Origin of the sequence: Massilia timonae (assembly GCF_001866515.1) — a bacterium.
Lineage (GTDB): Bacteria > Pseudomonadota > Gammaproteobacteria > Burkholderiales > Burkholderiaceae_D > Telluria > Telluria timonae.
The window spans coordinates 2,765,566-3,223,259 of record NZ_JRYB01000001.1; the positions used below are offsets into that span (position 1 = coordinate 2,765,566).

Sequence of the window (457,694 nt, forward strand, 5' to 3'; positions counted from 1 at the left end):
AGCCCACCGCCGGCACATACAATGGCAGTGTAGGGTCCATGGCCAGGTGCTTCCGCAGCAGCGGGCCGTTGATGGGTTTGCGGTGAGTCAGCCGGTGGACGATGTCCTTGACCATGGTGTGGCGCAGGAAGCGCAGCTTGGCGCGGTTGCGTCCCTGTTGTTCGGCGTTGAGCTTGAACAGGCGCGGCAGTGCGAGTTCCAGCTTGGTTTCGTAGTGCAGGCGGTCCATCGATTTCTCAGTGCCCCAGCCCGAGCCGGCATAGATGTTCACGCCGCGACCATAGGTCACTTCCGGCGTGGTGCCGAAAACATACGCCTTCGTCAGTGTGCTCAGTGTCAGCCAGAACAGGAAGTCCTCGCCGGCATAGACGAATTCTTCGCGAAAACGCAGGTTGGCGAACTTGCGGAAGCGGTACACGACGGTCGACGTGCCGATGACGTTGGCGCCGAGGATCTGTTCCGTCATGTCGCCCTGGTACTGCGCGACCGGGTAGCCACCCGGCAGCACCGGGTGCGTGTCCTTCTTGAACACTGCGCTCTGTTCGAACACGGTTGTCGAATGGCCAAGGCGGAAAAAATCCGAAAAATAAAAGTCGTTGCCCTGCGCCAGGGCGGCGCTCGCGTGCAGCAGGTGCGTATCGTGCCACTCGTCATCGGAATCCAGGAAAGCCACGTAGTCGCATTGCGGCGACACGCTGTCGAGTCCCTTGTTGCGCGCCCCGGCGGGTCCGCCGTTCGGCTGTTCGATCACGCGTACGTTCAGGTTCGGCCAGCGCGCCCTCACTGCCTGCACCTCGCCCCGTGCCGGCACCGGCGAGCTGTCGTCGACCACGATGACTTCGGCGGGGTACAGCTGCTGGCCGGCAATCGATGCCAGCGCCTTCTGCAGGACGCCTTCCTGGCGCTGGAAATAAGGAATCACGACGGCGATCGGCGCACTCGCCGGCGTCGCTGCAGCATGGTCCGCGCTGCTGGAAGTAGTGAAAATCGGGGTACTCATGTTGCTGAATATATCACACGCTCGTGGTGTAACGCCCCTTGTCTTTCCAATTGAAAACAGTGCACGGCTTCGCCGTCTGCTATTCGGCGAGACTGGCCCACAGGTAGGCGGCCGCCATAGTGCGGTGCGGCGCATAGCGCGCCAGCAGGCGCTGGGCTTCGGCCAGGGTCGGCCGCTGGGCGCTGCCGGTCAGATGGTGCAGGGCGGTGCGCACGGCGACGTCGCCTTCGAGCGAGCAATCCGTGTAGCCATAGCCGCGCAGCAACACATAATTGACGGTCCAGGGGCCGATGCCCTTGATCGCCAGCAGTTCCTGGCTCACCTGGGCGGCGTCGCGCCGGCGCTCGAGCGCCAGGCTGCCGTCGACCGCCATGCGCGCCACGCGCAGCACGGTCTCGGCCTTGGCGGTCGAGAACTTGCGGCTGGTCAGATCTTCCAGCGCCAGGCGGGCGACGTCGGTCGCTTCCGGATAGCACCACAAGCCACGCGAATGCGGACGACCGGCCAGCCTGATCAATGTGCGGCGCAGGGCGATCGCGAAGGTCAGGTTGATCTGCTGGCCGATGATGGCCCAGGTCAGGGCCTCGAACACGGTGGCCGATTGCACGATGCGCAGGCCCGGCTGGCGCGCGAGCACGGGGCCGAGCACGGCATCGTCGTGCGCGAAGGCGGCGAAGGCGGCCGGGTCGATGCGCAGGCCCAGCACGTTCAGCAGCGCGTCCTCGGCCAGCGCTGCGAGCGCGGGCGTGACGGGCGCGTCGAAGGCGAGGCGGCAGCGGGCCGCATTGCCGTCGAAGCGGATGTCGAGCAGGGTCGGCACGCCGTCCAGCAGCACGCCCTTGCGCAAGCCGTCCGGGCCGACCTGCTCGGCCAGGCCTTCGGCGTCGCGGCCATGAAAGGCGATGACGTCGGCCACGCGGTAGCCTGGCGGCAGGACAATCTCCTGCGTCGTCTCCATCACTTGCCGCCCGCCGGCGCGGCTGCGCGTCCAAAGCGCGGCCGGAAGCCCGTCACCAGCGCGGTCCCGAGCAGCACGATGGCCGAGCCGGCGATCGTGTGCCAGCCGATGGCTTCGTGCAGGAACAGCGCGCCCCACAGGATGCCGAACAGGGGATTGAGGAAGGTGACGGTGAGCGCCGAGGTGGTGCCGACTTCCTCGATCAGCTTGAAGTAGAGGATGTAGGCGATGCCGCTGCAGACCACGCCGAGCGCCAGCACCGCGGCCATGACGCCCGGCGTCGGCTCGCCCGGCGCCGGGAAGAAGGCGACCAGCGGCAGCACCAGGATGGCGGCCGCCCACATCGAGCCGTGGGCGTTGGCGAATGGCGCCACCGCCGGAGCTGATTTGGCGTACTGGCTGGCGATGCTGTAGCTGAACGCCGCGACCAGGGCCGCGCCGACGGCGATGCCGGCGCCGGGCCGTTCGGCCACGTGGTCGAAGCCGACCAGCAGGGCCACGCCGCAGGTGCCGAGCAGCAGGCCGAGCGCGCTGTTCCTGGACACCTTCTGGCGCGCCCACACGGCGCCGACCAGCGCGCCCCACATCGGCGCGGTGGCGTTCAGCACCGACAGCACCGAGGCCGACAGGGTGCGCGCGGCGAAGGCGAACAGCAGGAAGGGCAGGGCCGAATTGAACAGGCCGAGGATCAGGTAGTGCTTCCAGTGGCGGCGCACGCCGAGCGGGGAGCCCTTGCCGCGCAGGTGGAACACCCAGGCCACCAGCGCCAGGAACAGGGCGGCGAAGCCGACCCGGTATTCGATCAGCACCGCCGGGCCGAGCACGGGCGCGGCGATGCGCATGAAGAGGAAGGAGCCGCCCCAGATGGCGGCCAGCGCCACCAGGCGCAGCATGTTCGCGGTGTTCATTGATAAAAAAGATGGCCCGTCTGATAACGGGCCATTGTGGCAGGACCGGCGTTTTCGTGCCAGCCGATCCTTGCTTTTGAATTGACGCTACCGATTCAGGCCGCGCTGGCCAGCGTCAGCGCCGCGGCGTGCGGCACCAGCATCTGCTGCGGCACCGCGTTCTTCACGGCCGTCATCTCGGCCATGATCGAGATCGCGATCTCGGCCGGCGTCTTGCTGCCGATGTAGATGCCGATCGGGCCATGCAGGCGCGCCAGTTCGGGCTCGGTGAGGTCGAACAGCTTGAGGCGCTCGCGCCGCTTGGCGTTGTTGGCGCGCGAGCCGATGGCGCCGACATAGAAAGCGTCGGACTTGAGCGCTTCCATCAGCGCCAGGTCGTCCAGCTTGGGATCGTGGGTCAGCGCCACCACCGCGCTGCGCGCATCGAGCCTGGCCTCGATCACGAGGTCGTCGGGCATGGCGTGCACCAGGCTCACGCCGGGGATGGAAAAGCCGCTGCGGTATTCCTCGCGCGGATCGCACACGGTGACGCGGTAATCCATGCCGGCCGCGATCGTGGCCAGGAAGCGCGACAGCGGGCCGGCGCCGATGATGTACAGGCGCCAGCGCGGGCCGTGCAGGGTGTGCAGCACGCCATCCTCGATGCGCTGGATGGCGCTGGCCTGGGCCTGCTCGAGGCTGACCGCGCCGCTGGCCAGGTGCACGCGGCGCTCGACCAGCTCGCCGCCATCCAGGCGCGCCAGCAGTTCGGGAATGCGGCTCTCGATCGACAGCGGCTCGATGGCCAGCTCGATGGTGCCGCCGCAGGGCAGGCCGAAGCGATGCGCCTCGTCGGCGCTGATGCCGTAGCTGATGATTTCGGGGAGGGTGATCTCGATGCCGTTGTCGCGCACGCGGGCGATGAGGTCGTCCTCGATGCAGCCCCCGGAGACCGAGCCGACCACCTGGCCGTCCTCGCAGATGGCGAGCATGGCGCCGACCGGGCGCGGGCTCGAGCCCCAGGTCTTGATCACCGTGACCAGCTGGCAGCGCTGGCCGCCGGCAAGCCAGGCGGCGCAGGTTTTCAGTACGTCGAGGTCGATGCTGTCCATGGTGTGGTCGCCGCCGTATGCGGGATAGATACAAGATGGACAATCATACAAAAAAAGCGCGGAGGGCGCTGGCGCCGGCGTGCGCGGCACGGGAGCGCCGCGCACGCCGGCATGGCCTGGCTTTCAGGGCACCAGCGGTTTCTTGCCGCTCTGCTTGGCCTTCACCTCGGCCACCGTCTTGTCGATCGCCGCGATCCGCTGCGTGGTCGACGGGTGGTTGGCCGTGTAGCCGTTGAGGATGCGGGCCGGGTAGGTGGCCGCCAGGCGCTTCCAGAAGGCGGACGCGCCGTCGATGCGGTAGCCGGCGCGCGCCACCAGGTAGATGGCCAGGCGGTCGGCCGCCACGTCGTCGGCCACCGGCATGGCCTTGATGCCGCCACTGCCGATCAGCATCGAGGTGTCGGGCGTGATCGCGGTGAGGTTGTCGATGATGCTGCCGATGGTGGCGGCGTTGCGCTGCGTGGCCGCGTGGCCCAGCATATTGTGCGCCATCGTGCGCGCCACGACGTAGGCCAGCTCGTCGTCGTTCTGGGCGAAGCCCAGCATGCCGCGGGTGACCATCACGCGCGAGCCGTCGGCGTAGGCATTGATGTTGTCGGCGTTGCCCAGTTCGATCGCGAAGGCGCAGGCGCGGGTGACCGGGATGGTCAGGTCGCGCTGGTTGCCGTTGCGCTCGATCGACAGCGGCAGGCTGGCCTGCTTCGACATGATCGGACCGAACACGGCGCCGGCCTGGGACAGGGCGTTCGGGCCTTCGGGCAGAGGCGTGCCGCCGGCCGCCACCAGGCGGTCGCCCTGGCGCAGGCCGGCGCGCGCCGCGCCGCTGCCGGCGAGGACGTTGGTGACCTGCAGGCGCTCGCCCATGCCCAGCACCACCCAGGCCGCCTCGTTGTACTGGCCAGGATAGGTGTAGCGGTTCTTGGCGGTGAAGCCGAGCAGGTTGCGCGCGTGCTTGGTGCACAGCTGGGCGTTGTCGATCAGGAGGGGGGCCGCGATCCGGTACAGGCGGTCGTGCTGGGTCGCCATGCGGGTGAGCGTGTCGGCTGCCGCCGCCATCTGCGGCGTCACTTCGGGCTTGCCCGGCGCCTGGCTCGGGATCATGCCCGGCGTGCTCGACGATTGCATCTGGCCTGGCGTGCTGCAGGCGGCCAGCAAGGCCGCCGTGCCCGCGATCAGGGCCGCGGACTTGAAGCGTTGAAGACGGTGCATTGGGATCATGGTCCTCCTCACGTGTTGTTATTGTTTGCCGGTGCTGCCGAAGCCTCCGGCGCCACGGTCGCTCGATGCGAACTCCTCCACCACGTTGAAGCCGACCTGCAGCACCGGCACCACGATCAGCTGCGCCAACCGGTCCATCGGCTGCAGCACGAAGGTGGCGGCGCTGCGGTTCCAGGTGGAGACCATCAGCTGGCCCTGGTAATCGGAGTCGATCAAGCCTACCAGATTGCCCAGAACGATGCCGCTCTTATGGCCGAGCCCACTGCGCGGCAGGATCATGGCGGCGTAGCCCGGATCGCCGATGTGGATGGCCAGGCCCGTCGGCACCAGCACCGTCTGGCCAGGCTCGATGGTGAGCGGCGCATCGAGGCAGGCGCGCAGGTCGAGGCCCGCGCTGCCAGGGGTGCCGTAGGCCGGCAGCAGTTCTTTCATGCGCGGGTCGAGGATCTTGAGGTCGATATTCTTCATGTGATGCTTGTCGTGTGTGTTAGGTGAGCAGGGAGCGCTGTTCGATGCGCTTGGCGATTTCGGACACCAGCTGGCGCGCCAGGGTGAGCTTGTCGGCCCGCTCGAGCACCGTGTGGCCGCTCTCGTCGAACAGGATCACGGTATTGTCATCCTGCCCGAAAGTCTGGTGGCCGATATTGCCCACCAACAGAGGGATGCCTTTCTTTTCGCGCTTGGCGGCGCCGTACTGTTCCAGCTGCTCGGATTCGGCCGCGAAGCCCACGCAGTAGGGCCAGCCCGACAACGACACCGTGCCCGCCACCGCGGCCAGGATGTCGGCGTTCTGTGCGAATTCCAGTTGCGGCGGCGCGCCGTCCGCCGTCTTCTTGATCTTCTGGTCGCTGGCATTGGCGACGCGCCAGTCGGCCACCGCCGCCACGCCGATGAACACGTGCTGGCCTTCCACGCCCGCCATCACGGCGTCGTGCATCTGCTGCGCGGTCAGCACGTCGATGCGGCGCACGCCATGCGGCGTGGGTAGCGACACCGGGCCCGAGACCAGGGTCACCTCGGCGCCCGCTTCGCGCGCCGCGCGCGCCAGCGCATAGCCCATCTTGCCCGAGGACAGATTGGTGATGCCGCGCACCGGATCGATCGGCTCGAAAGTCGGGCCGGCCGTGATCAGGACGCGCCGCCCGGTCAGCACCTTGTGCTGGAACGAGGCGATCAGCTCTTCGACCAGTTCCTCGGCTTCGAGCATGCGGCCCAGGCCCGTCTCGCCGCAGGCCTGCGAGCCGCAGCCGGGGCCGAACAGCTTGACGCCGTCTTCAAGCAGCTGGGCGACGTTGCGCTGGGTGGCCGGGTTTTCCCACATCTCGACGTTCATCGCCGGCGCCACGTGCAGCGGCACGTGACGCGGCCGCGCCACGCACAGCAGCGACAGCAGGTCGTCGGCCGCGCCGTGCGCGAGCTTGCGCATGAAGTCGGCCGAGCAGGGCGCGATCAGGATGGCGTCGGCGTTGCGGGTCAGGTCGATGTGGGCCATATTGTTGGCCATGCGCGCATCCCACTGGTCCAGGTAGACCGGCTGGCCCGACAGAGCCTGCATGGTGACCGCGCCGATGAAATGGGTCGCCGCTTCGGTCATGACCACCTGCACGCTGGCGCCCTGCTTGCCCAGGGCGCGACACAGCTCGGCCGCCTTGTAGCAGGCCACGCCGCCGGTCAGGCCGAGGACGATGCGCTTGCCTTTCAGCTCCATGTTGAATCTCCTTGCGACTAGGACTTGTTCACCCGGCGCAGCTCGTCGAGGACGAACAGGACCGCGCCCACCGAGATGCCGATGTCGGCGATGTTAAAGGCCGGGAAGTGGCCGATGCCGGTCCAGTAGAAATCGAGGAAGTCGATCACGTGGCCATGCACCACGCGGTCGATGCCGTTGCCGATCGCGCCGGCCATGATCAGCGCCAGGGCAAAGCAGAACAGGCGCTGGCTCGCGTTCTTCGACATCATGTAGATGCAGAACACCACGGCGGCGATCGCGATCCCGAGGAACAGCCAGCGCTGCCAGCCGCTGGCGTCGCCCAGGAAGCTGAACGCCGCGCCCGGGTTGTACACCTTGATCAGGTTGAAGAAGCCCGTGATCGGCAGCGTCTCGGCATAGGCGAAGGTGCGTTCGACGGTGATCTTGGTGACCTGGTCGAGCAGGACGATGATCAGGGACAGGCCGATCCAGGGGAACAGGCTGGCGCTGGTGCTGCGGGTGACAAGTTTGGGACCGGATGCGGATGCGGCTGGTTTCTTTTTGGTTGCCATGGTGTGTGGTGTCGGTGCGCGCCATGCCGCGCGGGACGGCGGCATGGCGGAAAACCCGCGGGTCGATCGACCCGCAGGAGCTTAGGCGTAGCGGCGCTTCTCGCCGGCGCCGAACAGGTTGCTGGTGCAGCGGCCGCACAGCGTCGGATGCGCGTGGTCGTGGCCGACGTCGCGGCGGTAGTGCCAGCAGCGCTCGCACTTCTCGGCTGTCGACGGTTCCACGGTCACGCTTTCGTCGGCTTCCGCAGTCACTTCGCTGACGCTCGCCTGCGAGGTGATGAAGACGAACTTCAGGTCGTCATCCAGGCTGGCCAGCGCGCGGTACTTCTCGCCCGCGGCCTTGATCGCCAGCTCGGCCTGCAGCGAGGAACCGATGGCGCCCGAGGCGCGCACTTCTTCGAGCTGCTTGGTGACGTCGGTGCGGACCTGGCGCAGCAGCGCATATTTCGCCAGCAGCGCCTCGGCATCCGGCAGTTCCGGGAAGGTCCACAGCGTCTGGGTGAAGATGGTCTCGTCGCTGGCGGCGAACGCCTCGGCGCCTGCGAACTTTTCCCACGCTTCTTCGGCGGTGAACGACAGGATCGGCGCCATCACGCGCAGCAGCGAGTGGGCGATGTGCCACAGCGCGGTCTGGGCCGAACGACGCGCCTGCGACGCCACCCCCGTGGTGTACAGGCGGTCCTTCAGGATGTCGAGGTAGAAGCCGCCCAGGTCTTCCGAGCAGTAGTTCTGCAGGCGCGACACGACCGGGTGGAACTCGTAGCGCTCGAAGTGGGCGGCAACGTCGTTCTGCAGCTGCGCCATCGAGGCGATCGCATAGCGGTCGATCTCGAGCAATTCAGGCATCGGCACCGCGTGCTGCGCAGGATCGAAGTCCGAGGTGTTCGCCAGCAGGAAGCGCAGCGTGTTGCGGATGCGGCGGTACGACTCGGTCACGCGCTTGAGGATCTCTTCGCCGATCGACAATTCGCCCGTGTAGTCGGTCGAGGCCACCCACAGGCGCAGGATGTCGGCGCCGAGGGTGTCCGAGATCTTTTGCGGCGCCATCGTGTTGCCGAGCGACTTGGACATCTTCTTGCCGTTCTCGTCGACGGTGAAGCCGTGGGTCAGCAGCGCTTTGTAAGGCGGGGTCCCGTTGAGCATCGACGAGGTCAGCAGCGACGAGTGGAACCAGCCGCGGTGCTGGTCCGAACCTTCCAGGTACAGGTCGGCCGGGAAGCTCGACTGCGCCTTGTGCGAGCCGCGCAGCACGGTCTGGTGGGTGCTGCCCGAGTCGAACCAGACGTCCAGCGTGTCCTTGTTCTTTTCATAGGTCGCGGCGTCCTCGCCCAGCAGGGTGGCCGGGTCGAGATTGTGCCAGGCGTCGATGCCGCCGGCTTCGATCAGCCTGGCCACCTGCTCCAGCAGTTCCGGGGTGCGCGGGTGCAGCGCGCCGGTTTCCTTGTGCACGAAGAAGGCCATCGGCACGCCCCACTGGCGCTGGCGCGACAGGGTCCAGTCCGGACGGTTCTCGATCATGCCGTGCAGGCGCGCCTGGCCCCAGTCCGGGAAGAATTGCGTCTTCTCGATGCCGGCCAGCGCGGTCTGGCGCAGGGTCGGGCCGCCGTCCTTCGGCGTGATGTCCATGCCGGCGAACCACTGGTTGGTGGCGCGATAGACGATCGGGGTTTTATGGCGCCAGCAGTGCATGTAGCTGTGGTCGAACATCTTCAGTTCGAACAGGGCGCCGGCTTCGGTCAGCGCGCCGCAGATCGGCTTGCTGGCTTCCCAGATCGTCATGCCGCCGAACAGCGGCAGGCTCGAGGCGAAGCGGCCATCGCCCATCACGGGCTTGAGCATCTCGTCGTCCTTCATGCCGTGCGCCTTGCACGACTGGAAGTCTTCCAGGCCGTAGGACGGGGCCGAGTGGACCACGCCGGTGCCGCTGTCGACGGTCACGTAGTCGGCCAGGTAGACCGGCGACAGGCGGTCGTAGAACGGATCCTGGGCGTGCAGCGGGTGCTTGAAGCGGATGCCTTCGAGCTTGGCGCCGACGGTGGTGGCGATGACCGTGCCTTCCAGCTTGTAGCGGGCCAGCACCGACTCCACCAGTTCCGAACCCAGGATCAGCAATTGCGGTTGGCCGTCACGCTTGACCTGCACCAGCGAATAGCCGACTTCCGGACCCACGTTCAGGGCCTGGTTCGACGGGATGGTCCACGGGGTGGTGGTCCAGATCACGATGAAACCCTTGTCGACCGGGAGTTTGTCCAGGCCGAAGGCGGCGGCGATCTTGTCGTGTTCGTGGAAGGGGAAGCCGACGTCGATCGCCGGGTCGCGCTTGTCCTGGTATTCGACTTCGGCCTCGGCCAGCGCCGAACCGCAGTCGAAGCACCAGTTCACCGGCTTGAGGCCGCGGTACACATAACCTTTTTCCAGCAGGGTGCCGAGCGCGCGCAGCTCGTCGGCCTCGTTGCTGTAGGCCATGGTCATGTACGGGTTGTCCCACTCGCCCAGCACGCCCAGGCGGATGAAGCCGGCGCGCTGGCGGTCGATCTGCTCGAGCGCGTAGGCGCGCGCCTTTTGCAGCACCTCGGCGGTTGGCAGGTTTTTGCCGTACAGTTTTTCGATCTGGATCTCGATCGGCATGCCGTGGCAATCCCAGCCCGGCACGTAGGGCGCGTCGAAGCCGGCGATGGTGCGCGACTTGATCACCATGTCCTTGAGGATCTTGTTGACGGCGTGGCCCAGGTGGATGTCGCCGTTGGCGTACGGCGGACCGTCGTGCAGGATGAACTTCGGACGGCCGGCGGCGGCCTTGCGCACGCGCTCGTAGATTTTTTTATCCTGCCATTGCTTGACCCAGCCCGGCTCGCGCTTGGCGAGGTCGCCGCGCATCGGGAATGGGGTGTCGGTCATATTGACCGGGTATTTGCTTTCAGGCTTTTTCGCGCCTTTGGGCGTGTTGTTCTGTTTGGTATCGGACATAAGCTTCTTCTGGTAAGTGTTCGGTGTGCACAGCGCATGGCGCTGCGGCAGAGTCTGGTGAGGCGCTGCCGACCATCGCCAGGATGGCCGGAGCGCGCTCAAATTCGGTCGGTCGCCGTCAGCGCGCTGTTGCGGTGGGCGAAGAAGGCGCGCGCCTGGGCCGCGTCGTTGTCGATCGCGGCGGTGAGCGTGGCCAGGTCGTCGTATTTCTCTTCGTCGCGCAGCTTGGCCAGGAATTCCACGCGCACCAGCTTGCCGTAGCATTGTTGGGCGTAGTCGAACACATGGACTTCAAGCAGCATACGGCCGGCATCCTCGACCGTCGGACGCACGCCCAGGCTGGCCACGGCCGGCAGCGGCGCGTCCGCCAGGCCGTGCACCTGCACGACGAAGATGCCCGAGAGAGCAGGGCGGTGCGCCACCCGCAGGTTCATGGTCGGAAAGCCCAGCGTGCGGCCCAGCTTCTGGCCATGGATCACGTGGCCCGACATCGCATACGGATGGCCGAGCAATTCCTTGGTACGGACGAAATCGCCTTCCAGCAGGGCGGCGCGCACGGCCGAGGACGAGATGCGCTGGTCGCCGTGCATGACGGCGCTGAGGGTGTGGACGTCGAAGCCGAATTCGCGGCCGGCCTCGACCAGCATCGCGATATCGCCCTGGCGCCTGGCGCCGAAGCGGAAATCGTCGCCGACCATCAGCCATTTGACGTGCAGGCCGTCGACCAGCACGCGCTCGATGAAGTCGCGCGGCGACATGGCGGCGAACTGTTCGTTGAAATGCTCGACGATGACGCGGTCGATCCCGGCCTGGTCGAGATCCTCGAGCTTGTCGCGCAGGTTGGCGATGCGGGCCGGGGCGCGCGACAGGTCGCCGGATTTGCGGGCGAAGTATTCGCGCGGATGGGGTTCGAACGTCATCACGGCCGCTTCCAGGCCGAGGCCCGCGGCGGCGCTGCGCACATGGGCCAGCAGGGCCTGGTGGCCGCGATGGACGCCGTCGAAATTGCCGATCGTGAGCGCGCAGGGCGCGCGCGCCCTGTCGTTGGGAAGTCCGCGAAATACCTTCATCAAATCTGGGTCCGGTTGCAAGCCGCGCGACAATGGAGCGGCGCCAAAACCCTGATTATACGGTAAAGCGATTGTTGCACCGAGGCGATGGCCATGGATCTGCCCATTCATGTCATCGAATGGCGCAATAAAAAACGCCGCCCCGAAAGGCGGCGTTCCTTGCATCCCCGCCTGCGCGGGAACGGGTCGATCAGGACAGCGGATTGTTGATCGCCAGGATCCAGTAGCGGGCCAGTTCGGCGGTGCCGTCCTTGCCGCCCACGGTCTTGAGCGTGGCGATGGCTTGCTGCTTCTTGCCGGCAGCGGCGTAGGCTTCGCCCAGGCGCAGCTTGGCGTCCTCGGGGTTCTTCAGGCCGCCGGCCTTGATGGCCGCTTCCATCATCTTGAGGCCCTTGTCGGCCTGGCCAGCCTGCACCAGTGCGTAACCGAGGCCCACCAGCGAGTCCTGGTCCTTGACCGCGGTGTGCTCGGCTTCCAGCGCAGCGAAGTTCTTGTTCTGCTCTGCCAGGTTCTTCTCGGCCAGGTCCTTCAGACGCTGGTGACGCGCGGCGTCGGTGCCGGTGCCCAGGGCGCCGGCCTTGTAGCCCTTGTCGATGATCTTGATCGCTTCGGCCGGGGCTTTCGCCTGCAGCACCAGCTGGGCCATTTCCATGTACTCGCTCGGCTTCTTGAGCAGGTTGTTGGCCAGCTTCAGGCGATAGACGTCGACGTTCAGGCGCTGCGAGTAGCCCGGCTGGCGCTGCACGCGGTTCAGCAGGTCGGTCCAGTACTGCGCCTTCGGATAGCTGGCGGCCAGCTTCTCGATGGTGCGCACGTAGCCGGCGGTATCGTTCTTCTTGAGCTGGATATTGGCCAGCATGCCGAGCTGGTCTTCGCTCAGGCGGCCGCTCTTCTCGATGGTGCGCAGTTCTTGCTCGAGGGCGGCGGTATTGCCTTGCTTGTAATAGTTCTGCAGCAGGTAAGCGCGCAGCTTCGGATCATCCTTCTGCTTGAGCAAGTTCTGGATGGTGGCGTTGGCCTTGTTCAGGTCGCCTGCACGCATATAGATGCCCACCAGGCCTTCGGCGAATTGCGAACGCTCGTTGGCGCTCAGCTTGCCCGACGCGAGCAGGGCTTCGAAGGATTTGGCGGCGGTATCGTAATCGCCGGCCGACGACGCTGCCCCGGCGCGCACGCGCTCGATCAGGTAGCTTTCATTGGCGGTCTTGTTGCCCACCTTGTCCAGTCCGCGCAGGGTAGCCAGTGCCTCCTTGTGCTTGCCCTGTTTCATCTGGGCCTGGGCTTGCTGCAGCGGTTTGCCAATCTCCGGGCGCATTGCTTCCTGCGCGACGGCGGAAGACAGGCCGATTACCGGGGTGAGCGCGGTAAAGCCCAGAGCGGCCATTGCAAGGCTGAGGTGAGCGAGACGGAACTTGATCATCTGAAAAATCCTTATTTCAAAATGGACACGGCAGGGATAGCCCTGCCGTGTTGGTTCAAACATGGAACGATTACTGGAACTGCTCGTTACCGACCATGCCGATTTTGGTGACGCCGATACGCTGGGCGGATGCCATGACACCGGCAACTACCTTGTACTCTACCAGCTTATTCGGACGCAGGTGCACTTCAGGCTGGTCGGCCATGGCTGCAACTGCATTCATCTTGGCTTCGAGCGTCGCGCGATCCGGGATCACTTCGCCATCCCAGAGGATGGTACCGTCGAAGTCGACGTCGATCGTGATCACCACCGGTTTGATATCGCTTTGCGGCGGGTTACCAACTGGCATGTTCAGATTGACCGAGTGGTTTTGCTTCGGAATCGTGATAATCAGCATGATGATCAGAACGAGCAGGACGTCGATCAACGGCGTCATGTTCATTTCCATCATCGGTTCCGGATCGGCTGCTGCTGCGGAGCCGCCTCCACCTACGTTCATACTCATGGGTGTGTCCTTATCTAATGTTGGGGAGAAGGTTACGGCGCCCGGCTCGAAAGCCAGGCGCCGCATGCTGGGCTATCAGCCCGGTGGCTCGATAACGAAGCCAACCTTCTGCACACCAGCACGTTGTGCCGTGTAGATCACGCGGCCGATCGCTTCGTAGCGGGTTTCCTGGTCGCCACGAACTTTCACCGCCGGTTGCGGCACTTTCACCGACTGCTCCGCGAGGAACTTGAACAGCTCGTCCGTGTTCGCGAGGTGAGTCTGGTTGTAGTACATCTCGCCGTCTTTATTGACGGTGATATTCACATCTTCCGGCTTGGTCAGGGTGACCTGGTTCTCTTCTGAAGGAAGGGTCACTTTCTGCAGATTCAGCACCACCGGGCTCGTGATCAGGAAGATGATCAGAAGAACCAACATGATGTCAACGAGTGGCGTCGTGTTGATCTCTGAATTCAGTGCATCTTCGCCGGAATCGGAACCGACACTCATCGACATAGTTTATCCAATCTTTTTAGCTGCGGCAGCTGCGTTCGAGGTCGACATTGCGCCCGAGATCAGGACCGAGTGAACGTCAGCCGAGAACGAACGGATGTCTTCCAGGACGGTCTTGTTACGACGCACCAGCCAGTTGTAACCCAGAACGGCAGGAACTGCAACGAACAGACCGAAGGCGGTCATGATCAGTGCTTCACCGACTGGACCTGCGACCTTGTCGATCGATGCGTTACCCGACATGCCGATGGCGGTCAGTGCGTTGTAGATGCCCCAGACGGTACCGAACAGACCGATGAACGGCGAGGTCGAACCGACGGTTGCCAGGAACGACAGGCCGTCTTGCAGACGCGACTGGACGCGGTCCACTGCGCGCTGGATCTGCATGGTGACCCAGGTCGACAGGTCGATCTGCTCGAGCAGGGCGCCGTCGTGGTGCTGGGTTGCCTTGGTGCCGGTTTCAGCGATGAAGCGGAATGGCGAACCTTCTTTCAGCTGAGCCGAACCAGCAGCGATCGACGGTGCTTTCCAGAACTTGGCTTGCATGTCTTTCGACTGCTTCATGATCTTCTGCTGATCGATCAGCTTGGTGATGATGATGTACCACGAACCGATCGACATCAGCGACAGGATGATCAGGGTGCCCTTGTTGACGAAGTCGCCGTGTTCCCACATCGCTTGCAGGCCGTACGGGTTGTAGACTTCTTCGGTTTGCTCGCCACCTGGAGCAGCGGCTGGCGCGCCAGCGTCTGCAGGAGCGGCGGCAGCGTCTGCAGGAGCAGCAGCTGGGTCAGCAGCTGGTGCAGCTGCGTCGGTCGCCGCTGGCGCAGCTGCGTCGGTTGCCGGGGTTTCTTGAGCGAAGGCCGGAGCGGACACCAGAGCCGATGCTGCGGTTACCGACAACAGGACAGCCGCCAGGAAAGCGGACAAACGGGTATTCTTAAACATGCTTCCTCCAAAGATATTAAATAGACAGTTCGCTGAACTTAACGACAACGACAATCAAAGTTTGAGACGGTGACCTGTCTCGGTTTATTCCAGCGTCCAGACGTACTGCACCGCTGTCCACGCCTGTTCCGGCTTGCCATCGATCATGGCGGGCTTGAATCGGCATTTGCTCAGAGCCGATTGCGCGGCTCGGTCCAAGTCACGGAAGCCACTCGACTTCGCCAGCTTGGCTTCCATCACCCGACCATCGACACCGATCAGGAACTGCAGGGTCGTGGTACCGGTTTCTTCATTGCGCTGCGACGAACGTGGATATTCCGGACGTGCGCAAGTATTAAAGTCAGCCACTGCCTCGGTACGGCTAGGACCACGTGCCGGCGGCGCCGGCGGAGCCGGAGGAGCTGGCGGCGCCGGCGGAGCCAGCTGGGTGGTTGGCGGCGGCGTGTTGGTCGCGGTAGCGATCGTGTTTTGCGGTGGTGGCGGTTGCTGCACCTGCACTTCGACCGGCGGGATGAACGGCGGCGGCGGCGCTTTCATTTCTGGCGGCGGCGGCGGCGGCGGAGTTTCCGGCGGCGGCGGCGGCGCGGTCTCTTCAATCAGCTTGGTTTCCACAGCTTCGGTCACCGTGCTGACGATCCGGGTACCCAGGCCAGCGACGAGCGCCCATCCCACGATGATGTGAAGGATGACGACTACGATGAAGCCTGTGAAATTTTTCCCGGGTTGCTTCTCATTCGAAAAATTCATGCCATATTTCTCCAATACCAACTCTTTTTTGTTGCTACCAAACCCACTAAACACGACAAAAGCCTAGAGCCGCATCCGGGACATCGAAGAATTATACCTACGAATTCTTTTTTGCACATACATTTTTACAGCAGCGAAAGGTGCGCTAACTACCTGTAAATGCAGGCAAACAAGCTCATCTATACAAGCCTGGCGAGGTCGGTTTCAGGGGTCCGGAAGGCCGGAAAATGTGTAGTTTTATGTATCGATTCTCCTCATCGCGTGGAAGATCAGTGTAGATGTCAAGTTTGCCAAATTTCTGATGCTAAATCAGTCGCTTGGCAAATTTAATATGACTCCACAATGGTCTTTCTGCAAACAATAGCCAATTCTTATTACCCTCCGGCCTCCTCGGATTTCCCTGGAAGCCGTCCCGAGCGTACTTAGGTATAGATAAAAGTGATACGCCTTAGACTGCTTGCGATGGCTCAACCGTGCGCCATTTGATGCTTCGTCTCGACAGGAATGAAAGCTGCGCGCTCCCACACCTTCTGCGACAAACTATATTACTTAGTTAGTGCTAGGGCCTTCACCGTCAAATTACCATGACTTGGTTGTGACAGCGCTAACATGTGATGTCGGGAACATACCATGAAATCTGTATGTTGGCGATAGCAGAAGAGCCTAATTGAACATGCATAGGCAAGGCAAGGTGCTGGTGCCGCGCAGTAGGGTGTCAATGCGGAATAAAAGGTAGGGCAAAACCGCCGGCAGGAACGGTTAGCCGCGAATTCATGGGGGGACGGCTCTGCCGCCCGCGTAGTCAAGCAAGGCGTGAATCGCCATGCGAGCGTGGATTGGACGCGTGGACGGCGTAGCCGTCCACCCCACGGTCGCGGTGGTCAACAATGAGCCAGGCCGCGCGCGCCGCTCAGCGCCCGCGCTTCTCGCGCCGGCACTCGAGGAAGCTGACCACGTGCCCGGCCGGATCGGCCGTTTCGAGCCGCACGTCGAAGCCCCATAGCCGGGCCACGTGCTTGAGCACCTCTTGCGCCTGTCCGTTGAGCGGGCGGCGGTTGTATTGCGTGTGGCGCAGGGTCAGGGCGCGGTCGTCGCGCGTATTGACTTGCCAGACCTGGATGTTCGGCTCGCGGCTGCCCAGGTTGTACTGCTCGGCCAGCTTGTGGCGCACGTAGCGGTAGCCGGCCTCGTCATGGATGGCCGAGATGGTCAGCTTGTCGCTGCGGTCGTCGTCCAGCACGGCGAAGAAATGGAAGTCGCGAATCAGCTTGGGCGACAGGTATTGGGCGATGAAGCTCTCGTCCTTGAAGTTGCGCATCGCGAAGTCGAGCGTCTTGAGCCAGTCGCTGCCGGCGATGTCGGGGAACCAGGTTTTGTCTTCATCGGTCGGGTTTTCGCAGATGCGCCGGATATCGGTCATCATCGCGAAACCGAGGGCATAGGGATTGATCCCGCTGTAATACGGGCTGTTGGCCGGCGGCTGGTAGACCACGTTGGTATGGCTTTGCAGGAACTCGAGCATGAAGCCGTCGCCGACGATCCCCTCTTTATACAGGTCTTGCAGGATCGTGTAATGCCAGAAAGTGGCCCAGCCCTCGTTCATTACCTGGGTCTGGCGCTGCGGATAGAAGTATTGCGAAATCTTGCGCGTGATCCGCACCAGCTCACGCTGCCAGGGTTCGAGTAGCGGCGCGTATTTCTCGATGAAATACAGCAGGTTTTCCTCGGGCTCGGGGGGGAAGCGGTGGGTCGGCGCATCCGCCGCCACCTGTTCTTCGCGCTGGGGCAGGGTGCGCCAGATCGAATTGACCTGGGATTGGGCGTATTCCTCGCGCTCCTTGGTGCGCGCCGCCTCTTGCGCGACCGACAGCTTGGCCGGCCGCTTGTAGCGGTCGACGCCATAGTTTTGCAGCGCATGGCAGGAATCGAGCAACTCCTCGACCGCATCGATCCCATAGCGCTGCTCGCATTCGGCGATATAGTTCTTGGCAAACACCATATAGTCGACAATGGCGTCGGCATCGGTCCAGCTGCGGAAGAGGTAATTTCCTTTGAAGAAAGAATTGTGGCCGTAGGCGGCATGGGCGATCACCAGCGCCTGCATCGTCAGGCTGTTTTCTTCCATCAGGTAGGCGATGCAGGGATTCGAGTTGATGACGATCTCGTAGGCCAAGCCCATCTGGCCACGGCGGTAGCTTTTCTCGGTGCTCAAGAAATGCTTGCCGAAAGACCAGTGGTTATAGGAGACCGGCATGCCTACCGAGGTGTAGGCATCCATCATCTGCTCGGCGGTAATGATCTCGAGCTGGTTCGGATAGGTGTCCAGGCCATAACGCTTGGCCACCCGCTTGATTTCTTCGTGCGCCTGCTCGATCAGGTCGAAGGTCCACTCCGACTGTTCGGGCAGGGCGCGCGGATTGCTTGGATCTCTTGGCATGGGGCGCCTCGCTGTTGACTGCAGTATGTCTTGTGACCCGTCCAGGCTATTTGGCCTGCTTCTTGAACAGTTCGCGGAATACCGGATAGATGTCGGCCGGGGTCACGATCTTTTGCATCGCGAAATTGCGGTGCTGGGCGGCGACGTCGCAATACTGCTCCCACAGGTTCTGCGGCGGGCCATCGGTGATCTCGACATAGGTGTAATACTGCACGCGCGGCATGATCGCGCTGGTGAGAATCTGTTTGCACAGCACCGAATCGTTGTCCCAGTTGTCGCCGTCCGACGCTTGCGCCACGTAGGCGTTCCAGTCGGCGCTGCCATAGCGCTCGGTGATCACCTTCTGCAGCAGATGCAGCGCCGAGGAGACGACGGTGCCGCCCGACTCGCGCGAATGGAAGAACTCGTTCTCGTCGACCTCGGCCGCCGCCGTGTGGTGGCGGATGAAGACGACGTCGATCTTTTCGTAGACCCGCTTGAGGAAGAGATACAGCAGGATGAAGAAGCGCTTGGCCGTATCCTTGCGCGTCTCGTCCATGGAGCCCGACACGTCCATGATGCAGAACATCACGGCCTGGGTGCTGGGCTTGGGGACCTTGATCCGGTTCGAGTAACGCAGGTCGAACGGATCGATGAATGGAATGGCGTTCAGACGGATGTGCAGGTGGTGGATGCGGTCCTTCAGCGCGACCACCTGTTCATCGTCGGACGGTGCGCCTTCGTCGAGCAAGGCTTGCAATGCTTCTTCGGCTTCGGCCAGCTGGCGCCGGGCAGGGCCGCCGACGGCGATGCGGCGGCCCAGGGCGCCGCGCAGCGAGCGCAGCACATGGATGTTCGAGGGCGTGCCGGACACGTTGTAGCCGGCGCGCTGGTTCTTGTATTCGATGGTCTGGGTCAGCTGCGTCTTGACCATGTTCGGCAGCTCGAGATCCTCGAAGAAGTAATTCATGAATTCTTCGCGCGACAGCTCGAAGATGAAATCGTCTTCGACGGTCTGTTCGCTGTTGCCGGCGCGGCCGCGCCCGGCGCCGCCACCGCCGCCGCGGGGCCGGTTGAACTGGTCGCCCTTTTGATACTCGGTATTGCCGGGGTTGACGGTTTCATACACGCCGCCATGGGCGTGGCCGAAATGCGGTTCGTTCACGTCCTTGACGGGAATGGTGACTTTTTCACCGTTCTCGATGTCGGTGATCGAGCGGCCCTTGATGGCGCGGCCGACAGCATCCTTGATCTGCGCCTTGTAGCGGCGCAGGAAACGTTCGCGGTTGACCGCAGACTTGTTCTTGCCCTGCAAGCGACGGTCGATGAGGTAAGTCAAAACAGGCCTCCTGCTTTTAATAAGCGCGGAACTGGCGACATATGGCGCTTGTCGCTGGCGCTTTGGCGCCGTCGCGAACGACGGCACCCCTATCTTAATACGCTGCGCGAACGAGCGTGCGGCGCACGCGCAGCGTCGCGTCTTGCCGGTGGCGGCCTGCAGCCATTCGGCAACACGCAAGACGCACCGTTACGACGACTTGCGCACACGCAGATACCATTCGCACAACAGACGCACCTGCTTCGGTGTATAGCCTTTCTCTACCATGCGGGCGACGAAGTCGGCATGCTTATTCGCATCCTCGGCGCTCGCTTTTGCATTGAAGGAAATCACCGGCAAAAGTTCCTCGGTATTCGAGAACATCTTCTTCTCGATCACGCTGCGGAACTTTTCATAGCTGGTCCAGGCCGGATTCTTGCCGGCATTGGTGGCGCGCGCCCTGAGGCTGAAGTTGACGATCTCGTTGCGGAAATCCTTCGGATTCGAAATCCCGGCCGGCTTTTCGATCTTTTCCAGCTCGGCGTTCAGCGATTCGCGGTCGAAGCTTTCGCCGGTATCCGGGTCGCGGAATTCCTGGTCCTGGATCCAGAAGTCGGCAAAGGTCACGTAGCGGTCGAAGATGTTCTGGCCATACTCGGAATAGCTTTCCAGGTAGGCGGTTTGAATTTCCTTGCCGATGAAATCGACGTAGCGCTGCGCCAGGTGTTCCTTGATATAGGAGAGATAGCGCTGCTCGGTCTCGGGCGGGAATTGCTCGCGCTCGATCTGCTGTTCGAGCACGTACAGCAGGTGCACCGGATTGGCCGCCACCTCGGTATTGTCGAAGTTGAAGACCTTGGACAGGATCTTGAAGGCGAAGCGGGTCGACAGGCCGTTCATGCCTTCGTCCACGCCGGCATAGTCGACGTACTCGTGCAGCGACTTGGCCTTGGGGTCGGTGTCCTTCAGGTTTTCGCCGTCGTAGACCAGCATCTTGGAGAAGATGCTCGAGTTCTCGGGATCCTTCAGGCGCGACAGCACGGCGAACTGCGACATCATGCGCAGGGTGCCGGGCGCGCACGGCGCCTTGTCGAGCGAGGAGTTGCGCAGCAGCTTGTCGTAGATCTGGATTTCATCGGACACGCGCAGGCAATACGGCACCTTCACGATATAGATACGGTCGAGGAACGCCTCGTTGTTGCGGTTGTTGCGGAAGGTCTTCCATTCGGATTCGTTCGAGTGCGCCAGCACGATGCCGTCGAAGGGAATCGCGCCGAAGCCTTCGGTGCCCTTGTAATTGCCTTCCTGCGTGGCGGTCAGGAGCGGGTGCAGCACCTTGATCGGCGCCTTGAACATCTCGACGAATTCCATCAGGCCCTGGTTCGCCAGGCACAAGCCGCCGGAATAGCTGTAGGCGTCCGGATCGTCCTGCGGGAAATCCTCGAGCTTGCGGATATCGACCTTGCCGACCAGCGAAGAGATATCCTGGTTGTTTTCGTCGCCCGGTTCGGTCTTGGAAATCGCGATCTGTTTCAGGATCGACGGATAGCGCTTCACCACGCGGAATTTGTTGATGTCGCCGCCGTATTCGTGCAGGCGCTTGACCGCCCACGGGCTCGGAATGGCGCGCAGGTAGCGGCGCGGAATGCCGTAGTCTTCTTCGAGGATGGTGCCGTCTTCTTCTTCGCTGAACAGGCCCAGCGGCGATTCATTCACCGGCGAGCCCTTGATCGCATAAAAGGGCACGAGTTCCATCAGGCTTTTGAGTTTTTCGGCGATCGACGATTTGCCGCCGCCGACCGGGCCGAGCAAATACAGGATCTGCTTGCGCTCTTCGAGTCCCTGCGCCGCATGGCGGAAATAAGACACCACCTGCTCGATCACTTCTTCCATGCCGTAGAACTCGCGGAAGGCCGGATAGATCTTGATCACCTTGTTGGCAAAGATGCGCGACAGGCGCGGATCGAGGCGGGTATCGACCAGGGTGGGCTCGCCGATCGCGGCCAGCATGCGTTCCGGCGCGCTGGCATAGGTCAGCGGGTCTTTCTTGCACAGTTGGAGATATTCCGCCAGGGAGTATTCCTCTTCCCGGGTACGCTCATAGCGGGCCGCGTAGTTTTCAAAGATGCTCATTGAAGTTCCTTTAATGTGCCAACAACGAATCACTGTCACAGCAGCCACTGTCGAAGCTGCCCGGGGCCCCGGTATCTTTGTCGCGGTCTCCCTGTTCGGTCGTCACGTGCCGCGCCGGGATGGCCGGCGCCGTTAAAGGAATTCACGTGCGATTGCGTCTTGTCGATTCGGCGGATAGCCAAATCCTTGCGTGGTGGAGAACGCCTTTTTTGCGTTTATGAAATTTATTATGTGCCTATTAGTTTCCGAAGTCAAAGCAGTGTCGTGCGAGCTGTTGAAGCGGTACCAAGTGCTTGATTTAACTATAGAAAGCCGGTTTTTGCAGGCGTCGCGGCGGCCCTGGGAAGGTGGGGGCCGGAACACGGCGTCGAGGCCGGTTTGAACGAAAGATCGGCATGCCGGCGGCATCTCCATTTTCTTCCGTTGTGCGCCGATAGTGCACGAACTGCTCAACACGCGGCGCACGCGAATCGTGCATGTCATAAAGCCGAACGCAGCCATTTTCGCCTTGGCGCAGGCGGAAAGCCGGCATGCGTTACACTTGTCGGTCGGGTCAACCTGACCCGCACCATTGAATATTTACTGATGTACCTGTTGGAGAAAACCATGCTCGACGAACGCCTGCGCAACCTGCTGCAGAACATGCCCAAGGCAGAACTGCACATCCACATCGAGGGCTCGCTCGAACCGGAACTGATTTTTGAGCTTGCGCAAAGAAACGGCGTCGACCTCGCTTATAGCTCGGTCGAAGCGTTGCGTGAGGCCTACGCTTTCACCGATCTCCAGTCTTTCCTCGACATTTATTATGCCGGCGCCAGCGTGCTGCTGAAGGAACAAGACTTCTACGACATGACTGCGGCTTATCTGGCGCGCGCCCATGCCGACAATGTCCGCCACGCCGAGATCTTCTTCGATCCGCAAACCCATACCGCGCGCGGCGTGCCGTTCGAGACCGTCATCAACGGCATCTGGCGCGCCTGCCAGGATGCGCCGCTCAGCGCCAGCCTGATCATGTGCTTCCTGCGCCACCTGTCCGAAGACGAGGCCATCGCCACGCTCGAGCAGTCGCTCCCTTACCGCGACAAGTTCATCGGCGTCGGCCTCGATTCGTCCGAGGTCGGCCATCCGCCCGAGAAATTCGCGCGCGTGTTCGAGCGCGCCCGCTCGCTCGGCCTGCGCCTGGTCGCGCATGCGGGCGAGGAGGGCCCGCCGGCCTATATCGAAAGCGCGCTCGACGTGCTCAAGGTCGAGCGCATCGACCACGGCGTGCGCAGCCTGGAAAGCCCGGCCCTGGTCGAGCGCCTGGCGCGCGAGCAGATGGCGCTGACCGTGTGCCCGCTGTCGAACATCAAGCTGCGCGTGTTCGACGTGATGGGTTCGCACAATCTGCGCACCCTGCTCGACGCCAATCTCGCGGTGACCGTCAACTCGGACGATCCGGCCTATTTCGGCGGCTACGTCAACGAGAACTACTTCGCCGCCTTCGAGGCGCTGCCGCTGGACGAAAGTCATGCGCGCCAGCTGGCGCGCAACAGCTTCCAGGCCGCCTTCGTCGACCCGGAGCGCAAGCGCGCCTTCCTGGCCGAAGTCGACGGCTTCTTCGCCAACGCCTGACCTTCAAGAACGGAGCGGATCCATGTTCGTCCAGGCTCTTCGCATGACGGCGCGCGACTGGCGCGCCGGTGAGCTGCGCTTCCTGCTGGTGGCGCTGATCGTCGCGGTCGCGGCATTGAGTTCGGTCGGCTTCTTCATCGACCGCATGCGCTCCGGCATGGACCGCGACGCCCACCAGCTGCTCGGCGCCGACCTGCTGGTCAATACCGACGACCCGGTGCGCCAGGAGTGGCGCGACGAGGCCCTGAAACGGGGCCTGCTGCTGGCCGACACCGTCACCTTCCCGAGCATGGCGCAAGCCGGCGAGGGCGACGACTCGCTGGCCCAGCTGTCGTCGATCAAGGCGGTATCAAAAGGCTATCCGCTGCGCGGCCAGATGAGCATCACGACCGACCCTGTCGCCGCCGGCGGCGCGCAGGGCACGCCGACGCGCGAGGTGCCGGCGCGCGGCACGGTCTGGGTCGATCCCGGCCTGCTGCCGCAGCTGCGCACCGAGGTCGGCGCCATGCTCACCCTGGGCAACAGCCAGTTCCGCATCGCCCAGCTGATCGCCACCGAACCGGACAAGGGCGCTTCGTTCGCCAACTTCGCGCCGCGCGTGATGCTGGCGCTGGAAGACCTGCAGGCCACCGGCCTGGTCGACGACTTCGCGCGCGTGAGCTTCCGCCTGATGGTCGCTTCAAAAGACGTGAACGACATGGCCGCGGTGCGCGACTACGAACAGTGGATACGCGCCCAGATCCGCGACAACAATATCAAGGGCGTGCGCATCGAGACGCTGGAAAACGGCCGCCCCGAGATGCGCGCGACGCTCGATCGCGCGGGGTTGTTCCTGTCGCTGGTGGGCCTGCTGTCGGCGATGCTGGCGGCGGTCGCGGTGGCGATGGCGGCGCGCCGCTTCATGGGCCGCCACCTGGACGCCTGCGCCATGCTGCGCTGCCTGGGCCTGACCCAGAACCAGGTCACGGTGCTGTACCTGCTCGAATTCGGATTCATCGGCCTCCTGGGCAGCGTGATCGGGGTGCTGGTCGGTTTCGGCGCCCACTTCGTGCTGCTCGAGATGATCGCCTCGCTGATCAAGACCGAGCTGCCGCCGGTGTCGATGCTGCCCGCGCTGCAGGGCGTGGCGACCGGCTTGATGCTGCTGGTGGGCTTCGCGCTGCCGCCGATTCTCCAGTTGCGCAACGTGCCGCACAACCGCGTGATCCGGCGCGAGCAGGGCGCGCCGCAGCCGGCCGCGCTGGCGACCTATGGACTGGGCGTCGGCGTGTTCTTCCTGCTGCTGCTGTGGCAGGCGGGCGACCCGACCCTGGCCCTGATCACGGCCGGCGGCTTCCTGGGCGGCTTCGCCTTCTTCGCCCTGGTGGCCTGGCTCGGCCTGCAGGGGCTGCGCCGGATGCGCGGCGCGTTCAAGAGCCAGGGCTGGCGCTTCGCCGTCACCTCGCTGCAGCGCCGGCCCGGCGCCACCGTGGTGCAGGTGGTGTCGCTCGCGCTGGGACTGATGGCGCTGCTCCTGCTGACCGTGGTGCGCGGCGACCTGATGGCGGCATGGCAGCTGGCCACGCCCGCCGACGCGCCGAACCGCTTCGTGATCAACATCCTGCCCGAGCAGAAGCAGGCGGTCGAAGGCCAGCTGCTGGCGGCCGGCGTCAAGGAACCCGTGCTGTACCCGATGATCCGTGGCCGCCTGACGGCCATCAATGGCAACGCGATCACGCGCGACACCTTCCAGGACGGCGAGGCGCGACGCCTGGCCAACCGCGAATTCAACCTGTCGACGACCAATGTGCTGCCGCAGGCGAACGAGGTGGTGCAGGGCGAATGGTTCAGGGATGCGCCGGGCGTGGCCGAGGCCTCGGTCGAGCAGAGCATCATGGAGCGCCTGGGGCTGAAGCTGGGCGACACCATGCGCTTCGACATGGCGGGCTTGCTCGTCGACGCGAAGATCACCAGCGTGCGCAAGCTCGAATGGGGCTCGATGCGCGCCAACTTCTTCGTCATCATCAATCCGGCGGCGATGGCCGATGCGCCGACCACCTACATGACGGCCTTCCATGTGCCGCCCGAGGGGGCGAACCTGGGCAATGCGCTGACCCGCAACCATCCGAACCTGACGGTGATCGACGTCTCGGGCATCATCCGCCAGCTGCAGGACGTGCTGGACCAGGTGGTGACGGCGGTCGAATTCCTGTTCCTGTTCACGCTCGCTTCCGGCGTGCTGGTGCTGTATGCGGCGCTGATGGGATCGCAATCCGAGCGCACGCGCGAAGCGGGCCTGCTGCGCGCGCTGGGCGCCACGCGCCAGCAGCTGGCGCAGGCGCAGCGCATCGAGTTCGTGCTGGTGGGCGGCCTGGCGGGCCTCCTGGCGGCGAGCGGCGCGGCGGCGCTGGGTTGGGCGCTGGCCACCTACCAGTTCAAGTTCCCATGGGTGTTCGAGCCGGGCGTGTGGATCGCGGGCCTGTTCGTCGGCGCGCTGTGCGCGATCGTCGGCGGCTGGCTGGGCCTGCGCGGGGTGCTGCGGCAGCCGCCGTTGCAAACGCTGCGCGAAGCCTGAGCGCAATGATCGACCGGCTGCGGACAAGGTCCGCGGCCGTGCGCTATCATGGCGGGATGTCCGAACATCACACCGAAACCCCCGCCGAATCCCAGACCTTGTACGAGATGATGGGCGGCGGCGAGCGCCTGCGGGCGCTGGTCGACCGCTTCTATGACCTGATGCAGCTGGAGCCCGATTTCGCCGGCATCCACGCCATGCACCCGGTGCCCAACGACAGCTCGCGCGAAAAGACTTTCATGTTCCTGTCCGGCTGGATGGGCGGTCCCGACCTGTACATCGAGCGCTACGGCCACCCGCGCCTGCGCGCGCGCCACCTGCCGTTCGCGATCGGCAGCGCGGAACGCGACCAGTGGCTGCGCTGCATGGCCTGGGCCATGGAAGACCTCGGCTACGACGACACGCTGCGTGTGCGCATGATGAATTCCTTCTTCCAGACCGCGGACTGGATGCGCAACAAGCCCGATTGAGCGCCACCATGACCGTCGCCGAAATCCTCATCCTGGTCGGCCTGGTCGTCGTGGCCGGCCTGCTGGTTGTCGTCCTGCTGCGCATGCGCGGCAATGGCGACGGCAATCACGTCGAACGCCTGGAACGCGAGCTGCGCCAGGAGCTGCAATCGAGCGCCCAGGCAACGCGCCAGGAACTGGCCGCTCACCTCGCTCAATATCACAATGCCACCGTCCAGCAACTGGACAGCATGCGCCAGCAGATGCAGCTGCACTCCAGCACCGGGCGTGAGGAACAGGCGCGCGCGCTGAAGCGCTTCGCCGACACCCTGCAGCAGACGCTGGGCAATCTGACCGAATCGAACGCCCAGCGCATGCTCGAGGTGCGCAACACGCTGGAAACCAAGATCCGCGATCTTCAGACCGATAACGCCAGGCGCCTCGAAGAGATGCGCCAGACGGTCGACGAAAAACTGCATGCGACGCTGGAGACGCGCCTGTCCGAATCGTTCCGCCAGGTGTCGGAGCGGCTGGAAAAAGTGCACCAGGGCCTGGGCGAGATGCAGCAGCTGGCGATCGGCGTGGGCGACCTGAAGCGGGTGCTCACCAACGTCAAGACCCGCGGCACGTGGGGCGAGGTGCAACTGGAGATGCTGCTGGAGCAGGTGCTCACCGTCGACCAGTACGCCAAGAACGTCGAGACGGTGGCCGGTTCGAATGCGCGGGTCGAGTTCGCGATCAAGCTGCCCGGCGTGGTCGACGGCGGCGCGCCGCTGTGGTTGCCCATCGACGCCAAGTTCCCCAAGGAGCAGTACGAACGCCTGCTGCTGGCCAGCGACGAGGCCGATGCCGAGGGCGTGGCGCGCGCCGGCGCCGAGCTGGAACGGGCGGTGCGGGGCGAAGCGCGCACCATCTGCGACAAATACGTGTCGCCGCCGCAGACGACCGACTTCGCCATCCTGTTCCTGCCGACCGAGGGCCTGTACGCCGAGGTGATGCGCCGTCCCGGCCTGGCCGACGAGCTGCAGCGCACCCTGCGGGTGACGATCGCGGGGCCGTCGACGCTGGCGGCGCTGCTCAACAGCCTGCAGATGGGTTTCCGCACCCTGGCGCTGGAAAAACGTTCGTCCGAGGTGTGGCAGGTACTGGGGGCGGTCAAGACCGAGTTCACCAAGTTCGGCGACGTGCTGGCCACCACCAAGCTGACGCTGGAAAAGGCGGCCAAGAACATCGAAAGCGCCGAGGTGCGCAGCCGTCAGATGGCGCGTAAATTGAAATCGGTGGAGGCGTTGCCGAGCGAGGCGGCGCAGCTGATGCTGGGGCCGGACGGCATGGAGCGCGACGACTGATTGTTGAACCATGTGAACCATGTGAACCATGTGAACCATGTGGGGTGGGCGGCTCCGCCGCCCACGCGTCCAACCATCTCCCGATTATTCGAGTTCAGTTCCCCAAGCTGTATCGATCTCGCCCCAAGCCAGCGGGTACATCCCATTTCTGACATACCGCCGGAACGATGAATAAGGCCACCCAGCCGCGCTGGCGGCATGGCCATGCTTGACCGGGTTGTAATGGATGTAATCGGTATAGCGTTCCAGCTCCGCGTCATTCCTGATCATGCGCTCGTAGAAGCGCCGTTGCCAGATCGCCGCTTCGCCGCGGCTGCGGCGAGATGCGGTGCAAATGAAATCATCGTACAAGCCACGGCAGGACCATGAGACGTGGTGCTTGATCTGGGACCAGCGCGTCGAAATGTCGAGGTCTCCATCCGGCAGGGTCCAGATACAGTGCAGGTGGTCGGGCATCAGGACGATGGCATCGACAGTGAATGGACGGCGGTCACGTGTTTGCGTGAATGCATCGTGCAAGGCGGACCGGATTGCGTCGTCGCACAGGATCGGGCGGCGATGATACGCAACCACAGTGAAGAAATAGGTGGGGCCGGAGCGGATGCGGCGGAAGCGGGACATGCCGCGATCGTAGACGCGACGGGAAAAGGCGCGGTGCGGCGGATCAAAGGTGGGTTGGACGCGTGGACGGCGGAGCCGTCCACCCCACGAGTTCAGTGCCTATCGAGCTGTCAGAACAACCCCTCGAACGGCAAGATATCCACCATCTCCCCCGCCGCGACACTGCCTTGTCCATCATGCAGCACGACCATGCAATTCGCCTCCGACATCGAACGCAGGATGCCCGAGCCCTGCGACCCGGTGATGCGCACCTCCGGCTCGCCATCGGCCCCGCGCGCGACGATGCCGCGCTGGTATTCGGTGCGCCCCGGCTTCTTGCGGATCGCCTCGATCGAGCGCGCACGCAGCAGCGGCAGTGGCGCCTCGGCGCCCATCATGCGCAGCAGCGCCTCGCGCGCGAAGAAGTAGAACGACACCATCACCGCCACCGGATTGCCCGGCAGGCCGAATAAAAATGCGCTGCGGCCGTTGGACGACACCCGGCCGAAGGCCAGCGGCCGGCCCGGACGCATGCCGATCTTCCAGAACGTCACGTCGCCCAGCTCGGCCATCACCTGTTTGGTGTAGTCGGCCGCGCCGACCGAGACGCCGCCCGAAGTGATGATGGCGTCGGCGTTCTCGCAGGCGGTGCGCAGCGCTTCTTCCAGTGCCTCGGGGCTGTCGCGCACCACGCCCATGTCGATGATCTCGCAGCCCAGGCGCTGCAGCATGCCGTAGATCGTGTAGCGGTTGCTGTCATACACGCAGCCCTCGTCGAGCTGTTCGCCGATCGAGCGCAGCTCGTCGCCGGTCGAGAAGAAGGCCACCCGCAGGCGGCGCTGCACGGGAATCTCGGCGAAGCCAAGCGAGGCGCACAGCCCCAGGTCGGCCGGGCGGATGACGCGGCCGGCCTTCAGGGCGGCGCCGCCGGCCTTCAGGTCTTCGCCGGCCAGGCGGCGGTTGTCCCCTGGACGGATCGCGCCGGCGCGCAGGGTGACGGTATCAATGGTCGTGCTCTCGGCGAATTCCTGCGGCAGCACGCTGTCGCAGCCGGCCGGCATCACGCCGCCGGTCATGATGCGCACGCATTCGCCAGGTCCCGGCGTGATGTCGAGCGGCTTGCCGGCGTAGGCGACGCCGACCACCTTCAGCGTGACCGTGCCCTCTAGCGGCAGGTCGCCGCCGCGCAGCGCATAGCCGTCCATGGCCGAATTATCGTGCGCCGGCACGTTGATCGGCGAGACCAGGTCGCGCGCCAGCACGCGGCCGAGGGATGAACGCAAAGCCACCATTTCCACCGCGCGCACGGGTTGCACGAAGTCGCGGATGATGCGCTGGGCGTCCTGCACGCGCAGGGCGTCCGGATCGTAGCCGTTGATGCAGCTCGCCACCTGGGCCAGGCTGGCAGGGAAGGGCGGAGAAGGGTCGTCCAGTCCGCGCAGCTCGTCCAGGGTATTGATGTTGCGGAAGGCGTCGGCGTCGTCGAAGACCACCTCGACCGCCTTCAGGTCGCGGTGCCAGCCGTCGACGCGGCGCCCGCCCTCGAGCAGGTAGGCCGACAGCTGCGGCAGCCGCTCGGCGCGCACCAGGCAGAACACGGGATGCGGCTGCGCGCGCTTGCCGGGCTCTTGCGTCGCGGCGTAGGCGACGTCGGCATCGGCTTCCTGCAGCGCGGCGAACAGGCGAGATGCCAGGTCGGTCGGCAGGAAGGGCGAGTCGCAGGGGACGGCCAGCAGGTAGGGCGTGGCGCAATGGCGCAGGCCGGCTTCGAGGCCGGCGAGCGGCCCGGGATAGGGTTCCACCCCGTCCGCGACTTCGTCGGGCAGCACCATCGCGTCGAAAGCGCGGTAGGCATCCAGGTTGCGGTTGGCGCTGATCGCCACCGGCCCGACCTGCGGCCGCAGGCGCGCCAGCACGTGCTCGACCATGGTGCTCGAGCGGAAGGGCTGCAAGCCCTTGTCGACATTGCCCATGCGCGAGCCGCGACCGCCCGCCAATACCAGTCCGCTGATCATCCCTTGTTCCATTATCCGCCTATATAGGACATTTCAACCTTGCGCGCGCCGTCGCGCTGCCCGATGCCGGTCTCCGCCGTGCGTGTCTCGGAATAACGGTCGGCCCGTCCGCGCCACAGCTGGGCGATGGCGCTAGACAGCTCGAGGTCACTGCGATCCGCGCGCAGCAGCGCGCGCAGGTCGTGGCCGCGCGTGGCGAACAGGCAGGTGTACAGCTTGCCCTCGGTCGACAGGCGCAGGCGCGAACAGTCGCCGCAGAAGGCCTGGGTGACGCTCGAGATGACGCCGATCTCGCCACTGCCATCCACGTAGCGCCAGCGCGAGGCGGTCTCGCCGCTGTAGTTGGCCGCGACGGGTTCGAGCGGCAGCTCGGCCGAGATGCGCCGCACGACCTCTTGCGACGGCACCACCTCGCGCATATTCCAGCCGTTCGAGGCGCCGACGTCCATGAATTCGATGAAGCGCAGGATGGTCGGCGAGCCCTTGAAGTGGCGCGCCATGGGCAGGATCTGGTCGTCGTTGGTGCCGCCCTTGACCACCATATTGACCTTGACCGGCCCCAGGCCGGCCGCGTGGGCGGCGTCGATGCCGTGCAGCACGTCGGCGACGGCGAAGTCGACGTCGTTCATGCTGCGAAACACCTGGTCGTCCATCGCGTCGAGCGAGACCGTGACGCGGTCCAGGCCCGCATCCTTCAAGGCCTGGGCCTTGCGCGCCAGGATCGAGCCATTGGTGGTGAGGGTGAGGTCGAGCGGACGGCCGCTCGGCGTCGGCAGCGCGCGCAGCATCGCGACCAGGCGCTCGAGGTTCTTGCGCAGCAGCGGCTCGCCGCCGGTCAGGCGCAGCTTTTCGACGCCGTGCGCGATGAACAGCCGTGCCACGCGCGTGATTTCCTCGAACGACAGCAGGTCGCCGTGCGGCAGGTACTGGTAATCCTTGTCGAAGACTTCCTTCGGCATGCAGTACACGCAACGGAAGTTGCAGCGGTCGGTGACCGAGATGCGCAGGTCGTGCAGGGGCCGGCCCAGCGCGTCGCTGAGCAGGCCGGTCGGTGCTTCGGGCACAGCCGGGACCTGCAGCGCGGAAGAGCGCAGGTCATTGATCAGAATGATTTTTTCAGCCATTTCAGTACGATAGCACGGGGCTGATGAAGCTGCCCGTACCAGATCCAGATGGAAATGCTACTGCTTGCTGCTCCAATAAAAAACGTCGTTCCTGCAAGCGCAGGAACGACGTGATGGCGCAGCCGATGATTGCTTACTGGCGCGTATCGACCTGCACCAGCGGCTCGTCTACCGGCGCGACCACTGGCTTGCGGGCGCGGCCCAGGCGGACCGGCGGCGCCACGGCCGCTTCCTGGGCGGCGCGCAGTTTTTCAGGGTCGGTCGATGCCAGTTGCAGGCCGGCCTGGGCCAGCACTTCGTCCAGCTTGGCCGGGGCTTCGACCGGCGCAGCCGCCAGGGCGGCGCCCGGCGCAGGTGCGCTGGCCACAGGCGCGGCGGCTGGCGTCGGGGCGACGCTGACCGCCGGTGCGGCTGCAGGCGCCGGCTCGACCGCCGACGCGGCGACCGGTTCGGCTGCCGGCGCGGTGTCGACGACGGGCGCCGGCGCCGGAGCAGCCGCAGGTGCGGCAGCCTGAGCGGCCTCGGCGCGTGCTTCGGCAACCGACGCCGCGGTCGGGAACATGTTCTGCTGAGCGGCAACCGAGGCTGCGGTCGGGAACGGGTTCTGTTGAGCGGCAACCGAAGCTGCGGTCGGGAACGGGATCTGCTCGGCAGCAACCGGCGCCGGTGCGACAGGCGCAGGAGCAGGCGCAGGCGCAGGAGCGGCAGCCTGCTCGGCCTCAGCCTTCGCAGCCGCCACCGACGCCGCGGTCGGGAACGGCCATGCATCGTGCGTGGCGGCGCGTGCCGGCTTGGCCTTCGCGGCCTTGGCGGCGGCGGCGACCTTGGCCGCTTCTTCATCGGCTACCGGGGCGAAAGCCGGCGCGTCGTCCGCACCTTCCAGCGCTTCTCCCTCGACCTGGTCACGGTCGCGACGATTGCGGTTACGGCCGCCACGGCGACGACGGCGGCGCGGCTCGTCGCCTTCGCCTTCGATTTCCTCGCCATCCGGGCCGATCGTCGTCACCGACTTCACGACCTGCTGCACGATTTCCTGGGTGCCTTCCGGACCGCTGGTGCTGACTGCAACAGTGGCGCTCGACACGACCTGGCTCACGCTGACTTCGTCGAGCTTGGCTTCGATGGCCTGGGTGGTGCGCTCGACACGTTCGGTGCGCTCGCGCGGCTGGCGTGGCTGGCGCTCCTTGCGCTCGCCGCCGCGTTCTGCACGCTCGGGACGCTCGGCGCCCTCGACGCGCGCCGCGCCTTCGACCTGTTCGCGCGGTTCACGCGGCTCGCGTGGCTCGCGTGGCTTGCGCTCGCGCGGCTGGCGCGGCTGGCGGCCTTCGCGGGCCTCTTCGCCTGGTGCGCCCTTGGCGATTTCCTCGCCCGGCGCGCCCTTGGCGACGGTGGTGGCGACCGCGTCGCGCTCTTCGCGCTCACGGCCCGGCTTGGCGCCGCGTTCGCCGCGCTCGCCATTGCGGCCACCGTTGCGGCCATTCTTGTTGCGGTTGTTGCGCTCGCCACGCTCGGCCGGCGCAGGCGCGGCCGGCTTCTCGGCCACCACTGGCGCCGGGGCCGGTTCTTCCGGCTTGCCGAAGAAGAAGTCGCGCAGGCGGGCGAAGAAACCTTTCTCGGCCGGGGCCGGGGCAGGGGCAGGGGCAGGGGCCGGCGCGGCGGCGGCTTTCGCCGGCTTGGCCGCTTCGCTGCGGTCGACCACCGGGGCCGGCTGGGCCGGGGTGATGGTCTTGACGACGGCTTCCTGGCGCGGCTTCGCTTCTTCCTTCTGACGCTTGGCGTAAGCCATGTCGGTGTCGGCGGTCTCGGCCATCGCATAGCTGGCGTGCGCGTCTTCCAGGCGCGGATCGTCGTGCTTGATGCGCTCGAGCTTGTAGTGCGGGGTGTCCAGATGCTTGTTCGGGATCAGGATCACGGTGATGCGGTGGCGGTTCTCGATCTTGAGCACTTCGCCGCGCTTTTCGTTCAGCAGGAAGGCGGCGACGTCGACCGGCACCTGCACGTGGATCGCGGCCGAATTCTCTTTCATGGCCTCTTCCTGGATGATACGCAGGACTTGCAGGGCCGACGATTCGGTATCACGGATGTGGCCGGTGCCCGAGCAGCGCGGGCAGGTCACGTGCGAGCCTTCCGACAGCGAAGGACGCAGGCGCTGGCGCGACAGTTCCATCAGGCCGAAGCGCGAGATCTTGCCCATCTGGACGCGGGCGCGGTCGTGGTGCAGGGCGTCCTTGAGGCGCTGCTCGACTTCGCGCTGGTTCTTGGCCACTTCCATGTCGATGAAGTCGATCACGATCAGGCCGCCCAGGTCGCGCAGGCGCAGCTGGCGGGCGACTTCGTCGGCCGCTTCGCAGTTCGTGTTGAAGGCGGTGGTTTCGATGTCCGAGCCGCGGGTGGCGCGCGCCGAGTTGACGTCGATGGAAACCAGGGCTTCGGTGTGGTCGATCACGATCGCGCCGCCCGACGGCAGCGGCACGGTGCGCGCGTAGGCGGTCTCGATCTGGTGTTCGATCTGGAAACGCGAGAACAGCGGCACGTCGTCGCTGTAGCGCTTCACGCGGTGCGCCATGTCGGGCATCACGTGGCTCATGAACTGCTGCGCCTGTTCGTAGATCTCGTCGGTGTCGATCAGGACTTCGCCGATGTCGGGCTGGAAGTAATCGCGGATGGCGCGGATGACCAGCGACGACTCCTGATAGATCAGGAAGGCGCCCGGGGCCGACTTGCCGGCGCCTTCGATCGCGCGCCACAGCTGCATCAGGTAGTTCAAGTCCCACTGCAGCTCTTCGACGGTGCGGCCGATGCCGGCGGTGCGGGCGATCACCGACATGCCTTGCGGCAGGTCGAGCTTGTCCATGGTTTCGCGCAGTTCCTGGCGCTCTTCGCCTTCGACGCGGCGCGACACGCCGCCGCCGCGCGGGTTGTTCGGCATCAGGACCAGGTAGCGGCCGGCCAGCGAGATGAACGAGGTCAGGGCGGCGCCCTTGTTACCGCGTTCTTCCTTCTCGACCTGGACCATGATTTCCTGGCCTTCCTTCAGCGCTTCCTTGATGGTGCAGTTGCGCACGTCGACGCCCTCGCGGAAATACGAGCGGGCGACTTCTTTGAAGGGGAGGAATCCGTGGCGGTCTTCGCCGTAGGAGACGAAGCAGGCTTCGAGGGAGGGTTCGATGCGGGTGATGACACCCTTGTAGATGTTGGACTTGCGTTGCTCGCGACCGGCGGTCTCGATATCGATGTCGATCAGTTTTTGACCGTCGACAATCGCTACGCGCAGCTCCTCTTGCTGCGTAGCGTTAAACAACATACGTTTCATTTTTATAAACTCCGCGACCCGGGGGCCGTGTGATGGCCGCCCTCGCGGGCGGCGCAGCTACAGGGATGTATGCGGGGATGGGAGTCCAGGAGGGGAAATGCCCGTGGCGTGCGATACAGCGGGAAACAGTGACCACCGCGAAAAACTGCGAGTGAACACCGCGTCGCTGCCGCAACAGGGCGCTGTGGGGCCGAACGTCATTGTCCACGCACGCCGCGACCTGCGCTGGCCGCCTGCCACCACGTTGGGGTGGCACAGCGGAGCGAGGGGGTGTGCTAAAACCAGCCCGGCTCGAAGCCGACGACCGTCCAGGACCTGGAGGCGAAAAGACAGCCTAACTCACAAGTCTCGAGGACGGCCTTGCATCGGGCCCGGCGAAAACGACAAGCGTTATCGACACCATCACCCGACAAGCAAGATTTGCTTGCCGGTACTTATCCTTAAGAATCCTGACAATCCAATCCTGCATCTTTGCGCGCAACCCGATTACAACTGCAGGTGCAACCCTGATCGGCGCAAGGATGTGCGTACACGTTACTTTCCATCGAATTTGCAATGAGCGGGGCCGATGGAGCGCGCCCCTGTGTAAAATATCGTTTTAATTCTTACACCAGCAGAGGTTTGACCGCCGCCTGTCGATTATATATTCAAAATGAAGGACTTAGAGAGAATTTCTGGGAAGACAGAGCGAATGGCGACCCAAAACGATGTTGTTCCCCCTTCATCACAACAGGCTCTGCAGGCGCAATTTGTCACGATCGGCGAAGAAGACGCCGGACAGCGTATCGATAACTACCTGTTGCGTGTCTGCAAAGGTGTACCGAAGAGTCATATCTACCGCATCCTCCGTTCGGGTGAAGTGCGTGTCAACAAGGGCAGGATCGACCAGTTGTACCGCCTGGTCGAGGGCGATATGGTGCGCATCCCGCCGATCCGCATCGCCGAAAAAGCCAGCAACGACACCGTGCCGGGGACCGAATTCCCGGTGGTGTTTGAAGACGCGCACTTGCTCGTCATTAACAAGCCTGCCGGCGTGGCCGTGCATGGCGGTTCCGGCGTGTCCTACGGCGTGATCGAGCAATTGCGCGCGGCGCGGCCACAAGCCAAGTTCCTGGAACTGGTGCACCGGCTCGACCGCGAAACCTCGGGCCTGCTCCTGATCGGCAAGAAGCGCAGCGCACTGACCCACCTGCACGACCAGATGCGCGACGGGACCACCGACAAGCGTTATTTTGCGGCGGTGAAGGGCAACTGGCAGAACAAGCGCCAGCACGTCAAATTGCCGCTGCATAAATACACGACGGCGGATGGCGAGAAGCGGGTCGTGGTCCAGGCCGGCGGCCAGGAAGCGCACACCATTTTCAATCTCTTGAAAAAATGGCATGATTTCGCCCTGCTCGAAGCCGAACTCAAGACGGGCCGCACGCACCAGATCCGGGTGCATCTCGCCTCGAGCGGGTTCCCGATCCTGGGTGACGAAAAGTATGGCGACTTTGCTTTCAACAAACAGTTGCACAAGGCGGGCGGGGGACGCGGGGCGCTCAAGCGCATGTTCCTGCACGCGCACCAGATCACGTTCACCCACCCGGACAGCGGCGAACGGATGACCTTGCGCGCGCCGATGCCCGAAGAGTGCGAACGGTTCCTGGTAAGCCTGGGAGAGCCCAGTGCGTGATATAACACCTGCGCACGATCGAACAACTAAGGAGACAGGCGCCCTGGGTCGCCGCTAAATAATGGCAAGAAAACAATTTGACCTGATCGTGTTCGACTGGGACGGCACGCTGATGGACAGCACGGCGGCCATCGTCAAGTGCATCCAGGCGGCGGCGCGCGACCTCGGCCTGCCGGTCCCGAGCGACGCCTCGGCCGCCCACGTCATCGGTCTCGGCCTGGCCGAGGCGATGCAGGCGGTGATGCCCGACATCCAGCCGGCCATGTATCCGCGCATGGTCGAGCGCTACCGCTATCACTTCCTCACCAAGGACCACGAACTGGTGCTGTTCAAGGGCGTTCGCGAGATGTTGGCCGATCTTAACAACGAGGGTTATTTTTTGGCGGTGGCTACCGGCAAGAGCCGGGTAGGCCTCAACCGGGCCCTGAACGCCACCGGCCTGTTGTCGATCTTCGACGCGACCCGTTGTGCGGATGAGACATTCTCGAAGCCCCATCCGGCCATGCTGCAAGAACTGACCCGCGAACTGGGCCAGGACCTGCGCCGCACCGTGATGATCGGCGACACCACCCACGATCTCTTGATGGCGAACAATGCCGGCGCGTCCGGCATCGCTGTCGAGTTCGGCGCACACCCGGTGGCCCAGCTGCAAGCCTGCCACCCGCTGTTCTCGGCGCGCTCGATTCCCGAGCTGCATGCCTGGCTGCTCGAGCATGCCTGAATCCGCGGGCGCGCAGATGGCGGACGATGAACGCCTGTTCGTGTGCGATGCCGAGGGTTTATTGGACGGCGGCCGTGGCGTCCGCTTCGCGCTGCTGGCCTGGGGGCAGCCGGCCACCGGTTTCGTGATCCGCCACCGCGGCCAGGTGCATGGCTACCTGAACCGCTGCGCCCATGTGCCGATCGAGCTCGATTGGCGGGAAGGGGAGTTCTTCGAGTCCGGCGGCCAGTACCTGATGTGCGCCACCCACGGCGCGGTCTACGAGCCCGACAGCGGCAAATGCGCCGGCGGTCCGTGCCGCGGCGGGCGCCTGCATCCGATCGCCGTACACGAAGGCGCGGGCAAGATATACTGGCTGCCCGACGAGCGGTTCCGCGCGCCTGCGCAGGGATAGCGCTCGCCTTCGACCCCATCCGACTTTATGAGTGACCAAACGAACCACCCCGGCGACAGCCGGCTCGCATCGAATCCGACGATCGGCAACTGGGAGCGCGAAACGCTCGAGAAACTGGTGTTCGCCACCGTCCAGGAGCGGCGCCGCGCCCGGCGCTGGAGCATTTTCTTCAAACTGAGCTTCCTTACTGTCGCCCTGCTGGCGCTGTGGGCGTATTACGACTTCAATTTCGGCAGCGGCGACGTCGAAAACCTGGGCCGCCACACGGCCCTGATCGAAATCAACGGCGAGATCGAAGCCGAGGGCAGCGGCGCGGCCGATACCGTGATCCCCTCGCTGAACAAGGCGTTTTCCGACCCCGGGTCGGCGGCGGTGGTGCTGCGCATCGACAGCCCCGGCGGCAGTCCGGTCCAGGCCGGCATCATCGTGGACGAGATCCAGCGCCTCAAGCGCGGCTACCCCGACAAGCCCCTGTACGTGGTGGTGGACGAGATCTGCGCCTCGGGCGGCTACTACATTGCCTCGGCGGCCGACCGCATCTACGTCAACAAGGCCTCGATCGTCGGCTCGGTCGGCGTGCTGATGGACAGCTTCGGCTTCACCGGCACCATGGACAAGCTCGGCATCGAGCGGCGCCTGCTGACGGCCGGCGAGAACAAGGGTTTCCTCGACCCGTTCAGTCCGCAATCCGAAAAACACCGCGAACACGCCCAGGAGATGCTCAACGAGATCCACCAGCAATTCATCGCGGTGGTGCGGGCAGGCCGCGGCAAGCGCCTGAAGGAAACCCCGGAAACCTTCTCCGGCCTGTACTGGACCGGCGCCAAGGCGGTGGACATGGGCCTGGCCGACGCCTTCGGCACCGTCGACACGGTGGCGCGCGACATCGTCAAGGCCGAGGACATCGTCGACTACACGGCGCACGAAGGCTTGCCAGAAAGAGTGCTCAAGAAATTTGGCGCCGCGGTCGGCGAAAGCGCGGTCAAGGCGGCCTACCACGGAGCCGTGCCGAAATTGCGCTGAACATTTTGTCCTTGAATACCGACGGCTAGCGGCTATAGTGGAACGGTAGCGCGAGCAGCAAGGGTCGGCGAGGCAGATGCGTCGATCGGCCCGGACGGCGACACGCTATCCACCGCACGCGGTGCGGTTTTCGAGAGAATTCAATTCCTCACGGTAGTACGTCCCTGGGAGGCTTGCCGCATGGCCTGCCTGCCGCAGGAACGGAAACGACGGCCTTGGCCGTCGTTTCCATTTATACCTCATCGGTTTGTACTTCATCGGTACGGCTACCGCGCTCCTCCAGTTTTTCCGTCGCCCTGTTTTCCGGTCTCATCGAGGTGCCTCCGGCGTCCTGCCGGGAGGCGTGCCGGTTCAGGTACAAGTGCCGCACTGACGGGCATCGCCATCGCGATCCGAACGGCAGGTGGGCTGTGAATTCTGCTGCGTAGGGTATTGGCTGTGTTGTTGGGAGACCTGCAATCCACCTTGTGGCAAGCTGACCTTTGGTGGATGCCACATCGACGGCTTTCGGAAAGGTATCTGCTCTTCATGCTGGGCAAAGCCGCCACGGTCGAGCCAAGCCTGGTGGTCGCGCACGGTGCGGGCATACCAGGCGGCGCGCAGCGGTGGGTGGCCGCCGTGCAGGTGGGGAATTCCGCCGCCGCGCCAGCGCGCCATGGCGAGTCGGGTCGGGAAAAGCGCCGCATGGTCCTTGGCGAGCCGTTGGCGCGCACAATGGGCCTCATGAGCGGAAAGCTTTCCATTTGCTGTGTCGAGATCGTCGTTCACGTTCATTCCTATCCTTTGGCTATGGCCGCCCCCTTTCAAGGACGTCGTAGGTGCCGTTAGGCGGATTCCTAACGTGTTGAAGTCTATCAATGCGAATTTCGAAAGGCTTGACGCTGCTCAAATGAACGGGTGCATGCAAAATGGGTCGGAGGTAACGGTAACAGATTGACCCGATAACGCTAACAGTCTTGCCTGGCAATGCTTTCCCAAGGGGCGTGCGCATCTGGTAAAGTCTCGGCCCATGAGTAAATTGTCCTTAGACCGCATCTTGCAATCGCAGGGATTCGGCACCCGCAAATATTGCCGCGCGCTGATCGAGGACGGCGACGTCGCCGTCAACGGCGCGACCGTCGACAGCTATAAAGCCACCTTCGACACCGATGGCCTGGTCCTGACCGTGTTCGACGAAGAATGGCCGTATCGCGAGCACGTCTATATCGCGCTGTACAAGCCGGCCAACTTCGAATGCTCGCGTAAACCAAGCCACCATCCGGGCGTGCTGACCCTGCTGCCGGAACAGTTTACCTGGCGCGAGGTGCAGCCGGTCGGCCGTCTCGACCACGACACCACGGGCATGCTCCTGATGTCGGACGACGGTCCGTTCATCCACGCCCAGTCCTCGCCCAAGCGCCACGTGCCCAAGGTTTACCAGGCCACGACCGCCGAGCCGGTCACCGCCGAACTGGTCGCCCACATGCTGGCCGGCGTGCAGCTGAACGACGAGCCGGCGCCCCTGAAGGCGGTGTCCTGTGTCCAGCGCGGCGAGCACACCCTCGAGATCGTCCTGGAGCAGGGCAAATACCACCAGGTCAAGCGGATGCTGGCCGCCGCCGGCAACCATTGCAGCGCGCTGCACCGCTCGCAGATCGGCGGCCTGACGCTGGAATCGCTCGGCCTCGAAGAGGGCGAATGGTGCTTCCTCGACCAGGCCCAGCTCGACTTGCTGGTGCCTGCCTGATCGATCCCGCAAACAGGCAGGCTTAACTGCATGCCTGGATGCAATACGTGCGACACCCACAAGAAATATCCGCGACACTTACGCGCGATGGCAACTGAATACCAGTTGCTGCGCGAACGTTTTGATATAAAACAATAAATATGCACGCCTATCGCCCGAGAATTTCTCATACCATCGCCCTGGTTCCTCTCTTGCTGGCACTGCCGGCATTGGCCCAGACCGCACCGCAAACCCTGGCCGAATGCGCCGCCATCGCCGACGGCAGCCAGCGCCTGGCCTGCTTCGACGGCGTTGCCGCCAGCCAGGCGGCCGCAGCTGCCGGCGCCGGTCCGGCCACCGCCGCCGTCGCCACGCCTGCCACCCCGGCCGCCGTGCCGCCGGTGCCGACCACGGCGCCAGTGGCCGAGGGCGCTTTCGATGCGCCGCGCACCAGCGCGGTGGACCGCACCGCCTCGGTCGATCCGGTGGTGCAGGCCGCGTCCCAGTACACGTTGAGCAGCCACTGGGAACTCGACCCGCGCGACAAGCGTGGCGTGTTCAAGTTCCGTCCGCATCGCCCGAGCTACCTGATGGCGACCCGCACCCACCGGCCGAACGAAGAGCCGTACCGCGACTTCCTGGCCGCCGATCCGGATGCCGAAGGCCTGTCGAAGGCCGAGCTGGAGTTCCAGCTCAGCTTCAAGATGAAGATGGCCGAGACGCTGTTCGAGCTGCCGGTCGACGTCTGGTTCGGCTATACCCAGAACAGCTTCTGGCAGGCGGCCAACCATGAGGCGTCCAGCCCGTTCCGCGAGACCAATTACCAGCCCGAGGTCATGGTCGTCACGCCGCTCGACTACGCGCTGGCGGGCGTCAACGTGCGCTTCCTGAACCTGGGCTTCGTGCACCAGTCGAATGGCCAGTCGTCGACGCTGTCGCGCAGCTGGAACCGGTTCTATGCCCAGGTCGGCCTGGAGCGCGGCCCGCTGACCATGACGGCCAAGGTCTGGAAGCGCGTCAACGAATCGTTCGACGACGACAACAACCCGGACATCATCGACTACATGGGCCGCTTCGAACTCGAAGGCAATTACCGCTTGAACGGTGGCCACGAGCTGTCGGCCATGGTGCGCCGTAACTTCAGCACTGACAAGGGTGCGGTCCAGGTCGGATGGGCCTTCCCGCTGGCGGGCCCGGTCAAGGGCTATGTCAATGCCTTCGCCGGCTATGGCCAGAGCATGATCGACTATAACTACTTCCAGCGCGCGCTCGGCGCCGGCATCATCGTCAAGTACTGAGGCCGGGGTACTGAGCCGTATCGTAGAATGGCGGCCTCGCACCAGGAGGCTTCCATGAAACTCGCCACGCTCGACGACGGCACCCGCGACGGCCAGCTGGCCGTGGTGTCGCGTGACCTGAAAACCGCCCACGTCGCCGACGGCATCGCGCCCAGCCTGCGCGCCGCCCTCGACGACTGGGCCTTCATCGCGCCCCAGCTCGACGTTCTTTATCGTCAACTGAACGAGGGCAAGGCGCGCCGTCCCTTCGACTTCGACCCGGCCCGCTGCATGGCCCCGCTGCCGCGCGCGAGCGGGCGCGTGTGCAGCGCCGCCTACCTGCATCACCACGAACTGGAACGCCGCGCCGCTGGCGCCGAATTGCCGGCGGCCTGGCGCGACGAGCCGCAACTGGCGCGCGCGGCCGGCGACGCCTTCCTGGGGCCGCGGCAAGACCTGGTGCTGGCGCGCGAGGAGTGGGGCATCGACTTCGGCGCCGAACTGGCGGTCGTGAGCGGCGACCTGGCGCAGGGCGCGACGCTGGACGCGGCGCATGGACAGATCCGCCTGCTGTTGCTGGCCAATGACGTCACCTTGCAGAACCTGGCGGCCAATGAGCGCGCCACTGGCCTGGGCCTGCTGCATGCCAAGCCGGCGACCGCTTTCGCGCCGGTGGCGGTGACGCCGGACGAGCTGGGCGAGGCCTGGCGCGGCGGCAAGGCCGCGCTGCCGTTGCGGGTGGTGTGGAACGGCAATCCGGTCGGGACCCTGGAGGCGGGGGAGGACATGGCCTTCAGCTTCCCGCAACTGCTGGCGGCGCTGGCCGCCGGCCGCAAGGTCACGGCGGGCACCATTCTCGGCGCGGGCGTGGTCGCGAACCGCGCGACGCGCCGCCACACGCCGGGTTACGCCAGCATCGCCACGCAGCGCTGGCAGGAAACGATCGATGGCGGCGAAGCCGTCACCCAGTACCTGCGGTTCGGCGACACGGTGCGCATCGAGATGCTCGATGAGAACGGCAAATCGTTGTTCGGGGCGATCGAGCAGACGGTACGGCCGGCGGTGTAGCCGGCTGCGGGCGCCGGCCGACCCTACCGCCAAAATCCACTATCGTCGCGCTCGCCCCGCATGTCCACTTCGACCGGCCGGCTGACCCGGCGCAGCGCATCGGCGCGCAGCAGCCGGCCGTCCGGCTCGTGCAGCCGGTACCAGAGAAAGGCGACGCCGGACAGGGACAGGCGTTCGCCGCCGAACAGGTTGCCGCGCACCTGGGTCAAGCCTTCCAGCCGCAGGTCGACGTCCAGCACCAGGGCGCCGGCGCTGCGTTCGGCCTGGCCAAGGTAGCGCGCCGCGGTAAACAAGGGGCTTTTGTCACTGGCTTCGCCTGCCCGTAAGCCCTCGGTGAAGGCGTCGACCGCCTTCAGCTGCGCCCTGGCGGCGGCCTCGACGGCCTGCAGTTCTTTCTTGAGTTCGCCTTTGGCGGCGTCGGCCAGCATTTCCAGCCGCGCCGCGTGCTGGGCCAGCACCGACCGTTCCCCCGCCACCAGCCTGACCTGGTCGAGCAGGCGCGCATGCCGCGCAATGTCGAGTTCGCCCATATAGCCGCCGCTCAGTCCCGCCAGGCGGGCGGGGCAGGAACGCGCCAGCGCGCTGGCGAACAGGGCGCGCGCGCCGTCGCCATAGGCGCTGCCGGCCAGCGTCGCGTCGCTCTTGAACAGGCTGGCGAGGTCGGCCCCGGCGCGGAGTAATACCGTGGGCGCGGTGAGCCAGATCAACGGTATCGCCGTGCGGCGGTCAGCCGATTCCGGGGTGTGCGCGTTAATGTAGCGTTGCAGCTCGAGATTGCGCGCGGCCAATTCCTGCGCGGTGCGCGCGAGGGCGCCGTCGACGGTGCGCGCCGCCACCACGCCCTGGCTGACGATCGGGTCGTACAGGGTGACCTGGCGGTCCTGGGGCAGGCCGGCGCAGACTTCAGTGGCGAGTTCCAGCGCCAGGTCGAAGGCACGCGCCAGCCCGGCGGCGCCGAGTTTGGCGGCGTCGACGTTGCCGCTCAATGCCTTGGCCTGGGCCGGCGGCAGGCGCGCCAGCAGTTCCGCGCGCTCGGCTTCGGCCAGCGCCTGCCGGGTTTCTGCTTCCAGCAGGCGGGCCTGGGCTTCCAGCAATTCGGGGGAAGGGGCGGCCTGCGACCGGGCCAGGCCCGGGTGCAGCGCGCTCAGGCATAACACAATATAAAAAATGAAACTAAATGGCTTGCGATTATGTTTTGCCATGGTTCACCTTGTTTGTGAACGAGAAATAAATCTATCTAAATATCACTGAAGAAAAGTGTAACAATTTGTCGAGAAATATTAGGAGAAGTTTCAGGGCGATTGATTGGCAGATCGCAACGTCCCTAGAATCGTCGAATTGTTCTTGCACAATCAATAGCTTGCATGACGTAACAGTGCGTTTGTGACATTGGGATAGAATCCGTGGCCGAGCACGTTTGCCGGAAGATCAACAAGAAATGCGCTAGAATTGACGAGTTAACAAAGTGGTTCTATGAGTATTAATAACCTGCCCATGGCTGGCCTCGAAATCGGCTTTGCCACATCGCTGATCTGCTCCCTCCTGCTCGTGTTCACCACACGCTGGCACGGGCGCTATTCGCTCGACGCGACGCGCGGTGTACAGAAATTCCACATCACCCCGACCCCGCGCATCGGCGGCGCCGCCATCATGATCGGCCTGTGGATGGCGCTGGGCGTGCTGCCGCAGGCGCAGCAGGAATTGTTGCTGCCGGTGCTGATCGCCTCGCTGCCGGCCTTCGTGTTCGGCCTGGCCGAAGACCTGACCCGCACCGTGTCCGTGCGCGCGCGCCTGCTGGCGACCATGGCCAGCGGCGCGGTCTGCTGGTTCCTGACCGGCGTCACCCTCCAATACACCGGCCTGGCGCCGCTCGACGGCTTGCTGGGCTGGCTGCCGTTCTCGGTGCTGTTCACCGCCTTCGCGGTGGGCGGCGTGGCCAATGCGGTCAACATCATCGACGGTTTCAACGGCCTGGCCAGCGGCACGGTCGTGATCGGCCTGGCCACCCTGGGCCTGATCGCCCTGGGCGCCGGCGACGTCCACCTGGCCCAGCTGTGCTTCGTGATCTGCGCCGTGACGGCCGGCTTCTTCGTCGTCAATTTCCCGTTTGGCAAATTGTTCCTCGGCGACGGCGGCGCCTACCTGCTGGGCTTCCTGCTGGCCTGGCTGTCGGTGATGCTGGTCTACCGCAATCCCTCGGTCTCGGCCTGGGCCCCGCTGCTGGCCTGCGCCTATCCGGTCTTCGAAACCCTGTTCACCATCTGCCGCCGCCTGTGGTGCCGCCGCCATCCGGGCCATCCGGACAGCTGGCACCTGCACAGCCTGGTCAAGACGGCGATCACCGCGCGCTATCTGCGCATGCTGCCGGCGCCGCTGCGCAATGCCTGCGTGTCGCCGGTGTCGTGGAGCATCGCCCTGGTGCCGGCCACGCTGGCCGTCAACCATGCGAACACCCCCGCCGTGCTGATGCAGGGCGTGGTTGCCAGTTTCGCGCTGTACCTGGTCGTGTACGGCCTGGTGGTCGCCGCCTGGCGCGCCCGCCGCCGCCTGCCGGCGCACGTGGCCGCCGCCCCACTGGCGCCGGCCACCACGTCCACCGTCAAGGTGGTCAAGCCCGTGGTCGCCCCGATCGCCCCAGTGATCGCGCCGGTGATCGTGTCCGCCCGCATCGCCAAGCCGACCGCGGCCAACCAGCCGGCCCCGCTGTCCGACCTCGGCCGCGAGCAGCCGGCCCCGGCCTTCGTCCGTCGCCGCATGTAATGCCAGGCATCCGGCCGCGAACAGCGGCCGCTTTCCCATCCTGTTTTATATCTAGCCGCACGGCAATTCCGGCGATAATTTCATTTGCGCGGTACAAAGGCGCATGTGACATAGTTTGGCGGAGTAGGCATGTCGGAAGATAGCGACGCAGAAAAGACAGAAGACGCATCGCCCCGGAAGATCGAGAAGGCGCGCGAGGAAGGCGACGTTCCCAGATCGCGGGAGCTGGCCACCTTTACCGTCCTGATGACTGCCGGGGCTTGCCTGTGGGCCTTTGGCGGCATGCTCGTCGGCAAATTGAGCCTGGCGCTCAAGTCCGGCCTGTCGCTCGACCGCGAACAGGTCTTCAATCCCGCCATCCTGATCGAGCGCATCCTCAATGACCTGGTCGCCGTGCTGCTGGCGTGCCTGCCGATCGCCGGCGCCATCATGGTCATCGCCCTGGTCTCGCCGCTCCTGATCGGCGGCTGGCTGTTCTCGTCCAAGGCTTTCATGCCCAATTTCATGAAGCTGAACCCGATCAAGGGTATTGGCAATATGTTCTCGAAAAACGCCCTGGTCGAGCTGCTCAAGGCGGTCGCCAAGACCATCGTCGTGGGCGTGGTGGCGTATATCGTGGTCAGCGGCCAGAAGGAGGCGATGCTGGGCCTGGCGGTCGAGCCCCTCAATGAAAGCAGCGCCCACGTGGGCGCCATGATCGGCAAATCCTTCCTGTTCATCGTCGGCGCGCTCGGCTTCATCGCCCTGATCGACGGTCCTTACCAGTTATGGCACTGGAAAGACAAACTGAAAATGACGCGCCAGGAAATGATCCAGGAATCCAAGGAGTCGGACGGCAATCCTCAGATTAAGGGGAAGATTCGCCAGTTGCAGCGCGAAATGGCCCGGGGACGGATGATGCAAAATGTACCTACTGCAGATGTGATCGTCACTAACCCGACCCACTATGCGGTGGCGCTGAAGTATACGGACGGCAAGGGTGCGCCGCGGGTCGTGGCCAAGGGCATCGACGACGTGGCCGCCAAGATCCGCGAGCTGGGCCAGGAACACAAGGTCACGCTGATGGAAGCCCCGGCCCTGGCCCGCGCCCTGTACAAGCATACCGATATCGACGAAGAGATCCCGGAAAAGCTGTACTCGGCGGTGGCGGAAGTGCTGGCCTATGTCTACCAGCTGCGCGCCTACAAGAAGGGCGAAGGGGATTACCCGGATCGCCCGACGAAGTTGAAAGTGCCCGACGAGATGGACCCGCTGAACCCGGCGTCGCAACAGCCAGCGCCGCCTAAGCCAGGGGGGGCCGAATTGAACTGAACACGGAGTGAACTGAATGACCAACAGCATGAAACTGCCAGCCTGGATGAGCGGCCTCGGTGCACGAGGCGGCAAGGCGGCAGCCGCGCCCGTACTGATCATCATGCTGCTGGCAATGATGATCCTGCCGTTGCCGGCCTTCGTGCTCGACGTGTTCTTCAGCTTCAATATCGCGCTGTCGATCATCGTGCTCCTGACCGCACTGTATACAGTCAAGCCGCTCGACTTCCTGGCCTTCCCGGCCATCCTGCTGGTCTCGACCATGCTGCGCCTGGCGCTGAACGTCGCTTCCACCCGTATCGTTTTGACCGAAGGCCACACCGGCGGCGCCGCGGCCGGCAAGGTCATCGAGGCTTTCGGCCACTTCCTGATCGGCGGTAACTACACCGTCGGTATCGTCGTCTTCATCATTCTCACCATCATCAACTTCTCGGTCGTGACCAAGGGCGCGGGCCGTATCGCCGAAGTCGGCGCACGCTTCGCCCTGGATGCGATGCCTGGCAAGCAGATGGCGATCGACGCCGACCTGAACGCCGGCCTGATCGGCGAAGCCGAAGCCCGCAAGCGCCGCCAGGAAGTGGCGCAGGAAGCCGAATTCTACGGCGCCATGGACGGCGCCTCGAAGTACGTGAAGGGCGACGCCGTCGCCGGCATCATGATTACCGTGATCAACGTCGTGGCGGGCCTGATCGTCGGCGTGGTGATGCACGATCTTGCTTTCGGCGAAGCGACCAAGGTCTACACCCTGCTGGCCATCGGTGACGGCCTGGTGGCCCAGATTCCATCGCTGATCATCTCGATCGCGGCCGGTATGGTCGTGTCGCGCGTCGCCAACGACGAAGACGTGAGCTCGCAGCTGACCAACCAGCTGATGGCCAAGCCCGAGACGATGTACATCACCGCCGCCATCATCGGCGGCCTGGGGATGATCCCGGGCATGCCGAACCTGGTGTTCCTGCTGCTGGGCGGCTCGCTGGCCGGCGCCGGTTACCTGATCTCCAAGCGTCGCAAGGAAGCGCCGGCCAAGGAAGAAGCGGCCGCCGCGGCCGCCGCCGAGGCGACCGCCGCCAAACAGGCCCCTAGCGAGAGCGAAGAAGCGACCTGGCAGGACGTCATGCCGGTCGACACGCTGGGCCTGGAAGTCGGTTACCGCCTGATCCCGCTGGTCGACAAGAACCAGGGCGGCGAGCTGCTCAAGCGTATCAAGGGCATCCGCAAGAAGTTCGCGCAAGAAGTGGGCTTCCTGGCGCCGCCGGTGCACATCCGCGACAACCTGGAACTCAAGCCATCGGCCTACCGCATCACCCTGAAGGGCGTGGAAGTGGGCAGCGGCGAAGCGCTGAACGGCCAGTTCCTGGCAATCAACCCGGGCATGGCCAGCGGCACCTTGCCTGGCCTGGTGACCACCGATCCGGCCTTCGGCCTGCCGGCCACCTGGATCGAAGCCGGCCTGCGCGACGAAGCGCAGAGCATGGGCTACACCGTGGTCGACGCCGGCACCGTGGTGGCGACCCACCTGAACCACCTGATCACGATGCACGCCTCGGAACTGCTGGGCCGTATGGAAGTGCAGGCGCTGCTGGACCACCTGGGCAAGGAAACGCCGAAGCTGGTCGAAGACCTGGTGCCGAAGGTCGTGTCGCTGTCGACCCTGCAGAAAGTGCTGCAGAATCTGCTGGTCGAAGGCGTGCACATCCGCGACATGCGCTCGATCATCGAGGCGCTGTCGGAGCACGCGAACATGACGCAAGACCCGTCGGAACTGACCGCCGTGGTGCGTGTGGCCCTGGGCCGCGCCATCGTCCAGCAGCTGTTCCCGGGCGAGAACGAGTTGTCGGTGATGACCCTGGACAACCGCCTCGAGCGTCTGCTGATGCAGGCGATGGGCGCCGGCGGCGACGGCACCGGCATCGAGCCGGGCCTGGCCGACACCATCGCCCAGCAGGCGGCCCATTCGGCCAACCAGCAGGAACAGATGGGCCACACCCCGGTGCTGCTGGTGCCGGCCCCGCTGCGCGTGCTGCTGTCGCGCTTCCTGCGCCGCGCCGTGCCGCAGCTGAAAGTGCTGTCGCATGCAGAAGTGCCGGAAACCAAGACGATTCGGGTGACCAGCCTGGTGGGTGTGCCGATGTAATGGGGGAGGGCGGTGTTCGTATGCCGCCCGGTCAGTCGGTGATCGCCGTGAAGCGGCCGGCTCTGCGCCAGATGAATCGGCAGAGCGCCGTGACGAGCAGCACGACGATGAATGAGAAGCCGAGTGCGAGAAGCGTTTCGAGATCTGCCAGTTCCTCGCCATTTGTCGAGCCATATACATCGATTGCCCAGAGTGCGAATGACTCGGGCACGCGAGGGAAAAGATCAGGGCGAACGAGGATCAGTCGGGTGAGCGCGACAGTGGCGACGAGGATCCAGATGGCGACAAGGACACGCGTGACGGTTTTGTTCACCTGACGATGACCCTTCCATAGGCCTGCAGCGGGCTTCCCGGAACGTCGACCTGGTTGCTTGCTTTGAGATGGGCGCGCAATATGTTGAAGTCAGCCAGACTCTCCAAAGTGATGCAACCCTGGCTCACGCCGCCGACTCGGTTCGGATGAAGTCTGAAGTTTCCTCGCTTTACATCGTCGCAAAATACTTCGTCATCAATCTTGCCGTCCGCTGCATAGAGGGCAAACCACTCCGATCGGTCTCGCAACAGATCCCGTAGAGCGCCTAATCTGCCACCTGACTGACGATCCACAATATAGTAGGTGCCGGGAGGAATGGGACCGAGGTTTGGGGTGCAAATAAACTCCCGTTGGTTCACATGCCTGCCAAGGCCTGAGAACGCCGGAAAGTGAGTTGCGCCCATCTTGAACAGGCTCATCGGTTTGCCGTTGAGTTCGAACGTGCACTCGACCATTCGCTATCTCCTAAATTTAGCCAACAAGCTTTTGATCATAGGGAGATGGCGTATGCAGTCAGTGAGTCTTCGCAATAAGTTGGCAGGTACCCACCCGTAAGCTGTCATGGAATTTCCTGCTATATTTATTGGCCGACTGGCTTTCAGGTGCGAGCGAATGATGCACGCTCATGATGATAGATCGCGTTCGCTCGCTGAGCCGCAACAACAGGCTCGTCATTTGACGTTGATCGTGCGCTCGACCAGGCCCAGGTCGGTAATGGTCACCAGTACATCCAGCGGCGTGTCGGAGTCGGCGTGCAAATAGAACTCGACGCCGCCTGGCCCGCCCTCGGAATCGTGCGGCCCGATATTGGTCACATATACATTGGCCTGGCCCAGGTGGGGGTGGCCGGGAGAGGAATCGTGGGTAAAGGTCACGGCACCCGTCCCGCCCCCGCAGCTCCACTCGACAGCGGTGACCATGACGGCGGAGCGCTCGCACATCTTTTGCCAGTCCCAGTTGTAATTGCATCGCACGCGGCCCTGGACGTTGCGATACAGCAATCGAATCGATTTGACCATGGTGTCCTCCCGGCGCCATCGACAGATGGCCTGCCTTCCTGTTTAGACCTCCACGCGCGAGCAAAGATCGTCCAAGCATAGACGCCTTTTGACGACAATCCCGGCTTGTCACTTCGTCAAAAAGTATCGATTTTACTGATTCCGTCGAAATAGACCATTTTCCCCATCCTTTTCCCCTGATGGTTTCCTGAGGGCATCGTTAATAATGCTTCCTATCGATGGGCATCGTGCCCGTCATGCAGAATCAGATTGAAGCGCGGAGAACCAGATGAAGGTGAAGAAATTTACGGCAGCAACGTCCCGAGATGCATTGCGCAAGGTGCGCGAAGCCCTTGGTCCGGATGCCGTCATCCTCTCCAACCGTCCAGTCGACGGCCAGGTCGAGATCCTGGCGCTGGACAACGATGACGTGGCCTCGCTGGCCGCGCCGGCCGCCGATTCGGAAATGGCCCAGCCAGCGCCGCAGCTGCAGCACTTCGACGACCTGGCCCCAATGCCGGCTGCGGCCCCCGCCGCCGCCCCGGCCTTCCTGTCGCGCCGCCTGCAGGACGCCGCCCCGGCCGCGCCAGCGGCGCCGATCGCGCCAGCCTACGCGGAAGTGCCCCCGGCCCCGACCTACGCCGAGCGCCGCGCGCCGGCCCCGGAGCCGACCATCGACATGAGCGCCATGACCTCGATGATGAGCGCCGCCATCGCCCAGGCCAAGGAATCGGCCGCCGCCGAGATGAACGGCATGATGAGCGAGATCCGCGCCATGCGCGGCCTGATGGAAACCCAGCTGGCCGAACTGTCGTGGAACGCCACCGCCCAGCGCGAGCCGCACAAGGCGACCGTGCTGCGCGAGATGCTGGCCGCCGGTTTCTCGGCCACCCTGGCGCGCTTCCTGATTGAAAAAATGCCGGCGACCAAGGATGCCGCGGAAGCCATGCGCTGGGTGAAGACCGTGCTGGCGCGTAACCTGACCACCATCGGCAACGAAGACGCGCTGCTGGAGCAGGGCGGCGTGTACGCCCTGGTCGGCCCGACCGGCGTCGGCAAGACCACCACCACCGCCAAGCTGGCCGCGCGCTGCGTGATGCGCCACGGCCCGGACAAGCTGGCCCTGATCACCACCGACGCCTACCGTATCGGCGGCCACGAGCAGCTGCGCATCTACGGCAAGATCCTGGGCGTGATGGTGCACTCGGTGAAGGACGAAGCCGACCTGCGCATCGCCCTGAAGGAATTGCGCAACAAGCACACCGTGCTGATCGACACCATCGGCATGTCGCAGCGCGACCACATGGTGGCCGAGCAGGTCGCCATGCTGTCCGGCTCGGGCGCCGACGTGAAGCGCCTGCTGTGCCTGAACTCGACCTCGACCAACGAAACGCTGAACGAAGTGGTGCGCGCCTACCAGGGCAGCGGCCTGCACGGCGCCATCATGACCAAGATGGACGAAGCCGCATCGATCGGCGGCGTGCTCGACGTCGTGATCCGCCAGAAGCTGAACCTGCACTACATCTCGAACGGCCAGCGCGTGCCGGAAGACCTGCACGTGGCCGACCGCAACCTGCTGGTGGACCGCGCTTTCCGCAACCGCGGCAACGGCGCAAATGAAGCCGACATGCCGCTGATGATGGCTGCGGCACAAGCCGCGCGCGAGGTGAACCGTGGCTAGTTTCGATTTCGACCAGGCCGAAGGCCTGCGCCGCATGCTGCAGGGCCCGCGTCCGCGCGTGGTCACCTTCCTGTCGGCCACGCCTGAAGACGACAAGGGCGCCATGCTGGTCAACCTGGGCGCCTCGCTGGCCCAGACCGGCAACGACGTGCTGATCGTCGACGCCTGCGAAGTGGAATACGGCGTCGCGCGCCGGCTCGGCATGAACCGGCGCGCCTCGCTGCTGCAGGTGGCGCGCCAGGAAAGCGCGTTGAACCAGGTGATCCGCCCGGCGCCGCAAGGCTTTTCGGTGGTGCCGATGGGCGCGCCCGAAACCGCAGCCGAGGCGCGCCGCCTGGGCAATACCTTCGACGTGCTGGCGCTGCAAACCGGCATCGTCATCGTCGACGCCGAGCTCGGCCCGGACGGCGATTTCCCGGTGGCCTCGATGCTCGATTCCGAGATCGTGGTGCAGGTGTCCACCAGCGCGGCGTCTATCACGAACGCCTATGCGCTGATCAAGCGGCTGTCGCAGCAACTGGGCCGGCGCCCATTCGGTATCCTTGTTACCGGTGCGACAGAGGCAGAGGCCAAGGTGGTATACGATAATATGTCAGCAGCAGCAACACGTTACCTTGCCGTCAAGCTCAGTTTCATGGGCTCGGTGCCGGCCGACGAGTATCTGCACCGGGCCGCGCGCCTGGGCCGGGCCGTGGTCGACGCCTTCCCGCTGGCCGGCGCGTCGGTGGCGTTTCGCCAGCTGGCAGGCAAGTTCGCGCTGCACGCCATGCCGCAGTTCGGCAAGCAGGGGAGCGCGGCCCACTTTGGTTCGTAATCGACATCGGCAATAGAAGACACGTAGAGAGAAGACTGACACCAGCATGTACACGGTCAAAGGGAAAGCGGACAAGAATTCTTTGCTGACGGAGCATATGCCGTTGGTAAAGCGTCTTGCTCACCACATGAAGGCCAAGCTGCCGCCTTCGGTGGAGGTGGATGACCTGGTGCAAGCTGGCATGATCGGCCTGCTGGACGCCATCAACCGCTACGAGGACAACCACGGCGCGCAGTTCGAGACCTATGCGGTGCTGCGCATCCGCGGCGCCATGCTCGACGAATTGCGCAGCAGCGACTGGATGCCGCGCAGCACGCGCCAGAACATGCGCAAGGTCGAGACCGCGATGCACGAGCTGCAGCAGCGCCTGGGCCGGCCGCCGAGCGAATCCGAAGTGGCCAAGTCGCTCAAGCTCTCGCTCGAGGATTACCAGGAGATGCTGGCCGACTCGGGCGGCCACCAGCTGGTCTATTACGAAGATTTCCACGACGACGACGGCGACGGCAACTTCCTCGACCGCTACGCGGTGGACGACAGCGACCCCTTGCGCGGCCTGATGGAGACCGACTTCCGCCACGCGGTGATCGAGGCCATCGACAACCTGCCGCCGCGCGAGAAACTGTTGATGGGCTTGTACTACGAAGAGGAATTGAACCTGAAGGAAATCGGCGCCGTCATGGGTGTGAGTGAATCGCGGGTGTCGCAGCTGCACACCCAGGCCGTCGCGCGCCTGCGCACCACTTTGCGAGAGCATATATGGACTGGGCCAGCGTAGGCGGCCTGGTGCTGGCGATCGCCGGCATTTTCCTCGGCTACACGCTCGACGGCGGCAAGTTTGCATCGCTGATGCAGCCGGCCGCCTTCGCCATTGTCGTGGTCGGCACCTTCGGCGCCGTGCTGCTGCAGAGCGAAACCCGCACCTTCCTGCGCGGCCTCGGCATGCTGCGCTGGGTGTTCGTGCCGCCGAAGAACGGGCGCCAGAAACTGTCGCGCGACATCACGCTGTGGAGCCAGTCGGCGCGCCGCGACGGCCTGCTGTCGCTGGAGCAGTACATGAACAAGGCCGACCCGTTCGTGGCCAAGGGCCTGCGCCTGGTGGTGGACGGCATCGCGCCGGACAAGCTGCGCAGCTTGCTGGAACACGAGATCAACGGCTATGAATTCGCCCAGCGCCAAGCGGCGCGCATCTGGGAATCGGCGGCCGGCTATGCGCCGACGATCGGCATCCTGGGCGCCGTGCTGGGCCTGATCCACGTGATGGAAAACCTGTCCGACCCGGCGCGCCTGGGTTCCGGCATCGCGGTCGCCTTCGTGTCGACCGTGTACGGCGTGGGCCTGGCCAACCTGTTCTTCTACCCGGTCGGCAACAAGCTCAAGGCGATCGTCAACGACCGGGTCTCGCAGTACGAGATCCTGGCCGAGGTGTTCGCCGATCTCGCCAGCGGCGACCACGGCCGCGTGGTCGACGAGCGCGTCGCCAGCCTGCTGGCGCGCCACTGACGGCAGGCGACATCATGGCCCGCAAGCGCTACGACGACGACGTCCCGCAAGAGCACCACGAGCGCTGGCTGATCTCGTACGCCGACCTGATCACCTTGCTGTTCGCCTTTTTCGTGGTGATGTACGCGATCTCCATCGTCAACGAAGGCAAGTACCAGGTGCTGTCCGACGCCCTGGGCGACGCCTTCGGCGGACGCGGCGCGGCCACGCAGGTCAATACCAACGTCGAGCCGGTGCTGCCGCTGTCGCACATCATCAACCGCAAGCGCAACGAGGCCGCGCGCCGCGAGCAGGAGCGCATGGGCGTGATGGCGCGCGAGCTGTCGGCGACCCTGCTGCCGCTGGTGAAGTCGGGCCAGGTGCGGGTGACCCAGAACGCGCGCGGCGTCAGCGTCGAGATCAATGCCAGCGTGCTGTTCGAGCAGGGCGAAGCGGCGCTCGACCCGGAGGCGCGCGAAGTGCTGGGCGCCGTGGCCGGCCTGCTCAGGGACGATACCCACCGCATCGAGGTCGAGGGCCATACCGACGACGTGCCGATCGCCAGCCCCGTGTATCCGTCGAACTGGGAACTGTCGACCGCGCGCGCATCGAGCGTGGTGCGCCTGTTCATCGACAACGGCCTGCCGCCGGCGCGCCTGTCGGCGATCGGCTTTGCCGACACGCGGCCGGTGGCGCCGAACACGGACGTGGCCGGGCAGACCCGCAACCGGCGGGTGGCGGTGACCATCCTGGCGGCCTTGCCTGAAACAGGCGGTAACATTCTTCCCTGAACTGCAGCGATAACTCATGTCATAATCGAAAGGCGGTTGCCGTATCAGCGGCAGCCTTTTTTGAACACCATGGTGGCCCCGTGTCGTAAGGAGACGAGATGCATGTCAAACGAAGCATGCCGGCAGCTGTGCTGGCGACGTTGCTGGCGCTGGGCGGCCTGGTCGGCGCGGTCAAGGCCGTGGAGGCCAAGGTGAACGTGCATCACCGGCTCGAGGTCGAGACCGGCGCCAAGTCGGTCAAGGTGCGGGTGCTGATCGAGAACCGCGGCGACCAGTCGGTGTGGATCCCGCGCGAGATCGCCCTGGGCGACGACCTGACCGCCCCGCGCTTCAACCTGCGCACGCCCGAGGAAGAAGTGGCCTATACCGGCCGCATGGTCAAGCGCGCCGCGCCGGGCCCGGCCGACTACCTCGAGGTCAAGCCGCAGACCACGCACCTGAACACGATCGACATCACCCAGGCCTATGCCTTCAAGCCGGGGCAGCACAGCTACGAGATCCGCTATGCCGGGCCGTGGCTGAGTAGCCTGGGCAAGCTCGATGCGGCCAGCATCAAGAGCAGTCCGGCGATTCCGGTGAAGTTTTCGTTTACGCAGCGGTAGAGCCTACTACCTGACCGGTTGGGTGGATGGCTCGGCCGTCCACCCAACCGGTCCGGCCATCATTGCTGCGCAGGCGTATTCTCCCCAAAATACTCATGTGAGTCGGCGTTGTTGATCGCCCGCTCCGGCGCCGTGCGCGCCAGTTCGGCCGCGCCGGCCTGGCCGTACACATGGTCGTCGGTCGCCGCCACCACGTCGAAATGGCTGAGTTCGTGCAGCAGGGTGCCGCCGCGCGAATCGGTGCCGGTCACGGCCGCGGCCCAGAACGCCCTGCACACCCACACGGTGTAGGGCCGCGCCGGGTACACATAGGCGAAATACGGCTCGTCGCAATCGCAGTCGAACTTGACCGGCTTGTTCTCGAACGCGTCCTTGATGGCCGTGAAATTGCTGGTGACCTTGGCGCCGCGCGCGGCGTCGAGGGCGCCGAACCAGGTCGTGTAGCGCTCGCCATATTGCTTGCCGGACGTCAGATAAGCGTGGCTGTCGGCCGTCATCGCGCGGCCCGCGTCCATCGCCGTCACCAGTTGCTCCTGCTGGGCGTTCGAGCAATTGGCGTAGCTCAGGCCGGCCCCGCCCGGTTCCGGCGCCATGGCGGCCGGCTTGGCGCCGCGCGGCAGGCGGCCGTCGACCCAGATGCTGACCGGCTTCGAGACCAGTTCACCGACCACCGCCTGGACGCCGGCGCCCGGCGCCGGCATGGCCGCGCTGTGGTAGCGGATCGTGTAGCTGCCGGTCACGCTCATTTCGTACAGCCGCGACAGCTCGACCGTCTTGCTGAGCGAAGCGCCGGGATCCAGGCGCACGTAGTCCGCCGGACCGGGCGCGGCGCGCTTGATGCGCCGGCCGAGATAGCGCACCGGCTGGCCGTCGCGCCGTACCTCGAACAAGGGCGCCTCCACCCCATCCAGCGGCGTGCGCCAGCGCAGCAGGTGCTGGGCGGCGCCCGACGAATTGGTGAGCGTGACGCGCACCATCACGTCGTCGCCGCGCTCGACGGTGGGCTTCACCGGCGTGACGGTGACGTCGACGGCGGCCGCGGGGCTGCTGGACAACGCCAGCACCAGGGCCGCGGCGGCGGCCGAAGGCAAGAGAGGGTGGGGGGACATGGCGGGCTCCTGAAATGATGACGATTCCCCACTGTCACCCCATCCCTGCGCTGCATCTTGTGCTGGTGCAACGTCCAGCGCTTCTCGACTTAAACCAAGTTAATAGGCCGGCAAACACTAAGACAAATAAACAACAGATCGCCAGTAAGTGACAGACCGCCATGAAGCTATTTGCTATCATGCAACTAAGATATCCAGCAGGTTATTAATTCTTGGTCAAGACGATTGACCAGAGGCGTTTCCCATGATTACCCAGATGAGAAGTGGTACGGCCAGGTCGGTGCGGTTCTTGCAGGCGCGGAGGATTGCATGAGGGAAACCCGGGAAATGATCGACGCCCTCGCACGAGAGATCGGCCTGGACGACGAAGAAATCGCGGCGCGCCGCAGTTTTCTGCAGTTCGACGAGCGCGACGCCGCCGTCCTGCGCGAGGTGCACGCCTTGCTGGACCAGGAGCGCGACACCTTCTCGGACAGTTTTTATGCACACCTGTTGGCCTTCCCGCGCCTGCGCGAGCTGCTGGCCGACAGCGAAACCACCTCACGCCTGCGGCGCGCACAGGCCGGCTACTTCAGCAGCCTGACGGCCGGCGACTACGGCCCGGCCTACATCCACGAGCGCCTGCGCGTGGGCGCCACCCACCAGCGCATCGGGCTCGACCCGAAATGGTATATCGGCGCCTACCGCAAATACCTCTCTGAACTGTCCAGCCTGCTGTGGCAAAAGCTGGACCACGATCCGGCGCGCTTCATCGAGGCCTGGGATGCGGTGCTGAAGGTGGTCTGCTTCGACATGGGGCTGGCGCTGGACACCTATGCCCACGCCGACCAGCGCAATGTGCGCCAGAACCGCGACTACCTGGAACAGGTGATCGACGGCATGCCCGCCGGCCTTGTGGTGGTGGATGCCGACCGCAAGGTGCGCTCGATGAACCGCACGATGGCCGACCTGGTCGGCGCGCCGGAAGAAGCCGCCGCAGCCGGGCACCCGCTCGAGCAATGGCTGCCCGCCCCCGAGCTGGCGGCGCGCGTCGACGAGGCGCTGCGCACCGGCGCGCCGCAGGACAACGTGCTGGTGACGCTGGACGGCCGCGCCGACGGCGTGCGCTACGTCGAGTTCAACATCCGCCGCACCCAGCAGGCGGGCGGCCACATGCTGCTCCTGATCGGCCAGGACGTCACGTTCCGGCGCAAGGCGCGCCTGCGCCTGCAGGAGAGCGAGGAGTTCTTCCGGCTCACCTTCAGCCAGGCCGCGGTGGGCATCGTGCTGCTGGGCCCGGACGGCCGCCTGCTGCGCGTGAACCGCAAGATGGCGCAGATCCTGGGCTACAGCGAAGTGGAGCTGCTGCAGCGCTTTTTCCAGCAACTGACCCATGAAGCCGACCTGCCCGACGAGCTGGCGCTGGTAAAACGCCTGCGCGCCGGAGAAATCGGCGACTACCAGCGCGAGCGGCGCCTGCTGCGGCGCGACGGCACGCCGATCTGGGTGAACATCAGCGTCTCGATGATGCGCGACGCCAACGGCAACCAGCGCTTCATCTCGGTGGTCGAGGACATCTCGCGCCGCAAGAGCGCCGAAGAAGCGCTGCTGCGCATGGCCAACCACGACGCCCTGACCGGCCTGCCGAACCGGGTGCTGCTGCAGGACCGCCTGGCGCAAGCCATCGTGCACGCGCACCGCGCCGGCACGCAGGTGGCGGTGATGTTCATCGACCTGGACCGCTTCAAGCACGTCAACGACAGCCTGGGCCACGACGCCGGCGACAAGATGATCGTCGAGATTGCGCGCCGCCTGGCGAGCAGCCTGCGCGAGAGCGACACGGTGGCGCGCCAGGGCGGCGACGAATTCGTGGTGGTGCTGCCCGAGCTGGGCGGCGAAAACGATGCGGGCAAGGTAGCGCAAAAGCTGCTGGATAACCTGTTCCAGCCGCTGATGCTGTGCGGGCAGGAGGTCTTCCCGACCGGTTCGATCGGCATCGCGATGTATCCGCGCGACGGCCTGGACGCCGCGACCCTGCTCAAGTGCGCCGACAGCGCCATGTACCAGTCAAAAGGCACGGGCGGCAACCACTACAGTTTCTACATGGCCGACATGGGCGCCCAGTCGGTGGAGCACCTGCGCATGGAAGGCGCGCTGCAACGCGCGCTGCAGCGCCAGGAATTCCTGCTGCACTATCAGCCGGTGGTGGACATCGCGAGCGGCAACGTGAGCGGCGTGGAAGCGCTGCTGCGCTGGAAGCCGCACGGCCGGCCGATGGTGGCGCCATCGGACTTCATCCCGCTGGCCGAGGAAACCGGCCTGATCGTGCCGATCGGCGAATGGGTGCTGGAAACCGCGATGGCGCAGCAGGTGGCCTGGCTGCGCCGCGGCCTGCCGCCGGTGCGCGTGAGCGTGAACCTGTCGGCGCGCCAGTTCCTGGGCCAGGACGTGGCCCAGCGCGTGGCCGAGTTGCTGAACAAGACCGGCTGCGATCCGCGCTGGCTGACGCTGGAGATCACCGAGAGCGTGCTGATGCAGAACCCGGCCGCCGCCACCGAAACCATGGCCAGGCTGGCGAACATGGGCGTGCAGCTGGCGATCGACGATTTCGGGACCGGGTATTCGAGCCTGGCGAGCCTGAAGCGCTTCCCGATCCACAGCCTGAAGATCGACCGCTCTTTCGTGAGCGACCTGACCCAGGACGCGGACGACGCCGCGATCGTCAACGCGGTGATCGCGCTGGCGCATTCGATGAAGCTGAACGTGATCGCGGAAGGGGTGGAGACGTCGGAGCAGCTGGCCTTTTTGCACGAGCATGGGTGCGACCAGATGCAGGGGTATTGTTTCAGCAGGCCGGTGGAGCCGCAGGGGATCGAGGTGTTGTTGAAGGCGGCGGAGGCGGCGTGAAAGCGGGGTGGGAATCCGCGTATTTTCATGCACCCGGCATTTGTTATGCTTATGGTCTGTAGCGGCACGGCGGACTGATCCATCGTCCATGCGGTAAGATCCGGCAGCCGGAGCTCCGCACCAGCACGGTTTCCACGCCGCCGTCACATTGACAATCCGGCCAGATCGCGCCGAAAATGTTACGGTAATCCTCGGGCTCGGGTATGCGCCCTGGCGCTGCCGATCTCTACACATCTACCAGGAAACGCAGGAATGACCATCCTTGTGACGGGCGGAGCGGGCTTCATCGGCTCGAACTTCGTCATCGACTGGCTGGCCCAACACGATGAGCCAGTCGTCAATCTCGACAAACTGACCTACGCCGGCAATCTCCAGAACCTCGCCAGCCTCGACGACAACCGGCGCCACCACTTCGTGCGTGGCGACATCGGCGACGGCGCCCTGGTGGCGCGTCTGCTGGCCGAACATCAGGTGCGGGCGGTGCTCAACTTCGCCGCCGAAAGCCATGTCGACCGTTCGATCGAAGGCCCGGGAGCCTTTATCCAGACCAATATCGTGGGCACGTTCAACCTGCTCGAAGCGGTGCGGGCCTACTGGAACGGGTTGGACGACAAGGCGCGCGGCGCATTCCGCTTCCTGCACGTGTCGACCGACGAAGTTTACGGTTCGCTCTCGGGCGACGCGCCGGCCTTCAACGAGCAGCACCGCTATGAGCCGAACAGCCCGTACTCGGCCAGCAAGGCGGCGTCGGATCACCTGGTGCGCGCCTACCACCACACGTATGGCCTGCCGGTCCTGACGACCAACTGCTCCAATAACTACGGCCCGTTCCACTTCCCGGAAAAGCTGATCCCGCTGGTGATCCATAATGCGCTGGCGGGCAAGCCGCTGCCGATCTATGGCGATGGCCAGCAGATCCGCGATTGGCTGTACGTCACGGATCACTGCAGCGCCATCCGCCGCGTGCTGGCCGAAGGCCGGTTGGGCGAGACCTATAACGTCGGCGGCTGCAACGAGAAGGCGAATATCGACGTGGTGCGCACCTTGTGCGCGATCCTCGACGAGCTGCGTCCGCGCGCCGACGGCGCATCGTATGCGGCGCAGATGACGTTCGTGAAGGACCGCCCGGGCCACGACCGCCGCTACGCGATCGATGCGGGCAAGCTGGAACGCGAGCTGGGCTGGCGTCCGGCGGAGACCTTCGACACCGGCATCCGCAAGACGGTCGAGTGGTATCTGGCCAATGAGGAGTGGGTGCGCAACGTCACCAGCGGCGCCTACCTCGAGTGGGTCGAACGGCAATATGCGGACGGACGGCCGGCCGCATGAAGATCCTGTTGCTCGGCAAGGATGGCCAGGTTGGCTGGGAGCTGCAGCGTGCGCTGGCGCCGCTGGGCGAGCTGCGTGCGTGTGGCCGTGGCGAAGCCGATTTCACCGCCCCCGAGTCGCTGCGTGCGCTGGTGCGCGATGTCGCGCCCGACGTGATCGTCAACGCCGCGGCCTACACGGCGGTGGACCGGGCCGAAAGCGACCGGGACGCCGCGCACGATTGCAATGCGGTCGCGCCCGGCGTCCTGGCAGAAGAAGCCGCTGCCCTTGGCGCCTGGCTGGTGCATTATTCGACCGACTATGTGTTCGACGGATCGAAAGAGGGCGCGTGGGCCGAGACCGACGCCGTCAATCCGCTGTCGGTGTATGGCCAGACCAAGGTCGACGGCGAGGAACGGATCCGCGCGAGCGGCGCCATGCACCTGATCTTGCGCACGAGCTGGGTATTCGCTCCGCGCGGCGGCAATTTTGCCAAGACCATGCTGCGCCTGGCAAAGGAGCGCGAGTCCCTGAGCGTGGTCGCCGACCAGCATGGCGCGCCGACCGGCGCCGAACTGCTGGCCGACGCCACGGCGCTGGCGCTGCATCGCATCGCGGCCCTGGGGGCTTACGCGCGCCGCCTGTCCGGCACCTATCACGTCGCCGCAAGCGGCAGCACCACCTGGCATGCGTATGCCACACATGTGCTGGCGCAGGCGCAGGCGCATGGCGCGGTGTTGAAAGTGGCGCCGGATGCCGTGCAGCCGATCGCTGCCAGCGCATTTCCGACGCCGGCCATGCGACCGGCGAACTCGCGCCTTGATTGCAGCAAATTTTGCGCGAGTTTCGGATTGGTGCTGCCCGACTGGCGCCACCACGTGAACCGCATGATCGCCGAGCTGTCGGCGCAAGGAAACCTATGAGCGAACCCGTGAAACGCAAGGGCATCATCCTGGCCGGCGGCAGCGGCACCCGGCTGCATCCGGCGACGCTCGCGATCTCGAAGCAGCTCTTGCCGGTCTTCGACAAGCCGATGATCTACTATCCGCTGAGCACGCTGATGTTGGGCGGGATCCGCGACATCCTGATCATCTCGACGCCGCAGGACACGCCGCGCTTCCAGCAACTGCTGGGCGACGGCGCGCGCTGGGGCCTGAACCTGTCGTATGCCGAGCAGGCATCGCCGGACGGCCTGGCGCAGGCTTTCCTGATCGGCGAACGCTTTCTCGGCGGTGCGCCGTCGGCCCTGGTCCTGGGCGATAACCTGTTTTATGGGCATAACCTCCATACCTTGCTCGACCGCGCGAACGCCCGTACCGATTGCGCCAGCGTCTTCGCCTATCATGTGCAGGATCCCGAACGGTATGGCGTGATCGAATTCGATCGCGAAGGAAAGGCCGTGAGCCTGGAAGAGAAGCCAGCCGTGCCGCGCTCGAACTACGCGGTCACGGGGCTGTACTTCTACGACGAGAACGTGGCGCGGCTGGCGCGCACGCTCAAGCCGTCCGCGCGCGGCGAGCTCGAGATCACGGACCTGAACCGCCTGTACATGGAAATGGGCAAGCTGCACGTCGAGATCATGGGCCGCGGCTATGCCTGGCTCGATACGGGCACCCACGAGTCGCTGCTCGATGCGAGCCAGTTCATCGCGACGATCGAGCATCGGCAAGGCCTGAAAGTGGCATGTCCGGAAGAGATCGCCTACCGCAAGGGCTGGATCGACGCCGCCCAGCTCGAGACGCTGGCGGACCCCATGAAGAAAAACGGCTACGGCCAATACCTGTTGCGTGTTTTGAAAGAAACGGTGTTTTGATGCAGATTACCCGCTTGGCCATTCCCGACGTCCTGCGTATCGAACCTAGCGTGTTCGGTGACGAACGCGGATTCTTCTACGAGAGCTTCCACCAGGCCCGGTTCGAGGAAGCGATCGGCCGGCAAGTCACCTTCGTGCAGGACAACCATTCGAAATCGGCGCACAACGTGCTGCGCGGCCTGCATTACCAGATCCGGCAGCCGCAGGGCAAGCTGGTGCGCGTCGTCGCCGGCAGCGTGTTCGACGTGGCGGTGGATTTGCGCCGTTCGTCGCCGACGTTCGGGCAGTGGGTTGGAGAAGTGCTGAGCGCCGAGAACAAGGCGCAGATGTGGGTGCCGGAAGGGTTTGCGCACGGCTTCGTGGTGCTGTCGGAGTCGGCTGAGTTCGTGTACAAGACGACCGATTATTATGCGCCGGAGTACGAGCGGTGCATTGCATGGAACGACCCAGCCGTTGGCGTCGAGTGGCCGATCGGCCATCCGCCAATCGTGTCGGCCAAGGATGGTTGCGGCTTGCTGCTCAAGACGGCAGAAACTTTCGATTGAAATCGGGCCGGCATGCCTGCCCGACTTCTATCCATCGACATGCCAGGATGCTGCTCAGGGACGGAGTCGGCGCTTCTCGCGAACGCCGTGCTGCAGGTAGTGCTGGGCTGGATCGACACCGGCCGCCGCCACATCCGGATTGGCAAGCAGATACAGCTGCGGATCGAATGCGTCTTCTTCCCGCCACTTCGTCTGGCCCGGCGTCGTCGCTTCGATGAAGCGCGAAGGCACCTCGTGTCCAGCGACACGGCCGGGGACTGGTTCCCCGGTCACGATGTTGGTGAGCGTGCGAAACGCGATGCTGCCATAGAAGGGATCGGACATCATTGGCGTGTAGTAGGCACAGTTGTCGAAGAAGTAGTGGGTGACCTGCGACCAGCGGGTGCGGCTGGGGTCAAGTTGTTTAGTCCCACCGTGCATTAGATTGGCGGCCCAGATCAGGACTTGACCCTTCTTTGCGTGAAAGTATTCGGGCTGCATACCTTGCGCTTCGACCAAATCGCGCCACATCGCTTCGTAGATGGCCTGGGTCGGCGTACCGTCCAGCTCGGCGATGCATTTGCCGATATGCTCGTTGGTATAGATTGGCCAGCGGTGGCTACCGGGGAAATACATCAGCGGACCATTGGTCTCGTCGATGTCTTCCATTGCCACCCAGACCCCGCACATAAAGCGTTCGGGACTCGAGCTGAAGTGGATCGAGTCGGTATGGTAGTGCTGCTGTGTGCCGACCGGGAAGTTCAGCGTCTGAAAGGGCCAGGCTTGGCGCCCATAGAGACGCGACAGCAGGGCGACGATGTGCTCGTTGCAGGCGATGCGTTTGACGTTCTCGTCGAAAGTCCAGGCATCCTGCACGCGCAGGCTGATGCCGGCTGCGTGGCCGTGGGTGCGCCACCCATCGAAGTCGTAGTGGGCATGGAGGTTTGCCTTGATGCTATCGGCCATTCCGGCGAATCCGGCATCCGGGAAATCGAGCACGGCGTAGCCTTTGACGGCTAGTTCGAAGGCGATACGGCGAGTTTCCTCGTCCATGTCGGGAGCATCGAAGATGCGCGAGAAGAAGGGCGACTCGACATGTGGAACGCCGGAAAGGGAAGTAGTAGTCATATGCGCTGGCATAGAATTCGATCGTTCCTAGCAGGCCGAAGCCTGCGCAGCTCGATTGAGCCACGCCATGTATTTTGTAACTCCTTCTTCGATCGTGTGAAAAGGTTTGTCGTAACCAGCTGCGCGGAGATTGCGAATGTCGGCCTGGGTAAAGCTTTGGTAGACACCTTTCAGATGCTCGGGGAACGGAATATATTCGATATGGCCGCGACCGTGCCATGCAATGACCGCGTTGGCGACGTCATTAAAAGTGCGCGCCACACCGGTGCCGAGATTGAATATCCCGCTGCGCTGTGGGTTATCTAAGAACCAGAGGTTCACCGAGACGCAGTCTTCGACATAAACGAAGTCGCGCTGTTGTAAGCCATCACCAATCCCGTCGATGCCACTGAAGAGACGCGCAACGCCGTTCGCGACGATCTGATTGTTGAAATGGAAGGGCGTGCTGGACATCGATCCCTTGTGCGACTCGCGCGGACCATACACGTTGAAATAGCGCAGGCCGACGACCTGTTGTTTCAGCTCATTTTTCAGCGACCGGACGTACTGGTCGAACTGGAATTTCGAGAAAGCGTACATATTGATCGGCATCTCGCATTCCCGATTTTCGCTGAACCCGCGTTCGGCCAACCCATAGACTGAGGCCGATGAAGCGTAGAGAAACTGTGCGTTTTCTCGCTGACACCAATGCAGCAATTCTTTTGAATATTCAAAATTGTTGCGCATGATGAACTGTCCGTCCCATTCAGTAGTGGCTGAGCACGCGCCTTCGTGAAAAACAGCCTCCACCTTGCCGAACGAATGGCCCGACCGCAGGCGCGCGATGAAGTCCTCCCTGTCCATATAGTCGACAAAGTTGAGGTCGGCAAGATTGACCATCTTGCGGCCATTTTTCAGGTGGTCGACCACGAGGATATTGCTTATCCCACGTGCGTTGAGCGCAGCGATAATGTTGCTGCCGACAAGGCCGGCACCGCCAGTGACAATGATCATTTTTCTGCCCTCCGGATGCGCTCGATGAGCGCACTCGTCGAATGCCCCTCAGTCAAACCAAGAATCTGCACGCATCCACCCGATGCGCGCACGACTTCTGCCCCTGCTACCTGATCCACGGTGTAGTCGCCACCCTTTACCAGAATATCCGGAAGAACGGCGGCAACCAGCCGCGCAGGGGTATCTTCGGCAAATGGAACCACCCAGTCGACGGATGCCAGGCCAGCCAGCATCCGCGCCCTGGTATCGATGCTGTTTACCGGACGCTCATGCCCCTTGAGCCGGGTAATCGATGCATCGTCGTTGATCGCAACGATCAACCGGTCGCCCAGCATGCGCGCTTCTTCCAAATAGTCGAGATGACCAGGATGCAGCATATCGAAACATCCGTTCGTCATAACGATGCGCTCTCCTCGTGCACGGGCTGCACGGACTGCGCGAATGAGGCGCTCTTCAGATAGAAGGCCTTTCTCGCTGTATTCCGGCGCCCCGGAATGAAGTGCATTCTGCAGCTCTTCGACCGAGACCGTTGCCGTACCCAGTTTGGCCACCACTATGCCTGCTGCCATATTCGACAGTATGACGGCTTCATGCAAGGATAAGCCCGCGCCCAAGGCGGCGCCCAGAGTCGCAACGACCGTATCGCCTGCGCCGGTTACATCGAATACCTCCTGCGCGCGCGTCGGCAGGTGGAATGGTTCGTGCCCGCGGGCCAGCAAGGTCATGCCTTTCTCGCTTCGCGTGATCAGGACCGCATCGAGTTCGAGCCGGTCGCGTAGCGCGGTGCCACGTTCGACGATCTCCTCATCACTGTGGCATGGCCCGACGATGGCTTCGAACTCGGACATATTGGGCGTGATGACGGTGGCGCCGCGATACTGGCTGAAGTCGGATCCTTTTGGATCCACGACCACCGCCTTACCGAGACTCCTTGCCGCACGAATAAGCTCCGGGCATTGGCGTAATGCGCCCTTCTTATAGTCGGAAAGAAGGACTACGTCGACATCTGCTAGTCGGTCGCGGTATTCCGCAAGCATGCCGCCCATGTCCCATTGCGGGAAATTGTCTTCGAAGTCGGCACGGATCAACTGCTGGTGTTTCGAGACGATGCGAAGCTTGGTAATCGTTCTGGACCCAGGGACCTCTTGTAGCAACGGCTCGACGTTCGCGGCCGACAGCAGCGCGCGCAACTGGCCTGCTGCAGCATCTCCACCGACCAGTCCGATCAGGGACGACGAAGCGCCAAGGGACGCCACGTTGAGCGCTACGTTGCCTGCACCGCCGACCCGGACTTCTTCCTGGTCGATTTTCACCACGGGGACAGGCGCCTCCGGCGAAATTCGGTTAGTCATCCCATGCCAGTAGCTGTCGAGCATGACGTCACCGACGACCAACAGCCTTGCTGCCGAAAAATCGGGAATCCGTGTAAGGAAACGTTGTCCGTTACCTGAGTCCATTACAATCCAATCCTCTATCGATACTTAAAAATGGTTAGTAGCCAAGCTTTTGCTCGAGCTCCGAGCAGAAATGATGACCAATGAAGATGTGCGCTTCCTGAATATGCGCTGTCACGTTTGAGGGCACAACGATGGCTACATCCACCATGCCCTTGAGCGCGCCGCCGTCACGGCCGAGCAGCGCGACCGTATGTATCCCCTTCTGTTTTGCTGCTTCTACGGCACGTATAACGTTGGCCGAATTGCCCGAGGTGGAGATGCCGATGAGCGTGTCACCTGCGCGGCCGAGCGAACTCACTTGGCGGGAAAACACGTGCTCATATCCATAGTCATTACTTATGCAGGTTAGTGCCGAAGTATCTGTAGATAGAGCGATTGCAGCGATTGGAGGTCGATCATTGATGTATCTCCCGACAAACTCTGCTGCAAGGTGTTGGCTGTCGGCAGCAGAGCCACCGTTTCCGCAAAACATCAGTTTGGCGTCGTTCTTCAACGACTTGTACATGATTTCAATCGCACGCTCCAGTTCAGGCTCAATCGAGAGGAGACGGCTGAAAACTTCTAAGTGATTCTTCAGAGATTCTTTAAACATGATCCACGTTATTGTTTGATGATATTGTTGATTGCTGAGAGTATGGTTGGGTCGTTCGGGCTAAGCCTGTCGGCTTCCCTGTAGTGACCAACTGCGGCTTGTATCATTCCTATGTCCTTGTAAGTATTCGCGAGACAGAACTGCACTTCACTAACGTTGTGGCCACCTTTTTCCATGGCCGCGATGAAGTTGTGTATGCTTTCCCAGAGCTTCTGCATTTTTGCTAAGTTGCGGGCTTTCCAGTAAAAATACCGCCAGTTCGCTGTCCTTTCAGTAGGATAATGCTCGAACTCGACATCCACCGCAATGCCATACTCCCGGCAATAAAGCGCATACGTCGAGGCCGCAATACGGGCATCATATAAGGAGGCACGCAAGGGAGCAATTTTATCTTCTGGAATTCGCGATGTCCGAAGATACGAGTTCACCAACTCAGGCAGTGGAAGGTGGGTATTGATATCGTGCGTACAGTTAAGGTAGTGGATCGCCAGATTTGGATAATCCCCTTCCAGTGCCAATGCATCAGCGATGTTGGCCCCGTCTTGATGGTCGAAGCATGGCAAGAACAGATGTATATCTGCCGAGGTGCTCGTTAAACCCTCAGTCACGCTTCCCGCTCCTCCTTTGTGCTGTATTTCCATCTGCAATGCTGAGCGGGAATAAGGGTGATCTAGCCTGAAGGCCGGAGCATAAGAGAACAGTGCAACTGTTTCCTCGAACTGGGGGCCGAACAGTAAGGCACCGTAACCCCCCATAGAACTGCCACAAATGATCAATCTTTTCGCCTGCGTCACAACCAGTGAGCTGGAAATAAGCTCTTTAACCTCTGCTTCGCAGTCTAGGTAGAAATTCGAATTTGCCGGATTGATCAGGAGTTTGCTGGCATTGATGACCTCCGAGTTCCTGTAGTGCGGCAGTTGCGATGCTGGCAAGTTCATCGGCGCTAGGATTACAACCAGCGTGTCTGACTCACAGGGCCGAAGCAGGGAGTGGATTTTGGTTTTCATATGATCTCTGTAGCGCTTGTGAACGGTCGTTGCGGTTGCTCTGTGGGCGTCCGTCAAGTTAATGCGATTGTGACCCACGCGCGTGTTGCTCAGATGGTCGCCGTTCGCGCTAAGCGGTCAATAAGTCGCTGATAATGAGTGCAATGTCATTATTGTTCGGAGCGCGTTTGAATGCCTCTTGATAATAACCGAGCGCTGCATGTTTCAGGCCGAGATTCTTTAGTGTGTTAGCAACGCAAAAGTGTGTTTCTACTACCTTGTCTCCACCATTCGCCATTGATGCCATGTAATTGCATAAGCTTTCCCAATGCAGCCCCTGCTTTGCTTGATAACGGGCTTTCCAGTAAAAATACAACCAGTTTGTGGTGTTTTCCAATGGCATGCTTGTGATCTCGAATGTTGGTTTCGAGTTTTCCAATTCCGCAAGGTAGAGTTGATAGGTATTTTGCGAGAGTTTCTTATCCTCTTCAGTGGCGGCCAGCCGCTCGATCGCTTCTGCTGAAACATCGCCCGAGTGTATGAGGCGGGCTACCAGAGCTGGCAAGCTTACATGCTGATGAATATTGTGTTCGCACATCAGATAATATCTGGTGATATGTGTGCACTCGTTAAACGCTTCCGACTCGGTAATTTTTATCCCATCTTGTCCATCAATGCAGGGATAGAAGAGGAATAGTTGGGCTTTCGTATTCTTTAATCGTTCTAGCAATTCTCTAGAGTTTCGGTCTTCATCCACGAGGAATTCAGGAGCGATGGACGATTTCGATAATGTGCCAGGATGGTCAAGCCGGATGAACGGTGCGTAAGCCACAATGTATTTGGTTTCGGAGAATAACGAACCCATATAAACCGCCCCGAATGCTCCCATCGACGATCCGCAGAAAACCAAGTATTTGGCACCAGTCTCCTTTAAGGCGGTTGATATGGCGTCTCGTACTTCTGCAACGCAGTCTTTGTAATAATTTCGAGTGCCAGGATTGATCAGTATCCGACTGAAATTCTCGAAATTTTCGTCTTTGTAATGGGGAAGTTTTTCAATCGAAAGTTTCATTGGCGACATCACGACAATGAGGTGCTCAGTCGATTTGTTAAAAACTTCAAAGTTTATTCGGGTGCAGCTATTCATTATTTTGTTCCATGGTGCGGATTTAGGATGTGGCGAGAATGATTGGTCAAGGCGTGACTCATTCGTTCAACGGGAGCCGCGCACACGATTGTCAAAGATCACGTCAAACGTTTCTTAAGTCGTCCCTAAATCGGCAACATAATTTCCGCTGGATTCAATGGTGATGCGTACTGTATCTACCCATTTTTGGATACGGAATTCGCATAATAATGCCGAGACATTGTCAAAATTTATTATCCGTTGTTGGTCATCCGTTGCGCTATGAACCGTCACCTTGAAATTTCCTGTGCCGCCGAGAGCAGCTAGGGAAAGCGAAACGCGTCCTTCGTTCCCCAGATAAACGCTACGCAGTGCTAGCGTCGTACTCTGATTTAACCAGCGCAGGTCATGAATGCGACTTTCAAACGGCTTTTTCTTATACATAAGCATTGCGCCGCGTATGCATATCCATCGTTTGAAACTCAGGTCGTGGTGGAAAAGGTCATGGTCTTTCGGTGGCGTCGAGGACGAAATTTGCTGAAATGCATAGCCGATATCGCCGCTTTGGAGTTGGAAGTTTTTGTATCCGACCGCTTCCGCAAAGTAGTGGCGCAGTCGAGATCGATAGAGTGGCAGCTCCTGAAAGCCATGTCTGATCAGCCAAACGTTGCGATCCTGTTGACTATGCAGTTGCGATCTGGTATCCGGACGAATATATGCGAGCAGTTTCCGGGCAGTTGTATGCCGTGGTTGGCCGTCCTCGACGAGCACGTCGTCCCATTCGCCCAAGGGCAAGGCCGCCCTGTAAAAGTCTAGCAGGCAAGCATTGATGACGTCACCGTGAAGCTGGGATGAGTTCTTGGCGCGCAGGTAATGTAAGCCTTGCAGAAGCAATGGGATATCGTGCCCCAATGGACTGATGCCGAAGCGCCGTCCGAGAAGCAGTTTCAGGAAATCCTGGTCCAGGTAGGCTATGAGGTTAGCGTCGGAGAGGTCGCCGGAATTCGTGTTCGTAATCAGATTGCAGGCCAGAGTAAGACTTGCATCGAAATAATTCGGACGGACTTTGTCCGGCTGGGCTTGTAGCGAAGATACTAGGTCTTCCATCAATCGTGCGACGTTCATTCTGCCGCCCACCTAATCGTGACGTAGTAGTTGGCATCAGACGACAGCTTTTTCGGTTTGAGCGCTTTGAAGGGACGGCCTTTCGCAGTGAATGCGCAAATGATTTCCTGGAATGCGGTCTCGATGTCGCCGGACGACAAGGCATTCAACTTCTGCGCATCAAGCTTACCCACGACAATCGTGCCTGCCCCTTCCGCGTCGAGGATGTTCGGCAGGTTTGTCACCTGCAGAGCCAGTTTATGGAGGTCGGACCCATCGATGAAGGTATGTCTCTTGATAGACAAGGCATGGGGAACATTGTTCCTTTTCAGAACAAGGGTGCCGGAATCGCCCCTGTAATCGACATAGGATGACACTAGCGTATGTGGCACTGAACTTCCAGGGATGTCCGGATAGATGGTGCCCATATCTGGAAGGCCATCGCTTGGCGCCGCATCAGGGCTGAGCTGGTTTATCGCAACGATTGCGAGTTCTAGCTTGCGGGTCTGCCTGCTGTGCAAGATCCTTACGCCTGCGACCAAATCGGCAGGGCTCACCTGTTTCATACAACCGTGCTGCTCGGTCTGCGAAATGCAGCGCGTCATCCATTCACGCGTAGTCCACCAGCAAGGCGTACATGTATTAGTGCTGATGTTCACGTTTTCGTCGTAGCCGAAAAACGCTGCGGGCGTGGGACCGAAGGAGACCACGGATGGAGTGCCCACCGCTTTTGCCATGTGGACCAAACCGCCCTCCACACCGACGAAGCAGACAGCCAGTTTCAGGATCGCGGCGGATTCGCGAATGGCAAGGCGACCACGCAAGTCGACCGCAACGCTCCCGATCATGGGCTCATGAGACATTCCGAGTTGAACGGTCAGATATCCCAGTTTGTTGAGTTCCTCAACCGTCGCATTGACGGTTTCCAATGGAATGGTCTTCGTCGACAAGCCCTTGTCGCTAGCCATCTTGGCGTCACTACCGATACCCAAGCATACGATGGGCTTCTTAAACGCTAGGAGTTCATTGATCGCGATAGAGTAGCTTGGCTCGATGTCCATCACCGGGCTCATACGGACGTTACCGAGCGCCAGCGAGTGCGGGAACAGCGAATATGCGGTGAGCTTGGCTTCCATCGCCGCATTCGCGAAATGGTGGTTCAGGTGCGGCCAATCGAAGAGGTTGTATTTGAACCAGGGCTCGCTAAAACTACGTACCGTAAGTTGATACTCGAGCGGGACCCTGGATTGCGGCGGAAAGAATGCGACTGCCGCATATCGGACGTCGATCACGATGTCAAAGATATCGATTGCAGTCGCTACCGAGAAAAGCGCATCCCGGGTGTCATGGTTGAGGGAGATCACTGCGTCCGCCAGTGCAGTGTCGGCAAAGATATCCTTGACCTGTTTCGATTCAAAACCGACCGCCAAGTAATCGACCGGGAGGTAAGCGCGGACCAGTGCTGCCAGGTAGGTGAGGATCAGGCAGTCGCCCATGCCGCCCGCGCTCAACAGCAGGACGCGGTAATGGCAGCCCATTCCGTTGTGGGGATGTAGCGCCAGCAGGCTCTCGCAGCCAGGAATATCCGAGACGAGCCGCAAGAATGCTTCTCGTCGAGTCAGGATGTCCCCCATATTACCGGCAGCAGGCTCTCCCGCGATCCCGTACAGGGCGGTCCGGTGCCGGCGGTATAGATCGCGGCGGTGCTCGCTGAAGTAACGTTCGAAGCCGGCATGCTGGATACGAAGGGAGCTGTTTTCGGATTCAAGCTGGCTGACGCGGCCAGACAGCGTGGCATTTTGCGCGATCAGCGTATCAATCAGCGATTTGTGATGCATTTCCGTAGTCATTGGAATCTGTTTCATTGTGTTTGTAGTCATGTCGCGGCGCTGGTGCGGTGCCGAACAGCAACGCTTCGGCAGCCGCCGGTGTCGGTACTATCGCTCGGCCGGAAATGCGGACCCTCTTGGAACTGGTTCCCGCGGCGGCAGTGCCATTCCCCCAAATGCATGGCTATTCGGGTCCAGGTTAAGTGCCGGGTGATATGCTGGATCCCGCATCAGTACATGCCGCCACTTCAGCCGAAGTTGATCGACTTCGCGCTGCGCGCGCGCCTTCTTCTGGGGTGTGTCCTCATGCCCTCGGCTGGCAGATTCGGCGTGCAGCAATTTGGCATGCGGAGTCCAGATGATCGCCTTGCCTGATGCGCGCACTTTGAGGCACAGGTCGACGTCGTTGAAGGCGACCGGGAACGCATGTGCGTCCATGCCGCCAAGCTGGAAGTAATCCTCCTTGCGCAGGAACAGGCAAGCGGCCGTGCAACCGCTGACCTGCTGCACCAGCTGGTTGCGCCCATGATCGCCCCAATCTGCGTCCGCCAACCGGTTGCCGAAGTGGCCGGCAACGTCGCCAACGCCTAGCAGAACGCCGCCATGCTGCACCATACCATTCGGCCAGAGCAGCTTGGCGCCGACCGCGCCGACTTCCGGCCGCAACAGTTGGGCCACGATCTCGTCCAGCCAACCCGCGTGCAGCGCTTCGATGTCGTTATTGACCAAGCCGATGATGTCGCCGCTGGCCTGGGCGATCGCGCGGTTGTTCAGGTCCGCGTAGTTGAAGGGACCGGGCATCGGCAGTACCCGCACGCCTTGACCGGCGATCTCTGCAAAATAGGCATGCGTCGCTTCTTCGGTCGAACCGTTGTCGATGACGATGATCTCGAGCTTCGGCCAGTCGGTGAAAAGCTGAATGGTATCGATGCAGCGCTTCAGCAGGTCGGCGCGGTCGCGCGTTGGGATGACGAGGCTGACGGTCAGTTCGCGTGCGCCGGATGGCAGCGGATGGCGGACCCGACGCGCGGCATGCGCGCTGCCAGGCGGGACACCATCCAGCTCTTCCAACACGGAATCCGGCCAGATAGCACTTGAGGCGCGCGTGGCGGCCGTCAGGCGCGCGGCGTGCTCGGCGGCATCTGGCAGTAAGGCTTTCCGCAGCAGCACGCGGGGCACATGGATGATGCTGTCTGAGCCTTGCGACCAAGCCGCGGTCAACGCTGACCAAGCGAAATCGGCGGCGTCATGCGCATCAAGCAGGCCTCGGGCCACTGTCGAGCGTACCAACAGCAAATCGAGCGGATAATCGCTAGCCAGCGCATAGTCAGGATTCCACGCCGGCTTGAACCACGGCGTGCCATTGGTTTCGCTATCGGTATAAACCACCTGCGCCTCCGGCAGCGCGAATCCTTCCAACGCCCAAGCCAACGCATGCGGCGCCAGGGTGTCCCCGGCGCGCACGCAGCAGATAACGTCGCAGTTCGATTCCAGTGCCTGCGCCAGCAGGGCCGCGAATGGCTGGCCGGAGAAAGCTTGCACGGGCATCCCGTGTTGCGATTGCAGACTCGCCAGCGTGCGCTCCAGCGCCGCCGCATCCGTATCGCCCGTCACGATCACGGCGGTCGTCAGTGTCGGCAGGATGGCCGGGCCTTCGCGATCGAAGCGCGCCGACCATTCCGGCCAGGCCGACATCGGCAGACTGCGCGGCAGGTGACGTTGATAGATATCGGCCACCTTCAGCAGCAGTTCGTCGGCATCGTCCGGCAGCAAGCCGACGAGGCCATCCATCGAGCAGCAGATCGTCAACGGGCTGCCATTTAACGGCCGTCCCTCGTCATCCACCACGCGCACACTGTGCACGGCGCCGTCCGCCAGCGACGCAGGCAGGGCGAGGTCAAAGCCGTGCGCGCCGTCGACATAGCCGCGCATCGACGGATGAATGATGTTGGCAACGGCTTGCGCCACCATCTCTTGGCCGACGAACGCGCGCACCGTCACGGTTCGTTTCTGGTCTGCCGGGTCGAGCGCCCACCCATGCAGGCGCAGGCCGCCGTCGCCGACGACGGTATTGATGGCGGCCGCTGGCGGCGCCTTCGGTTCTTCGAGTCGGAAACTACCTGTCAGCGTGACCTCGGTGTTGGCCACGCGTGCCGAGATCACGCCGCCTGCCGATGCCGGGAGCGCGCCGAGATCGGCCACGAAGCCATGGCACAGGTCCGGTGCACCGAGTGCTTTTAGCTCCGCCTGAAGGTCGGTGCGCGCCACGTCGGCCAGGATGCAGGCGAAAGGCACATCGTCGCGGCAGATTTCAACGATCACGCGCGCGTCGGGACGAGTGCGATCAAAGACCCAGCCATATACCAGTTGCTTATAGATGCCATCGACGGCGCCATGCCAACGCGCGGCGCCGACAGTCGCCTCATCAAGAATTTCGGTTTCGTTTTTCATTCAGGGAAAGCAGGTATCAGGCGGCCTTGGCGCCTGCGTTGCGGGTAAGCCAATCGTTCAGCCAGGCGGCGGCATCGAAGCCGTCGTCGAGGAGCACGGGACGCAGCTTGGGAGGCAGGCCCGCAGGGTCGTCGGTCAGCACGGCGCGGCAGCCGGCAACCTGGAGCAGGCGTACGTCGTCCAGCAGCGGCAGGGCATCGCCCTGCAATTGCGGCACGTGGTCGACTACGCCGGTGTGAAGGAGCGCATCGCTCGCGCCGCCGATCACCAGCAGCCGCATACGCAGCTGCGGCCGGCTGGCAATCATGCGCGCCAGTGCCAGCACTTGTCGCGCCGCCGGCGCCAGCGGGTCGTGTCGCCAGACCGCGATGCGCTGCATGGAGGAAGGCAGCGCCGGCAGCATCGCCGGCAAAGGCTTCTTCGCCACGGTCTGCGGCAAGGCGGCGGTGTGCTGCGCCGCATCGGCCTTGCGCAGCCAGCCGGATGCGCGCGACTGTGCGAGCGCATCGCGCAATTGAAGGCGTGCAGCGGCCAGTGGATCGCCGTGCTGGAAGGCGGTAAATTCGGAGTAATAGTCGGGATAGCGCGCCACCACCACGCCCCGGTTCTGCGCCACGCGCAGCGTCTTCTCGGCACGGAACGACACCGTGCCTTCGTGCGCGACGAACACGCCGGTGGCCTGCAGGTGGCGCCAGCCGGCGGCGCGGGCGCGCATGCACCAGTCGACTTCTTCGCCGTAGCCGCGGATCAGCGCGGTGCCGTCGAGCATGCCGATGGCGTCGAGCACCGTGCGCCGGATCAGCATCGTGAAACCGCAGCAGGACGGCAGTTCGATGTCGGCGCCGCCCGGGGCGGCGCGCACGTCGGCCGCCACCTGGTCGAGCAGCGCGAGTTCGCGCGTGTCCGGGGCGGGCGCGGCCTGGCTCATCACCGGGAAGCTGCTGATCTCGCCGTTATTGGTCCAGGGCGTGACCGAGGCGACGTCCGGCGTCGCGTACAGGGCGCGCGCCAGGCGGTCGATCCAGTCGCCGTGCACCTGGGTGTCGGCATTGAGCAGCAGCACGTCGTGGTTCGGATGGGCGCGCATGCCGCGGTTGACCGTCTCGATGAAACCAAGGTTGCAGGCATTGCGCAGCAGCGTGATGGCGCCGGCCGCCGCCTGCTTGTCGAGCCAGGCGGAAAGGGCGGGCTCGGGACTGCAGTCGTCCACCACCACGATCTTGGCCGGCGTGCCGTTGAGCGGCAGGCTGGTCTTCACACTCTCGATGCAGGCGCGCACCAGCGCCAGCTCGCGGTAGACGGGGATCACGACCGATACCGGCCGCACGGCGGTATCGGCAGGGTTCGTCGGGGCCGGCTCCGAGCCGGCGCGAACGGTCGGCGTCTCGTAGAACGCCAGCGGCGAGCCGGGCAGCAGTTGCCGGCGGCCGTCGGGTTGCAGCAGGGTGATCGACCACACGGCGCCGGGGCGCGGCGGCGTCAAGCGCACGCGGGCGCCGTCGCCAGGCACCTCGAACTGGTACTGGGTGGTCTCGTCGGACAGCAGCAGGGTCGCGCGTGGCGCGCCATTGCCGAGGAAAACCATCGCTTCGATCGCGTCGCCGTTCTTCCAGCAAGCGCCGGTATGGGTGACGCCGGCCGCGCGCAGGATGGGCATCAGGCTGTCATGGCGCCCCGCGCGGCAACGCGCGGGCAGGAAGGCCGGGCCCAGGCTGGCGACGTCGGCGCGGCCGCCGTCCTTCAGCCAGGCCTGCAGCATGACGTCCTGCAGCAGGGGATTCTCCGCTTCGCTCAGCCATGCGGCGTGCCAGGCGCGGGAGGCCATGAACGGATAGGCCGTTTGCAGGATCTTGGCGCGCAGGATGGCGGGAATGCGGTTCATAGGCAAGCGGCGGCATACGTATTCGGCGGCCAACAGCGCATCGGCGTGCTGGCCAGCCGTGAACAATTCCACAGCTCGCGTCAGAAGTGCATCGTCCCGCAGGCGGGACGTGCACGTAGAGAGGAAAAAGGGGGCAGGGCCCCCTTTTGGGTGTTGCATCGTGCTACTTAATTACACGGTTGGGTCGATGATGGTGACCGTACCGACGATCTCCACTTCGGCGCCGTCGACCGACGCTTCCGCGAACGCGGTTGCCACGTCAGCGCGCGAAGCACCGTCTTCCAGGCGATCCAGCCAGTAATCGGCGCCGGCTGCATCGGCTGGACGGCCGAACAGACCTGCGTACAGGGCGTCGACGAACTCGGCGTTGTCCTGGTCCTTGGCGGTGTACTCGGCCGACTCCAGGAAGCCCGAAGCGATCGTGTGCAGGGTGGTGGTGCCATCGGCGTGGTCGTACCAGAACTCCAGACCGCCGGCGTCCGCGTTACGGCCCAGCAGTGCGTGGTACAGGTTGGCCACGGCTGCCTGCTTCTCGTTGGCAGCGAAGATCAGCACGTCGTCGCCATCCAGCTGGACGAAGTCGACGTCGCTCATGGTCACCGACACGCCGGTCGCGGCGTTGACGATGGTGGCTTTGCCGCCTTCGGTGGTGATGACGAAGTCTTCTTCGGCGCCCACTGCCTGGACGACGGTCTTGTCGTTGCCCACGACGGTGCTGCTGCCTTCGGCGGCGACCACCAGGGTGCGGCCCGAACCTGCGACGACGGTGTCTTCGTCACCGGCGACCACTTGGGTGTTCACGCCATCGGCGATGGTGATGGTGTCGGCGCCTGCGGTGCCCACCACGACGCGCGCGATTTCTTCGCCGGCCACGGTCGCTGCCGACGAGTTGCCGGTTGCAGCTGGTGCTGGTGCGGTGCCGATGGTTGCGTCAACGCCGCCATTGCCCTGGAAGAAGATTGCAGGGACGTCACCGGTCACGGTGAGGGTGGTCTGCTGGGTAGGCGAGGTCTCGATGAACACGACATCGACGCCTGCTGCCGCGGTGATCGTGGCATTGTTGGCGGCGGTGACATTGTCAGCAACGACGGTGCCGCTTGCTGGCAGCAGGTCCAGAATGCTTGCAATGGTTTCATCGCTGAAGAATTGCGCCGAGGTAGCTTTCAGCTGGTTGCTGATCGCGGTGGCGTTGGTATCGTACATGTACTACTCCTAAGTAGGATCAAAATTCCCGGTAAGACCGGACGCTCCAGGTGCACAAGCACTGCCTGTGGACCTTGCTTGCGCACCCTAGATATCGTGGGCCCGTCGTGACAGGGGCGGCTCCCGATGCAATGCTGCAAACGGGAAATCGATACAAATCGAAGAGTTCGGCACGAGCTTCGCCGGCATTGCCATGGGCTAAGTTGAGAGCGTTATCAATACAGGCCAACAACCTTGGCCCCACCGATTCACGGAGTTTCCATGATGCAGTGCGCAATCGTCGGGGATTCTACATGGATCGTTCTTCAACAAAACTCTCCGATTGTTTCATGGTCATAAAATGTATTCAATTGTGCATGGTGTATTTACGCAAAAATGAAACAGGATTATGAACAGATACATGTACTATACCAACTGTATTCCTTTTATGAAACATTTCCGGCCAGAATTGGTGCCATGCCGCATCGGCATTTTTTAGATCACTATCGATCATGCCGGCCGGCATCGCTGGCGTCAGCCGCGTTGTGCGTATCACGCTGCGGCCGCGGCGGCAACTGGATTGCCGCCAGTGCCCCATACAGCGGCGGGCCGAGCACGCGCGACACCGTGCTCGCCACGACCGCGCAAGCCATCAGGCTCAGCACCATGCCATGCCCGTCGACCATCTCCATGACGATGATGAAGGCCGTCAGCGGCGCCTGGGTCGCCGCAGCGAGGAAGCCCACCATTCCCAGCGCGATCAGCGCCGGCGCATGCGGATAGCCGGTCAGCACGGCGATGTCATGGCCCAGGGCGGCGCCGATCGACAGCGATGGCGCGAAAATCCCGGCCGGCACGCCCGACCAGGCGGTCAGCCAGGTGGCCACGAACTTGAACAGGGCGAATGCGACCGGCACGCTGGCTTCGTTCTCGAGCAAGCCGCGGGTCGCCTCGTTGCCGCTGCCATAGGTGGCGCCCCCGCTGACGATGCCGATGACGGCGACCACGAGGCCGCAGCCGAGGGCGAAACGCACCGGGTAGCGGGCGCGCCAGCGGCTGGGCAGGTCGGGCGACGTTCCGCGCAGGCTGGCCAGCAGCAGCCGCGCGAACAGGCCGCCGGCGAAGCCGCACACCACGGCCGCCAGCAATCCCGGCCACAGCAGGGCCAGGCCGATCGGTCCGGGGTGGATCACGCCGAAGTGGGGGCCGTTGCCGTGAACGGAAACGGCGATCAGGCCGGCCAGCACGATGCCGGCGACGATCAGGCCGCTGTTGCGCTGCTCGGGCGTGCGCGACAGCTCTTCGATCGCGAACATGATGCCCGCCAGCGGGGTGTTGAAGGCGGCGGCGATGCCGGCCGCGCCGCCCGCCACTAATAAAGAGTGCGCGCTGATGCCGCTGCGCCGCGGCAGCCAGCGCCGGGCCGACAACATCACGCCGGCCGCGATCTGCACCGACGGGCCTTCGCGCCCCAGCGACAAGCCGCCCAGCAGGCCGGCCGAGGTCAGGCCGATCTTGGCCAGGCTCAGCTTGAGCGACACGAGGAGGGGACGGCGTCCGCCCGACAGCGCGGGATCGAGCGCCGCCATCACTTGCGGGATGCCGGAGCCGCCGGCGCCGCGCACATAACGGCGCGTCACCCAGACGATGGCGGCGCAGCACAACGGCGTCCAGAGCAGCGGCGCCCACCATGCCATGTCATTGAGTTGCTGGAATCGTCCGAAGGCGGATTCGGCGAGCCAGGTGAAGGCCACCACGACCAGTCCGGCGATGGCGGCCATGCTGACCACGACGATCCGGGTGCGCCAGAGGTGGGGAGAAACGAATTCACGCCGGAAGGCGGAGCGCACATCGTGCGGAGAGGGGTCGGGCGCCATGATGGCCGGGAATTTATCGGAGCCATCATTATAAACATTTGGACGAATGTATTGCTGTTCGGCGTGCAATCAGGACGCCGAAACATGCCGTGGTATCCGCCCCGCCACATCGTTGGCGGGGCGCCACGCTGCTGGAACTGAGCTTTGTAAACTACCGCGGGCCATCCCCCGGCGTCCCCGAACTCTCGGCGCCCTCGGCCAGCCGCTCGCTGATCTTGTCATCGCTGGCACGCCCCACATAATCCTGCGTCGCCCGGTCGTAGTGGGTGCCGGGCGAGCCGCCGGTGGCCGCGCCGCCGATCGCCGACTGGCCGTTCTGCCTGTCTTCGGACTTGCCCAGCACGCCGCCGGGAATCGGCCCGGATGCATTGCCATGGCTGCTCTGCGCCGCGCCGGCCGGGCCGACGTTGCTTTCGGGCGAAGCCTTGGCGAAGTTGCTCTGGATGCCGGACTGCTGGTTGCCCGAGCCGATGCTCGAGATGCCGTTCGTATCGTCGGTCACGAAGCCCGCATAGGAATCGGCGCGGCCCTGGCGCAGGTCCTGGTCCGGATTGTCCTGCCGGGTGTCTTTCGGTTTTTTATCTTCCATGATGCTCTCCTTGGCACAGCTGACAAAATGACCAGGTGGGACCGCGGGTCATCGTTCCCAATAGGAGGGGAGAGCGCCGCCACGTAGGACTTTCCGTGCAAGCTGGTCGGTCGTGCGGGGCGGGTCCTAGCCGGCCTGGCGCGGGCGCATCGGCTGCAATTGCGGCGCCAGCGCGATCACCTTGTCGCGGCCGGCCGACTTGGCTGCGTACAGCGCGGCGTCGGCGCGCGCCAGGGTCGCCTTGAATGCCTCGTCGGCCTGGGTCGCGGTCACGCCGATGCTCAGGGTCAGCGGGGCTTGTCCGGCATGGCGCTCCAGGGTGGCGGCCAGCTGGCGCAGCTCGGCCTGCAGCTTTTCGCCCACCGTGCAGGCCTGGGCCAGGGTGGTGTCGGGCAACAGCACCGCGAACTCGTCGCCGCCCAGGCGCGCCATGCAGTCGGCCGCGCGCAGCGAGGCGCGGGCGCGTTCGGCCACCAGCTGCAGGGCGACGTCGCCGGCCTCGTGGCCGCCGCCGTCGTTGATTTCCTTGAAATGGTCGAGGTCGATCAGCATCAGGGCCAGCGGCTGGCCGTTGCGCCGGCTGCGCCCCAGCTCGCGCTCGGCGATGTCGAAGAAGGCCTTGCGCGACCAGGCGCCGGTCAGGTGGTCGTGGTTGGCGACGTACTCGGCCTGCTGCAGGATGTAGCGGTGCATGGTCAACAGGCCGCCCAGCGTCAGCGCCGGCAGCGCCAGCGCGGCGGCGGTCAGGATCGCCAGGCTGGCGCTGCTCGGCTGCAGCAGCGAATCTGGCGGTTCGGCCGCCAGCAGCAGCCAGGCCATGCGCACGGCGTGGCCGGCCACGACCAGGCCGCACATGAGCAGTACGAAGCGTTGCACCTTGTTCAGGGCAGCGGGCGCCAGCACGCTGCGCGCGATGTCCACGCAGACGGCGGCCTGGAACAGCGAGGCGACGGCGCTGCGCGCGGCGAAGGAATCGAAGCGGTAGTGAAATAGCGCGATCAAGAGGCCGACCGCGCCCACCAGCAGCGCCAGCGGCCCGAGGCGCGCCGGCAGGCCGGCCAGCTGGCGGTAGCCGGCCGCCAGCGCGGCGCCGGCGCCGGCATAGGCCATGTTCGCCACTTCATAGGCCAGCAGCGGCGGCAGTTCGCGCCCGAAGGCGTACAGCAGATTGCCCACCAGGCCCAGCACGGCCGAGGCCAGCATGGCGCGCATGCCCCGCACGTTCTCCGATCCGGCGGCCAGCAGGGCCAGGAAGACGAGAAAGCAGAGCAGCGAAGCGATCAGGAAAATCTGCTGGGTGGCGAGCATGTGACAGGCCTGTGCGCGGTGACGCAATAGAAGGAGCAACGGGATGGACCGGTATTATGCCCCCTTAATTGCCAGGCGGAATTCTTATTGCGCTCGGTTAGCGCCACCAACTGCGGGATTACCCGACAACGTACCGCTTCGATGCCCCCAGCCCCACGGTCTGGCCGCTGGCGCCGTAGATCGCGCCGGTCGGCGCATTGGTGGGGGTGCGCAGGGCGTTGAGCACGCCCTGGTTGTGCGCCAGTTGCTTGCTGATCAGCATGCCATTGACGCGGTTGAGTTCTTTTGCTTCGCGGGCCACGTCCAGCATGCGTTCCCATTGTTCCCGCGCGCCGCCATCGTCGCTGGCGGCCAGCCATGGACCCATGCCCGCTTCCGATCCCTCGCATCCGGCTGCCCGCAGCGCTGCGTGGCGCTGTTGCGACAGGCTCGACAGGCTGGCCAGCAGGGCGTTCTTCTGCGTGGTCAGGCTGGACAGTTCGTCGGCGTCGAGCGCGACCAGGGATTGCTGTTCCTGTTTCATCAATGCCACGAGGGCGTCGAGGTGCTGGTGTTCGGCTGCAATGGTCTGGGTCGGGCTCGGAGTCATGGTTTAGCGTTGTCTTGAATGGAGCAAGTCGCGTACGGTTTCTAGCAAGCCGTCCGCCACTTTCTCGGAGTTGACTTGGAACTGGCCATCGGCGATGGCCATCTTGATGCGTTCGACCTTCTTCGCGTCGAACACCTGCGCGCCGCCGCCCACCGCATTGGCCATCGCCTGGCCCTGCGAGGACAGCCGCACGCTGTCGGTCTGCGCCTGGGTCGTCGGCGCCGTCGTTGCGGCCTTGTCGGCGCCACGCGCGGTATTCGTCTGCGCGGTCGCCGGTTGGAGGCCGGGGTTGCCCTTGAGCGTATCGTTGATTTTCACAGCATCATCCTTCTCGGTTCGAAGCTACAAGCTCCGGGATCTGCTTGATGTAACGGCTGCGCCTTTACAAACTTTAGCGATCAATCACGATTTCGATGCCGCGAAAATCACATTTCTTTATAGAACTATTTCCACCATGCCGCCGTTGCGCGCCAGGCCGCTGACGACGGTGCCGGACTGGGTGCGCACCTGCACCACCTGGCCGTCGCTGGCGTTGTTGATCGCCTTCGCCTCGCTCGTCACGGAGAAGTTCGAACCGCGCGACACCAGTCGTACCGCCTGGCCCTGCTTGATCACCTGCTGCGCGCGCAAGGTGTCCGTGCGCAGCGCGGTGCCGGCCGGCAGCGAGATGGTCGGGGTGCGGCCGATCGCCTGCGCGATGTCGGTGATGATGCCGTTCGGCATGGCGGCGATATCGGCCTTCACCAGCACCAGCTGGCTTGCGTCCAGCGGCTGGCCCTGGGCCAGCGGCACGGCGGCGGCGACGTAGTCGGCCACCACGCTCACCTGCGCCTGCAGGTACAGCGACCAGGACGGGGCGGCGCAGCGCACGCCCACCGTGGTCTTGCCCCAGGGGCGGGCGCCGGGTTGCAGGAAGGCTTCCGGCGCCGGGCAGGCCGGCAGGCTCAGACGTGGGTCGACGCCGCCCACCTTCACCGTCACCTGGCCCGGCAGGCCGGCGCTCTGGGTCTTCAGGAACTGTTCGGCGACCGCGCGCACGCTTTCCGCCTTCTGGCGCCCGGCGCCGGATGTCTGTTGCGCCTGCGCGCCGCCGAACACGAGGGCGAGCAGCGAAAAGGCGACAAGTTGCTGTTTCATGGAGATTCCAGTTGATGGGAGATCGGAATGCTGCCATCTTAGGTCGAATGATTCCGTAGCGAAACATTGAATAACGGGGGATTTTTACCTCCTACTCCGTCGATTGGCCGGCAAGCCGGGTCCGTATCATCGCTTCTGTCCCAACAAGCCACCCTCGGAGGCAGCATGATCGGCAATCTCGACAACTACCTGCGTTTCAATGAAACCGCACTGTCCCTGCGCTCGCAGCGCCAGGAACTGCTGGCGTCGAACATCGCCAACGCCGACACGCCCAACTACAAGGCGCGCGACATCGACTTCGCCAGCGCCCTGCAGAATGCGATGGCAGGCGGCAAGAACGCCGGCGCGATGAACACCACCAATAACGGCCACATCCCGCGCGGCGCCGCTACCGGCGACACCCTGGCGAATGGCACCCCGGTGCTGTACCGCGGCGTGGTGCAGGGCAGCGTCGACGGCAATACCGTCGACATGGACGTCGAGCGCAACCAGTTCGCCGACAACGCGCTGCGCTACGAGGCCGGGATCATGATGATCAACAGCCAGCTGAAGGGCCTGATGACGGCGCTGCAGAGCCAATAAGGACTGACCATGTCGCTATTTAATATCTTCAATGTGTCGGGCTCGGCGATGAGCGCCCAGGCCCAGCGCCTGAACACCACCGCCAGCAACCTGGCCAATGCCGACAGCGCCACCTCGCCCACCGGCGAAGCCTACCGCGCCAAGGCGGTCGTGTTCGAGTCGGTGCCGACCGCCTCGGGCGCCACCGGCGTGCGCGTGCGCGAAGTGGTCGAAGACCCGTCGCCGCTCAAGCAGGTCTACGATCCCAAGCATCCGATGGCCGACGACAAGGGCTATGTATCGATGCCCAACGTGAATGTGGTCGACGAGATGGTGAACATGCTGTCCGCCTCGCGCTCCTACCAGACCAACGTCGAAACCATGAACGCAGCCAAGACCATGCTGCTCAAGACCCTGACCATCGGCCAATAACCTTCTTATCTACCATGACCAGCCCGATCAGCACCCAGAGCGCCACCTCGAATATTTCCGACCTGCAGACGGCAATGAACGCCAAGGCCAAGACCGAGACCGACAGCGTCCAGGCCGACACCGACAAGTTCATGACCCTGCTCGTCACCCAGCTGCAGAACCAGGATCCGTTGAACCCGATGGACAATGCGCAGATGACCAGCCAGCTGGCCCAGCTGCAGACGGTGACCGGCGTGAACAAGCTGAACACGACCCTGGAATCGCTCAAGTCGAGCTACCAGTCGACCGAGTCGCTGCAGGCGACCCAGCTGATCGGCTCCGGCGTGCTGGTCGAAGGCGACGGCATCCTGCTGCAAAAGAGCCAGGCGATCCTGGGCGTGGAGCTGGAAACCCCGGCCGACAAGGTGCAGATCGTCATCAGCGACGCCAGCGGCAAGGACGTCGCTTCGCTGGAAATGGGCGCGCAGGAAGCGGGCATCATCCCGATCGCCTGGGACGGCGTGCCCGACCCGAACAATCTCGATGCCGACGGCAAGCCGGTCGTGCTGGCGGACGGTTCGTATTCCTTCCGCGTGGTGGCCACCCGCGGCGGCGAGACGCTCACGGATGCCAAGGCGCTGGCCTTCGACAGCGTCGCCAGCGTCACCACTGGCGGCAAGGATGGCGTCAAGCTCAACCTGCCGGGCAAGGGCGCCGTGACCCTGGCCGACATCAAACAAGTCATGTAAGCAAGCCGCTTACCTTTACCTCATTCAGGAGTATTACCATGTCTTTCCAACAAGGCTTGAGCGGCTTGAACGGCGCCGCCAAATCGCTTGACGTCATCGGCAACAATATCGCCAACGCCAGCACGGTCGGCTTCAAGGGGTCGACCACCCAGTTCGCCGACGTCTACGCCAATGCGCTCAACGGCGCCGGCGGCACCCAGGCCGGCATCGGCGTGAAGGTCGCGGCCATCGCCCAGCAATTCAACCAGGGCAATATCGAAACCTCGGGCAACCCGCTCGACATCGCCATCAACGGCGCCGGCTTCTTCCGCATCGAGCAGGCCGGCGTGGTCCAGTATTCGCGCAATGGCCAGTTCTCGCTCGACAAGAACGGCTATGTCGTCAACGCCCAGGGCGCCAAGCTGACCGGCTACGGCCTGGGAACGAACGGCCAGCTGGCCGCCGGCGCCCCGGTGCCGATCCAGATCGACACCTCGGACCAGCCGCCGAAGGTCACTTCGAACATCTTCGCCGAGATCCAGCTCGATTCGCGCTCGCAGCCGCCGGCCAACAAGCCGTTCAATCCGGACGATCCGACCACGTATAACAAGCAGAGCCCGCTGAGCACGTACGACACGCTGGGCAATCCGCATACCCTGTCGCTGTATTACGTGAAGACCGAGGCGGGCACCTGGGACGTGTACACCAGCATGGACGGCAGCGAAACCAACGCCCTGAACGTGGCCGGCGTCACCCTGACCGACGCCGAGACGGTCGCGGCGCGCGCGGCCTGGGACAATGCCGCCACGGCGGACAAGGCCGGCGCGATCGGCGACTATGCCGAAACGGCGGCCCAGACCGTGCTGGACAAGGCGCTCGAAGCCTACCAGGCAGCCGGCCTCGAGATGAGCCAGGACGACCGCGACGCCATCGCGGCCGCCGCCAACACCGCCGCCGCCGTGCCGGGCTCGACGCCGGAGCAGGTCGACGCCGCCATCCTGAAGGCGCTGAAAGTGCCGAGCGCGAAGCTGGGCACCCTGAACTTCGACACCAACGGCGCGCTGAACATGGCGACCAGCGGCACCGGCCCCGGCTTCAACGGCAAGTTCTCGGCTTCGCTGCCGGTCGTGCCGTCCACCGGCGCCGAGCTGCAGATCCCGGTGACCTTCGACTTCGCCAAGAGCACCCAGTACGGCAACGCCACCAGCGAGAAGCGCCTGGACCAGGACGGCTACAAGCCGGGCGCCCTGCAGCGCTTCACCACCGGCGCCGACGGCGTGATCCTGGGCCAGTACAGCAATGGCCAGACCAAGGCGCTGGGCCAGGTGATCCTGGCCAACTTCACCAATCCGAACGGGCTGGAGCCGCTGGGTAACAACGCCTGGGCCGAATCGGCCCAGTCGGGCACTCCGCTGATCGGCACCGCCGGCACCGGCGGCATGGGCGTGCTGCAGTCGGGTTCGGTCGAAGCCTCGAGCGTCGACCTGACCGCCGAGCTGGTCAACATGATCACCGCGCAGCGCGTGTACCAGGCGAATGCGCAGACCATCAAGACCCAGGACTCGGTGCTGCAGACGCTGGTGAACCTGCGCTAACGATCATGCCGGCGGTGCTTGAACGCACCGTCGCATTTCCGCACTACTTAAGGACCACGACATGGACCGCCTGATCTACACCGCCGCCTCCGGCGCCAAGCACATCCTCGAACAGCAGGCCACGACCTCGAACAACCTGGCCAACGTCAGCACCACGGGCTTCCGGGCCCAGCTCGACGTGTTCCGTTCGGCGCCGGTGCAGGGCCCGGGCCTGCCGACGCGCGCCTTCGTGGTCGACTCGACCGCCGGCAACGACTTCTCGTCGGGCGCGCTGCAGGTCACGGGCCGCGACCTGGACGTGGCGGTGAAGGGGCAGGGCTGGCTGGCGGTGCAGATGCCGGACGGCACCGAGGCGTATACCCGCAACGGTTCGCTGCAGATGAGCCCGAACGGCGTGCTGACCACGGCGTCCGGCCAGACCATCGCCGGCGAGGGCGGCCCGATCACGATCCCGCCCGACGCCACCGTGACGATCGGCGGCGACGGCACCATCTCGACCATTTCCAACGTCGACTCGCCGGCCGCGCCGGCCGTGCTGGGCCGCCTGAAGCTGGTCAATCCGCCCGAGGGCGACCTGGTGCGCGGCGACGACGGCCTGTTCCGCCTGAAGGATGGCGGCAACGCCCAGCTCGACCCCACGGTGCAGGTGGCCGGCGGCGCGCTCGAGGGCAGCAACGTCAATCCGGTCGATTGCATGGTCGATATGATCTCCCTGGCAAGGTCGTTCGACACGCAAATGAGCCTGTTGAAGAACGCCGAGAATAACGCCGCAAAAGCGACCCAGATCCTCGCTTTGAATTGATAGTTGCCCCGGCATAATTCTATTGTGCGTGGCGGTGTTCGCCTGCCACCAATAGGAGAATGCCATGATTCGTTCGCTGTACATCGCCAAGACCGGTCTGGAAGCCCAGCAGACCAACCTGGACGTCATTTCGAACAACCTCGCCAACGTCAGCACCAACGGCTTCAAGAAGTCGCGCGCCGTGTTCGAGGACCTGCTGTACCAGAACGTGCGCCAGCCCGGCGCCCAGTCGTCGCAGCAGACCAACCTGCCATCGGGCCTGCAGATCGGCACCGGTGTGCGCACCGTCGCCACCGAGCGCATCCACACCCAGGGTAACCCCCAGCTGACCGGCAACGACAAGGACGTCATGGTCAACGGTCCCGGCTACTTCCCGGTCCTGATGCCGGACGGCACCCAGGCGTATACCCGCGACGGCTCCTTCCAGAAAGACCAGAACGGCCAGCTCGTCACCTCGAGCGGCTTCGTGGTCCAGCCGGCGATCACCGTGCCGGTGAACGCCGAATCGATCAGCGTCGGCCGCGACGGCACCGTGTCGGTCAAGATCGCCGGCGAAGCCGCGATGACCCAGATTGGCGCCCTGCAACTGGCCACCTTCATCAACCCCGCCGGCCTCGAGTCGCGCGGCGAGAACCTGTACGTCGAAACCACCGCTTCCGGTGCGCCGAACCTCAACGTGCCGGGCACCAATGGCGCAGGCAACCTGATGCAAGGGTATGTCGAAGCGTCGAACGTCAACGTGGTCGAAGAAATGGTCGCCATGATCCAGACCCAGCGCGCCTACGAGATCAACAGCAAGGCGATCACGACTTCCGACCAGATGCTCCAGAAACTGTCGCAGCTCTAATCCAGTCATCATGAAAACCCTGTCTTTGTCCTTCCTCGCCGCGGTGGCGCTGCTTGCCGGTTGCAACACCGCGCCGACCACCATCGTGCAAGGCCCGACCAGCGCCCGTCCGATGCTGGTCGACACTGCCCCAGCCACCGACGGCGCCATCTTCAACGTCAACAGCTACCGCCCGATGTTCGAAGACCGCCGCGCGCGCCACATCGGCGACCTCTTGACCGTGAACATCAGCGAGCGCACCAGCGCCACCAAGACCGGCGCCAGCTCGGGCAACAAGACCGGCAGCGCCAGCTTCACGGCGCCTGGCGTGATCGCTGGCGTCATCGGCGCCGGCGTCGACCTCGAGTCGGGCACCAAGTATGCCGACGGCGACAACCAGAGCGCCTCGAACAACTTCAGCGGCACCATCGGCGTGACCGTCACCGAAGTGCTGCCCAACGGTAACCTGATCGTGGCCGGCGAAAAGCAGGTCGCGATGAACAAGGGCACCGAGTTCATTCGTTTCTCGGGCATGGTCAGCCCGGACACGATCCAGGCCGGCAATACGGTCTCGTCGGCGGTGATCGCCGATGCGCGGGTCGAGTACCGCACCAACAGCCGTCTCGACCGCGCCGAGGTGACCTCGATGCTGTCGCGCTTCTTCCTGTCGATGCTGCCGTTCTAATTTAAAGAGTCATTCATGCGTAAGATCACCGTCTTCATGCTGCTCGCCGCCGCGCTTGCGGGGACTGCTCCAGTGGCCCAGGCCGAGCGCCTGAAGGACCTGGCGACCATCGCCGGCGTGCGCCAGAACCAGTTGTCCGGCTACGGCATCGTCGTGGGCCTGGACGGCACCGGCGACCAGACCACGCAAACCCCGTTCACCGTGCAGTCGATCAAGGCGATGCTGCAGCAGAAGGGCATCAACCTGCCGGCCGGCGTCCAGCTGCAACTGAAGAACGTGGCGGCCGTGATGGTCACCACCTCGCTGCCGGCCTTCGCCCAGCCGGGCCAGACGCTGGACATCACCGTGTCGTCGATCGGCAACGCGAAAAGCCTGCGCGGCGGCACCTTGCTGATGGCGCCGCTGCACGGCGCCGACGGCCAGGTGTACGCGATGGCCCAGGGCAGCCTGGTGGTCGGCGGCGTCGGCGCGCAAGCCCCGGGCGGCGGCGCCCAGGTGCAGGTCAACCACCTGTCGGTGGGCCGCATCTCGGGCGGCGCGACCGTCGAGCGCGCGGTGGCCTCGAACCTCGGCGCGGACAACCAGATCCGCCTGGAACTGAAAGAAACCGACTTCGCCACCGCGGCGCGCGTGGTCGAAGCCGTCAACGACCAGTTCGGTCCCGGCGTCGCGACGGCGCTGGACGGCCGCGTGGTGCGCGTGCGCACCCCGTCGTCGAGCGACCAGCGCGTGGCCTTCCTGGGCCAGCTGGAGCAGATCGACGTCAAGCAGCCGCTGGCCTCGGCCAAGGTGATCATGAACGCGCGCACCGGTTCGGTGGTGATGAACCAGGCCGTGATGCTGGAAAACTGCGCGATCTCGCACGGCAACCTGTCGGTGACGATCGGCGCCGACACGCAGGTGAGCCAGCCGAATCCGGGCACCCTGGGCGCCACCGTCGTGACCCAGAATCCGACCGTCGAGATCAAGAAGGAACCGGGCCAGGTGCTCAACGTCAAGGGCGGCGCTTCGCTGGCCGAAGTGGTGAAGGCGATGAATTCGATCGGCGCCACCCCGCAAGACCTGCTGGCCATCCTGCAGGCGTTGAAGGCGTCCGGTTCGCTGCGCGCCGAACTTGAAATCATCTAATTCATTGAGCCACGCATGATCGCCTCGCGCCTCTCCAACGACCAGACCGCCAAGCTCGCGCTCGACACCAACAGCCTCAACGGCTTGCGGCAGAGCGCGAAGGATGGCTCGCCGGCCGCCCTCAAGGAAGCGGCGACCCAGTTCGAGGCGATGTTCATCAATATGATGATGAAGAGCATGCGCGACGCCACGCCGCAGGAAGGTCTGATGGACAACCAGCAGACCAAGACCTTCACCACCATGCTCGACCAGCAGATGAGCCAGAACCTGGCCAAGCGCGGCGTCGGCCTGGCCGACGTGCTGGTGCGCCAGCTGAGCTCGCAGCAGATGGGCCAGCAGGCGCTGGCGATCGGCGCCGACGGCGTGAGCGCGGGCGCAAGCACCGGCATGGGCACGCGCGGCCTGCCGGGCGCGATGAATGGCGCCGCCATGTACCAGAACAGCGCCGGCACGGAAGGCGCCGGCAAGGCGCCGGCGCTGCCGGCCACGCTCGAGAATGGCCGCACCCAGGCGCCGCACGTGCGCGCCTTCCAGGAAAAGCTGCACGAGCACGCCCACGCGGCCGAGCAGAGCACCGGCATCCCGGCCAAGTTCATGCTGGGCCAGGCCGCGCTCGAGACCGGCTGGGGCAAGCGCATGATCAAGAATGCCGACGGCACCAGCAGCAACAACCTGTTCGGCATCAAGGCCGGTCCGAGCTGGAAGGGCAAGGTCGCCACCGCCGTGACGACCGAGTACGTGAACGGCAAGCCGCAGACGAAAGTGGAGAAATTCCGCGCCTACGATTCGCCCGCCGATTCGTTCCGCGACTACGCCAGGCTGATCGCCAACAACCCGCGTTACGAAAAAGTCATCGCCAGCGGCGGCGACGCCGAAGCCTTCGCCAAGGGCCTGCAGCGCGCCGGCTATGCGACCGACCCGAATTACGCGGCCAAGCTGACCCGATTGATCAAGAACTCGCTGGCCTGAAGCGCCGGCCCAGAAAAATGTCGTTACAAATGACCGTCAAGTTTTTCCAAAAGCTGCCGTAGACGGACTTGTTAAAGAGAGAAAAAAGTCATGAGTAGCCTTCTCGCCATCGGTAAGACCGGCCTGTACGCAGCCCAGGCGGCCCTGTCCACCACCGGCCACAACATCACCAACGCCAACGTGGCCGGCTACAGCCGCCAGGTGGTGGTGCAGGCCACCGCGGCCGCCCTGAACACCGGCGTCGGCTTCATGGGCACCGGCACCCAGATCGCGCAGATCAAGCGCTACAGCGACGACTTTTTGAACACGCAAGTGCGCAACGCCCAGGCCGGCAGCAGCGGCCTGGAATCGTATTATTCGCAGATCAAGCAGATCGACAACCTGCTGGCCGACACCACGTCGGGCCTGACCCCGGCGACGCAGAGTTTCTTCAAGGGCGTGCAGGACATGGCCGCCAACCGCGCCTCGGTGCCGTCGCGCCAGGCCATGCTGTCGAACGCCGAATCGCTGGCCACGCGCCTGAACGGCCTGGATGCGCGCCTGGGCGAGATCCGCGAGGGCGTCAATTCCGAGATCGAATCGAGCGTCACCGCGATCAACACCTATGCCCAGCAGATCGCCAAGCTCAACGAGCAGATCGGCAACTATGCCTCGTCGCCCCAGCGTCCGCCGAACGACTTGCTGGACCAGCGCGACCAGCTGGTGCTCGAACTGAACAAATATGTCAAAGCCACCGTGCTGCCGGGCGATAACAACAGCCTGACGGTTTCGATCGGCAATGGCCAGCCGCTGGTCGTGGGCCAGGATTCCTTCCAGCTGGCGACGATGCAGTCGCCGACCGACCTGACGCGCCTGGAAGTGGGCTACCAGGTCGGCAACAAGGTGTCGGTGCTGCCCGACGGCGCGCTGCCGGGCGGTAAGCTGGGCGGCGTGCTCGATTTCCGCAGCAACACGCTGGACAAGGCCCAGAGCCAGCTCGGCAAGATCGCGATCGGCCTGGCCTTCGAGTTCAACCGCCAGCACGAGCTGGGCCTGGACCAGAACGGCGAGCCGGGCAAGGCCTTCTTCAACGAAGCGCCGGCCTACGTCGGCAAGAGCGTCAACAGCTCGCCGCTGAGCACGTCGGAACTGACGGCCAAGGTCGTCGATCCGTCCAAGCTGACCGACAACGACTACGAGGTCAAGTTCTCCGAGGGCCGCTACCACGTGCTCAGCCTGCCGGACCGCACCTCGGTCGGGTCGGTCGAGCCCGATGCCGACGGCAACGCCACCTTCGAGGTCGGCGGCGTGGAGATGACCTTCTCGAAGAGCGCGCGCGAGGGCGACACCTTCCTGGTGCGCCCGACCATCAACGGCGCGGCCGACTTCAAGGTGCTGGCCACCGACGTGTCGCAGATCGCGGCCGCGGCCCCGGTCCTGAGCAATGAACCGTCGACCAATACCGGCAGCGGCAAGATCAGCGAGATCAAGGTCGACAGCGAGTTCCTGGACACGCCGCCGGCGCTGCCGATCACGCTCACCTTCAACAAAGGCGCCGATGGCGCGGCCGACACGCTGACCGGTTTCCCGGCCGGCGAGACCGTCTACAAGGTCGACGACAAGGGCAACAAGACGCCGATCACCGGCGACGTCGTGTTCGAGAACGGCGCCACTTACAGCTTCGGCGGCATCAGCGTGACCATGACCGGCGCCCCGGGCGGCGGCGACAAGTTCGAGATCGCCGACAACAGCAGCGGCGTGGGCGACACCCGCAACATCGCGGCGCTGGGCGAGCTGCAGACCAAGAACATCTTCAACGGCGGCACCGCGACCATCCAGTCGTCGTACGCCCAGATGGTGAGCGAAGTCGGCAACAAGACGCGCGAAGTCCAGATCAATGCCTCGGCCAACAATGCCCTGCTGGCGCAGGCGCAGGGCGCCCAGGCCGACGTCGCCGGCGTCAACCTGGACGAGGAAGCCACCAACCTGATCAAGTACCAGCAGGCCTACCAGGCGGCCAGCAAGGTGATGCAGATCGCCGGCACGATCTTCGATTCGCTGCTGTCGATCGGCCGCTAACGCCTGACCCGAGCAAGGACCACCATGCGCATCAGTACCCTGAACCTCTACAACACTTCGACCAACCAGCTCAACAACCTGCAGTCGGCGCTGGCGCGCACGCAGATGCAGCTGTCGACCGACCGCCGCCTGTTGACCCCGGCCGACGATCCGGTGGCGTCGGCGCGCGCGCTCGAGGTGACCCAGTCGCAAAACATCAACGCCCAGTTCGCGACCAATCGCAGCAGCGCCAAGTCGGCGATGGGCTTCACCGAATCGGCGCTGCAGAACGCCGGCGACCTGCTGCAGGAAATCCAGGAACTGGCGGTGGAGGGCGGCAATGGCATCATGCTGCAGAGCGACCGCGAAAAGCTGGCCACCGAGCTCGAAGGCCGCCTGGCCGACCTGCTGGGCGTGGCCAATACCGCCGACGGCGCGGGCGGCTACCTGTTCTCGGGTTTCAAGACCACCACCCAGCCGTTCACGGCGACGCCGACCGGCGCCGCCTACCAGGGCGACTCGGGCGTGCGCCAGCTGCAGGTGAGCGAATCGCGCAAGGTGCCGCTGTCGGCGTCGGGCAGCGCCGTGTTCGAAGCGATCCCGACCGGCAATGGCACGTTCCAGACCCAGGCCGCCAGCGGCAACACCGGTTCCGCCATCATCTCGTCCGGCTCGGTGGTCAACCGTCCGGCGCTCGACAGCAGCAAATATGAGATCGAGTTCGGCATGAGCGCGGACGAGCCGCCGGCGCCGACCTATACCGTGTACAACACCAGCACCGATCCGCGCACCGCCTTGCCGGACCAGCAAGACCTGCCGTACAAGGAAGGCCAGCAGATCGCCTTCGGCGGCATGGCGATGGACATCAAGGGCGTGCCGGCGGCCGGCGACAAGTTCACCGTCGAGCCGAGCCAGAAGCAGTCGGTGTTCACCACCGTGACCGACCTGATCAAGACGCTGCGCATGCCGGGCGACGGCGCGACCGGCAAGGCGGCCCTGACCAACCAGCTGAACACGGCGATCGACAACCTCAAGAACGCCCACGACAACGTGCTGACCGTGCAGGCGTCGGTCGGCGCCCACATGAACGAGCTGGACTACCTGGACAGCGCCGGTTCCGACCTCGATATCCAGTACGCGACCACGCTGGACGACCTGCAGGGCCTGGACACGGTCAAGGCGATCTCGGACTTCTCCCAGCAACAGCTGACGCTGCAGGCGGCGCAGATGTCGTTCAAGACGATGTCGGGGCTGTCGCTGTTCAACGTCCTTTGATTAACGCCTGGTGATCAGCGCGCCGCTACCGGCTTCGGCGGCGTCTTCGCATTCACTTTCGGCGGCTTGGTCGCCTCCCTGATCTCGGCGCCGCAGTTGGTGTCCGGCGCCTTGTCGACGTTAATCAGCGGCAGCAGGGCGGCCAGCGGATTCACGGTGGCCAGCGCCACGGCGGCGCCGGCCTTCAGCGCCAGCGGACCCGCCTGCGGTCCGACCTTCGGCTCGGTGAAGGTGCCGCGCGCATACAGCGGCGTGCGCAGCGACAGCACGCGCGCGCCCTTGGTTTTCGGCCGCACGTCCAGGTCCAGGCGTTCGCTGGCCAGGTCGACGTAACCCGACATGTTCACCACCGCATCCTCGCTGTCGAGCACGAAGCGGTCGATGTTGGCGCGGCCATTGCGCACCGTGGTCTGGGCCGCCACGCAATTGAGCATCATCTGCTTGTCGCCGAAGATCTTGACGAAGATGGCGTTAGCCACGTTCAGGCCGGCCAGTTCGAGCATGAACTGGCTGACCGTGCCCTCGGTGACGACGGCATTGATTTCGCCGTGCGAGGTGCCCAGCATGGCCGCCACCGTATTGCCCTTGCCGGCCAGCACACCGTCGCCATTGACCTCACCGAAGCTGGCCTGCATCGACTGCAGCTTGGGGAACAGTTCGCGGATCTTGAGGCCGCGCGCCGCCAGGCGGGCCCCGGCGTCCAGCGTCTTGCCGCTGCCGTCGAGGCGGATGTTGGAGGTGATGCGTCCGCCCGCCATGCCGAAGCTGAGCGGGGTGAGGGTGAGCACCTTGTTCTTCATGCGGATGGTGGTCTCGAGGTCTTCCAGCGGAATGTCATGGGTGCGCACGATGCGCTTGCCGGAGAATTTGACGTCGGCATCCAGCGCTCCCCACTTCTCGGTATTGAACCCTTCCACCGGCAAGGCCTTGCCGGGCGGCGGCGCCTTGATGCGGCCCGCTTCCTTGGTGCCGGCGCCGGTGTCGGCGCCGACGGTCGGCCCCAGGTCGGCCAGGCGCAGTTGCTTGGAGGTCAGGGCGCCGCTCAGGAACGGGCGCGGCTTGCGCTGGGCATAGGTCAGGGTGCCGGCGAGGTCGCTGGCGCCGACCTTGCCGGTGAAGTCTTTATACGTGAAGCTCCAGAAGTCGCCGTCCTTCTTGCCCAGCAGTTCGCCGCGGGTCGAGTAGGGCGGGGTTTCCGGCAGCAGCACGCCGGTCAGGCCGTACAGGTCGGCCATGCTGGCGCCGGCCAGCTCCATCTTGAGGGCGAAGCCGGACGGCGAGCGCGGATCGCGCACCACGCCGCGCAGGCCGAGCTTGTTCTGGCCGGCGCTGGCCTCGGCCTCGATCGGGAAGGTGATGTCTTCGCCGGTCAGCGACAGCACCGCGCCGGCCTTGCCGCCGCCCGTGATCTTCGCCTTGTTGTAGGTGCCCGACAGGGTGAAGGCCAGGCCGTACGGCGGCACGCCCGCGGCCGGCGCAGGCTGCTGGCCGTCGATCGTGCGCGCGTCCGCGCGCAGGTCGATGCCGAGCGGCTCGTCCGCATAGCGCAGCTTGCCGCTGTTGAAGGACAGGCGCTGGATGTCGACATTCCACTGTGACGGGCCGTTGTCCTTGAAGGTCCAGGAGTTGCGGCCATCCTCGAGCCGCTGCACGGCGATGTCGGGGGCCGCCAGACGCAGGTCGGTGATGACGACGTCCTTGCGCAGCAGCGGCAGCACGTGCAGGCCCACCTCGACGCGCTGCGCCCCGGCCATTTGCGGGCCGACCGTGCTCCAGGTCGGGTTGCTCATGGTGACGTCGTTGGCGCTGATGTACGGGCGCGGCACGTAGCGTCGCCAGCCGCGTTCGCTGTCCAGTCCGCGCTGGAACTTGACGTCCAGGTCGCCTCGGATCGCGAATTCACGGCCCGTGGTTTCCGATATCTTGCGGTTGATATACGGCCGCAGCATATTCCAGTCGAACAGCAGGAAGAAGAGGATCACGATGACCGTGATTCCAAGCAGGATCCAACCGACGATCTTGAGAGGTCTAGATGTTTTCATGTCGATAGCGGCCACATGCATGGCTTGGTGGAGGCGCTACGCCCTGGGATGTTCAGGCTACCCCTGCCGTGCGCTTTTGTTTGTTGGCTAAGTAGCATTACGGGCCAAAAGGTGGCGTTTCAGGCATGCGGCATCGAAGGGTGAGAAGCGTTGACGATCCGGTCGGCACGAATATACACTGTTATATATCGCGTTATGGAGATTGCCGATGTCGGATTTATTGAAAGAGCTGGGCCCGACCTTCCTGGGCAGCCGCCTGAAGCGCCTGGGCGAACGGATGCAGGCGGGCGCCGCCAGGGTCGCGTCGGATGCGGGCTTGCCGGTGCAGCCGGCCCACATGCCGCTGCTGGCCGCGCTCGACGGCCAGGCGCTGACCATCGGGCAACTGGTCCAGGTGGTCGGCGTCAGCCAGCCCGGCATCACGCGCGGCATCGGCCAGTTGGCCGACCTGGGCCTGGTCGAGTCGCAACAGGACAGGGACGGCGATGGGCGCCAGCGCACCATTTCGCTGACCTCCGAGGGCAATGCGGTGCTGGCGCGCGCCAAGCTGTATGTGTGGCCGCAGATCGGCGAGGCGGTCAAGACCTTGTTCGGCGGCCGGCCTGAAGAGTTCATGGAGCAGATCGCCGCCATCGAGGCGGCGCTGGCGGAGCATTCCATTGATGCGCTGGCCGCGCGCTCGGCGCCGCAGCTTCTCACGATCCACGAGTTCAGCGACGAGCTGGCAAGTCACTTCCACGACATCAACGCCGAATGGATCAACGCCATGTTCAAGCTCGAGGCGACCGACCGCGAGGTGCTGGAAAATCCGCGCGCGAAGATCGTCGATCCGGGCGGCGCGATCCTGTTCGTGGAAGCGCGCGGATTGGGCATCGTCGGCACCTGCGCGCTGCAAAAGACCGGCGCGCGCAGTTTCGAGCTGACCAAGATGGGCGTGCGCGAAAGCGCGCGCGGCCTGAAGGCCGGCGAATTCCTGCTCGAGGCGATGATCGCCCGCGCCATAGGGCTCGGGGCCGAGCCGCTCTACCTGCTCAGCAACGCCAGGTGCGCCGCCGCCATCCACCTGTACGAGAAGCTGGGTTTCGAACACGACGCCGGCATCATGGCGGACTACGGCGCGCGCTATGCGCGCTGCGACGTGGCGATGCGCTACCGCGCGCCGGCGCGCTAAGCGAGGAAAAACTCCAGCCCGCGCGCCATGGCCGGGAACATCGCCGAGCCATGGTTCTCATGCGCCAGCAGGTGGAACCGGACCCGTGCCAGCGTCTGGTCCGCCTGCAGCCGGTCGGCGAGTTCGCGCGCCTCGTCGACCATGCGCCGCCTGGCCGCGACCGCCTGGCGGCCTTCCAGCGCGGCGCCGTTCGCCGCCGGCTGTTCCAGCTCGCCCACGGCCAGCATCAGGGAGGGTTTCGACGGCAGGGAAGCAAGGCGTTTGGCGAATCCCTCCATGCCCGTCAGCACCCTGCGTTCGCCATACCAGATCGACGGGCTGGCCGCGAGATAGGTCTGGAACATGGCGGGGCGGCTGAACAGCGCGTGCAGCGTGCACAGGCCGCCGTACGAATGCCCGTACAGCGCCTGGCGCGCCGGGTCGAGCGGCGCCAGCGTCGCCACCAGCGGTTTCAGTTCTTTTTCGATGAAGTCGAGGAACAGGTCGGCGCCGCCTTCGGCCGCCGGTCCCGCCTTGCCGGTCGGCGGCGTGTAATCGCGGCCGCGCGCGCTGCTGTAGGGCTGGTCGCCGGCATAGCCGATGCCGACAATTACCGGTGGCGTCTGGCCGGTGACGCGGCTGCGCACGCCGGCGCTGCGCGCCATGAGCGCCAGGGTCGGGAAGGTGGCGTTGCCGTCCAGCGCATACAGCACCGGATGCCCCGCGGCGGGCGCCGCGCCGGGCGGCACGGCGACGAAGATGCGGTAGTGCTGGCCGGTGATGGCGGATGTCAGGTCATGTTGCCGGGCCAGCGGCAGGGTGGCGGTCTGCCACCCTTCGGCGGCGCGCGCCAGCGGCGCGGCGAGGCCGGCCAGGGTGGTGACGGCGGCGGCGCCGAGCAGGCGGCGGCGAAGCAGGGAATCGGGCATATGCAACAAGATGAATGAGAATTATTCTCATTCTAACCTTGTTTCCTCTGATCAGCCAGGCGCAGGCACCACCGGCGCCGGTTGCGCCGGCGCCGCTCCCGCCGTTCCCGGCTGTGGATTGCCGGCGCGCGGCAGCGACCGGGTGGTTTCGATGCCCTGGTTGAACAGGTTGACGATCGGCGCGCTGAGGTAGGGCAGGGCCAGGCTCAGGGTCAGGAAGCCCACGCCCAGCGTGATCGGGAAACCGATGCCGAAGATGTTCAGCTGTGGCGCGGCGCGCGTCAGGATGCCGAGGGCGACTTGCGTGATCAGCAGGGCGGCGATGATCGGCATCGCGATCTGCAGGCCGGCCGAGAAGATGCGTCCGCCCCAGCGCGCCAGTTCCAGCGCCGCGTTGGACGAAAACGGCGTCTCGGTGATCGGCATGGTGACGAAGCTTTCGGCCAGCGCCTCGAGCAGCACCAGGTGCCCGTTCACGGCCAGGAAAGCCATGGTCGCGACCAGGGCCATGAACTGGCTGATGGCCGACGAACGTCCGCGCGTGCTGGGATCGAAGAACATGGCGAAGCCCAGGCCCATGGTCTGGCTGGCCACCTCGCCCGCGTACTCGACGGCGGCGAACACGAGGCGCATGGCGAAGCCCATCGCCAGCCCGATGATCATTTCCTTGACCAGGATGAGCAGGCCTGCCCACGAGGTTGGATCGGCTGCCGGCACCGCCGGCACCAGCGGCGCGATCACCAGCGCCAGGAACACGCCGAGCAAGACCTTGACGCGCAGCGGCACGCCGGCGTTGCCGAACAGCGGCGCGGCGGCGATCAGCCCCAGGATGCGCGACAGCGGCCACAGCAGGCCGGCGATCCAGGCGTTGATCTCGACCGAGGTCAGCGTCAGCACGCGGGCCTTACCCGATCAAGCCCGGAATCCCGGTGAACACCTGGCGCATGTAGTCGAGCATCACCGACAGCATCCACGGCCCGGCCACCACCAAGGCGACGAACACGCCGACCAGCTTCGGGATGAAGGACAGGGTCGCTTCGTTGATCTGGGTCGCGGCCTGGAAGATGCTGATGATCAGGCCGATGATCAGCGCCACCAGCAGCAGCGGGGCCGAGATCATCAGCGTCACTTCCATGGCCGTGCGGCCCATCGTCATCACGCTTTCGGGTGTCATGGCCGCCTCCTCAGTAGAAACTCTGGGACAGCGAGCCCAGCAGTAACTGCCAGCCGTCGACCAGCACGAACAGCATCAGCTTGAACGGCAGGGCGATGACGGCGGGCGACATCATCATCATGCCCATCGCCATCAGCACCGACGCCACTACCATGTCGATGATCAGGAAGGGGATGAAGATCGCGAAGCCGATCTGGAACGCCGTCTTCAGTTCGCTGGTAACGAAGGCCGGAATCAGGACCCGCAGCGGAATGTCTTCGGGCCCCTGCAGCGCTTCGGAACGCGAGATCTTGACGAACAGCGCCAGGTCGGACTGGCGCGTCTGCTTGACCATGAATTCCTTGAGCGGCACCGCGCCGCGGTTCATGGCCTCGGTCATCTGGATCTCGTTGCGCTGCAGCGGCAGGTAGGCCTCGCTGTAGATGCGGTCGAACGTCGGTCCCATCACGAAGAAGGTCAGGAACAGCGCCAGCCCCACCATCACCTGGTTCGGCGGCGCGGTCTGGGTGCCCAGCGCCTGGCGCAGCAGCGACAGCACGATGATGATGCGGGTGAACGCCGTCATCATCAGCAGCGCGGCCGGCAGGAAGGTGAGTGAGGTCAGCAGCAGCAGGGTCTGGACCGGCAGCGAGTACGACGTGCCGCCGCCCGGCGCCGGGCTGCTCTGGAATGCCGGGATGCCGGGCTGGGCCGCCGCGATCAGCGGCAGGGCCAGTGCGCCGGCCAACAAAAGGTGTTTAGCTCGCATTGCGTTTGTCGATCGTCTTCTTGAGCCAGTCCGCGAAGTGATTGGCCGGGAGTGCGCCGTGGGCGGCGGTCGGGGCCAGTTCGCCTTCCTGGCGCGGCATGGTGTGCAGGGCGTTGACGCGGCCCGGCGCGGCGCCGACCACGATCCACTGGTCGCCGACTTCGACCACCATGATGCGTTCGCGACCGCCCAGGTTCAGGGCGCCGACCACGCGCAGGTTGGCGCTGCCGCCGCTCATCTTGGGACCGAAGCGTTTCATCATCCAGGCCAGGCCGGCCAGCAGGCCGAGCACCAGCGTCAAGGCCATGATGGTCTTGAGCAGGCCGCCCGCGCCGGGGCTGGCGGTGGACGAGGTGGGCATCGACGATGGCGTCGAGGCCGGCATCGATACGCGCGGGGCTTCGCTCAGCGGCGCGGTGGACGCCGGCGACACGGGCGCGGTGGAAACCGGCGGGGTGGTGTCAGTGCTTGCGGCGGCATCGCCGGGCAGCGGGGCGGTCGGCGGGGCTTTCGCGGTGGGTGTGGTCGCCGGGGCCGGCACGGCCGGCGCCGGCGGGCGGCCGGTGGTGGTTTCGCCGGGGCGGCGTGGCGTTTCGGAGTCCGCGTGGGCGGCCGGGGCCGGCGCGGTCGACGTGTCGGTCGCCGCGCTCTGCTGGGCGAAGGCGACGACGGGAGCGAACAGCAATGCCGCCAACCCTACGCCTGCGTATCCGGTGACAGGAGTGCGATCGAAAAACAGGGCAGGGGCGCGGCGCGGGGTCATTTATTCAGTTTGCGAATCCGTTCAGATGGCGTGATGATATCAGTGAGTCGGATCCCGAACTTGTCATTCACGACCACCACCTCGCCCTGGGCGATCAGGCAGCCGTTGACCAGCACGTCCATCGGCTCGCCGGCCAGGCCGTCCAGCTCGACCACCGAGCCCTGCGCCAGTTGCAGCAGGTTCTTGATGGCGATCTTGGTGCGGCCCAGTTCCACCGTCAATTGCACCGGGATGTCGAGAATGAAGTCGATGTCGTTCGGCGTCTCGTTGCGCGCGCCCTTGTTCGAGAAATCCTTGAACACGGCGGCAGCCGCGGCCGGGGCGGTCGCCTGCTGCTGTTGCTGGCGCTCGAGCGCCGCGGCTTCGGCCGCGGCCTGCTCGGCGATCGCCGCGCCCCAATCGTCGTCGATGTGGTCCTGGTCTTCCTGGTTGTCCGACATGGTGTTCTCCTGTATTGCTTCTTGCTTCGGCCGGCGCCCTGCGCCTGGCCAATCATATCGATTACTTGCTGAAGGTGTCGCTATTGGCGAGCAGCTTCTCGACCTTCAGCGCATATTGCCCGTTGTGCACGCCGTAACTGCAATCCATCACCGGCACGCCGTCGACCGTGGCCTGCAGCATGTCGGGCACCACGATCGGGATCACGTCGCCGATCTTCATGTTCAGGATCTCGTCGAAGTTCGCCTTGCCGTTGCCCAGCACCGCGACCAGCTCGACCTCGGCGACCTGGATCTGTTGCGTCAGCAGGCGCACCCAGCGCTTGTCGACTTCCAGCGCCTCGCCCTGGATGCTCGAGGTCAGCGCGTCGCGGATCGGCTCGATCATCGAGTAGGGCATGCAGAAGTGGATCTGGCCCGACACCGAGCCCAGCTCGACCGTGAAGGTGCAGGACACCACGACTTCGTTCGGGGTCGCGATGTTGGCGAACTGCGTGTTCATCTCGGAACGGATGTACTCGAACTCGATCGGATAGACCGGCTCCCACGACTTGCCGTAGGCCTCGAACACGATGTCGAGGATGCGCATGATGATGCGCTGCTCGGTCTGGGTAAAGTCGCGGCCCTCGACGCGGGTGTGGAAGCGCCCGTCGCCGCCGAACAGGTTGTCCACCAGCAGGAACACCAGGCCCGGATCGAACACCATCAGGGCGGTGCCGCGCAGCGGCTTCATGTGGATCAGGTTCAGGTTGGTCGGGACCACCAGGTTGCGGATGAACTCGCTGTACTTGGAGACCCGCACCGAGCCGACCGAGACCTCGGCGCTGCGGCGCAGGAAGTTGAACAGGCCGACCCGCAGATACCTGGCGAAACGCTCGTTGATGATCTCGAGCGTCGGCATGCGGCCGCGCACGATGCGCTCCTGCGTTGCCAGGTTATAGGTGCGTACCCCCGAGGTGTCTTCAGGCGTCGCAATGTCGTCCTGATCGCCGTTGACCCCTTTTAAGAGGGCATCGACTTCTTCCTGTGAGAGGAAATTATCGGCCATGTTTCTTCGTGTTTACTGAATGCTTACTGGATGATAAACGAAGTGAATAATACGTCGGACACTTCCTGTTCGTCGCCATGTTTCTCGAACGGCTCGGTGATCGCCGCCTGGATTTCGGACGCCAGTTGCTGCTTGCCCTCTACCGTATTGATTTCGGACGCTTTTTTGCTCGACAACAGGAGCAGCACGCGGTTGCGCACGATCGCCATATTGTCTTTTACCATGGTCGCCTGTTCGGCGCCGTCGACCTGCAGGGTGAACTGTACCTGCAAATACTGCTCGCCGTTCTCGGGCTGCAGATTGACGGTGAAGGCCTCGATCGGCACGTATTCCGGCTTGGATTCCGGATCTTTCTTTTTCTTCTTCTTGGTTTCCTTGGCCGGGGCTTCTTCTTCGCCATGGGCGGCCGAGGACTGGCTGAAATACCAGCCGCCGCCGGCGCCCGCGCCAAGCACGAGGATCGCGGCGAGGATCATGATGATGAGCTTTTTCTTCGAGCCGGCCGGTGCCGCTGCTGCAGCCGGGTCCGCTTTCGGATCAGCTTTCATTTTCGGATTCGCTTTCAAAATAGGTCTTCAGTGCTGGTTAATGGGTACAACATTATGGCATTGTCGCGGAAAGATGCACCCGGGCAAGCCTAGAAAAGAGGGAGGAAGAGGCAGTAAATCCGGAATTGTTGCAGGCGCGCGATGACGGAATGGAAAAGGGCGGCCGTCGGGCCGCCCCTTGCGCGCCGTCCCGGCCGGGATTACGCGAACAGGTCGACCATTCCGCGCTCGCCCAGGCCCACGGTGCGGGTGCGCGGCGCGACTTCGTTCACCGCGGCCTCGCCCTCGTTGCCGGCGCCAGCGCCGGCCAGGTTGCCATTGGCGCCCGTGCCGCCGGACGCACGGCGTTGGTCATCCTGCTGCTGCTGGCGTGCGCCGGCGTCGACCGTCGCGTTATTCAGGGCGATGCCGCTTTCACTCATCATCTCGCGCAGGCGCGGGAGGGCGTTTTCCAGCGCCTGGCGCACTTCCAGCTGCTCGGCCGAGAAGGCCACGCTGGCCTGGTCGTTGCTCACGTTGAGCACGATCTGGACCGGGCCCAGGTCGGGCGGGTTCAGGGTCAGGGTGGCGGCCTGCTCCTTGCCGACCATGTAGACGATGCGCTGGCTGACCTGGTTGTCCCAGGCCTGGCTGCCGACACGGGCCGGGATGCGGTCGCCCGGCACGGCGGCCGGGTTGCCGACCGCGTCCGCCATCTTGGCGGCCTGGGCCTGCAGCTGGGCCAGCGGGGCCGGGGCTTCCTCGACGGCCGTTGCCAGTTGCTGCTGGCTTTCGCGCAGCTGGGTCTGGAACTGGGCGGCATCCTGCTGGCCTTCCGGCAGCGCGCCGGTCTGGACCTGGGGCGCGTTCGGGTCGACCGGGGCACGCTGCACGCCGGCGGCCAGCGAGACGCCTTTGCCGAGCTCGTCGGTGACGGCGGCGCCGGCCGCGGCGTCACCGGCCGCGCTGCCGGCCGCGCCGGTCATGTGCTCCAGCGCGCTTTCCAGCGCCTTCGATTGCAGGTCGCCGGCAGCGGCGGCGTCAAGCGGCACGGCAGCGGCGTCGGCGCTTGCGGGCCTGGTCAGGCTGGCCATGAAGGCCAGCATGTCGGTGACCGGCGTCGTGGCCGCGGCGGCGGCTTCGGCCGCGCCTTCGGCCGCGCCGGATTCTTCCGCGCCCTCGGCGGACGCGGTCTTCGCTTCGCCTTCGTGGCTGGCCGGCTTGACGCCGGCCTTGGCCTGTTCGCGCACCGGCTCGCGGTTGGCGGGCTTGTCGGCGGCATTCGGTTTCGATTGCTGCTGCTGCGCGGCCGGCTTCGGCTGCTGGGCAGCCGGGGTCGGCGCCTGCGGCTGCGGCGCCTGCTGGCGCGCCGCCAGTTCGCGCGCCAGGGTGGCGCCGAAGGCGCCATTGTTGCGTGCGCTGTCGGCCAGCCGGTCCTGACTCGCACTGCGTGGCGCGCTGGCATTGGCGCCCGTGGTCTGGAACAGGAGATTCGTGGTCTGCGTCGTCATGATTCGCTCAGCGTTGTTTGTAGCGGGCGCCACGCGCCGCGTGGTCGTCCATCAGTTTCTGGTCGCGCTTGTTCTGCACCTTGAGCGCTTCGCTCGCGGCGCGTTCGTTCAGCGTGCGATACGACAAGCGCTTGCGTTCGCTTTCCTGCAAAGTCTTGCGCTCGGATTCCGCCTTGAACTGGGCATGCTTCAATACGTCGCGCTGGCCATTCAAGGCATGGTCCAACTTGCCAATAAAGGCAACGAAGTTGTGGTACGCGAAAGGCGTGATGCCGGCCACCTGGGCGGCATCGAGCTTGCGCGCGTATTCGTCGCGGTAGCCGACCAGCATTTCCAGCTTCTGTTCGGCTTCCTCGACCAGTTTGTTGGCCGCGCCCAGGCGCTTGGCGGCAGCATCGGAATCCTTCTGCGCCAGGTCGATCAGTGTTTCAAGTGCGGATAATTGGGCCATGGTGCAGCGATTTTAACGCTGAGCAATTCTCGCCGATCAGTTGAATAGCGAGGAAAGTTGCCCCAAGCTCTGGGGAAGCGTGGCGTTGTCGTGAATTTCCTGGCACAGGAATTCTTCGATGGCCCCATGCTTCGCGATGGCCTGGTCGAGCACCGGATCGCTGCCGGCGGCATAGGCGCCGACATTGATCAGGTCGCGCGAGCGTTGATAGCGCGAATACAATTGTTTGAGCTTGCGCGCCGCCAGCTGGTGTTCGTGGGTCGTGATCGAGTGCATCGCCCGCGAAATCGACTGCTCGATATCGATCGCCGGATAATGCCCGGCCTCGGCCAGGTGGCGGTTGAGCACGATGTGGCCGTCGAGAATACCGCGCGCCGCATCGGCGATCGGATCCTGCTGGTCATCGCCCTCGGACAGCACGGTATAGAAGGCCGTGATCGAGCCGCCGCCCTCCAGGCCGTTGCCGGCCCGTTCCACCAGCACCGGCAGTTTTGCAAACACCGATGGGGGATAACCCTTGGTGGCCGGCGGCTCGCCGATCGCCAGCGCGATCTCGCGCTGCGCCATCGCATAGCGGGTCAGCGAATCCATGATCAGCATCACGTTCTTGCCCTGGTCGCGGAAATGCTCGGCGATCGCCGTGGCGTAGGCCGCCCCCTGCAGGCGCAGCAGCGGCGGCGAGTCGGCCGGGGCCGCCACGACGGCCGAGCGGGCGCGGCCTTCAGGGCCCAGGATCTGGTCGATGAATTCCTTGACCTCGCGGCCGCGTTCGCCGATGAGTCCGACCACGATGACGTCGGCTTCGGTATACCGGGCGATCATCCCAAGCAGCACCGATTTGCCGACGCCGGTGCCCGCGAACAGGCCCAGGCGCTGGCCGCGGCCCACGGTCAGCATCGCATTGATGGCGCGCACGCCGACGTCGAGCGTGTCCTTGATCGGCGCGCGGTCGAGGGGATTGACCGGCCGCGCATTGAGCGGCCCCACCTCGCTCGTGCCGAGCGGGCCGAGGCCGTCGAGCGGGCGGCCGGCGCCATCGACCACGCGGCCCAGCAGCTGCATGCCGACCGGCAGGTGGCGCGCGCGGTCTTGCGGACGCCGGCGCCCGTGCGGCACGGTGCCCGGCGGCGGCAGCACGCTCTCGACCGGGAAGACGCGCGAACCGGGCACCACGCCTTCGGTATCGCTTTGCGGCATCAGGAACAGGCGTTCGCCCTCGAAGCCGACCACTTCGGCCTCGATGAAGCCGCTGGCGGTGGGGATCGTGGCGGCGGCGCCGACCGCGAGGCGCAGGCCGACGCATTCCATCACCAGCCCGGCCACGCGCGTGACGCGGCCCGACACTTGCAGCGGATCGGCGAAGCTGACCAGGGTGTCGCAGTCGCGCAGATAGGATTTCCAGCGCCCGGTGTGCGGGTCGCCGCTGCCCGTGCCTTCCTGGTGGTGCTGGTGGTCGTCCATCAGTCGCCCAGCCATTCGACGTTGGCGCCCAGCGCGTGGGTCAGGCGGTTCCAGCGGGCCGCGGCTTGGGCGTCGATCTGGTTAGTGGCGGTCTCGACCTTGCAGCCGCCGCGCGCGATTGAACCGTTCTCGACGATGCGCCAGCCGCCCTTGCTCAATTCTTCGGCCATGCCATGGCGCACCAGTTCGGCATCCAGCGGGTTCAGGGTGAGCACGGCCGGCTGTTGCAGCACGGGCAGCTGGTCGATGGCGTCGCGCACCACCGACAGGATCAGTTCGGGACGCACGTCGAAACCGGTGCGCACCATGCCGCGCGCCAGGCGCAGGGCCAGTTCCAATACGTCGCGGGAGATGGTCTCGTTGGCCTGGGCGATGGCGTCGCCGAAGCTGGCGGCCACCTGGCGCAGCTGCTCCAGCTCGGCCGCGGCTTCGCGCTGGCCAGCCTCGGCGCCTTCGGCGTAACCTTGTGCGCGGCCCTCGTGATGGCCCTGGGCGCGGCCTTCTTCCAGCCCTTGCGCGAAGCCTTCCTGGCGCGCCGCTTCGCGCATCGCTTCCAGTTCTTCGACGCTCGGCAGATTGAATCCCGGCGGCAGGGCGGACGTGGCGTCAGCAGAAGGGGAGGCGCTCGACGCCGCCGCGGCCTCGGCCGCGCGGCGTGCGAGCGTGCTGGGACGGTCGTCGCCGAACGACGCCATTTCCCAGCGCTGGTAGGCGCTCTGCTGTTCTTTCGGTATTGCCATCAGACGAACGAATCCTCACCTTTTCCGCCCAGCACGATCTGACCTTCGTCCGCCAGGCGGCGCACGATCTGCAGGATCTGCTTCTGCTGCGATTCTACTTCGGACAGGCGCACCGGACCCTTCGATTCCAGGTCTTCGCGCATCATCTCGCTGGCACGCTGCGACATATTCTTGAAGATCTTCTCGCGCAGGTCCTGCGAGGCGCCCTTGAGCGCGATGATCAGCATCTCGGACTGCACTTCACGCAACAGCAACTGGATGCCGCGGTCGTCGATGTCGATGATGTTGTCGAACACGAACATCTCGTCCATGATCTTCTGCGCCATGTCGTTGTCGTAGTTCTTGATATTGTCCATCACGGCTTGCTCTTGCTCGCCGCTCATGAAGTTCAGGATCTCGGCCGCGGTGCGCACGCCGCCCAGCGAGGACTTCTTGATGTGTTCATTACCCGACAACAGCTTGGTCAGCACGTCGTTCAGCTCGCGCAGGGCGGCCGGCTGCACGCCGTCCAGCGTGGCGATGCGCAGCACGACGTCGTTGCGCAGTCGTTCGGTAAAGTTTGCCAGAATTTCGCAGGCCTGGTCGCGCTCGAGGTGGACCAGGATGGTGGCGATGATCTGCGGGTGCTCGTTACGGATCAGCTCGGCCACCGAGACCGAGTCCATCCACTTCAGGCTTTCGATGCCGGATGCGTCCTTGCCGCCGAGAATGCGGTTCAGCAAGACTGCGGCCTTGTCGTCGCCCAGCGCCTTGGTCAGCACCTGGCGGATGTACTCGTCCGAATCGAGGCCGACGGTCGAGTGCAGATTGGTCTCTTCGACGAACTCTTCGAGCACCGTGACCACCTGGCCGTGCTGCACCGCCTTCATCTGCGCCATCGCCGCGCCCAGCTTGAGCACTTCGCGCGGGCCGAGGAACTTCATCACCTCGGCCGCTTCGGCTTCACCCAGGGCCAGCATCAGGATTGCCGCCTTGTTCGTGCCGTCCTTGTCTTTATCACTCATTTGAACCCAACCATGCCTTGATGACGTTTGCGACGATGCGCGGATCTTCGTTTGCCAGGTCTTTCGCCAATTTCAGGTTGGCGCGGTAACCCATGTCCCGGCGAATCTTCTCTTCTTCCTCGAGGTCTTCCTCGTCTTCCTCGGCCTCCTCTTCGCCTTCCTCGCCTTCGGCCTTCTCGTCTTCCTTCGGCTCTTCCGGGATGGCGGTGGCTTCGTCGAACTTCTTGATCGCCGGACGCAGCAGCGGTCGCAGGAAGCGGTAGTACAGGAAGGCGATCACGGCGAACACGAAAGCGTAGCGGGCCAGGTCCTTGAACAGCGGCATATTCGCCGGGTCACGCCACCAGTCCGGTTCTACCACCGGATCGGCCGGCTTGTCCACACCGTCGAACGGTGCGTTGGTCACGTTCAGGGTGTCGCCGCGGGCCTGGCTGTACCCCATCGCCTGCTTGACCAGCTCATTGATCTGGGCCACTTCGTTGGCCGCGAGCGGACGCACGGTGACCTTGCCGGTGGCCGGGTCGACGATGCGGCGGTAGTTCACCACCACGCCGACCGTCAGGCGCTTGATGCCGCCCATCGGACGCTGTTCGTAGCGGATGGTCTTGTCGACTTCGAAATTGGTGGTTGAATTCTTGGTGCTCGGGCCCGTCGCGGCAGGCGCTTCGGCCGGCGGCTCGCCGTCGATCGGCGCGGTGTTCACGCCCGGCGGCTGGTTCGACAGCGCGCCCGGGATGCCCGACGGGCCGGCGCCGGCGCCTTGCGTTTCCGAGGTCTGCTGGCTGCGGATGGCCTGCGGCTCGGGCGGCGAGTTCGGCTTGTACATCTCGGCCGCGGTATCGACCTGGGCGAAGTCCACCTCGGCGGTCGCTTCGGCGCGCACATTGCCCTCGCCGACCAGCGGCTTGATGATCGATTCGACCTGCTTGATGATGTTCTGCTGGACCTGGTCGACGTATTTCAGCTGGGTCGGGTCCAGGGTCTTGCCGCCCGCGCCCTTGTTGGCCTGCTCGGACAGCAGGGTGCCGTTCTGGTCGACCACGGTCACGTTGCCGATGGTCAGTTCAGGCACGCTGGACGCGACCAGGTGCGAGATGGCGCTGACCTGGCCCTGGTCCAGGGCGCGGCCCGGCTGCAGGTTGAGCAGCACCGAGGCGGTCGGCTTTTGCTGGTCGCGCACGAACACGGACGGCTTCGGCAGCGCCAGGTGGACGCGCGCGGCGCTCACCGAGCCCAGCGACTGGATCGAACGCGCCAGCTCGCCTTCGAGCGAGCGCTGGTAATTGACCTGTTCCAGGAACTGGGACACGCCCAGCTTCTGGTTTTCCATCAGCTCGAAGCCGACATTGCCGCCCTTCGGCAGGCCTTGCGCGGCCAGCTTCAGGCGCAGGTCGTGGATCTGCTCGGCCGGCACCAGGATCGCGCTGCCGCCTTCGGAAAACTTGTACTGCACCCCCATCTGGTCGAGCGAGGCGGTGATGGCGCCACCGTCGCGGTCGCTGTAATTGGAGAACAGCACGCGATACTCGGGCGCCTGGCTCCACATCCAGACAGCGATCATCAGCGCCAGGATCAGCGCGATGCCGCCGCCGATGGCGACGCGCTTGCCCATGGTCGTCTGGAAAAACGACGGGGGCGCAGCCGGGGGCTGGCCCTGGGTGGTGTCGAGAAGGTCTTCCGCAGTTGCTGCCATGTTCGATGGATTCAGGTGAATGGGTGGGGACAGGCAGCATTATGGAGCCCTGGGGCAACATTCAAACCCCGAAATAGGGGGCGTTTACCGCTTTAACTCGTACGTGAAATGGGCGCCCGCGCTGCTATTCTGCTTTCCTGAGTGCATTTGTAGGTGATTCTACAAGGCAATAACATGCAGGAGGGTAACATGAGTATTGGCGGTATCGGCGGCATCGACAGCAGCCGCATCCAGGCCATGATGGAGCAGTTGAAGGCGGCGGCCACCAAGCCGGAGTCGGCGGGCCCGGTCGCCCCTGGTGGGCTCGGCAATGCCAGCGCGGTGGGCGGCAAGTCCGCGGTCAAGCTCGACTTCGCGGAAGCCTTGCACAATTCCTTGCAGGGCGTGAGCAACCGCTCGGCCGAGGCGCAGGCGCTGAGCCGGCGCTTCACCATGGGCGACGACACGGTCAGCCTGTCGGACACCATGGTCGCGATGCAGAAATCGAGCATCGCCTTCCAGGCGACGGTGCAGGTGCGTAATAAACTGGTGTCGGCCTATCACGACATCATGAACATGCAGGTGTGATGCCGGCGGCGGGACGTCGAGCCAGGCCAGTCATGGCCGACCGTCCCGTGGTGCCGGAGGCGCCGGGAGACTTCTGCGAGCAGAAATCCCCGGGCGTCCTCCGGCAGCGCTGCTTCCTAGATCTGCTCGACGTTCCCGCCGGTGGGAACGCCCTGGCCGGACTTGTAGGCCCCCAGTTCCACGTCCCCGACGGGCACCCGGTTGGTGGTCGCATAAGCCACCTGGGCCGCCTGGGTGAAGGCGCCGCTCTCGACGTGCGACACGTGCGGCTGGGTCTGGCGCCGGTAGTAGGTGATTGCCGGCAGCCTGCCGGAACTGGTTTTCTGGGTCATGTAAAGAGGCATGTTATCTCCATAATGCCTGAAGAGCGAAGGGGTTGAAGGAAGCGCCGTGGCCGATGGCGTGCTCAGGCGCTTTTACCCATGGTGATCGGCACCACGGCGATGACCTTGGGCGAGTTGGTGTTGTCGGTGATGGTGATCGAGGTCTTGTCGGAGGACATCGTCACATCCTGGCTGAAGCTGCTGGCGCCTTGCGACATATTGGCCTGGGCGCTCCAGCAGAAGCCGCCGATGGAAATGCTGCTCGCGCTGTTCTGCGACATCTTCGAGAACAGCGCCTGGATGCTCTGGGTGTCCGACGTCAGGGTCACCGAGGGCTTGAGCACCACCAGCAGCTTGCCGGCGCGCAGGTTCAGGATGCCATCGGGGCCGAACAGCTGCTTGTTGGCCAGGGCCGAGGTCGGCGAAACCTGGTCGTAGAAGTCGGCCACGATGCTCGAATCGAACCAGGCCCCGGGGACGATCGAAAACAGCTGGGCAGCCTGCGCGGTATAGGTCATGGTCATGCCCTGGACCAGGCTCGTGTAATCCTGGGCGTCGCTCGATTGCGAATACGAGGTCGAGGCCGAACCGCCCCAGAAGAATGCGTCGTAGGTGCCGGACGCCGAGACGTCCAGGAAGCTGCTGACCACCAGGTTGCTGCTGTTGGAATCGTCGAGCTTGATGGTCATCGAGATCTGCGGCGGCGCGCTGCTGGCCAGCGTCTGGAGTGCGCTCACGTACCAGTCGTTGAGGCCGGGCGTGATGACGTACGCCGGCTGCAGGTTGCCGGATGGATCGGCGATGCCGTTGCCCGCCGCGGGGCTCAGCACCACCTTGGCCTGGGCGCCGGAAATGGTCTGGTAGTCCGGGCCGCCGACCTGCTCCAGGGCCTGGTTGTACAGGGTAACCTGGGCGGAGACCGCGTTCTGGGCACTGGTGATCACCTGGTTCCAGCCGTTCTGCTGATACCACTGGGTATAGGTGGACTGGGCCGACGGCGGCAGGCTGGACTGGGCCGTGTTGAAGGCGACCCAGGCGGTCATGCAATTGGTGGTCGTCGTCGACAGCGCCTTCTGGGCAGCGATGACCTTGGCCCCATAGCCGTCGGCGATCTGCTGCAGGGCCGGATTCCCGCCCTTGAGGGCGATGGCGAACAGGAAGGCCTTGTACTGGTCGTAGAAATTCATCGACGACGGCGCGTACGACGGCGACCATGCCGGCATGACGTTGGCCCAGTTCTCCAGCCCGCTTACCACGGTGCTGCCCGGCACCGGCGGGGTGCCGGCGGCAGCCGGCAGGCCGGTCACGTCCATGTACTGCCAGTCGGCGTTGGTGAGCCCGCCGGTGGGCATCAAGGTTTTCGGGTCGAGGCCGGCCCCGGCGCTAGACGAGTTCAGTCCCTGGACGAATTTTTGCCACATGATGCTTGCTTGATTGACAGCCATGATCGTTCTCCAGAAAGTTGCGAGGACTTCGTATGTTCCCCAGTGGTTGGAATGGACCGGCGTCAAGCTGCCGGCCGGTGCGGCCGCCAGCGCGGTCCGCAGGCCATCTATCGCAAGGGGTGTGCCAGCGCCGCACGCAAGGCTGTCGCGCGCATGAAGAGGCGATTTCATGCGCGGCGCATGCGAACAGGGCGTTATGTGGCTGGTTTACCGCTTTCGGGATTGTCAAGGGAGTGTAAAATTGACTTCCTGTTTCCACGACATATACATTGCCAGGGACCCGGACATGGCCGCTGTGAGGATCGCGCATGCATGACCTCAATGACGCCCGTACGCTGACCGCGCCGTTGATGCACGCGGACGGCGCCGCCAGCCGTTTACTGACCCTGACCATCCTCTGGCATCCGGACGCCGCCCGCATCGGCGAGCAGTGCATCGCCAGCGCGCCCGGCGGCGTGCTGGAACTGAGCCGCTACGCGCCGCTGTTCAGCCGTCCCGGCGCCGCAGGCCTGCCGCTCGGGCATGGCGCCATCTCGCGCGAGCCGCTGCGCATCGTGCGCGTCGGCGACGGCGTCTCGCTGCAGGCGCCGCTGAGCCGCATGACCACCGAATTGAATGGCCGCGAGATCGGCGCCGGCGTGGCGCTGGACCACGCCGACCTCGAACGCGGCCAGGTGATCGCGCTGGGGCGGACCGTGCTGCTGTGCCTGCACTGGAGTACGGTGCTGCCGAAAGCGAACGAGGTGCGCGGCCTGCACGGCGTCGGCAGCGCCGCCGTCATGCTGCGCGACCAGATCCGCATGGTGGCCCGCAGCGATCTGCCGGTGCTGTTGCTGGGGGAAACCGGGACCGGCAAGGAAGTGGTGGCGCGCGCCATTCATGCGCTCGGCGCACGCGCCGACGCCAGGCTGGTGACGGTCAATATGGCGGCCCTGAACGAGTCGCTGGCCGCGGCTGAACTGTTCGGCGCGGTCAAGGGCGCCTACACCGGCGCCCAGGGCGAGCGCAAGGGGCTGTTCGGCGAAGCCAACGGGGCGACCCTGTTCCTCGATGAAATCGGCAACGCCCCCGCCTGTGTCCAGCCGATGCTGCTGCGGGTGCTGGAGGGCGGCGACTATCGGCCGCTGGGATCGGCGCAAGAGCTGCGCTCGACCGCGCGCATCCTGGCGGCGACCGACCAGCGCCTGGACGGCTCGCACTTCAACCAGGCCTTGCTGCGCCGTCTGGAAGGCGTGGTCATCCAGTTGGCGCCGCTGCGCAGCCGGCGCGAGGACATCGGCGTGCTGATCCGGCAGCTGTATCCGGCCGACGATGGGCGCGTGGACCTGCCGTGTTCACTGGTGGCCGAACTGGCGTGCTACGACTGGCCGGGCAATGTGCGCCAGCTGGCGCGCGTCCTGCAGCGCGCCGCGCTGATGGTCAGGAGCGGCGTCACGCCGCGCTTCGACCAGCTGGTGCAAGAGCCGCCCGCGGCCGATGCCGGCAAGCTCGCGGGGGCGCGCGCGGCGCGCCGCAAGCCCTCCGCGCTGAGCGACGATGAACTGGTCGCGGCGCTGTCGCGCCACGGCTGGATCCTGCGCAGCACCGCCGAATCGCTCGGCATCTCCCGTCCCAGCCTGTACAAGCTGCTCGACCGGCACCCGTTGATCCGGCGCGCCGAGGGCATCGAGGCCGGGGAGATCGGCCGTGCCTGGGCGGGGGCGCAGGGCGACGTCGAGCGCTGCGCCGCGGCCCTCAAGACACTGGCCGCGCCGCTGCGCCGCCAGCTCAACAAACTGGGGCTGCTGGAGCGTTCAGGCGCGAATCGAACCGACCTGTAGCTCCGGATCGGGCACGAAATAGAACGAGGTGGTGCTGTCCGCGTGGGCCACGGTAAACGCGATGCTGAATCCCCACAGCCCGGTCGACGTGCCGACCTTGAGCTTCATTGTCTGGCTCAGGTCGATCAACGCGCCTTCCTCGAACGGCGCGCCCTTGGTCTGGTCGGACTGGGAGCCGGACAGCAACACCGATTGCACCACGGCGCCGCCGCTGTCGTCGGCCTCGGGCTGGATGGAGAAGGCGATGCTGTCGCTGGTGTACACCTTGCAGGTGTCGATGTCATCGGCGCCATCGAATTTCCAGCGGATCTGGCGGTCCGCCTTGCTGTAGTAAACCTGGAAGGTGTGGTCGGTGGTCGGAACTGGCTGACTGATTTCGCTCATGGTATCGCCTTTCTGGTGGAAGAAACGGACAGGATTGGGGCAAGGAGAGTTCAGGGATGGCGGTAGCGCAGGTCGCGCCGCAGTGCCAGCAGGTCGGGTTCGGCGTCGATGAAGGCGGCGGGATATCCCAGCCGCCGGGCGCTGGCGATCGATTCCAGCGCCAGCTCGCGCTCGCCCAGCAATTCACGCACCAGGCCGGCGCGGAACTGCACGTCGGCGCTGCGGGGCGCGAGCTTTGTAGCGCGCGCCGCCAGCTGCATGCCCGCGTCCCGGTCGCCGCTGCGGGCGGCGTACAACCCCATGCGCGAGACCAGGGTCGCATCGTGCGGCGCGCGCTGCAGGATGGGCGCGAGCAGGCGGCGCGCTTCGCCGTAGGCCTGGCGGGCCTCGGCCTCGCGTCCCGGAATCCAGAGCAGGGTATCGGCCAGGTTGGCCCAGTTGAGGTATTCGCCCGGCGCCCCGCGCACCGGCGACACCGCATGCTCGAAGGCGGCGGCGGCGCCGACGTAGTCGCCGCGCAGGAACAGCGCGTTGCCGAGGTTGGCGTACAGGGTGGCGCTCGGGCGCACCTGCAATCCCTGCTGCAGCACGCGCAGGGCCTCGTCGGCGCGGCCCTGGCGCAGGAGGGCGGCATTCAGGTTGGCATAGCCGGCGACCGCGTCGGGCTGCAGGGCGATGCTGCGGCGGAAGGCCCGCTCGGCGCCGGCATGATCGCCGCGCTCGTAGAGCAGGCTGCCCAATTCGTCGAAGAACACGCGCTCGCGCGGAAAGCGGGCCTGGGCCAGCCGCAGCGTCTCGAACGCCTGCGCGTCGCGCCCGGCGTGGCGCAGCAGTTGGGCCTTGCCGTACCAGGCGAAGAAATCGGCCGGGTCGAGCTGCAGCGCGCGCTCGAAGGCCTGTCCGGCGCGCTCGTGCTGTCGCTGGCTGGCGAGCACCCAGCCGCGGGCGATGTGCGCCAGCGCCAGCTGATCGTTCAGCTTCATGGCTTGCTGGGCGCTGGCGTCGGCCTTGCGCAACCACACCTCGTCCTGGGTGTCGCCGCGGTAGCGCAGCGTCTGCACCAGCGCCATGCCGGCCGCCGCCGCCGCATGGCCGCCGTCGCCTGCCAGCAGCGCGCTGAAGTGACGCTCGGCCGCGTCCAGGCTGCCGGGACGGTCGAAATGCTTCAGGGCCGCCAGCCCCCGCTGCATCGCGAGCGCGGGCGAATCGACCGGCGCGGGCGCCGCCGAACGGACCGGCGCGCGCGCCGCGGATTCGGTCCCGAGCCACCCAATGCCGCCCGCCAGCACGAGCGCCAACAGCATCGCCACCGGGCCCTGCCAGCGGCGGCGCGGCGACGGCGGCGGATGCGGCGCGTCCAGGGGCGCGATCCCGGCCAGCCGCTGCGCCACCTGCGCCATGCCGGGCAGCCGCTGCGCCGGCTGTTGCGCCGTCATGTCCCGGATCAGGGCCACCAGCGGCGCATCGATGGTCTCGGGATAGTGCCAGCTGGCCGAGCTCGACTGCATATGCGCGGCCGCCAGCGCCAGGCCGCTGAGGTGGCTGTGCGGGCGCGTTCTGGCCAGCAGTTCGTACAGCAGCACGCCGACGGCGTAGATATCGCACAGGGCATCTGCGCGGTGTCCGAGCAGGCGTTCCGGCGCCATGTAGGCGATGGTCCCGACCGGCCCGGTCGATTCGACCGCGCCGGTGGCCAACTGGTCGCAGCGCGAGGCCAGGCCGAAGTCGAGGATCCGCACCTTCCCGGATGGCTCGATCATCAGGTTGGAAGGCTTCAGGTCGCCGTGCACCAGGCCTGCCGCGTGGGCATCCTGCATGGCGGCGGCGATCTGGCCGATCCAGTCGAGCGCCGTGGCGCGGGCGATGCGAATTTTCTGGGCCAGTTGCCCGATGGTGCGGCCCTGCACCAGTTCCATCACGATCGACGCGCCGGACGCATCCTCTTCGATGGCATACACGGTGACGAAAGACGGGTGGTGCAGCGACGCCGCCATGCGCGCTTCATGCAGCGGGTCGGCGTGGGCGGCGGCATGGGCGGCGCGTTCGATGCGCTTGATCGCCACGCTGCGCTGCAGCTTGTTGTCCCAGGCCTCGTACACCTCGCCATAGCCCCCGGCGCCGAGGCGCGCGCCCAATTCGTAATGGCTGGGAAGCGCCGTGCTTGCCGGTAGCGCCTCCGCTGGCATTTCGCTGAGAGAGCAGAGCTTTGCGATCATGGAAAGTCGCGCATGGTTATCGAGTGGGGCGCCGGCGCACCTTATGCCAGGCGCCTGTCATGGCCGTTACAGCGATCTCGCGCGGTCAGCGGCAGGATGTTTTCCGCTACATGAGCACCCGAAATTTCGGAACATCAAGATCAAGGTGCATAGTACGTAAAACCGGCTCCAGGGAAAATTTTGTCGGATTGACCGTTGATTTTTATCAAAAGCTGGCGATCCCAGCGCTCCCACAGCGTGCCGCCAGCGCCGGTTCCTGTGCTGGCGTAATACCGCCGGGTTGCCATTGTGGTCCGGGATCGCCGGGCGTTTTTCAGGCCGGCGTCGCCAGCTTCAGTCCGATGATGCCGGCCGCGATCAGGCCGATGCAGGCGATGCGCGCCGGGTTGGCCGACTCGCCGAACAGGACGATGCCCACCAGGGCGGTGCCGACCGCGCCGATGCCGGTCCAGATCGCATAGGCCGTTCCCAGCGGCAGCGTCTTCATCGCCTGCGACAGCAGGCCGAAACTGATCGCCATCGCCGCCACGGTGCCGACCGTGGGCCACAGGCGGGTGAATCCTTCCGTGTACTTCAGGCCGACCGCCCAGCACACCTCGAACAACCCTGCAAGAAACAATACCAACCACACCATGATGCTCTCCTCGACTGGATGCGGCAGACGTTGCCGCTGATAAGGAGCGCATCTTATGTGAATCAGGATGATGGAAAAAGTCAGCAGCTGTCAGTATGATTGATAGATGGCTTTCGATCTCGACCATTTGCGCATCCTGCTCGCCGCCGTCGATGGCGGCTCGTTCTCGGCCGCCGCGCGCGCGCTCGGGCGCGTCCCCTCGGCCATCAGCATGTCCATCGCCAACCTGGAAGCCGAACTCGGCCTGGAACTGTTCGACCGCAGCGGCCGCGAACCGCGTCCCACCGACCACGCGCTGGCCTTGCTGCCGCAGGCGCGGCTGCTGGTCGAGCAGTTGCGGCTGCTGAACCAGCACGCGCTGTCGCTGAGCCAGGACCTCGAGCCTTCGTTGACCCTGGTGCTGGTGCCCGAGTTGATGGCCGCCGCGCCCTGGCACGCTGCGCTGCGGGCCCTGTCCGACGAGTTTCCCTTGCTGGAAGTGAATGTGCTGAGCGCCGCGCAAGCCGATGCCCTGGCGATGTTGCAGGATGGCCGCGCCGACCTGGCGCTGGTGTTCGAGCGCTACGGCATGGATCCGCGCGAAGGTTTCCAGGAAGTGGCCCAGGAAACCCTGGTGGCGGTGCTGGCGCCTGACCACCCCTTGCTGGCGCGCGTGCCGGCCGGCGCGATCCGCGACCAGCACCTGCTGGGCGAGCGCCAGATCGTGATGGCCGGCCGCCACGCCGACCAGGTCGACAAGCGCATCGCCATGTCGCGCCTGCAGTGGAAGACCGACAATCCGGTCGCCGCGCTGAGCCTGGTAACCGCGGGGCTGGGCTGGGCCTGGTTGCCCGCCGGCTTCGTGCGTGCGCCGCTGGCGGATGGTCAGCTGGTGCAAATCCCTTCCGCCAATTTCACCAACATCATGAAGTTGTTCGTCGACGTGGTGTGGGCGAACAGCCGTCCCATGGGCCTGGCGGCGCGCCGCTTCGTGACCCTGCTGAACGAGCGCCGCACGCATTCGTCCTGAGGCGGTAGATGAAGGAAGCGCGGTCGACGCTGAAGGTTCAGGCGGCCTTGCGCCGGTGCACGGTGACCGGCATGTCGCGCGGACGCGGCTCGGGCAGCAGGGAAGCCAGGGTGTGACGGTCGAGTTCGGCCAGATAGGCGGCGGTGGCATTGCCCAGCACGCTCTTCAGGCCGCAAGCCTTGACCAGGCCGCATGGCGTGCCGTTGGGGTCGAAGCACTCGGCCATGTAGAAGTCGCTCTCGCTCATGCGCACGATGGCGCCGATATTGATGTCCTTCGGTTCGTGCGCCAGGCGAAAACCGCCGTTGCGGCCACGAATGGTTTCGATCGTGCCGTTGCGTGCGAGCTCGTTCACCACCTTCATCAGGTGGTTTTTAGAGATGCTGTGCAGGTCTGCGATCTCCTGGATCGTCACCAGGCGGCCGGGATTGCTGCCCAGGTGCAGCAGCGTGCGCAACGTGTAATCGGTGAAGGAGGTCAGACGCATGATCGCCCAAGTATAACGCATTCGCATGCCAGCCTATCGAAGCGCCGCCCGGCGCCTGCCGGCGCATTTTTTACATGGTTTAACTTGCCGGACTTAACTTGTCGTTCCAATATGAACGAACGGGTAGCGTGCCCGACGCAGCCACATCAGGAGTACACCATGCCGACCATCCCATCCGCCGTTCATATCATCCACACCGATCCGGTGATGACCGCCGGCCTGCACGCCATCCTGGCCGGCCGCCAGGAATGGCGCGTCAGCACCCACCTCAGCACCCACCTGAGCCAGCCGGAGGCGCGGCAGGTGGCGCGGGTGCTGGTCGCCGACTACGACACCGGCCTCGCGCTGGCGCGCCGGCCCGAGCACGCTGGCCTGGGCCGGCCCAGTATCCTGATCGTCACCCAGCTCGACAAGGAATGGGAAGTGCGCCTCGCGATGGACGCGGGCGTGCAGGGCTACGTGCTGCAGTCGTGCAGCCAGGGCGAGCTGCTCGAGGCGGTCGCGTCGCTGGTCCAGGGCCAGCGCTACCTGAGCGAATCGGTGACGCGCAGCGTGGCCGCTAGCCTCAGCCGCGAAACCCTGACCGGCCGCGAGACCGACGTGCTGCAATTGCTGGCCGAGGGCTGCTGCAACAAGTCGATTGCGCGCAGGCTGGGCATCGGCGTCGGCACCGTCAAGACCCATGTGAAGGGCGTGATGAGCAAGCTCGACGCCACCGCGCGCACCCATGCGGTGGTGGTGGCCACGCAGCGCGGCCTGATCCGTCCGGGCAGCGGCATCCGCAGCGCCTATAACTGATCGATCGGGATGCGGCCCCCGATGGTCCTGGGGCGAGCAAAGGAACACGCCAGGCTCTCAGATGAGTCCGAGAGTCAGGGCCTTGAGGGTGGCGGCGGCGCGGGTCGAGCAATCGAGCTTGCGGAAGATGCTCTCGACGTGGGTGCGCACGGTGCTGGGGCTGATGCGCATGGCGCGCGCGGCCTCCTTGTTGCTCTCCCCGAGGCTGATGCGCTGCAAGACCTCGGCTTCGCGCGCCGACAGCGTGGCGCGCACCGGCGCGCCACCTGCGGCCCCCGCGCCCGCAGTGCCCGTTCCATGTGCCGGCGTGGTGCGAACGCCCGCCGCCGCGGCCAGCACGGCGTCGACCGTGGCGCGGTCGAAGCGGCCGCCCGTCACCTGGGCCTCGAGCAGGGCGATCGCCGCCGCCGGCTCGTGGGCTGCGCGCCATGGCCGCGGCGAGCGCAGCGCCGCCCAGGCGGCGGCCACGCCCAGCAGGCGCTGCGGCGCGCCGAGGGCGCTCGCGTCCAGGCTGCGAAAGTAGCCGCTGCCGTCCAGCCGCTCGTAGACGTGCGAGGCCAGTTGCGCGTCCGGCCCCAGGCCGTCGATGCGGCTGCCGGCGCGCGCGGTCCAGTAGGGCACCAGGCGCACCGCTTCCCAGTCGGCGGCGCTCAACCTGCCGCTGCGTTCCCACACCGTGTTGGTCACCGCCGCGCGCCCGATCCCGTGCAGCAGGGCGGCGCGCGCAAGGAGGCGCTGCTGCGCCTCGGGCAGGCCCGCCAGCTGCGCCGCCTCCTGCGCCAGCAGCGCGACGCGGCGTGAATAGCCAGCCAGCCAGGGCAGCTTCAGTTCGATCATGTCGGCCACCAGGGTGAGCGGCACCGACACCGGAAGAAAATCCGGCTGCGACGATGGCGCTTCGGCGGCCTCGAGCTCGTCGAGCCAGGCGCGCGCGTGCGGCGCCACGAGCGCCACCAGGCGCGCCGGGTACTTGACGTCGCCCAGCTGCGCGATCATGTCCAGCGCGCGCTCGACGCCATGCACGCGCGCCAGGATCTCGAGGTCGCCGCCCAGCACCGCGTGGTACACCACGTTCGGCACTTCGTCGCCGCGCAGGCGGAGCGGAATGCCGCTGCCGTCATGGTGCTCCCACACGTGGCGCAAGCCGCTTTCGACCGCGGCGGGCAAGCCCATCATGGCCGCGATGTCGCCCGCGACTTCGCAGTGGACTTCGGCCAGTTCGGTGGTGTCGGAGAGGCGCGCCGCCTGCCGGGCATCGAGGGTGCGGCTCACCAGCGCATGGCGCACGCCGACGTCGTCGCCCAGCATCGCGGCGAAGCCGGCCGCGTTGGCGGTGCAGCCCGACCAGCGCAGCAGCGCCACCATGCGCGCATGCCCGCAGGCGGCGGCGTTGGCGCCGGCCGCCGCCGCCACGCGCGCGGCCAGGCGCGCGGCGCGCTCCGACCCGTCGATCGGCTGGCCCATGCTCAGGTCGCCGACGATGGCGAGCAGTCCCATGGCCTGGGACAGGGTTGCGGTGTCGTGGCCGTGCAGGGCAGCCGCGGGAAGCGACAGGGAGGGGGTAGATGCGCGCGCGGCCGGGTCCATCGATCGTTGGTTGCATGCCCGGGGCGGGGTGCCCCGGGATCTGGTTGCGCAGACCGGGTTGATGACGTTCCAACCACGAATCGCCGCGCTAGTATAGCCAAGTTCGGCGAGCTCGTTCCCGCTCCGTCACACGGCGCCGGCGCCGCGGGCCGCCTGAAGGTTCAGGCCAGGCCGGCGAGCTTCGCGTTGCGTTCGCGTTCGAGCTTGGTGATGTAGCGCTGCACCGCGGCCAGGCCGCCGCGCGAGATGTCGACGAACTGGCAGCCCAGGCGGCGGCTGGTCTTGTGGTTCAGCAGGGTGAGGTCGAGCGAGTTGCGGATCTCGAGCGAGGTCGCGATCGGCCCGATCTCGGGCAGCTCGATGCGGCAGCCCTCGATCACGCGGCCGACGCTGGCGCCCAGCTGGAGCTTGTTGTCGAGCAGGGCGACGCCGCCGACGCTGATGTCGTGCAGCGGGAACACGCCCATGCCGCCGCCGGCGTCCATCGGCACCGGCACCAGCGCGCGCACCGGATTGCTGACCGGGGTCGGCATGCGGTAGTACTCGCGCCGCTGCAGGCGGATCAGGGTGGGCGGGATGTCGGCGCGCAGCGCGGGCTCGCCGCGCCAGGTGGTGGGGCCCAGGCCGTCGGCGCCGAACAGGATGCGGATCTTGTCGAGCGTGGTTTCGCATTTCACGCGGCTGGCGGCCACGATGCGCTCGTTCTGGGCGCGGTCCACCGAGCGGTCCAGCACCACGGTGCCGCTGTCCTCGTCGACCGCCAGGATCGAGGTGACGCAGACGTCGGCCTCGCCCTTGATCAGCATGCGAATCAGCTGGTTCTTTTCTCCGATCTGGCGCAGCAGCGCCACGATCTCGCGGCGCGAGCCTACTTCGTAGTCGTGCCAGTCTTCCAGTTCTGCTTCAATCATCGCTTGCATCTGTCCTTGCCGCTAATTCCGTTGGGAGGTGGGGCGTCGGATCGGGCGCGGGAGGCAACAGCCCACCATGTTGTCGAGCCGACTCGATATGATATAGCCATGCCAACAGTTCCGCAATTGCCCGGTACAGGGCGGGAGGAATCTCGCGGTCGAGATCCACCTGCATCAGCAGCGACACCAGCTCCTTCGATTCGTGCACGAACACCCCGGCGTCCTGGGCGCGCCGGATGATCTGCTCGGCGACGAGGCCCGAGCCCTTGGCCACCACGGTCGGCGCGCGCTCTCCGGCGCCGTAGGCCAGCGCCACGGCGTTCTGGCGCCGCTTGTCGGCCTGCTCACCCATGCTCGCCATCCGTGTCGTCGGCCGCGCCGGCGCGCGCACGGGCGTCGAAGCCGGCCAGCGGCGTGCCCACCGCATCGAGCGCCCCGGCCAACTGCGGCATGTGCTCGCGCAGCAGGCCGGCGGTGGCCTCGTCGGCCGCGGCGAACCGCACCTGCAGGCTTCCGTTCACCATGCGCAGCTGCGCCTCGAGTTCGCCCAGCTGCGGAAAGCGCAGGCGCAGGCGCGAATGCCAGATCGCCTGCTCGCCGTCGCCATCACGATGGGCCTCGCGCTGCACGTCCCACTCCATCGGCTGGCCCGGCCACAGCTGGCCCTTCCAGGCCAGGTGCGATTGCTCCTGGGCCGCCAGCTGCATGCTGATGAATTGCGCAGTCGCGGGATCCTGCGCATTTGGGCGTGCGCCGCCCTGCGCAGCCTGCTGCTGCGGCTCGTTCGCCAGTTCGGACAGGGGCAGGGCGCCGCGCGCCCATTCGGCCACGTGCGATTCGTAGAACAGGCCGCTCTTGCCGAACGCCTGCTGCAGGCCGGCGGCAAGCAGGGCCGGATCGGTGCCGGGGCCGGGCGCCAGCGGCGCGCGGCCGATGATGCTCGAGAGCTGGCTGTCGGCCTTCTGGGCTGCGGCCAGCACGCCGGCCAGGGCCTGGGCGGTGGGACTCAAGGTGGTGTTCTTCGCTTCGGTGCCGCCGGCGAACGCTTGCGCGCCGAGCGCGGCGCCGGACGCCAGCAGGGCGCCGGCGCGGCCGACGGCGGCGCCTTCGCGGTACGACAGCGGCGCATGCGCGCCGTCGGCGTCTTCTTGCGGCGCGGGACCGGCTTCGGCAAAGGCGGTCGTGGCGCTGTTGGCCTGGGATCCGACCTGGAAGGTGGGGCGCGGATGCAGGCCGACCAGGGTCATCGGCACGTCGGCGCCGACCTGGGCGCCGGGAGGCAGCTGCATGCGGGCCTGGGTGTCGGCGAACTTGACGACGAAGGTGCCATCCAGCAACCGGGCCTGGACCGTGCCGTGGATGGCCTTGCCCAGCAGCGGCGCGATCTCGCGCGCGAACGCCTGCTGGCGCGGATCGGCGGCCTGCTCGGCCGGCCGGGCCGCAGTGACAGGCGTGACGCTGCCGACGAGTTCACGCGGCAGCATCCCGCCCTCCCATCATCAGACGCCGTAGGCGCGCACGACGCGGCGTTCGGTCGAGGTGCTCTTCATCAGCGACGACAGGTGCGCCATCCATGGCGTGGTGAGGTCGCGGATCTGGCGGTCGGTGTCGAGCATGCGGCGGATCGCGTTGACCTTGCGCAGGCGCTCCTGTCCGCCCAGCGGCGCGCCGCCTTCATTCGCTTTCAAGCGATTCGCATGGCGCGCGCATTCCTGCTCCAGTTCGGCCAGGCGGTCCCACTCGTTGGCGCTGGCCGCATCGAGCATGCGCTCGGTGATGCCGACCATGGTTTCATAGGTGGTCACGACTTCCTGTCCGCTCATCGTCATCGTCGTCATCTCTCTCAGGCGCTCATCAGGGTAGGGGCTTTCTGGATCGCGGGCGGCATCGGCTCGGCCGCGGCCTGCTGCTCGCCGATCTGGACCCAGGCTTCGCGCAGGTTCGCCATCAGGCCGTGAATCTCTTCGACGATGGTGGCGTCGTTCTTGATGTTCGCTTCCAGCAGGCGGCGGCTCATGTAGTCGTACAGGGCGTCGAGATTGGCGGCGATTTCGCCGCCGGCCTTCTTGTCGAGCGAGGCGCGCAGGCCGTTGTCGATGATCGTGATGGCCTTCGAGATCGAGGCGCCCTTGGTGGCGATGTTCGACGACTTGATGCCGTTGATCGCGCTGAGCAGGGCGACGATCACGCCGTCGTACAGCATGACCACCAGCTTGTGCGGCGAGGCCGAAGCGACGCCGGTTTCCAGGCCGACCGTGGCATAAGCGCCGACGCCGCGTTTAGGGGTTCCAAACATGTGATTCTCCAGTGATGCTCAATTAACCCCAGTTGGCCGACAGGGTCGCCAGCTGCTGGGTAAGATAGTTAGAGGTCGACTGCATCGAGGCCAGCATGGCGTCGAGCGCGACGAACTGTGCGCGGTAGCGCTTTTCCATGCTTTCCAGGCGCGTCTCGAAGCGCGAACGCTGTTCGGCAACCGACTTGATCGAGGCGTTCAGGCCGTCGGTCTTGCTCTTGAGCAGACTGTCCTTGCCGACGAAGCCGGTCGCCAGGTTGTTGAGCTGGTAGGCGAAGCCCTGCGAAAAGGTGACCGAGCCGCGGTCGCCCACCAGGCCGCCGGTGATCGACACCTGGATGCCTTCGGCAGGCGAGCCGGCCGCTGCGGTCAGCGATTGACCATTGCCGGTGGCGGCGACGCCACCGATGGTGCCTTCGACGTCCTTGCCCTTGGTCGGCGTGGCGCCGCCGAAGATGCTGTTGACCGCGCTGCCGCTGACGCCGGCGATCGAGATATTCGACACATCGCCGTACTTGCTCGACGACAGCGTCAGGCGGCCATCGTCGCCGACCGAGGCCTCGACCGTGTCGCCGGCGCCGGCGAAGGTGGAGTTGCCGTTGATCGCGGAGCGGATCAGCGCGGCCAGGTCGTCGTTGCTGTAGGTGCCGGCCTGGAGCTTGATTTCCTGCGTCTTGCTTTCGGTGACCGGGTCGGTCTGGTTCAGCGTGACGCGCCAGACGGTGTTCGGGGCGATCGTGGTCGAGCCGGTGAGGGCGGCGCTGCTGACCAGGTTGCCCTGGGTCGCCAGGCTGGTGATGTTGATCGCATACGTGCCCGGCTTGGTGGCTGCGCTCGACTTGTCGAACTTGATCATGTTGTCGGTGGTCGAGCCCATTGCCGCGAACAGGCCGCCGAAGTCGGCCGCGTTCTCGGTGATCGCTTTGTTGAGCTTGGTCGAATCCACCTTCAGGCTGCCGTCCTGCTGGAAACCGATGCCAATCTGCGTCAGCGAGTTCAGCTTGCCGCCGGTGCCTTCCATCACGGCGCTGATCTGGCGCCGCAACTGGCTCTGGATCGAGCGCACGCTGGCGTCGCCCTGCAGGATTGCGCCCGTGCCGGTTTCGGCGTTGTAGCTGGTAAGGCCGGTAATCGTCTTGTTCAGGTCGTTGTATGCCTTGACGAAGTCGTTCACCGCAGTGGTGATCGCCGCCGTGTCCTTGGACACGGTGAGCGTCGTGCTTCCGAGCGAGGTGACGTCCAGCGTCACGCCCTGGATCGCATCCGTGACCGTGGTGCTGTCGCTCTTGATCTCGATGCCGTTCATGTTCAGCTTCGTGCTCTGGGCGCCGGCCGTCTGCGTCAGGTTCTGCACGCCCGCCGGGTCGTAGCCGAGCATGGCGGCAATGGCTGGATCGCCCGCATCGCCATCCTCGCCGGCGACGCTGATCTTCATCGTCGTTGCCTCGCCGGTCTTGTTCGAGGTCAGCACAAGGTGGTAGGGCTTGGCGCTGCCATCCGACACGATGGTCGCGGTGACGCCCATGTCGGCCTTGTTGATGGCGTCGCGGATGCCCTGCAGCGACTGGTCGCCCGCTTCCAGGGTGATGGTCTTGCTGTTGATGGCGCCGTTGAGCGAGAAACCGGAGTCCATATGGGAGCCGACGCTACCCGCGGCAAAGCCGGCGGCAGCCGGGTTGGTGCCGCCGACCACGATCTGGTTGCCGTCGTTCGAGCGCAGGGTGACGCCGGCCGTCGCACTGAAAGTCGAGCCCGCGTTGGCATCGGCAGGGTCCTTGCCGATGCCGCCGCGCACGGCGCCGGTCACGGTCTCGGTGATGTCGATGGTCGAGCCATCGGACGCGGTGAACTGCAGCGTGCCGTCTTCGGCGCTGCCGCTGACGGTGATGTTGGCGGCCGCCAGCGCATTGCGGGTGCCGGCGCTGGCCAGGGCGGTATCGAGGTCGGCCGCGGTCAGTGGCGCACTGCTGCTGTTCAGGCTGGCCAGCTGCACACCGCCGACCGACAGCGCATAGCTGGCGCCGTTGTCCATGCTGACCTGGCCGAAGTTGTCGAACAGGCCGCTCTGGGTGGTGGTGGTGCCGGCGGTGGCGACGACGCCGGTCTTGTCGCTCTGTGCATTGATGGCCTCGGCCAGCGCGCGCGCGCTGCGCGTGGTCGGGCCGGTGCTGATCGCGATCCCGTTCAGGCTCAGGGAGCCGTTGCCGATGCCGCCGCCCGCGGCGCCTGCGCCCAGCGCAGCGCCGGTGGCGCCGAAAGTGCCGCCGGTGACGGTGCCGAACTGGAAGGTCAGGGTGGTCGGGGTGCCGGAACCGATGGTGGCGGTGGTGCTGGAAAAGCCGCTGGTCTTCAGGCTCTGGGCCTGGGCCATCTGGGTCACGTTGACCTTGTAGCGGCCCGGCACGGCGCCATTGCCGGCGGTGCCGGAAAGGATGTCCTTGTTGGCGGAGGAAGCGCTCAGTCCCTGGAAGGTGGCCGGCTGGTTCAGCGACGTCAGCGCACCCTGGAACGCGCCGACGGCAGCGCTGACCTGATTGAGGGCCGCCGCGCGCGCCTGGAATGCCGCCGTCTTCTTGTCATAGTTGGCAAGAGGCGCGGACTCGGCCTGCATCAGCTGGCTGACGATGGTATTGATGTCTAGCGAGGTTGAACTGACGGCCACTTGTTTCTCCCGTGAAAGCGATATCGTATGTGATTATCGACAGAAACAAAGCGGACTTAAGAGCGGTAAATGCGGCTTTATTTTGATTTTGCTGAACAGCATCCGGTAACCGGTGCGGTACGCCGATGAAAAAGGCGCTGTACCCGCTAGATATGGATGAGCATTGAACTGCTGAGCTGACCTGGGGTCCAATCGCTGTCCTAGTAGATCGGGAGCGCACATGAAAGCGCCGAATTTTGCGAAGCTGTTCGCCCAGCTGATGCTGCTGAATCAGCATCAGCGCCAGCAGGTGCTCGCGGCACTGCATCCTGCAGCCGGGCTCGACCGGGTGGTCGCCCTCATCGGCGATAGTCGGTCAAAGGGGCGGCGTTGCCCCGATTGCGCCTGCGAGCGGTGTCACCGGCATGGGCAGGCCAACGATTTGCAACGCTATCGCTGCTGCGCCTGCGGCCGCACCTTCAACGACCTGACCGGCACGCCGCTGGCGCGGCTCAGGCACAAGGGCAAGTGGCTCGATTATCTGGACACGGTGCTCGATTCGCGCACGGTCCGCGCCGCGGCCAAGCGTGTCGGCGTGCATCCCAACACGGCGTTTCGCTGGCGCCACCGCTTCCTCGACCGGGTCAAGGACGACCGGCCTGAGCGCCTTTTGGGTATCGTCGAGGCTGATGAAATGTTCCTGCTTGAATCGCAAAAGGGTGCGCGCAAGCTGGATCGCCAGCCGCGCAAGCGTGGCGGCAGGGCCGCCCTGCGCGGCATCTCGCATCACCTCGACTGCATCCTGGCGGCGCGCGACCGCAGCGGCCAGACCATCGACGCCGTGATCGGACGCGGCGCCTTGAAGGTGGCCCAGCTGGTGAAACACCTGCTGCCGAAACTCGACAGGCAAGCGCTGCTGGTCACCGACGCCAACGCCGTCTACTCCGCCTTCGCCCGTGCCCATGGCATCGCACACCAGGCTGTCAATCTCAGCGCCGGCGAACGGGTCCGCAACGGCGCCGAGGGCGCCATCCACGTTCAAAACGTCAACGCCTATCACCGACGGTTCAAGGAATGGCTGGCGCGCTTTCATGGCGTGGCCTCGCGCTGGCTGCCCAACTACCTGGGCTGGCAGTGGGCGCTCGATGGCGGGCGAGTCACTTCTGTCGGGCAATTGCTACGTATTGCATTCGGAGTCATCAACAGATAACGATGACAGCGCCATGAAGAAAGCGCCACATCCTTGCGGATGTGGCGCTTCATGGCGGCGCTGGCGGTCAGGCGGTTTGCCGGATCAGCAATCCCTGCATCTTGTCGATCGACTTGGCCATTTCCAGGGCTTCCTCGGTGGGGATCTGGCGAACCACCTCCTTGGTGCTCTGATCGATGAGCTTGACGACGACTTGCTTGCTATCCTCGTCGATCTCGAATTCCAGGCTTTGGGCCGAAGGCGGCATTGCCTCGTTGAGCTTCTTGACGGCGGCCGACACTTCTTCCTTGCCCGGTGCGGAGGCTGGCGCGTCGGGGGCCTGCTGGCGCCCCACGACCGCAGCTTGCCCGGCCACCGCGGCTGGACGTTCATCCAGTTTCGGTGCGGGCGACGAACCCATTGATTGGATCTGCATGTCGATTTCCCTAGTAAAAATTCCCCGGCTGAATTTCTTCAGCCGAGGAACCGCTTACTTCGCGTTGTTGTTACTGCCTGGGCGATTAGCCACGCAGCAGCGACAGGACGCCGTTCGGCAGCGAGTTGGCCTGGGCCAGCATCGAGGTGCCAGCCTGCTGCAGAATCTGACCACGGGTCATGTTCGCGGTTTCGGCAGCGAAGTCGGTGTCGACGATGCGGCTGCGCGATGCCGACAGGTTTTCAGTCGACGAACCCAGGTTCGAGATCGCCGATTCGAAGCGCGACTGCAGTGCGCCGTATTCCGCGCGCTTGCTGTTCACCGAAGCCAGGGCCGCGTCAGCGGTCTTGATGGCAGCCTGGGCGCCTGCGAAGGTGCTGATGTCCAGGTCGGCGACCGACTTCAGTTCCGACGCGCCGCCGCTACCGGCCAGGGCGAAATCGCTGTCCTCATCGACGACCGAGAAGCTGTTTTCCGAGTCCAGCGTCAGGCTGCCCTTGACGGTGCCGACGCTGTCGTCGGCGTCCGACGCACCGGCCAGGGTTTGCGGGGTGGCGCCAGCGGTGCCGTCGGTCTTGACCGAAGCGAGGGTCGCGGTCGTCGTGGCATCGGTCGAGGTGTTGGTCAGCTTGATGTCGTTGCCATCGGCGTGCGTCAGCTTGAGGCCGCCGGCGGTCGCGTCGTAGGAAGCGGTCACGCCGGTCTTGGCCGACTGCGCATTGAAGGCGCTGATCGCTGCGGCATAGCCGTTGGCGTCCGCTGCGGAGCCCATCGAGAACGAGATGGTGACAGCTTCGTCGTTGTCCGACTCCAGCGAGAAGGTGTACGACGAATTGGCGGTCGCACCCAGCACGGCTTCGGTCTTGGCGGTGGCGGTCACGCCGGTGTCGCCGCTGAGCTTGTTGATCTGGGCAGCGGTGGTCTTGGCCGAATCGCCGTCGGCGATGGTGATCTTCTCCGAGCCGCCCGAACCGTTGATGGTGACGTCGCCACCGGTGAATGCGCCCGTGCCCTTGATGGCTTCCGGTGCGTTTTCCGCCAGGCGGTTGTTGCCGTAGGTGGTGGTCGTGAAGTTCGAGCCGTTCATCGAGATCAGCTGGCCTGCATTGGCGCCGACCTGGAAGTTCGCGGTGCCCATCGAACCGTCCATCAGCTTCTGACCGTTGAATTCGGTGGTGTTGGCGATACGGTTCAGTTCCGAGGTCAGCTGGGTGACTTCGGTTTGCAGCGCTTTGCGGTCGCTGGCCGAGTTCGACGAGTTCGACGACTGCACTGCCAGTTCGCGGATACGCTGCAGGATGTCGCCCGAGCTCGACAGCGCGCCTTCGGCGGTTTGCGCCATCGACACGCCATCGTTGGCGTTACGGGTAGCCTGGGTCATGCCCTTGATCTGCGACTGCATGCGGTCGGAAATCGCGAGGCCAGCGGCGTCGTCCTTGGCGCTGTTGATACGCAGACCCGACGACAGGCGCTGGATGGAGGTGTTCAGCGATGCTTGCGAGGTCGACAGGTTGCGCTGCGAATTGAGGGATGCGACGTTGGTATTGATTACGGATGCCATGGTGTCTACTCCAGAGACTTGGTCTTTCAGGGTGCAGCGACTGTGCTGCTGTGTACTTTGGTCCGTCGCGCTGTTCCGTGACGTTCAAACCGCTGTTGTTGCTGGTAACGGTGCCCCATGGAAAAAGTTTAGGGCCCCATTGTGGAAAAAGTGAGGATTTTCAAGCACCTCGGCCAAACATGGTCTCTCTTGGCGGCAGGCAAAGAGAGAACTTGAGGGCAAAAAAATCTTTTTTTGCAGAGCTAAAGAGGGGCCTGGGGCTGATCGGTGCAGGCCGTTCTTTATTGAAGTTGCAATGCAACGCAGCCTGGATCAGGTCCGGAGCAGCCTGTACAACCTGGCCAACTCGGCCCAGCCGCTCTGATACAGGGCTTCCTTGACGCGTTTGGCGTGCGACGGGTCGTGCTGGAAGCGGCGGCATTGCAGTTGCACGGTCGAGGCCAGCGTCGCGCTCGAGGGCAGCGCGCCGTCGGTATTGCATTGCACGGCCAGGAGCAGGCGCAACAGGCCGAATCGGGAGATCAATTGCACGTAGCTGTCATAAGGAGAACTCCCCTTGAACGGAACGAACTGGGAGAACATCTCATTCACCAGATAGTTCTCGAGTAACCACGGCGTGTGCGCCAACGCCTCGTCCATGCGCGCCAGGCCGCGCCGGTAGGCGCCGACCAGCGCCTCGGGACTCACCTGGCCGTTGAAATCGGCGCCAAAGCGCGAGGCGATCTGCTGCATCATGTCGCGCTGGAACGCCGAGGCCGTGTCAAAACCTTTTTCCGCCCACAAGGTGGCGAATACCATGGCCTGGGCGGCATGATCGGGCTGGATCTGCTCCAATGCCGTCGTCAGTTCGCCGTTCTCGATCACGCGAATGAAGTTCTCGATCATGTCCGGGATGCGCGCTTGCTCGTTCCCGGAACACAGTGCATCGAGTGATTCGCAGAATGTGCCCAGCATGGCTAATCGTTGCCACAATGCCAGTTCACGCGTGCGCATCAAGTTGATGCAGAACATACGGATGTCCGCCATGCGTTCCGGCACGATCCCGAAGTGTGCATCGACCTGGGGCAGGAGCGACCCCCGCAGCTGGACCGGGGCCTCGACGAAATCCATGGCGTCCTCGGCCAGCAGCGCCAGGCGCGCTGCCTCCGGGCATGACAGGCTGATCGACTGCTCGACCTGGCCCAGCATGCGGCGGTTGGCGCGCGGGTAGAGATGGCAGGTATTCGACAGATACGATTCGCCGAGATGGGACTGTACGGCGCACATGCCATCTTGCAGCGCCGAGCATCGTTGTTGCTCACCGATCGTCTTGATCATGGCGTAGGAACCCGTGGTCTCCGGGTGGTCCAGGCGCTCCATATTGGCCATCAGCTGGTCCAGCGCCGGCACGGCCTCGTTGCGATAAGCCTTGTAGGTCTTCTTGTCGATATAGATTGTCCAGCCGGAGCAGCAGGTGTCTTCGCAATTCGATCCAATGCAGCGAAAGCGCTCCACGAAGCGCGGCATGAGAGCCGGGAATGTCTGGGTGCGATGCAGGATGGGCATGGACTGTCTGTCAAGTTGAGCGTAACACAGGGCAGTGTAAGCCAAGCAAGTCGACGCTCAATCCGCGATCACCACCCGATTCTTCCCGCTATTCTTGGCTTGGTACATCGCTTTGTCGGCCCGCGCCATGAGCGACGCCTGCTCTTCGTTGGGCACCCGGAGCGCCACCCCGCACGAGAACGTGATGAGCATCTTCTCGTTATCGTGCAAGAAAAAGTGCTTGGTAAGCTCGCGCTGCACCCGCACCATCGCCGCCGCCGCCGCCTCGACCGTGGTCTCCGGCAGCAGGATCAGGAATTCCTCGCCGCCGAAGCGGGCGATCACGTCCATCGAGCGCAGGGTCTCGCGCACCACCTTCACCAGGTGCTTGAGCGCGGCGTCGCCCGCCATATGGCCATAGGTGTCGTTCAGGCGCTTGAAATTGTCGAGGTCGAGCAGGGCCACGCACAGCGGCGTCTTTCTGCGGTCGGCGCGCGCGCTCTCGCGTTCGAACACGTCGTCCAGTCCGCGGCGGTTGAGGCTGCCGGTGAGCTGGTCTTCGCGCACCAGTTCGCTCATATGCTGGAGCTCGGCTTCCAGCTCGCGAATGCGCTGCTCGGCCTCCTGCACCTCTTTGTGCGCGCTGACCATGCGGTCGCGCGAGGCCAGCGCCTCGTCCTGGGCGTTGCGCATCTCGCGCAGCACTTCGTCGAGCACGCCGTTGATCTCGTTCACGTCGGTGGCCTTGCCGATGCGTTCCGAGAAGCCGCCCAGCCTGGCGTGGTAGTCGCTGGTGGCGGCGGCGGCCGAGCCGAGGCGGTCGATGAAGGTCATCATCATGTTCTTCATCGCCCCGCGCACGTCGTCGATGCCGTGCTTGAGGTGGCCCTGCTTGATGATCACGTCCTTCAGGCCGCGGGTGGCGTCTTCCAGCGCGCGCGTGTCGAGCGGGCCCTTGATCAGTTCCTGCACCACCAGCACCTGGCCGCGCATGTAGTTGTCGTCGTCGAGCAGGCCCTCGATATTGTCGAGCAGCAGGCGGAACAGGCGCAGCAGCAGTTCCTGCTGTTCGGCGCCGTCGTCCTTGCGCAATTCGATCTGGAAGCACAGTTGCTTCAGGCGCGCCGCGATGTCCTGCAGTTCGGACTCGCCGACGGCGGTCTTGACCGCCGCGCCGAGCGCTTCGGCCTCGGCCGACAGTTCGGCGTCGCCGCTCAGCAGCGAGGCGCAGGCGAAGGACAGGGTGCGCGCCAGCATCTCGCGCAGCAGGACGGTGTCCGGTTCCTCGTCGCCCAGGGCCATCACCGGGGTGTTGCGGCGCAAATGACGCTCAGACATTTGTCCCAGCGCCTGGGTATAGCCGGTCCAGTCTTCCAGCTTGACCGCGCGCGTCATCCGGCGGCCGTACTCCGCCAGCTCGCCCGGCGTCTCGGCCATGCGGCGCGCGAAGCCGGCCAGCACCTCGATCGCGCCCGAGTCCGGCGCCGGCGCGGGAGCTACCGCCGGCGGCGCTGGCGGAATGCCGGCGATCTCGTCATAAATGGCGCGGTAATTGTCCGGCGTCGGCGCGATGCGGCGCGTGGCGAGGCGGCGGAACGCCTCGCGTGCGATTTCAGCGGGATTCGCAGCAGGATTGGCTGGTTGGTTCACGGCGGGCGCGGCGGGAGTGGACGAGATGGACATGGATGACTGCGCAGTGACGAATTCGCGGGATTGGCGACATGATAATCAGCTTTTTTGCCGTGCATCAATTAAAAAACAGTAACACTGTCCTTGAGCGCACTGGTTGCCGCCGCAGCGCAACGGAATGTCACATTCAGTCCACCAAACCGTTACGGATGGCGTAGGTCGTCAGCTCGGCGCTGGTCTTGAGTTTCATTTTGACCAACAAACGGGCGCGGTATTCGCTGATGGTCTTGACCGACAGCGACAGCTCGCGCGCGATCTCGCTGACCGTCATGCCGGAGGCGATCATGGTCAGGGTCTGGTACTCGCGGTCGGACAGGCCTTCGTGCACCGCCGCCTCGTGGTCGGCGCCGATCGAGCTGGCCAGGGTCTGGGCCAGCGCCGCGCTCACGTATTTCTGGCCGCCCGCCACCTGGCGGATCGCCGTCACCAGCTCGCGCGGCGCGCTCTGCTTGGTGAGATAACCGGACGCGCCGGCCTTCAGCGCGCGGATCGCGTACTGGTCTTCGCGGTGCATCGACAGCATCAGCACCGCCAGTTCGGGTCGGTCTTTCTTTATCTGTTTCAATACGTCGATGCCGTTGCGGTCGGGCAGCGAGATATCGAGCAGCATCACATTGGCCTTGGACTTGCCCACCAGCCGGGCGGCGTCGACGCCGTTCTCGGCCTCGCCGGCGACGTTGATGTCGCGCTGCTCGGCCAGGATCTGCTTCAGGCCCTCGCGCACGATGGCATGGTCGTCGGCGATGAAAACGCGGATGTTTACTTTGTCGGTCATTCTTCTTCTTGCGCTGCCTTGTGGGCCGCCGCCTGCTGGGCGGAAGCCTTCGATGCCAGCCTGGTCTTGATGGTCACCATCGTGCCACCTCCGGGCGCGGACGACAAGGCCAGCGTGCCGCCCAGCGCGCTGGCGCGCTCGCTCATGCCGCGCAGGCCGAACGATTGCGGCTTGAGGCGGTCGGCGGGCTGGATGCCGCGGCCGTTGTCGCAGATCGCCAGGGTGAGCAGGTTGCGCTGGCGCCGCAGCGACACCGTGACCCGGGTCGCATTGGCATGCTTGGCGATGTTCGTGAGCGCTTCCTGGAAGATGCGAAACAGCGCGCTCGCATGGTCGGGCTCGAGCTCCAGGTCCCCATCGTCGTCTCGATGCGGACAGCGCATGATGACGGCGATCCCCATCTGCTTCTCGAACTCGCGCGCCTGCCACTCCAGTGCGGCGACGATGCCGAGGTCGAGCGTGCTCGGGCGCAGGTCGAGCGAGATGCGGTGCACCGCCTCGATGGTGCGGTCGACCAGGCCGTCGACGTAGTTCGCCTTGTCGTGCAGGTCCGGCTGGTCTGGCGGCAGGCGCGCCGACAGCATGGCCAGCGCCATCTTGATCGCCGTGAGGTTGCCGCCCAGGTCGTCGTGGATCTCGCGCGCGATGCGGGTGCGCTCGTCTTCCTTGGCCTGCTCGATATGCGCGGTCAGCTCGGCCAGGCGCTCGCGCGAACGGTGCGATTCTTCCTGCTCCTGCTTGCTTGCCGTGATATTGGTCATGATGCCATCCCACTGTACCGCGCCGTCCTCGCGGGTATGCGGGGTGGCGCGCAGGTTGATCCACTTGACGTCGTTCCAGGCCGGGATGCGGATCCGTCCTTCCCAGTTCCAGGCCGCCAGGGCGGCGGCCGACTGCCGCATCGCCTCGTGGTAGGCGCGCCGGTCTTCCGGCAGGATCAGGCTTTCGAACAGCGCGGGTTCGTCCTGCAGCTCGCCGGGCGCCAGGCCGAGCAGCGCGCTGCAGCCGTCGTTCAGGCAGGGGAAGCTGGTGCTGCCGTCGGGGTGCAGGACGAACTGGTAGACCAGGCCGGAGGTGGGAGGATGTTCGGTATGGAAAGGAGAGGGCAGGCTCATTGTTTTGTCTCGTCGTTTCTTTTGCGTGCACTGCTTTGGCTTGTCTGCATCATACGATAAAAGCGCGCGAATCCTGGCGCAGGCGACGCCAAGTCTCGTTACAATAAGGTCATGAATAAGGCATTTGTAAAAGAGTCCGATAACGACGACGACGAAGAATCTTTGGCCCTGGCGCAGGCGATTCCCGCCGGCGCCAAGAATTACATCACCCCGGCCGGCTACCAGCGCATCAAGGACGAGTTGCTGCAGCTGATCGACGTCGACCGGCCCGAGGTGGTGCGCATCGTGCACTGGGCCGCCTCGAACGGTGACCGTTCCGAAAATGGCGACTACATCTACGGCAAGCGCCGCCTGCGCGAGATCGACCGCCGCATCCGCTTTCTCACCAAGCGCATGGATTCGGCCTTCGTGGTCGATCCGACTGTTCACTACGGCAACGACCAGGTCTTTTTCGGGGCCACGGTGAGCTATATCAACAAGGCCGGCGAAGAGCACACCGTCACCATCGTCGGCGTGGACGAGCTCGATCCTTTGAAGGGCAAGATCAGCTGGGTGTCGCCGGTGGCGCGCGCACTGACCAAGTGCCGCGAGGGCGACGTGGTGCCGCTGCAGACCCCGCTCGGCATGGACGAACTGGAGATTATCTCGGTCGATTATCCCGAACCCGTGGCCGACTGAGTTCCGGGTTGGCTGCTAAGATGAGGTCATGAACCGACCTCACGACCCGGCGTCCGACCTGGACGCCCTGGCCGCGCTGCGCGCCGCCACTTCCGCACGCCACGAACGGCTCGACAGCGGCTTGCCGTTGTCCAGTCCTGCCCCCGATGTGCACGACTATGCCACGCACCTGACGATGGTGCGCGACTGGCTGGCGCCGCTGCAGGGCTGGCTGGACGGCTTCGCCGACGGTCCGCAGACGGTGTTGCCGACGCTCGGGCGGCTGGCGCTGATCGATGCCGATCTGAATGAGCCGGGCATGCCGCCGCTGCGCGCGCCGTCCAACCCGCATGCCTGGCCGCAGGATGCCAGCGCCGCCTACCGCTGGGGCGTGGCCTACGTGATCGAAGGATCCCAGCTGGGCGGGAAGGTATTGTACGGAAAGCTCTCGGAACGGCTGGCGCCGCATCCATTGCGCTACCTGCGCGGGGCCGACGAAGGCCCGGGGCCGCGCTGGCGCGCGTTCATGCTGGCGCTGAAAGAACACGTGAAGTCGCCGGACGAGATTGCCGACGCGTGCGCGGGGGCGTGTGCGGCGTTTGACAGCATCCTGGCGCTGGCGCCATTGCGATAACTGGAAACATGACGTGGGGTCGGCGGCGTAGCCGCCAACCCCACGGGCGGCAAGACGTTTTACGACCGCTCCCGCTCCACGCGATTGACTCCCGCCACCCGGCGCAGATTGCGAATCAGCTGCGCCAGATGCACCCGATCCTTGATCTGGATCGTGAAGCGCAGCTGCGTCATGCTGTGCTCGTCATCCTCGTCCATGCCGACATAGGTGATGTTGGCGTCCGACTCGCCGATCTCGGCGGCCACGCGGGCGAGAATGCCTTTTTCGTTGTTGATCAACAGGCGGATGCGGCAGTCGAAGCGGCGGTTGAGCTCGTCACCCCACTGCACCGCGATCCAGCGGTCCGGTTCCTTGGCGCGGATGCGCTTGGCCGGCAGGCAGTCGCAGGTGTGGACCACCAGCGCCTGGTCGCGCCGCAGCTGGCCGGTGATCTGGTCGCCCGGGATCGGCAGGCAGCAGGGCGCCAGTTGCACCGCCACGCCTTCGCTGCCATAGATCGTGACCGGCGCGATCTCGCTGGCGGGCAGGGGTTTACTCGACGGCAGCAGTTCGGGGTCGCCCTCCATCAGGCCGAAGATATGGCGCGCCACCAGGGCCGGCATGCGCTTGCCGATGCCGATGTCGGCATACATTTCTTCCATCGACTTGGCCGAGGTTTCGGCCAGCAGGCGCTCGATGACGGCGTCCGACAGGTCTGGCTTGATATTGCGTACGGCCAGCGCCTGGGCCAGCAATTCCTGCCCCAGGTCGACCGATTCGTTGACGTCGATCGCGCGCAGGTGGTGACGGATCGCCGAGCGCGCCTTGCCGGTGCGCACAAAAGTGAGCCAGGTCGGGCTCGGACGCGATTCCGGATCGGTGATGATCTCGACGATGTCGCCGTTGTGCAGCTCGGTGCGCAGCGGCTGGTCTTCGTTGTTGATCTTGACGCCCACCGTGTGGTCGCCGATGCCGGTGTGGATCGAGTAGGCGAAATCCAGCGCCGTGGCGCCGCGCGGCAGGGCGATGATCTTCGACTTGGGCGTAAACACATACACCGAATCCGGGAACAGGTCGACTTTCACGTGTTCGAGGAACTCGGCCGAGTCGCCGGTCTGCTGCTGGATGTCGAGCAGCGACTGCAGCCAGGCATGGGTGCGCTGTTGCAGGTCAGACATGTTCGAGTCGCCCGTCTTGTACAGCCAGTGCGCCGCCACGCCGCTCTCGGCGGTGCGGTGCATCTCTTGCGTGCGGATCTGGAATTCGACCGGGGTGCCGTAGGGGCCGATCAGCGTGGTGTGCAGCGACTGGTAGCCGTTGATCTTGCCGATCGCGATATAGTCCTTGAACTTGCCGGGCATCGGCTTGTACAGGGCGTGCAGGGTGCCGAGCGCCACGTAACAGTTGGGCACGCTGTCGACGACGACGCGGAAGCCATACACGTCGAGCACCTGCGAGAACGACAGGTGCTTGTTGCGCATCTTTTTATAGATGCCGTACAGCGTCTTTTCGCGGCCATAGACTTCGAACTGCAGGCCGCTGGTCGCGAGCTGGTTCTTGACCGCCTCGAGGATCTTCTTGACCACTTCGCGGCGGTTGCCGCGCGCGGCCTTGATCGCCTTCGACAGCGTCTGGTAGCGCAGCGGATACAGGTGCGAGAACGAGAGGTCTTGCAGCTCGCGGTAGATATTGTTCAGGCCGAGGCGGTGGGCGATGGGGACGTACACTTCCATCGTCTCGCCGGCGATGCGGCGCTTCTTGGCCGGCACCATGACGCCCAGGGTGCGCATATTGTGCAGGCGGTCGGCCAGCTTGATCAGGATCACGCGCACGTCGGACGCCATCGCCAGCAGCATCTTGCGGAAATTTTCCGCCTGCGCTTCGAGCTGGCTCTGGAATTCGATCTTTTCGAGCTTGGACAGGCCGTCGACGAGGTTGGCGACCTGGGCGCCGAAACGCTCGATCAGTTCGTCTTTCTTGACGTCCTGGTCTTCGATCACGTCGTGCAGCAGGGCGGCCATGATGGCTTGCGCATCGAGCTTCCACTCGGCGCAGATCTCGGCGACGGCGATCGGATGGGAGATATAGGGCTCGCCCGACTTGCGGACCTGGCCCAGGTGCATCTCGTCGGAGAAGCGGTAGGCTTCCTTGACCTTCTTGAGTTCGGCGGGCGTGAGGTATTCGGACAGCATCGTGATCAGCTGCGTGACCGATGCGACGCCGGGAGCGACGGGCTCGAGGTAATCGGGAGGACGATTGTCGGCGCGCCGCTCGCGTGGAGCAGCAGGGTTGCGTGTATTGGTCGAATCTGGGGACAGGTTCATTACGTTAAATCGTCAAGCCGTAGTGATCACAGAATAACAGAAGACGGGATAACGCTAATCCAGGCAACCCCGAAGGGAATTACATCGGCACTTTTTTCAGCATTTCCAGGCCAACCTTGCCGGCGGCGATTTCGCGCAGGGCGACGACGGTCGGCTTGTCTTTCGCTTCGACCTTCGGGGTGTGGCCTTGCAGCAACTGACGAGCACGGTAGGTAGCGGCCAGGGTCAGCTGGAAGCGGTTCGGGACGTTCTTGAGGCAGTCTTCGATGGTAATGCGGGCCATGTGTGTGCTCCTGATATGCGAAAAAATTCAGTTCAAAACGGGTAACGACAACGGTGAAAAGCGCGCCTGAATGGCGCGCTGATCACGATTGAGGTTGATGCGCGTGGATTCCCAGCTGGGCAAACAGCGTAGCGTTGCGGGCGGCCTGTTGGGCGAACCGGCAACGTGTCGCTTTGACAATCGCCTGCAGTTCGGCCAGGGCGACGTTAAACTCTTCGTTGATGATAGCATATTCGAACTCCGGAGCGTGAGCCATCTCGCCGCCGGCCGCCAGCAGGCGGCGCGTGATGATGTGCGGCTCGTCCGTGCCACGCTTGTGCAGGCGCTCTTCCAGCGCCTCGATCGACGGCGGCAAGATGAAGATGCCGGCCGCGTCCGGGAACAGTTTCTTCACCTGGCGCGCGCCCTGCCAGTCGATCTCGAGCAGGATGTCGGTGCCGTTCTTCATCTCTTGTTCGACGGTCAGGCGGCTCGTGCCGTAGTAATTGCCGTGCACCTCGGCCCATTCCAGGAATTCGCCGCGTTCGGCGCGGGTGACGAAATCCTCGGCGGTGGTGAAGTGGTAATGCTCGCCATCCAGCTCGCCCGGACGCGGCTTGCGGGTCGTGGTCGAGATCGACAGCTTGATGCCGGGTTCCTGCGCCAGCAGGGCGTTGACCAGGCTCGATTTGCCGGCGCCGGACGGGGCGGCGACGATGAACAGGCTGCCGGAGAAGGCGTGTGGGAGCATGGTGGTTCCTTTGTTAATACGTTTTTGACGCGAGTGCGTGCCGCGATAATAATGACAATCACGCTAGCATAAATACGTCGTTCCCGCGAAGGCGGGAACCCAAGTTTTTGGCGTTTCGATAACGCTTGCAAACTTAGGTTCCCGCCTGCGCGGGAACGACGTTTTGGGGCTAACAAAAAAAATAAATCTACGGGCTGAACAACGTCAGCCGGATCACTCCAGATTCTGCACCTGCTCCCGCATCTGCTCGATGAGGAGCTTGAGTTCCATCGACGCATCCGCCAGCTCCTTGACCGAGGCCTTGGCGCCCAGCGTGTTCGCTTCGCGGTTCAGTTCCTGCATCATGAAGTCGAGGCGCTTGCCGACCTGGCCGCCTTTTTTCAGGATGTGACGGGTTTCGTTCAGGTGGGCCGACAGGCGCGACAGCTCTTCGGAGACGTCGATGCGGATGCCGTACAGCGTCACTTCTTGCCGGATCCGCTCCAGCACTTCCTGGCGCGTGAGCGTCGACGGATTGCCGTGGCCGGCCAGGCCCAGGGCGTCCTGCATGCGCTCGACCGCCTTGTGCTGGAATTGCGAAATGACTTGCGGGATCAGCGGCGTAATGCGCTTGACGATCGCTTCCATCGATTCGATGCGCGATTGCAGCATCGATTCGAGCGCCGCGCCTTCGCGCTTGCGGCTGTCGACGAAAGCGGCGATGGTGGTGGCGGTGAGGGCGGCGACGTCGGCCTGGAGCGACTCCTGGCCGATCGTCGATTCTTCGATGACGCCCGGCCAGCGCAGCAGCTCGGCCACCGTCATCGGGGAGGCCTGGGCAAAGTGACGCGTGACTTCGCCCTGCAGGCGGGCGAGGTCGGCCAGCAGTTCCTGGTTCAGCGCCGAGGAGCCGCCGCTGACCTTGCGGCCGAACGACAGGCGCACCTCGACCTTGCCGCGCGTGATCGCGGCCATGATCGCCGAACGCAGGTCGGGCTCCAGCGCGCGCAATTCGTCATTGATGCGGAACTGGAGATCGAGGAAGCGCGAATTGACGCTCTTGATTTCGATCGTGAGGGTTCCTGCAGCGCCTTCGCTGGTGGCGACCGCGTAACCTGTCATGCTTGAAATGCTCAATGGGATCCCCGGTTTTTATTCTTTACAAAGCCGACATTTATCCACACAATCGCCCTGTTTAGCAAGGAAACCCACTTGGATGGCTGCACAGAATAACGCTCCCCTGCCCGATGGGCTGGACATTGCCGGATACCGCATTGTAAAGAAAATTGCGTCCGGTGGGTTCAGTATTGTTTACCTTGCCTATGACGGCGAAGGGAACGCGGTCGCCATCAAGGAGTATTTGCCGAGCGCGCTGGCGCTGCGCCAGCCGGGCGAATTGGTGCCCGTCGTCGCCAAGCCGCACCTGGCCGTGTTCCGTATCGGCCTCAAGTGCTTTTTCGAAGAGGGTAGGGCGCTCGCGCGCATCGTGCACCCGAATGTGGTGCGCGTGCTGAACTTCTTCCGCGCCCACGACACCGTCTACATGGTGATGGCTTACGAATCCGGGCACTCGCTGCAGGAACACATCGCGCGCGCCGCCGCCAAGGGCAGCCGCCTGGGCGAGGGGTTCGTGCGCCAGGTGTTTGCAGGCGTGTGCGCCGGCCTGCGCGAAGTGCACGCCAACAAGCTGCTGCACCTCGACCTCAAGCCCGCCAATATTTATTTGCGCCTTGATGGTTCGCCGCTGCTGCTCGATTTCGGCGCCGCGCGCCAGACCCTGCACAGCGATGCGCCGATGCTGGCGCCGATGTACACGCCGGGCTTCGCCGCGCCCGAGCTGTCCGCGCGCGGCGCCAGCCTCGGACCGTGGACCGATATCTACAGCCTGGGCGCCGCCATGCTGGCCTGCATGAGCGCCACGACGCCGCAGTCGGTCGAGGCCCGGCGCGCCGGCGACCGGCTGCTCGAGCAGCTGGATACATTGGTGGGACGTTATTCGCCCGAGCTGATCGACCTCGTGCAATCCTGCCTGGCGCTCGATCCGCTCGCGCGTCCGCAGAGCGTGTTCGCGATCCAGAAAGCGCTGCAGGCCGCACCGGCGGCGCCGCGCGCGGCGGCGTCCGTATCGGTGTCCCCATCGGCGCCGGCACAGGCGCGCGGCGGCTGGCGCGGACTCGTCGACCGTCTCGGCGCCTTCGGGCGCGGCCAGGGGTAATCATGCAATTCTCCGTCTACCAGCAAAGCCATATCGGCGGCCGCAAGGTCAACCAGGACCGCATGGGCTACTGCTTTACGCGCGACGCGCTGCTGCTCCTGCTGGCCGACGGCATGGGCGGGCACATGAACGGCGAGATCGCCGCGACCATCGCGCTGCAGACGGTGTCGATGATGTTCCGCATGCAGGCGCGTCCCTACGTCAAACGCCCCGAGCGCTTCCTGGAAGAAGCGCTGCTGCAGGCCCACCACGACATCCAGGCCTATGCCGCCACCCACGGCCTGCCCGAGATGCCGCGCACGACCGTCGTCGCCTGCCTGGTGCAGCACAACTGCGCGGTATGGGCCCATGCCGGCGACTCGCGCCTGTACTGGGTGCGGCGCAACCAGGTGCTGGCGCGCACGCGCGACCATTCGCATTTCGAATACCTGGTCGACCGCGGGCGCGCCGATCCGAGCGAGCGCGCGACCCACCCCGACCGCAACAAGCTGTACAACTGCCTGGGCGCCTCGAGCGCGCCGAAGATCGAGCTGTCGCACCAGGTCAGCCTGCAGCCGGGCGACGTGCTGCTACTGTGCTCCGACGGCCTGTGGTCGATGCTGCCCGAGGCCGAGATCGTGCACCGCCTGGCGACCGGCAGCGTGGTGCAGGCCGTGCCCGCGATGGTGCAGACCGCGGCCGCCGTCGGCGGCGCCCAGGCCGACAACACGACCGCGCTGGCCATCGCCTGGCAGGGCGCCGACACCGCACAGGCCGGCCTGCCCAATGTGATCTCGACCCAGCTGCTGGGCGAGGACATGGTCAGGTCGACCATCGTCGGGGCCGATGCCGCCCCGGGTGGCGCGGACGCCTTCGGCGACGACGACATCGAAAAAGCGATCGCCGAGATCCGTGCGGCGATCGAGAAGTCATCCCAGGTCATCAAGTAAATAAGCAAACAAGAAAGCAACCATCATGACATTTGAACAGCGCCCCAGCGGCCGCGCGGTCGACCAGCTGCGTCCCGTCTCCATTACCCGCAACTACACGCGCCACGCCGAAGGCTCGGTGCTGATCGAGTTCGGCGACACCAAGGTGATCTGCACCGCCAGCATCGAAGAGAAGGTGCCGGGCTTTTTGAAGGGGAAGGGCCAGGGCTGGCTGACCGCCGAATACGGCATGCTGCCGCGCTCGACCCACAGCCGCATGGACCGCGAAGCCGCGCGCGGCAAGCAGAGCGGCCGCACCCAGGAAATCCAGCGCCTGATCGGCCGCTCGCTGCGCGCCGCCTTCGACCTGGAAGCCTTCGGCGAGCGCACGCTGCACCTCGATTGCGACGTGATCCAGGCCGACGGCGGTACCCGCACGGCAAGCATCACCGGCGCCATGGTGGCGGCCCATGACGCCTTCGGCAAGCTGGTGGCGGCCGGCCTGATTCCGGCGATCCCCGTGCGCCATTTCGTGGCGGCGGTATCGGTGGGCGTGTATCGCGGCGAGCCGGTGCTCGACCTCGACTATCCGGAAGATTCGGATTGCGATACCGACATGAACGTGGTGATGACCGAGGCCGGCCACTTCATCGAAGTGCAGGGCACGGCCGAAGGCGCGGCCTTCGACCGCGCCGGCATGAACCGCCTGCTGGACCTGGCGCAGCAGGGCATCGCCGACCTGATCCACCTGCAGAAGCAGGCCTTGCGGCTCCTGTGACCTGCATGGGGGGGGGAAGCCGGTAAAATAGCCGGCTTATCCAATCCAATCCGCATAACCATGACCCAACGCCTGATCCTCGCCTCCAATAACGCCGGCAAGCTGAAGGAGTTCGCCCAGCTGCTCGGCCCCATCGGTTTCGAACTGCACCCGCAGGGCGAATTCGACGTGCCGGAGGCGGAAGAGCCGTTCGGCACCTTCGTCGAGAACGCGCTGGCCAAGGCGCGCCACGCGTCGCGCCTGACCGGCCTGCCGGCGCTGGCCGACGACTCGGGCGTGTGCGTGAATGCGCTCGGCGGCGCGCCGGGCGTGTACTCCGCACGGTTCGCGGGGGAGCCGAAATCGGACGCCCGCAACAACCAGAAGCTCGTCGCCGACCTGGCAGGGCTTGCCGACAAATCGGCCTATTACTATTGCGTGCTGGTCTACGTGCGCCATCCGGACGATCCGCAGCCGGTGATCGCCGACGGCCGTTGGAATGGCGAGATCATCGCCAATCCGCGCGGCGAGAACGGCTTCGGCTACGATCCGCATTTCCTGATCCCGTCGCTCGGCAAGACCACCGCCGAGCTGGCGCCGGAACAAAAGAACGCACTGTCCCACCGCGGCCAGGCGCTGCGCGCGCTGGTCGAGAAACTGAAGTCCGCCTGACATGATCCCGATTAAAGTCGCCGCCCCCGGGCCGGGCGAGCCGCGTTCGCCGGCCAGCGCCGCGCTGCAATACCTGCAGCCGGGCGCGCTCAACCTCTCCGCCTTGCCGCCGCTGTCGCTGTACGTGCACTGGCCCTGGTGCGTGCGCAAATGCCCGTACTGCGACTTCAATTCGCACGAGGCGAAGGGAGAGTTGCCCGAGCAGGCCTACCTGGACGCGCTGCGCCTCGACCTGGAGCAATCGCTGCCGCTGATCTGGGGCCGCAAGATCCACACCGTCTTCATCGGCGGCGGCACGCCGAGCCTGATGTCGGCCGCCGGCCTGGACCGCCTGATGTCCGACCTGCGCACCCTGCTGCCGCTGGAGCTGGACGCCGAGATCACGATGGAAGCCAATCCCGGCACCTTCGAGGCCGAGCGCTTCAAGAGCTACCGCGCGAGCGGCATCAACCGGCTGTCGATCGGCATCCAGAGCTTCAATCCGGCGCACCTGAAGGCGCTGGGCCGTATCCATGACGGTGACGAAGCGCTGCGCGCGGTCGAGATCGCGAAGAACACCTTCGAGAACTTCAACCTCGACCTGATGTACGCGCTGCCGTCGCAGACCCTGGAAGAGGCACGGCGCGACCTGGAAACGGCGCTGTCGTTCGCGCCGCCGCACCTGTCGCTGTACCACCTGACGATGGAACCGAACACGGTGTTCGCCAAGTATCCGCCGGCGCTGCCGGACGACGACCTGAGCGCCGACATGCAGGACATGATCGCCGCGGTGACGGGCGCCGCGGGCTACGAACACTACGAAGTCTCGGCCTATGCCCAGCCGGGCCGGCGCGCGCGCCACAACCTGAACTACTGGAAGTTCGGCGACTACCTCGGCATCGGCGCCGGCGCCCACTCGAAGCTCTCGTTCCCGCACCGCGTGCTGCGCCAGGCGCGCTTCAAGCAGCCGGCGTCGTTCATCGAGGCCGCCAGGCGCGGCAATCCGGTGCAGGAAGAACACGAGATCGGCCGCGCCGACATGGGTTTCGAATTCATGCTCAACGCGCTGCGCCTGACCGGCGGCTTCGATCCGAACCTGTTCGGCGAACGCACCGGCATGAACATCGGCGCCATCACGAAGGCGCTGAACGAGGCCGAGGCGAAAGGGCTGATCTACCGCGACCACAAGCTGATCAAGCCGACCGAGCTGGGGCAGCGCTTCCTGAACGACCTGCAAGAGATGTTCCTGGCCGAGTAAGGCCTAGATTTCCACCGCGCCGGCCAGCGCCTCCAGGGTGCGGGAGAGGCCGCCGACGATGCGCGCCATGCCGTCGTAGTCGTTGCCATCCTGCGTCCGGTTTTGCTCCTGGTCGGGCTCAGCGCCGGCGTGGAAATAAGGAAAGCGCAGGAAGCCGGCATCGGTGATCACCAGCGCAGGCCCGTCTTCCGGCCCGCTGCCATGCCCCGACAGGGTGAGCCCCATCACGTGGGCCGGCGCCGCCAGTCCTTGCCGGGCTTGCATCGGATCGTTGCGCAAGGCGGCCAGCGCCTGGCGCACCTGGGTCGACGATTCGCGCGTTCCAATGAAGGCCATGAAGTTGCCGCCATCGCGGCGCGCGGCGATGGCGCGCCGGTCCGCTCCTGCGGCAGGTTCATCATTCACGAAAAAGACGAAGCGGACTTCGGTGCCGTAGGCGGGATGCAGCGTCGTGGCCGCGCGCGCCAGTTCGAGCACGGCGGCGGCGCCGGCGATCCCCGCAGGGGAGTCCTGGTCGAGGTGGGCGCCGACGATGAAGGTGCGGGCGGGGCGCTCGCCGGGCGCCAGCCTGGACACCGCCACCTCGATGCTGCGGCCCGGATGCGCCGCGTCGCCGCCTTGCCGCACGCGAGGAGCGTAACCGTAGCGCCGCAGCGAGGTTTCGACATGGCGCAGCGCGCTGTATGGCGTGGCCGACGCGGCGGACGCCAGCGCCTGGGTGTGCATCTGCAGGCGCATCGCCAGAGGCGGCACGCTCGACCTGGTGTCGAGGGTCACCAGGGCCAGCACGATCGCCAGCAGGATCGCGAGGATGACTTTCCAGTGTGAGTTGAAAAAATTGCGCATGGCGTCACACTGCGCCGCGGGGCGCATCGTCGACAGTCGATGGGGCCAGTGTATCCAAATCGCTGGCCGCGCGCCCCGCCGCGCTGGCAATTCCGCGTTACAACTTGGACAAGACGCGCCTTGCCGGTCCAGACGACGCCCCGGACGGGAGGGCGCGCAATAAAAAACCGGGCCACGCGGGCCCGGTTCCGTGATCACGACAGGTGTCGCGCAGTGCTTAGCGCGCCGCCACCGGCGTGGCGCCGTCGGCCGGCGCCGCCGGCTCCGTCCATCCGCCACCCAGCACGCGATACAAGGTCACCTGATTCTGCAAGCGCAGCAGATTCGCCTGCACCGACAACTGCTGCGACTGGAACAGCGAACGCTGCGCATCGAGCAGGTCGAGGTAGCTGGCCGCGCCGCTGCGGTAACGCAGGTCGGACAGGTTGAAGCGGTCGGCTTCGGCCTCGGTCACCGCGGCTTGCGCGCGCAGCTGTTCGCTGAAGGTCGCCTGGCCGGCCAGCGCGTCCGCCACTTCGCGGAACGCGGTCTGGATCGATTGCTCGTACTGCGCCACCGCGATGTCGCGCTGGGCCCTGGCGCTGCCCAGCGTGGCGCTGTTGCGGCCATAGTCGAAGATCGGCAGGATCGCCTGCGGCGCGAAGGTCCAGCCCCAGGTGCCGCTGTCGAACAGGCCCGACAGCTCGTTGCTGGCGCTGCCGGCGGTGCCGGTCAGCGTGATGCGCGGGAAGAAGTTCGCGCGCGCCGCCCCGATGTTGGCGTTGGCCGCGATCAGCTGCTGCTCGGCCGAACGGATGTCGGGACGGTTGGTCAGCAGGTCGGACGGCAGGCCGGCCGGGATGTCGGGCAGCTCGGTCTTGGCCAGCGTGGCGCCGGCGCTCACGTCGGCCGGCAGCGGGCCGCCGACCAGCAGCGTCAGCAGGTTGATGTCCTGGGCCCGCAGGCGCTGCTGCTGGGCCAGGGTGGCGCGGGCCGTCTCGACCAGCGAACGCGATTGCTGCAGTTCCAGGCGCGAGGCCACGCCGTTCTCGAAGCGCAACTGGGTCAGCTTGTCCGATTCCAGGCGCGTGTTCAGCGTGTCTTGCGTGATGCGCAGCAGCTCTTCGTCGGCCAGCAGTTGCAGCCAGGCGCTGGCCACCGACGAGATCAGGCTGATCTGGGTGGCCTTGCGCGCCTCCTCGGTCGCCAGGTATTGCGCCAGCGCCGCTTCGGACAGGTTGCGCACCCGGCCGAACAGGTCGAGCTCGAAGGCCGAGACCGACAGGCCCGACTGGTACACGCTTTCGATCGGCTGGTCTTCGCCGGTGGTCTGGCGGTTGCCGCTGATGCCCAGGCCCACGCTCGGCAGGCGGTCGGCGCGGGTGATGCGGTATTGCGCACGCGCCTGTTCGATATTGGCGATCGCCACGCGCAGGTCACGGTTGTTCACCAGGGCCGCATCGATCAGCGAACGCAGGCGGGCGTCGGTGAAGAACGACTGCCAGGCCACCGTGGCCGGGGCGGCGTTCAGCACCGGGCTGGTCGACTCGGTCGCCGCCTTCGGGGTTTCCGGGAAGGCCGCAGCCACCGGGGCCGCCGGACGTTCATAGTCCGGCGCCAGCGAGATGCAGCCTGCCAGCGTCATCGCCAGTGCCAGCGGCGTCGCCAGTTTGATGTGCTTGATCATGGTTTGCTTCCTTCTTCTACATGCTTCTGATGTTGAGTCGCGTACATCTTCTGCTGGCGGTCGCTGCCCTTGAAGAGCGTGCGGACCACCACGAAGAAGACCGGCACGAAGATCACGCCCAGCACGGTCGCGGTGATCATGCCGCCCATCACGCCGGTGCCGATGGCGCGCTGCGATGCCGAACCGGCGCCGCCTGCGATGACCAGCGGCAGCACGCCGAGGATGAAGGCCAGCGAGGTCATGATGATCGGGCGGAAGCGCAGGTGCGCCGCTTCCAGCGCCGCCTCGTACGGCGTCTTGCCCTCGGCCTGCAGGTCCTTGGCGAATTCAACGATCAGAATCGCATTCTTCGCCGCCAGGCCGATGATGGTGATCAGGCCGACCTTGAAGTAGACGTCGTTCGGCAAGCCGCGCATATTGGCCGCGATCAGCGAGCCGAGCACGCCCAGCGGCACCACCAGCATCACCGAGACCGGGATCGTCCAGCTTTCATACAGCGCGGCCAGGGCCAGGAACACCGCCAGCAGCGAGAAGGCGATCAGGATGCCCGCGGTCGAGCCGGACAGGATTTCCTCACGCGACTGGCCGGTCCATTCGAAGGCGAAGCCGGCCGGCAGCTGGGCTGCCAGGCGCTGCATCTCTTCCAGCGCATCGCCGCTCGAATAACCCGGAGCCGGCTCGCCGGTGAGCTTCATCGCCGGATAGCCGTTGTAGCGGTTGGTCTGCATCGGGCCGGTGGTCCATTCGGTGGTCGCGAACGACGACAGCGGCACCGGCTGGCCCTGGGTATTCAGGGCGTTGATGCGCAGCAGGTCGTCCGGCTGCATGCGCTGCGGCGCATCGGCCTGCACGATCACGCGCTGCAGGCGGCCGGCGTTCGGGAAGTCGTTCACATACGACGAACCCAGCGAGGTCGACAGTGCGGTATTGATCGCGCCGAAGGTCACGCCCAGGGCTTGCGCCTTGTCGCGGTCGATGTTCAGCTTGAGCTGCGGCGCGTCTTCCAGGCCTTCCGGACGCATGCCGGTCAGGACCTTGCTCTGCATGGCCATGCCCAGCATCTGGTTACGCGCGGCCAGCAGTGCCGCGTGGCCGTTGCCGCCACGATCCTGCAGGCGGAACGAGAAGCCGGTGCCGGTGCCCAGTTCCGGGATCGGCGGCGGGCTCACCACGAAGATGAACGAGTCGCGCACCGCGCCCATGTGGCCGGTGATGCGGCCGGCGAACGATTGCGCGTCCTGGCCTTGCTCCTTGCGATCGTCCCATGGCTTCATTGGAATGAACGCGAGACCCATGTTCTGGCCCTGGCCCGAGAACGAGAAGCCGGTCACGGCCACGATGTTGGCGGTCTCGGGCTGCTTCATCACGAACTCTTCCAGCGAACGCAGCACGGTGCCGGTACGCTCGGCGGTGGCGCCTGGCGGCAGCTGGATGTTGGCGATCACATAGCCCTGGTCTTCGTTCGGCAGGAAGGCGTTCGGCATGCGGGTGAACATCAGGGCGACGATGGCGACCAGCAGCGCGAACACGACCATCCAGCGGCCGGCGCGCTTGAGGATGGCGCCGACGAAGCCTTCATATTTCTTGGCGCCGGCCGTGAAATTGCGGTTGAACCAGCCGAAGAAACCCTTCTTGTCCATGTGATGGCCGGCTTCGACGGGTTTCAGCAGGTGCGCGCACAACGCCGGGGTCAGGGTCAGCGCCAGGAAGGCCGAGAAGCCGATCGAGGTCACCATCACGACCGAGAACTGGCGGTAGATGTTGCCGACCGCGCCGGCGAAGAAGGCCAGCGGCACGAACACGGCGATCAGCACCACGGTCACGCCGATGATGGCGCCCGAGATCTGGCCCATCGCCTTGCGCGTCGCTTCCAGTGGGGGAAGACCTTCCTCGCTCATGATGCGCTCGACGTTCTCGACCACCACGATCGCATCGTCGACCACGATACCGATCACCAGCACCATGCCGAACATGGTCAGCACGTTGATCGAGAAGCCCAGCGCCAGCAGGCAGGCGAACGAGCCCAGCAGTGCGATCGGCACCACGATGGTCGGGATCAGCGTGTAGCGGATGTTCTGCAGGAACAGGTACATCACCAGGAACACCAGCACGATCGCTTCGAACAGGGTGTGCACCACTTGCTCGATCGAGATGTCGATGAAGGTGGTCGAGTCGTAAGGAATCGAGTACTTCATGCCTTTCGGGAAGTACTTCTGCAGTTCCGCCATGCGCGCCTTGATCAGCTCCGCCGTCTCGAGGGCGTTGCCCGACGGCGCCAGCTGCACGCCGATACCGGCCGACGGCTTGCCGTTCAGGCGCGCGGTGGTGGCATAGGCCTGGCCGCCGATCTCGATGCGCGCCACGTCCTTCAGGCGCACGGTCGAGCCGTCCGGATTCGCGCGCAGCACGATGTTGCCGAACTGTTCGACGTTCGACAGCTGGCCGGTGACGATCACGGTGGCGCTGATCTGCTGGCCCTTGGCGACCGGCAGGTCGCCGATGGTGCCGGAAGCGACCTGGGCATTCTGCTGCGAGATCGCGGCGGTGACGTCGGCCGGCGACAGGTTCAGGCCGACCAGCTTGGTCGGGTCGATCCAGACGCGCATCGCCTTCTCGGTGCCGAACAGCTGGGCCTGGCCAACGCCGGTGATGCGCTGGATTTCAGGCAGCACGTTGCGCGAGGCATAGTCGCCCAACTCGATGTTGCCGATGTTCGGGTCATCCGACGACAGGATCGTAAACAGCAGGAAGTTCGAGCGCGCCTGGTCGACGCGCACACCCTGCTGGGTCACCGCCGGCGGCAGGCGCGGGGTGGCGCGCGACAGGCGGTTCTGGACGTCGACCTGGGCCAGGTTCGGGTCGGTGCCGGTCTCGAACGAGACGGTGATCGAACCGGTGCCGTTGGCCTGGCTGGTCGATTCCATGTAAATCATGCCTTGGGCGCCGTTCATCTCGCGTTCGATGATCGAGATGACGGAGTCTTCGAGCGTCTGCGCCGATGCGCCCGGATAAGCGACGTTGATGACGATCGAGGGTGGCGCCACGGTCGGGTATTGCGCGATCGGCAGCTGCTTGATGGCGACGCCACCGAGCACCATGATGAATAGCGCGATCACCCAGGCAAAAATCGGGCGGTCAATAAAAAAACGTGCCATTGGAAAGTCCTATTCCTGTGTTCTTAGCGGCTGCTGTCGGCCGGCGTGGTCGCGCCCGCGACCGGCGAACCGGCATCCGGGGTGCGGGTATCGCCGGCGCCGGCGGTGGCAGCCGCCTTGGCGCCGGCCGCGTTCGGCTGGGCCGCCGTCGCGCCTGCCTGGGCCGGCGCCTGCTGGGCGCCTGCCGGCGTCCACTGCACCGGCTTGACCGGGGTGCCCGGCGGCAGCATCTGCAGCTTCTGGAAGCCGTCGACCATCACTTTTTCGCCTTCCTTCAGGCCGCCGGTGACGACCCAGTTCTCATCCTGCTGCGAAGCGATCTGGATCTGGCGCGGGACCGGCTTGTTGTCGGCGCCGATGACGGTCACGGTGTCGCCGTTCTGGCCGCCGCGGGTGACCGCCTGCTGGGGAATCAGGATGCCGTTCGGCAGCGAAGCCTGGGCAATGCGCACGCGCACGTACTGGCCCGGGAGCAGGGCGTTGTTCGGGTTCGCCACGGTGGCGCGCAGCGTGACCTGGCCGGTGCCCTGGTCGACGGTCACGTCCGAGAACAGCAGCTTGCCGCGCTGCGGCAGGGCGGAGCCGTCTTCCAGCAGCACGGTGACCGGCACGTCGTTGGCGCCGCCGCCTTGCTTCCTCAGGCGCTGCAGCTCGGTGGCCGACTGGGTGATGTTGAGGTACATGGTGTCGGTCTGCTGGATCAGGGCCAGCTCGGTCGACTGGGTCGCCGACACCAGCGCGCCTTCGGTCACCAGCGCGCGGCCGATGCGGCCCGTGATGGGAGCGTTCACATTGGTGTAACCAACATTGATCTGGGCAACGCGCAACTGGGCCTTGGCTGCGGCGACTTCGGCCTCACCTTGCTTCTGGGCGGCGACGGCGTTGTCGAATTCCTGTTTGCTGACGGCATTGGCTTCGACCAGCGGCTTGTAGCGCTCGGCGATGGCGCGCGAGGCTACCAGGTTGGCTTCGGCGCGCGCGACATCGGCGCGCGCTGCGGCGAGCTGGGCCTGGTAAGGCGCCGGGTCGATGGTGAACAGCGACTGGCCCTGCTTGACGATGCTGCCCTCGGTGAAGGAACGCTTGAGCACCACGCCGTCGACACGGGCGCGAACCTGGGCGGTGCGGATCGGTTCCACGCGCGCCGGCAGTTCGTTCTGCAGCGCGACGGTCTGGAAGGCGGCGGTGACGACGCCGACTTCGGGCGCCGGCATCTGCTGGCCGGCGGGGGCGCCGGCCTTGGCCGGATCGTCTTTCTTGCCGCAGGCAGACAGCAGGACCACCGCAGCCATGGTGGCCGCCGCGACCCGGGTGAGGGACATGGATGAGGAGTTGGCAGAGCGCATTACGTGTGCATCCTTCTAGTTAGAAATACTTGCCGATGTCACATCCCAGTCACTAACATATGCACGGGATGCGAGATCAACGCTGGCTTTTGCAAATAGTTTTATATACTATCACGACTGTATGTAAAATGTTTAAGCACCTTTAATTCGAGGGTTACTCAAAAGAAATGGTTCGCAGGACGAAGGAAGAAGCAGCGGCGACCCGCGACAGCATTCTTGATGCAGCAGAGATCTTGTTCGCAAAACAGGGCGTTTCGCGAACGACATTACAGCACATCGCGACTGCGGCGGGTGTAACGCGCGGGGCGATTTATTGGCATTTTGTCGACAAGGGCGCGCTGTTCAGCGCGATGATGGATCGCGCCACGATGCCGATGGACACCGCCATCCAGCAGCTGGGCGAGCGCGAGGTCGCCGACCCGTTGCAGCGCTTGCGCGACGAGCTGATGGCGGTGCTGCACATCGTCGTCAGCGACGAGAAGGCGCGCCGGGTGTTCGAGATCGCCACCCTCAAGACCGAGTTCACCGACGAGGTCGACTCGGCCCGCGTGCGCAAGCGCGAAGCGGTGGCCGAGTGGCGCACGCGCATGGAAGCGCAGCTGACCGAGGCGCGCGCGAACGGCCAGTTGCCGGCCAGCGTCGACCCGCACAATGCGGCGACCTGCATGTGGATCATGCTCGACGGCCTGCTGCGCAACTGGCTGTTCGACCTGGAATCGTTCGACCTGATGGCGCTGGGCGGGGAGGTGATCGATACCTTCCTGGCGGGGTTGAAGGCGCGCTGAAGGCGTAACCCCCCAATAAAAAACCCGGCCGCGGCCGGGTTCGTCGTTAACGCGGTGGCGTTTAACGCATGCCTTCGATCATCTGCTTGAGCTTGAGCGAATCGGCGACGAAGGCGCGGATGCCTTCGGCCAGCTTCTCGGTGCCCATCGCGTCTTCGTTCAGCATGAAGCGGAAGGTTTTTTCGTCCATCGCGATCTTCTCGATACTGATGCTCTCGTCTTTGCTCAGCTTGCGCTCGACCGGCGCGTCGCTGTCGGCCAGCTTTTGCAGCAGGTCGGGCGAGATCGTCAGCAGGTCGCAACCGGCCAGCTCCAGGATCTGCGAGGTATTGCGGAAGCTCGCGCCCATCACTTCGGTGTCGTAGCCGAACTTGCGGTAGTACTGGTAGATGCGCTTGACCGACTGCACGCCCGGATCGTCGGCGCCTTGATAGTCGGTGCCGGTCGATTTCTTGTACCAGTCATAGATGCGGCCGACGAACGGCGAGATCAGCTTGACGCCGGCTTCGGCGCAGGCCACCGCCTGGCACAGCGAGAACAGCAGGGTCAGGTTGCAGTGGATGCCGTCTTTCTCCAGAATCTCGGCGGCGCGGATGCCTTCCCAGGTCGACGCGATCTTGATCAGGACGCGTTCGCGCGACACGCCGTTCTTTTCATACAGGGCGATCAGCTCGCGGCCCTTGGCGACGGTCGCTTCGGTATCGAACGACAGCGCGGCATCGATCTCGGTCGAGACGCGGCCCGGCACGTACTTCAGGATCTCGACGCCGAAAGCGATCAGGAGGCTGTCGACGATCGCTTCGGTCGACGCGCCCGGCGCATCGGCGATCGCCTTTTCCAGCAGCGGACGGTATTCCGGCTTTTGCACGGCCTTCAGGATCAGCGACGGGTTGGTGGTCGCGTCCTGTGGGGCATAGGCCTTGATCGACTGGAAGTCGCCGGTGTCGGCGACCACGGTGGTGTACTGCTTGAGCTGTTCGAGTTGGTTCATGTGGGTCTCTGGATGGTGTGGCGCAATTAGAAATCGGTGGCGGCAATGAATGCCGCGAGCATGGCTTCGAGGCCGGCGCGATCTTCTTCCGAGAAACGGTCCGGCTTCGGGCTGTCGATATCGAACACGCCAATGAGCTTGTCATCCTTGATCACCGGAATGACGATTTCCGAGGCGGACGCCGAATCGCAGGCGATGTGGCCTGGGAAGGCATGCACGTCCGGCACCACGATGGTCTCGCGCTTGACGGCGGTCGTGCCGCAGACGCCGCGGCCGAACGGGATGCGGGCGCAGGCGGGTTTGCCCTGGAACGGGCCGACCAGCAGGTCCTGGCCTTCGCCTTTTTTCGAGGGAACCGTGAAGTAGAAGCCGGCCCAGTTCAGGCTTGATAACGTGTCGTAGACCAGGGCCGAGAACTGGGAAGCATTGGCGGTCAGGTCGCGCTCGCCCTCGAGGACGCTGGTGACCTGGCGCACCAGCAGGTCATAGTCGGGACGGTCGCTGCGTTCGGGATTGATATGCATGTCAGGCGAAAATGCTGGTCGAAAACCGCTATTTTACAGCCACCGCTGCCGCAGGCGCTCCGGGCTCCGGCGGTGTCATCGAAATAACCATCCTGAACCGCTGGCGCAGCCTCGGCTTGCCGTCGGGGAGCTTGCCAGGACGATAATGCACGTCGACCTGCAGGCGCTCGCCGTTCACCCGCAGGCGTTGCAAGGTCGCTTCGGCGCGCGCGTCGAGCGGCATCGCGACCTCGGTCTGGAACAGGTGCTTGCCGGTCGGGTCCAGCAGGTCGAGCAGCAGGTGCGCGCCGTCGCCCGACGCCACCAGGATGAAGTTGCCGGTGCAGGCAAAGCTGTCGACGTCGGACCAGGGCCGGAACGACCACGCGCCGGCATCGAACTGCCGGGGCGACGCCGCCGTCTCGATCCGGTAGGAAGGCGGACAGCCATCGCCTCCATGGATGGGAGGGTCGATGCGGCCGGCCCGGAGCGCCGTGTGCGTGACGGGCGCTGCGCCGTACGATGGCTGGTCGAGCCGGCCGCCGGCCGGGGCCGCCGTGCCCAGCACCCTGCGCACGAACGCCATGGCCTCTTCGCCGACCGGGACGCGTCCGGCCTCGATCTGCCGGGCGCGCAGGTATTTCCGGCCGAGCAGTTCTTGACTGTCGCGGTCGTGGATGGACAGGCTGGTGATGCGGTCAAGTCTTTCTTCGGACCGGTCCGCGTGTTCCTCGACCACGTAGCGCGCGCGGACGTCGCCGCGGGGATGCACGACGAAGCTGCCCGGACCGGCACGGCGATAGACCTTGTCGAGATATAGCACGGACGGATAGTTGGCCCACAACGCGTCGTCAAGGCCGAACAGGGGCTGGAATGGACCCGCGCCGGGCTGGTCGAAGCCGATGTGGCGCAATTCGACGTTCTCGACGCCGCTCACGGCGCGCATCACGATCGGCGCGGGCAACTGCAGCTCGGACTTGGCCATGCACATCGTCAGGGCGCCGGCCGCAACGAGGGTCGACAGGAGTAGCTTGTAGAACGTCGGCATTTAACTAGTCAGGACCGATCGGCCATTGAAAGATCGAGATCCATGGGTTGATCGGCAAGGGTCAGGAACCGCCCATTCTAGACCAAATGCGTTTCTTGCCGTCAGCGCAGGCCCCTGAGATGGGCCAGTGCCCGCTCCAGCACCGGGTCCACGCCCTTGCGGATCGACTGCACGGTCGGCCCGGCTTCGATGTCCGGCTTCAGGCCGCGGCCGACGAACGTTCCGCCGTCGGGCAGCAGGTCGCGTTTGATGCAGATGCGTCCCCAGCCGCCGCCCGGCAAGCGGATGCTCATCGGCTGGCCGGTGCTGCCGCTGGTCGTGGCGCCGATCGTGGCGCCCCGCCCCAGAGCATTGAAGGCAAGGACGAAATCTTCGGCGGCCGAGAAGGTGGCGGCGCTGGTCAGCACCGCCACCGGTCCTTCGTAGACATCGCCGTCGCGGCTGTGCGCAGGCGCGGAGCGCGCCACCGGTTCCCATGTCACCAGGCGCGATTGCGCGCCCGCCACGATGCTGGTGCCGCGCATGAAGCTCATGGCGCGCGGGATTGCCTGCCGGGTCAGGTGTTCGAGTATGCGCTCGCCATGGACACCCGAGCCGCCGCCGTTCCTGCGCACGTCGATGATCAGGCCCTTGGCGTGCATGATCTGCGGCAGGGCTTTCGTGAATGCATTGACGCCCTCGTCGCTCTCGAAATGGTCGAGCGAAATATAGGCGACGTCGCCCGCAAGCATGCGGAATCCGAATTTTTCATGGCTGTTCAGGTCTTGCTCGCCGCGCGCAACGCTTTCTTCACGCTGGCGTCCGGCACTGTCGCGCAGGGTCAGGCGCACCGGCCGGGCCGCGTCGCCCGCCAGCAGCTGGTAGGAATAAGTGCGCAGCGCGTGATCCTGCGGCGTCGAGCTGCTCACGAACGGCGCCACCTTCTCTTCGGCATGACGCTTGACCGGCACGCCGTCGACGGCGACCAGCTCGTCGCCGATCTTCAGCCGTCCCGCCAGCGCGGTGCTGTTCACGGCGACCACCAGCACGGTGTCGCCTACCAGGTCCGTCACGATCGGCGGGCGCGCGTAAAAGCGTTCTTCCAGTTCTTGCGGGGCAAAGATATTGGTGTGGCCGTCGCGCAAAAGCGGCGCCAGCTGCATCAGCACCTGGTAATAGTCGGCGGTGGTTTCCGCCGCCATCACCCTGGGCAGGAATTCGAGATAGGTCTTGTTCCAGTCCAGTTCCGGCGCATTGTCGAAGTGGACGAAGTACTGCCTGGCATCGGACCAGAATTGCGTCAGGCCGGCGATGCGTTCCTCCACCGGAAGTCGTTCGCGATAAGGGGAGTCGGCGCCAAGATCCTTCAGCATGCGCTGCGGGGTGGTGGAAGTGCGCAGGATGGCCTGGAAACGAGGCTCGCCGCGGATCGCCGCGAACGCTTCGTCGCCCAGCACGGCCACCATCGCGTCGCCCAGCCAGCCGTAATCGAGCATGCTCTCCAGCGCATCGAGCGCCTTGCCGGTATTGCCCAGCCGGAGATGGATGATGGCCAGCTCACGTTGCACGTCCAGGCCGCGGAAGTACAGGGCGCGGGAACCGGTGCCAAGGTCGCGGGTCAGGGGCGTGTCCAGCCAGGCGAGCAGTTGCTCGAGGCGCGACGCCGCCTGTTCGAGGCTGGCCCGGTCCGGGTGGTCCTTGAGCGCGGCACTTACCTCGTTGCGCACCGTTTGCGCGTAGTCGTAACTGGCCTGGGCCGGAGAATAGCCGAGCTGCTCGCCGGCCCCGGCGGGCAGGGACAGGATGGCGCAAAGGAGAAATGCAAGGGGATGACGGGGCATCGAGGTACTCGGCAGTTGGTATGCCGAAAAGTGTACAAGGATGCAAGGGTGAAAAATTCACCCTTTTCCACGGCAGTGGATCAGCCGATGAACGAATCGAACTGCATGTCGAACTCCTGCAGCGCCTTCTGCGCGTTCTGCATCTTCTTGCGGAACTCCGGCCCGCGGCGCAGCGCCAGGCCCACCGCCAGCACGTCGATCACCACCAGGTAGGCCAGGCGCGCCGAGATCGGCGTGTAGGGGTCGGTGGCGAACACCAGGTCGATCGGGATGAGCAGGGTGGCCATCTCGGCCAGCGGCGTGCCGGACGGCGCCAGCACGATCACGTCGGCGCCGCCGGCCTTGGCCAGCTTGGCGGAACGGGTCAGCGCCGGGTTGTTGCCGCGCTGCGAGATCGCCACCAGCGCATCGCCTTCGCGCAGCAGGGCCGCCGCGATCGAATGGATCGACGGGTCGGTGTAGGCCACCGTCGGCACGCCCGAGCGGAAGAACTTGTGCTGGGCGTCGGCGGCCACGAAGCCGGACGTGCCCTGGCCGTAGAACTCGATCTTGTTGGCGCGCGCCAGGATCTCGAGCGCCTGCTGGACGAGTTCCGGCTTGAGATTGTTGCGCAGGTCGAGCAGGGTGTTGATCGAGCGGCTGCAGATCTTGTTGATCAGGTCCGACGCCAGGTCGTCCTGGTGCGGCGCCTCGCTGGCGCCGGGCAGCGCCAGCGCCAGGCCTTGCGCCAGCTTGAGCTTGAACTCGTGCCAGCCGTCGTAGCCGAGCGTGCGGCAAAAGCGCACCACGGTCGGTTCCGACACCTGGGCATTGCGCGCCAGGGCGGTGATGTTCTGGCTCACGGTCGCGGAAGGGGCGGCCAGCACCGCGAGCGCGACCTTGCGCTCCGATTTGGAGAGCGTGTCGAGCTGGGTGCGGATCGAGTCGAGCAGCATGGTGGATACCGCGTCAGTCTTCGGGCAGCGCTTCTTCGCGCCACTGCAGGCCGTCGCGGCCGATCAGGGCGCTGGCCGCCGCCGGGCCCCAGGTGCCCGAGGTGTACGGCGCCGGCGCGCTGTCGTCCTGCTCCCAGTGCTCGAGGATCGGCTCGACCCATTCCCAGGCCGCTTCCAGCTCGTCGCCGCGCATGAACAGGGTCAGCTGGCCGCGCAGCACGTCGAGCAGCAGGCGTTCGTACGCCTCCATGCGGGGCGCCTTGAACTGTTCGCGGAAATCGAGTTCGAGTTCGGCCTGCTTCAGGCGCATCGAATCGCCCGGGGTCTTGGCCATCAGGTTCATCGACAGGCCTTCGTCCGGCTGCAGGCGGATCACCAGGCTGTTGGGCTGGAAGCTCGACGTCGGCTGGTTGAAGATCGAGTGCGGGATCGGCTTGAAGCGCACCACGATCTCGGCCAGGCGGTCGGCCATGCGCTTGCCGGTGCGCAGGTAGAACGGCACGCCGGCCCAGCGCCAGGTGTCGATCTCGGCCTTCATCGCCACGAAGGTCTCGGTGCGCGAACTCTTGGGCGCATCGGGTTCCTCGCGGTAGCCCGGCACCTGCTGGCCGTCGATGTAGCCGGCGCGGTACTGGCCGCGGATGATGTTCTGCGACAGCGTGGTCGGGGTAAAACGCTTCAAGGACCGCAATACCTGCAGCTTGGCGTCGCGCACGGCGTCCGGCGCGATCGAGGTCGGCGGTTCCATCGCCACGATGCACAGCAGCTGCAGCAGGTGGTTCTGCAGCATGTCGCGCAGCGCGCCGGAATTGTCGTAGTAGCCCAGGCGGTTGCCGACGCCGATCTTTTCGGCGATCGTGATCTGCACGTCCGAGATCCATTCGCGCCGCCACAGCGGCTCGAACAGGATGTTCCCGAAGCGCAGCGCCAGCAGGTTCTGCACGGTCTCCTTGCCCAGGTAGTGGTCGATGCGGTAGATCTGTGATTCGGCGAATACCTTGCCGACGTCCAGGTTGATCTGCTTGGCCGAGGCCAGGTCGCGGCCCAGCGGTTTCTCCAGCACCACGCGCGAGTTCGGCGTCGCCAGGCCGGTGGCGGCCAGGTTGTCGCAGATCTTGGCGAACAGCTGCGGCGGCGTGGCCAGGTAATACACGCGGGTGAGCGATTCGTCATGGCGCAGGGCCTCGACCAGCGCCTGGTAGGTCGAGACGTCGGTCGCGTTCAGCGCCACGTAGGTGATGCGCTTCAGGAAGCGCGCCCAGCTGGCTTCATCCGGGCCGTCCTTGATATGCGGTTTCGAATTCGTTTCGACCATGCGCAGGAACTCTTCCTGCGTCGCGTCGTCGCGGCCGACGCAGATGATGCGGCTGGCGTCGGGCAGGTCGTTGCAGACATCGCGCGAGTACATCGCGGGCAGAAGCTTGCGCATCGCAAGGTCGCCGCTGCCGCCAAAGAAAACGAGATCGAAATCGGAAAGGGCCATGGTCGGTCGGTGCAGAAAGGGGTTGGAACCGGAAAGCGTATTGATGTAAATTTACTACACAAATACCCTGTTAGCAAGTAAATTTACTACGTGGCGTCAGGTGTCGCACCATGGTGCCATATCCGATTCATGCCGGTCGCATCCGAGGTGGCATGGATGCGACGTGGGTAGTGGATGTGCATGACAGTTGCAGGAAATGCGACTATAGTTTCCTTACGAAAACATCTCTGCCAATCGAGCAGCGAACGGAGGGGACATGGTGTGGTTGCATAAAATCGGTCGTGCGCTGCGGCAGGTCGCTGCGCCATTCAATGGACGCTCCTTGTCCGGCAACGTACGCACGCTGGTGGTCAAGGCGCGCGACGGCAGCATCCGCACGGCGATCAACGCCGCGCGCCTGCACAAGGAAGTCGACCAGGCCCAGGCCCAGGCGGCGCGCCAGCACGCGGCGGCCGATGCGCTGGCGGCCAGCGCGCGCGAAGTGGCCGCGCTGTCGGCCGACGTCAATGCCGGCACGGTGCGCATCGCCGACACCGCCCAGCGCAACCTGGCGCAAGCGCGCGAATCGATGGAAGAACTGGCCAGCCTCGAGCGGCGCATGAAGCTGATCGAGGAACAGGTGCAGGGCTTTTCCGGCACCGTGACCCAGCTGGTCGGCCACCTGCGCGAGATCGGCGAGTTCGGCACCGTGATCGAGAACGTGGCCAACCAGACCAATCTGCTGGCCATCAATGCCGCGATCGAGGCCGCGCGCGCCGGCCCGGCCGGGCGCGGCTTCGCGGTGGTCGCCTCCGAAGTGCGGCGCCTGTCGCAGGTGGTCAATACCGAAGCGGTCAAGATCGCGACCGCCAGCGGCGCGATGCGCGAGCTGGTGACATCAACCTCCGGCGCCACCGCCGGCATCCTCGACGGCGTAAACGTGTCGGCCCGCGAAGCCGGCAGCGCGGCCAGCCACCTCACCGCTTTCGTCGCCGATTTCGAGCGCATGACCGCCACCGTCGACCAGATGGCGGCGGCGATGCAGTCGCTCGACGGCGTCAACCAGCAGATCAATGCGAAGGTGGAGGAGGTGGCGCACAACGCGTCCAGCGCCAAGGCCACGATGCAGGACGCCTCGCGCCGCGTGGACGAGGTGCGGGTGGCAACCGAAGAGCTGCAGGGCGTGCTGGCGGGTTTCCGCACCGGCGGCACCGCCTTCGATGCGCTGGTGGACACGACCACCGCGCTGCGCGACGAGGTGCTGGCCTGCCTGAGCGGGCACGCGGCCGGCGGCGCCAACATCTTCGACCAGCAGTACCGGCCGATCCCGCAATCCGACCCGCCGCGTTTCACGACCTCGTACGACCGCGCGGTGGAGCGCGACCTGCAGCAGCTGTTCGATCGCGTGCTGGCCGACCTGCCAGGCGCCGCCTATGCGCTGGCGGTCGACAACCGGGGCTATGCGCCGACCCACAACACCAAGTTCTCGCGGCCGTCGACCGGGCAGCGCGAGCATGATCTCGTGTACTGCCGCAACAAGCGGATCTTCGACGATCCGGTGGGGATCCGGCTGGCCAAGAACCGCGAACCGTTTCTGCTGCAGACCTATCTGCGCGATACGGGAGAGGTGATCAATGACTTGTCGATGCCGATCGTGTTCCAGGGGAAGCACTGGGGTGCGGTGCGGATCGGGTATGACTCCGCACGGATGATGGGCCGTCCCAGCTGAGGGATGCGGCCTCTCGGCCGCGCATCCCCGTTTGCCCATCCGTGGCGAACCGTTCCCGATGTTCATGCGACAATTCGCCGGATTGTACTGACACCATCAGCCGAAGAAAGCCGTCCGCCATGATTAGCCCCACGCCGCGCCGCGGTTCCTTTATCCTGTTGCTGTCGATCTTCCTGATCGTCGCGGTCATAGCGCTGTTGTTTGCCTGGGTCGGCGGCTGGTTCGGGGGCAAAGGCGTCACGCCGCAGGCCATGGCCGATACGGCAGAAGCATCGGGTTCGCCCCAGCCGGGTTTCCGCCGCGCCCACAGCAAGGGCATCTGCATCGTCGGAACCTTCGCGCCGACGTCGGAAGCGGCGCAACTGTCGACGGCGCGCGTATTCTCGCAAGCGTCGACGCCGGTGCTGGGCCGGTTTTCCAATCCCGGCAATGATCCGCATGCGCCGGACAACAAGGCAGCCGTGCGCGGCATGGCGCTGCAGCTCAAGACGGACGACGGGCAGGAGTGGCGCATGGCGATGAACAGCTTCCCGTTCTTCGCGTCGTCCACGCCGGAAGGGTTCCAGGCGATGAACGTCGCGCGCCTGCCGGTTCCCGCAACCGGCAAGCCCGACCCGGAAAAAATGAAGGCAGTCCTGGCAAAATATCCCGAGATCGCCAATTTCATGGCTTGGTCGAAGGATGCACGGACGCCCGACAGCCTGGCCAACACGCGTTTCAACGGCGTCAACGCATTCCGCCTGATCGACGCCCAGGGCAGGGAGCGCGCGGTGCGCTGGTCGATGCGGCCGCATGCGCCTTTCGTGGCCGCCGACCCTGAACGGCTCGCGAGCGCGAGCCGCGATTTCCTGGGCGAGGATCTCGACCGGCGCCTGGCCGCCGGGCCGCTGCAGTGGGATATGGTGATGCAGTTTGCCGCGCCCGGCGATCCGATCGAAGATCCTTCGAAAGCCTGGCCCGATACCCGGCCCGAGACCAAGGTCGGTACCTTGAGCCTGACGCGCGCCCAGGCGCAGGCCGGCGGACCCTGCTTCGACCTGAACTTCGATCCGCTGATCCTGCCGCAGGGGATCGCGGCGACCGACGATCCGGTGCTGCATGCACGCTCGGCGGTCTATTCGGTCTCGTTCAACCGTCGGGAACGTGAAATCAGCCGGGGCCAGGCCCATGCCGACAGCGGGAGCGTGCAATGAACCGTCAACCCCACTTCAACCTGCTGGCCCGCGTGCTGCACTGGTCGATGGCTCTCGCCATCCTTGCCATGCTGTTCGTCGGCGCTGCCATGGTGGTGTCGCTGCGCTATCGCGAGCCGCTTCTCGACCTGCATCGCCCGCTCGGGCTGGCAATCCTGTTGCTGGCGATCGTGCGCCTGGTCAACCGGCTGCGGCATCCACCGCCACCGCTGCCGGCGGACCTGCCGCGCATCCAGGCATGGGCTGCCAAGGCATCGCACTGGCTGCTGTATGCCCTGATGTTCGCGATGCCAATCATCGGCTGGGCCATGCTGTCGGCCGGCGCCTATCCGGTCGAGTTGTTCGGGGGCGTGAATCTGCCGCCGATCCTGCCGCATAGTCCGGCCATGTACGGCTTCCTGCGCCCGCTTCATGGCGTGCTGGCCTATGTTTTGTTCTTCACTATCCTGGCCCATCTTGGCGCAGCGCTATTCCATGCATGGGTGAGGCGCGACGGCGTGTTCGGGCAGATGGCGCGGCGGGGGTAAACCCGGGTTCAACGCCGGTGCCTGCCGAAGAACTCGAGCGCCAGGCGGCTGGCGTTCGGCGTCGCTTTCGCATTGAACCTGAGCGTCGGGTCGCCGCCGCTCCATTCGTGGCGCAGGCCCGCGATGCGCACCACGCGCAGGACGAGCTTGCGGCGCGCCGTGAAGTCCTGGATTTCATGCGCGTTGCGGCTGCCGCCGCGTCCCGCCGGCATCGCTACGACGCGGTTGGCCGGCCCCGGCGGCAGGCCGTTCAACTGCAGCCATTGGCGCGTCAGGTGTTGCTGGTTGACCTGGCTGACCACCGGATCGTCTTCGCCATGGATCAGCAGCGCCGGCATCAGGGGCATCGCCTGGGCGGTCAGATGCGTGGCGCGGCGTTGCAGCACGCCGTGGATCGCCGCATCGGCCTGCGCCGCCGCGCCATGGCGCATCACGTGCAGGGCGCCCAGCGATGTATGACCGACGCCGAACACCGGGCCGGAATGCAGGGCAATCGCGGCGATCAGCTCGGGATGGTTCAGGGCCAGCATGGCGGCCATGCCGGCGCCGGCCGACAGGCCGCAGGCATAGATGCGGCGGCGGTCGATGCGGTGCTCCGCGCACACATGATCGATGAGCGCCGCCAGCACGCCGGTCTCGCCGCGGCCTTCCTGGGCGGCGCGATCGAACCAGCGCCAGCAGCGTTGGGCATGTGCGCTCGCCGGTTGTTGTGGGTACAGCACCGCATAGCCCTTCGCCTGCGCCAGCCGGTTCATGCGCGTGCCTTGCGCGAATTCGGGCGCCGTTTGATGGCAGCCATGCAGCATGACGACCAGCGGCCAGCCGGCTTGTGCCGCGTGCTCGGGTGTGCGTCGCGGAAGATACAGCCAGTAGGGAAGTAGGTGATGCCCCTCGAGCCATCGGCCCGAGGCGGCCGGCAGGCGCGCTTGCGCTGGAGGCGCTGTTTTCGCCCGCGCCGGCTTGGGAGGCCTGGCATTGGCCCGCGCGCCCGGCTTCGCGCTATAGATATCGAATAGCTTGGCGACCAGCTTGCGTTGCGATCTGGCGGCGCGCGTCAGGTCGCGCAGCAAGCGGGTGCTCGAGGTAGTTTTTGCCACAGCCGCCTCCGCAGTTATGTTGCAGTGCAATATAACTGCGAAGGCGGACTTCTTCGGTGCGCTGGCTCACGCCATCCGCGCCCGCGTCGGCGTCAGGCGCGGTATTCCGGCTCTTCGCGCCCCGCCACGTCCATTTTGAGGCACAGCACCTTGCCGCTGAGCGGATACTGTTCCAGTTCTTCCTTCGACCTGCCATGGCTGGCGCTGGTGATGTACAGGGTGCGCAGGTCCGGCCCGCCAAAGGCGACCGAGGTCGGGCACTTCACCGGCAGCTTGATCTCGCGCAGGATCTCGCCGCTTGGCGCGATGCGCAGGATGCGCGCGCCTTCGAACATCGCCACCCAGTACATGCCCTCGGAATCGATCGTGGCGCCGTCCGGGCGGCCGCCGTAGTCCGGCGCCGACTTGTCGCTCGGGAAGGTCACGATGGTGCGGCGGTTGCTCTGCTCACCAAGGGCCGGATCGAAGTCGTAGCAGTCGATGCGGTGCGTGGTGGTGTCGGCGTGGTACATCGTGCGGCCGTCCAGGCTCCAGGCCAGGCCGTTCGAGTTGGTCATGCCGCCGCTCCAGGCGCGGCGCAGCTGGTCCTTGTCCAGCACGTACATCTCGGCGGCCGGCTGGTCGCGCGGTTCGTACATGGTGCCTATCCAGAACCGGCCCACTGGATCGACCCGGCCGTCGTTGAAGCGCACCTTCGACGGATCGTAGGGCGCGTCCGTGATCGGCGACTCCGACCCGTCGGTGGTGTTCAGGCGCAGCAGGCCGTGGCGGGTGGCCACGACCAGGAAGTTGTTGTCGTCGATCGCCAGCGCCGACGGGTTCGACCCCATCTTCCACGAGGTGAACTTGCCGCTTGCCGCGTGCAGGCGGTTGACGGTGTAGCCCTCGATGTCGACCCAGTACAGCGCCGATTCGACTTCGTGCCAGATCGCGGATTCGCCGACCAGCATCGGCGCATCGTGTACTACCTCAAATTTTTCCGTTGCCATAATGTGATGGTGAAGGTTTCAGAAAGCCGCCTTGGCGCGGGCGATCAGGCCGTTGGTGGAACTGTCGTGCTGGCCGGGCGCGGGTTCTCCGGCCAGCTCGGCTTCGATCTTCTTCGCCAGCACTTTACCTAACTCAACGCCCCACTGGTCGAAACTGTTGACATCCCAGATCACGCCCTGCACGAAGGTCTTGTGTTCGTACAGCGCGATCAGGGCGCCCAGGGTCGATGGCGTCAGGCGTTCCATCAGGATGGTGTTGCTCGGACGGTTGCCCGGGAAGGTCTTGTGCGGCGTGAGGCGCTCGATCTCTTCCGCCGCCAGGCCCTGGGCCTGCAGGTCGGCGCGCACTTCAATCGCCGTCTTGCCCTTCATGAACGCTTCGGATTGGGCGAAGCAGTTGGCCAGCAGGGCGGTGTGGTGGTTGTCCATCTCGTGGGCCGGGCGCAGGGCGGCGATGAAGTCCATCGGCGTCACGTCGGTGCCCTGGTGCAGCAGCTGGAAATAGGCGTGCTGGCCATTGGTGCCGCACTCGCCCCAGATCGCCGGGCAGGTCGGCGTGTCGACCGGCTGGCCGTCGCGGGTCACGCGCTTGCCGTTGCTTTCCATGTCGAGCTGTTGCAGGTAGGCCGGGAAGCGGTTCAGGTCTTGATGATAGGGCGCGATCGACACCGAGGCGCAATCCAGGAACTGGCGGTTCCAGAAGCCGATCAGGGCCAGCAGCGTCGGCAGGTTCTGCTCGAGCGGGGCAGTGCGGAAGTGTTCATCCAGCTCGTGCGCGCCCGCCAGGAAGTCCTTGAAGTAGCCGAAGCCCACGGCCAGCGCGACCGGCAGGCCGATTGCCGACCACACCGAATAACGGCCGCCGACCCAGTCCCAGAACGGGAACATGTTCGCCGGGTCGATGCCGAAGGTCTTGATTGCCTCGGTATTCGTCGACACGGCGACGAAGTGCCTGGCCAGCGCATCTTCAGGCGCATGCTGCAGGAACCAGGCGCGCGCGGTCTGCGCGTTCATCATGGTCTCGGCCGTGGTGAAGGTCTTGGAGGCCACGATGAACAGCGTGGTCTCGGGATCGACTTGCGACAGCGCCGCGTCCATGTCGTGGCCGTCGACGTTCGACACGAAGTGCATGCGAAGGCGCGGGTGGGCGTAGTGGCGCAGGGCCAGCACCACCATCTTGGGGCCGAGGTCCGAGCCGCCGATGCCGATGTTCACGATATCCGTGATCGGCTTGCCGGTATGGCCCAGCCACTCGCCGCTGCGTACGGCGTCGGTGAAGGTTTTCACGCGGTCGAGCACGGCGTGGATGTCGGCATTGACCTCCTGGCCGTCGACCACCAGCGTGGCGCCGCGCGGGGCGCGCAGGGCGGTGTGCAGCACCGCGCGGTTCTCGGTATTGTTGATCTTTTCGCCGGCGAACATCGCGTCGCGGCGCGCCTCGAGGCCGCGCTCGCGCGCCAGCTGGACCAGTAGTTCAAGCGTGCGCCCGTCGAGGCGATTTTTTGAATAGTCTAGGAACAGGCCTGCGGCCTCGTCCGAGTAGCGCTCGAAGCGGTCGGGATCGGCGGCAAACAGGTCGCGCATCTGCCACGTCTTGGCGACGTCGGCGTGTTGGGCGAGGGCTTGGAAGCTGGCGGTGCTGGTCAAAGGAGGCTGGCGCATGGGGTCGGGGTGCGTGGCACAATGTTGGCAATAATAGATTATCGAATAATACAAGCATCTGCGCGTAAATTCACTACAAAAAACAGCGCGAATCCAATTTGCCGGATGCTTTTCCCCTCTGTAGAGCGCCGCGCGACCGTTCCGCCGTCATAGAGAAACGGGCTGGAGATGAGCGCAGCGTACTAATCTGTAGTAAAATTTCAGATACTAAATTCAGGAAGGAACGAACATGGCGCTCCACCCCGTAGTAGAACAGGTCACCAATCGCATCATCCAGCGCAGCAAGCGCTCGCGCGCAGCCTATCTCGAACATCTCGAAGCGGCCCGCATCAAGGGCGTCCAGCGCGGCGCCCTGTCGTGCACCAACCTGGCCCACGGCTTCGCCGCCTTCCCGGCCAACGACAAGCTGAAGCTGCGCGAATACAAGGAACCGTCGGTCGCCATCGTTTCTTCCTATAACGATATGCTGTCGGCGCACCAGCCGTTCGAGTATTTCCCGAAAGTGATCAAACAAGCCGTGCGCGAAGTCGGCGCCGTGGCCCAGTTCGCCAGCGGCGTGCCGGCCATGTGCGATGGCGTGACGCAAGGCCAGCCAGGCATGGAGCTGTCGCTGTTCTCGCGCGACACCATCGCCATGGCGACCGCGGTCGGCCTGTCGCACAATATGTTCGACGCCGCCCTGTACCTGGGCATCTGCGACAAGATCGTGCCGGGCCTGCTCATCGGCGCGCTGCACTTCGGCCACATCCCGGGCATCTTCGTGCCGGGCGGCCCGATGACCACCGGCATCTCGAACAAAGAGAAGGCCGCGATCCGCCAGCGCTACGCCAAGGGCGAGGCCACCCGCGAAGAACTGCTCGAAGGCGAGTCGGCCTCGTACCACGGCGCCGGCACCTGTACCTTCTACGGCACCGCCAACAGCAACCAGATGCTGATGGAAGTCATGGGCCTGCACCTGCCGGGTTCGGCCTTCATCACGCCGGGCACGCCGCTGCGCGACGCGCTCACCGCCGCCGCGGCCCAGCGCGCGGTCGCGATCTCGCAGCAGGGCGGCGACTACATGCCGATCGGCCACATCGTGGACGAGAAAAGCATCGTCAACGCCATCGCCGCGCTGCACGCCACCGGCGGCTCGACCAACCACACGCTGCACCTGGTGGCGATCGCGCGCGCGGCCGGCATCGTGATCGACTGGAACGATTTCGACGAGATGTCGAAAGTGGTGCCGCTGCTGACCCGCATCTATCCGAACGGCGACGCCGACGTGAACCACTTCCAGGCCGCCGGCGGCCCGGGCTTCGTGATCCGCGAACTGCTCGACGCCGGCCTGGCGCACGAGGACGTCAACACCATCCTCGGCCGCGGCTTGCGCAACCACTGCAAGGAACCTTTCCTGGGCGAAGACGGCAAGGTCGTGTTCCGCGACGCCGCGCCAGTGAGCGGCGACGAGAACGTGCTGCGTCCGGCCACCAACCCGTTCAACAACAACGGCGGCATGGTGCTGGTGAAGGGCAACCTGGGCCGCGCGGTGATGAAAGTCTCGGCGGTCAAGAAAGAACACTACGCGGTCGAAGCGCCGGCGTTGACCTTCGACTCGCAGGAAGACTTCATGCACGCCTATAAAGACGGCAAGCTGAACCGCGACTTCGTGGCCGTGGTCCGCTTCCAGGGTCCGCGCGCCAACGGCATGCCGGAACTGCACGCGCTGACCCCGGCGCTGGCCAATCTGCAGGATGCCGGCTACAAGGTCGCGATGGTCACCGACGGCCGCATGTCGGGCGCGTCCGGCAAGGTGCCGGCGGCGATCCACGTGTCGCCCGAGATCCTGGCCGGCGGCCCGCTGGGCCTGGTGCGCGACGGCGACATGATCCGTGTCGACGCCAACACCGGCACCATGGAAGCGCTGGTGCCGGCGGACGTCTGGGCGCAGCGCAAGCAGGCCACGGCAGACCTGACCTCGAGCCACATCGGCATGGGCCGCGAACTGTTTTCCATGTTCCGCAACTCGATCAGCGCGGCGGAGGAGGGTGCCGCCACCTTCCCGCTGCCGTCGCCGAAACAGACCGTCGTGCCGCTGCACGATGGCATTGACGCCGGCGAGATCATCCCCGGCTCCGACGAAGACCATCTTTTCAGGACTAACAAGTGAGCCAACCAATGACCCTACTTGAAATCATGCGCTCGGCGAGCGTCATCCCCGTCATCGCCATCGACGACCCCGACCACGCCGTGCCGTTGGCCAAGGCCCTGGTGGCGGGCGGCATCCGCGTGCTGGAAGTGACCCTGCGCACCGAACACGGCCTGGGCGCGATCCGCGCCATGAGCCAGGTCGAAGGCGCCATCGTCGGCGTCGGCACGCTGACCCAGCCGGAAGAATTCGCCGCCGCGCGCGACGCCGGCGCCGTGTTCGGCGTCTCGCCGGGCCTGACCCAGTCGCTGATCGACGCGGCCAAGTCGAGCGGCCTGCCGCTGCTGCCGGGCGTGATGACCCCGTCCGAAGTGATGGCGGCGCGCGAGGCAGGATTCAGGCAACTGAAGCTGTTCCCGGCGGTGCCGGCGGGCGGTGTGGGCATGCTCAACGCGATCGGCGGCCCGCTGCCTGACGTGACCTTCTGCCCGACCGGCGGCATCTCGATCGAGAGCGCGCCGAAATTCCTGGCCTGCAAGAACGTGGCCTGCGTGGGCGGATCGTGGCTGACCCCGAAGGACGCGATCGCGGCCGGCGACTGGGCGCACATCACCGAGCTGGCCAAGGCCGCGGCGGCGCTGCGCGCGGCTTGATGGCAGAAGGATCGCATGCTGCGATCGCGCTATCCGTTCCTTCAAACTTACGCAAAGCTATCCATAGTTAGCTTTGCTGTTGAATTCCTGCTTCACAGGGGCCGGTTTCACCTCGCACTTGACGCGCGAGGCCAGCGCCTGCCCCTCCACAGGCCGATGCGGTGAAACTCACCGCCATGTTTCTCAGGTTGATTGCCGCGTTGACGTCCCGGTCGTGCAGTGCGCCACAGCCGGGACAACGCCAATGGCGCACCGTGAGTGGAAGCACACCCATCCGGTAGCCACAGCACGAGCATGTCTTGCTGCTCGGGTACCAGCGATCCACCACGACCACCTGACCGCCGCGCCGCGCCGCCTTGTATTCCAGCTGGCGACGCAATTCACCAAATCCCATGTCGGCGATCGCTCGGGCCAGACAACGATTTCCAAGCATGCCCTTCACGTTCAGGTCTTCGATACCGATGGTGTGGAAACGGCGGGTGATATACGTGCTCAACTGATGCAGGCCGTTGCGCCTCAGATCTGCGATCCGGGCGTATAGCCGGGCAAGCCTGGCTTTTGCCTTGGCACGATTGCGCGATCCTTTGACTTTGCGTGAGACCTCGCGCGACAGGCATTGTAGACGGGCAAGCAGTGTGCCCAACGCTTTCGGGCCGATAAACACGTCACCGGTCGACAGCGTGGCCAGCGCCGAGACACCGAGGTCGACTCCCACCGCGCCTTGGGTTTCGGCTGGCGGTTGAGGTCGATCCTTGATGTCAACAGTGATGCTCGCGTACCAGTGGCCCGCAATGCGGCTTATCGAGGCAGAGACGATCCGCCCGGAGAAGCGCAGGAATTCGTGCATACGGACCCATCCCAGTATTGGAATGTGGATGCGCTTTTCCTCGATACGGAACTGCTCATTGCTTAGTGTAAATCGATCGTCACGGCCCTTGCGGCGAAAGGCAGGATAGCGGGCACGACCTTTGAAGAAATTCGCGAAGGCTCGCCCCAACTGAATGATCGCCATCTGCGGTGCGTTCTTGGTTACCTCGAGCATCCAGGGGAATTGCTCGCGCTTGATCGCGTTGAGCTGGCGCCGCAATGCCGCCTCATGTGGCTTGTCCACCTCCGGGTCGACCTTACTTGCCTCGTACTGTCGCTTCCATTCGACCAAAGCCCAGTTGTAGGCGAAACGTGCAGTGCCGGCGGCACGCGCCAGGTACGTCGCCTGGACATTGTTCGGATCGAGTCGGATGCGATGGGCTAGGTACATTGCGACTCCTTGACTGCTGCACGCACGCCATCGATCAACTTCTGGTTGCGGTGACTGCGGCTTCCATAGAGACGGGCCGAGAAGACAGTGACGATCTCGAGCACATCGCTGGCCAGCTCTTCTTCGAAATTGGTGTCTTCGCCCTGGTTGATGATGACCACTTCGACCTGCCTTGCCTGGCACAGGGACAAAATCAGCTCCGCGCCGAAACGCAGCAGCCGGTCCTTGTGCGTCAAGACCAGGCGTCCAACCTCATCTTCGACAATCCCGTCGAGCAAACGTTTCAAGCCCTTTTTGCGATGGTTCATGCCCGACCCAAGGTCGGCAATCAAATCGAACGCCCATCCATGACTCGCGCAGTACAATTCGAGTACCCGCTTTTGCCGCTCCAGGTCAGCCTTTTGATCATGACTGGACACCCGTGCATAGGCGACAGTCTTGCGCACCGCCTGGGAACCGCCCTGCGTTCAGGTCGCAAGGCAGCCAAGTCATACCTGCCCTGACCTCCATTTGTTGGCTCTGGAGTGAGCCGACCGCTGGCCTCCCAGCGACGCAAGGTACTGGTCGAGACGCCCAGGGCTTGCGCGGCCAAGCTGATGGAAACGAACTTTTTCATAGTGCATAAGACTGCATAATCAAACAAGTTCTCATCTAACTGTTAATAACCCTTAATCAAATTTTAATTTTTCAAAAATTCAAGATTCCGAAATTTGACTTGCCATTACGTCAGCGCCTTATTGATCGCGGTCGGCTGAACTGCTGACAAACGACAACTCTTTCCGATCAGGTTCGGTCAAGAATCGTCGTCACTTCCCGAGCAAAGAACGGAGACGACTATGACAGGCCGCAAGCACTCCAAGATCGTAGGAAGGGTGTCGTGATGGACAGGGCTACGAACAGCGCGATTCAAGCAAAAGCGAACAAGCCCTCGGCCTACATTGGCGAAGTGATGCACAACTGCTTCGTCCAGCCGTCAAACTTCAATCACGCCTGTGTTGTCGTCGTATCCGGCGATAGCATCAACTTCTGCGGGCATGCCCTGCTGCACATCGGCGGGACAGGCTGATACTTCCACGTGGCAGGATTCAATGAAGTACCGCGATACATGGCCGAGGCCGGATACAAGCGCTACCTGAAGGAAGGGGGCAAGGTAGAAATCCGTCGCTGGACAGTACCCATCCGTAACCCACTCGGAGCGCATCGAAAGCTCGAAGAACTGCTGTCCAAGCGATGGCAATGGCTTCTCTTACCCAACAACTGCGTGTCGTTCGTGGAGAGATTGTGTTTGCTGGTGGCTCCAATGCTCACTTGCATTACAACTGCCCAACGTTGGAAGCCTTCAAATGAAAACCACCCTCATCTCCCTTGCCGCCGCGTTTCTGACGGCTGTGCTTGTGTACATCGCCATGCTTATGTTCGCAACGGGCGTATACGTCGAGACTGTCGGGAACATCATCGTACTTTCATCCATCGGTGCGGGGGCCGCTACGGCATTAGTCCTGCGACTTCGGAACCGTCGCCAGTAAGCAGCGCCCCCAATCACGAGGCAGATTCGCCACGCTGCTGGGATCGGCTAGAAAGCCCGCAAGCACCTCTTCATACAGCACTAGACTGCCTGCGTAACGCCGCTGGCGCATCGCTGCCGAAGAGCGTAAGTGCTTGAGGGAAAAGTAATCTGCCAACAAGTCGCCTTGAGCCTCCATGTTGTAGTCTGCAAGCGTTTTACCCGGTGCCAGTTCGTAGTGGTATGGCAGTCCAACACGCACCGCACCGCGTAGACGCACCGCGTATCCAAGCTGATGCTGCCAAACATGCACCATCTCATGGAGATACCAGTGCACCGCTGGCGGGTCGCCCCGGGTGTAATCGGGCAGGAAACAGGAACGGTGAAAGTACAAGCTGCCGTTGGGCGTCATGCAGCAGTTCTTCGGCTGGAAAGGCATGTAGCGGCGAGCATGGACGCGCACCCGCCGATAGTCGACGGAGTCCTTGAACAGCAGTCGAGCCATCGCTGTCTCCCCGGCGGTCAAGCTCCGGGAACGCTGTTCGCTGTGAAGGCCGCGATGGGTTTTTCGCAAGCGGCCATTGATTTCGTAGTCCATGGACGAATCGTACAACAACGGCGATGGCACGACTCGTGACGCTCGAAACGAGCGCGTGCTGGCGCCGTTCCTGCGTGACTTCGGCGACTGCACCAACCTGCACCGTGAGGCCGGCGCGCTGGCTGGCGCTGCGTTTCAGGCCGGCCTAGCTCAGAAGCTGTGCCGCAAGCCGATATTGAAAGCCCGGTCGCCTGAACCCGCCTCGGCGTTGTTGCCCACCGTGTAGCCGGCGCCATTCTTGTTGTCGATCATCCCGTACGAGGTATAGGCGCTGGTGCGCCTGGACAGGGCGTGGAGGTAACCCACCGCGTACTGGACGGCGTCCTGGTTCAGCGCCGTCTTGTCGTTCTTGCGGATGACCGAGGTCACGAAGGTGCCGGCGGCGCCCACCGGGATGGTGGCGCCGACCAGCGTGTCGTCGCCCTCGAGCGTGGGATTGAACTCCCGGCCATAGGGCAGCGGCGTGGCATTGTTCAGCGGCGCGCTGTTCGGTCCTTCGTCGCGGCTGTAGGCGAAGAACACCTTGATCGCCTTGAAGTCGACGTTGGCCACGAACAGCGTGTTGCTTCCGCTGGCCGTGCCGGTGAGCGTGGCGTTGTCGTTGTTGCGGTGGTTGTGCGCCAGCCGGGCGTTGATCGCTCCTTTCGAATAATTGAGGCCGACGTTGTACTGGCGTCCGGCCCCGCTGCTCGCGCCGCCGACTTCGCCCAGCGAATACAGGACTTCCGCGCTGAAGCCGTTCTTCACCGGCGTCGCGTAGATGATCGAATTGTTCGCGCGCAGGTTGGCGCCCGCGACCGGGAACAGGTTCTTGGCGCTGCCCGACATGCCGCTGCCGAAAGGGTCGCCCACCTGGCCCAGGGCGTTGTAGGTCAGCGTGTACTGGCGGCCGATGGTGAGGCTGCCGGCCTCGCGGCTTTTGAGGCCGACGAAGGACTGGCGGTTGAAGGCCTGGCTCGATGAGGCCAGGGCGCCGGTGTCGATCGAGATGCCAGCCTCGAGCACGAACAGCGCCGAGACGCCGCCGCCCAGGTCTTCCGAGCCCCGAAAGCCCAGGCGCGAGGCGGACGCCACCCCGCTGCTGACCTTCGTGATATTGCCGGCCGCGCCGCCGCGTTCGGACACGATGCCGGCGTCGGCGACGCCATAGATCGTGAGGTTCGATTGCGCCGTCGCCGCATTGCTGGCGGCGCCATAGGCGAGTGCGAGCATGGCGATGCGAATCGCCGCCGATATGTTCATGCTTGTCTCCTTGGATTTTTTTGTGGGTGAAGCGTGCTGCTGGACTACGGCGCCTGGATCTCCATGTCGAGCAGCACCGAGCTGAGCGACTTGCCATGGGCGTCCAGGGCCAGCGAACGGGTTACGCCGCCGCCGAGGGCGCGCTGCATGACGAAGTTCATCGCGCCCAGTTGCGGCAGCAGGTAGCGCGTGACCTCGCCGTGCACGATGCCGGCGAAATGCCGGCGTACCCGCTCCGCCGTCACGGCGTGTTCGAGCAGGGCGTAGTCTTCCTGGCGGTAGGCGATCAGGGACAGGTTCGAGATGTCTCCCTTGTCGCCGGCGCGCGAATGCGCGATATCGCGTAGTTTCATGTCAGGTCTCCTCGAAGTGGATGGCCGGGGCGACCTGCGCGGCAGGCAGCAGGGTGGAGCGGATGGCGACCACTTCGCGCGCCGACCTGGTGGCCCCGCCGCCGCCGGCCGGTCCGCAGGTGTACAGGGTCTCGACCTCGTTGCCGACGCGGACCGCCTCACGCATGCTGTCGGCGCGGCCCACCACGCGCAGGCGCACCTCGAGCGGCTCGGCGCCCGGCGCCAGGCTGTCGCCCTGCAGCGGGTTGACGCTGTTCACGCCGATCAGGTCGTAGCGCACCTCGGTCAGCGCGACCCCGGTCAGCGCGAGCCGGCTGGCGACGATCTCCTGCGCCAGGCGCGCGCGCGCCAGGGCGCCCGGCCCGGCGTAGGAGATCTGGCCCTCGCCGACATAGCTGTCGACATAGCCGATCGACACCTTCAGCATGCCGCTCTTCGGATGGCCGCCGGCGCCGTCGATCGCCACGCGATCCGGCCCGGCCTGGTTCATCGTCACGGCGGAAAAATCGGCCACGACGTCGGGCGTCAGGTAGGCGGCCGGGTCGTGGATTTCATACAGCAGCTGCTCGGTGCAGGTGGCGGTGGTCACGCTGCCGCCGGAACCGGCCACCTTGGTGATCTCGACGCTGCCGTCGGCGCCGATGACGGCGATCGGGAAGCCCAGCCGCGCCAGGTCGGGCACGTCCTTGCGGCCCGGATCGGCGAAGTAGCCGCCGCAGACCTGGCCGGCGCATTCGAGCAGGTGGCCGGCGAGCGTGCCCTGTCCCAGCCGTTTCCAGTCGTCCATCGCCCATCCGAAGGCGTGGATCGCCGGCGCCAGCACCAGGGCGGGGTCGGCCACGCGGCCGGTGACGACGACGTCGGCCCCTTGCGCCAGCGCTTCGACCAGCGGCGCCGCGCCGAGATAGGCATTGGCCGACAGCAGACGCTCGCCCAGGGCCTTGACCGGTGCGCCGGTATCGTCCAGGTAGTCGCCCTGGCGCAGCTGGTCGAGGACGTCGTCGCCCGTGACGGCGGCGATCTTCAGGCCCTCGATGCCCAGCGCGAGGGCGATTTCCTTGATCCTGGCGGCGGCCGCGAGCGGGTTGGCGGCGCCCATATTGGTGATGATCCTGATGCCCTTGGCGGCGCAGGTCTCGAGCACCGCCAGCATGCGCGCCTCGAGCAGCGGATCGTAACCGAGCGCCGGATCCTTCATCCTGGCCTGCTGGGCCAGGGCGATGGTGCGCTCGGCCAGGCACTCGAAGATGAGGACATCGAGCTCGCCGCGTTCGGCCAGTTCGAGCGCGGGCTCGATGCGGTCGCCCGAATAGCCGGCGCCGCCACCGATGCGTAGGGTTTTCATCATGGTTTCCTGGATGTGGTCAATGGGATCTTCAGAAGGGGAACAGGCCGACGAGCACCGCGACGCAGGTCATGAAGACCGTGGTGGCGAACAGGTACGGGATCGTGAAGCGCTGGTGCTCCCCGAGGTCGATGCCGACCAGTCCGACCAGCAGGAAGGTGGCCGGGGTCAGGGGGCTGACCGGGAAACCGGTGGTCATCTGGCCCATCAGCGAGGCCTGGGCCAGCTGCACCGGAGGCACGCCGAGGGCCGCACCGGCTTCGGCCAGCACCGGCAGCACGCCGAAGTAGAAAGAGTCGGGATCGAAAATCAGGCTCAGCGGCATGGACGCAAGGCCGGTGACGAAGGGCAGGTGGCTGGCCAGGCTGGCCGGGATGCTGGCCGCGAGCAGCTGGGCCATCGCGGTCAGCATTCCGGTGCCTTTCATGATGCCAGTGAAGACGCCGGCCGCGAACAGCAGGCTCGCCATCATCAGGGCGGCCTTGGCGTGTGCATCGACGCGCTTGCGCTGTTCGGCGACGTCCGGATAGTTGATCAACAGGGCCAGCACGGTGCCGAGCATGAAGCAGGCGACCGGATCGAGCGTGTTGGTGATCATCGTCGCCAGCACCACGATCACGAGCAGCACGTTGACGATGAAGCGCCGCGGCCGGCGCAGCTTCAGCTGTTCTTCGTCGATCTCGTGCACATGATGGCTTGCCGCGCCGGCGCTGGCGCCGGCCAGCATGGCGCCGGCCAGGCCGAGGCGGCGCTGTTCGCGCATGCCCATCAGCCAGGCGCAGGCGAAGACGAACAGCATGCCGGCGATCTGCACCGGCACCATGGGCAGGTAGAGCTCGGACATCGGGATGTGCAGCGCCGCCGAGGCGCGCAGCGTCGGTCCGCCCCAGGGCAGGGCGTTGGCGACGCCGGCGGCCATGGCGACGATGCAGGCCAGGATGCGCTTGTCCATCTGCAGCTTGATATACAAGGGCAGCATCGCCGGCACCACCACCAGGAAGGTGACCGCGCCGGAGCCGTCGAGGTGGACGATCGCCGCCAGCACGGCCGTGCCGAGCGTGATGCGGGCGGGATGGGTGCCGACGATTTTCAGGACCCCGTTGACGATCGGGTCGAGCATGCCGGCATCGGTCAGCACCCCGAAGAACAGGATGGCGAACACCAGCATGCCGGCGATGGGCGCGATCGCGCGGATGCCGTCGGTGATGAAGGTGCCGACCTGGGGGCCGAAGCCGCCTGCCAGCGCGGTGAGCACGGGGATCGCGATTAATGCTACCAGTGCGGACATCTTCCTGCCGAGGATGACGAACAGCAAGGCGAAAATAGTGACGAAGCCGAGGAAGGCCAGCATGGGAAGTCTCCAATCTTTTTTGATGTGCTTGTCGATGCAGCACTTGAGTCCATTCTGGGGTCGCTTGGTTTTTCTTGTAAAATGGATTTTTCCGATTGATTATGCGGTTTTTTCGATAAGTGGCCGGGACGATGCTTCCGAATATCTCCACCAAACAGCTGCAGGCTTTTCTCGCGCTGGACCAGCACCGTCATTTCACGCAGGCGGCCGAACGCTGCCACCTGTCGCAATCGGCCTTCAGCGCCGTGATCCAGAAGCTGGAAGCGACCGTCGGCGCCAGGCTGGTCCAGCGCGACACGCGCAACGTCACGCTGACCACCGAAGGCGAACTGTTCGTGGAAGTGGCGCGCACGCTGCTGTCCGACCTGGACGCCGCCTTCACCGACATGAGCGATTTCATCGCCCGGCGCAAGGGCAGGGTGGCGCTGGCCGTCCTGCCTTCACTGGCGGCGAACGGCCTGCCGGAGGTGATCGCGCAATACAAGGCGCGCTATCCGGGCATCACGGTGCAGCTGTTCGACGCGCTGTCGGACCAGTGCCTGCACCTGCTGCGGCAGGGGAAGGTCGATCTGGCGCTCACCGCCCCGGGAGCCAACCTGTCGGAATTCGATACCCGGACCTTGTGCAGCGATCCGTTCTTCTTCGTGTGCCGGCGCGACCATCGGCTGGCGCGCAAGCGCAAGATCAGGGTGGCCGACCTGGCGGGCTGCGAACTGATCCACCTGGCGCCGTCGACCAGCGTGCGCCAGCACGTCGACCAGCTCACGCGAGGGCTGGCGGTGCGCCATTCCGGGCTCGAGGTCGAGCACCTGGCCACCGTGGCCGGCCTGATCGGCCACGGCCTGGGCGTCAGCCTGGTGCCCGAGCTGACGCTGTTCCAGTTCCGCAGCCTGGACCTGGTCGCCATTCCGCTCGAAACGGCCGCCGTGGTGCGGCCGATCCTGATCGTGCAGCGCAAGGACCGGGCCTTGTCGAGCGCCGCCCAGGGGATGCTCGAACTGATCGAGGCACGGCTTTCCACGCACGGCCGGCAACGCGTGGCCACGCCGGTGGACGTCTAGTCGTTCACCGGCGCGGCGTGAGGTCGACCGTCCGTGGGCACGGCCTACTTGTTCGCCGCCGGCGCGGAGCCGTATTCGTCGGCGCCGAGGTCGATCGTGCCTTCGATGCGGGCCTGGCCGTTGATGTCGGTGACGCCGTTGACGGGAATGGCGCCGCCGGCAAAGTAGCGGCTCCACAGCGGCGAGGTCCAGGTGGTCAATGCGGCGCCCGTCGCGCCGACGCCGATGGCGGGCGAGGTCGCCTGCAGGTTCAGGTTGCCGCTCTCGGGCGCGATGAAGCGCGGATCGGCAAGCACGCGCACGCCGGGCAGGCTGCCGCCGCTGGCGTTCGTGCCCCACCACAGGTTGGTGCCCCACACATTGCCGCTGTGGCCGCTGCCTTCGTTCAGATAATTGTCGGCTGCGGGACCCGTGCCGAAGAAGATGTTGTTGGAAAAGCGCGAGTCGATGACCTTGTGCTGGAACACGATCTCGGTGCCCCAGCCCTGGTTCTTGTAGAACGAGTTGTTGTGCACATGGATGCGGCGCGCCGCGCCGAGGCCAGCATCGTAGCCGCCGACCGTCAGTCCCACTTCGCGGTTCTTGTAGACGACGTTGTTCGACATCACGATATCCTCGGTCGCCTTGCCGGCGTGTTCGCTGGCGAACTCGAAACCGAGATCGTTGCCGGTCGACGTGTTACCGTCGAAGACGATGTAGCGGCCGCCATCGACATAGAAGCCGGCAGCCGAGCCTTCGCCGCCGTACCACGGATTCGTCGAACTGGAATTGTTCACCGCGCGATTGTTCCTGACGATGCCGTTGCGCGCCCGGTCCTTGTCGCCGCAGCCCGAGCACTCGCCTTCGAAACCGATGAAGTCGAAGCCGATATTGTTGTTGTCGTGGACGTGGTTGTTCAGGACTTCGAAGCGGTCCACGTTGCCGTTGATGACCAGCGCTTCGCTGGCCTGCAGCACGTTCTGGTAGACCTCGTTGCCCTGCACCAGCAGGTCGGTGATGCCGGCGCTGGTCGTCCCGAATACCGCGAGACCGTGGGCGCCCACCGCGCACGGGTCCCTGCAGGTGCTCGTGTGCTTGATGCCGTGGATCTTGTTGTCGACGATCTGCAGGCCGGCGCCGCTCCCTTCGATGAGGATGCCGACCGGCGTGGCGCTGCTGCTGCCGGAAGTAAAGCCGGTCACCTCGAAGCCTTCTACCCGGACATGGTTCGCATTCCTGATGGTGATCAGGCCCTGGCGGCCTGAAGGCGTCACGCCGCTGCCGCCTTTCAGTACCACGCCGGGATCGGCCTTGATCGTGATGGGCGCGCTGGCGGTGCCGGATTTGTTCGCCACCAGCACCTTCTGCGTATAGGTGCCGGCAAGAACGCGGACGGTGTCGCCGGCGACGGCGCCATTGACCGCTGTCTGGATCGATTGGCCGGGACTCACCGTGATGGTGGCCGCGTGCGCGGTACCCAACTGTGCGGCCAGCAGCAGGCAAGCGGCGGCGCCGGTCGACGCGGTCGACTTCATGAAGGCTTCGAGATAGTTCAACGGTCTCTCCAAATAGTCAGTGGAGTGTAAATACTAAGCGTCGCCGTTGGTGAAATCAACATATTTCGTCATTTAAAATTAGTTTTCGAAAGCTGATATGAAATATTTCGATATTTTCGATATCTTTCGAATTGATGGTCGTTTCAGCCTGCGGGTACCTCGTCTTCCATCGCCGCTGCCGCGCTGCGGCGGGCTTTCGGACCTGCCACGAATCCGTGGCCGGCAGCCGGCGCGCGCAGGCTGGAGACGGCATGCCGCTCGTCGTCGCCGATCTTGAACACGCTGACCAAGCGCGCCAGCGTGGCCGCCTGATCCTCGAGCGAGGCGGCGGCGGCCGCCGCTTCTTCCACCAGCGCCGCATTCTGCTGGGTCACGCCGTCCATCTGGGTGATGGCTTCGTTGACCTGCTCGATGCCGACGGTCTGCTCGGCGCTGGCCGAGGCGATCTCGGACATGATGTCGGTCACGCGCGTGATGCCCTCCACGATCTCCTGCATGGTCGTACCGGCTTCGTCGACCAGGCGCCCGCCGGCGTCGACCTTGGCCACCGAGTCGGTGATCAGGCCGCGGATTTCCTTGGCCGCGCCGGCCGAGCGCTGCGCCAGGTTGCGTACTTCGCTGGCCACCACCGCGAAGCCGCGGCCCTGTTCGCCGGCGCGCGCAGCTTCCACGGCCGCGTTGAGCGCCAGGATATTGGTCTGGAAGGCGATGCCGTCGATGACGGCGATGATGTCGCCGATCTTCTTCGACGACGCGTTGATCGAGGCCATGGTGGCGACCACCTGCGACACCACGTCGCCGCCGTGCGCGGCGATCCGGGAAGCGTTCCTGGCCAGGACGTTGGCCTGGCGCGCGTTGTCGGCGTTCTGGCGCACGGTGCCGGTCAGCTCTTCCATCGAGGACGCCGTTTCTTCCAGCGAACTGGCTTGCTCCTCGGTGCGCGATGACAGGTCCAGGTTGCCGGTGGCGATCTGCTGCGAGGCCGTGACGATGGTCTCGGTGCCGGCGCGCACCGCGCTGACGGTCTCGAGCAGGCTGGCGTTCATGGTCTTGAGGGCGGCGAGGAGCTGGCCGACTTCATCGCGCGAAGCCACGTCGATGCGGGCGGTCAGGTCGCCCGCGGCGACTTGCCGGGCCAGTCCCACTGCATGGCCCAGCGGCACCGTGATGCTGCGGGTGAGCAACCAGCCGAACACGGCGCCGATCGCGAGCGCGCCCACGCCGAGCGCCGTCAGCACCTGCCTGGCCGAGGCATTGAGTGCGTCGATATTGGCCTGCGCCTCGGCCGACAGCGACTCCTCAAAGGCGACGACCGCCTGCACCGCCGCGACGTATTTGTCGACCTCGGGCATCACCTTGTCGCGAAAGAAGGCCTGGACCTCGGGATGCCCGGCGCCCAGCGCCGCCTTCCGCTTGAAGCCCTCGTCGCGCAGCCCCGTGTAGCGGCTGCGCTGGCTGGCGACGGCGTCCATCAGCGCCTTGCCCTGGCCGGTGTCCACCATGGCCTCGAGCCGCTTCTGCGTGACGCTCACGCCGGCGCTGGTCTTCTTCATCTCGGCATCGTAGTGCGCGTCCTCGGCCGGATCGGCGCTGGCGGCCTTGGCGCGGGTGCGCACCGCATTGCCTTCGATGCCGCGCAGCCACTGCTGGGCAAGGTTGACGCTGAGCGCAGCGTCCGCCATCACGGTCTTGGCTTCGGCGATGCGGCTGAGTTGCCACAGCGCGCTGACGAGCATGACGGCCACGAGGGCGAGGACGGCGGCGAATGCGCCGCCGAGACGGATTCCAATCTTGAGATCGCTGATTTTCATTGGTGTCTCCTGTGCGAATGACGAGGTGGCCTTCATCGCACGCAAGGGCACAGGTGTGACATTGCGTGAGATTTATTGCTCTACATCAAGGATAAGCGTGGATCGGGGAAGGCGGACTACCGGAAGTCCGTAAATCTCCACGCTTGTTGCTGACAGGGAACAGAAAAGTAGCGGAACGATATGAAGCGGTGAGTGATTGATATCGTTTGTGGTCGCGGCGACCACGGCAGGTCGCCGCGACCGGGCGGATCAGGCGATCGCGTCTTCTTCCACTTCCGCCTGCAGGCTGCGCTCGACACGGCCTGGGGCCGGCTTGCTGCGCACGACCAGCGCCCGGCCGCTCTGTGCCCGATGGACGCTGCGGACGGCGTTCTCGTCGCCGACCTTGAACACGCTCACGATCTGCGCCAGTGCGCTTGCCTGTTCCTGCAGCGAGCCGGCCGCGGCGGCGGCTTCCTCGACCAGCGCGGCATTCTGCTGGGTCACGCTGTCCATCTGGGTGATGGCTTCGTTGACCTGCTCGATGCCCATGGTCTGCTCGGCGCTGGCCGAGGCGATCTCGGACATGATGTCGGTCACGCGCGTGATGCCCTCCACGATCTCCTGCATGGTCGTACCGGCTTCGTCGACCAGGCGCCCGCCGGCGTCGACCTTGGCCACCGAGTCGGTGATCAGGCCGCGGATTTCCTTGGCCGCGCCGGCCGAGCGCTGCGCCAGGTTGCGCACTTCGCTGGCCACCACCGCGAAGCCGCGGCCCTGTTCGCCGGCGCGCGCAGCTTCCACCGCGGCGTTGAGCGCCAGGATGTTGGTCTGGAAGGCAATGCCGTCGATGACGGCGATGATGTCGCCGATCTTCTTCGACGACTCATTGATCGACGCCATGGTCGCCACCACCTGCGACACCACTTCGCCGCCGTGCGAGGCGATCTGGGACGCGTTCTTGGCCAGGACGTTGGCCTGGCGCGCGTTGTCGGCGTTCTGGCGCACGGTGCCGGTCAGCTCTTCCATCGACGAGGCGGTTTCTTCCAGCGAGCTGGCTTGCTGCTCGGTGCGCGACGACAGGTCGAGGTTGCCCGAGGCGATTTCCTGCGATGCGGTGACGATGGTCTCGGTGCCGGCGCGCACTGCGGTGACGGTCTTGAGCAGGCTTTCGTTCATGGTCTTGAGCGCCCCCGTCAGGGCGCCGAGTTCGTCGCGCGAATCGACGTGGATGTCGGCGGTCAGGTCGCCCGACGCCACTTGCTGGGCCAGGCCGACGGCGCGCGCCAGCGGGTGGGTGATGCTGCGGGTGAGCAGCCAGCCGAACACGGCGCCAATGGCGACCGCGGCGACGCCGATCAGGATCAAGGTGCGCCGCACCGAAGCGCTGATGGCGTCGATGCTGGCATTGGCATTGGCGGCCATCTTTTCCTGGAAGTCGGCCAGCTTGCCGGCGGCCTCGGTATAGGCGCGCATCTCGGGCATGACCTTGGTGTCGAGGAAGGCCAGCAGTTCCGGATTGCCGGCCCCGAGTTCGGTCTTCATCTTGTAGGCCTGGTTGCGCGCCGCGCTGTACTTGGCGCGCTGTTCGATCAGCGCCGTCAGCAGCACCTTGCCGCCGGGGGCGACGATCACTTGTTCGAAGATTTTTTGCAGCTCGCCGGCGCGCTTGCTGATCGCCTTCATGCCCTCTTCGTAGGACTGCTCGTCGGCCGGGTCGATGGCCCGGATCTTCGCCACCGTGCTGACGGCGTTGGTGATGATGCCGGCGCGCATTTCCTGGGCCAGCTTGGCTTTCTCGGTGGCCGCCGCCATCTCTTCCTTGGCGTCGGTGATATGTTTCAGCTGCCAGAGCGCGGTGCCCAGCATGATGACCATCATGGCGAGGATGACGGCAAAGGCGGCGCCGAGGCGAACGCCGATGTTGAGATCTTTGATTTTCATGGTTTCCAGTTCCGAGAACAAAAGGCCGGCTTGTGACTTGTTAAATCCAGGCATGTGGCGTTAGAGCAACATCGCTGAGTCCGGTCAAAAGTACACGTTGTAGGTGGCCCTGGGAAACCCAAAAGTGTGCTTTTTGCCTCCGATGTTGCGAACGGGAAACGAAATAATGTATGGATGTTACGGGCCCATAACACTTACATACTAGAGTTATCTAGTAATCAATATAATTTGGGTGGTGATTTATAGCGCCATCATATATATGGTAAGGACCCATTTTTAACAAATCTTCGACAATCGCTTACAAAGGCGCGTGTTTTTCCGCCGCCTCCAGCACGCGCAGCAGGTTGCCGCTCCAGAGCTTTTGCAGGTCGGCGTCCGACATGCCGTTCGCCTTCAGGCGCTGGGTGATGCGCGGCAGGTGCGCCACGTTGTCCAGTCCCGCAAGGCCGCCGCCGCCATCGAAATCGGCGCCCATGCACACGTGATCGATGCCGGCCACCGCGATCAGGTGCTTGAGCGAGGCGATGTACTGTTCGAAGCTGGTCTGCCACAACGGTTCGACCGCATCGAGCGCCAGCCACTCCTTGCCCAGCGCGGCTTGCTCGGGCGGCGCCAGGGCGCCGATGTGTTCGAGCCGGTCGAACAGCGCCGCGCGTTGCGGCCCCATCCTCAGTTCGCTCAGGTAGATGGTGGAGGCGCAGATCGCGCCGCCGCCGGCCGCGATCTTGCGGATGCGGGCGTCGTCGATATTGCGCGGGTGGTCGTAGCTGGTGCGCGAGTTCGAGTGCGACAGCAGCAGCGGGGTGGCGGACAATGCCAGCAGCTGGTCGACCGTCGCATCCGACGCGTGGCTGGCGTCGATCACCATGCCCAGCCGGTTCATCTCGCGCACCCAGTCGCGCCCGAGCGGCGACAGGCCGTTCCACGTCGGCTTGTCGGTCGACGAATCGGCGAACTGGTTGTTCTTGCCATGGACGATGCCGACCAGGCGCACGCCCTGGCGCTGGAACTGGGCCAGCGCCGTCATCGCCGCGGCGCCGTCGCCGAGCGGATAGCTGTTCTCGATGCTCTTGAACGCCACCAGCTTGCCAGCGGCGTCGAGACGGCGCGCTTCGGCGGCCGTGGTGGCGACGCCGATGCGGTCGGCATGGGGCGCCAGCGTCGTGTCGATCAGTTGCGAACGCGCCAGCGCATGGGCGCGCGCCGCCGCATAGCCCTCGGGCGTCAATGGCCCCTGGTCGGTGAAGATGGCGAAGAAGCCGCCATCGAGGCTGCCCTCGCGCATGCGCCCCAGGTCCACCTGGGCGACTTCGACGGCGGGATCGTGGCGCGCGCCGAAGTCCCAGCCTGCGCGGCCGAAGTGCACCGGCGTGTCGAGGTGGGCGTCGAGCGTGAGCAGGCGACGGTGCGTGTCATCCACCGGCGCACCGGCGGGAGCGGCGCAGCCGGCGAGCGCGAACAGGAGGGCGAGACAGGAAGGCGTGGTCGTTTTCATTCAGGCGCTTTGACAGGGGTGAAGTTCAGGTCCGCGTAATCCCAGCTGAAATCGGCGATCGGCGACACCGGCGCCAGCTTGATGCCCTGCACCTTGCCGTCCTGGTCGAAGGCGAAGCTGAGGTAGGCCGGCTCCAGCGCATGATCGTCGAAGCGGGTGATCCAGGTGTCGTATTGCCAGTGATCGAGGCGGCCCGCCATGCGCTGGGTCGAGGTGAAGTCGACCCGCAACCCATTCTTGTCCCGGGTGATGGCGAGCTTGCCGTACCAGGGATCGGCATACTCGCCCACCAGGGCCGCCGGCGGCAGCGACGGCGTCGATTTCACCGGCGTGGCCTGCTTGGCTTTCAGGAGCTCCAGCCCTTCCTTGACCTTCTTCGCCTTGTAGGCCTGGAAGGTCGCCGGCCAGTCGGCCCGTGGTTTACCCAGGTAGTGGTCGGCCAGTTCGTACATCAGGCCGCGCACCAGCTCTCCATCCTCGCTGTTGATGGCGATGGCGAAGCCCACCTTCTGCTCGGGCAGCAGCACCACGGCGGTGCCGAAGCCGAACACCGCGCCGCCGTGCCAGATCATGCGCGCGCCCCGGTAATCCATCAGGTCCCAGCCCAGGCCATAGCTCGACAGCTTCGACTCGAGCAGCTTCAGCTCGGGCGGCATGGGTCCGGTGGGCATCGGCATCGATGGCGTCCACATCTGCTCGTGGGTCGCGGCGCTGAACACACGCTTGCCCTCCGGCGTCGCGCCGGCGCCGAGCAGCGTCTGCAGCCAGCGCGCCAGGTCGTTGGCGCTGCTGGCGACGCCGCCGGCCGGGGCCGCGTTGCGTCCCAGGTCGTCGCGCTCGTCGAGCCGCACCTGGTCGCCGGCGCCGCGCAGGCCGCCGCTTTTCATCCCACCTATCCGCGCATGGGGATAGGCGCGGTTCTCAGTGGCGAAGTTATCGAGGTTATGGGTGGTCGACACCGTCATCCCGGCCGGGCGCAGCACGTGCTCGCGGGTGTACTCTTCCCAGGTCTTGCCGCTGACCTGCTCGATCAGCTGGCCGGCCACCACGTACATCAGGTTCGAATAGGCATAGGTGCTGCGAAAGCTGGTCGCCGGCTTCAGGTAGCGCACGCGGCGCACGGTTTCGGCGCGCGAGAGCTTGCTGCGCGGGACGAACAGCAGGTCGCCGGCGCCGTAGCCAAGGCCGCTGCGGTGGGTCAGCAAATCGCGGATCGTGATCTCGCGCGTCACCCACGGGTCGTACATCTGAAAGCCCGGCAGGTGCTCGATCACCTTGTCGTCCCACTTGATTTTTCCATCATCGACCAGCGTGGCCAGCGCCGCCACCGTGATCGCCTTGCCGGTGGAGCCGGTCGGGAACAGGGTGTCGCCATCGACCGCCGCCGGCGCGCCCAGCTGGCGCACGCCGAAGCCGCGCGCCAGCGTGGTCTTGCCGTCTTCGACAATGGCGATCGCCATGCCCGGCACGCCGATGCGCTGGCGCAGCAGCTCGGCGCGGGTTTCGAAACCGCCTGGGGGCGCCGCCAGCGCGGGAGCGCAGGCGAGGACCAGCAACAAGGAAAGAGCGTATTTCATGGAGTCTCCTGGCAGGCGTCGAGCAGGCGTTCGAAGGCGGGGCCGCCGCGCATCGGATCGGCAACAGGATACGGCAAGCGCGCCGCATACGCAGCAATTTCGGCCTCGGCCGCCTGCGCATCCATGCCGCCGGTGTTCAGGGCCACGCCCACGCAGCGAATCGCGGTATTGGTCACCCGGCCCAGCGCGATGGTCTGCCCGATCACGGTCTCGATCGACGGCAGCGGCGAGGACGGATAGCCGAGCAGGTGCTCGCGCCGCGGATCGTGGCACACCACGAACATATCGGGCTGGCTGCCGTGCAGCAGTCCCAGCGAGACGCCGGCGAAGGCCGGGTGGAACAGCGAGCCCTGGCCCTCGATCACGTCGATGTGGCCGGGCGCCGCTGCGGGGCTGAGGATCTCGGCGGCGCCGGCCACGAAGTCCGAGACCACGGCGTCGATCGGCATGCCGCCGCCGGCGATCATGATGCCGGTCTGTCCGGTGGCGCGGAAGCTCACGTCGGCGCCGCGCGCCGCCAGGCCGCGGCTGAGCGCCAGCGCCGTGTACTTCTTGCCCAGCGCGCAGTCGGTGCCGACCGTCAGGATGCGGCGTCCGCTGCGCGGCAGGCCGGTGGCGATCGGGATGCCGGCCGGCGGCGTGCGCACGTCGACCAGGCGCCGGCCGCTGCGCGCGGCGGCCTCACGCAGGGCGGGCAGGGCGTCGAGGCGCACGTGCATGCCCGAGACGACGTCCAGGCCGGCGTCCAGCGCGGCGGCCAGCGCCGGCACCCAGGCGTCGGGGATGCCGCCGCCGGGCGCCGCCACGCCGATCACCAGCGCGCTCGCGCCCTGCGCCGCCGCCTCCTCGCAGCTCAGGTGCGGCAGGCCGGCCGAGACGGTGGCTTGCGGCAGGCGCAGCTCGCCGACGCAGCGCTCGCGCGCCCAGTCGCGCAGTCCGAAGGCGGTCTTGGCGAAGCCCGGTTCGGTGACGTCGCCGAGGAACAGCAGGCAGCGGCCGACGGCGCGGTTGTCCAGTGCTGAAGCCATCAATACTCCCGGGTCAGGGTGAAGCCGACGGTGCGCGGCGCGATCACGCCGGTGCCGAGCGCGCCGTTCGGATAGGCGAACATCCCGTTCGGCATCAGCTCGGCCGTCGACAGCTTGCCGTCGCTATTGCCCAGGTTCTTGCCGAACACTTCGACGGTCCAGTTGCCGAGTTCGAGGCCGGCATAGGCGTCGACCACGTTATAGGACGGGATTTCGCGCTGGCGGCCGTTGGCCGTGCGGTAGTCGAGATCGAAGCTGGCATGTTGTCCGGCCATGCGCCGCACCGAGGCGCCGGCGAAGGCCGGCGTGGTGTCGCCGATGGTCCAGCGGTAGTCGGCCAGCAGCGAAGCGCTGTACCGCGGCGAGAATGGCAGGCGGTCGCCCTTGAAGCCGCCCACCAGCGCATCGGTGTCGTCGTCCAGACGCGCCTTGTTCCAGGCGCCGTTGGCCGACAGGCGCAGCCCCCGCAACGGACGCCAGCCGGCGCTGATCTCGACCCCGTCGGCGGTCGCGCCGGCGCCATTGGCGTTGATGCCGAAGCCGTTCACGTTCGCCAGCAGCTGGATGTCCTTCCACTTGATCTGGAAGGCCGACAGGTCGAGCGACCAGCGGCCATCGTCGCTCTGGGTCTTGAGGCCGGCCTCGTAGCTCATCACGCTGTCCGAGTCGTAGGTGGCCGGCGTGTCGGGCGGGGCGGCCGGGGGAAGCACGTTCGGCCCGCCGGGACGGAAGCCCTTGGCCGCGCGCGCGTACACGGCGGTGCGTTCGCTGAACTTGCGCTTGAGCGAGACGGCATAGGTGAACACGTCCTCCGACGATTCCGCACGGTTGTCGGCCGGTGTCGTCAGCACCCCATCGCCGAGCTGGTGCGCGTCCTGCTTGTTGTGGCTGTAGCGGCCGCCGATGTCGAGGTCGTACACCGGGTTCAGGTGGATGGTGGTGTTGGCGAAGGCGGCGACCTCGCGGTAGTTCGAGCCCAGTTTGACGTCGGCCAGCGTCGGCAGGCCGGAGGCCGGTGTCATCGTGCCCGGCACCAGGGCGTGGTAGCGCTGGGCCAGGTCGCCTTCCTCGTCGGTGTAGTAGAGACCCGCCAGCCAGTCGACCCGACCGCCGCCGTTGGAACTCAGGCGCAGCTCTTGCGTGAACTTCTTGACCTCCAGTTCCATGCCCATGTACAGCTCGTTGGGCACGCCCAGGTTGTCTTCGACGAACTGGCTCAGATTGAACGTGACGTCCTCGCGCGCGTACTGCTTCTGGGTGCTGTAGCTGGTCGACGAGGTCAGGCTGGCGCTGCCCAGGTTCCAGTTGGCGGTGCCGTTGAAGACGCGGTAGTGGATGTCGCGCATCTGCGGCACGAACTGCGACTGGGTCGGACGGCCATACAGGGTCTCGAGCGAGTCCGGATCGCTCTCCACGATGCTGGGGGCGTCGGTGGCGATGTTCTGCGCCACCGCCGTCAGGCGCAGGTCGAAGTCCTTGTGCGGCTTGTACAGCAGCGAAGCACGGCCGCCATAGTTCTCGGCCTTGTTGATGTCCCTGGCCACGTCCGAGCCGGCGGTGCCGATCGAATCGATGAAGCCGGGCTCCTTCTGGTACGAGACCGAGGCGCGCGCGGCCAGCGTTTCGCTGATCGGGGTGTTCACCACCAGGTTGGTCCGGTACGAGACGCCGCCGCCGTCGACCGATGCCGCCCCGATGCGGGCGCGCATGGCGAAGCCGTCAAAGTCCGGCGCATTGGTCACGAACTTCACCAGGCCGCCGAGCGAGCTGGCGCCGTACAGCGCGCCCTGCGGGCCGCGCAGCACCTCGACCCGCGCCAGGTCGAAGGTGTCGAAGTCGCCGGCCAGGATCGCGCCGTTGGCCAGGCCGCTGCTGGAGCCGAACGGCGTCTCGTCCAGGTAGACGGCGACGGTGGACGCCACCCCGCCGGTGTCGAGGCCGCGCAGCACCAGGCGGCCTTCGCCCGGGGTGCTCTGCACCAGCTGCAGGCTGGGCACCAGCTTGAGGTAGTCGGCAAAGCCGGTGGCCTGGTGTTTTTCCAGCGCGTCGCCGCCGACCACCGACATCGACTGCGGCACGTCGACCATGGTTTGCGCGCGCTTCTGGGCGGTCACGACCACCTGCTGGACGTCGTCGCGCGCTTGCTGTTGCTCCTGTCCGCCAGCCCAGACACTGGATACCGCGAGCGCCATGGATGTCAGGACGATGCTGCCTGCTGCTGTTCTTGGCGTGGGAAGTGCCATGTGGTTCTCTCCTGTTTCTCGTTATCGTTTATCAAGCGTTGGCGCCGGCGACGCCGCCGGCATGCAGCCGGTCCGCGTGCTGCATCGGACCGTTGAGATGCCACAGCAGGCCGGCGGCGACCGTGGCCAATGCCGCCAGCAGGGCGAAGAAGGCGCCGGGTTCGAAGCGGCTCCACAGCCCGCCCACCAGGCCGGCCGACAGGCTGCCGGCGAAGGTGACCAGGAACCAGGCGGCGACCGTGGTGCTGCCCAGGTCGCGCGGCGCCAGCCGGGCAAACAGCCCCAGGCCGGTGGGCAGGATGAACAGCTCGCCGATCGTCAGCACCAGGAAGAACAGCACCAGCCAGATCCAGCCTGTAGCCGCACCTTCCGCGCCGTTCGCGCTCCAGCCGGCCATCGCCAGCAGCAGGTAGGCGCCGGCCACGATCAGCGCGCCGCAGGCCATGCGCCGCAGCGGCGCCTGGTCGACGCCGGCCGCCGCACGGCGGTGCCAGTACGCCAGCAGCGGCGGCGTGAGCAGCATCACGAACAGCGGATTGAGCGACTGGAACCAGGTCATCGGGATGGTCCAGTCGCCCAGGGTGCGGTCGACGCCGCCGTCGGCCCACAGGGCCACCGTGTTGCCGACCTGCTCGTAGGCGGCGCGGAACACCGTGACGGCCAGGCCGATGCCGACCAGGACCAGCACCGTCTCGCGACCCAGCCCGCGCGGGGCGCCGTCGTGCAAGGGTTCCGGCGTGCGCATGGTTTCGGGCGGCAGGTAGCGCTGTCCGGCGACGTAGATCACGAGGCCGAGCAGCATGCCGATGCCGGCCAGGCCGAAGCCGTAGTGCCAGCCATACAGCTCGCCGACCGTGCCGCAGATCAGCGGCGCCAGGAAGCCGCCGATATTGATGCCGACGTAATACACATTGAAAGCCCAGCCGCGCCGGGCGTCGGTGCGCGCGTACAGGTCGCCGACCTGGCTCGGCAGCGACGGCAGGAACAGGCCGTTGCCGAGGGCGATGGTGGCCAGCGCGACGTAGAACAGGGCGTCGAAGGTCATCATGAAGTGCCCGGCCGCCATGATCGAAGCGCCGATGATGATGGCGCGCCGCTTGCCGAGCCAGCGGTCGGCCAGCACCCCGCCCAGGATCGGGGTGAAGTAGGCGGCGGCCGTATAGGCGCCGTAGATGAACGAGGCCTGGGCCTGCGCCAGCAGCAGTTCCTTGGTCATGAAGTAGACCAGCAGCGCGCGCATGCCGTAGTACGAGAACTGTTCCCACATATTGGTCAGGAACAGGATCGTCAGCCCGCGCGGATGGCCGAACCAGGTGGCGTCGGTGCTCATGCTTGCGCTCATCGCGATGTGAAGGCAGCCAGGGTGGCGCGCCCGCCCCAGACTTCGGGACCCGACCAGACATTGCCGTCGACGTACTCGACGCCGGGACGGCGGTCATTCGCCAGGAAGATCGGACCGTCGAGGTCGACGATGTCGCATTCCTGGCCGAGCACGAAGCTCGGACCCATGGACAGGCTCGAGCCGCCCATATTGCCGACCATGACGCCAAGGCCCAGACGCCGCGCCTCCTGCGCCATCAGCAGGCCCTCGGTCAGTCCGCCGCACTTGTCGAGCTTGATGTTGACCACGTCATAGCGGCCGACGCTTGATGCGACGTCGCCGAGGGACAGGATGCTCTCGTCGCCCGCCAGCGGGATCGGCGAGCGCAATCCCTCGAGCTCGGCCTCATGCCCGCGCGCCAGCGGCTGTTCGAGCAGGCGCACGTCCTGGGCCAGCAGGCCGGCGATCAGGGCGTCGAGCTGGCCGGCCACGAAGCCCTGGTTGCCATCGACCCCGAGCCAGGCGTCGGGCCGCGCGGCGCGCACCGCGGCCACGCGCGCCAGGTCCAGATCGAGTTCGCCGGTCAGCTTGATCTTGATGGCGTGGGCCTGGGCGTAATCGAGGGCCGTCGTCGCCATCGCTTTCGGCGCGTCGGCGCCGAGCGTGAAGGTGGTGCGCAGCGGCCTGGGCGCCGCCTTGCCGGCCAGCTGCCAGACCGACACGCCGGCGCGCGCCGCTTCGAGTTCCCACAGCGCGCAATCGACCGCATTGCGCGCCCCGCCGGGAGGCAGAATCGTGCGCAGTTCGTCGCGCGTGGGGCCGGCGGCGATGTCGCCGCTGGCGCGGTCCAGCAGCGACAGCATGTGGGCCGCATTGTCGCCCAGGTAGTAGACGCCGCAGGCTTCGCCGCGCCCCTGGTGGCGGCCGTCGCCCAGGGTGACGACCACCACCTCGAAAGCTTCGAACACATGGCCCGAGATGCGGAAGGGTTTGAGGAGCCGCAGCTTTTCGGTCGCGACCGAGATCGTCAGGCGGGCCATCAGTAGTTCACCGTCATGGAAAGCAGGCCGCCGCGCAGGGCCACGTAGGCCAGCAGCAGCGCCGACAGGAGGTACAGCACGCTCCAGAACTTGCGCAGCCGGCCCGTCTCCTTGAAAGCCAGTTGCAGGTTGCGCGCGCCGGAGACCAGCGCCGCCGCGAAGGCGAACAGGCCGCCGATCTGCAGGAGCCACAGCCATGGGTCGAGCGGGGAGGTCGCGTTTTCCAGCGTCGACTCGAAGGCCGCCACCACGCCGCCCCAGCCGGCCAGCACCGCCAGGATGGCCAGCGCGGAAAGACGCGTGGCCAGCGCCGCCTGGCGCGCCGGCTTGTCCAGCGTGTGCTGCAGCTTGTAGCGGCGGCGCACGATCCAGCCTCCCGGCATGGCCAGCACGGCGAACAGCAACACCGCGGCGGCGACGCAGGCGGCCGGGATCAGCCAGGCGCCGTCCTTGCCGGCCGGGACGCGGTCGAACACCATGAAGGGAGACATGAAGTCCATGCTCCAGCGCACCACCTGACCGTTTTCGAGCTGGGCCGCGAGGCGGTCTTCGCCGTTCTTGTCGCGCCACACGAAGGGCGCGATCTCGACCCATTCGCGCGGACGGCCGTTGGGGCCGAGCAGGGCCGGCACCACCAGGTTCCCCTTGTCGTCGAGCGTGACCTTCACCTGGCCCAGCAGGCTGAACAGGGCGAAGAAGTTCGATTCGGAGCGGCGCGTGCTTTCCCAGGAACCGGTCATCATCTCGGCATGGCGCTTGGCCTCGGCCTCGGCCACGCGGCCATCGGGCGGGAGGGTGGTGGGGAAGTAGCGATCCGAGAAGTCCTGGAACACGGCGCTGCGCAGCGTATTGGAGGCGCCGGCGCGGCCGCCGCTGTTGACCGACAGGTACAGGCCCACGCCGTCGTCCATGTACAGGTGCAGCGAGCTGTGGAAGCCCTCGGTGTCGCCCAGGTGGGCGATCACGTCGCGGCCGTTGACGTTGGTCTCGAAAAAGCCCAGCTCCATGCGATTGAGCGGCGGCAGCAGCGAGGACTTGCCGATCTTGTCGAGCGGGCTGTCGTGCATGGTCTTGGCAGTGGCGGCGGACAGGATGCGCTGGCCGTTGAATTCGCCGCCGGCCAGGTGGGCGATCATGAAGTTGGCCATGTCCAGGCCACTGGCCGAGAGCGATCCGGCCGGCGCCGAATTGACGATCTCGAAACCGAGCGACGGCTGGCCCGGCTTGCTGTAGCCCTTGGCCATCAGTGGTTCCAATGCGGCCGGCAACGGCTGGCGGAAGGTGACGCTGCGCATGTTCAGCGGCGCGAAGATCTGCTTCTCGACGTAGTCGTTGAACGGCATGCCGGACACGCGCTCGACCACGTAGCCGGCCAGCGAGGTGGCGTAGTTCGAGTAGGCGGGCGTGGCGCCGGCGTCGAAAATGCGCTCGGGAACCCATGCCTTGAGCAGTTCGCCCAGCGGCCTCGCATTGCCCTTGTCATAGACGATCAGGTACTTCACCGACTCTTCGAAGCCGGCGGTGTGGGTCATGATCTCGCGCATCGTCACCGGCTTGCCGGCGCGCTGCGGGATCTTGAAATCGAGGTAGGTGTTGACGTCGGCGTCGAGGTCGATCTTGCCCTGCTCGACCATCTGCATGACGGCGGTCCAGGTCACCAGCTTCGACACCGAACCGGGACGGAACAGCGTGCGTTTGCCATCGACCGGCGTGCGCTTGTCGACGTCGGCATAGCCGAAGCCGCGCGCGCTCAGCACCTGGCCATCCTTGACGACAACGACCACCGCGCCCGGGATGTCGCTGGTGTTGAGGGCGAACGGCATGTAGCCGTCGAGCCAGGTGTCGAGATCGGCCTTGTCGAGGGTGTGGCCGGCGGCGGCGGGGGACTGGACGGCCGTCTGCGCCGTAGCGGAAGGGGGCTTGGCGACCGGGCCGGGGGAGATCGGCGTCGGCGGCAAGGTGGGCGTTTGCGTGGCCTGCTGGGCAAGCGCGCCGGCATTCCAGCACAGCATGCCCAGCAGCAGAATCTTCAGAAATCTCATCGAGTCTCCCTTTTCCCTGTTCGTTCGGTTGATTGCGGTCCACCGGCCCAGCCTATAAAATAAAGCTTGATCCGAGTTATTTTTCTCTGATTAGAGAAATATCTTCCTAATCAGAGACTATGTCAACATATAAAAAATTCGCTTATGCCATCTGAATCCCCGACACTCGGCGCATTGATCCGCAGCCTGCGCAGCCGCCAGGGCTGGACGCTGAAGGAAATGAGCGTGAAAAGCGGCATCCCGGTGTCCACCTTGTCGAAGGTGGAACACGGCCAGCTGACGCTGACCTACGACAAGCTGTACCAGCTGAGCCAAAAGCTCGGCATGCGCATGTCGGAACTGTTCGCCGAGGAGCCCGAGGCCGAACCGCCGGTCACGGCGCGCCGCAGCCTGGGCGACCTGCAATCGGCGCTGCGGGTCGAGACGCCCAATTACGACTACCACTACCTGTGCGCGGAGCTAAGGCGCAAGCGCATGATCCCGGTGATCGCGCGCATCCGCGCCAAGTCGGTCAAGGAGTTCGGGCAGCTGGTGCATCACTCGGGAGAAGAGTTCACCTACGTGCTCAAGGGCGCGGTGGTGCTGCACAGCGAGTTCTACGACCCGGTGGTGCTCAGGGAAGGGCAGTCGATCTACTTCGACTCGAGCATGGGACATGCCTACCTGACGCCGGAAGGCTGCGACGAGGCCGAGGTGCTGACCGTGATGTCGAGCGCGGACGAGGAGCAGATGCAGTCGATGATGTCGACGCATACGCACGCGCATGCGGGGGAGGGAGATCAGGTGGACGCAGCGCCGGCAAGACCGCGCAAGCGCAGCGTCAAGAAATAGTCGTCATCCGGTAGGGTGGATGGGAAACCCATCCACCCTACTCGTAACGCAAGCAGTCGACTGGCAGCAGTCTCGACGCCCGCCGCGCCGGATAAAACCCGAAGAACATCCCGACCGCCGTCGCGAACCCGCACGCGATCAGCATGCCCGACAAGGTCAGGTAGACCTCGAAATCCGCGAACTTCGTGATCAGCGCCGCGCCGCCCGCCGCGATCGCGATCCCGACCAATCCGCCGGCCAGGCAGATCACCACCGCCTCGGCCAGGAACTGCAGCAGCACGGCGTTCGGGCGCGCCCCGATCGCCATCCGGATGCCGATCTCGCGCGTCCTTTCGGTCACCGACACCAGCATGATGTTCATGATCCCGATCCCGCCCACCAGCAGCGAGATCGCGCCGATCAGGCCGAGCAGCAGGGCGACGCCGGCGCTGATCTTGTTGGCCGTGTCGGCGATCTCGCTCAGGTTCTGGATGCGGAAGTCGTCCGGATCGTCGACCCGGATCCGGTGCCGGTCGCGCAGCACTTCCTTCATGTCCTCGATCGCATCGGTCATCGCCACGTTCGGGCGGCCCTGGGCATTGATGTAGTGGACGTTCTGCGGGAACGGCGACTTGACCAGGTGGGCGCTGGCCGCCGTGATCGGCACCACGATCTGTTCCGACAGGTCGGTGCCGTCGGGCTGGCGGCCTTCGCCGGCCAGCACGCCGATCACCTGGAACGACACGTTCTCGATGCGCAGGTAGCGCCCGAGCGGGTCGGCGCGGTAGAAGAACTGGTCGGCCACCTTCTGGCCGATCACCGCCAGACGCGCGCCGGCGCGCACGTCGGCCTCGCCGAACAAGGTGCCCTGGTCGACTTTCCAGTTACGGATCGTGAACATGGCCGGCGTCACGCCGAGCACGGTGCTGCTCAGGTTTTCGTTGCCGGCGCTGACCTTGAAGCTGCCCTGCAACGCGGGCGCCGCGCCGGTCAGGCTGGGCAGGGCGTTCAGGGCCTCGGCATCGCCCCGGGTCAGCACCGCGACCTTGCCTTCGCGGGCGCGCTGGGCCGCGGTGCGGTCGCCGCCGGGCATGATGTAGACCATATTGGTGCCCAGCATCTGCAGCTGCTTGCCGATGAAGCGCTGCATGCTGTCGCCGAGCGCCAGCAGCAGCACGACGGAGGCGATGCCGATCACGATGCCGAGCATGGTCAGCGCGGTGCGCAGGCGGTTGGCCGCCATCGAGCGGAACGATTCGATCAATACCTGGATCGGGTTCATGGCGTGACTCCGATCTGCACGCTCGCGAACTGGCGCAGGCCTTCGGCGGCCGGCCCGTCGTACAGCACCCGGCCATCCTTCAGGCGCACCAGGCGGCGGCTGTAGGCTGCGACGTCGGCTTCGTGGGTCACCAGCACGATGGTGATGCCGCGCTCGCGGTTCAGTTGCTGGAAGCTGTGCATGATGTCGTCGCTGGTTTGCGTGTCGAGGTTGCCGGTCGGTTCGTCGGCCAGCAGCAGCGGCGGATCGGTGGCCAGCGCGCGCGCGATAGCCACGCGCTGCTGCTGGCCGCCCGAGAGCTGGCTCGGCGTGCGCTGTCCCAGCGCGCCCAATCCCACCCGTTCGAGTTCGGCCATGGCGCGCGCGTGGGCCTTGCCGCGTCCCACGCCGCCGTAGATCAGGGGCAGGGCAACGTTCTCCGCCACCGACATGCGCTTGATCAGGTTGAAGCTCTGGAACACGAAGCCGATGGTGCGGTTGCGGATGTCGGCCAGCTGCGGCCGTCCCAGGCTGCGGGTGTCGACGCCGTCCAGCAGGTAAGTGCCGCCGCTGGCCTGGTCGAGGCAGCCGAGGATGTTCATCAGGGTCGACTTGCCGGAACCCGATGCGCCCATGATGGACACGAAGTCGCCGCGCTCGACCGTCATGTCGACGCCATGCAGCACCGGCGTCTCGACGCTGCCGCTGAGGTAAGTCTTGGTGACGCCGCGGATGTCGATCAGTGGCCCGGTCATTGGTTCTCCGGCTGCGACAGCGCACGGGTCACCACGCGGTCGCCCGGTTTCAGGTCGCCCGACAGCACTTCGGTGTAGCGGAAGTTGGAGAGTCCGGTACGGATGTCGACCGGCTGCGGCTGGTTCATCGCATCGAGCTTGTAAATCTTGAACATGCGCGCGGTCTCGCTGGCGCTGCGGAAGGCGACGTCGTCGTCCTGGGCGGCGGCCGGCGCCGGCTTGGCGGCCACCTGCTTCACGTCCTTGTCCGTTGCCTTCGCTTTTTTGCGCTCGGCCGCCTGCTCTTCTTCGGACAGGCGGAAGCGCAGCGCCGTGGTCGGGATGCGCAGCACGTCCGGGCGGTTCGCCACCACCAGCCTTACCTGCGCCGTCATGCCGGGCTTGAGCAGTTCGTCGGCGTTGTCGACGTCGAGCACGACGTTATAGGTCACGACGTTCTGCACCACGTTCGGCGCCAGTCGGAACTGGCGCATGGTGGCGTTGAATTCGCGGTCGGGATAGGCGTCGACCACGAAGCGCGCCGGCAAGCCGTCCTTGAGCAGGCCGACGTCGGCTTCCGACACGCTGGTGTCGATCTGCATCTTGGTCAGGTCGTTGGCGATCTGGAACAGGTTCGGCGTGTTGAACGAGGCCGCCACGGTCTGGCCCAGGTCGATGGTGCGCTTGATCACCACGCCGTCGATCGGCGAGCGGATCACGCTGTTGTTCAGGTCCGCCCGCGCGCGCTCGAACTGGGCCTGGGCCAGCTTGAGGTTGGCGGCGGCGACGTCCATCTCGCGCCGCGACTGGTCGAGCGCCAGGCTGGAGACGAAGTTCTGCGCCACCAGCTGCTCGTTGCGCTTGTAGGTGGCCCGGGCCAGCTGCAGGTTGGCGCGCGCCGAGGCGATGCTGGCTTCGGCCTGTCCCACCTGGGCATTGAAGATGGTCGGCTCCAGCTTGAGCAGCACCTGGCCCTTCTTGACGCGGTCGTTGAAGTCGGCGTGCAGCTCGGCCACGGTGCCCGAGACCTGCGAACCGACGTTGATCAGGGCCACCGGATTGATGGTGCCGGTGGCGGTCACGACCTGGTTGATGGCGCCGCGGTCGACCGCCGTGCTGCGGTATTTCGACGGCGGGACGACGTTGTCCCTGGGCTTGAGCAGCACCGCGGCGGTCGCGACGGCGACGAGGAGGGCGGTGGCGATGACGATGCGTTTCTTGGTAAAGATTTTCATTGGTTCCAGGCAAACGAACGGCAAGTAAAGCATCAAGTGTGATGCCTTGGTAAAAGATTAGCAAATGCAAGCTGCATGATCGATGCATGCATATACCAGGAAGAGCCGCGGTTTTTCGGCAGGAAGATCGTGCCGATCCGCTAGAATGGCGTATTCTTTTCTACCTACCAACCGCATCATGACTCAAGACGAACTGAAACAAGCAGTGGCGCGCGCCGCCATCGATTACGTGGTCGACGGTGAAATCATCGGCGTCGGCACCGGCTCGACCGCCAACTTCTTCATCGACGAACTGGCGAAGATCAAGGGCCGCATCAAGGGCACCGTGGCCTCGTCCGAAGCCACCGCCGCCCGCCTGCGCGGCCACGGCATTCCGGTGTTCGACCTGAACGACGTCGAATCAATGGCCGTCTACATCGACGGCGCCGACGAGATCAATGCGCAAGGCGCGATGATCAAGGGCGGCGGCGCGGCGCTCACGCGCGAGAAGATCGTGGCGTCGGTGTCGAAGAAGTTCGTCTGCATCGCCGACGGTTCGAAGCTGGTCGACACGCTGGGCAAGTTCCCGCTGCCGGTCGAGGTGATCCCGATGGCGCGTGCGGTCGTGATGCGCAAGCTGGCCGCGCTTGGCGGCCAGCCGAGGCTGCGCCTGAAACCCGGCACCGACCAGCCTTTCATCACCGACAACGGCGGTGAACTGATCGACGTGGCCGGCCTGTCGATCCTTGACCCGGTGGCGCTGGAAGAAGAGATCAACCAGATCACCGGCGTGATCGCCGTGGGCCTGTTCGCCAAGGCCGGCGCCAACGTCTGCCTGCTGGGCACGCTTGACGGCGTCAAGACCCTGTCGCTCTGAGCGGAGAGCTGCCATGAAATGCGCGTGGATTGCGGCGGTCGTCCTGCTGGGCGGTTGTGCCGTCGCCGGCAGCGGGGTGGATCCGTCGGAACCGGCCGTGACGCCGTCGCCCGACGTCGTCGAGATCCAGCGCGTGCCGTTCAAGGTCGGCGTGTCGTCGACCACGGTCGAGCAGCTGGCCAAGGCGCAGGCCTGCACCAGCGAGCAGGGCGCCGGCCTGATCACGGAGCCGGGGCCGGTCGAGGTCTACCGGATGCAGTGCCAGGATGGCAAGGTGTTCATGGCGCGCTGCGAATTGCGCCAGTGCCGCAAGATGTAAAAAAATCCCGCTGACGGCAGGCGCCGCAAGCGGGATTTTTCATGGATGATGCGCGTCGATCAGGCGGTCGGCGGCACGTAACCCATCGCCTGGTCGGCGCCTTCGCCGAAGAAATGCTTCTCCATCTGCGTCGCCAGGTATTTGCGCGCGCGGTCGTCGGCCAGGTTCAGGCGGTTTTCGTTGATCAGCATCGTTTGATGCTTCAGCCATTGCTGCCATGCCTCTTTCGAGACCGACATATACAGCTTCTTGCCCATCTCGCCTGGGACCGGCGGGAAATCCAGGCCTTCGGCTTCCTTGTTCAGTTTGATGCAGTGGACGGTGCGGGCCATCGTGTACTCCTGTTATCCGTGACAGTCTAAAACCGGTATTATAAAGTCTTGATCAGCACCTGTGACCGGCGCTGCCAGTTGTACATGTGTTGCCGATCCTTTGGCAGATCGTCCACGGTGGCCGGCACGAAGCCGCGCTTCTTGAACCAGTGCGAGGTGCGCGTGGTCAGCACGAACAGTTTCGTGAGGCCGGCGGCGCGCGCGCGGTTTTCCATGTGCTTGAGTATGCGCTCGCCGTCGCCCTGGGTTTGCGCATCGGGGCTCACCGTCAGGCAGGCCATCTCGCCCATCTTCGATTCCGGGAACGGATACAGCGCCGCGCAGCCGAAGATCACGCCGTCGTGGTCGATCACCGAGAACTGGTCGATCTCGCGCTCGATCAGCTCGCGGCCACGGTACACCAGCGTGCCATCGGCTTCCAGCGGTTCGATGAGCTTGATAATTCCGCCGACGTCCTCAATTGTGGCCTGGCGCAGGCTTTCCAGGTTCTCGTGGCTGATCATGGTGCCCACGCCGTCGTGGGTGAACACCTCGAGCAGGGCCGAACCGTCCATTTCGAATGGAATGATGTGGGCGCGGTCGACGCCGGCGTTGCAGGCCTTGATCGCGTGCTGCAGGTAGAACGCGGCGGAATCGGACAGGAAGCCCGCCTGCAGCACGGCTTCGGCCATGTGCGACGACAATTCGCGCAGCTCGGCGCCGCCGGCATCCTTCATCATCGGCGATTCGGTGATGAAGATCAGCTTGTCGGCGTGCAGGGCGATCGCGGCCGACGCGGCCACGTCTTCCATGGTCAGGTTGAAGATCTCGCCGGTCGGCGAGAAGCCCAGCGGCGACAGCAGCACCAGGTTGTCCTCGGTCTGCAGGATCGGGTGGATCTTCTCGGCGGCGATCTTGCGGGTGACGCCGGTGAGCTCGAAGTCGACGCCGTCGATCACGCCCAGCGGACGGGCCACCACGAAGTTGCCCGAGACGATGCTGATCTGGGCGTTCGACATCGGCGTGTTGGGCAGGCCCTGGCTGAAGGCGGCCTCGATGTCGAGGCGCAGCTCGCCGGCGGCTTCCTTGGCGCATTCGAGCGCGGCGGTGTCGGTGATGCGCACGCCGTCGTGGAAGCGGCCTTCGACGTTGCGCAGCGCCAGCTGCTCGGCCACCTGCGGCCGCGAACCGTGCACCAGCACGATGCGGATGCCGAGGCCGACCAGCAGCGACAAGTCTTGCGCCAGCACCGGCAGGGCGCCGGAGGCGACCAGTTCGCCCGGGAAGGCGACCACGAAGGTCTTGCCACCGAACGCATGAATATACGGCGCGACCGAGCGCAGCCACTGGACGAATTGGGTAGGAGTTTCCATTTGCCGCATTATAATTCGCTGCGCGTTGTGCGCACCAAATCCTTGTAAAAATCAATGTCTGAACAGAGTAACAAGCCTTCGCAACAGCCGGCGCGCGAAGCGAGCGCCACCGCCAACGCAGCCTCCGCCGAACGCCGGCCTCGACGTGCACCAGGTGCACAGGGCGGGCGCGGCGAGTCGCGTCCACGCCAGGAGCGCCCGCCGCGCGAAGAAGCTACCGTGGTGCGCAATCCGCTGCCGCCGATTACCTTCCCCGAAGACCTGCCCGTATCGGGCCGCCGCGCCGAGATCGCGAAAGCCATTCTCGAGCACCAGGTGGTCATCGTCTCGGGCGAGACCGGTTCGGGCAAGACCACGCAGTTGCCGAAGATCTGCCTCGAACTGGGCCGCGGCGGCAAGGGGCTGATCGGCCACACCCAGCCGCGCCGCATCGCGGCGTCGTCGACCGCCAAGCGCATCGCGCAGGAACTCGGCTCGCCGCTGGGCGAGCATGTCGGCTTCAAGGTGCGCTTCAACGACACCTTGCAAAAAGGGGCGTCGGTCAAGCTGATGACCGACGGTATCCTGCTGGCGGAGACGCAGACCGATCCGCTGCTGCGCAACTACGACACGATCATCATCGACGAGGCGCACGAGCGCAGCCTGAACATCGACTTCCTGCTCGGTTACCTCAAGCAGCTGCTGCCGCGCCGGCCGGACCTGAAAGTGATCATCACTTCGGCGACCATCGACGCCGAGCGCTTCGCGCGCCACTTCGCCGCCAACGACAAGCCGGCGCCGGTGATCGAGGTCTCGGGCCGCCTGTACCAGGTCGAGGTGCGCTATCGCCCGATCGACCGCGACCCGGTGCCGGGCGCCCCTGCCGTCGACCCGACCAAGCCGCTGCCGAAGGCGCAGGCCGCGCGCGAGAAGCGCGACCTGATGGATGGCGTGGTCGACGCGGTCGATGAGCTGTGCCGCATCGGCTCGGGCGACGTGCTGGTGTTCCTGCCGGGCGAGCGCGAGATCCGCGACTGCGCCGAGGCGCTGCGCAAGCACCATCCGCCGCACGTCGACATCCTGCCGCTGTTCGCGCGCCTGTCGGTGGAAGAACAGGACCGCGTGTTCCGCCCGAGCGGCAACGCGCGCCGCATCGTCCTGGCCACCAACGTGGCCGAGACCTCGCTGACCGTGCCGGGCATCCGCTACGTGGTCGATACCGGCCTGGCGCGCGTGAAGCGCTACAGCTTCCGGAACAAGGTCGAGCAGCTGCAGGTCGAGCCGATCGCACAATCGGCGGCCAACCAGCGCGCCGGCCGCTGCGGCCGGGTGGCCGACGGCGTCTGCATCCGCCTGTTCGAGGAAGACGATTTCCTCAAGCGCCCCAAGTTCACCGAACCGGAGATCCTGCGTTCGTCGCTGGCGGCCGTCATCCTGCGCATGAAGTCCCTGCGCCTGACCGACGTCGAGACCTTCCCCTTCATCGAGGCGCCGCAGGGCCGCGCGATCGCCGACGGCTACCAGCTGCTGCAGGAAGTCGGCGCGGTCGACGACAACAACGAGCTGACGCCATTGGGCCGCAAGCTGGCCAAGCTGCCGCTCGACCCGCGCGTGGGCCGCATGATCCTGGCCGCGCTCGACAATCACTGCCTGACCGAGATGCTGATCGTGGCCTCGGCCCTGTCGACGCAAGACCCGCGCGACCGCCCGATCGAATACCAGCAGCAGGCCGACGAGAAGCACAAGAAGTTCGCGGACGAGAAATCCGAATTCCTGAGCTACCTGAAGATCTGGGCCTGGTTCGAGGACGCGATCGCGCACAAGAAGACCAATCGCCAGCTGCAGGACAACTGCCGCGCCAACTTCCTGTCGCAGCTGCGCCTGCGCGAGTGGCGCGACGTGCATTCGCAGCTGCTCACCATCGTGCGCGAGCAGGGCTGGCGCCTGAACGAGTCGCCGGCCACCTACGAACAGCTGCACCTGGCGCTGCTCACTGGCCTGCTTGGCAATATCGGTTTCAAGTCCGAGGACGAGCAGGGCGGCGTCTATCTTGGCGCGCGCGGCATCAAGTTCCACATCTGGCCCGGCTCGACGCTCGGCAAGAAGGCGGGACGCTGGGTCATGGCGGCCGAACTGGTCGAGACCACGCGCCTGTATGCGCGCACCATCGCCCAGATCCAGCCCGAGTGGGTGGAAAAGATCGGCGGCCACCTGCTCAAGAAATCGTGGGGCGAGCCGCGCTGGGAAAAGAAGCAGGCGCAAGTCACGGCGCTCGAGCGCGCAACCCTGTACGGCATCGTCATCTATGGCGGCCGGCGCATCAACTACGGCCAGCGCAATCCGCGTGAGGCGCGCGAGATCTTCATCCGCGACGCGCTGGTGGCGGGCGACTTCGAGACCCGACTGCCGTTCTACATCCACAACCACAAGCTGGTGAAGGACATCGAGAACCTCGAGCACAAGTCGCGTCGCCAGGACGTGCTGGTCGACGACCAGCTGATCGCGGCCTTCTACGACAAGGAGATTCCGCTCGACGTCGTCAACGGCGCCGGTTTCGAGAAGTGGTACAAGGACCATGCGCGCGACAATCCGAAGCTGCTCTACCTGAACCGCGAAGAGCTGATGCGGCACGAGGCGGCCGGCGTCACCACCGAGCTGTTCCCGAAGACGATGGTCGTCACCGGCATCGAGATGGGCCTGACGTACCACTTCGAACCGGGCAGCGTGCGCGATGGCGTCACGCTCGCCGTGCCGCTGTTCGCGCTGAACCAGATTCCGCAAGAGCGGCCGGCATGGCTGGTGCCGGGCATGATCAAGGAAAAGGTGCACCTGCTGCTCAAATCGCTGCCGCAGAAGCTGCGCCGCCACTGCGTGCCGCTGCCGGAATACGCGGCCAGGTTCGTCGATCGCATCCATGCGGCGAACGCCTTCGGGCGCGGCGACCTGGTCGACGTCTTGATCATGGACGTGCGCGCGCAGACGGGCGTGGCGGTGAAGACCGCCGACTTCAAGCTCGAGACCCTGCCGGCGCACATGTTCATGAACTTCAAGGTCGTCGACGAGCATGGCCGCCAGCTGGAGATGGGGCGCAATCTCGCGACGCTCCAGGCCGAGCTGGGCGGACAGGCGCGCCAGAGCTTCCAGAAGATGGCGGAAGCGACGCCCTCTGCCGCCAATGGGCGTGCGCAGGCGGCGCGGCCGGTGGCGGCTGCGCCGAGCGCTCCGCCGGCACCCGCAGGCAAGGGGAAGGGCAATGCGCCGCAGACCGCCCCTGCGCAAGAAGCGGCATCGGGCCGCCAGCACACCGGTCTCACCAGCTGGACCTTCGGCGAGCTGCCGGAACTGCTGGAGATCAACCAGGGCAAGCTGACCCTGATCGGCTTCCCGGCGCTGGTCGACAAGGGCACCCATTGCGACCTGGAGGTGTTCGACGACCCGAACGTGGCCGCGCGCACCCATCGCGTGGGCCTGCGCCGCCTGTTCGCGCTGCAGTTCAAGGAACAACTGAAGTTCGCCGAAAAGAACATCCCCGGCCTGCAGGGCATGGGCATGCAGTTCATGAACATCGGCTCGCAGGAAGACTTGCGCGACCAGATCGTGGCCAAGGCGATCGACATCGCCTGCCTGCAGGATCCGCTGCCGGTCGATGCGGCTTCGTTCAACAAACGCAAGGACGAGGGCAAGGGCCGCATCGGCCTGCTCATCAACGAGGTGGCGCGCCTGGCGGGCCAGATCCTGGGCGAGTACCACGGCCTGCCCAAGCGCGTGCAGGCACTGCCTTCGGCGGTGGCGTCGGACATCCAGGCGCAGCTGCAGGCGCTGGTGCACAAGCGCTTCATCGCCGACAACGAATATAGTCAGCTGGCGCATTTCCCGCGCTACCTGAAGGCGATCAACGTCCGTCTCGAGAAGTTGCGCGGCAATCCGTCGCGCGACGCGCAGCTGATGGCCGAGTGGCAGAACGCGGCCAGCCAGTTCCAGCGCACGCTCAAGAATATGGCGGGCAAGAACAACGATCCGCGCATGGTCGAGTTCCGGTGGATGCTGGAAGAGCTGCGGGTGTCGCTGTTCGCGCAGGAGCTGAGGACGCCGATGCCGGTGTCGGCCAAGCGCCTGCAAAAGGTGTGGGAGTCGATGCTGCGCTAGCCGCCCGTCGGACCGGACGCTGTCGGGTCCGGTCCGGTGAAAAACCGCTTGTGGATTCGCACGCCTGTGCTAAAGTGGCTTCATGAACACCACCGCCAAAAGCGAAGCCACCTACGCCACCATCCTCGATGCGGCGGTCGGGATGGCATCGACCGAGGGCATCGGCCAGCTGTCGCTGGGCGAGCTGTCCAAGCGCACCGGGATCAGCAAGAGCGGCGTCTTCTCGCGCGTCGGCTCGCTCGAGGCCCTGCAGTCGGCCGTGCTGGACGAGTACGATCGCCGCTTTTCCGAAGAGATCTTTCTGCCTGCGCTGGCCGCGTCGCGCGGCCTGCCGCGCCTGTCCACGATGGTCAATCTGTGGCTCAAGAAGATCGCCGGCGAAACCGTGCGCGGCTCTTGCCTCTACACGGCCGGCGCTTTCGAGTTCGACGACATTCCCATGCCGCACCCGCTGCGCGAGCGCATCGAGGCGGGCGTGCTGCGCTGGCGCGCGACCTTGCGCAAGACGGTGCTGCAGGCGATGGAAGCAGGGCACCTGCGGCCCGACACCGAACCCGAACAGCTGGTGTTCGAGATCTACAGCCTCGTGATCGGCGTGATGCACGACGCGCGCTTCCTGCATGACGCAGACGCCCCCAGGCGGGCGCAGCGGGCGTTCAACCGCCTCATTTCCACCTACAGGAGTTTCAGCGACCTCGAATGAGGCCGGGCCGGGGAGGGCGTCGTCCTCCCTTTTTATTGCAATAATTTCGCACACCTGTGCGAAAGCGGGCTGTGCACAAGGAGTCGATCATGTCTGGATTGTGGTTGCTGGTGCTGTCCCTGGCCGGACTGGCTGGGTATGCGGTACGTGACGTGCTGCGCAGGGTGCCTCGGTCGAACGAGGATTTCGTGTTCTGCTGAGGAAGTGGTGCAGACACGAAGGGCGGCGGTAAGCCGTCCCTCATGTCGATGCCCGCGATAACGGGCTTAGCCGATATTGCTGCCGCGGATGCGGCTGATGTCCGTGTCGTCGCCCAGGTTGCCGGAGCGCGGATCGATGCTGTGGCCCGGGCCCTGGTTCGCGCGCGAATCGCCCATGCCGGCGCCTGCGCCGCCCAGGCTGCTGGAACCGGCGTGCCCGGCGCCCACGCTCGAACCCATCGCGCCGCCCGCATAGGTGCTGCTTCCGGTGCCGGCGCCGCCGACCATGCCGCCCATCGGCACGCCCGGCCCCATGGTCGGTGCGCCCGAGCGGTTCGGGTCGGTGCCGTAGAAGCTGTGGATGCCGCTGGCCCAGCTCAGGTCGCTCATGTCCGGCCAGGCATCCTTGTCGAAGCCGGGCGCCGATTTCAGGCGGTCCTTCTCGACGTTGAGCACGAAGCGCTTGTTGACCGTGTCGAGGTGCAGCGCCTGCCAGGGCACGGCGAACAGCTTTTCGCCCACGCCCAGGAAGCCGCCGAAAGCCAGCACGGCATAGGCCACCTGGCCGGTCTGCATGTCGAGCATGATTTCCTTGATGTCGCCCAGGTCTTCCTCGGCGGCATTGACGACGCTGTCGCCGATCAAGGTGTCGGCGCCCATCAGGGACGGTCCCGGACCTGCGTTGGTGCTGTCCTTGTAGATACCGTATTTATCGCGGTCTGCGTAGCCCATATGTTCCTCCTTGTCTATTGACGTTGCGAACAATGCGACGGTCACTCCGATTGGAGCAGACTCTCGCCCTACGAAGGGTTCATGATAGGACGCTACCGGATCGGGGCGCGCGCGCTAGCGTCGAGCAGGCTGGAGCCTTATGCGATCCAGCGCACAGATGAGTACGCGTGGCATGGCTAATCTGCCAAGCTATGTCTAGGAGGAAATGAGATGACCGTCATTGCACGCTGCACCAATGCCGGCCCGCTGGGCCAGCAGATCCGCACCCGTTCCTTCGTCTCGCTGCTGACGCGCCTGCTGCGCCGCGGCTGAGGCCCGCCCGGCAGCACCGGACAGGCCGAAGCGAATGCTTACGGCTGTCCGCCGCCGCCCGCCGCGCCATACACGTGGCCGGTGGTGTAGCTCGCCTCGTCCGAGGCCAGCGTGACGTAGATCGTCGCCAGCTCGGCCGGCTGGCCCGGACGCTTCATCGGCGTGTCCTCGCCGAACTTTTCGCGCCCCTCCGGCGAATTGCCGCCCGCCAGCTGCAGCGGCGTCCACACCGGGCCCGGCGCCACTGCATTCACGCGGATTCCCTTCGATGCCATCTGCTTGGCCAGCGACTTCGTGAACGCCACCTCGAAGGCCTTGGTGCCCGAATAGTCGAGCAGTTTTTCCGGCGGATCGTAGGCCGTCTGCGACGAGGTATTGATGATGACGCTGCCGGCCGACATATGCGGAATCGCCGCCTTGGTGATCCAGAACACGGCGTAGATATTGGTCTTGATGGTCCAGTCGAACTGCTCGCTGGTGATGTCGAGGATCGAGGCGTTGTTCTGCTGGCGCGCGGCATTGTTGACCAGGATGTCCAGGCCGCCCAGCTCGCGCACCGCCGTCTCCACCAGTTTCTTGCAGAAGGCCTCGTCGCGGATGTCGCCGGGAATGGCCACCGCCTTGCGGCCCGCGTCGCGGATCAGCTGCATGACTTCGCGCGCATCCGGTTCCTCGGCCGGCAGGTAGCCGATGGCGACGTCGGCGCCTTCGCGCGCATAGGCGATCGCGGCGGCGCGGCCGATGCCCGAGTCGCCGCCGGTGATCAGGGCCTTGCGTCCCGCCAGGCGGCCGCTGCCGCGATACGTGGTTTCACCGTGGTCGGGACGCGGCGTCATCTTGCTGGCCAGGGCCGGCCACGGCTGGTCCTGCTTGGGGAAGGGCGGACGCGGATAGCGCTTGGCCGCTTCGCGCATCGCGCCGGGCGCCGGCTGGTTGCCGCCCGCCTGCTGGGCCAGGGCCGGGACGGCGGCGGCCGAGGCGGCCACGCCCGCGGCAACGGTGCTCACGAAACGGCGGCGCGACGGCGTCACGCCTTCTGGCTTCTGGTCTTCCGAACTCATGCTTGCTCCTTGATGGGGTGGGGCTGCCAACGCAGCCAGGTAGTGGCGAAGATGTTAGTCGTTATCGAAAAGACACGGAACACGGTAGCTTGTTGGCAAGATCTGGTGCTGGGCTGTTGTAAGTGGGTGCTTTGCCTGCTGAGTAGAAGTGATCTGGGGTAACATTTCGTTTTTACCGATTTGTTTTTTTCCATGGCAATCATCCGCGCATTCCTTGTCCTTGCCTTGCTGGGGCTGTATTCCTTCGCCCAGGCCGCCCAGGCCGACACTGTGCCGGCCGCCGCGGCTGCGGCCGCGCCGGCCCAGCCGACCGCGCGCGCCGACTTCACCGTCGCCACCCGCAAGGTCTTCGTGTTCCGCGCCACCCTGGCCGGCCACTCGCCGCAAGACCGCCTCGAAGCGGCCCAGCGGCGCCTCGACAAGGCCCTGTCGGGCAAGGGCCCGCAGCGCGTCACCGTCAACGGCTTGGCGGAGGGCAGCCAGGTGCTGCTCGACGGCACGCCGCTGTTCCTGGTGACGCCGGCCGACGTCAATGTGCTGGCCGGCGACACGCCCCAGGACGTCGCGCACGACAGCGCGGGCAAGCTGGAGCGCGCGCTGGCCGCGCGGCGCGAGGCGAGCGACCCGCGCGTGCTGGTCGAAGCCGCCGCGCTGTGCGTCGCCGCCACCCTGGCCTACGTCGTCGTGCTGCGCGCGCTGGTGCTGCTGCGCAGCGCGGTCAAGAGCCGCTTCGAGCGCCTGCTCGGCGTGCGCCTGGCGCGGGTGAGCTTTCGCAACGTGCGCCTGCTCGACGCCCAGCTGTATGTGAGCTTCCTGCGCCAGGTGACGATGGCGGTGGTATGGGGCCTGCGCCTGCTGGCCACCTATATCTGGATCAGCTTCCTGCTCGGCGAATTCGCCTACACCCGCAGCTGGGGCGAGTGGCTCAAGGGTTACCTGGTGGAGCTGGCGGTGGGGATCGGCCAGTCGATGGCGGCCGCCATTCCCGGCCTGCTGGTGGTGCTGGTCATCGCCGCGCTGGCGCGCCTGGTGATGCTGACCGCGGCCTCGGTGTTCAAGCGGGTCGAGAGCGGCGAATTGCAGGTGGGCTGGCTCGACCAGGACACGGCGGCGCCGACCCGGCGCCTGGTCAACCTGGTGATCGGGCTGTTCGCGCTGGCGATGTCCTATCCCTACCTGCCCGGTTCGCACACGGCCGCCTTCCAGGGCGTGACGGTGCTGGCCGGCCTGATGGTGTCGATCGGCGCCTCGAGCATCGTGGCGCAGGGCGCCGCTGGCCTGATCCTGATGTACACCCGCTCGCTGCGCAAGGGAGAATACGTGCGCGTGGGCGACAAGGAGGGCACCGTGGTCGACATGGGCATGTTCGAGACGCGCCTGCGCACCGGCAGCGGCGAAGAAGTCCTGATGCCCAACGCCTGGGTGCTGTCCAACACCACCAGCAACTTCTCGCGCGACGGCGTGATCGAGGACGGTTTCGTCACCGAGGTCAAGGTGACGCTCGCCTACGAGACGCCGTGGCGCACCGCGCACGCGCTGCTCGAACAGGCGGCCGCGGCGACGCCAGGCATCGCGGCCGAACCGAAACCCTTCATCGTGCAGGCGGCGCTGTCGGATTTCTATGTCGAATACCGGCTGTGCGCGCATTCCTCGGCCGACAGCCCGCGCGAGCGGGCCGAGGTGCGCAACCATCTGCACCAGAACGTGCTGGACGTGTTCGATGCGGCGGGCGTCGGGCTGACGTCGTCGCACTTCCACCGCGTGACGTTGACGGAAAAGCGGGCTTGATGAAAAAACGGGTGACCCGGCCATGCCGCGTCACCCGTTCTAGTGGGGTACTACAGGATCGAGTGGATCAGTCGACGGTCGCGCCGCTGTCCTTCACGATCTTCGACCATTTCGCGCTTTCGGCCTGCACGAACTTGGCGAAGTTCTCAGGCGTATCGCCCACGTACTCGGTGCCGGTGTCGGCCAGCACGCGCTGGAAGTCCGGCTGCTTCATGACTTTCTGCGATTCGGCGTTGATCTTGTCGACGATGGCTTTCGGGGTCTTGGCCGGCACGAACAGGCCGTACCAGGCGTAGGACTCGATGTTCAGGCCGGCTTCGGCGAAGGTCGGCACGTCCGGCAGCAGCGGCGAGCGCTTGCTGCCCGAGATGGCGATCGGCTTGACCTTGCCGCTCTTGATGTGCGGCATGATCGCGATGGTCGAGTCGAACATGATCGGGATGTGACCGCCCAGCAGGTCGGAAATCGCCGGCGCCGAGCCCTTGTACGGCACGTGCACCATGTCGAGCTTGGTCACGCCGCGGAACAGTTCACCGGTCAGGTGCTGCGGGGTGCCGTTGCCGGCCGACGCGTACGAGAACTGGCCTTTCTTGGACTGGATGTGGGCCAGCAGTTCCTTGACGTTCTTGGCCGGCACCGATGGGTGGGCGACCAGCACCAGCGGCGCGCGCAGCAGGTTGGTGACCGGAATCAGGTCCTTGGCCGGGTCGAAGGCCATCTTCTTGTACAGGCTCGGGTTGATCACGATCGGCGCGCTCGAGGTGATCAGGAGGGTCTGGCCGTCCGGCTTGGCGCGGGTCACGGCCAGGGTGCCGATGTTGCCGCCGCCACCGCCGCGGTTATCGATCACGAACGACTGCTTCAGGTCGGTGGTCAGGCCTTTCGCCAGCGGACGCGCCGCGATGTCGGACGGGCCGCCGGCCGGCCATGGCACGACCACGGTCACGGTGCCGGTTGGCCAGTTCTGGGCGAAGGCGCTGGCGGAGAGGACGGTTGCTGCGAGAGCGAACACGAGGGATTTTCCTTTGGACGGGAAGACTCGCATGGTTTTGTCACCTATATAGTTGAATTATTTCGCGGTTGTTCGCGGTTGCTTCGATAACCTGCTGAAACGATTTTACACGAATGCTCATGCGGATTGCGTACGTAGTAGTACGTTCCCGCAATGTGTGTTGTCTTTACACGGTCCGTCGCTACGGCGCCACGTCGCCCGCCTTCTCGGCGATCGGCCGCACGTGGCGCAGCAGGGCGTCGAGCATCTTGCCCGGCTCTTCGTTGAACATCTCGTGGCCCGAGTGCTCGAACCACACCAGTTTCTTGTGCGGCGCCTTCACCGTCTCGAACCACTCGGCGGTCACGCTGGATGAGACGTTGTAGTCGTAGCGGCCGTTGAAGATGACGATCGGGCAGTCGAAGCGTTTATGAACGCTGAAGTCGGTCGAGATGACTTCAGCCAGCAGGTGTTCCTGAGAGAAGTCATTGGCCTTCCACATGGTGCGCAGGTCGGCGTCGGTGTACTCGGGCGCCAGGCGCGCCGCCGCGCCTTCGTGGGCGAAGTCCTTGCGGCCGTGCACCGCGCCGCCGTAGTAGCCCAGCCACTTGCGCTGCAGGTACAGGTCCTTGAGCACGATCGGGCGGCCCGGCGCCGCGTAGGGGCCGAGCGATTCGAGTTCCCGCACCGCCTTGGCGTTGTTGTCGCGCCGCGCGGCGTCGAGCGCGAAGCGCAGGCCGCGTCGTTCGCCCTCCGGCCCGTCCGTAGCCTGGCCCATGCCGATGTAGGCGTGCAGCCACTCCGGATGCTTGCTCGCCAGTTCGATGCCGAGCGAGCTGCCCCAGGAGTGGCCGAGCACGAAGATGCGCTCCTTGCCGAACTCGCGCCGCAGCCATTGCACCATTTCCTCGGTGTCGGCGACCATGCGCGCGCGCGTCATGGTCGGCGCCACGACGGCCGGATCGTTGGCGGCGTAGGTCTTGCCGGCGCCGCGCTGGTCCCATTGCACCACGGTGAAGAAGTCTTCCCAGCCGCGCTGGAAATACCAGCTGGTGGGCATCGACACATAGCCCGGGCCGCCGTGGATCATCAACAGCACCGGGTTGCGGCGGTCGACGCCGCGCACCGAGATCCACTGGTCGATGCCGCCGATGCGCACCGCTTCGGTACGCTCGATGGCGCCCGGCATGACCAGGCGCCGCATGTCGGCCACGATCTTGACCGCTTCGGCGCGGCTTTCGGGCTTCTGGGCCGCTGCGGGAAGGTGAACGGCAGCGGCGAGGATGGTGAACAGGAGGGTGGCCAGACTCTTAATCATTTGGAATCCTTGCTGAAGAGTAATGGAATATTATCCATCAACCCGGCAAGGCGCCCAAGAATCGAAAGCCTGGATCGCTCAGGGACTTGCTGGGGAAAGCGGCTCCCAGATGACGGTCGGCATCCAGCCGGTGGCGGCCAGCGTGGCCTGCATGACGGTGGCCGCGTTTTCCTTGGCCGTATTCAGCACGGCAGGCTGGCTGCAGGCCGCCTGCACCGCCTTCTGCGCCGTCTGCAGCGCATTGTTCATCGCATTGGTGCGGGTCTGGGCGGAAGGGATGAAGGCTTGCAGCCCCTGTTCGGTGACCGCATAGAAATAGGAGCCGCCCCGGTTGCGCGCCTCGTGGCTGATGCGCGCCTGCAGCGGCATCGGCGGCGGCAGCACGACGCTGAGGGTGCGCGCGCGCTCGTCGATGTCTTCGTAGCGCGCCTGGCGCAGGTCGGTCGCGATCGTGCAGTCGCCGCGCGCGACCAGCAGCACGCGGGTGCTGCCCAGCCGGACTTCCCATTGCGACCAGGGAATGTCGACCGCATTCGGTTGCGTGAACTCGATGACGTCCGAATAATTCATCTTGAGCGAGACCAGGTGGCCCATCTTCTCCAGGGAGACCAGCGGCGGTGGCAACGCCTCCTGCTCGGGCGGCTTCTTGATGAAGGCGAAGGTGATGGCGGCGGCCGTGACGGCGACGAGCAGGATCGGCAGGCGTTGCGGAGATTTCATGGACGGCAGGGCGGGTGCGTTGGAACCCGGCCAGTCTACTGGATGATCGCGATGGCCGCCGCATGTCTGGGACTGGCCCGCCGTCTCATGCATAATGAGCCAAAAGGAGACGCCATGACCGATCACACCGACGCCGCAATCCTCGCATCCTGGTCGCGCAACGCGAACCCCTGGACCAGCGCAGTGCGTGGCGGAGAAATCGAGAGCCGCACCTTGGTGACCAACGCCGCCATCGTCGAGGCGGTGCGCGCGCACGCGCCGCGCACCGGCGTCGATCTCGGCTGCGGCGAAGGCTGGCTGGTGCGCGCGCTGCCCGAAGTGACGATGGTCGGCGTGGACGCGATCGAGGGCCTCATCAAACAGGCGCGGGCCGCCGGCGGCGGCGACTTTCGCGTGCTGTCGTATGAACAGATCGCGGCCGGCGCGCTGGCGCTGGCGGCCGACGTCGCGGTCGCCAACTTCTCGCTGATCGGACATGAAGCGGTCGACGGCCTGTTCGCCGCCGCGCCGACCTATCTGCGCAAGGGCGGCACGCTGGTCGTGCAGACCGTGCATCCGGTGATGGCCTGCGGCGACGCGCCGTATGTCGACGGCTGGCGCGCGGGCAGCTGGGCCGGCTTCAACGATGAATTCCAGGACGCGCCGCCCTGGTACTTCCGCACGATCTCGAGCTGGATCGCGCTGTTCGAGCGGCACGGCCTGCGCGTGGTCGAGATGCGCGAGCCGCTGCATCCGCGCACGGGCAAGCCGGTGTCGCTGATCCTGGCCGGGGTCAGCTGATCTCCGCGAACACCTTCCAGCGCCGCAGCAGCAGCTTCTCGACTTCGAGCACCGCCATGAACGCCAGCCCGATGCCGAGGATCGCCACGCCGTCCGCGAGCGCCACGGCGCGGGTATCGAACAACGCCTGCATCCACGGCAGGTAGGTGAACGCCAGCTGCGCGACCACCACGACGGCGATCGCCCACAGCACCGCCGGCGTGCCGCGGGCGCCGCGCCAGGTGAACGAGCGCATGTGCAGGTAGCGCACGTTGAACAGGTAGAAGATCTCCAGCACGCACAGCATGTCGACCACCATCGTGCGCGCCGCCTCGGTGTCCAGGCCGCGGCGTTCGGCCCAGGCCATTACGGCGAACACGCCGGCGGTGAACAGCACCGACACGAACGCCACCCGCCACAGCATGAAGGGCGACAGCAGCGGCGCTTGCGGGTCGCGCGGCCGGTGCCCCATCACGCCCGGTTCGGCCGGCTCGAAGGCCAGCACCAGGCCGAGCGTGATGGTCAGGATCATGTTGATCCACAGGATCTGCGGCGGCGTCATCGGCAGGGTCAGGCCCAGCACCAGCGCCGCGACGATGGCCAGCACCTCGCCGCCGTTGGTCGGCAGGGTCCAGGCGATGACCTTGCGGATGTTGTCGTAGACGGTGCGTCCCTCGCTCACGGCCGCCACGATCGAGGCGAAGTTGTCGTCGGCCAGCACGATCTGCGCCGCTTCCTTGGCCGCCTCGGTGCCCTTGTTGCCCATGGCGATGCCGACGTTGGCCTGTTTGAGCGACGGCGCGTCGTTGACGCCGTCGCCGGTCATCGCGACCACCTCGCCCTCGGCCTGCAGCGCGCGCACCACGCGCAGCTTGTGGGCGGGATTGGTGCGAGCGAAGACGTGGGTGCGGCGCGCCAGGGTCCGCAGCCCGGCGTCGGAGGCGGCGTCGACGTCCTGGCCGGTCGCCACCACCGGCTGCTCGGCCAGGCCGAGTTGCGCGGCGATGGCGGCGGCGGTCGCGCCATGGTCGCCGGTGATCATCTTGACCGCGATGCCGGCGCTGCGGCAATCGGCGATCGCGGCCAGCGCCTCGGGCCGCGGCGGATCGATGAAGCCGACCAGGCCCAGGAACACCAGCTCGTCCACGGCGTCGAAGTCCAGCTGCGGCGGCGCATGCGCGAAGCGGCGCAGGGCGAAGCCCAGCACGCGCTCGCCGCTGGAGGCCGCCCCCGCGACGTGGCCTTCCCAGTAAGCGGTATCCAGCGGCATGGTGGCTCCGGACGCGTCGAGTTGCGCGCCGCTCATGGCCAGCACGCGTTCCGGCGCGCCCTTGACGAACAGCTCGGCGCCGCCGTCGGCCAGGCCGTGCAGCGTGGCCATGAAACGGTGCTGGGCGTCGAACGGGATCTCGTCGGCGCGCGGATGGCCGGCGCGCAAGGCGTCCGGTTCGAGCCCGGCCTTCATCGCCAGCGCCACCAGCGCGCCTTCCATCGGATCGCCATCCACATGCCAGCCGCCCGCGGCCTGGCGCAGGTGGGCGTCGTTGCACAGCAGGCCGGCTTCGACCAGGCGGCGCGCATTGGCCGGCAGGCCGGCGCCGTCCCCGGGCAGCGCGAACGCGCCCAGCGGCGCGTAGCCGGCGCCGCTCACGCCGATGCTGCCCGCGCCGGTCACCACGCGGCAGGCCGTCATCTCGTTGCGGGTCAGCGTGCCGGTCTTGTCGGAACAGATCACGGTGGTCGCGCCCAGCGTTTCCACCGCCGGCAGGCGGCGCACGATGGCGTGCCGCGCGGCCATGCGCTGCACGCCGATGGCGAGGGTGATGGTGATCACCGCCGGCAAGCCTTCGGGCACCAGCGCCACCGCGATCGCCACCACCATCATCAGCGCCTCGACCCAGTCCATCCTCTTCAAGCCGACCGCATAGGCGAACAGCAACGCGGCGACGGCGATCGACAGCACCGTGAAGCGCCGCCCGAAGCCGTTGATCTGGCGCAGCAGCGGCGTGGTGAGCGGCTCGACCTTGCCGAGCATGGTGCTGATGCGGCCGATCTCGGTATGGCTGCCGGTGGCGACCACTAGGCCGAGGCCCTGGCCGGCGGCGACCAGCGTACCGGAATACGCCATGCCTTCGCGGTCGCCCAGCGCCGCACCGGCGTCGGCGGCGTGGCCGGTCTTGACGCTGGCCACCGATTCGCCGGTGAGGATCGCTTCGTCGACCAGCAGGGCGCGGGCGCGCAGCAGGCGCAGGTCGGCGGGGACGCGGTCGCCCGCTTCGAGCAGCACCACGTCGCCCGGCGCCAGCGTGGCCACCGGGACGGTCGCGTGCTGGCCGGCGCGCACGACGCGCGCAGTGGGCGCCAGCATGGCTTGCAGGGCGCCGAGGGCCTGCTCCGCCTTGCCTTCCTGGACGAAGCCGACGATGGCGTTCACGGTGACCACGCCGACGATCACGGCCGCGTCGACCCAGTGCCCGAGCACGGCGGCCAGCGCCGCGGCGGCGAGCAGGAACAGGATCAGCGCGTTATTGAATTGCAGCAGAAAGCGCAGGAGGGCGGGCGTGCGCGGTGGCGATGGCAGCGTGTTGGGGCCGTGCAGCGCCAGGCGCCGCGCCGCTTCATCCGGTGCGAGTCCGTCGGGGACCGAAGCCAGCTGGCGCAGGACGGCGTCGGCCGGCATCGCATGCCAGTCGGCGACCGGCGCGGAAGGGATGGAGGACGTGGTCATGGACATGCAAGGAAACAGCTCCCTGATTACCTGATGAGCAAAACTTAGCATAGTAAGTTTTGGTCATCAAGGTGTCCCGACCTTGGCGCTCGGGTATGGCGGCGTCAGCGCAGCAGCTTCAATCCCGGCGGCAGGGCATCGCCCAGCAGGCGCGTCTCGACCGCCTGGTCCAGCTCCACCACCTCGCGCACCATCGCCGTCCACATCGGCGGCGCGCCGCTGGCGGCCAGCCGGCGCAGCACGTCCGCACGCACTTCCTCGCCGATGTCGCGCGAGCGGTCGCCCGTCATGCGCGCGATGTGGGCGGCGGCGAAGCCAGCCGGCTCCACCTTGCGCCAGTCCAGTTGCAGCAGTTTTCCCAGCCAGTTTTCTGCCACGTCGGGCGGCGCCACTTCGTGGGCGCTCGACTGGAACGACTGGCGCGCGCCGACCCGGCCCAGGGCCCACAGGTAGCGGCCATAGCGCGCGCCGGCGCGCGCATCGAGCTTGCCGGCGGACGGGATGGCTTCGATCTGGCCCAGCAGCCATTCCCCGATCTCGGCCTTGTAGGCGGACGGGATGCGTTCGAGCGAGGCGCCGACGCGCAGCATGTCTTCCTCGCTGCCGTCGACCAGGGTGACCGGCCGGCGTCCGCGCTCCGATTCGTCGGCCTGCAGGTTGAAGGCGAAATCGTCCAGCACGCGCAGCTGGGATTCGGTCGACAGGCCGCCCGCCACCCGGCGCCACAGCGTCCACCATTCGGCGCGCACCTGGCTGTCCTTGTGGTGCTGGACGCCGCCCTCGAACATCGCCCACAGCTGCTCCATGCGCCATTCGTCGAGCGGATGGCCGAAGCCGGGGCGCAGGCAGTAGCCGGCCAGGTTCAGCCAGGCGCGCTCGTGCTCGACCGAGCGCCGCCGGCCTTTCGCGCGCGCCAGCAGGGCGTCGAACAGGCGCCGCAGCAGGGGCGTGGTCCAGCGCTCGCGCCCGCCCAGCAGGTGCTCCAGGCCGGCGCGCAACTGTTTCACTTCCTTCGGGTCGACCTGTTTCGAGCGGGCGCCGAACACGCGCTCGATCTTCTCGATCGCGGCGTCGAGTTCGAGCGGCAGCACTTCTTCCTGCGTGTCGCCGTCGTCCTCGCCGCGCAGCTGGAAGGCGAGCTGCCAGCGCTGGCCGCCATCCTCGGCCACGCAATGCACGTCGAGCGTGCCGACTTCGCTCAGCGTCGTGACCAGCCGCACCGGGGTCTCGCTTGGCGCGCCGCGCGCGGCGCGCAGCACGGTGGCGATCGCCGGCAGGCGCACCACCTCGGATGGATCGAGGTCGACCAGGTCGCCGGCCTGCGGCGGCGCGCCGCTGTCGGCGATGGTCGACACCAAGTGGAAGCGCACCGGACGGCCCACGCGCAACGCGAAGCTGCGGTCCGCCAGCGCCACCTCGAGCGCGGCTGGCGTGCCGCGCGGGAGCAGGCAAACGGTGCGCAACCTGTCTCCTTGCGCCTCGCCATCGAGCAGCAGGTAATAGCTGCGCGCGGCGCCGCTTTCGATGGCTGGCGCCAGGCCCTGGCGCGCCAGCGTATAGGCCACGGCGCCGCGGGCGACGGCGATGTCGGGGTTTTCGTTGTGCAGCACGCGTACAGGAGTACCGCGCCATGCCGTCAAGGTATCGACCAGCCGCTGCGCCAGCGCCGCGCCCCTGAACACGCCGCCGTTGAGCAGCACGGTGTCGGGCACCGGCAGCGCGCCATCGTCGGGCAGGCCAAGCGCCTCGCGCGCGGCGGCCGCGTGCTGGCGCAGGAAGCCCGCCAGGTGGCGCGTGATGGCCGGGTCGCTCGCATACGGCAGGCCGAATTCGACGATGCCGGCGCGCGCGCGTTTGGCATCCTCTTGCGCCGCATTGAGCGGGAAGAAGCCATCGAGCACGATGCGCTCGATGTCCGCGCGCCGCAAGTCGGCCTTGCGGCTGGCGCCGATCAGGCGGCTGCCGGCGCCGAGCAGGGTGACGGTGACGTGGTCGGGCGCATCGTCGGCCAGCAGCTGTTCCTTGGCGGCGCGGCAGCGTTCGGTGAGCTGGGCCAGGCGCGCGCTCGACAGGCGGCTGCGCGTGGCGTCTTCGCCGGCTTGTTCGGCCATGCGCGCTTCGACCAGGTGGGCCAGCGCCAGGTCCATATTGTCGCCGCCCAGGATCAGGTGGTTGCCCACGCCGATGCGGGTGAGCAGCGGCTCGCCATCCCTGGCCTCGACCTTGACCAGGCTGAAGTCGGTGGTGCCGCCGCCGACGTCGGCCACCAGCACCAGGCGCGCATCTCCGAGGTCCTGCGCCAGGTCGGCGCGATGGCGGTACAGCCAGTCGTACAGCGCGGCCTGCGGTTCTTCCAGCAGGCGCACGTCCGGCAGGCCGGCCTGCTTCGCCGCCTCCAGCGTCAGCGCCCGCGCGCCTTCGTCGAACGAGGCGGGGACCGTGAGCACGATCTGCTGGCGTTCCAGCGGCTGCTTGGGGAAGCGCGTGTTCCATGCGGCGCGCAGGTGGGCCAGGTAGCTGGCGCTGGCCGCCACCGGCGACACCTTGGCGACGTCACCGTCGGCGCCCCAGGGCAGGATGGGCGCCATGCGGTCGACGCCGGGATGCGACAGCCAGCTCTTGGCGCTGGCCACCAGGCGCCCCGGCGTGGCCGCGCCGAGCGCGCGCGCCAGGCGGCCGAGCGCGACGCGTTCGACGCCGGCCACATCGAGGGCATTCCAGGGGAGTTGCAGTTCACCGGGCGCGAGTTCGTCCGCGCCCGGGTGGTAGCGCATCGACGGCAGCAGCGGCGCGCCGGCGACTTCGCCGGGCGCCACCAGCTGGTCGACCGAAAACAGCTCGACCGCGCCTTTGCCGTCACGGGCAAAGGCCAGCACCGTATTCGTGGTGCCGAGGTCGATGCCTACCAGGTACGTCACTGTGCGTCGGAGACAGTACGAACGTCGAACTCGACCTTCCAGCGCTGGCCGTCACGGGCGACGGCGGCCAGTTCCAGCGTACCGGCGTCAGTGGCCAGTGCATGCAGTTTCACCTGCACGACTTCGCCCGCCACACGGCCTTCAGCCGGCAAGGTAGCCTGGATCTCGTTCAGTTCCTGCAGCTCTTCCGGACCCCAGAACTCGAGCACGTCGCCGATGCGGTCCTGGCGGCGGGTGGTCGAACCGAAGAAGCGGAAAGTCACCGGCTCGCCGATCACCAGGCCGAATTCCTGGCCGGGCAATTCGAGTTCGCTGCCTTCTTCCATGCCGAACGGCGCCACGCACAAGGCTTCCAGCGGTGGCTCCATGCCGGGGATGGCCGGCATCGACGATTCGACGCCGACGTAGTAGGAACGCGCCGTGCCGCCGCGGATGCGCACGCCGCCGCCGCGCCGCGCGTAGCTGAAATAGGCCGCGCCGCGCGCGACGGCCAGGTCGAGGTCGGCGCCTTCGAGCATGCGCGCTGGCTCCGCGCCTTCCATGTACAGCCAGTCGTTGATGGTGTCCATCACGCGCTGGGCCAGGATGCCGGACTTGAACACGCCGCCGTTGAACAGCACCGCGCTCGGATGCAGGAAGGTGTGTTCCGCATTCACGCGGCCCTGGAAACCTTCGAGTTCGGCGGTGGCGCCGGCCTGGCGCGCCAGGAAGGCGGCCAGGTGGCGCGTGATCGCGGCGTCCTGCGCATATGGCAGGCCGAGCTGGGTCAGGCCGGCGCGGGCGCGCACGGCAGGACGCGCCGATGCTTCGACGCGCGGGAAGAAGCCATCGGTGATGAAGGACGTGACTTCTTCGCGCGTGAGTTCGGTGCGGATCGAGCCGCCGATCAGCTTCGAGCCGCGACTCGGCACCACGATCGGATGGGTGGTAGCGTTGGGGTTAGCCAGCAGTTCTTCCTTGGCGCTGCGGCAGCCGTAGGTGAGGGCGCGCATCTGCCAGGCGTCGAGCTGGGTGCCGTTGGTAGCCAGCTTGCGCGCCACGAAGTGGGCCAGGGCCAGGTCCATATTGTCGCCGCCCAGCAGGATGTGGTCGCCCACGGCCACGCGGTGCGGTTCGAGCTTGCCGTCGCGTTCCAGGATCGCGATCAGCGAGAAGTCGCTGGTGCCGCCGCCGACGTCGACCACCAGGATGATGTCGCCCGGCTGCACTTGCTTGCGCCAGCGGCCGCCGCTGCCCTGGATCCAGCTGTACAGGGCCGCCTGCGGCTCTTCCAGCAGGGTGGGCGCGAAGCCGGCCTGGCGCGCCGCTTCCGCGGTCAGTTCGCGCGCGGCCGGGTCGAACGAGGCGGGGATGGTGACCGTGACCGATTGCTGGTCGAACGGCGCTTGTGGGTGCGCCGCGTTCCAGGCCTGGCGCAGGTGTTCGAGGTAGCGGGTCGATGCGGCCAATGGCGACACGCGCGGCACTTCGTCCGGCGCGTCCTGCGGCAGGATCGCGGCGCGGCGGTCCACGCCGGGATGGCACAGCCAGCTCTTGGCCGACGACACCAGGCGGATCGGCGTGGTGGCGCCGCGGCTGCGCGCCATTTCGCCGGCCACCGCGGTTTCTTCGCCCTGGCTCCAGGGCAGGGCGCGTTCGCCGGCCGGCATCTCGTCCGGATGCGGCAGGTAGAGGAATGACGGCAGCAGCGGCAGCGCCTCGATCGTGCCGGGCGCGGTCAGCTGCGGGATCGGCAGCACCGACTCGACGGCCTTCTCGCCGTCGCTGGCCTGCAGGTCGACATACGAGAGGGCGCTGTGGGTGGTGCCCAGGTCGATGCCGATGGCATAGCGTGCGTTGTCAAGCTGGCTCACAGTTCCACCTCCGCCGGGGCCAGCACGCGCGCATCGTGGCTCTCGGCCAGCTGCGGCAGCGTGACCTTGGAAGCGCGCCAGCCGCGATGGCTCAAGGTGCCGGTGAACGGCGCCTTGCCGACCACGTTGCCGGTGAGGCGCACGCTGGCGGCGTCGAAACCTTCGTTCAGGGTGAGGCGGCTGCCTTCTGCCTCGGTGCGGACCGGTTCGATCGCGAAATGCTCGCGCAGCACGCGCGCGCAGCCTTCGTGCACGACGCGGGCGGCGGCGCCGATGTCGGCGTCCGAATAGGCGGACAGGTTTTCGTGGGCGAAATCGATCAGGCGCGCTTCGCGCTGGAATAGGCTCAGCAGTTGCAGGGCCGAATCCGGGGTCGGGGCGCGCAGTGGCGCCGGGGCCGGGGTAGGTGCTGGAGCTGGTGCTGGAGCTGGAGGCGGGACGGGCGCAGGCGCCGGCGCGGCGGTCGGGCCGACGCCGTCATCGCGCACGCGCGCGGCGAACTCGGCGTCGCCGAGCGACTTGAACAGGGCGCCGAAGGCGATCGACAGGCGGCTGAAGAAGCCAGGCAGATTGGAAGGTGTGCTCATTTTTTTCTTGGTAATCAGGTGCGGGATGGCTGCCTGTCATGTCGGACAATGGGAGAGCCACCCCCGGAAAAAGGCGAATCATACCAGTTGGCGCCTGTTTTTCGCGCCGACAACTGGGGGATAAGTTTATTCGATGAGTCGTACACCGCCCACCAGGGCGGCCGAATAATCGGTGAAATCGTCGAGGCCGCGTTTGATGATGGTCACCAGCGCCGGCAGCGGCGACGCCTGATGATCCCATTCGGCGCGGCAGAACTCGCCGGTGCGCTTGAGGTCTTCGGCCAGGGTGGGCGTGATCCAGCCATGTTCCGCCAGCAGGGTGATGACTTCGCGCTCGTCCTGCGGCAGGCCGAGGCGGGCGTTGCCGATCACATAGTCGCCCATCTCGATCGCCGCTTCCCAGGCGCGGATCACGTTCAGGGTGGCGGCGTCCTGGCGCGTGATGTCATCAGGGAAAGTATTTGGGTCTTTTTCATACTCGTCGCGGGCACGCCGGCAGCAGCGTTCGATGGTGCCGGCCTTGCTGACCAGAATGTCGTCATCCATGGCGCCTCCGTTTTCGGTGGTCATCGTGCGCCCTCAGGGGGCAAACCATGCAGATGGTGCCAGTACGTCAAACAACAAGGCGCGGCGCCCGTCTTGTCTGGATCATGCGACCAAGGTCCAATTGTCTGAACCGTGCAAGCGGTCGAGCATGTGACAGACATTCCACGGGGGCCTCATGAAGCTCGAAGGAAAGGTTGCTGTCATCACCGGCGCCGCCAGCGGCATCGGCAAGGAAATCGCGCTCACCTATGCGCGCGAAGGCGCGCGCATCGCCATCGCCGACCTCGACCTGGAAGCGGCCGAGCTTGCCGCGGCCGGGATGCGCGACGCCGGCCACCAGGCGCTGGGCGTGGGCATGGACGTCGCCAATGAAGCCCAGGTCGAGGCCGGCATCGAGGCGGTGGTCGCGCAATGGGGCGGCATCGATATCCTGGTGAGCAATGCGGGCATCCAGATCGTGCATCCGATCGAGGCGTTTCCGTTCATCGACTGGCGCAAGATGCTGGCGATCCACCTCGACGGCGCCTTCCTGACCACGCGCGCCTGCGTGCGGCATATGTACGCGGGCGGCCGTGGCGGCAGCATCATCTATATCGGTTCCGTGCACTCGAAAGAAGCGTCGGTGCTCAAGTCGGCCTATGTCACGGCCAAGCATGGACTGGAAGGCCTGACCAGGGTCGTGGCCAAGGAAGGCGCGAAGCATGGGGTGCGCGCCAACCTGATCGCGCCGGGTTTCGTGCGCACGCCGCTGGTCGACAAGCAGATTCCGGAGCAGGCGCGCGAGCTGGGCATTTCCGAGGATGAGGTCATCAAGAACGTGATGCTCAAGGAAACCGTCGACGGCGAGTTCACGACGGTCCAGGATGTGGCCCGGGTCGCGCTGTTCTTCGCCGCCTTCCCCTCGAATGCGCTCACCGGCCAGTCGCTGATCGTGAGCCATGGGTGGTTCATGGAGTAGGCAACGATAGAAAAGGACCGCCCCGTGAACGCACCCTACGAGCTCGATAGCAACCTCGAAGAACGCCTGTCGAGGAAGCTGCTGGATGTGTTCATCCGGGCCGGCATCGTGTTCGGGCTGGCGCTGCTGAGCTATCGCATCTTCGCTCCCTTCCTGGCGCTGGTGGCCTGGTCGATCATCCTGGCGGTGACCCTGTATCCGGCGCACCAGAAGCTGGCGCAGCGCCTGCGCGGCAAGCAGGGGCTGGCGGCCACCCTGCTGGTGCTGGTCGCCATCGTGGTGATCGGGGTGCCGACGGCGATCCTGATGACCTCGCTCGGCGAATCGCTGCAGAACGCCGTCGCCAGCGTCCGCGCCGGCACCCTGAAGGTGCCCGCGCCGTCGCCCAACGTGGCCGAATGGCCGCTGGTCGGCAAGCGCATCCACGAAGTGTGGTCGGAGGCCTATACCGACTTGCCGGCGCTGCTGCGCAGCAGGCATGCGCAAGTGGCGGACCTGACCAGGAGGGCGCTGCAGGTGGTGGCCAGCATCGCCGGCGCGATGCTGCTGTTCCTGTTCTCGTTCATCGTCGCCGGCATCATCATGGCCTGGGGCCGGGCCAGCGCCAACGGCATCCGGGCCATCTTCGTGCGCATGGTGGGCTTCGAGCGCGGCGAAGAGTTCGCCGTGCTGTGCACGGCGACCATCCGGGCGGTGGCCCTGGGCGTGCTGGGCGTGGCCTTCATCCAGGCCATCGTGATCGGGCTGGTGTTCATCATCGCCGGCGTGCCGTTCGCCGGCCTGCTGTCCCTGCTCATCCTGGTGCTGGGCATCGTGCAGGTGCCGGCCATCCTGGCGACCTTGCCGGTGATTATCTATATCTGGACCAGCGGGGATTACAGCAGCACACAGGCGATCACGTATTCCGTGCTGCTCCTGGTCGCCGGCTCGCTCGACAATGTGCTCAAGCCGCTCCTGCTGGGACGCGGCGTGGATGCGCCGATGCCCGTGATCCTGCTCGGCGCGCTGGGCGGCCTGGCCAGCGCCGGCCTGCTGGGCATGTTCGTCGGCGCGGTCTTCTTTGCCCTGAGCTACCAGGCCTTCATGTGGTGGGTGGCGAACAGCCCCGATGCCGTGGCGCCGCCAGCGCCTGCGCCGGCGCCTGTGTCCGTGCCTGCGGCGGCGCCGCCGGAGTAGCCGTGTGCGGCGCGCTCGGGAAGCGGTCGGGCAGGGGCGCGCTGGCGCTGGCGGGCGCGGCGCTGCTGGGCGCCTGCACGACGGTCGGGCCCGACTTCGAACGCCCCGGCATGCCGGCCGCGCTGGCCGGCTGGGACGGCGGCTCGCTGGCCTCCCTGGACCCGCGCGCCGGCGCGCAGGGGAGCGCATCGGTCCAGCAATGGTGGCGCAGCTTCGATGATGCCGTGCTCGACGCGCTGATCGCCGAGGCGCAGCGCGTGAACCCCACGGTGCGCGCCGCCGGCCTGCGCATCATGGAAGCACGCGCCGAGCTCGGGATCGCCGGCAGCACGCTCTATCCGCAGGGGCAACAGTTCAGGAGCGAGCTGCTGCGCGTGGGACAGCGGCGGGCAGGAGGGCCGGACAGCACCCTGACCGACTTCAACACCAGTGTCGACATCAGTTGGGAGCTCGATTTCTGGGGCAAGTTCAAGCGCGGCATCGAGGCGGCCGACGCCGGTTACCTGGCCAGCATCGCCCGCTACGACGACGTGCAGGTCTTGATGGCGGCCCAGGTGGCCAGCCTGTATTACACGATCCTCACCACCGAGGCGCGGCTGGCGATCGCGCGCGACAATGCGGCCTTGCAATTACGCAGCCTGCAGATCACCGAGCTTCTGTTCCGCGGCGGTAACGAGGCCGAGCTGGATGTGCAGCAGGCCCGGACCTTGTACCTGGGCACCCTCGCCACGATCCCTCCGCTCGAGATCGGCCTGCGCCAGGCGCAGAACGCCTTGAGCACGCTGCTGGCGCGCGCGCCGGGCCCGCTGCCCGAGATGAACGCAAGGGAGGAAGGGCGGCACACGATGACCAGGCTGCCGGTCGACGTGGCGGCCGACCTGATCACCGAGCTGCCCGCCGATCTGCTGCGGCGGCGGCCGGATGTGCGGGCGGTGGAGATGCAGCTTGCGGCCCAGTCGGCCCTGATCGGCGTGAGCGCGGCCGAGCTCTATCCCTCGATCTCGCTGCTGGGATCGGTGGGCCTGTCGGCCACCTCGCTCGATGGCGCGCCGCGGGTGCTGAACTGGGCGCTCGGATCGGGCCTGCTGTGGAATGTGTTCGACCATGGCCGCCTGAACAACGGCGTGCTGGTGCAGGATGCCCGCTTCCAGCAGCTCTATGAGCAGTACCAGGGCGCGGTGCTGAATGCGGCGCGCGAGGTCGACGATGCTGCCGCCGGCTTTGCCCGGACGGGCGCGCAGATCGTGCTGCTGGCCGATGGCGTCAAGGCCGCCCAGCGGTCGCTGGATATCGCCAGCTTCCAGTATCGCGAGGGCTTGACCGATTTCCAGCGCGTGCTCGATTCGCAGCGCGTCCTGTATAGCCAGCAGGAGCTCCTGGCCACGACCCGGGGCAGCCTGGTGCAGAACCTGATCGCCCTCTATAAAGCAATGGGCGGCGGCTGGGAACAGGGCAGGAGCCGGCCGCCGATGGACGAGGCGACCCGCGCCGTCATGGAGCGGCGCAGCGACTGGAAAGACGTCCTGCGCGCGCCCTTGCCGGCGCCCGGCGGGGAGCACAACCCATGAGCCCGGAACCGGTCAAGCTCGAACAGACGGCGCCGCCCGGCGACGCGGCGCCGACGCCCATCCCGGCCGCATCGGGCGCGCCGGCGCCGGCGCGGCCGGGCAGGAAAAGCCGGCTGGGCTTGACCATCGTGCTGGCGCTGATCGTGGCCAGCCTGGGCTGGTATCTGGTGGCGGATCGCCTGACGCCATACACCTCGCAGGCCCGGGTGCAAGCCTTCGTGGTGCCGGTGGCGTCCGAGGTGACGGGCATGGTGCAGGAGGTCTACGTCAAGAACAACGACGAGGTGGAGGAAGGGCAGCTCCTGTTCCATATCGACCCCAGCACCTACCGCATCGCCCTGCGGCGCAGCCTGGCGGACTATGAATCGGTGCGGCGTTCGGTGAATGCCTCGGCGCTGGCGGTCAAGGCGGCCGATGCGGCGCTGCAGGCCGCCAGGGCCATGCATGTGTTCGCCAAGCAGGATGCGGGCCGGCTGGAGCAGATCTTTGCCGAAGACCCCGGCGCGCTGTCGATCCGCCGGGTCCAGAACGCGCGCGCGTCGCTGGCCACGGCGCGCAGCCAGGAAATCGCCGCCCAGGCGGAGCTGCGCCGCGCCGAAGAGGCGGCCGGCGACGAAGGGGAGCGCAATGCGCAGCTGCTGAGCGCCCGCGCGGCGGTCGAGAAGGCCGAGCTCGATCTGGAGCGTACGGCCGTGACCGCGCCCGCGCGCGGCCTGGTGACCGACTTGCGCACCGATGTCGGCCAGGTCTTGCAGCCTGGCTCGGCGGCGATGACCCTGATCGCCGTGCACGACCTCTGGATCAGCGCCGACATGACCGAGAATAACCTCGGCAATATCGCGCCGGGCGACGAGGTCGCGATCGTGCTCGACGTCGTGCCGGGCAAGGTGCTGAAGGGGCGGGTGCGCAGCGTGGGCAGCGGGGTCAATGCGGGCCGGGAGGCCAAGGCCGGCACCTTGCCCGAGATCGACAACAGCCGCGACTGGCTGCGTCAGGCCCAGCGCTTCCCGGTCGCCGTGGAATTCGACCCGTCCGAACGCGCGCAGCTGCGCGCGGCCAGGATCGGCGGGCAGGCCGACGTGCTGGTGTATACGGATGACCATGCCGTGATGAACTGGCTGGGCGCCGTCTTCATCCGCCTGATGAGCTACCTTTCTTATCTTTATTGACGATGGAGCGCGCTGACAAGGCGGTCTTGCGGCTGGCGACCGGCCTGGCGCTGGCCGTGCTGCTCGCCTATGGCCTGGCGCTGTCGTCGCCGTTCGTGCTGTGCGTCATGACGGTGCTGATGCTGAGCAAGCCGGGACCGCCGATGCCCCTGCTCAAGGGGATGGTGGTGGCCCTGCTGATCGCCGCGGTGCTGGCGGCCGGCGTGCTGATGGTGCCGCTGCTGGAGCATTACGCCAGCGTCGCGATGCTGTTGACGGCGCTGTTGCTGTACACGGTATTCTTCATCGGCCTGCAAAGCGGCAGCCCGCTGGCGAATATCGTGGCGATTGCCTTCACCCTGGTGCCGGTGGCCGGCGTGGCCGACCAGGCCCTGGTGCCGGCGATCAGCACCGCCATCGCGCTGGGATTGGGTGTCGGCGTGCTGGTCGGCAGCCTGTCGCATGCCTTGTTCCCCGATGGAGCGGACCCCGCCGCCAGGCCGGCGCTCCCCGCCGTCGCCGCGCACACGGCCAGATGGCGCGCCGTGCAGGCCACGCTGGTGGTCATGCCGGTGCTGGTGCTGGCCCTGGTCAACCCGGCCTTCTATCTGTCGGCCATCATCAAGTCGGTGCTGCTGGGCCAGCAGGCCGGCGCCACCGGCGCCCGTTCGGCGGGGCGGATACTGGTCGGTTCGACCCTGGCGGGAGCGGGCATGGCGACCCTGGCCTGGTTCGGCCTGGCGATGTTGCCGACCCTGTGGATGCTGGTGCTGTGGATGGCCGCCGCGGCGCTCTGGAGCGGGGCCCGGATCTTCGGCCTGGAGGCCTCGGCGCTGCCGCCCTCGTTCTGGAGCAATGCCCTGGTGACCATGCTGATCCTGCTGGGCCCGGCCATCGAGGACAGCGTGGTGGGGAAGGACGTCGGTCACGCCTCCCTCGTGCGGGTGAGCCTGTTCGTCGCGCTCGCGCTGTATGCCTGGGCCGTCGTGTGGGCGCTGGAAGGGTGGCGCGCAGCGAGGGCGCTGCGGCTCCGACGAGTGAATAAGCAACAAGACGTTTAATTTTAGTCAATACCAGTGACCCAATTGGTATAGCCAAAATGAATAGGTCTTGCAAAACGCGACTTCAGCGAGTACTGTACGTTTATACAGTATTTGTCTGATAAGCCTGACATGACCCATTCAGCCATCCTTGCCGCACCCGAGGCAGTGCACCCATCGCTGTGGCGCGCGTCGCAGCTGGCGCATGCCGACACGCGCTGCATCGACACCGGCCACGCGACGCTCTCGAGCCAGCTTCCCGGCGGCGGCTGGCCCGGCGGCACCCTGGTCGACCTGCACCTGCAGCAGCCCGGCATCGGCGAAATGCGCCTGCTGCGGCCGGCCCTGGCCGCCTGCGCCGAACGCCGCATCGTGCTGCTGCAGCCGCCCCATCCACCCCAGGCCCTGGCGCTTGCCGCGCTCGGCCTGGAGCCATCCCAGTTGCTGTGGCTGCGCACGACGCGCACCGCGGATGCACTCTGGGCGGCCGAGCAGGTGTTGCGTAGCGGCAGTTGCGGCGCCTTGCTGTTCTGGGCCAACCACATGCGTAACGACAATCTGCGCCGCCTGCACCTGGCGGCGCAAGGCGGCGAAACGCTGTTTTTCATGCTCCGCCCGCTGGCCGCGGCGCAAGATGCATCTCCCGCGCCTTTGCGTCTTGCGTTGCGGCCGGCGGCCGGCGGCATGAATATCGACTTCGTCAAACGCCGGGGACCGCAGCGCGAGGCGCCGCTGTTCCTTCCTCTTGGATCTTCACTACTGCAACGCCATGCGCCTCTGGATCGGCCTGTATTTGCCCCAGCTACCGCTCGAGGTCTTCAGCCCACGCTGGTTCAGTGAGGCGAGCGAGGCGGGCGGCGCTGTCGGTGGCCCGATTGGGGGGCCGGTTGTTGGCTCGGTTATCGGCCCGGTTGTTGGCTCGGTTGTTGGCTCGGTTATTGGCCCGGTTGGTGGACCAGATGGCAGCGCGCCTGGCGCTGATGGCCATGGCGGTCCGGGCCGCGACCATGGCAGCGTCATCCTCGAGCAGGAGCGGGTGATGGCGCTGTCGCCGGCGGCGCGCGCTGCCGGCGTGCAGATCGGCATGCGCCGCGGCGGCGTGTTGATGCTGATGCCCGAGGCGCGCATCGAACTGCGCAGCCATGAGCGCGAGGCCGAGGCCATGGAGGCGGTGGCCATGACCATGCTGCAATACACGCCGCAGGTGGCGCTGGCCGAAGAAGCGACGCTGCTGCTCGATATCGGCGCCAGTTTGCGCCTGTTCGGCGGCATCCGGCGCCTGTGCGAGCGGGTGCGCGCCAATATGGCGGCGCTCGGCTTCACGGCCTGCGTCGCCTGCGCGCCCACCGCGCGCGGGGCCTGGCTGCTGGCGCGCCGTAATGCGGGGCGCGCCCTCACGATGGACTCGCTGGTGCGGCGCCTCGACCGCTTGCCGGTGGGCTTGCTGCCGCCGGCGCGGCCGTTCGCCGGCTGGTTCGAGGGCATCGGCTGCCGCCGCCTGGACGAGCTGCGGCGCCTGCCGCGTCCCGGCCTGCAGCGGCGCTGCGGGCGGGCCCTGCTCGACATGCTCGACGCCGCCTATGGCATGCACGCCGAATTGTTCCAGTGGGTCGCGCCGCCGGAGCGTTTCCATGCGCGGCTCGAATTGTTCGACCGGCTCGAACAGGCCGAGCTGCTGCTGGCCGGCGCCCACCGCCTGGTGCTGCAGATGACGGGCTGGCTGTGCGCGCGCCAGCTGGCGGTCGAGCGCATCCGGCTGTCGCTCGATCACGAGCGCGGCCGCATGGCGCGTCCACCGACCCTGGTCGAGGTGGCGCTGGCCGAACCCACCTGGCGCGACGAACACCTGCTGCGCCTGCTGCGCGAGCGCCTGGCCAAGCTCGAACTCGAGGCGCCCGTGATCGGCATCGGCCTGGAGGCGCAGCAATTACAGGCGATGGCGCCGCCGACCGACTCGCTGTTCCCCGATCCCGGCGGCAGCGAAGAAGACCGGATGCGCATGATCGAACTGCTGGTGGCGCGCCTGGGGGCAGACAATGTCTTGCAGGCGCTGCCGATGGCCGATTACCGGCCCGAAGTCGCCAACGCCTGGGTGCCGGTGCAGCAGAAGGTGAGCGCCGCCGCGCGCGCGGCGCAGATGCCGCCCGACGTGCGCAGCCTGCCGCGCCCGACCTGGCTGCTGGCCAAGCCGATCGCGCTGCTGATGCGCGACCACCGGCCGTTCTACGGTTCGCCGCTGCGGGTGGCGTCCAATCCCGAGCGCATCGAGGCCGGATGGTGGAGCCAGACGCAAACGCGCGACTACTTCATCGCCGAGGGGCAAGACCACGCGCTGTACTGGATCTATCGCGAGCGCATCAACGGCACCGGCGAGGATGCCGCGCCGCGCTGGTTCCTGCATGGATTATTCGGGTGATGGGGGCCTTCGCGAGAGCGATGGCGCGAGTCGATGGCGCCGCTCCAGGGCTCTAGATCCCGCCGCCGCCAGCAGCCGCTTGAACGTCGGACATTCCATATGCCTGGGCGCCGGGCAAGCCGCCGCATGCCGCAAGCCCTTGCTCATCGCCGTCAATCGCAGCACCAGCGCGTCGATCTCGTCGGCCTTTGCCGCCAGCATGCGCCGGTCGATCTCCGGTTCCGATCCACCTCCGAACATCGCCTGTATCTCGTCCAGCGACAAGCCCGCCGCCTGCCCCAGCGCGATCAGCGCCAGCCGGTCCAGCACCTCGGGCGTGAACGTGCGCCGCAATCCCTGCCGTCCGTTTGAAACGATCAGGCCCCGCTTGTCGTAGTAACGCAGCGTCGATGCCGGCACGCCCGTTCGTTTCGCGACCTCAGCAATATCCACGCAATCCCTCTTGACTTGAAGTTGACTTCAACTTCTATAGTGAGACGCATCGCTTGCCCCGTCAACCACACAGGAGATTCATCATGAGGAATCAGATCATCGCGATCGTGCTCATCGGCTGCGGCGCCACCGCGCTGCTCGACGCCTGGCTGGCGCTGCTGCGCCGGCTCGGCACGCCGACGCTCGGCATGGCGCTGCTGGGACGCTGGATCGGCCACCTGTTGCGCGGTCGCGTACGCCATGCGGCGATTGGCAAGGCGCATCCGGTGCGCCATGAAACGGCCTTCGGCTGGATCGCGCACTACGCGATCGGCATCGGCTTCGCCGCCGCCCTGGTGGCGCTGGCCGGCATCGACTGGCTGCGCGACCCGAAGCTGGCGCCGGCGCTGGCCTTTGGTTTCGCCACGGTGACGGCGCCCTTGTTCGTGATGCAGCCGGCCATGGGCGCTGGCATCGCCGCCTCCAGGACGCCGACGCCGCTGCGCAACTGCCTGCGCAGCATGACCAACCACATCCTGTTCGGCTTCGCCCTCTACCTGTGCGCCAGGCTCGTGGCCGGGGTGGCGCGATGATGCCGCAAGCGCTGTCGTCCGCCCCAGCGGCCCGCACGCTCGCCGTGGTCTACCACAGCGGACATGGCCACACCGCGCACATCGCCAGCCAAGTGGCCGCCGGCGCCGAGTCCGTCCCCGGTACCAGCGTCGTGCTCCTGCAAGCCACCGACGTGGCGCGCGAGAGCGCCATGCTGGTCGAATACGACGGCTATATTTTCGGCTCGCCCACCTATCTGGGCGGCGTTTCCGGCCCGTTCAAGCTGTTCATGGATGCGACCGGAGGACTGTGGCGTTCGCGCCGCCTCGCAGGCCGGCTGGCGGCCGGCTTCACCGTGTCTTCGCTGCCGGCCGGCGACAAGCAGTCGACGCTGCTGTCGATGCTCACCTTCTGCATGCAGCACGGGATGCTCTGGGTCGGCAATCCGTTCCTGCCCGAGCAGCATGCCGGCGTGCCGGAGGCAGAAGCGGCGAACCGGCTCGGATCGTGGACGGGCATGATGGCCCAGGCCGGACACGGCGCGCCGGCGCATGACTTCCCTCCGGGCGACATCAAGACCGCCCGCATGTTCGGCCAGCACGTGGCCGCCACCTTGCACCGCCTGGGCCGCGTCGAGCCATGAGCAACCCGGCGAACGGTCGCGCCGTCCTGGTAAGGCATAATCCGCCCATCGAAGCCGACCGGAGGACCCATGAAGCGATTCACGAACCTGGCAGCCATCGCTGCCCTGACGCTGGCCGCGTCGACCCATGCCCACGCCCAGGCAGAGCAGACCCTGGAAACGCCGGGCTTCACCGTCAGGATCACGCAGCAGTGCGAAGAGGGCAACGTCACCTGTGACGACGTGCGCTACGTCGGCACCAGCAAGAAGTCGGGCAAGGCGATCACCCTGCGCGGCAAGACCATGCACTCGCTTGCTGCCGACGGCGTCACGCCCGGCGCCTTCCAGGGCTATGTGTTCAAGTCGGGCCGCGTGAGCTATACCGTGTTCGCGGACGGGCGCCTGGTGGTCACCGAAGGCAGGAAGACGCTGGTGAACCAGCGCGGCGAATGGAAGTGACGCGCGTCGACGCCGCGCAGCTGGAGGTCCTGCGCGCGTTTGCCGAAGAACTGGCGGACGCCGCGGGCGCCGCCATCCTGCCGCACTTTCGCGCCGACCTCGTCGTCGAGGACAAGGCCGCGCAAGGCCAGGGGGCGGTATTCGATCCGGTCACCGTGGCCGACCGCGCCGCCGAACGGGCGATGCGCGAGCTGATCGCCACCCGCTATCCCGGGCACGGCATCGTCGGCGAAGAAGAAGGCAGCGTCGACGGCGCCAGTCCATGGAAGTGGGTGCTCGACCCAATCGACGGCACGCGCGCCTTCGTCACCGGCCTGCCGATCTGGGGCACGCTGATCGCCCTCAACGACGGAATACAACCCGTCATCGGCGTCATCGACCAGCCGTTCACGCGCGAACGTTTCATCGGCACGCCGCATGGCGCCTGGTGCAACGGTGCGCCGATCCGCACGCGCCGCTGCCCGACCCTGGCGCAGGCGCGCGTGATGCTCACCGTGCCGGCGGCCGGCGCGAAAGTCGCGGACCAATCCGTGTTCGACGCCATCGCCTCGCAGGCGCAGATCGTGCGTTTCGGCGGCGACTGCTATGCCTACGGCCTGCTGGCCCATGGGCTGGTCGACCTGGTGCTGGAAGCGCACCTCGACGTCCACGACGTGCAGGCCCTGATTCCCGTGGTCGAAGGCGCCGGCGGCGTGATCACCAGCTGGGACGGCGGCGATCCGCAGCACGGCGGCTCGGTCATCGCCTGCGGCGCCCCCGAGCTGCATCGGCAACTGCTGCCAATGATCGCGCGCCTGCGCTTGAAGGGCTAGTAGATTTCCTGCTCTTCTGCCGCGACCACGATGCGCACGTGCTGCTTGCGGCCCGCGGACAACACCCATTCGGCGCGATCGCTCGCCAGCGGCACATCGGCATCCATCGTCGCCACGCCGTCCAGCCGCAGGCCTCCGCCCGCAGCGAGGCGGCGCGCCGCGCCGCGCGATGTCGCCAGTCCCGCTTCCACCGCCAGTTCCGCCAGCGTCACGCCCGCGCCGCGGCGCGCAGCGTCGATCGCATGCGTCGGCATATCGCCCCGATCCGCGCCGCCGAAGGCCGCCGCCGCCGCGCGCTGCGCGGTGTCGAGCGCATCCTGCCCGTGCGCCAGCCGCGTCGCTTCGTTGGCGAGAATGATCTTGGCCTCGTTCAGTTCCGCGCCCCGCAGTGCGCCGAGCCTGCGCACCTCGTCCATCGGCAGCTCGGTGAACAGCGCCAGGAAGCGCTCCACGTCGCGGTCGTCGACGTTGCGCCAGAACTGCCAGAAGCCGTAGGGCGACAGGCGATCGGCGTTCAGCCACACCGCGCCGTCAGCCGACTTGCCCATTTTCCTGCCGTCGCTGGTGGCCAGCAGCGGCATCGTCAGGCCGTACAGGTCCAATCCGGCGGAACGTCGCCCGAGATCGATGCCGTTGATGATGTTGGCCCACTGGTCGGCGCCGCCGATCTGCAGCGTGCAACCGTGGCGGCGCGCCAGTTCGACGAAATCGTAGGCCTGCAGCAGGGTGTAGCCGAATTCGAGGAAGGACAGCGAGTGCTCCAGGCGCGAGCGGATCGCGTCGAAGGTCAGCATGCGGTTGACGCTGAAGTGGCGTCCGACCTGCCCGAGAAAGTCGAGGTAGCCCAGGCCGTCCAGCCATTCGGCGTTGTCGACCACGCTGACATCCGGGCCAAGGTAGCGCGTGAAGGCGCCCTTGATGCCGGCGATATTGGCGTCGATGGCGGCGGCGTCCAGCACCGGGCGCGAGGTGTCGCGAAAGCTCGGGTCGCCGATGCGGGTGGTGGCGCCGCCGATCAGCAGCAGCGGACGATGACCGGCGCGCTGCAGCCAGCGCATCAGCATCAGGCCCTGCAGGTGGCCGACGTGCAGGCTGTCGGCGGTGGCGTCGAAGCCGAGGTAGGCGGTGAGCGGCCTGGCCAGGGCGTGGCGCAGTCCGGTCGCGTCGGTGCACTGGTGGATGAAGCCGCGTTCTTGCAGCAGCTGCAGCAAATCAGGGAGGTCGGAAGAGTGGGTCATGTGGTTTCCTGGTGGTGGAACGCCCCAGGATGACCGATTGCCCATGCGTGGTCCGCCTGAGGCGGACCGGGTTGCGTGACAGCCCCTACCGCCGCGAGGTGCGGTAGGCGTAATAGCTGGCAGGGGAGGTCACGATGAAAGTCATGAGTCCATCTTAGCCGCAGCGGCCAAGACAGGTCAAGATTATTTGACGGCCTTGAACAGGGCGTCCAGGCGATCCTTCGTGCCTGGAATGCGCTCCAGTTTCGGATAGCGCAGGCCGTCGCGATAGTCGAGCGTGATGGTGCGCAGGTTGTCTCCCTTGCGTACCAGGAGCGCGATCGGCGCCTTGCCGTCCTTGTTGGCGCGCACCGCCGCCTTCAGCACGTCGCCCTTGTACACGCGGTTGTTGACGGCCACGATGGTGGTGTTGGCCGCCAGGCCGGCGCGGAAGCCCACGCCGTCCCACACCACGCCGGTGACGTCGCCATTGCTGCGCACCGAGAAGCCGAGCGAATAGGTGAAGTCGGCGCTGCGGCTGCGTTCTTCGACAGCGCGCACGGCATTGCTCGGGGTGTCGCCGTACACCAGCTTCCAGCCGGCGCGGGCCAGGCCGTCGAGCGGCGCGCCCGGGCCATGGCCGTCCAGGCGCGCGCGCAGGAACGGCGCCCAGTCGAACTTCTGCACCTTGCCCAGGGCGGCCACCACGTCGTCGAAGGTGTAGTACACCGTCTCGATGCTGCCGTCCTCGACGCCGAAGAAGGCGCGCGCGAAGTCTTCCAGGCTGCGCTTGTCGCCCGAGAGTTCGCGGATCCTGGTGTCGACGTCGAGCCAGATCAGCATGCCCTCGGTGTAGTAATCCTCGCTGCGCTGCCAGTTGCCCCAGCCGATCGGCTTGCGCCCGTTGATGATCGGATCGTTGACCGTGTCCTGCACCGCGCGCCAGTCGCGGCCCTGCGTGTTGTCGTAGCGCGCCGCGTCGATCGCCAGCGCTTCGCGCGCATGGTTCTGCGACACCAGGCCGGAACGCGCCGCCAGCACCTTGCCCCAGAACTGGGTCTGGCCCTCGTACACCCACAGCAGCTCGTTCTGCAGCGGGGTGTTGAAGTTGGCCACGTCCTGGCCCGCGGGACGGCGGAACTTGCCGTTCCACGAGTGCACGAATTCATGCGGCAGCAGTTCGCGGCCGGCTTCGTTGCGGCCCCAGTCGGTGAAGTAGCCGAGCCGCACGCCGTTCTCGCTCGACTGCTGGTGCTCGCGGCCGATGCCGCCGAATTCGTCCGAGATCGCGAACAGGAAGTCGTACTGCTTGTAGTGGCGCGAGCCGAACAGCTTGATGGCCTGGTCGACCATCGCGCGGTGCAGCGCGACCTGCTCGGGCTTCGCTTCCAGGTTCTCGGGATTGTCGGCCACCACGTTCAGCATCACCGGATTCTTGGCGCCCGGCGCCAGGTCGATGCGCTTGAAGTACCTGCCGGCGAACAGCGGCGAATCGACCAGGGTATCGAGGTCGTGCGGCTTGAAGCGCACCTCGTCGCCGGTGCGGCTTTCCACCGCCAGCGAGCTGGCGAACTGCCAGCCGGCGGGCAGGGTGAGCGTCGGCTGCACCGTGATGCGGCGCGCGTGGTAGCCGGCCGGGTACAGCGCCACCGATTGCCACTGCACGCCGAGGATGTCGTCGGTCATCGTGATGCGGCCCTGGCTGGTGTCCAGCGGCGACAGGAACTGGTATTCGGCCACCAGTTCGGTGGCGCCTTCCGGCACCGTCACATGAAAGGCGTGGACCTGCACCGGGTCGCGCGTCCACTCGAGCGGCTTGCCGCCCGCGCTGAACTTCAGGCCGGCCAGCTGGGTCAGCGGAATATTGGGGCCATGGTTGCCCGGCGCCCACTGCGGATAGAGCAGCGTCATCGGACCTGCTTGCACCGGCATCGACAGCCGCATGCTGAAGATCTGCTGCGACAGGTTGCTGGCGTCGACGTGCAGCGCGATCGTGCCCGGATACGGGGCGTTGCCGACGACAGGGACCTGGGCGGAAGCGGGCAGGGCAAGCGCGAGCGCGAAAGCGAGGGCGCCTGCCTGACGGGCGGCGCGGGCGAGGAAGGGGAAGGCAGTCATCGTGGAGCGGGAAAGCTGAGGGGAAGCCGGCGAGTGTAGCACCGCATTCCAACACAAATTTCCGTTGATACATCATGCAAATAAAATTTGCAAAAATGCTTAAAAATCCGTATTTCGTATGACTTGAAAATCGTTTGGCGTGACATTAGATTGGTCCCAACGGAATGCTTAACAGAGGTTCCGTCCCTTATCGCTTAACTTTCAAAAGGATATGACATCATGCGTACTTTCGACCTGACTCCCCTGTACCGTTCCGCCATCGGTTTCGATCGCCTGGCCAGCCTGCTCGAGCAACGCGCCGAAGCGCAGCCGAGCTACCCGCCGTACAACATCGAACTGGTGAGCGAAGACCAATACCGTATCGTGATGGCGCTCGCCGGCTTCAGCCGCGACGAGATCGAGATCGTCACCGAGCGTGACAGCCTGCACGTCACCGGCCGCAAGCAGAAGGACGACGTCCAGCGCACCTTCCTGCACCGCGGTATCGCCGCGCGCGATTTCGAGCAGCGCTTCCAGCTGGCCAACCACGTGAAGGTCACCACCGCGTCGTTCGACAACGGCATGCTCACCATCGAACTGGTGCGCGAAGTGCCGGAAGCCCTGAAGCCGCGCAAGATCGCCATCGGCGACGCCGCCGGCGTCATCAGCGGCGACAACGTCAAGACCCTGGAACAGCGCGAAGCCGCCTAAGGCTTGGCAATGCCAGCAACGGTAACGGCCCGGTAGTCGTTTGAAAGAAGGGCGCTCGCAGTCGGGGCGCCCTTCGTACGTCCGGGCCGCCCGCGTCCGCTCATCTTAAGACGCGCCTAAGCGTCACGCCTTGTCAACTTAAGCATGATCTAAGGCGGTTGCGCGAAGATACGTCCATCGATGCTCAACATCGATTCAACACATTTTCACCAGGAGCACACACCATGTCGAACCCAAGTGCCGTTACTGCCATCACTGCCAAACGTCTCATGCTGGCCCTGGGTGCCGCGGGCGTCATCGGTGGCGCGGTCGGTGCCATCGCTGTCAATCACAATAATGCCGTCGCCAGTGCCGCGGCCGAAAGCGCGCCTGCCGTTGCAGCTGCGCCGGCCCCTGCACCCGCGCCGGCCGCGGCCGCAGGCGCTCCAGCGTCGACCGTCGCGCTCCCCGATTTCACCCGCATCGCCGCCCAGCAGGGCAAGGCGGTGGTCAATATCCGCGTCGTCGGCGGCACCAAGACCGCCAATCGCGGCGGCTTGCCGAACCTCGACCCGAGCCATCCGTTCTATGAATTTTTCCGACAGTTCCAGGATCCACGCGGTGAACGCGGCGGCGATCGTGGGACTCCCGTTTTCGGCGCCGGATCGGGCTTCATCGTAAGCCCGGACGGCGTCATCCTTACCAACGCCCACGTCGTGCAAGGCGCCGACGAAGTGACCGTCAAACTGCAGGACCGCCGCGAATTCCGCGCCAAGGTCCTGGGTTCCGACCCGCGCACCGACGTGGCCGTGCTCAAGATCGACGCCAAGGGCTTGCCCGTGGCGCCGATCGGCAAGTCGCAGTCGCTGCTGGTGGGCGAGTGGGTGCTGGCCATCGGTTCGCCGTTCGGCCTCGAAAGCACCGTCACCGCCGGCGTGGTCAGCGCCACCGGTCGTTCGATCCAGGGCGATTCCAACGTGCCGTTCATCCAGACCGACGTCGCCGTCAACCCGGGCAACTCGGGCGGTCCGCTGTTCAATACCCGCGGCGAAGTCGTCGGCATCAACTCGCAGATCTACAGCATGACGGGCGGCTACCAGGGCCTGTCGTTCTCGATCCCGATCGACCTCGCGGTGCGCATCAAGGACCAGATCGTCGCCACCGGCAAGGTGCAGCATGCCAAGCTGGGCGTGGGCGTGCAGGAGGTCAGCCAGGCCTTCGCAGACTCGTTCAAGCTCGAGACGGTCGAAGGCGCCCTGGTCTTCAGCGTCGAACGCGGCGGCCCGGCCGAGCGCGCCGGCCTGAAGTCGGGCGACGTGATCCGCCGCGCCAACGGCAAGAACATCGTCTCGTCGATCGAGCTGCCGGCCATGCTGACCCTGGCCAAGCCAGGCGACAAGGTGGCGCTCGATGTCTGGCGCGAAGGTAAACTGGTGCGTATCGATGCGACCCTGGGCAATGCCGCCGACAAGCCGCGCCGTGAACAGGAACTGGCCGAGGTGGCCGACAACAGCGCCAAGCTGGGCCTGACCCTGCGGCCATTGGCCCCGGTCGAGCGCCGCCAGAGCGGCATCCCGTCGGGCCTGGTGATCGAGGACGCCTCCGGCGCCGCCATGATGGCCGGCATCGAGCCGGGCGACGTGCTCATCTCGGTCAACGGCCGTCAGGTCAGTTCGGTCGAGCAGGTGCGCGACATGGTGTCCAAGGCCAGCAAGTCGGTGGCCTTGCTGATCCAGCGCGGTGGTGACAAAATCTTCATTCCGGTGCGGATCGGCTAAAAAGCGTCCTCGACCCGCACGGGCTTCATATTAGGGAAACACATGCGGCTACTGCTGGTGGAAGACGATACGATGATCGGCGAAGTGGTGCTCGACCTGCTCAGGGCCGAGCACTACGCCGTCGACTGGGTCAAGGACGGCGAGATGGCCGACACGGCCCTGCTGCAGAACCAGAACTACGATCTGGTGCTGCTCGACCTGGGGCTGCCGCGCAAGGACGGCCTCGAAGTGCTGCGCTCGATGCGCACGCGCAAGGACCGCACCCCGGTGCTGGTCGCCACCGCGCGTGACTCGGTCCAGCAGCGCATCGCCGGCCTCGACGCCGGCGCCGACGACTACGTCCTCAAACCCTACGACCTCGACGAGCTGCTGGCGCGCATCCGCGCGCTGCTGCGCCGCGCCGCCGGCCGCGCCGAACCGATCTTCGAATACCGCAACATCAGCATCAATCCGGCCACCCGTGAAGTGCTGGTCGACGGCACGCAGGTGTCGCTGTCGGCGCGCGAATGGGCGGTGCTCGAGGCGCTGGTGGCGCGGCCCGGCGCGGTGCTGTCGCGCGCGCAGCTGGAAGAGAAGTTGTACAGCTGGCGCGACGAAGTCTCCAGCAATGCGGTCGAAGTGTATATCCACGGCCTGCGTAAGAAACTGGGCAGTGACCTGATCCAGAACGTGCGCGGCGTCGGCTATATGGTGCCCAAGGCATGAAAATGACGCACTCGCTGCGCGGGCGCCTGCTCTGGTTCCTGCTCGCGGCGATCACCCTGGCGGCGGTGGCGCAGGCGACGATCGCCTACCGCACCGCGCTGCACGACGCCGACCAGATCTTCGACTACCACATGCAGCAGATGGCGCTGTCGCTGCGCTCCGGCACGCCGCTGTCTAACGACGAGGCGCGCGCGCGCATGGAAGCCGAGAGCAGCGCCAGCGGCAACGACGACATGGTGGTGCAGATGTGGTCTCCCGACGGCGTGCAGATGTTCCACAGCGTCTCTCGCGCGCGCCTGCCGCAGCGCGCGGTGCTGGGCTTTTCGAATGTGCGCGCCAACGGCACCACCTACCGCGTGTTCTCGATCCAGACCTCGAACCAGACCGTCCAGGTCGCGCAAGACCTGGCCGTGCGCCGCAACATGGCGGGCAATCTGGCCCTGCGCACCCTGGGCCCGATCGCGGTGATGATGCCGATCCTGATGCTGGTGGTGTGGTGGGTCGTGAGCGGCTCGCTGCAGCCGGTGGCGCGGGTGCGCTCGCAGGTGGCCGCGCGCCAGGCCGACGACCTGTCGCCGGTGTCCGACAACGGCTTGCCCGACGAGGTGCGGCCGCTGGTGCAGGAGCTGAACCTGCTGTTCGGCCGCGTCAAGACCGCCTTCGAGGCCCAGCAGCATTTCGTGGCCGACGCCGCGCACGAGCTGCGCACCCCGCTGGCCGCCCTGCGCCTGCAGGCGCAGAGCCTGGACCGCGCCGACAACCCGGAAGCGCGCCGCGTCGCGGTGGCGCGCCTGACCGCCGGCATCGACCGCGCCACGCGCCTGGTCGAGCAGCTGCTGGTGCTGGCGCGGCAAGAGGCGACGGCGGCCGAGGGCGCGGTCGCGCGCCCGGTCGACCTGGCCGACCTGGCGCGCCGCACCGTGGCCGACCTGGCCGGCGTGGCCGCCGCCAAGGGCGTCGACCTGGGCGTGCAGCAGGCCGATCCGGCCACCGTCCTTGGCCAGCCCGACGCGCTGCAGATCCTGCTGCGCAACCTGGTGGACAATGCGGTCAAGTACACGCCGGGCGACGGCACGGTCGACATCTCGGTCCAGCACGATGGGCAAAAGATCGTGGTGCAGGTCGAGGACAGCGGGCCGGGCATCCCGCCGGATGAGCGCGAGCGCGTGTTCGACCGCTTCTACCGCGTGGCCGGCAGCGATGCCGCCGGCAGCGGCCTGGGCCTGGCCATCATCAAGGCGATCGCCGAGCGCCACGGCGCGACCCTGACGCTGGACGCATCGGCGCGCCTTGGCGGGCTGAAGGCGGTCGTCACATTCAAGGCGCCGGCCGTCACCGCGGTCTAGCTCTCATCCATCGTCGTGCCACACGCGCCGCGCCCGCTCGCGGTAGAATGATCGGTTCCGCGGGCCAACCATGGTCCTGGCCCGCATCGCAATGGATGAGGAATCGATGAACAAGAAGATAATCATGGCAGCCGTGCTGTCGACCCTGGCCGGCGTGGCCTCGAGCCAGGAAGTGGTGCGGATCGCCCACGTGGCGGGATTGACCGGCCCGGTCGCCTATTTTGGCAAGGACACCGAAAACGGCGCGCGCATGGCGATCGAGGCGCTCAACGCCAAAGGCGTGACGATCGGCGGCAAGAAGGTCACCTTCCAGCTGGTGGCCGAAGACGACGCGGCCGATCCGAAGCAGGCCACCAGCGTGGCGCAGAAGCTGGTCGACGCCAAGGTGAATGGCGTGATCGGTCACCAGACCTCGGGCACCACGATCCCGGCCTCCAAGATCTACAACACCGCGGGCATCCCGCAGATCTCGCACTCGAGCACCAGCCCGAAATACACCCAGCAGGGCTTCAACACGGCCTTCCGCGTGATCGCCAACGACGTGCAGCTGGGCCAGGCCCTGGGCCGCTACGCCACCGGCACCATGAAGGCGAAGCGGGTGGCGGTGGTGGACGACCGCACCGCCTACGGCCAGGGCCTGGCGACCGAGTTCTCGCGCAGCCTGCAAAAAGCCGGCGGCAGCGTCGTCGCGCGCGAATTCACCAACGACAAAGCGACCGACTTCAGCGCCATCGTCACCCGCATCCGCGCCACCAAGCCGGACCTGGTGTTCTTCGGCGGCATGAACGCGACCGCCGGCCCGATGCTGCGCCAGATGAAGCAGCTCGGCATGAACGTGCGCATGATGGGCGGCGACGGTATCTGCTCGGACGAGATCTACAAGCTGTCGGGCGGCACCATGGCGGACGGCCAGGTGGTGTGCGCGGAAGCGGGCGGCGTGCAGGGCGACGCCAAGGCCGGCATGGACAAGTTCCGCGCCGACTACAAGAAGCGCTTCGGCATCGACGTGCAGATCAATGCGCCGTATGCCTATGACGCGACGATGGCCATGGCCGAGGCGATGGTGAAGGCCGGCTCGGCGGCGCCGGCCAGGTATCTGCCGGTGCTGGCGAAGATCCAGTACAAGGGCGTGACCGGCCCGATCGCCTTCGACCAGCGCGGCGATATCCGCGACGGCACGATCACGCTGTACACCTTCAAGGGCGGCAAGCGTTCGCTGCTGACCGTCACGAAGTAAACGCTACAAGAAGCAAACAGGCCCGCAGCTTGGCGCTGCGGGCCTGTTTGCTTCAGTCTCCCGGTCCCTCGCCGGGCATCGTATCCGCCATCAGGCGCAGTTCTTCCGGCGTCAACTCTTCGGGTTTCTTGTTCTTCAGTCCATCGGTATCGGCCGGCTGGACGGTCGGCGGCTGTTCCGGTTTTTGCTGGTCTGTCGTCATGAGGCTCTCCTTCACATGCAGGATTCAAGGACGGCCAGTGTCGCATGATGGCCGATCGGGCGGCGTTCCGCTTGGGAAGCGCCGTCAGTCGCGGCGTGGCGGTGGAATCAGGTGGCGGAACGTCGGTTCGATGTTCATCGCATGCAGGTGACGGACGATGTCTTCCAGCGTCGCATCCTTGAGCAGCAGGCCTGGCGTTGGCGCATGCGGCGCAAGCGATGGCGCCGGTGCGACGGCAACGGCGGGCAGGTTCGCAGGAACGGCCTGCTGTGCCGGTTCGAGCGCCTGGAAGACCTGCTCGAACTGTTCCTTGCCGATGCTTTCCAGCCCTTCGAGGAAGGCGGCCTGGCCCAGCGGCGGCGGCGCCAGGTCCAGCCCCGGCTCGTCGGCGAACGAGGCGCCCATGCCCGGATGGATGAACGCCGCCCACTTGCCGGTGCGCGGATGCAGGCAGGGCGGCAGCGCGATCGGCGCGCGCACCGCGTCCGTGTCCAGTTCGATTTCGGGGAAATACGCGTCGCGCAGGCGTTCGAGGAAGGTCTGGGCCTGGTCGGCCGGCACCGGCTCTGCCAGCGACAGCCACAGGTAATAGGCGTCGCCGCCCGAGATGCTCACCGCCGGCGCGGGCAGGCCGAGCGTGTCCTGCAGCGTGTTGGCGACCTCGCACAGGCGCAGCCAGTGGGCGTCGCCCTCGAGGCCCTTGGTCTTGCGGAAGGGGATCATCATGGCGCGCGTCTGGCCGTCGCCGCTCGTCAGGCTGATCGGCACGTTCTGCTGGCCGAGCACGTGCAGGGTCAGCACGTCGGCCGGCGGCGCGTCGGCGGGAAGGTAAAGCCGCATCAGTTCGGCGATCAGTTTTTGCATGTCATTCTTGGAGCATCAAAAGAAAAGCATGATATCTCGCCCGCCGGCCGAGCGGTGGACCGTTCCAAATGAAAACGGCCCGCGATGATCGCGGGCCGTTGCTGTCCGATCAGGGGGCGATCAGAACTTGTGCGCCAGGCGCGCGAACATCGATGCGCCGTTCAGGCCGAACTGCACGCTCTCGTACTTGAAGCCGTTGTCGGTCTCGTTCGGATCCTGGCGGGTCGGCTTGACGTCGAAGATATTGGTGCCGCCCACGGTCAGGCGGGTCTTCTCGGTGAAGGCCCAGGTGAACGACAGGTCGGCCGAGGTCTTCGCCTCATAGTGCTGGTTCGGCACCGGCGGGCCCGAGAAGGTGCCCAGGGTCTGCGGACCGAAGTGGATCACGCGCAGCGAGGTCTCGAGCTGGCCTTGCGTCCAGTCGAGGCCCAGCGTGGCCTTGCGGCGCGGCGCGCCTTCCTCGATGAACAGGCGCTCGCGCTCCGACAGCAGCACGTCTTCGAAGCCTGCCAGCGCCGCCGGCGCCTTCACGCGCTGCACTTCGGTCTTGCTGAAGTTCACGGCCAGGAAGGTGGTGAGGTTGCCGATGCCCACCTTGCGGCGGTTGGACACGGTCAGGTCCAGGCCTTGCGTCTTGGTGTCGACCGAGTTGACGAAGAACTGCGCCTGGCCCACGCCGAGCTGTTGCAGGGTGGCGCCCAGCGCCGGATAGTTGTCGGCGTCGAAGCGGCCCGACAGCACGATGCGGTCGTCGATGTCGATGCGGTACAGGTCGGCCGTCACCGAGGTGGCGCCGGTCGGCGACCAGGTCAGGCCCAGCGTGTAGCTCTTCGATTCCTCGTCCTTGAGCTGCGGGATGCCGGCGGCATTGGCGACCGGGCCGCCGTTCGGCGCCAGCACCACGTCCAGCGGCTGGCCGCCGACGAAGTCGGTGAAGGTCGACGAGAAGTACATCTGCTGCAGCGACGGCGCACGGAAGCCCGTGCTGGCCGAGCCGCGCAGCAGCACGTTCGGCGCCACGCGGTAGGCGCCGGCCAGCTTGCCGGTGGTGGTCGAGCCGAAGTCCGAATAGCGTTCGTGGCGCAGCGCGGTCTGCACCTTGAAGCGGTCGGTCACGTCGGTTTCGATGTCGAGGTAGGCGGCGTTGCTATGGCGGTCGGCGTCGGTCTCGTCGCCCGGCTGGAAGCCCGGGAAGCCCTGGCTGCCGGCGTTGCCCCCTATGCCCACGCCGTCGGCGTCGATCCACGAGCCGGCCTCGCCGGCGAAGATCTTGTAGTTCTCGCGGCGGTGCTCGAGGCCGAAGGCCACGTTCATGCCCTTCAGTACGTCGCCGTAGAAGCGGCTGATGTCGAGGTTGGTGGTCGACTGCTGGAACGAGAAGCCGCCGGCGTAGAAGCGGCTGGCGCTGACGCCCTGGCCGCCGTTGATCAGGTCCAGGTTGGCGATCGAGGCGTTGAGGGTATTGTTGATGTCGTACTTCAGGCGGTTGTAGCCATAGGTCTGCGAGACGTCGGCATTCCATTCGCCGACCGCCCAGCGGTAGCCGACGGTGCCCCAGCGGTCGTCGACGTCGCCGTCGATGAAGGGGACGAAGCCGTCCGGGTACATCGCCGCCGAGTTACGCGACGGGATGTCTTCGGAACCGATGCCTTCGCGCGCCCAGGCGGCCGAGGAAGCGTCGCGCTTTTGCGCGCCGGCCGTGAAATACAGCTTGCCGGGGCCAGTGGGGAATTCGCCGTTGAGGTAGACGGTCTGGTTCTCGGACTTGGTGTCGCCGATGATGCGCGGGTTGCCCGGTTCGGAGCGGTTGGAGCGGCCGCGATCGTAGTATTCGCCGGTGATGCCCAGCACGCCGCCGGCCACCGCCACGCCGCAGTAGGCCGACGCCAGCCAGTTCTCGCCGTCGCCCGCGGTGTACTGGCCGTAGCCGAGCACCGATTCGCAGCCCAGGCTGCGTTTGAGGTCGATGTTGATCACGCCGGCGATCGCGTCCGAGCCGTATTGGGCGGCGGCGCCGTCGCGCAGCACCTGCACTTCGCGGATCGCCATCACGGGGATCGCGTTCATGTCGGTGCCGGTATTGCCGCGGTTGCGCGCGCCGAACAGGTTCACCAGCGCCACCGTGTGGCGGCGCTTGCCGTTGACCAGCACCAGGGTCTGGTCCGAACCCAGCCCACGCAGGGCGGCCGAGTCGATCAGGTCGGCGCCGTCGGCGCCCGTTTGACGAGTCGAGTTGAACGAGGGCGACAGATTGGTCAGCACCTGGGCCAGGTCGAACTGGCCGCTTTGTTCGGCGGCCTTGGTCATCGGAATGAAGTCGATCGCCACCGGGGTATCGGTGCTCGATGCGGCGCCGACGCGGCGCGAGCCGACCACGCTGACGCTGGGGATCACATCGCCGCTGGCGACGCCTGGCGCGGTCTGCGCGTGGGCGGTAGCGGGGACGAGGGAAAGCAGTGCGGCGCTACCATATAAGGCCAACAGCACCGAACCAGACATTATTTTGAGTTTAATCACAATTTTCTCCGAAGGAAATTCGGATATTACTCAATTGTTTCTTCGGTAACCATCGTAATGTAGCAATAACACAACGGTGTGCTGCTATAGCTAAAACTTATTCGACCAAGTGATGACAAAGCATGACAATTCTGCTTGTCAAATTGTCTCGACACGGCCTCCGACCAGTATCGCGCCATCTTCGATCCGCGTGCGGATCAGGCAATCGTGGCCGGTGGCGTGGCCCTGGCGCACGGTCAAGGCGTGGCCGAGCAGGACGGTGAGGGCGCCGGCCGCGACGCCGGTGGCGCTGTCTTCGAGCCGTGGGTCGAGGTGGTTGAAGTTGCGGCCTTCAAAGGCCTGCGCATCGGCGTCGCCTGCGTAGGCGTACAGGCCGTTGACGCCGTGTTCCTTGCCCCATTGCGCGATCGCTTCCAGGTCGGGCGCCAGCGCGTGCAGGGTGGCCGGGTCGCGCACCCGCACCAGCAGTTTCGGGCTGCCGACCGAGGCGACTTGCGGCGCTGCGACGATGGCTGACGTAGGGATGCCGAGCAGGCGTGCCGGCAGCTCCGGCGAAAGTGCCGGTTGCGGGGCGGGCTGCGGCGCCAGGCGCACGAACAGGTATTCTGCTTCGCGGGTCAGTGCGAGCGGCAGGCCGTGCATGGCGGTCTTCACCGTTAATGGTGGATTGGCGCCTGGGCGGGCGAACAGCCGCGCAGCGGCGGCCAGCGTGGCGTGCAGGCACAGGGGACTGCGAGTGTGCGGATAGTAGAAGTCGACGATGGCCGCCATGCCCTTGTCCTGCGGCGGATCGATCCAGACGCAGGTGGTGTTGCGCTCGCGCGCGAAGGCCTGGCGTGCATCTGGACGTGACGGATCGTCTTCGATGACGATGGCGGGGTTGCCCGTGTTGGCGGCGGCGCCGAAGCAGCGCAGGGTGTGGATGTGCATGGGTTTCCTTCTTGTCGGGCATGATGCTCGAGGCTGGATGGATCATAGCTGGATTGGCTTGTCAGGGGCTGGCCGGATCACGACAATTTGCTGGGTTTCCAGCGGCCGCCGAGGCGTTCCGATCGGTTAGAATTTGTGTATATCTTTCATCAGGCGGATTGTGCCCACTTAGCCCATGTTTCAGGAATATCTCGATGCCCTCGGCGCTTACTTCGTGAGTGGACAAGCGTGAGCGATCCCGACGCGACACTGACCAGCTATGGGATGGCCGAGGACTTCGCATCGGCGCCGGTGCTCGGCATCACGGTTCTCTGGCACCCGCAGCGCGAACGAATCGGCGAACAGATGCTCGGCCCGGCCGCGGGCGGCGCGATCGCGCTGAACCGGTTTGCGCCGCTGTTCGCGCCGCTTTCCGTACGCCCTGGCGCGGGGCATGAAGGAACGCCGCTGGGCGAGCGCTCGATCACACGCGAGCCGGTGCATATCCGCTTCGTCGCCGAGGGCGGCATCCAGATCGATCACGTGCGCGGCAAGATGGGGCTGGAACTCAATGGGCGGCCGTCGAACGGGACCGACCGCTTCACGGCGGGTGAACTCGAGCGCGGCATCGTGATCGGGCTCGGGAGCCAGATCTTCGTGTGCCTGCATCTGATGCGCAGCCTGCCGCGCGCGGCGAACCTGCCGGGACTGATCGGCGTAGGCAACGGGGCGACCAAGATGCGCGAAGCGATCGCGCAGGTGGCCGGGACCAGCATGCCGGTGCTGTTGCTGGGCGAGACCGGCAGCGGCAAGGAGGTGGCGGCGCAGGCGATTCACGCGCTCAGTGGGCGCCGGAGCGGGCGGCTTGTTGCAATCAATATGGCGACCTTGAATGAGTCGTTGGCGGCGGCCGAATTGTTTGGCGCGGTCAAGGGGGCGTACACCGGGGCGACCAGTGGTCGGCGCGGGTGGTTTGCCGAGGCCGAGGATGGCACCTTGTTCCTGGACGAGGTCGGGGATACGCCGGCGTCGGTGCAGGCCATGCTGCTCCGCGTGCTGGAGAGCGGCGAATATCGGCCGCTTGGGGCGGGCGCGGATGCGAGGTCGAATGCGCGGATCGTTGCGGCGACGGACCAGGATCTGGGAGAGGATGGGTTCAATCAGGCCTTGCGGCGGCGTCTCGAGGCGTTCGTGATTCGGGTGCCGGCGTTACGTGAGCGGCGTGAGGATCTTGGCGTGTTGGTGCGGCATTTTCTGGAGGCCGAAGCGCCGGGGGATGGGTGGAATCTGCCGTTCGAGTTGCTGAGCCAGGTGTTCAATGGGGACTGGCCGGGCAATGTGCGGCAGCTGGGGCATGCGATGCGGCGGGTGGCGCTGGATTTGCAGGCCGGGAATGTGCCGGTGTTGGAACAGGCGGTGGGGCTGCCTGTGGTGGCGGAGGTAGTTGCTCCTCCCGATGCTGCCGTGGCTTCTTCGTCTGCTGTTTCGAGGCCGGTGCGGCGCAAGATGTCGGAGTTGAGCGACGACGATCTTGTGGAGGCGATGGAAAAGAGTCAGTGGCAAATTCTGGCTGCTTCCAGGATGCTGGGGATTTCGCGGCCGACGGTTTACAAATTGCTGGAGGCTCACCCTCGGATTCGTTTTCCTGCCAATATTTCGGAGGAAGAGATTCGTGCGGCCTGGGAGGCTTGTGAGGGGGATCTCCAGCGGTGTGCTTCGCAGCTCATGACGCCGGCGGAGGCGTTACGGCGTCATGTGGGGTCGTTAGGACTTGGCGTTAGCGTTTAAAGCTGCGGCGCATTCGGCGGTTTTGTGCCGTTGCCTACCTCAGTTTCGGGATCAAAGTAGAACACCCGCTGCTGTGCCACCTTTTCTCCATTTCGTTTGATGCTGACGGTGACGTAAAACGAAAGCTCCCAGAAGCCATTATATGGCCCCACAATTAGATGGCTGTTCCACAATAGCGTGATCTTTCGGCCCTTGGTTGGATCTACGCCATTGCTATGTATGGTGAACGCAGTAGGGTCGATTCGGTATAGCGCGCCTAACTGGTTGCCAGTGTTGTCGACGAACAGCGATGGGGGGGCGTACCAAGTGCGGACGTCCGGTCCGCAGCATATAATGCGCGGACGAGTGATGATGCAGCAGTCAACTACTTCAATCGATTCAAAATCGGTTTTCTCCTGATCGCCCGCTACGATTGCAAGTCTAAATTCTTGACCAGCGGAGAAGTTTATATCTCGATTCCAATGTGGGTCTTCTGGAGTGCGTTCAACTCCGTCAAGCGACTCGATGTCGGTAAACAGCCAATCGATGCCGTCATCAACTTGGTTGACATCGAAACGTGCTGCTAGTGTCATTAACGGTTGTGTCATCATTCCCTTTCCATTCGGAGTAAATCAAATCGCGGATCGCTCCGCAGTGCTAATAAATCGGGTTCTGTCCCGATTAATTTAGTGGGATAGCCAAGACGTTGTGCACTGCTCAGTTCATTCAAGGCATCATCACGCCGCCCTATAATTTCATAGGCGACAGCAGCCCGAAAGCGGATATTCGGGTTGTCAGCGTCAGTAGTAACAGCCTTTTGGCTCATCAGAAAGGCTGTGGTCTTGTCGCCTAATTTCGCCGCGTATAACCCCATGCGTGAAACATTTGTTGCGTTGTCTGGAGATTGCTTAAGAAGTGGCCTCAGTATTGCGGCGGCATTGCGATAGGCTTGCTGAGAATCTTGCTCGCGGCCTGGTATCCAACGAAGTGTGTCAGCTAAATTGGCCCAACGCAAGTACGCTATACTTGTGCCTTTAGATGCCGAGACCGCGTGTTGGAACGCTTTAGCTGCGCCCACATAATCTTCGCGATTGAATAGCGCAGCACCGAGATTGCTATAGAGTTGGCCATTTGGGCGCACTTGCAAGCCTTGTTGCAATATTTGGAGTGCTTCGGTGTCCCTGCCTTGCCTGATCAATGCCGCACTTAAGTTGGCATATGCATAGACTGCATCAGGATCAACGTCAATACTCTGACGAAAAGCTTGCTCGGCGCGTATGTAATCATGCTCGCGAAAGCGGAGGTCTCCTATTTGGTCAATGAAGAGACGCTCTGTCGGATGCGCCTCGCGTGCTTTATTAATACTGAGTTCAGCTTCTGAGTATCGCTGTAGGTCTAGCAAAGCGCCATTTTTGGTGTTCAACGCAAACAGGTTTGATGGATCTAGTTGCAGAGCCTGTTGAGAAAATTTTAGACTTTCTTCGTTTCGATTCTGCTGCCAGCGTACCAACGACTTTGCTGCATAGCCAAGTGCTAGCTGATCGTTCAATGCCAATGCCATTTGGGCGCTAGCATCTGCACGCTGTAACCAGCTAGCATCGCTGCGATCACCTGCATAGCGAAGTGCATAGGCGATTGCCATGCCTGCCATTGCCGCCGCGTGTTCAGGCTGTTTTGCTAAGATAGCCTCAAAATTTTCTGTTGCTATGTCTAGACTTCCATCACGGTCAAAATGGCGCAGCGCGGCCATGCCATTCGACATTCGTGCTGCATCGGAGACTGAAGGAATCCACTGACGAGGCAGATTATTTGATCCGGACAGAGATGTTATGAATGCACCGATCAATAGCAAAATGAGTACTAAGGCACTATATGTAATTCTGCGTCGGTTAATAGGTGATGGACCGGATACTGCCGCCAAATTAGGCACGGTTGGAAGGCTCGGGGCTGTATGCGTCCCCGCTCTGTACAATGACCGCGCAGTCTGTTGAACCTCCATCATCGTTGGTATGCGTGTAGAAGGATCCGGGGCACACATCGCTCGCACCAAGGCAACCATGTCCTGATCAGCGTCCAGAGCAAAGGTCCACTTAGCACAAGAGGATTGCACCTGAGCTGCGGCAAGCGCCAGCCCATGCAAATGCGCAAACGGCCTCTCCCCATGCATCATCTCGTACATCAGCACACCGACTGCATAAATATCGCTGAGCGTATTTGGATGCTTGCCATTCAAGATTTCAGGCGCTAGATAAGCAATCGTCCCTTGCGTCTGCAGCACATCCCCCGACTCGGTCGCCAGCGGATCGATCTTGCGCGCCAGCCCAAAATCCATGATGCGGACCTGCCCCGACGGCTCGATCATCAGATTAGCCGGCTTTAAATCACCATGAATCAACCCAGCCGCATGCGCCTGCGCCATCGCATCCGCCAACTGGCAAACGATATCGAGTATCTGATCCCGCGCCAGCTTGGTCGTGGCCAGCAGCTGATGGAGGGTCTTCCCCCCAACCAGCTCCATCACGATCGACTTGCTATGGCCGTCGTCTTCGAGCGAATAGATCTGGATGAAAGCAGGATGCCGCAGCGAGGCCGCCAGGCGCGCCTCCTGAAGCAGGTTATCCGGCTGGTCGCGCACCAGGTCAGGCTTCAGGCGCTTGATGGCAACGCTGCGCTGCAGCGCCGGGTCCCACGCCTCATGCACGTCACCGAAGCCGCCATTGCCAAGCAACCTACCGAGGCGATATCGCTCGGTGCTGGGGTTGGCAAGCAAGTCAGGCGATGAGGTCATTTGCGGCTCGTTTGGTCGGCGCAGGCGCCGTAAATACTGCAGGGAAAGAAACTTGCCGAATACACATTCCTAACTTCGCGATTCAGGCAACCGGCGTGTCAACTTCTTCGTTGACATGTAAAAACACCCGCTGTTTTACACCCAACAGGCATAGCTAGTCGACTAAATCCTCGATTCTGTTGCTTCTACACCATGTTTCAACGTGGCACGGAGTTTGCAAACTATTGCGTATCAACAATGGAGGGCGTAACGGAAGATCGTCGCGCTGCCATCGCAATTGTCGCAAAGCATGTTATTCATTCCGGAAAGAAGATTCAAGTATGGCTACCCAAAGCACAGGCGTTCTGCAGATCGTTGGCGCGGCTTACGGACTCAAGCAGGTCACCGCTCAGGTCATCAAGCAAGTCAACCGTCAGTCTTTTCCAGAAACCCTGTGTGTGTTGGCGAGCAGTCGGGCATTCGGCGACACCTGGATTGGCCACGAAAAGACGCTGACGGTCATTTATCGTTATGACGGCGGCCCGACGCTCGTGGCAACGGCTTCGGAAGGCCAGACGCTGAACATCGGCGCACAGCAGTTCGAGCAAGCCATCCGAACCCCTGCCTCAACCTCGGAAGACAGCACCGCCCAGCCGGCGCTGACCGTGTGGGGCGCCAGCTTCGGCTCCGCCGACGTAAGCGCGACAGTGCGCAACCTGGCCGACCATTCGACCGGAAGCTTGTCCCTGGTCGCCGACAGCACCACCCTCGGCGAAACCAGCAAGGAGAAGCGCAACACCTTCGTCATCGTGGCCAGCTACAGCGGCCAGGTGCCGTTCGTCGACATCGTCGTCGAGGGCAATCCCTATGCGCTCAGCTACCGCCCACCGCTGCACATCCTGAGCGCCTTCTATGGCCTGAAGGACGTCACCGACATCGTCCGCGCCAGCGTGAGCCGGCGCAGGCTGTCGGTCGCCGCATCCAGCAGCGTATTCGGCGATGGCTGGCCGGCCATGCGCAAGACCCTGCACGTGGTCTACCAGTACGCCGACCGCAAGCCGCAAATGGCCGCGACCACCGAGAACCAGATTCTCCACATCGATTACGACCCGGCCGCTCCCGCCGGGCAGGCGTCGCTCGACCCCCGCGCCCTGAACATCATCGCCGCCGCCTACGGACCGGTCGACGTCACGGAGAAGGTCGCCGCACTGGTGGAAAACGCCAGCCTGTCGTTCACGGCCGACAGCCCGACCTTCGGCGACACCTGGCCGGCCGCCGTCAAGTCGTTCTCGATGGTCTATAGCTGGGGCGTGGCGGCCGTTTCGAGCGTTAACGTGCCCGAAGATACGCCGGTCTCGATCACGCAGCCCGAGCCCGCGTTCACCACTGACAGAAACTACGTCTCGCTGGCCGGGCTGCTCGCCGCCGGCGACGAGATCAAGCTCCAGACCGCCGCAGGCGGTTACTGGTCGATCGCCGCCGACGGCCAGATCACGGCGCTCGAGACCTCGAGCGATGCGGCCGAGGTGTTTACCATCGGCATGCCCGAGGCCCAGGATGCCGCCGCCATCACCCTGCAATGCCGTGACGGCAGCTACGTGATCGCGAATAGCGACGGCCTCCTGCGTGCAGGCGGCAGCGCGCAGGAGGCACTCCAGTTGATGGCATCGCTCCAGGCCAATGGCGCCATCAATATCGGCGTCGTCGGTGGAGCGGGAGCGCCGTTCATCGCGGTGACCGCGAGCGGCGCCATCGCGGTGGACGGCAGCTACGATCCCAATTTTTCCACCTGCTTCAATCTGCTGCTGAGCCCTACGCATGCCGGCAATGGCAGCCATCTGCAAACCTTCGCCAGCGCGACGATGATGGATGGTCCGGTCGACATGAAGCTGGTGAAAGTGGTGTGGAAGCTCACTGGCGGCTGCTTTCTAGCGGCCGGTCTTGGTCGGCTGCTTGGCGACCAGCAGCAGATCGGGCCCGCCTTGTACCGCTTTCTGCGGCGCTATCCTGGCGTGATGAACAAGATCGCGATCCTGATCGCAACCATCGACTGCAACCGCGCAATGCCGGCCGGCGCCTTGCTCGGCGTGCTCAAGGCGATCCACGAAGCGGGCATTCTCATGCCGGTGCTGCGCATGACGCTTGCGACGACTGGATGGATGGCGATTTCGTGGGCCATCGTCACGATCCTGACGAAAGTGCAGGGCGGCGTCACGAGTGCCGGTGCGGCGGCGGGGGGCGAACTGGGCGAGAGCTTTTCTGGCTGGGCTTACGAGACCACGATGGATATGCTCGATTACATCAATTCAATGGGCGGTACGGCATTGATGCTGGCGTATGAGCGCATGATTGGCGCCGACCAGCAGGTCATGCGCCGTGCGCACGGTGGTGGCGTGTCCAGTCTGCGTGCGCGGATGGGAATGCAAGATCCTTCAGGGGCGTCCCTCGGACCCATGCCGCGCCCCTTTCCCACACACGCCTGAGTAGGGCGGGAGGCACTATGCCTGAGTCGTAGGTTTTTTCGCCGACGTGGTCGGCTCGGTTATACTGTGTTTTTATACAGTATTGGCTGTTTGACAGCCCACGAGCGTGACCAAGCCCACCCCCGCCGCCCAGCCCCCATCCCCCCAGGCGCTGCCCCCCTACGCCGAGTTGTTCTGCCTCTCGAACTTCTCGTTCCTGCAAGGGGCCTCGCACGCCGAGGAGCTGGTCGCGCGCGCGGTGCAGCTGGGTTACTTCGCGCTGGCGCTCACCGACGAATGCTCACTGGCCGGCGTCGTGCGCGCCCACGCCGAAGCGAAAAACGCCGGCCTGCCCCTGATCATCGGCGCCCACTTCCACCTCAAGAGCCTTGACGGCACCCCGGCCCCCTCCCTGATCCTGCTGGCGCAAAACCGCAACGGCTACGGCAACCTGTCCGAACTGATCACGATCGGCCGCACGCGCAGCGAGAAGGGCACCTACCTGCTCACGCCCGACGACCTGGCCAATCCCGTCCAGGAATACGCGCACCTGCAGCACATGCCCGACTGCCTGGCGATCCTGCTGCCGCCATACCCCGGCCACGAAGCCCAGGACGTCGACCGCCTGCACGCCCAGGCGGCATGGATGGCCACCACCTTCCCGGGCCGCGCCTGGCTTGGCCTCACCCAGCTGCACCGCGCTTTCGACGACGCCCACCGCGCCACGGTGGAAGAGGTGGGCTGGCAGCATGGCCTGCCGATCGTCGCGCTGGGCCACGTCTGCATGCACGTGCGCTCGCGTAAACCCTTGCAGGACACCCTGAGCGCGACCCGCATTGGCAAGCCGGTGGGCGCCTGCGGCTACGGCCTGGCGCAGAACGCCGAGCAGCACCTGCGCGCGCGCCTGCGCCTGGCCAATATCTATTCGCGCGAGGCGCTGGCCGAGACCGTGCGCATCGCGCGCCTGTGCACCTTCTCGCTCGACGAGCTGCGCTACGAATACCCGGATGAGGTGGTTCCCGAAGGCCACGATGCCAGCAGCTACCTGCGCAGCGAAACCTGGATCGGCGCGCACCGGCGCTTCCGCGACGGCGTGCCGGCCAAGGTGCAGGCCCAGATCGAGTACGAGCTCGAACTGATCGCCGACATGGGCTACGAACACTACTTCCTGACGGTGTACGACATCGTGCGCTACGCGCGCTCGCAGCACATCCTGTGCCAGGGCCGCGGCTCGGCCGCCAATTCCGCGGTGTGCTACTGCCTCGGCATCACCGAGGTCGACCCGGCCCGCGCCAGCCTGCTGTTCGAGCGTTTCATTTCGCGCGAGCGCAACGAGCCGCCCGACATCGACGTCGACTTCGAACACCAGCGGCGCGAAGAAGTCATCCAGTACATCTACAACAAGTACGGCCGCCAGCGGGCTGCGCTGGCGGCGGTGGTGATCAGCTACCGGCCCAAGAGCGCGCTGCGCGACAGCGGGCGGGCGCTCGGCATCGATCTCGCCATTGTCGAGAAGGTGGCCAAGACCCACCACTGGTTCGATAGCCGCGCGGATCTGCTGGGCCGCCTGGCCGAAAGCGGCCTCGACCCCGAGGCGCCGCTGTCGCGCCAGTGGGCCACGCTGGCGCAGTCGCTGCTGAACTTCCCGCGCCACCTCTCTCAACACCCGGGCGGCTTCGTGATCGCGAAGGGCAAGCTTTCGCGCCTGGTGCCGATCGAGAACGCAACGATGGTCGATCGCAGCGTCATCCAGTGGGACAAGAACGACCTCGAAGAACTGGGCCTGATGAAGGTCGATGTGCTGGCGCTGGGCATGCTGTCGATGATGCGGCGCGGGCTGGAGCTGGTCGGCCAGCGCTATGGCGATGTGTTCGAGATGCAGGACATCCCGCTCGAGGACAGCGCCACCTACGACATGATCTGCCAGGCCGACACCATCGGCGTGTTCCAGATCGAGTCGCGCGCGCAGATGAGCATGTTGCCGCGCATGTTGCCGCGCCGCTTCTACGACCTGGTGATCGAGGTGGCGGTGGTGCGGCCCGGCCCGATCCAGGGCGGCATGGTCCATCCCTACCTGCGCCGGCGCCAGGGGCTGGAGCCGATCGAGTATCCGAGCCCCGAGATGAAGGTCGCGCTCGGGCGCACCCTGGGCGTGCCGATCTTCCAGGAGCAGGTGATGCAGGTGGCGATCCTGGGCGCCGGCTTCACGCCGGGCGAGGCGGATCAACTGCGGCGCGCGATGGCGGCCTGGAAGCGCAAGGGCGGCCTCGAAAAATACTACGAGCGCATCGTGGGCGGCATGCTCGAACGCGGCTACAAGCAGGAATTCGCCGAGGCGATCTTCAGCCAGATCCAGGGCTTCGGCGAGTATGGCTTTCCCGAATCGCACGCGGCCAGCTTCGCGCTGCTGGCGTATGCGAGTTCGTGGCTCAAGTGCCACGAGCCGGCCGCTTTTCTCTGCGCGCTGCTCAACAGCCAGCCGATGGGCTTTTATAGTCCCTCGCAACTGGTGCAGGATGCGCGCCGCCACGGCATCGAGGTGCGGCCGGTCGACGTCGCCATCAGCGGCTGGGATTCGGCGCTGGAGGAATACGACCCCGTCGACCGCTCGCGCCAGCCGGCGGTGCGGCTGGGCTTCTCGCTGCAACGCGGATTGAAGCAGGAGGCGGCCGAGCGCATCGAGCAGGCGCGCGCCATACGGCCGTTCGACAGCGTGGCCGACCTGGCGCGGCGCGCGCATCTCGACCGGGGCGACCTGCAGGTGCTGGCCGCGTCCAACGCGCTGCGCTCGCTGGCCGGGCACCGGCGCGAGGCCTTGTGGCAGGCCTCGGGCGCGGCGCCCGACAAGGATCTGTTGCGCCCGACCGTGCCGCGCGAAGAGACGCCGGCATTGCAGGCGCCGAGCGAAGGAGAGGAAATCGTCGGCGACTACCGCGCGCAGGGATTGACGCTCGGCCGCCATCCGTTGGCGCTGCTGCGCGAGCGCCTGCTCAAGCAGCGCTTCATGCCGGCGTCGACCCTGATGGATTTCCAGGACGGCCAGCTGGCGCGCGCCTGCGGCCTGGTCACGGTGCGCCAGCGCCCCGGCACGGCCAAGGGCGTGCTGTTCATGACCCTGGAAGACGAGACCGGCAACGTCAATGTGATCGTGTGGCCGACCCTGGTCGAGCAGCAGCGGCGCGAGGTGCTGAGTGCGCCGCTGCTTGGGGTGTACGGCATCTGGCAGCGCCAGGGAGAAGTGCGCCACCTGGTGGCCAAGCGGCTGGTCGATATGTCGCACCTGCTGGGCGGGCTGGATGCGCGCAGCAGGGATTTTTGTTGATCAGGCAACGTTCATCCCAGGGCCGCCACGAAAGGCCTGGTTATTGTTGATAGAATGGAACCAGGGATGAAGAATGCTACGACAGGATGACCATGGATAAGACGGGCCGCAGCAAGGGCAGGGGAACGGGGCGCGCGACGCTCGAGCAGGTGGCGGGCATGGCGGGCGTATCGATCATGACCGCCTCGCGCGCGCTGAGCCAGCCTCAGATGGTCTCCGAGGTCACCCGGGTCAAGGTGGAGCGTGCGGTGGCGGAGCTGGGCTACGTGCCCAACCGCGCGGCGCGCGCGCTGGCCTCGTCGCAGTCGCACGTGATCGTGGTGCTGGTGCCGTCGTTCTCCAACGCCGTGTTCACCGCCGTCCTCGAAGGCATCCATGACGCCGTCGCGCCGGGCCAGTACCAGCTCCTGATCGGCAATACCTATTATTCGCAGGCCGAGGAAGAAAAGCTGCTGCGCACCTATCTGCAATCGAGCCCGGACGGCATCCTGTTCTCGAGCCAGGCCCACAGCCCGGCCGTGGCGAAGATGCTGGAAGCGTCGCAGGTGCCGTCGGTGTCGATGATGGACCTGTCGGACGAACCCGGCGCCCTGTCGGTCGGCTTCTCGCAGTTCGAAGCCGGCATGGAGATGACGCGCCACCTGCTCAAGAAAGGCTACCGCCGTATCGGCTTCATCGGCGCCCAGCTCGACGAGCGCACGCTGCGGCGCGCCGACGGCTATCGGGCCGCGATGGTCGAGGCCGGCCTGGCCGACCCGCGGCTCGAGCTGATGGTGCCGGAGCGCTCCACGATCGCGCTCGGCGCCGAGTTGATGGGGCAGATGATGGCGAACATGCCCGACTGCGACGCCGTCTTCTGCTGCAACGACGACCTGGCCCACGGCGCCGTCTATCACTGCCAGCGCCACGGCGTCCAGATCCCGCAGGAGATCGCCGTCTGTGGTTTCAACGACCTCCCTGCATCGGCATGGATGATGCCGTCGCTGACCACCATCGACACGCCGCGCTACCAGGTCGGCTTCGAGGCCGCCAGCCTGCTGCTGCAGGTGATCAAGGGCCAGGAACCCGAACGCAAGCGCATCGACCTGGGCTTTACCTTGCGCGAGCGCGAGAGCGCCTGAGCCGACGATGGTCAGTAGGTCTTATAAGGCAGGAATTTACCGGACAAGACCACGTTGACGCGGTCACCCTTCGGATCTTCGGTGCGCTGGATGTCCATCGAAAAATCGATGGCGCTCATGATGCCGTCGCCGAATTCTTCGTGGATCAGTTCCTTGATCGTGGTGCCGTACACGTTCACCAGCTCGTACCAGCGGTAGATCAGCGGATCGGTCGGCACCGCGGTAGGCAGCGAACCCTTATAAGGCACGATCTGCAGCCAGGCAATGGCTTCGTCGGATAGTTCGAAGATCTTGCCGACCGCCTCGGCCTGCTGCTTGTCCAGCGTCATCTGGCCGAGGCAGGCGGCGGTGGTCCATTCCTTCGACAGGCCGGTGGCCTCGGTCACGTCGCGCCACTTGATGCCCTTGCGGACCTTGGCGGACAAGATCATTTTAGTGACGTCTTCACGGCATGAAATCATATCGGGCTCCATCGATGTGGTGGTGGTAAAGGCGGATGCTCAGGCCGAAGCCCGGGCAGGGTAATGGTCGGGGACAGGCTGCGCATCGTCTTCCAGGCCGGGACGTACGATGCGCGTCGCCGAGGGCTCGGCGCCGTCGGCGCCGGACTGCTGCAGCATCTTCGAACGGCGCACCAGGAAATCGACCAGGTGGTTGCGGATCTTGTAGAACTGGGGATCGCGGTGGATCGTGGCGCGGCTGCGGTCGGCCGGCAGCGTGTTGACGACGATCTCGGCGATCTGCGCCCGGGGGCCGTTGCTCATCAAGAAAATGCGGTCGGCCAGCAGGATCGCTTCGTCGACGTCATGGGTGATCATGAAGACGGTCTGGCGCGTGGCCGCGCAGATGCCCAGCAGCTCGTCCTGGATCGTGCCGCGGGTGAGGGCGTCGAGCGCGCCGAACGGTTCGTCCAGCAGCAGCATCTTGGGTTCGACCGCGAAGGCGCGCGCGATGCCCACGCGCTGCTTCATGCCGCCCGAGAGCTCGGCCGGCTTCTTGCGCGCCGCGGCGCTCAGGCCCACCATCTCGATGAAGCGCGCGCCGTGCTCGCGCACCTTGTCGCGCGGCCAGTCGGGATGGCGCGAACGCACGGCGAAGCCGATATTGTCTTCCACGCTCAGCCACGGCAGCAGGGCGTGGTTCTGGAACACCACCCCGCGGTCCAGGCCGGGGCCGGTCACTTCGCGGCCGTCCATGATCACGGTGCCGGCGCTGGCCGCTTCGAGCCCGGCCAGCACGTTCAGGATGGTGCTCTTGCCGCAGCCGGAGTGGCCGATGATGCAGATGAACTCCCCGCGCTCGATCGCGAACGACACCTGTTCGAACACCGGCGGCTGGCCGGCGCGGTAGGTCTTGGCCAGGCCGTCGACCTGGACGAAGCGATCATTCGGCATAGGTCACCTTCTTTTGCAGGGCGGCGAACATCAGGTCCAGCGCCATGCCCACGACGCCGATCATGAGCACGGCGAACAGCACGTTCGCCAGCGACAGGTTGTTCCATTCGTTCCACAGGAAGTAGCCGATGCCGTTCCCGCCGATCAGCATTTCGGCGGCGACGATCACCAGCCAGGCGATGCCCATCGAGATGCGCATGCCGGTGATGATGGTCGGCGCCGCGGCCGGCAGGATCACCAGGAAGGCCTTGCGCAGCGGCGACACTTCGAGCGTGCGCGCGACGTTGAGCCAGTCCTTGCGCACGCCGGCCACGCCGAAGGCGGTGTTGATCAGCATGGGCCAGATCGAGCAGATGAAGATCACGAAGATGCCCGAGATCGACGAATCCTTGATCGTGTAGAGCGCGATCGGCATCCAGGCCAGCGGCGAGATCGGCTTGAGCACCTGGATGAAGGGATCGATCGCGCGGTACAGCAGCGGCGACATCCCGATCACGAAGCCGAGCGGGATCGCCACCAGCATCGCCAGCAGATAGCCCAGGGCGACGCGCACCAGAGAATGCGCCAGCTGGATGCCGACGCCGCGGTCGTTCGGGCCGCGGTCGTAGAACGGATCGGCCAGGTGGCCGCCCGCTATCTGCGCGAACTGCGACGGCGTGGGAAAGCCGCTGCCGGCGGTGGGCGCCGGGTCCGCCGAGGTAGCATCGACAGCGGCCGGCGCCTGTCCCATCAGGGCGGCGTACTCGGCTTCCTCGGCGCTCATCGCCGTCACCGGCGCCGTGGCGCGCGGCGCGGTGGCGATGTGCCAGACGCCGAGCAAGACCAGCAGCAGCGCCAGCGACAGCAGCGCCGCCTTGAACTTCATGTGCTTGTGCATGGATTCTTCCGTTCCAACTCAGGCGCGCTTGATCGCGAAGCTGTCCAGGTAGGCCTGCGGCTTGGCCGGATCGTAGGTCTTGCCCATGATCGTGAACGGGCGGTAGCCGCTTGCCGCGGCGGCCGGCGCCGGCATGCCGAGGGCCGCCATCTGCCTGCGCGCATCGGTCAGCAGGAACACCTGCTCGGCCAGCGCCTTGTAGTTGACGTCGCCTTTCAGGTAGCCCCAGCGCTTCATTTGCGTCAGCATCCAGGTCGCCATCGAATACCAGGGCAGGGCGTCGAAGTCGGCGCGGTCCGGCTCGTTGCGCACCTTGCCCAGGCCGTCGGCGAAGCGGCCGGAGAGTGCTTGCAGCACCACGGTCTCGGGCTGGTTCAGGTAGGCCGGCTTGCTGATGGCCTTGGCGATCTCGGCCCGGTTCTCGGCCTTGTGCGCCATCGCGGTGGCGTTCAGGATGGCGCGGTACAGCGCGGCGAAGGTGTTCGGGTTCTGGTCGATGAAGGCCTGCGAGGCGCCGAAGGCGCAGCAGGGATGGCCGTTCCAGATGTCCTTGGTGAGGATGTGGATGAAGCCGATCTGGTCGAACACGGCGCGCTGGTTGAACGGATCGGGGCCGAGGAAGCCGTCGATGTTCCCGGCGCGCAGGTTGGCGACCATCTCGGGCGGCGGCGTCACGCGCAGCTGGACGTCGCGGTCCGGGTCCAGCCCGTGCTCGGCCAGGTAGTAGCGCAGCAGGAAGTTGTGGACCGAATACTCGAAGGGGATCGCGAACTTGAAGCCCTTCCAGTTGCGCGGGTCGCGGTTGTTCTTGTGCTTGAGGCCGAGCGTGATCGCCTGGCCGTTGATGTTCTGGATGGTGGCGACGCGCATCGGCTGCGGCGTGCCGCCCTGGCCGATCGACATCGCCAGCGGCATCGGCGCCAGGAAGTGCGAAGCATCGAGCTCGCGGTTGATCATCTGGTCGCGCACCAGCGCCCAGCCGGCGGTCTTGCTGAGGGTGACGTTCAGGCCCTGCGCCTTGTACATGCCCATCGGGTCGGCCATGATCAAGGGGGTGGCGCAGTTGATCGGGATGAAGCCGATCTTGAGGTCCTTCTTCTCGAGCGCGCCCGTTTTTTCCATCGCATTGGCCTGCAGGCTGGCCAGCGGCAGCAGCGAACCGATCGCCGCCATCAGCGTCGGCGCGCCCACCGCCTTGATCAGGTTGCGGCGCGTCGCTTCATGCGGAAACAGGGCGCGCACCGCGGCCGCTTCGACGAAATCGCCCGACAACGCTTCGGCATCGCCGGCGCGCCGCAGCCTGGCGGCTTGCGCCTCGCGATCGTGCTCGTCCTGGGAACCATGCCGGCCGCAAGCGCAGCCGCAGCCGGTCAGGGAAGATTCGGTCGAATAAGGACGGTACAGATTCTCATCTTTCATTGGCGAAGACCCCTGATAGTGGTGATGACGCAAAAAGTGAAACTGCGAGGCGGGCGTGACCATGCCTGAGCATTGTCGACAGCAAGACCTGTGCCATCTGGAATCGTGTGGGGTTAAGCCATTCATTTCAAAGACGAAAACCGCTTTTTGCCTTGACAAGCGCCGGCCGGGCGGGGTGTGCGATTGCTGCCGACAGGCACCGGCGCCGCGCATCCGCCCAACCGTGGTGCATGATGCTTTACATCCTTCGTGCCCAGGCGCTACAATCGGCTGTATTGATGTTAGCGTTAACATGAGGCAATGACGACACAAGCGCGAGACGACAACAAGGGGACGGCCTGGGTAGTCATGGGCGTGAGCGGCTGCGGCAAGACCAGCATCGGCGAAAAGCTGGCCGCCGCGCTTGGCGTGCCGTTCATCGAGGGCGATGCCTTCCATTCGCAGGCCAATATCGCCAAGATGAGGGCCGGCACCGCGCTGACCGACGACGACCGCCGCGACTGGCTCCTGACCCTGCGCGACAAGCTCGCCGCACGCGAGGGCGGGGCAGTGCTGTCGTGTTCCTCGCTCAAGCGCGCCTATCGCGACCTGCTGCGCAGCGCCGGCGGCGACGTGCGCTTTGCCCACCTGGCCGGCGAGCGCGGCCTGCTGCTCGAGCGCGTCAGCAACCGCCCCGGCCACTACATGCCGCCATCGCTGCTCGACAGCCAGCTGAATACGCTCGAACCCCTGCAGCCGGACGAAGCCGGCATCACCCTCGACATCCGCGACAGCCAGGAACAGCTGGTCGCGCAAATCCTCGCCAGCGTCCGAACCTGACGCGGCGCCCTCCACCCCGTCGCATGCATATGCCGGCGGGATAATCGCACACGAAACGTTCACATCCGTTTGACGCCTCGCGAGAATCGGACTATATTTTTCTTTCCAGTTTGGAAAGGTTTCCAACTTCCATATTCCGCACGAATCCGCATGCATTCGAGACCAACGGCAAGTTGGCGAGGCGCGGCACGGCCATCCCGGCACGGCCGCATTTTCTTGTAGTGAGAACAAGAGGAGTCGACGTGAACAACCAGAACCAGAATCATCGCTCGAGATGGAAACCTTTCCATGTGGTTGCCGCCAGCATCCTGCTGGCGTGCGGCGCGCAGGCCGCGGCCAGCGTGACCAACCCGGTCATCGGCCAGCTGCTGTGGTCCGAGGAGTTCAATGGCAACAGCGTGAACACCGGTGTGTGGAACCTGCAGGACGGTAACGGCTGCCAGATCGGCCTGTGCGGCTACGGCAACGCCGAGCTGCAGTACTACAGCCCCAACAACGCCAGCATCGTCAACGTGCCGTTCGAATCGGGCACGCGCGCGCTGGCGATCCAGGCGCGCAGCCAGACGATCGGCAGCAATGTCTTCACCTCGGCCCGGCTCGACACCAAGAACAAGGTGCAGGTGCAGTACGGGATGATCGAGGTGCGCATGGCCACGCCGAACCTCGGCACCGGCTTGTGGCCGGCCGCGTGGATGCTGGGCGTCAGTCCGCAGACCTGGCCGCGCAACGGCGAGATCGACATCATGGAGATGGGCCACAAGGCGTCCGGCCGCGCCGAGGGCGGGGCGCCGTCGTCGAACCACTTCGTCGGCTCGAACGTGATCACCTGGCAGCAGGCCGCCTGCGTGCCCGGCAACGAAAGCTGCGCCGCCTCGACCGCGTGGCAGACCAAGAACTGGTACGTGCCCCAGAACTCGCTCGCGAACCGCTTCGTCACCTACCGCTTCTATTGGGACGAGAGCCAGATGCGCTTCACGACGGTCGACAACGGCGTCGAGCACAATATGTACAACGCGCCGCTGCCGGTCAATTCGAGCGCGCTGCAGGCGCCGTTCTACCTGCTGCTGAACATGGCCGTGGGCGGCAACTTCACCGACGCCGCCAACCCGGGCCAGGTCACGGCGCCGCTGCCCGCCACCATGTACGTCGACTACGTGCGCGTCTACCAGATGGACGGCAAGGGCCAGGTGAAGCTGGGCGACCAGACCGTGCCCGAAGTAGCCGGCAAGTTCGGCGTGTTCACCGACACCACGGCGGTCAACAACAAGCTGGTGGCAGGGACGAGTTCCGACATCTTCCTGTGGAACGCCGCCTCCACCGGCGCCGGCAACACCGCGCCGTTCGAAGGCAGCAACGTCATCGCCTGGAACTACACCACGCCGGGCCAGTGGTTCGGCGGCGGCATCCAGGCGCGCCAGGCGCGCAACCTGAGCAACTACCGCGCCAACGGCACCGTCAAGTTCCGCATCCGGATCCCGGCCAACGTCGGCTTCAGGATCGGCATCGGCGACACCTACACGAACCAGAACTGGGTCAACTTCCCGGCCAATACCACGGCCTATGGGTTGACGCGCAACGGCCAGTGGGCGCAGGCCTCGATTCCCGTCTCGACCCTGCTCGGGCCGCTGGTTGCGGCGCAGTCGCTTCACGACATCTTCATGATCTCGAGCATCGACGGCGCGCTGCCGTCATCGAGCTTCCAGTTCGCGATCGACGACATCGTGTGGGAGTCGGGCGGCGGCGGCGCCACGCCGCAGCCGGAGCCGAGCGGCCCGACCTCGGTCAGCCAGACCTCGTCGACGATGCTGCAGTTCCGCACCACCACCGGCGGCTGGGCCGACGTGCACTACACCGTCAACAACGGACCGCAGCAGAATGTGCGGATGCAGCTCAGCGGCGCCAACAACACGTACACGGCGGGCGGGCTGAAGATCGGGGACGTGGTGCGGTACTGGTTCACCTACTGGGACGCGCAACGCGGGTTCGCGGTGGATACGCAGCAGCAGACGCACACGATGCAGTAAGCTAGGGCACGCTTACCTCGAGCCGGTAGGTGCGGCCCGCTTCGATGTTGTCGACGCGGGCCGCAGGCAGGGCCACACCATCGCATGTCACCTCGACCCGGTCGACCGCGCCGCGCCTGATGTCGACCTCGAAGGTCGCGCCGCGGAAGCGCCGCGTCACCGTCATGCCATCCCAGCCGGACGGCAGCTGCGGCGCCACCGTCAGGCCTTTCAGGTCGCCCTTCAGGCCGCACAGCCCCTCGATCAGGCAGCGGTAGACCCAGGCCACGGTGCCGGTGTTGAACAGCTGGCTCGAGCGCCCGGCAGTGCGCGGATACTCCTTGTAGGCGCCGCGATAGTAGTTCGGGATGAACACCGGCAGCTGGCCGCGCTGCAGGTAATCGTCCAGGCCGGGGCCGGGGATCATCTTGCGCAGCGCGTCGAAGGCGCGGTCGGCTTCGCCGATCGTGTACAGGCTGTAGATGTAGAACACCGAGGCGTGGTTGTACACGGCGCCGTTCTCGGCCGAGCCGGGATGCTTCTGCGTGACGCGGCCGACATCCTCGCGCATGCTGCTATAGGGCGGCGCGAACATCTGCACGCCGTAGGGCGTGCGCAACTGCTCGTCGATCGCCTTCAACATCAGCGCGCGTTGTTCGGCGTTGGCGGCGCCCGACAGGAAGGCCCAGCTTTGCGGGTTCAGGTAGATGCGGCCTTCGGTATCGCTGGCGACGCCGAACTTGACGTCGTCGTCGGTGATGCCGCGCGCGAACCAGGCGCCGTCCCACAGGTGCGCTTCGGCGGCGCCGTTCATCGCCTCGGCGCCGGCGCGGTAGCGCGCCAGCGAAGCGGCGTCGCCGCGCGCGGCGCACACGTCGGCCCACAGGTTCAGCGCATAAGCCGCCGCCACCGTCAGCCAGCCCGAGACGCCGCGTCCCTTGTAGCCGACCATGTTCATCGGATCGCACCAGTCGCCCTGCTCGATATAGGACAGGCTGCGCGCATCGCGCCGCTGCAACAGCCAGTCCATCGCCAGCGAGATGCGCTCGAACGCGGTTTTCACGTCGCCGTCGTGGGTGGCGACCGGCGCATCGAGGATGGCGTCGTCGCCGGTTTCGTCGAGGTAGGCACGCAGGCATACCGGCAGCCACACGCAGTGGTCGGTGTGCGGGATCTGGTTGATGTATTTCAGTTCCGCGCCTTCGAACAGCAGGATCCCGTCCGGCATCGCGCCATTGGCTTCCTGCTGGCTCAGCGCATGCAGGAAGGCGGCGCGCGCCGCCGCCGGCTTGACGAAGGCCATGCCCATATTGTCCTGCAGGTAGTTGCGGGTCTGCGGGTCGGTGGAGAGGCGGTTGACGTCGCCGTGGTAATAGACCTGGCGCGCAAGCCAGGTGTTGACGAAGTTGTCGAGCTCGCGGTCTGGGGTCGCGATCCGGAGCACGCCTTCACCTTCGGCGATATAGGCCGCGTAGTCGCGCGCGGCGGCGGCGAAGCCTTGCTCGCTCAGGTATGTGTCGCGCAGGGACGCGATCTCGGCATCGTCGAAGGCGGGGCCGAACAGGAAGCGCCGCGTGGCCGCTTCGTTTGGCGCCAGCGCCAGCCGGTACTGGACCACGGCGGCCGGCGTCTCGTAGCGCGCGTCGCCGCAGCCCAGGCGTTCGCCCGCCAGCGCGGACGGCGCATGCAGGCCGCCTTCGCCCTCGAAGGCGATCTGGCCCGTCTCCCAGGCGTCCGGCGCCTGCTCGCATAGCAGCACCGTGCGGTCCTTGAACAGGCGGTTCTTGAAATAGTCTTCGAGCTTCTGGTACGGCGTAACGCTGGAGGCGACGATGCCGCCCAGGTCGTGGCGGTACTCGCTTGACTGGTTCATCCACGACATGTAGCCGATCGTGAAATAGGGATAGACGCTGATGCGGCGCGGGCGGTCCGACAGGTTCGTCACTTCCATCGACCACAGCTCGGCGACGTCGTCGACCGGCAAGCCGAGAACGAGGTCGATGCGGATGCCGAACTTCTCGACGGTCCAGCGCAGGTCGTGGCGGCCGACCGAGAATTCGAAGCGGTCGGTGCTAGCGCGCACCGGCTCGTAGGGCGCCGAGAACAGTTCGCCCGTGTCTTCGTCCTTCACGTAGAAGAAGCGGCCCGGATGGTGGGCGTAATAATGCTGCTCGGGCTGCATGAAGGACTTGGCCTGCATGTTCGGCGCATGCGAATACTTGCTCGGCTCCGGCTGCATGAACTGGGCGGTGGCATAGCCGCGGCAGGTCGACTGGATCATCATCCTGCGGTTCCACAGGAAGCCGCCGGCCTGCGGCATCGCGGTGGGGCTGGTGAGCACGTAGCGGTCGTCTTGCGGGTGCAGCATGGATGGAAACTCCTGTGTGTTCATGGCGCCGCCTTGCGCGCCGCCAGGTCCGCCTGGATGCGCGCCAGCAGCTTGCCGTCGAGGTGATAGAAGCACATGACCAGCACCGCCAGCAGGGCGAACGAGGCCGGCACGAAGGACATCAGCCACACGATGCCGGCCTGCGAGCCGGTCGTCTGCGCGGCGTTGGGTACATAGCCCAGCGCGGTGAAGACGGCGCCGATCACGCTCACCGCGACCGCGGTGCCGAGCTTTTGCGAGAAGGTGGCGGCGGCGAAGGTCATGGCGGTGGCGCGGCGGCCGGTGGTCCATTCGTTGTAGTCGGCGGTGTCGGCATACATCGAGAACGCCAGCGGCGACTTGGGGCCGAGCACGAAGCCGGTGGCCGCCTGCAGCGCGAACATCAGGTCGATGCGGTCGCCGGGGATCAGGAAGAAGGCGGCCGAGAAGACGGCGGTCGCGCTCATCAGGACGATCATGAGGACCTTCTTGTCGACGAAGCGCGTCATGAGCGGCGTGCAGGCGGCGCCGATGGCGGCGAAGATCATATAGGTCGGCACGAAGCTCGCCATCAGCTCGGGGCGTTCGACCACGTACTTGAAGTAATAGGCCGAGGTGGTGGTGCGCAGGGTGATGGTCACCATGATCACCAGGGCCAGCACGAACAGCACCACCCAGGGACGGTTGGCGGCCAGGTCGCGGATGTCGCGCAGCACGTCGCTCTTCTGGCCGGGCGGCGGGGCGATCCGCTCGCGCGTGTTGGCGAAGGTGATCAGGAACATCAGCGCGGCGGCGACGCTCCAGGCCACCATGGTCAGCTGCCAGCCGCGTTCATCGTCGCCGCCGCCCAGCCACCCCACCATGGCCGGCGTGGCGGCCGTCACCAGGGTGGAGCCGGCGAAGGCGAAGATGAAGCGCAGGCCGTTGATGGTGGAGCGTTCCTGCGGGTCGGCCGACATCACGCCGGACAGCGCGTTGTAGGGGATGTTGACGCAGGTGTAGAACACCATCATCGCCAGGTAGCTGGCGTAGGCCCAGACGAGTTTGCCGTCGGCGTCGAGGTCGGGCGTGGTGTAGGTGAGCACGGCGGCGGCGCCGAGCGGGATCGACATCCAGACCAGGTAGGGGCGGAACTTGCCGAAGCGCGTTGATGTGCGGTCGGCCGCGGCGCCGATCAGCGGGTCGGTGAAGGCGTTGATCAGCTTGATTGAGGCGAGCAGGGTGGCGGCCTGGGCCGCCGAGATGCCGAACGTGTCGGTGTAGAAGATCAGCAGGAAGGTCGCGATATTGGCCCAATAAAAATTGAAGCCCATATCGGCCACGCCATAGCTGAGCTTTTCGCGCCAGCCGAGAGCATTACCGATGCTTTTTTCTTCAGGAACCAGGGCTTCAGGCGCGCGCTTGAGCATGGTTTGTCTCCGTGTATATTTTTGTGCGACGACGGAGAGGAAACGTCCACCGTGCCTTGAATGATAACGCTAACATCAGCGGCAAGTATGCGGCGGGGTGAATGGAATGTCAACACACGCGTTGCGTCTGTTTCAGCCGGGAGGTGACAGTGTGCGCATCTTGATGAGGCAGACGACTGCTAGCATGAACTGTCCAGCCAACAGGAGAAGCAAAGTGTTCGCACCGCCATCAACGACTTTCTTGAAGAGCCAACTGTACGCTACTTTGCTGCTCGGCATCCTGGCAAGTCCATCCAGCCTCGCCTGTTACGCGCCTCCACGCGAGCAGATGGTCACACCTGAAGCGCAGATCGCCATGGCTACGGATGTCTCCGTCGCCAAAGTCGTCAGAGCGACGCCCACATCGATCCGCGGAGGTGGAGGACGCCTGACCGTTGAATACGAATTCGAAGTGCAAGAGCGCATCCGGGGCTTCCCCGCACAGCGGTTCATTATCGTTGGAGCAGCGGGAGAGACGCGATCGTCGCCGTCATCCCTTGACCACAGTGATGACAAGTTCTGGGGACGTGGAGGGGGACGCCTGTACAACGATTCCGACTGTGTGTTGCGACCGAACTTCGAGATCGGCGAAATGTATTTGATTTTCCGCGACAAGCCCGCCACCTGGCGCAGCTTCGAGTACATCGAAACCGTGCGCGGCCAGCCCAATCCAGACGACAGGTGGCTGGCCTACGTGAGGGAACAGCTGGAAAGCCGGAGCCAATGAAAAAGCCGCCGTGCCTGAAAAGGGACGGCGGCTTCATTTAGCGGCGAGAGACGGTCAGAACTCTTCCCATTCTGCCTCATTGACCTTGGCTGGTGCTGCAGGCTTGCCGGTGGCCTTGGCGGCTGCCGGCTTGGCGACAGGTGCTGGCTTGGCCGCCGCACGCGCCACCGGCTTGGCCAGCGCCGGCCGTGCCGGCGGACGCTTCACCGCAACCACCGGCGCCGCCGGGGTCACATACCGCGCATCGAGCTTGAACACATCGACCACCTGCGCCAGGCGCTGCGCCTGATCCTGCAGCGCCGCGGTGGCGGCGGTGGCTTCCTCGACCAGCGCCGCGTTCTGCTGGGTCGCGTTGTCCATCTGGCCCATGGCCTGGTTGACCTGGTCGATGCCGGTGATCTGTTCCTGGCTGGCCGACGAAATCTCGCCCATGATGTCGGTCACGCGCTGGATCGAGTCGACCACTTCGCGCATCGTCGCGCCGGTGTGGTCGACCAGCCTGGTGCCGGTGTCGACCTTTTCGACCGAGTCGCCGATCAGCTGCTTGATTTCCTTGGCGGCGGCGGCCGAGCGCTGCGCCAGCGTGCGCACTTCCGAGGCCACGACCGCGAAGCCGCGGCCCTGTTCGCCGGCGCGCGCCGCTTCGACGGCCGCGTTCAGCGCCAGGATATTGGTCTGGAAGGCGATGCCGTCGATGACCGCGATGATGTCGACGATCTTGCGCGACGAATCGTTGATCGAGCCCATGGTGGCGACTACCTGGTCGACCGCCTGGCCGGCCTGGGTGGCCACGCTCGAGGCGGCGATCGCCAGCTGGTTGGCCTGGCGCGCGTTGTCGGCGTTCTGGCGCACGGTGCCGGTCAGTTCTTCCATCGAGGCGGCGGTTTCTTCCAGCGCCGCGGCTTGCTGTTCGGTGCGGCTGGACAGGTCGAAGCTGCCGGCCGCGATCTCGCTCGAGGCGCCGCTGATGGTCTGGGTGCCGCTGCGCACTTCGTCGACGATCTTCGACAGGGACGTATTCATATGGCCCAGCGCGCGCAGCAGGGCGCCGGTTTCATCGGTCGCCCTGGTGTCGATCTCGACCGTCAGGTCGCCGGCCGCCACCTGTTCGGCCGCGTGCACCGCCTGGCGCAGCGGACGGGTGATCGAGCGGGTCAGCAGCCAGGCGAACACGCCGCCCAGCAACAGGGCGCCGGCGGCCAGCGAGCCGATCACGACGTTGCCGCGGGCCGCGGTGCTGGCGATCAGCCCGGCGCTGGCGGCGATGCGCTTGTGCTGCAGGTCGACCAGTTCCTTCACGCGTTCCTGGTAGGCCTTGGCCGTGGGATTGAATTGCTGGGTCAGGATCTGTTCCGCCAGTTCGACGTTGCCTTCGGCCTTGGCCTTGACCGCGCCATCGCGCGCCTTGCTGTAGGCGGCGCGGTGTTCCATGACCGACTTGAACAGGGCGGTTTCGTCGTCGCCGCTGATCAACGGTTCGATCTGTTTGACCAGGTCGGCCGACAGCTTGCCGGTGGCGGCCGAGTCTTCCTTGAAGAACTCGGTCAGCGACGGGTCGCTGCTCTTGACGATGGCGGCGGTGCGGCGCACGGCGGCGAAGATCTGGGTATACCACTCGGCGATCATGCGCTCCTTCGCCAGCGGTTCTGCCAGAATCGCCTCTGTCTCGTGGGCGACCTGGTTCAGGCGCCAGACGCCGACGGTAGCGATGATGACGGTCATCAGAAGCGTCAGGGCGAAGCCGGCGGCCAGGCGCGTACCGATGTTGAGTTTGATGAAATTGCCCATGTTTTGTGTAATTGAGATAGGGTTTTTTCCGCCGGAATGGCGGCATCCGTGCGGCGTTTGTCTTATGACACCAGAACTGTCTGTACAAATGTTGTCGGTAAAATATTGTCTCGTCCGACCGGTTACAATTATTGCCCAACTGAAACGAAAATGCACTCGGAATAGTGGTTTTGTGAACGGTCCACGACACTGTTTTTTGGGAACTTGCCGTCTTGATATGAAGAAGTATTTGCAGGATTAAGGTATAATTTCTATTTCCCGCGCGTGCCATTCGGCACCATCAGCACAATGACCAAATTCGTATTCGTCACTGGCGGCGTCGTGTCTTCCCTGGGCAAAGGGATCGCGGCCGCCTCCCTCGCCGCGATCCTCGAGAGCCGCGGCCTCAAAGTCACCCTGCTCAAGCTCGATCCCTACATCAACGTCGACCCGGGCACCATGAGCCCGACCCAGCACGGCGAAGTGTTCGTCACCGATGATGGCGCCGAGACCGACCTCGACCTCGGCCACTACGAGCGCTTCATCAGCACGCGCATGAAGAAGGTGAACAACTTCACCACCGGCCAGATCTATGAATCGGTGATCCGCAAGGAGCGTCGCGGCGAATACCTCGGCAAGACCGTGCAGGTCATCCCGCACATCACCAACGAGATCCAGGATTACATCCGCCGCGGCGCCGAAGGCGTCGACGTCGCGCTGGTCGAGATCGGCGGCACCGTGGGCGACATCGAATCGCTGCCGTTCCTGGAGGCCGCGCGCCAGCTGTCGCTGCGCTCGGGCCGCAAGGGCGCCGCCTTCGTGCACCTGACCCTGGTGCCGTACATCGCATCGGCCGGCGAACTCAAGACCAAGCCGACCCAGCACAGCGTGCAGAAGCTGCGCGAGATCGGCATCTCGCCGAACGCGCTGCTGTGCCGCGCCGACCGCCGCATCCCGGACGACGAACGCGCCAAGATCTCGCTGTTCGCCAACGTCGAAGAGCAGGCCGTGATCTCGGTGTGGGACGTGGACACCATCTACAAGGTGCCGCAAGTGCTGTGCGACCAGGGCCTGGACGACATCATCCTCGAAGCCCTGGGCCTCGAAGCGCCGAAGGCCGACCTGTCGATGTGGACCAAGCTGATTCACACGCTGGAAAATCCGAAGCACGAGATCACCATCGGCATGGTCGGCAAGTACGTCGACCTGATCGAATCCTATAAATCGCTGACCGAGGCGCTGCGCCACGCCGGCATCCACACCGAGAGCCGGGTCAATATCGAATACCTCGATTCCGAGGAGATCGAGACCCGCGGCTGCGAGCACCTGGCCAAGTACGACGCCATCCTGGTGCCGGGCGGCTTCGGCAAGCGCGGCGTGGAAGGCAAGATCATGGCCGCGCGCTACGCCCGCGAAAACAAGATCCCTTACCTCGGCATCTGCCTGGGCATGCAGGTCGCGCTGATCGAGTACGCCCGCAATATGGCCGGCCTGCCGAACGCGAACTCGACCGAGTTCGATCCGGAAACCGACCAGCCGGTCGTGGCCCTGATCACCGAGTGGCAGAACCACGACGGCAAGGTCGAGAAGCGCGACGTGAGTTCGGACCTGGGCGGCACCATGCGCCTGGGCGCCCAGACCTGCGCCGTCAATCCGGGCACGCTGGCGGCCGAGATCTACGGCAACGTCGTGACCGAGCGTCACCGTCACCGCTACGAAGGCAACAACTACTACCTGCCGAAGGTCGAAGCGGCCGGCCTGACCGTGTCCGCGCGCACTCCGAACGAAGACCTGTGCGAGATCATGGAACTCCCGCGTGACGTCCACCCGTGGTACATGGGCGTGCAGTTCCACCCCGAGTTCAAGTCGACGCCGCGCAATGGCCATCCGCTGTTCACCTCGTTCATCCGGGCGGCGCTGGCGCACCAGGCTTCCAACACCAATATCGCGGCAGGCGCGGCCAATGCGGCGCCCGCACTGCAAGGAGATGCAGCATGAAACTCGCTGGATTCGACGTCGGCCTCGAGCACCCGATCTTCCTGATCGCCGGCACCTGCGTGATCGAATCGCGCCAGATGGCGATGGACACCGCAGGCACGCTGAAAGAGATCACCTCGGCGCTGGGCATCCCGTTCATCTATAAATCGTCGTTCGACAAGGCCAACCGCTCGTCGGGCAAGTCGTTCCGCGGCCCCGGCCGCGAAAAGGGCCTGGAGATCCTGGCCGATGTGCGCCGCGAAATCGGCGTGCCGGTCCTGACCGACGTGCACGACGAAGAGATGATCCCCGAAGTGGCGAGCGTCGTCGACGTGCTGCAGACCCCGGCCTTCCTGTGCCGCCAGACCGACTTCATCAACGCCTGCGCGCGTTCGGGCAAGCCGGTCAACATCAAGAAGGGCCAGTTCCTGGCCCCTGGCGACATGAAGAACGTGATCGACAAGGCCCGCGCCGCCGCCCGCGAAGCCGGCCTGCCGGAAGATAACTTCATGGCCTGCGAACGCGGCGCCTCGTTCGGCTACAACAACCTGGTGTCGGACATGCGCGGTCTCGCCATCATGCGCGAATCGAACTGCCCGGTGGTGTTCGATGCGACCCACTCGGTGCAGCTGCCGGGCGGCCAGGGCACTTCGTCCGGCGGCCAGCGCGAGCACGTCCCGGTCCTGTCGCGCGCCGCCGTGGCGGCGGGAATCGCCGGCCTGTTCATGGAGACGCACCCCGACCCGGCCAATGCGATGTCGGATGGCCCGAACGCCGTGCCGCTGGGCCATATGAAGGAACTCCTGACCACGCTCGTCGAGATCGACCGCATCGTCAAGAAGACCGGTTTCATGGAAACCAAGTTCAAGTAATCGCAACTTCGGCGCGCCGCGCAGGTCCAGCAGACTGCACGCGCGCGCCCGTCACCCATTTCTACCCTTTCTGGAGACTGAGAAACATGAGTGCTATCGTTGATATTATCGGCCGCGAAGTCATTGATTCGCGCGGTAACCCGACCGTCGAATGCGACGTGCTGCTGGAATCGGGCGTGATGGGCCGCGCCGCGGTGCCGTCGGGCGCCTCGACCGGTTCGCGCGAAGCGATCGAACTGCGCGACGGCGATCCGAAGCGTTACTTCGGCAAGGGCGTGCTGCAGGCCTGCGAGAATATCAACACCGAGATCTCCGAAGCGATCATGGGCCTGGACGCCAATGAGCAAGCCTTCCTGGACCGCACCCTTATCGATCTCGACGGCACCGAAAACAAGAGCCGCCTGGGCGCCAATGCCATGCTGGCGGTGTCGATGGCCGTCGCCAAGGCCGCCGCCGAAGAAGCCGGCCTGCCGCTGTACCGCTACTTCGGCGGTTCGGGCGCGATGCAGATGCCGGTGCCGATGATGAACGTCATCAACGGCGGCGCGCACGCCGACAACAACCTGGACATCCAGGAATTCATGATCATCCCGGTTGGCGCTCCTTCGTTCAAGGAAGCGATCCGCTACGGCGCCGAGGTGTTCCACACCCTGAAAAAGATCCTGCACTCGAAGGGCCTGAACACCGCCGTCGGCGACGAAGGCGGCTTCGCCCCGTCGGTCGCCAACCATGAAGAAGCCATCAAGCTGATCATGCAGGCGATCGAGCAGGCAGGCTACGTGGCCGGCCAGGATATCGCCCTGGGCCTGGACTGCGCGGCCAGCGAATTCTTCAAGGACGGCAAGTACGTGCTCGAAGGCGAAGGCGGCCTGGCCCTGTCGGCAGCCGACTTCACCAACATGCTGGCGACCTGGTGCGACAAGTACCCGATCATCTCGATCGAGGACGCGATGGCCGAAGGCGACTGGGAAGGCTGGGCAACGCTGACCGCGGCGCTGGGCAAGAAAGTGCAGCTGGTGGGCGACGACCTGTTCGTCACCAACACCAAGATTCTGAAGGAAGGCATCCAGAAGGGCATCGCCAACTCGATCCTCATCAAGATCAACCAGATCGGCACCCTGACCGAGACCTTCGCCGCCATCGAGATGGCCAAGCGCGCCGGCTACACCGCCGTGATCTCGCACCGTTCGGGCGAAACCGAAGACTCGACCATCGCCGACATCGCGGTTGGCACCAACGCCCTGCAGATCAAGACCGGCTCGCTGTCGCGTTCGGACCGCATGGCCAAGTACAACCAGCTGCTGCGCATCGAGGAAGACCTGGGCGACATCGCCAGCTATCCTGGCCGCGACGCGTTCTACAACCTGAAGTAATCCACCTGGCCGGCGGGCGGGGAGGGCGCTTGCGCTTCCTGTTCTCCGGCCAGATCGCATCTTTTTTGCCGCCATGCGCCTGATCACGATCGCCCTCGCCGTCCTGCTCGTGCTGATCCAGTACCCACTCTGGCTCGGCAAGGGAGGCTGGTTGTCCGTGGCCGACATGCGGGGCCAGGTCGATGCCACGCGGCTCAAGACCGAACAGCTCACCGCGCGCAACGCCAAGCTGGCCTCGGAGGTCGAAGACCTGCGCGAAGGCCTGGGGGCGGTGGAAGAGCGCGCGCGCTACGACCTGGGCATGATCAAGCAGGGCGAGATCTTCGTGCAGGTGCTGCGCAAGAACGAGCAGCCGGTCGAGTCGATGACCGTGCCGCCTCCGCCGCCGCCGGCGAAGGATGGCGCCAAGCATGGCGCGACCCCGACCAACTAGTCAATCCCCATGAGTGAACAGCATTCCCCGTTTGACCCCGCCAGCCTCGATTCGCTCGATGCGATCGCGGACTGCCTGGCCGATGCCTTCGAAGATGGCGATGGCGCCGTCGTCGGCGCGGCGTTGAAGGCGGTGTCGCAGGCGCCGGGATTGGGCGCGCTGGCCGCCGCGGTCGGCGTGCCGCGCGAGCAGCTGGGCGCTGCCTTGGCGTCGGGCGAGTTCGACCTCGATCTCACGCTCGAGATCATGAAGGTGGTCGACTTGCATATGAGTGGTGGACGCAGCGGCGATTGAGCCGCTTGCAGGTCCGGTTCAACGCTGGTTGCGGCCCCTGCGGACCGCAACCCCACATCATCAGTTCTTCGAATCCGACGACGCTTCACCCTGGGTATGGCCCGCGCCCTGCTCCAGGAAGGCGCGCAGCATCCACGCATTCTTCTCGTGCACTTCCATGCGATTGGCCAGCATGCCGGCGGTCGGCTGGTCGTCGGCGGCATCGGCGATGCGGAAGGCCGCACGCGCGGTGCGCGCCACCGCTTCCTGGCCCGCGACCAGCTGGCGGATCATTTCTTGCGCGCCCGGCACGTCCGCTTCTTCCTTGATGGTCGACAGCTCGGCGTAGCGCTTGTAGGTGCCCGGTGCGAAGTGGCCCAGGGCGCGGATGCGCTCGGCGATGTCGTCCAGCGCGTTCCACAGCTCGGTGTACTGTTCCTGGAACATCACGTGCAGGGTCTGGAACATCGGGCCGGTCACGTTCCAGTGGAAGTTATGGGTCTTCAGGTACAGCATGTAGCTGTCGGCCAGGACGTGCGACAGCGAGTCGACGATTTTTGCGCGGTCTTCGGTGCTGATGCCAATATCGATGTTCATGTGCTTCCTCCGTAAGTCAGTGATGTTTAGATGGTGTCGCTGTTCGAAAATGCAACAGTGTCAAAGATGCATCAGCTTACCACTTCGGCGAAAAAGTCGTAGGACATCAGGCGGGGTAACGCTGCTCCGGCAGACCATTACTAGTCGGATACAAAGAGAGAGACCATAATAAGTCGTCTGCTACCCTAATATTTATTAGGGTATTATGATACCTAACGCTGCCCGGCTACTTGCTTGGCTGGCTTCTTGGCTACCTACTTATTTGGCAACCTGGCTGCCTCCACTACGATCCGTTGGCAGGAAAATCGAGCGATGAACAAGATTGACGCCATCAAGACACTTTCTGTGCTGGACCAGCGGGGCGTGTACGTCTTTTCCAAGAGCGACCTTGCCAAGGCATTTCCGAGCGAAAAAGAAAAAGCCCTTGAAAAGTCCTTGCAACGACTGGTATCCGATGGAATCCTCGAGCGGGTCGCGAAGGGCGTCTATATCAATCCCATGGCCAGATCCATGAAGGGGCGGGTCATCGAGGACATCGCGTCTGTCTTGAGGCGCGGTCATTTTTCGTATGTGAGCAGGGAGTCGATGCTGTCCGAGTATGGTGTCATCTCTCAAGTTCCCGTGAGCCGGATCACCCTCATGACCACAGGCGCAAACGGCGTATATGAGACCCCGTACGGCGTCATCGAATTCACGCATACCAAGCGCCCACCAGCGGAACTCGTCAAACGCACGACGTCGATGAAGGGGCGCCCGCTGCGTATCGCTACGAAGCGGGCGGCTGTTGCCGACCTCATGCGCTCCGGGCGAAACACAAATATGATTGACGCAAGAGAGCTTTCTGATGCCTGAAAACTTCAATGATCTGGTCGACCTGGCAATGCAGCAGCCAGGCCGCACGGCCATGCGTCCCGTCGTCGAGAAAGAGATTCTCCACTACGATATCTTTTATTCGCTCGACCGGGCCGGTTTGCTCAATGACCTGGTCTTCCAGGGCGGGACATCCTTGCGGCTCTGCCGCGGATCGAACCGGTTCAGCGAAGATCTCGACTTCGCGGGAGGCCGCGACTTCACGTCGCAAAAAATGCAGGCAATCAAAGCCTGTATCGAAAAGCATCTGGGCGGAAGATATGGACTCTTGGTCGAGGTTAAGGAACCCAAGGAAATGGCTGCTCTGCCAGACTACGAGAACGTTCGAGTCGACAAATGGCAGGTCAGTGTCGAGACGTCTCCCGAGCGGCGTGACCTTCCACGCCAGCGTATCAAGTTGGAGATCGCGAATGTTCCCGCCTATACGCGTGAGCTGGTGCCATTACGGCAGAACTATGACTTCCTGTTGGGTTACGGTCAGCTGCTGGTCAATGCGGAATCGATCGATGAAGTATTGGCTGACAAAGTGGTGGCCTTCCCGGCCTCGGTCAAGAATATTCGCTACCGGGACATCTGGGACATTGCCTGGCTCGTCCAGCAGGGAGCGGCACTGGAGCCCTCGCTCGTCGAGCGCAAGGTCGCCGACTACCATATCGATGGCTACGTGGGACTATTGGATGACGCGATCGCCAGGCTTCCCGGGCTGGTCGATGGCAAGCCTTTCGTCGAGCAAATGACCAGATTTATCGATGCGGACACGATCGCACGGACGCTGGGCGACGCCAGGTTTTCGGTCTATCTCAAGAGTACGGTCAGCCAGGTGCTTGGCGCCATGACGGCCCATCTTCACGGAGAGCAGGGTGCGCTCGCCCACGGTTTCAGGATGTAGCCGATAGTGCGTCGCAGCTCGATGCGCTTGCCATGCGCCCCCCTGGACAGGCGTAATGTTCGGCGGCACCACGGCGTGGACCGATCGCTGTCGACATCGTCGAGCGAGGGCGCCGCGGTGCGCTGACCGGACCGGTGCGCCGGCGTGCCCGGCGCAAGCGATCTCAGTGCGTGCTGCCGCTCGGCGGCATCATGGTCTGCACCGGGCTGTCGCTGGCGAACAGCTGGGCGCAGTCGACCTTGTCGAAGGCGTAGTGCTTGCCGCAGAAATCGCAGTTGATGCCCAGCTCGCCCAGCTCGGCCAGCGCCGATTCGACTTCTTCCTGGCCCAGCATCTTGAGCATGTTGCCGACCTTTTCACGGTTGCAGCTGCAGTGGAATTGCGGGTGCAGCGGGTCGAACACGCGGATGGTCTCTTCCCAGAACAGGCGGTGCAGCAGGGTCGAGATATCGGTCGACAGCAGCTCTTCGCGCTTGACGGTCTGGCCCAGCATGGCGGCGCGGTTCCAGGTTTCCAGGTCTTCGGCCTCGGTGGCCTGCTTGGTCTGGTCTTCCTTGCCGCTGTGGCGCGGCAGCTTTTGCAGCAGCAGGCCGCGCGCGACCTGGTCGTCGGCCGCCAGCCACAGGCGCGTGTCCATCTGTTCCGAACGCAGCATGTAGTTCTCGATCACGGTCGCCATGTCGTCGCCGTCGAGCGGCACGACGCCCTGGTAGGGCTGCTGGCCCGGGACCTTGTCGGCCGGGTCGAGCGTGATCACGAAGCGGCCCTTGCCGTTGACGTTGAACAGCTGGCCCAGCGTGGCGTCGTCGGCGATCTCGACGTCGGGCGCCAGCTTGGCCGTGGCGCGCATGCGCAGGTCGGCGTCGCACTCGACCACCAGCAGGCGCACCGGGCCGTCGCCGTGGATCTGCATCACGATCGCGCCGTTGAACTTGAGGTTGGCCGACAGCAGGGCGCCGGCCGCCACCATCTCGCCCAGCACCGAACGCACTGCCTTCGGGTAAGCATGACGGGCCTGGATCTCGCGCCAGGTGTCCGAAATCTCGACCAGCTCGCCGCGCACGGCCGCATTGTCGAAGATGAATTTTTGCAGGGTGTCCCTGTTGGTGGTGCCAGTATCCGTAGTCGTCATTCTTTATCCGATTTTCTTGAGCTGCGCCTTGAACAGCTGGCCGCGCGCCACATAGCTCGCGGCGGTGCCTTCCAGGCGCAGCAGGTCTTCTTGTGTCAGTGTCCGCACCACCTTCGCGGGCGAACCCAGGATCAGCGAGTGGTCGGGAAATTCCTTGCCTTCCGTGACCAGGGCGCCGGCGCCGACCAGGCAACCCTTGCCGATCCGCGCGCCGTTGAGCACCACGGCCTGGATGCCGATCAGCGATCCGTCGCCCACCGTGCAGCCGTGCAACATGGCCTGGTGGCCGATCGTCACGTTCCTGCCGATGTCGAGCGGGTAGCCCGGATCGGTGTGCATCACGGTGCCTTCCTGAACATTGCTGTTCTCGCCGATCGTGATGCGCTCGTTGTCGCCGCGCAGCGTGGCGCCGAACCACACCGACGCATTCGCGGCAAGCGTGACCTTGCCCACCAGGGTGGCCGTGTCGGCGACAAAGGCCGACGGATCGATCTCGGGCGCATGCTCGCCCAGCTGGTAAATCGCCATGGATGTGCTCGCGGAGGTGGAAATGCCGCTATTTTACCGCCACCGTCCTGTCCCGAAGTCCGGCAGATGGGGCCGCGGCGCGCGAATTCAACCACCGGCCCGTATAATCATCCGAACGACCGTACTAATTTAGGAACAGCATGAAACCTTCCCGTTCTGAATTCCTGACCGTTCGCGGCCTGCGCATGCACGTACGCCACTGGGGCACGCCCGGCGCGCCCAAGCTGTTCATGCTGCACGGCTGGATGGACGTGTCGGCCTCGTTCCAGTTCATGGTCGACTGCCTGCAAGGGGACTGGCACGTGATCGCGCCCGACTGGCGCGGCTTCGGCCAGAGCCAGCGTTCGGGCTTCGACACCTACTGGTTCCCCGACTACGTGGCCGACCTCGACGTCGTGCTCGACCACTACGCCCCGGACGAGGCGGTGAACCTGCTCGGCCACAGCATGGGCGGCAATATCGCCGGCATCTACGCCGGCGTGCGGCCGCAGCGCATCGCGAAGCTGGTCAACCTGGAAGGCTTCGGCCTGCCGACCACGCACCCGAAGCAGTATCCGGGCCGCGTGGCCAAGTGGCTGGACGAGCTGCGCGATCCGCCCGAGATGCGCGGCTACGCCAGCCTGGAAGAAGTGGCGGCGCGCCTGCGCAAGACCAATCCGCGCCTGGCGCCCGAGCGCGCCACCTTCCTGGCCGCCCACTGGGCCGAGCAGGACCGTGACGGCCTGTGGAAGATCCTGGGCGACCCGGCGCATAAAATGAGTTCGCCGCTGCTGTACCACGTCGACGAGATCATGGCTTGCTGGAGCGCGATCACGGCGCCGGTGCTGTGGGTCGAGGCCGAGGACACGGATATGTGGCGCTGGATGGGCGCCAAGGAGCAGGCGCGCGCCGAGGTCGACCGCAGGATGGCCTACCTGAAGGACGTGACGCCGCGCATGGTGCCGCAGGCTGGCCATATGCTGCATCATGACCAGCCGGAACTGCTGGCAAGCATGGTCGAGGAATTCCTGGCCGTCACCTGAGCACCTTGCCCGGCCGCATCGTCAGCGCACTCCAGGTGTGGCGCAGCGTGGCCAGCAACGTCACCAGCGCCACCCCGGCCAGCGCCAGCCAGGGCATCGAATACATGCGCGGCGCATGCTCGACGAAGCTGGCCCGGTAATGGCCGAGCGCGAGGAAGGCCAGCGGCAGGCCGAGCACGGCGGCCACCCCGACCAGGCTGCCCAGTTCGCGTCCAAGCAGCATGGCGATCTGGGCGCGGCCGGCGCCGTAGAGCTTGCGCAGCACGATTTCGCGCGCGCGCCGCTGCACGATCGAGGCCGACAGCGCGACCATGCCGAAGGCCGTGATCGCCAGCGCGATCAGCGTGGCCAGCGCCAGCAGCCGCGCCAGGCGGCGGTCGTCGGCATAATTGGCGGCCAGTACGTCGCCGGCACGCTCGGTATGCATGATGGCATGCGGGAAGTAACGATTCCACAGCGCCGCCACGGCGCGCTCGGTGTCGGGCACCGATGTGTTGCTGCGCACGCTGAGCACGGCGGCCCAGTCGGTACCCAGCACATACAGCGTGGCGCGCGGCTCGTCGTGCAGCGAGCGGAAGCGTAGTTCGGGTGCGATGCCGAGCACGCGATAAGGAATCATCTTGCCGTCATCCCCCGGGTGCAGCAAGGTCTGGCCCACCGCGGCCTGGGGCGTGGCGAAGCCGAGCTGGCGCGCGGCGATGGCATTGATCACGACCGGCCCGACCGCGTTTTCCCGGTCCAGGCGCGGATCGAACAGGCGACCTGCCACCGGTTTCAGGTCATACACCTCGAAGAAATTGGTGTCGACCATTTTCGTTTCTGCCGAGACGCTGGCGCCGCCGTCGCGCTTGATGTCCTGGATCAGGCCGTTGCCGGAGCGTCCGACCACGTGCTCGGACAGCACCATGCCGTGCACGCCTGGCTGCTGGCCGAGCGCCGTCATGAAGCCGCGCACGGCTTCGTTCTTCTTTCCGCGCTCCGGTAAGTCCACGATCAACAGCGGTGACGCGTCGAAGCCGGGCGAGGCATTGACCGCGAAGCTGGTTTGCAGCGCGATGCCCATGGCCAGGCTGGCCAGACCGACGGCGGTGGCGATCTGCAGCACGGTCAGCGCCTTTGCCAGGTGCGCACCGGTGCGCGACCCGGTATTGGCGCGCCCGGCCAGGGCCTGGGCGGGGCGCACACGCAGCGCCGTCCAGGCTGGTTGCAGGCCGGCGATCACGCCCAGCACGACGCCGATCAGGAGCGCCGCCGCCACGTTGACGGGCGCAAACAGCCCATCCAGCCTGCGGTTGACCAATTCGGCGAACAGGGGCAGGGCGAACCAGGCCAGCAGCAGGCCCAGCAAGGTCGCCAGCAGCGACACCAGCAGCGACTCGGCCATGAATTGCAGCACGATCCGGCGCACGCTCGCGCCCAGCACCTTGCGCATGCCGATCTCCCGCTCGCGCCGCAGGACGCGCACCGTGGCGAGGTTCACGTAATTGATGGCGCCGATGGCCAGGATCAGCAGCGCCACCACGGCCAGTCCGGTCACCGTGGTGCGGTCGCCCCGATCGCCGGGCGGCGAGACGGGATTGCGCGCCACGTCGCGGTCGAAATACGCTTCGCGCAGCGGTGACAGCGCCAGGTCCATCACCTTGCGTTCGCCCAGGCGCGCACGCACGTCCGGCGGCACGCCCTGCACCGCGGGCGCGGTGTCGAGCGCACGCTGGAGCGCCGCCGCCACCCGCGGCACGGCGTCCGGGTTCTCGATGCGCAGCAGGAGACGGCCCCAGGCGCCGTGTTCGCCGGTCTGGAGTTCGGTGCGCATGCCCGGGTCGTTCAAGACGGAGTTCACGCCGTACAGGGCCTCGAAGGGAATGGTGGTATTGGCCGGCGGGTCGGGCACGATCGCCGCCACGCGCAGCACCTTGTCGCCGATCTGGACGGTCCGGCCGAGCGCACGCGCGGCGCCGAACAGGCGCTGGGCGGTCGATGCCGTCAGCACCAGGCCTTCGGGCCGGGTCAGGGCCGCGTCCAGGTCGCCCTCGAGCGCGCGCAGCCCCAGCACCTGGGTGAAATGGGGCAGCACCAGCAGGCTCGGCATCTTGTGCAGGGTGGCGCCCACTTTGACGGTCGGCGGGTCCGGGCGGAAGAATGCGGTAGCGTCGTCCACCCCCGGGGTCTCGAGTGCGATCGTGCGCAGCAGCAGCGGTGCCTGGTCGAACCAGGGCGCCACCGGGTCGACGTTGAAGCGCTGCTTGACGACGTAGACCTGTTCCACCTGCGGCACGTGGGCGTCGTAGCGCCAGGAGTACTGGACAAAGCCGAGCAGGAGCAGGCAGGCCGCGAAACCGACCGCGAGGCCCAGGATGGCAATGGCGCTGTAGCCCGGCTCGCGCACCAGGTGGCGCAGCCCGATCCGGAAATCGTCCAGCCTCATGGCGCCACCTCCGCCAGGACGGCATCATCGGAAGCGGCAGCGGAGGCGGCTTCGATCCGGCCGTCGAGCAGGCGCACGATGCGTCCGGCCTGGGCCGCGTGCTCGAGCGAGTGGGTGACCATGACCACGGTGGTGCCTTCGTCGTTGATCTGACGAAGCAGGCGCATGACTTCATCGCCGTGCCCGGTATCGAGGTTGCCGGTGGGTTCGTCGGCCAGCAGCAGGGCAGGGCGCGCCACCAGCGCACGCGCGATGGCCACGCGCTGCTGCTGGCCACCCGAGAGCTGGGATGGGCGGTGCCGGGCCCGATGGCCGACGCCGAGTTTTTCCAGGATCGCCGCGACGCGCTCGCGCCGCTCCGGCCGCGACACCCCGGTGTAAGCGAGTGCCAGCTCGACGTTCTCCGCCACCGTCAATTCTTCGAGCAGGTTGAAGTCCTGGAAAATGAAGCCGATGCGCCCGCGCCGCAAGGCGTTGAGCGCCATCTCGCTGTGGCCCGCGACGTCCTGGCCATCGAACCAGTACTGGCCGCTGTCACAGGTTTCGAACAGGCCCAGCACCGACAGCAAGGTCGATTTTCCGCACCCGGACGGGCCGGTGATGGCCACGTATTCGCCGGCCTGGATGTCGAGCGAAATATGGTCCAGGGCGGTCGTTCTGACCTCGCCGCCGATGAATGACTTGCTGAGGTTGACAAGCTTGAGCATGTGTTCTCCTGTTGGACGATGCGGACGCGCCGCGTGGGGCAAGACTAGTCGACCAATCGCAGGCGTTCGGCCTTGCCGAACGCGGCGACACTCGACACGATGACCCGCTCGCCGGCAGCGATACCGTCGAGCAGTTCGATCTGGCTATTGCTGCGTCGGCCGACCCGGATCGGTCGCCGCATGGCGCTGCGGCCATCGCCCGCCACCACATAGGCATAGGCGCCGCCGCTGTCGTTGACGAAGGCGCTATTGGGCAACAGCAGGCCCTTGCTGGCCGCGCCGAGGGTGATGCGGGTATCGGCGCTCTGGCCTGGGCGCAGCGAACCGGGCTGCGCCCTGGTAAAGACCAGCTCCACGACGAAGCGCCCATCCTTGATCTGGGGGAATATGCGACTGACTTCGACCAGATAGCTGCGCCCGTCGACTTCGACGCTGCCCCGGTGGCCGATGGCGACGCGCGTCAGGTAGAACTCGTCGACCTGGGCCGTGAGCTTGAAGCGCGCCGGGTCGTCGATGCGGCCGATGCGCTGGTCGGGCCGCACGGTTTCGCCCACCTGCAGGCGGAAATCGGTCAGGCGGCCGGCCACCGGGGCGCGCACGGCGAGCGCATTGACCGTGTTGCCGACCAGGGCCAGGCCGGTCTCCAGGCCCGCGATCGCCTTTTGCATCTGGCGCACCACATCCTGCTTGATGGCCAGGTCGGTGCGCGCCGCGCTGTTGGCCTCGGCCAGCAGGTGGCGCTGCTGGGCCAGGCGGTCGGACGCTTCCTCGGCCTGGGCCGGCGACAGGAAGCCTCTGGCGGCCAGTTCGGCGGCGCGCTGGTGGTGCTTGCCCGCCTGCGCCGTTTCATAACTGAGTTCGGAGATGCGGCGCTGGTGGTCGGCGCGGCTCGTTTCGAGCGCGACCCGCATGCTTGCGAGGTTGGAAATCTGCTGGGCGTGCTCGGATTGGCGGGCCAGCAAGTCGAGGTGGCGCTGCGGGTTCGACAGGCGAAACAGCAGTTCACCTTCGGTCACGACGAGGCCGTCGCGCGCGATCACTTCCTCGACCCGGCCCGATTCGGTCGAGTCGAGCATCACCGAGGTCAGCGCTACGGCCTGGGCCCGCACCACCAGCTCGTCGCGAAACGCGCCGAGCTCGGCGGTGGCGATCTGCACGTCGGCGCGCGCCACCAGGAGTCCGCGCGGCCAGGCGAGGTAACCGGCGGCGGCGGCGCCGGCCAGCACGGCGGCGGCAAGGGCGCGCCAGGGAAAGCGCCGGACGGTGATGGGAGCATCCATGGCCGCTCCCGTTGCCGGGCCGGTGCGGACAGGGTCAAGGTCCGCCTGGTTCCTATCCTGCCCGCTGCATTTGTCCGGCTGGCTCACCCTGGATTCCCCTTGCCCTGATGTGTGTTATTAGCTTAGCACGGTAATTCTGTTGGTTAGCAATAAAAACTACCCGATTGTAGAAATAAAAGCTCTTTAAAGATGAATTTATGCATGCCACATGTTTAACGTATTTCTTGCTACATCGCAGATGTTCAAGATGTCGCATGCGATCTGGGATGCGCCGGCAGAATGGTCACGACATGCGCCGTTGCCGTTGTAATCACACCTCATCCTCGACGGATAAATTGCTGGTGGGAAACTGCTGTGATACAGTCGCCCCCGAGCGTGCGCCAGTCCGGTCGCACCATAGACCGACAGGATTCACGATGGCTTACCGAGGCGCCTGCGCACTCGCCGCCGGCCTGCTGCTCGCAGGCTGCGCCATGCCCTACAGCCCGGCCCCCGTGGCCAGCAATTTCCCCAGCACCCACCAGCTCAAGGTGCAGGCCGCGGCCCATTGGGGCGTGATCGCGCGCCATATGGCCACCGAACTGGGACCGACCCTGAAGACGGCGCCGAGCCGCTCCCTGTACGTGCAGCCGCTGCAAGCGTCGACCTTCGGCGAGGGCGTGAAGACGCATCTGATCACGGCCCTGGTCAACGATGGCTTCGTGGTCGTCAAGCATCCGGCGCCGGGCGCCCTCAAGATCGAGCTCGACACGCAAGTGGTCGCCTTCTCGGCCGACCGTCCGCAGTACCGCTACGCCGGCCTGCCGACCGCGCTGGCCAGCGGCGCCTGGGTCCTGACCAGCATCCAGCACAGCCCCGAGTGGCTCGTCACGGCCGGCATCTACGGCTACGACGCGCATCGCTGGTTCACCGCCCAGTTCGCGCCAGGCGACACGCCGAAGACCGAAATGATCGTGACCGTCTCGGTGGCGGACGAGCAGCGCTATTACGCGCGCAATACCTCGGTCTACTACACCAACGACGAAGACGTGTCGCTGTACGACGCCGCCCTGGCGGCGAAGCTGGCCCCACCGGCGCCGGCATCGAAGACCTTCGCGGTCAAGGACCATTGAGCCGACTATGCGCACATTGAAACTATCGGCGGCCGCGCTGGGCCTGGCCTTGCTGCTGGGCGGCTGCGCGCTGGTCGAGCAGCCCAACTACACCTCGGTGAGCGCCAACGATTTCGTCGCCGCCAACTATCGCGCGGCCGACGCGTTGCAGGCCCAGCTGGCCGGCAAGCTGGCCGGCGACCAGCCCCTGATCATGGCCACCCTCGTCAATATCGACGCGCTCGAGCGCAGCTCGATGCTGGGCCGCGTGGTGTCGGAGCAGATCGCCACCCGCCTGGCCCAGGGCGGCTTGCCGGTGCTGGAAATGAAGCTGCGCAACAGCGTCTACCTGAAGCGCAACCAGGGCGAGCTGATGCTCACCCGCGAGCTGGGCGAAGTGGCCGGCACGCACAATGCGCAGGCGGTGGTCGTGGGTTCGTATGCCGAGACGCGCGACACCATCTTCATCAACGTCAAGGTGATTCAGCCGACCACGAATCTGGTGCTGGCGGGGCATGACTACGTGCTGGCGAAGCAGGGGACGATCCGTTCCATGCTGGTGCCGGACTAAACAAGACGACCCGTCGCACGATCTCCGGCAACTGGTTGCGCATCCAGCGCAGCGCGGCTTCTTCCAGCGGCTCTGGCGCCAGCGCCAGCGCAGCCATCCGCTCCAGCACATCCGCCTCGATCCCGTAGACAGCGCCCGCGTTCCCGATCGCGGACACGAAGCGCTGCGCCACCGGGCCGACCGGCCCGCCTTGCGCGCGATAGCGCTGCAACTCGCCCATCAGATGCAGGGCGAGGTCAGGCTGGTCCGCATCAGGCCGGGTTGCCGGCGGCATGCAGTTCGCGCACCAGCGTCTCCACCAGTTCCGCCGCCGGCATGGCCCGCGCGAGCGGCGCGCCTTGTCCGGCCCAGTGCGCCGCATATTCGTGGTTGCCCGCCTTTGCCGCCGCCGCGTGCAGCTGCTTGGCCGCGTCATAGGCGACCGGGTAGGCGGCCGGGACGCCGGACGCGCCGTGGGCGCTCAAGCGGTTGACGATGCCGCGCGCCGGCCGTCCCGAGATCGCCGCGCTCAAGCTGGTGGCGGCGGCGCGTGCGCTCTGCAGGTTGGCGCGGTAGGCGTCGTTCGCCGCCGATTCCGGGCTCAGGATGAAGGCGGTGCCGAGCTGGGCGCCGGCCGCGCCGAGGTCCAGCGCCGCCTTGACGCTGGCGCCGTCCATGATGCCGCCGGCCGCGATCACCGGCAGCGTTGTCCGCTTGACCAGCAGGCGCACCAGCACCGCCATGCTCAGCCGTTCGTCGGTCGCCTCCAGGTCGAACATGCCGCGGTGGCCGCCTGCTTCGATGCCTTGCGCCACGATCGCGTCCACTCCCGCCCGTTCGATGTTCAAGGCTTCGTCCAGGTTGGTGGCGGTGGCCATGGTGCGGATGCCGGCCGCGCGCAGCGCCGTCAGGCGCTCGCCCGAGGGCAGGCCGAAGTGGAAGCTGACCACTTCCGGGCGCAGCGCGAGCAGCATCCGGAAACTCTCTTCGTCATCGTTGAAAGTGCGATAGATTTCCTCGAGCGACGCTGGCAGGGCCGCGCCGGCTTCATCGAACAATGGCGCCAGGTGGGCCAGCCAGGCGGCTTCGACGCCGGCATCGCGCCGGGCCGGAGCATGGCAGAACACGTTGACATTGATCGGCTTGCCGGTCAGCGCCCGCGTCTCCTCGATCATCGCGCGCGCCTGGGCAGCCGTGCTCGCGCCGATTCCCAGTGAACCCAGTGCGCCCGCATTCGACACCGCCGCCGCCAGCCGCGGCGTCGACGTGCCTGCCATTGGCGCCTGGATGATCGGATGCTGGATGGACAGCTGGCTGAAGAATGGGTGGAACGACTGCATGGCTGGCTCCTTTGGCACTTGACTTGTATTCTCAAATCGAGAATGAAGTGATGGTATCATTCTGTTTTGAGAAAAGATATATGGAAACTGAATCTTTAAGGATTTTTTGCGCCGTGGCTGCGGAACTCAGTGTGACGCAGGCCGCCGCGCGGCTCGGGCGAGCGCCGTCGAACGTGACGACACGCATCCAGCAACTGGAGGCCGACCTCGGCGCCGAGCTGCTGGTACGCGTGGGTAAGCGTATCTCCTTGTCGACCGCGGGCGAACAGTTTCTTGCCTATGCCGAGAGGCTGTTGGCGCTGGAAGACGAGGCGCGGCAAGTCGTGTCGGATGGCGCGTCCGGCGGCGTCCTGCGCATCGGCAGCATGGAAAGCACGGCGGCCAGCCGCCTCCCGGGTGTGCTGGCCGCCTTCCACGCCGATCATCCGGCGACGCAGCTGGTCTTGCGCACCGGCCCGTCGCGCCAGATCGTCGAGCAGGTGAGAGCCGGCGCGCTGGATTGCGCCTTCGCCGCTTTCCCGGACGATGTCGCAGACCTTGCCGAGATGGGTTTGCGGTCGATGCCGGTGTGGGCCGAGGAATTGTTATTGCTGCTGCCGCCCGGCGAGGCGGACGTCGACGACGCCCGGCAGGTGAGGGCGCGCTCGCTGGCCGCCTTCCCGCGGGGGTGCACCTATCGCAGCCTCGCCGAAGAGCGGCTGGGCATCGCCGGCGCCACCGCCTGGCGGGTGCAGGAAATGAACTCGTATCACGCGATGATCGCCTGCGTGGCCGCCGGCGCCTGCGTGACGGTGCTGCCGGCCAGCGTGCTGGCGCTGAGCGGGGCGCCGGCCGCGCTCAAGACCTTGCCGCTGGGGCGCCTCGACACCTGCCTGGTCTGGCGCGACGGCTTCGCGACGCCGGCGTTCCGCGCGTTCGCCGAGCGGCTGCGCGCGGCGTGAGGCGCCCGTGAAGTGCGGGCAAATGCGCGTACAATGTGTCGTTCCAGATACCTCATTTGCCCCATGCTGAAAGTCGACCTCCACTGCCATTCCACCGTCTCCGACGGCGTCCTTGCTCCTTCCGACGTGGCGGCTTATGCGCGCAAGGGCGGGGTCGACGTGTGGGCGCTCACTGACCACGACGAGGTCGGCGGCATCAAGGCCGCGCGCAAGGCGGCGGGTGAGCTGGGCATGCGCTTCGTGGCCGGGGTCGAGATCTCGGTCACCTGGGCCAACGAGACCGTGCACGTGGTCGGCCTGCAGGTCGACGAGGATAATCCGGCCCTGATCGCCGGCCTGGCCGCGACCCGCAATGGCCGCGAAAAGCGCGCGCGAGAGATGGCGGCCCAGCTGGAGCAGGCCGGCATTCCCGGCGCCTACGAGGGCGCGCTGCGCTACGTCGCCAATCCCGACCTGATGTCGCGCACCCATTTCGCGCGCTTCCTGTGCGAGATCGGCGTGTGCGACACCACCTCCGAAGTATTCCGCCGCTTCCTGACCGAAGGCCGGCCCGGCTATGTGCCGCACCGCTGGGCCACGCTGGGCGAGGCGATGGGCTGGATCCGCGGCGCTGGCGGCATTCCCGTGATCGCGCATCCGGGGCGTTACAAATTCAGCGCGACTGCCGAAGGCGTGCTGTTCGACGAGTTCCGCCAGCTGGGCGGCAAGACCATCGAAGTGGTCACCGGCAGCCACACGCCGGACCAGTACCAGACCTATGCCGAGGTGGCGCGGCGCTACGGCTTTTTGGCATCGCGCGGCACCGATTTCCATGCGCCGGGCGAGGCGCGGGTCGAGTTTGCCGAGCTGCCGCCGCTGCCATCCGGCGTGACGCCGGTGTGGCACGACTGGTTCTGAAAGCACCCGCACGCACCGTACCGTCAGGAAATGAAACAGGCATCTTCGTCTGGTGCGGCGGCACGGGCGCTGGCATGCACCAGTAGCGCCGGCTAACAGTAGTTCGCAGTCCAGCTCTTTGGCCAGTTGCCCGCGATATGGCGCTGCCAGACTTCTTCGGGCACCGCCAGGGACAGATAGTGTTCGCCTTCACGCCAGAGCAGGCGATATTCGTCCGCCAGCAACTGGGCGGCAGGCGCGATGGCGTCCCGGTGGAATTCCGGCAATGCCAGTGTGATGGCATCCAGTGTCTGGGTCGCGTCATCGCAGGCGAGCAGCAGGCGCCGCTCGAGGCCGTCGAAATGCCGCGTGCATTCGGCGCCGAAACGGCTGTCGTGCACGGTCAGCGCTTCGCCGTCATCGACATAATAAAGATAGACATCCCGGTCGCGATGCTGTGCCTTCCAGTGGTCGACCTGCTCCACCAGCATCCGATAGAGCGTCCCGAGTTCTTGCGGGTATTCGAAGCCGCGGGCGAAATAATAGGCATAGTCGTCCAGCCGAAAGTCGTGTTCTTCCTGGAAGGCTTGGGAAAACATGACGTCATAGCAGCGATGATGGCGCGGCTTGCTCGACAGGCCGAAGCGCGCCGGGTCGGCTTGCAAGGGCGCGAAGCGGGTGACGATCGTTTCGGTGCGGCTGACTGGCGGCGTCAGGTGATAAAGCTTGGGCAATTGACGCAACATGGCGCGATACCACGCCGCCTGCTCGCCGGGCAGACCATACAGGATGTTGTAATTGATCTGAATCCCGTGCCGGTAGCCGGATTTGAGGGTCAGGACGTTGTGAATGCCGCGCACCCCCTTGTCCATCAGCTTGAGCACTTCGGACGAGAACGATTCGATGCCGGGTTGAAGCTCGACGAAGCCCGCTGCCGCGAAACGGCCCAGGCGCTCGTCGCTCTGGTTGGCCTTGATTTCTCCCATCAGGCGCAGCCGGGGGGAGGTCTGTGACAGACGATCGAGCATGTCGTGATAGTACTGGCGCGGAAGAATGTAATCCGAGAAACGATAAATGCGATCGCCATAACGTTGGCGCATGGCGTCGAGCATGGCCAGCACCTGCCCGGACGATTTGGCGCGATACCGCAGGCTGTCCTCGTCGATGCCGCAGAAGACGCAGTGCTTGTGCTGGCCCCACCAGCAACCGCGTGACGCCTCCACCGGCAACACCTTGCTGTGGACGGTGATGGATTCTTCAGACCGAAGGGCATCGAGGTCGGCGAACCAGTCGGTGTAGTCGGGCGGCGGATTGCGGTTCAGTTCAGCCGCCAACCCTTTGGCGGCGGATGGGGGCGCGATCCCCGGCCCGGCGCGCACCTGAATGCCGGGAATGCGGGCGAGGTCGTCCTTTCCCACCGAAGCCCAGGCCAGGCGCGCGATTTGCGGTTCGCCGTCTCCGCGCGCCACGGCATCGATCCATGGGAAGCTGCGAAGCACGTTATCGCCAGGTATTCCTTCGAGCGCATAGCCACCCAGGATCACGGGCAGGTCGGGGCGCCGCATCTTGAGCAAGCGTGCCAGGGCAACCGAGGCGATGGTCTGGTCGAACATGCAGGTGAACCCCACCAGCGTGGGGTGCGAGGCCAGGATGTCGTCGGCGCACTCGGCCAGGTACTGGGGCATGACGTCGTCGCGCAGCCGGAGACAGAGATGCAGCAGCGCTTCGGTCGAGCGGTAGCGGTCTTGCTGGACCGTCGCCGCATGCACCGCGCAGCGCTCGGCAAGGCATGCGGCTTGCTCGTCGTCCAGTTCGCCGTCGAGTAATCCCGTGAACAGGAACTCATTGATGCCCCAGAACGTGGCCAGCATCGAACACGATTGCGCACTGACATACCGCAGCAATCGCAGGTTCAAGTGGCGAACCCGGCAGGCAATGCCCGCTCTGTCCAGCTCCGCTTTCAATGTCGCCAGGCCCAGGGAGGGCTCGGCGTAGGTAGCCCACGGCAGGCTGGCCAGCACGACCTTCGGCGCCGATGTCTCCATGCCCTACAGTCTCACCAGGCCGCGCTGGTCGATGACGAGTTCTTCCAGCGGATCGATGCCCTTGACGATCACGACGGTCACGGCCACGGCGACGGCCACGACGGCGATGTTCATCACCGTGCTTCCGGGTGGAAGCAATTGGTTGACGGTGACCAGCCGTTCGATGGCTTCTTTGGAAAGCGGCAATTTCAGTTTCTCGGCCACTTCTTGCGGCGCTTCGAGCAGGCGATCGATATAGCGGCCGTCTTGCACCACCTTGTTGTAGAAGTCGAGTGCTTCCTGGGCCGTGCCGCGAGAGATGTCGAGGCGGTTGCCCACCAGCTGTTCGGTGTTGACATAGGCCGCTTCGAGCGCGCTCGTGGAACTGATGTATTTGTTCAGTGCCGGCCAGCGTCGGGAAAGTTCTTCACGGGCAAATAGCTGCTGCTTGAAGGCAATGCGATCAGTCGACTTGCAGTCCATGATGAGCCCCCGGAGTGACGTGATAAGGAAAGCCTAATGGACCGCTCGACGCACTTCAATACAGCGTATGCAGGAGAGAGTGCGACCTTGATTCCTCTCACAACGCCAACCGGCTCCAGGAACTTTCGCTCAGCGGAACACCAGTAATGCACTCGATGCCGCGCGCAGGACGATGTTGCGCCGCCGGCACGCGGGGACCGGTGCAGCGCCAGAAAAAGCTTGTACGCCACCGGTTATCGGCATAGGATACTCCAATTGGAGTATAAGAGGAGTATGTGGGGATGGCAAAGCGCGCACTTTCACAAGCAAGGCTGCCAGACAGCGACAAGGTCACCGTGAATGTCGGCCTGGTCGACCTGGCCCAGGTCGACCTGCTGGTCGATGAGGGTTTTTATTCCAATCGTACCGACCTCGTCCGCGCGGCAATTCGCAACCTGTTGCAGCAACATGCCGACGTGATCCGCCAGGCCGTCGTGCGCAAGCGCTACGTCATGGGCTTGCACCGTTATTCGCTGCGCGAACTCGAGCAGGTCGTGGCTCAGCGGGAGCAGCTTGAAATCAATGTGCTGGGTTTGGCCGTGATCGAAGACGACGTCCCGGTCGAGCTTGCCGTCCGGGCGATCGCCTCGATCCACGTGCTCGGCGCCTTCGTAGCCGCTCCGGCGGTCCGGCAGGCGTTGGCAGACCGCATTTACACCCGTTACGGGAGTTGACATGAAAAACCTCGATCGTTTTATCGGCCAGATGCTGGAATCGGCGCGCCTGGCGCGCGCCAAGGACGTGTCCGGAGCGACCGCCGTGATCCAGCAGGCGCTGGCGCAGGCCGGCCTCGCCACCCCGGAGGCGCACCCGTCGGCCAGCGCGTTTACGCGCCAGCCGGAATTCGTCGACCTGAACCCGGCGCCCGACTGGAGCCGGCATACGACCGGGCGCTCCGCCCCGCCCCGGCCCGCTGCCCGCCAACCGGCGTCCAGGAAGACGGCGCCCGGCCGCTTCATCACCGGCAGCCATGGCGGCGAAGCGGGCAGCCGCCGCTACAAGCTGTACATCCCGGCGAAACCGGCCGAGGGCCGCCGCCCGCTGGTGGTCATGCTGCACGGCTGCACCCAGAACCCGGACGACTTCGCGGTGGGCACCGGCATGAACGCGCTGGCCGAAGAGTTCGGCTTCCTGGTGCTGTACCCCGAGCAGGACGGCCGCGCCAACCGTTCCCACTGCTGGAACTGGTTCGAGCCGGGCCACCAGGCGCGCGACGCGGGCGAGCCCGGCATCCTCGCCGGCATGACGCGCCAGGTGGTGCGGGAATACGATGCCGAGCCGTCGCAGGTGTTCGTGGCCGGCATGTCGGCCGGTGGCGCGATGGCGGCGGTGCTCGGCGCCGAGTATCCGGAACTGTTCGCCGCGATCGGCGTCCATTCGGGCTTGCCGGCGGGCAGCGCGCGCGACATGATCACGGGCCTGCAAGCCATGAAGAAACCGGGCCGCGCGCGCAGCCTGCGCGAGGCGGTGCCGGTGATCGTCTTCCATGGCGATGCCGACCACGTGGTCGATCCGGGCAACGGTGAAGCGGTGCTGAAGCAATTCGTCGGCGCCCACGCCGGCCTGCGCGCCACGCCGCTGCATGCGAGCGAAACGGCATCCACGCAGGGCGGACGCCGCGCTACCCAGCGCATCTGGCGCGACGAGGAGGGAAGGGCGATGGCGGAACACTGGATCGTGCATGGCGCCGGCCACACCTGGGCGGGTGGCGATGCGGCCGGCTCCCACACCGATGCGCTTGGCCCCTGCGCCTCGCGCGAGATGCTGCGGTTCTTCCTGCAGCGATAGGACAGCCCGGTCCGCTAATGGCTGTGCCCTTGATTTTTCGCTGGTCCAGCCCAATCTTGGCATCCTGTCATGAACTCACTGGAGATGTCTGCCATGAAGCGTGTCGTTCTGTTCCTTGCCACCAACCTTGCCGTCGTGCTGGTGCTGACGCTGGTCATGAACCTGCTCGGCCTGGGGCGTGTCGTGTCCGCGCAAGGGCTCAACATTCCTGCCCTGGCGGTCATGTCCATCGTCATCGGCTTCACCGGCGCCTTCATTTCGCTCCTGATGAGTAAGCCGATGGCCAAGTGGTCGACCGGCGCGCGCGTCATCGAGCAGCCGGCCAATGCCACCGAGCAATGGCTGGTGCAGACTGTACGCCGCCTGTCCGAGCGCGCCGGCATCGGCATGCCCGAAGTCGCCGTGTATGACGGCGAGCCCAACGCGTTTGCTACGGGCGCCTTTAAAAACTCGGCGCTGGTCGCCGTCTCGACCGGTCTGCTGCAGAGCATGAACCAGGACGAGGTCGAAGCCGTCCTCGGCCACGAGGTGGCGCACATCGCCAACGGCGACATGGTTACCCTGACCCTGATCCAGGGCGTGGTCAACACCTTCGTCGTGTTCCTGGCGCGTGTGGTCGGTTTCTTCGTCGACAAGGTATTGTTCCGCAAGGAGGGCGAAGGCCCCGGCATCGGGTACTACGCGAGCGTGTTCGTGCTCGAGATCCTGTTCGGCCTGCTGGCCTCGATCATCGTTGCCTGGTTCTCGCGCCAGCGCGAATTCCGCGCCGACGCCGGCGCCGCGAAACTGATGGGCAGCCCGGTGCCGATGCAGCATGCGCTGGCCCGCCTGGGCGGCTTCGCGCCGGGCGCGCTGCCGAAAACGATGGCCGCGTCGGGCATTTCCGGCAGCGGCGGCGGCTGGGGCGCGCTGTTCTCGACCCACCCGCCGATGGAGCAGCGCATCGCCGCGCTCCAGCAACTGCGCTAACAGATGAAGGACGTTTAGATGGGCCAATATTTCCAGATCCACCCCGAGAATCCCCAGGCCCGCCTGATCAAGCAGGCGGCGCAGATCGTCAGCAGCGGCGGCATCGTCGCCTTGCCGACCGATTCCGCCTATGCGCTGGTATGCCGCCTGGACGACAAGACGGCGGTCGACAAGCTGCGCCGCATCCGCGGCGTCGACGACAAGCACCACCTGACCCTGCTGGTGCGCGACCTGTCCGAGGTCGCGCAATATGCGCGCGTGGACAATTCACAATATCGCCTGCTCAAGGCCACGATGCCGGGTCCGTACACGGTGATCCTGGAGGCGACGCGCGAACTGCCGCGCCGGCTGTCGCACCCGTCGCGCAAGACCATCGGCCTGCGCGTGCCCGAGAACCGCATCACGCTGGCGCTGCTCGAAGAACTGGGCGAGCCGCTGATCGGCACCACCCTGCAACTGCCGGGCGACGACCACATGCTGTCCGACCCGGAAGAAGTGCGCGAGCGCCTGGAAAAGCAGATCGAGCTGATCATCGACGGCGGCGCCGGCATGCTGGAGGCGACCACCATCATCGACCTCACCGGCCCCGAACCGGAGCTGGTGCGCGAGGGCAGGGGCGATCCGGCGGCTTTCGGCCTGTAAGGTAATGCTGGCTTAAGAATTCCACAGGACAAGTGCGTACCGCCCTCTGATAGAATCCTCCTTATGGATGAAACGATACGCAACATCGCCGTCTACGCGCTGCCCGTCCTTTTTGCGATTACCCTGCACGAAGCCGCCCACGCCTACGCCGCTAAATATTTCGGTGACAACACCGCCTATTCCCAGGGCCGGATGAGCCTGAATCCGCTGGTGCACGTCGACATCTGGGGCACCATCGTGATCCCCATCATGATGTATCTGTTCACGCCCTTCGTGTTCGGCTACGCCAAGCCGGTGCCGGTCGAGTTCGGCCGCCTGCGCAATCCGAAGCGCGACATGGCCTGGGTCGCGCTGGCCGGCCCTATCGCCAACCTCATCATGGCCGCGCTGTGGCTGCTGTTCGCGGCGCTGCTGGTGTTCTTCGGCGTCAGCGAGGCGTTTCCGCGCCGCATGGCCGAAGCCGGCATCCTCACGAACCTGTTGATCATGGCCTTCAACCTGCTGCCGATCCCGCCGCTGGACGGCGGCCGGGTGTTGACCAGCATGCTGCCCAACAGCCTGGCCTGGAAATTCGCCCGCATCGAGCCCTACGGCTTCTTCATCGTGCTGGGCCTGGTGTTCCTGCAACTGGTGGGCTACTGGGTGGTGCCGGTGATGCAGCTGGGCCGCTGGATCGTGGACCTGATGGTCCTGCCGTTCACCTTCGTGCTGTTCTGACGCCATGCCAGTCGACGCGCCACGCGTGAACATGCAGACTCTGCCGCCGTCGCCGTGGGTGGAGCGCTTCGTTTCCCTGGCGCCGCCGGGCGAGGCGCTCGACCTGGCTTGCGGCAATGGCCGTCACACGCGCCTCTTGGCGGCACGCGGCCTGCAGGTGCTGGCGCTGGACCTCAGGCCCGAGGCGCTGGCCGCCAGCGCCGGCCACAACGTCACGACCATGGCCTATGACCTCGAGGCCGAGGGTTCGCCCTGGCCCTTCGAGGCGGGACGTTTCTCGGCGATCGTGGTCACCAATTACCTGCACCGGCCCCTGTTCGCGCAGCTCGCGGCCAGCCTGCGGCCGGACGGCATCCTGATCTACGAAACCTTTGCGCAGGGCAACCAGATTTACGGCAAGCCATCCAATCCCGCCTTCCTGCTGGGGCCCGGCGAGTTGCTGGGGCTGGCGCAAGACGGTGGATTGCAGGTGCTGGCCTACGAGGATGGCCATGTGGAACGGCCGCATCCGGCCCAGGTGCAGCGCCTGTGCGCGGCCGGCCCGGCTTTTGCCAAAACCGAGGCCCGGCTCGACCATATTGTGGTCAGGAATGAACCATAGCGGCGGGCTATCCGCTACAATCAGATTTTTTATTGAATGGCACGGCCAAGATTATGATTAAGGGCAGTATCGTAGCACTCGTCACTCCGATGTTCGAAGACGGCAGTCTTGACCGCGATTCCTTGCGCAAGCTGATCGACTGGCACGTCGCGGAAGGCACGGACGCGATCGTCATCGTGGGCACGACGGGCGAATCCGCCACCGTGTCGCCGGAAGAGCATTGCGAACTCGTCAAGCTGGCCGTCGATCACGTCGCCGGCCGCATCCCGGTCATCGCCGGCACCGGCGGCAACTCGACCGCGGAAGCGATCGCGCTGACCCGCCATGCGAAGGAATGCGGCGCCGACGCCTCGCTGCAGGTCGTTCCCTATTACAACCGTCCGACGCAAGAGGGCATGTACCGCCATTTCCGCGCCATCGCGGAAAGTGTGGACCTGCCGATCATCCTGTACAACGTGCCGGGCCGTACCGTGGCCGACATGGCCAACGAGACCGTCGCGCGCCTGGCGCCGATCGAGAACATCGTCGGCATCAAGGACGCCACCGGCAATATCGGCCGCGGCATCGAGCTGCTCAAGATGGTCGACAAATCGTTCGCCGTCTATTCGGGCGATGATCCGAGCGCGATGACCCTGATGTTCTGCGGCGGCGCCGGCAATATCTCGGTGACGGCCAACGTCGCCCCGCGCGCGATGCATGAGCTGTGCGTGGCGGCGATGGCCGGCGACGTCGCCCGTGCGGTCGAGATCAACAACCGCGTGCTCGGCCTGCACGGCAAGCTGTTCGTCGAACCGAACCCGGTGCCGGTAAAGTGGGCGCTGGCCGAAATGGGCAAGATGCCGGCCGGCCTGCGCCTGCCGCTCGCGCCGCTGTCCGCCCAGTACCACGAGACCGTGCGCGCCGCCCTGGTGGAAGCCGGCGTTCATTCCTAATCCCGGCCCGCAAGGGTTCGGGTTCCTGACCTGATATCGAACGACATGACTAAAAGCAAGTACTCGGGATTCAACTCCGCGCGTTCCAACTTCTCGCCCCTGGTTTCCGCTCCTGCTGCCGCGCGCGTGCTGACGCTGACCGCGCTCGCTTTCAGCCTGGCGGCCTGCACCACCATCTTCGAAGGCGACAAGGTCGACTACAAGGGCGCCAAGAAAGCCGCGCCGCTGGACGTGCCGCCCGACCTGACCAAGCTGCAGCGCGACAACCGCTACGCCATCCCTGACGGCCGTGGCGTCGCCACCGCATCCGGCCAGGCGGCCGCTGCCGCCGGCACGGGCGGCGGCTTCGTGCCTGGCGCCGTGGCGAGCAACCAGCAGATCGGCCCGATCTCGACCGACGCCGTCAGCGTGCAGCGCAACGGCGACCAGCGCTGGCTGGTGGTCAAGCAGACCCCGGAACAACTGTGGCCGCAGCTGCGCCAGTTCTGGGAAGAGCAGGGCTTCGCCATCGAGACCGAGTCGTCCACGACCGGCACCATGGAAACTGCCTGGGTCGAGAACCGTTCGAAGATCCCGCAAGACTTCATCCGTAACACCATCGGCCGTGTGTTCGACCGCGCCTACTCGACTGGCGAACGCGACAAGTTCCGCACCCGCCTCGAGCGCCTGCCGGACGGCTCGACCGAGGTGTGGGTCAGCCACCGCGGCGCCGAGGAAGTCCTGACCGGCCCGCAGAACGAAACCACTACCTGGACTTCGCGCCCGAACGATCCGGGCCTGGAATCGCGATTCCTGGGCCGCATGGTCGCGATGCTGACCGGCAGCAAGGAAGTGGCGACGGCCGAAGCGACGGTCGCCAACGCACCGGTGGCGCCGCAGCACGCCAAGCTGGTGGGCGACACGGTCGAGGTCGACGAAGGCTTCGACCGCGCCTGGCGCCGCGTCGGCCTGGCGCTCGACCGCGTTGGCTTCACCGTCGAAGACCGCGATCGCGTGCAGGGCATCTACTTCGTGCGCTACGTCGATCCGGACGCGGCCGAGCAGAAGGAAGGCTTCTTCAAGCGCCTGTTCTCGTGGGGCGGCAAGTCGGAAGACGAGCTCAAGGAAGCCCAGCGCTACCGCGTGCTGGTCAAGACCGAGCAGGGCGCCAACGTCAGCAAGGTCACGGTGCAGAACAACGAAGGCCAGGCGGATACCTCGCCGACCGCGGGCAAGATCCTGAACCTGCTGCATACCGAGCTGAAGTAACCTTCTCCTCGTGCATGAAAAAACCGGCCTGCGTGGCCGGTTTTTTCATGGGGCGACCTGATATCGCCCCCGTCGTGATATCGACAGACGAAAAAAAACCGGTCCGCAGACCGGTTCTTCTTACCGAAGTAACGAATTACTTGGTGGTAGCAGCAGCGTCAGCAGCCTGGTCAGCCGAGGTCTGAGCAGCAGCAGCAGCGTCGGTTGCGGTGGTTGCAGCAGCAGCAGCGTCAGCGGCAGCAGCGTCAGCAGCAGCTGGTGCGGTTGCGTCAGCAGCTGGGGTTGCGGTTGCGTCAGCTGGTGCAGCAGCTGCTGGGGTTTCGGTAGCAGCTGGTGCGACTGGCGCTTCTTCTTTCTTAGCGCAAGCAGCCAGGGTCACAGCGAACAGGGAGGCGATCAGCAGGGTTTTTTTCATGATTTTTCCTTAGTATTTACAAGAGTCGAACACTTGTTGCGATTAATAATTACCGGTAATTATTTCTCTGTGGAATTCTCGTGCCTTCACAAATAGCGTTAACGCCATAGACGCAACGGAACCTTCCTGATTGATATTATAGACAATTTTACTGTTTCGCAATAGCGAACACATGCCGTAGCGAAAGAAATTTGCGGGCGAATAAGCTTCATATTGTTACAAGATGCAACGTGGCTAAGAAACACCGCAATATGTAACTATGTGGCGTTTTTCAGTCAGCGATTGAGGCTGCTCATAAGCCAGTAGTGGACGTTTGCAATACGAGATGTGACTCTTGCCAGATCGCCTCGAAGCGGTGCTGCGACAGTTCGCAGGCGGCAGGATTGTCGAAGGCCGCTTCGCCACGCATGTGGTCGCTGTGGAAGCGGCGTACGATGTGCCGCTCATCGCCAATACAGAAGGAATCGGTGAGCTGGCGCAGGCTGCGTGGCGTTTGCCGGCACTCGCACAGGTGGCTGTAGTCGCGCAGCAAGCGCAAAAAGCGCGGATAGTGGCGCGCGATGTGGGAGGGATCGTGCAGCGCCAGGCGCAGCCGGCCGCCGCGGGCAAGAAAGGCCCGCAGCGCGGTATCGGTCCTGGTGCTGCCGAGTGGAAAGACCGCGGCATCCGGATCGACAACGGCCAGGGTGGCCTGTGCCGCTTCGATGCAAGCGAGAAAGTGCGCCTCGCAGTCGAGGCGGGTGTCGAAGGCAATCGTGCGTGGTTCGCTCATCGACACCTCGTCGTTCAGCCCAGCTCGACCCAGCCGTCCTGGTACCAGGTGTACAGGGCTTCGAGCACGTCGTCGGTGGCCTTGTCCAGCACGGCGCCATCGATGCGGCGCTCGTTGGCCAGCACGTCCAGCACCACCTTGTCGGCGCGGCCGACGGCGAACGATTCGCCGTTGATGAAGACGTGCTTGCCGCGGTACAGCATCAGGGACTTGCTGGACAGCTTGATGCCGCGCTTGGCGGCGCTTTCCATGAAGCGGCCCACGGTCAGCGGTTTCGCCGGACCGGTGAAGAACACATTGTGCTTCGGCTCGGACATGGTTTCGCCCAGGAAGACGGTCACGTCTTCCTGGTCCCAGCGCACCTTGTTCAATTCTTCGGTGACGGTGTCGAGCATATCGCGCGGAATCTCGGCCGGATTCTTGGCTGGTTTCAATTCCGGATCGCCATAACGGCCCGGCAAATCGATGGAATCGGCCATGAATTGCAGGAAGGCTTCGCCCAATTCCTGGAACGAAGGCGAGCGGAAACCGATCGAATACGTCATGCATTCGCCTTCGGCAATGCCGTCGTGGGCATAATGCGGCGGCAGGTACAGCATATCGCCCGGCTCGAGCACGAATTCTTCTTCGGGCTTGAAATTGGCCAGGATCTTGAGCGGCAAGCCTTCGACCAGGGTCAGGTCTTGCTGCGAACCGATCTTCCAGCGGCGCTTGCCGTGGGCCTGCAGAAGGAATACGTCATACGAGTCATAGTGGGGGCCGACGCCGGCGCCATCGGTGGCGAAGCTGACCATCAGGTCGTCCAGGCGGGCATCGGGCACGAAGCGGAACTGGCGCAGCAGCTCGTCGGCGCGTTCATCATAGAGATTGACGCCCTGGACCAGCATCGTCCAGTTCGGTTCGGTGCGCGCGGGGAGTTCGGCCAGGGGACCGTGCTGCATGTCCCAGTTGCCGTCCTTCTGGGTGACCAGGCGCGATTCGACGTGATTCTGGCGCGCCATCTCGGCCAGTTTTTCGAATTTGAGCAGGGGCTTGAAGCCGGGGATGGCGCCACGGATCAGGAGCGGTTTCTTGTGCCAATAATCGCGCAGAAACTCGGCGGGAGTGATATTCCCGAGAAGCGGTAATTTTTTCATGCGTCATTATAACCAGCCGGACAAGGTGGGGAACCCATCGGGGGTATAATCGGCCCCTTACAACGAAAGGATGTGCGATGAAGATTGCCAAAGACACGGTCGTGACGGTTAACTACAAGCTGTCGGATGCCCAGAACAACCTGATCGAAGAAGGCGTGCAGCCGATGGTTTACCTGCACGGCGGCTACGAAAACACCCTGCCAAAGATCGAAGAAGAGCTCGACGGCAAGGAAGTCGGTTATTCGTCGATGATCCAGGTGGAACCGGACGATGCGTTTGGCGACTACGAGCCAGAGCTGGTCAAGGTCGAAGACCGCGCGCGCCTGCCGGAGCCGATCGAAGTCGGCATGCAGTTCGAAGGCGTGGCCGAAGGCGGCGACGACGAGCCGGTGATCTTCACCGTGACCGAGATCGCCGAAGACAAGGTCGTTCTGGACGGCAACCACCCGCTGGCCGGCATGGCGCTGCGCTTCGAGCTGTCGGTGATCGACGTGCGCGCGGCCACCGCCGAGGAAATCCAGCACGGCCACGTGCATGGCGCCGGCGGTCATCATCACGAGATGGATGACAGCGAAGAAGGCGACCACTTCCGTAGCCAGCCGCTGCAGTAATCACTGATACGTTCGCGGTCCCTGCGTCGTGCGGGGCCGCGAATGCTCATTGCTTCGCGTCTTCGACCGCGAACGTCGCTTCTTTCCCCAGCTTCACATTTACCTCGACCGCCTTCGTTCCCACCGACAGCTGTCCCAGGTTGCCCTTCCATTCGATCCCGGGCTTCTTCCCATGCGGCGTGCCGCCGTCGACCAGCAGCACCTTGCCGTCGAACTTGACCGCCTGGCCCTGGATCTGGCGCCGCACCGCCTCGAACCCGTCCTTCTCCACCGGATCGCGCCGCAGCAGGCCGCGTAGCCCCGCCGGCTGGTCCAGGTAGAACGGCCGCACCGCGCCTTCCGAAAACAGCACCAGCGCCTCGGCCTTGTCGCTGCGCGCGATCGCGAACAGGCGGTTCAGCCAGAAGCGGTTGGCGACCGTCCGGTCTTCGTACTCGCTGTTGCGGCCGGCCGCCTCCAGGTAGTGGTTATTGTTGGCCGGGAGATTGATGGTGGCGTACAGCACCTTGCCCACCTTCCAGTGCGCATTCTCGGCATAGCTGCGAAAACGCGGGCTGGCCGACAGCTGGGTGAGGTGGATCTTTACGCGGCCCAGCGACTCCGGCTCGCCGTGGAACAGTTCGCGCAGGCGGTTGAGACGCTCGATCGCATTGGTGCGGTTGGCCGAGTTGCGGCAGGCGGTCCAGTCGCTGCCGGCCAGCGACACGATGGTCGGTCGTCGGGCGCGCTCGATGATGTCGCGCCGCTGCTGGTACAGCCGGTCGCCGCAGCTTTCCTTCCCGCCCTTGATGCCGTTGATGACGACGAAGGCCAGCGATTTTTCGGACGAATCGGCCAGCGCCTGTTTCAGGCGCGCCTCGCCGTCGTCGTCGCCCTGGCTGCCTGCGCTGTTGCCGATCACCGCGAACCGGTGCGCGCTGTTGTCTGCCTTGTCCACCTTGTCCCTGGCGCCGGCGAGCGGCGTGAAGGACAGGAGGGCTGCCAGCAGCAGTGATCGGCGCCGTGCTTGCATCAGGCGGCGAGGCGCTTGAGCTCGTAGAGACGTTCGAGCGCTTCGCGCGGCGTGAGCGCGTCCGGATCGATCGCGTCGAGCGCGTCGCGCAGGCCGTCGTCCTGCGGCTCTGCAGCAGGCGTCTGCGCCGGCGCTTCGCCGATCTCTTCCTCGGCTGTCCGAGCAGCGAACAGGTCGAGCTGCGGCGTCGCATCCAGCGCCTGCGCTTCCAGGCGCGCCAGGTGCTTGCGCGCGGCCTTGATCACCGGTTGCGGCACGCCCGCCAGCTGCGCCACCTGCAGGCCGTAGCTCTGCGAGGCGGGGCCGTCCTGCACCGCGTGCAGGAACACGATGCTGTCCTTGTGCTCGACCGCCGACAGGTGCACGTTGGCGGCGCTCGAATAGGTCTCGGGCAGCTGGGTCAGCTCGAAGTAGTGGGTCGCGAACAGCGTGAAGCTGCGGCTGGTGTCGATCAGGTGGCGTGCGATCGCCCAGGCCAGCGCCAGGCCGTCGAAGGTCGAGGTGCCGCGGCCGACTTCGTCCATCAGGACCAGCGAGTGCTCGGTGGCGCCGTTCAGGATCGCGGCCGATTCGGTCATCTCGACCATGAAGGTCGAGCGGCCGTTGGCCAGGTCGTCGCTGGCGCCGATACGGGTGAAGATGCGGTCGATCGGACCGATCGTGGCACTGGTGGCCGGCACGTAGCTGCCGACGTAGGCCAGCAGGGTGATCAGGGCCACCTGGCGCATGAAGGTCGATTTACCGCCCATGTTCGGGCCGGTGATCAACAGCAGGCGCCGGTCGTTGGACAGCTTGCAGTCGTTGGCGATGAAGCGCTCGATCTGGTTTTCCACCACCGGATGGCGGCCTTCGACGATGGTGAGGCACGGCGCATCGCTCAGGACCGGCGCGCACCAGCCGTGGCGCAGCGCGTGACTCGACAGGGCCACCAGCACGTCGACCTGGGCCAGCGCGCGCGCGATGGTCTGCAGGCAGCCGATGTGCGGCGCCAGGTCGGCCAGCAGCTGGTCGTACAGGATTTTTTCGCGCGCCAGCGCGCGGTCTTGCGCCGACAGGGCCTTGTCTTCGAAGGCCTTCAGTTCGGGCGTGATGTAGCGTTCGCAGTTCTTGAGGGTCTGGCGGCGGCGGTAGTCGTCCGGCACCTTGTCGGCCTGGCCGTTGGTGACTTCGATGTAGAAGCCGTGCACCTTGTTGTATTCGACCCGCAGGTTGGCGATGCCGGTGCGGGCGCGCTCGCGCGTCTCGAGGTCGACCAGGAACTGGCCGGCGTTCTCGGACAGCGCGCGCAGTTCATCGAGCTCGGCGTCGAAGCCGCGCGCGAACACGCCGCCGTCGCGCACCATCGCGGCGGGTTCCTCCATCACGGCGCGCGTGAGGAGGTCGACGCATTCGCCTGGCGTGGCCAGGTCGTCGTGGATCTCGCGCAGCAGGCAGGTGTCGCCCGGGACGAAGCAGCGCGCCACCTGTTCGCGCACCACCGGCAGGGCTTTCAGTCCATCGCGCAGGGCGGCCAGGTCGCGCGGGCGCGCGGTGAGCAGCGCCACGCGGGTGGTGATGCGTTCGATGTCCGGCACCTGGGCCAGGGTCGACGACAGTGCATCGTTGGCCTCGGCCTGGATCAGCGCTGCGATCGACTGGTGGCGGCTGCGCGCCACGGATTGGTCGCGGCGCGCATGGTGCAGCCAGTGGCGCAGCAGGCGCGAACCCATCGCGGTGCGGCAGCCGTCCAGCAGCGAGAACAGCGTCGGCGACTCCTGGCCGCGGATGGTCTCGGTGAGTTCCAGGTTGCGGCGGGTGGCGGCGTCCAGGCCGATGTATTCGTTCTCGGTTTCGCAGGCGAGGCCGCGCACGTGCTGCAGGCCGCGGCCTTGCGTCGATTGCGCATAGCGCAGCAGCGCGCCGGCCGCGCCGAATGCGGCGCCCATGCCGTCGGCGCCGAAGCCGGTGAGGGTGGCCACGCCCAGTTGCTCGAGCAGGGCGCCGTGGCCCTTGAGCACGTCGAAATGCCATTCGGGCACACGCTGGAGGTGGGCATTAGAACCATCAGTCTCGAACATGTCGGCGCAATCGGCGCGCAGGATCTCGGCCGGCGAGATGCGTTCGAGTTCGTGCGCCAGGCGCTGTTCGACGGCGCGCGCGTCGCCCGAGAATTCCATCAGGCGCAGGTTGCCGCTGGCGAGCGACAGCCAGGCGAGACCTGCGGTGACCGTCTTGCGCTGGTTGATCAGGCACAGCGCCAGCAGCGGGCGTTCGGCCTTTTCGGGCAGCAGGTCGGAATCGGTGAGGGTGCCGGGAGTGACCACGCGCACCACCTTGCGCTCGACCGGGCCCTTCGACAGGGCCGGGTCGCCGATCTGCTCGCAGATGGCGCAGGATTCGCCCAGCTTGACCAGCTTGGCCAGGTAGCCGTCCAGCGAATGGAAGGGCACGCCGGCCATCTTGATCGGCTGGTCGCCCGACTTGCCGCGCGCGGTGAGGGTGATGCCCAGCACGCGCGAGGCTTTCTCGGCGTCGTCGAAGAACAGCTCGTAGAAGTCGCCCATGCGGTAGAACACCAGCATGGTCGGATAATTTGCCTTGATGCTCATGTATTGCTGCATCATCGGAGTGAGCTTTTCCGTCGCGCTGTTCTTGATGGCGGCGGCGTTGATTTCTTTGGGAGCGGTGGTCATGTCTTCGTGATTCGGTACGGCGAGGCGGGTGGGGCCGGGATGTGCCATTTTACCTTGATTGACCTGCCCGGACACCAACCCGGGTGCGGCTGGTGACAGGCCCGTCATGAGCAGGATTCATAGGGTTATCCGCGTTTGGCCATCTAGCCGCACGATTCTCCCCTCTTTATATTGTTCCCAACAGTCTCGACGCAGACTGCAACAATGCATCCAGGGAGCATGAAAATGGAATTGGCACGCAATGGCTCGCAGCCTTCGCAACAGGGCCCGGCGGAGTACTTCACCGGTACCGTTCGCATCGACCCGCTGTTCACGGCGACGGAACCGAGCCGGGTCTCGGGGGCGAGCGTCACCTTCGAACCAGGCGCGCGCAGCGCATGGCATACCCACCCGCTGGGGCAAACCCTGCTCGTGACTGCCGGCTGCGGCTGGACCCAGTGCTGGGACGGGCCCATCGTGGAGATCCGCGCTGGTGACGTGGTTAAGTGCCCGCCAGGACACAAACATTGGCATGGCGCCACCGCGACGACCTCCATGACCCATATCGCGATCCAGGAAGCGCTCGATGGAAACAATGTGAACTGGCTGGAAAAGGTCAGCGACGAACAATACCTGGCCGGTTCGGTCGACAAGGGGGGCGCGCAATGATGGTCAACATCCTCGTCCCGGCATTGTTGTTGGCCGCCGTGGGCGTTGCCGGCGCCGCCGAGCCTGCGGCTTCCCGCTCGCAGCTGGTCGGCAAGGCGGGCGCGCAGGCGGCGACCAAGGGACCGGCCGCGTACTTCACCGGCGATGTCGACGTCGGCCCGTTGCTGGCTGCCGGCGGATCGAGCAGCTTTTCGGCGGCGCAGGTCACTTTCCCGGCGGGCGCGCGCTCGGCATGGCATACCCACCCGGCCGGCCAGTACCTGGTCGTCACGGCCGGCAGCGGATGGACCCAGGAGTGGGGCGGCAAGCCAGTGGCAATCCGCGCCGGCGACGTGGTCTGGTGCCCGCCCGGCGTCAAGCACTGGCATGGCGCCACGCGCACGACCGGCATGTCGCATGTCGCCATGACCGGCACGCTGGACGGCAAGAACGTCGACTGGATGGAGAAGGTCTCCGATGCCCAGTATCCACGATAAGGAAAGGGACGCAGGCATGATGATCCAGGCATCCGGCAAATCGATGATCGCGGCCCTGGCGGCCCTGTCGTCCGCCGCCGCGCTGGCCGCGGCGCCGGCCATCAAGAAGGAAGCACCGATGAACACACCAGTACTCGAGCACTACACGCAGGGCACGCTGGACGGCGTCTGGAAGCGTCCCGGCCTGTCCATGCGTGACCGCAGCATCGTCACGGTCGCTGTCCTGATCGCCCGCGACCAGGCCGCCAGCCTGCCGCACTACCTGAACCTGGCCCTCGACAGCGGCGTCAAGCCGGCCGAACTCGATGAGATCGTGGCGCACCTGGCCTTCTACACGGGTTGGGGCAATGCCGTCGCCGCCGACCAGGCCATCGCCGGCGTCTACGCCCGGCGCCGGATCAAGACCAGCGACACCAGCGCCCAGGCGGCCCGGCTCGAGCTCGACGAGGCGGCCGAACGCCAGCGCGCCACCACGGTGGCCAACAACTTCGGCGCCGTCAGCCCGGGCGTGGTGCAATACACCACCGATGCCTTGTTCCGCGACCTGTGGCTGCGCCCTGGCCTCGCGCCGCGCGACCGCAGCCTGGTGACCGTCGGCGCGCTGGTCGCGTCCGGCCAGGTGGCGCAAGTCACCTTCCACCTCAACCGCGCCATGGACAATGGCCTGACCCGGGACGAGGCGGGAGAAGCCCTGACCCAACTGGCGTTCTATGCGGGCTGGCCGAATGTGTTCTCGGCCATGCCGGTGTTCAAGGAGGTGTTCGCGAGCCGCGCGAAAAAGGATTGATCAGGGCAGCCGCAGCGCATCGACGACCAGCGCGAAGGCAGCCGAGTGCTGGCGCCGGCTGGGGTAGTACAGGTGGTAGCCGGGCAGCGTGGGCCACCAGGATTCGAGCACGGCGACCAGGCGGCCGGCCGCGACGTGATCCTGGATCATGTCTTCGGGCAGGTAGGCCAGCCCGCAGCCGTCGAGGGCGGCGGCCAGTTTCTGCGGGGTGGTGTTGAACACGCACTGGCCGTCGACCTGCCACTGCGAGGTCTTGCCGTCCTTCGCAAACTCCCAGGACGACAGGGCGCCATGGGTCGGCAGGCGCAGGTTGATGCAGTCGTGCGCGGCCAGGTCGTGCGGCGATTGCGGCGGCGGGCGCCGCGCGAAGTACGACGGCGCGCCGGCCACGGCCATGCGCATATCGGGCGCGATCCGCAGCGCGATCATGTCCCTGGCGACGATGTCGCCGCAGCGGATGCCCGCATCGAAGCGTTCTCCCACGATATCGGTCAGGCCATAGTCGATGCTGACCTCGACCTTGATGTCCGGGTAGCGCGGCAGCAGCGTCGCCAAGCGGGGCCACAGCACCTTGCTGGCCGCATGGTCGTGGGCGGTGATGCGGATCGTGCCGCTGGGCTTGTCCCGCAGTTCGCTGACGGCGCTCAGCTCGGCCTCGATGCCCTGGTAGAGCGGGGCGATATTGGCCAGCATGCGTTCCCCGGCGTCGGTCGGCGACACGCCGCGCGTGCTGCGCATCAGGAGCCGGACGCCGAGTCCTTCCTCGAGCTTGCGAATGGTGTGGCTCAGGGCCGACTGCGATATCCCGAGCTGGGCCGCGGCGCGGGTGAAGCTGCGCTCGCGCGCCACCACGATGAAGGCCGAGAGGTGATTGAGGTCGATTTTTGCCATATGCGTGTCGGGATTTCAGTCTTGCAGGGCCGGCGCGCGCAGGGCCTTGACGTCGCGTAGCGGCGAACGGCCGAAGAAGCGGCTGTATTCGCGGTTGAACTGGCTGGCGCTTTCATATCCGACTTCGAATGCGGCGCTGGCCGCATCGAAGCCATCGATCAGCATCAGCGTGCGCGCGGCCTGCAGGCGCAGGCGCTTCTGATACTGCAGCGGCGTCATGTCGGTCAACGCGCGGAAATGCCGGTGCAGCGTCGATTGGCCCATGGCCGCGATGCCGGCCAGTTCCTCGAGCGGCAGTGGCTTGGCGTAGTTCTCGTTGATCCAGGCCACCACGGCCGCGGTGCGGTGGCTGTGCTCTCCCAGCGTGGCGATGCTGCGCAGGCGTCCGCCTTCGGTGCTCTGGAGCACCCGGTAGACGATCTCGCGCCCGAGCAGGTCGCCCAGGAACGGAATATCGCCCGGAGCGTCCTGCAGGTCGAGCAGGCGCACGAAGGCGTCGGTCAGCTGCGCGGTGGTCTGGCCGGTGGTCATGGCCAGGCCGCTGTCGCCGCGCGCTGCCGGCGCGATGCCGTCGCGCGCCAGCAGTTCGCGCACCATGCCCATGTCGAAGGCCAGTCGCACGCACAGGTAGGGCTTGTCGATGCTGGCCTCGATGACGCGGCTGGTGACCGGCATCTCAAGCGAAGTCAGCAAGAAATGGGATGCGTCGTAGATGAATAGGGTGTCGCCGAGGGCGGCCTGCTTCTTGCCCTGGGCAACCAGCGTCATGCTCGGCTGGTAGTTGCTCGAGATCGCTTCGGTCGGCGCGGTGTAGCGGTAGATCGTCAATCCCGGCACGTCCAGTTCGCGCACGCCTGCGTTGCCGATCAGCGCGGCGATCTTGCCGGCGAGCTGGCCGTATGGTGGGGCGTTGTGCGGCGGGACGGAGAAAGCATGCATGGATTGCGCTCGCGATGGGTTGCTGGTATCGATCGGCGATGATACCCGCCGGCTCGGCCGCTTGCCTATCGTGGCATGGCGCCGGCGAGAAGATCAGGCAATAAATCGAGAACTTCCGGACATTGTGCGCCTGGCGATTGTGCGAAGCTGGGGCAAACGGTCGCATCGACCATGGACGCATTTGGACAGGCAAGGAAACGACATGAAATTCGACAAACCCGCAACACGCAATCCGATCGATCAGCTGCGCGTCGTCGGCCAGCCGGTCGACCGCATCGATGGCCCGCTGAAGGTGACCGGGAGGGCCGTCTACGCCTACGAGCAGAACGACGCCGCGCCCAACGCCGCCTACGGCTACGTGCTCGGGGCAGCCATCGCCAAGGGCCGCATCGCCTCGATGGCGCTGGAAGAGGCCAGGCGCGCGCCGGGCGTGCTGGCCATCGTGACGGCGGATAACGCCGGCAAGCTCGATCGCGGGGAGTTCTATGTGGCGCGCGCCCTGGCCGGCCCCAGGGTCGACCACTATCACCAGGCGGTCGCGGTCGTCGTCGCGAACACCTTCGAGCAGGCCCGCGCCGCTGCTCACCTGATCCGCGTGGAATACGTGCGCGAAGCGGGCGCCTTCGACCTGGCGGCCACCAGGACCAGCGCGCCGGTAGCCAGGCAGGGCGCGTTCGGCCCGCCCCCGGAGACCGGGCTGGGCAACTTCATCGGGGCGCATGCCGCCGCGCCCGTGCGGCTCGATGCCGACTATTCGACGCCCGACCAGGCGCACGCGATGATGGAGCCGCATGCGACGATCGCGGCCTGGGAGGGCGACAAGCTCACGCTGTGGACTGCAATCCAGCAGATCAACTGGGGCGTGCGCGATATCGCCAGGACGCTCGGCATCCCGAAGGCGAATGTGCGCATCGTCTCGCCCTTCATCGGCGGCGGCTTCGGCGGCAAGGGAACCATCCTGTCCGACGCCGTCATGGCGGCCCTGGCCGCGCGGGCTGCGCGGCGTCCGGTCAAGGTGACCCTGCAGCGCGCGCTGATGTTCAATAATGTCACGCACAGGCCGGCCACGATCCAGCGCCTGCGCATCGGCGCGACCAGGGACGGCAGGATCACCGCGCTCGGCCACGAGAGCTGGTCCGGCAACCTGGAGGGTGGGCGACCCGAGTCCGCGACCATCCAGACCGGCGTGTTGTACGCGGGCGCCAACCGCATGACACGCCTGCGCCTTGCGCACCTGGACTTGCCGGAAGGCGGCGCGATGCGCGCGCCGGGCGAGGCGCCGGGCATGATGGCGCTGGAAATCGCGATGGACGAAATGGCCGAGAAGCTGGGACTCGATCCGGTCCGGTTTCGCATCCTGAACGACACGCAGGTCGATCCGGCCGATCCCAAGCGGCCATTCTCGCGCCGCCAGCTGGTCGAGTGCCTGCAAACCGGGGCCGAGCGCTTCGGCTGGAGCGAGCGGCGCGACAAGCCGGCGACCCGGCGCGAAGGGAACTGGCTGATCGGCCTGGGGGTTGCGGCCGCGATTCGCGGCGCGCCGATCATGGCCTGCGCGGCGCGGGTGCGATTGAATGGCGCCGGCGTGGTGACGGTCGAGATGGACATGACCGATATCGGGACCGGCAGCTACGGCATCATCGGCCAGACCGCCGCCGAAATGATGGGCGTTGGCATGGACAAGGTCGTGGTCAAGCTCGGTGATTCGAGCTTCCCCGAGTCGCCAGGCTCGGGCGGCCAATGGGGCGCGGCATCGTCGACCGCCGGCGTGTATGCCGCCTGCGTCAAGCTGCGCGAAGCGGTTGCCGCGCGGTTCGGCATCGCGGCGGCCGACGCCCAGTTCGTCGACGGCGCCGTGCGCGCGGGCGGCAAGACCTTTGCGCTGGGCCAGGCGGCGGATGCGGGCGAGCTGGTGGCCGAGGACCGCATCGAGTATGGCGACCTGGCCAAGCAGTATGTCCAGCAAACCTTCGGCGCCCACTTCGTCGAGGTGGCGGTCGATGCCGCCACCGGCGAGATCCGCCTGCGGCGCATGCTGGCGGTGTGCGCCGCCGGGCGCATCCTCAACCCCAAGACGGCGCGCAGCCAGGTCATTGGCGGCATGACGATGGGCGCGGGCGCCGCCTTGATGGAACACCTGGTGGTGGACAAACGCATCGGCATGTTCGTCAACCACGACCTGGCGGGCTACGAAGTCCCGGTGCACGCGGACATACCGCACCAGGACGTGATCTTCATCGACGAGGTCGATGAAACGATCTCGCCGGTCAAGGCCAAGGGTGTTGGAGAACTGGGCATCAGCGGGGTGGCCGCCGCCATCGCCAATGCCGTATACAACGCCACCGGCGTGCGGGTCAGGGATTATCCGATCACGCTCGACAAGCTGCTCGACCAGTTGCCCGGCTGAGCTGCGCCTCCGGATCAGCGCTTGGCGGCCGCCTTCGCCTGCGCGATCCAGCTATCGAACAGCGCCTGGTGGAACTTGATCCAGCCTGCCGTATGGCGCGCGATATCCTCCTGCGACCCCTGGCCGTTGCGCACACGCTCGTTCTGCGCATTGATGTCGGCAATCGGCAAGCGCATGACCTCGAACAGCTTGACCGCCGCCGGATTCTTCTCGGCCCAGGCACGGTTCACGACGAAGCGCGTGGTGTTGACCGAGAAGCCATAGTTGCTGCCATCGGCCATACGGGTGTCGGCATTCTGCGGATTCGACGAGTGCGGCACCTGCAGCCACACGACGTCCTTGCCGGGGATGAGCACGCTGCTCACCCAGTAGGGCGTCCAGGTGTAGTACAGGATCGATTCGCCACGCTTGTAGCGGCCGATCGTATCGGCGATCAGCGCCGAATAGCTGCCCTGCACGTGCTTGACCGTCGGACGCAATTTATAGCCGTCCATGTGGTGCTCGATCATGGCCTCGCAGCCCCAGCCCGGATCGCAACCGGTCAGGTCGGCCTTGCCGTCGCCGTCATGGTCGAACAGCTTGGCGATGGCCGGGTCGCGCAGCTGGTCGATATTGGTGATGTTGTGCTTCTCGGCCGTGGCCTTGTCGATCAGGTAACCCTGGGCGGCCGGGCCGGCATACGCGCCGACACGCATCAACTTGGCGTCGCCGCCCGCGTTGTCGTAATAGTCCTTGTGCAGCGGGTCCCAGTGCACCGCGAGGAAGGTCGCGTCGCCGTTGCCGACGGCGATGTGGGCGGTCGGGTAGGCGATTTCCTTGCTCGGCTGCGTTTCGTAGCCCAGCTGGGCCAAGGCGCGATTGGCCAGCATGGTCTGGAAGGTTTCTTCGGCCAGCGGGCCCTGCAGGGCCTGCACCTTGATGCCCTTGCCGGGCAGGTCGGCGCCTGGTGTTTGCGCCGTCGCGATGCCGGTGCTCAGGGCGAGCCCGGCAAGCACCAGGGCCGAGATCCAGCGGAACGCGCGCTGCGTTTTATAGGTGGCGTTGAAGTGTTCGGTTTGACGCATCGGTATCCTTTCTAATCTTATTGTGCGGTGGCGGGCTTGGTGCTTGGCGCCGCCTCGGGGCGGGCGGCACCGCCGACCAGGCGCAGGACGAAGCCGGCCGGACCGGTCTGGTACCAGTGACGCACGCCGCGGCGTGGTTGCCCCATGGCCTGGGTCAGGCGGTCCAGCATGATGGCCAGCAGGACGATGCCGAGGCCGCCCACGGTGGCCAGGCCCATGTCCAGGCGGCCAATGCCGCGCAACACCATCTGGCCGAGGCCGCCGACCGCGATCATCGAGGCGATCACCACCATCGACAGCGACAGCATCAGCGCCTGGTTGATGCCGGCCATGATCGACGGCATTGCCAGCGGCAGTTGCACGCGGGTCAGGAGCTGCCAGGGCGAGGCGCCATAGGCGCGCGCCGCTTCGATCAGGTCGGGACGCACCTGGCGAATGCCGAGGTTGGTCAGGCGCACCAGCGGCGGCAGGGCGAAGATGATGGTGACGATCACGCCCGGCGCATTGCCGATGCCAAACAGCATGACCACCGGCACCAGGTAGACGAAGGCGGGCGTCGTCTGCATGGCGTCGAGCAGCGGGCGCAGGATGTTTTGCGCGCGGTCGCTGCTGGCCAGGAAGATCCCCAGTGGTAGGCCGATGATCAGGCAGAAAACCAGCGAGGTGAGCACCAGCGACAGGGTGATCATCGCTTCCGGCCACACGCCCAGCGCGGCGACCGCCACCAGCGCCAGCACGGTGCCGACGGCCAGCGTACGGCTGGTGAACTGCCATGCCAGCAGGCCGATGATGGCAATCAGGACGAGGGAGGGCACGGCCAGCAGCAGCTCGCTGGAACCGGTCAGCGTCGCGTCGATCGGCGCGCGCACGGCCTGGAAGAAGGGGCGGAAATGCTCGACCACCCAGCCCAGTCCATCGTTGATCCAGGATTGCAGCGGCAGCGCGCCGTCGAGGGCGTGCGCCAGGTCGAAGCTGCTGGCGTGTTCGGGCGCGGCGGCCGGCGCCGCGGCGTCGAGCCAGGAGGTGTCGCTCGGCGGCGTCGGCAGCCAGGGGTTGGCCTGGGCTGCCGCGTCTGCAGCCTGCGCTGCGGCCGGCTGTACTGCGGTGATGCTGTTGTCGGTCGTGCTCATGCTTGTCCTTTCTGGGTCGAAGCCTCGGGGATGGCGGGCGTGTCGGGGTCGAGGAATTTCAGCAGGGTGGTCTTGCTGATCGCGCCGCACAGGCGTCCGTCGTCGCCCACCACCGGCACCGCATACGGCAGTTGCGCCACCTGGCCGAACAGGCCGGCGACGGGTTCGTCCGCCTTGATGGTCTGCACGTCCGGCAGGAAGGCATGCGCCAGGCCCAGCGGGCCGGTATGGCCGTCGAGGGCGCTGCGCAGGGAGTCGACCGACACCAGGCCGAGGAATTCGCGCTGCGGATTGACGACGTAGGCGTAGGTCCGGTCCTGCTCCTCCAGCATCGACAGCGCCGCGCGCGAACCGCGGGACGGCGATTCCGACACCACGATCTGGCTCTTGCGGGCGATGTCGCCGGCCTTGAAGACCGCCGCCGCGTCGACGCCGCGCACGAAATTGCGCACGTAGTCGTTGGCGGGCTTGCGCAGGATTTCCTCGGGCGTGCCGACCTGCACCACGTGACCATCCTTCATGATGGCGATCCGGTCGCCGATGCGCATCGCCTCATCGAGGTCGTGCGAGATGAAGACGATGGTGCGGCGCTTGATCTGCTGCAGACGCAGCAGCTCGGACTGCATCTCGGTGCGCATGATGGGGTCGAGCGCCGAAAACGCCTCGTCCATCAGCAGGATCGATGGATCGCTGGCCAGTGCCCTGGCCAGGCCGACGCGCTGCTGCATGCCGCCGGACAGCTCGTCGGGATAGCTGGCGGCATAGGCCGCTAGGCCAACCTGTTCGAGCGCTTGCCGGGCCTGCGCATGGCGCTCGGCCTTGGGAATGCCGGCCAGCTCCATGCCGAAGGCGGTGTTGTCGAGCACGGTGATATGCGGCAGCAGCGCGAACGACTGGAACACCATGCTGATGTCCTTGCGGCGCAGGGCGCGCAACTCGGCGTCCGGCAGCGTGTTGATGTCGTTGCCGTCGACCAGGATGCGGCCGTCGGTGGGTTCGACCAGGCGGTTCAGCATGCGCACCAGGGTCGACTTGCCCGAGCCGGACAGGCCCATGATGACGAAGATCTCGCCGGCTTCGATGGTGAAGGTGGCGTCGAACACGCCGATCGTGCAGCCGGTCTTGGCCAGGATGTCTTGCTTGTTGGCGCCCTGGCGGACCAGCGCCAGGGCGTCGTCGGTCTGGTCGCCGTACACCTTGAAGACATGGTCGATGATAATTTGTTTTGCCACGTTGTTGTTCTCCTTCGATTTGGCGAATGGAATGAAACCCTGCAGCCATTGGCGTTCATGGGAATCGATGGCCCCGAGCCGTCGGCGGTGCGAATGGCGCGATAAGCGCCCAGGCGGCGGAAAGGGCAGGCACGCTTTGCCGGCGCGACGGATGCTGACGAGAATGTCGTCAAACGATGTCGGGATGTAGGCGCTTGGCCTAAGAGCTATTTCCCACCCAGCGGATGGTAAATACGGTGCAGCAGGGGTGTTGCTAAGAGTAACTATTGTCTAGTGGGCATGAATTATAAAGCAAGTCGAATGATAAGTCAATTTGATTTATTTATTCGACGTTACGAAGCCGGAACGGCTATCGTTTGTGTTCGCTTCGCCATGCGCCCGGCGACGCGCCGATCATTTTTCGGAACGTCCTGCCGAAGTGGACCGGGTCCGCGAAGCCCATGGCGTGCGCGATCTCGCCCAGGGTCGCATCGGATGCGGACAGCAACTGCTGCGCCCGTCGGATGCGGGCGTCGAGCTGCCATTGGTAGGGCGCCAGCCCGGTCGATATCTTGAACGCGCGGCTGAAATGGGCTTGCGACAGATTGACCAGTCCCGCCAGGGTTTCCAGCTCGATGCGGTGTGGGAGATGCGCTTCCATATAGTCGATCACCCGCCGCAGCTGCCATGGCACGAGTCCGCCCGTCTTGAACCCCGTGATGCGCGGCGCCGCGAACAGCTGGGACGACACGGCGGTGATGATGCCGTCGCCATACAAATGCATCGACGGGTCGGGGTGATGGACCGCCTCGGCAAGCAGCTTGACCAGGTTCCAGATCCGGTCATTGGCAAAGCGCAGCCTCGGGACGCCGGTCCTGCCCGGGTCCAATGGCATTTTCAGGCGTTCGCTCAGGATATCGGTGTCGAATACGAGCACGGCATCGACGACACGCCGCGCGGTTTTCGTGTAGCCCCAGATCTCCATGCCGGCCGGCGCGAAATACATATGTCGCGGCACATGCTCGACGGGGCAGGGACGATCCGGATGAAACCGTGGCTCGCATGCACCGCCGTGCTCTTCCAGGACCACGCTCAGGCGCGGCTGGTCGCGATGCGGCAAGGGGCTCGTGCCTTCGCCGTCACAGTCGTAGCCGGTGACGACGAGCTGGACGCCGCTCCACCCGCGCTGCGCCTGCGTCAGGCCGGTCACGTTGGCGGGGAGCGAGTCAATGACCATTGGGGCGGGAATGATGTTCTCCTAAGACTGTCATTGTGGATCCGGCGCAGCAGGAATGAACCATCGATAGCAGGATTGAACATTGCCGCGCCGATATCGGATTGGTATCGTTCTGTCTCCAACGCCTGGGCGCAAGAACGATTCTGCTGGCCATGCGGCGTACGCGCTAGTGCCGTTCCCGGACACGCTGTGTTGCGCAATCGGGAACGCCTGCGCCTGCCGTTGCGCGTCGCGCGATAGCAGATGAACGCATCGAATGAATGAGATGAGCGAGGAGAATTGATGGCTGGAGCAAGCCTGGGGCAGACGATCGGCCCCGTGGTCGTCCTGATGGGGGCGGCCGTGATCGCCGTGCCGTTGTTCAGGCGGCTCGGCCTGGGAGCGGTCCTCGGCTATTTTGGGGCGGGCATCCTGGTGGGACCGTCGGTACTGGGCCTGGTCACCGATGCGCGCTCGATCCTGCATTTCTCCGAGTTGGGCGTGGTGATGTTCCTGTTCGTGATCGGGCTGGAACTGCGGCCGCACAAGCTGTGGGCGATGCGCGGCCAGATTTTCGGCCTGGGCCTGGCCCAGGTCTTCGCCGCGACCGCCGCGCTGGCGCTGACCGGATACGCGCTGTTCGGTCTGTCCGGGCCGGCCGCTTTTGTTGCCGGCGCGGGCTTCGTCCTGTCCTCGACCGCCGTCATCATGACCGCGCTGCAGGACCGGGGCGAGATCGCGAGCGAGCAGGGGCAGAAGTCGGTCGCCATCCTGCTGTTCGAGGACTTGATGATCGTGCCGCTGCTGGCGGTGGTCGCCTTCCTGGCGCCGCAGCTTGACGGACAGCAGGGGCAGGGCTGGTCCGGCCTGCTGCTGGCGATCGCCGCGCTGGCGGCGCTGCTGGGCGTGGCGCGCTGGGGGCTCGACCCGTTCTTCGCCCTGCTGGCCAGGTCGCGCACGCGCGAAGTGTTGACCGCGGGTGCGCTGCTGGTGGTCCTGTGCGCGGCGCTGCTGATGGAATTCGCCGGCCTGTCGATGGCGATGGGCGCGTTCCTGGCCGGCGTGATGCTGTCGAGTTCGAGCTACCGGCACCAGGTCGAGAGCGATATCGAGCCGTTTCGCGGCCTGCTCATGGGGTTGTTCTTCCTGGCGGTGAGCATGTCGCTCGACCTGGCCATCGTCGCGGCCGAATGGCGGCTGCTGCTGGCCATGCTGTTCTGCTTCATGGTCGCGAAGGGCATCGCCGTCCACGCGGTCGCGCGCATGTTCGGCGCCTCCAACCGCCAGGCCCTGCACCGCACCTCGATGTTCCTGCAGGGCGGCGAGTTCGCCTTCGTGCTGTATGCCGCCGCGCTCTCGGCCGGCGTGCTGGGCGAACGCGAGAACGCCTTGTTCGCCACCGTCGTGATCCTCTCGATGGCGCTCTCGCCCCTCCTGACGCTCGTGACCGACCGCCTGCTGCGGCATGAAAAGTCGATGGACGGCGTCGAGCATGCGCGCGACCTGAAGGGGCGGGTGCTCGTCATCGGCTTCGGACGCTTCGGCCAGATCGCCTCGCAGGTGCTGCTGGCGAGCAGGGTCAAGCTGGCGGTGATCGACAAGGACCCCGACCGCATCCGCGATGCGCAGCGCTTCGGCTTCAAGGTGTTCTTCGGCGAAGGCACGAGGATCGACACCCTGCGCCATTCCGGCGCCGCCGAAGCCGATGCGATCATGGTGTGCGTCGACGAGCCCAAGGCGGCGAACGACATCGTGGCGCTGGCCAGGCGCGAGTTTCCGCAGGCCCGGCTGCTGGTGCGCGGCTACGATCGCGGCCACGCCATCACCCTGATCCGCGCCGGCGTCGATGTCCAGGTGCGCGAGACCGTCGAATCGGCCTACCTGATGGGCGCCGAGGGCCTGCGCGCGCTGGGCTTCGCCGAGGCCGACGTCCAGGAGGCGTCGCTCGACATCCGCCGGCGCGACGCCGAGCGGCTGTCCGAGCAGATCCACGGCGACGAGCTGTCGGGCCGCGACCACCTGCACCTGCCCGTCATGCCCGAGCCGCTCGGCAAGCCCGCGGCCTAGACGGCAGTATCATCTCAGCGACGCCGTGTGGCACAACCGGGAGCAGGCAAGTGGATATCGAAGAGTTGCAGACATTCGTGGAAGTCGCCGATGCCGGCGGCATTTCGGCGGCCGCGCTGCGGCTGGGCGTATCGAAGTCGATCGTCAGCCGGCGCCTCGCCCGCCTCGAGGAAGAGCTGGGCATCCAGCTGCTGTCGCGCACCACGCGCGGCGCGGCGCTCACCGAGGCCGGCACGACCTTCCGCGACTATGCGGCCAGGGTCTGCGCCGAGATCTCCCTGGCGCGCGAGACGATCCTGCCCGCCGGCGAACTGCGCGGCCGCCTGCGCATCGCCGCGCCGCTGTCGTTCGGCCCGACCCACTTCGCGCCGGTGCTGGCCGACATGGCGCGGCTCCACCCGCGGCTGCACATCCACACCTGCTACAGCGACCACAACGTGGACCTCATCGCGGACGGTTACGACTGCGCGATACGGCTCGGCTACCTGCAGGATTCCAACCTGGTGGCGCGGCGGATCGGGCCGATCCATGGGCTCACGGTCGCGAGTCCCGCCTATATCGCGGCCCACGGGGCGCCCGAGACGCCAGACCAGCTCTTGTCGCACCAGGCCCTGATGCAGGGCACCGAGGCCTGGCAGTTCCTGGATGGCGAGAAGATCGTGTCGGTCCGGCCGCAGGGGCGCTTCAAGGCGGACAACGGCACCGCGCTGGTCGCAGCCGCGCTGGCGGGGCTGGGCGTCGCCTATCTGCCGTATGGCCTGATGCATGAATATCTGGATGCCGGCGCGCTCGTTCCGGTCATGACGCGCTATCCGCCGCCGCCGGCCGGCGCCTACGTCGTGCGTCCGCCGGGCCAGCATCCGGCGCGCAAGATCCGCATCCTGACCGATCTGCTGGTGGCGTATTTCGACACCAAGCCGCCGATCGCCCGCGCCTGGCCCCGTGCCTAGCGCTCCTTCAATCCACTATGGAGCCATGAAAACCATGATTGACATGATCATCGAGCAGCGCCGCCGCAGCCTGGGCGGCAGTTTCGAAGTCGGCCGCGTGCTGCCGTTCGCCAAGCGGCGCATGGTGGGGCCATTCATCTTCTTCGACCACATCGGGCCGCTCGACCTGGCCCCGGGCATCGACCGCAGCGTCGACGTGCGCGCGCATCCGCATATCGGCCTGTCGACGGTGACCTATCTGTTCTCGGGCCGGATCATGCACCGCGACAGCCTGGGCGTCGAACAGGAGATCCATCCGCACGAAGTCAACTGGATGACCGCGGGCAGCGGCATCACGCACAGCGAGCGCTTCGAGCACGCGCGGGCGCACGGCGACCACCTGCACGGCATCCAGGCCTGGGTCGCGCTGCCGAACGGGATGGAAGAAGTCGACCCGTCGTTCTCGCACCATTCCGGCGCCGACCTGCCGCAGTGGCGGGATGGCGGCGTCACCGGGCAACTCATCGCCGGCAGCGCCTATGGCCTCTCCGCCGGCGCCAAAACGTGCTCGCCGCTGTTCTACGCCCATCTCGACATGCAGCCGGGATCGACCGCCGAGATCCCCGGCGGCTACAAGGAGCGCGCGCTCTACATCGCCACCGGCGCGGTGGAGCTCGATGGCATGCGCCACGAGAGCGGCCGGATGCTGGTGCTGGGGACGGCGGCCTCGCGCGTCAAGGCGCTGGAGCACGCGACGGTGATGGTGCTGGGCGGGGAACCGGTCGGCGAGCGTCACCTGTACTGGAATTTCGTGTCGTCGTCGAAGGACCGCCTGGCGCAGGCGGCGGCCGACTGGCAGGCGGGCAGGATGAAGCTGCCGGATGCGGACGACAAGGAGTTCATTCCATTGCCGGATGCGCCGCCACCGCCGGCGCCGCCGGCCATGTCCTAGCACTAATGTCGGCGGCGGTGGAGATGCAGTGAGCCGGTCATGCCACGACTCTGTTCGCCGCCAAGTCCCATCCGCCGACAGTGCTGCCGCCGCCACCGCCGCCGATCTTCTGTTGGGTGTAGCGCCACTTCACTTTGGAAAATTTGAGACTGACGTGCTCGTCGAGAATGGTGCCGGGCTCGATACCGGGCGCGATACCACCGACGAGTACATTTTCCAGTTCAATCTGGAAGTAGCAGATGGGTTCGCCATTGCCATCGGCGCGCATGAAATCGAACTTTGCGTTGGGGATTGTCTTGCCCATGGCGCAGGTCTGCATCAGGATGGGTGAGGCCAGATCTGCGATCTTGGTGAACGAAATCTCCTTTAACTCCGCACGTTCCGCAGTGTGGCCCCCGCCGGTCGAAGCAGTCGCTGATCTTGGTTGAAGAATGCCCCAGTGCACGCTCGTACACTCTATCCAGTCCCTGTGCTTGGCATCCTGCGACTCGCCCTTGATGCCGTCAATCTGCAGATATACATCGATGGCCACGATTTGCTCCTCTATGTCAGGTACGGCTGCAATTGTTCGCCAGCAGTAGCAAACATCGCTTGTGGCCCCACAACAGACGAGCATGCTAGGGCAGATAGATTGGACCACTAGCGATTCTGCAGGAGGAATTATGGGGCAAGCAGCCAGCGGAGCAATCGGGGGAGCAAACGACCATTTGAGTATGAGCGGAGAAACGCGAAAACGGATGCAACGGCTGGAGGTGGTCGTACTGAACTACTACGATGATATGGGCCCAGGAAAAGGGAACTGCACGTGGGGGGCCGGTATCCTGGCGCATCGCGGGCCTTGCACAAAGGAGGAATTAGATCGGCCGGTTAGCCGGGCTGAGGCAGATGCAGAGTTTGCGCGCAGGGTCGCCTATATGGAACGGGTAGTGCGTCGGAACGTCATCACTCAGGCGCTGACTCAAGCACAGTTCGACGCCCTGGTGAGTCTTGCGTACAACGCTGGTGAGCGCGGTGCAGGCACGACCTTTGATCTGGTCGATAGCGGTGACCTCAGAGGCGCCGCCGCCAACATCTTGAAAATGACAAGAACAACGGTCAAGGGCAAGAAGGTCATTGCACGCGGCTTGGTGTACCGGCGAAGAGAAGAAGCAGCGCCATTCCTGAAAGCCGCTGAAGCGCAGACCGTCGGAAAGTGAGGATACTGCAATGTTATTTCTGAAATCAGCTGTGCGTCCCAAGACGTTGTCGAGCGCTACGGTCTTCCTGATGATCGCGTGTGCATCGCACGCGGGGTGGGCTGACGTATCGAGTAATAGTAATGAGTTGGTGGGCACCTGGACTCTTACAAAAGTCCTTGATTCCTCCTCGATCGCATCAATCGACGATACAGAGGCCGCAGAGCTGGTGGGAAAGGCTCTGGTGATCGCGCCAGACAAGATAACAGTCGCAGGCGAAAGCTGCCGCAAACGTCCCACATTCACGCGCCATTACGAGGACGCCGCACGATATATCCGGGAAACTGCGCATGCGCGGGTGGGCCGACTGGGCATTCCGACGATCGTGGAAGCTGTCGAGTTGTCGTGTACTGAAGCGCTGATCAAGGGCTACAATAAGATTGTCGTGTATTGGAAAGGATTTTTCTTCGACGCGGTGAAGAATGAGTAACCGTGGCGTGCTGCGCACAATCGTCCTGATGCTTACTGCTGCGCGGCGATCCCGATCAATTCAAGTGCTTCGGTGAGTTCGCGCATGCGGCCTTCCTTCGGCCACCCCGCGAAATGCGTCTGCAAGGCGCCGTCGCGGTAAAAGTAAAACACCGGGAACTGCCGGTTCCTGAGCGCATCCCAGTCCTCGTTCTTGTAGGCCTGCGAGATCGGGGCCTGGGGATAGCGCCCGTTCCAGTCCAGGTAGGCTTGCAGCGAACGTTCGGTCTGCTGCGGCGCCAGCCACTTGATCCGGTTCTTTAGCGCGGCCATCAGGGGCTGGTCTGCCGTGATCCGGGCGACGGCGTCCCGCGTGAAGCCACAATGGGGATCGGCGACGACGATCACGTAAGCGCCGCCTGGAAAGGAAAAAGTACGCGCGCTGCGCTTGCCGTCCGTGAACAGCAGTTCGGCGGCCTGACCGGGCGGCAGTGGCGGCAGGTCCACCTCGTGCAGCTCTACCTGATTCACCGCGAGCGCATGTTCGATGCGCCACGCGCGCGCGGCCCCGTATTCGCGCGCGCCGATGAGGGCGTAGTAGGTGTCGTCAAGTTGCCCGGCGCTCGCGACCTGGCGCGCCGCGAGCTCGCGCGCCACCGCCAGCATGTCGAGCGCATGTTCGCTCGAGGGGGTGTAAAAGTGCGCGCCATTCGCAGCCTGGAACAGGAGGTGCAGGTCGGCGGTGCCGGCGTCAGGCAGGACGAGCCGGTAATCGAGGCCCTTCTTCATCTGCCGGTAAGCCAATGAAACGCTGTGCGCCTTCGCTTCCGGCGTCTGGGCGTCGTCCCATGCCTTCAGTTCGGCATCGAAGCGCTGGAATCGATCGCCGATCGGCGTGGCCGCAGCGCCTGCTGCAGCGGCTGCGAGCAGAACGATGGCAAGAAAGCCTTTCATGAATACCTTCCTTCCATGGCGATACGACCGTCGCACATGACCGTGAACTCGCCCTCGCTGCCGCCCACAAGCAAGATGGCGTCGGCGTCCAGCGCCACCGGCTGACGGAAGCGGCACCAGACCTCGGCGATATCGTGGCCCGTCGATGCCTGCAAGAGCGAGCACGCCTTCGCCAGCGTATGCGCCCCATGGATGATCGGCGCGCGCATGCCCATCAGGCGCGCCGACCATGGCCACAGGTGGATCGGGTTCCAGTCGCCCGACAAGGCCGCATAGCGCCGGCCGGCGTCACGCGCGACCGTCCACCCGCCGAGCGCCGAGCCACGCGGTGGCTCGGGCGGCGGCGTAGCGCGGCCCGAGCGGCTTCCACGCCGGATCAGATAGGTGCTGTCGCAGGAAAAGATCGGCCGTTCGCCATCGAAAGCGCGCGTCTCCAGCACGCAATGCAGGGCGCCGTTCGGGGCAGGGGGTGGCAATTGCAAGTTGGTCGTCACCGCCAGCGGCGCGTCAGGCACGACCGCCCCCTGCATCGCCAGGCGGTTCTCGACATGGATCAGGCCCGGTATACGAAAAGGGATCGGGCAGGCCAGCATGGTCGCCAGCTGCGCGCGCTGCGCCAGCAGGTACAGGAAGGTGAGCGCAATGGCGTCGCCGTTGAATCCGAACGCGGCGTTATAGCGGCGCACGTGATCGAGGTCGATCCGCTCGAGGCGCCAGGTGGCGCCGACCTGCCCGGTCGGCGGGCGCGCCGGCTGCTTGAGCAGCGCCCGCAGCAGCATGGCCGCGCCAGACGGAGGAAGAGAGGGCAGGGAAGCGAGGTGCGCAGGGCTCATCCGCGCAGGATACCATCGTTGCCAGCCCTCTACGATCCGGCCGGTAGCCGGTGATGATCCGGTTCCGACACAGCAGGATCGGCCTGCAAACCGCAGGAACCGTCATTGCCGCTCGATCCATGCGTTGCTACCTTATTGATCCCAGGCGCGCCCCGGCGCTTGGTCAATTTAAGGGATAGATAAAATGAGCAAGAATGGACTCAAGGCGCTGTTGCGTCCGGAAGACAGCATCGTCGTTCTCATCGATCACCAGCCATTTCAGTTCGCCTGCTTGAAGAGCCATGAGCCGACCATGATCATGAATAACGTGGTCGGTCTGGCCAAGGCGGCGAAGGTATTCGATGTGCCGACGATCCTGACGACCGTGCTGGAAGAGCGTGGCGGTTACCTCATCAAGGAACTGCAGGCAGTCTTCCCTGAACAAAAGCCGATCGATCGCACCTTCATCAATACCTGGGAAGATGCGAAGGTGACCGACATCGTCAAGAAGAGCGGCCGCAAGCAGCTGGTGCTCGCGGGGCTGTACACCGAGATCTGCCTGGCGATGCCGGCGATCCAGGCCGCGGGCGAAGACTACGACGTGTTCGTCGTCACCGATGCATCCGGAGGGGTGAGCGAGGAAGCGCACGAGATGGCCGTACGGCGCATGGTCCAAGCCGGCTGCACGCCGATCACCTGGTTCGCCGTGGCGGCCGAATGGCAGCGCGATTATGCGCGCGAGAGCACGCTCGAGGGCGTGTCCAACCTCATTTACGAAAACGGCGGCGCCGCCTCGGTGGCCCTGTCGTGGGAAACGCAGTTGCTGGCAACCCGCGCCAGGAATTCGGCCTGACCGGGTTGTCGGGGACGGCCAGCAACTGGCCGTCCCCTGCGGCAAGACGACTCAGGCCGCCTTGGCCTGGGTCACGCGCCGCGTGATGTGCGCCAGCGCCGCATCGACCTGGTCGATCAGCACCAGGCACAGGTCGCCCTCGTTCAGGCGGTCGAGCGCGCGGTCGATGGCGACGAACTCGCCATTGATCTCTTCCACATGCCCGGTGCGGGTGGCGCCGGCCAGGCCGGCGCGCAGCAGCGCGATCACCTCGCCGTCGGCGCGGCCGCGCTGGCACTGGTCCTGGTACAGCAGCACGTCGTCGAAGGCCTTGCCGAGGATTTCGGTCTGCTGCCGGATGTCCTGGTCGCGGCGGTCGCCGGCGCCGCTGATCACCACCGAACGGCGCTTGGCCGGCATGCCTTCGACCGCATTGACCAGCGCCGCGATCGCGTCCGGATTGTGGCCATAGTCGGCGATCACGGTGGCGCCGCGGTAGTCGAACACATTGAAACGGCCCGGCGCGTTGTCGCTCTCGCCCACGAAGGTCTTCAGGCCCAGGCGGATCGCGTCCCACGAGGTGCCCACGCCCCAGGCGGCCGCCACCGACGCCATCACGTTCTCGACCTGGAAGCCCACCACGCCGCCACGGGTGATCGGCACTTCCTTCAGGTCGATGCGCTCCACGAAGCTGCCCTGCGCGGCGACCAGGTAGCCTTCCTCGACGAACACGACGCGGCGGCCCTGGGCGCGGTGCATCGCCATGATCGGGTTGCTCACGTCCTGGGCGAAGAAGGTGACTTCGCCGCGGGTCTTCTCGGCCATCGCCGCCACGGTCGGGTCGGCGGCGTTGAGCACCGCCATGCCGCCCACGGCCACGTTCTGGACGATCACGCGCTTGAGCACGGCCAGGTCTTCCAGCGTGGTGATGTAGTTCAGGCCCAGGTGGTCGCCGGCGCCGATATTGGTCACCACCGCAACCTGGCACTTGTCGAAGGCCAGGCCTTCGCGCAGCAGGCCGCCGCGCGCCGTCTCGAACACGGCGGCGTCGACGTCCGGGTGCAGCAGCACGTTGCGCGCGCTGCGCGGGCCGCTGCAGTCGCCGCTGTCGATGCGGCGGCCTTCGATGTAGACGCCGTCGGTGTTGGTCATGCCGGTGCGCAGGCCCGACGCGGTGAGCAGGTGCGCGATCAGGCGCACGGTGGTGGTCTTGCCGTTGGTGCCGGTCACGGCCACCACCGGGATGCGGCCGTCGTCGCCATCCTTGAACAGGGTGTCCATGATCGCTTCGCCGATCGCGCGCGGCTTGCCGAACGACGGCGCCAGGTGCATGCGCAGGCCCGGCGCGGCATTGACTTCGACGATGCCGCCGCCGACGTCTTCCATGGGTTTGAGCACGCTGTCGGCCACCAGGTCGACGCCGCAGATGTCCAGGCCGATCATGTGGGCGGCGGCGATCGCGCGCTCGGCCACTTCGGGATGGACGTCGTCGGTCACGTCGGTGGCGGTGCCGCCGGTCGACAGGTTGGCGTTGTTGCGCAGGACCACGCGCTGGCCCAGGGCCGGGACCGAGTCGGCGTTCATCCCTTGCTGCACCAGTGTGCCCAGGGCGATGTCGTCGAAACGGATCTTGGTCAGCGAGGTCGCGTGGCCGTCGCCGCGGCGCGGGTCGCGGTTCACTTCGTCGACCAGTTCGCGCACCGTGTGCTTCCCGTCGCCGATCACCTGCGGCGGTTCGCGCCGCGCGGCGGCCACCATCTTGTCGCCGACCACCAGCAGGCGGTAGTCGTGGCCCGGCAGGTAGCGCTCGACCAGGATGTCGTCGCGGAACTCGCTGGCCGCCCTGAACCCGGCGTCCAATTGCTCGCGGGTGGTGACGTTGACCGTCACGCCCTTGCCCTGGTTGCCGTCCTTCGGCTTGATCACGACCGGCAGGCCGATTTCCAGGGCGGCGGCCCAGGCATCAATCGGGTCGACCACGCTGCGGCCCTGCGGCACCGGCACGCCGGCCGCGTCGAGCAGTTTCTTGGTCAGTTCCTTGTCCTGGGCGATCGACTCGGCGATGGCGCCGGTGGCGTCGATCTCGGCGGCCTGGATGCGGCGCTGGCGGCTGCCCCAGCCGAACATCACCATGCTGCCTTCGGTCATGCGGCGAAACGGAATGTTGCGGGCCACGGCGGCCTGCACGATCGAGCCGGTCGATGGGCCCAGGCGCACGTCTTCGTCAAGATCGCGCAGCTGCTTGAGCGCGCCGGCCAGGTCGAACGGGGTGTCGTCGCGCGCCGACCCGATCAGCTGCTGCGCCAGGGCCAAAGCCAGGCGGCCGACGTCTTCCTCGCTGTATTCGACCACGACCTGGTAGATGCCGGGTTCCAGCGTGGCGGTGGTGCGGCTGAAGGTCACCGGGCAGCCGGCTTCGGCCTGCAGCGTCAGCGCCACCAGTTCCAGCACCTGCGCCAGCGGCACCGTGTCGTTATGTCCATAGGGTTGCAGGGCGCCCATCTGCGGGAAGCGCACGCGCAGGCGCGCTTCGAAACCGGCCAGAGCGTCGATCGATGCTTCCTCCGGCGTGCACGCCACGATCGCCTCGACCGAGGTGTGGTGGCTCCAGAGATTGGGGCCACGCAGGGCCCGTACGCGAGATACTTCCATAAACCGTCTTCCTTTATTAGGGATTACTTCTTCGGCGTCGCGTCGAAGGCGCGCAGTCCGCCGCACAGCAGGTCGCTCGGCACGCCGAGGGCCCATGCGGCCGCCACTGCCGCCAGCACGTTTTCCGGGTACTTCACGGTCGACGGCTTCATCGCCGACAGCGCGATCAGCGGCGTTTCCTGTTCGCCCGCGGCCAGCACGATGCGGCCGTCGCGCGCGAACACGACGCGTTCGCCGTTCTGGCGGTGCGCGGCCAGGATCGGGTTGGTTTCGTCGGCGGCGTAATAGATCACGCTGCCGTCGCACAGCTCGGCCAGGCCGGCGACTCGTTCGTCGGCCGCGTTCAGCACCGCCACGCCGTCCGGCAGGATCACGTCGACCTGGCTGCGGATCACGTTGCGCATCGCATCCTCGTCGCGCACGTAGAACTCGGCCACGTCCTCGATGCCGTTCATGTCGGTCACCACGCCGACCGTGCAGCGGTCGTAGGGCAGGCCTTCCTGCAGGATCGAGCGCGCGTTCGATTCGAACACCGCGGTTTGCACGTTGCGGTTGATCAGGATGCGCTGGGCCGCCTCGACGCCGGTCGAATCGCGGGTCGAGATGGCGCGCGCGTTCAGGTACAGGCCTTCGCCGTTGGCGACGCCGACTTCCTTGCGCGTGATGTTGACCAGGCAGCCGACCAGGCGCGTGATCAGGCTGCAGCCCTTCGAGCCGGTCACGCCGACCACCGGGATGCGCGCCGTTTCGCCCTCGGCGAACAGGTGGTCGACGATGTCCTTGCCGACGTTGCGCGCCGTGCCGCTGGCCGGCTTCATGTGGGCCAGCAGGCCCGGGCTGGCGTTGACTTCGATGACGGCGCCGCGCTGTTCCTCGAGCGGACGCGAGATGTCTTCGCACACCAGGTCGATGCCGGCGATGTCCAGGCCGACGATGCGCGCGGCCAGGGCGGCGGCGTGGGCGACGTCGGGGTGCACCAGGTCGGTCACGTCGTCGGCGACGTTGCCGTTCACCTGGATCAGCACTTTCTGGCCCTCGGGCGGAACCGAGTCGGGCGTGAGGCCCTGGCGCTGCAGCTGCAGCTGGTTCTCTTCGCTCTCGCGCGGCTTGACGGGGCTGAGCGGGAATTCCTCGCTCTCGCCGCGGCGCGGGTCGATGTTGATCTGGACGTCGCACAGCTCGGCCACGTTGCTCCGGCCGTCGCCCGTCACCCAGACCGACTCGCCACGCGCGGCAGCGACCACCTTGCGGCCGACCACCAGCAGGCGGTGTTCGTTGCCGGTGACGTAGCGCTCGACCAGCACGGACTTGCTCTCGCCTTCTTCGGAAGCGATCGTGTAGGCGGCCTTGACTTCGGCCTCGGTCATCAGGTTGAGCGACACGCCGCGGCCGTGGTTGGCGTCGATCGGTTTCACGACGACCGGCAGGCCGATGTCCTGGGCTTCTTCCCAAGCGTCTTCAGGGCTGCGCGCGATCGCGCCTTCCGGCACCGGCACGCCGCAGGAAGAGAGCAGGGACTTGGTCATGTCCTTGTCGCTGGCGATGCCTTCGGCGATCGCGCTGGTGCGGTCGGTTTCGGCGGTCCAGATGCGGCGCTGGGCCGCGCCATAGCCGAGCTGCACCAGGTTGCCGTCGGTCAGGCGAATGGAGGGAATGCGGCGATCGGTGGCGGCGTCCACGATGTGGGCGGTGGACGGACCCAGGCAGTGACGGTCGACCATGTCGGTCAGGCGCGCGACTTCACTGGAAAGGTCGAACGGCTCGTCGTTGATCGCGGCCATCATCAGGCGGTGGGCGACGTCGAGCGCGGCGCGGCCGACCGTTTCATCACGGGTGCGGAAGGCCATCTTGTAGATGGCGTGCTCGCCGGTCGAACGGGTCTTGCCGAAGCCGGTCTTCATGCCGGCCAGGTTCTGCACCTCGAGCACGATGTGTTCGAGGATGTGGCCGGCCCAGGTGCCGTCACGCAGGCGCTCCAGGAAGCCGCCGCGGTAGCCGAGCCCGCAGTGGTGCTCGACCAGTCCGGGCAGCCAGGTGCTCAAGCGCTCGGTGAAGCCGGGAAGAAGGTTCGAGGGATAGTCTTCCAGCTCGCCGATGTCGAGCCAGGCCTCGAGGACCGGACGGTAGGTCCAGATGTTCGGTCCACGCAGGTAGCTCACGCGCAGGAATTTGATGTCATTCTTCTTGGTCATGTAATCACTTTTGCCACCTGGCGCCTCTCTCGCGCTGGCGACTTGTCCTTGTCTGCCCGACTTCCAAAACGGTGCCGAAGGCGGCCGCGACCCGCCGAATACAGGTACACTTGCCGGCCTGCTGCGCCGCAACATTCCTACTAACACGTTTCTCGTGTCATCCAAACGATACGCACAAACGTTCTAGCGCTCTGTGGAGCGTTTCACGCAACGGCGTAACGACGGTCCTTGTGCATCGCCGGTCCGGCGCCATGTCCACCCTTAGAGAACAAAAGCCTGTTATCGGGCGCAATACATGACAACTCAACAACCTGCTATTCCACCGTCGCTTGCGGTAGCCGCCAGTTCCGTACCTGAACGGTGGCAAAGTGACGTCGCGAAACAGCTTGCACCAGGGGAAAACGTTTTAAGCAGCGTGGAGGTTGACCTCGACGCGAAATTACATTTTTCAAAAGGCCTGTTGCTGGTGACCAATCGCCGCCTGCTGGCGCGCGCGCCGGGCGAGACCGCGTGGCGCGACTGGCCGCACCGCGCCGGCACCGCGCTGCGCCACCATGACCACGCCGGCGTCGGGCATCTCGAGCTGGTCGACGAAGGCGGGTTGCTGGCTGCCTGGCGCTTTACCCTGGGCCAGAACCTGCACGCGATCCGCGTCGCCGACCAGTTCCGCGACCAGGTCCATAGCGTGGCCACGGGCGTGCCCGTGCTGCCGCCAGATCAGCACACTTGTCCAAGTTGCAAGGCGCCGCTCGAGCCGGACCAGGAAGACTGCCCGATCTGCGAAAAAGTGCTGCATACGCCGCCATCGACCTGGACCTTGCTGCGCCTGTGGCGCTTCGCCAAGCCCTATAAAGGGCAGCTGCTGCTGGGCTTCCTGCTGATGCTGGGCTCGACCGGCGCGCACATGATCCCGCCATACCTCACGATGCCGCTGATGGACAATGTCCTGATCCCGTACCAGAACGGGCAGGCGATTGACACCAGTCTTGTCTATTTATACATGGGCGGCCTGTTCGGCGCCGCACTGCTGGCGTGGCTGCTGGGCTGGGCCAAGACCTATGTGCTGGCGCTGGCGTCCGAGCGCATCGGCGCCGACCTGCGCTCGACCACCTATGAACACCTGATGCGGTTGTCGCTGGAATTCTTCGGCGGCAAGCGCACCGGCGACCTGATGGCGCGCATCGGCAGCGGTTCGGACCGGATCTGCGTCTTCCTGTCGCTGCACCTGCTCGACTTCCTGTCGGACGTCCTGATGATCATCATGACGGGCCTCATCTTGTTCACCATCAATCCGTGGCTCGCCGTGGTGACCTTGCTGCCGCTGCCGTTCATTGCCTGGATGATCCACATCGTGCGCGACAAGCTGCGCACCGGCTTCGAAAAGATCGACCGCGTCTGGGGCGAGGTGACCAATGTGCTGGCCGACACCATCCCCGGCATCCGGGTGGTGAAAGCCTTCGCCCAGGAAAAGCGCGAGGCGGCCCGCTTCCGCGAAGCCAACAAGCACAATCTGGCGGTCAACGACAAGCTGAACCGGGTGTGGTCGCTGTTCTCGCCCACCGTGTCCTTCCTGACCGAACTGGGCTTGCTCGTGATCTGGTGCTTCGGCATCTGGCAGGTGTCGCGCGGCGACATCACGGTCGGCACGCTGTCGGCCTTCATCGCCTACAGCGGCCGTTTCTACGTGCGCCTGGATTCGATGAGCCGCATCGTGTCGGTGACGCAAAAGTCGGCCTCGGCCGCCAAGCGCATCTTCGACATCCTCGACCACGTCTCGAGCGTGCCGGACCCGGTCAATCCGGTGAAGGTCGACAAGATCGAGGGCAATATCGAGCTGCGCGAAGTCGGTTTCCGTTACGGCAACCGCGCGGTCAACCGCGGCATCTCGCTGAAAATCAAGGCTGGCGAGATGGTGGGCCTGGTCGGCCACAGCGGTTCGGGCAAGAGCACGCTGGTCAACCTGATCTGCCGCTTCTACGACGTGGCCGAAGGCGCGATCCTGCTCGACGGCCAGGACATCCGCTCGTTCGCGGTGGCCGATTATCGCCGCAACATCGGCCTGGTGCTGCAGGAGCCGTTCCTGTTCTTCGGCACGATCGCAGAGAATATCGCCTATGGCAAACCGAACGCCACGCGCGAAGAGATCATCGCGTCGGCGCGCGCTGCCCACGCCCACGAATTCATCCTGCGCCTGCCGCAGGGCTACGATTCGATGGTCGGCGAGCGCGGCCAGGGCCTGTCGGGCGGCGAGCGCCAGCGCATCTCGATCGCGCGCGCGCTGTTGATCGATCCGCCGATCCTGATCCTGGACGAAGCGACCTCGTCGGTGGACTCGGAAACCGAAAAGGAAATCCAGAAGGCGCTCGACAACCTGGTGCAGGGCCGCACCACGATCGCCATCGCGCACCGACTGTCGACCCTGCACCGGGCCGACCGCCTCGTGGTGCTGGACCGCGGCGTGGTGGTCGAGGAAGGCAGCCACGACGAGCTGATGGCGCGCGAAGGCGCTTACCACCGCCTCTACGAAGCGCAGGCGCGCAACGTGGACCAGGACCTGGACGACAAGGACGCATAAATGACATCGACTACGTTGAATACGGCCTTCCAGCTGCGCCGCGACAGCTTTGGCAAACTCATTATTACCTTGGAAAACGGCGAGGAATGGGTCGGCGTGACGCCGGTGCGCGCCTTCCCGATCCAGGCGCCGACCAGGGGTATCTCGCTGGTGCGCGACGGCGGCAAGGAAGTCGCCTGGATCGACGACCTGGCCGACATGCCGGACACGATCCGCACTCTGATCCGCGAGGAAATCGAAGGCCGCGAGTTCATTCCCGAGATCCTTGCCATCAAGGACGTCTCGAGCTTCGCCACGCCCTGCACCTGGTTCGTGAAAACCGATCGCGGCGACACCGAGTTCGTGCTGAAGGTGGACGAGGACATCCGACGCATCGGCGAAGCGTCGCTGCTGGTGGCGGACAACCACGGCATCAACTTCCTGGTGCGCGATATGTTCAAGATCGACAAGCACAGCCGCAAGATCCTGGATCGCTTCCTGTGAACCTGTATTGAACCGGGCGCTGGACAGTTCGACTATCCAGCGTTCGGCCACCCACATACCCGCGTTGACGATCCGGCTACAGTCTCCTCATCGGCCACATGGCCATGCTCTCAGGAGAAGACAATGGATTCCATCAACCGCAACCAACCCGAAGAAAACCGCCGCGACCTGGCCGGCGTGGACGCGATCGAGCGCATCAAGGACATGATCGACGACGCCGATTCGTGCTTCTTTTGCACCGGCAATGGCCAGGGCCCGAGCCGCGGCGTGCGCCCGATGAGCGTGCGCGAGACCGACGACGCCGGCGCCATCTGGTTCCTCAGCAGCGTCGACAGCCACAAGAACCAGGAATTGCAGGCCAATCCGAGCGTCAAGCTGTTCTTCCAGTCGGGCAAGCATTCCGGCTTCCTGGAACTGGACGGCCACGCCGAGATCTCGCAAGACAAGGCGCGCATCAAGCAATTGTGGAACTCGATGCTCAAGACCTGGTTCACCGAGGGCGAGGACGATCCGCGCATCACCGTCATCAAGATCACGCCCAAGTCAGGCTATTACTGGGACAACAAGCATGGCGATGCGGTGGCCGGCGTCAAGGTCGCGGTCGGCGCGGTGATCGGCAAGACGCTCGACGATTCGATCGAAGGTACACTGTCCTTCTAATATAAGGAGGAGGGCGGGTGCATTTCATCCTGGCGACGATCGGCTCGGCCGGCGACCTGTTTCCCTTCCTCTGGATCGGCCGCGCACTGCGCGAGCGCGGCAACCGGGTCGATTTCCTCGGCCCGCAGCAGCATGCGCAGTATGTCAAGGCGGCCGGACTCACTTTCCACGGCTTGCCGGCCGATATGGCCGTGCTCGACCATCCCGACTTGTGGCACGCCACCCGCGGCCTGGCCGTGGTGTGGGAAGCGACGCGGCCGGCGATGGCGCAGCTGCCGCCGGTGGTCGAGGCGCTTGCCCGCAAACAGCCGAACGAGCGGCGCGTGCTGCTGGTGCATCCGCTGGCCTTGCCGGAAGCCGACCTGTGCCGCCATGCCTGTCCTGGCCTGAAGATCGCGGCGGCCTGGCTGGCGCCTTCCAACCTGCCGACCGTGCACGATCCGCTGCTGCTCGGTCCCTGGCCGGTGCCCAGCTGGGTGCCGCATGGCGCGCGCCGCTGGCTGTGGCGTGCGCTGGCGGCGCGCTTCCTCGACCCGGTGGCGCTGCCCAGCCTGAACACGGCGCGCGTGGAGCGGGGCTTGCCGCAAGTCGACAGCATGGTCGATACCATCCCGTCCATCCCCGACCTGTCGCTGGCCCTGTTCCCCGACTGGTTCGCCGCGCCGCCGCCGGACTGGCCCCGGCCGCTCTACCAGGCCGGCTTCCCGCTCTACGACCCGGACCCGAATGCCGCGCCGAGCGTCGAGCTGCGCGCTTTTCTGGACGGCGGCGCGCCGCCGGTCGTGTTCACGCCCGGCACCGGCAACCGCCAGGCGCGCGGCTATTTCGAGGCGGCGGCGCAGGCGGTGACCCAGCTCGGCCTGCGCGCGGTGTTCCTGACGCCGCACATCGAACAGTTGCCGGCCCCGCTAGCGCCCAATATCTGCTGGCAGGAGTACGTCCCGCTCAAAGCCTTGCTGCCCCACGTGGCAGCCCTGGTCCATCACGGCGGCATCGGCACCACGGCCGAAGCCTTGCGCGCGGGCACGCCGCAACTGGTCGTGCCGCTGGCCCACGACCAGTTCGACAATGCGGCCCGGGTGGTGGCGATGGGCGCCGGCGCCAGCCTGCATGCGGCGCGCGTCACGCCGGAGCGTATGGCGCATGTCTTGCAAAAGGTGGTGGGGAATACGCAGGTCGCGGCGCAGAGCGCCGCGCTCGCCGCGCGCTTCGCGGGGCAGGGCGGGGTCGATGGGGTCTGTGCGCGCCTGGAAACCCTGGCTTGACCGCATTGTTGGCAAGCGCACCGACGTCGGGCGATGGCAGGCGTCCAATGAGGCATTCTCGATCATGCCGGAGGGCAGATGCCCAACAAAACTTCCAACAAGAAAAAAAACATGGCCGAAGACGGCTACGTCCACGTGCGCGGCGCGCGCGAACACAATCTGAAGAACGTCGACCTCGACATCCCGCGCGGACAGCTGGTGGTGTTTACCGGGGTCTCCGGCTCGGGCAAGTCGTCGCTGGCCTTCGGCACCCTGTACGCCGAAGCCCAGCGGCGCTACCTGGAATCGGTCTCGCCCTATGCGCGCCGCCTGTTCCACCAGATGCCGGTGCCCGAGGTCGACGAGATCGAGGGCTTGCCGCCGGCCGTCGCCCTGCAGCAGCAGCGCGGCACGCCGACCGCGCGCTCCTCGGTCGGCAGCGTCAGCACCCTGAGCAATTCGCTGCGCATGCTGTATTCGCGCGCCGGCGACTATCCGCAAGGGCAGGAGCTGCTGTATGCCGAATCGTTCTCGCCGAATACCCCGCAGGGCGCCTGCCCGCGCTGCTCGGGCCTGGGCCGCATCTACGACGTGACCGAACAGTCGATGGTGCCGGACGACAGCCTTACCATCCGCGAGCGGGCGATCGCCGCCTGGCCGCCGGCCTGGCATGGCCAGAACCTGCGCGACATCCTGGTCACCCTCGGTTACGACGTCGACACCCCATGGCGCGAGCTGCCGAAGAAGGACCGCGACTGGATCCTGTACACGGACGAGAACCCGACGGTGCCGGTGTACGCCGGCCTGAGCCCGAAGGAAACGAAGGCGGCATTGAAGCGCAAGGACACGCCCAGTTACCAGGGCACCTTCACCGGCGTGCGGCGCTACGTGATGCAGACCTTCGCCAATACCGAAAGCGCCTCGATGAAGAAGCGCGTGGCGCGCTACATGGTCAGCACCGCCTGCCCGGAATGCGAAGGCAAGCGCCTGCGGCGCGAATCGCTGTCGGTCACCTTCGCCGGCCACGACATCGCCGAGATCTCGCGCCTGCCGCTGGCGCGCCTGGCCGAGCTGCTCCAGCCCTACGCACAGGGCAAGGACAAGGATGACGGCCACCTGCACAACGAGCAGCTGATCGTGCGCCGCCGCATCGCCGCCGACCTGGCGGCGCGCCTGGAAGTGCTGCTGGCGCTGGGCCTGGGCTACCTGGCGCTGGAGCGCAGCACGCCGACCCTGTCGCCGGGCGAGTTGCAGCGCCTGCGCCTGGCGACGCAGGTGCGATCAAGCCTGTTCGGCGTGGTCTACGTGCTGGACGAGCCATCGAGCGGCCTGCATCCGGCCGACACCGAAGCCCTGCTCGACGCGCTGGCCCAGCTGAAGGCGGCCGGCAACTCGCTGTTCGTGGTCGAACACGCGCTGGACGTGATCCGGCAGGCCGACTGGCTGGTCGACGTCGGCCCGCTGGCCGGCGAGCGTGGCGGCCAGGTGTTATACAGCGGCGTGCCGGACGGGCTGCGCAAGATCGAGAAGTCGCAGACCCGGCGCTACCTGTTCGGCGAAGCGCCGCCGCCGCAGCGCACGCCGCGCGAACCGAGCGGCTGGCTGACGCTCGCGGGCATCCACCGCAACAACCTGAACGACCTGGAAGTCGCCTTCCCGCTCGGCGTGCTGACCAGCGTGACCGGCGTGTCCGGTTCCGGCAAGTCGAGCCTGGTGAGCCAGGTGCTGGTCGAACTGGTGGGCCAGGCCCTGGGCCAGGGCGGGGCGGCGCAGGACGAGCAGCCGGACGAGCCGGATCTGGAACGCGACGAGGAACTGCCGCTCGAGGGCCGCATCGTGTCCGGCATGGAGGGCGTGCGGCGCCTGGTGCGGGTCGACCAGAAACCGATCGGCCGCACGCCGCGCTCGAACCTGGCGACCTACACCGGCCTGTTCGACCAGGTGAGGAAGCTGTTTGCCGCCACCAAGGTTGCGAAGAAGCGCCGCTATGACGCCGGCCGCTTCTCGTTCAACGTCGCCAAGGGGCGCTGCGAGCATTGCGCCGGCGAAGGTTTCGTGATGGTCGAGCTGCTGTTCCTGCCCAGCGTCTATGCGCCGTGCCCGACCTGCGAGGGGGCGCGCTACAACGCCGAGACGCTGGAGGTGACGTATCGCGGCAAGAACATCGCCGAGGTGCTGGGCATGACGGTGGGCGAAGCGATCGACTTCTTCAAGGACGAACCACTGGTCGAGCGCTCGCTGGAAGTGCTGAACGAGGTCGGCCTGGACTACCTGCGCCTGGGCCAGCCGGCCACGGAACTCTCCGGCGGCGAAGCGCAGCGCATCAAGCTGGCCTCCGAACTGCAGCGCGCCACGCGCGGCAATGCCCTGTATGTACTGGACGAGCCGACCACCGGCCTGCACCCGGTCGACGCCGACCGCCTGATGGTGCAATTGAACCGCCTGGTCGATGCCGGCAACACCGTGATCGTGGTCGAGCACACGATGCGGGTGGTGGCCGGCAGCGATTGGGTGATCGACGTCGGCCCCGGCGCCGGCGACGAAGGCGGTTCGGTGGTGGCGTCCGGTCCACCCCAGGAAGTCGCACGCAACAAGAAAAGTCGCACTGCGCGCTACCTGGCTGCGCAGATAATTTAATGAGAGTAATAGAAACCGGCGAGCCGAGCGGTGCGCCGGTTTTGTGTGCATTTTGATAAGATCGTTCCTTCGCCAGCCGGGACGCGCTTGCGCACGACCGTGCCGCTTTCGTGTGCGCGAAATTTCACGTTTGCGTTACACTTAGGATATTTTTTTTCTAACAGAACAACAGGCATGGCCGGTCCAACCATCGAAAACAGCGAGTTTCGCCGCATTCTCACCCGTAACGTCGCGCTGCCGCTGGGCATGAGTATTGTTAGCGCGATCGTGTTTGTGGGCATCATCGCCTACCTGATCAACAGCCTGACCTGGGTCGAGCATTCCCAGAAAGTCATCGGCGGCGCCCATGAAATCCGCAAGCTGTCGGCCGAGATGGAATCGGGCATGCGCGGCTACCTGCTGGCGGGCGACGAGGAATTTCTTTCTCCCTACGTCCTGTCCAGGCAGCGCATGGCGTCCAGCCTGGAGTCGCTGGGCGAACTGGTCGAGGATAACCTCGCCCAGGCCGAGCGGCTGACCCGCATCACCCAGATCCAGAAGCAATGGGAAGCCTTCGCCCAGGAGATGATCGATCGCCGCCGGGCCAATGACGTCAGCTATCTCGATGCCGTGAGAAGCGGCCGCGGCAAGGCGCTGACCGACGAGATGCGCCGCAACTTCGACCTGGTGCTGGCCTCCGAGATGCGCCTGCTGCAGGAACGCAGCGATTCGGCGCGCACCACCACGTTCTGGTCGGTGGCGGCCTTCCTGCTCCTGTCCGCGATCGTCGGCGGCAGCCTGGCCGCCTTCGGCCGGCGCCAGCTGGTGCGCCTGTCCGACACCTATAACGAGGTGCTGCGGCACGAGGCCGAGCACAACGACAAGCTGCGCCACCAGGACTGGCTGCGCACCGGCCAGAACGAACTCAATGTGCGCAGCGCCGGCCAGATCAACCTGGAGCCGCTGGCCGAGGCCGTGCTGCCCTACGTGGTCAAATACCTCGACGGCGTGATCGGCGCCATGTACGTGCGCAGCGACGACGGCGCGATGCGCCGCATCGGCGCCTATGGTTTCAAGCATACGGACACCGAGCGCGCCGAGATCATCGCGCCGGGCGCCACGCTGGCCAGCAAGGCCGCCGAAGAGAACCGCCTGATGGTGCTCGACCAGCTGCCGCCCGACTACATCAAGGTCAGTTCGAGCCTGGGCGACACGCCGCCGCGCGCCGTGGTCATCGCGCCGTTCCACAACCACGGCAAGGTCAAGGGCGTGTTCGAGATCGCTTTCCTGCGTCCGGTGGAGCAGCGCGACCGCGAATTCCTGGGCTTCATCGCGCAATCGGTCGGCGCCGCCATGGCCGCGGTGCTGTACCGCCAGCGCCTGCAGGACGCGCTGGAAGAGAGCCAGACCCTGAACGAGGAATTGCAGGTGCAGCAGGAAGAGCTGCGCACCGCCAACGAAGAGCTGGAAGAACAGTCGCGCGCGCTGGAAGAGTCGCAGTCGGCGCTGGAAAACCAGCAGGCCGAGCTGCGCACCACCAACGACCAGCTGGCCGAGCAGGCGCTGAACCTGGACATGAAGAACTCGGCCCTGCAATCGGCCCAGGAGCAGCTGCACCAGCGCGCGGTCGAACTCGAAAGCGCGAGCCGCTACAAGTCCGAATTCCTGGCCAATATGTCGCACGAGCTGCGCACGCCGCTGAACAGCTCCCTGATCCTGGCCAAGCTGTTGGCCGACAACACCAGCGGCAACCTGTCCGACGAACAGGTGCGCTTCGCCCAGACGATCTACTCGGCCGGCAACGACCTGCTGCAGCTGATCAACGACATCCTCGACATCTCGAAAGTCGAGGCGGGCAAGCTGGAACTGGTGCCGGAAGACGTGCCGGTGCGGCGCGTGGTCGAGGGCCTGGCGCGCACCTTCGAGCCGCTGGCGCGCCAGAAGCAGCTCGAGTTCAGGATCGCCGTCGAGCCGGGCGTGCCGGCCAGCCTGCACACCGACCGCCAGCGCATGGAGCAGATCCTCAAGAACCTGCTGTCGAATGCGGTGAAGTTCACCGAGGTCGGCGCGGTCAGCCTGTCGGTGTCGACCACGCCCGAGGGCGACATCGCCTTCCGCGTGCAGGACACCGGCATCGGCATCGCGCCCGACCAGCAGGACAAGATCTTCGACGCCTTCCACCAGGCCGACGGCACCACCAGCCGCCGCTTCGGCGGCACCGGCCTGGGCCTGTCGATCACGCGCGACCTGACCCGCCTGCTGGGCGGCAGCGTGGCCGTGTCGAGCGCGCCGAACGAGGGCAGCGTGTTCACCCTGGTCCTGCCGCGCGGGATCCCGGCGGTGCCGGCGCCGGCCGAGCTGCCGGTCGCCTCGGCCCCGCTGCCGCATTACGCGCCGGCGCCGGCGCCGAGCGCTCCGGCGTCCGCCGCGCCCGCGGCCAGCCTTGAGCCGGTCAACAGCTTCCCGGACGACCGCGACAAGCCGGCCGACGGCCGCCGCACCGTGCTGGTGGTGGAGGACGAGGCACCGTTCGCGCGCATCCTGTACGACCTGGCGCGCGAACTCGATTATCGCTGCCTGGTGGCGATGAGCGCCGACGAGGGCCTGGCGCTGGCCGTCAGCCAGCGTCCGGACGCCGTGCTGCTGGACGTGCGGCTGCCGGACCGCTCGGGCCTGACCGTGCTGCAGCAACTGAAGGACAATCCGTCGACCCGCCACATTCCGGTGCACGTCATCTCGAGCATCGAGAACGGCGGCGAAGCGCTGCACCTGGGCGCCATCGGCTATGCATTGAAGCCGACCAGCCGCGAAGAGCTGGAGGACGTGTTCCGCAAGCTGCAGGAGAAATCGAGCCAGAAGATCAAGCGCGTGCTGCTGGTCGAGGACGACGAGCGCCAGCGCGAGAGCGTGGTGGCCCTGATCGCCGACGACGACGTCGAGATCGCGGCCGTGGGCACCGCCAGCGAGGCGCTCACGCACCTGAAGAACGAAGTCTTCGACTGCATGATCATCGACCTCAAGCTGCCCGACATGCAGGGCGGCGAGCTGCTCGAGCGCATGTCGCATGAAGAGCTGTGCTCGTTCCCGCCGGTGATCGTGTACACCGGCCGCAACCTCACGCGCGACGAAGAGGCCGAACTGCTGCGCTATTCGCGCTCGATCATCATCAAGGGCGCGCGCTCGCCGGAGCGCCTGCTGGACGAAGTGACGCTGTTCCTGCACAAGGTGGAGTCCGAGCTGTCGACCGAGCGCCAGAGCATGCTCAAGGCGGTGCGCGGACGCGACCGCGTGTTCGAAGGCCGCACCATCCTGCTGGTCGACGACGACGTGCGCAATGTGTTCGCCTTGACCTCCGCGCTGGAGCAGCGCGGGGCGAAGATCGAAGTTGGCCGGAATGGATTCGAAGCGATTGCGAAACTGGATGAAGTGCCGGGGATCGACCTGGTGCTGATGGATATCATGATGCCGGGCATGGATGGCCTGGAAGCGACGCGCCGCATTCGCGCCGACGGCCGCTTCGACCGCCTGCCGATCATCGCCATCACCGCCAAGGCCATGAAGGACGACCAGGAGCAGTGCCTGGCCGCCGGCGCCAACGATTACCTGGCCAAACCGATTGACCTCTCCCGCCTGTACTCGCTGTTGCGGGTCTGGATGCCTACCCTGGAGCGAATTTGAGCCAACCCCCGAGCGACTTCGACATCGAGCTGCGGATGCTCGTCGAAGCCGTCTACCTGAAGTACAACTACGATTTCCGCGACTACACCGGCGCTTCGCAGAAGCGCCGGGTGCTGGTCGCCATGCGCGAGATGGAATGCGACACGGTGTCGGAACTGCAGTCGAAGGTGCTGCACGAGCCGAACGGTTTCGCCCAGTTGTTGCAATACCTGACGATCCCCGTCACCGAGATGTTCCGCGACCCGGAGTACTTCCTGGCGGTGCGCGAGCAGGTGGCGCCTTTCCTCAAGACCTACCCGTCGCTCAAGATCTGGGTGGCCGGCTGCAGCACCGGCGAGGAGGTGTATTCGCTGGCCATCCTGCTCAAGGAAGAGGGCCTGCTCGAGCGCAGCATCATCTATGCGACCGACATCAATCCCGAGTCGCTGGAAGCGGCGCGGCGCGGCGTGTTCCCGCTGGAGCGCATGCGCTTGTACACCGAGAACTACCAGAAGTCCGGCGGGAAGGCCGCGTTCTCGGACTATTACACGGCCGCCTATGGCGGCGCGCTGTTCGAGCGCAGCCTGATGGACAACGTGACCTTCGCCGACCACAGCCTGTCGACCGACAGCGTGTTCTCGGAAACCCACTTCGTCAGCTGCCGCAACGTGCTGATCTACTTTAACCGGCGCCTGCAGGACCGCGTGCTCGGGCTGTTCCACGACTCGCTGTGCCACCGCGGCTTCCTGGGCCTGGGCAGCAAGGAAAGCATCGACTTTTCCAGCTACGCCGACCGCTTCGAGGCGCTGGCCAAGCGCGAGCGCCTGTTCCGCAAGGTGTCGCCATGAGCCCCGCACAGCAACTGGCCGCGGCCATGGGTGCGCGCCGGATCGAGATGGTCGTCATCGGCGGCTCGGCCGGCGGCGTCGACGCGCTGGTCGGCCTGGTGCCGGCGCTGCCGGCCGGGTTCGGCCCGGCCGTGACCTGCATCCTGCACGTGCCGCCGGACCGCGAAAGCCGCCTGGCCGAGCTGTTCGCCCTGCGCGCGGTGCTGCCGGTGCGCGAAGCGCAGGACAAGGAACCGATCCAGCCCGGCACCGTATATTTCGCCGGTTCCGGCTACCACCTGTCGATAGAACAGGACCGCAGCTTTTCGCTCAGCTGCGAGCCGCCGGTGCAGTTCGCCCGGCCGGCGATCGATATACTGATGGAATCCGCCGCCGACGTGTATGGTCCGGCGTTGGCGGGTATACTGTTGACCGGCGCCAATTACGACGGCGCCGACGGCATGTGCCGCATCCGCGAGCGCGGCGGCCTGACCATCGTCCAAGACCCTGAAGAAGCACAAGCCAGTACGATGCCCGAAGAGGCGATCCGGCGCTGTGCCCCGCACCTGGTGCTGCCGCTGGCCGGCATCCGCGCCGTGCTGCCCCTGTTGGAGACCCCATGAACCAGGACCCAAGCAAGATACTGATCGTCGACGACCTGCCGGAAAACCTGCAGGCGCTCGAGGCGCTGCTGCGCCATGACCAGCGCGTCATCTACCAGGCGGGGTCCGGCGAACAGGCGCTGGCGCTGCTGCTCGAGCACGAGTTCGCGCTGGCCATCCTCGACGTGCAGATGCCGGGCATGGACGGCTTCGAGCTGGCCGAGGTGATGCGCTCGACCACCCGCACCCGCCACATTCCGATCGTGTTCGTCTCGGCTGCCGGGCGCGAACTCGATTACGCCTTCAAGGGCTACGAGAGCGGGGCGGTCGACTTCATGTACAAGCCGCTCGACGCCGACGCGGTGCGCAGCAAGGTCAACGTCTTCGTGGCGCTCGACCAGCAGCGGCGCGAGACGCGGCGCCAGATGCTGGCGCTGGAGCAGAGCCGGCAAGAGCAAGAGGTGCTGCTGCGCGAGCTGAACCAGACCCAGCAGGAGCTGCAGCGCTCGCTGCGCATGCGCGACGAATTCATGTCGCTGGTGGCGCACGAGCTGCGTACGCCGCTCAACACGCTGTTCCTGGAAACGCAGATGCGCAGCCTGCAGCTCAAGCGCGGCAACACGGCCGCCTTCGGCGCCCAGCAGATGGAAGCGATGATCCAGCGCGACGAGCGCCAGATCAAGTCGATGATCCGGCTGATCGACGACATGCTCGACGTCTCGCGCATGCGCAGCGGCAAGCTGTCGATCCGCCCGGCCCAGGTCGAGCTGATGAACCTGCTGGAACGGGTGGTCAGCGACCTGTCGCTGCAGGCCGCCACCACCGGCAGTTCGCTGACCCTGCGCCCGCACGACGGCGTGACCGGCTGCTGGGACGAATTCCGCGTCGAGCAGGTGATCGTCAACCTGTTGACCAACGCGCTGCGCTATGGCTGCGGCCAGCCGGTCGAGGTCAGCGTCGAGCGCAGCGGCGACATGGTGCGGATCGACGTGCGCGACCAGGGCAAGGGCATCGCTTCGTCCGACCTGGAACGCATCTTCGAGCCTTACGAACGGGGCGCCCGCAACGGCGAGCCGAAAGGCCTGGGCCTGGGCCTGTACATCTCGCGCCAGCTGGCCATCTCGCACGGCGGCGAACTGCGCGTGACGAGCAAGCCCGGCGAAGGTTCGGTGTTCAGCCTGGTGCTGCCGTGCACCGACGTCCCGGTGTGCGCCGAAGCCGACGTTTGATCCATCCATAGGCGGGTGCATGTGGCGTCCTGGAGAGACGCCGGTTGCACCCGCTTGCCATTTACGACACACTGTCCGGGTTTGCTTCGAGCCTTCCTATATGAGGACGGCAACACCGCACTTGACTGATAGCCAAAATCAATCAAGAATATCGAATCAATCAATTTCACAAACGACGAGCAGGGCGGTAAACTGCTTGTCATACGTTTCATCAACCCCCAAACAGGAGATTACATGTCCCTCATTAACACCCAGATCAAGCCGTTCAAAGCAACCGCTTACCACAACGGCAAGTTCATCGACCTGACCGAAGAGAACTTCAAGGGTACCTGGTCGGTGGTGATGTTCTACCCGGCAGACTTCACCTTCGTCTGCCCAACCGAACTGGAAGATCTGGCCGCATTCCAGCCGGAATTCGAAAAGCTGGGCGTCAATGTGTACGGCGTCTCGACCGACAGCCACTTCGCTCACAAGGCATGGCACGACACCTCGGACGCGATCAAGAAAGTGAACTACCCGCTGATCGGCGACCCAACCGGCGTCCTGTCGCGTAACTTCGAAGTCATGATCGAAGAAGAAGGCATGGCACTGCGCGGCACCTTCGTGATCAACCCGGAAGGCCAGATCAAGATCATGGAAGTGCACGACAACGGCATCGGCCGCGACGCTTCGGAACTGATGCGCAAAGTCAAGGCAGCCCAGTACGTCGCTTCGCACCCAGGCGAAGTCTGCCCAGCCAAGTGGACCGAAGGCGCAGAAACCCTGACCCCGTCGCTGGACCTGGTCGGCAAGATCTAAGCAATACCTGTAGTTAAGTAGCACCCGTGAACGGGCCGCTGCGGCGGCCCGTTGCACGCCCGGTCTGTGCAAGTTAAGTGAAATAAACAAAGGAAAAACATCATGCTGGACGCAACCCTCAAGAAACAGTTGCAAGCCTATCTGGAAAAAGTGGTGCAGCCGATTGAGCTGGTTGCATCGCTGGATGATTCGCCAAAATCGCGCGAAATGGACGAGCTGCTGAACGAGATCGCAGCCCTGTCCGACAAGATCACCGTGCGTCAGGAAGCCAACGAGCGTACCCCGTCGTTCGCGATCAACCGCGTCGGCACCGATATCGGCGTGCGCTTCGCCGGCATCCCGCTGGGCCACGAATTCACCTCGCTGGTGCTGGCCCTGCTGCACGTCGGCGGCCACACCATCAAGCTGGAACAAGCCGTCATCGACCAGATCGCAGCCCTGGACGGCGATTACGTTTTCGAGACCTACATCTCGCTGTCGTGCCATAACTGCCCGGAAGTCGTGCAGGCACTGAACACGATGTCGGTCATCAACCCGCGCATCAAGGTCGTGACGATCGATGGCGGCGTCTTCAAGAAGGAAGTGGAAGACAAGCAGATCCTGGCCGTGCCGATGATGTTCCTGAACGGCCAGCATTTCGGCCAGGGCCGCACCAACGTCGAAGAGATCCTGTCGAAGATCGACGTCAAGGGCGGTGAGCGCAAGGCTGCTGAACTGAGCCAGAAAGACCCATTCGACGTGCTGATCGTCGGCGGCGGCCCCGCCGGCGCGGCAGCCGCGATCTACGCCGCTCGCAAGGGCATCCGTACCGGCGTGCTGGCCGACCGCTTCGGCGGCCAGGTGCTGGACACCCTCGCGATCGAGAACTTCGTGTCGCTGAAGGCCACCGACGGTCCGAAATTCGCCGTCGCCCTGGAAGAACACGTCAAGGAATATGACGTCGACATCATGAACACCCAGCGCGCCAGCAAGCTGGTGGGCGGCAAGATGATCGAAGTGCATACCGAGAGCGGCGCGGTGCTCAAGTCGAAGACCGTGATCGTGGCGACCGGCGCGCGCTGGCGCGAGATCAACGTGCCGGGCGAGAAGGAGTACAAGAACCACGGCGTGGCGTACTGCCCGCACTGCGACGGTCCGCTGTTCAAGGGCAAGCGTGTGTCGGTGATCGGCGGCGGCAACTCCGGCGTCGAGGCGGCGATCGACCTGGCGGGCATCGTCAAGGAAGTGACCCTGATCGAATACGGCAATGAACTGCGCGCCGATGCGGTCCTGCAGCGCAAGCTTTACTCGCTGCCGAACGTCAAGGTGATCAAGTCGGCCCAGACCACCGAGATCCACGGTGACGGCAAGATCGTCAACGGCCTGAGCTACAAGGACCGCAATACCGGCGAACTGCACAAGCTGGACCTGGAAGGCGTGTTCGTGCAGATCGGCCTGGTGCCGAACGCCGAATGGCTCAAGGGTACGATCGACCTGTCGGCGCACGGCGAGATCGAAGTCGATGCCCGCGGCCACACTTCGCTGCCGGGCGTGTTCGCCGCCGGCGACGTGACCACGGTGCCGTTCAAGCAGATCGTGATCGCCGTGGGCGAGGGCGCCAAGGCATCGCTGGCCGCTTTTGACCACCTGATCCGTCTGCCGGTGGAAGAGGAAGAGCAGAAAGCTGCTTGACGAATGATGGCGGGCTTCACGGCCCGCCACTGCAGAAACACAAACGCCGCCTCCCTGTGGGACGCGGCGTTTTTTTAGGCGCTGTACTCGTTAGATATGGATGAGCATTGAACTGTTGAGCTGACTCGCGGTCCAATCCCGGTCGCATCGATCGGGGAGCGCGCCATGCAAGCGCCGAAGTTCGAGAAGCTGTTTGCCCAGCTGGCGCTGCTGAACCAGCCGCAACGCCAGCAAGTGCTGGCGGCACTGCATCCTGCAGCCGGGCTCGACAGGGTGATCGCCCTCATCGGCGAGATCCGCTCGAGCGCGAGGCGCTGTCCTCGTTGCGCCTGCGAGCGTTGCCACCGGCATGGCCAGGCCAACGACTTGCAGCGCTTTCGCTGTCGTGCATGCTGCCGCACCTTCAACGACCTGACCGGCACGCCGCTGGCGCGGCTCAGGCACAAGAGCAAGTGGCTCGACTATCTGGAAACGGTGCTCGACTCCCGCACAGTCCGCGCCGCGGCCAAGCGTGTCGGCGTGCACCGCAACACGACCTTCCGCTGGCGTCACCGCTTCCTCGACCGGGTCAAGGACGACCGGCCCGAGCGCCTGGTCGGCATCGTCGAGGCCGACGAAATGTACCTGCTCGAATCGCAAAAGGGTGCCCGCAAGCTCGATCGCCAGTCGCGCAAGCGCGGCGGCAGGGCTGCCCTGCGCGGCATTTCGCATCACCTCGACTGCATCCTGGTGGCGCGCGACCGCAGCGGCCAGACCATCGACGCCGTCACCGGCCGCGGCGCCCTGAAGGTGGCCCAGCTGGTGAAACACCTGCTGCCGAAACTCGATTCGCAGGCGCTGCTGGTCACCGACGCCAACGCCGTCTACTCCGCCTTCGCCCGTGCCCATGGTATCGCACACCAGGCTGTCAATCTCAGTGTCGGGGAACGAGTCCGCAACGGCACCGAGGGCGCCATCCACGTTCAAAACGTCAACGCCTATCACCGACGGTTCAAGGAATGGCTGGCGCGCTTTCATGGCGTGGCGTCACGCTGGCTGCCCAATTATCTGGGCTGGCAGTGGGCGCTCGATGGCGGGCGAGTCACTTCTGTCGAGCAACTACTGCGTATTGCATTCGGGGTCATCAACAGATAACGATGACAGCGCCTTTTTTTATGCTGCCCGTTGCGGCTATATTTCGCCCCGCACTTTCAACCGGTCATTTCTGCCACTGGCAGAAATGACTTCCCGCCCTCGCCGGGCGCCTTGGCGGGAATCCAAGTCTGACGCGTACCGCAGCGGCGTGATGATGTGGCTGTACAGGCAAGCTTAGGTTCCCGCCAAGGCGCCCGGCGAGGGCGGGAACGACGTATCGACGCTACTTGCCAGAAACTCAGTGGAATGAGAACAGCAACGCCGACGACAGCGCGCCGGACTCCAGCAGGAACCAGGTGGCCGCGCTGGCAAGGGCCAGGTGGACTGCGGTCCAGGTCATAGGGCGGCGCGACATGATGGTTCTCCTGAAGATGGCGGATAGGTGAATGATGGTCACAATAGTAAATGTCTAGCTGGACACCCGGCATCGGTCAAATATCCGTCGGGTTGTAGGACTAAACCTTGTCGAGAATTTGTGTCGCACAATTGACACAAGTAGCCGTGGCACTACACCCATAACGTGACGACCCCGCCAAAAGTTGACCTCCTACGCTTGAAGTAGGTGGCGTCCTATAGTCGAGTTGTCGCCGTACTAATAAAGTCGGCGTCATCATGACCCGACACGATCCCACCCTCATGCACCGCGGCCTGCTCGCCGTGCGCCGCAATACCATCCGACGCCTCCTGAACGCCGTGTTCGGCATCGCGCAGCTGCGCGAAGGCCAGCAGCGCGTGATCGACAGCGTGCTCGACGGCAAGGACACCCTGGCCATCATGCCTACCGGCGGCGGCAAGTCGCTGTGCTACCAGATCCCGGCCAAGATGCTGGAGGGGATCACGGTCGTTGTTTCGCCGCTCATCTCCCTCATGAAGGACCAGCTCGAGAAGCTGGAAGAGATCGGCATCCGCTCGGTCCAGGTCAACAGCAGCTTGTCCGCCGAAGAAGAACATGCCGCGCTCGAGGCGATCGCCAGCGAATCCTGCGAAATCGTGTTCTGCACGCCGGAACGCCTGGTCTCGCCCGAGTTCATCGACGTGCTGCGCAAGGTCACGCTCGACATCGTCGTGATCGACGAGGCGCACTGCATCTCGCAATGGGGCCACGACTTCCGCCCGGCCTATATTGGCCTGGCCGCCGCGATCGAGGCGATCGGCCGCCCGCCGGTGCTGGCGCTCACGGCCACCGCCACCGACGAGGTGATCGCCGACATCGGCAAGCAGCTGGGCCGCAAGCTGAACGTGATCAATACCGGCATCTACCGGCCCAACCTGCATTACCGCGTGCGGCAAGTCACCAGCGCCAGGGAGAAATACCAGGAGGCGCTGCGCCTGGTGCAGGAGACGCCGGGCGTCGGCATCGTGTACGCCGCCACTGTCAAGGTGGCCGAGGAGATGCTGGCCGTGCTCGAAGAAGCCGGCGAATCGGTCACGCTCTACCATGGCAAGCTGTCGGCAGCCGAGCGAAAGATGAACCAGGACCTGTTCATGGAGGGCGAGCGGCGCGTGATGGTGGCCACCAATGCCTTCGGCATGGGCATCGACAAGAGCGATACCCGCTTCGTGATCCACCTGCAGATCCCGGCCAACCTCGAATCCTATTACCAGGAATCGGGCCGCGCCGGCCGCGACGGCCTGGACGCCGAATGCACCCTGCTGTTCCTGCAGGACGACAAGCGCATCCAGCAGTTCTTCCTGGTCAAGCACTATCCGGATGCGCAAGAGCTGCAGCTGGTGCACGAGACCGTGCGCACCCTGCACGAGGACGGTCCCGTGACGGGCCGCCGTCTCGAACAGGCGCTGGAAGACATCGCCGAGTCGAATATCAAGGTCTGCCTCAAGCTGCTCAAGGACGCCAAGCTGGTGCGCCAGAACCGCAAGCTGGAATACCTGCCCAGCGCATCCGAGCCGCGCCCCGGCGTGTATGCGCGCCTGGCCCATGTGTATGTGCAGAAGCAGGAGCGCGACAAGGACGCGCTGGACCAGATGGTGAGCTACGCGGTGAGCGGCTTTTGCCGCTGGAAGCTGCTGCTCGATTACTTCGGCGACCAGGCGCCCGGTTTCGAGAAGTGCTGCAAGTGCGATAACTGCCTCAACCCGCCGGCCATGAGCCTGACCGAGGACATCGTCATCCGCGACGATGAGTTCGATCGCGAGCCGGCGCCCGAGCCGGTCAAGCCTAAATTCGAGGTCGGCGCGCGCGCCAGGTCGGCCAAGTTTGGCGAAGGGGTGGTGGTCGCCATCGCCGGCGAGCAGGTCACGGTCGACTTCCCGGATGGGGAGAGCCGCAGCTTCATGGCCGACTTCCTCGAACAGGTGGAAGCGTAAGGGATGCCGATGGGAGACATGGTCGTCGTCCGCAAGGAGGGGCTGTACTGCGTGCCGGGGGATTTCTATATCGACCCGTGGCGGCCGGTGGCGCGCGCCGTCATCACGCACGCCCACGGCGACCACGCGCGCGTCGGCCACGGCCACTACCTGGCGGCGGCGCCCGGCATCGGCGTGCTCAAGTCGCGCCTGGGCGACATCTCGGTCGATGCGCTCGAGTATGGGGAGCGTGTCACCCACAATGGCGTGACGATCTCGCTGCACCCGGCCGGGCATGTGCTGGGGTCAAGCCAGGTGCGCATGGAGTGCGGCGGCGATGTCTGGGTGGCGTCGGGCGACTACAAGGTCGAACCGGACAAGACCTGCGCGCCGTTCGAGCCGGTGCGCTGCGACACCTTCATCACTGAATCGACCTTCGGCCTGCCGATCTACCGCTGGCAGCCGGAGCAGCAGGTGATGGACGAGATCAACGCCTGGTGGCGCAAGAACGCCGAGGAGGGCCGCTGCAGCGTGGTGTTCGCCTATTCCTTCGGCAAGGCGCAGCGCATCCTGGCCGGGCTCGATCCATCGATCGGTCCCATCGTCTGCCACGGCTCGGTCGAGCCGCTCAACCGCGCCTACCGCGCGGAAGGCGTCGAGATTCCGCCGACCGTGATGGTGAGCGACGTCGACAAGGCCTCCTTGCGCCGCGCGCTGGTGGTGGCGCCGCCGTCCGCGAGCGGCTCGCCGTGGATGAAGCGCTTCGGCGACTACAGCGATTCCTTCGCCAGCGGCTGGATGCTGCTGCGCGGCGCGCGGCGCCGGCGCGGCGTCGACCGCGGCTTCGTGCTGTCCGACCACGCCGACTGGCCAGGCTTGATGAGCGCCATCAAATCGACCGAGGCCGAACGCGTGATCGTCACCCACGGCTCGATCCCGATCCTGGTGCGCTGGCTGTGCCAGAACGGGCTGGATGCGTCGGGCTTCGAGACCGAATATGGCGACGAGGAAGAGGACGACGCAGTGGAGCAGCCATCGCCACCGGCCGGCGCGGCGGCATCGAGGGAAGCGGCGCAGGAAGCTTCCAGCGGAGACGCCGATGCGTGAATTCGCGCGCCTGTACGCCGACCTCGACGAAACCACGTCGACCACCCGCAAGCTCGACGCGCTGCAGGGTTACTTCGCCAATGCCGCGCCCGAGAACGCCGCCTGGGCTGTCTACTTCCTGGCCGGCGGCAAGCCGCGCCAGGCGGTGCCGACCAAGCTGCTGCGCCAGTATGCCATCGAATACGCAGGCCTGGACGAATGGCTGTTCGACGAGTCCTACCACGCGGTCGGCGACTTCGCCGAGACCATCGCCCACATCCTGCCGCCGCCAGGCGAACGCTCCGACGTCGGCCTGGCCGAGTGGATGGAGCAGCGCATCGGACCCTTGCGCGGCGCCGATCCGGGCCGCATCCGCGAGGCGCTGTTCATGTACTGGAACGAACTGGATTGGCGCGAGCGCTTCCTGCTGGTGAAACTGATCGGCGGGGGTTTTCGGGTTGGCGTCTCGAAGCTGCTGGTGACGCGCGCGCTGGCGGCGATCGCGGCGGTCGACAGCAAGCTCATTGCCCAGCGCCTGATGGGCTGGACCGACGGCCGCGTGAAGCCCACTGCGACAGGCTTCCTGCAACTGATCGCCGAGCAGTCCGACGAAGAGCACAAGCTGCGCGGCGGCCAGCCTTACCCCTTCTTCCTGTCGCACCAACTGAATGGCGACCCGGCCAGCCTGGGCGAGCTGGACGACTGGCTGGTCGAATGGAAGTACGACGGCATCCGCGCGCAGCTGGTGCGGCGCGACGGCCAGAGCTTCCTCTGGTCGCGCGGCGAAGACCTGATCACCGAACGCTTCCCCGAGCTGGCGGCGGCGCGCCTGCCCGACGGGATGGTGCTCGACGGCGAGGTGCTGATCTGGCAGCCGGGGTGCGACATGCCGTCGCCCTTCGCCGACCTGCAGAAGCGCATCGGGCGCAAGACCCTATCAAGCAAGCTGCTGGGCGAGCTGCCGGCCGTGCTGTGCTGCTACGACCTGCTGGAGCTCGACGACGTCGACCTGCGCGGCCTGCCGCAGCACGAGCGGCGCGCGCTGCTCGAAGTGGAGGTGGCGAAGCTCGACCAGCCGCAGCTGCGCCTGTCGCCGCTGGTCCACGCCGACAGCTGGGAAGCGCTGGCGACCTTGCGCGCCGGCTCGCGCGCGCGCAGCGTCGAAGGCATGATGCTCAAGAGCCGCACGGCCCACTATGGCGTCGGCCGCACCAAGGACGTCGGCACCTGGTGGAAGTGGAAGATCGACCCTTACGCCATCGACGCCGTGCTGCTGTACGCCCAGCCGGGCAGCGGCCGGCGCGCCTCGCTGTACACCGACTACACCTTCGCCGTGTGGGATGGCGAAGGCGCCGAGCGCAAGCTGGTGCCGTTCGCGAAAGCCTATTCGGGCCTGACCGACGCCGAGATCGCCCAGGTCGACAACACGATCCGGCGCACGACCATCGAGAAATTCGGCCCGGTGCGCTCGGTCAAGCCGACCATGGTGTTCGAGATCGGCTTCGAGGGCATCGCGCTGTCGCCGCGCCACAAGGCGGGGATCGCGGTGCGCTTTCCGCGCATCCTGCGCCGGCGTCTTGACAAGCCGGTGGAAGAAGCCGATACGCTCGACACGCTCAAGGGCTTGCTGGAGGCGGCCACCGCATGAGCCGTAATCCGGTAAGCGCCCGCATCGACACCTGGTTGTCCAGCCGCGGCTGGACCGCCTTTCCCTTCCAGCGCGCGGTGTGGAAGGCCGCGCTGAAGGGCGAATCGGGCCTGCTGCATGCGAATACCGGCGCCGGCAAGACCTTCGCGGTCTGGTTCGCGGCGCTGCAGCGCGCCGGCCTCGACACGGGAAGGGCCAGGGCGGGCTTGCGCGTGCTGTGGATCACGCCGATGCGCGCGCTGGCGGCCGACACCCAGCGCGCGCTCGAGGATTCCGCCGCCGAGCTGCTGCCCGAGTGGCGCATCGGCGCGCGCACCGGCGACACCAAGTCGGCCGAGCGGGCGCGCCAGACGCGCAGCATGCCGGCGGCCCTGGTGACGACGCCCGAGAGCCTGTCGCTCATGATCAGCAATGCGGCCGCCCACGAACAGTTCCGCCATCTCGACATGGTCATCGTCGACGAGTGGCATGAGCTGATGGGCAGCAAGCGCGGCGTGCAGGTGCAGCTGGCCCTCAGCAGGCTGCGGCGCTGGCGTCCCGAACTGCTGGTATGGGGCGTGTCGGCGACGATGGGCAATCTCGACCTCGCGCGCCAGGTGCTGCTGGGTAGCGATTCGGGCGTCCTGGTCGAGGGTGACACGCGCAAGAAAATCGTCGTCGACTGCCTGATCCCCGAAAACGTCTCGCGCTTTCCCTGGGGCGGCCACCTGGGCCTGCAGATGCTGCAGCCGGTGATCGCCGAGATCGAGGGGCACGAGGCGACGCTGGTGTTCACCAATACCCGCTCGCAGGCCGAGATCTGGTACCAGAACATCCTGGAGGCGCGGCCCGACTGGGCCGGCGTGATCGCGCTGCACCACGGCTCGCTCGACCGCGAGGTGCGCGAGTGGGTCGAGCTGGGCCTGAAGAACGGCATCCTGAAGGCGGTGATCTGCACCGCCAGCCTCGATCTTGGCGTGGACTTCCTGCCGGTCGAGCGCGTGCTGCAGATCGGCAGCGCCAAGGGCGTGGCGCGCCTGCTGCAGCGCGCCGGCCGCAGCGGCCATGCGCCGGGCCGGGTCTCGCGCGTGACCCTGGTGCCGACCAACAGCCTGGAATTGCTGGAGGCGGCCGGCGCGAAGAAGGCGGTGGCCGCGCGCCGCATCGAAGGCCGTTACGTGCCGAATAAACCGTTCGACGTGCTGGTGCAGCACCTGGTGACGGTGGCGCTGGGCGGCGGCTTTCGCTCCGCAGAGTTGTATGAAGAGGTGCGCCAGGCCTGGTCCTACCGCCACCTGACCGAGGAAGAATGGCAGTGGGCGCTCGACTTCGTCGCGCGCGGCGGCCAGAGCCTGACCGTGTATCCCGAATACCGCCGCGTGTTGCCGGACGACGAGGGCGTCTACCGCGTGCCCGACAGCGCCATCGGCCGCCGGCACCGGATGGGCATCGGCACCATCATGTCCGACGCCACGATCCAGGTAAAGTACATGAGCGGCGGGCGCATTGGCAGCGTGGAGGAATCCTTCATCTCGCGCCTCAAGCCCGGCGACCGCTTCCTGTTCGGCGGGCGCATCCTGGAATTCGTGCGCGTGCACGAGCTGACCGCCTTCGTGAAGCGCGCCAGCGGCAGCCGCGGCGCCATCGCGCGCTGGCAGGGCGCCAAGATGCCGATGTCGAACGAGCTGGCCCACGCCGCGCTGGAAGAGCTGCGCCTGGCGGACCAGGGCGTGTTCGACGGCCCCGAGATGCGCGCCATCGAGCCGCTGATCGCCATCCAGCAGCGCTGGTCGGCGCTGCCCACGAGCGAGGTGCTGGTGCTCGAGTCGATGAAGAGCCGCGAGGGTTACCACCTGTTCATGTATCCGTTCGCGGGCCGCTCGGTGCACATGGGCCTGGCGTCGCTGATCGCCTTTCGCGTCGGCCGCGCGCAGCCGATCACGTTCTCGATCGCCATCAACGACTACGGCTTCGAGCTGATGGCGCCCGAGCCGGTCGACTGGGCGCGCATGTTCGACGCGCCGACCGGCGCCGGCGTGGACCTGTTCGATACGGCGCGCCTGCTGGAAGACGTGATCGACAGCCTGAACGCGACCCAGCTGTCGCAGCAGCGCTTTCGCGAGGTGGCGCGGATCGCCGGCCTGGTGTTCTCGGGCTATCCGGGCCAGCCGAAGTCGAACCGCCAGCTGCAGGCCTCGTCCTCGCTGTTCTTCGAGGTGTTTCGCAAGCACGATGCCGGCAACCTGCTGCTCACCCAGGCCGAGCGCGAGGTGATGGAGCAGGAACTCGAACTGACGCGCCTGCGCGACACGCTGGCCGAGCTGCACGCGCGCCGGATCGCCTATCGCGAGGTGAAGCGCGCGACGCCATTCGGTTTCGCCCTGATGGTCGAGCGCTTCCGCGAAAAGGTCAGCACCGAGAAGCTCAATGACCGCGTGGCGCGCATGCTGCGCGAACTCGAGAAGGCGGCGGCATGAGCGGCGCGATGGTGCAGGTGGCCGGCGAATCGCTCCTGCTGTTGCCGGAGAAGGCGATCTATTGGCCGCGCGAACGGATGCTGATCATCGCCGACATCCACTTCGGCAAGGCGGCCGCCTTCCGTTCGCTCGGGGTGCCGGTGCCGCGCGGCACGACCTCGGAAAACCTGGCCGGCCTCGACGCCCTGGTGGCCACCCACGGCGCGCGCCAGGTGGCCTTCCTGGGCGACTTCTTGCATGCGCGCGCCGCGCACGCCAGCTCGACCCAGCTGGCGATGCTGGCCTGGCGCCAGCGCCATCCGGATCTCGGCTTGATGCTGGTGCGCGGCAACCACGACCTGCATGCGGGCGACCCGGCGGCGGCGCTGGGAATCGCGCTGGTGGACGAGCCGCATGCGATCGGGCCGTTCGCCTTTTGCCACCATCCCGGCGTCGACGCGCCCGGCTATGGCCTGGCCGGCCACGTGCACCCGGTGTATGTGCTGGCGACCCGCTTCGATGCGCTGCGCCTGCCATGTTTCGTGGTCGGCGAGCAGGGACTGATCTTGCCGTCCTTCGGCGCGTTTACCGGCGGCCACGCGGTCAAGCCGGGGCCGGGCGACCGCATTTACGTGACGTCGGGCGATGCGGTCCACGCCGTGCGCTGAGGCTATCGGTTCGTAACCGTACGGACCTGGCTCTTTCGTACAGGTACTGTCTCCTGGAACTGAAGGCGGTGTAATGCCGTCTGCCAACCGAAGGAGATTGCCATGAAAAAACGCATCCTGATGTGTTCGCTGGTGGCTGCCCTGGCGCCGGCCGGCATGCTGCTGGCGACGAGCAGCACGGCCCTGGCGCAGACCGCGCCGCCCGGCCGCACCGTGACGCCCGCCATCGAAGGCTTCCACGTCGAGAAGGTCGCGCGCCTGGAGCAGGGCGCCGCCTTGCACTTCCATGTCTACGGCACCCGGAACGCATCGGTGAACGTGACCATCGACGGCGCCACCCGCGGCGTCCAGATGCAGGAAACCGATCCCGGCCAGTACAGCGGCAGCTATGTGATCGGCAACCACGACCGCTTTCAGCCGAACAGCCCGGTGACCGCCGAAATGCGGCTGGGCAGCCAGGTCGCCACCACCGTGCTGCGCGACGGCCTGGTGAGCGGCGCGGCGGCCTCCGCGCAGGCGCAAGATCCCGCGCGGCAACTGGCCTCGAAGGAGGCCGGCGTCGCCAGCGCGGCCCGGGCGCCGCGCCGCCGCCGCCGCGCACGACCGAGCGTCCGCGCGTGGCGCGCTACTGCACCAGTTGCGCGGTCGTCGAGAAGGTCGAGATCGTACGTGAAGCAACCGGGGGAGCGCGGCCACTGGCCAGCGACGTGCAGGCCGCCCAGCGTTACCGGGTAACCGTTCGCTTCGACACGACGGAAGCGACGCAGGCGATCGAATACGACAACAACCCGGGCTACCGCAAGGGCGACCGGGTGCGTATCAATGACGGGGTGCTGTCGCTCGACAAGGAGTAAGGCAGGCGTCAATGAAAACGCCCGCCTGGGCGGGCGGGCATCGTCGCTGGCTTGATGAGGGATAGTCAGACGGTGGCCAGCACCTGGTCGTCACCAGGCTGGTCGAGCTCGGCCTTCTGCTTGGTGCTGCCCTTGGTGCGCGAACGCGAGGGCGGCAGGCGGCGCAGCGTCTTGAGCGATTCGGCATCCTTGATGCCGATGGTGCGCTGGTCGACGGTGATCAGGCCGATTTCGTTGAAGGCCGACAAGGTGCGGCTGACGGTCTCGAGCGTGAGGCCGAGGTAGCTGCCGATCTCGTGGCGCGTCATGCGCAGGTTGAACAGCTTGCTGGAATAACCCATCGCGGCGAAGCGGTCGGCCAGCGAGACCAGGAAGCGGGCCACGCGCGCCTCGGCCGACAGGGCGCCGAGCATGCCGATCATGGTCTGCTCGCGCACCAGTTCGCGGCTCATCACGCCGTACATCATGTTCTCGAGTTCGCTGTGGACGCGACCCAGTGCGGTCAGTTTCTTGAACGGCAGCAGGATCAGGTCGCAGTCGGACAGCGCCACGGCCTCGGAGGCGTAGTGGCGCGTATGGATGCCGTCGACGCCGAGCATATCGCCCTTCATGGGGAAGCTCAGCACCTGTTCGTTGCCGAATTCGTCGATCAGCACCGTCTTGAGGAAGCCGGAATTGACGATGTACAGGGTGTCGAAGGCCTGGCCGATCGTGTGCGCGCGCTGGCCCGTCTTGAACTGCACGTGCTGGAACAGTAATTCTTCGGAGCTCACCGAGACGCTGGCTGGAATACGGAGCAGGTCGCACACTTCTTTCAGGTTGGACCAGAGGCGACCCTGGCGCTGGCGTCCGGCTTCCATCGGGGAATGCAGGGTAGGCTGGGTAACGTTGCGTTGATCTGACGGTGGCTGGGACTGCATGCTCATCTCCGGTAAGGAACTCAGGTTTCACGCGACCCCGGCGGCACGGCAGCGTGCGGAAAGCGCGTCTGCCATGCCATGGTTTTATATGGCTGACGCCGTGACTTGGATCGCAAGCAAGTCGAAACGCTGAATTCAGTATGCCAACACGAGTCCGGCACGAATATCAGCGTTGCCTGAATATGTAGGTAGGACAGATGGTGTGGTTGTAGGAATACTCCTACTACCAGGAACGCCGCCCGAATGACGGAAGGTGGCACAACAGAAACAGATGGGGTGTGTCCGGGTGCCGGCGCCAGCCTGCGAAAAGAGGCGCGCGCCGCACGAAAACCACGCGCGGCGGTCAAAGGAAATCAGCGAGTCACGCCTTCAGTGGCGACAACAGGCGGTGTGCGACGGCATATTGCACCATTTCGGACAGCGAACTCATGCCCATTTTCTGCATGATGCGGGTCTTGTGGGTGCTGACGGTTTTCACCGACAGGTGCAGGCCATTGGCGATCTCGGTGATCGACTTGCCGCTGACCAGCAGCGAGAATACCTCGAATTCGCGGTCCGACAACTGCTTGTGCAACAACTGTTCGCTTGGCGCCATGATGTTCAGCGCCAGCTGTTCGGCCACTTCGGTACTGATGTAGGGCCGTCCCGAGGCGACCTTGCGGATCGCCCCCACCAGCTGCGTGCCGGCGCTTTCCTTGGTGAGATAGCCCTGGGCGCCGGCCCGGATCGCGCGCACCGCGTACTGCTCTTCTTCGTGCATGGTCAGGATCAGGATGGCCAACTTGGGCGCTTCGCTGCGCACCTGCCGGATCAGGTCGACGCCGCTGCGGCCGGGCATGGACAGGTCGAGCAGCAGCAGGTCGAAACCGCCCTGGCGTACCAGCGACAAGACTTCGAAGCCATTGGTGGCTTCGCCCACGATGTCGACTTCCTCGGCGCCGTCCAGGATGCGCTTGAGGCCTTCGCGCATGATCGTGTGGTCATCGGCGATGACGATTCTTACCATTATCGATTCCTCGAGCCTGAAGCGGTTTCCTACCCTGATCAGCAAAAAAACTATTGTAGCTGTAAATACAAGAGCGCGCGGACGGCGGGGTCAGGAAGCCGCCGGCTCGGCGATCAGGCGGTGCACCAGCACCGGCTTGGTCGTATGCGACAACACCTTGTTGGTGACGCTGCCCAGCAGCAGCTGGTTCCAGCCGCTGCGGCCGTGCGAGCCCATGAAGATCAGGTCGCAGCCTTCCTGCTCGGCGACGTCGACGATCTTGAGCGCCGCCGAATCGGAAAACGCCGTCATGCATTGGTACCGGAGATTGGCGCCGGCGCAGGAGCGCGTGATCTTGCCCATGTATTCCTCGCCCATGCGCCGCATCTGGGCGATGTAATCCTCTTCGCTGGGGTAGGAGGGCGGGATGATCTCGACGTAGACGGGGTACTGGTACTCGGGAGCGACGAACAGCGCCAGCACCTCGGCGCCCATCTGCTGCGCGAATTTGACGCCGGCGCAGGCGGTGTGCTGCGACACGGCCGAACCGTCGGTGGTGATCAGGATCTTTCGGTACATGATGTTTCCTCCTCCTTGCCACGCCCATTCTGACGACTCAGTGCAGGATGGCGATTTCTGAGACGCAAACAGTTGAGGTCTATCAAATGAACAAACACTGCTGCGCTGCGACGGGAAAACCGACCTACGATTACAAAATACAACACCATGCTTATGAAAAGCATCAGGAACACCCGGTTTTAATTGTCGCGGAATTAAGTTTCCCTGTCCATTTTGTTGCATTGTCTTCTCTGAGATTTACCTACGGCAACCACACTGCTACACTCGCTTCAATTACTCCACCGCACTTTTTACGGCCGAACCGGCCCGGTGGATGCAGCAGAACCCCCGGATTGCAGAGCTGATTGCACATTTATACATTATGGAGAAGCAGGGATTATGACCGACGCCGCTGACGATTTCGACGCACTATTCGAGGAAGTGGCGGCGCAGCGCACCAGCGCACCGCCCGGTCCTGCGGCCGAGCCGGCCCCCGCCGCGGCCAGCAATGACGAGGACGACCTGGAATCCTTGTTCGACCAGGTGTCCGCCACCGCCGCGCCGGCTGTCGCCGCCGTGGCCGCCACTGCCGCGGTCGCCACCGTGGCGCCGGCCGCCGCGCCAGCCACCGGCACCCATGCCGAGGATGGCCAGGAACACGGCATGTTCGAACGCCTGGGCGGCATCGTTCGCCTGCTGCACGACTCGCTGCGCGAGCTGGGCTACGACAAGGCGCTGACCGAGGCGTCGTCGCAGATCGTCGACGCCCAGGACCGCCTGGAATACGTCGCCACGCTGACCGAACAGGCCGCCAACAAGGTGCTCAACACCCTGGACGAGGGCATGCCCGCGCAAGACCAGCTGCAAAAGCAGGCCAAGGACATGGAGACCCGCTGGGCCGACCTGTTCGAGGGCAAGCTGAGCCTGGACGAATTCAAGGCCCTGGCCGGCGATTCGCGCCAGTTCGCCGCGCTGGTCAACGAAGCGACCGAAGCCGAACGGGCGCGCCTGCTCGAGATCATGATGGCCCAGGACTTCCAGGACATCACCGGCCAGCTGATCAAGAAAGTGGTCAAGATCACGCAGACCGTCGAGAGCGAGCTGGCCCAGCTGCTGCGCGACAATGCGCCTCCGGACATCAAGGAAAAGCTGGCCAAGAAGGAACAGCCAGCGGCTCCCGCGCCGCTGATGCAAGGCCCGTCGGTGCCCGAAGCGGCGCTGAACCAGGATAGTGTTGACGATCTTCTTGCCGATCTGGGATTCTAATGGACGATATGCTGAAGGATTTCGTCGTCGAGGCGATGGATCTGGCGGTAAACGTAGAAGAGCACCTGCTGCGCCTCGAACGCGACCCCGATAACAAGGAAACGCTGAACGCGGTGTTCCGCTCGTTCCACACGATCAAGGGCGGCGCCGGCTTCATGGGCCTGCCCGCGCTGGTCGCGGCCTGCCACCTGACCGAGAACCTGTTCGACGCGCTGCGCACCGGCGCCGCGCCGGTGACGCCGCTCGCGGTCGAGGCGGCGCTGCAGGCGTCGGGCTTCGTGGCCGACCAGCTGGGCGACCTGAACAACGGCACGCCGCCGGAAGGCCTGGCGCAGATGCCGGGCGACCTCGAACGCATCCTGATGGATGCGATCGAAGGCAAGGACAGCGCCCCGGCGGCTGCCGCGCCGGCGCCCGCGGCTGCGCCGGCGCCGGTCGTCGCGGTGGCGGCCGAGGTTGCCCCGGCCACCCCGGTTGCGCCCGCTGCCTCCGGCGAGGATGGCCTGGACTGGACCAGCATGTACAACGCCGTGGTCCCGGCCGCGAACGCGATCGACGCGAGCGCCGCATCCGCGGCTGCTCCCGCTGTCCCCGCTGCCGCCCCGGCTGTTGCCCCCGCTGCTGCCGCGGTTGCCGTCGCCGCCCCGGTTGCCGCCCCTGTTGCTGCAGCGCCCGCCAAGAATTGGGACGGCGTCGAGCGCCGCACCGACACCAAGCCCGCCGCCGCCGCGCCGGCCAAGGACGAAAGCATCCGTATCGACGCGGTCAAGCTCGACGCGCTGCTCGAAGTGGCAGGCGAGTCGGTGCAGGCCGCTAACCAGGCCGCCGTGCTGCTGGAACGCCTGCAGCAGTTCAAGTTCGAAGGCCAGGCTGCCGTGCTGATCGCCACGCTCACCGAAACGCTGGAGCGCGCCTCGCGCTACTCGGCCGAGCTGCAGCGCGCCACGCTGGCGACCCGCATGCAGCCGGTGGGCCGCCTGTTCCAGAAATTCCCGCGCCTCGTGCGCGAGCTGGCGAAAGACCTGGGCAAGGACGTCGAACTGACCATCGAAGGCGCCGAGACCGAAGTCGACCGCGTGGTGGTGGACAGCCTGTACGATCCGCTGGTGCACATGCTGCGTAACGCGCTCGACCACGGCGTCGAATCGCCCGAGGAACGCGTCGCCGCCGGCAAGCCGGCCAAGGCCTTCATCCTGCTGAAAGCCTGGCAAGAGGCCAACAGCGTCATGATCGTGCTGCAGGACGACGGCAAGGGCATGGATCCGGTCAAGCTGCGCAAGAAGGCGGTCGACAAGGGCCTGATCGGCGAGAACGGCGCCCAGAGCGACGAAGACGCCTACCAGCTCGTGTTCCTGCCGGGCTTCTCGACCAAGGAAGTGGCTTCCTCGGTGTCGGGCCGCGGCGTGGGCATGGACGTGGTCAAGACCGCGGTCGAGAAGAACCGCGGCGCCATCCGTATCGAATCCTCGCTGGGCAAGGGCACGCGCTTCGCGATCCGCCTGCCGATCGAGCTGTCGATCGTGCCGACCATGCTGGTGTCGACCTCGGGCGCGCAACTGGCGCTGCCGATGGCCGTCGTCGAGCGCGTGGTCGAGCTGCCGGACGATTTCGCCTGCGTCGGCGGCGCCCCGGTGCTGAAGGACCAGGGCCGCCCGCTGCCGGTGCGTTCGCTGGCGCTGGCGCTCGGCTACGAGGCCGCTTCCGAGAAGGTCGGCATCGTCATCAACGCGCCGCAGCCTTACATCCTCGCGATGGAAGCGGTGGACGGCACCGCCGACCTGGTGATCAAGCCGATGACCGCGCTGACGGTCGAAGGCATCACCGGCACCGCGCGCTCGGCCGAGGGCGAGCTGGTGCTGGTCGTTGGCTTGTCGTTCCTGATGGATGGCTGCAGGAGCAGCGTCAGGCTCGCAGCCTGAGGTAATTCGCAATATCGCGATCCGCGCCAAAAGCGCAGACAAAAGCCTGTGTCCTCGACACAGGCTTTTTTTATTTGCATCCAGCAAACCCCTTGCAAATATTATTTGCTGCGTGGTAAGGTCGTTGGCATAAACTGGCGCCGCCCCGCCTTGGTGCGGCACTGCACAACTATGGCATAATCGAAAACCGTCCCGCCTGTCGCACGATGGCGGGCCGCGCTTCACTTCACCGCAACACTGGATCGACCATGCAAAAAACGCTCTACGACAAACTCTGGGATTCCCATGTCGTGCGTGCCGACGCCGATGGCACCACAGTCCTCTATATCGACCGCCACCTGGTGCACGAAGTCACCAGCCCGCAAGCCTTCGACGGCCTGCGCGAAGCTGGCCGTGGACTATGGCGCGTGTCCGCGAACCTGGCCGTGGCCGACCACAACGTGCCGACCACCGACCGCGCGCAAGGCATCGCGGACCCGACCTCGCGCCTGCAGGTCGAGACGCTCGACGCCAACACCAAAGCGTTCGGCCTGACCTATTTCGATATGAACGACAAGCGCCAGGGCATCGTGCACGTGATCGGGCCCGAGCAGGGCGCGACCCTGCCGGGCATGACCGTCGTCTGCGGCGACTCGCACACCTCGACCCACGGCGCCTTCGGCTGCCTGGCGCACGGCATCGGCACTTCCGAAGTCGAGCACGTGCTGGCCACGCAGACCCTGCTGGCCAAGAAATCGAAGTCGATGCTGGTCAAGGTCGAGGGCGCGCTGAACGCCGGCGTGACCGCCAAGGACATCGTGCTGGCCGTGATCGGCAGGATCGGCACCGCCGGCGGCACCGGCTACGCCATCGAATTCGGCGGCTCGACCATCCGCGCGCTGTCGATGGAAGGCCGCATGACGGTCTGTAATATGGCGATCGAAGCGGGCGCGCGCGCCGGCATGGTGGCGGTCGACGACACCACGATCGCCTACGTCAAGGATCGTCCATTCTCGCCCAAGGGCGAGCAGTGGAGCCAGGCCGTGGCCTACTGGCGCACCCTGCACACGGACGAGGGCGCGGTGTTCGACACCGTGGTCGAACTCGACGCCAAGGACATCCAGCCGCAGGTCACCTGGGGCACCTCGCCCGAGATGGTCACCGCGATCGACGGCCGCGTGCCCGATCCACAAAGTGAGCCCGACCCAGTGCGCCGCGGCGCCATCGAAAAGGCGCTGGCCTATATGGACCTGGCGCCGAACACCCCGATCGACGCCATCGCGATCGACAAGGTATTCATCGGCTCGTGCACCAATTCGCGCATCGAAGACCTGCGCGCCGCCGCCGAGGTGGTGCGCGGCCGGCACCGCGCGCCGAACGTCAAGCTGGCCATGGTGGTGCCGGGTTCGGGCCTGGTCAAGGAACAGGCCGAGCGCGAAGGGCTGGACCGCATCTTCGTCGATGCCGGCTTCGAATGGCGCGAGCCGGGCTGCTCGATGTGCCTGGCGATGAACGCCGACCGCCTGGAGCCGGGCGAGCGCTGCGCCTCGACCTCGAACCGCAACTTCGAAGGCCGCCAGGGCCAGGGCGGACGCACCCACCTGGTGTCGCCGGCGATGGCGGCGGCGGCGGGCATCGCCGGCCGCTTTGTCGACGTGCGCGCGCTCTGATGCGTTAACCGGACACGACCGTATATCAAGTAACAGGAAGATCATGAAAAAAGCACTCGCACTGTCCCTCATCACTGTTCTGCTGGCCGGCTGCAACACCATCTCGGGCATTGGCCGCGACGTGTCGAAAGTGGGCCAGGTCGTCACCAGCGCTGGTGGTAAATAAATAACTGAGATCCCCGCTTGCGCGGGGATAAACCTTGGGTCCCCGCCTGCGCGGGGATGACGTTAAATGGACAAATTCACCGTACACCAGGGCCTGGTGGCGCCGCTCGACCGCGCCAATGTCGATACCGACGCCATCATCCCGAAGCAGTTCCTGAAATCGATCCGCCGCACCGGCTTCGGCCCGAACCTGTTCGACGAGTGGCGCTACCTGGACCACGGCGAGCCAGGCCAGGATTGCAGCACGCGTCCGGTCAACCCGGACTTCGTGCTGAACCAGCCGCGCTACGCCGGCGCCTCGATCCTCCTGGCGCGCAAGAACTTCGGCTGCGGTTCCTCGCGCGAGCACGCGCCGTGGGCGCTGCAGCAGTATGGTTTCCGCGCCGTGGTCGCGCCGAGCTTCGCCGACATCTTCTTCAACAACTGTTTCAAGATCGGCCTGCTGCCGATCGCGCTCTCCGAAGAAGAAGTCGAGGCGCTGTTCCAGGCGGTGGAAAGCAATGAAGGTTTCCAGCTCGTGATCGACCTGGAGCAGCAGCGTATCGGCACCCAGGACGGCAGCCTGTCGTTCGCGTTTTCCATCGACGAGTTCCGCAAGTACTGCCTGCTCAACGGCCTGGACGACATCGGCCTGACCCTGCGCCATGCCGACGAGATCCGCGCCTTCGAGCAACGCCACGTCGCGGCCCAGCCGTGGCTCGCCAACACCATCTGATAGAAAGCAGCTGAATGAAAATCGCGATCCTGCCGGGTGACGGCATCGGCCCGGAGATCACCGCGCAAGCAGTGAAGGTATTGAACGCCCTCGGCGAATCGTTCGAGATGGAAAGCGCGGAAGTCGGCGGCGCCGGCTATGCGGCCCACGGCCATCCGCTGCCGGAAGGCACGTTGAAGCTGGCGAAACAGGCCGATGCGGTGCTGTTCGGCGCCGTCGGCGACTACAAGTACGACACGCTCGAGCGCGCGCTGCGTCCGGAGCAGGCCATCCTCGGCCTGCGCCGCGAGTTGAACCTGTTCGCCAACCTGCGTCCGGCGATCCTGTATCCGGAACTGGCCGGCGCCTCGACGCTGAAGCCCGAAGTCGTCTCTGGCCTCGACATCCTGATCATCCGCGAACTGACGGGCGACATTTATTTCGGCAAGCCGCGCGGCGTGCGCGAGTGCCCGGACGGTCCATTCAAGGGCCAGCGCGAAGGCTTCGACACCATGCGCTACGCCGAAGGCGAGATCCGCCGCATCGCCCACGTCGCCTTCCAGGCCGCCCGCAAGCGCGACAAGCGCGTGACCAGCGTCGACAAGGCCAATGTGCTGGAAACCTTCCAGTTCTGGCGCGACATCGTCACCGAGGTCCACCAGGAATACCAGGACGTCGCGCTCGAACACATGTATGTCGATAACGCGGCCATGCAGCTCGTTCGCGCGCCGAAAAAGTTCGATGTCATCGTTACTGGTAATATGTTCGGCGATATCCTGTCGGATGCCGCCGCGATGCTCACCGGCTCGATCGGCATGCTGCCGTCGGCCTCGCTCGACGACAACAACAAGGGCCTGTACGAACCGTCGCACGGCTCGGCGCCCGACATCGCGGGGCAGGGCGTGGCCAATCCATTGGCGACGATCCTGTCGGCGGCGATGATGCTGCGCTTCTCGCTCGGCCTGCTCGACCAGGCGGACCGCATCGAGAACGCCGTCAAGCGCGTGCTGGCGCAAGGGCTGCGTACGCCGGATATTTTCGAAGCAGGTTCCACGAAAGTGGGCACCGAAGAGATGGGCAACGCGGTGGTCGCGGCGCTCGCATAACGTTTAGTTAACCCTGAAAGAAGATGATGAAATTAGTTGGTCTGGTAGGTTGGCGCGGCATGGTCGGCTCGGTCCTCATGCAGCGCATGCAAGAGGAAGGCGATTTCGACCACATCGAGCCGGTGTTCTTCACCACCTCGAATCCGGGCGGCGCCGCGCCGAAGATGGCGAAAAACGAAACTACCCTGAAAAGCGCGACCGACATTACCGAACTGTCGAAATGCGAGATCATCATCTCCTGCCAGGGTGGCGACTATACGAGCGAGGTGTTCCCGCAACTGCGCGCGGCCGGCTGGAACGGCTACTGGATCGACGCCGCGTCGACCTTGCGCATGAACGATGACGCCGTCATCGTGCTGGATCCGGTCAACCGCAGCGTGATCGACGCCGCGCTGGCGAAAGGCGTGAAAAACTACATCGGCGGCAACTGCACCGTGTCGTGCATGCTGATCGGCCTGGGCGGCCTGTTCGAGCAGGGCCTGGTCGAGTGGATGACCTCCATGACCTACCAGGCGGCATCGGGCGGCGGCGCCCAGCACATGCGCGAACTGCTGACCCAGTTCGGCACCATCAACAATTCGGTGAAGTCGCTGCTCGACGATCCGGCCTCGGCCATCCTCGAGATCGACCGCACCGTGCTGGCGACCCAGCATGGTCTCTCGGCCGACGAGACGAAGCAGTTCGGCGTGCCGCTGGCCGGCAACCTGATCCCGTGGATCGACAAGGACCTGGGCAACGGCCAGTCGAAAGAAGAGTGGAAGGCGGGCGCCGAGACCAACAAGATCCTGGGCCGCGGCGCGGGCTTCGACACCAAGGCGATTCCAGTCGACGGCCTGTGCGTGCGCATCGGCGCGATGCGCTGCCACTCGCAGGCGCTGACCATCAAGCTCACCAAGGATGTGCCGCTGGACGAGATCAACGACATCATCGCGCAGCACAACGGGTGGGTGAAGGTGGTGCCGAACACCCGCGAAGCGTCGATGCGCGACTTGTCGCCGGCGGCCGTCACCGGCGGCCTGGGCATCCCGGTCGGCCGCCTGCGCAAGATGTCGATGGGCGACGACTACCTGTCGGCCTTCACGGTCGGCGACCAGCTGCTGTGGGGCGCCGCCGAACCGCTGCGCCGCATGCTGCGCATCGTGCTCGAGCGATAATCCTGCCTGTTGCCTTGATGGCAACTGACATGCAATCCGAGTATCGAATGCCCCGCTAGCGGGGCATTTGTTTTACAGAAGGCGCATACTCCGGTCGTCCGGGTGCGTCGAGACCTTGCGTGCTCCAGAGCATGATGTTATGTTGAGACTCCGGGAAACCGCCTTTCCCTCGGCCAACTCATTCCGCTGCTAACTATGCATTCTTCGCACCAATCTCCGCTCGTGGCAACCGCGCTGAAATCGATCACCGCCGCCGTCGCCAGTGCAGTGTTCCTGACTTCCGCCGCCAACGCAGCCGGGCTGGGGAAATTGACGGTGCTGTCGGCGCTTGGCCAGCCGCTGCGCGCCGAGATCGAGCTGACGGCCGGCGCCGGCGAAGACCCGGCAAGCATGGCGGTCAAGCTGGCTTCGCCCGAAGCCTTCCGCGCCGCGAACATCGAATTCAACCCGGCCCTGCTGTCGCTGCGCTTCGCGGTCGAAGAGCGCGGCGGACGCCAGGTGATCCGGGTCAGCTCTACCCAGCCGCTCAACGAGCCTTTCGTCGACATGCTGCTGGAGCTGACCTGGAATAACGGCCGCCTGGTGCGCGAATACACCTTCCTGCTCGACCCGGCCGAGCTGCGCACGACCCAGCCGGCCCAGGTGGCGGCGGCGCCGCAGAGCCGGCCCGCCGCGCCGCGCGCATCGTCCACGCCTGCCGCGCCAGCGGCGGCGGCGCCTGCTGAAGAAGCGCGCATCGCCGCCGCCCGCCGCGGCGCCGAACGCCAGGCGCGCGAAGCCCAGGCGCGCGCCGCGCAGGACAGCTACCGCGTGCGCCGCGGCGACACGCTCAGCGGCATCGCGCTCGACGTCAAGCCGGCCGACATCTCGCTCGACATGATGCTGGTCGCGCTGTACCGCGCCAATCCCGACGCCTTCATCGGCAACAATATGAACCGCCTGAAGTCGGGCCAGATCCTGAGCATCCCGGACGCTGATTCGGTGCGCGGCGGCGCCAGCCAGGGCGAGGCGCGCGGCGTGGTCGTGGCCCATGCGGCCGACTTCGACGCCTACCGCAACAAGCTGGCCGGCCAGGTGGCCAGCAGCGCGCCGAGCGCCACGCCGCAGGGCGGCCAGAGCGCCAGCGGCCGCGTCACCGCCCGCGTCGAGCAGCAGCCGACCGCCGTCAGCGAGGCGCAGGACAAGCTGCAGCTGTCCAAGGCCACGCCCGGCGCGGCCGGCGCGCCGGACGACGGCACCGCCAGCGTCGAGGACACGGTGGCCAAGGAGCGCGAACTGGCGCAGGCCGAGGCGCGCGTGAAGGAACTCGAACGCAACGTCAACGAACTCGAAAACCTGATGACGGTGCCGAGCCGCTCAGGCGCCGAAGCCGAGCAGGCCGCCGCTGCTGCCGCTGCTGCGACGGCCGCCGCCGAGAAGCCGGCGGCCAAGCCCGCGCCGCGCCCGCGTCCGGCAAAGCCGGCCCCGCCGCCGGAAAAAAGCCTGGTCGACACCATCCTGGACAATATGCTCTACATCGGCGCCGGCGCGCTGGTGCTGCTGCTGGCCGCGCTCGGCATCTCCCAGCGCCGCAAGCGCAACGCGCAAGCGGTCAAGCCCCCGCCGGCCGAACCGTCGGTGCTGGGCGTGCCCGGCGCCAGCGCCCACTCGCTGTTCGCCGAAACCGGCGGCCAGAGCGTGGACACGAACAACAGCGTGTTCAATTCCAGCTTCGCGCCATCGGCCAGCCAGCTCGACACCAACGAGGTCGATCCGGTCGCCGAAGCGGACGTCTACATCGCCTATGGCCGCGACGCCCAGGCCGAGGAAATCCTGAAAGAGGCGCTGCGCGTCCATCCGGAACGCCATCCGGTGCGCCTCAAGCTGCTCGAGATCTACGCCACCCGCAAGGACCTGCGCGCCTTCGAAGCCCAGGCGCGCGAGCTGCATGCCTTCACCGGCGGCCAGGGCGACGAATGGGCCCAGGCCGCGGCGCTGGGCCTGAGCCTGGACCCGACCAATCCGCTGTATGCGAACGCCGCCCCGGCCTCGAGCCCGACGCCGTCGCCGCAGGAACGCAACCAGCAGGCGATCCTGTCGCAGCAGTTCGAGGACGCCTTCCGTGGCGGCCCGTCGGTGGGCGCGGGCGCCGCGGCCGGCGTGGCTGCCGGCGCTGCGGCCGGCGCTGCCGCCGTGGCCCTGGCCAAGGACGACGAGGACCGCACGGCCGCGCCGCAGGCCGAGCCGGCCCCGGAGGCACGCACCGAAACCCGCAACGACGACAACACGCTCGACTTCGACCTCGGCGGCCTGACGTTCGAGCCGGTGACGAATGCCGACACGGCGCCGCCGGCGGCCAGCCGTCCTGACCCGGATGCGACCGCCGTGCCGGACCTGGAATTCGACATGGCGCCGTTCGCGCCGCCAGGCAGCGCGCCAGAGCAGGTCAAGAGCACGGCGGATGCGAACGACCTCGATTTCGACATGGACTTCGGCGCCGCGGCGACCTTCCAGCCAGCGGCTGCCGCGGCCACGGTCGACGAGGACGACGACTTCACGCTCGACCTGTCGCCGCAGTCGCAGGTGCAGGCGACCCCGGTCGACATGGCCGGCCTGGCCAAGGACTTCGAGGGCTTGCCGCCGCTGCCGGGCAGCACTCCGCAGCCGACCGTGGCGCAGGCCGATCCGCTGCACGACCTCGATGCCATGGACTTTTCCGCGCCAACCACGCCGGTTACGCCGGCGTTCGACGAGACGCCTGCGCGTCCTGCCGCCGCGGCCAGCGCATCGGAAGATCCGTTATTCGACCTGGACAGCATGGACTTCGGCACGCCGGGCGAAGCACGCGCGGAAGGCGGCGCCGAGCCGAAGGACTTCGGTGCGCGCGTCGACGATCCGTTCGACATGTTCGACCTGCCCGAGACCCCGGCGCCAGTGCCGGCGCCGCAGGAAGTGTCGGCGCGCGATGCCTTCGAACCTGCTTCGGCTCCCCCTTCGGCGCCGGCCGGCGACAGGGCCGCGCCATCGTTCGACCTGGCCGACTTCGACCTCGACCTGCCGCCTGAACCCGCCACCGCGCAGCCCGCGGCGACCGCGGCGACCGATCTGGGCGCGCTGGAATCCGAACCGGGCCAGATGTCGCCCGAGCACATGGAGATGGAAACCAAGCTCGATCTCGCCATCGCCTATCAGGAGATCGGCGACAAGGAAGGCGCGCGCGAGCTGCTGGACGAAGTCATCAAGGGCGGCAATCCCGAACAGGTCGGCAAGGCCAGCGCGATGAGGGAACTGCTGGCGTGACCCGTATCGCTTTGGGTGTCCAGTACATCGGCACCGGTTGGAACGGCTACCAGAAACAGCCGGAACGAAACACCGTCCAGGACCGTCTCGAGATCGCGCTGGAGAAGTTCGCCTGCGTCCCGCTGCACACCACCTGCGCCGGCCGCACCGACGCCGGCGTGCACGCCATCGAGCAGGTCGTCCATTTCGACACCGACCTGGCGCGCCCGGCCCAGTCGTGGGTGCGCGGCGTGAATGCCTTCTTGCCCGAGTCGATCGTGGTGCGCTGGGCCGCCGTGGTGGAGCCCGACGCGCAGGGGCAGGATTTCCACGCCCGCTTCTCGGCCCGCTCGCGCACCTATCACTACGTGCTCTACAACCATCCGAATCCGTCGGCGCTGCTGGCCAGGCGGGCAGGGTGGGTGTTCCGTCCGCTCGACGTCGAGCGCATGCGCGAAGGCGCGCGGCACCTGATCGGCACCCACGATTTCTCGAGCTTCCGCGCCAGCGGTTGCCAGGCGAACACGCCGGTGAAGGACATGCACGAGGTGAGCATCGCGCGCCATGGCGACATCATCGTGTTCACCCTGCGCGCCAGCGCCTTCCTGCATCATATGGTGCGCAATATCGTCGGCTCGCTGATCTATATCGGGACCGGCCGCAACGAGCCGGCGTGGATGCGCGAGGTGCTCGAAGCCCGTTCGCGCGACGCCGCCGCGCCGACCTTCATGCCGGACGGCCTGTATTTCGCGAAGATCGAGTACGATCCGAAGTGGAAGCTGCCGCAGGAGGACGCCACGCCCCTGCCGTGGCTGTGATCGATTTTCCAGGAATAGCCATGCGACGTACCCGTATCAAGATTTGCGGCATCACCCGCGAGCAAGACCTGCGCGCGGCGGTCGAGCAGGGCGCCGACGCGCTCGGCTTCGTGTTCTATCCGAAAAGCCCGCGCTACATCACGCCGGCGCGCGCGGCCGAGCTGTGCGCGACCCTGCCGCCGTTCGTGAGCGGCGTCGCGCTGTTCGTGAACCCGACCCTGGACGAGGTGCGCGCGGTGGCCGATGCGATGCCGCTGGGCCTGATCCAGTTCCACGGCGACGAAACGGTCGAGGAGTGCGCGGCCATCGCGGCCGCGGTCGGGCGGCCTTTCGTGCGCGCCTACCGCATCAAGCCTGACACGCCGCCCGCGGCTTTGCTAGAATGCGAAACTGCATACCGCGCCGCCAGTCCGTGGTTCTCGGGCCTCCTGCTCGACACCTGGGTGGATGCCTACGGCGGCGCAGGAAAGGTCTTCGATTGGTCTCTTATTCCAAAAGAGCTCGCGCCTCGGGTCGTTTTGAGTGGTGGGTTGAGCGTACACAACGTCCTTGAGGCGACCGAACGTGTTCGTCCCTTCGCCGTCGACATCAGCAGTGGTGTCGAGGAAGCGAAGGGGATCAAGGACGCCCGCAAGATCGCCGCCTTCGTCGCGGCGGTGCGGGCAGCCGATGCCACCATCGATAGCGAGTCGCACCATGACCACCAAAGACACCATCACGGCCCAGCTTAACGCTGCGCCCCTGTTCAAGACCCCGGATTACGCCCTGCCCGATGCGGTCGGGCACTTCGGTCCCTATGGCGGCAGCTTCGTCGCCGAAACCCTGTCGCACGCGCTGGCCGAGCTGAACGAGGCCTATGCGAAGTATGCGCAGGATCCCGAGTTTCTCGAGGAATTCCGCTACGAGCTGGCCCACTTCGTCGGCCGTCCGTCGCCGGTGTACCACGCGCGGCGCTGGTCCGAGCTGGCCGGCGGCGCCCAGGTCTATTTCAAGCGCGAAGACCTGAACCACACGGGCGCGCACAAGATCAATAATGTGATCGGCCAGGCCCTGCTGGCGCGGCGCATGGGCAAGCAGCGCATCATCGCCGAAACCGGCGCCGGCCAGCACGGGGTGGCCACCGCCACCATCTGCGCGCGCTTCGGCCTGGAGTGCGTGGTGTACATGGGCGCGGAAGACGTCAAGCGCCAGGCGCAGAACGTGTACCGCATGAAGCTCTTGGGCGCGACCGTGGTGCCGGTGGAATCGGGCTCCAAGACCCTGAAAGACGCGCTCAACGAGGCGATGCGCGACTGGGTCACGAATATCGAAAACACCTTCTACATCATCGGCACGGTGGCGGGCCCGCACCCGTATCCGATGATGGTGCGCGACTTCCAGTCGGTGATCGGCGAGGAATGCCGCGTGCAGATGCCGGCCATGGCGGGGCGCCAGCCTGATTACGTGGTCGCCTGCATCGGCGGCGGCTCCAACGCGATGGGCATCTTTTACCCGTATATCGGCGAGCCGGGCGTGCAGCTGGTGGGCGTCGAGGCGGCGGGCGAGGGGCTCGGTTCGGGCAAGCACGCGGCTTCGCTGACGGCCGGCCTGCCGGGCGTGTTGCACGGCAACCGCACGTATCTGCTGCAGGACGAGAACGGCCAGATCATCGAGACGCATTCGGTGTCGGCCGGCCTGGATTATCCGGGCGTCGGTCCGGAACACGCCTGGCTGAAGGATTCGGCGCGCGCGCAATACGTGTCGATCACCGATGAAGAGGCGCTGCAGACCTTCCACGACTGCTGCCGCATCGAGGGCATCATTCCGGCGCTGGAATCGTCGCATGCGATCGCCTACGGCGTGAAGCTGGCGGCGACCCTGCCGAAGGACAAGATCATCCTGGTCAACCTGTCGGGCCGCGGCGACAAGGACATGCACACGGTGGCGCAGCGGATGGGAATGGATTTCAGCTGAGATCCAGTTCCGTCCTGTTCCGGCCGCACGCGGCCGGAGCCCCGCACCCTCCGTGACTTTTACAAAGGAAGAACAGCATGTCCCGCATCGCATCCACTTTTACCGCACTCAAGGCGCAGAACAAGACCGCCCTGGTGACCTTCATCACCGCCGGCGACCCCGGCCCCGAACTGACCGTGCCGCTGATGCACGCCCTGGTGGCGGGCGGCGCCGACGTCCTGGAACTGGGCGTGCCGTTCTCGGACCCGATGGCCGAGGGCCCGGTGATCCAGCGCGCCTGCGAGCGCGCGCTCAAGTTCAATGTCGGCCTGAAGGACGTGTTCGCCTTCGTGCGCGAGTTCCGCCAGACCAACGCCACCACGCCCGTCGTCCTGATGGGCTATGCCAACCCGATCGAGCGCATCGGCCAGTCTGAATTCATCCGCTGCGCGAAAGAAGCGGGCGCGGACGGCGCCATCGTCGTCGACTACCCGCCCGAAGAATGCGCGGACTTTGCCGCCGCCATGCGCGACAACGGCCTCGACCTGATCTTCCTGCTGGCGCCGACCTCGACCACCGAGCGCGTGAAGCAGGTGGCCCAATACGGCGGCGGTTTCAGTTATTACGTCTCGCTCAAGGGCGTAACGGGTTCCGGCGCGATCGACACCGCCGACGTGGCGCGCCGCGTGAGCGCCATCCGCGAACACGTGAAACTGCCGATCGGCGTCGGCTTCGGCATCCGCGACGGCGCGACCGCGAAGGCGGTGGCGCAGGTGGCGGACGCGGTCGTGATCGGCAGCCGCATCATCCAGGAAATCGAAGCGCACCCGGCAAGCGAGGCCGTGGAGGCCGTCCGCAGCTTCACCTCCGGCATCCGCACCGCCCTCGACGCTCGCTAAGCCGATAATGAGGGTCAGAGTCGAATTATTGAGCAATTTCTCGGCTCAATATTGTCATTGAATTCGACACTGACCCTCCTTGAGGTTTCGTAGCAGACATTACCCAACAATGAGGGTCAGAGTCGAATTGTTTGACAACTTTTCGTTGGTCTGTGCATGCACCCCATCCTCATCCGTCATTAATTGTCTTCCCGCAAGTTCAGGTTTGCTCCTGCGCTATTCTTTTAGAAGTTGCCTCAAGTAAATTGTGTCTTCCATTTTCAATTTCGGGAGGACTCAGTGGACATTCGCATCAAACGCGTCGGCGTCGCCCAATGCGCCAAGATGATTGCCGGGATTTATTTCGTCATTTCGCTGCCCATCGTTGCCATTGTCCTGCTGCTGGCGATGGCAACGGGGAAGGCGAGCATCGGCATCGGCGGCCTGATCCTGCTTCCTTTCGTCTACGCATTCGTCAGCTACCTGGCTGGGCTGTTAAGTGCGTGGATCTATAACCTCGTGGCCGATCGGATTGGTGGTTTCGAATACACCACGGCGGAAATTACCTCTTGAATCGGTAATCGACACACTGCTACAGAAATATTGGCCAATAATTCGACTCTGACCCTCATTGTTGGGCTATTGATTGCCTTCTAGTAGCGCGTGACTCTGTCCCTAATATGAGTGAAAGGAATTTGTATTAAAAAAAGAACGACGAGGGTCAGAGTCGATTTATCGGGCAACTCCGAAAGTTGTCAAACAATTCGACTCTGACCCTGCTTTGCGGGCGGGAAGGTGGGGATGTCAAACAGGCAATTGGCAGCTTGCTACGATTCGACAAGCCGGGCTTGAGCGGCTACACTACCGCCACCTGAAAGATTTGCCGCAAAGGAGAGAACATGAGTTGGTTGGAAAAGCTGCTGCCCCCTCGGATCCAGCGCTCCGATGCCGCTAACCGCAAGACCATGCCGGAAGGCCTCTGGGTCAAGTGCCCGTCGTGCGAGTCGGTGCTGTACCGTGCGGACATCGAGTCCAATCTGCACGTGTGCCCGAAGTGCGACCACCATATGCGCATCCGCGCCCGCGACCGCCTCGACGCCTTGCTCGATGAAGGCGGCCGCTACGATATCGGCCAGGAGACCCTGCCGGTCGATACGCTGAAGTTCAAAGACAGCAAGAAATATCCGGATCGCCTGAAGGCGGCCATGGACGCCACCGGCGAAACCGATGCGCTGATCGTGCAGGGCGGTTCGATCATGAGCCTGCCGGTCGTCGTCGCCTGCTTCGAATTCGAATTCATGGGCGGCTCGATGGGTTCCGTCGTCGGCGAGCGTTTCGTGCGCGGCGCGCAAGTGGCGCTCGAGCAGAAAGTGCCGTTCATCTGCATCACCGCCACCGGCGGCGCCCGCATGCAGGAAGGCCTGCTGTCGCTGATGCAGATGGCCAAGACCACCGCCATGCTGACCAAGCTGTCCGAAAAGAAGCTGCCGTTCATTAGCGTGCTGACCGACCCGACCATGGGCGGCGTCTCGGCCTCGTTCGCCTTCATGGGCGACGTCGTCATCGCCGAACCGAAGGCCCTGATCGGCTTCGCCGGCCCGCGCGTGATCGAGAACACCGTGCGCGAGAAATTGCCAGAAGGTTTCCAGCGCGCCGAGTTCCTGGTCACCAAGGGCGCCGTCGACATGATCGTCGACCGCCGCAAGATGCGCGAAGAAATCGCGCGCCTGCTGGCCCTGCTGCAAAACCAGGCGACCGAAGTCCTGGCCTGATAGACACAAGGGCGACTTCGGTCGCCCTTTCAGCTTGTGCGCCCGCGCAGGGCCGCCGAGCACATCGATCGTATTCACCATGTCCCCACTTCCCACCACCTTGCCCGATTGGCTGGCCCTGCTCGAGTCGCGCCATGCCGAAACCCATATCGACATGGGCCTGGACCGCGTGCGCGCCGTCAAGGAGCGCTTGCAGCTGGCCTTCGATTGCCCGGTGATCATGGTCGCCGGCACCAATGGCAAGGGTTCCACCTGCGCGATGCTCGAATCGGTGCTGCTGCAGTCCGGCTACCGCGTCGGCCTCTACATCAAGCCGCACTTCCTCGACTTCAACGAGCGCGCCCGCATCAACGGCGAGATGGCATCAAGTGAAGCGCTGGTCGATGCCTTCAACGCGGTCGAAGCCGCCCGCGCCGGCACCGACCTGACGTATTTCGAATTCACCACCCTGGCCATCGCCCACCTGATCTCGAAGAGCGGCGTCGACGTCGCCATCCTCGAAGTCGGCCTGGGCGGACGCCTGGACGCGGTCAACGTCATCGACGCCGACGTTTCCATCGTCACCAGCATCGACATCGACCACACGGCCTACCTGGGCGATACGCGCGAGCAGATCGGCTTCGAGAAGGCCGGTATCTTCCGTCCTGGCAAGCCGGCCATCTGCAGCGACCCGGTGCCGCCGCAATCGCTGATCGAGCATGCCGAACAGATCGGCGCCGACCTGTGGCTGCTCGGCCGCGACTTCAACTACCAGGGCGACCAGCAGCAGTGGAGCTATGGCGGCCGCGGCCAGCGCCGCAACTCGCTGGCCTATCCGGCCCTGCGCGGCGCCAACCAGCTGCTCAACGCTTCGGCCGCGCTGGCCGCGCTCGAGGCGCTGCGCATGCAGCTGCCGTGCGGCGCTCAGGAAACCCGCGCCGGCCTGGCCCTGGTCGAACTGCCGGGCCGGTTCCAGGTGCTGCCGGGCCGCCCGACCCAGGTGCTGGACGTCGCCCACAATCCCCACGCCGCCGCCACCCTGGCCCAGAACCTGGGCAATATGGGCTTCCACCGCTTCACGTACGCCGTGTTCGGCATCATGGAAGACAAGGACATCGACGCCGTGATCGCGCCGATGGCCGGCTTGATCGATCACTGGTGCGTAACCGGGCTCGATTCGCCGCGCTCGGCCGAGCCGGAAGCGCTGGCCGACAAGCTGCGCGAACTGAAGCCGGCCGGCGCCAAGGATGACGATTTTTCTGTGAGCAGTTTCGCAACGCCAGCCGAGGCCTATGCGAATGCGCTGAGCCGGGCAGGGGAGAATGATAGAATTGTGGTCTTTGGCTCTTTCTACACGGTTGCAGGCGTCATGGCGGCGCGTAAATCGAGTCTTCACTGACCTCCTTCACCCTATTACCTGAACCACATGGGCTTGTTCTCGTTCGGCAATAAAAACAAGCAAGAAACTGTCCGGGACAGCGGGCACTTCGTCAAGGACGACGATGCCGCTTATACCGAGCGCGCCCGCTCCAAGCGTGCAAGCTCCGCGGGCGAGGCGGGCCGCCGCACCAGCCGCGGCGACCCGATCCTGCCCGAAAAGAAGCGCGCCCGCCGCCGCCTCGTCGGCGCCATCGCGCTGGTCCTGGCGGCCGTCGTCGCGCTGCCGATGCTGCTCGATTCCGAGCCCAAGCCGCTGGCCACCGACATCGCCATCCACATCCCGGACAAGGACAAGGCAGCGCCGCTGCCGGTGCCGTCCGAGCAGGTGGCGCCGATGGCCAGCGTCGACAGCGACGAAGAGATCATCGAGCCGGCGCCTGCGGCCACCGGCCCTGCGGCCGGTGTCCCCGCAACCGAGGCACGCGTGACGGCCCCGGCGGCCAACGATCCGCCGCCGATGCGCATGCTGGAACAGGCCGAGCCGCCGAAACCGGAGCCAAAGCCGGAGCCAAAGCCGGAACCGGTCAAGCCCAAGGCCGAACCGAAGCCCGAGCCGGTGAAGCCTGAGCCGAAGCCGGAACCCAAGCGGGAACCGGCGCCCGAGAAGAAACCCGAGCCCGCGAAGAAACCGGCCGAGACGCACCCGAAGGCCGAGCAGGTCGCCAAGCCCGCGCCGAAGGACGACGCCGCGCGCGCCATGGCCATCCTCGAAGGCAAGCCGGCCGAGCCGCAGAAGGCGCAAGGCCCGGCGCCGCGCTTCGTGGTGCAGGTCGCCGCCCTGGCCAGCCAGGAAAAGGTCACGGAATTGCAGGAGCGCCTGCGCGGCGCCGGTATCGCGTCGTTCACCCAGAAGTCGGGCGAACTGATCCGTGTGCGGATCGGTCCGTTCAGCAAGGAAGAAGCCGAGAAAGTGCGCGCCAAGCTGGGCGGCATCGGCCTGTCCGGCACCATGGTGCCGCTCTGATCTTGCTCTGAAGCGTGACGATTTTCGATTACCTGGTGCTGTTCGTGCTGATCGCCTCCGTTGTCATCAGCACCCTGCGCGGCCTGGTCAAGGAAATCCTGTCGCTGCTGGGCTGGATCGTCGCCTTCGTGGTGGCCAATGCCTACGGCGCCGGGCTCGCGCCGCTGCTGCCGGAAGTGATTCCCGGCGACACGGCGCGCCTGATCGTGGCCTTCATCGCGCTGTTCCTGGGCGTGCGTATCCTGATGGGCCTGCTGTCGCTGGCGATCGGCGCCCTGGTGGAAGCCACCGGGCTCTCGCTGGCGGACCGCGGCCTCGGGGGATTGTTTGGATTGGCGCGCGGCGTTGTAATCGTGCTGGCCGGCGTCATATTGTGTGGGATGACGGACATTCCGAAGCAGGCATTCTGGCAAGAGGCCCTGTTGTCGCCGATCGCCGAGACCGGCGCCCGTACCGTCAAGCCCTTCCTGCCCGCTGCCATGGCGCAGCACGTGAATTTTTGACCAGCATTCCTCAGTCGTAGAACTTTTTTCTGTAATCAAGCACTCAAGCTTTTAGGAGCACACCATGTGTGGCATCGTCGGCGTCGTCTCTCACTCTCCCGTCAACCAGTTGCTGTATGACGCATTGCTGCTGCTGCAGCACCGCGGCCAGGATGCGGCGGGCATTGCGACCAATCACAGCAGCATGTTCTCGATGTTCAAGGCCAATGGCCTGGTCCGGGACGTGTTCCGCACCCGCAATATGCGTTCGCTGTCGGGCAATAGCGGCATCGGCCACTGCCGCTACCCGACCGCCGGCTCGTCGAGCGAGGAAGAAGCGCAGCCGTTCTACGTCAACGCGCCGTTCGGCATCACGCTGGCCCACAACGGCAACCTGACCAACCAGGCCCAGCTGAAGGACGAGCTGTTCCGCAACGACCGCCGCCACATCAACACCGATTCCGACTCCGAAGTGCTGCTCAACGTGCTGGCCCACGAGATGCAGGAAGCGGCCGACGGCTATACGCTCGACGCCGACGCCGTGTTCAAGGCGGTCGCCGCGGTGCACCGCCGCGTGCGCGGCGCCTACGCCGTGGTGGCCCAGATCTCGGGCCACGGCATGCTGGCCTTCCGCGATCCGTTCGGCATCCGCCCGCTGTGCCTGGGCGTCAACGAGACCGAGCAGGGCAATGAGTACCTGGTGGCCAGCGAATCGGTGGCCCTGGAAGGCCTGGGCTTCCGCTTCGTGCGCGACATCGCGCCGGGCGAGGCGGTCTTCATCGACGAAAACAACCAGCTGCACGAGCGCCAGTGCGCCGAGAACCCGTCGCTCAATCCGTGCGCCTTCGAATTCGTCTACCTGGCGCGTCCCGATTCCGTGATCGACGGCGCCTCGGTCTACGCCACCCGCCTGCGCATGGGCGAATACCTGGCCGACAAGGTCAGCAAGGAGATCCCGGTCGACGAGATCGACGTCGTGATGCCGATCCCCGATTCCTCGCGCCCGGCCGCGATCCAGCTGGCGCTGAAACTCGGCGTCGAATACCGCGAAGGCTTCATCAAGAACCGCTACATCGGCCGCACCTTCATCATGCCGGGCCAGGGCATGCGCAAGAAGTCGGTGCGCCAGAAACTGAACGCCATCAGCTCGGAGTTCAAGGACAAGAACGTGCTGCTGGTCGACGACTCGATCGTGCGCGGCACCACCAGCCGCGAGATCGTGCAGATGGCGCGCGAAGCCGGCGCCCGCAAGGTGTTCTTCGCCTCGGCCGCGCCGCCGGTGCTGTACCCGAACGTGTACGGCATCGACATGCCGACCCGCGACGAGCTGATCGCCCATGGCCGCACGGTCGAGGAAGTGTGCCGCGAGATCACGGCTGACCGCGTGGTGTACCAGGACGTCGACGCATTGAAGCGTGCGATCTCGGACGTCAATCCGGCGCTGAAGAACTTCGAGGCCTCGTGCTTCGACGGCGTCTACGTCACCGGCGACGTGACCCCCGAATACCTGGACCGCCAGGAATCGGCGCGTCACAATCCGAAGTCGAAGGACGCCGAGGACAAGGTGCGCACCCAGCTCAACCTGAACCCGCCGGTGGCGGCCGAGTAAGCCATGTCGGATAACAAGCACTACGGTTTCACGACCACCATCCTGCACAACGATCGCCGCAAGACGATCGAGCAGGGTTCGCTGCACAAGCCGGTGCACACCTCGGTCGCCTTCGGCTATGCCGACGCGCGCCAGCTGGCATCGGTATTCCAGGGCAAGGAGCCGGGCTTTCGCTACGGCCGCCAGGGCAACCCGACGGTGTCGGCCCTGGAAGACAAGATCAGCAGGATGGAAGACGGCGTCGCCACCCTGTGCTTCGGCACCGGCATGGCGGCGATCGGCGCGCTGTTCCAGGCGCTCCTGAAAGCCGGCGACCACATCGTCTCGTCGAGCTTCCTGTTCGGGAACACCAACAGCCTGTGGCAGACGGTGGCGGGGCAGGGCGTCGACGTCGCTTTCGTCGACGCCACCGACGTGGCCCGGGTGGAAGCGGCGCTGCAACCGAACACCCGTATGGTGTTCGTCGAGACCATCGCCAATCCGCGCACGCAGGTGGCGGACCTGGCCCGCATCGGCGAACTGTGCCGCGCGCGCGGCATCCTGTACGTGGTCGATAACACGATGACCACGCCCTGGCTGTTCCGTCCCAGGGACGTGCATGCCGGGCTGGTGGTCAATTCGCTGACCAAGTCGATCGGCGGCCACGGCATCGCGCTGGGCGGCGCGCTGACCGACACCGGCCTGTTCGACTGGGCCGCGTATCCGAACATCGCCCAGAACTTCCGCAAGCAGGCACAAAGCGCGCAAGGCATGGCCCAGCTGCGGGCCAAGGCGCTGCGCGACTTCGGCGCCGCGCTGGGGCCGGAAGCGGCGCACCACATCGCGGTCGGCGCCGAGACGCTGGCCCTGCGCATGGAGCGCACCTGCGCCAATGCGCTGGCGCTGGCGACGATGCTCGAAGCCGATGACCGGGTCGCCGCCGTGCATTATCCGGGCCTGGCCTCGCACCCGCAGCACGCGATCGTCGAGACCCTGTTTCGCTCCGGCGGCTCGCTCTTGAGCTTCGAGCTCAAGGACGAGATCGACCCGTTCGACTACCTGAATCGCCTCAAGTTGGCGATCCCGGCCTCGAACCTGGGCGACAACCGCACCCTGGTGATTCCGGTGGCGCACACGATCTTCTTCGAGATGGGCCCCGAGCGGCGCGCCAGCATGGGCATCGCGGAAGGCTTGATCCGGGTGTCGGTGGGCATCGAGGACACCGCCGACCTGGTCGGCGACTTCCGCCAGGCGCTGGATGCGTAAAGCCAGGTAAAACTGTCCTGATCGGGCCGGCAAATGCCGGCCTCGTCATTTTTGCGGTTGAGCCCAGCCGTAAAACACGGCTATCATGGACTTTTACCAGCCCAGCCTTACGGTATGCCCATGAAACGAATCCTGTCCTGCCTGTTCCTCGCGGTGTCCTTCGCAAGCGGTGGCGCCGCCTTCGCCGGCGAACTCGAGGATGCCAACGCCCTGTTCGAGAAGAAGGACTATGCGGGCGCGCTCACGCTGTACACCAAGCTGGCCAATGCCGGCAATCCACAGGCCCAGCAGCAGCTGGGCCAGATGTACTGGTATGGCGAAGCCGGCGCGGTCGACGAGGCCAAGGCGAAGGAGTGGTTCGAAAAGTCGGCCGCCAAGGGCAACAAGATCGCCGCCGACTCGCTCGTGATCATGCAGCAGCGCGTCCTTCGCCGCGCCGAGATCGACTACTGGATCAAGGGCTACGATGGCGCCGACCTGCAGTCGGGCGAGTACCGCTGCCCGTCGCCGCGCATCCCGGCGGTATCGAAGATCAATGAAGAGATCGAGCGCGTGAACAACGCCGTGACCGGCTGGCAGGATTGCTACAACAAGATGGTGACCAACCTGAACGCGCAGTCGCCGCTGACCAAGCGCATCCCGCCCGACATCGCCAAGCTGATGAACAAGCAGGAAACCGAGGCCTCGACCGCCTATCTGGAGGCGGTGCGCCAGAACATCGCCGAGGGAGCGAAGGTCAATTCGAAGATGGTATTGGCCGATTTCGCCGCATGGCGCAGCGCGACCGAGGCCTTCGTGGACCAGCACAATGCGGTGGTCAACAAGGCCAAGCAATAATAGTGAATGCCGGCCCGCAGGCCGGCGTACTCAAGAGGTGAAGCCGATCAGTTCCAGCTGCGCATCAACCCAACCGCCAGTCCCTCGAGCGCAAACTCTTCGTCGGGCGTGACTTCGATGACCTTGAAGTCGGGGTTCTCGGGTAGCAGTTCGACCAGGTCGCCGGTCTTGCGGTAGCGCTTGACGGTGACTTCCTCGCCCAGGCGGGCGACGACGATCTGGCCGTTCTTGGCGCTATCGATTTTCTTGACCGCCAAAAAGTCGCCATCCATGATGCCGGCGTCGCGCATCGACCAGCCTTTTACCTTGAGCAAAAAGTCGGGCCGCGCCGCGAACATCGCGGTGTCGACGTTATAGGTCGCTTCGACGTGTTCTTGCGCCAGGATCGGATTGCCGGCGGCGACGCGACCGACCAGCGGCAGCGACATCAGGGAAGGCGGTGGCATCGGGATCTGCTCGACGCTGGCGCCCACCAGGCGGATGCCGCGCGAGGTGCCCGGCGAAATCTCGATCGCGCCCTTGCGCGCCAGGGCTTGCAGGTGTTCTTCGGCCGCATTGGCCGAGCGGAAGCCCAGTTCGGCCGCGATTTCGGCCCGGGTCGGAGGGAAACCCGTGTTCTCGATCGCTTCCTTGATCAGGTTAAGGATCTGTTCTTGCCTTGCAGTGAGCTTGAGCATAAATAATCTTGCAGCAACGGGTTGTAGAGGTAGACTGTATTTTTGTACAGTATTCTGCTATACGCAAGGGATATACACGAAAAAGCGCAAAAAAAGCGCGCACGAGACAAAAAACAGGGCGTCCATGGGTCTAATTGTCGAGTGAGCGCGGCGCCGCGATGGGGCGCTTGACAGCCAGGTTCCCTTTTTGCCCATTTCACGCTATACTAGCTGGCTGTTCCCTTCCCACACTCGTCTTGACGCCGAGGTGGGCATTTATGTAAAACGTCCTCAAGGAGTAATGCATGCGTCATTATGAAATCGTTTTTATCGTCCATCCGGACCAGAGCGAGCAAGTCCCGGCGATGATCGAGCGTTACAAGACCACGGTGACCAGCCGCGGCGGTAACATCCATCGCGTGGAAGACTGGGGCCGCCGCCAGATGGCTTACCAGATCCAGAAGCTGCCAAAGGCTCACTACATCTGCCTGAACATCGAGTGCGACAACGAGACCCTGGTCGAGCTGGAAACCGCATTCAAGTTCAATGATGCCGTTCTGCGTCATCTGACCGTCAAGATGAAGAAAGCAGAAACCGCACCGTCGCCGATGATGAAATCGGTGCAGCGCGAAGACGCAGCCAAGAGCCACCGTGCAGAAGCAGCCGCTCCTGCAGCTGCCCCGGCCGCCGCTGCCTAAGATTTTTTCCAGGAATTCGTAGTCAGAAGTAGTAGAACCGGGCAGACGTTGGACAATAATCAGCTTCAGCTCGTCGCGACCATCGCCGAGCGTGATGTCCTGCGCTACACCCCGGCCGGCGTGCCGATCGTTTCAGCCGTCCTGATGCACAGTTCGCATCAGCGCGAGGCGGGGATCGATCGCCTGGTCGAGTTCGAAGTTCCCGCGTTCGCCGCGGGCGAGATTTCGGGCAGGTTCGGCAACGCCGAGCTCGGCGCCAGCTACCGCTTCGATGGATTCCTCGCACGAAAAAATCGCAACAGCAAAGCCCTGGTGTTTCACATCATTGATTTCAGTGCCGCCTAGTTCGGCAATTTAGATATACAGGAGCCTCAAATGGCATTCGGTAAAAAGTTCGACAAAAACAAAGCCAAAGAAAAACTGAAGCGCAAACAGCAGAACCCGCTGTTCAAGCGCAAGAAATTCTGCCGCTTCACCGCCGCCGGCGTTGAGCAGGTCGACTACAAAGACGTCGACACCCTGAAGGACTTCGTCCAGGAAAACGGCAAGATCATGCCAGCACGTCTGACCGGCACCAAGGCGCACTACCAGCGTCAGGTCGACACCGCCATCAAGCGCGCCCGTTACCTGGCGCTGCTGCCGTACACCGACCTGCACCACGGTTAATCGTCGGTCACGACAGTCAGATATCCTGGAGATAAAACATGCAAGTTATTCTGTTGGAAAAAGTTATCAACGTCGGCAACCTGGGCGACGTCGTCAAAGTCAAGGATGGTTACGCACGTAACTTCCTGATCCCACAAAAGATGGCACGCCGCGCTACCGCGTCGGCAGTGGCCGAGTTCGAAGCCAAGCGCGCCGAACTGGAAAAAGCAGCCGCCGAGAAACTGGCAGCCGCCCAAGCCCAAGGCGACAAGCTGAGCGGCCTGACCGTCACCATCGGCCAGAAGGCCGGCGTCGACGGCCGTCTGTTCGGTTCGGTCACCAACGCGGACATCGCTGAAGCGCTGACCAAGCAGGGCTTCCCGGTCGAAAAAGCTGCCGTTCGCCTGCCGAACGGCCCGCTGAAGACCACCGGCGAATTCCCGGTTGCAGTCGCCCTGCACACCGACGTCGTGTCGGAAATCACCATCGCTGTCGTGGGCGAAGCTGCCTAAGCGAATGCTGAACTGAAGTAAAAGCAGTGCACAAAAAAGCCGGGTTCTCCCGGCTTTTTTGCTTTTGAAACTCACCAATTATGACAGCCGTGTGACAGGAGAAGGTATAATGCCGCCCATGAACGCAGCACCCTCAGACCCGCAGATCGAAGCCCTGCGCATCCCCCCGCACTCCATCGAAGCAGAGCAGTCCGTCATCGGCGGCCTGCTGCGCGATAATGCCGCCTGGGACCGCATCGCCGACTTCATGCATGCGGAAGACTTCTACCGTTACGATCACCGCATCATCTTCGAACAGATGGTCCGCCTGATCAACGCCGGCAAGCCGGCCGACGTGATCACGGTCTATGAAGCCTGCAACCAGCTCGGCAAGGCCGAGGAGGTGGGTGGCCTGCAATACCTGAACGCGATGGCGCAGAACACGCCGTCGGCCGCCAATATCCGCCGCTACGCCGAGATCGTGCGCGACCGCGGCATCCTGCGCCAGCTGATCACCGTCGCCGACGAGATTTCCGGCAATGCCTTCAATCCGCAGGGCAAGGAAGTCAAGCAGATGCTCGACGAGGCGGAATCGCGGATCTTCGCCATCGCCGAGCAGGGCGCCCGCGGCGCCCAGGGCTGGCTGGCGGTGCAGCCGCTGCTGACCCAGGTGGTCGAGCGCATCGACGAACTGTACTCGCGCGAGAACCAGGGCGAGATCACCGGCGTGCCGACCGGCTTCATCGACCTCGACCGCATGACCTCCGGCCTGCAGCCGGGCGACCTGGTCATCGTCGCCGGCCGTCCGTCGATGGGCAAGACCGCGTTCTCGGTCAACATCGGCGAGAACGTCGCGATCGAGGCCGGCCTGCCGGTCGCCGTGTTCTCGATGGAGATGGGCGGCGCCCAGCTGGCCATGCGTATGCTCGGCTCGGTCGGCCAGCTCGACCAGCACCGCCTGCGTACCGGCCGCCTGCACGACGAGGACTGGCCGCGCCTGACGCACGCCATCCAGAAGATGAACGATGCCCAGCTGTACATCGACGAAACCCCCGCATTGAATCCGATCGAGATGCGCGCGCGGGCCCGCCGTCTGGCGCGCCAGTGCGGCAAGCTGGGCCTGATCATCGTCGACTACCTGCAGCTGATGCAGGGTTCGAAGCCCGGCGACAACCGCGCCTCCGAGATTTCCGAGATCTCGCGCTCGCTCAAGGGCCTGGCGAAGGAGCTGCAGTGCCCCGTGATCGCGCTGTCGCAGCTGAACCGCTCGCTGGAACAACGCCCCAACAAACGTCCGGTGATGTCCGACCTGCGCGAATCCGGCGCTATCGAACAGGATGCGGACGTGATCATCTTCCTGTACCGCGACGAAGTCTATAACCCGGATTCGCCTGACAAAGGCACCGCCGAGATCATCATCGGCAAGCAGCGTAATGGCCCGATCGGGGCGATTCGCCTGACCTGGATTGGCCAATACACCAAATTTGGCAATTACAGCGGCAACCTGTCTATCTACCAGGGCGACTAAGCCGCATACCGCGGCCAGCGTCACGCCGCATTCCATGCCGTCGCTTTTCCCGGAGCGGCGGCAATACCGAGAGAAAAACGGAGAAAAACAATGTTTGGACGCTTTTTGCCTAAAGAAGGCAATTTTTTTGAACTGTTCAACCAGCACGCGGCCTTGTGCGTGAAGGGTGCCCATGAAATGGTCGGCCTGATGACCAATTTCGACGATCTGGAAACCCGCACCCATGCGGTCGAAACGATCGAGAAACAGGCCGACAAGATCACCTACGCCACCGTCGACCTGCTGCACAAGACCTTCATCACTCCGCTCGACCGCGACGACATCCACAAGCTGATCACGCGCATGGACGACATCCTGGACATGATGGAAGACGCGGCCCAGACCGTGTCGCTGTACGACCTGCATGCGGTCACGCCGGAGGCGAAGCGCCTGGCCGAGCTGTGCCTGTCGTGCTGCCTGAAAGTGCAGGAAGCGGTCTCGATGCTGCACGATATGGACAATGCGCCGAAGATCGTCGCCATCTGCGAAGAGATCGACCGCTTCGAGTCGGACGCCGACCATGTGATGCGCGCCGCCATGTCCAAGCTGTTCCGCGACGAACCGGACGTGCGCAACCTGATCAAGATGAAGGCGATCTACGAGATCCTGGAAACCGTTACCGACCGCTGCGAAGACGTGGCCAACATCATCGAAGGCATCATCGTCGAAAACGCGTAAGCGTCGTTCGAGCGAAACAACCATGGATACTGTTAACATCAGCATTTATGTGCTGGGCATGCTGGTGGTGCTGGCACTCATCTTCGACTTCATGAACGGCTTCCACGACTCGGCGAACTCGATCGCCACCGTCGTGTCGACCGGCGTCCTGAAGCCGCAGCATGCCGTCGCGATGGCCGCCTTCTTCAACTTCATCGCGATCTTCGTGGTCAACATGAAGGTCGCGCAGACCATCGGCAAGGGCACCATCGACCCGAGCGTGGTCGATCACTATGTCATCTTCGGCGCCCTGGTCGGCGCGATTTCCTGGAACCTGATCACCTGGTATTACGGCATCCCGTCCTCGTCCTCGCACGCCCTGATCGGCGGCCTGGTGGGCGCCGCGGTGGCCAAGGCCGGCACCGGCTCGCTGATCTCCGGCGGCCTGCTCAAGACCGTCGCCTTCATCGTGGTCGCGCCGCTGCTGGGCTTCGTGCTCGGTTCGGTCATCATGCTGATCGTGGCCTGGGTCTTCGTGAAGGCGACGCCGCGCAAGGTCGACGGCCTGTTCCGTAAACTCCAGCTGGTCTCGGCCGCGGCCTACTCGCTGGGCCACGGCGGCAACGATGCACAAAAAACCATGGGCATCATCTGGATGCTGCTGATCGCCGCCGGTTACGTCAGCGCCAACGACGCCCATCCGCCGGCCTGGGTCATCATCTCGTGCTACGCCGCGATCGCCTTCGGCACGCTGTTCGGCGGCTGGCGCATCGTCAAGACCATGGGCCAGAAGATCACCAAGCTCAAGCCGGTGGGCGGCTTCTGCGCCGAGACCGGCGGCGCGATGACGCTCCTGATGTCGAGCGCCTTCGGCATTCCGGTGTCGACCACCCATACCATCACCGGTGCGATCGTCGGCGTGGGCGCCGCGCAGAAGGCCTCGGCCGTGCGCTGGGGCGTGGCCGGCAACATCGTGTGGGCCTGGATCTTCACCATTCCGGCGTCGGCGTTCATTGCCGCGGTGGCGTGGTGGGTGGGCACCCACATCATGTGACAGCGCCTTTCAGGCACAGGAAAACGGAGCCGCGCGGCTCCGTTTTTTTTGCGCTCGCACCGCGCGCCGGTTCAGCGCAACAGGCCCTCGTTGCTTCCGGCGCCGTTACCGGTATTCTTCATGTTCTCGAGGTCGGTCTTGTCGACGGTGCTGGCGTTGTTCGCGGTCTGCGTCCGCTTGCGCGGCAGGTAGGTGCCGATCGGGACGTAGCGCTCTTCTTTGGCGCTGGCGCTGACGGCGGCGTCGCCGCCTGGGGTGGTGGACGCGCACCCGGCAAGCAGCAGGGCCGCCGCCGGAACAATCAGGGTGATCTTCATTGATGCTCTCTCGTGGACTGGGACGGACCGGGCGCCGCCGGTATGGATGGACCGCTTCCATTCTAACGCCGCAGGGCAGGCCAGTTCCTCTCGATTCTGGCAGGTTACGCGCATCGCGCGCTGTGCTAATCCAGGACGCTAGCCGAGGTCGACCTCGAGGCCTTCATGGGCCAGGCATACCCGCAGGCCGTCCAGGCGGTCCTGGTAACGCGCCATGACCTCGGCGAAGACCGCTTCGAGTTCATCGTCGCCGCGCGTCGGCTCGTGGTGCGTGCAGTACAGCGCCCGCGCGCCCACCCGCAGCGCCATCTCGAGCGCGCCGTCGAAGGTGCCATGGCCCCAGCCCCGCTTGGACGGGTATTCCTCGCGCGTGTAGGAGCAGTCGACGATCAGGGCGTCCACGCCGCGCATGACGGCGTCCATGCGGCGTTCGCGCTCGCGCAGCTGTTCCTCGCAGGCGGCGTGCTCGGCGCTCCCGGCCGGGTGCGGGTTGGGCCAGGGCTCATGGTCGCCGGTGAAGAACAGCGACTTGCCGTTGCAGTCGATGCGGTAGCCGAGATTGAGCACCGGATGGTTCATCGCCACGTTCGACACCACGGCGTCTTCCAGCGCGATCGGCACGCCGACATCGAGCGTGCGATAGTCGAGGGTGGCGCTCATCTGCGCTTCGCCGACCGGAAAATAGCTGTTCTGCAGCTGCGCGTTCATCACGTGTTCGATGCCGTGGCCCGTGATTTCGTCGTGGGCGCCGTGCAGGCGCACCCGGTTGCCCTTGACGAACAAGGGCGCGAAGAAGGGCAGGCCGTGGATGTGGTCCCAGTGGCTGTGGGTGATGAAGATATTGGCCGCCACCGGCCCTTGCTCGACCAGGTGCTGGGCCAGCGGGAACAGCCCGGTGCCGCCGTCCAGGATCAGGAGGGCGCCGGCGTCGGTGCGCACCTCGATGCAGGTGGTGTTGCCGCCGTAGCGCGCGGTGCGCGGACCCGGCGAAGGGATCGATCCACGCACTCCCCAGAACCGGAATTTCATTGCCGCTCTCCCGTCACGATCACTTGAGTTTTATTCTATCCAGCCTCGATCATAGCGGTATGTATCCTTCCGGCATAGACATTAATTAACGCGCAGTATTTGTTCCGGATCAGGCATCGGCGGCATCGCGCACCCGCGCCAGCAGCAGTTCGCGCTCGGCCGCATTGGCGGTGAGCGCGGCCGCGCGCGCGAATTCGGCGCGCGCTTCCGGCCGGCGGCCGAGCTTGAACAGCAGGTCGCCGCGCACGCTCGGCAGCCAGTGGTAGCCGTCCAGCCGGCCATCCACGAGCAGCCGGTCGGCCAGCGCCAGGCCGGCCGCGGGGCCGTCGGCCATGCCCACCGCCACCGCGCGGTTGAGTTCGACGACGGGAGAGGGCTGGACCACGGCCAGTTCGCCGTACAGGTCGGCGATGCGGCGCCAGTCGGTCAGCTCGGCACGGTGGGCGCGCGCGTGACAGGCGGCGATCTCGGCCTGCAGCACGTAGGAACCACGCGGGGCGCCAATGCGCGCGGCGCGCTCGAGGGCGGCCAGGCCGCGCCGCACCAGCACGCCGTCCCAGCGCGCGCGGTCCTGGTCGAGCAGCAGCACCGGCCGCCCGGCCGCGTCCAGGCGCGCCGCCATGCGCGACGCCTGCAGTTCCATCAGCGCCACCAGGCCATGCACCTCGGGCTCGTTCGGCGCCAGCTCGGCCAGGATGCGGCCCAGGCGCAGCGCCTCGTCGACCAGGGCCGGACGCATCCAGTCGTCGCCCGCCGTGGCGGTATAGCCTTCGTTGAAGATCAGGTACACCGCCTCCAGCACGGCGCCCAGGCGCTGGCCCAGCTCGCCAGGCGGCGGGAGTTCGAACGGCACCTTCGCCTCGCCCAGGGTGCGCTTGGCGCGTACGATGCGCTGGGCCATGGTGCTCTCTGGCACCAGGAAGGCGCGCGCGATCTCGGCGGTGGCCAGGCCGCCGAGCAGCTTGAGCGTCAGCGCCAGCCGCGCATCGAGCGACAGCACCGGGTGGCAGGCGGTGAACATCAGGCGCAGCAGGTCGTCCTTGACCACGTCGTTGCGCCGGGCGTCGAGGTCGTCCACGAAATCCGGCACTGTCAGGGCCTCCTGGGCCTCGAGGTCGAGGCCGATCCGTTCCAGTTTCTGGCGCAGGCTGCGGTCGCGCCGCAGCAGGTCGAAGGCGCCGTTGCGCGCGGCCGTGAGCAGCCAGGCGCCGGGGCGGTCGGGGATGCCGTCGTGCGGCCAGCGCTCCAGCGCCGCCACCAGGGCGTCCTGGGCCAGCTCCTCGGCCAGCCCGACGTCGCGCACGATGCGCGCGACGCTGCCGACGATGCGGCCGGATTCGATCCGCCACAGCGCGACGATGGTGTCCTCGACCCTGCCTGTCATTGCGCTCGCATGCGTTCGATGGTCTCGGTGGGGGCGAAGTCGTCCAGCTCGAACAGCTGGCGCACCTCGATCTCGGCTTCCAGGCCGGGGCCGCGCGGGTTGGGAAAGCGGCGCGTCCATTCGAGCGCTTCCTCGCGCGAGCGGACCTGGATCAGGGTATAGCCGGCGATCAGCTCCTTGGTCTCGGCAAACGGGCCGTCGACGACGCGCCGTGTGTCGCCTTGGTAGCGGATGCGCCAGCCCTGGCTGGTGGGCTTGAGTCCATTGCCGTCGAGGAGGACGCCGGCGCGCGCCAGCTCCTGGTGGTAGTCGTTCATTTCGGCGAGCAGCGGCTCTTGCGGCATCTCTCCCGCTTCGGACGCGGCGCTGGCCTTGACGATGATCATGAATCGCATGGGGTTCTCCTGTGCTGGTGAGTGGCCTGCGGGAGCGGGCCTTTCATTTGCCACGACGAACGGCGTCCAGCGTATTCGACAGCACTGAAAAAATAATTACCGCATGAAGCAGGGGGCCAGCGCGCGCACTTCGACCGTGGCCCATTCGGCGGCCGGGCACTCGGCGGCCAGAGCGACTGCCTCGTCGCGCGAATCGACGTCGACCAAGAAGAACCCACCCACCATTTCCTTGGCCTCGGCGAACGGGCCGTCGACGATGCGCGGCTTGCCGGCCGGGACGCTCACCCGCACCGCGCTGTCGAGGGACGCGAGCGACTCGGCCGCCAGCAACAGGCCGCGTTCCTTCAGGTCTTCTCCCCAGCGCAGCATGCGCTCGTAGGCGGCGCGTCCTTCGGCATCGCTGCGGGTGGCGCGCTGGCCGACCGGCTCGTGGATGAGCAGCATATGGGGCATGTTTTCTCCTGTGGGCGGATGGGTCTGGATGCGTGGACGGGTGTGGCCGCCCACCCTATGGTAGCGCTGTTTGCGGTTCAGGCAAAAAAAACGCCCGCCGGTGAGGGCGGGCGTTTGGCGGCACTGCCGCCTGTTGCGGGCGGCCTGCGGTGTTTTACAGCACGTCGCTGGCGTGGTCGGCCAGGCGCGAGCGTTCGCCGCGCGCCAGGGTCACGTGGCCGCCGTGGCTCCAGCCCTTGAAGCGGTCGACCACATAGGTCAGGCCGCTCGAGCCCTCGGTGAGGTAAGGCGTGTCGATCTGCGCGATATTGCCCAGGCACAGGATCTTGGTGCCGGGACCGGCGCGCGTGACCAGGGTCTTCATCTGCTTCGGCGTCAGGTTCTGCGCCTCGTCGATGATCAGGAACTTGTTCACGAAGGTGCGGCCGCGCATGAAGTTGAGCGACTTGATCTTGATGCGCGAGCGGATCAGGTCTTGCGTGGCGGCGCGGCCCCAGTCGCCGGCGTCGCCGTCCGACTTCATCAGCACCTCGAGGTTGTCGTCGAAGGCGCCCATCCATGGCGACATCTTCTCTTCTTCGGTGCCCGGCAGGAAACCGATGTCCTCGCCCACCGGCACCGTCACGCGGGTGACGATGATCTCGTTGTAGAGCTTGGTCTCGAGCACCTGCGCCAGGCCGGCCGCCAGGGCCAGCAGGGTTTTGCCGGTGCCGGCCTGGCCCAGCAGGGTGACGAAGTCGACCTCGGGATTCATGAGCAGGTTGAGGGCGAAGTTCTGCTCGCGGTTGCGCGCCGTGATGCCCCAGACGTTGTTCTTGTTGTGGCTATAGTCGCGCAGGGTCTGCAGCACGGCGGTCTTGCCGTTGATCGACTTGACCTGCGCGTACAGCGGCGACTGGCCATCCTTCGGCTCGAGGAACAGGAACTGGTTCACCAGCAGGGTCGGGATCAAGGGACCGGTGACGCGGTAGTAGGTCGCCGAGCTGCCGTTCTTGTTTTCCTGCCAGGATTCGACGTCCTTGCCGTGCTTGTCCCAGAAGTCGTCCGGCAGCTGGACGATGCCCGAGTACAGCAGGTCGGTATCTTCCAGCACGTGGTCGTTGAAGTAATCCTCGGCCGGCAAGCCGATGGCGCGCGCCTTGATGCGCATATTGATGTCTTTCGACACCAGCACGATGGCGCGGCCCGCCATCTGCTGCTCGAGCGCGCGCACGACGCCCAGGATCTGGTTGTCGGCCTTGCCCGACGGCAGACCTTCGGGCAGGGCGGCGCTGTTCAGGCGGGTCTGGAACAAGAGGCGGCCCTTGGCATCCTTGTTGCCCAGCTTGGACAGCGGAATGCCCGACTCGATGGCGTCGTCGTCGACGTTGGCGATCAGGGCGTCGAGTGTGCGCGAGACCTGGCGCGCATTGCGCGCGACTTCGGACATGCCCTTCTTGTGGTTGTCCAGCTCCTCGAGCGTCATCATCGGCAGGTAGACGTCGTGCTCTTCGAAGCGGAACAGCGAGGTCGGATCGTGCATCAGCACATTGGTGTCGAGCACGAACACCTTGGTGGCGCCGGAGCGGTCGGCCTTGCGGCTGGTGGACGACTTGATGGTGACTTCGACCGGCTTGTGCTTGGCCGGATGCGGTTGATCGGCGTCGGTCTCGCGCAGCCTGGCTTGTGCAGGGGCGGCTTCAGGCCAGTTCTGCTTGCCTTGCCTGGTGGTCTTGCGGGCCGGCTGCCCAGCCTGTTCGGCGACGGTTGGAACGGCTGCGACGGGTTTGGCAGCCGCGGGCGCTTGCGCCGCGGCCAGGGTGTCTTGCGCCTTGCGGCGTGCGCGCGATTTCGGCGTCGGCACGGCCTGGCCGCTGATCAGGTCTTCGACGTCGTCGTTGGCCTGGGCCGAGACGGGACGTACCGGCGATTTGCCGGGTTCGGCCTTCGGGTAATCTTTTGCCAGCAGCATGGTCGCTGGCTGGGTAGGCATCTTTGGCAGTGGCATCAGGTTCTCAATCTAAAAAAAGTCTGGATGGCCGTGCGCGCGCGGGCCACGTGGCGCGCTGCCGCACGGAGTCGATGCTACTAACGGGAATGGCGGATGAGCCGCCGGGGTGATTGCGAGGAAAAATGTCTGCAGTACGGCCGAGCCCGGAAATGCTCCGGCCCGGCGGGAAACCAGATTGGAAGAATGTGGATGAATTACGGGTTGACTCAAAATAAGGGGTAGCGATCCAGCAGGTTGAACAAACTGGAGCCATCCGTAATTCAGGGCTGGCTCTTCAAAAATTCCAGCACTTCGGTGACGTGATCATTGACTTTCACGCCACGCCATTCTTTCACCAATCGGCCTTGAGCGTCAATGACAAACGTACTGCGCTCGACCCCACGCACTTGTTTGCCATACATATTCTTCATCTTCATGACATTGAATTGCGTGCAGACGGTTTCGTCCGGATCGGAGATCAGTTCGAAGGGCAGGCCCAGCTTGGCCTTGAAGTTCTCGTGCGAGCGCAGCGAGTCGCGGCTCAGGCCAACAATCTCGGCGCCCAGCGCCTGGAACTCGGGCCAGGCTTCGCGAAAGGCGATGCTCTCGGTGGTGCAGCCCGGCGTATTGTCCTTGGGGTAGAAGTACAGCACGGTGTACCTGGCGGGACGGCCAGCCAGCTCGAAGGTCTGGCCACCGGTCATCGGGGCGGAAAATGGGGCGATGGTTGCTTGGCTCTCGGCCACGGGCTTCTCCTGGGCAGTGACAGCGCGCTGCGCTGCAAATATTAACCTCCCGGCGCATGGTGGCGGGGAGCGGCACTGGCATGATAATCCGGCCATGCCACCTGCCGCTAGTGCCCCGGCTGGCCAGAATCGCAATATTTACCCCGATTTGGAAATGTTTCTGGAGATTTAAGATCCGGCTAATGAAATCAGGCGCCGATAATCAGGGCCAGCGTCACCTTGCGTCCTTCACCCATCAGCACGTTATAGGTGCGGCAGGCGGCCTGGCTGTCCATGCTTTCGACGCCGACGTGCATGGCCGACAGGCTGGCCACCAGGCGCGGGTGCACGAAGCGCTGGCGCTCGCCGGTGCCGAGGATGACGACGTCCGGCGCGTCCTTCGCGATCTCTTCGAAGTGGGCGGCGGTCAGGTCGTCGAAGCGGGTCACGTTCCACGGCCGCGGCGGGATCTCCGGGAGCACCGTCAGGCTGTAATTGAAGCGTTCGGCATTGATTTCCACGCCCGAGGCGTCATAGCCGGTCACGGTCTGGTATTGTTGGGTGTTGTCGGAATGAAGCTTCATGGCGTTGGCTGAAATCCGGTGGGCTGCAAAGGCCCATTGTAACCGGATCGGCAAGGTTGCCTAAACGGGGCGCTTTCGGCAGAATGGTATTTTTCGCACTGCAACAGAGCACGCTCACATCTGGGGAAATTTTGAGACCGATCGCCAAATCCAACAAGCTCGACGACGTCTGCTACGAAATCCGTGGTCCGGCCCTGGACAAGGCGCGCCAGATGGAAGAAGACGGCCAGAAGATCATCAAGCTCAACATCGGCAACCTCGCCGTGTTCGGCTTCGACGCGCCCGACGAGATCGTCAGCGACATGATCCGCAATATGCACGGCGCGGCCGGCTATACCGATTCCAAAGGCATGTTCGCGCCGCGCAAGGCGGTCATGCATTACACGCAAGAGAAGAACATCGCCGGCGTGGGCATGGACGACATCTACCTGGGCAATGGCGCCTCGGAACTCATCGTGATGTCGATGCAGGGGCTCTTGAACAACGGCGACGAAGTGCTGGTGCCGGCGCCCGATTACCCGCTGTGGACCGCGGCCGTGAGCCTGGCCGGCGGCGCGCCGATCCACTACGTGTGCGACGAGCAGTCCGGCTGGCTGCCCGACATCGAAGACATGCGGCGCAAGATTACGCCGAACACGCGCGCGATCGTCGTCATCAATCCGAACAACCCGACCGGCGCCCTGTACCCGCGCGAGGTGCTGCTCGACATCATCGAGCTGGCGCGCCAGCACCAGTTGATCGTCTACGCCGACGAGATCTATGACAAGACCCTGTACGACGGCGCCGAACACGTCTCCATCGCCTCGCTGGCCGACGACGTGCTGTTCGTGACCCTGAACGGCCTGTCGAAGAACTACCGTTCCTGCGGCTACCGCGCCGGCTGGATGGTGGTCTCGGGCGAGAAGCGCCACGCGAAGGGCTATATCGACGGCCTGAACATGCTGGCCTCGATGCGCCTGTGCGCCAATGCGCCGGGCCAGTTCGCCATCCAGACCGCCCTTGGCGGCCACCAGAGCATCAACGACCTGGTGGGGCCGGGCGGACGCCTCTTGAGGCAGCGCGACCTCGCGCATAAATTGCTTACCGATATACCGGGCGTGTCCTGCGTCAAGCCAAAAGCCGCGCTCTACATGTTCCCGCGCCTCGATCCGAAGATGTATCCGATCACGGACGACCAGCAGTTCATCTGCGAACTGCTGTCCGAGGAAAAAGTGCTGCTGGTGCAAGGCACCGGCTTCAACTGGATCGCCCCGGACCATTTCCGGCTGGTGTTCCTGCCCAATTCCGACGACCTGACCGACGCTTGCGGCCGCATCGCGCGCTTCCTCGACGGTTACCGACGACGCCACGCCTGAACCGGACGGGCGTCCTGACCATCAAGAGACACAGATTTTATGAAACCGATTCAAGTTGGCCTCCTGGGCATCGGCACCGTGGGTGCCGGTACCTTCAACGTCCTTCAACGCAACCAGGAAGACATCCGCCGCCGCGCCGGACGCGGCATCGAGATTGCGATGATTGCGGCGCGCAATATTGAACGCGCGCGCGAAGTGACCGGCGGTGCGGTCGAGATCGTGACCGACCCGTTTGCGGTGGTCAACCATCCGGACATCGACATCGTCGTCGAGCTGATCGGCGGCTACGAGCTGCCACGCGAGCTGGTGCTGAAGGCGATCGCCAACGGCAAGCATGTCGTGACGGCCAACAAGGCGCTGCTGGCGCTGCACGGCAACGAGATCTTCGCCGCGGCCCAGGAAAAGAGCGTGATGGTGGCCTTCGAGGCGGCCGTCGCCGGCGGCGTGCCGATCATCAAGGCCCTGCGCGAAGGCCTGACCGCGAACCGCATCGAATCGGTGGCCGGCATCATCAACGGCACCACCAATTTCATCCTGACCGAGATGCGCGAAAAGGGTCTGGATTTCGCTTCTGTCTTGAAGCAGGCGCAGGAACTCGGCTATGCCGAGGCCGACCCGACCTTCGACATCGAGGGCGTCGATGCGGCCCATAAACTGACCATCATGTCGGCGATCGCCTTCGGCATCCCGGTGCAGTTCGACAAGGCCTATGTGGAAGGCATCAGCCAGCTGCAGGCGGCCGACATCCGCTACGCCGAACAGCTCGGCTACCGCATCAAGCTGCTGGGCATCACGCGCCGCACCCACACCGAGTCGGGCGAGGGCGTCGAGCTGCGCGTGCACCCGACCCTGATCCCGGCCGCGCGCCTGATCGCCAATGTCGAAGGCGCGATGAACGCGGTGCTGGTGCAGGCCGACGCGGTCGGCGCCACGCTGTACTACGGCAAGGGCGCCGGTTCCGAGCCGACCGCATCGGCCGTGATCGCCGACCTGGTCGACGTGACCCGCCTCCTGACCGCCGACCCGTACAGCCGCGTGCCGCACCTGGCGTTCCAGCCGAACCAGATGACCGACGTCGCGATCATGCCGATGTCCGAGATCACCAGCAGCTATTACCTGCGCGTGCACGTGCAGGACAAGCTGGGCGTGATGGCCGACCTGACCCGCATCCTGGCCGACGCCGGCATCTCGATCGACGCCGTGCTGCAGAAGGAGCCGGGCGACCAGCTGGATATCGACATCATCATGCTGACGCACCAGACGCGCGAAAAGAACATCGACGCGGCGATCGCCAAGATCGAAGGATTGCCGGCGGTGATCGGCAAGGTGACGCGGATTCGCCTGGAAACGCTGGGCTGACCTGACTGGCCATGCCCCTGCAACCGCCGTTGCCCGTGCTGGGCCACGGCGGTTTTTTCATGGCGGCGGCATGCCTTCGTGGGCCAGCAACGTCGATGGATACGGCTCGAAACGGCGCGGCAATTCCTCGTCATCGTCGAGGAGGGCGGTGGTGAGGAGCAGCAAGTCCTGCTCGATGTGCTCGAACAGCGCATTGGCGACGCTGGCGTAGCTGATGTGGAAGTTGGCGGAAGTCATCCGCGGATTCTACCTGCGCTGCATTGCACCAATGTGCCAGATCAAGCCCAATTTGACCGGCTTCAATCGTCAATCGCTCGCATGGCACTGTTTCGGTGCGCACGCTTGCCGTCCGCTGCGGTTTGTGCTCGCGCAAATGCTTCGTACTGTAGAGCAAGGCCGGCAGTATTAAATGCGGATACGCAAGCATGAATGTGAGAAACAGCGTTTGTTCCGCCATGCCTGCCGTTGTACATTACGCACTCCATCACAGCCGAGCTTTCGAGCATGAGCCAACCGAATCAGTTTTCCCTGCTGACCCAGCGCCGTTTCGGCCCGTTCTTCTGGACCCAGTTCCTGGGCGCCTTCAACGACAATCTGTTCAAGACCGCGCTGCTGGTCGTCATGACCTATGATGCGATCAACTGGACCACGCTCGATCCCTCCCTGCTCAACAACCTGATCCCGGGCCTGTTCATCCTGCCCTACGTGCTGTTCTCGGCCACCTCGGGCCAGATCGCCGACAAGTTCGACAAGGCGAAGCTGGCGCGCATCGTCAAGATCGCCGAGATCGCGATCATGCTGGTGGCCGGCATCGGCTGGATGACGCACACGCTGTGGCTCCTGATTGCGGCGGTGATCGGCATGGGCATGCATTCGACGCTGTTCGGTCCGGTGAAATACGCGTATCTGCCGCAGAACCTGAAGCCCGACGAGCTGGTGGGCGGCAATGGCGTGGTCGAGATGGGGACCTTCGTCGGCATCCTGCTGGGTGAGGTGGCCGGCGCGATCCTGGTCGGCTACAAGCCCAACGGCATCATGCTGGTGGCCGCTGCGACCTTGCTCTTCGCCGTGCTGGGCCTGGCCGCCGCCTGGCGCATTCCGCCATCGCCGGCGCCGGCGCCCGAGCTGCGCATCAGCCGCAATTTCATCACCGAATCGTGGCGCAACCTGGCGTACTCGCGCCAGAACCGCACCGTGTTCCTGTCGATGCTCGGCAATTCCTGGTTCTGGTTCTATGGCGCCTTGCTGCTGGCCCAGTTCCCGGTATTCTCGAAAGACTATCTGATGGGTGACCACAGCGTGTTCGTGCTGCTGCTGACCGTGTTCTCGCTCGGCATCGGCCTTGGCTCGCTGCTGTGCGAGCGCCTGTCGGGCCACAAGGTCGAGATCGGCCTGGTGCCGTTCGGTTCGATCGGCCTGTCGGTGTTCGGCATCGACCTGTATTTCGCCAGCGAAGCCTTTATTGCCAGCACGACGGTGGTGGACTGGACCGGCCTGCTGAACCAGCCCGGCGCCTGGCGCATCCTGGGCGACCTGGTGATGATCGGCGTGTTTGGCGGCTTCTTCATCGTGCCGCTGTTCGCCCTGATCCAGACCCGCTGCGACCAGAAGCACGTGTCGCGCACGATCGCCGGCATGAACATCCTGAACGCGATCTTCATGGTCGCCTCGGCCGGGGTCGCCATCCTGCTGCTGGGGCAGGGCTTCAGCATCCCGCAACTGTTCCTGACCACGGCCCTGCTCAATGCGGTGGTGGCGGTGTACATCTTCTCGCTAGTGCCGGAATTCCTGATGCGCTTCCTGGCCTGGCTGTTGATCCACACCGTGTACCGGGTGCGCACCATCGACACGGCGCGCATTCCGAGCGAAGGCCCGGCGGTGCTGGTGTGCAACCACGTCAGCTATGTGGACGCGATCGTGATCAATGCCGCCAGCCCACGGCCGATCCGCTTCGTGATGGACCACCGCATCTTCAAGACGCCATTTTTGCGCTGGATCTTCCGCGCCGTGAACGCGATCCCGATCGCGCCGGCCAAGGAAGACCCGTGGACGATGGAAAAGGCGTTCGTGGACATCGCCCATGCGCTGCACGACGGCGAACTGGTGTGCATCTTCCCGGAAGGGCGGCTGACCTCGACCGGCGAAATGAACGAGTTCCGCCATGGCATCACGAAAGTCATGGAGCGCAGCAAGGTGCCGGTGATCCCGATGGCGCTGCGTGGCCTGTGGGGCAGCTGGTTCACGCGCGACAAGAGCAATCTGTTCGAGCGCAGGATTGCGCGCGGCATGCGCTCGCAGCTGGCGCTGGCGGTCGGCCAGCCGGTCGCGCCCGAGCTGGCGACGCCGGCCTACCTGCAACAGCAGGTGATGGCGCTGCGTGGGGAGTGGAAGTAGAGCCTGCCAAATGCCGGCCAACGAAGATCTTGCACGGTATGGCAAAAACGCAAGATTTTTTCGCTGGCTCTGATATAATTATCGACTAGTCGGGGCGTAGCGCAGCCTGGTAGCGTACGTGCATGGGGTGCACGGGGTCGGAGGTTCGAATCCTCTCGCCCCGACCAAAGTATCAGTGAAAAAGCCAGCTTTCGAGCTGGCTTTTTTACGTCCGTTGTCACGTCAAGGCTGCGGTCCTCGCGATGCCGGCGCCAGCTCGTCCAGCACGCCCAGCAACTGACCGACATCCACCGGCTTGACCAGGTGCCTGGTGAACCCGGCCCGTTTCGACGCCGCCATGTCCTGCGGCTGGCCGTAGCCGCTCAGCGCGATCATGGCGGCGCCGGCCACCAGCGGCGCCGCGCGCAGCTCTCCCACCAGCCGATAGCCATCCATATCCGGCAAGCCGATATCCAGCAGGCAGACGTCGAAGCCGTCCTTCTGCACCCGCCGCAGCGCCGCCATCGACGAATCCTCGACCTGCACCCTGTGTCCCACCGCCGACAGCACGATGCCCAGCGATTCGGCGGCGTCGCGGTTGTCGTCGACGATCATGATGCGCAGCGTCGAATGCGCCGCCAGCGCGGCGTCGTCCTCGCGCCGACTCGCGTCGTCACCAGCGCCATCCACGCCGAGCGGCAGGACCACGCTGAAGCAGCTGCCCCGTCCCGGTCCGTCGCTGTGCGCCTGCACCTGCCCGCCATGCAGGCTGACCATGCTGCGCACCAGCGCCAGCCCCAGTCCGAGACCGCCCTGGGCGCGGTCCGGCGTGCGCTTGGCCTGCGTGAACAACTCGAACACATCGGGCAGCAGCGCGGCATCGATGCCGATGCCATTGTCCTTCACGCTCAGCTTCACCTGGCCGGCGTCCGGCACGGCGTCGGCGCACACCGTGATCTCGCCGCCGTCCGGCGTGTACTTGGCCGCATTGTTGATCAGGTTGGCCATCACCTGCACCAGCCGCTTGCGGTCGCCCGTGACGGTGACGTTGGCCGCGCCGAGGCGGGTCGACAGCGTGTGGCCCTTCTTTTCGATCAGCGGGCGCGCCTGCTCGATGGCGTTCTGGATCACCGACTTGAGGGCGACCGGTTCGCGCTCCAGCTCGACCAGGCCGCGCGTCACGCGCGAGACGTCGAGCAGGTCGTCCACCAGTTCGACCATGTGCCGCACCTGGCGCCCGATGACGTCGCTGGCGTGGGCGATGCGCTTCGGGTCGGCGCCGGACAGTTTCAGCATCTGGGCCGCGGTGCTGATCGGCGCCAGCGGGTTGCGCAGCTCGTGGGCCAGCATGGCCAGGAACTCGTCCTTGCGCGCGTTCGCCGCCTTCAGTTCTTCGGCGGCTAGCTTCTGGTCGTGCATGTCGGTGACCGTGCCCATCCAGCGGATGATGCGGCCGGCCTCGTCGCGCACCGGCAGCGCGCGGTTCAGCACCCAGCGGTATTCGCCGCCATGGTGGCGCAGCCGGTGCTCGAGCTCGAACAAGGCGCCGCTTGCCACGCTGTCGGCCCACAGCGCCAGCAGCGCGGGCAGGTCGTCGGGATGGATGGCGGCGGTCCAGCCGGTCGGATCCACGTTCGACAAGCCGGTGAAGTCGCTCCAGCGCCGGTTCGTATAATCGTTCGCGCCGTCGGCCCGGCACGACCACACCATCTGCGGCATCGCGTCGGTGATGGTGCGGAATTTTTCTTCGCTCTCGCGCAGCGCCCGCTGCGTATCGACCTGGGCCGTGAGGTCCATCGAGGCCGCCACTGCGCCGGTGATGGCGCCATCCTCGGTGCGGATCGCGGTGGCCCGGGTGAGCAGGATGCGGCGCTCGTGTGGACGGCCGAAGGGTTCGATCTCGACCACGTCGGCCTCGACCTGCTCGCCGCGCAGCGCGCGCGCCAGCGCCCACTCGTCCGACCGTATCTGCCTGCCGTGGCGCTCCGAGCCGTCGGCCCACCAGCCACGCCATTCGGCGTACTGGTCCTGGCTGGTGGGCATCGGATGATCGCCCCATAGCTGGCGGTTCATGCGGTTGACGGACGACAGCGCCCCATGCTCGTCCACGTAGACGATCCCCACCGGCGCCGAGCTGAGCAGGGCGTCGAGGCGGCGCCGGTCGGCCTCGGCCTGGCCGGCCGCGGCGCGCGCGGCCATCTCGCTGGCCTGCAGCGCGCGCTCGGCATTCTTCTGGTCGGTGATGTCGGTGAACAGCAGGGCCACGCGGCGCTTGACCGGATGGGCGATCGGGCTGGCGTAGACGGTAAACCAGCGTCCCATCGCCTGCGAGTATTCCTCGAATCGGCGCGCCACGCCGGCGTGCGCGATCTCGTCGTAGGTGGCGATCCAGCGCTGTTCCAGGTCCGGCACCAGCTGGCGCGCGGTCTTGCCCACGCTGTCGACCAGGCCGGTATGGCGGGCAAAGGCGTGGTTGGCTTCCACGAACACATAGTCGACCGCATGACCCTGTTCATCGTGCACCAGGTCGATCAGGCAGAACGCATCGTCCATGGTTTCGATCAGCGCATGGTTCGTCTGCTCCAGGCGCTGCCGCAGCAGGTGGTCTTCGGTGACGTCGTTGCAGATCACCAGCACCCCGTGGATGCCGGCTTCGTCCTCGATCGGGCTGTAGCCGTAGGTCCACCATACGTCTTCGCGCCGGCCGTTGCGGGTCAGCGGGACCAGGCGGTCTTCGTACCAGGCGCTGGCGCCTTCGCGCATGACGCGCTCGATGTCCGGTCCGATCAGGTCCCAGGCTTCTTCCCAGCACGGGCGGCCGGGCTGGCCGAGGGCGACCGGATGGCGCTCCGGGCCCAGGGTCTGGCGGTAGCCGTCGTTGTAGAACTGGATCAGGTCGTCGCCCCACCAGATGAACATCGGGTGATTGCTCGACAGTAGAACCCGCAGCACGGTCTTCAGGGTCGAGGGCCAGCCATCGGGCGGGCCGAGCGGGCTGGTGTTCCAATCGTAGGCGCGCATGAGGGCGCCCATCTCGCCGCCACCGGCCAGGAAGCTGAAACTCGAATTCAAAGTGTGTGGAATAAAAGGTGGGAAGCCGTAAACGATACGGGGTGACTGATCCACCGGCAATTGTAATGGTGTGCGGTAATACCTGCTCGGCGGCCGTCCTCCGGTGTGGTGGTCAGCCGGTCGCCCCGTCGGCCTGCTGCTGCTCGGCCAGGTATCTGTGGATCTGGGCCACCACGGCCGCGCCTTCGCCGGCCGCCGCGGCGACGCGCTTGGTCGAGCCGGCGCGCAGGTCGCCCACGGCGAACACGCCCGGCACGCTGGTCTCGAGATCGCGTCCGCCATGCCGCCCCGTGGCCTCATAGCCGGTCAGCACGAAGCCCTTGCGGTCCAGTTCCACGCCGCATTCGCGCAGCCAATCGCTGTTGGGATCGGCGCCGATGAACAGGAACAGGTGGTGGGTGTCGAACACGACTGGCGGACCGCCGCTGCGGCTGCGGCAGTGCACCCGCTCCAGGCCGGCATCAGTGCCCTCGAGTGCGGCCAGTTCGAGCCGGGTGTGCAGCACGATGTTCGCGCTCGCCCGGATGCGCTCGATCAGGTAGCTCGACATGCTGGCCTCGAGACCGTTGCCGCGCACCATCAGGTGCACGGTGCTGGCGTGCGCGGCCAGGTAGACGGCGGCCTGGCCGGCCGAGTTGCCGCCGCCGACCAGCACCACGGTCTGCTGGCGGCACACCTTTGCTTCGACCGGCGAGGCCCAGTAGTACACGCCGCGACCCTCGAAGCGGGCCAGGTCGGCGAGGTCGGGCTTGCGGTAGCGCGCGCCGGCCGCCAGCACCACGCTGCGCGCCCGCGCGCAGGCGCCGTCGTCCAGTTCCACGCGCAGCGGCCGCTCGCGGCACAACAGCCGCATCGCCGGCGCGGGAATGGCGATTTCGGCGCCGAACTTGCTGGCCTGGACGAAAGCGCGGCTGACCAGGGCGTGGCCCGAGATGCCGGTGGGGAAGCCGAAGAAGTTCTCGATGCGCGCGCTGGCCCCGGCCTGGCCGCCATAGGCGCGCTGTTCCAGCACCAGCACCGACAGGCCTTCCGAGGCCGCGTACACGGCCGTGGCCAGGCCGGCCGGGCCGGCGCCGACCACCAGCACGTCGTAGACCATGTCGCGCGTGATGCGCGGCATGGTGCCCAGGAAGCGGCCCATCTCGAGCAGGCTCGGGTTCTTGATCACGAAGCCGTCGGGCATGGCGACCAGCGGCCAGTCGTGCTCCTGGCGCCAGTGCTCGCGCACCAGCTGGGCGGCGTCCTGGTCGGAGTCCGGGTCGCGCCGGGTATACGGTTGCGCATTGCGCGACAAAAAGCTCTCGAGCTCGAACAGGCGCGCATGGCCGGACGGCCCGATCAGGATCGGCCCGGTCGGCTGTTCGCCGATCAGGCGCGCGCGGCGCAGCATGAAGGCGCGCATCACGCGCTCGCCCAGCACCGCCTCGGCCATCAGGAGCGCACGCAGCGCTTCCGGGTCGAGCACCAGGGCTTCCAGGCGGCCGACCGCCACGCCGTCGACCAGCGGCGGCCGGCCCGACAGCTGGGACACTTCGCCGGTGAACTGGCCCGGTTCGAACAGGTGCACCTCGACCCGGTGGCCGAGGGCATTGCTGCGGCTGCAGCGCAGCTGGCCGGACAGCACCACGACCATGCCGGGAGAATCGACCAGGGCCCGGAACACGACGTCGCCGTCGTGCCAGGCGCGCTCGGTGGCGAAACGGCGGATGCGCTTGAGATCGTCTTCGCCGAGGACGGGATAGACCTGGTGGCCGCGCGTTTTCAGGTCGATCAGGTAGCGCGGATCGATGATGGACGGTTCCGGCAGGGATTCTGGCGTGTCGTTCATGGCGGCTCTCGGCTGGTCGCGTCGGATCTGACGCAGGCGAATGCATGGTAATGCAGCCGGGCCGTTTTGTGCGCTATGTCTCAGGGTGGGGCGCCATGGGGGCTTTTTAACAGGACGCTGTTGCCGCTTCAGCGCTGGCGCTGCAGTCGCAACAGCAGCCAGCCAGCCACCGTGGTGAAGGCCGCGACCAGGCCCAGCGCGATCCAGAAGCCGTGGCTCTCGTCGGCCAGCGGGATGCCCCCGACGTTCATGCCGAGCAGGCCGGCGATCAGGTTGATCGGCAGCGCCATCACGGTCACGATCGTCAACAGATACAGGCTGCGGGCATTGTCCTCGTTGACGCGGGCGGCGATTTCTTCCTGCAGCAATTTGATGCGCTCCTGCAGCGCGGCCAGGTCGCTCAGCACCACCGTGAATTCCTCGGTCGCCTGGCGCAGGTCCTGGCGGTCGTCGCCATCGACCCAGCCTGGTGGGCGCTGCAGCAGGCGGAACAGGGCGGCCGGTTCCGGCGCCAGCAGCCGCTGCAGGCGCACCAGCACCCGGCGCAGCGAGCCGAGGTCTTCGCGCTGGCGGGTGAGGCGCCCGGCCAGCAGCCGGTCTTCGATGGTGTCGACCCGCGCCACCGCCTCGCGCACGATGTTCACCAGCACGTCGGCCTGGTCGCGCAGCAGGTGGATCAGGAGCTCGCTGGATGAGCGCAGCGGGGCGCCCTGGCGCACGTCCTGGCGCAGGCGCTCGATCGAGGCCAGGGGCTTCCTGCGCGCGCTGATCGCGACCTGCGGCGTGACGTGGACCCACAAGGTCGAGATCTCGGCGCTGTCGAGCGAAAAACCATGCAGCACGTCGTTGACGACGGCGATCAGGGCATTGTCGGCCAGCTCGAGGCGGGTCGAGCGCGAACCCTGGTGCAGGGTCTCGTAGAACTCGTCGGCCAGCATGGCGTGGCCGCGCAGCCAGCGTTCGCTGGCGGTGTTCGACAGGTTGAAGTGCAGCCAGATGAACTGTTCCGGTTGCGGATCGCGCATCCAGGCCAGGGCCTCGTGCACGCCGATCGGCGTCGCGGTCGTGTCGCGCCGGAACAGGAAGCCCCATACCAGGCCCGAATCGTCGGAGCCGTAACTGAAGCCGGGAGCCGCCATCTGCGCCATTGACCTTCCTGGATGAATGAACGATGGGCAATTGTAGAGCGTTCTGACGGCGCGATGTTGGCTGTCGGCGACGTGCGCGGGCAACCTTGCGATGTCATCAAGTTGAAACCATCGTCCGCTAAGATTGCCGCTGTGTCTCTCCGCGTGATCCCTCAACCGGATACTGCGTTTTTCCGTCGGCCTCACGGTCGGCGGATTTTTTTTATGTGAGGCTCCCGGCGGGCATGGGATGCCTCGAGGAAAGGAAACAGATGCACATCTCTCAGATCGATCGCCGCGGCGCGGCGCCGGGCGACATGGCTGACAATAGCCTTGCCAATCCCTATGCGGGCGCAACCCACGTGGTGCGCCAGGGCATCCTGATCCAGGCGAGCCTGGGCACCCGCAGCGCCGTCGAATTCCTGAAGCAGCATGGCGTGCACGGCGCGGTGATCCACCGCGTGCTGATGGGAGAGCAGGTGCGCCAGGATGACCACGCGTCGCTCGGCGACCAGGCGGCGCTCGACGATCGTGCGGTGATCGACGATCCCAGGATGTAATCGGGGGCCTGCAGCGGGGTTCAGGCGTGCTCGGTCAGTTCGCGCAGGATCGCGCACTGGCCGGCGGGCCGCGTCGAATCGCAGCGCGCGCGCAGGCGCGACAGTTCGGCGCGCAGCGCCTTCAGCTCCAGGATCTGACGGTCGATCTCGGACAGCTGGTGGTCGACCAGCGCGTTGACGCCGCTGCAGGAACGTTCCGGCTGGTCCTGGTAGCCGAGCAGGGTTTCCACTTCGCCGAGCGACATGCCCAGCGACCGGCAACGACGGATGAAATGCAGCCGCTCGGCATGGTCGGCGCCATACATCCGGTAGTTCGCCTGCGACCTGAGCGGCGGCGGCAGCAATCCCTTTTGCTCGTAGAAACGGACAGTCTCGGACTGGCAGCCCGTCAGTTTCGCCAGTTCACCAATACGCATCAGCATGTTTATTCCTTGACCTTGTAGTTACTACAGGGATTCTAATGGAGTTATTGCCATTGGAGGTGCGATCATGTCCGCTTGCTGTTCCGGATCCTGCAGTCCGACCACGCCGCCGCCCGACGGGCGCTACCGCAAGGTGTTGTGGGCGGCGTTGCTCATCAATTTCATCATGTTCGGCGTCGAGCTGGCCAGCAGCCTGGCGGCCGGCTCGGTGTCGCTGCTGGCCGACTCGGTCGACTTTCTCGGCGACGCCGCCAATTACGGGGTGTCGTTGTTCGTGCTGGGGATGGCCGTGGTGTGGCGTTCGCGCGCGGCCTACGCCAAGGGCGTCGTGATGGGCGTCTTCGGCGTGCTGGTGCTGGCGCGCGCCTTGTGGCTCGGCCTCGACGGCCACCTGCCGCATGCCCAGACCATGGGAGCCGTCAGCCTGCTGGCGCTGGCCGCCAACGGCGCGGTGGCGGTCATGCTCTACGCGTTTCGCAACGGCGACGCCAATATGCGCTCGGTGTGGCTGTGCACCCGCAACGACATGATCGGCAACCTGGCCGTGATGCTGGCGGCGCTGGGCGTGTTCGGCGCCCGCGCCGGATGGCCGGACATCGTGGTGGCGAGCATCATGGCGTGCCTCGGCCTGTCGGCGGCGCGCCAAGTGATGCGGCAGGCGCGCGCCGAGCTGCGGGCGCAGGCGGCGGCACGCTCGCCGGTGGCGACGCCGATGCCGATGCCCGTGCCAGCGACCATGCCCACACCAGCGCCGGCGGCGTCGTCGGCGTCGATCGTCGAGATCCGGCGCCGCTGAACGGGGGGATCCGGGGTGCCGGCAAATGCCGCCAGTCCCCGTCAACTTGGCGAGCGTGAACCCGCCTGCGGCCGTACGTCCTCGCGCTCGCCGTGCTCGGCGATCAGCATGGCCGCGCTGTATAGGTCCGGCGCGATGCGCGTGGGCAGGCGGCGTGGCCCCAGGCGCCATTCGGTCTCGCCGCCGTTGTCGATCAACAGCGTGCGGCAGCCGGCGCGGTTGCCGGCCTCGACGTCGTGCAGGATGTCGCCGATCATCCAGGAGGCGCGCAGGTCGATGGCATGCTCGTGCGCCGCGCGCAGCAGCATGCCGGGCGAGGGCTTGCGGCAGGCGCAGGCGAAGGCATAGTCGCTGACGGTGCCGAGCGGATGGTGCGGGCAATAGTAATAGCCCGCGAGGGCGAGCTGCTCGCGAAACAGCAGGTCGTGCAGGCGGTCGGAGACCGGGCCCATCGCCGCTTCGGTGAAACAGCCGTGCGCGATGCCGGACTGGTTGCAGACCACGAACAGGCGATAGTCGAGCTCGGCCAGCAGACGCAGCGCCGCGCCGGCGCCGCTCACCAGGCGGATGCGGCGCGGCTCGGCATTGAATGGGATGTCGTCGACCAGCGTGCCTTCCTGGTCGAGAAAGATGGCCTTCATGCGCGCTTACGCGAAGCGCACGCGGTAGCGCACCGCGCCGGCCAGGCGCCAGAACACCGACAGTGGCGGCAGCAGGACCGAGGTGATCGCCATCTCGGCCACGTGCGAGGCGCTGTGGGCCGTGCCCTTCAGGCGGCGCAGGCACAGGCGCACCGTGAGCGCCAGCCAGACCAGGGTGGCGGCCAGGGCCAGCCAGCGCACGCCCAGCACCCAGCAGGGCAGGGCCAGCAGCAGGGCGGCGACGATGGCGTAGTGGTCCCAGCACGGACGCGCTTCGATGCGTTCGCGGTACAGCGCTGGATGCTTCTTGTACAGCAGCGCGTCGAACACGGCATGGCGGATCTGCAGCAGGCTCGCGCCCCAGGGCGCCGGACGCACCGGGTGCACGGCCAGCGCCTGCGGCGCGCGCACGATGCGGATGCCTTGTTCGAGCAGGCGGAAGTGCAGGTCGGCGTCGCTGCCGCGCTGGACGCTGAAGCGCTCGTCGAAGCCGTCGAGCCGTTCGAGCACCGGCTTGTGGAAGAAGCAGTTGGCACTGGTGAAATCGGCCAGTTCGTGCGCATGCGCGCTGCGCTGGCGGTCGGTGGGGCGCGCCGGCACCGGGGTCTCGATGCGGCCGCAGACGACGGCGGCGCCGCCGTCGAAGGCGGCCAGCCCCTGGGCCAGCCAGTCGGGGCTGGGCACGGCGTCGTCGCTGGTGAAGGCGATGACGCTGGCGCGCGCCGCGCGCCAGCCGCGGTTGCGCGCGGCGCCGGGGCCGCGCGGGCCGGTGTTGGCGACATAGGCCAGCCGCGGCCCACGGTCGAGCGTGCGGGTGCGCCAGCCGGCCACCAGGTGCAGCGTATTGTGGTTGGGTTCGTCGTCCACGACGATGACTTCGACGCTGCGCGGATCGACGCTCTGGCGCATCAGGGCGTCCAGGCTGCGGTCGAGCAGGTCCATGCGGCCGCAGGCGGGCAGCACGACCGACACCGTGGGGATGGCGGCGGGCGTGGCGTTAGTTGAGGTGTCGTCCGTTGCAGGCATGCGAGGTCTCCTCGTTCTCTCCGCTGGTCTCGCGCCACGGCGCGAGCGTGGCGATGTCGAGCGGTTCGATTGCCTTGCGTACGACGCGGTTCCTGCGCTCCGGTACGGCTTGGAGATGGATCAAGCCGAAAGCCGGAAATAAAAACCTTCGGATGCCATGGCGTAGGGTGGGCGGCTTGCCGCCCACGCGTTCGGATCATGCCGGGTCCGTAGCGACGCAGATCATGCTGGGTCCCTAGCGACGCGGACGGTGTTTGAACGCGTGGACGGCAAAGCCGTCCACCCCACGATGGTGGATCAGCCGCGCGAGAACCCGGTGTCGTCGTCCATCTTGCGGTCGCCCGCCAGCTTGTTGGCGCCGCCCGGGCTGCGCGGGTAGCCGCCGGCGGCGTCGTTCGACTGGTGCACCGGATTCGGATCGGCATGCATGCTGCCGCCCACCTGATAGCCTTCGCCCTCGGTGCGCGGACCCGAGTTGCCCGGGCTGCGCGGCAGGCCGCCGGACACGTTGTTCGACTGGTGGACGTTCTCGGTGCCCGTATCGCGCGCGCCGGCGCCGGTCTGCGAACCCTGGCGGTCGGTGCTTTGCTGGACTGCGCTGGCGCTGGCGTCCTGGGTGTCGGCGCGGTTGTCGTCGGCGCCCTGGCGGTTGCCGTAGATGTCGCCGTGCTGCACGCCCGGCACGCCGGCCTCGGTGCCGAGCGGGTCCGGCGCCACGGTGCCCGGCACGCGGCCGTCGCGGCCCGGCTCGTTGCGGTGCAGTTCCGGCTGCGCCGGGTCTTGCGGATTCAGGGTGTCGGTGGTCCGCGTCGCGCCCTGGCGGTTGGCGACGTCCTCGTTGAGCGAGACGCCGGTGTCGCGCTGGCGGTTGCCCACCGGCTGCTCCAGCTTGCCCCAGGCATCCGAGTGCATTTCCATCTGGCGCTGGTGGCTGTCGGTGATGCCTTGTTGCGGGCCCGAGCCACCGGTTTGCTGGGTCTGCATCGAGCCGCCCGGCAGGTCGCCCTGGCGCGATTGGCCGCTGCCGTCCGGGCTGCCGCCCAGTCCGGCCTGGTCGTGGCCGCCGGCGTGCGCCATGCCGGTGCCCGACTGGCCACCCTGCTCGCTGGCGCCGCGCGGGTAGGTATGGTCCATCGGGCCGCTCTGGGTATTTCCTTTGGAACCTGGCGTCCATTTTTCATTGGCGCCATTATTGGTCTGGTTGTTGGCTTCGCTACGTTGATTCGCGTCCATGTCGGTCTCCTGTGCTTGGTGAGCGGGCAGGTCGAAGTCCTGCCGAATAGCACCATGATGCGCGCCGACAGCCTGGCACAGAATAGGAAGAGGTAGGGGAGGGATGTAGGACTGGTCCTGACGAGTTTGTTGACTACTGGCAGTTATTTTTCGAAGTGCATTATTTGTCGCGCAAAGTCCTACAAAGTCATCTGAAATGCTCCTATAGCCGCATCGGAGATGCCTGCCTAAGATGGGCTTCGACTCATCGTTCGCCGGCGAATGGTCGGCGGCGATCGGGTCTCAAGCCTGCCGCAGGACGCGGCGGTTTCCACAAGTGCTGTATAAGGGAGAACGTCATTATGGCCTCAAGCAATCAAGGTAACAAGCAATCGGGCAACCAAGGCAACAGCCAGAGCAGCGGCACCCGCAATCGCGGCTTCGCCTCGATGGATCCGGCGCGCCAGCGCGAGATCGCCAGCCAGGGCGGCAAGGCCGCCCATGCCAAAGGCACCGCCCACGAATTCACGTCGGAAGAAGCACGCCGCGCCGGCAGCTTGAGCCACGGCAATCGTCAGTCGGCCAACGCCAGCGCCGGCGGCGCTTCGCGCAGCTCGAGCTCCTCGAGCAAGAGCGGCAACCGCCAGAGCGCCCAGGGCGGCAACCGCAGCGGCGGCTCGAAAGAGTAAACATGCGGCCGGCTGAGCCGGCGACAGTCAGGTAACGGGGAGCCATGGGCTCCCCGTTTTGCTTTGGTTTTGCCTGTAATACACACAAAACGGGAAGGGGATAGGTTAGAATCGCAGCGCCTTTTTCAACCTTCCCCAAGGATCAAGTCGTGAAACCAGCGGTCATCCGTCAAGTCAAGAGCCTGTCCATGTCCTGCGACCGGGTCGGCAATCTGTTGCTCACCAAGTTCTCCAGCCAGGGCGCGAGCGACCTGTGCATCCACATCCCGGCCTCGATCGTGTTCTGGCTGCTCAAGCACCTGCCGGTCAATCGCGATCCGCAACTGAAGGCGCCGCCGGCTGGTCCCGGCATCACCCAGGCCGATTGGGACAGTCCCTACGTGCCGCGCGCGCAATACGTGAACTGCAAGGAACTGCCGGGCGCGATCCGCATGACCTTCGTGCTCGACCGCAAGCCCGAGCTGACCGTCGTGCTCGACCGCGGCAACGTCGAACTGATGCGCCAGATCATGGCCATGTACACCAAGGACCTGATCGACCTCGACGCGCAGTAAAAACACGCGTCCCCGCCCCGGCCCGGTATCAGCGGTCGGCGTGGCCGATCCGGTATCATGGCCGGCGCTGCTTATGCACTGATCGTCGGGCAGGCGCCCGACGCCCCGATATCTGCACACCGTCCACCGCGACGGGCCATGAAAGGATCCCACGATGCCCATCAAGATCAGCACGATGTTCGACTCCGGCTCGATCGACGTCGTCCGCGCCGACAATCCCAAACAGATCGACTTGAACCTGCGCAAGGATTCGCACGCCGACATCCACCAGTGGTTCCACTTCCGCCTGCAGGGCGCGCGCGGCCAGGCGGTCACGATGCGCTTCCTGAACGCCGGCCAGGCCACCTATCCGAAGGGCTTCGAGGGCTACCAGGCTGTCGCGAGCTACGATACCGAGAACTGGTTCCGCGTTCCCACCAGCTTCGACGGCCAGGTGATGACGGTCGAGCACACCCCGGAACTGGACAGCGTCTACTACGCCTATTTCGAGCCCTACACCTGGGAACGCCACCTGCGCCTGCTGGGCGAAGTGGCCGAGAACCCGATCGCGCGCGTGCACGACATCGGCAGCACGGTCGACGGCCGCGACATGAACCTGGTCGTGATCGGCAATCCGCAGGCAGAGAAAAAGATCTGGGTCATCGCCCGCCAGCACCCGGGCGAATCGATGGCCGAGTGGTTCGTCGAAGGCATGATGGATGCGCTGCTCGACAACGCCAATCCGGTGGCGCGCAAGCTGCTGCAGCGCGCGGTGTTCTACATCGTGCCGAACATGAATCCGGACGGCTCGGTGCGCGGCAACCTGCGCACCAATGCCGCCGGCGCCAACCTGAACCGCGAGTGGATGAACCCATCGCTCGAACGCAGTCCGGAAGTGTACTGCGTCAAGAAGAAGATCGAGGAAGTCGGCATCGACATGTTCTTCGACATCCATGGCGACGAGGCGCTCCCCTACAACTTCGTGGCCGGCTGCGAGATGCTCGAAGACTTCACCGCCGAGCGCGCGCTGGAGCAGAGCACCTTCATCGATCGCTATATCTCGTGCAGCCCGGACTTCCAGAAGGAATACGGTTACGCCGCCAGCAAGTATAACGACGAGCTGCTGACGCTGGCCTCGAAGTACGTCGGCCACCACTACAAATGCCTGTCGCTGACGCTCGAGATGCCGTTCAAGGACAACGCCAACCTGCCCGACCCGCACGTCGGCTGGAACGGCGCGCGCAGCGCCGGCCTGGGCGCGGCGATGCTGCAGCCGATCCTGCAGGCGCTGGGCTGATTCCATGGGCGTCGAAATCGAACGCAAGTTCCTGCTCGCGAGCGAGGCCTGGCGCCAGCTGGGCACGCCCGTCCTGCTGCGCCAGGGCTACCTGACTGCCGACCCGATGCGCACGGTGCGCGTGCGCATCGAGGGTGAGCAGGGCGTCCTGACCATCAAGAGCAAGAGCGAAGGGGCGTCGCGCGGGGAATGGGAGTATCCGATCCCGCTCGAAGACGCCAGCGAGCTGCTCGACCGCCTGTGCGAGCGGCCGCTGGTCGAAAAATACCGGCGCCGCATCGGGCATGCCGGCTTCATTTGGGAAGTCGACGAGTTCCTGGGCGAGAACGCGGGCCTGGTGGTGGCCGAGATCGAGCTGCCGGCCGAAGACGCCGTCTTCGACAAGCCGGACTGGATCGGCCAGGAAGTCACCAGCGACAAGCGCTATTACAACTCCAACCTGATCCGTTCTCCGTATTCCACCTGGACCGATACCGAATAATGACGACCGCTTCGCCCACCATGCTACGCCGCAGCCTGCTCGCACTCTCCCTCACCACCGCACTGGGCCTGGCGCTGCCGGCCGCCGGCGTGTTCGCCGCCGACAAGGCAGCCTATTTTCCACCGGCCGGCGAATGGGCCCGCAAGGACCCGGCCCAGCTGGGCATGGACCCGGCGGCCCTGGCCGCGGCCGTCCAGTTCGCGCAATCGCGCGAGACCGAGCGTCCGCTCGACCTGTCCGACCAGGAAGCCATCTTCGGTACCCGCCTGGGCTCGATGCCCACCAGGCGCGCCACTACCAACGGCGTCGTGATCTACAAAGGCTATGTCGTCGCCGAGTTCGGCGACACCCGCTTCGTCGACCCGACCTATTCGGTGGCCAAGAGCATGCTCGCCACCGTCGCCGGCGTGGCGGTGCGCGACGGCCGCATCGGGGTCGGCGACCCGGTCGCGAAGACGGTCGATGACGGCGGTTATGCGACGCCGCACAATGCGCAAGTGACCTGGAAGCAGCACCTGCAGCAGGAATCCGAGTGGGAAGGCGAGCTGTGGGGCAAGCACAGCAATTTCATCGGCAAGCAAGCTTTCGGCAAGGGCGAAAAGAAGCCGCGCGCGATCAAGGCGCCGGGCAGCTTCTACGAGTACAACGACACCCGCGTGAACCGCTTCGCCCTGTCGCTGCTGCGCGTGTTCGGCCAGTCGGTGCCGGACGTGTTCCAGCAGCAGGTCATGGATCCGATCGGCGCCTCGTCGACCTGGAAGTGGGTTCCTTACCATAACAGCTACGTGGAAGTGAACGGCAAGCAGGTGCCATCGGTCAGCGGCGGCACGCGCTGGGGCGGCGGCATGTGGATCGACAGCTGGGACATGGCGCGCTTCGGCTACCTGTGGCTGCATCGGGGTAACTGGGCCGGCAAGCAGATCCTGCCCGCTTCTTACGTGAAGGAAGCGCTCACCCCGAGCGCCCATGGTCCGGACTATGGCTATCTATGGTGGCTCAATACTAAGGGCAAGAACTTGCCGGGCATGCCGGCCACCGCCTTCGCGGCGCTGGGCGCGGGCAGCAACGACATCGTCGTGTCGCCGGAGCATGACCTGGTGATCGTATGGCGCTGGCATGCCGGTAACGCGGCCGAGTTCGCCACGCGCGTGATCGCCGCGATCCGTAAGTAAAGACGTTCCATATCCGCAACGTGGGCCGCTCCAATTGTGCGGGGCAAAACGGGACTTGAATGATATATTTTTATCATTAATCCCACCCGCGATGCGGTGTTGTGTGTCCTCTGGTTAGACCCGACAATTTGTTCTTGCAGTCGCCCGGTCGGGTCGAGGTCAGGCATACGCTCCGGCATTGCCAACACCACCAGGACACACAAGAATGAGCAAGAATATCGCCATCGTTGGCGCTGGATTCTCCGGGGCCGTGATCGCAAACCAGCTGGCGCAGGCCGGCTATACCGTCGACGTGTTCGAATCGCGTCCCCATATCGCCGGCAACTGCTACTCGGAACGCGATGCCGAGACCGGCGTCATGGTCCACGTCTACGGCCCCCACATTTTCCACACCGATAACGAGCGCGCCTGGGCGTTCGTCAACCGCTACGCCGAGTTCAAGCCCTACGTCAACCGCGTCAAGGCCATCACCGGCGGCAAGGTGTTCACCCTGCCGATCAACCTGTTGACGATCAACCAGTTCTTCAACAAGACCATGGGCCCGGCCGAGGCGCAGGAATTCCTGCAGAACCTGGGCGACAAGTCGATCGAGAACCCGACCACCTTCGAAGAGCAGGCGCTGCGCTTCGTCGGTCGCGAGCTGTACGAAGCCTTCTTCAAGACTTATACGATCAAGCAATGGGGCCTGCACCCGAGCGAGCTGCCGGCCAGCATCCTCAAGCGCCTGCCGGTGCGTTTCAATTACGACGACAATTACTTCAACCACAAATACCAGGGTATGCCGGCCGACGGCTACACGGCGCTAGTGCAGAACATCCTCGACGTGCCCGGCGTGACCGTGCACCTGAATACGACCTTCGATCCGCTTGAGAAGGGCAATTACGCCCACGTGTTCTACAGCGGCCCGATCGACGCCTGGTTCAAGCACGAAGAGGGCCGCCTGCCTTACCGCACGCTGGATTTCGAAACCTTCCGCGCCGACGGCGACTACCAGGGCAATGCCGTCATCAATTATTGCGACGACGAAAAGAAATACACCCGCATCACCGAGCACAAGCACTTCTCGCCGTGGGAAAAGCACGAGAAGACCATCTGCTACGCCGAGTACAGCCGCCAGTGCGAAGAGAAGGACGTTCCGTACTACCCGATCCGCCAGACGCGCGAGAAGGCGCAGCTGGAGCTGTACGTGAACAAGGCGAAAAACGAAGACAACGTCACCTTCGTCGGCCGCCTGGGCACCTACCGCTACCTGGACATGGACGTCACCATCCACGAAGCGCTGCTCACTTCCGACAAATTCCTGGAGACCGCGAAGAACGGCGAGCGCATGCCGGCCTTCACCATCGATCCGATGGCGTAAGGCGTCAAGCTCACGCAGCGAAACCGCCGTCGATCAGCAGGTCGGCGCCGGTGACGTAGGCCGCTTCCGGTCCGGCCAGGTAGGCGACCATGGCCGCGATCTCTTCGGGGCGGCCGTGGCGCTTGATCGCCATATAGTCGTGCAGGCCGGCGCCGAACTCGGTCTTTTCCGGATTCATGTCGGTGTCGACCGGGCCGGGCAGCACATTATTGATCGTGATGCCGCGCGGCCCCAGTTCGCGCGCCAGTCCCTGGGTCAGGCCGCTCAGGGCCGACTTGCTCATCGCATACACCGACCCGCCCACCATCGGCATGCGCAGCGCATTGGTGCTGCTGATGTTGACGATGCGTCCGCCTTCCTTCATGTGCGGCAGCGCCGCCTTCACGCCGGCGAACACGGCGCGCACGTTGACGCCCACCGTCTTGTCGAAATCTTCCAGCGTGAAGTCGTCGATCGGCCCGAACACGGCGACGCCGGCATTGTTGACCAGGATGTCGATGCGGCCGCGAGCTTGCGCGACATGGGCGATCGCGGCGTCGATCGCCGCCGGATCGGCGGCGTCGCTGCGGATCGCCTCGGCGCTGCCGCCCTGGGCCTGGATGTCCGCCACCAGCGTCTCGGCGGCGCCGGCCGATTGCTGGTAGGTCAACGCCACATGCGCGCCCTGGCTGGCCAGCCGGCGCGCAATCGCCGCGCCGATGCCGCGCGAACCGCCGGTGACGACGGCGACCTTGCCTTCGAATGCCTTGTTCATGATGGACTCCCTGTGAATGATTGGACGAGTCGGCAGTATGCTGCCGACCAGGAGTTGAAACTAGCCAGTCCAAAGTCGTATGACTTTCAACCGCAGGTATAAAATCCCCGGATCATCACCGTCCAGACACCGCCATGCCGGAATCGATCAGCCATCTCGTCTCGTTCATCTACAGCGCCGAGGAGCGCGGCTTTTCGCCCGCCGCGCGCCGTCTGGGCCTGAGTCCGGCCGCGGTCAGCAAGAACGTCGCCCGGCTTGAGCAGCACCTGGGCGTGCGCCTGTTCCAGCGCACCACGCGCCAGCTGCGGCTCACGGCCGAGGGTGAACGCTATCTGTACGAAGTGGCCGAGCCCTGGCGCCGGATCGAGGAGGCGACCCTGGCCACGCGCCAGGGTGCCGGCCAGCCGGGCGGCACCTTGAAGATCGGCATGGCGCCGCTGGTCGGACGAACCTATTTCGTGCCGATGCTGGACGAATTCCTGCAGCGCTATCCGGCCATCGTTCCCGACCTGCATTTCGCGAACCGCCAGGTCGACCTGATCAAGGAGGGTTTCGACGTGGCGATCGGCGGTGGCGTCGACCTGAACGAGGGCATGGTGGCGCGCGAACTGACGATAGTGCGCAGCATCGTCGTGGCCAGCCCGGCCTACCTCGAGCGGCGCGGCTGGCCACGCGATCCGGACGGCCTGGCGCGGCATGACGGCATCGCCCGCCGCGCCGTGGGCAGCGGCCGCTTGCTGTCCTGGACCTTGCGCCATGGCGACGGCCGGCAGGCGCCGGTCGACCTGCGCACGGCGCTGGTGTGCGACGATCCCGAGGCGATGGCGCAGGCGGCGCTGGCTGGCATCGGGATCGCGGTATTGCCGTTGCCGCACGCGCAAGCATTCCTGCGCAGTAGAGCGCTGGTCGACGTCCTGCCGGGCTGGTTCGTGGAGGGGCGGGCGCTGTGCCTGTATTACGCGAGCCGCAGGCTGTTGCCGGCCAAGACGCGGGTGTTCATCGACTTCGTCGTCGCGCGTTTCGAGGAGCAGGGGCTGGCGCGGCAGTTCATGACGCCAGAGCGTGCGGCAGGGGAGGGAGGAGAGGCTCCCGCCGCGGCGGGAGCCTGAACGACATCAGTGGAAGTGCTCGGTACCGGCCGGCGCGTCTTCCGGCATTTCGGCATGCACCAGTTCGCCGGTCGGATCGGCGAACAGCGGCGCGCCGCAGTCGTCGCAGTACTCGGCCACGTAGCGCTCGTTGATGCGCTTGATGTGGGCGATGCCGGCGTCGTTGAGGTGGGCCGCGATCTCGTTGATCGGGGACAGCGGCGTGGCGGTGACCGCCAGCGGGCCTTCCATCGGCGTGCCGTTCTCGTCTTCCTGGCCATACAGCGGCCAGACGATGCCATACACCACGTCGGCGCTCTGGCGCATGGTGAACGAGACGCGGTACTCGTCGATCTGGATGTCCGGCGACTCTTCGCCGAAGCCGGCGATCACGGCGCGCAGGTCGGACGCTTCCACGCCCAGCGTATTGGTCAGGTAGTGCACGGCGGCGCGGATCGAGATCGGGCGGATCAGTTTATCGGCTTCGCGGCAGGCCACGTAATACGCTTCCGGCAGCAGCAGCTCGATGCCGCAGCCCGGCAGCAGGCGCGCGATATTTGCGGTGGCCTGGGCGCGCCACTGCTCGAGGCTGCGATTGCGCTCTTCGGCGAAACGCACGTGGTGCTGCGGCTCTTGCCAGCGGAACAGCGGCTCGCCGGCCGGGGCCACGATCGCGATCAGGAGGTAGCGGGTATCGGCCAGGAAGGGCGCGGTTTCGTCCAGGTGCTGGGCCGGCTTGATGGTGCCACCCTTGTGGGCGGCGGCAGCCAGCTTCTGCGTCAGCGCCGCGGTTTCGGCGTGGGTGCGCGGCAGCTGGTCGAGCGAATACAGGGTGGGCGCAATTGCCATCTTGGTGCCGTCGGCCAGCAGGTGCGCCGAGAAGTGCGCGCCCAGGGTCGACAGCAGGTCGTTCGGGATGGCGCCGGTGGCGATCGAGAACCGGGTCCAGGCCAGGATCGGCGCCGCGACCAGCAGCGCCTGCCACGTGACGTCGCCGTGCTCGCCTTGTTCGACCATGGTGGCCGATTCGCTGACGGCCTCGACCGTATCCATCAGCACGTCGTAGGAGGCCAGGTCGTCCTTGAACAGGGCGTTCAGGGCGGCATCGATGCTGTCCTGATGATTGGTCTTGAGCAGCTTTTGCAGGCAGGTGTCGAGTTGGCGTTCCCACGCCCGCTCTTCGGCACGGCTGGCGGCTTGCATGAGGGCTTGCGAGAGGCTGACGAGGCGCTGGCTTTCTGCGGAAAGTTTTGGAGTTGAATCTTTGGAAGGACGACGCATGGCGCTGGTGGGTCTCTTGTCAGTGAATGTTTCGAAAGTCCGAGGGGTGATGATAAACCCATATCCCCGGTATTGTAGTTGATTCGGCCACAGGTCATGAACAATGGCTGTCATGGAGGCAGGACGAAAGCCATATGACGGGCGCGCACGCAAACGCTTGCACAATGCGCGAACAGGGTACATAATGAGAATAATTCTCATTCAAGCATGTTTGGGAAGAACGATTGGAGTGTTCACCAAGTTGTGTTTCCAGCTTGTGTTGCAGTAGCCGCCGGCGACCGGGAAAGCGCTGGCGGATGTTTCTCACGGAGTACCACCCCCGCCGGGCAACCGGATTCTGCCCTCCTGGCTATGTCAGGAGGGATTTTTTTGTTGGCTCGATAAAAAGCAGAACGACATGATGCTGCATATTCCCGGCGTGCTGACGCCGGACCAGGTGGCCCACATCCGCGCCCGCATGGCCGGCGCGCCGGAATGGCTCGATGGCCGCGAGAGCGTCGGTCCCCAAGGGGCGAGGGTCAAGCGCAACCGCCAGCTGGGCGAGGGCACGCCGCTGGCCGTCGAGCTGGGCCAGATCGTCAGCGCGGCCCTGATGGCCAATCCCATGTTCTTTTCCAGCGCACTGCCGCTGCGGGTGCTGGCGCCTTACTTCAACGCCTACGGCGGCGGCGAGCATTACGGGCTGCACGTCGATGGCGCGATCCGCGCCCAGCGCGGCGGCGGGGCGCCGGTGCGGGCCGACGTCTCGACCACCGTGTTCCTGAGCGAGCCGGACGAATACGAAGGCGGCGAGCTCGAAGTGGTCGACCTGTACGGCACCCATGAGGTCAAGCTGGCGGCGGGCGATGCGATCGTCTATTCGTCGGGCAGTGTGCACCAGGTGCGGCCGGTGACGCGCGGCGAACGGGTGGCTTCTTTTCTCTGGACCCAGAGCATGGTGCGCGACGATGGCAAGCGGGCGATGCTGTTCGATCTCGATACCCAGATCCAGAAGTTGCGTGCGCTGCATGGGGAGTCGGAGGTTACGGTGGGGCTGACGGCGCATTATCACAATTTGCTGAGGATGTGGGCCGAGGTGTAATGGCGATGATACCAACGTGAAAAGGGCTGGAACCCGCAAGGATTCCAGCCCTTTTGCTTGTCGAGCAGCCCGCCGCAGCGGGCCTTCGGGATTTAAGCAGCCAGCAGCTGACGCAGCACGAACGGCAGAATACCGCCATGCTTGTAGTAGTCGACTTCGATCGGGGTGTCGATACGCAGCAGCACTTGCACCTCTTGCGATTCGCCGTTTTCGCGGTGGATCACCAGGGTCGCCAGTTGTTGCGGCTTGATCTCGCCTTCCAGGCCCTTCAGGTCGTAGGTTTCCTTGCCGGTGATGCCCAGCGATTCGACGCTGTCGTTGCCGATGAACTGCAGCGGCAGCACGCCCATGCCGACCAGGTTCGAGCGGTGGATGCGCTCGTACGAACGCACGACCACGGCCTTCACGCCCAGCAGCTGGGTGCCCTTGGCGGCCCAGTCGCGCGACGAGCCGGTGCCGTACTCTTCGCCGCCGAAGATCATGGTCGGGGTGCCTGCGGCCACGTACTTCATTGCAGCGTCGTAGATCGACATCTGTTCGCCGGTCGGCTGGTGCAGGGTGATGCCGCCTTCGACCGCGGAACCGTCCGCCTTCGGCGGGATCATCTTGTTCTTGATACGCACGTTGGCGAAGGTGCCGCGCATCATGATTTCGTGGTTGCCGCGGCGCGAGCCGTAGGAGTTGAAGTCCGCCTTCAGGACGTCGTGTTCCTTGAGCCACTTGCCTGCAGGACCGTCTTCCTTGATCGAACCGGCCGGCGAGATGTGGTCGGTGGTGATCGAGTCGCCGAACACGCCCAGCGCGCGTGCGCCGGTGATGCCGGTGGCGGCTGCTTTCGGGGTCATCTCGAAGTCGGCGAAGAACGGCGGTTCGGCGATGTAGGTCGATTCAGGCCAGTTGTACACCTGACCTTCGGTCGACGACACGCGTTCCCACAGCGCGCCAGGGTTGCCCTTGACGTCGGCGTAGTTCTTCTTGAAGACGTCCGAGTTCATCGCGAAGCGCATCAGTTCGCCGATTTCCTGCGAGGTCGGCCAGATGTCGCCCAGGTAGACGTCGACGCCGTTGCTGTCCTTGCCGACCGGTTCGGTCATCAGGTCCTTCGTCATGTTGCCGGCGATCGCGTAGGCGACGACCAGCGGCGGCGAGGCCAGGAAGTTCGAACGGATGTTCGGATGGATACGTGCTTCGAAGTTGCGGTTGCCCGACAGGACGGCGGCAGCGACGATGTCGTTCTGGGTGATCGCGGCGTTCAGTTCCGGGGTCAGGTCACCGGCATTGCCGATGCAGGTGGTGCAGCCGTAGGCGGTCACGCCGAAGCCCAGCTTGTCCAGGTAAGGCAGCAGGCCGGCGGCGGTCAGGTACTCGGTGACCACGCGCGATCCAGGCGCCAGCGACGACTTGATGTGCGGCGCCACGGTCAGGCCGCGCTCGACGGCTTTCTTGGCCAGGAGGCCGGCGGCCAGCAGCACGCTCGGATTCGAGGTGTTGGTGCACGAGGTGATGGCGGCGATCAGGATGTCGCCGTTCTTCACGCGCACGCCGTTGGTGGTCTCGTAGACCTTGTGCAGGTCGTCCGGGTTCTTGTTGAAGCCGTTCTGGGTGGTCGGCTTGCTGAACAGTTCGGTGAAGGTGTTCTTGACGTGGCCCAGTTCGATACGGTCTTGCGGACGCTTCGGACCCGCCAGCGATGGGGTCACGGTCGAGAGATCCAGTTCCACCACGCGGGTGTAGTCGATCTCGCCTTCCTGCGGGATGCCGAACATGCCCTGGGCCTTGTAGTAGCCTTCGAAGGCAGCCAGTTCTTCTTCGGTACGGCCGGTGCCGCGGAAGTAGTCGACGGTTGCTTCGTCCACCGGGAAGAAGCCCATGGTCGCGCCGTATTCGGGCGCCATGTTGCCGATGGTGGCGCGGTCGGTGGTCGACAGCGAGCGGGTGCCTTCGCCGAAGAATTCGACGAACTTGCCCACGACTTTCTCTTTGCGCAGCAGTTCGGTGATGGTCAGCACCAGGTCGGTCGCGGTGCAGCCTTCGCGCAGCTTGCCCTTCAGGTTGACGCCGATGACGTCCGGGGTCAGGAAGTAGACCGGCTGGCCCAGCATGCCGGCTTCGGCTTCGATGCCGCCCACGCCCCAGCCGACGACGCCGACGCCGTTGATCATGGTGGTGTGCGAGTCGGTGCCGACCAGGGTGTCAGGGTAGTACATGTCGCCCTGCTTCATGACGCCGCGCGCCAGGTATTCCAGGTTGACCTGGTGGACGATGCCGAAGCCCGGCGGCACGACGCCGAAGGTGTCGAAGGCTTGCATGCCCCACTTCATGAACTGGTAGCGCTCGTTGTTGCGCTGGAATTCCAGTTTCATGTTCAGGTCGAGCGCGCCTGGCTCGCGGAAGTGGTCGATGGTGACCGAGTGGTCGACCACCAGGTCGACCGGCACCAGCGGCTCGATCTTCTTCGGGTCGGCGCCCATCTTGGCGGCGACGTTGCGCATCGCGGCCAGGTCGGCCAGCAGCGGCACGCCGGTGAAGTCTTGCAGCACGACGCGGGCCACGACGAACGGGATCTCGTCGGTACGCTCTGCGGTCGCGCCCCAGTTGGCGACTTGCTTGACGTGTTCTTCGGTGACCTTCTTGCCGTCGCAGTTACGCAGGACGGACTCGAGGACGATACGGATCGACACCGGCAGGCGCGACAGGTTCACACCGAGGTTTTCCGCCAGCGCCGGCAGCGAATGGAACTGGCCGCTCTGGCCTGCGCCGATCGGGAATTCCTTCAGTGTGTTCAGAGTGTTGCGAGACATAATCTCTCCTTCAGTGGGAATATTGTTATTTCAACAGCAGCGTTCACGGAAATAACGGACCAGATAACTTCGGGCGACAGAACGGCGCGCACTTCCGGGAAAGTCCGCGCCGCATCTTCAAGTCTTGCTCGCCTCCGGTTCCGCGGTCGCCACGATCGCGGACTGTTCGGCGTTCTTGCATTCATTGGCCAACTGGCGGTTGAGCTTCGAGTCGAGCAGGATGCCCTTGGACGGGATACCGATCCAGATCAGGCCATAGTGCGGATTTTCAAAGCGCAACGCGCCGGTGGTGGTGCCGATGCGCGCCAGGCGGTGCAGGCGCTGCTTCCAGCGCAGCGCGATATGGCTGTCATCGGTGTCGTTGGTATAGATCGTGATCTTGTTGCCGAGTTCGCAAGCGTATTCGGTCACCTTGGTGTCGGTGATGTCCGGCTCGTCGACTTCGAGAGGATTGGCGGCTGCAGCCGCCGCAGCGGCCGCTGCAGCAGCCGCTGCGGCCTGCGCCTTCTTCGACGGTTTCTTCTTGGCTTGCGCCTTCAGGACTTTTTCCGCTTTCGGATGCGTTTCCTTGGCGGCTGCAGCGCTTGCCGGCGCGCATACGACGGCAGCCGCGAGCGCGACTGCGCAGGCGGCGATCATTTTCGGGAGGAGGGTGGCCATGGTCGGATTATTCGCTGTCGGGGAGGTTGACGATTGCCGCAGCGGCTTCCGGCAGCGCGAGGCCCGCCAGTTTGGCACGCTGCAACACCGACCAATAATATCGGTAGCTCGCACGGTCGTGCAAGCGGCCATGTTGGGCAATCGGTCCCCAGTCCGCCGCCATGGCCTCCGTCAAAATATTCGTCGCTTCATTCACCTCGGACAGGCGCGGCGTGAACGCTTTCAGGATCGGCTTGATCTGGTCCGGATGGATGCTCCACATGCGGGTAAAGCCGAATTCGGCGCCGGCGCGCTGGGCGTCGTTGGCGACAGTCGCGCTGTCCTTGATGTCGGTCGTGACGTTGTGCGACGCCACCTTGCCGTGGGCGTGGCAGGCCGCCACCATCTCGAGCTTGGCGCGCACCACCAGCGGGTGGGTGAACTGGCCCGGGGTGCGCATCGCACTCGCGGGGATGGCCCCATAGTGGCTCGACACAAAATCCATGATGCCGAACGACAGGCACTCGACCTGGGGCAGGGCGGCGATGTCGTACGCTTCGCGCAGCGCGCCGTGGGTTTCGATCAGCACGTGCACCGGCAGGCCCGGGCGGCCGGCGGCCTGGGCGTGCTGGTTGATCAGGTCGATCGCGCGCGTGACTTCCATCGCGCTTTCCACCTTGGGCAGCACCACGTAGGCGAGGCGCTTGGCCGCGCCGCCGACGATGAATTCGACGTCTTTCGCGAAATGGGGGCTGGCCGGCTCGTGCAGGCGCGCGCCGATGCGGCCGAAATGGTTGTCGTCGCTGTTGACGAGCTGCGCCACCAGGATGGCGTGCTCCAGTTCGCTGCCGGCGGTGGCGCCGTCTTCGCAGTCGAAGGTGATGTCGAACAGGGGGCCAAGCTCTTGTTGCAGGGCCATCGATTTGCGCATCAGCTTCTCGGAGCCGGCGTAGTGGTCGCAGGCGGGGAGAAGGAGTGGCTGGCGTTTGCCCTGGAATAAAACCTCGGAAGGGTGCATATCTCTCACAACATGAAACGGCCGTGCCAGTTGGATGGCACGGCGCGGTCGACGCGCGGCAAATGCCGCGCGCCATGATTCAAACTCAGCCCAGCAGATGAGCGACGCCGGCTTTCTCTTCTTCCAGCTCTTTCAGGGTCAGGTTGATGCGCTCTTGCGAGAACGCATCGATGTCCAGGCCCTGGACGATGGTGTATTCGCCATTCTCGGTGGTGACCGGGAAGCCGAACATGGTGCCTTCAGGGATGCCGTAGGAACCATCCGAAGGGATGCCCATGGTGGTCCACTTGCCGTTGGTGCCCAGCACCCAGTCGCGCACGTGGTCGATGGCGGCGTTGGCGGCCGACGCAGCCGACGACAGGCCGCGCGCTTCGATGATGGCGGCGCCGCGCTTGCCGACGGTCGGCAGGAAGGTGTTGGCGTTCCATTCCTGGTCGTTGATCAGGTCCTTGATCGACTCGCCGCCGGCGGTGGCGAAGCGGTAGTCGGCGTACATGGTCGGCGAGTGGTTGCCCCACACGACCATCTTCTCGATGTCCTTGACGGCCTTGCCGGTCTTGGCGGCCACTTGCGACAGCGCGCGGTTGTGGTCCAGGCGCAGCATGGCGGTGAAGTTCTTGGCCGGCAGGTTCGGGGCCGATTTCATCGCGATGTAGGCGTTGGTGTTGGCCGGGTTGCCGACCACCAGCACCTTGACGTTGCGCGAAGCGACGGCGTCCAGGGCCTTGCCTTGCACGGTGAAGATCTGGGCGTTGGCTTCCAGCAGGTCCTTGCGCTCCATGCCTGGGCCGCGTGGGCGGGCGCCGACCAGCAGGGCGACGTCGGCGTCCTTGAAGGCGGTCATCGGGTCGGAGTGGGCGGTCATGCCTTCGAGCAGCGGAAATGCGCAGTCGTCGATTTCCATCATGACGCCCTTGAGCGCCTTCTGTGCCTTCTCGTTGTCGATCTCGAGCAGCTGAAGGATGACCGGCTGGTCCTTGCCCAGCATGTCGCCGTTGGCGATGCGGAACAGCAGGGAATAGCCGATCTGGCCGGCCGCGCCGGTGACGGCGACGCGCATTGGGGTTTTAGCCATGATGAATCTCCAAAGTGGGAATGAAAACGGTTTGCGCCGAGGTCGACGCCGAGCATACGCCTGTCTGGTTACAAGTTACTTTCACTGCGGTTTGATGAAGCTGCAATGATACCAAAAGCGCACTTCAAGCCTTCAAGGTCGAATGACGGGTGTCGCGCGCGTACAATGATGTCAAGAGTGGCGCCGACTCCCGGTCGGCCATGAGTGTATTCCTCTGCCGTTTGGTCTGTCAATTCAATATCATATGTCTTATATAAGACACATATCTAAAGACCTCTAATACTGGACGGTCATGCTCTTTTGTGGTGAAATCGCGGTCTATGAATTCCGCCCCGTCCAATCCGGCCGTTGATCCTGTCAGCAGTGGCTCGCCGTCGTTCCGGCCCCTGTACCAGCAGATCAAGGCACTGATCACCCAGAGCCTGCAGGCCGGTGAATGGAAACCTGGCGAACTCATGCCGAGCGAAGTCGAGCTGGCGGCCCGTTTCAAGGTCAGCCAGGGCACCGTGCGCAAGGCAATCGACGAACTGGCCGCCGAGAACCTCGTGGTGCGGCGCCAGGGCAAGGGCACCTTCGTTGCCAGCCACGCCGAAGAGCGCGCCCATTTCCGCTTCCTGCGACTGATGCCCGATGAAGGCGTCCCCCATCATCCCGAGAACCGCTTCCTCGAGGTCAAGCGCATCCGTGCGCCGGCCGAGGTCGCGCGCCTGCTCGAGCTCAAGTCGGGCGACGCCGTGGTCTACATCAAGCGCGTGCAGTCGTTCGACGGCCAGCCGACTATCCTGGAAGAGCTGTGGCTGCCGGGCCAGCTGTTCAAGGGCCTGAGCGCGGAGCGGCTGCAGGAATACAAGGGGCCGATGTACGGCCTGTTCGAGACGGAATTCGGCACGCGCATGATCCGCGCGACCGAAAAGATCCGGGCGGTGTCGGCCGACGCGGCCACGGCCGAGCACCTGAAGGTGGCGCCCGGCACGCCGCTGCTGTTGGGCGAGCGGGTGTCGTTCACCTACGGCGACAAGGCCGTCGAGCTGCGCCGTGAGCTGTACTCGACCGCGAAACACCATTATTTGAACGAGTTGTCGTAAGGAGAATAAAACAGAAAATAGACGAGTAAATATTCTCTGTTTTCTGTCTTTTCAAATAATTCGGAAAATAGCAAGTGGAATAAAACTCCCCTCTGCGGCGATCGCGTGAATGCGATTAAAATATATTGGTTTTGGGTACGCGACGGACATGACCCGGTTCGCCGCTCGCTGTCCCGCTGGCTTGGTCCCACTTTCCCGGACCGGGCCTTGAAATCGGCAAGAATGCAGGGTTCATACAAAAATTTGTCATAAATGGGAGGTGTACCATCATGTCGGAAGCCGTGAGAGAAGCAAGCAAGAAAGGGCGGCCGGTGTATCGCAACGTCGGAATCGGCGATATCACGACGAAATATCGCATGCCGCCATCGGCGATCGTGTCGATCCTGCACCGCGTCAGCGGCGCCGGGCTGTTCCTGCTGCTGCCGTTCCTGCTGTATTTGTTCCAGCAGAGCCTGCTGTCGGAATCGTCGTTCGGCTACTTCGCCGGCATCGTCTCGCACCCGCTGGTCAAGATCATCCTGCTGGGCCTGTCCTGGGCTTACCTGCACCACTTCACCGCCGGCATCCGCCACCTGTTCATGGACAATCACTTTGCCCTGGACAAGGACGCCGCCCAGAAGACCGCGCGCTGGGTGCTGATCATCAGCCTGCTGCTGACCGCCCTGGTCGGCCTGAAACTGTTCGGAGTGTTCTAAACCATGGCAAGCAAGAATAATATCGGCCAGCGCCGCCTCGTCGTCGGCGCCCATTATGGCTTCCGCGACTGGCTGGCCCAGCGCGTCACCGCGATCCTCATGGCGGTCTACACCGTCGTCCTGCTGGCCATGTTCCTGTCCGGCCAGAATTTCACGTATGAAGGTTGGGCCGGCCTGTTCGCGAAACAGTGGTTCAAGCTGCTGTCGATGGTCACCTTCCTGGGCCTGTACTACCACGCCTGGGTCGGCATCCGCGATATCTGGATGGACTACGTCAAGAACGTCGGCCTGCGCCTGACGCTGCAATTCATCACCATCTTCTGGCTGGTGGGCTGCGTCGCCTATACCGTGCAAATTCTCTGGAGTGTGTAATCGTGGCAGCAATCAAAACTGCAATTCCTACCCGTCGTTTTGACGCGGTCATCGTTGGCGCCGGTGGTTCCGGCATGCGCGCCTCGCTGCAACTGGCCGAAGCCGGCCTGAACGTCGCAGTCCTGTCGAAAGTCTTCCCGACCCGCTCGCACACCGTCGCGGCGCAGGGCGGCATCGGCGCCTCGCTGGGCAATATGAGCGAGGACGACTGGTACTGGCACATGTTCGACACCGTCAAGGGTGGCGACTACCTGGGCGACCAGGATGCGATCGAATTCATGTGCCGCGAAGCCCCGAAGGTCGTGTACGAGCTCGAACACTTCGGCATGCCGTTCGACCGCAACCCCGACGGCACCATCTACCAGCGTCCGTTCGGCGGCCACACCGCGAACTTCGGCGAGAAGCCGGTCCAGCGCGCCTGCGCCGCGGCCGACCGTACCGGCCACGCGCTGCTGCACACCCTGTACCAGCGTAATGTCCGCGCCCGCACCCACTTCTTCGTCGAGTGGATGGCCCTCGACCTGATCCGCGACGCCGAAGGCGACGTGGTCGGCGTGATGGCCCTGGAAATGGAAACCGGCGACGTAATGATCCTGGAAGCGAAGACCACCATCTTCGCCACCGGCGGCGCAGGCCGCATCTTCGCCGCCTCGACCAACGCCTTCATCAACACCGGCGACGGCATGGGCATGGCGGCGCGCGCCGGCCTGCCGCTGCAAGACATGGAGTTCTGGCAGTTCCACCCAACCGGTGTCTCGGGCGCCGGCGTCCTGATCACCGAAGGCGTGCGCGGCGAGGGCGGTATCCTGATCAACTCGAACGGCGAACGCTTCATGGAGCGCTACGCGCCGACCCTGAAGGACCTGGCGCCGCGCGACTTCGTGTCGCGTTCGATGGACCAGGAGATCAAGGAAGGCCGCGGCTGCGGTCCGAACAAGGACCACGTGCTGCTCGACCTGCGCCACATCGGCAAGGACACCATCGAGAAGCGCCTGCCTTCGATCCTGGAAATCGGCCACAAGTTCGCCAACGTCGACGCGACCAAGGAACCGATTCCCGTCGTCCCGACCATCCACTACCAGATGGGCGGCATCCCCACCAATATCCACGGTCAAGTCGTCGCGCCTGACGGCACTGGCGGCCAGAAGATCGTCAATGGCCTGTACGCGATCGGCGAATGCGCCTGCGTCTCGGTCCACGGCGCGAACCGCCTGGGCACCAACTCGCTGCTCGACCTGGTGGTCTTCGGCCGCGCGGCTGGCAACCACGTGGTGGCCTCGAACCTGAAGCAGAAGTCGAACAAGCCGCTCCCAAGCGACGCCGCCGACTTCGCGCTGGCGCGCCTGAACAAGCTCGAGACCTCGACCGGTGGCGAGAAGGTGCAGCACGTCGCCAACGACATCCGCGCCACGATGCAGAAATACTGCGGCGTGTTCCGTACCCAGGAATTGCTGGATACGGGCGTGAAGGAAATCATGAAGCTCGACGAGCGCCGCAAGCACGTGTCGTTCCAGGACAAGTCGAAGGTGTTCAACACCGCCCGCGTGGAAGCGCTGGAACTCGACAACCTGATCGAGACCGCCAAGGCGACCATCGTGTCGGCAGCGGCTCGTCCGGAATCGCGCGGCGCCCACGCCCACAGCGACTACCCGAACCGCGACGACGCGAACTGGATGAAGCACACCCTGTTCTTCTCGGAAGGCAACCGCCTCGAGTACAAGCCGGTGGTGCAGAAACCGCTGACCGTCGACACCTTCAAGCCGAAGGCCCGTACTTTCTAATATTGACTGGGCCGGGGCATCGCGCACCGGCCCGATACAACAGGTAATCAAATGGCACGCACCGTCCAACTGAAAATCTACCGCTACGATCCGGACAAGGATTCGAAGCCATACATGCAAGACGTGACCGTCGAGCTGAAAGACACCGACAAGATGCTGCTGGACGTCCTGCAGCGCATCAAGTCGGACGTCGACGATTCGCTGGCCCTGCGCCGCTCCTGCCGCGAAGGCGTGTGCGGTTCGGACGCGATGAACATCAACGGCAAGAACGGCCTGGCCTGCACCACCAACCTGAACGAGCTGACCGAGCCGATCGTGCTGCGTCCTCTGCCGGGCCTGCCGGTGGTGCGCGACCTGATCGTCGACATGACCAACTTCTTCAAGCAGTACCACTCGGTCAAGCCGTACCTGATCAACGACTCGATCAAGCCAGAGAAAGAGCGCCTGCAGTCGCCGGAAGAGCGCGAAGAGCTCGACGGCCTGTACGAATGCATCCTGTGCGCCTGCTGCTCGACCTCGTGCCCGTCGTTCTGGTGGAACCCGGACAAGTTCGTCGGCCCGGCCGGCCTGCTGCAGGCCTACCGCTTCATCGCCGACTCGCGCGACGAAGCGACCAACGACCGCCTGGACAACCTGGAAGACCCGTACCGCCTGTTCCGCTGCCACTCGATCATGAACTGCACGGACGTGTGCCCGAAGGGCCTGAATCCGAACAAGGCGATCGGCAAGATCAAGGAACTGCTGGTTCGTCGCGCCATTTGATGGTCGCGTAACGCATGCGGCGCCGTCATAAGGCGTCGCATGCATTCAGTCCGGTATGCAGACGTGCGTCGAGCTCGCACGCGTTCGACGCACGTGTGCATCACCCGCTTTGGGCTTAAATGTGCCGAAGCAATACAGTAAAAGTACCGTACTGCCGAAACGCGGCAGCCGGAGTATGATGTCGAACCAACAACGGACTCTAGTGTGAAACCTAGTGCAAACGCGCATCAATCCGATCCCGCCAACCGTGCCCGCCTGCGTTGGCGCGCACGCCGGGGATTGCTCGAGAACGATCTGATTCTCACGCGCTTCCTCGATGCGCACGAAGAAGAAATGACCGACGAAGAGGTCGATGCGCTGACCCGCCTGCTCGATCTGGCGGACAACCCGTTGATGGACCTGCTGCTGGGACGCTCCGAGCCTTCCGGCGAAGTCGACCTGCCGCATGTGCGTGCCCTGTTGGCGCGGTTGCGGCAAGCGTAAGCGAAATTGGGCATCCGGTCTGCCTCGCGGGCTGGTCGCGGCGCCCTCCGGTTTCGTTTTATTTTGTAGACCCACTCCCACAAGAAGGAAGTGCCATGAACATCTCTGATACCAAAGCCACCCTGTCGTTCTCGGACGGCAGCCCGTCGGTCGACATGCCGATCTACAAGGGCACCATCGGCCCGGACGTCATCGACATCCGCAAGCTGTACGGCCAGACCGGCAAGTTCACCTACGACCCTGGCTTCATGTCGACCGCTTCGTGCAATTCGAGCATCACCTACATCGACGGTGACAAGGGCGAACTGCTGTACCGCGGCTACCCGATCGAGCAACTGGCCGTCAACTGCGACTTCCTGGAGACCTGCTACCTGCTGCTGAACGGCGAGCTGCCGAACGCCAAGCAGAAAGAAGAGTTCAGCGACACCGTGACCAAGCACACGATGATCCACGAGCAGATGAACTTCTTCTTCCGTGGCTTCCGTCGCGACGCGCACCCGATGTCGGTGCTGGTCGGCACCGTCGGCGCGCTGGCGTCGTTCTATCACGACTCGCTGGACATCAACGACGCCAAGCAGCGCGAGATCTCGGCGATCCGCCTGATCGCCAAGCTGCCGACGCTGGCAGCCATGGCCTATAAATACTCGATCGGCCAGCCGTTCATGTACCCGCGCAACGACCTGTCGTACAGCGCCAACTTCATGTACATGATGTTCGCCAACCCGTGCGAAGAGTACAAGGTCAACGACGTGCTGGTGCGCGCCCTGGACCGCATCCTGATCCTGCACGCGGACCACGAGCAGAACGCATCGACCTCGACCGTCCGTCTGGCCGGTTCGTCGGGCGCCAACCCGTTCGCCTGTATCGCAGCCGGCATCGCCTGCCTGTGGGGCCCGGCGCACGGCGGCGCGAACGAAGCCGCACTGAACATGCTGAAAGAGATCGGCTCGGTCGAGAACATCCCGGCCTTCATCGAGAAGGTCAAGGACAAGAACTCGGGCGTGAAGCTGATGGGCTTCGGTCACCGCGTGTACAAGAACTTCGACCCGCGCGCCAAGCTGATGCGCGAAACCTGCCACGAAGTGCTGAACGAGCTGGGCCTGCAGGACGATCCGCTGTTCAAGCTGGCGATGGAACTGGAAAAGATCGCCCTGAACGACGAGTACTTCGTGTCGCGCAAGCTGTACCCGAACGTCGACTTCTACTCGGGCATCGTGCAATCGGCCCTGGGCATCCCGACCTCGATGTTCACCGGCATCTTCGCCATGGCCCGCACCATCGGCTGGATCGCCCAGTGGAACGAAATGATCGCCGATCCGGAACAGAAGATCGGCCGTCCACGTCAGCTGTTCGTCGGTTCGCCGGTGCGCGACGTGCCAGCGATCGACAAGCGTTGATTCGACGCGCTGTCACTGGAAAAGCGGGCTTCGGTCCGCTTTTTTTGTGCCCGTCGCACCAGCAGGCAGTGGCCGATCATTCGTCCGTCATCGGGAAGGCTTTCGCCTGGCATCGAGGACAATACAGGTAGAGCGTCCGGCCGTCGCTCAGCTTGAGCGAACCGGCGCGATACCGCTGGATTGCCCAGGTACCCGTGAGGCCATTATTGAAGGTTATCTCGCCGCTCGCATGGCAGGGGGACCAGTCGAGCATGTGCAGGTAATCGTGTTCGGTGACGTGGGACGCTTTATCGATGTAGGCACGGATTTCATGATAACTGAGCTTGAAATCGGCGCACTGGTCCGCCGGTTCGCCTGATGCGGGGGATGTCGTGCCACTGTTTCGGATCGTGATCGTGCTGATCGGGGAGAGATGCGTGTTGCCCATATTTGGTTCAGTCCCTACACCATCGACCGTAGCCGGGGGCGCGCCTGCTGCGAGGGCAAGGAGCAATGGAGCAATTACCATAACGCGCTTCTCGCTTCAGTCGGGTTTTTGCGGGAGACGACCGGGTGTCGGAATATCTCAGTCGTCGGTATTGCAGAACTCCGCGTTCGATCAGAGGCGCTGCCACCGGACACGCGCATTGACAATGTAGCCGTCCCTGTTCACATGAAGCATAAGCCCCCTCATTTGAAAGGTTACTTTGACGACAGGAAGCATGGAACAACTGTGCTGGTGAGGTCTTGCGGCTAAACAGTTAATTCACAACGTCCCATGCCAGCAAGCGACGCTGGTAAACGCTTGGCGTACACCCGAACGCTTCCCGGAACACGGCAATGAAAGCGCTGGCCGTGGAATAGCCCAGGTCGAGCGCGACCGTTCCCACCGGCTCGCCTGCCGCCAGCATCTCGAGCGCGCGCATCAGCCGTGCGCGCTGGCGCCAGGCAGTGAACGTAAAACCCGTCTCCATGACGAAACGCCGGCTCAGCGTACGGCTGCTGAGCGCCCCCCAGGTCGCCCAGGCATCGAGATCGCGCTTCGATGCCGGATCGTCGACCAGTGCGCTGGCGATGCGCTGCAGGCGCGCATCCTGCGGCATCGGCAAGCCAAGCGGTTCCGGCGGCAGGTCGCGGATCTCGTCCATGATGACGCCGGCGATGCGCTCCTGCGCCGGCGTCAGCGCCCGGTGGCGCTCCAGCGGCCAACTGGCGGCGCGCATCACGGCTTCACGCAGCAGGTTCGAAATGCGGATGGTGCAGGCGGACGAGGGCAGGTCGGCGCATGAACTCTCGGCCACGTAAGCGCCCCAGCCCTCGAAGGGGCCGTGCGAGCGCGCCGAATGCACGTGGTGCGGAGGCAGCCAGACGGCGTGCACCGACGGCACTACCCAGACGGCGTCGGCCACGCCGATCGTCAGCAGGCCGCGCATCGAGGCGAACAGTTGGCCGCGCGCGTGGGAGTGCGGTTCCGATTGGCGCATGCTGTCGTCGCGCCCGGCGGCGACGATGACGGACGGCCCATCGGCCCAGTTGACCAATCCATGGTCGACGACGAAGTTACTCATGCTGAGATTGTGGCGCCATTTCGTTATTCGATGGCGTGGTTGCTGTACAGCCGCCATCGATCCCGATGCTACCCTGCTTCCATCATGACTACAAGGAACAAACCCATGTCCACGATGGAGGCATTCCCGGCCGTTCCGGGCGGCGTCGATCTCGACGCCCTGTACGCGGCGCCCGCCGAGCGGATCCAGAAGGCCGTGCTCGACCGCCTGGTCGACGTGCACGAGCAGTACCTGCAGGTCGCCACCTTCTTTTGCCTGGCGACGGCCAGCGGCAACGGTCTCGACGCCTCACCGCGTGGCGGTCCGCCCGGTTTCGTGCGCGTGCTCGATCCGCACACCGTCGCCTTCGCCGACTGGCCCGGCAATAATCGCATCGAGTCGATGCGCAACCTGGCGCAGGACGAACGCATCGGCATGCTGTTTCTGTTCCCTGGCCTGGACGTGTTCTTGCGCATCAACGGCATCGCGCGTGTCAGCGCCTGGCCCGACTTGCTGGCGACCCTGAGCGAGAACGGCAAGATGCCGAAAAGCGCGACCGTGGTGCGCCTGAACGAAGTGCTGTTCCATTGCGGGAAGGCGGGCAATCGGGCGAGGCTGTGGGAGCCGGAAAGCCGGCTGGAGCGCGGCGCGGTGCCCACGCCCGGCCAGGTCCTGGCCCGGCTCACCGGCATCTCGCAGGAAGAAGGCGCCCAGCTCGACACGCACTATGCGCACGCAGTGCGTCACGACCTGTATTAGGCGGCCGTCGACACTTGAAAAAGTGGTAATCTCGCCTTCGTCTACATATTTGCCGAAGGAAAGATATGCGTCTCATGCGTTTTGCCCCGCATTTTGTCCTGACTGCGGCCGCACTGGCGGCTGGCGTCGCCAACGCGTCGCCGCTCGAGCCGCGCAACGGCGCCGAATTCACCACCCTGGCCGCGCCGCAGGCAACCCAGGCCGTCGGCAAGAAGGTCGAGGTGATCGAGTTCTTCGCCTACCACTGCGGCGCCTGCAACGCATTCGAGCCGACCCTCGTCAACTGGGCGAAGAAGCAGGGCGACAATATCGTCATGCGCCGCATTCCGCTACCGTTCCAGGGCCCGCTCGACCCGGAAGCGCGCCTGTTCCTGACGCTGGAAGCGATGGGCAAGCTCGACGAATACCATCACCGCGTGTTTCGCGCCGTGCACGTCGAGCGCAAGCGCCTGATGAAGGACGACGACATCATCGCCTGGGCCGCAGCGAACGGCCTGGACAAGGCGAAATTCATGGAAGCCTGGAATTCGTTCGGCGTGCAGACCAGGCTCAAGCGCCTGTCGCAGATCGCCAATGCCTACAAGGTGAGCGGCACGCCGACGGTGGTCATCGATGGCAGGTACGTCGTGTCGCCGGATGCGGTGCGCCAGGCCAACAAGATCCAGGACGTGGGCCAGCTGATGACGGCCACCGGCCAGGTGCTCGACGCCCTCGTGAGCAAGGCCGCTGCCACCAAGTAATCAAGCGATCGTCCAGCCGCCGGTTGACTGGACGACAAAGCGGGCTATACTGCGTTAATCGCCTTCGCCGCCCGCCATGAACCAAGCACGCCTGTCACAATTTGCCGCCGCATCGCTCCTGAGCGCAGGTGGCGTGTGCACGTGCGCGGCATCGCGCCGAGCGGCGCACCTTTCCAGCCTCGACCTCGCCCGGCTTTCCCGGGCTCGGTGAGGAAACATGGCAGGCCAGCGCCTGCCCATCCTCCCGGGCCGCCTCCATGCACTGAAGCGCCGCATCGACCATGCTGCGCCGTCATCAATCTCGACCTTATCCGGTCATTTTGTGGAGTACACATGAAACCATCCATCGTCGTATCCTGGCTCGACCTCGAGCGTCTCGAACGCATCCTCGACCGCCTTCCCGCCGCGCAAGCGAATGCGCGCGACGCCCTGTTGAGCGAACTCGAGCGTGCTGAAATGGTCGAACCATGGGACATGCCGCCCGACGTCGTCACCATGAATTCGCGCGTGCGCTTCCGCTTCGCGGGCTCGGACGAAGACGTGACCATGACCCTGAGCTACCCCAAGGACATGAAGGACAGCGGCGAGCAGCTCTCCGTGTTGACGCCGGTCGGCACCGCCTTGCTGGGCCTGCGCGTCGGCGCCAGCATCACCTGGCAACGCCCGGGCGGCGGCACCTTCGAAGCCACCGTGCTCGACATCGACTACCAGCCGGAACGGGCAGGGGAGCTGCACCGATAGCAGGGTGGAAGCGTGGTTCGATACATTTCCATGTGTACAATAACCGCGCTCAACAACTCCAACGAAGGGACATTCCGTGAAACGCTTCCTGACCGCCTGCTTCCTGTGCCTGGGCTTGATTGGCGCTGCCAACGCCGCCACCGATGCCGAACTGACGAAGCAGGTCAACGCCTTCGTCGACGGATGGCACGACGACGCGGCCAATACGCGGATGGCCTATTTCGACAAGATCGCCAAGGACGGTGTCTACATCGGCACCGACCGCAGCGAGCTGTGGACGCGCGACGAATTCAAGGCCTGGTCGAAGAAGTATTTCGACGCCAAATCGGCCTGGACTTTCAAGGCGACCCGCCGTAACGTCTACGCTTCCGCCGACAAGTCGCTGATCTGGTTCGACGAATTGCTCGACACCAAGAACATGGGCCATGCGATGGCCAGCGGCGTAATCCGCAAGACGGCGAACGGGTTCGAGATCGTCCATTACCAGCTCTCGCTGGCGGTGCCGAACGAAGTGATCGACCAGGTCACCGGCATCATCGCCGAGCACGAAAAGAAAGCCAAGAAATAAGCCAGTGAGCCAACCGTATATCGGCCGCTTCGCCCCATCGCCCTCCGGCCCGCTGCACGCCGGCTCGCTGGTGGCGGCGCTGGCCAGCTACCTCGACGCGCGCTGGCACCAGGGCGCCTGGCTGGTGCGCATCGAAGACATCGACGAAGGCCGCAGCGTGCCTGGCGCGGCCGAGGGCATCCTGGCGCTGCTCGATGCGCTGGGCATGCATGCCGACGGCGAGATCGTCTGGCAGAGCCGGCGCAAGGACCTGTACCAGGCGGCGGCGGACCGCATCGCGCAAGACACCTATCCCTGCGGCTGCAACCGGCGCGAGATCGCCGATTCGCGCCTGGGCTTCGCGCCCGACGGCGCGGCGATCTATGCCGGCACCTGCCGCCACGGCCTCGGGCCGGGCCGCACCATGCGCAGCCTGCGCGTGCGCGTGCCCGAGGCCGGCGCGGACGAAATCACCTTCATCGACCGTTTCGCGGGCCAGGTCACCCAGCACCTGGCGCACGACTCGGGCGACTTCCTGCTAAAACGCGCCGACGGCTTCTGGGCCTATCAGCTGGCGGTGGTGGTGGACGATGCCGAGCAGGGCGTGACCGACGTCGTGCGCGGCGCCGACCTGCTCGATTCCACGCCGCGCCAGATCTACCTGCAGCGCCTGCTGGGCGTGCCGACGCCACGCTACCTGCATGTGCCGGTGGTGCGCAACGAAAACGGCGAGAAATTGTCTAAGCAAACTGGTGCGCTGGCGGTGACGGCGGGGGACGAACCCGCCGCCGTCGCCGCACTGGTGCAGGCGGCGCGTTTCCTCGACCTGGAGCTCGACTTCGCGCTGGCGCCCCCGCGCTCGCGCCAGGCCTTCTGGCAGGTGGCGATTCCCGCCTGGGGCCGCCTGCTGGCGCGCCGCGCAGCCGCGGCAACTATTTCGCGAGACGCGGCCGCGGAGTAAAACGGCGCTGCGCCAGCAGCGCCAGCATGCCCAGTCCCAGCCCCATCATCGCCCAGGTGGCCGGTTCCGGAATCGGGGCCGCGACCGCGAAGCCTCGGATTTCGCCAGCTGGATAAGCGGTGCTGTGGATGTTGATGTAGGCCTGGTTGCCGTTGAACGCATTGATGAGCGCGCCGCTGGCCAGCTGCGGCGTGCCGCCGTTTTCGGCCAGGAAGTCGGGGTTGTAGACCGCCGGGTCGCCCAGGTCGAAGGTGGCCGTGTAGACGCCGGCCGTGACCTGCAGCGGGAAGTCAGCGAAGGGAATGGCGACTGGCGCCACCCCGCGGAAGGCGTCCACCGTGCAGCAATGGATGTGGGCGCTGATGGTCGGGCTGGACAGGTCGCGGAACGGCACCTCGGCGCGCAGGGTGAGGTCGTCGATCTCGAAGGCCGCGACGCTCGACCCGGGCGAACCGTTGGGAATGTCTTCGGCGGGGCCGCTGGCAACCGCGCGGTAGTAGACCGGCGCGGCCTGGCTGGTGGCGGCGACCAGGGTCGACGCGGCCAGCGCGAATACGGTGAGGGCTCGTTTCATGGTAGACCTCCTGATCAGGAAAGAAACCAATCGCGCCGCCGGATTGGCGGCGGTGCCCAAAAAATTAGCACAGGAAGAGTAGCCCGCCCACACCGTACGGGTGGTCAAAGGCTGCTGAGAAATCTCGGCAGTTGAGACAAGAGCGGCGCGGCAAATCGCCGCCCGTTCACTGGGGATTGCGCATGATGCTGATCCGGCCGTCGGCTTCGAGGAAGGCGCATTTCATCTCGGGCCGCGGGCAATCGGCCTCGCGCAAAGCTTCCTCGATATCGCTTTGCGACAAGCGGCAGCCTTTCATCACGTTCTCGAAGAATACCCCATCGCGTCCGATCAGCACCGGGCTGCCTTCGATCAGCCGTTCGATCTTCTTGCTGCGCGAGGTGAGGAAGGCGAACAGCACGGTCAGGGCCACCAGCGTGGCTGCGATGATCAGGCCGCCGAACAGCGAATCGTCGCCGCCCGTCAGCGAGTTCGAGACTGCCTCGGACAGCAGCATCACGACCAGCAGGTCGAAGGGCGTGAATTGGCCGACCGTGCGCCGGCCGGACAGGCGCATCATCAGGAGCAGCGCGCAGTAGACGATCGCGCCGCGCGCGACTAGTTCCCACCAATCAAGATCGAGCTCGAACATATGGCCTCCGCAAGCATGAGTCTGTTCAGTCAATTGTAAGCACTTTGCTAACAATTTTCTGGTCAAGCGTGCGCGTCTCTCCGGCCAGCGGTTCTTGCTAAGGTATGATGTTCCTTTCAGTCAGCTCCGGCGCGCACTGTTTCGCCCATGGACTTCCGTCAGATTCATTATTTCATTTCCCTGTACGAGGAAGGCACGGTCACCCGCGCGGCGCACCGTCTTCACATCGTTCAGCCGGCGTTGAGCATGCAGATCGGCCGGCTCGAAGAGCATCTCGGCCAGAAGCTGTTCGAGCGCACCAAGCATGGCATGGTGCCCACCGACGCGGCGCGCCAGATGTACCGCCTGTTCCTGCCGATCATGCGCGACTTCTCGAATGCCGAGGCGCAGATGCTGAGCAGCGAAGGAGAGATCCGCGGGCACGTCAATATCGGCCTGATCGCCTCCATCACGCAAGGCGTGCTGGTCGAGACGCTCGGCGCGTTTTCACGCCAGTATCCCGGGGTCGACGTGTCGGTCAGCGACGGCTACACCAGCGTGCTGGCGGACCGGGTCGCGGAAGGACGCCTCGATGCCGCGATCGTCAACAAGCCGCGTCGTCCGCTGGCGCTCGACGTCGAACACATCATCGATGAAGAAATGGTGCTGATCGTCGGCCACAGATTCGAAGGCAGCCTCGCGCCCAGCATGACGCTGCGCCAGATGGCGGGGATCGGGCTCGACCTGGTGCTGCCCACCCGCGGCCACGGCCTGCGGGCGAATATCGACAGCTTTTTCGAGAGCGAGAACATCGAGCTGGCGCCCAAGTTCGAGATCGATTCGCTGGTCGCGACGATCAAGCTGGTGGAGCAAACCCGGATGGCGACCATCGTGCCGCGCGTGGCGGTGCACCGGCAACTGTATGACGGCAGCCTGCGCGCCCACGGCATCGTGTCGCCGCGCCTGGTGCGGCGCGTGGTGAGCGTGTCGAATCCACGGCGGCCGCTCAGTCCGGCCACGAAACTGTTCATTTCGATGCTGGCGGCGAACCTGCGCCTGCGCGCCCCGGGCGCCGCCACCGAGACGCCCGAAGCCGCGGACTAGCCGACGCCTTGCTCAGAAGTGGTGACGCAGGCCCATCATGACGCCGTTCTGCGCCATGCCGACGCCTACCGTGCCGCCCGCATCCAGGGGGACCGCCGAGGCGCCGTCGTTGTCCATGCGGCCTGCCGCGGCGTAGACGTGGCTGCGCTTGGACAAGGAATAGGTCAGCCGCGCCACCAGCATCGTCACGTCGGACGGCGAATCCTTGAGGTCGCGCCTGGCCCACTGGGCGTCGAGCGTGAACGGTCCCATGGGGTGGCTTGCGCCGACGTACCACAGGTTCGACTGCGCCTGGCCGGTCGCGGCCTCGGTGTCGCGGTGGATGACGCCGGCGCCGAGGCGGGTCGGTCCCAGCATCAGGTAACCGTTCAGGGTGGTGCGCACATCGGTATGCGCGCTGCTGGTCAAGCCGAAGGCGGCGCCGTCGTTGCCATGCAGTTTGTCGTACGAGCCGATCACGCCCCATCGCTTGGTTTCCCAGCCCACCAGGGCCGTGTACTGGCGGCAGGCCTTCGCGTCGCCCGCCACTTCACCGGCGCAGTTCGTGGCGGCCGGCCCGCCGGCGCTGGAGGCGTCGCGTCCGACACTCCAGGTGGCGCCCACCACGAGGCTGCCAAAGTTGCCCATGTAGCCGATCGCATTGTCCGAGCGCGCGTTCGGCAGGTAGCCGTCGATGCTGCTGATCGCGAACAGGTTCGGCCCCATCACGTCGGTCTTGATGGTCGCGATATACGTCATGTTCACCTGGCGCCCGACCGTCAGCGTGCCCCAGTCGCCTTTCAGGCCGACATGGGCGGCGCGGCCGAACAGGCGGTTGCCCTGGCCGAGCGCGCCGCTGTCCATGGCGATGCCGCTTTCCAGCACGAAGAACGCCTCTAGGGCCCCGCCCAGGTCCTCGGCGCCGCGAAAGCCGATGCGCGACGGGAAGGAGCCGGTCAGCGACGGCACCTTGGTGATCGAGTCGCCCTCGGCGTCGGCATTGGTGGTGTGGACCACGCCGCTGTCGACGATGCCGTAGATCTGGACCGAGGTTTGCGCGCTGGCGCTGGACGCGGCGCTGGACGTGGCAATGCAGCAGGCGAGCGCGAGCGCGCCTCTGGTGAGGTGGTTCATGGTGTCTCCAGTCGTTGTAGTTTTTTACCGGGCGCTGATCAGAGCAGGCCCGCGTCGCGGAAGATGTGCTTGGTCTCCAGGAAGTCCGCCAATCCTTCATAGCCATGCAGGCGGCCGATGCCGCTGCGCCGGTATCCTCCGGTTTCGGCTTCCGCGAACAGGCGGTTGTGGTCGTTGATCCAGACCGTGCCGTTGCGCAGCGCGCGGGCCAGGCGCATTCCCCGGTCGCCGTCGGCGGTCCAGACGCTGGCCGACAGGCCGAACACGGTGTCGTTGGCGCGCGCCACCGCCTGCCGTTCGTCCTCGAAGCGTTCCAGCACCACGAACGGGCCGAAGATCTCTTCCTGCGTGAAGAAGGCCGAGGCGTCGGCATGCGCCACCAGCGTCGGCGTCATGAAATGCCCGCCCGGCGGCGCGCCGTCGGGCCGGCCGCCGCGCAGCACGACCTCGTCGCACAGGTCGAGCGCGCGCGCCACGTCGGCCGACACGCGCCGATGCGCGTCGGCGTCGATCAGCGGTCCCATGCCGGCGCCCGGGGTGGTTCCCGGCGCGACCACGATTGCCGCCAGCGCGCCCTTGAGCGCTTCCTTCATGGCGTCGTAGCAGGCCGCGTGCACCAGCACGCGGCGGGCCGCGGTGCACTGCTGGCCCGAGATGATGGTCGCCGCCGTGGCCAGGCGCCGCGCGACCGCGGCGACGTCGGCGTCGGGGAACACCAGGCAGCTCGACTTGCCGCCGAGTTCCAGCGACAGCTTCTTCATGGTCGGCGCGGCCGCGGCCATGATGCGCTGGCCGGTCAGGTTCGAGCCGGTGAAGCTCAGCACGTCGACGTCGGCTGAGGTGGTCAGTTCCTGGGCGGCCTCGCTGCCCTGTTCCAGCACCAGGTTCAGCACGCCGCGCGGCAGGGTCTCGACGGCGGCCAGTTCGCGCAGCACGGCGGCGCTGATCTGCGCGCTCTGGTGCGCGGGCTTGACCACGACCGTGCAGCCGGCCGCCAGCGCCGGCGCCAGCGAGCGGATCAGCAGCACGACCGGCGCGTTCCACGGGATGATCAAGCCCGCCACGCCGGCCGCTTCGCGCAGCGTCGCCGAATAGGCGCCCGGCTCGACTTCCATGAAATGGCCGGGAATGTGGCGCGCGAGGCCCGCGTAGTAACGGATCTCCGAGATGGCCGCCGCCATCTCGCCGTGCGCCTGGGGCAGCACCTTGCCGTTTTCCCGGGTGAGCAGGGAGGCCAGCCCGGTGTTGCGCTCCAGGCGGTCGGCCCATTGCAGCAACACCATCTGGCGCCGGCGCGCATCGTGGGCCCAGTGCGACTCGTCGAAGGCCCGGCGCGCGCTGGCGATGGCGCCCCGGGCATCCTCCCCGGCGCTGGCGGCGAAGCGGCCGATGGCGGCGCCGCTGGCCGGATCGTGGCTGGCGCCGGTGGCGCCCGAAGCCGCCTTCCGCCACTGCCCATCGATATAGTTCTGTGCGTGCAGATCGCTCATGTCGGCGCTCTCCCTCAGGAGCCGTCGAACACCGGAGGGCGCTTGGCGTGGAACGCCTCGACGCCCTCGCGGAAGTCGTTCGACGAACGCAGGCGGCTGTAGCAGTGGCCTTCCAGCTCGATGGCGATCGACAGCGGCGAATCCTCGGTGTCGTTCAGCAGCTTCTTGGCGGTGCGCTGGGCGATCGGCGAGAACGCGCGCAGTTCGTCGACCAGGCGGTCGGTTGCCGCTTCCAGCTCGGCGTCCGACACGCATTCGGTGGCCACGCCCCAGTCGTAGGCCTGCTGGCCCGGGATGCGGCGCGAGCGCATCACGATGTCCTTGGTGCGGGTGATGCCGACCATCTTCTGCAGGCGCGCCGAACCGCCCGAGCCCGGAATCTGGCCCAGCTTCTGTTCCGGCAGCGCGTAGAAGGTGGTGTCGGTGACCAGGCGGAAGTCGCAGGCCAGCGAGATCTCGAAGCCGACGCCGAAGCAGAAGCCGCGGTTGGCGGCGATCACCGGCTTGCTGCAGCGGGTCGGGGCGGCGACGTTCCAGGCCAGCTTCGACACATGCTCGGGGCTGGCCTCCAGGAAGCCGCGGATGTCGCCGCCGCTCGAGAAGTGCTGGCCGTCGGCGCGCAGCACGATCACGCGCACGCGCTCGTCGGCGTCGAGCGACTCGAACACCAGGCGCAGCTGCTCGCGCTGGGTCATCGAGATGATGTTGAACGGGCCGTTCGACAGGACGATGTCGGCGCGCTCGCGCCCGGCGTCGATCTCGACCCGGAAGCCTTCGAGATTGGCCAGCAGGCTGTGGGCGGGGTGGTTCAGTTGGTTCATGCGGTTCTCCTGGTGTTATCGGTTTGTATGGTCTAGATTGGTCGGTTCGTGCGGCGCCCCGGCGCCGGCCCTGCCCATGCCTTCCCAGCGCTTCACGAGGCCCTGGTGGGGCAGGTCGAACAGGTCGAGCAGGCGCCCGACGGTGTGGTCGACCAGCTCGTCGAGCGAGGCTGGCCGGGTATAGAAGGCCGGCGCCGGCGGGAACACGATGCCGCCCATTTCGGTCACGGCCGTCATGTTGCGCAGGTGCGCGAGGTTGAGCGGCGTCTCGCGCGCCACCAGCACCAGCTTGCGGCGCTCCTTCAGCACCACGTCGGCGGCGCGCGTGACCAGGTTGTCGGCCAGGCCGTGGGCGATGCCGGCCAGCGTCTTCATCGAGCACGGCGCCACCACCATGCCGGCCGAGCAGAACGAGCCGCTGGCGATGGTGGCGCCGATGTCCTTCACGTTGTGCACCACGTCGGCCAGCGCCTCGATATCGGCGCGGCGCAGGTCGAGTTCCTGCTGCGCGGTCATCACGCCGGATGCCGACATCACCAGGTGGGTCTCGGCGACGCCGGACGCGCGCAGATGCTGCAGCAGGCGCACGCCGTACACCGCGCCGCTGGCGCCGGTGATCGCGACGATCAGGCGTGGTCGGTTCATGCGCGCACCGCCGCGTCGTTCCAGTCGATCGTGGTGCCGCGCACGATTTCCCGGTCGAGATCGATGTCGCGCTCGCCGGGAATGCTCACCTTGGTGAAGACGTGGCCGTGATAGGCCACCGGCTTGGTCGCGTCCAGTCCCATCTTGGCGCTGATTCCCTGCAGGTGCGGCGGCGCGGCTTCGCCGTCCTGCATCTGGCCGACCGTGGTCGAGGGATCCAGCGCTGAGCCCTGGGCGCCGGCGATGACGATCAGGTCGCGGTCGGCCTGGAAGCGCGTGGCCACCGCCCATTCGACCTGCTGCGGGTCGTGCACGTCGACATCCTCGTCGACGATCGTGACCTGCTTGATGTCGTAATGGGCGCCGAAGGCGCCGAGGATCACGTTGCGCGGCTCGCCCTCGCGCTGCTTGCGGAACTTGACGAACAGGTGATAGCGGCCGACGCCGCCGACCGACAGGTGCACGTCCAGCACGTTCGGGAAGCTGCGTTGCAGGTGCGCCAGCATGGTCGCCTCGCGCGGGATGGAGCCGAGCAGCAGGTGTTCCATCTCGGCCGGCACGATGGTATGGAAGATCGGCTGGCGGCGATGGGTCACCGTGTCGACCGCGATCACTTCGCGGTTCTCGCGCGCGCTGTAGTACTTGGGGAATTCGCCGAACGGGCCTTCGGGCTCGCGCACCTTCGGCAGCAGCTTGCCCTCGATGACGATTTCGGCATTGGCCGGGACGCGGATCTCGCTGCTGCGGCACTTGACGACCGGCAGCGGCGCGCCGTGCAGGGCGCCGGCGATCTCCAGTTCGTCGAAATCGATCGGCGTGATGGCCTGCGAGGCGAGCAGGGTGAGCGGATCGGCGCCGATGACCACCGCCACGTCCAGCGCCTGGCCCTGTTCCTCGGCCGCCTTGTAGAACGCCAGCAGGTGGCGCGGCAGCATCAGGATTGCCATGCGGTCGGGGCCGTGCACCTGGATGCGGTTGATCGAGACGTTCTGCACGCCGGTGACGGGGTTACGGGCGATGACCAGGCCGGCGGTGATGTAGGGGCCGTTGTCATGTTCGCTGTGGGTCGGGATCGGCAATAGGGCATGCAGGTCGCCGGCCGTCGCGCCGAAGTCGTGCACCACCTGCTGGCAGGGAGCATCGGCGGCGTCGACCTCGCGCCACGGCAGCGGATGGTCGACCGCGCGGCGGAACGCGCCGAGCAGGCCGGCCTGTTCGACACCCATGGCCTCGGCGATCCAGGCGCGGCGCGCCACGAACCCGGAGACGACGGGGATGTCATGGCCGTCGGGACGCGGGAAGAAGGCAGCCTGCTTGCCGTCGAGGCGCTTGGCGATCGCCGCCAGCGTGTGCTTGAGCGGCACGCCTTCGCGGATCACGGCCAGGCGGCCGGTCGCTTCGAGGTGGGCCAGCCAATGGCGCAGGTCGCGCGCCTTGTGGTTCGGAAGCTCGGCGTTGTTCATTGTTTGGTGTCTCCATGTTCGTTGGCGCCCGGCGCCGCCATCGATTCGTATTCGCCGGCGACCAGCTTGCGGCGCAGGATCTTGCCGACCGGTGATTTTGGGATGTCGCGCACGAACACGTATTCACGCGGGCGCTTGAAGTTGAGCAGGTCGGAATTGCGGCAGTACTCGTTCAATGCGTCGGCGCTGACTTCACCGTGGGCCTTGACGAAGGCCACCACCTTCTGGCCCCAGCGCTCGTCGCGCAGGCCCGCCACGGCGACTTCGTCGACCGCCGGATGCAGCGACAGCACCGATTCGATATCGACCGGCGAGATGTTCTCGCCGCCGCTGATGATCATGTCGTCCATGCGGCCGGTGACGAACAGGTCGCCGTCGGCGTCGAGGTAGCCGGTGTCGCCGGTGAAGTACCAGCCCGCGCGGATCGACTTGGCGTCGGCGTCGGGCCGGTTCCAGTAGCCGTCGAAGGATTCGTCGCCCTGCAGGTCGCAGATGATCTGGCCCTCTTCGCCGGGCGCCGCCAGGCGGTCCGGCCCCTCGGCGCTGAGCGGCACCACGCGCAGGCGCGTGTTGATGCCGGCGCGCCCGGCGCTGCCGGCCTTGCGGGTGGCGTCCTGGTCGATCGCGAAGGTGTAGACCTCGGACGAGCCGTAGTGGTTGACGAACAGCTCGGGCCGGAAGGTCTCGGTCAGGCGCTTGAGCAGCCCGTCCGGCATCGGCGCGCCGGCGAAGCCCAGCTTGGTCACCGACGAGATGTCCGCGCCATGCTTCTCGCGCCAGGCCAGCATGTCGTGGTACAGCGTCGGCACCAGGTACAGGTTGCTGACGCGTTCCTGCTCGATCGAACGGAACGCGGCGGCGCAGTCGAATTTGGGAACGCACACGAAGCGCCCGTCGACCAGCGCCATCGCCAGCAGCGAACGCACGCCCATCGTGTGATAGAGCGGCATGACGCCGAGCGTGCACTCGCCGCGCCGGTACATGTTCTGCGCCACATGGCCGAGCGCGGCGGCGCGTTCGGCGCGGTGACGGCGCGGCACGCCCTTGGGCTTGCCGGTCGTGCCCGAGGTGTACAGCATCAGCGATATGTCGTCGCTGCCGGCCTGCAGGATCGGCGCGGCGGGCGCCTCGGCCAGCAGGTCGTCGAAGGCCAGCGTGCCGCCTTCGGCGCCGCCGACGGCGATGCGCGGCAGTGCGCTGGCCGACAGGCTGTCCGCCACCGCCGGCGCGCTGACGGGTTCGAACGCGACCGCCTTCGCACCCGAGTCGACGGCGCAGTACTCGACCTCGTCGGGCTTGGCGCGCCAGTTGAGCGGCGTGGCGATCACGCCCAGGAACTGGCAGGCCCAGTGCAGCGTCGCCATCTCGATGCGGTTCTGCAGCACCAGCAGCAGGTGGTCGCCGCGGCGCAGGCCGAGCGCCGACAAGCCATTGGCGACGCGCTGTATGCGTTCATGCCATTCGGCATAGGTGAGACGCTGCGCGCCGTCGACGACCGCCAGCGCATGGGGGCTGCGTTCGACGCTTTGCAGGAATGTGCGTCCAAGATCGAGCACGATGTTCTCCTTGTCGTTGTTGTGATAGGGGTGTCGGCCTCAAGCGTCGACCAGGCGCGCCTGCTCGGCCGCGCCGATGGCGGCGTGGCCCGGCTCATCCGGCCGGGCGCCGGGCGCGCGCGGCTTGCCGAGCCGGTCGGCGGCGGTCTCCAGCACGGCGCGCACGATATTCGTGTAGCCGGTGCAGCGGCACAGGTGGCCCGACAGCATCGCGCGCACCTCGTCCTCGCTCGGATCGGGATTGCGGCGCAGGTAGTCGCTGCACGACATCATGATCCCGGCGGTGCAGAAGCCGCACTGCAGCGCGTGATTGCGGCGGAACGCTTCCTGCAGGTCCGACAGGCCGTCTTCGCCCGCGGCCTTGCGCGCGCGGTCGAGGCCTTCCACTGTGTCGACGCTGCAGCCTTCGGCCTGCACCGCGAGCGTCATGCACGAACGCCCGGCGACGCCGTCGATGGTGACCGTGCAGGCCCCGCAGACGCCGTGTTCGCAGCCGACGTGGGTGCCGGTGGCGCCCAGTTCCTGGCGCAGGAAATCCGACAGCAGGGTGCGCGGTTCGCAGGTGCCGCTGCGCGGCTGGCCGTTGAGCACCAGCGCGATGCGCACGACGTCGTTCTTGCGGTAGGTCTTCATGTGGATGCTCTCCGGATCGCGGTGGCGCCGAGGTGGCGCACCAGTTGACGCCTGAACTTGGCCGAGGCGTGATGGTCGTCCTTCGCCTCCAGTTCCCAGGCGAAGTCGTTGATGGCGTGCTCCAGGTCGGCGCCGGCCAGCCGCGGCCAGGTCTTCACGCGCGGGCGGTCGGAGACGCCGCCGACCGCCAGCCGGATGCCGTCGGAGCCGACCACCGCCGCCACCGCGCACACGGCGAAGTCGCCGTGGCGGCTAGAAAATTCCTCGAATGCGTAGCGCTCGCCGGCACGCGCGAGCGGGTAGCGCGCTTCCTCCACCAGTTCGTCGGCGGCGCGCGCCGTCATCAGCATGCCCTGGAAGAAATCGGCGGCGGCGACGACGCGCCGTCCGCGCCGGCTGCGCAGCGCCACCTCGCCCTGCAGGGCCAGCAGCGCCAGCGGCAGCTCGGCGCTCGGATCGGCATGCGCGATCGAGCCGCACACGGTGCCGCGGTTGCGGATCTGGAAGTGCGAGATGTGCGGGAAAGCCTGCGCCAGCAGCGGCACCTCGGTGGCCAGTTGCGGGCGCCACTCGACCGCGCCCTGGGTGGCCGCGGCGCCGATCGCGAGATGGGTGGCGCCGGCGCGCACATAGTTCAGGTCGGGGACCCGCGAGATGTCGATCAGCATGGCGGGCTGGGCCAGGCGCAGGTTCAGCACCGCCATCAGCGATTGGCCGCCGGCCAGGATGCGGGCGTCGTCGCCGGCCTCGGCCAGCAGCGCCACCGCCTCGTCGGCGCTGTCGGGACGTGCGTAGTCGAATGCTTGTGGTTTCATCGTGTTACTCCAAACAGGGCCAGCAGGCGCCGCCACAGGCCGCGCCCTTGATCGGCGCGCGCCTGCGGCAGCGCGCCCTGGCCGCCGGCTTCGCGGCCGAGCTGCTCGAACAGCTGGCCGAGGACGATCTTCGCCGCGCCTTCGAGCATGCGGCTGCCCACCGCCGCGACCTTGCCGGACACTTCGGCCGCATAGTCGTAGCGCAGGCGGGTGCCGCCGTCGGCGGGTTCGAGCGTCACCAGGCCGCTGCCGCTGGCGCTGCCGACCGCCGACAGGCCGGAGCCGGCCAGGCGCAGGCTGCGCGGCGGATCGAGTTCGGACAGCGCCACTTCGGCCGCGTAGCGCGCCTTGATCATGCCCACGCCGACGCTGACATCGGCGCGGTAGCGGTGCTCGCCGGCCGGTTCCAGCGCGTTGCAGCCCGGGATGACCTTGGCCAGCGCGACCGGGTCGAGCAAGACCCGGAACACGGCCTCCGGCGGCGCCGCCAGCACGACTTCGCCGCGCGCCGACAGCGCCTTGCCGCCCTTGCCGCCTGCGGCAGGCGCGGGCGCCGGCATCGCCTGGCGCACCGCCGCGGATGGCGGCGGTTCGTCGGCGCCGATCAGCGCCATGACTTTCGACGGCGTCAGCGGGAGCACGATATCGGCCACGCCGAGCGCGTCGGCGACCGCATTGCCGATGCAGGGCGGGGTGCTCATGTTGTTGCCTTCGCCGAGGCCTTTCGCGCCCAGCGGCGTGAACGGCGACGGCGTCTCGAGGTGGATGATGTGCGGCTCGGGCACCTCGCAGGTGGTCGGCACCAGGTAGTCGGCGAAGGTGCCGGACTGGAAGCTGCCGTCTTCGCCGTAGCGGAATTCTTCCATCAGCGCCGCGCCCAGCCCCTGGGCGAAGGCGCCGCGGATCTGGCCGTCGGCCAGCGCCGGATTCAGGATCTTGCCGGCGTCGTGGGTGGTGACGTATTTGTCGATCGTGACGCGGCCGGTGTGGCGGTCGATCTCGACCCCGCACACGTCGAAGGCGAAACCATAGGCGGCCGAGGTGTTGACGCGGTCGTCGTCGTCGGGCGCGCCCAGTTGCGGCGCGCTCCAGAACGCGGTTTCGCGCAGGCCCGGTCCGACGCCCTCGGGCAGCAGCGCCGGCGCCCAGTGCGGGCTGGCCGCCATGCGCGGGAAGGGCAGGGCGCGCGCCGGGTCGTCCTTGACGTGCACGGCGCCGCCGGCGAACACGATGTCGGCGGCGTCGACTCCCAGCTGCGGCGCGGCGATGGCGGCCAGCTTGTCGCGGATGCGCATGGCGGCCAGGTGCACGGTGCCGGCCACCGCGCCGGCGAAGCGGCTCGAATAATTGCCGGCGGCGACCGACCAGGCATCCTTCTGGGTGTCGAATTCGACGTTCACCGCGACCTGGTCGGGATCCACGCCCAGCACGTCGGCCACCACCTGGGCGCACACCGTGCGGTGGCCCTGGCCGGCCGGCGCCGACGCGATCGTCACGTTGACGCCGCCGAGCGGATCGATGGCCACGGTGGCCGAGGCGATCGCGCCGTTCTTCGGCCCCACCTTGGCGCGCGTTTCCTTCGGCAGCACGGTGGTGATGTAGCCCATGTTCGAGATCGACGGCTCGATGATGGCGGCGAAGCCGATGCCGTACAGCCGGCCCTCGGCGCGCGCCCGTTCGCGTTTCGCATACAGCGCGGCCAGGCCGCCTTCGTCGGCGACCAGCTCCAGCGCCCGCTGGTAGTTGCCCGAGTCGATCAGGGCGCCGGCCGCGGCCTGGTAGGGGAAGGCGTCGGCCGGGATGAAGTTGCGGCGGTACAGGTCGACCGGGTCGATCCCCAGTTCGACCGAGATGCGCTGCATCAGGCGTTCCAGCGCGAAGTACACCTGCGGGCCGCCGAAGCCGCGCACCAGGCCGGCGGGCGTCTTGTTGGTCAGCACCACGCGGTTGCGCACCGCCAGGTTCGGGATCGCATAGGCGCCGGTCAGGCAACCGTGCATGCGGTAGAAGGTGGCCGGCTCCGGTGCGCGCAGGTAGCCGCCGACGTCGTCGAACTGGTCGTAGTCGAGCGCCGTGATGCGCCCGTCCGCCTCGACCGCGGCGCGGATGGTGGATTGGCGGCTGGTGGCCGAGGTCAGGCCGCCCAGGTGCTCGAGGCGGTCTTCGACCCATTTCACCGGCGCCCCGGCCTTGCGCGACGCCAGGCACATCAGCACCGCATACTGGAACACCGCGTGCTTGACGCCGAAGCTGCCGCCCGAATCGCGGAAGGTGCGATGGCGCAGCTTGTGGCCCGGCACCCGCAGCGCCAGCGCCATCACCGTGTGCAGCGAGAACGGACCCATGAAGTTCGAGGCGACGTCATAGCCTTCCTCGGGCGACAGGTAGTCGGCGACCACCACCGCACACTCGATCGGGGTGCACGAGTTGCGGGGGTAGCGCACGCTCAGTTCGACCGTGTGCGCGGCGCGGGCGAATGCCGCTTCCGGGTCGCCATAGCGAAAGCTCCGGTCGCTCGCGACATTGCTGCCGACGCCATCGTGCAGCACCGGCGCGTCCGGCGCGATGGCGGCGTCGATCGAGGTGACCGGCTCGAGCCGGGTATAGTCGACCACCAGCAGGTCGGCCGCGTCCTCGGCCAGGTAGCGGGTGTCGGCGACGACCACCGCCACCGGCTCGCCGGCATAGCGCACCCGTTCGCGCGCCAGCGCCCACATTTCCATCGACGCCTTGACGCCGACGACGAACGGTTTCGACCAGTCGGCCAGGTCGTCGCCGGTCAGCACCGCGCGCACGCCCGGCGCCTGTTCGGCGCGCGTGCTGTCGATGCCGTTGATGAGGGCGTGGGCATGCGGCGCCCGGACGATCGCCGCGTGCAGCGTGCCGGGCTTGACGCCGACGTCGTCGCCGAACTGGCCGCGGCCGGTCAGCAGCGACACGTCTTCGATGCGTTGCAGCGAACGCCCGATGAAGGGCGCCGACGATTGCCGCTCGGTGGAGCGAGCGCTTGTCATTTCCATGCTGTCAGGCTCCAGGCGCGGCAGGTTCGTCGAGCTTGCCGATGGTTTCGGGAACGATCAGGGCGCCGATCAGGAAGATCAGGCTGATACCCGCGAGGAACAGCGCCAGCGACATCGGCACGTCGGACGGCATGGGCGAGGCCAGCGACACGAAGGTCGGCAGCACGCCGCCGATGGCGAAGCCGATATTCCACGACAGGCCGGTGCCGGTGGCGCGGATCTCGGTCGGGAAGCGTTCGTTCAGGAAGATCAGTAGCGGCGCATAGCCCATGCTGCCGAGCATGCTGAACACGATGACGTAGATCGCCAGCGTCAAGGTGTCGGTCACGCCGGGCATCAGCAGCGCGATGCCCGGCAACATGATCAGGCGCAGCACGCCGACCCAGACGAAGGTCTTCTTGCGGCCGATGAAGGTACTGATGTGGCCGGTGGCGATCGAGGCGATGATGACGCCGACGCTGGCCAGCATCAGGATGAAGCCGGCGGTCTCGGAAGGCGTGCCGTTGACCACTTTCAGGAAAGTCGGCAGGAAGCCCGAGGTCAGGTAGTAGCCGGCGCCGCCGCCCAGGGTCAGCAGCAGGTTGACCAGCAGGACGCTACGGTATTTGCCGGTGAACAGGGTGCGGATCGGGTTGGCGGTCGGCGCCGCGTTCGCCTTGCTGCGCGCCTTTTCGGCCTGCAGTTTCTTGAACATCGGCGATTCTTCGAGCTTGCCGAAGATGGTGATGCCGAGCACCGCGCTGATGATGCCGGTGAAGAACATCCAGCGCCAGCCCCATTCGTCGAACTGCTCGCCCGGGAAGATCGAGGACAGGACCCAGAACGTGAACGACGCGAACAGGGCGCCCAGGCCGGCGCCGCCGCCGCCGATCAGGCCCGAGACCGCCCCGCGCCAGCGCGGCGACACCGATTCGGTGCCGATGGTGTGGGTCGATGCGACGACGCCGCCCACGAAGACACCCTGGACCAGGCGCAGGATGATGAACAGCACCGGCGCCATGACGCCGATGCTGGCCACCGTCGGCAGCAGGCCGAAGGCGGCGGTAGACACGCCGACGCCGATCATCGAGGCGATCATGGCGGCCTTGCGGCCCTTGCGGTCGGCGTAGGAGCCGAACAGCGCCGAGCCGAGCGGACGCATCAGCAGGGTGACGCCGAACGAGGCGTACACCGCCGCCAGCGACAGCATCGCGTGCTCGGAAGGAAAGAACAGGCGGCCGATGATCGGCGCCACGTACAGCAGGATGAACAGGTCGTACAGGTCGAGCGACCAGCCCACGCACGAGGCCACCACGGCCCTGAACGTGTTGCGGTCGTTCTCCTTTGCGGTCATTACAGTATCGGATGATGCCAGCGCCATGGTTGTCTCCTGTTGAATGGTTATGGTCCCGGCGCCTCGGGGCGCCGTGGTGGTGGTCTCGACTGCGTGCGTGCCGTCTGCTGCGGGCCTCAGTAAGCCTCCGCCAGGGCCGGTTCGCGCGGCACGTCGCCGCTCCGGCCTCGTGCGCGAATGGCGTCGGCGATTTTCTCGGCCATCATGATCGTGGGGATATTGGTGTTCGCCGAAGGCAGGCTCGGCATCAGTGAAGCGTCGACCACGCGCAGGCCGGCCACGTCGTGCACGCGGCCTTCGGCATCGGTCACCGCGGCCGGGTCGTCGACGGCGCCCATGCGGCAGGTGCCGCTGGCATGCCAGACGCCGAACACCGCCTTGCGGATGAAGGCATGCAGCGCCCCGTCGTCGGCCAGCAGCGCGCCCATGCGCTGGCCGCCGGTCACGAAACGCTCGATGATCCAGCGCCGCAGCGGCGCCGGAGTGTCGAGCGCCAGTCCGAGCGCCTGCGTCAGCAGCGCGTTGGCCGGCGTCACGCGGCTCAGCGCCTTGACGCGCGGCGAGAACGAGGCCGGGAAGAAGTCGCCGGCGTGGCGGTGCAGCTCGCTGCCCATGACAACCGCGGCCAGTTTGCGCACCCCAATCGCCATGCGCAGCAGGTCGCGTTCGTCGCTCAGCAGGTTGAGGTCGACCTCGGGCGGCGCGAGCGGATCGGGCGAGGCGATGCGCACCTGGCCGCGCGAGAACGGCCGGTTACACCACAGGAAGAACAGGCCGAGGCGGTTGCCGAGCGCATGCCAGGCGGCGCGGGTCGAGCTCGACATATACATGTCGGACGCGTCGCAGCCGGCCAGCCCGGAGGAGAAGCGCGCCGCCGTCATGCTGGCGCGGCGGCGCGCCAGCGGCATGCGGAATTCGGGCGCCAGGAAATGGCAGAAGGTGAGCGAAGGGTGGTCTTGCAAGTTGCGGCCGACGCCGGGTCGGTTGGCCACGACCGCGATGCCGAGCCGGCCGAGGTCGGCGGCATCGCCGATGCCGGCGTGCAGCAGCAGGGCGGGCGACTGCAGCGCTCCCGCGCACAGAATCACCTCGCGCGCGTCGATATGTAATGGATGCCCGGCGCCGTCGCGCGCCTGCACGCCACATGCCGTGCGGCCGGCCATGACGACGCGCTCGACCCTCAGGCCCGCATGGATGCGCAGGTTCGGCCGCGCCCGCGTCGCCGCGTCCAGGTAGCCGGCGGCGCTCGACACGCGGCGGTCGTCGATGTTCGAGAACGCCGTCGGAAACATCCCATCGCGAAAGTCGGCGTTCTGGTCGTCCATGTAGGCGAGGCCGTTGGCTTGCATGCCGCCGGCGAACGCGTGGCAGAAGCGCGGCCAGTCGGCGCGGGCGATGCGGCGGATCGGAATCGGACCGCGGTCGCCGTGCAGCGGCGAGGCGCCGAAATCGAGATCGCGTTCGAGCTTGCGGAAGTAAGGCAGCACCTCGTTCCAGCTCCAGCCCGCGGCGCCCTGGCCGGCCCAGCCGTCGTAGTCGCGCGGCAGGCCGCGGTTGGCCGCCTGGACATTGATGCTGGAGCCGCCGCCCATCACGCGGCCCTGCTCATAGGTCTTCAGCGGCGAGGTCGGGGTGGCGCGCGCCTTGAGGTCGGGCCAGATGAAGCGGTCGCCGCAGAACAGCGGCATTGGGTAGCTGTCGAGGATCTCGGCCGGCTCGGCGCCTGGTGGGGTGTCGCTGCCGGCCTCGATCAGCGCGACCCGCACGGCGGGGTCTTCGGACAGGCGGTTGGCCAGCACGCAACCGGCAGAGCCGCCGCCGACGATCAGGTAATCATAGTGTTCACTTGCCTTGCTCACACATGTCTCCTTGCTGTGCAACATCGCCGGTGTTCGTCGTGTTGCTACTTGTATGCAAGAAGATTAACGTGGAATCTTTATCTATTCTAATAATGTTTAATGATCCGTAATATCAAACTTTATGATAGTTCCGTGTTCAAGTTCCCGGTCGTGCCGGCGCCGAAAATGAACCGGCCGCCGGCAGCAATGACCTGTGCGCTGCGCTCGCGGTGGGGGGAATGCCCGCAGCCGGGCAAGACCAGCAGGCGCGTATCCGGAACGAGGCGCGCGATCGTGTAGACCTGGTCGAGCGTGCCGTAGGGGTCGTCCTCGCCCTGGATCGCCATCAGCGGGGCCGTGATCGCCGCCACGTCCGCACGGATGTCCCAGTCGCGGAAGGCGGAGTCGAGCCAGATGTCGTTCCACCCGCGGAACGCCGCATCGACGTCGGCATGGTAGGGCGCCAGCCGCGCGCGCAGCGAACCGTCGCGGTAGGCGTCGCGCGCCGCCGCGATGGCTTGCAGCGCGCAATCCTCGACGTACAGGTGGGGCGCGGCGACGATCAGCCCGCTCAGCTCGGCGCTGTGGCGCGCCGCGTACAGCAGGGCGATCGAGGCGCCGTCGCTGTGGCCGAAGAGCCAGGGTTTCACGATGCCCAGTTGGGCAAGCAGCGCGGGCAGGACTTCATGCGCCTGCTGATGCAGGTAGTCCGGCGTCAGGGCGGCGGTGCGCTCGCTCGAGCGGCCGTAGCCGAAGCGCGAGAACACGAGTCCGCGCAACCCGTGTGCGCGGCAAAATTCATCGGGAAAGTTCTTCCAGTGTGAGACGGATCCGAGACCTTCGTGCAGGAACACGACGGTCGGGGCCGGCGACGCGGGGGCGCCGACCCACTGCGCTTCCAGCTGGATGCGCTGGTCGCGCCAGCGAAGGTCGACGAAGAACGGTTGATGGTCTGGCATGGGCTGTGTCATGGTGAACATGCTACCGCAAGCACGACATCGCCTGCGCCAGGCGCCGTTCAGTCGTCGAGGCGATAGCTGCGCAACTGAAACACCATCCTGCCGTCTTCGCGTTCGCAGACGCCGGCCATCGTTTCACCGGGGCGCAGCGTCATGCTCAGCCTGCTCCCATCGTTCTTGTCGGCACAGGCGTCGTGCATGGCGTCGGGGATCGCGGGGAGGACGAGTGCGGGCGGCGCCGGTGGAGCCGGCAGCGCGGGGAGGGCGGGAACGGCATGACCGGCAGGCGGCGCCGGGGGCGCGGGCGGCTGCGGTGGCGCGGGCGGCGCCGGCGGCGCCGGGCACTTGCCGCGCACGGCGGTGCACTCGATATGGATCGCTGCCTCGGCGGCATTGGCGCCGAGCGCAAGCATGGCAATCAGGATCAGGGGGACGGTGTTCTTCATGGCTGTTTCCTCGTTGTCGATGAAGGCCATCCTGCCAGCCGAATGTGGAGAAAACATGGAGGAAACATGGACGGCGCTAGCAATCGCAGCGGTAGCCGAGTCCGTAGATCGAGCGGATCGCTTCCAGGCCCGGCGCGGCGGCCTCAATCTTGCGCCGCAGGTTCTTGACGTGGCTGTCGATCGCGCGGTCGTTGGCGTCGAGGTTGTCGGCCCTGGCCGCATCGAGCAGCTGGGCGCGCGACAGCACCTGGCCGGGACGGCGCGCCAGCGCCGCCAGGATCGCATATTCGCTCGGCGTCAGGTCGAGCGCCCGGCCGTGGACCGCAATGCGGCGCGCGGCCTCGTCCAGGACGAGCGCGGGCGCCGCGGCCGGCGTGCCGGCGCGGCGCAGGATGGCCTTGATGCGCGCCATCAGCTCGCGCGGGCTGAATGGCTTGCACAGATAGTCGTCGGCGCCCGTCTCCAGCCCCAGCAGACGGTCGACTTCTTCCACCCGCGCGGTCACCATCACGATCGGCACGCTGGAGAAGGCGCGCACCGCGCGGCACAG

At 65.5% G+C, this 457,694-nt stretch carries 402 protein-coding genes, 1 tRNA gene and 2 pseudogenes (2 of these 405 only partly in view); 192 read left to right on the forward strand and 213 right to left on the reverse strand.

Going from position 1 to position 457,694, the window contains the following annotated elements:
- The 18 genes from LO55_RS11895 to LO55_RS11980 form a co-directional block, all read right to left on the reverse strand.
- Window positions 1-1,000, reverse strand: the 5' portion of a protein-coding gene (locus LO55_RS11895) for a glycosyltransferase family A protein (protein WP_177185519.1). Its footprint begins 53 nt before the window's first position; only the first 1,000 of its 1,053 coding nucleotides appear in the window; it begins with the start codon at window positions 998-1,000; its stop codon lies beyond the left edge, outside the window.
- A gap of 79 nt (window positions 1,001-1,079) precedes the next feature.
- Window positions 1,080-1,958, reverse strand: coding sequence for a DNA-3-methyladenine glycosylase family protein (locus LO55_RS11900; RefSeq protein WP_071361595.1), 879 nt, complete (start codon window positions 1,956-1,958; stop codon window positions 1,080-1,082).
- On the reverse strand, window positions 1,958-2,866 hold the full coding sequence (locus tag LO55_RS11905; protein ID WP_040775270.1) for a DMT family transporter: 909 nt from the start codon (window positions 2,864-2,866) through the stop codon (window positions 1,958-1,960). Before LO55_RS11905 ends, LO55_RS11900 begins: the two co-directional genes overlap by 1 nt.
- 95 nt (window positions 2,867-2,961) lie before the next feature.
- The gene (locus LO55_RS11910) at window positions 2,962-3,957 is read right to left on the reverse strand and encodes an XdhC family protein (protein WP_071361596.1); all 996 of its coding nucleotides are present in this window, start codon (window positions 3,955-3,957) and stop codon (window positions 2,962-2,964) included.
- Between the two features lie 123 nt (window positions 3,958-4,080).
- Window positions 4,081-5,175, reverse strand: coding sequence for a M48 family metallopeptidase (locus tag LO55_RS11915; protein ID WP_071361597.1), 1,095 nt, complete (start codon window positions 5,173-5,175; stop codon window positions 4,081-4,083).
- An 18-nt stretch (window positions 5,176-5,193) separates the two neighbouring features.
- Window positions 5,194-5,643, reverse strand: coding sequence for a dUTP diphosphatase (gene dut / locus LO55_RS11920; RefSeq protein WP_005665781.1), 450 nt, complete (start codon window positions 5,641-5,643; stop codon window positions 5,194-5,196).
- A 19-nt stretch (window positions 5,644-5,662) separates the two neighbouring features.
- Entirely contained in the window at window positions 5,663-6,883 is a 1,221-nt protein-coding gene (gene coaBC, locus LO55_RS11925; protein ID WP_071361598.1) for a bifunctional phosphopantothenoylcysteine decarboxylase/phosphopantothenate--cysteine ligase CoaBC, read from the reverse strand.
- Window positions 6,884-6,900: 17 nt separating this feature from the next.
- A complete protein-coding gene (gene lspA, locus LO55_RS11930; RefSeq protein WP_071361599.1) occupies window positions 6,901-7,437 on the reverse strand; it encodes a signal peptidase II in 537 nt (178 codons plus the stop codon).
- 81 nt (window positions 7,438-7,518) lie between these two features.
- The gene (gene ileS, locus LO55_RS11935; RefSeq protein ID WP_071361600.1) at window positions 7,519-10,404 is read right to left on the reverse strand and encodes an isoleucine--tRNA ligase; all 2,886 of its coding nucleotides are present in this window, start codon (window positions 10,402-10,404) and stop codon (window positions 7,519-7,521) included.
- 98 nt (window positions 10,405-10,502) lie between these two features.
- Entirely contained in the window at window positions 10,503-11,474 is a 972-nt protein-coding gene (locus tag LO55_RS11940; protein WP_071361601.1) for a bifunctional riboflavin kinase/FAD synthetase, read from the reverse strand.
- A 190-nt stretch (window positions 11,475-11,664) separates the two neighbouring features.
- Window positions 11,665-12,894: a tetratricopeptide repeat protein gene (locus tag LO55_RS11945; protein WP_005665788.1), complete on the reverse strand. Its 1,230-nt coding sequence runs from the start codon at window positions 12,892-12,894 to the stop codon at window positions 11,665-11,667.
- A gap of 70 nt (window positions 12,895-12,964) precedes the next feature.
- Window positions 12,965-13,399, reverse strand: coding sequence for an ExbD/TolR family protein (locus tag LO55_RS11950; RefSeq protein WP_005665790.1), 435 nt, complete (start codon window positions 13,397-13,399; stop codon window positions 12,965-12,967).
- Between the two features lie 75 nt (window positions 13,400-13,474).
- A complete protein-coding gene (locus LO55_RS11955; RefSeq protein WP_005665791.1) occupies window positions 13,475-13,894 on the reverse strand; it encodes an ExbD/TolR family protein in 420 nt (139 codons plus the stop codon).
- Window positions 13,895-13,897: 3 nt separating this feature from the next.
- The gene (locus tag LO55_RS11960) at window positions 13,898-14,839 is read right to left on the reverse strand and encodes a MotA/TolQ/ExbB proton channel family protein (protein ID WP_218145977.1); all 942 of its coding nucleotides are present in this window, start codon (window positions 14,837-14,839) and stop codon (window positions 13,898-13,900) included.
- Between the two features lie 84 nt (window positions 14,840-14,923).
- The gene (locus LO55_RS11965) at window positions 14,924-15,586 is read right to left on the reverse strand and encodes an energy transducer TonB (RefSeq protein ID WP_005665793.1); all 663 of its coding nucleotides are present in this window, start codon (window positions 15,584-15,586) and stop codon (window positions 14,924-14,926) included.
- Window positions 15,587-16,496: 910 nt separating this feature from the next.
- Entirely contained in the window at window positions 16,497-18,023 is a 1,527-nt protein-coding gene (locus LO55_RS11970) for a SpoVR family protein (protein WP_005665794.1), read from the reverse strand.
- Between the two features lie 46 nt (window positions 18,024-18,069).
- A complete protein-coding gene (locus LO55_RS11975) occupies window positions 18,070-19,341 on the reverse strand; it encodes a YeaH/YhbH family protein (RefSeq protein WP_071361602.1) in 1,272 nt (423 codons plus the stop codon).
- Between the two features lie 189 nt (window positions 19,342-19,530).
- Window positions 19,531-21,453: a PrkA family serine protein kinase gene (locus tag LO55_RS11980; protein WP_005665796.1), complete on the reverse strand. Its 1,923-nt coding sequence runs from the start codon at window positions 21,451-21,453 to the stop codon at window positions 19,531-19,533.
- Window positions 21,454-22,059: 606 nt separating this feature from the next.
- Here LO55_RS11980 and LO55_RS11985 point away from each other — a divergent pair.
- The 4 genes from LO55_RS11985 to LO55_RS12000 are packed head-to-tail and all read left to right on the forward strand — an operon-like array spanning window position 22,060 to window position 27,419.
- Window positions 22,060-23,067 carry an adenosine deaminase gene (locus tag LO55_RS11985; RefSeq protein WP_005665798.1) on the forward strand — a complete coding sequence of 336 codons (1,008 nt, stop codon included), beginning with the start codon at window positions 22,060-22,062 and terminating at the stop codon, window positions 23,065-23,067.
- Between the two features lie 22 nt (window positions 23,068-23,089).
- Window positions 23,090-25,621, forward strand: coding sequence for an ABC transporter permease (locus LO55_RS11990; protein ID WP_071361603.1), 2,532 nt, complete (start codon window positions 23,090-23,092; stop codon window positions 25,619-25,621).
- Window positions 25,622-25,677: 56 nt separating this feature from the next.
- Entirely contained in the window at window positions 25,678-26,091 is a 414-nt protein-coding gene (locus tag LO55_RS11995) for a group II truncated hemoglobin (RefSeq protein ID WP_005665800.1), read from the forward strand.
- An 8-nt stretch (window positions 26,092-26,099) separates the two neighbouring features.
- Window positions 26,100-27,419: a DNA recombination protein RmuC gene (locus tag LO55_RS12000; protein ID WP_071361604.1), complete on the forward strand. Its 1,320-nt coding sequence runs from the start codon at window positions 26,100-26,102 to the stop codon at window positions 27,417-27,419.
- An 84-nt stretch (window positions 27,420-27,503) separates the two neighbouring features.
- Here the strand turns inward: LO55_RS12000 and LO55_RS12005 are convergent, their stop codons facing one another.
- From LO55_RS12005 to LO55_RS12020, 4 genes are all read right to left on the reverse strand, one after another.
- Window positions 27,504-28,040: an REP-associated tyrosine transposase gene (locus LO55_RS12005; RefSeq protein WP_071361605.1), complete on the reverse strand. Its 537-nt coding sequence runs from the start codon at window positions 28,038-28,040 to the stop codon at window positions 27,504-27,506.
- Window positions 28,041-28,150: 110 nt separating this feature from the next.
- Complete coding sequence (gene moeA / locus LO55_RS12010) at window positions 28,151-30,034, reverse strand: molybdopterin molybdotransferase MoeA (RefSeq protein ID WP_071361606.1); 1,884 nt, start codon at window positions 30,032-30,034, stop codon at window positions 28,151-28,153.
- 11 nt (window positions 30,035-30,045) lie between these two features.
- Window positions 30,046-31,158, reverse strand: coding sequence for a GTP 3',8-cyclase MoaA (gene moaA / locus LO55_RS12015; RefSeq protein ID WP_071361607.1), 1,113 nt, complete (start codon window positions 31,156-31,158; stop codon window positions 30,046-30,048).
- Between the two features lie 133 nt (window positions 31,159-31,291).
- Window positions 31,292-34,471 (reverse strand): Rne/Rng family ribonuclease, encoded by a 3,180-nt coding sequence (locus LO55_RS12020; RefSeq protein WP_071361608.1) that lies wholly within the window; start codon window positions 34,469-34,471, stop codon window positions 31,292-31,294.
- Between the two features lie 691 nt (window positions 34,472-35,162).
- Between LO55_RS12020 and LO55_RS12025 the strand changes: the two genes are divergently transcribed.
- The 4 genes from LO55_RS12025 (at window position 35,163) to LO55_RS12040 (ending at window position 38,284) form a co-directional block, all read left to right on the forward strand.
- A complete protein-coding gene (locus tag LO55_RS12025) occupies window positions 35,163-36,146 on the forward strand; it encodes an RluA family pseudouridine synthase (protein WP_177185595.1) in 984 nt (327 codons plus the stop codon).
- 61 nt (window positions 36,147-36,207) lie between these two features.
- Window positions 36,208-36,867: an HAD-IIIA family hydrolase gene (locus LO55_RS12030; RefSeq protein ID WP_071361610.1), complete on the forward strand. Its 660-nt coding sequence runs from the start codon at window positions 36,208-36,210 to the stop codon at window positions 36,865-36,867.
- A 16-nt stretch (window positions 36,868-36,883) separates the two neighbouring features.
- Window positions 36,884-37,261 (forward strand): Rieske (2Fe-2S) protein, encoded by a 378-nt coding sequence (locus LO55_RS12035; RefSeq protein ID WP_071363775.1) that lies wholly within the window; start codon window positions 36,884-36,886, stop codon window positions 37,259-37,261.
- Window positions 37,262-37,288: 27 nt separating this feature from the next.
- Complete coding sequence (locus LO55_RS12040; RefSeq protein WP_071361611.1) at window positions 37,289-38,284, forward strand: S49 family peptidase; 996 nt, start codon at window positions 37,289-37,291, stop codon at window positions 38,282-38,284.
- 351 nt (window positions 38,285-38,635) lie between these two features.
- Here LO55_RS12040 and LO55_RS26320 read toward each other — a convergent pair whose 3' ends face one another.
- On the reverse strand, window positions 38,636-39,052 hold the full coding sequence (locus LO55_RS26320; RefSeq protein WP_143054507.1) for a hypothetical protein: 417 nt from the start codon (window positions 39,050-39,052) through the stop codon (window positions 38,636-38,638).
- A 241-nt stretch (window positions 39,053-39,293) separates the two neighbouring features.
- Here LO55_RS26320 and LO55_RS12050 point away from each other — a divergent pair, with 241 nt between their 5' ends.
- The 3 genes from LO55_RS12050 (at window position 39,294) to LO55_RS12060 (ending at window position 42,334) form a co-directional block, all read left to right on the forward strand.
- Entirely contained in the window at window positions 39,294-40,010 is a 717-nt protein-coding gene (locus LO55_RS12050; protein WP_071361613.1) for a pseudouridine synthase, read from the forward strand.
- Window positions 40,011-40,201: 191 nt separating this feature from the next.
- On the forward strand, window positions 40,202-41,287 hold the full coding sequence (locus tag LO55_RS12055) for a phospholipase A (RefSeq protein WP_307188248.1): 1,086 nt from the start codon (window positions 40,202-40,204) through the stop codon (window positions 41,285-41,287).
- Window positions 41,288-41,341: 54 nt separating this feature from the next.
- Window positions 41,342-42,334 carry a fumarylacetoacetate hydrolase family protein gene (locus LO55_RS12060; protein ID WP_071361615.1) on the forward strand — a complete coding sequence of 331 codons (993 nt, stop codon included), beginning with the start codon at window positions 41,342-41,344 and terminating at the stop codon, window positions 42,332-42,334.
- Window positions 42,335-42,357: 23 nt separating this feature from the next.
- Here the strand turns inward: LO55_RS12060 and LO55_RS12065 are convergent, their stop codons facing one another.
- Entirely contained in the window at window positions 42,358-43,536 is a 1,179-nt protein-coding gene (locus LO55_RS12065; RefSeq protein WP_071361616.1) for a coiled-coil domain-containing protein, read from the reverse strand.
- Window positions 43,537-43,828: 292 nt separating this feature from the next.
- On the opposite strand from LO55_RS12065, the gene LO55_RS12070 reads away from it, so the two are divergent.
- The 3 genes from LO55_RS12070 to flhA all read left to right on the forward strand — a co-directional run bounded on the left by LO55_RS12070 (window position 43,829) and on the right by flhA (window position 48,539).
- Window positions 43,829-45,094, forward strand: coding sequence for an MraY family glycosyltransferase (locus tag LO55_RS12070; protein WP_229410132.1), 1,266 nt, complete (start codon window positions 43,829-43,831; stop codon window positions 45,092-45,094).
- Window positions 45,095-45,223: 129 nt separating this feature from the next.
- Entirely contained in the window at window positions 45,224-46,405 is a 1,182-nt protein-coding gene (gene flhB, locus LO55_RS12075; RefSeq protein ID WP_071361618.1) for a flagellar biosynthesis protein FlhB, read from the forward strand.
- 16 nt (window positions 46,406-46,421) lie between these two features.
- Window positions 46,422-48,539 (forward strand): flagellar biosynthesis protein FlhA, encoded by a 2,118-nt coding sequence (flhA, locus tag LO55_RS12080; protein WP_071361619.1) that lies wholly within the window; start codon window positions 46,422-46,424, stop codon window positions 48,537-48,539.
- Between the two features lie 31 nt (window positions 48,540-48,570).
- Here the strand turns inward: flhA and LO55_RS12085 are convergent, their stop codons facing one another.
- The 3 genes from LO55_RS12085 to LO55_RS12095 all read right to left on the reverse strand — a co-directional run bounded on the left by LO55_RS12085 (window position 48,571) and on the right by LO55_RS12095 (window position 49,871).
- Entirely contained in the window at window positions 48,571-48,852 is a 282-nt protein-coding gene (locus LO55_RS12085) for a hypothetical protein (RefSeq protein WP_071361620.1), read from the reverse strand.
- Window positions 48,849-49,307 (reverse strand): DUF2778 domain-containing protein, encoded by a 459-nt coding sequence (locus LO55_RS12090; protein ID WP_071361621.1) that lies wholly within the window; start codon window positions 49,305-49,307, stop codon window positions 48,849-48,851. Before LO55_RS12090 ends, LO55_RS12085 begins: the two co-directional genes overlap by 4 nt.
- A gap of 216 nt (window positions 49,308-49,523) precedes the next feature.
- Window positions 49,524-49,871 carry a hypothetical protein gene (locus LO55_RS12095; protein WP_071361622.1) on the reverse strand — a complete coding sequence of 116 codons (348 nt, stop codon included), beginning with the start codon at window positions 49,869-49,871 and terminating at the stop codon, window positions 49,524-49,526.
- Between the two features lie 268 nt (window positions 49,872-50,139).
- Here LO55_RS12095 and flhF point away from each other — a divergent pair, with 268 nt between their 5' ends.
- The 6 genes from flhF (at window position 50,140) to LO55_RS12125 (ending at window position 55,217) form a co-directional block, all read left to right on the forward strand.
- Window positions 50,140-51,531 (forward strand): flagellar biosynthesis GTPase FlhF, encoded by a 1,392-nt coding sequence (gene flhF, locus LO55_RS12100; protein WP_071361623.1) that lies wholly within the window; start codon window positions 50,140-50,142, stop codon window positions 51,529-51,531.
- Window positions 51,524-52,345, forward strand: a complete 822-nt coding sequence (locus tag LO55_RS12105) for a MinD/ParA family ATP-binding protein (protein ID WP_071361624.1) — start codon at window positions 51,524-51,526, stop codon at window positions 52,343-52,345. Before flhF ends, LO55_RS12105 begins: the two co-directional genes overlap by 8 nt.
- A gap of 46 nt (window positions 52,346-52,391) precedes the next feature.
- On the forward strand, window positions 52,392-53,120 hold the full coding sequence (locus tag LO55_RS12110; RefSeq protein WP_005665822.1) for an RNA polymerase sigma factor FliA: 729 nt from the start codon (window positions 52,392-52,394) through the stop codon (window positions 53,118-53,120).
- The gene (locus LO55_RS12115; protein ID WP_005665823.1) at window positions 53,102-53,845 is read left to right on the forward strand and encodes a flagellar motor protein; all 744 of its coding nucleotides are present in this window, start codon (window positions 53,102-53,104) and stop codon (window positions 53,843-53,845) included. The genes LO55_RS12110 and LO55_RS12115 overlap by 19 nt, the downstream gene beginning before the upstream one ends.
- Before the next feature lie 14 nt (window positions 53,846-53,859).
- On the forward strand, window positions 53,860-54,615 hold the full coding sequence (gene motD / locus LO55_RS12120; RefSeq protein WP_071361625.1) for a flagellar motor protein MotD: 756 nt from the start codon (window positions 53,860-53,862) through the stop codon (window positions 54,613-54,615).
- Between the two features lie 98 nt (window positions 54,616-54,713).
- A complete protein-coding gene (locus tag LO55_RS12125; protein ID WP_005665826.1) occupies window positions 54,714-55,217 on the forward strand; it encodes a hypothetical protein in 504 nt (167 codons plus the stop codon).
- 59 nt (window positions 55,218-55,276) lie between these two features.
- Here the strand turns inward: LO55_RS12125 and LO55_RS12130 are convergent, their stop codons facing one another.
- Window positions 55,277-56,326, reverse strand: a complete 1,050-nt coding sequence (locus tag LO55_RS12130) for a M35 family metalloendopeptidase (protein ID WP_071361626.1) — start codon at window positions 56,324-56,326, stop codon at window positions 55,277-55,279.
- Window positions 56,327-56,635: 309 nt separating this feature from the next.
- On the opposite strand from LO55_RS12130, the gene LO55_RS12135 reads away from it, so the two are divergent.
- From LO55_RS12135 to rfbC, 5 genes are all read left to right on the forward strand, one after another.
- A complete protein-coding gene (locus LO55_RS12135; RefSeq protein WP_071361627.1) occupies window positions 56,636-59,212 on the forward strand; it encodes an EAL domain-containing protein in 2,577 nt (858 codons plus the stop codon).
- Between the two features lie 252 nt (window positions 59,213-59,464).
- Window positions 59,465-60,541, forward strand: a complete 1,077-nt coding sequence (gene rfbB, locus LO55_RS12140; RefSeq protein WP_071361628.1) for a dTDP-glucose 4,6-dehydratase — start codon at window positions 59,465-59,467, stop codon at window positions 60,539-60,541.
- Window positions 60,538-61,443 carry a dTDP-4-dehydrorhamnose reductase gene (rfbD, locus tag LO55_RS12145; protein WP_071361629.1) on the forward strand — a complete coding sequence of 302 codons (906 nt, stop codon included), beginning with the start codon at window positions 60,538-60,540 and terminating at the stop codon, window positions 61,441-61,443. Before rfbB ends, rfbD begins: the two co-directional genes overlap by 4 nt.
- Window positions 61,440-62,333: a glucose-1-phosphate thymidylyltransferase RfbA gene (rfbA, locus tag LO55_RS12150; protein ID WP_071361630.1), complete on the forward strand. Its 894-nt coding sequence runs from the start codon at window positions 61,440-61,442 to the stop codon at window positions 62,331-62,333. The genes rfbD and rfbA overlap by 4 nt, the downstream gene beginning before the upstream one ends.
- On the forward strand, window positions 62,333-62,878 hold the full coding sequence (gene rfbC, locus LO55_RS12155; RefSeq protein ID WP_071361631.1) for a dTDP-4-dehydrorhamnose 3,5-epimerase: 546 nt from the start codon (window positions 62,333-62,335) through the stop codon (window positions 62,876-62,878). The genes rfbA and rfbC overlap by 1 nt, the downstream gene beginning before the upstream one ends.
- Window positions 62,879-62,932: 54 nt before the next feature.
- Here rfbC and LO55_RS12160 read toward each other — a convergent pair whose 3' ends face one another.
- The 17 genes from LO55_RS12160 to flgA form a co-directional block, all read right to left on the reverse strand.
- A complete protein-coding gene (locus LO55_RS12160) occupies window positions 62,933-63,985 on the reverse strand; it encodes a phytanoyl-CoA dioxygenase family protein (protein ID WP_071361632.1) in 1,053 nt (350 codons plus the stop codon).
- 27 nt (window positions 63,986-64,012) lie between these two features.
- On the reverse strand, window positions 64,013-64,978 hold the full coding sequence (gene rfaD / locus LO55_RS12165; RefSeq protein ID WP_071361633.1) for an ADP-glyceromanno-heptose 6-epimerase: 966 nt from the start codon (window positions 64,976-64,978) through the stop codon (window positions 64,013-64,015).
- On the reverse strand, window positions 64,975-66,435 hold the full coding sequence (gene hldE / locus LO55_RS12170) for a bifunctional D-glycero-beta-D-manno-heptose-7-phosphate kinase/D-glycero-beta-D-manno-heptose 1-phosphate adenylyltransferase HldE (RefSeq protein WP_071361634.1): 1,461 nt from the start codon (window positions 66,433-66,435) through the stop codon (window positions 64,975-64,977). The genes rfaD and hldE overlap by 4 nt, the downstream gene beginning before the upstream one ends.
- A 34-nt stretch (window positions 66,436-66,469) precedes the next feature.
- Window positions 66,470-67,027: a D-sedoheptulose 7-phosphate isomerase gene (gene gmhA, locus LO55_RS12175; protein WP_071361635.1), complete on the reverse strand. Its 558-nt coding sequence runs from the start codon at window positions 67,025-67,027 to the stop codon at window positions 66,470-66,472.
- Between the two features lie 8 nt (window positions 67,028-67,035).
- Complete coding sequence (locus LO55_RS26325) at window positions 67,036-68,034, reverse strand: hypothetical protein (RefSeq protein WP_143054508.1); 999 nt, start codon at window positions 68,032-68,034, stop codon at window positions 67,036-67,038.
- A gap of 109 nt (window positions 68,035-68,143) precedes the next feature.
- Entirely contained in the window at window positions 68,144-69,160 is a 1,017-nt protein-coding gene (locus LO55_RS26330) for a hypothetical protein (protein WP_143054509.1), read from the reverse strand.
- A gap of 114 nt (window positions 69,161-69,274) precedes the next feature.
- Window positions 69,275-70,264 carry a hypothetical protein gene (locus LO55_RS26335; protein WP_143054510.1) on the reverse strand — a complete coding sequence of 330 codons (990 nt, stop codon included), beginning with the start codon at window positions 70,262-70,264 and terminating at the stop codon, window positions 69,275-69,277.
- On the reverse strand, window positions 70,261-72,108 hold the full coding sequence (locus LO55_RS12195; RefSeq protein ID WP_177185520.1) for a glycosyltransferase family 9 protein: 1,848 nt from the start codon (window positions 72,106-72,108) through the stop codon (window positions 70,261-70,263). The genes LO55_RS26335 and LO55_RS12195 overlap by 4 nt, the downstream gene beginning before the upstream one ends.
- A gap of 72 nt (window positions 72,109-72,180) precedes the next feature.
- Window positions 72,181-74,523 carry a glycosyltransferase family 2 protein gene (locus tag LO55_RS12200; RefSeq protein WP_071361640.1) on the reverse strand — a complete coding sequence of 781 codons (2,343 nt, stop codon included), beginning with the start codon at window positions 74,521-74,523 and terminating at the stop codon, window positions 72,181-72,183.
- Between the two features lie 16 nt (window positions 74,524-74,539).
- Window positions 74,540-76,405, reverse strand: coding sequence for a glycosyltransferase family 2 protein (locus tag LO55_RS12205; protein WP_177185521.1), 1,866 nt, complete (start codon window positions 76,403-76,405; stop codon window positions 74,540-74,542).
- 171 nt (window positions 76,406-76,576) lie between these two features.
- Complete coding sequence (locus LO55_RS12210) at window positions 76,577-77,608, reverse strand: DUF4214 domain-containing protein (RefSeq protein WP_071361642.1); 1,032 nt, start codon at window positions 77,606-77,608, stop codon at window positions 76,577-76,579.
- Between the two features lie 482 nt (window positions 77,609-78,090).
- Complete coding sequence (locus LO55_RS12215) at window positions 78,091-79,464, reverse strand: chloride channel protein (protein WP_071361643.1); 1,374 nt, start codon at window positions 79,462-79,464, stop codon at window positions 78,091-78,093.
- A 151-nt stretch (window positions 79,465-79,615) separates the two neighbouring features.
- The gene (locus LO55_RS12220) at window positions 79,616-80,053 is read right to left on the reverse strand and encodes a hypothetical protein (RefSeq protein WP_071361644.1); all 438 of its coding nucleotides are present in this window, start codon (window positions 80,051-80,053) and stop codon (window positions 79,616-79,618) included.
- A gap of 126 nt (window positions 80,054-80,179) precedes the next feature.
- The gene (locus LO55_RS27295; protein WP_071361645.1) at window positions 80,180-81,361 is read right to left on the reverse strand and encodes a GGDEF domain-containing protein; all 1,182 of its coding nucleotides are present in this window, start codon (window positions 81,359-81,361) and stop codon (window positions 80,180-80,182) included.
- 118 nt (window positions 81,362-81,479) lie between these two features.
- Window positions 81,480-81,950: a flagella synthesis protein FlgN gene (locus LO55_RS12230; RefSeq protein ID WP_071361646.1), complete on the reverse strand. Its 471-nt coding sequence runs from the start codon at window positions 81,948-81,950 to the stop codon at window positions 81,480-81,482.
- A gap of 3 nt (window positions 81,951-81,953) precedes the next feature.
- Complete coding sequence (gene flgM / locus LO55_RS12235; RefSeq protein ID WP_071361647.1) at window positions 81,954-82,268, reverse strand: flagellar biosynthesis anti-sigma factor FlgM; 315 nt, start codon at window positions 82,266-82,268, stop codon at window positions 81,954-81,956.
- Between the two features lie 117 nt (window positions 82,269-82,385).
- Window positions 82,386-83,087 carry a flagellar basal body P-ring formation chaperone FlgA gene (flgA, locus tag LO55_RS12240; protein ID WP_071361648.1) on the reverse strand — a complete coding sequence of 234 codons (702 nt, stop codon included), beginning with the start codon at window positions 83,085-83,087 and terminating at the stop codon, window positions 82,386-82,388.
- Window positions 83,088-83,252: 165 nt separating this feature from the next.
- On the opposite strand from flgA, the gene flgB reads away from it, so the two are divergent.
- The 11 genes from flgB to flgL all read left to right on the forward strand — a co-directional run bounded on the left by flgB (window position 83,253) and on the right by flgL (window position 94,104).
- Window positions 83,253-83,669: a flagellar basal body rod protein FlgB gene (gene flgB / locus LO55_RS12245; RefSeq protein WP_071361649.1), complete on the forward strand. Its 417-nt coding sequence runs from the start codon at window positions 83,253-83,255 to the stop codon at window positions 83,667-83,669.
- 9 nt (window positions 83,670-83,678) lie between these two features.
- Complete coding sequence (flgC, locus tag LO55_RS12250) at window positions 83,679-84,080, forward strand: flagellar basal body rod protein FlgC (protein WP_071361650.1); 402 nt, start codon at window positions 83,679-83,681, stop codon at window positions 84,078-84,080.
- Window positions 84,081-84,094: 14 nt separating this feature from the next.
- Window positions 84,095-84,808, forward strand: a complete 714-nt coding sequence (locus tag LO55_RS12255; protein ID WP_071361651.1) for a flagellar hook assembly protein FlgD — start codon at window positions 84,095-84,097, stop codon at window positions 84,806-84,808.
- Between the two features lie 38 nt (window positions 84,809-84,846).
- Complete coding sequence (locus tag LO55_RS12260; protein WP_071361652.1) at window positions 84,847-86,382, forward strand: flagellar hook protein FlgE; 1,536 nt, start codon at window positions 84,847-84,849, stop codon at window positions 86,380-86,382.
- Window positions 86,383-86,443: 61 nt separating this feature from the next.
- Window positions 86,444-87,184: a flagellar basal-body rod protein FlgF gene (flgF, locus tag LO55_RS12265; protein WP_071361653.1), complete on the forward strand. Its 741-nt coding sequence runs from the start codon at window positions 86,444-86,446 to the stop codon at window positions 87,182-87,184.
- A 64-nt stretch (window positions 87,185-87,248) separates the two neighbouring features.
- On the forward strand, window positions 87,249-88,031 hold the full coding sequence (gene flgG, locus LO55_RS12270) for a flagellar basal-body rod protein FlgG (RefSeq protein WP_071361654.1): 783 nt from the start codon (window positions 87,249-87,251) through the stop codon (window positions 88,029-88,031).
- A gap of 10 nt (window positions 88,032-88,041) precedes the next feature.
- Window positions 88,042-88,695, forward strand: a complete 654-nt coding sequence (locus tag LO55_RS12275; protein WP_071361655.1) for a flagellar basal body L-ring protein FlgH — start codon at window positions 88,042-88,044, stop codon at window positions 88,693-88,695.
- A gap of 15 nt (window positions 88,696-88,710) precedes the next feature.
- The gene (locus tag LO55_RS12280; RefSeq protein ID WP_071361656.1) at window positions 88,711-89,823 is read left to right on the forward strand and encodes a flagellar basal body P-ring protein FlgI; all 1,113 of its coding nucleotides are present in this window, start codon (window positions 88,711-88,713) and stop codon (window positions 89,821-89,823) included.
- A 15-nt stretch (window positions 89,824-89,838) separates the two neighbouring features.
- Window positions 89,839-90,792 (forward strand): flagellar assembly peptidoglycan hydrolase FlgJ, encoded by a 954-nt coding sequence (gene flgJ, locus LO55_RS12285; protein WP_005665860.1) that lies wholly within the window; start codon window positions 89,839-89,841, stop codon window positions 90,790-90,792.
- Window positions 90,793-90,882: 90 nt separating this feature from the next.
- Window positions 90,883-92,850, forward strand: coding sequence for a flagellar hook-associated protein FlgK (gene flgK, locus LO55_RS12290; protein ID WP_071361657.1), 1,968 nt, complete (start codon window positions 90,883-90,885; stop codon window positions 92,848-92,850).
- Window positions 92,851-92,874: 24 nt separating this feature from the next.
- On the forward strand, window positions 92,875-94,104 hold the full coding sequence (flgL, locus tag LO55_RS12295; RefSeq protein WP_071361658.1) for a flagellar hook-associated protein FlgL: 1,230 nt from the start codon (window positions 92,875-92,877) through the stop codon (window positions 94,102-94,104).
- A 14-nt stretch (window positions 94,105-94,118) separates the two neighbouring features.
- Here the strand turns inward: flgL and LO55_RS12300 are convergent, their stop codons facing one another.
- Window positions 94,119-96,146, reverse strand: a complete 2,028-nt coding sequence (locus LO55_RS12300) for an AsmA family protein (RefSeq protein ID WP_229410133.1) — start codon at window positions 96,144-96,146, stop codon at window positions 94,119-94,121.
- A gap of 208 nt (window positions 96,147-96,354) precedes the next feature.
- Between LO55_RS12300 and LO55_RS12305 the strand changes: the two genes are divergently transcribed.
- The gene (locus tag LO55_RS12305; protein WP_071361660.1) at window positions 96,355-97,317 is read left to right on the forward strand and encodes a bifunctional helix-turn-helix transcriptional regulator/GNAT family N-acetyltransferase; all 963 of its coding nucleotides are present in this window, start codon (window positions 96,355-96,357) and stop codon (window positions 97,315-97,317) included.
- Here LO55_RS12305 and LO55_RS12310 read toward each other — a convergent pair.
- From LO55_RS12310 to fliF, 14 genes are all read right to left on the reverse strand, one after another.
- Window positions 97,314-98,225, reverse strand: coding sequence for an alpha/beta hydrolase (locus LO55_RS12310; protein WP_071361661.1), 912 nt, complete (start codon window positions 98,223-98,225; stop codon window positions 97,314-97,316). The two genes, LO55_RS12305 and LO55_RS12310, sit on opposite strands and share 4 nt — an antisense overlap.
- A 51-nt stretch (window positions 98,226-98,276) precedes the next feature.
- A complete protein-coding gene (gene fliR, locus LO55_RS12315) occupies window positions 98,277-99,122 on the reverse strand; it encodes a flagellar biosynthetic protein FliR (protein WP_071361662.1) in 846 nt (281 codons plus the stop codon).
- Window positions 99,123-99,129: 7 nt separating this feature from the next.
- A complete protein-coding gene (gene fliQ / locus LO55_RS12320; protein WP_005665867.1) occupies window positions 99,130-99,399 on the reverse strand; it encodes a flagellar biosynthesis protein FliQ in 270 nt (89 codons plus the stop codon).
- A 10-nt stretch (window positions 99,400-99,409) separates the two neighbouring features.
- Window positions 99,410-100,147 carry a flagellar type III secretion system pore protein FliP gene (gene fliP / locus LO55_RS12325; RefSeq protein WP_071361663.1) on the reverse strand — a complete coding sequence of 246 codons (738 nt, stop codon included), beginning with the start codon at window positions 100,145-100,147 and terminating at the stop codon, window positions 99,410-99,412.
- A complete protein-coding gene (gene fliO / locus LO55_RS27000) occupies window positions 100,137-100,841 on the reverse strand; it encodes a flagellar biosynthetic protein FliO (RefSeq protein WP_229410134.1) in 705 nt (234 codons plus the stop codon). The genes fliP and fliO overlap by 11 nt, the downstream gene beginning before the upstream one ends.
- A 65-nt stretch (window positions 100,842-100,906) precedes the next feature.
- A complete protein-coding gene (gene fliN, locus LO55_RS12335; protein WP_005665870.1) occupies window positions 100,907-101,350 on the reverse strand; it encodes a flagellar motor switch protein FliN in 444 nt (147 codons plus the stop codon).
- Between the two features lie 61 nt (window positions 101,351-101,411).
- Window positions 101,412-102,395, reverse strand: a complete 984-nt coding sequence (gene fliM / locus LO55_RS12340; RefSeq protein ID WP_005665871.1) for a flagellar motor switch protein FliM — start codon at window positions 102,393-102,395, stop codon at window positions 101,412-101,414.
- Window positions 102,396-102,418: 23 nt separating this feature from the next.
- Window positions 102,419-102,943, reverse strand: coding sequence for a flagellar basal body-associated protein FliL (gene fliL / locus LO55_RS12345; RefSeq protein ID WP_071361664.1), 525 nt, complete (start codon window positions 102,941-102,943; stop codon window positions 102,419-102,421).
- Window positions 102,944-103,143: 200 nt separating this feature from the next.
- Window positions 103,144-104,433 carry a flagellar hook-length control protein FliK gene (locus LO55_RS27005; RefSeq protein ID WP_071361665.1) on the reverse strand — a complete coding sequence of 430 codons (1,290 nt, stop codon included), beginning with the start codon at window positions 104,431-104,433 and terminating at the stop codon, window positions 103,144-103,146.
- 7 nt (window positions 104,434-104,440) lie between these two features.
- Entirely contained in the window at window positions 104,441-104,884 is a 444-nt protein-coding gene (fliJ, locus tag LO55_RS12355; RefSeq protein WP_071361666.1) for a flagellar export protein FliJ, read from the reverse strand.
- 36 nt (window positions 104,885-104,920) lie between these two features.
- Window positions 104,921-106,345, reverse strand: coding sequence for a flagellar protein export ATPase FliI (gene fliI / locus LO55_RS12360; protein ID WP_005665876.1), 1,425 nt, complete (start codon window positions 106,343-106,345; stop codon window positions 104,921-104,923).
- The gene (locus tag LO55_RS12365; protein WP_071361667.1) at window positions 106,345-107,085 is read right to left on the reverse strand and encodes a flagellar assembly protein FliH; all 741 of its coding nucleotides are present in this window, start codon (window positions 107,083-107,085) and stop codon (window positions 106,345-106,347) included. The genes fliI and LO55_RS12365 overlap by 1 nt, the downstream gene beginning before the upstream one ends.
- A complete protein-coding gene (gene fliG / locus LO55_RS12370) occupies window positions 107,085-108,089 on the reverse strand; it encodes a flagellar motor switch protein FliG (RefSeq protein ID WP_005665878.1) in 1,005 nt (334 codons plus the stop codon). The genes LO55_RS12365 and fliG overlap by 1 nt, the downstream gene beginning before the upstream one ends.
- Window positions 108,082-109,782 (reverse strand): flagellar basal-body MS-ring/collar protein FliF, encoded by a 1,701-nt coding sequence (gene fliF / locus LO55_RS12375; protein WP_071361668.1) that lies wholly within the window; start codon window positions 109,780-109,782, stop codon window positions 108,082-108,084. Before fliF ends, fliG begins: the two co-directional genes overlap by 8 nt.
- Before the next feature lie 189 nt (window positions 109,783-109,971).
- On the opposite strand from fliF, the gene fliE reads away from it, so the two are divergent.
- On the forward strand, window positions 109,972-110,349 hold the full coding sequence (fliE, locus tag LO55_RS12380) for a flagellar hook-basal body complex protein FliE (protein ID WP_005665880.1): 378 nt from the start codon (window positions 109,972-109,974) through the stop codon (window positions 110,347-110,349).
- Window positions 110,350-110,465: 116 nt separating this feature from the next.
- On the opposite strand, the gene LO55_RS12385 is transcribed toward fliE, so the two are convergent.
- Window positions 110,466-110,693: a hypothetical protein gene (locus tag LO55_RS12385; protein ID WP_005665881.1), complete on the reverse strand. Its 228-nt coding sequence runs from the start codon at window positions 110,691-110,693 to the stop codon at window positions 110,466-110,468.
- A 62-nt stretch (window positions 110,694-110,755) separates the two neighbouring features.
- Window positions 110,756-112,117, reverse strand: coding sequence for a hypothetical protein (locus LO55_RS12390; protein WP_143054511.1), 1,362 nt, complete (start codon window positions 112,115-112,117; stop codon window positions 110,756-110,758).
- Between the two features lie 308 nt (window positions 112,118-112,425).
- Here LO55_RS12390 and LO55_RS12395 point away from each other — a divergent pair, with 308 nt between their 5' ends.
- On the forward strand, window positions 112,426-113,937 hold the full coding sequence (locus LO55_RS12395) for a sigma 54-interacting transcriptional regulator (protein ID WP_071361670.1): 1,512 nt from the start codon (window positions 112,426-112,428) through the stop codon (window positions 113,935-113,937).
- Here LO55_RS12395 and LO55_RS12400 read toward each other — a convergent pair.
- The 3 genes from LO55_RS12400 to sugE form a co-directional block, all read right to left on the reverse strand.
- Window positions 113,911-114,321 (reverse strand): hypothetical protein, encoded by a 411-nt coding sequence (locus LO55_RS12400; RefSeq protein ID WP_005665884.1) that lies wholly within the window; start codon window positions 114,319-114,321, stop codon window positions 113,911-113,913. The two genes, LO55_RS12395 and LO55_RS12400, sit on opposite strands and share 27 nt — an antisense overlap.
- 50 nt (window positions 114,322-114,371) lie before the next feature.
- Window positions 114,372-116,456 carry a serine/threonine-protein kinase gene (locus tag LO55_RS12405; protein WP_071361671.1) on the reverse strand — a complete coding sequence of 695 codons (2,085 nt, stop codon included), beginning with the start codon at window positions 116,454-116,456 and terminating at the stop codon, window positions 114,372-114,374.
- Between the two features lie 394 nt (window positions 116,457-116,850).
- On the reverse strand, window positions 116,851-117,171 hold the full coding sequence (gene sugE / locus LO55_RS12410; RefSeq protein WP_071361672.1) for a quaternary ammonium compound efflux SMR transporter SugE: 321 nt from the start codon (window positions 117,169-117,171) through the stop codon (window positions 116,851-116,853).
- A gap of 106 nt (window positions 117,172-117,277) precedes the next feature.
- Between sugE and LO55_RS12415 the strand changes: the two genes are divergently transcribed.
- Window positions 117,278-118,180 (forward strand): LysR family transcriptional regulator, encoded by a 903-nt coding sequence (locus LO55_RS12415; RefSeq protein WP_071361673.1) that lies wholly within the window; start codon window positions 117,278-117,280, stop codon window positions 118,178-118,180.
- 37 nt (window positions 118,181-118,217) lie between these two features.
- Here LO55_RS12415 and LO55_RS12420 read toward each other — a convergent pair whose 3' ends face one another.
- Window positions 118,218-118,667 carry an RrF2 family transcriptional regulator gene (locus LO55_RS12420; protein WP_005665891.1) on the reverse strand — a complete coding sequence of 150 codons (450 nt, stop codon included), beginning with the start codon at window positions 118,665-118,667 and terminating at the stop codon, window positions 118,218-118,220.
- Window positions 118,668-118,826: 159 nt separating this feature from the next.
- Here LO55_RS12420 and LO55_RS12425 point away from each other — a divergent pair, with 159 nt between their 5' ends.
- The gene (locus tag LO55_RS12425) at window positions 118,827-119,465 is read left to right on the forward strand and encodes a LuxR C-terminal-related transcriptional regulator (protein WP_071361674.1); all 639 of its coding nucleotides are present in this window, start codon (window positions 118,827-118,829) and stop codon (window positions 119,463-119,465) included.
- Between the two features lie 57 nt (window positions 119,466-119,522).
- On the opposite strand, the gene LO55_RS12430 is transcribed toward LO55_RS12425, so the two are convergent.
- The 7 genes from LO55_RS12430 to fliD form a co-directional block, all read right to left on the reverse strand.
- Entirely contained in the window at window positions 119,523-121,052 is a 1,530-nt protein-coding gene (locus LO55_RS12430; protein WP_083415312.1) for an HD domain-containing phosphohydrolase, read from the reverse strand.
- 161 nt (window positions 121,053-121,213) lie between these two features.
- The gene (locus LO55_RS12435; RefSeq protein ID WP_071361675.1) at window positions 121,214-121,963 is read right to left on the reverse strand and encodes a flagellar brake protein; all 750 of its coding nucleotides are present in this window, start codon (window positions 121,961-121,963) and stop codon (window positions 121,214-121,216) included.
- Window positions 121,956-122,315: an EscU/YscU/HrcU family type III secretion system export apparatus switch protein gene (locus LO55_RS12440; RefSeq protein ID WP_071361676.1), complete on the reverse strand. Its 360-nt coding sequence runs from the start codon at window positions 122,313-122,315 to the stop codon at window positions 121,956-121,958. Before LO55_RS12440 ends, LO55_RS12435 begins: the two co-directional genes overlap by 8 nt.
- Window positions 122,308-123,447, reverse strand: a complete 1,140-nt coding sequence (fliK, locus tag LO55_RS12445; RefSeq protein ID WP_071361677.1) for a flagellar hook-length control protein FliK — start codon at window positions 123,445-123,447, stop codon at window positions 122,308-122,310. The genes LO55_RS12440 and fliK overlap by 8 nt, the downstream gene beginning before the upstream one ends.
- A gap of 15 nt (window positions 123,448-123,462) precedes the next feature.
- Entirely contained in the window at window positions 123,463-123,801 is a 339-nt protein-coding gene (locus LO55_RS12450) for a flagellar protein FliT (protein ID WP_229409760.1), read from the reverse strand.
- A 5-nt stretch (window positions 123,802-123,806) separates the two neighbouring features.
- Window positions 123,807-124,259, reverse strand: a complete 453-nt coding sequence (fliS, locus tag LO55_RS12455; protein WP_071361678.1) for a flagellar export chaperone FliS — start codon at window positions 124,257-124,259, stop codon at window positions 123,807-123,809.
- Window positions 124,260-124,281: 22 nt separating this feature from the next.
- On the reverse strand, window positions 124,282-126,921 hold the full coding sequence (gene fliD / locus LO55_RS12460) for a flagellar filament capping protein FliD (RefSeq protein WP_071361679.1): 2,640 nt from the start codon (window positions 126,919-126,921) through the stop codon (window positions 124,282-124,284).
- A 220-nt stretch (window positions 126,922-127,141) separates the two neighbouring features.
- Here fliD and LO55_RS12465 point away from each other — a divergent pair, with 220 nt between their 5' ends.
- On the forward strand, window positions 127,142-128,110 hold the full coding sequence (locus LO55_RS12465; RefSeq protein WP_071361680.1) for an IS1595 family transposase: 969 nt from the start codon (window positions 127,142-127,144) through the stop codon (window positions 128,108-128,110).
- Window positions 128,111-128,177: 67 nt separating this feature from the next.
- On the opposite strand, the gene LO55_RS12470 is transcribed toward LO55_RS12465, so the two are convergent.
- The 6 genes from LO55_RS12470 to LO55_RS12495 all read right to left on the reverse strand — a co-directional run bounded on the left by LO55_RS12470 (window position 128,178) and on the right by LO55_RS12495 (window position 135,189).
- Entirely contained in the window at window positions 128,178-128,525 is a 348-nt protein-coding gene (locus tag LO55_RS12470) for a flagellar protein FlaG (protein ID WP_005665907.1), read from the reverse strand.
- 85 nt (window positions 128,526-128,610) lie between these two features.
- Complete coding sequence (locus tag LO55_RS12475) at window positions 128,611-130,086, reverse strand: flagellin N-terminal helical domain-containing protein (RefSeq protein WP_071361681.1); 1,476 nt, start codon at window positions 130,084-130,086, stop codon at window positions 128,611-128,613.
- 312 nt (window positions 130,087-130,398) lie between these two features.
- Window positions 130,399-131,676 carry a flagellin lysine-N-methylase gene (gene fliB / locus LO55_RS12480; RefSeq protein WP_143054512.1) on the reverse strand — a complete coding sequence of 426 codons (1,278 nt, stop codon included), beginning with the start codon at window positions 131,674-131,676 and terminating at the stop codon, window positions 130,399-130,401.
- Window positions 131,677-131,688: 12 nt separating this feature from the next.
- Window positions 131,689-133,293, reverse strand: a complete 1,605-nt coding sequence (locus LO55_RS12485) for a sensor domain-containing diguanylate cyclase (RefSeq protein WP_071361683.1) — start codon at window positions 133,291-133,293, stop codon at window positions 131,689-131,691.
- Window positions 133,294-133,426: 133 nt separating this feature from the next.
- Window positions 133,427-134,074 carry a response regulator gene (locus LO55_RS12490; protein WP_005665914.1) on the reverse strand — a complete coding sequence of 216 codons (648 nt, stop codon included), beginning with the start codon at window positions 134,072-134,074 and terminating at the stop codon, window positions 133,427-133,429.
- Window positions 134,071-135,189: a sensor histidine kinase gene (locus LO55_RS12495; protein WP_071361684.1), complete on the reverse strand. Its 1,119-nt coding sequence runs from the start codon at window positions 135,187-135,189 to the stop codon at window positions 134,071-134,073. Before LO55_RS12495 ends, LO55_RS12490 begins: the two co-directional genes overlap by 4 nt.
- Window positions 135,190-135,300: 111 nt before the next feature.
- Here LO55_RS12495 and greB point away from each other — a divergent pair, with 111 nt between their 5' ends.
- The gene (gene greB / locus LO55_RS12500; protein WP_071361685.1) at window positions 135,301-135,867 is read left to right on the forward strand and encodes a transcription elongation factor GreB; all 567 of its coding nucleotides are present in this window, start codon (window positions 135,301-135,303) and stop codon (window positions 135,865-135,867) included.
- Window positions 135,868-135,895: 28 nt separating this feature from the next.
- Entirely contained in the window at window positions 135,896-136,480 is a 585-nt protein-coding gene (locus LO55_RS12505) for a biliverdin-producing heme oxygenase (protein ID WP_071361686.1), read from the forward strand.
- 59 nt (window positions 136,481-136,539) lie between these two features.
- On the opposite strand, the gene LO55_RS12510 is transcribed toward LO55_RS12505, so the two are convergent.
- From LO55_RS12510 to LO55_RS12525, 4 genes are all read right to left on the reverse strand, one after another.
- Window positions 136,540-138,783 carry a RelA/SpoT family protein gene (locus LO55_RS12510; RefSeq protein WP_005665921.1) on the reverse strand — a complete coding sequence of 748 codons (2,244 nt, stop codon included), beginning with the start codon at window positions 138,781-138,783 and terminating at the stop codon, window positions 136,540-136,542.
- Between the two features lie 79 nt (window positions 138,784-138,862).
- Window positions 138,863-139,066: a DNA-directed RNA polymerase subunit omega gene (rpoZ, locus tag LO55_RS12515; protein ID WP_005665923.1), complete on the reverse strand. Its 204-nt coding sequence runs from the start codon at window positions 139,064-139,066 to the stop codon at window positions 138,863-138,865.
- 82 nt (window positions 139,067-139,148) lie between these two features.
- A complete protein-coding gene (gene gmk / locus LO55_RS12520; protein WP_005665925.1) occupies window positions 139,149-139,796 on the reverse strand; it encodes a guanylate kinase in 648 nt (215 codons plus the stop codon).
- Window positions 139,797-140,009: 213 nt separating this feature from the next.
- Window positions 140,010-140,897: a YicC/YloC family endoribonuclease gene (locus LO55_RS12525; RefSeq protein WP_071361687.1), complete on the reverse strand. Its 888-nt coding sequence runs from the start codon at window positions 140,895-140,897 to the stop codon at window positions 140,010-140,012.
- 94 nt (window positions 140,898-140,991) lie between these two features.
- Here LO55_RS12525 and LO55_RS12530 point away from each other — a divergent pair, with 94 nt between their 5' ends.
- Genes LO55_RS12530 through hemW form a run of 5 tightly spaced genes read left to right on the forward strand, consistent with a single transcriptional unit; the run spans window position 140,992 to window position 145,564 of the window.
- Window positions 140,992-141,990 (forward strand): serine/threonine protein kinase, encoded by a 999-nt coding sequence (locus tag LO55_RS12530; RefSeq protein WP_071361688.1) that lies wholly within the window; start codon window positions 140,992-140,994, stop codon window positions 141,988-141,990.
- A gap of 2 nt (window positions 141,991-141,992) precedes the next feature.
- Window positions 141,993-142,919, forward strand: a complete 927-nt coding sequence (locus tag LO55_RS12535) for a PP2C family protein-serine/threonine phosphatase (protein WP_071361689.1) — start codon at window positions 141,993-141,995, stop codon at window positions 142,917-142,919.
- A 25-nt stretch (window positions 142,920-142,944) separates the two neighbouring features.
- On the forward strand, window positions 142,945-143,676 hold the full coding sequence (rph, locus tag LO55_RS12540) for a ribonuclease PH (RefSeq protein ID WP_071361690.1): 732 nt from the start codon (window positions 142,945-142,947) through the stop codon (window positions 143,674-143,676).
- Window positions 143,677-143,736: 60 nt separating this feature from the next.
- Window positions 143,737-144,327, forward strand: coding sequence for an RdgB/HAM1 family non-canonical purine NTP pyrophosphatase (rdgB, locus tag LO55_RS12545; protein ID WP_005665933.1), 591 nt, complete (start codon window positions 143,737-143,739; stop codon window positions 144,325-144,327).
- 1 nt (window position 144,328) lies between these two features.
- The gene (gene hemW, locus LO55_RS12550) at window positions 144,329-145,564 is read left to right on the forward strand and encodes a radical SAM family heme chaperone HemW (RefSeq protein WP_071361691.1); all 1,236 of its coding nucleotides are present in this window, start codon (window positions 144,329-144,331) and stop codon (window positions 145,562-145,564) included.
- Window positions 145,565-145,567: 3 nt separating this feature from the next.
- Here the strand turns inward: hemW and LO55_RS12555 are convergent, their stop codons facing one another.
- The 4 genes from LO55_RS12555 to LO55_RS12570 form a co-directional block, all read right to left on the reverse strand.
- Window positions 145,568-146,410, reverse strand: coding sequence for a zinc-binding metallopeptidase family protein (locus LO55_RS12555; protein WP_143054513.1), 843 nt, complete (start codon window positions 146,408-146,410; stop codon window positions 145,568-145,570).
- Window positions 146,411-146,627: 217 nt separating this feature from the next.
- Complete coding sequence (locus tag LO55_RS12560; RefSeq protein ID WP_005665946.1) at window positions 146,628-148,076, reverse strand: efflux transporter outer membrane subunit; 1,449 nt, start codon at window positions 148,074-148,076, stop codon at window positions 146,628-146,630.
- On the reverse strand, window positions 148,073-151,231 hold the full coding sequence (locus tag LO55_RS12565) for an efflux RND transporter permease subunit (RefSeq protein ID WP_071361693.1): 3,159 nt from the start codon (window positions 151,229-151,231) through the stop codon (window positions 148,073-148,075). Before LO55_RS12565 ends, LO55_RS12560 begins: the two co-directional genes overlap by 4 nt.
- Window positions 151,232-151,254: 23 nt before the next feature.
- Window positions 151,255-152,553 carry an efflux RND transporter periplasmic adaptor subunit gene (locus LO55_RS12570; protein WP_229410135.1) on the reverse strand — a complete coding sequence of 433 codons (1,299 nt, stop codon included), beginning with the start codon at window positions 152,551-152,553 and terminating at the stop codon, window positions 151,255-151,257.
- 191 nt (window positions 152,554-152,744) lie between these two features.
- Here LO55_RS12570 and LO55_RS27010 point away from each other — a divergent pair.
- Window positions 152,745-152,918 (forward strand): annotated as a pseudogene (locus LO55_RS27010) (TetR family transcriptional regulator); the annotation flags it as partial.
- 27 nt (window positions 152,919-152,945) lie between these two features.
- Window positions 152,946-153,362 carry a TetR family transcriptional regulator C-terminal domain-containing protein gene (locus LO55_RS12575; RefSeq protein ID WP_229410251.1) on the forward strand — a complete coding sequence of 139 codons (417 nt, stop codon included), beginning with the start codon at window positions 152,946-152,948 and terminating at the stop codon, window positions 153,360-153,362.
- Between the two features lie 61 nt (window positions 153,363-153,423).
- On the opposite strand, the gene tal is transcribed toward LO55_RS12575, so the two are convergent.
- The 6 genes from tal to zwf all read right to left on the reverse strand — a co-directional run bounded on the left by tal (window position 153,424) and on the right by zwf (window position 160,142).
- On the reverse strand, window positions 153,424-154,353 hold the full coding sequence (tal, locus tag LO55_RS12580) for a transaldolase (RefSeq protein WP_071361696.1): 930 nt from the start codon (window positions 154,351-154,353) through the stop codon (window positions 153,424-153,426).
- A 26-nt stretch (window positions 154,354-154,379) separates the two neighbouring features.
- Complete coding sequence (msrC, locus tag LO55_RS12585; protein ID WP_005665956.1) at window positions 154,380-154,877, reverse strand: free L-methionine (R)-S-oxide reductase MsrC; 498 nt, start codon at window positions 154,875-154,877, stop codon at window positions 154,380-154,382.
- A 28-nt stretch (window positions 154,878-154,905) separates the two neighbouring features.
- Window positions 154,906-155,904: a hypothetical protein gene (locus LO55_RS12590; RefSeq protein ID WP_071361697.1), complete on the reverse strand. Its 999-nt coding sequence runs from the start codon at window positions 155,902-155,904 to the stop codon at window positions 154,906-154,908.
- Window positions 155,905-156,005: 101 nt separating this feature from the next.
- On the reverse strand, window positions 156,006-157,724 hold the full coding sequence (locus LO55_RS12595) for a S41 family peptidase (protein WP_083415313.1): 1,719 nt from the start codon (window positions 157,722-157,724) through the stop codon (window positions 156,006-156,008).
- 80 nt (window positions 157,725-157,804) lie between these two features.
- Entirely contained in the window at window positions 157,805-158,659 is an 855-nt protein-coding gene (locus LO55_RS12600) for an SIS domain-containing protein (RefSeq protein WP_005665962.1), read from the reverse strand.
- Window positions 158,660-158,672: 13 nt separating this feature from the next.
- Window positions 158,673-160,142 (reverse strand): glucose-6-phosphate dehydrogenase, encoded by a 1,470-nt coding sequence (zwf, locus tag LO55_RS12605; protein ID WP_071361699.1) that lies wholly within the window; start codon window positions 160,140-160,142, stop codon window positions 158,673-158,675.
- A gap of 322 nt (window positions 160,143-160,464) precedes the next feature.
- Here zwf and LO55_RS12610 point away from each other — a divergent pair, with 322 nt between their 5' ends.
- The 3 genes from LO55_RS12610 to LO55_RS12620 all read left to right on the forward strand — a co-directional run bounded on the left by LO55_RS12610 (window position 160,465) and on the right by LO55_RS12620 (window position 163,570).
- On the forward strand, window positions 160,465-161,850 hold the full coding sequence (locus LO55_RS12610) for a methyl-accepting chemotaxis protein (RefSeq protein ID WP_229410136.1): 1,386 nt from the start codon (window positions 160,465-160,467) through the stop codon (window positions 161,848-161,850).
- A gap of 119 nt (window positions 161,851-161,969) precedes the next feature.
- On the forward strand, window positions 161,970-163,043 hold the full coding sequence (locus LO55_RS12615; protein WP_071361701.1) for a catalase family peroxidase: 1,074 nt from the start codon (window positions 161,970-161,972) through the stop codon (window positions 163,041-163,043).
- Window positions 163,040-163,570: a cytochrome b gene (locus tag LO55_RS12620; protein WP_071361702.1), complete on the forward strand. Its 531-nt coding sequence runs from the start codon at window positions 163,040-163,042 to the stop codon at window positions 163,568-163,570. The genes LO55_RS12615 and LO55_RS12620 overlap by 4 nt, the downstream gene beginning before the upstream one ends.
- 8 nt (window positions 163,571-163,578) lie before the next feature.
- Here the strand turns inward: LO55_RS12620 and LO55_RS12625 are convergent, their stop codons facing one another.
- The 3 genes from LO55_RS12625 to pgi form a co-directional block, all read right to left on the reverse strand.
- Window positions 163,579-164,667 (reverse strand): extracellular catalytic domain type 1 short-chain-length polyhydroxyalkanoate depolymerase, encoded by a 1,089-nt coding sequence (locus tag LO55_RS12625; RefSeq protein ID WP_071361703.1) that lies wholly within the window; start codon window positions 164,665-164,667, stop codon window positions 163,579-163,581.
- A 92-nt stretch (window positions 164,668-164,759) separates the two neighbouring features.
- On the reverse strand, window positions 164,760-165,656 hold the full coding sequence (locus LO55_RS12630) for an SMP-30/gluconolactonase/LRE family protein (RefSeq protein WP_071361704.1): 897 nt from the start codon (window positions 165,654-165,656) through the stop codon (window positions 164,760-164,762).
- Between the two features lie 18 nt (window positions 165,657-165,674).
- A complete protein-coding gene (gene pgi / locus LO55_RS12635) occupies window positions 165,675-167,318 on the reverse strand; it encodes a glucose-6-phosphate isomerase (protein WP_071361705.1) in 1,644 nt (547 codons plus the stop codon).
- A 229-nt stretch (window positions 167,319-167,547) separates the two neighbouring features.
- Here pgi and edd point away from each other — a divergent pair, with 229 nt between their 5' ends.
- Together edd and eda are read left to right on the forward strand one after the other, a co-directional pair.
- Entirely contained in the window at window positions 167,548-169,467 is a 1,920-nt protein-coding gene (gene edd, locus LO55_RS12640) for a phosphogluconate dehydratase (protein ID WP_071361706.1), read from the forward strand.
- An 8-nt stretch (window positions 169,468-169,475) separates the two neighbouring features.
- A complete protein-coding gene (gene eda, locus LO55_RS12645; protein WP_071361707.1) occupies window positions 169,476-170,099 on the forward strand; it encodes a bifunctional 4-hydroxy-2-oxoglutarate aldolase/2-dehydro-3-deoxy-phosphogluconate aldolase in 624 nt (207 codons plus the stop codon).
- Between the two features lie 67 nt (window positions 170,100-170,166).
- Here eda and LO55_RS12650 read toward each other — a convergent pair whose 3' ends face one another.
- Together LO55_RS12650 and LO55_RS12655 are read right to left on the reverse strand one after the other, a co-directional pair.
- Window positions 170,167-171,357, reverse strand: a complete 1,191-nt coding sequence (locus LO55_RS12650) for an RNA-guided endonuclease InsQ/TnpB family protein (protein WP_071361708.1) — start codon at window positions 171,355-171,357, stop codon at window positions 170,167-170,169.
- Window positions 171,348-171,973 (reverse strand): annotated as a pseudogene (locus tag LO55_RS12655) (IS607 family transposase). The gene LO55_RS12650 and the pseudogene LO55_RS12655 overlap by 10 nt, the downstream one beginning before the upstream one ends.
- 264 nt (window positions 171,974-172,237) lie before the next feature.
- Between LO55_RS12655 and LO55_RS12660 the strand changes: the two are divergent.
- Complete coding sequence (locus LO55_RS12660) at window positions 172,238-172,423, forward strand: hypothetical protein (RefSeq protein WP_071361709.1); 186 nt, start codon at window positions 172,238-172,240, stop codon at window positions 172,421-172,423.
- A 427-nt stretch (window positions 172,424-172,850) separates the two neighbouring features.
- Here LO55_RS12660 and LO55_RS12665 read toward each other — a convergent pair whose 3' ends face one another.
- From LO55_RS12665 to LO55_RS12685, 5 genes are all read right to left on the reverse strand, one after another.
- Complete coding sequence (locus LO55_RS12665) at window positions 172,851-173,459, reverse strand: Rhs element Vgr protein (RefSeq protein WP_229409763.1); 609 nt, start codon at window positions 173,457-173,459, stop codon at window positions 172,851-172,853.
- Between the two features lie 150 nt (window positions 173,460-173,609).
- Complete coding sequence (locus LO55_RS12670; protein WP_071361710.1) at window positions 173,610-174,701, reverse strand: porin; 1,092 nt, start codon at window positions 174,699-174,701, stop codon at window positions 173,610-173,612.
- A gap of 44 nt (window positions 174,702-174,745) precedes the next feature.
- A complete protein-coding gene (locus LO55_RS12675; RefSeq protein WP_071361711.1) occupies window positions 174,746-175,054 on the reverse strand; it encodes an AtuA-related protein in 309 nt (102 codons plus the stop codon).
- Between the two features lies 1 nt (window position 175,055).
- The gene (locus LO55_RS12680; RefSeq protein WP_071361712.1) at window positions 175,056-176,399 is read right to left on the reverse strand and encodes an acyclic terpene utilization AtuA family protein; all 1,344 of its coding nucleotides are present in this window, start codon (window positions 176,397-176,399) and stop codon (window positions 175,056-175,058) included.
- Between the two features lie 31 nt (window positions 176,400-176,430).
- Window positions 176,431-177,774 (reverse strand): CitMHS family transporter, encoded by a 1,344-nt coding sequence (locus tag LO55_RS12685; protein WP_267873256.1) that lies wholly within the window; start codon window positions 177,772-177,774, stop codon window positions 176,431-176,433.
- Between the two features lie 107 nt (window positions 177,775-177,881).
- On the opposite strand from LO55_RS12685, the gene LO55_RS12690 reads away from it, so the two are divergent.
- Entirely contained in the window at window positions 177,882-178,811 is a 930-nt protein-coding gene (locus tag LO55_RS12690; RefSeq protein WP_071361714.1) for a LysR family transcriptional regulator, read from the forward strand.
- A gap of 44 nt (window positions 178,812-178,855) precedes the next feature.
- On the opposite strand, the gene LO55_RS12695 is transcribed toward LO55_RS12690, so the two are convergent.
- The 10 genes from LO55_RS12695 to LO55_RS12740 all read right to left on the reverse strand — a co-directional run bounded on the left by LO55_RS12695 (window position 178,856) and on the right by LO55_RS12740 (window position 194,826).
- Window positions 178,856-180,346 (reverse strand): right-handed parallel beta-helix repeat-containing protein, encoded by a 1,491-nt coding sequence (locus LO55_RS12695; protein WP_071361715.1) that lies wholly within the window; start codon window positions 180,344-180,346, stop codon window positions 178,856-178,858.
- 143 nt (window positions 180,347-180,489) lie between these two features.
- Entirely contained in the window at window positions 180,490-182,157 is a 1,668-nt protein-coding gene (locus tag LO55_RS12700; RefSeq protein ID WP_071361716.1) for a methyl-accepting chemotaxis protein, read from the reverse strand.
- A 249-nt stretch (window positions 182,158-182,406) separates the two neighbouring features.
- Window positions 182,407-184,080, reverse strand: a complete 1,674-nt coding sequence (locus tag LO55_RS12705) for a methyl-accepting chemotaxis protein (protein ID WP_218145978.1) — start codon at window positions 184,078-184,080, stop codon at window positions 182,407-182,409.
- 298 nt (window positions 184,081-184,378) lie between these two features.
- Window positions 184,379-185,575 carry a dipeptidase gene (locus tag LO55_RS12710; RefSeq protein ID WP_071361718.1) on the reverse strand — a complete coding sequence of 399 codons (1,197 nt, stop codon included), beginning with the start codon at window positions 185,573-185,575 and terminating at the stop codon, window positions 184,379-184,381.
- A complete protein-coding gene (locus LO55_RS12715) occupies window positions 185,572-187,152 on the reverse strand; it encodes a serine hydrolase (protein ID WP_071361719.1) in 1,581 nt (526 codons plus the stop codon). The genes LO55_RS12710 and LO55_RS12715 overlap by 4 nt, the downstream gene beginning before the upstream one ends.
- Window positions 187,149-188,180 carry an N-acetyltransferase DgcN family protein gene (locus LO55_RS12720; protein WP_071361720.1) on the reverse strand — a complete coding sequence of 344 codons (1,032 nt, stop codon included), beginning with the start codon at window positions 188,178-188,180 and terminating at the stop codon, window positions 187,149-187,151. Before LO55_RS12720 ends, LO55_RS12715 begins: the two co-directional genes overlap by 4 nt.
- Window positions 188,180-190,423, reverse strand: a complete 2,244-nt coding sequence (locus LO55_RS12725; RefSeq protein ID WP_071361721.1) for a TonB-dependent receptor — start codon at window positions 190,421-190,423, stop codon at window positions 188,180-188,182. The genes LO55_RS12720 and LO55_RS12725 overlap by 1 nt, the downstream gene beginning before the upstream one ends.
- 31 nt (window positions 190,424-190,454) lie before the next feature.
- Window positions 190,455-191,753: a peptide MFS transporter gene (locus tag LO55_RS12730; protein WP_071361722.1), complete on the reverse strand. Its 1,299-nt coding sequence runs from the start codon at window positions 191,751-191,753 to the stop codon at window positions 190,455-190,457.
- An 8-nt stretch (window positions 191,754-191,761) separates the two neighbouring features.
- A complete protein-coding gene (locus LO55_RS12735; RefSeq protein ID WP_071361723.1) occupies window positions 191,762-192,784 on the reverse strand; it encodes a dipeptide epimerase in 1,023 nt (340 codons plus the stop codon).
- Window positions 192,784-194,826: a serine hydrolase domain-containing protein gene (locus LO55_RS12740; protein WP_071361724.1), complete on the reverse strand. Its 2,043-nt coding sequence runs from the start codon at window positions 194,824-194,826 to the stop codon at window positions 192,784-192,786. The genes LO55_RS12735 and LO55_RS12740 overlap by 1 nt, the downstream gene beginning before the upstream one ends.
- Window positions 194,827-194,970: 144 nt before the next feature.
- Between LO55_RS12740 and LO55_RS12745 the strand changes: the two genes are divergently transcribed.
- On the forward strand, window positions 194,971-195,657 hold the full coding sequence (locus LO55_RS12745; RefSeq protein ID WP_071361725.1) for a helix-turn-helix domain-containing protein: 687 nt from the start codon (window positions 194,971-194,973) through the stop codon (window positions 195,655-195,657).
- Between the two features lie 37 nt (window positions 195,658-195,694).
- Here LO55_RS12745 and LO55_RS12750 read toward each other — a convergent pair whose 3' ends face one another.
- The 3 genes from LO55_RS12750 to LO55_RS12760 are packed head-to-tail and all read right to left on the reverse strand — an operon-like array spanning window position 195,695 to window position 198,866.
- Complete coding sequence (locus tag LO55_RS12750) at window positions 195,695-196,918, reverse strand: ABC transporter permease (protein ID WP_071361726.1); 1,224 nt, start codon at window positions 196,916-196,918, stop codon at window positions 195,695-195,697.
- The gene (locus LO55_RS12755; protein ID WP_071361727.1) at window positions 196,915-197,652 is read right to left on the reverse strand and encodes an ABC transporter ATP-binding protein; all 738 of its coding nucleotides are present in this window, start codon (window positions 197,650-197,652) and stop codon (window positions 196,915-196,917) included. The genes LO55_RS12750 and LO55_RS12755 overlap by 4 nt, the downstream gene beginning before the upstream one ends.
- A complete protein-coding gene (locus LO55_RS12760) occupies window positions 197,649-198,866 on the reverse strand; it encodes an efflux RND transporter periplasmic adaptor subunit (protein ID WP_071361728.1) in 1,218 nt (405 codons plus the stop codon). Before LO55_RS12760 ends, LO55_RS12755 begins: the two co-directional genes overlap by 4 nt.
- Window positions 198,867-199,044: 178 nt before the next feature.
- On the opposite strand from LO55_RS12760, the gene rpiA reads away from it, so the two are divergent.
- Complete coding sequence (gene rpiA, locus LO55_RS12765; protein ID WP_071361729.1) at window positions 199,045-199,722, forward strand: ribose-5-phosphate isomerase RpiA; 678 nt, start codon at window positions 199,045-199,047, stop codon at window positions 199,720-199,722.
- Window positions 199,723-199,735: 13 nt separating this feature from the next.
- Complete coding sequence (locus tag LO55_RS12770) at window positions 199,736-200,041, forward strand: hypothetical protein (RefSeq protein ID WP_071361730.1); 306 nt, start codon at window positions 199,736-199,738, stop codon at window positions 200,039-200,041.
- A gap of 59 nt (window positions 200,042-200,100) precedes the next feature.
- Here the strand turns inward: LO55_RS12770 and LO55_RS12775 are convergent, their stop codons facing one another.
- Both LO55_RS12775 and argA read right to left on the reverse strand, forming a co-directional pair.
- Window positions 200,101-200,373, reverse strand: a complete 273-nt coding sequence (locus LO55_RS12775; RefSeq protein ID WP_005662929.1) for an oxidative damage protection protein — start codon at window positions 200,371-200,373, stop codon at window positions 200,101-200,103.
- A 38-nt stretch (window positions 200,374-200,411) separates the two neighbouring features.
- Window positions 200,412-201,725 carry an amino-acid N-acetyltransferase gene (gene argA / locus LO55_RS12780; protein ID WP_071361731.1) on the reverse strand — a complete coding sequence of 438 codons (1,314 nt, stop codon included), beginning with the start codon at window positions 201,723-201,725 and terminating at the stop codon, window positions 200,412-200,414.
- 54 nt (window positions 201,726-201,779) lie between these two features.
- On the opposite strand from argA, the gene hrpA reads away from it, so the two are divergent.
- Both hrpA and LO55_RS12790 read left to right on the forward strand, forming a co-directional pair.
- Window positions 201,780-205,850 carry an ATP-dependent RNA helicase HrpA gene (hrpA, locus tag LO55_RS12785; RefSeq protein ID WP_071361732.1) on the forward strand — a complete coding sequence of 1,357 codons (4,071 nt, stop codon included), beginning with the start codon at window positions 201,780-201,782 and terminating at the stop codon, window positions 205,848-205,850.
- An 82-nt stretch (window positions 205,851-205,932) separates the two neighbouring features.
- Window positions 205,933-206,553 (forward strand): TetR/AcrR family transcriptional regulator, encoded by a 621-nt coding sequence (locus tag LO55_RS12790; RefSeq protein WP_071361733.1) that lies wholly within the window; start codon window positions 205,933-205,935, stop codon window positions 206,551-206,553.
- Between the two features lie 266 nt (window positions 206,554-206,819).
- On the opposite strand, the gene LO55_RS12795 is transcribed toward LO55_RS12790, so the two are convergent.
- Window positions 206,820-207,485: a PRC-barrel domain-containing protein gene (locus tag LO55_RS12795; RefSeq protein WP_071361734.1), complete on the reverse strand. Its 666-nt coding sequence runs from the start codon at window positions 207,483-207,485 to the stop codon at window positions 206,820-206,822.
- 350 nt (window positions 207,486-207,835) lie between these two features.
- Window positions 207,836-208,858 (reverse strand): SDR family oxidoreductase, encoded by a 1,023-nt coding sequence (locus LO55_RS12800; protein ID WP_071361735.1) that lies wholly within the window; start codon window positions 208,856-208,858, stop codon window positions 207,836-207,838.
- Between the two features lie 192 nt (window positions 208,859-209,050).
- Here LO55_RS12800 and LO55_RS12805 point away from each other — a divergent pair, with 192 nt between their 5' ends.
- Entirely contained in the window at window positions 209,051-210,646 is a 1,596-nt protein-coding gene (locus tag LO55_RS12805; RefSeq protein WP_071361736.1) for a mechanosensitive ion channel family protein, read from the forward strand.
- Window positions 210,647-210,713: 67 nt separating this feature from the next.
- Here LO55_RS12805 and LO55_RS12810 read toward each other — a convergent pair whose 3' ends face one another.
- The 3 genes from LO55_RS12810 to LO55_RS12820 form a co-directional block, all read right to left on the reverse strand.
- Window positions 210,714-211,658, reverse strand: a complete 945-nt coding sequence (locus tag LO55_RS12810) for a Bug family tripartite tricarboxylate transporter substrate binding protein (protein ID WP_229410137.1) — start codon at window positions 211,656-211,658, stop codon at window positions 210,714-210,716.
- 181 nt (window positions 211,659-211,839) lie between these two features.
- Window positions 211,840-212,955 carry an alpha/beta fold hydrolase gene (locus LO55_RS12815; protein ID WP_071361738.1) on the reverse strand — a complete coding sequence of 372 codons (1,116 nt, stop codon included), beginning with the start codon at window positions 212,953-212,955 and terminating at the stop codon, window positions 211,840-211,842.
- Between the two features lie 78 nt (window positions 212,956-213,033).
- Window positions 213,034-213,675 carry a DUF4230 domain-containing protein gene (locus tag LO55_RS12820; RefSeq protein ID WP_071361739.1) on the reverse strand — a complete coding sequence of 214 codons (642 nt, stop codon included), beginning with the start codon at window positions 213,673-213,675 and terminating at the stop codon, window positions 213,034-213,036.
- A gap of 114 nt (window positions 213,676-213,789) precedes the next feature.
- On the opposite strand from LO55_RS12820, the gene LO55_RS12825 reads away from it, so the two are divergent.
- Entirely contained in the window at window positions 213,790-214,455 is a 666-nt protein-coding gene (locus LO55_RS12825) for a methyltransferase domain-containing protein (protein ID WP_071361740.1), read from the forward strand.
- On the opposite strand, the gene LO55_RS12830 is transcribed toward LO55_RS12825, so the two are convergent.
- The 5 genes from LO55_RS12830 to hepT all read right to left on the reverse strand — a co-directional run bounded on the left by LO55_RS12830 (window position 214,448) and on the right by hepT (window position 223,066).
- Entirely contained in the window at window positions 214,448-217,168 is a 2,721-nt protein-coding gene (locus LO55_RS12830; RefSeq protein WP_071361741.1) for an HAD-IC family P-type ATPase, read from the reverse strand. The two genes, LO55_RS12825 and LO55_RS12830, sit on opposite strands and share 8 nt — an antisense overlap.
- A gap of 98 nt (window positions 217,169-217,266) precedes the next feature.
- Window positions 217,267-220,080: an Hsp70 family protein gene (locus LO55_RS12835; protein ID WP_071361742.1), complete on the reverse strand. Its 2,814-nt coding sequence runs from the start codon at window positions 220,078-220,080 to the stop codon at window positions 217,267-217,269.
- The gene (locus LO55_RS12840) at window positions 220,077-221,933 is read right to left on the reverse strand and encodes an Hsp70 family protein (RefSeq protein WP_071361743.1); all 1,857 of its coding nucleotides are present in this window, start codon (window positions 221,931-221,933) and stop codon (window positions 220,077-220,079) included. The genes LO55_RS12835 and LO55_RS12840 overlap by 4 nt, the downstream gene beginning before the upstream one ends.
- Window positions 221,930-222,520, reverse strand: a complete 591-nt coding sequence (locus tag LO55_RS12845; protein ID WP_071361744.1) for a DUF2760 domain-containing protein — start codon at window positions 222,518-222,520, stop codon at window positions 221,930-221,932. Before LO55_RS12845 ends, LO55_RS12840 begins: the two co-directional genes overlap by 4 nt.
- A gap of 126 nt (window positions 222,521-222,646) precedes the next feature.
- Window positions 222,647-223,066 (reverse strand): type VII toxin-antitoxin system HepT family RNase toxin, encoded by a 420-nt coding sequence (gene hepT / locus LO55_RS12850; RefSeq protein ID WP_071363778.1) that lies wholly within the window; start codon window positions 223,064-223,066, stop codon window positions 222,647-222,649.
- Window positions 223,067-223,241: 175 nt separating this feature from the next.
- Between hepT and LO55_RS12855 the strand changes: the two genes are divergently transcribed.
- The 7 genes from LO55_RS12855 to LO55_RS12890 all read left to right on the forward strand — a co-directional run bounded on the left by LO55_RS12855 (window position 223,242) and on the right by LO55_RS12890 (window position 231,372).
- On the forward strand, window positions 223,242-224,024 hold the full coding sequence (locus LO55_RS12855) for a 3-hydroxybutyrate dehydrogenase (protein WP_071361745.1): 783 nt from the start codon (window positions 223,242-223,244) through the stop codon (window positions 224,022-224,024).
- A gap of 24 nt (window positions 224,025-224,048) precedes the next feature.
- Window positions 224,049-225,200 (forward strand): AI-2E family transporter, encoded by a 1,152-nt coding sequence (locus LO55_RS12860; RefSeq protein WP_071361746.1) that lies wholly within the window; start codon window positions 224,049-224,051, stop codon window positions 225,198-225,200.
- Window positions 225,201-225,202: 2 nt separating this feature from the next.
- On the forward strand, window positions 225,203-226,768 hold the full coding sequence (locus LO55_RS12865; RefSeq protein WP_071361747.1) for an efflux transporter outer membrane subunit: 1,566 nt from the start codon (window positions 225,203-225,205) through the stop codon (window positions 226,766-226,768).
- The gene (locus tag LO55_RS12870; RefSeq protein ID WP_083415316.1) at window positions 226,765-227,937 is read left to right on the forward strand and encodes an HlyD family secretion protein; all 1,173 of its coding nucleotides are present in this window, start codon (window positions 226,765-226,767) and stop codon (window positions 227,935-227,937) included. Before LO55_RS12865 ends, LO55_RS12870 begins: the two co-directional genes overlap by 4 nt.
- A gap of 2 nt (window positions 227,938-227,939) precedes the next feature.
- Complete coding sequence (locus LO55_RS12875) at window positions 227,940-228,977, forward strand: DUF2955 domain-containing protein (RefSeq protein WP_071361748.1); 1,038 nt, start codon at window positions 227,940-227,942, stop codon at window positions 228,975-228,977.
- Between the two features lie 111 nt (window positions 228,978-229,088).
- Window positions 229,089-229,796, forward strand: a complete 708-nt coding sequence (gene imuA / locus LO55_RS12880) for a translesion DNA synthesis-associated protein ImuA (protein WP_005662877.1) — start codon at window positions 229,089-229,091, stop codon at window positions 229,794-229,796.
- Window positions 229,797-229,974: 178 nt separating this feature from the next.
- Window positions 229,975-231,372, forward strand: coding sequence for a Y-family DNA polymerase (locus LO55_RS12890; protein WP_083415590.1), 1,398 nt, complete (start codon window positions 229,975-229,977; stop codon window positions 231,370-231,372).
- Here LO55_RS12890 and LO55_RS12895 read toward each other — a convergent pair.
- The gene (locus LO55_RS12895) at window positions 231,361-231,804 is read right to left on the reverse strand and encodes a helix-turn-helix domain-containing protein (protein WP_071361751.1); all 444 of its coding nucleotides are present in this window, start codon (window positions 231,802-231,804) and stop codon (window positions 231,361-231,363) included. The two genes, LO55_RS12890 and LO55_RS12895, sit on opposite strands and share 12 nt — an antisense overlap.
- An 83-nt stretch (window positions 231,805-231,887) precedes the next feature.
- On the opposite strand from LO55_RS12895, the gene LO55_RS12900 reads away from it, so the two are divergent.
- From LO55_RS12900 to hisN, 4 genes are all read left to right on the forward strand, one after another.
- On the forward strand, window positions 231,888-232,376 hold the full coding sequence (locus LO55_RS12900) for a DUF2938 family protein (protein WP_071361752.1): 489 nt from the start codon (window positions 231,888-231,890) through the stop codon (window positions 232,374-232,376).
- Window positions 232,373-232,978 (forward strand): flavodoxin family protein, encoded by a 606-nt coding sequence (locus LO55_RS12905; protein WP_071361753.1) that lies wholly within the window; start codon window positions 232,373-232,375, stop codon window positions 232,976-232,978. The genes LO55_RS12900 and LO55_RS12905 overlap by 4 nt, the downstream gene beginning before the upstream one ends.
- 69 nt (window positions 232,979-233,047) lie before the next feature.
- Window positions 233,048-233,416 (forward strand): hypothetical protein, encoded by a 369-nt coding sequence (locus LO55_RS12910; RefSeq protein WP_071361754.1) that lies wholly within the window; start codon window positions 233,048-233,050, stop codon window positions 233,414-233,416.
- On the forward strand, window positions 233,407-234,228 hold the full coding sequence (gene hisN, locus LO55_RS12915; protein ID WP_071361755.1) for a histidinol-phosphatase: 822 nt from the start codon (window positions 233,407-233,409) through the stop codon (window positions 234,226-234,228). The genes LO55_RS12910 and hisN overlap by 10 nt, the downstream gene beginning before the upstream one ends.
- On the opposite strand, the gene tyrS is transcribed toward hisN, so the two are convergent.
- Together tyrS and LO55_RS12925 are read right to left on the reverse strand one after the other, a co-directional pair.
- Window positions 234,225-235,466 carry a tyrosine--tRNA ligase gene (tyrS, locus tag LO55_RS12920; RefSeq protein ID WP_071361756.1) on the reverse strand — a complete coding sequence of 414 codons (1,242 nt, stop codon included), beginning with the start codon at window positions 235,464-235,466 and terminating at the stop codon, window positions 234,225-234,227. The two genes, hisN and tyrS, sit on opposite strands and share 4 nt — an antisense overlap.
- 183 nt (window positions 235,467-235,649) lie before the next feature.
- A complete protein-coding gene (locus tag LO55_RS12925) occupies window positions 235,650-237,563 on the reverse strand; it encodes a M61 family metallopeptidase (protein ID WP_071361757.1) in 1,914 nt (637 codons plus the stop codon).
- 219 nt (window positions 237,564-237,782) lie between these two features.
- On the opposite strand from LO55_RS12925, the gene LO55_RS12930 reads away from it, so the two are divergent.
- The 5 genes from LO55_RS12930 (at window position 237,783) to LO55_RS12950 (ending at window position 243,298) form a co-directional block, all read left to right on the forward strand.
- The gene (locus LO55_RS12930; protein ID WP_005662858.1) at window positions 237,783-238,253 is read left to right on the forward strand and encodes an Hsp20 family protein; all 471 of its coding nucleotides are present in this window, start codon (window positions 237,783-237,785) and stop codon (window positions 238,251-238,253) included.
- Window positions 238,254-238,477: 224 nt separating this feature from the next.
- Complete coding sequence (locus LO55_RS12935; protein WP_071361758.1) at window positions 238,478-240,010, forward strand: Do family serine endopeptidase; 1,533 nt, start codon at window positions 238,478-238,480, stop codon at window positions 240,008-240,010.
- 42 nt (window positions 240,011-240,052) lie between these two features.
- Window positions 240,053-240,715: a response regulator gene (locus tag LO55_RS12940; RefSeq protein ID WP_005662855.1), complete on the forward strand. Its 663-nt coding sequence runs from the start codon at window positions 240,053-240,055 to the stop codon at window positions 240,713-240,715.
- Window positions 240,712-242,061, forward strand: coding sequence for an ATP-binding protein (locus LO55_RS12945; RefSeq protein WP_071361759.1), 1,350 nt, complete (start codon window positions 240,712-240,714; stop codon window positions 242,059-242,061). The genes LO55_RS12940 and LO55_RS12945 overlap by 4 nt, the downstream gene beginning before the upstream one ends.
- 106 nt (window positions 242,062-242,167) lie before the next feature.
- Window positions 242,168-243,298: a branched-chain amino acid ABC transporter substrate-binding protein gene (locus tag LO55_RS12950; RefSeq protein WP_071363780.1), complete on the forward strand. Its 1,131-nt coding sequence runs from the start codon at window positions 242,168-242,170 to the stop codon at window positions 243,296-243,298.
- 52 nt (window positions 243,299-243,350) lie between these two features.
- Here the strand turns inward: LO55_RS12950 and LO55_RS26680 are convergent, their stop codons facing one another.
- From LO55_RS26680 to LO55_RS12965, 4 genes are all read right to left on the reverse strand, one after another.
- Window positions 243,351-243,500: a hypothetical protein gene (locus LO55_RS26680; protein ID WP_005662852.1), complete on the reverse strand. Its 150-nt coding sequence runs from the start codon at window positions 243,498-243,500 to the stop codon at window positions 243,351-243,353.
- A gap of 84 nt (window positions 243,501-243,584) precedes the next feature.
- Window positions 243,585-244,364: a hypothetical protein gene (locus LO55_RS12955; RefSeq protein ID WP_071361760.1), complete on the reverse strand. Its 780-nt coding sequence runs from the start codon at window positions 244,362-244,364 to the stop codon at window positions 243,585-243,587.
- A gap of 120 nt (window positions 244,365-244,484) precedes the next feature.
- Entirely contained in the window at window positions 244,485-246,863 is a 2,379-nt protein-coding gene (locus tag LO55_RS12960; RefSeq protein ID WP_040774830.1) for a TonB-dependent receptor plug domain-containing protein, read from the reverse strand.
- Between the two features lie 156 nt (window positions 246,864-247,019).
- Entirely contained in the window at window positions 247,020-247,811 is a 792-nt protein-coding gene (locus LO55_RS12965) for a PhzF family phenazine biosynthesis protein (RefSeq protein WP_071361761.1), read from the reverse strand.
- Window positions 247,812-248,039: 228 nt separating this feature from the next.
- Between LO55_RS12965 and LO55_RS12970 the strand changes: the two genes are divergently transcribed.
- Window positions 248,040-249,578: a sigma 54-interacting transcriptional regulator gene (locus tag LO55_RS12970; RefSeq protein ID WP_143054514.1), complete on the forward strand. Its 1,539-nt coding sequence runs from the start codon at window positions 248,040-248,042 to the stop codon at window positions 249,576-249,578.
- Here LO55_RS12970 and LO55_RS26345 read toward each other — a convergent pair.
- Together LO55_RS26345 and LO55_RS25860 are read right to left on the reverse strand one after the other, a co-directional pair.
- Window positions 249,575-250,168 (reverse strand): hypothetical protein, encoded by a 594-nt coding sequence (locus LO55_RS26345; protein WP_143054515.1) that lies wholly within the window; start codon window positions 250,166-250,168, stop codon window positions 249,575-249,577. The genes LO55_RS12970 and LO55_RS26345 overlap by 4 nt on opposite strands.
- On the reverse strand, window positions 250,165-252,345 hold the full coding sequence (locus LO55_RS25860) for a serine/threonine-protein kinase (RefSeq protein ID WP_083415317.1): 2,181 nt from the start codon (window positions 252,343-252,345) through the stop codon (window positions 250,165-250,167). The genes LO55_RS26345 and LO55_RS25860 overlap by 4 nt, the downstream gene beginning before the upstream one ends.
- A gap of 320 nt (window positions 252,346-252,665) precedes the next feature.
- On the opposite strand from LO55_RS25860, the gene LO55_RS12980 reads away from it, so the two are divergent.
- From LO55_RS12980 to gntR, 3 genes are all read left to right on the forward strand, one after another.
- The gene (locus LO55_RS12980; protein WP_071361764.1) at window positions 252,666-254,807 is read left to right on the forward strand and encodes a hypothetical protein; all 2,142 of its coding nucleotides are present in this window, start codon (window positions 252,666-252,668) and stop codon (window positions 254,805-254,807) included.
- A gap of 106 nt (window positions 254,808-254,913) precedes the next feature.
- Complete coding sequence (locus LO55_RS12985; protein WP_071361765.1) at window positions 254,914-258,108, forward strand: error-prone DNA polymerase; 3,195 nt, start codon at window positions 254,914-254,916, stop codon at window positions 258,106-258,108.
- A gap of 92 nt (window positions 258,109-258,200) precedes the next feature.
- On the forward strand, window positions 258,201-259,229 hold the full coding sequence (gntR, locus tag LO55_RS12990) for an HTH-type transcriptional regulator GntR (RefSeq protein ID WP_071363781.1): 1,029 nt from the start codon (window positions 258,201-258,203) through the stop codon (window positions 259,227-259,229).
- A gap of 11 nt (window positions 259,230-259,240) precedes the next feature.
- On the opposite strand, the gene cynS is transcribed toward gntR, so the two are convergent.
- From cynS to LO55_RS13010, 4 genes are read right to left on the reverse strand one after another with little or no spacing between them, the layout of a single operon-like run.
- Complete coding sequence (gene cynS / locus LO55_RS12995; RefSeq protein ID WP_071361766.1) at window positions 259,241-259,690, reverse strand: cyanase; 450 nt, start codon at window positions 259,688-259,690, stop codon at window positions 259,241-259,243.
- Window positions 259,691-259,729: 39 nt separating this feature from the next.
- Window positions 259,730-260,623, reverse strand: a complete 894-nt coding sequence (locus tag LO55_RS13000; protein WP_071361767.1) for an ABC transporter ATP-binding protein — start codon at window positions 260,621-260,623, stop codon at window positions 259,730-259,732.
- Window positions 260,613-261,500 (reverse strand): nitrate ABC transporter permease, encoded by an 888-nt coding sequence (gene ntrB / locus LO55_RS13005; RefSeq protein WP_071361768.1) that lies wholly within the window; start codon window positions 261,498-261,500, stop codon window positions 260,613-260,615. Before ntrB ends, LO55_RS13000 begins: the two co-directional genes overlap by 11 nt.
- Before the next feature lie 18 nt (window positions 261,501-261,518).
- Entirely contained in the window at window positions 261,519-262,919 is a 1,401-nt protein-coding gene (locus tag LO55_RS13010; protein ID WP_071361769.1) for a CmpA/NrtA family ABC transporter substrate-binding protein, read from the reverse strand.
- Between the two features lie 300 nt (window positions 262,920-263,219).
- Between LO55_RS13010 and LO55_RS13015 the strand changes: the two genes are divergently transcribed.
- Window positions 263,220-263,738 (forward strand): gluconokinase, encoded by a 519-nt coding sequence (locus LO55_RS13015; RefSeq protein WP_071361770.1) that lies wholly within the window; start codon window positions 263,220-263,222, stop codon window positions 263,736-263,738.
- A 242-nt stretch (window positions 263,739-263,980) separates the two neighbouring features.
- A complete protein-coding gene (locus LO55_RS13020; protein ID WP_071361771.1) occupies window positions 263,981-265,762 on the forward strand; it encodes a glycoside hydrolase family 16 protein in 1,782 nt (593 codons plus the stop codon).
- Between the two features lies 1 nt (window position 265,763).
- Here LO55_RS13020 and LO55_RS13025 read toward each other — a convergent pair whose 3' ends face one another.
- Together LO55_RS13025 and LO55_RS13030 are read right to left on the reverse strand one after the other, a co-directional pair.
- A complete protein-coding gene (locus LO55_RS13025; RefSeq protein WP_071361772.1) occupies window positions 265,764-268,109 on the reverse strand; it encodes a GH36-type glycosyl hydrolase domain-containing protein in 2,346 nt (781 codons plus the stop codon).
- 20 nt (window positions 268,110-268,129) lie between these two features.
- Window positions 268,130-269,518, reverse strand: coding sequence for an MFS transporter (locus tag LO55_RS13030; protein WP_071361773.1), 1,389 nt, complete (start codon window positions 269,516-269,518; stop codon window positions 268,130-268,132).
- Between the two features lie 214 nt (window positions 269,519-269,732).
- On the opposite strand from LO55_RS13030, the gene LO55_RS26350 reads away from it, so the two are divergent.
- Window positions 269,733-270,284, forward strand: a complete 552-nt coding sequence (locus LO55_RS26350) for a hypothetical protein (RefSeq protein ID WP_143054516.1) — start codon at window positions 269,733-269,735, stop codon at window positions 270,282-270,284.
- A 54-nt stretch (window positions 270,285-270,338) separates the two neighbouring features.
- On the opposite strand, the gene LO55_RS13035 is transcribed toward LO55_RS26350, so the two are convergent.
- Entirely contained in the window at window positions 270,339-272,072 is a 1,734-nt protein-coding gene (locus tag LO55_RS13035; protein WP_071361774.1) for a methyl-accepting chemotaxis protein, read from the reverse strand.
- 288 nt (window positions 272,073-272,360) lie between these two features.
- Here LO55_RS13035 and pyrG point away from each other — a divergent pair, with 288 nt between their 5' ends.
- The 5 genes from pyrG (at window position 272,361) to LO55_RS13060 (ending at window position 277,000) form a co-directional block, all read left to right on the forward strand.
- Entirely contained in the window at window positions 272,361-274,049 is a 1,689-nt protein-coding gene (pyrG, locus tag LO55_RS13040) for a CTP synthase (protein ID WP_071363782.1), read from the forward strand.
- On the forward strand, window positions 274,046-274,900 hold the full coding sequence (kdsA, locus tag LO55_RS13045; RefSeq protein ID WP_005662822.1) for a 3-deoxy-8-phosphooctulonate synthase: 855 nt from the start codon (window positions 274,046-274,048) through the stop codon (window positions 274,898-274,900). The genes pyrG and kdsA overlap by 4 nt, the downstream gene beginning before the upstream one ends.
- Window positions 274,901-274,986: 86 nt before the next feature.
- Window positions 274,987-276,273, forward strand: a complete 1,287-nt coding sequence (eno, locus tag LO55_RS13050; RefSeq protein ID WP_005662820.1) for a phosphopyruvate hydratase — start codon at window positions 274,987-274,989, stop codon at window positions 276,271-276,273.
- Window positions 276,274-276,346: 73 nt separating this feature from the next.
- On the forward strand, window positions 276,347-276,706 hold the full coding sequence (gene ftsB / locus LO55_RS13055; RefSeq protein WP_071361775.1) for a cell division protein FtsB: 360 nt from the start codon (window positions 276,347-276,349) through the stop codon (window positions 276,704-276,706).
- 9 nt (window positions 276,707-276,715) lie between these two features.
- The gene (locus LO55_RS13060) at window positions 276,716-277,000 is read left to right on the forward strand and encodes a helix-turn-helix domain-containing protein (RefSeq protein ID WP_071361776.1); all 285 of its coding nucleotides are present in this window, start codon (window positions 276,716-276,718) and stop codon (window positions 276,998-277,000) included.
- Window positions 277,001-277,060: 60 nt separating this feature from the next.
- On the opposite strand, the gene LO55_RS13065 is transcribed toward LO55_RS13060, so the two are convergent.
- On the reverse strand, window positions 277,061-277,576 hold the full coding sequence (locus LO55_RS13065; RefSeq protein WP_005662814.1) for a Dps family protein: 516 nt from the start codon (window positions 277,574-277,576) through the stop codon (window positions 277,061-277,063).
- 312 nt (window positions 277,577-277,888) lie between these two features.
- Here LO55_RS13065 and abiEi point away from each other — a divergent pair, with 312 nt between their 5' ends.
- Complete coding sequence (gene abiEi, locus LO55_RS13070) at window positions 277,889-278,428, forward strand: type IV toxin-antitoxin system AbiEi family antitoxin (RefSeq protein WP_071361777.1); 540 nt, start codon at window positions 277,889-277,891, stop codon at window positions 278,426-278,428.
- A complete protein-coding gene (locus LO55_RS13075; RefSeq protein WP_071361778.1) occupies window positions 278,421-279,335 on the forward strand; it encodes a nucleotidyl transferase AbiEii/AbiGii toxin family protein in 915 nt (304 codons plus the stop codon). The genes abiEi and LO55_RS13075 overlap by 8 nt, the downstream gene beginning before the upstream one ends.
- Window positions 279,336-279,498: 163 nt before the next feature.
- On the opposite strand, the gene hslO is transcribed toward LO55_RS13075, so the two are convergent.
- Window positions 279,499-280,467 carry an Hsp33 family molecular chaperone HslO gene (gene hslO, locus LO55_RS13080; RefSeq protein WP_005662809.1) on the reverse strand — a complete coding sequence of 323 codons (969 nt, stop codon included), beginning with the start codon at window positions 280,465-280,467 and terminating at the stop codon, window positions 279,499-279,501.
- Window positions 280,468-280,470: 3 nt separating this feature from the next.
- A complete protein-coding gene (locus tag LO55_RS13085; RefSeq protein WP_071361779.1) occupies window positions 280,471-280,995 on the reverse strand; it encodes a gamma carbonic anhydrase family protein in 525 nt (174 codons plus the stop codon).
- A gap of 140 nt (window positions 280,996-281,135) precedes the next feature.
- Here LO55_RS13085 and LO55_RS13090 point away from each other — a divergent pair, with 140 nt between their 5' ends.
- Window positions 281,136-282,017 carry an alpha/beta fold hydrolase gene (locus LO55_RS13090; protein ID WP_071361780.1) on the forward strand — a complete coding sequence of 294 codons (882 nt, stop codon included), beginning with the start codon at window positions 281,136-281,138 and terminating at the stop codon, window positions 282,015-282,017.
- Here the strand turns inward: LO55_RS13090 and LO55_RS13095 are convergent.
- The 3 genes from LO55_RS13095 to LO55_RS13105 are packed head-to-tail and all read right to left on the reverse strand — an operon-like array spanning window position 282,010 to window position 286,429.
- Window positions 282,010-284,442, reverse strand: coding sequence for an ABC transporter permease (locus tag LO55_RS13095; protein WP_071361781.1), 2,433 nt, complete (start codon window positions 284,440-284,442; stop codon window positions 282,010-282,012). The two genes, LO55_RS13090 and LO55_RS13095, sit on opposite strands and share 8 nt — an antisense overlap.
- A complete protein-coding gene (locus LO55_RS13100; protein WP_071361782.1) occupies window positions 284,439-285,149 on the reverse strand; it encodes an ABC transporter ATP-binding protein in 711 nt (236 codons plus the stop codon). The genes LO55_RS13095 and LO55_RS13100 overlap by 4 nt, the downstream gene beginning before the upstream one ends.
- 44 nt (window positions 285,150-285,193) lie before the next feature.
- Window positions 285,194-286,429 (reverse strand): efflux RND transporter periplasmic adaptor subunit, encoded by a 1,236-nt coding sequence (locus tag LO55_RS13105; protein WP_071361783.1) that lies wholly within the window; start codon window positions 286,427-286,429, stop codon window positions 285,194-285,196.
- A 416-nt stretch (window positions 286,430-286,845) separates the two neighbouring features.
- Between LO55_RS13105 and LO55_RS13110 the strand changes: the two genes are divergently transcribed.
- Both LO55_RS13110 and LO55_RS13115 read left to right on the forward strand, forming a co-directional pair.
- A complete protein-coding gene (locus LO55_RS13110) occupies window positions 286,846-287,541 on the forward strand; it encodes a hypothetical protein (RefSeq protein WP_005662795.1) in 696 nt (231 codons plus the stop codon).
- A 7-nt stretch (window positions 287,542-287,548) separates the two neighbouring features.
- Window positions 287,549-288,091 carry a FlgO family outer membrane protein gene (locus tag LO55_RS13115; RefSeq protein WP_071361784.1) on the forward strand — a complete coding sequence of 181 codons (543 nt, stop codon included), beginning with the start codon at window positions 287,549-287,551 and terminating at the stop codon, window positions 288,089-288,091.
- Between the two features lie 251 nt (window positions 288,092-288,342).
- On the opposite strand, the gene LO55_RS13120 is transcribed toward LO55_RS13115, so the two are convergent.
- Window positions 288,343-289,410 (reverse strand): NAD(P)H-dependent flavin oxidoreductase, encoded by a 1,068-nt coding sequence (locus tag LO55_RS13120; RefSeq protein ID WP_071361785.1) that lies wholly within the window; start codon window positions 289,408-289,410, stop codon window positions 288,343-288,345.
- An 80-nt stretch (window positions 289,411-289,490) separates the two neighbouring features.
- Between LO55_RS13120 and LO55_RS13125 the strand changes: the two genes are divergently transcribed.
- Window positions 289,491-290,351, forward strand: coding sequence for a LysR substrate-binding domain-containing protein (locus LO55_RS13125; protein WP_071361786.1), 861 nt, complete (start codon window positions 289,491-289,493; stop codon window positions 290,349-290,351).
- A gap of 63 nt (window positions 290,352-290,414) precedes the next feature.
- Window positions 290,415-291,248 (forward strand): 3',5'-nucleoside bisphosphate phosphatase, encoded by an 834-nt coding sequence (locus tag LO55_RS13130; protein WP_071361787.1) that lies wholly within the window; start codon window positions 290,415-290,417, stop codon window positions 291,246-291,248.
- A gap of 92 nt (window positions 291,249-291,340) precedes the next feature.
- Here LO55_RS13130 and LO55_RS13135 read toward each other — a convergent pair whose 3' ends face one another.
- Both LO55_RS13135 and LO55_RS13140 read right to left on the reverse strand, forming a co-directional pair.
- Window positions 291,341-293,272, reverse strand: coding sequence for a RiPP maturation radical SAM C-methyltransferase (locus LO55_RS13135; protein ID WP_083415318.1), 1,932 nt, complete (start codon window positions 293,270-293,272; stop codon window positions 291,341-291,343).
- Between the two features lie 3 nt (window positions 293,273-293,275).
- On the reverse strand, window positions 293,276-293,734 hold the full coding sequence (locus LO55_RS13140; protein WP_071361789.1) for a hypothetical protein: 459 nt from the start codon (window positions 293,732-293,734) through the stop codon (window positions 293,276-293,278).
- A 281-nt stretch (window positions 293,735-294,015) separates the two neighbouring features.
- On the opposite strand from LO55_RS13140, the gene LO55_RS13145 reads away from it, so the two are divergent.
- From LO55_RS13145 to bamC, 8 genes are all read left to right on the forward strand, one after another.
- Complete coding sequence (locus LO55_RS13145; RefSeq protein WP_071361790.1) at window positions 294,016-294,447, forward strand: ribbon-helix-helix domain-containing protein; 432 nt, start codon at window positions 294,016-294,018, stop codon at window positions 294,445-294,447.
- A gap of 1 nt (window position 294,448) precedes the next feature.
- On the forward strand, window positions 294,449-295,561 hold the full coding sequence (locus tag LO55_RS13150; protein WP_071361791.1) for an extracellular catalytic domain type 1 short-chain-length polyhydroxyalkanoate depolymerase: 1,113 nt from the start codon (window positions 294,449-294,451) through the stop codon (window positions 295,559-295,561).
- A gap of 93 nt (window positions 295,562-295,654) precedes the next feature.
- Complete coding sequence (gene htpX / locus LO55_RS13155; RefSeq protein WP_071361792.1) at window positions 295,655-296,530, forward strand: protease HtpX; 876 nt, start codon at window positions 295,655-295,657, stop codon at window positions 296,528-296,530.
- A gap of 18 nt (window positions 296,531-296,548) precedes the next feature.
- Entirely contained in the window at window positions 296,549-297,172 is a 624-nt protein-coding gene (locus tag LO55_RS13160; protein WP_005662778.1) for an L-threonylcarbamoyladenylate synthase, read from the forward strand.
- 63 nt (window positions 297,173-297,235) lie between these two features.
- Window positions 297,236-297,889, forward strand: a complete 654-nt coding sequence (locus LO55_RS13165) for a site-2 protease family protein (RefSeq protein WP_071361793.1) — start codon at window positions 297,236-297,238, stop codon at window positions 297,887-297,889.
- Between the two features lie 31 nt (window positions 297,890-297,920).
- Entirely contained in the window at window positions 297,921-298,490 is a 570-nt protein-coding gene (locus LO55_RS13170; RefSeq protein WP_229410252.1) for a class I SAM-dependent methyltransferase, read from the forward strand.
- 53 nt (window positions 298,491-298,543) lie between these two features.
- Window positions 298,544-299,422, forward strand: a complete 879-nt coding sequence (dapA, locus tag LO55_RS13175) for a 4-hydroxy-tetrahydrodipicolinate synthase (RefSeq protein WP_071361795.1) — start codon at window positions 298,544-298,546, stop codon at window positions 299,420-299,422.
- Window positions 299,423-299,467: 45 nt separating this feature from the next.
- Entirely contained in the window at window positions 299,468-300,670 is a 1,203-nt protein-coding gene (gene bamC, locus LO55_RS13180; RefSeq protein ID WP_083415319.1) for an NlpB/DapX family lipoprotein, read from the forward strand.
- Window positions 300,671-300,806: 136 nt separating this feature from the next.
- Here the strand turns inward: bamC and LO55_RS25865 are convergent, their stop codons facing one another.
- The 3 genes from LO55_RS25865 to LO55_RS13190 form a co-directional block, all read right to left on the reverse strand.
- On the reverse strand, window positions 300,807-301,085 hold the full coding sequence (locus LO55_RS25865; RefSeq protein WP_081589823.1) for a hypothetical protein: 279 nt from the start codon (window positions 301,083-301,085) through the stop codon (window positions 300,807-300,809).
- A 292-nt stretch (window positions 301,086-301,377) separates the two neighbouring features.
- Window positions 301,378-301,857, reverse strand: coding sequence for a DUF7931 domain-containing protein (locus tag LO55_RS13185; RefSeq protein WP_071361796.1), 480 nt, complete (start codon window positions 301,855-301,857; stop codon window positions 301,378-301,380).
- Window positions 301,858-301,871: 14 nt separating this feature from the next.
- Window positions 301,872-302,993, reverse strand: coding sequence for a cupin domain-containing protein (locus tag LO55_RS13190; protein WP_005662766.1), 1,122 nt, complete (start codon window positions 302,991-302,993; stop codon window positions 301,872-301,874).
- A 77-nt stretch (window positions 302,994-303,070) separates the two neighbouring features.
- Here LO55_RS13190 and LO55_RS13195 point away from each other — a divergent pair, with 77 nt between their 5' ends.
- Complete coding sequence (locus LO55_RS13195) at window positions 303,071-303,604, forward strand: FKBP-type peptidyl-prolyl cis-trans isomerase (protein ID WP_071361797.1); 534 nt, start codon at window positions 303,071-303,073, stop codon at window positions 303,602-303,604.
- Window positions 303,605-303,650: 46 nt separating this feature from the next.
- Here LO55_RS13195 and LO55_RS13200 read toward each other — a convergent pair whose 3' ends face one another.
- A complete protein-coding gene (locus LO55_RS13200; RefSeq protein WP_071361798.1) occupies window positions 303,651-304,616 on the reverse strand; it encodes a hypothetical protein in 966 nt (321 codons plus the stop codon).
- Window positions 304,616-307,288, reverse strand: coding sequence for a DNA mismatch repair protein MutS (gene mutS, locus LO55_RS13205; protein ID WP_071361799.1), 2,673 nt, complete (start codon window positions 307,286-307,288; stop codon window positions 304,616-304,618). Before mutS ends, LO55_RS13200 begins: the two co-directional genes overlap by 1 nt.
- A gap of 225 nt (window positions 307,289-307,513) precedes the next feature.
- Between mutS and LO55_RS13210 the strand changes: the two genes are divergently transcribed.
- Genes LO55_RS13210 through LO55_RS13220 form a run of 3 tightly spaced genes read left to right on the forward strand, consistent with a single transcriptional unit; the run spans window position 307,514 to window position 309,199 of the window.
- The gene (locus LO55_RS13210) at window positions 307,514-307,936 is read left to right on the forward strand and encodes a (R)-mandelonitrile lyase (RefSeq protein ID WP_071361800.1); all 423 of its coding nucleotides are present in this window, start codon (window positions 307,514-307,516) and stop codon (window positions 307,934-307,936) included.
- Window positions 307,933-308,412, forward strand: a complete 480-nt coding sequence (locus LO55_RS13215) for a (R)-mandelonitrile lyase (RefSeq protein ID WP_071361801.1) — start codon at window positions 307,933-307,935, stop codon at window positions 308,410-308,412. Before LO55_RS13210 ends, LO55_RS13215 begins: the two co-directional genes overlap by 4 nt.
- A 16-nt stretch (window positions 308,413-308,428) precedes the next feature.
- Entirely contained in the window at window positions 308,429-309,199 is a 771-nt protein-coding gene (locus LO55_RS13220) for a carboxymuconolactone decarboxylase family protein (RefSeq protein WP_071361802.1), read from the forward strand.
- On the opposite strand, the gene LO55_RS13225 is transcribed toward LO55_RS13220, so the two are convergent.
- Together LO55_RS13225 and LO55_RS13230 are read right to left on the reverse strand one after the other, a co-directional pair.
- Window positions 309,200-310,090 (reverse strand): LysR family transcriptional regulator, encoded by an 891-nt coding sequence (locus tag LO55_RS13225; RefSeq protein WP_071361803.1) that lies wholly within the window; start codon window positions 310,088-310,090, stop codon window positions 309,200-309,202. It abuts the gene before it with no gap.
- Window positions 310,091-310,105: 15 nt separating this feature from the next.
- Window positions 310,106-311,029, reverse strand: a complete 924-nt coding sequence (locus LO55_RS13230) for an AraC family transcriptional regulator (protein WP_071361804.1) — start codon at window positions 311,027-311,029, stop codon at window positions 310,106-310,108.
- A gap of 202 nt (window positions 311,030-311,231) precedes the next feature.
- On the opposite strand from LO55_RS13230, the gene paoC reads away from it, so the two are divergent.
- Complete coding sequence (paoC, locus tag LO55_RS13235) at window positions 311,232-313,436, forward strand: aldehyde oxidoreductase molybdenum-binding subunit PaoC (RefSeq protein ID WP_071361805.1); 2,205 nt, start codon at window positions 311,232-311,234, stop codon at window positions 313,434-313,436.
- 14 nt (window positions 313,437-313,450) lie between these two features.
- Here paoC and proX read toward each other — a convergent pair whose 3' ends face one another.
- The 4 genes from proX to LO55_RS13255 all read right to left on the reverse strand — a co-directional run bounded on the left by proX (window position 313,451) and on the right by LO55_RS13255 (window position 318,078).
- Window positions 313,451-314,500: a glycine betaine/L-proline ABC transporter substrate-binding protein ProX gene (gene proX / locus LO55_RS13240; RefSeq protein ID WP_071361806.1), complete on the reverse strand. Its 1,050-nt coding sequence runs from the start codon at window positions 314,498-314,500 to the stop codon at window positions 313,451-313,453.
- Between the two features lie 17 nt (window positions 314,501-314,517).
- Entirely contained in the window at window positions 314,518-315,630 is a 1,113-nt protein-coding gene (proW, locus tag LO55_RS13245; protein WP_071361807.1) for a glycine betaine/L-proline ABC transporter permease ProW, read from the reverse strand.
- Complete coding sequence (gene proV, locus LO55_RS13250; protein WP_071361808.1) at window positions 315,627-316,862, reverse strand: glycine betaine/L-proline ABC transporter ATP-binding protein ProV; 1,236 nt, start codon at window positions 316,860-316,862, stop codon at window positions 315,627-315,629. The genes proW and proV overlap by 4 nt, the downstream gene beginning before the upstream one ends.
- Before the next feature lie 349 nt (window positions 316,863-317,211).
- The gene (locus LO55_RS13255) at window positions 317,212-318,078 is read right to left on the reverse strand and encodes an AraC family transcriptional regulator (RefSeq protein ID WP_071361809.1); all 867 of its coding nucleotides are present in this window, start codon (window positions 318,076-318,078) and stop codon (window positions 317,212-317,214) included.
- 282 nt (window positions 318,079-318,360) lie between these two features.
- On the opposite strand from LO55_RS13255, the gene LO55_RS13260 reads away from it, so the two are divergent.
- Genes LO55_RS13260 through LO55_RS13270 form a run of 3 tightly spaced genes read left to right on the forward strand, consistent with a single transcriptional unit; the run spans window position 318,361 to window position 322,005 of the window.
- Window positions 318,361-320,124, forward strand: a complete 1,764-nt coding sequence (locus LO55_RS13260) for a monovalent cation:proton antiporter-2 (CPA2) family protein (protein ID WP_071361810.1) — start codon at window positions 318,361-318,363, stop codon at window positions 320,122-320,124.
- A gap of 50 nt (window positions 320,125-320,174) precedes the next feature.
- Window positions 320,175-321,074, forward strand: coding sequence for a LysR family transcriptional regulator (locus LO55_RS13265; protein WP_071361811.1), 900 nt, complete (start codon window positions 320,175-320,177; stop codon window positions 321,072-321,074).
- A gap of 34 nt (window positions 321,075-321,108) precedes the next feature.
- Window positions 321,109-322,005, forward strand: a complete 897-nt coding sequence (locus tag LO55_RS13270; protein WP_071363784.1) for a pirin family protein — start codon at window positions 321,109-321,111, stop codon at window positions 322,003-322,005.
- A gap of 37 nt (window positions 322,006-322,042) precedes the next feature.
- Here LO55_RS13270 and LO55_RS13275 read toward each other — a convergent pair whose 3' ends face one another.
- Window positions 322,043-322,537: an Hcp family type VI secretion system effector gene (locus LO55_RS13275; protein ID WP_071361812.1), complete on the reverse strand. Its 495-nt coding sequence runs from the start codon at window positions 322,535-322,537 to the stop codon at window positions 322,043-322,045.
- 130 nt (window positions 322,538-322,667) lie between these two features.
- Here LO55_RS13275 and LO55_RS13280 point away from each other — a divergent pair, with 130 nt between their 5' ends.
- Together LO55_RS13280 and LO55_RS13285 are read left to right on the forward strand one after the other, a co-directional pair.
- The gene (locus LO55_RS13280) at window positions 322,668-323,201 is read left to right on the forward strand and encodes a lysozyme (protein ID WP_071361813.1); all 534 of its coding nucleotides are present in this window, start codon (window positions 322,668-322,670) and stop codon (window positions 323,199-323,201) included.
- Window positions 323,202-323,211: 10 nt separating this feature from the next.
- Window positions 323,212-323,670 carry a hypothetical protein gene (locus tag LO55_RS13285; protein ID WP_071361814.1) on the forward strand — a complete coding sequence of 153 codons (459 nt, stop codon included), beginning with the start codon at window positions 323,212-323,214 and terminating at the stop codon, window positions 323,668-323,670.
- A 32-nt stretch (window positions 323,671-323,702) separates the two neighbouring features.
- Here the strand turns inward: LO55_RS13285 and LO55_RS13290 are convergent, their stop codons facing one another.
- Both LO55_RS13290 and LO55_RS13295 read right to left on the reverse strand, forming a co-directional pair.
- Window positions 323,703-324,602, reverse strand: a complete 900-nt coding sequence (locus tag LO55_RS13290) for a hypothetical protein (protein WP_071361815.1) — start codon at window positions 324,600-324,602, stop codon at window positions 323,703-323,705.
- Window positions 324,599-325,381 carry a MaoC family dehydratase gene (locus LO55_RS13295; protein ID WP_071361816.1) on the reverse strand — a complete coding sequence of 261 codons (783 nt, stop codon included), beginning with the start codon at window positions 325,379-325,381 and terminating at the stop codon, window positions 324,599-324,601. The genes LO55_RS13290 and LO55_RS13295 overlap by 4 nt, the downstream gene beginning before the upstream one ends.
- Before the next feature lie 238 nt (window positions 325,382-325,619).
- Here LO55_RS13295 and LO55_RS13300 point away from each other — a divergent pair, with 238 nt between their 5' ends.
- Window positions 325,620-326,267: a hydrolase gene (locus LO55_RS13300; RefSeq protein ID WP_071361817.1), complete on the forward strand. Its 648-nt coding sequence runs from the start codon at window positions 325,620-325,622 to the stop codon at window positions 326,265-326,267.
- A gap of 51 nt (window positions 326,268-326,318) precedes the next feature.
- On the opposite strand, the gene cphA is transcribed toward LO55_RS13300, so the two are convergent.
- Together cphA and LO55_RS13310 are read right to left on the reverse strand one after the other, a co-directional pair.
- Window positions 326,319-328,898, reverse strand: coding sequence for a cyanophycin synthetase (gene cphA / locus LO55_RS13305; protein WP_071361818.1), 2,580 nt, complete (start codon window positions 328,896-328,898; stop codon window positions 326,319-326,321).
- A gap of 23 nt (window positions 328,899-328,921) precedes the next feature.
- Window positions 328,922-331,090, reverse strand: coding sequence for a cyanophycin synthetase (locus LO55_RS13310; protein WP_071361819.1), 2,169 nt, complete (start codon window positions 331,088-331,090; stop codon window positions 328,922-328,924).
- A 295-nt stretch (window positions 331,091-331,385) separates the two neighbouring features.
- Here LO55_RS13310 and LO55_RS13315 point away from each other — a divergent pair, with 295 nt between their 5' ends.
- The 19 genes from LO55_RS13315 to LO55_RS26685 all read left to right on the forward strand — a co-directional run bounded on the left by LO55_RS13315 (window position 331,386) and on the right by LO55_RS26685 (window position 357,581).
- A complete protein-coding gene (locus tag LO55_RS13315; protein WP_083415320.1) occupies window positions 331,386-333,665 on the forward strand; it encodes a cyanophycin metabolism-associated ABC transporter in 2,280 nt (759 codons plus the stop codon).
- On the forward strand, window positions 333,666-334,148 hold the full coding sequence (locus tag LO55_RS13320; protein WP_177185522.1) for a cyanophycin metabolism-associated DUF1854 family protein: 483 nt from the start codon (window positions 333,666-333,668) through the stop codon (window positions 334,146-334,148).
- A gap of 123 nt (window positions 334,149-334,271) precedes the next feature.
- Window positions 334,272-334,808, forward strand: coding sequence for a pyridoxamine 5'-phosphate oxidase family protein (locus tag LO55_RS13325; protein ID WP_071361821.1), 537 nt, complete (start codon window positions 334,272-334,274; stop codon window positions 334,806-334,808).
- Between the two features lie 17 nt (window positions 334,809-334,825).
- Window positions 334,826-336,073, forward strand: coding sequence for a glycosyltransferase (locus LO55_RS13330; RefSeq protein WP_071361822.1), 1,248 nt, complete (start codon window positions 334,826-334,828; stop codon window positions 336,071-336,073).
- Window positions 336,074-336,151: 78 nt separating this feature from the next.
- Window positions 336,152-338,689, forward strand: coding sequence for an excinuclease ABC subunit UvrA (gene uvrA, locus LO55_RS13335; protein ID WP_071361823.1), 2,538 nt, complete (start codon window positions 336,152-336,154; stop codon window positions 338,687-338,689).
- A gap of 174 nt (window positions 338,690-338,863) precedes the next feature.
- Window positions 338,864-342,346, forward strand: coding sequence for a response regulator (locus tag LO55_RS13340; RefSeq protein ID WP_071361824.1), 3,483 nt, complete (start codon window positions 338,864-338,866; stop codon window positions 342,344-342,346).
- A 35-nt stretch (window positions 342,347-342,381) separates the two neighbouring features.
- Complete coding sequence (locus tag LO55_RS13345; RefSeq protein ID WP_051205044.1) at window positions 342,382-343,173, forward strand: CheR family methyltransferase; 792 nt, start codon at window positions 342,382-342,384, stop codon at window positions 343,171-343,173.
- Window positions 343,170-343,775 (forward strand): chemotaxis protein CheB, encoded by a 606-nt coding sequence (locus LO55_RS13350; RefSeq protein WP_071361825.1) that lies wholly within the window; start codon window positions 343,170-343,172, stop codon window positions 343,773-343,775. Before LO55_RS13345 ends, LO55_RS13350 begins: the two co-directional genes overlap by 4 nt.
- A complete protein-coding gene (locus LO55_RS13355) occupies window positions 343,772-344,983 on the forward strand; it encodes a hybrid sensor histidine kinase/response regulator (RefSeq protein WP_071361826.1) in 1,212 nt (403 codons plus the stop codon). The genes LO55_RS13350 and LO55_RS13355 overlap by 4 nt, the downstream gene beginning before the upstream one ends.
- A gap of 234 nt (window positions 344,984-345,217) precedes the next feature.
- Window positions 345,218-345,781 carry an alkyl hydroperoxide reductase subunit C gene (gene ahpC, locus LO55_RS13360; protein WP_005662712.1) on the forward strand — a complete coding sequence of 188 codons (564 nt, stop codon included), beginning with the start codon at window positions 345,218-345,220 and terminating at the stop codon, window positions 345,779-345,781.
- Between the two features lie 102 nt (window positions 345,782-345,883).
- Window positions 345,884-347,452: an alkyl hydroperoxide reductase subunit F gene (gene ahpF / locus LO55_RS13365; protein ID WP_005662711.1), complete on the forward strand. Its 1,569-nt coding sequence runs from the start codon at window positions 345,884-345,886 to the stop codon at window positions 347,450-347,452.
- 165 nt (window positions 347,453-347,617) lie between these two features.
- Window positions 347,618-348,586, forward strand: a complete 969-nt coding sequence (locus LO55_RS13370) for an IS1595 family transposase (RefSeq protein WP_071361827.1) — start codon at window positions 347,618-347,620, stop codon at window positions 348,584-348,586.
- A 612-nt stretch (window positions 348,587-349,198) separates the two neighbouring features.
- Complete coding sequence (locus LO55_RS13375; protein WP_071361828.1) at window positions 349,199-350,911, forward strand: RecQ family ATP-dependent DNA helicase; 1,713 nt, start codon at window positions 349,199-349,201, stop codon at window positions 350,909-350,911.
- A 9-nt stretch (window positions 350,912-350,920) separates the two neighbouring features.
- Window positions 350,921-351,997, forward strand: coding sequence for a ligase-associated DNA damage response exonuclease (locus LO55_RS13380; RefSeq protein ID WP_071363786.1), 1,077 nt, complete (start codon window positions 350,921-350,923; stop codon window positions 351,995-351,997).
- Window positions 351,990-353,624 carry an ATP-dependent DNA ligase gene (locus tag LO55_RS13385; protein ID WP_071361829.1) on the forward strand — a complete coding sequence of 545 codons (1,635 nt, stop codon included), beginning with the start codon at window positions 351,990-351,992 and terminating at the stop codon, window positions 353,622-353,624. The genes LO55_RS13380 and LO55_RS13385 overlap by 8 nt, the downstream gene beginning before the upstream one ends.
- On the forward strand, window positions 353,621-356,080 hold the full coding sequence (locus LO55_RS13390; protein WP_071361830.1) for a ligase-associated DNA damage response DEXH box helicase: 2,460 nt from the start codon (window positions 353,621-353,623) through the stop codon (window positions 356,078-356,080). Before LO55_RS13385 ends, LO55_RS13390 begins: the two co-directional genes overlap by 4 nt.
- Window positions 356,077-356,727, forward strand: coding sequence for a ligase-associated DNA damage response endonuclease PdeM (gene pdeM / locus LO55_RS13395; protein WP_071361831.1), 651 nt, complete (start codon window positions 356,077-356,079; stop codon window positions 356,725-356,727). Before LO55_RS13390 ends, pdeM begins: the two co-directional genes overlap by 4 nt.
- 102 nt (window positions 356,728-356,829) lie before the next feature.
- On the forward strand, window positions 356,830-357,462 hold the full coding sequence (locus LO55_RS13400; RefSeq protein WP_071361832.1) for a hypothetical protein: 633 nt from the start codon (window positions 356,830-356,832) through the stop codon (window positions 357,460-357,462).
- Entirely contained in the window at window positions 357,435-357,581 is a 147-nt protein-coding gene (locus LO55_RS26685; RefSeq protein WP_177185523.1) for a hypothetical protein, read from the forward strand. Before LO55_RS13400 ends, LO55_RS26685 begins: the two co-directional genes overlap by 28 nt.
- A 65-nt stretch (window positions 357,582-357,646) precedes the next feature.
- Here LO55_RS26685 and LO55_RS13405 read toward each other — a convergent pair whose 3' ends face one another.
- The 3 genes from LO55_RS13405 to LO55_RS13415 all read right to left on the reverse strand — a co-directional run bounded on the left by LO55_RS13405 (window position 357,647) and on the right by LO55_RS13415 (window position 360,065).
- The gene (locus LO55_RS13405) at window positions 357,647-358,441 is read right to left on the reverse strand and encodes a Crp/Fnr family transcriptional regulator (protein ID WP_071361833.1); all 795 of its coding nucleotides are present in this window, start codon (window positions 358,439-358,441) and stop codon (window positions 357,647-357,649) included.
- A gap of 421 nt (window positions 358,442-358,862) precedes the next feature.
- Window positions 358,863-359,507, reverse strand: coding sequence for a response regulator (locus LO55_RS13410; RefSeq protein ID WP_005662702.1), 645 nt, complete (start codon window positions 359,505-359,507; stop codon window positions 358,863-358,865).
- Between the two features lie 90 nt (window positions 359,508-359,597).
- Window positions 359,598-360,065 (reverse strand): universal stress protein, encoded by a 468-nt coding sequence (locus LO55_RS13415; RefSeq protein WP_071361834.1) that lies wholly within the window; start codon window positions 360,063-360,065, stop codon window positions 359,598-359,600.
- Between the two features lie 378 nt (window positions 360,066-360,443).
- On the opposite strand from LO55_RS13415, the gene LO55_RS13420 reads away from it, so the two are divergent.
- The 20 genes from LO55_RS13420 to LO55_RS13510 all read left to right on the forward strand — a co-directional run bounded on the left by LO55_RS13420 (window position 360,444) and on the right by LO55_RS13510 (window position 383,211).
- Window positions 360,444-361,310 (forward strand): protein phosphatase CheZ, encoded by an 867-nt coding sequence (locus LO55_RS13420; protein ID WP_071361835.1) that lies wholly within the window; start codon window positions 360,444-360,446, stop codon window positions 361,308-361,310.
- Complete coding sequence (locus tag LO55_RS13425; protein ID WP_071361836.1) at window positions 361,310-363,229, forward strand: chemotaxis protein CheA; 1,920 nt, start codon at window positions 361,310-361,312, stop codon at window positions 363,227-363,229. The genes LO55_RS13420 and LO55_RS13425 overlap by 1 nt, the downstream gene beginning before the upstream one ends.
- A gap of 248 nt (window positions 363,230-363,477) precedes the next feature.
- On the forward strand, window positions 363,478-364,878 hold the full coding sequence (leuC, locus tag LO55_RS13430; protein WP_071361837.1) for a 3-isopropylmalate dehydratase large subunit: 1,401 nt from the start codon (window positions 363,478-363,480) through the stop codon (window positions 364,876-364,878).
- 43 nt (window positions 364,879-364,921) lie between these two features.
- Window positions 364,922-365,044 (forward strand): entericidin A/B family lipoprotein, encoded by a 123-nt coding sequence (locus LO55_RS25870; protein ID WP_005662697.1) that lies wholly within the window; start codon window positions 364,922-364,924, stop codon window positions 365,042-365,044.
- A gap of 66 nt (window positions 365,045-365,110) precedes the next feature.
- Window positions 365,111-365,758 (forward strand): 3-isopropylmalate dehydratase small subunit, encoded by a 648-nt coding sequence (leuD, locus tag LO55_RS13435; RefSeq protein WP_071361838.1) that lies wholly within the window; start codon window positions 365,111-365,113, stop codon window positions 365,756-365,758.
- A 14-nt stretch (window positions 365,759-365,772) separates the two neighbouring features.
- A complete protein-coding gene (leuB, locus tag LO55_RS13440) occupies window positions 365,773-366,843 on the forward strand; it encodes a 3-isopropylmalate dehydrogenase (RefSeq protein WP_071361839.1) in 1,071 nt (356 codons plus the stop codon).
- 26 nt (window positions 366,844-366,869) lie between these two features.
- Complete coding sequence (gene asd, locus LO55_RS13445) at window positions 366,870-367,997, forward strand: aspartate-semialdehyde dehydrogenase (protein ID WP_083415592.1); 1,128 nt, start codon at window positions 366,870-366,872, stop codon at window positions 367,995-367,997.
- A 222-nt stretch (window positions 367,998-368,219) separates the two neighbouring features.
- Window positions 368,220-371,276: a motility hub landmark protein FimV gene (locus tag LO55_RS13450; RefSeq protein WP_229410140.1), complete on the forward strand. Its 3,057-nt coding sequence runs from the start codon at window positions 368,220-368,222 to the stop codon at window positions 371,274-371,276.
- On the forward strand, window positions 371,273-372,073 hold the full coding sequence (gene truA / locus LO55_RS13455; protein ID WP_071361842.1) for a tRNA pseudouridine(38-40) synthase TruA: 801 nt from the start codon (window positions 371,273-371,275) through the stop codon (window positions 372,071-372,073). The genes LO55_RS13450 and truA overlap by 4 nt, the downstream gene beginning before the upstream one ends.
- Window positions 372,074-372,093: 20 nt before the next feature.
- The gene (locus LO55_RS13460; protein WP_071361843.1) at window positions 372,094-372,804 is read left to right on the forward strand and encodes a phosphoribosylanthranilate isomerase; all 711 of its coding nucleotides are present in this window, start codon (window positions 372,094-372,096) and stop codon (window positions 372,802-372,804) included.
- Window positions 372,770-374,026, forward strand: coding sequence for a tryptophan synthase subunit beta (gene trpB / locus LO55_RS13465; RefSeq protein WP_005662684.1), 1,257 nt, complete (start codon window positions 372,770-372,772; stop codon window positions 374,024-374,026). Before LO55_RS13460 ends, trpB begins: the two co-directional genes overlap by 35 nt.
- 77 nt (window positions 374,027-374,103) lie before the next feature.
- Window positions 374,104-374,904, forward strand: a complete 801-nt coding sequence (gene trpA, locus LO55_RS13470) for a tryptophan synthase subunit alpha (RefSeq protein WP_071361844.1) — start codon at window positions 374,104-374,106, stop codon at window positions 374,902-374,904.
- Between the two features lie 279 nt (window positions 374,905-375,183).
- Window positions 375,184-375,456 carry a hypothetical protein gene (locus tag LO55_RS13475; protein ID WP_143054518.1) on the forward strand — a complete coding sequence of 91 codons (273 nt, stop codon included), beginning with the start codon at window positions 375,184-375,186 and terminating at the stop codon, window positions 375,454-375,456.
- Window positions 375,457-375,782: 326 nt separating this feature from the next.
- Complete coding sequence (gene accD / locus LO55_RS13480) at window positions 375,783-376,655, forward strand: acetyl-CoA carboxylase, carboxyltransferase subunit beta (protein ID WP_071361846.1); 873 nt, start codon at window positions 375,783-375,785, stop codon at window positions 376,653-376,655.
- Window positions 376,656-376,734: 79 nt separating this feature from the next.
- Window positions 376,735-378,033: a bifunctional tetrahydrofolate synthase/dihydrofolate synthase gene (gene folC, locus LO55_RS13485; RefSeq protein ID WP_071361847.1), complete on the forward strand. Its 1,299-nt coding sequence runs from the start codon at window positions 376,735-376,737 to the stop codon at window positions 378,031-378,033.
- Between the two features lie 27 nt (window positions 378,034-378,060).
- A complete protein-coding gene (locus LO55_RS13490) occupies window positions 378,061-379,038 on the forward strand; it encodes an SPOR domain-containing protein (protein ID WP_071361848.1) in 978 nt (325 codons plus the stop codon).
- Between the two features lie 14 nt (window positions 379,039-379,052).
- On the forward strand, window positions 379,053-379,541 hold the full coding sequence (locus tag LO55_RS13495) for a CvpA family protein (protein ID WP_005666062.1): 489 nt from the start codon (window positions 379,053-379,055) through the stop codon (window positions 379,539-379,541).
- A 64-nt stretch (window positions 379,542-379,605) separates the two neighbouring features.
- On the forward strand, window positions 379,606-381,129 hold the full coding sequence (gene purF / locus LO55_RS13500; RefSeq protein WP_005666063.1) for an amidophosphoribosyltransferase: 1,524 nt from the start codon (window positions 379,606-379,608) through the stop codon (window positions 381,127-381,129).
- Window positions 381,130-381,132: 3 nt separating this feature from the next.
- Window positions 381,133-382,374, forward strand: coding sequence for a cystathionine gamma-synthase family protein (locus LO55_RS13505; protein WP_071361849.1), 1,242 nt, complete (start codon window positions 381,133-381,135; stop codon window positions 382,372-382,374).
- A 120-nt stretch (window positions 382,375-382,494) separates the two neighbouring features.
- Entirely contained in the window at window positions 382,495-383,211 is a 717-nt protein-coding gene (locus LO55_RS13510; protein WP_071361850.1) for a tetratricopeptide repeat protein, read from the forward strand.
- A gap of 47 nt (window positions 383,212-383,258) precedes the next feature.
- Here LO55_RS13510 and lexA read toward each other — a convergent pair whose 3' ends face one another.
- Window positions 383,259-383,888, reverse strand: a complete 630-nt coding sequence (gene lexA / locus LO55_RS13515; protein WP_005666067.1) for a transcriptional repressor LexA — start codon at window positions 383,886-383,888, stop codon at window positions 383,259-383,261.
- 284 nt (window positions 383,889-384,172) lie between these two features.
- Between lexA and rpsF the strand changes: the two genes are divergently transcribed.
- The 7 genes from rpsF (at window position 384,173) to LO55_RS13550 (ending at window position 388,979) form a co-directional block, all read left to right on the forward strand.
- The gene (gene rpsF / locus LO55_RS13520; RefSeq protein ID WP_005666068.1) at window positions 384,173-384,565 is read left to right on the forward strand and encodes a 30S ribosomal protein S6; all 393 of its coding nucleotides are present in this window, start codon (window positions 384,173-384,175) and stop codon (window positions 384,563-384,565) included.
- Window positions 384,566-384,613: 48 nt separating this feature from the next.
- Window positions 384,614-384,910 (forward strand): primosomal replication protein N, encoded by a 297-nt coding sequence (gene priB, locus LO55_RS13525; protein ID WP_071361851.1) that lies wholly within the window; start codon window positions 384,614-384,616, stop codon window positions 384,908-384,910.
- Between the two features lie 30 nt (window positions 384,911-384,940).
- Window positions 384,941-385,231 carry a 30S ribosomal protein S18 gene (gene rpsR / locus LO55_RS13530; protein WP_005666071.1) on the forward strand — a complete coding sequence of 97 codons (291 nt, stop codon included), beginning with the start codon at window positions 384,941-384,943 and terminating at the stop codon, window positions 385,229-385,231.
- Between the two features lie 38 nt (window positions 385,232-385,269).
- A complete protein-coding gene (rplI, locus tag LO55_RS13535) occupies window positions 385,270-385,722 on the forward strand; it encodes a 50S ribosomal protein L9 (protein WP_005666073.1) in 453 nt (150 codons plus the stop codon).
- Between the two features lie 109 nt (window positions 385,723-385,831).
- Complete coding sequence (locus LO55_RS13540) at window positions 385,832-387,229, forward strand: replicative DNA helicase (protein WP_005666075.1); 1,398 nt, start codon at window positions 385,832-385,834, stop codon at window positions 387,227-387,229.
- Window positions 387,230-387,319: 90 nt separating this feature from the next.
- Entirely contained in the window at window positions 387,320-387,946 is a 627-nt protein-coding gene (locus LO55_RS13545) for a DUF47 domain-containing protein (protein ID WP_005666076.1), read from the forward strand.
- A gap of 22 nt (window positions 387,947-387,968) precedes the next feature.
- Window positions 387,969-388,979: an inorganic phosphate transporter gene (locus LO55_RS13550; RefSeq protein ID WP_071361852.1), complete on the forward strand. Its 1,011-nt coding sequence runs from the start codon at window positions 387,969-387,971 to the stop codon at window positions 388,977-388,979.
- A gap of 71 nt (window positions 388,980-389,050) precedes the next feature.
- Here the strand turns inward: LO55_RS13550 and LO55_RS13555 are convergent, their stop codons facing one another.
- The 8 genes from LO55_RS13555 to LO55_RS13590 form a co-directional block, all read right to left on the reverse strand.
- Window positions 389,051-389,296 (reverse strand): hypothetical protein, encoded by a 246-nt coding sequence (locus tag LO55_RS13555; protein WP_071361853.1) that lies wholly within the window; start codon window positions 389,294-389,296, stop codon window positions 389,051-389,053.
- A gap of 138 nt (window positions 389,297-389,434) precedes the next feature.
- Window positions 389,435-390,325, reverse strand: a complete 891-nt coding sequence (locus tag LO55_RS13560; protein ID WP_071361854.1) for an MBL fold metallo-hydrolase — start codon at window positions 390,323-390,325, stop codon at window positions 389,435-389,437.
- Window positions 390,326-390,434: 109 nt separating this feature from the next.
- Complete coding sequence (locus LO55_RS13565; RefSeq protein ID WP_071361855.1) at window positions 390,435-391,709, reverse strand: RNA polymerase sigma factor; 1,275 nt, start codon at window positions 391,707-391,709, stop codon at window positions 390,435-390,437.
- Window positions 391,706-392,104 (reverse strand): YciI family protein, encoded by a 399-nt coding sequence (locus tag LO55_RS13570; RefSeq protein WP_071361856.1) that lies wholly within the window; start codon window positions 392,102-392,104, stop codon window positions 391,706-391,708. Before LO55_RS13570 ends, LO55_RS13565 begins: the two co-directional genes overlap by 4 nt.
- Window positions 392,105-392,200: 96 nt before the next feature.
- Window positions 392,201-392,557, reverse strand: coding sequence for a YciI family protein (locus tag LO55_RS13575; RefSeq protein ID WP_071361857.1), 357 nt, complete (start codon window positions 392,555-392,557; stop codon window positions 392,201-392,203).
- 154 nt (window positions 392,558-392,711) lie between these two features.
- Complete coding sequence (locus LO55_RS13580; RefSeq protein WP_071361858.1) at window positions 392,712-394,544, reverse strand: PhoH family protein; 1,833 nt, start codon at window positions 394,542-394,544, stop codon at window positions 392,712-392,714.
- A 263-nt stretch (window positions 394,545-394,807) separates the two neighbouring features.
- Entirely contained in the window at window positions 394,808-395,272 is a 465-nt protein-coding gene (locus LO55_RS13585; protein ID WP_005666093.1) for a peroxiredoxin, read from the reverse strand.
- A 188-nt stretch (window positions 395,273-395,460) separates the two neighbouring features.
- Window positions 395,461-395,835 (reverse strand): Mth938-like domain-containing protein, encoded by a 375-nt coding sequence (locus LO55_RS13590; RefSeq protein ID WP_005666095.1) that lies wholly within the window; start codon window positions 395,833-395,835, stop codon window positions 395,461-395,463.
- Between the two features lie 131 nt (window positions 395,836-395,966).
- Between LO55_RS13590 and LO55_RS13595 the strand changes: the two genes are divergently transcribed.
- The gene (locus tag LO55_RS13595) at window positions 395,967-397,190 is read left to right on the forward strand and encodes a pyridoxal phosphate-dependent aminotransferase (RefSeq protein WP_071361859.1); all 1,224 of its coding nucleotides are present in this window, start codon (window positions 395,967-395,969) and stop codon (window positions 397,188-397,190) included.
- Between the two features lie 39 nt (window positions 397,191-397,229).
- Window positions 397,230-398,549 (forward strand): homoserine dehydrogenase, encoded by a 1,320-nt coding sequence (locus LO55_RS13600; protein WP_071361860.1) that lies wholly within the window; start codon window positions 397,230-397,232, stop codon window positions 398,547-398,549.
- A gap of 57 nt (window positions 398,550-398,606) precedes the next feature.
- Here the strand turns inward: LO55_RS13600 and LO55_RS13605 are convergent, their stop codons facing one another.
- Complete coding sequence (locus tag LO55_RS13605; protein ID WP_071361861.1) at window positions 398,607-398,786, reverse strand: hypothetical protein; 180 nt, start codon at window positions 398,784-398,786, stop codon at window positions 398,607-398,609.
- A gap of 267 nt (window positions 398,787-399,053) precedes the next feature.
- Between LO55_RS13605 and LO55_RS13610 the strand changes: the two genes are divergently transcribed.
- Complete coding sequence (locus LO55_RS13610; protein ID WP_071361862.1) at window positions 399,054-400,943, forward strand: MFS transporter; 1,890 nt, start codon at window positions 399,054-399,056, stop codon at window positions 400,941-400,943.
- Between the two features lie 90 nt (window positions 400,944-401,033).
- A tRNA-Pro gene (locus LO55_RS13615) sits at window positions 401,034-401,110 on the forward strand.
- 55 nt (window positions 401,111-401,165) lie between these two features.
- On the opposite strand, the gene LO55_RS13620 is transcribed toward LO55_RS13615, so the two are convergent.
- From LO55_RS13620 to LO55_RS13630, 3 genes are all read right to left on the reverse strand, one after another.
- Window positions 401,166-403,994, reverse strand: coding sequence for a hybrid sensor histidine kinase/response regulator (locus LO55_RS13620; protein ID WP_071361863.1), 2,829 nt, complete (start codon window positions 403,992-403,994; stop codon window positions 401,166-401,168).
- A 112-nt stretch (window positions 403,995-404,106) separates the two neighbouring features.
- Window positions 404,107-405,822: an FAD-dependent oxidoreductase gene (locus tag LO55_RS13625; protein WP_071361864.1), complete on the reverse strand. Its 1,716-nt coding sequence runs from the start codon at window positions 405,820-405,822 to the stop codon at window positions 404,107-404,109.
- A gap of 128 nt (window positions 405,823-405,950) precedes the next feature.
- The gene (locus LO55_RS13630; protein WP_143054519.1) at window positions 405,951-406,970 is read right to left on the reverse strand and encodes a transporter; all 1,020 of its coding nucleotides are present in this window, start codon (window positions 406,968-406,970) and stop codon (window positions 405,951-405,953) included.
- A 251-nt stretch (window positions 406,971-407,221) separates the two neighbouring features.
- Here LO55_RS13630 and LO55_RS13635 point away from each other — a divergent pair, with 251 nt between their 5' ends.
- On the forward strand, window positions 407,222-407,509 hold the full coding sequence (locus LO55_RS13635; RefSeq protein ID WP_071361865.1) for a hypothetical protein: 288 nt from the start codon (window positions 407,222-407,224) through the stop codon (window positions 407,507-407,509).
- A 20-nt stretch (window positions 407,510-407,529) separates the two neighbouring features.
- On the opposite strand, the gene cadR is transcribed toward LO55_RS13635, so the two are convergent.
- Complete coding sequence (gene cadR / locus LO55_RS13640; protein ID WP_071361866.1) at window positions 407,530-407,931, reverse strand: Cd(II)/Pb(II)-responsive transcriptional regulator; 402 nt, start codon at window positions 407,929-407,931, stop codon at window positions 407,530-407,532.
- Window positions 407,932-407,998: 67 nt separating this feature from the next.
- Here cadR and LO55_RS13645 point away from each other — a divergent pair, with 67 nt between their 5' ends.
- Window positions 407,999-408,727, forward strand: coding sequence for a cation efflux transmembrane domain-containing protein (locus LO55_RS13645; RefSeq protein WP_071361867.1), 729 nt, complete (start codon window positions 407,999-408,001; stop codon window positions 408,725-408,727).
- A gap of 41 nt (window positions 408,728-408,768) precedes the next feature.
- On the opposite strand, the gene LO55_RS13650 is transcribed toward LO55_RS13645, so the two are convergent.
- The 3 genes from LO55_RS13650 to LO55_RS13660 form a co-directional block, all read right to left on the reverse strand.
- A complete protein-coding gene (locus tag LO55_RS13650) occupies window positions 408,769-409,368 on the reverse strand; it encodes a D-glycero-alpha-D-manno-heptose-1,7-bisphosphate 7-phosphatase (RefSeq protein WP_071361868.1) in 600 nt (199 codons plus the stop codon).
- 6 nt (window positions 409,369-409,374) lie between these two features.
- Window positions 409,375-410,394: a glycosyltransferase family 2 protein gene (locus LO55_RS13655; RefSeq protein WP_071361869.1), complete on the reverse strand. Its 1,020-nt coding sequence runs from the start codon at window positions 410,392-410,394 to the stop codon at window positions 409,375-409,377.
- Window positions 410,395-410,691: 297 nt separating this feature from the next.
- Window positions 410,692-411,627 carry a hypothetical protein gene (locus tag LO55_RS13660; protein WP_071361870.1) on the reverse strand — a complete coding sequence of 312 codons (936 nt, stop codon included), beginning with the start codon at window positions 411,625-411,627 and terminating at the stop codon, window positions 410,692-410,694.
- Window positions 411,628-411,968: 341 nt separating this feature from the next.
- Here LO55_RS13660 and LO55_RS13665 point away from each other — a divergent pair, with 341 nt between their 5' ends.
- The 6 genes from LO55_RS13665 to glf all read left to right on the forward strand — a co-directional run bounded on the left by LO55_RS13665 (window position 411,969) and on the right by glf (window position 417,138).
- On the forward strand, window positions 411,969-412,295 hold the full coding sequence (locus tag LO55_RS13665) for a KGG domain-containing protein (RefSeq protein ID WP_005666123.1): 327 nt from the start codon (window positions 411,969-411,971) through the stop codon (window positions 412,293-412,295).
- 149 nt (window positions 412,296-412,444) lie between these two features.
- Window positions 412,445-412,849, forward strand: a complete 405-nt coding sequence (locus LO55_RS13670; RefSeq protein WP_005666125.1) for a hypothetical protein — start codon at window positions 412,445-412,447, stop codon at window positions 412,847-412,849.
- A 154-nt stretch (window positions 412,850-413,003) separates the two neighbouring features.
- Window positions 413,004-414,125: a M14 family metallopeptidase gene (locus LO55_RS13675; RefSeq protein ID WP_005666127.1), complete on the forward strand. Its 1,122-nt coding sequence runs from the start codon at window positions 413,004-413,006 to the stop codon at window positions 414,123-414,125.
- Window positions 414,126-414,129: 4 nt separating this feature from the next.
- Window positions 414,130-414,606 (forward strand): CYTH domain-containing protein, encoded by a 477-nt coding sequence (locus LO55_RS13680; protein ID WP_071361871.1) that lies wholly within the window; start codon window positions 414,130-414,132, stop codon window positions 414,604-414,606.
- On the forward strand, window positions 414,606-415,778 hold the full coding sequence (locus tag LO55_RS13685; RefSeq protein WP_071361872.1) for a serine hydrolase domain-containing protein: 1,173 nt from the start codon (window positions 414,606-414,608) through the stop codon (window positions 415,776-415,778). Before LO55_RS13680 ends, LO55_RS13685 begins: the two co-directional genes overlap by 1 nt.
- Before the next feature lie 205 nt (window positions 415,779-415,983).
- Window positions 415,984-417,138 carry a UDP-galactopyranose mutase gene (glf, locus tag LO55_RS13690; protein WP_071361873.1) on the forward strand — a complete coding sequence of 385 codons (1,155 nt, stop codon included), beginning with the start codon at window positions 415,984-415,986 and terminating at the stop codon, window positions 417,136-417,138.
- Window positions 417,139-417,148: 10 nt separating this feature from the next.
- On the opposite strand, the gene LO55_RS13695 is transcribed toward glf, so the two are convergent.
- Window positions 417,149-417,892, reverse strand: a complete 744-nt coding sequence (locus LO55_RS13695) for an SDR family oxidoreductase (RefSeq protein ID WP_071361874.1) — start codon at window positions 417,890-417,892, stop codon at window positions 417,149-417,151.
- Window positions 417,893-418,026: 134 nt separating this feature from the next.
- On the opposite strand from LO55_RS13695, the gene LO55_RS13700 reads away from it, so the two are divergent.
- Window positions 418,027-419,001 carry a LysR family transcriptional regulator gene (locus LO55_RS13700; RefSeq protein ID WP_071361875.1) on the forward strand — a complete coding sequence of 325 codons (975 nt, stop codon included), beginning with the start codon at window positions 418,027-418,029 and terminating at the stop codon, window positions 418,999-419,001.
- 6 nt (window positions 419,002-419,007) lie between these two features.
- Here LO55_RS13700 and LO55_RS13705 read toward each other — a convergent pair whose 3' ends face one another.
- Window positions 419,008-420,261, reverse strand: coding sequence for a DUF2863 family protein (locus LO55_RS13705; RefSeq protein ID WP_005666138.1), 1,254 nt, complete (start codon window positions 420,259-420,261; stop codon window positions 419,008-419,010).
- A gap of 397 nt (window positions 420,262-420,658) precedes the next feature.
- On the opposite strand from LO55_RS13705, the gene LO55_RS13710 reads away from it, so the two are divergent.
- Window positions 420,659-421,342 (forward strand): Fe2+-dependent dioxygenase, encoded by a 684-nt coding sequence (locus LO55_RS13710; protein ID WP_071361876.1) that lies wholly within the window; start codon window positions 420,659-420,661, stop codon window positions 421,340-421,342.
- Between the two features lie 92 nt (window positions 421,343-421,434).
- On the opposite strand, the gene acnA is transcribed toward LO55_RS13710, so the two are convergent.
- The 4 genes from acnA to LO55_RS13730 all read right to left on the reverse strand — a co-directional run bounded on the left by acnA (window position 421,435) and on the right by LO55_RS13730 (window position 426,875).
- Complete coding sequence (acnA, locus tag LO55_RS13715; protein WP_071361877.1) at window positions 421,435-424,143, reverse strand: aconitate hydratase AcnA; 2,709 nt, start codon at window positions 424,141-424,143, stop codon at window positions 421,435-421,437.
- Between the two features lie 117 nt (window positions 424,144-424,260).
- Window positions 424,261-424,803: a hypothetical protein gene (locus tag LO55_RS13720; RefSeq protein WP_071361878.1), complete on the reverse strand. Its 543-nt coding sequence runs from the start codon at window positions 424,801-424,803 to the stop codon at window positions 424,261-424,263.
- A 7-nt stretch (window positions 424,804-424,810) separates the two neighbouring features.
- Window positions 424,811-425,800: an HpcH/HpaI aldolase/citrate lyase family protein gene (locus LO55_RS13725; RefSeq protein ID WP_071361879.1), complete on the reverse strand. Its 990-nt coding sequence runs from the start codon at window positions 425,798-425,800 to the stop codon at window positions 424,811-424,813.
- An 85-nt stretch (window positions 425,801-425,885) separates the two neighbouring features.
- Window positions 425,886-426,875 carry a malate dehydrogenase gene (locus LO55_RS13730; RefSeq protein ID WP_071361880.1) on the reverse strand — a complete coding sequence of 330 codons (990 nt, stop codon included), beginning with the start codon at window positions 426,873-426,875 and terminating at the stop codon, window positions 425,886-425,888.
- Window positions 426,876-427,195: 320 nt separating this feature from the next.
- Between LO55_RS13730 and LO55_RS13735 the strand changes: the two genes are divergently transcribed.
- The 7 genes from LO55_RS13735 (at window position 427,196) to gltA (ending at window position 433,450) form a co-directional block, all read left to right on the forward strand.
- Entirely contained in the window at window positions 427,196-427,960 is a 765-nt protein-coding gene (locus tag LO55_RS13735) for a GntR family transcriptional regulator (RefSeq protein ID WP_005666157.1), read from the forward strand.
- Window positions 427,961-428,229: 269 nt separating this feature from the next.
- A complete protein-coding gene (gene sdhC, locus LO55_RS13740; protein WP_005666158.1) occupies window positions 428,230-428,655 on the forward strand; it encodes a succinate dehydrogenase, cytochrome b556 subunit in 426 nt (141 codons plus the stop codon).
- A 3-nt stretch (window positions 428,656-428,658) separates the two neighbouring features.
- Window positions 428,659-429,027: a succinate dehydrogenase, hydrophobic membrane anchor protein gene (gene sdhD / locus LO55_RS13745; RefSeq protein ID WP_005666160.1), complete on the forward strand. Its 369-nt coding sequence runs from the start codon at window positions 428,659-428,661 to the stop codon at window positions 429,025-429,027.
- 2 nt (window positions 429,028-429,029) lie between these two features.
- Entirely contained in the window at window positions 429,030-430,808 is a 1,779-nt protein-coding gene (sdhA, locus tag LO55_RS13750) for a succinate dehydrogenase flavoprotein subunit (RefSeq protein ID WP_071361881.1), read from the forward strand.
- A gap of 51 nt (window positions 430,809-430,859) precedes the next feature.
- Window positions 430,860-431,570, forward strand: a complete 711-nt coding sequence (locus LO55_RS13755) for a succinate dehydrogenase iron-sulfur subunit (protein ID WP_071361882.1) — start codon at window positions 430,860-430,862, stop codon at window positions 431,568-431,570.
- A 204-nt stretch (window positions 431,571-431,774) separates the two neighbouring features.
- Window positions 431,775-432,053: an FAD assembly factor SdhE gene (locus LO55_RS13760; protein WP_071361883.1), complete on the forward strand. Its 279-nt coding sequence runs from the start codon at window positions 431,775-431,777 to the stop codon at window positions 432,051-432,053.
- A 95-nt stretch (window positions 432,054-432,148) separates the two neighbouring features.
- Window positions 432,149-433,450 (forward strand): citrate synthase, encoded by a 1,302-nt coding sequence (gene gltA / locus LO55_RS13765; protein WP_071361884.1) that lies wholly within the window; start codon window positions 432,149-432,151, stop codon window positions 433,448-433,450.
- 76 nt (window positions 433,451-433,526) lie between these two features.
- Here gltA and LO55_RS13770 read toward each other — a convergent pair whose 3' ends face one another.
- Window positions 433,527-433,877, reverse strand: coding sequence for a hypothetical protein (locus LO55_RS13770; RefSeq protein ID WP_005666167.1), 351 nt, complete (start codon window positions 433,875-433,877; stop codon window positions 433,527-433,529).
- Between the two features lie 313 nt (window positions 433,878-434,190).
- On the reverse strand, window positions 434,191-434,997 hold the full coding sequence (locus LO55_RS13775) for an AraC family transcriptional regulator (protein ID WP_005666168.1): 807 nt from the start codon (window positions 434,995-434,997) through the stop codon (window positions 434,191-434,193).
- Between the two features lie 105 nt (window positions 434,998-435,102).
- Between LO55_RS13775 and LO55_RS13780 the strand changes: the two genes are divergently transcribed.
- The 5 genes from LO55_RS13780 to gluQRS all read left to right on the forward strand — a co-directional run bounded on the left by LO55_RS13780 (window position 435,103) and on the right by gluQRS (window position 438,724).
- Window positions 435,103-435,735 (forward strand): MSMEG_1061 family FMN-dependent PPOX-type flavoprotein, encoded by a 633-nt coding sequence (locus tag LO55_RS13780; protein ID WP_005666169.1) that lies wholly within the window; start codon window positions 435,103-435,105, stop codon window positions 435,733-435,735.
- A gap of 65 nt (window positions 435,736-435,800) precedes the next feature.
- The gene (locus LO55_RS13785; RefSeq protein WP_005666171.1) at window positions 435,801-436,475 is read left to right on the forward strand and encodes a thiol:disulfide interchange protein DsbA/DsbL; all 675 of its coding nucleotides are present in this window, start codon (window positions 435,801-435,803) and stop codon (window positions 436,473-436,475) included.
- 333 nt (window positions 436,476-436,808) lie between these two features.
- Complete coding sequence (gene rnk, locus LO55_RS13790) at window positions 436,809-437,216, forward strand: nucleoside diphosphate kinase regulator (protein WP_005666172.1); 408 nt, start codon at window positions 436,809-436,811, stop codon at window positions 437,214-437,216.
- Between the two features lie 76 nt (window positions 437,217-437,292).
- Window positions 437,293-437,784 (forward strand): nuclear transport factor 2 family protein, encoded by a 492-nt coding sequence (locus LO55_RS13795; protein ID WP_083415322.1) that lies wholly within the window; start codon window positions 437,293-437,295, stop codon window positions 437,782-437,784.
- 4 nt (window positions 437,785-437,788) lie between these two features.
- Window positions 437,789-438,724, forward strand: coding sequence for a tRNA glutamyl-Q(34) synthetase GluQRS (gluQRS, locus tag LO55_RS13800; protein WP_071361885.1), 936 nt, complete (start codon window positions 437,789-437,791; stop codon window positions 438,722-438,724).
- On the opposite strand, the gene LO55_RS13805 is transcribed toward gluQRS, so the two are convergent.
- On the reverse strand, window positions 438,696-439,298 hold the full coding sequence (locus tag LO55_RS13805) for a CHRD domain-containing protein (RefSeq protein ID WP_071361886.1): 603 nt from the start codon (window positions 439,296-439,298) through the stop codon (window positions 438,696-438,698). The two genes, gluQRS and LO55_RS13805, sit on opposite strands and share 29 nt — an antisense overlap.
- Window positions 439,299-439,464: 166 nt before the next feature.
- Window positions 439,465-439,929, reverse strand: a complete 465-nt coding sequence (locus LO55_RS13810; RefSeq protein ID WP_005666178.1) for a DUF421 domain-containing protein — start codon at window positions 439,927-439,929, stop codon at window positions 439,465-439,467.
- A gap of 147 nt (window positions 439,930-440,076) precedes the next feature.
- On the opposite strand from LO55_RS13810, the gene LO55_RS13815 reads away from it, so the two are divergent.
- Complete coding sequence (locus LO55_RS13815) at window positions 440,077-441,012, forward strand: LysR family transcriptional regulator (protein ID WP_005666179.1); 936 nt, start codon at window positions 440,077-440,079, stop codon at window positions 441,010-441,012.
- Window positions 441,013-441,024: 12 nt separating this feature from the next.
- Here the strand turns inward: LO55_RS13815 and LO55_RS13820 are convergent, their stop codons facing one another.
- From LO55_RS13820 to LO55_RS13885, 14 genes are all read right to left on the reverse strand, one after another.
- A complete protein-coding gene (locus tag LO55_RS13820; protein ID WP_071361887.1) occupies window positions 441,025-442,125 on the reverse strand; it encodes a porin in 1,101 nt (366 codons plus the stop codon).
- A 38-nt stretch (window positions 442,126-442,163) separates the two neighbouring features.
- A complete protein-coding gene (locus LO55_RS13825) occupies window positions 442,164-443,615 on the reverse strand; it encodes an aldehyde dehydrogenase family protein (protein WP_071361888.1) in 1,452 nt (483 codons plus the stop codon).
- A gap of 14 nt (window positions 443,616-443,629) precedes the next feature.
- The gene (locus LO55_RS13830) at window positions 443,630-444,436 is read right to left on the reverse strand and encodes an enoyl-CoA hydratase/isomerase family protein (RefSeq protein WP_071361889.1); all 807 of its coding nucleotides are present in this window, start codon (window positions 444,434-444,436) and stop codon (window positions 443,630-443,632) included.
- Between the two features lie 15 nt (window positions 444,437-444,451).
- Window positions 444,452-445,081, reverse strand: a complete 630-nt coding sequence (locus tag LO55_RS13835; protein WP_071361890.1) for a UbiX family flavin prenyltransferase — start codon at window positions 445,079-445,081, stop codon at window positions 444,452-444,454.
- Complete coding sequence (locus tag LO55_RS13840) at window positions 445,078-446,544, reverse strand: UbiD family decarboxylase (RefSeq protein ID WP_071361891.1); 1,467 nt, start codon at window positions 446,542-446,544, stop codon at window positions 445,078-445,080. Before LO55_RS13840 ends, LO55_RS13835 begins: the two co-directional genes overlap by 4 nt.
- Entirely contained in the window at window positions 446,541-448,100 is a 1,560-nt protein-coding gene (locus LO55_RS13845) for an AMP-binding protein (RefSeq protein ID WP_071361892.1), read from the reverse strand. The genes LO55_RS13840 and LO55_RS13845 overlap by 4 nt, the downstream gene beginning before the upstream one ends.
- A 39-nt stretch (window positions 448,101-448,139) precedes the next feature.
- Window positions 448,140-448,733, reverse strand: coding sequence for a (2Fe-2S)-binding protein (locus tag LO55_RS13850; protein ID WP_071361893.1), 594 nt, complete (start codon window positions 448,731-448,733; stop codon window positions 448,140-448,142).
- Entirely contained in the window at window positions 448,730-449,548 is an 819-nt protein-coding gene (locus tag LO55_RS13855; protein ID WP_071361894.1) for an FAD binding domain-containing protein, read from the reverse strand. Before LO55_RS13855 ends, LO55_RS13850 begins: the two co-directional genes overlap by 4 nt.
- Entirely contained in the window at window positions 449,545-452,568 is a 3,024-nt protein-coding gene (locus LO55_RS13860; protein WP_071361895.1) for a xanthine dehydrogenase family protein molybdopterin-binding subunit, read from the reverse strand. Before LO55_RS13860 ends, LO55_RS13855 begins: the two co-directional genes overlap by 4 nt.
- 4 nt (window positions 452,569-452,572) lie before the next feature.
- Complete coding sequence (locus LO55_RS13865; protein ID WP_071361896.1) at window positions 452,573-453,928, reverse strand: MFS transporter; 1,356 nt, start codon at window positions 453,926-453,928, stop codon at window positions 452,573-452,575.
- Window positions 453,929-454,017: 89 nt separating this feature from the next.
- Window positions 454,018-455,784, reverse strand: a complete 1,767-nt coding sequence (locus tag LO55_RS13870; protein ID WP_071361897.1) for a GMC family oxidoreductase — start codon at window positions 455,782-455,784, stop codon at window positions 454,018-454,020.
- 95 nt (window positions 455,785-455,879) lie between these two features.
- On the reverse strand, window positions 455,880-456,698 hold the full coding sequence (locus LO55_RS13875) for an alpha/beta fold hydrolase (protein WP_229410142.1): 819 nt from the start codon (window positions 456,696-456,698) through the stop codon (window positions 455,880-455,882).
- A 59-nt stretch (window positions 456,699-456,757) separates the two neighbouring features.
- Entirely contained in the window at window positions 456,758-457,144 is a 387-nt protein-coding gene (locus LO55_RS13880) for a hypothetical protein (RefSeq protein ID WP_143054521.1), read from the reverse strand.
- Between the two features lie 76 nt (window positions 457,145-457,220).
- Window positions 457,221-457,694 carry the 3' portion of a response regulator gene (locus LO55_RS13885; protein WP_071361900.1) on the reverse strand. Its footprint extends 189 nt past the window's final position, so the window shows 474 of its 663 coding nt (coding positions 190-663); its start codon lies off the right edge, out of view — the gene reads right to left on this strand; its stop codon occupies window positions 457,221-457,223.

What these genes read in the sequence shown, in the direction of transcription:
- LO55_RS11900 (WP_071361595.1), bottom strand. Translation starts at nt 1,958, where the DNA reads ATGGAGACGACGCAGGAGATTGTCCTGCCGCCAGGCTACCGCGTGGCC.
- LO55_RS11905 (WP_040775270.1), bottom strand. Translation starts at nt 2,866, where the DNA reads ATGAACACCGCGAACATGCTGCGCCTGGTGGCGCTGGCCGCCATCTGG.
- LO55_RS11910 (WP_071361596.1), bottom strand. Translation starts at nt 3,957, where the DNA reads ATGGACAGCATCGACCTCGACGTACTGAAAACCTGCGCCGCCTGGCTT.
- LO55_RS11915 (WP_071361597.1), bottom strand. Translation starts at nt 5,175, where the DNA reads ATGATCCCAATGCACCGTCTTCAACGCTTCAAGTCCGCGGCCCTGATC.
- dut (WP_005665781.1), bottom strand. Translation starts at nt 5,643, where the DNA reads ATGAAGAATATCGACCTCAAGATCCTCGACCCGCGCATGAAAGAACTG.
- coaBC (WP_071361598.1), bottom strand. Translation starts at nt 6,883, where the DNA reads ATGGAGCTGAAAGGCAAGCGCATCGTCCTCGGCCTGACCGGCGGCGTG.
- lspA (WP_071361599.1), bottom strand. Translation starts at nt 7,437, where the DNA reads ATGGCAACCAAAAAGAAACCAGCCGCATCCGCATCCGGTCCCAAACTT.
- ileS (WP_071361600.1), bottom strand. Translation starts at nt 10,404, where the DNA reads ATGTCCGATACCAAACAGAACAACACGCCCAAAGGCGCGAAAAAGCCT.
- LO55_RS11940 (WP_071361601.1), bottom strand. Translation starts at nt 11,474, where the DNA reads ATGAAGGTATTTCGCGGACTTCCCAACGACAGGGCGCGCGCGCCCTGC.
- LO55_RS11945 (WP_005665788.1), bottom strand. Translation starts at nt 12,894, where the DNA reads ATGATCAAGTTCCGTCTCGCTCACCTCAGCCTTGCAATGGCCGCTCTG.
- LO55_RS11950 (WP_005665790.1), bottom strand. Translation starts at nt 13,399, where the DNA reads ATGAGTATGAACGTAGGTGGAGGCGGCTCCGCAGCAGCAGCCGATCCG.
- LO55_RS11955 (WP_005665791.1), bottom strand. Translation starts at nt 13,894, where the DNA reads ATGTCGATGAGTGTCGGTTCCGATTCCGGCGAAGATGCACTGAATTCA.
- LO55_RS11960 (WP_218145977.1), bottom strand. Translation starts at nt 14,839, where the DNA reads ATGTTTAAGAATACCCGTTTGTCCGCTTTCCTGGCGGCTGTCCTGTTG.
- LO55_RS11965 (WP_005665793.1), bottom strand. Translation starts at nt 15,586, where the DNA reads ATGAATTTTTCGAATGAGAAGCAACCCGGGAAAAATTTCACAGGCTTC.
- LO55_RS11970 (WP_005665794.1), bottom strand. Translation starts at nt 18,023, where the DNA reads ATGCCAAGAGATCCAAGCAATCCGCGCGCCCTGCCCGAACAGTCGGAG.
- LO55_RS11980 (WP_005665796.1), bottom strand. Translation starts at nt 21,453, where the DNA reads ATGAGCATCTTTGAAAACTACGCGGCCCGCTATGAGCGTACCCGGGAA.
- LO55_RS11985 (WP_005665798.1), top strand. Translation starts at nt 22,060, where the DNA reads ATGCTCGACGAACGCCTGCGCAACCTGCTGCAGAACATGCCCAAGGCA.
- LO55_RS11990 (WP_071361603.1), top strand. Translation starts at nt 23,090, where the DNA reads ATGTTCGTCCAGGCTCTTCGCATGACGGCGCGCGACTGGCGCGCCGGT.
- LO55_RS11995 (WP_005665800.1), top strand. Translation starts at nt 25,678, where the DNA reads ATGTCCGAACATCACACCGAAACCCCCGCCGAATCCCAGACCTTGTAC.
- LO55_RS12000 (WP_071361604.1), top strand. Translation starts at nt 26,100, where the DNA reads ATGACCGTCGCCGAAATCCTCATCCTGGTCGGCCTGGTCGTCGTGGCC.
- LO55_RS12005 (WP_071361605.1), bottom strand. Translation starts at nt 28,040, where the DNA reads ATGTCCCGCTTCCGCCGCATCCGCTCCGGCCCCACCTATTTCTTCACT.
- moeA (WP_071361606.1), bottom strand. Translation starts at nt 30,034, where the DNA reads ATGATCAGCGGACTGGTATTGGCGGGCGGTCGCGGCTCGCGCATGGGC.
- moaA (WP_071361607.1), bottom strand. Translation starts at nt 31,158, where the DNA reads ATGGCTGAAAAAATCATTCTGATCAATGACCTGCGCTCTTCCGCGCTG.
- LO55_RS12020 (WP_071361608.1), bottom strand. Translation starts at nt 34,471, where the DNA reads ATGAAACGTATGTTGTTTAACGCTACGCAGCAAGAGGAGCTGCGCGTA.
- LO55_RS12025 (WP_177185595.1), top strand. Translation starts at nt 35,163, where the DNA reads ATGGCGACCCAAAACGATGTTGTTCCCCCTTCATCACAACAGGCTCTG.
- LO55_RS12030 (WP_071361610.1), top strand. Translation starts at nt 36,208, where the DNA reads ATGGCAAGAAAACAATTTGACCTGATCGTGTTCGACTGGGACGGCACG.
- LO55_RS12035 (WP_071363775.1), top strand. Translation starts at nt 36,884, where the DNA reads ATGGCGGACGATGAACGCCTGTTCGTGTGCGATGCCGAGGGTTTATTG.
- LO55_RS12040 (WP_071361611.1), top strand. Translation starts at nt 37,289, where the DNA reads ATGAGTGACCAAACGAACCACCCCGGCGACAGCCGGCTCGCATCGAAT.
- LO55_RS12050 (WP_071361613.1), top strand. Translation starts at nt 39,294, where the DNA reads ATGAGTAAATTGTCCTTAGACCGCATCTTGCAATCGCAGGGATTCGGC.
- LO55_RS12060 (WP_071361615.1), top strand. Translation starts at nt 41,342, where the DNA reads ATGAAACTCGCCACGCTCGACGACGGCACCCGCGACGGCCAGCTGGCC.
- LO55_RS12065 (WP_071361616.1), bottom strand. Translation starts at nt 43,536, where the DNA reads ATGGCAAAACATAATCGCAAGCCATTTAGTTTCATTTTTTATATTGTG.
- LO55_RS12070 (WP_229410132.1), top strand. Translation starts at nt 43,829, where the DNA reads ATGGCTGGCCTCGAAATCGGCTTTGCCACATCGCTGATCTGCTCCCTC.
- flhB (WP_071361618.1), top strand. Translation starts at nt 45,224, where the DNA reads ATGTCGGAAGATAGCGACGCAGAAAAGACAGAAGACGCATCGCCCCGG.
- flhA (WP_071361619.1), top strand. Translation starts at nt 46,422, where the DNA reads ATGACCAACAGCATGAAACTGCCAGCCTGGATGAGCGGCCTCGGTGCA.
- LO55_RS12090 (WP_071361621.1), bottom strand. Translation starts at nt 49,307, where the DNA reads ATGGTCGAGTGCACGTTCGAACTCAACGGCAAACCGATGAGCCTGTTC.
- LO55_RS12095 (WP_071361622.1), bottom strand. Translation starts at nt 49,871, where the DNA reads ATGGTCAAATCGATTCGATTGCTGTATCGCAACGTCCAGGGCCGCGTG.
- flhF (WP_071361623.1), top strand. Translation starts at nt 50,140, where the DNA reads ATGAAGGTGAAGAAATTTACGGCAGCAACGTCCCGAGATGCATTGCGC.
- LO55_RS12110 (WP_005665822.1), top strand. Translation starts at nt 52,392, where the DNA reads ATGTACACGGTCAAAGGGAAAGCGGACAAGAATTCTTTGCTGACGGAG.
- LO55_RS12115 (WP_005665823.1), top strand. Translation starts at nt 53,102, where the DNA reads ATGGACTGGGCCAGCGTAGGCGGCCTGGTGCTGGCGATCGCCGGCATT.
- motD (WP_071361625.1), top strand. Translation starts at nt 53,860, where the DNA reads ATGGCCCGCAAGCGCTACGACGACGACGTCCCGCAAGAGCACCACGAG.
- LO55_RS12125 (WP_005665826.1), top strand. Translation starts at nt 54,714, where the DNA reads ATGCATGTCAAACGAAGCATGCCGGCAGCTGTGCTGGCGACGTTGCTG.
- LO55_RS12130 (WP_071361626.1), bottom strand. Translation starts at nt 56,326, where the DNA reads ATGTCCCCCCACCCTCTCTTGCCTTCGGCCGCCGCCGCGGCCCTGGTG.
- LO55_RS12135 (WP_071361627.1), top strand. Translation starts at nt 56,636, where the DNA reads ATGAGGGAAACCCGGGAAATGATCGACGCCCTCGCACGAGAGATCGGC.
- rfbB (WP_071361628.1), top strand. Translation starts at nt 59,465, where the DNA reads ATGACCATCCTTGTGACGGGCGGAGCGGGCTTCATCGGCTCGAACTTC.
- rfbD (WP_071361629.1), top strand. Translation starts at nt 60,538, where the DNA reads ATGAAGATCCTGTTGCTCGGCAAGGATGGCCAGGTTGGCTGGGAGCTG.
- rfbA (WP_071361630.1), top strand. Translation starts at nt 61,440, where the DNA reads ATGAGCGAACCCGTGAAACGCAAGGGCATCATCCTGGCCGGCGGCAGC.
- rfbC (WP_071361631.1), top strand. Translation starts at nt 62,333, where the DNA reads ATGCAGATTACCCGCTTGGCCATTCCCGACGTCCTGCGTATCGAACCT.
- LO55_RS12160 (WP_071361632.1), bottom strand. Translation starts at nt 63,985, where the DNA reads ATGACTACTACTTCCCTTTCCGGCGTTCCACATGTCGAGTCGCCCTTC.
- rfaD (WP_071361633.1), bottom strand. Translation starts at nt 64,978, where the DNA reads ATGATCATTGTCACTGGCGGTGCCGGCCTTGTCGGCAGCAACATTATC.
- hldE (WP_071361634.1), bottom strand. Translation starts at nt 66,435, where the DNA reads ATGGACTCAGGTAACGGACAACGTTTCCTTACACGGATTCCCGATTTT.
- gmhA (WP_071361635.1), bottom strand. Translation starts at nt 67,027, where the DNA reads ATGTTTAAAGAATCTCTGAAGAATCACTTAGAAGTTTTCAGCCGTCTC.
- LO55_RS26325 (WP_143054508.1), bottom strand. Translation starts at nt 68,034, where the DNA reads ATGAAAACCAAAATCCACTCCCTGCTTCGGCCCTGTGAGTCAGACACG.
- LO55_RS26330 (WP_143054509.1), bottom strand. Translation starts at nt 69,160, where the DNA reads ATGAATAGCTGCACCCGAATAAACTTTGAAGTTTTTAACAAATCGACT.
- LO55_RS26335 (WP_143054510.1), bottom strand. Translation starts at nt 70,264, where the DNA reads ATGAACGTCGCACGATTGATGGAAGACCTAGTATCTTCGCTACAAGCC.
- LO55_RS12195 (WP_177185520.1), bottom strand. Translation starts at nt 72,108, where the DNA reads ATGAAACAGATTCCAATGACTACGGAAATGCATCACAAATCGCTGATT.
- LO55_RS12200 (WP_071361640.1), bottom strand. Translation starts at nt 74,523, where the DNA reads ATGAAAAACGAAACCGAAATTCTTGATGAGGCGACTGTCGGCGCCGCG.
- LO55_RS12205 (WP_177185521.1), bottom strand. Translation starts at nt 76,405, where the DNA reads ATGAACCGCATTCCCGCCATCCTGCGCGCCAAGATCCTGCAAACGGCC.
- LO55_RS12210 (WP_071361642.1), bottom strand. Translation starts at nt 77,608, where the DNA reads ATGTACGATACCAACGCCACCGCGATCAGCAACCAGCTGAAAGCTACC.
- LO55_RS12215 (WP_071361643.1), bottom strand. Translation starts at nt 79,464, where the DNA reads ATGGCGCCCGACCCCTCTCCGCACGATGTGCGCTCCGCCTTCCGGCGT.
- LO55_RS12220 (WP_071361644.1), bottom strand. Translation starts at nt 80,053, where the DNA reads ATGGAAGATAAAAAACCGAAAGACACCCGGCAGGACAATCCGGACCAG.
- LO55_RS27295 (WP_071361645.1), bottom strand. Translation starts at nt 81,361, where the DNA reads ATGCTCGCCACCCAGCAGATTTTCCTGATCGCTTCGCTGCTCTGCTTT.
- LO55_RS12230 (WP_071361646.1), bottom strand. Translation starts at nt 81,950, where the DNA reads ATGACTCCGAGCCCGACCCAGACCATTGCAGCCGAACACCAGCACCTC.
- flgA (WP_071361648.1), bottom strand. Translation starts at nt 83,087, where the DNA reads ATGAAACAGCAACTTGTCGCCTTTTCGCTGCTCGCCCTCGTGTTCGGC.
- flgB (WP_071361649.1), top strand. Translation starts at nt 83,253, where the DNA reads ATGATCGGCAATCTCGACAACTACCTGCGTTTCAATGAAACCGCACTG.
- flgC (WP_071361650.1), top strand. Translation starts at nt 83,679, where the DNA reads ATGTCGCTATTTAATATCTTCAATGTGTCGGGCTCGGCGATGAGCGCC.
- LO55_RS12255 (WP_071361651.1), top strand. Translation starts at nt 84,095, where the DNA reads ATGACCAGCCCGATCAGCACCCAGAGCGCCACCTCGAATATTTCCGAC.
- LO55_RS12260 (WP_071361652.1), top strand. Translation starts at nt 84,847, where the DNA reads ATGTCTTTCCAACAAGGCTTGAGCGGCTTGAACGGCGCCGCCAAATCG.
- flgF (WP_071361653.1), top strand. Translation starts at nt 86,444, where the DNA reads ATGGACCGCCTGATCTACACCGCCGCCTCCGGCGCCAAGCACATCCTC.
- flgG (WP_071361654.1), top strand. Translation starts at nt 87,249, where the DNA reads ATGATTCGTTCGCTGTACATCGCCAAGACCGGTCTGGAAGCCCAGCAG.
- LO55_RS12275 (WP_071361655.1), top strand. Translation starts at nt 88,042, where the DNA reads ATGAAAACCCTGTCTTTGTCCTTCCTCGCCGCGGTGGCGCTGCTTGCC.
- LO55_RS12280 (WP_071361656.1), top strand. Translation starts at nt 88,711, where the DNA reads ATGCGTAAGATCACCGTCTTCATGCTGCTCGCCGCCGCGCTTGCGGGG.
- flgJ (WP_005665860.1), top strand. Translation starts at nt 89,839, where the DNA reads ATGATCGCCTCGCGCCTCTCCAACGACCAGACCGCCAAGCTCGCGCTC.
- flgK (WP_071361657.1), top strand. Translation starts at nt 90,883, where the DNA reads ATGAGTAGCCTTCTCGCCATCGGTAAGACCGGCCTGTACGCAGCCCAG.
- flgL (WP_071361658.1), top strand. Translation starts at nt 92,875, where the DNA reads ATGCGCATCAGTACCCTGAACCTCTACAACACTTCGACCAACCAGCTC.
- LO55_RS12300 (WP_229410133.1), bottom strand. Translation starts at nt 96,146, where the DNA reads ATGAAAACATCTAGACCTCTCAAGATCGTCGGTTGGATCCTGCTTGGA.
- LO55_RS12305 (WP_071361660.1), top strand. Translation starts at nt 96,355, where the DNA reads ATGTCGGATTTATTGAAAGAGCTGGGCCCGACCTTCCTGGGCAGCCGC.
- LO55_RS12310 (WP_071361661.1), bottom strand. Translation starts at nt 98,225, where the DNA reads ATGCCCGATTCCCTGCTTCGCCGCCGCCTGCTCGGCGCCGCCGCCGTC.
- fliQ (WP_005665867.1), bottom strand. Translation starts at nt 99,399, where the DNA reads ATGACACCCGAAAGCGTGATGACGATGGGCCGCACGGCCATGGAAGTG.
- fliP (WP_071361663.1), bottom strand. Translation starts at nt 100,147, where the DNA reads ATGCGAGCTAAACACCTTTTGTTGGCCGGCGCACTGGCCCTGCCGCTG.
- fliN (WP_005665870.1), bottom strand. Translation starts at nt 101,350, where the DNA reads ATGTCGGACAACCAGGAAGACCAGGACCACATCGACGACGATTGGGGC.
- fliM (WP_005665871.1), bottom strand. Translation starts at nt 102,395, where the DNA reads ATGGCCGATAATTTCCTCTCACAGGAAGAAGTCGATGCCCTCTTAAAA.
- fliL (WP_071361664.1), bottom strand. Translation starts at nt 102,943, where the DNA reads ATGAAAGCTGATCCGAAAGCGGACCCGGCTGCAGCAGCGGCACCGGCC.
- LO55_RS27005 (WP_071361665.1), bottom strand. Translation starts at nt 104,433, where the DNA reads ATGACGACGCAGACCACGAATCTCCTGTTCCAGACCACGGGCGCCAAT.
- fliJ (WP_071361666.1), bottom strand. Translation starts at nt 104,884, where the DNA reads ATGGCCCAATTATCCGCACTTGAAACACTGATCGACCTGGCGCAGAAG.
- fliI (WP_005665876.1), bottom strand. Translation starts at nt 106,345, where the DNA reads ATGGACGACCACCAGCACCACCAGGAAGGCACGGGCAGCGGCGACCCG.
- LO55_RS12365 (WP_071361667.1), bottom strand. Translation starts at nt 107,085, where the DNA reads ATGGCAATACCGAAAGAACAGCAGAGCGCCTACCAGCGCTGGGAAATG.
- fliG (WP_005665878.1), bottom strand. Translation starts at nt 108,089, where the DNA reads ATGAGTGATAAAGACAAGGACGGCACGAACAAGGCGGCAATCCTGATG.
- fliF (WP_071361668.1), bottom strand. Translation starts at nt 109,782, where the DNA reads ATGGCAGCAACTGCGGAAGACCTTCTCGACACCACCCAGGGCCAGCCC.
- fliE (WP_005665880.1), top strand. Translation starts at nt 109,972, where the DNA reads ATGAGTATTGGCGGTATCGGCGGCATCGACAGCAGCCGCATCCAGGCC.
- LO55_RS12385 (WP_005665881.1), bottom strand. Translation starts at nt 110,693, where the DNA reads ATGCCTCTTTACATGACCCAGAAAACCAGTTCCGGCAGGCTGCCGGCA.
- LO55_RS12390 (WP_143054511.1), bottom strand. Translation starts at nt 112,117, where the DNA reads ATGGCTGTCAATCAAGCAAGCATCATGTGGCAAAAATTCGTCCAGGGA.
- LO55_RS12395 (WP_071361670.1), top strand. Translation starts at nt 112,426, where the DNA reads ATGCATGACCTCAATGACGCCCGTACGCTGACCGCGCCGTTGATGCAC.
- LO55_RS12400 (WP_005665884.1), bottom strand. Translation starts at nt 114,321, where the DNA reads ATGAGCGAAATCAGTCAGCCAGTTCCGACCACCGACCACACCTTCCAG.
- sugE (WP_071361672.1), bottom strand. Translation starts at nt 117,171, where the DNA reads ATGGTGTGGTTGGTATTGTTTCTTGCAGGGTTGTTCGAGGTGTGCTGG.
- LO55_RS12415 (WP_071361673.1), top strand. Translation starts at nt 117,278, where the DNA reads ATGGCTTTCGATCTCGACCATTTGCGCATCCTGCTCGCCGCCGTCGAT.
- LO55_RS12420 (WP_005665891.1), bottom strand. Translation starts at nt 118,667, where the DNA reads ATGCGTCTGACCTCCTTCACCGATTACACGTTGCGCACGCTGCTGCAC.
- LO55_RS12425 (WP_071361674.1), top strand. Translation starts at nt 118,827, where the DNA reads ATGCCGACCATCCCATCCGCCGTTCATATCATCCACACCGATCCGGTG.
- LO55_RS12430 (WP_083415312.1), bottom strand. Translation starts at nt 121,052, where the DNA reads ATGGACCCGGCCGCGCGCGCATCTACCCCCTCCCTGTCGCTTCCCGCG.
- LO55_RS12435 (WP_071361675.1), bottom strand. Translation starts at nt 121,963, where the DNA reads ATGATTGAAGCAGAACTGGAAGACTGGCACGACTACGAAGTAGGCTCG.
- LO55_RS12440 (WP_071361676.1), bottom strand. Translation starts at nt 122,315, where the DNA reads ATGGGTGAGCAGGCCGACAAGCGGCGCCAGAACGCCGTGGCGCTGGCC.
- fliK (WP_071361677.1), bottom strand. Translation starts at nt 123,447, where the DNA reads ATGCTGCCGCGTGAACTCGTCGGCAGCGTCACGCCTGTCACTGCGGCC.
- LO55_RS12450 (WP_229409760.1), bottom strand. Translation starts at nt 123,801, where the DNA reads ATGACGACGATGACGATGAGCGGACAGGAAGTCGTGACCACCTATGAA.
- fliS (WP_071361678.1), bottom strand. Translation starts at nt 124,259, where the DNA reads ATGTTTGGAACCCCTAAACGCGGCGTCGGCGCTTATGCCACGGTCGGC.
- LO55_RS12465 (WP_071361680.1), top strand. Translation starts at nt 127,142, where the DNA reads ATGAAAGCGCCGAATTTTGCGAAGCTGTTCGCCCAGCTGATGCTGCTG.
- LO55_RS12470 (WP_005665907.1), bottom strand. Translation starts at nt 128,525, where the DNA reads ATGCAGATCCAATCAATGGGTTCGTCGCCCGCACCGAAACTGGATGAA.
- LO55_RS12475 (WP_071361681.1), bottom strand. Translation starts at nt 130,086, where the DNA reads ATGGCATCCGTAATCAATACCAACGTCGCATCCCTCAATTCGCAGCGC.
- LO55_RS12485 (WP_071361683.1), bottom strand. Translation starts at nt 133,293, where the DNA reads ATGTCCATCTCGTCCACTCCCGCCGCGCCCGCCGTGAACCAACCAGCC.
- LO55_RS12490 (WP_005665914.1), bottom strand. Translation starts at nt 134,074, where the DNA reads ATGACCGACAAAGTAAACATCCGCGTTTTCATCGCCGACGACCATGCC.
- LO55_RS12495 (WP_071361684.1), bottom strand. Translation starts at nt 135,189, where the DNA reads ATGAGCCTGCCCTCTCCTTTCCATACCGAACATCCTCCCACCTCCGGC.
- greB (WP_071361685.1), top strand. Translation starts at nt 135,301, where the DNA reads ATGAATAAGGCATTTGTAAAAGAGTCCGATAACGACGACGACGAAGAA.
- LO55_RS12505 (WP_071361686.1), top strand. Translation starts at nt 135,896, where the DNA reads ATGAACCGACCTCACGACCCGGCGTCCGACCTGGACGCCCTGGCCGCG.
- LO55_RS12510 (WP_005665921.1), bottom strand. Translation starts at nt 138,783, where the DNA reads ATGAACCTGTCCCCAGATTCGACCAATACACGCAACCCTGCTGCTCCA.
- rpoZ (WP_005665923.1), bottom strand. Translation starts at nt 139,066, where the DNA reads ATGGCCCGCATTACCATCGAAGACTGCCTCAAGAACGTCCCGAACCGC.
- gmk (WP_005665925.1), bottom strand. Translation starts at nt 139,796, where the DNA reads ATGCTCCCACACGCCTTCTCCGGCAGCCTGTTCATCGTCGCCGCCCCG.
- LO55_RS12525 (WP_071361687.1), bottom strand. Translation starts at nt 140,897, where the DNA reads ATGACAGGTTACGCGGTCGCCACCAGCGAAGGCGCTGCAGGAACCCTC.
- LO55_RS12530 (WP_071361688.1), top strand. Translation starts at nt 140,992, where the DNA reads ATGGCTGCACAGAATAACGCTCCCCTGCCCGATGGGCTGGACATTGCC.
- LO55_RS12535 (WP_071361689.1), top strand. Translation starts at nt 141,993, where the DNA reads ATGCAATTCTCCGTCTACCAGCAAAGCCATATCGGCGGCCGCAAGGTC.
- rph (WP_071361690.1), top strand. Translation starts at nt 142,945, where the DNA reads ATGACATTTGAACAGCGCCCCAGCGGCCGCGCGGTCGACCAGCTGCGT.
- rdgB (WP_005665933.1), top strand. Translation starts at nt 143,737, where the DNA reads ATGACCCAACGCCTGATCCTCGCCTCCAATAACGCCGGCAAGCTGAAG.
- hemW (WP_071361691.1), top strand. Translation starts at nt 144,329, where the DNA reads ATGATCCCGATTAAAGTCGCCGCCCCCGGGCCGGGCGAGCCGCGTTCG.
- LO55_RS12555 (WP_143054513.1), bottom strand. Translation starts at nt 146,410, where the DNA reads ATGCGCAATTTTTTCAACTCACACTGGAAAGTCATCCTCGCGATCCTG.
- LO55_RS12560 (WP_005665946.1), bottom strand. Translation starts at nt 148,076, where the DNA reads ATGATCAAGCACATCAAACTGGCGACGCCGCTGGCACTGGCGATGACG.
- LO55_RS12565 (WP_071361693.1), bottom strand. Translation starts at nt 151,231, where the DNA reads ATGGCACGTTTTTTTATTGACCGCCCGATTTTTGCCTGGGTGATCGCG.
- LO55_RS12570 (WP_229410135.1), bottom strand. Translation starts at nt 152,553, where the DNA reads ATGTCCCTCACCCGGGTCGCGGCGGCCACCATGGCTGCGGTGGTCCTG.
- LO55_RS12575 (WP_229410251.1), top strand. Translation starts at nt 152,946, where the DNA reads ATGCCGATGGACACCGCCATCCAGCAGCTGGGCGAGCGCGAGGTCGCC.
- tal (WP_071361696.1), bottom strand. Translation starts at nt 154,353, where the DNA reads ATGAACCAACTCGAACAGCTCAAGCAGTACACCACCGTGGTCGCCGAC.
- msrC (WP_005665956.1), bottom strand. Translation starts at nt 154,877, where the DNA reads ATGCATATCAATCCCGAACGCAGCGACCGTCCCGACTATGACCTGCTG.
- LO55_RS12590 (WP_071361697.1), bottom strand. Translation starts at nt 155,904, where the DNA reads ATGCCGACGTTCTACAAGCTACTCCTGTCGACCCTCGTTGCGGCCGGC.
- LO55_RS12595 (WP_083415313.1), bottom strand. Translation starts at nt 157,724, where the DNA reads ATGCCCCGTCATCCCCTTGCATTTCTCCTTTGCGCCATCCTGTCCCTG.
- LO55_RS12600 (WP_005665962.1), bottom strand. Translation starts at nt 158,659, where the DNA reads ATGCTGCTCGACTCGATCCGCACCCAGCTCGACACGCTCTCCAAATCG.
- zwf (WP_071361699.1), bottom strand. Translation starts at nt 160,142, where the DNA reads ATGGCCCTTTCCGATTTCGATCTCGTTTTCTTTGGCGGCAGCGGCGAC.
- LO55_RS12615 (WP_071361701.1), top strand. Translation starts at nt 161,970, where the DNA reads ATGATTAGCCCCACGCCGCGCCGCGGTTCCTTTATCCTGTTGCTGTCG.
- LO55_RS12620 (WP_071361702.1), top strand. Translation starts at nt 163,040, where the DNA reads ATGAACCGTCAACCCCACTTCAACCTGCTGGCCCGCGTGCTGCACTGG.
- LO55_RS12630 (WP_071361704.1), bottom strand. Translation starts at nt 165,656, where the DNA reads ATGGCAACGGAAAAATTTGAGGTAGTACACGATGCGCCGATGCTGGTC.
- pgi (WP_071361705.1), bottom strand. Translation starts at nt 167,318, where the DNA reads ATGCGCCAGCCTCCTTTGACCAGCACCGCCAGCTTCCAAGCCCTCGCC.
- edd (WP_071361706.1), top strand. Translation starts at nt 167,548, where the DNA reads ATGGCGCTCCACCCCGTAGTAGAACAGGTCACCAATCGCATCATCCAG.
- eda (WP_071361707.1), top strand. Translation starts at nt 169,476, where the DNA reads ATGACCCTACTTGAAATCATGCGCTCGGCGAGCGTCATCCCCGTCATC.
- LO55_RS12650 (WP_071361708.1), bottom strand. Translation starts at nt 171,357, where the DNA reads ATGTACCTAGCCCATCGCATCCGACTCGATCCGAACAATGTCCAGGCG.
- LO55_RS12660 (WP_071361709.1), top strand. Translation starts at nt 172,238, where the DNA reads ATGGACAGGGCTACGAACAGCGCGATTCAAGCAAAAGCGAACAAGCCC.
- LO55_RS12665 (WP_229409763.1), bottom strand. Translation starts at nt 173,459, where the DNA reads ATGGACTACGAAATCAATGGCCGCTTGCGAAAAACCCATCGCGGCCTT.
- LO55_RS12670 (WP_071361710.1), bottom strand. Translation starts at nt 174,701, where the DNA reads ATGAACATATCGGCGGCGATTCGCATCGCCATGCTCGCACTCGCCTAT.
- LO55_RS12675 (WP_071361711.1), bottom strand. Translation starts at nt 175,054, where the DNA reads ATGAAACTACGCGATATCGCGCATTCGCGCGCCGGCGACAAGGGAGAC.
- LO55_RS12680 (WP_071361712.1), bottom strand. Translation starts at nt 176,399, where the DNA reads ATGAAAACCCTACGCATCGGTGGCGGCGCCGGCTATTCGGGCGACCGC.
- LO55_RS12690 (WP_071361714.1), top strand. Translation starts at nt 177,882, where the DNA reads ATGCTTCCGAATATCTCCACCAAACAGCTGCAGGCTTTTCTCGCGCTG.
- LO55_RS12700 (WP_071361716.1), bottom strand. Translation starts at nt 182,157, where the DNA reads ATGAAAATCAGCGATCTCAAGATTGGAATCCGTCTCGGCGGCGCATTC.
- LO55_RS12705 (WP_218145978.1), bottom strand. Translation starts at nt 184,080, where the DNA reads ATGAAAATCAAAGATCTCAACATCGGCGTTCGCCTCGGCGCCGCCTTT.
- LO55_RS12710 (WP_071361718.1), bottom strand. Translation starts at nt 185,575, where the DNA reads ATGAAAACGACCACGCCTTCCTGTCTCGCCCTCCTGTTCGCGCTCGCC.
- LO55_RS12715 (WP_071361719.1), bottom strand. Translation starts at nt 187,152, where the DNA reads ATGAAATACGCTCTTTCCTTGTTGCTGGTCCTCGCCTGCGCTCCCGCG.
- LO55_RS12720 (WP_071361720.1), bottom strand. Translation starts at nt 188,180, where the DNA reads ATGGCTTCAGCACTGGACAACCGCGCCGTCGGCCGCTGCCTGCTGTTC.
- LO55_RS12725 (WP_071361721.1), bottom strand. Translation starts at nt 190,423, where the DNA reads ATGGCACTTCCCACGCCAAGAACAGCAGCAGGCAGCATCGTCCTGACA.
- LO55_RS12730 (WP_071361722.1), bottom strand. Translation starts at nt 191,753, where the DNA reads ATGAGCACCGACGCCACCTGGTTCGGCCATCCGCGCGGGCTGACGATC.
- LO55_RS12735 (WP_071361723.1), bottom strand. Translation starts at nt 192,784, where the DNA reads ATGGCCCGCCTGACGATCTCGGTCGCGACCGAAAAGCTGCGGCTCCTC.
- LO55_RS12740 (WP_071361724.1), bottom strand. Translation starts at nt 194,826, where the DNA reads ATGAGATTTCTGAAGATTCTGCTGCTGGGCATGCTGTGCTGGAATGCC.
- LO55_RS12745 (WP_071361725.1), top strand. Translation starts at nt 194,971, where the DNA reads ATGCCATCTGAATCCCCGACACTCGGCGCATTGATCCGCAGCCTGCGC.
- LO55_RS12750 (WP_071361726.1), bottom strand. Translation starts at nt 196,918, where the DNA reads ATGAACCCGATCCAGGTATTGATCGAATCGTTCCGCTCGATGGCGGCC.
- LO55_RS12755 (WP_071361727.1), bottom strand. Translation starts at nt 197,652, where the DNA reads ATGACCGGGCCACTGATCGACATCCGCGGCGTCACCAAGACTTACCTC.
- LO55_RS12760 (WP_071361728.1), bottom strand. Translation starts at nt 198,866, where the DNA reads ATGAAAATCTTTACCAAGAAACGCATCGTCATCGCCACCGCCCTCCTC.
- rpiA (WP_071361729.1), top strand. Translation starts at nt 199,045, where the DNA reads ATGACTCAAGACGAACTGAAACAAGCAGTGGCGCGCGCCGCCATCGAT.
- LO55_RS12770 (WP_071361730.1), top strand. Translation starts at nt 199,736, where the DNA reads ATGAAATGCGCGTGGATTGCGGCGGTCGTCCTGCTGGGCGGTTGTGCC.
- LO55_RS12775 (WP_005662929.1), bottom strand. Translation starts at nt 200,373, where the DNA reads ATGGCCCGCACCGTCCACTGCATCAAACTGAACAAGGAAGCCGAAGGC.
- argA (WP_071361731.1), bottom strand. Translation starts at nt 201,725, where the DNA reads ATGGAAACTCCTACCCAATTCGTCCAGTGGCTGCGCTCGGTCGCGCCG.
- hrpA (WP_071361732.1), top strand. Translation starts at nt 201,780, where the DNA reads ATGTCTGAACAGAGTAACAAGCCTTCGCAACAGCCGGCGCGCGAAGCG.
- LO55_RS12790 (WP_071361733.1), top strand. Translation starts at nt 205,933, where the DNA reads ATGAACACCACCGCCAAAAGCGAAGCCACCTACGCCACCATCCTCGAT.
- LO55_RS12795 (WP_071361734.1), bottom strand. Translation starts at nt 207,485, where the DNA reads ATGGGCTACGCAGACCGCGATAAATACGGTATCTACAAGGACAGCACC.
- LO55_RS12800 (WP_071361735.1), bottom strand. Translation starts at nt 208,858, where the DNA reads ATGAGTTCGGAAGACCAGAAGCCAGAAGGCGTGACGCCGTCGCGCCGC.
- LO55_RS12805 (WP_071361736.1), top strand. Translation starts at nt 209,051, where the DNA reads ATGGCAATCATCCGCGCATTCCTTGTCCTTGCCTTGCTGGGGCTGTAT.
- LO55_RS12815 (WP_071361738.1), bottom strand. Translation starts at nt 212,955, where the DNA reads ATGATTAAGAGTCTGGCCACCCTCCTGTTCACCATCCTCGCCGCTGCC.
- LO55_RS12820 (WP_071361739.1), bottom strand. Translation starts at nt 213,675, where the DNA reads ATGAAATCTCCGCAACGCCTGCCGATCCTGCTCGTCGCCGTCACGGCC.
- LO55_RS12825 (WP_071361740.1), top strand. Translation starts at nt 213,790, where the DNA reads ATGACCGATCACACCGACGCCGCAATCCTCGCATCCTGGTCGCGCAAC.
- LO55_RS12830 (WP_071361741.1), bottom strand. Translation starts at nt 217,168, where the DNA reads ATGTCCATGACCACGTCCTCCATCCCTTCCGCGCCGGTCGCCGACTGG.
- LO55_RS12845 (WP_071361744.1), bottom strand. Translation starts at nt 222,520, where the DNA reads ATGAGCACACCTTCCAATCTGCCTGGCTTCTTCAGCCGCCTGTCGATC.
- hepT (WP_071363778.1), bottom strand. Translation starts at nt 223,066, where the DNA reads ATGGATGACGACATTCTGGTCAGCAAGGCCGGCACCATCGAACGCTGC.
- LO55_RS12855 (WP_071361745.1), top strand. Translation starts at nt 223,242, where the DNA reads ATGAAGCTCGAAGGAAAGGTTGCTGTCATCACCGGCGCCGCCAGCGGC.
- LO55_RS12870 (WP_083415316.1), top strand. Translation starts at nt 226,765, where the DNA reads ATGAGCCCGGAACCGGTCAAGCTCGAACAGACGGCGCCGCCCGGCGAC.
- LO55_RS12875 (WP_071361748.1), top strand. Translation starts at nt 227,940, where the DNA reads ATGGAGCGCGCTGACAAGGCGGTCTTGCGGCTGGCGACCGGCCTGGCG.
- imuA (WP_005662877.1), top strand. Translation starts at nt 229,089, where the DNA reads ATGACCCATTCAGCCATCCTTGCCGCACCCGAGGCAGTGCACCCATCG.
- LO55_RS12900 (WP_071361752.1), top strand. Translation starts at nt 231,888, where the DNA reads ATGAGGAATCAGATCATCGCGATCGTGCTCATCGGCTGCGGCGCCACC.
- LO55_RS12905 (WP_071361753.1), top strand. Translation starts at nt 232,373, where the DNA reads ATGATGCCGCAAGCGCTGTCGTCCGCCCCAGCGGCCCGCACGCTCGCC.
- LO55_RS12910 (WP_071361754.1), top strand. Translation starts at nt 233,048, where the DNA reads ATGAAGCGATTCACGAACCTGGCAGCCATCGCTGCCCTGACGCTGGCC.
- hisN (WP_071361755.1), top strand. Translation starts at nt 233,407, where the DNA reads ATGGAAGTGACGCGCGTCGACGCCGCGCAGCTGGAGGTCCTGCGCGCG.
- tyrS (WP_071361756.1), bottom strand. Translation starts at nt 235,466, where the DNA reads ATGACCCACTCTTCCGACCTCCCTGATTTGCTGCAGCTGCTGCAAGAA.
- LO55_RS12925 (WP_071361757.1), bottom strand. Translation starts at nt 237,563, where the DNA reads ATGACTGCCTTCCCCTTCCTCGCCCGCGCCGCCCGTCAGGCAGGCGCC.
- LO55_RS12930 (WP_005662858.1), top strand. Translation starts at nt 237,783, where the DNA reads ATGCGTACTTTCGACCTGACTCCCCTGTACCGTTCCGCCATCGGTTTC.
- LO55_RS12935 (WP_071361758.1), top strand. Translation starts at nt 238,478, where the DNA reads ATGTCGAACCCAAGTGCCGTTACTGCCATCACTGCCAAACGTCTCATG.
- LO55_RS12940 (WP_005662855.1), top strand. Translation starts at nt 240,053, where the DNA reads ATGCGGCTACTGCTGGTGGAAGACGATACGATGATCGGCGAAGTGGTG.
- LO55_RS12945 (WP_071361759.1), top strand. Translation starts at nt 240,712, where the DNA reads ATGAAAATGACGCACTCGCTGCGCGGGCGCCTGCTCTGGTTCCTGCTC.
- LO55_RS12950 (WP_071363780.1), top strand. Translation starts at nt 242,168, where the DNA reads ATGAACAAGAAGATAATCATGGCAGCCGTGCTGTCGACCCTGGCCGGC.
- LO55_RS26680 (WP_005662852.1), bottom strand. Translation starts at nt 243,500, where the DNA reads ATGACGACAGACCAGCAAAAACCGGAACAGCCGCCGACCGTCCAGCCG.
- LO55_RS12955 (WP_071361760.1), bottom strand. Translation starts at nt 244,364, where the DNA reads ATGCAAAAACTGATCGCCGAACTGATGCGGCTTTACCTTCCCGCCGAC.
- LO55_RS12960 (WP_040774830.1), bottom strand. Translation starts at nt 246,863, where the DNA reads ATGTCTGGTTCGGTGCTGTTGGCCTTATATGGTAGCGCCGCACTGCTT.
- LO55_RS12965 (WP_071361761.1), bottom strand. Translation starts at nt 247,811, where the DNA reads ATGCACATCCACACCCTGCGCTGCTTCGGCGCCGCCGCCAACACGGGC.
- LO55_RS26345 (WP_143054515.1), bottom strand. Translation starts at nt 250,168, where the DNA reads ATGATGACACAACCGTTAATGACACTAGCAGCACGTTTCGATGTCAAC.
- LO55_RS25860 (WP_083415317.1), bottom strand. Translation starts at nt 252,345, where the DNA reads ATGACCTCATCGCCTGACTTGCTTGCCAACCCCAGCACCGAGCGATAT.
- LO55_RS12980 (WP_071361764.1), top strand. Translation starts at nt 252,666, where the DNA reads ATGGCTACCCAAAGCACAGGCGTTCTGCAGATCGTTGGCGCGGCTTAC.
- gntR (WP_071363781.1), top strand. Translation starts at nt 258,201, where the DNA reads ATGGATAAGACGGGCCGCAGCAAGGGCAGGGGAACGGGGCGCGCGACG.
- cynS (WP_071361766.1), bottom strand. Translation starts at nt 259,690, where the DNA reads ATGATTTCATGCCGTGAAGACGTCACTAAAATGATCTTGTCCGCCAAG.
- LO55_RS13000 (WP_071361767.1), bottom strand. Translation starts at nt 260,623, where the DNA reads ATGCCGAATGATCGCTTCGTCCAGGTCGACGGCCTGGCCAAGACCTAC.
- ntrB (WP_071361768.1), bottom strand. Translation starts at nt 261,500, where the DNA reads ATGCACAAGCACATGAAGTTCAAGGCGGCGCTGCTGTCGCTGGCGCTG.
- LO55_RS13010 (WP_071361769.1), bottom strand. Translation starts at nt 262,919, where the DNA reads ATGAAAGATGAGAATCTGTACCGTCCTTATTCGACCGAATCTTCCCTG.
- LO55_RS13015 (WP_071361770.1), top strand. Translation starts at nt 263,220, where the DNA reads ATGACGACACAAGCGCGAGACGACAACAAGGGGACGGCCTGGGTAGTC.
- LO55_RS13025 (WP_071361772.1), bottom strand. Translation starts at nt 268,109, where the DNA reads ATGCTGCACCCGCAAGACGACCGCTACGTGCTCACCAGCCCCACCGCG.
- LO55_RS13030 (WP_071361773.1), bottom strand. Translation starts at nt 269,518, where the DNA reads ATGCTCAAGCGCGCGCCTGAAGCCCTGGTTCCTGAAGAAAAAAGCATC.
- LO55_RS13035 (WP_071361774.1), bottom strand. Translation starts at nt 272,072, where the DNA reads ATGGGCAATTTCATCAAACTCAACATCGGTACGCGCCTGGCCGCCGGC.
- pyrG (WP_071363782.1), top strand. Translation starts at nt 272,361, where the DNA reads ATGACCAAATTCGTATTCGTCACTGGCGGCGTCGTGTCTTCCCTGGGC.
- kdsA (WP_005662822.1), top strand. Translation starts at nt 274,046, where the DNA reads ATGAAACTCGCTGGATTCGACGTCGGCCTCGAGCACCCGATCTTCCTG.
- eno (WP_005662820.1), top strand. Translation starts at nt 274,987, where the DNA reads ATGAGTGCTATCGTTGATATTATCGGCCGCGAAGTCATTGATTCGCGC.
- ftsB (WP_071361775.1), top strand. Translation starts at nt 276,347, where the DNA reads ATGCGCCTGATCACGATCGCCCTCGCCGTCCTGCTCGTGCTGATCCAG.
- LO55_RS13060 (WP_071361776.1), top strand. Translation starts at nt 276,716, where the DNA reads ATGAGTGAACAGCATTCCCCGTTTGACCCCGCCAGCCTCGATTCGCTC.
- LO55_RS13065 (WP_005662814.1), bottom strand. Translation starts at nt 277,576, where the DNA reads ATGAACATCGATATTGGCATCAGCACCGAAGACCGCGCAAAAATCGTC.
- abiEi (WP_071361777.1), top strand. Translation starts at nt 277,889, where the DNA reads ATGAACAAGATTGACGCCATCAAGACACTTTCTGTGCTGGACCAGCGG.
- LO55_RS13075 (WP_071361778.1), top strand. Translation starts at nt 278,421, where the DNA reads ATGCCTGAAAACTTCAATGATCTGGTCGACCTGGCAATGCAGCAGCCA.
- hslO (WP_005662809.1), bottom strand. Translation starts at nt 280,467, where the DNA reads ATGACGACTACGGATACTGGCACCACCAACAGGGACACCCTGCAAAAA.
- LO55_RS13085 (WP_071361779.1), bottom strand. Translation starts at nt 280,995, where the DNA reads ATGGCGATTTACCAGCTGGGCGAGCATGCGCCCGAGATCGATCCGTCG.
- LO55_RS13090 (WP_071361780.1), top strand. Translation starts at nt 281,136, where the DNA reads ATGAAACCTTCCCGTTCTGAATTCCTGACCGTTCGCGGCCTGCGCATG.
- LO55_RS13095 (WP_071361781.1), bottom strand. Translation starts at nt 284,442, where the DNA reads ATGAGGCTGGACGATTTCCGGATCGGGCTGCGCCACCTGGTGCGCGAG.
- LO55_RS13100 (WP_071361782.1), bottom strand. Translation starts at nt 285,149, where the DNA reads ATGCTCAAGCTTGTCAACCTCAGCAAGTCATTCATCGGCGGCGAGGTC.
- LO55_RS13105 (WP_071361783.1), bottom strand. Translation starts at nt 286,429, where the DNA reads ATGGATGCTCCCATCACCGTCCGGCGCTTTCCCTGGCGCGCCCTTGCC.
- LO55_RS13110 (WP_005662795.1), top strand. Translation starts at nt 286,846, where the DNA reads ATGGCTTACCGAGGCGCCTGCGCACTCGCCGCCGGCCTGCTGCTCGCA.
- LO55_RS13115 (WP_071361784.1), top strand. Translation starts at nt 287,549, where the DNA reads ATGCGCACATTGAAACTATCGGCGGCCGCGCTGGGCCTGGCCTTGCTG.
- LO55_RS13120 (WP_071361785.1), bottom strand. Translation starts at nt 289,410, where the DNA reads ATGCAGTCGTTCCACCCATTCTTCAGCCAGCTGTCCATCCAGCATCCG.
- LO55_RS13125 (WP_071361786.1), top strand. Translation starts at nt 289,491, where the DNA reads ATGGAAACTGAATCTTTAAGGATTTTTTGCGCCGTGGCTGCGGAACTC.
- LO55_RS13130 (WP_071361787.1), top strand. Translation starts at nt 290,415, where the DNA reads ATGCTGAAAGTCGACCTCCACTGCCATTCCACCGTCTCCGACGGCGTC.
- LO55_RS13135 (WP_083415318.1), bottom strand. Translation starts at nt 293,272, where the DNA reads ATGGAGACATCGGCGCCGAAGGTCGTGCTGGCCAGCCTGCCGTGGGCT.
- LO55_RS13140 (WP_071361789.1), bottom strand. Translation starts at nt 293,734, where the DNA reads ATGGACTGCAAGTCGACTGATCGCATTGCCTTCAAGCAGCAGCTATTT.
- LO55_RS13145 (WP_071361790.1), top strand. Translation starts at nt 294,016, where the DNA reads ATGGCAAAGCGCGCACTTTCACAAGCAAGGCTGCCAGACAGCGACAAG.
- LO55_RS13150 (WP_071361791.1), top strand. Translation starts at nt 294,449, where the DNA reads ATGAAAAACCTCGATCGTTTTATCGGCCAGATGCTGGAATCGGCGCGC.
- htpX (WP_071361792.1), top strand. Translation starts at nt 295,655, where the DNA reads ATGAAGCGTGTCGTTCTGTTCCTTGCCACCAACCTTGCCGTCGTGCTG.
- LO55_RS13160 (WP_005662778.1), top strand. Translation starts at nt 296,549, where the DNA reads ATGGGCCAATATTTCCAGATCCACCCCGAGAATCCCCAGGCCCGCCTG.
- LO55_RS13165 (WP_071361793.1), top strand. Translation starts at nt 297,236, where the DNA reads ATGGATGAAACGATACGCAACATCGCCGTCTACGCGCTGCCCGTCCTT.
- LO55_RS13170 (WP_229410252.1), top strand. Translation starts at nt 297,921, where the DNA reads ATGCAGACTCTGCCGCCGTCGCCGTGGGTGGAGCGCTTCGTTTCCCTG.
- dapA (WP_071361795.1), top strand. Translation starts at nt 298,544, where the DNA reads ATGATTAAGGGCAGTATCGTAGCACTCGTCACTCCGATGTTCGAAGAC.
- bamC (WP_083415319.1), top strand. Translation starts at nt 299,468, where the DNA reads ATGACTAAAAGCAAGTACTCGGGATTCAACTCCGCGCGTTCCAACTTC.
- LO55_RS25865 (WP_081589823.1), bottom strand. Translation starts at nt 301,085, where the DNA reads ATGAAAAAAACCCTGCTGATCGCCTCCCTGTTCGCTGTGACCCTGGCT.
- LO55_RS13185 (WP_071361796.1), bottom strand. Translation starts at nt 301,857, where the DNA reads ATGAGCGAACCACGCACGATTGCCTTCGACACCCGCCTCGACTGCGAG.
- LO55_RS13190 (WP_005662766.1), bottom strand. Translation starts at nt 302,993, where the DNA reads ATGAAAAAATTACCGCTTCTCGGGAATATCACTCCCGCCGAGTTTCTG.
- LO55_RS13195 (WP_071361797.1), top strand. Translation starts at nt 303,071, where the DNA reads ATGAAGATTGCCAAAGACACGGTCGTGACGGTTAACTACAAGCTGTCG.
- LO55_RS13200 (WP_071361798.1), bottom strand. Translation starts at nt 304,616, where the DNA reads ATGCAAGCACGGCGCCGATCACTGCTGCTGGCAGCCCTCCTGTCCTTC.
- mutS (WP_071361799.1), bottom strand. Translation starts at nt 307,288, where the DNA reads ATGACCACCGCTCCCAAAGAAATCAACGCCGCCGCCATCAAGAACAGC.
- LO55_RS13210 (WP_071361800.1), top strand. Translation starts at nt 307,514, where the DNA reads ATGGAATTGGCACGCAATGGCTCGCAGCCTTCGCAACAGGGCCCGGCG.
- LO55_RS13215 (WP_071361801.1), top strand. Translation starts at nt 307,933, where the DNA reads ATGATGGTCAACATCCTCGTCCCGGCATTGTTGTTGGCCGCCGTGGGC.
- LO55_RS13220 (WP_071361802.1), top strand. Translation starts at nt 308,429, where the DNA reads ATGATGATCCAGGCATCCGGCAAATCGATGATCGCGGCCCTGGCGGCC.
- LO55_RS13225 (WP_071361803.1), bottom strand. Translation starts at nt 310,090, where the DNA reads ATGGCAAAAATCGACCTCAATCACCTCTCGGCCTTCATCGTGGTGGCG.
- LO55_RS13230 (WP_071361804.1), bottom strand. Translation starts at nt 311,029, where the DNA reads ATGCATGCTTTCTCCGTCCCGCCGCACAACGCCCCACCATACGGCCAG.
- paoC (WP_071361805.1), top strand. Translation starts at nt 311,232, where the DNA reads ATGAAATTCGACAAACCCGCAACACGCAATCCGATCGATCAGCTGCGC.
- proX (WP_071361806.1), bottom strand. Translation starts at nt 314,500, where the DNA reads ATGCGTCAAACCGAACACTTCAACGCCACCTATAAAACGCAGCGCGCG.
- proW (WP_071361807.1), bottom strand. Translation starts at nt 315,630, where the DNA reads ATGAGCACGACCGACAACAGCATCACCGCAGTACAGCCGGCCGCAGCG.
- LO55_RS13255 (WP_071361809.1), bottom strand. Translation starts at nt 318,078, where the DNA reads ATGGTCATTGACTCGCTCCCCGCCAACGTGACCGGCCTGACGCAGGCG.
- LO55_RS13260 (WP_071361810.1), top strand. Translation starts at nt 318,361, where the DNA reads ATGGCTGGAGCAAGCCTGGGGCAGACGATCGGCCCCGTGGTCGTCCTG.
- LO55_RS13270 (WP_071363784.1), top strand. Translation starts at nt 321,109, where the DNA reads ATGATTGACATGATCATCGAGCAGCGCCGCCGCAGCCTGGGCGGCAGT.
- LO55_RS13280 (WP_071361813.1), top strand. Translation starts at nt 322,668, where the DNA reads ATGGGGCAAGCAGCCAGCGGAGCAATCGGGGGAGCAAACGACCATTTG.
- LO55_RS13285 (WP_071361814.1), top strand. Translation starts at nt 323,212, where the DNA reads ATGTTATTTCTGAAATCAGCTGTGCGTCCCAAGACGTTGTCGAGCGCT.
- LO55_RS13290 (WP_071361815.1), bottom strand. Translation starts at nt 324,602, where the DNA reads ATGAAAGGCTTTCTTGCCATCGTTCTGCTCGCAGCCGCTGCAGCAGGC.
- LO55_RS13295 (WP_071361816.1), bottom strand. Translation starts at nt 325,381, where the DNA reads ATGCTGCTGCGGGCGCTGCTCAAGCAGCCGGCGCGCCCGCCGACCGGG.
- LO55_RS13300 (WP_071361817.1), top strand. Translation starts at nt 325,620, where the DNA reads ATGAGCAAGAATGGACTCAAGGCGCTGTTGCGTCCGGAAGACAGCATC.
- cphA (WP_071361818.1), bottom strand. Translation starts at nt 328,898, where the DNA reads ATGGAAGTATCTCGCGTACGGGCCCTGCGTGGCCCCAATCTCTGGAGC.
- LO55_RS13310 (WP_071361819.1), bottom strand. Translation starts at nt 331,090, where the DNA reads ATGACCAAGAAGAATGACATCAAATTCCTGCGCGTGAGCTACCTGCGT.
- LO55_RS13315 (WP_083415320.1), top strand. Translation starts at nt 331,386, where the DNA reads ATGACAACTCAACAACCTGCTATTCCACCGTCGCTTGCGGTAGCCGCC.
- LO55_RS13320 (WP_177185522.1), top strand. Translation starts at nt 333,666, where the DNA reads ATGACATCGACTACGTTGAATACGGCCTTCCAGCTGCGCCGCGACAGC.
- LO55_RS13325 (WP_071361821.1), top strand. Translation starts at nt 334,272, where the DNA reads ATGGATTCCATCAACCGCAACCAACCCGAAGAAAACCGCCGCGACCTG.
- uvrA (WP_071361823.1), top strand. Translation starts at nt 336,152, where the DNA reads ATGCCCAACAAAACTTCCAACAAGAAAAAAAACATGGCCGAAGACGGC.
- LO55_RS13340 (WP_071361824.1), top strand. Translation starts at nt 338,864, where the DNA reads ATGGCCGGTCCAACCATCGAAAACAGCGAGTTTCGCCGCATTCTCACC.
- LO55_RS13345 (WP_051205044.1), top strand. Translation starts at nt 342,382, where the DNA reads ATGCTCGTCGAAGCCGTCTACCTGAAGTACAACTACGATTTCCGCGAC.
- LO55_RS13350 (WP_071361825.1), top strand. Translation starts at nt 343,170, where the DNA reads ATGAGCCCCGCACAGCAACTGGCCGCGGCCATGGGTGCGCGCCGGATC.
- LO55_RS13355 (WP_071361826.1), top strand. Translation starts at nt 343,772, where the DNA reads ATGAACCAGGACCCAAGCAAGATACTGATCGTCGACGACCTGCCGGAA.
- ahpC (WP_005662712.1), top strand. Translation starts at nt 345,218, where the DNA reads ATGTCCCTCATTAACACCCAGATCAAGCCGTTCAAAGCAACCGCTTAC.
- ahpF (WP_005662711.1), top strand. Translation starts at nt 345,884, where the DNA reads ATGCTGGACGCAACCCTCAAGAAACAGTTGCAAGCCTATCTGGAAAAA.
- LO55_RS13370 (WP_071361827.1), top strand. Translation starts at nt 347,618, where the DNA reads ATGCAAGCGCCGAAGTTCGAGAAGCTGTTTGCCCAGCTGGCGCTGCTG.
- LO55_RS13375 (WP_071361828.1), top strand. Translation starts at nt 349,199, where the DNA reads ATGACCCGACACGATCCCACCCTCATGCACCGCGGCCTGCTCGCCGTG.
- LO55_RS13380 (WP_071363786.1), top strand. Translation starts at nt 350,921, where the DNA reads ATGGGAGACATGGTCGTCGTCCGCAAGGAGGGGCTGTACTGCGTGCCG.
- LO55_RS13385 (WP_071361829.1), top strand. Translation starts at nt 351,990, where the DNA reads ATGCGTGAATTCGCGCGCCTGTACGCCGACCTCGACGAAACCACGTCG.
- LO55_RS13390 (WP_071361830.1), top strand. Translation starts at nt 353,621, where the DNA reads ATGAGCCGTAATCCGGTAAGCGCCCGCATCGACACCTGGTTGTCCAGC.
- pdeM (WP_071361831.1), top strand. Translation starts at nt 356,077, where the DNA reads ATGAGCGGCGCGATGGTGCAGGTGGCCGGCGAATCGCTCCTGCTGTTG.
- LO55_RS13400 (WP_071361832.1), top strand. Translation starts at nt 356,830, where the DNA reads ATGAAAAAACGCATCCTGATGTGTTCGCTGGTGGCTGCCCTGGCGCCG.
- LO55_RS13405 (WP_071361833.1), bottom strand. Translation starts at nt 358,441, where the DNA reads ATGGAAGCCGGACGCCAGCGCCAGGGTCGCCTCTGGTCCAACCTGAAA.
- LO55_RS13410 (WP_005662702.1), bottom strand. Translation starts at nt 359,507, where the DNA reads ATGGTAAGAATCGTCATCGCCGATGACCACACGATCATGCGCGAAGGC.
- LO55_RS13415 (WP_071361834.1), bottom strand. Translation starts at nt 360,065, where the DNA reads ATGTACCGAAAGATCCTGATCACCACCGACGGTTCGGCCGTGTCGCAG.
- LO55_RS13420 (WP_071361835.1), top strand. Translation starts at nt 360,444, where the DNA reads ATGACCGACGCCGCTGACGATTTCGACGCACTATTCGAGGAAGTGGCG.
- LO55_RS13425 (WP_071361836.1), top strand. Translation starts at nt 361,310, where the DNA reads ATGGACGATATGCTGAAGGATTTCGTCGTCGAGGCGATGGATCTGGCG.
- leuC (WP_071361837.1), top strand. Translation starts at nt 363,478, where the DNA reads ATGCAAAAAACGCTCTACGACAAACTCTGGGATTCCCATGTCGTGCGT.
- LO55_RS25870 (WP_005662697.1), top strand. Translation starts at nt 364,922, where the DNA reads ATGAAAAAAGCACTCGCACTGTCCCTCATCACTGTTCTGCTGGCCGGC.
- leuD (WP_071361838.1), top strand. Translation starts at nt 365,111, where the DNA reads ATGGACAAATTCACCGTACACCAGGGCCTGGTGGCGCCGCTCGACCGC.
- leuB (WP_071361839.1), top strand. Translation starts at nt 365,773, where the DNA reads ATGAAAATCGCGATCCTGCCGGGTGACGGCATCGGCCCGGAGATCACC.
- asd (WP_083415592.1), top strand. Translation starts at nt 366,870, where the DNA reads ATGAAATTAGTTGGTCTGGTAGGTTGGCGCGGCATGGTCGGCTCGGTC.
- LO55_RS13460 (WP_071361843.1), top strand. Translation starts at nt 372,094, where the DNA reads ATGCGACGTACCCGTATCAAGATTTGCGGCATCACCCGCGAGCAAGAC.
- trpB (WP_005662684.1), top strand. Translation starts at nt 372,770, where the DNA reads ATGACCACCAAAGACACCATCACGGCCCAGCTTAACGCTGCGCCCCTG.
- trpA (WP_071361844.1), top strand. Translation starts at nt 374,104, where the DNA reads ATGTCCCGCATCGCATCCACTTTTACCGCACTCAAGGCGCAGAACAAG.
- accD (WP_071361846.1), top strand. Translation starts at nt 375,783, where the DNA reads ATGAGTTGGTTGGAAAAGCTGCTGCCCCCTCGGATCCAGCGCTCCGAT.
- folC (WP_071361847.1), top strand. Translation starts at nt 376,735, where the DNA reads ATGTCCCCACTTCCCACCACCTTGCCCGATTGGCTGGCCCTGCTCGAG.
- LO55_RS13490 (WP_071361848.1), top strand. Translation starts at nt 378,061, where the DNA reads ATGGGCTTGTTCTCGTTCGGCAATAAAAACAAGCAAGAAACTGTCCGG.
- purF (WP_005666063.1), top strand. Translation starts at nt 379,606, where the DNA reads ATGTGTGGCATCGTCGGCGTCGTCTCTCACTCTCCCGTCAACCAGTTG.
- LO55_RS13505 (WP_071361849.1), top strand. Translation starts at nt 381,133, where the DNA reads ATGTCGGATAACAAGCACTACGGTTTCACGACCACCATCCTGCACAAC.
- LO55_RS13510 (WP_071361850.1), top strand. Translation starts at nt 382,495, where the DNA reads ATGAAACGAATCCTGTCCTGCCTGTTCCTCGCGGTGTCCTTCGCAAGC.
- lexA (WP_005666067.1), bottom strand. Translation starts at nt 383,888, where the DNA reads ATGCTCAAGCTCACTGCAAGGCAAGAACAGATCCTTAACCTGATCAAG.
- rpsF (WP_005666068.1), top strand. Translation starts at nt 384,173, where the DNA reads ATGCGTCATTATGAAATCGTTTTTATCGTCCATCCGGACCAGAGCGAG.
- rpsR (WP_005666071.1), top strand. Translation starts at nt 384,941, where the DNA reads ATGGCATTCGGTAAAAAGTTCGACAAAAACAAAGCCAAAGAAAAACTG.
- rplI (WP_005666073.1), top strand. Translation starts at nt 385,270, where the DNA reads ATGCAAGTTATTCTGTTGGAAAAAGTTATCAACGTCGGCAACCTGGGC.
- LO55_RS13540 (WP_005666075.1), top strand. Translation starts at nt 385,832, where the DNA reads ATGCCGCCCATGAACGCAGCACCCTCAGACCCGCAGATCGAAGCCCTG.
- LO55_RS13545 (WP_005666076.1), top strand. Translation starts at nt 387,320, where the DNA reads ATGTTTGGACGCTTTTTGCCTAAAGAAGGCAATTTTTTTGAACTGTTC.
- LO55_RS13550 (WP_071361852.1), top strand. Translation starts at nt 387,969, where the DNA reads ATGGATACTGTTAACATCAGCATTTATGTGCTGGGCATGCTGGTGGTG.
- LO55_RS13555 (WP_071361853.1), bottom strand. Translation starts at nt 389,296, where the DNA reads ATGAAGATCACCCTGATTGTTCCGGCGGCGGCCCTGCTGCTTGCCGGG.
- LO55_RS13560 (WP_071361854.1), bottom strand. Translation starts at nt 390,325, where the DNA reads ATGAAATTCCGGTTCTGGGGAGTGCGTGGATCGATCCCTTCGCCGGGT.
- LO55_RS13565 (WP_071361855.1), bottom strand. Translation starts at nt 391,709, where the DNA reads ATGACAGGCAGGGTCGAGGACACCATCGTCGCGCTGTGGCGGATCGAA.
- LO55_RS13570 (WP_071361856.1), bottom strand. Translation starts at nt 392,104, where the DNA reads ATGCGATTCATGATCATCGTCAAGGCCAGCGCCGCGTCCGAAGCGGGA.
- LO55_RS13575 (WP_071361857.1), bottom strand. Translation starts at nt 392,557, where the DNA reads ATGCCCCATATGCTGCTCATCCACGAGCCGGTCGGCCAGCGCGCCACC.
- LO55_RS13580 (WP_071361858.1), bottom strand. Translation starts at nt 394,544, where the DNA reads ATGCCACTGCCAAAGATGCCTACCCAGCCAGCGACCATGCTGCTGGCA.
- LO55_RS13590 (WP_005666095.1), bottom strand. Translation starts at nt 395,835, where the DNA reads ATGAAGCTTCATTCCGACAACACCCAACAATACCAGACCGTGACCGGC.
- LO55_RS13600 (WP_071361860.1), top strand. Translation starts at nt 397,230, where the DNA reads ATGAAACCGATTCAAGTTGGCCTCCTGGGCATCGGCACCGTGGGTGCC.
- LO55_RS13605 (WP_071361861.1), bottom strand. Translation starts at nt 398,786, where the DNA reads ATGACTTCCGCCAACTTCCACATCAGCTACGCCAGCGTCGCCAATGCG.
- LO55_RS13610 (WP_071361862.1), top strand. Translation starts at nt 399,054, where the DNA reads ATGAGCCAACCGAATCAGTTTTCCCTGCTGACCCAGCGCCGTTTCGGC.
- LO55_RS13625 (WP_071361864.1), bottom strand. Translation starts at nt 405,822, where the DNA reads ATGAACGACACGCCAGAATCCCTGCCGGAACCGTCCATCATCGATCCG.
- LO55_RS13630 (WP_143054519.1), bottom strand. Translation starts at nt 406,970, where the DNA reads ATGGCGCAGATGGCGGCTCCCGGCTTCAGTTACGGCTCCGACGATTCG.
- LO55_RS13635 (WP_071361865.1), top strand. Translation starts at nt 407,222, where the DNA reads ATGCACATCTCTCAGATCGATCGCCGCGGCGCGGCGCCGGGCGACATG.
- cadR (WP_071361866.1), bottom strand. Translation starts at nt 407,931, where the DNA reads ATGCTGATGCGTATTGGTGAACTGGCGAAACTGACGGGCTGCCAGTCC.
- LO55_RS13645 (WP_071361867.1), top strand. Translation starts at nt 407,999, where the DNA reads ATGTCCGCTTGCTGTTCCGGATCCTGCAGTCCGACCACGCCGCCGCCC.
- LO55_RS13650 (WP_071361868.1), bottom strand. Translation starts at nt 409,368, where the DNA reads ATGAAGGCCATCTTTCTCGACCAGGAAGGCACGCTGGTCGACGACATC.
- LO55_RS13655 (WP_071361869.1), bottom strand. Translation starts at nt 410,394, where the DNA reads ATGCCTGCAACGGACGACACCTCAACTAACGCCACGCCCGCCGCCATC.
- LO55_RS13660 (WP_071361870.1), bottom strand. Translation starts at nt 411,627, where the DNA reads ATGGACGCGAATCAACGTAGCGAAGCCAACAACCAGACCAATAATGGC.
- LO55_RS13665 (WP_005666123.1), top strand. Translation starts at nt 411,969, where the DNA reads ATGGCCTCAAGCAATCAAGGTAACAAGCAATCGGGCAACCAAGGCAAC.
- LO55_RS13675 (WP_005666127.1), top strand. Translation starts at nt 413,004, where the DNA reads ATGCCCATCAAGATCAGCACGATGTTCGACTCCGGCTCGATCGACGTC.
- LO55_RS13680 (WP_071361871.1), top strand. Translation starts at nt 414,130, where the DNA reads ATGGGCGTCGAAATCGAACGCAAGTTCCTGCTCGCGAGCGAGGCCTGG.
- LO55_RS13685 (WP_071361872.1), top strand. Translation starts at nt 414,606, where the DNA reads ATGACGACCGCTTCGCCCACCATGCTACGCCGCAGCCTGCTCGCACTC.
- glf (WP_071361873.1), top strand. Translation starts at nt 415,984, where the DNA reads ATGAGCAAGAATATCGCCATCGTTGGCGCTGGATTCTCCGGGGCCGTG.
- LO55_RS13695 (WP_071361874.1), bottom strand. Translation starts at nt 417,892, where the DNA reads ATGAACAAGGCATTCGAAGGCAAGGTCGCCGTCGTCACCGGCGGTTCG.
- LO55_RS13700 (WP_071361875.1), top strand. Translation starts at nt 418,027, where the DNA reads ATGCCGGAATCGATCAGCCATCTCGTCTCGTTCATCTACAGCGCCGAG.
- LO55_RS13705 (WP_005666138.1), bottom strand. Translation starts at nt 420,261, where the DNA reads ATGCGTCGTCCTTCCAAAGATTCAACTCCAAAACTTTCCGCAGAAAGC.
- LO55_RS13710 (WP_071361876.1), top strand. Translation starts at nt 420,659, where the DNA reads ATGATGCTGCATATTCCCGGCGTGCTGACGCCGGACCAGGTGGCCCAC.
- acnA (WP_071361877.1), bottom strand. Translation starts at nt 424,143, where the DNA reads ATGTCTCGCAACACTCTGAACACACTGAAGGAATTCCCGATCGGCGCA.
- LO55_RS13720 (WP_071361878.1), bottom strand. Translation starts at nt 424,803, where the DNA reads ATGGCCACCCTCCTCCCGAAAATGATCGCCGCCTGCGCAGTCGCGCTC.
- LO55_RS13725 (WP_071361879.1), bottom strand. Translation starts at nt 425,800, where the DNA reads ATGCACCCTTCCGAGGTTTTATTCCAGGGCAAACGCCAGCCACTCCTT.
- LO55_RS13730 (WP_071361880.1), bottom strand. Translation starts at nt 426,875, where the DNA reads ATGGCTAAAACCCCAATGCGCGTCGCCGTCACCGGCGCGGCCGGCCAG.
- LO55_RS13735 (WP_005666157.1), top strand. Translation starts at nt 427,196, where the DNA reads ATGAATTCCGCCCCGTCCAATCCGGCCGTTGATCCTGTCAGCAGTGGC.
- sdhC (WP_005666158.1), top strand. Translation starts at nt 428,230, where the DNA reads ATGTCGGAAGCCGTGAGAGAAGCAAGCAAGAAAGGGCGGCCGGTGTAT.
- sdhD (WP_005666160.1), top strand. Translation starts at nt 428,659, where the DNA reads ATGGCAAGCAAGAATAATATCGGCCAGCGCCGCCTCGTCGTCGGCGCC.
- LO55_RS13755 (WP_071361882.1), top strand. Translation starts at nt 430,860, where the DNA reads ATGGCACGCACCGTCCAACTGAAAATCTACCGCTACGATCCGGACAAG.
- gltA (WP_071361884.1), top strand. Translation starts at nt 432,149, where the DNA reads ATGAACATCTCTGATACCAAAGCCACCCTGTCGTTCTCGGACGGCAGC.
- LO55_RS13770 (WP_005666167.1), bottom strand. Translation starts at nt 433,877, where the DNA reads ATGGGCAACACGCATCTCTCCCCGATCAGCACGATCACGATCCGAAAC.
- LO55_RS13775 (WP_005666168.1), bottom strand. Translation starts at nt 434,997, where the DNA reads ATGAGTAACTTCGTCGTCGACCATGGATTGGTCAACTGGGCCGATGGG.
- LO55_RS13780 (WP_005666169.1), top strand. Translation starts at nt 435,103, where the DNA reads ATGTCCACGATGGAGGCATTCCCGGCCGTTCCGGGCGGCGTCGATCTC.
- LO55_RS13785 (WP_005666171.1), top strand. Translation starts at nt 435,801, where the DNA reads ATGCGTCTCATGCGTTTTGCCCCGCATTTTGTCCTGACTGCGGCCGCA.
- rnk (WP_005666172.1), top strand. Translation starts at nt 436,809, where the DNA reads ATGAAACCATCCATCGTCGTATCCTGGCTCGACCTCGAGCGTCTCGAA.
- LO55_RS13805 (WP_071361886.1), bottom strand. Translation starts at nt 439,298, where the DNA reads ATGAAACGAGCCCTCACCGTATTCGCGCTGGCCGCGTCGACCCTGGTC.
- LO55_RS13810 (WP_005666178.1), bottom strand. Translation starts at nt 439,929, where the DNA reads ATGTTCGAGCTCGATCTTGATTGGTGGGAACTAGTCGCGCGCGGCGCG.
- LO55_RS13815 (WP_005666179.1), top strand. Translation starts at nt 440,077, where the DNA reads ATGGACTTCCGTCAGATTCATTATTTCATTTCCCTGTACGAGGAAGGC.
- LO55_RS13820 (WP_071361887.1), bottom strand. Translation starts at nt 442,125, where the DNA reads ATGAACCACCTCACCAGAGGCGCGCTCGCGCTCGCCTGCTGCATTGCC.
- LO55_RS13825 (WP_071361888.1), bottom strand. Translation starts at nt 443,615, where the DNA reads ATGAGCGATCTGCACGCACAGAACTATATCGATGGGCAGTGGCGGAAG.
- LO55_RS13830 (WP_071361889.1), bottom strand. Translation starts at nt 444,436, where the DNA reads ATGAACCAACTGAACCACCCCGCCCACAGCCTGCTGGCCAATCTCGAA.
- LO55_RS13835 (WP_071361890.1), bottom strand. Translation starts at nt 445,081, where the DNA reads ATGAACCGACCACGCCTGATCGTCGCGATCACCGGCGCCAGCGGCGCG.
- LO55_RS13840 (WP_071361891.1), bottom strand. Translation starts at nt 446,544, where the DNA reads ATGAACAACGCCGAGCTTCCGAACCACAAGGCGCGCGACCTGCGCCAT.
- LO55_RS13850 (WP_071361893.1), bottom strand. Translation starts at nt 448,733, where the DNA reads ATGAAGACCTACCGCAAGAACGACGTCGTGCGCATCGCGCTGGTGCTC.
- LO55_RS13855 (WP_071361894.1), bottom strand. Translation starts at nt 449,548, where the DNA reads ATGAAACCACAAGCATTCGACTACGCACGTCCCGACAGCGCCGACGAG.
- LO55_RS13860 (WP_071361895.1), bottom strand. Translation starts at nt 452,568, where the DNA reads ATGGAAATGACAAGCGCTCGCTCCACCGAGCGGCAATCGTCGGCGCCC.
- LO55_RS13865 (WP_071361896.1), bottom strand. Translation starts at nt 453,928, where the DNA reads ATGGCGCTGGCATCATCCGATACTGTAATGACCGCAAAGGAGAACGAC.
- LO55_RS13870 (WP_071361897.1), bottom strand. Translation starts at nt 455,784, where the DNA reads ATGTTGCACAGCAAGGAGACATGTGTGAGCAAGGCAAGTGAACACTAT.
- LO55_RS13875 (WP_229410142.1), bottom strand. Translation starts at nt 456,698, where the DNA reads ATGCCAGACCATCAACCGTTCTTCGTCGACCTTCGCTGGCGCGACCAG.
- LO55_RS13880 (WP_143054521.1), bottom strand. Translation starts at nt 457,144, where the DNA reads ATGAAGAACACCGTCCCCCTGATCCTGATTGCCATGCTTGCGCTCGGC.